Origin of the sequence: Streptococcus sp. S1 (assembly GCF_034137685.1) — a bacterium.
Lineage (GTDB): Bacteria > Bacillota > Bacilli > Lactobacillales > Streptococcaceae > Streptococcus > Streptococcus dentalis.
Genome location: NZ_CP139418.1, coordinates 561,862 through 1,023,234, shown reverse-complemented (window position 1 = coordinate 1,023,234; position 461,373 = coordinate 561,862). Strand labels below are relative to the sequence as shown.

Annotated in this window: 428 protein-coding genes, 3 tRNA genes, 1 other RNA gene, 6 pseudogenes and 3 riboswitches (2 of these 441 cut by a window edge); of the genes and pseudogenes, 86 read left to right on the top strand and 352 right to left on the bottom strand. The window is 42.9% G+C overall.

What is annotated here, in order from left to right; all coding sequences use genetic code 11:
- The 3 genes from SM121_RS05010 to ccpA all read right to left on the bottom strand — a co-directional run.
- On the bottom strand, positions 1 to 887 hold the 5' portion of the coding sequence (locus SM121_RS05010; RefSeq protein ID WP_125826745.1) for a glycosyltransferase family 4 protein. It extends 436 nt beyond the left edge of the window; 887 of the gene's 1,323 nt are visible here — the first part of the coding sequence; it begins with the start codon at positions 885 to 887; its stop codon lies beyond the left edge, outside the window.
- A gap of 1 nt (position 888) precedes the next feature.
- The gene (locus SM121_RS05005; protein WP_320910523.1) at positions 889 to 1,887 is read right to left on the bottom strand and encodes a glycosyltransferase family 4 protein; all 999 of its coding nucleotides are present in this window, start codon (positions 1,885 to 1,887) and stop codon (positions 889 to 891) included.
- A gap of 141 nt (positions 1,888 to 2,028) precedes the next feature.
- Positions 2,029 to 3,033, bottom strand: a complete 1,005-nt coding sequence (gene ccpA, locus SM121_RS05000; protein WP_003005429.1) for a catabolite control protein A — start codon at positions 3,031 to 3,033, stop codon at positions 2,029 to 2,031.
- Between the two features lie 160 nt (positions 3,034 to 3,193).
- Between ccpA and SM121_RS04995 the strand changes: the two genes are divergently transcribed.
- Both SM121_RS04995 and SM121_RS04990 read left to right on the top strand, forming a co-directional pair.
- The gene (locus SM121_RS04995) at positions 3,194 to 4,276 is read left to right on the top strand and encodes a M24 family metallopeptidase (protein WP_155172265.1); all 1,083 of its coding nucleotides are present in this window, start codon (positions 3,194 to 3,196) and stop codon (positions 4,274 to 4,276) included.
- A gap of 21 nt (positions 4,277 to 4,297) precedes the next feature.
- Positions 4,298 to 4,636, top strand: coding sequence for a hypothetical protein (locus SM121_RS04990; protein ID WP_155172268.1), 339 nt, complete (start codon positions 4,298 to 4,300; stop codon positions 4,634 to 4,636).
- A 126-nt stretch (positions 4,637 to 4,762) separates the two neighbouring features.
- On the opposite strand, the gene SM121_RS04985 is transcribed toward SM121_RS04990, so the two are convergent.
- From SM121_RS04985 to SM121_RS04970, 4 genes are all read right to left on the bottom strand, one after another.
- A complete protein-coding gene (locus SM121_RS04985; protein ID WP_155172271.1) occupies positions 4,763 to 5,206 on the bottom strand; it encodes an Rrf2 family transcriptional regulator in 444 nt (147 codons plus the stop codon).
- Positions 5,207 to 5,317: 111 nt separating this feature from the next.
- Complete coding sequence (locus SM121_RS04980; RefSeq protein ID WP_320910522.1) at positions 5,318 to 6,160, bottom strand: metallophosphoesterase family protein; 843 nt, start codon at positions 6,158 to 6,160, stop codon at positions 5,318 to 5,320.
- 445 nt (positions 6,161 to 6,605) lie between these two features.
- Positions 6,606 to 9,329 carry an FtsX-like permease family protein gene (locus SM121_RS04975; RefSeq protein WP_320910521.1) on the bottom strand — a complete coding sequence of 908 codons (2,724 nt, stop codon included), beginning with the start codon at positions 9,327 to 9,329 and terminating at the stop codon, positions 6,606 to 6,608.
- 13 nt (positions 9,330 to 9,342) lie between these two features.
- A complete protein-coding gene (locus SM121_RS04970; RefSeq protein ID WP_320910520.1) occupies positions 9,343 to 10,044 on the bottom strand; it encodes an ABC transporter ATP-binding protein in 702 nt (233 codons plus the stop codon).
- Between the two features lie 168 nt (positions 10,045 to 10,212).
- Between SM121_RS04970 and SM121_RS04965 the strand changes: the two genes are divergently transcribed.
- Both SM121_RS04965 and SM121_RS04960 read left to right on the top strand, forming a co-directional pair.
- A complete protein-coding gene (locus SM121_RS04965) occupies positions 10,213 to 11,559 on the top strand; it encodes an Nramp family divalent metal transporter (protein WP_003013089.1) in 1,347 nt (448 codons plus the stop codon).
- Positions 11,560 to 11,899: 340 nt separating this feature from the next.
- Positions 11,900 to 12,442: a TetR/AcrR family transcriptional regulator gene (locus SM121_RS04960; RefSeq protein ID WP_003013462.1), complete on the top strand. Its 543-nt coding sequence runs from the start codon at positions 11,900 to 11,902 to the stop codon at positions 12,440 to 12,442.
- A 128-nt stretch (positions 12,443 to 12,570) separates the two neighbouring features.
- On the opposite strand, the gene tehB is transcribed toward SM121_RS04960, so the two are convergent.
- From tehB to SM121_RS04655, 61 genes are all read right to left on the bottom strand, one after another.
- The gene (tehB, locus tag SM121_RS04955; RefSeq protein WP_247920129.1) at positions 12,571 to 13,431 is read right to left on the bottom strand and encodes an SAM-dependent methyltransferase TehB; all 861 of its coding nucleotides are present in this window, start codon (positions 13,429 to 13,431) and stop codon (positions 12,571 to 12,573) included.
- Between the two features lie 128 nt (positions 13,432 to 13,559).
- Positions 13,560 to 14,027, bottom strand: a complete 468-nt coding sequence (smpB, locus tag SM121_RS04950; protein WP_003005443.1) for an SsrA-binding protein SmpB — start codon at positions 14,025 to 14,027, stop codon at positions 13,560 to 13,562.
- The gene (rnr, locus tag SM121_RS04945; RefSeq protein WP_320910519.1) at positions 13,990 to 16,350 is read right to left on the bottom strand and encodes a ribonuclease R; all 2,361 of its coding nucleotides are present in this window, start codon (positions 16,348 to 16,350) and stop codon (positions 13,990 to 13,992) included. The genes smpB and rnr overlap by 38 nt, the downstream gene beginning before the upstream one ends.
- A gap of 96 nt (positions 16,351 to 16,446) precedes the next feature.
- Complete coding sequence (gene secG, locus SM121_RS04940) at positions 16,447 to 16,680, bottom strand: preprotein translocase subunit SecG (RefSeq protein ID WP_003005710.1); 234 nt, start codon at positions 16,678 to 16,680, stop codon at positions 16,447 to 16,449.
- 41 nt (positions 16,681 to 16,721) lie between these two features.
- Complete coding sequence (gene rpmG / locus SM121_RS04935) at positions 16,722 to 16,871, bottom strand: 50S ribosomal protein L33 (RefSeq protein WP_003013480.1); 150 nt, start codon at positions 16,869 to 16,871, stop codon at positions 16,722 to 16,724.
- Positions 16,861 to 18,060: a multidrug efflux MFS transporter gene (locus SM121_RS04930; RefSeq protein ID WP_320911320.1), complete on the bottom strand. Its 1,200-nt coding sequence runs from the start codon at positions 18,058 to 18,060 to the stop codon at positions 16,861 to 16,863. Before SM121_RS04930 ends, rpmG begins: the two co-directional genes overlap by 11 nt.
- A 16-nt stretch (positions 18,061 to 18,076) precedes the next feature.
- Complete coding sequence (coaE, locus tag SM121_RS04925) at positions 18,077 to 18,673, bottom strand: dephospho-CoA kinase (protein WP_320910518.1); 597 nt, start codon at positions 18,671 to 18,673, stop codon at positions 18,077 to 18,079.
- A complete protein-coding gene (mutM, locus tag SM121_RS04920) occupies positions 18,674 to 19,498 on the bottom strand; it encodes a DNA-formamidopyrimidine glycosylase (protein ID WP_320910517.1) in 825 nt (274 codons plus the stop codon). It abuts the gene before it with no gap.
- Between the two features lie 48 nt (positions 19,499 to 19,546).
- The gene (gene era / locus SM121_RS04915; protein WP_003004993.1) at positions 19,547 to 20,446 is read right to left on the bottom strand and encodes a GTPase Era; all 900 of its coding nucleotides are present in this window, start codon (positions 20,444 to 20,446) and stop codon (positions 19,547 to 19,549) included.
- Between the two features lie 29 nt (positions 20,447 to 20,475).
- Positions 20,476 to 20,874, bottom strand: coding sequence for a diacylglycerol kinase family protein (locus tag SM121_RS04910; protein WP_003008202.1), 399 nt, complete (start codon positions 20,872 to 20,874; stop codon positions 20,476 to 20,478).
- A complete protein-coding gene (gene ybeY / locus SM121_RS04905; protein WP_003005431.1) occupies positions 20,855 to 21,352 on the bottom strand; it encodes an rRNA maturation RNase YbeY in 498 nt (165 codons plus the stop codon). The genes SM121_RS04910 and ybeY overlap by 20 nt, the downstream gene beginning before the upstream one ends.
- 283 nt (positions 21,353 to 21,635) lie before the next feature.
- Complete coding sequence (locus SM121_RS04900; protein ID WP_320910516.1) at positions 21,636 to 21,842, bottom strand: hypothetical protein; 207 nt, start codon at positions 21,840 to 21,842, stop codon at positions 21,636 to 21,638.
- A gap of 138 nt (positions 21,843 to 21,980) precedes the next feature.
- Positions 21,981 to 22,136: a hypothetical protein gene (locus tag SM121_RS04895; RefSeq protein ID WP_320910515.1), complete on the bottom strand. Its 156-nt coding sequence runs from the start codon at positions 22,134 to 22,136 to the stop codon at positions 21,981 to 21,983.
- A 123-nt stretch (positions 22,137 to 22,259) separates the two neighbouring features.
- Complete coding sequence (locus SM121_RS04890) at positions 22,260 to 23,021, bottom strand: hypothetical protein (protein WP_320910514.1); 762 nt, start codon at positions 23,019 to 23,021, stop codon at positions 22,260 to 22,262.
- 17 nt (positions 23,022 to 23,038) lie between these two features.
- The gene (locus tag SM121_RS04885) at positions 23,039 to 23,380 is read right to left on the bottom strand and encodes a hypothetical protein (RefSeq protein WP_320910513.1); all 342 of its coding nucleotides are present in this window, start codon (positions 23,378 to 23,380) and stop codon (positions 23,039 to 23,041) included.
- Positions 23,381 to 23,392: 12 nt separating this feature from the next.
- Positions 23,393 to 23,857: a hypothetical protein gene (locus SM121_RS04880; RefSeq protein ID WP_320910512.1), complete on the bottom strand. Its 465-nt coding sequence runs from the start codon at positions 23,855 to 23,857 to the stop codon at positions 23,393 to 23,395.
- 14 nt (positions 23,858 to 23,871) lie between these two features.
- Positions 23,872 to 24,717: a lytic exoenzyme target recognition domain-containing protein gene (locus SM121_RS04875; RefSeq protein WP_320910511.1), complete on the bottom strand. Its 846-nt coding sequence runs from the start codon at positions 24,715 to 24,717 to the stop codon at positions 23,872 to 23,874.
- Positions 24,718 to 24,727: 10 nt separating this feature from the next.
- The gene (locus tag SM121_RS04870) at positions 24,728 to 25,057 is read right to left on the bottom strand and encodes a phage holin (protein ID WP_320910510.1); all 330 of its coding nucleotides are present in this window, start codon (positions 25,055 to 25,057) and stop codon (positions 24,728 to 24,730) included.
- Position 25,058: 1 nt separating this feature from the next.
- Entirely contained in the window at positions 25,059 to 25,469 is a 411-nt protein-coding gene (locus SM121_RS04865) for a hypothetical protein (protein ID WP_320910509.1), read from the bottom strand.
- 19 nt (positions 25,470 to 25,488) lie between these two features.
- Positions 25,489 to 26,103 carry a hypothetical protein gene (locus tag SM121_RS04860; protein ID WP_320910508.1) on the bottom strand — a complete coding sequence of 205 codons (615 nt, stop codon included), beginning with the start codon at positions 26,101 to 26,103 and terminating at the stop codon, positions 25,489 to 25,491.
- Positions 26,104 to 26,106: 3 nt separating this feature from the next.
- Positions 26,107 to 26,301 carry a hypothetical protein gene (locus SM121_RS04855; RefSeq protein ID WP_320910507.1) on the bottom strand — a complete coding sequence of 65 codons (195 nt, stop codon included), beginning with the start codon at positions 26,299 to 26,301 and terminating at the stop codon, positions 26,107 to 26,109.
- Positions 26,302 to 26,311: 10 nt separating this feature from the next.
- Positions 26,312 to 29,560, bottom strand: coding sequence for a phage tail spike protein (locus SM121_RS04850; RefSeq protein WP_320910506.1), 3,249 nt, complete (start codon positions 29,558 to 29,560; stop codon positions 26,312 to 26,314).
- A complete protein-coding gene (locus SM121_RS04845; protein ID WP_320910505.1) occupies positions 29,557 to 30,270 on the bottom strand; it encodes a distal tail protein Dit in 714 nt (237 codons plus the stop codon). Before SM121_RS04845 ends, SM121_RS04850 begins: the two co-directional genes overlap by 4 nt.
- Positions 30,270 to 34,424, bottom strand: a complete 4,155-nt coding sequence (locus SM121_RS04840) for a tape measure protein (RefSeq protein ID WP_320910504.1) — start codon at positions 34,422 to 34,424, stop codon at positions 30,270 to 30,272. The genes SM121_RS04845 and SM121_RS04840 overlap by 1 nt, the downstream gene beginning before the upstream one ends.
- Positions 34,424 to 34,993: a Gp15 family bacteriophage protein gene (locus SM121_RS04835; protein ID WP_320910503.1), complete on the bottom strand. Its 570-nt coding sequence runs from the start codon at positions 34,991 to 34,993 to the stop codon at positions 34,424 to 34,426. The genes SM121_RS04840 and SM121_RS04835 overlap by 1 nt, the downstream gene beginning before the upstream one ends.
- A gap of 15 nt (positions 34,994 to 35,008) precedes the next feature.
- Complete coding sequence (locus tag SM121_RS04830; RefSeq protein WP_320910502.1) at positions 35,009 to 35,485, bottom strand: hypothetical protein; 477 nt, start codon at positions 35,483 to 35,485, stop codon at positions 35,009 to 35,011.
- 62 nt (positions 35,486 to 35,547) lie between these two features.
- Positions 35,548 to 35,997 (bottom strand): phage tail tube protein, encoded by a 450-nt coding sequence (locus tag SM121_RS04825; protein ID WP_320910501.1) that lies wholly within the window; start codon positions 35,995 to 35,997, stop codon positions 35,548 to 35,550.
- A 3-nt stretch (positions 35,998 to 36,000) separates the two neighbouring features.
- Positions 36,001 to 36,420: a minor capsid protein gene (locus SM121_RS04820; RefSeq protein ID WP_320910500.1), complete on the bottom strand. Its 420-nt coding sequence runs from the start codon at positions 36,418 to 36,420 to the stop codon at positions 36,001 to 36,003.
- Positions 36,417 to 36,767, bottom strand: coding sequence for a minor capsid protein (locus tag SM121_RS04815; protein ID WP_320911299.1), 351 nt, complete (start codon positions 36,765 to 36,767; stop codon positions 36,417 to 36,419). Before SM121_RS04815 ends, SM121_RS04820 begins: the two co-directional genes overlap by 4 nt.
- Entirely contained in the window at positions 36,767 to 37,114 is a 348-nt protein-coding gene (locus SM121_RS04810) for a putative minor capsid protein (protein ID WP_320911298.1), read from the bottom strand. The genes SM121_RS04815 and SM121_RS04810 overlap by 1 nt, the downstream gene beginning before the upstream one ends.
- Positions 37,104 to 37,493, bottom strand: a complete 390-nt coding sequence (locus SM121_RS04805) for a hypothetical protein (protein WP_320911297.1) — start codon at positions 37,491 to 37,493, stop codon at positions 37,104 to 37,106. The genes SM121_RS04810 and SM121_RS04805 overlap by 11 nt, the downstream gene beginning before the upstream one ends.
- A gap of 32 nt (positions 37,494 to 37,525) precedes the next feature.
- Positions 37,526 to 37,768, bottom strand: coding sequence for a hypothetical protein (locus tag SM121_RS04800; RefSeq protein ID WP_320911296.1), 243 nt, complete (start codon positions 37,766 to 37,768; stop codon positions 37,526 to 37,528).
- Between the two features lie 13 nt (positions 37,769 to 37,781).
- Positions 37,782 to 38,657 carry a phage capsid protein gene (locus SM121_RS04795; protein ID WP_320911295.1) on the bottom strand — a complete coding sequence of 292 codons (876 nt, stop codon included), beginning with the start codon at positions 38,655 to 38,657 and terminating at the stop codon, positions 37,782 to 37,784.
- A 16-nt stretch (positions 38,658 to 38,673) separates the two neighbouring features.
- On the bottom strand, positions 38,674 to 39,258 hold the full coding sequence (locus SM121_RS04790; RefSeq protein WP_320911294.1) for a hypothetical protein: 585 nt from the start codon (positions 39,256 to 39,258) through the stop codon (positions 38,674 to 38,676).
- Positions 39,259 to 39,513: 255 nt separating this feature from the next.
- Positions 39,514 to 39,795, bottom strand: a complete 282-nt coding sequence (locus tag SM121_RS04785; RefSeq protein ID WP_320911293.1) for a hypothetical protein — start codon at positions 39,793 to 39,795, stop codon at positions 39,514 to 39,516.
- Complete coding sequence (locus SM121_RS04780) at positions 39,792 to 41,435, bottom strand: phage minor capsid protein (protein WP_320911292.1); 1,644 nt, start codon at positions 41,433 to 41,435, stop codon at positions 39,792 to 39,794. Before SM121_RS04780 ends, SM121_RS04785 begins: the two co-directional genes overlap by 4 nt.
- Before the next feature lie 6 nt (positions 41,436 to 41,441).
- On the bottom strand, positions 41,442 to 42,959 hold the full coding sequence (locus tag SM121_RS04775) for a phage portal protein (protein WP_320911291.1): 1,518 nt from the start codon (positions 42,957 to 42,959) through the stop codon (positions 41,442 to 41,444).
- A 5-nt stretch (positions 42,960 to 42,964) separates the two neighbouring features.
- A complete protein-coding gene (locus SM121_RS04770) occupies positions 42,965 to 44,272 on the bottom strand; it encodes a PBSX family phage terminase large subunit (RefSeq protein WP_320911290.1) in 1,308 nt (435 codons plus the stop codon).
- Positions 44,262 to 44,729 carry a terminase small subunit gene (locus SM121_RS04765; protein ID WP_320911289.1) on the bottom strand — a complete coding sequence of 156 codons (468 nt, stop codon included), beginning with the start codon at positions 44,727 to 44,729 and terminating at the stop codon, positions 44,262 to 44,264. Before SM121_RS04765 ends, SM121_RS04770 begins: the two co-directional genes overlap by 11 nt.
- Positions 44,730 to 44,969: 240 nt before the next feature.
- Positions 44,970 to 45,371: a DUF1492 domain-containing protein gene (locus SM121_RS04760; RefSeq protein ID WP_320911288.1), complete on the bottom strand. Its 402-nt coding sequence runs from the start codon at positions 45,369 to 45,371 to the stop codon at positions 44,970 to 44,972.
- A complete protein-coding gene (locus SM121_RS04755; RefSeq protein ID WP_320911287.1) occupies positions 45,368 to 45,643 on the bottom strand; it encodes a hypothetical protein in 276 nt (91 codons plus the stop codon). Before SM121_RS04755 ends, SM121_RS04760 begins: the two co-directional genes overlap by 4 nt.
- Complete coding sequence (locus SM121_RS04750) at positions 45,640 to 45,861, bottom strand: hypothetical protein (RefSeq protein ID WP_320911286.1); 222 nt, start codon at positions 45,859 to 45,861, stop codon at positions 45,640 to 45,642. The genes SM121_RS04755 and SM121_RS04750 overlap by 4 nt, the downstream gene beginning before the upstream one ends.
- 110 nt (positions 45,862 to 45,971) lie before the next feature.
- Positions 45,972 to 46,226 (bottom strand): hypothetical protein, encoded by a 255-nt coding sequence (locus tag SM121_RS04745; protein WP_320911285.1) that lies wholly within the window; start codon positions 46,224 to 46,226, stop codon positions 45,972 to 45,974.
- Entirely contained in the window at positions 46,223 to 46,603 is a 381-nt protein-coding gene (locus tag SM121_RS04740) for a YopX family protein (RefSeq protein WP_320911284.1), read from the bottom strand. The genes SM121_RS04745 and SM121_RS04740 overlap by 4 nt, the downstream gene beginning before the upstream one ends.
- A complete protein-coding gene (locus tag SM121_RS04735; protein WP_320911283.1) occupies positions 46,600 to 47,352 on the bottom strand; it encodes a DUF1642 domain-containing protein in 753 nt (250 codons plus the stop codon). Before SM121_RS04735 ends, SM121_RS04740 begins: the two co-directional genes overlap by 4 nt.
- Before the next feature lie 10 nt (positions 47,353 to 47,362).
- A complete protein-coding gene (locus tag SM121_RS04730; RefSeq protein ID WP_320911319.1) occupies positions 47,363 to 47,854 on the bottom strand; it encodes a MazG-like family protein in 492 nt (163 codons plus the stop codon).
- Positions 47,855 to 48,568: 714 nt separating this feature from the next.
- Entirely contained in the window at positions 48,569 to 48,955 is a 387-nt protein-coding gene (locus SM121_RS04725) for a hypothetical protein (protein ID WP_320911282.1), read from the bottom strand.
- Between the two features lie 41 nt (positions 48,956 to 48,996).
- Entirely contained in the window at positions 48,997 to 49,434 is a 438-nt protein-coding gene (locus tag SM121_RS04720; protein ID WP_320911281.1) for a RusA family crossover junction endodeoxyribonuclease, read from the bottom strand.
- Between the two features lie 234 nt (positions 49,435 to 49,668).
- Positions 49,669 to 50,097, bottom strand: a complete 429-nt coding sequence (gene ssb / locus SM121_RS04715; protein ID WP_320911280.1) for a single-stranded DNA-binding protein — start codon at positions 50,095 to 50,097, stop codon at positions 49,669 to 49,671.
- Positions 50,091 to 50,744, bottom strand: coding sequence for an NUMOD4 motif-containing HNH endonuclease (locus tag SM121_RS04710; protein ID WP_320911279.1), 654 nt, complete (start codon positions 50,742 to 50,744; stop codon positions 50,091 to 50,093). Before SM121_RS04710 ends, ssb begins: the two co-directional genes overlap by 7 nt.
- A gap of 3 nt (positions 50,745 to 50,747) precedes the next feature.
- Positions 50,748 to 51,410 (bottom strand): ERF family protein, encoded by a 663-nt coding sequence (locus SM121_RS04705; RefSeq protein WP_320911278.1) that lies wholly within the window; start codon positions 51,408 to 51,410, stop codon positions 50,748 to 50,750.
- Positions 51,411 to 51,421: 11 nt separating this feature from the next.
- Complete coding sequence (locus SM121_RS04700; RefSeq protein WP_320911277.1) at positions 51,422 to 51,895, bottom strand: siphovirus Gp157 family protein; 474 nt, start codon at positions 51,893 to 51,895, stop codon at positions 51,422 to 51,424.
- Between the two features lie 23 nt (positions 51,896 to 51,918).
- A complete protein-coding gene (locus SM121_RS04695; protein WP_320911276.1) occupies positions 51,919 to 52,056 on the bottom strand; it encodes a hypothetical protein in 138 nt (45 codons plus the stop codon).
- Positions 52,057 to 52,257: 201 nt separating this feature from the next.
- Positions 52,258 to 53,139, bottom strand: a complete 882-nt coding sequence (locus tag SM121_RS04690) for a phage replisome organizer N-terminal domain-containing protein (protein WP_320911275.1) — start codon at positions 53,137 to 53,139, stop codon at positions 52,258 to 52,260.
- Positions 53,140 to 53,394 carry a hypothetical protein gene (locus tag SM121_RS04685; RefSeq protein ID WP_320911274.1) on the bottom strand — a complete coding sequence of 85 codons (255 nt, stop codon included), beginning with the start codon at positions 53,392 to 53,394 and terminating at the stop codon, positions 53,140 to 53,142.
- Positions 53,387 to 53,632 carry a hypothetical protein gene (locus SM121_RS04680; RefSeq protein WP_320911273.1) on the bottom strand — a complete coding sequence of 82 codons (246 nt, stop codon included), beginning with the start codon at positions 53,630 to 53,632 and terminating at the stop codon, positions 53,387 to 53,389. The genes SM121_RS04685 and SM121_RS04680 overlap by 8 nt, the downstream gene beginning before the upstream one ends.
- Before the next feature lie 90 nt (positions 53,633 to 53,722).
- Positions 53,723 to 54,145 carry an ORF6C domain-containing protein gene (locus SM121_RS04675; RefSeq protein WP_320911272.1) on the bottom strand — a complete coding sequence of 141 codons (423 nt, stop codon included), beginning with the start codon at positions 54,143 to 54,145 and terminating at the stop codon, positions 53,723 to 53,725.
- Positions 54,145 to 55,053: a DUF3102 domain-containing protein gene (locus SM121_RS04670; protein ID WP_320911271.1), complete on the bottom strand. Its 909-nt coding sequence runs from the start codon at positions 55,051 to 55,053 to the stop codon at positions 54,145 to 54,147. Before SM121_RS04670 ends, SM121_RS04675 begins: the two co-directional genes overlap by 1 nt.
- A gap of 64 nt (positions 55,054 to 55,117) precedes the next feature.
- Entirely contained in the window at positions 55,118 to 55,258 is a 141-nt protein-coding gene (locus SM121_RS04665; RefSeq protein ID WP_320911270.1) for a hypothetical protein, read from the bottom strand.
- Positions 55,259 to 55,278: 20 nt separating this feature from the next.
- Positions 55,279 to 55,470 (bottom strand): DNA-binding protein, encoded by a 192-nt coding sequence (locus tag SM121_RS04660; protein ID WP_053794775.1) that lies wholly within the window; start codon positions 55,468 to 55,470, stop codon positions 55,279 to 55,281.
- A gap of 15 nt (positions 55,471 to 55,485) precedes the next feature.
- Positions 55,486 to 55,671, bottom strand: a complete 186-nt coding sequence (locus tag SM121_RS04655) for a helix-turn-helix domain-containing protein (protein ID WP_053794776.1) — start codon at positions 55,669 to 55,671, stop codon at positions 55,486 to 55,488.
- Between the two features lie 171 nt (positions 55,672 to 55,842).
- On the opposite strand from SM121_RS04655, the gene SM121_RS04650 reads away from it, so the two are divergent.
- The 8 genes and pseudogenes from SM121_RS04650 (at position 55,843) to SM121_RS04615 (ending at position 61,152) form a co-directional block, all read left to right on the top strand.
- On the top strand, positions 55,843 to 55,974 hold the full coding sequence (locus tag SM121_RS04650) for a hypothetical protein (protein ID WP_260452459.1): 132 nt from the start codon (positions 55,843 to 55,845) through the stop codon (positions 55,972 to 55,974).
- 461 nt (positions 55,975 to 56,435) lie between these two features.
- Positions 56,436 to 56,786, top strand: coding sequence for a helix-turn-helix domain-containing protein (locus SM121_RS04645; RefSeq protein WP_320911269.1), 351 nt, complete (start codon positions 56,436 to 56,438; stop codon positions 56,784 to 56,786).
- 10 nt (positions 56,787 to 56,796) lie between these two features.
- Positions 56,797 to 57,207, top strand: a complete 411-nt coding sequence (locus SM121_RS04640; protein ID WP_320911268.1) for an ImmA/IrrE family metallo-endopeptidase — start codon at positions 56,797 to 56,799, stop codon at positions 57,205 to 57,207.
- A gap of 119 nt (positions 57,208 to 57,326) precedes the next feature.
- Positions 57,327 to 58,283 (top strand): SAP domain-containing protein, encoded by a 957-nt coding sequence (locus tag SM121_RS04635; RefSeq protein ID WP_320911267.1) that lies wholly within the window; start codon positions 57,327 to 57,329, stop codon positions 58,281 to 58,283.
- A gap of 62 nt (positions 58,284 to 58,345) precedes the next feature.
- Positions 58,346 to 58,462: pseudogene (locus SM121_RS04630) on the top strand (S24 family peptidase); the annotation flags it as partial.
- A 78-nt stretch (positions 58,463 to 58,540) separates the two neighbouring features.
- A complete protein-coding gene (locus SM121_RS04625) occupies positions 58,541 to 59,020 on the top strand; it encodes a DUF6932 family protein (protein WP_320911266.1) in 480 nt (159 codons plus the stop codon).
- A complete protein-coding gene (locus SM121_RS04620) occupies positions 59,013 to 59,909 on the top strand; it encodes a hypothetical protein (protein WP_320911265.1) in 897 nt (298 codons plus the stop codon). The genes SM121_RS04625 and SM121_RS04620 overlap by 8 nt, the downstream gene beginning before the upstream one ends.
- Before the next feature lie 118 nt (positions 59,910 to 60,027).
- A complete protein-coding gene (locus tag SM121_RS04615; protein ID WP_320911264.1) occupies positions 60,028 to 61,152 on the top strand; it encodes a site-specific integrase in 1,125 nt (374 codons plus the stop codon).
- Positions 61,153 to 61,283: 131 nt separating this feature from the next.
- Here SM121_RS04615 and tetB(46) read toward each other — a convergent pair whose 3' ends face one another.
- The 4 genes from tetB(46) to SM121_RS04595 form a co-directional block, all read right to left on the bottom strand.
- Entirely contained in the window at positions 61,284 to 63,020 is a 1,737-nt protein-coding gene (gene tetB(46), locus SM121_RS04610) for a tetracycline efflux ABC transporter Tet(46) subunit B (protein ID WP_320911263.1), read from the bottom strand.
- Position 63,021: 1 nt separating this feature from the next.
- Positions 63,022 to 64,746: a tetracycline efflux ABC transporter Tet(46) subunit A gene (gene tetA(46), locus SM121_RS04605; protein WP_003013187.1), complete on the bottom strand. Its 1,725-nt coding sequence runs from the start codon at positions 64,744 to 64,746 to the stop codon at positions 63,022 to 63,024.
- A 393-nt stretch (positions 64,747 to 65,139) separates the two neighbouring features.
- Positions 65,140 to 65,212, bottom strand: a tRNA-Thr gene (locus tag SM121_RS04600).
- Between the two features lie 50 nt (positions 65,213 to 65,262).
- Complete coding sequence (locus SM121_RS04595) at positions 65,263 to 65,832, bottom strand: GNAT family N-acetyltransferase (protein WP_155126754.1); 570 nt, start codon at positions 65,830 to 65,832, stop codon at positions 65,263 to 65,265.
- A gap of 200 nt (positions 65,833 to 66,032) precedes the next feature.
- On the opposite strand from SM121_RS04595, the gene ald reads away from it, so the two are divergent.
- On the top strand, positions 66,033 to 67,145 hold the full coding sequence (ald, locus tag SM121_RS04590) for an alanine dehydrogenase (RefSeq protein WP_155126751.1): 1,113 nt from the start codon (positions 66,033 to 66,035) through the stop codon (positions 67,143 to 67,145).
- Positions 67,146 to 67,192: 47 nt separating this feature from the next.
- Here the strand turns inward: ald and SM121_RS04585 are convergent, their stop codons facing one another.
- The 7 genes from SM121_RS04585 to rplK form a co-directional block, all read right to left on the bottom strand.
- Positions 67,193 to 68,188 carry a PhoH family protein gene (locus SM121_RS04585; protein ID WP_270299351.1) on the bottom strand — a complete coding sequence of 332 codons (996 nt, stop codon included), beginning with the start codon at positions 68,186 to 68,188 and terminating at the stop codon, positions 67,193 to 67,195.
- A gap of 79 nt (positions 68,189 to 68,267) precedes the next feature.
- Positions 68,268 to 68,483, bottom strand: coding sequence for a YozE family protein (locus SM121_RS04580; RefSeq protein WP_003005127.1), 216 nt, complete (start codon positions 68,481 to 68,483; stop codon positions 68,268 to 68,270).
- A 10-nt stretch (positions 68,484 to 68,493) separates the two neighbouring features.
- On the bottom strand, positions 68,494 to 69,348 hold the full coding sequence (cvfB, locus tag SM121_RS04575; protein ID WP_320911262.1) for an RNA-binding virulence regulatory protein CvfB: 855 nt from the start codon (positions 69,346 to 69,348) through the stop codon (positions 68,494 to 68,496).
- Between the two features lie 99 nt (positions 69,349 to 69,447).
- A complete protein-coding gene (frr, locus tag SM121_RS04570; RefSeq protein WP_003005165.1) occupies positions 69,448 to 70,005 on the bottom strand; it encodes a ribosome recycling factor in 558 nt (185 codons plus the stop codon).
- Between the two features lie 19 nt (positions 70,006 to 70,024).
- Positions 70,025 to 70,756, bottom strand: a complete 732-nt coding sequence (gene pyrH, locus SM121_RS04565; protein ID WP_003005706.1) for a UMP kinase — start codon at positions 70,754 to 70,756, stop codon at positions 70,025 to 70,027.
- Positions 70,757 to 70,919: 163 nt separating this feature from the next.
- A complete protein-coding gene (gene rplA / locus SM121_RS04560; protein ID WP_003005355.1) occupies positions 70,920 to 71,609 on the bottom strand; it encodes a 50S ribosomal protein L1 in 690 nt (229 codons plus the stop codon).
- A gap of 97 nt (positions 71,610 to 71,706) precedes the next feature.
- The gene (gene rplK / locus SM121_RS04555) at positions 71,707 to 72,132 is read right to left on the bottom strand and encodes a 50S ribosomal protein L11 (RefSeq protein WP_003005369.1); all 426 of its coding nucleotides are present in this window, start codon (positions 72,130 to 72,132) and stop codon (positions 71,707 to 71,709) included.
- 160 nt (positions 72,133 to 72,292) lie between these two features.
- On the opposite strand from rplK, the gene SM121_RS04550 reads away from it, so the two are divergent.
- The gene (locus SM121_RS04550) at positions 72,293 to 72,637 is read left to right on the top strand and encodes a DUF3397 family protein (RefSeq protein WP_049495997.1); all 345 of its coding nucleotides are present in this window, start codon (positions 72,293 to 72,295) and stop codon (positions 72,635 to 72,637) included.
- Positions 72,638 to 72,678: 41 nt separating this feature from the next.
- On the opposite strand, the gene SM121_RS04545 is transcribed toward SM121_RS04550, so the two are convergent.
- From SM121_RS04545 to SM121_RS04520, 7 genes and pseudogenes are all read right to left on the bottom strand, one after another.
- Positions 72,679 to 74,997 (bottom strand): HAD-IC family P-type ATPase, encoded by a 2,319-nt coding sequence (locus tag SM121_RS04545; protein WP_155126738.1) that lies wholly within the window; start codon positions 74,995 to 74,997, stop codon positions 72,679 to 72,681.
- Between the two features lie 8 nt (positions 74,998 to 75,005).
- Positions 75,006 to 75,392, bottom strand: a complete 387-nt coding sequence (gloA2, locus tag SM121_RS04540; RefSeq protein WP_021153652.1) for an SMU1112c/YaeR family gloxylase I-like metalloprotein — start codon at positions 75,390 to 75,392, stop codon at positions 75,006 to 75,008.
- 67 nt (positions 75,393 to 75,459) lie between these two features.
- Positions 75,460 to 76,920: pseudogene (locus SM121_RS09730) on the bottom strand (DNA translocase FtsK); the annotation flags it as partial.
- Positions 76,921 to 77,060: 140 nt separating this feature from the next.
- A pseudogene (locus SM121_RS09725) lies at positions 77,061 to 77,817 on the bottom strand (DNA translocase FtsK); the annotation flags it as partial.
- 237 nt (positions 77,818 to 78,054) lie between these two features.
- Positions 78,055 to 78,258 carry a hypothetical protein gene (locus SM121_RS04530; RefSeq protein ID WP_320911260.1) on the bottom strand — a complete coding sequence of 68 codons (204 nt, stop codon included), beginning with the start codon at positions 78,256 to 78,258 and terminating at the stop codon, positions 78,055 to 78,057.
- Positions 78,259 to 78,611: 353 nt separating this feature from the next.
- On the bottom strand, positions 78,612 to 79,157 hold the full coding sequence (locus tag SM121_RS04525; protein WP_155126729.1) for a hypothetical protein: 546 nt from the start codon (positions 79,155 to 79,157) through the stop codon (positions 78,612 to 78,614).
- Between the two features lie 224 nt (positions 79,158 to 79,381).
- A complete protein-coding gene (locus SM121_RS04520; RefSeq protein WP_155126726.1) occupies positions 79,382 to 80,302 on the bottom strand; it encodes a DMT family transporter in 921 nt (306 codons plus the stop codon).
- A gap of 174 nt (positions 80,303 to 80,476) precedes the next feature.
- Between SM121_RS04520 and SM121_RS04515 the strand changes: the two genes are divergently transcribed.
- Positions 80,477 to 81,322: a peptidylprolyl isomerase gene (locus SM121_RS04515; protein ID WP_320911259.1), complete on the top strand. Its 846-nt coding sequence runs from the start codon at positions 80,477 to 80,479 to the stop codon at positions 81,320 to 81,322.
- Positions 81,323 to 81,646: 324 nt separating this feature from the next.
- Here the strand turns inward: SM121_RS04515 and SM121_RS04510 are convergent, their stop codons facing one another.
- From SM121_RS04510 to tmk, 8 genes are all read right to left on the bottom strand, one after another.
- Positions 81,647 to 83,188 carry an ABC-F family ATP-binding cassette domain-containing protein gene (locus SM121_RS04510; protein WP_320911258.1) on the bottom strand — a complete coding sequence of 514 codons (1,542 nt, stop codon included), beginning with the start codon at positions 83,186 to 83,188 and terminating at the stop codon, positions 81,647 to 81,649.
- An 84-nt stretch (positions 83,189 to 83,272) separates the two neighbouring features.
- On the bottom strand, positions 83,273 to 83,626 hold the full coding sequence (locus tag SM121_RS04505; RefSeq protein WP_320911257.1) for an arsenate reductase family protein: 354 nt from the start codon (positions 83,624 to 83,626) through the stop codon (positions 83,273 to 83,275).
- Positions 83,627 to 83,631: 5 nt separating this feature from the next.
- Entirely contained in the window at positions 83,632 to 84,123 is a 492-nt protein-coding gene (locus tag SM121_RS04500) for a methylated-DNA--[protein]-cysteine S-methyltransferase (RefSeq protein WP_320911256.1), read from the bottom strand.
- Positions 84,107 to 84,688 (bottom strand): GNAT family N-acetyltransferase, encoded by a 582-nt coding sequence (locus tag SM121_RS04495; protein ID WP_003013419.1) that lies wholly within the window; start codon positions 84,686 to 84,688, stop codon positions 84,107 to 84,109. The genes SM121_RS04500 and SM121_RS04495 overlap by 17 nt, the downstream gene beginning before the upstream one ends.
- 17 nt (positions 84,689 to 84,705) lie before the next feature.
- Positions 84,706 to 85,563: a 16S rRNA (cytidine(1402)-2'-O)-methyltransferase gene (gene rsmI, locus SM121_RS04490; RefSeq protein WP_134974130.1), complete on the bottom strand. Its 858-nt coding sequence runs from the start codon at positions 85,561 to 85,563 to the stop codon at positions 84,706 to 84,708.
- Positions 85,564 to 85,565: 2 nt separating this feature from the next.
- On the bottom strand, positions 85,566 to 85,886 hold the full coding sequence (gene yabA / locus SM121_RS04485; protein WP_003005416.1) for a DNA replication initiation control protein YabA: 321 nt from the start codon (positions 85,884 to 85,886) through the stop codon (positions 85,566 to 85,568).
- 9 nt (positions 85,887 to 85,895) lie between these two features.
- Positions 85,896 to 86,789: a DNA polymerase III subunit delta' gene (locus SM121_RS04480; RefSeq protein WP_320911255.1), complete on the bottom strand. Its 894-nt coding sequence runs from the start codon at positions 86,787 to 86,789 to the stop codon at positions 85,896 to 85,898.
- Positions 86,786 to 87,424, bottom strand: a complete 639-nt coding sequence (tmk, locus tag SM121_RS04475) for a dTMP kinase (RefSeq protein WP_021153665.1) — start codon at positions 87,422 to 87,424, stop codon at positions 86,786 to 86,788. The genes SM121_RS04480 and tmk overlap by 4 nt, the downstream gene beginning before the upstream one ends.
- Positions 87,425 to 87,573: 149 nt before the next feature.
- Here tmk and SM121_RS04470 point away from each other — a divergent pair, with 149 nt between their 5' ends.
- Entirely contained in the window at positions 87,574 to 88,461 is an 888-nt protein-coding gene (locus tag SM121_RS04470) for a YitT family protein (protein WP_320911254.1), read from the top strand.
- A 282-nt stretch (positions 88,462 to 88,743) separates the two neighbouring features.
- On the opposite strand, the gene SM121_RS04465 is transcribed toward SM121_RS04470, so the two are convergent.
- The 13 genes from SM121_RS04465 to SM121_RS04405 all read right to left on the bottom strand — a co-directional run bounded on the left by SM121_RS04465 (position 88,744) and on the right by SM121_RS04405 (position 103,433).
- Entirely contained in the window at positions 88,744 to 89,400 is a 657-nt protein-coding gene (locus SM121_RS04465) for a CBS domain-containing protein (RefSeq protein ID WP_041818341.1), read from the bottom strand.
- A 174-nt stretch (positions 89,401 to 89,574) separates the two neighbouring features.
- Positions 89,575 to 90,285, bottom strand: a complete 711-nt coding sequence (locus SM121_RS04460; RefSeq protein ID WP_320911253.1) for an ABC transporter ATP-binding protein — start codon at positions 90,283 to 90,285, stop codon at positions 89,575 to 89,577.
- A complete protein-coding gene (locus SM121_RS04455) occupies positions 90,285 to 91,049 on the bottom strand; it encodes an ABC transporter ATP-binding protein (protein WP_003005595.1) in 765 nt (254 codons plus the stop codon). Before SM121_RS04455 ends, SM121_RS04460 begins: the two co-directional genes overlap by 1 nt.
- Positions 91,049 to 91,996 carry a branched-chain amino acid ABC transporter permease gene (locus SM121_RS04450; protein ID WP_003008278.1) on the bottom strand — a complete coding sequence of 316 codons (948 nt, stop codon included), beginning with the start codon at positions 91,994 to 91,996 and terminating at the stop codon, positions 91,049 to 91,051. Before SM121_RS04450 ends, SM121_RS04455 begins: the two co-directional genes overlap by 1 nt.
- 3 nt (positions 91,997 to 91,999) lie before the next feature.
- Positions 92,000 to 92,869 (bottom strand): branched-chain amino acid ABC transporter permease, encoded by an 870-nt coding sequence (locus SM121_RS04445; protein ID WP_049515409.1) that lies wholly within the window; start codon positions 92,867 to 92,869, stop codon positions 92,000 to 92,002.
- Positions 92,870 to 92,950: 81 nt separating this feature from the next.
- A complete protein-coding gene (locus tag SM121_RS04440) occupies positions 92,951 to 94,108 on the bottom strand; it encodes an ABC transporter substrate-binding protein (protein WP_320911252.1) in 1,158 nt (385 codons plus the stop codon).
- 108 nt (positions 94,109 to 94,216) lie between these two features.
- A complete protein-coding gene (locus SM121_RS04435) occupies positions 94,217 to 94,495 on the bottom strand; it encodes a DUF2129 domain-containing protein (protein WP_151378658.1) in 279 nt (92 codons plus the stop codon).
- 277 nt (positions 94,496 to 94,772) lie between these two features.
- A complete protein-coding gene (locus SM121_RS04430) occupies positions 94,773 to 95,363 on the bottom strand; it encodes an ATP-dependent Clp protease proteolytic subunit (RefSeq protein WP_155126695.1) in 591 nt (196 codons plus the stop codon).
- Positions 95,364 to 95,491: 128 nt separating this feature from the next.
- Positions 95,492 to 96,121: a uracil phosphoribosyltransferase gene (gene upp / locus SM121_RS04425; protein WP_003005574.1), complete on the bottom strand. Its 630-nt coding sequence runs from the start codon at positions 96,119 to 96,121 to the stop codon at positions 95,492 to 95,494.
- Between the two features lie 220 nt (positions 96,122 to 96,341).
- The gene (gene mgtA / locus SM121_RS04420) at positions 96,342 to 99,002 is read right to left on the bottom strand and encodes a magnesium-translocating P-type ATPase (RefSeq protein ID WP_320911251.1); all 2,661 of its coding nucleotides are present in this window, start codon (positions 99,000 to 99,002) and stop codon (positions 96,342 to 96,344) included.
- A 207-nt stretch (positions 99,003 to 99,209) separates the two neighbouring features.
- Positions 99,210 to 99,367: riboswitch (M-box (ykoK) riboswitch) on the bottom strand.
- A gap of 35 nt (positions 99,368 to 99,402) precedes the next feature.
- Positions 99,403 to 100,566: a MalY/PatB family protein gene (locus tag SM121_RS04415; RefSeq protein WP_151378661.1), complete on the bottom strand. Its 1,164-nt coding sequence runs from the start codon at positions 100,564 to 100,566 to the stop codon at positions 99,403 to 99,405.
- Position 100,567: 1 nt separating this feature from the next.
- Positions 100,568 to 101,665, bottom strand: a complete 1,098-nt coding sequence (locus SM121_RS04410; RefSeq protein WP_155126689.1) for a cystathionine gamma-synthase — start codon at positions 101,663 to 101,665, stop codon at positions 100,568 to 100,570.
- A 139-nt stretch (positions 101,666 to 101,804) separates the two neighbouring features.
- A complete protein-coding gene (locus tag SM121_RS04405; protein ID WP_320911250.1) occupies positions 101,805 to 103,433 on the bottom strand; it encodes a putative polysaccharide biosynthesis protein in 1,629 nt (542 codons plus the stop codon).
- Positions 103,434 to 103,520: 87 nt separating this feature from the next.
- On the opposite strand from SM121_RS04405, the gene SM121_RS04400 reads away from it, so the two are divergent.
- Complete coding sequence (locus tag SM121_RS04400; RefSeq protein WP_320911249.1) at positions 103,521 to 104,966, top strand: UDP-N-acetylmuramoyl-L-alanyl-D-glutamate--L-lysine ligase; 1,446 nt, start codon at positions 103,521 to 103,523, stop codon at positions 104,964 to 104,966.
- 314 nt (positions 104,967 to 105,280) lie between these two features.
- Here SM121_RS04400 and SM121_RS04395 read toward each other — a convergent pair whose 3' ends face one another.
- The 4 genes from SM121_RS04395 to pflA all read right to left on the bottom strand — a co-directional run bounded on the left by SM121_RS04395 (position 105,281) and on the right by pflA (position 108,344).
- Positions 105,281 to 105,931, bottom strand: coding sequence for a DUF1803 domain-containing protein (locus tag SM121_RS04395; protein ID WP_320911248.1), 651 nt, complete (start codon positions 105,929 to 105,931; stop codon positions 105,281 to 105,283).
- Positions 105,915 to 106,427 carry a YiiX/YebB-like N1pC/P60 family cysteine hydrolase gene (locus SM121_RS04390; protein WP_155172336.1) on the bottom strand — a complete coding sequence of 171 codons (513 nt, stop codon included), beginning with the start codon at positions 106,425 to 106,427 and terminating at the stop codon, positions 105,915 to 105,917. The genes SM121_RS04395 and SM121_RS04390 overlap by 17 nt, the downstream gene beginning before the upstream one ends.
- Positions 106,428 to 106,489: 62 nt before the next feature.
- Positions 106,490 to 107,425, bottom strand: a complete 936-nt coding sequence (locus SM121_RS04385; protein ID WP_048689738.1) for a manganese-dependent inorganic pyrophosphatase — start codon at positions 107,423 to 107,425, stop codon at positions 106,490 to 106,492.
- A gap of 124 nt (positions 107,426 to 107,549) precedes the next feature.
- Positions 107,550 to 108,344: a pyruvate formate-lyase-activating protein gene (gene pflA, locus SM121_RS04380; RefSeq protein ID WP_003005017.1), complete on the bottom strand. Its 795-nt coding sequence runs from the start codon at positions 108,342 to 108,344 to the stop codon at positions 107,550 to 107,552.
- A 170-nt stretch (positions 108,345 to 108,514) separates the two neighbouring features.
- Here pflA and SM121_RS09760 point away from each other — a divergent pair.
- Positions 108,515 to 109,048: pseudogene (locus SM121_RS09760) on the top strand (IS30 family transposase); the annotation flags it as partial.
- Between the two features lie 39 nt (positions 109,049 to 109,087).
- On the opposite strand, the gene SM121_RS04375 reads toward SM121_RS09760, so the two are convergent.
- From SM121_RS04375 to SM121_RS04350, 6 genes are all read right to left on the bottom strand, one after another.
- Positions 109,088 to 109,891 carry an ABC transporter ATP-binding protein gene (locus SM121_RS04375; protein WP_155126671.1) on the bottom strand — a complete coding sequence of 268 codons (804 nt, stop codon included), beginning with the start codon at positions 109,889 to 109,891 and terminating at the stop codon, positions 109,088 to 109,090.
- A gap of 9 nt (positions 109,892 to 109,900) precedes the next feature.
- Positions 109,901 to 110,794: an ABC transporter permease gene (locus SM121_RS04370; RefSeq protein WP_155126668.1), complete on the bottom strand. Its 894-nt coding sequence runs from the start codon at positions 110,792 to 110,794 to the stop codon at positions 109,901 to 109,903.
- Positions 110,795 to 110,804: 10 nt separating this feature from the next.
- On the bottom strand, positions 110,805 to 111,782 hold the full coding sequence (locus tag SM121_RS04365; RefSeq protein ID WP_155172371.1) for an ABC transporter substrate-binding protein: 978 nt from the start codon (positions 111,780 to 111,782) through the stop codon (positions 110,805 to 110,807).
- Positions 111,783 to 112,189: 407 nt separating this feature from the next.
- Entirely contained in the window at positions 112,190 to 113,539 is a 1,350-nt protein-coding gene (locus tag SM121_RS04360; protein ID WP_125826901.1) for a hemolysin family protein, read from the bottom strand.
- 115 nt (positions 113,540 to 113,654) lie between these two features.
- Positions 113,655 to 115,136, bottom strand: coding sequence for a M protein trans-acting positive regulator PRD domain-containing protein (locus SM121_RS04355; protein WP_003005647.1), 1,482 nt, complete (start codon positions 115,134 to 115,136; stop codon positions 113,655 to 113,657).
- Positions 115,137 to 115,262: 126 nt separating this feature from the next.
- Complete coding sequence (locus SM121_RS04350) at positions 115,263 to 116,390, bottom strand: AI-2E family transporter (RefSeq protein WP_320911247.1); 1,128 nt, start codon at positions 116,388 to 116,390, stop codon at positions 115,263 to 115,265.
- 74 nt (positions 116,391 to 116,464) lie between these two features.
- Here SM121_RS04350 and SM121_RS04345 point away from each other — a divergent pair, with 74 nt between their 5' ends.
- On the top strand, positions 116,465 to 117,256 hold the full coding sequence (locus tag SM121_RS04345) for an ABC transporter ATP-binding protein (protein WP_003005342.1): 792 nt from the start codon (positions 116,465 to 116,467) through the stop codon (positions 117,254 to 117,256).
- 339 nt (positions 117,257 to 117,595) lie between these two features.
- Here the strand turns inward: SM121_RS04345 and SM121_RS04340 are convergent, their stop codons facing one another.
- The 7 genes from SM121_RS04340 to SM121_RS04310 all read right to left on the bottom strand — a co-directional run bounded on the left by SM121_RS04340 (position 117,596) and on the right by SM121_RS04310 (position 123,655).
- Positions 117,596 to 119,650, bottom strand: a complete 2,055-nt coding sequence (locus tag SM121_RS04340; RefSeq protein WP_320911246.1) for a cation:proton antiporter — start codon at positions 119,648 to 119,650, stop codon at positions 117,596 to 117,598.
- Between the two features lie 12 nt (positions 119,651 to 119,662).
- Positions 119,663 to 119,917, bottom strand: coding sequence for a hypothetical protein (locus SM121_RS04335; RefSeq protein ID WP_023918874.1), 255 nt, complete (start codon positions 119,915 to 119,917; stop codon positions 119,663 to 119,665).
- Positions 119,910 to 120,467: a tRNA (mnm(5)s(2)U34)-methyltransferase gene (locus tag SM121_RS04330; RefSeq protein WP_070466395.1), complete on the bottom strand. Its 558-nt coding sequence runs from the start codon at positions 120,465 to 120,467 to the stop codon at positions 119,910 to 119,912. Before SM121_RS04330 ends, SM121_RS04335 begins: the two co-directional genes overlap by 8 nt.
- Positions 120,451 to 121,410: a TIGR01212 family radical SAM protein gene (locus tag SM121_RS04325; protein WP_155172387.1), complete on the bottom strand. Its 960-nt coding sequence runs from the start codon at positions 121,408 to 121,410 to the stop codon at positions 120,451 to 120,453. Before SM121_RS04325 ends, SM121_RS04330 begins: the two co-directional genes overlap by 17 nt.
- Positions 121,411 to 121,467: 57 nt before the next feature.
- Positions 121,468 to 122,118: a phosphatase PAP2 family protein gene (locus SM121_RS04320; RefSeq protein WP_320911245.1), complete on the bottom strand. Its 651-nt coding sequence runs from the start codon at positions 122,116 to 122,118 to the stop codon at positions 121,468 to 121,470.
- Positions 122,108 to 122,680, bottom strand: a complete 573-nt coding sequence (locus SM121_RS04315; RefSeq protein ID WP_371605441.1) for an ECF transporter S component — start codon at positions 122,678 to 122,680, stop codon at positions 122,108 to 122,110. The genes SM121_RS04320 and SM121_RS04315 overlap by 11 nt, the downstream gene beginning before the upstream one ends.
- A gap of 202 nt (positions 122,681 to 122,882) precedes the next feature.
- A riboswitch (FMN riboswitch) is annotated at positions 122,883 to 123,032 on the bottom strand.
- Positions 123,033 to 123,112: 80 nt separating this feature from the next.
- Positions 123,113 to 123,655 (bottom strand): tRNA (cytidine(34)-2'-O)-methyltransferase, encoded by a 543-nt coding sequence (locus tag SM121_RS04310; protein ID WP_003005113.1) that lies wholly within the window; start codon positions 123,653 to 123,655, stop codon positions 123,113 to 123,115.
- A 332-nt stretch (positions 123,656 to 123,987) separates the two neighbouring features.
- Between SM121_RS04310 and trkA the strand changes: the two genes are divergently transcribed.
- Together trkA and SM121_RS04300 are read left to right on the top strand one after the other, a co-directional pair.
- Positions 123,988 to 125,343 (top strand): Trk system potassium transporter TrkA, encoded by a 1,356-nt coding sequence (gene trkA, locus SM121_RS04305; protein ID WP_320911244.1) that lies wholly within the window; start codon positions 123,988 to 123,990, stop codon positions 125,341 to 125,343.
- Between the two features lie 5 nt (positions 125,344 to 125,348).
- Positions 125,349 to 126,788: a TrkH family potassium uptake protein gene (locus SM121_RS04300; RefSeq protein WP_320911243.1), complete on the top strand. Its 1,440-nt coding sequence runs from the start codon at positions 125,349 to 125,351 to the stop codon at positions 126,786 to 126,788.
- Between the two features lie 60 nt (positions 126,789 to 126,848).
- On the opposite strand, the gene yidD is transcribed toward SM121_RS04300, so the two are convergent.
- The 14 genes from yidD to SM121_RS04230 form a co-directional block, all read right to left on the bottom strand.
- A complete protein-coding gene (yidD, locus tag SM121_RS04295; RefSeq protein ID WP_003013303.1) occupies positions 126,849 to 127,106 on the bottom strand; it encodes a membrane protein insertion efficiency factor YidD in 258 nt (85 codons plus the stop codon).
- Positions 127,103 to 127,834, bottom strand: coding sequence for a pseudouridine synthase (locus SM121_RS04290; RefSeq protein WP_003005375.1), 732 nt, complete (start codon positions 127,832 to 127,834; stop codon positions 127,103 to 127,105). Before SM121_RS04290 ends, yidD begins: the two co-directional genes overlap by 4 nt.
- Positions 127,824 to 128,393: an SMC-Scp complex subunit ScpB gene (gene scpB / locus SM121_RS04285; RefSeq protein ID WP_003013327.1), complete on the bottom strand. Its 570-nt coding sequence runs from the start codon at positions 128,391 to 128,393 to the stop codon at positions 127,824 to 127,826. The genes SM121_RS04290 and scpB overlap by 11 nt, the downstream gene beginning before the upstream one ends.
- Positions 128,377 to 129,096 carry a segregation/condensation protein A gene (locus SM121_RS04280; RefSeq protein ID WP_003013218.1) on the bottom strand — a complete coding sequence of 240 codons (720 nt, stop codon included), beginning with the start codon at positions 129,094 to 129,096 and terminating at the stop codon, positions 128,377 to 128,379. Before SM121_RS04280 ends, scpB begins: the two co-directional genes overlap by 17 nt.
- Positions 129,096 to 129,827 (bottom strand): site-specific tyrosine recombinase XerD, encoded by a 732-nt coding sequence (xerD, locus tag SM121_RS04275; RefSeq protein ID WP_003005319.1) that lies wholly within the window; start codon positions 129,825 to 129,827, stop codon positions 129,096 to 129,098. Before xerD ends, SM121_RS04280 begins: the two co-directional genes overlap by 1 nt.
- Complete coding sequence (gene cbpB, locus SM121_RS04270; protein WP_003005120.1) at positions 129,824 to 130,285, bottom strand: cyclic-di-AMP-binding protein CbpB; 462 nt, start codon at positions 130,283 to 130,285, stop codon at positions 129,824 to 129,826. The genes xerD and cbpB overlap by 4 nt, the downstream gene beginning before the upstream one ends.
- Positions 130,282 to 130,803, bottom strand: a complete 522-nt coding sequence (locus SM121_RS04265; RefSeq protein ID WP_003005619.1) for a metallophosphoesterase — start codon at positions 130,801 to 130,803, stop codon at positions 130,282 to 130,284. Before SM121_RS04265 ends, cbpB begins: the two co-directional genes overlap by 4 nt.
- The gene (locus tag SM121_RS04260) at positions 130,776 to 131,756 is read right to left on the bottom strand and encodes a nucleoside-triphosphate diphosphatase (protein WP_320911242.1); all 981 of its coding nucleotides are present in this window, start codon (positions 131,754 to 131,756) and stop codon (positions 130,776 to 130,778) included. Before SM121_RS04260 ends, SM121_RS04265 begins: the two co-directional genes overlap by 28 nt.
- On the bottom strand, positions 131,753 to 132,547 hold the full coding sequence (racE, locus tag SM121_RS04255; RefSeq protein ID WP_320911241.1) for a glutamate racemase: 795 nt from the start codon (positions 132,545 to 132,547) through the stop codon (positions 131,753 to 131,755). The genes SM121_RS04260 and racE overlap by 4 nt, the downstream gene beginning before the upstream one ends.
- Positions 132,548 to 132,624: 77 nt before the next feature.
- Positions 132,625 to 132,870: a YneF family protein gene (locus SM121_RS04250; RefSeq protein ID WP_003005109.1), complete on the bottom strand. Its 246-nt coding sequence runs from the start codon at positions 132,868 to 132,870 to the stop codon at positions 132,625 to 132,627.
- A gap of 55 nt (positions 132,871 to 132,925) precedes the next feature.
- Complete coding sequence (locus SM121_RS04245; protein ID WP_320911240.1) at positions 132,926 to 134,176, bottom strand: diaminopimelate decarboxylase; 1,251 nt, start codon at positions 134,174 to 134,176, stop codon at positions 132,926 to 132,928.
- Positions 134,177 to 134,271: 95 nt separating this feature from the next.
- Positions 134,272 to 134,958, bottom strand: a complete 687-nt coding sequence (locus SM121_RS04240; protein ID WP_003008369.1) for a Bax inhibitor-1/YccA family protein — start codon at positions 134,956 to 134,958, stop codon at positions 134,272 to 134,274.
- 28 nt (positions 134,959 to 134,986) lie between these two features.
- Positions 134,987 to 135,478: an HDIG domain-containing metalloprotein gene (locus SM121_RS04235; RefSeq protein WP_003005617.1), complete on the bottom strand. Its 492-nt coding sequence runs from the start codon at positions 135,476 to 135,478 to the stop codon at positions 134,987 to 134,989.
- 82 nt (positions 135,479 to 135,560) lie between these two features.
- Positions 135,561 to 136,307 (bottom strand): TrmH family RNA methyltransferase, encoded by a 747-nt coding sequence (locus tag SM121_RS04230; protein WP_320911239.1) that lies wholly within the window; start codon positions 136,305 to 136,307, stop codon positions 135,561 to 135,563.
- Between the two features lie 73 nt (positions 136,308 to 136,380).
- On the opposite strand from SM121_RS04230, the gene SM121_RS04225 reads away from it, so the two are divergent.
- Both SM121_RS04225 and yidC read left to right on the top strand, forming a co-directional pair.
- Positions 136,381 to 136,659, top strand: a complete 279-nt coding sequence (locus SM121_RS04225) for an acylphosphatase (RefSeq protein ID WP_003005664.1) — start codon at positions 136,381 to 136,383, stop codon at positions 136,657 to 136,659.
- 76 nt (positions 136,660 to 136,735) lie between these two features.
- Positions 136,736 to 137,653: a membrane protein insertase YidC gene (yidC, locus tag SM121_RS04220; RefSeq protein WP_320911238.1), complete on the top strand. Its 918-nt coding sequence runs from the start codon at positions 136,736 to 136,738 to the stop codon at positions 137,651 to 137,653.
- A gap of 585 nt (positions 137,654 to 138,238) precedes the next feature.
- On the opposite strand, the gene greA is transcribed toward yidC, so the two are convergent.
- From greA to SM121_RS04130, 18 genes are all read right to left on the bottom strand, one after another.
- On the bottom strand, positions 138,239 to 138,721 hold the full coding sequence (gene greA, locus SM121_RS04215; RefSeq protein WP_003005389.1) for a transcription elongation factor GreA: 483 nt from the start codon (positions 138,719 to 138,721) through the stop codon (positions 138,239 to 138,241).
- Positions 138,722 to 138,778: 57 nt separating this feature from the next.
- Complete coding sequence (mltG, locus tag SM121_RS04210) at positions 138,779 to 140,308, bottom strand: endolytic transglycosylase MltG (protein WP_455431241.1); 1,530 nt, start codon at positions 140,306 to 140,308, stop codon at positions 138,779 to 138,781.
- 59 nt (positions 140,309 to 140,367) lie between these two features.
- Positions 140,368 to 140,877, bottom strand: a complete 510-nt coding sequence (locus SM121_RS04205; RefSeq protein ID WP_320911317.1) for a GNAT family N-acetyltransferase — start codon at positions 140,875 to 140,877, stop codon at positions 140,368 to 140,370.
- Positions 140,878 to 140,889: 12 nt separating this feature from the next.
- Positions 140,890 to 141,306: a GNAT family N-acetyltransferase gene (locus SM121_RS04200; protein ID WP_320911237.1), complete on the bottom strand. Its 417-nt coding sequence runs from the start codon at positions 141,304 to 141,306 to the stop codon at positions 140,890 to 140,892.
- A gap of 81 nt (positions 141,307 to 141,387) precedes the next feature.
- Complete coding sequence (gene murC / locus SM121_RS04195) at positions 141,388 to 142,722, bottom strand: UDP-N-acetylmuramate--L-alanine ligase (RefSeq protein ID WP_320911236.1); 1,335 nt, start codon at positions 142,720 to 142,722, stop codon at positions 141,388 to 141,390.
- Between the two features lie 9 nt (positions 142,723 to 142,731).
- Positions 142,732 to 143,382, bottom strand: coding sequence for a cystathionine gamma-synthase (locus SM121_RS04190; RefSeq protein WP_320911235.1), 651 nt, complete (start codon positions 143,380 to 143,382; stop codon positions 142,732 to 142,734).
- 55 nt (positions 143,383 to 143,437) lie between these two features.
- Positions 143,438 to 146,536, bottom strand: coding sequence for a DEAD/DEAH box helicase (locus tag SM121_RS04185; protein ID WP_320911234.1), 3,099 nt, complete (start codon positions 146,534 to 146,536; stop codon positions 143,438 to 143,440).
- A 530-nt stretch (positions 146,537 to 147,066) separates the two neighbouring features.
- The gene (gene der, locus SM121_RS04180) at positions 147,067 to 148,377 is read right to left on the bottom strand and encodes a ribosome biogenesis GTPase Der (protein ID WP_155126611.1); all 1,311 of its coding nucleotides are present in this window, start codon (positions 148,375 to 148,377) and stop codon (positions 147,067 to 147,069) included.
- Positions 148,378 to 148,434: 57 nt separating this feature from the next.
- Positions 148,435 to 149,148 carry a nitroreductase family protein gene (locus SM121_RS04175; protein WP_320911233.1) on the bottom strand — a complete coding sequence of 238 codons (714 nt, stop codon included), beginning with the start codon at positions 149,146 to 149,148 and terminating at the stop codon, positions 148,435 to 148,437.
- Positions 149,145 to 150,044 carry a primosomal protein DnaI gene (dnaI, locus tag SM121_RS04170; RefSeq protein ID WP_320911232.1) on the bottom strand — a complete coding sequence of 300 codons (900 nt, stop codon included), beginning with the start codon at positions 150,042 to 150,044 and terminating at the stop codon, positions 149,145 to 149,147. Before dnaI ends, SM121_RS04175 begins: the two co-directional genes overlap by 4 nt.
- On the bottom strand, positions 150,045 to 151,223 hold the full coding sequence (locus tag SM121_RS04165; protein ID WP_320911231.1) for a replication initiation and membrane attachment family protein: 1,179 nt from the start codon (positions 151,221 to 151,223) through the stop codon (positions 150,045 to 150,047). It abuts the gene before it with no gap.
- On the bottom strand, positions 151,224 to 151,697 hold the full coding sequence (gene nrdR, locus SM121_RS04160) for a transcriptional regulator NrdR (RefSeq protein ID WP_151378694.1): 474 nt from the start codon (positions 151,695 to 151,697) through the stop codon (positions 151,224 to 151,226).
- A 165-nt stretch (positions 151,698 to 151,862) separates the two neighbouring features.
- Complete coding sequence (locus tag SM121_RS04155; protein WP_320911230.1) at positions 151,863 to 152,675, bottom strand: endonuclease/exonuclease/phosphatase family protein; 813 nt, start codon at positions 152,673 to 152,675, stop codon at positions 151,863 to 151,865.
- Between the two features lie 85 nt (positions 152,676 to 152,760).
- Positions 152,761 to 154,953: a PTS transporter subunit IIBC gene (locus SM121_RS04150; RefSeq protein ID WP_320911316.1), complete on the bottom strand. Its 2,193-nt coding sequence runs from the start codon at positions 154,951 to 154,953 to the stop codon at positions 152,761 to 152,763.
- 244 nt (positions 154,954 to 155,197) lie between these two features.
- A complete protein-coding gene (locus tag SM121_RS04145) occupies positions 155,198 to 155,896 on the bottom strand; it encodes a response regulator transcription factor (protein WP_003005592.1) in 699 nt (232 codons plus the stop codon).
- Between the two features lie 9 nt (positions 155,897 to 155,905).
- The gene (gene gndA / locus SM121_RS04140) at positions 155,906 to 157,330 is read right to left on the bottom strand and encodes an NADP-dependent phosphogluconate dehydrogenase (protein ID WP_320909795.1); all 1,425 of its coding nucleotides are present in this window, start codon (positions 157,328 to 157,330) and stop codon (positions 155,906 to 155,908) included.
- Between the two features lie 169 nt (positions 157,331 to 157,499).
- Complete coding sequence (locus SM121_RS04135; RefSeq protein ID WP_003005145.1) at positions 157,500 to 158,978, bottom strand: flotillin family protein; 1,479 nt, start codon at positions 158,976 to 158,978, stop codon at positions 157,500 to 157,502.
- Between the two features lie 123 nt (positions 158,979 to 159,101).
- A complete protein-coding gene (locus tag SM121_RS04130; RefSeq protein WP_003005275.1) occupies positions 159,102 to 159,641 on the bottom strand; it encodes a YceD family protein in 540 nt (179 codons plus the stop codon).
- A gap of 197 nt (positions 159,642 to 159,838) precedes the next feature.
- Here SM121_RS04130 and SM121_RS04125 point away from each other — a divergent pair, with 197 nt between their 5' ends.
- The 3 genes from SM121_RS04125 to SM121_RS04115 all read left to right on the top strand — a co-directional run bounded on the left by SM121_RS04125 (position 159,839) and on the right by SM121_RS04115 (position 162,200).
- Positions 159,839 to 160,699, top strand: a complete 861-nt coding sequence (locus SM121_RS04125) for a helix-turn-helix domain-containing protein (RefSeq protein ID WP_123159490.1) — start codon at positions 159,839 to 159,841, stop codon at positions 160,697 to 160,699.
- Positions 160,700 to 160,809: 110 nt separating this feature from the next.
- Positions 160,810 to 160,986, top strand: coding sequence for a hypothetical protein (locus SM121_RS04120; protein WP_162837396.1), 177 nt, complete (start codon positions 160,810 to 160,812; stop codon positions 160,984 to 160,986).
- Positions 160,983 to 162,200, top strand: a complete 1,218-nt coding sequence (locus SM121_RS04115) for an MFS transporter (protein ID WP_049483334.1) — start codon at positions 160,983 to 160,985, stop codon at positions 162,198 to 162,200. Before SM121_RS04120 ends, SM121_RS04115 begins: the two co-directional genes overlap by 4 nt.
- A 29-nt stretch (positions 162,201 to 162,229) precedes the next feature.
- On the opposite strand, the gene htpX is transcribed toward SM121_RS04115, so the two are convergent.
- Both htpX and SM121_RS04105 read right to left on the bottom strand, forming a co-directional pair.
- Complete coding sequence (gene htpX, locus SM121_RS04110) at positions 162,230 to 163,126, bottom strand: zinc metalloprotease HtpX (RefSeq protein WP_023918930.1); 897 nt, start codon at positions 163,124 to 163,126, stop codon at positions 162,230 to 162,232.
- A 1-nt stretch (position 163,127) separates the two neighbouring features.
- Positions 163,128 to 163,688, bottom strand: coding sequence for a LemA family protein (locus SM121_RS04105; protein ID WP_023918932.1), 561 nt, complete (start codon positions 163,686 to 163,688; stop codon positions 163,128 to 163,130).
- Between the two features lie 70 nt (positions 163,689 to 163,758).
- Here SM121_RS04105 and rsmG point away from each other — a divergent pair, with 70 nt between their 5' ends.
- The gene (gene rsmG, locus SM121_RS04100) at positions 163,759 to 164,472 is read left to right on the top strand and encodes a 16S rRNA (guanine(527)-N(7))-methyltransferase RsmG (RefSeq protein ID WP_155167416.1); all 714 of its coding nucleotides are present in this window, start codon (positions 163,759 to 163,761) and stop codon (positions 164,470 to 164,472) included.
- A 329-nt stretch (positions 164,473 to 164,801) separates the two neighbouring features.
- On the opposite strand, the gene SM121_RS04095 is transcribed toward rsmG, so the two are convergent.
- The 29 genes from SM121_RS04095 to SM121_RS03955 form a co-directional block, all read right to left on the bottom strand.
- Positions 164,802 to 165,704: a carbohydrate kinase family protein gene (locus SM121_RS04095; RefSeq protein WP_320911229.1), complete on the bottom strand. Its 903-nt coding sequence runs from the start codon at positions 165,702 to 165,704 to the stop codon at positions 164,802 to 164,804.
- Between the two features lie 83 nt (positions 165,705 to 165,787).
- On the bottom strand, positions 165,788 to 166,540 hold the full coding sequence (locus SM121_RS04090; RefSeq protein ID WP_155126566.1) for an SDR family oxidoreductase: 753 nt from the start codon (positions 166,538 to 166,540) through the stop codon (positions 165,788 to 165,790).
- 155 nt (positions 166,541 to 166,695) lie between these two features.
- Positions 166,696 to 167,469 (bottom strand): nucleoside phosphorylase, encoded by a 774-nt coding sequence (locus tag SM121_RS04085; RefSeq protein ID WP_320911228.1) that lies wholly within the window; start codon positions 167,467 to 167,469, stop codon positions 166,696 to 166,698.
- Positions 167,470 to 167,626: 157 nt separating this feature from the next.
- Positions 167,627 to 168,532, bottom strand: coding sequence for a DUF4299 family protein (locus SM121_RS04080; RefSeq protein WP_155126563.1), 906 nt, complete (start codon positions 168,530 to 168,532; stop codon positions 167,627 to 167,629).
- A gap of 99 nt (positions 168,533 to 168,631) precedes the next feature.
- Positions 168,632 to 169,615 carry an oxygen-dependent tRNA uridine(34) hydroxylase TrhO gene (trhO, locus tag SM121_RS04075; protein ID WP_320911227.1) on the bottom strand — a complete coding sequence of 328 codons (984 nt, stop codon included), beginning with the start codon at positions 169,613 to 169,615 and terminating at the stop codon, positions 168,632 to 168,634.
- Between the two features lie 150 nt (positions 169,616 to 169,765).
- Positions 169,766 to 170,257 (bottom strand): DUF6773 family protein, encoded by a 492-nt coding sequence (locus SM121_RS04070; RefSeq protein WP_320911226.1) that lies wholly within the window; start codon positions 170,255 to 170,257, stop codon positions 169,766 to 169,768.
- 10 nt (positions 170,258 to 170,267) lie between these two features.
- Entirely contained in the window at positions 170,268 to 170,750 is a 483-nt protein-coding gene (locus SM121_RS04065) for a DUF6773 family protein (RefSeq protein ID WP_320911225.1), read from the bottom strand.
- A 28-nt stretch (positions 170,751 to 170,778) separates the two neighbouring features.
- Positions 170,779 to 170,973, bottom strand: coding sequence for a helix-turn-helix transcriptional regulator (locus SM121_RS04060; RefSeq protein ID WP_003005328.1), 195 nt, complete (start codon positions 170,971 to 170,973; stop codon positions 170,779 to 170,781).
- A gap of 125 nt (positions 170,974 to 171,098) precedes the next feature.
- Positions 171,099 to 171,686 (bottom strand): MptD family putative ECF transporter S component, encoded by a 588-nt coding sequence (locus tag SM121_RS04055; protein ID WP_320911224.1) that lies wholly within the window; start codon positions 171,684 to 171,686, stop codon positions 171,099 to 171,101.
- 12 nt (positions 171,687 to 171,698) lie between these two features.
- Entirely contained in the window at positions 171,699 to 172,391 is a 693-nt protein-coding gene (locus SM121_RS04050; protein WP_003005708.1) for a methionine ABC transporter permease, read from the bottom strand.
- Positions 172,388 to 173,455: a methionine ABC transporter ATP-binding protein gene (locus SM121_RS04045; RefSeq protein ID WP_037606946.1), complete on the bottom strand. Its 1,068-nt coding sequence runs from the start codon at positions 173,453 to 173,455 to the stop codon at positions 172,388 to 172,390. Before SM121_RS04045 ends, SM121_RS04050 begins: the two co-directional genes overlap by 4 nt.
- On the bottom strand, positions 173,448 to 174,821 hold the full coding sequence (locus tag SM121_RS04040; protein WP_320911223.1) for a M20/M25/M40 family metallo-hydrolase: 1,374 nt from the start codon (positions 174,819 to 174,821) through the stop codon (positions 173,448 to 173,450). Before SM121_RS04040 ends, SM121_RS04045 begins: the two co-directional genes overlap by 8 nt.
- A 72-nt stretch (positions 174,822 to 174,893) precedes the next feature.
- Positions 174,894 to 175,757 carry a MetQ/NlpA family ABC transporter substrate-binding protein gene (locus SM121_RS04035; RefSeq protein WP_320911222.1) on the bottom strand — a complete coding sequence of 288 codons (864 nt, stop codon included), beginning with the start codon at positions 175,755 to 175,757 and terminating at the stop codon, positions 174,894 to 174,896.
- 24 nt (positions 175,758 to 175,781) lie between these two features.
- Entirely contained in the window at positions 175,782 to 176,609 is an 828-nt protein-coding gene (locus SM121_RS04030; protein ID WP_003018294.1) for an amino acid ABC transporter substrate-binding protein, read from the bottom strand.
- Positions 176,610 to 176,729: 120 nt separating this feature from the next.
- Positions 176,730 to 177,875, bottom strand: a complete 1,146-nt coding sequence (locus SM121_RS04025; protein WP_227223778.1) for an amidohydrolase — start codon at positions 177,873 to 177,875, stop codon at positions 176,730 to 176,732.
- Positions 177,876 to 178,020: 145 nt separating this feature from the next.
- Positions 178,021 to 179,109: a DUF4352 domain-containing protein gene (locus tag SM121_RS04020; protein WP_320911221.1), complete on the bottom strand. Its 1,089-nt coding sequence runs from the start codon at positions 179,107 to 179,109 to the stop codon at positions 178,021 to 178,023.
- A 155-nt stretch (positions 179,110 to 179,264) separates the two neighbouring features.
- On the bottom strand, positions 179,265 to 180,176 hold the full coding sequence (locus SM121_RS04015; RefSeq protein WP_320911220.1) for a DMT family transporter: 912 nt from the start codon (positions 180,174 to 180,176) through the stop codon (positions 179,265 to 179,267).
- Positions 180,177 to 180,271: 95 nt separating this feature from the next.
- The gene (locus SM121_RS04010; RefSeq protein ID WP_155126539.1) at positions 180,272 to 181,315 is read right to left on the bottom strand and encodes a 2,3-butanediol dehydrogenase; all 1,044 of its coding nucleotides are present in this window, start codon (positions 181,313 to 181,315) and stop codon (positions 180,272 to 180,274) included.
- A gap of 132 nt (positions 181,316 to 181,447) precedes the next feature.
- Positions 181,448 to 181,831, bottom strand: a complete 384-nt coding sequence (locus tag SM121_RS04005) for a hypothetical protein (protein WP_155126535.1) — start codon at positions 181,829 to 181,831, stop codon at positions 181,448 to 181,450.
- A gap of 99 nt (positions 181,832 to 181,930) precedes the next feature.
- Complete coding sequence (gene gatB / locus SM121_RS04000) at positions 181,931 to 183,373, bottom strand: Asp-tRNA(Asn)/Glu-tRNA(Gln) amidotransferase subunit GatB (protein WP_155126532.1); 1,443 nt, start codon at positions 183,371 to 183,373, stop codon at positions 181,931 to 181,933.
- Positions 183,373 to 184,839 carry an Asp-tRNA(Asn)/Glu-tRNA(Gln) amidotransferase subunit GatA gene (gene gatA / locus SM121_RS03995; RefSeq protein ID WP_320911219.1) on the bottom strand — a complete coding sequence of 489 codons (1,467 nt, stop codon included), beginning with the start codon at positions 184,837 to 184,839 and terminating at the stop codon, positions 183,373 to 183,375. Before gatA ends, gatB begins: the two co-directional genes overlap by 1 nt.
- Positions 184,839 to 185,141, bottom strand: coding sequence for an Asp-tRNA(Asn)/Glu-tRNA(Gln) amidotransferase subunit GatC (gene gatC / locus SM121_RS03990; protein ID WP_070575453.1), 303 nt, complete (start codon positions 185,139 to 185,141; stop codon positions 184,839 to 184,841). Before gatC ends, gatA begins: the two co-directional genes overlap by 1 nt.
- Before the next feature lie 119 nt (positions 185,142 to 185,260).
- The gene (locus SM121_RS03985; RefSeq protein WP_320911218.1) at positions 185,261 to 186,754 is read right to left on the bottom strand and encodes a glycosyltransferase; all 1,494 of its coding nucleotides are present in this window, start codon (positions 186,752 to 186,754) and stop codon (positions 185,261 to 185,263) included.
- Positions 186,751 to 188,034 carry an accessory Sec system glycosyltransferase GtfB gene (locus SM121_RS03980; protein ID WP_155126523.1) on the bottom strand — a complete coding sequence of 428 codons (1,284 nt, stop codon included), beginning with the start codon at positions 188,032 to 188,034 and terminating at the stop codon, positions 186,751 to 186,753. Before SM121_RS03980 ends, SM121_RS03985 begins: the two co-directional genes overlap by 4 nt.
- Before the next feature lie 26 nt (positions 188,035 to 188,060).
- Positions 188,061 to 188,948 carry a glycosyltransferase family 2 protein gene (locus SM121_RS03975; RefSeq protein ID WP_155126520.1) on the bottom strand — a complete coding sequence of 296 codons (888 nt, stop codon included), beginning with the start codon at positions 188,946 to 188,948 and terminating at the stop codon, positions 188,061 to 188,063.
- Positions 188,935 to 190,158 carry a glycosyltransferase gene (locus SM121_RS03970; RefSeq protein ID WP_320911217.1) on the bottom strand — a complete coding sequence of 408 codons (1,224 nt, stop codon included), beginning with the start codon at positions 190,156 to 190,158 and terminating at the stop codon, positions 188,935 to 188,937. The genes SM121_RS03975 and SM121_RS03970 overlap by 14 nt, the downstream gene beginning before the upstream one ends.
- Positions 190,159 to 190,270: 112 nt before the next feature.
- The gene (locus SM121_RS03965) at positions 190,271 to 190,849 is read right to left on the bottom strand and encodes a cysteine hydrolase family protein (protein ID WP_151378703.1); all 579 of its coding nucleotides are present in this window, start codon (positions 190,847 to 190,849) and stop codon (positions 190,271 to 190,273) included.
- On the bottom strand, positions 190,849 to 191,637 hold the full coding sequence (gene codY / locus SM121_RS03960) for a GTP-sensing pleiotropic transcriptional regulator CodY (RefSeq protein WP_320911216.1): 789 nt from the start codon (positions 191,635 to 191,637) through the stop codon (positions 190,849 to 190,851). Before codY ends, SM121_RS03965 begins: the two co-directional genes overlap by 1 nt.
- Before the next feature lie 187 nt (positions 191,638 to 191,824).
- Positions 191,825 to 193,039 (bottom strand): pyridoxal phosphate-dependent aminotransferase, encoded by a 1,215-nt coding sequence (locus SM121_RS03955; RefSeq protein ID WP_049506033.1) that lies wholly within the window; start codon positions 193,037 to 193,039, stop codon positions 191,825 to 191,827.
- A 208-nt stretch (positions 193,040 to 193,247) separates the two neighbouring features.
- Here SM121_RS03955 and SM121_RS03950 point away from each other — a divergent pair, with 208 nt between their 5' ends.
- The gene (locus SM121_RS03950; RefSeq protein WP_003013310.1) at positions 193,248 to 193,700 is read left to right on the top strand and encodes a universal stress protein; all 453 of its coding nucleotides are present in this window, start codon (positions 193,248 to 193,250) and stop codon (positions 193,698 to 193,700) included.
- A 36-nt stretch (positions 193,701 to 193,736) separates the two neighbouring features.
- Here SM121_RS03950 and SM121_RS03945 read toward each other — a convergent pair whose 3' ends face one another.
- Entirely contained in the window at positions 193,737 to 195,137 is a 1,401-nt protein-coding gene (locus tag SM121_RS03945) for a Cof-type HAD-IIB family hydrolase (RefSeq protein WP_320911215.1), read from the bottom strand.
- Positions 195,138 to 195,199: 62 nt separating this feature from the next.
- Here SM121_RS03945 and SM121_RS03940 point away from each other — a divergent pair, with 62 nt between their 5' ends.
- Positions 195,200 to 196,162, top strand: a complete 963-nt coding sequence (locus tag SM121_RS03940) for an asparaginase (protein ID WP_320911214.1) — start codon at positions 195,200 to 195,202, stop codon at positions 196,160 to 196,162.
- A gap of 198 nt (positions 196,163 to 196,360) precedes the next feature.
- On the opposite strand, the gene recG is transcribed toward SM121_RS03940, so the two are convergent.
- From recG to manA, 8 genes are all read right to left on the bottom strand, one after another.
- Complete coding sequence (gene recG / locus SM121_RS03935) at positions 196,361 to 198,376, bottom strand: ATP-dependent DNA helicase RecG (RefSeq protein WP_320911213.1); 2,016 nt, start codon at positions 198,374 to 198,376, stop codon at positions 196,361 to 196,363.
- A 60-nt stretch (positions 198,377 to 198,436) separates the two neighbouring features.
- Entirely contained in the window at positions 198,437 to 199,549 is a 1,113-nt protein-coding gene (alr, locus tag SM121_RS03930; RefSeq protein ID WP_320911212.1) for an alanine racemase, read from the bottom strand.
- Entirely contained in the window at positions 199,536 to 199,901 is a 366-nt protein-coding gene (gene acpS, locus SM121_RS03925; RefSeq protein ID WP_270299163.1) for a holo-ACP synthase, read from the bottom strand. Before acpS ends, alr begins: the two co-directional genes overlap by 14 nt.
- 86 nt (positions 199,902 to 199,987) lie before the next feature.
- A complete protein-coding gene (locus SM121_RS03920) occupies positions 199,988 to 201,016 on the bottom strand; it encodes a 3-deoxy-7-phosphoheptulonate synthase (protein WP_155126499.1) in 1,029 nt (342 codons plus the stop codon).
- A 52-nt stretch (positions 201,017 to 201,068) separates the two neighbouring features.
- Positions 201,069 to 203,588, bottom strand: a complete 2,520-nt coding sequence (secA, locus tag SM121_RS03915; protein ID WP_155126496.1) for a preprotein translocase subunit SecA — start codon at positions 203,586 to 203,588, stop codon at positions 201,069 to 201,071.
- 174 nt (positions 203,589 to 203,762) lie between these two features.
- The gene (locus SM121_RS03910; protein WP_320911211.1) at positions 203,763 to 205,607 is read right to left on the bottom strand and encodes an APC family permease; all 1,845 of its coding nucleotides are present in this window, start codon (positions 205,605 to 205,607) and stop codon (positions 203,763 to 203,765) included.
- A gap of 374 nt (positions 205,608 to 205,981) precedes the next feature.
- Positions 205,982 to 206,722: a MerR family transcriptional regulator gene (locus SM121_RS03905; RefSeq protein WP_320911210.1), complete on the bottom strand. Its 741-nt coding sequence runs from the start codon at positions 206,720 to 206,722 to the stop codon at positions 205,982 to 205,984.
- A gap of 126 nt (positions 206,723 to 206,848) precedes the next feature.
- Positions 206,849 to 207,793 carry a mannose-6-phosphate isomerase, class I gene (gene manA, locus SM121_RS03900; protein WP_155126490.1) on the bottom strand — a complete coding sequence of 315 codons (945 nt, stop codon included), beginning with the start codon at positions 207,791 to 207,793 and terminating at the stop codon, positions 206,849 to 206,851.
- 115 nt (positions 207,794 to 207,908) lie between these two features.
- On the opposite strand from manA, the gene queG reads away from it, so the two are divergent.
- Positions 207,909 to 209,048, top strand: a complete 1,140-nt coding sequence (gene queG, locus SM121_RS03895; RefSeq protein WP_320911209.1) for a tRNA epoxyqueuosine(34) reductase QueG — start codon at positions 207,909 to 207,911, stop codon at positions 209,046 to 209,048.
- Between the two features lie 348 nt (positions 209,049 to 209,396).
- On the opposite strand, the gene SM121_RS03890 is transcribed toward queG, so the two are convergent.
- From SM121_RS03890 to SM121_RS03870, 5 genes are all read right to left on the bottom strand, one after another.
- Positions 209,397 to 210,023, bottom strand: coding sequence for a GNAT family N-acetyltransferase (locus SM121_RS03890; RefSeq protein ID WP_155172473.1), 627 nt, complete (start codon positions 210,021 to 210,023; stop codon positions 209,397 to 209,399).
- A gap of 83 nt (positions 210,024 to 210,106) precedes the next feature.
- Complete coding sequence (locus tag SM121_RS03885; RefSeq protein WP_320911208.1) at positions 210,107 to 210,622, bottom strand: phosphatase PAP2 family protein; 516 nt, start codon at positions 210,620 to 210,622, stop codon at positions 210,107 to 210,109.
- 219 nt (positions 210,623 to 210,841) lie between these two features.
- Positions 210,842 to 211,252 carry a peptide deformylase gene (locus tag SM121_RS03880; RefSeq protein WP_270299146.1) on the bottom strand — a complete coding sequence of 137 codons (411 nt, stop codon included), beginning with the start codon at positions 211,250 to 211,252 and terminating at the stop codon, positions 210,842 to 210,844.
- A 95-nt stretch (positions 211,253 to 211,347) separates the two neighbouring features.
- Entirely contained in the window at positions 211,348 to 212,247 is a 900-nt protein-coding gene (gene scrK, locus SM121_RS03875; RefSeq protein ID WP_270299143.1) for a fructokinase ScrK, read from the bottom strand.
- 160 nt (positions 212,248 to 212,407) lie between these two features.
- The gene (locus SM121_RS03870) at positions 212,408 to 214,327 is read right to left on the bottom strand and encodes a sucrose-specific PTS transporter subunit IIBC (RefSeq protein ID WP_270299140.1); all 1,920 of its coding nucleotides are present in this window, start codon (positions 214,325 to 214,327) and stop codon (positions 212,408 to 212,410) included.
- Between the two features lie 379 nt (positions 214,328 to 214,706).
- Between SM121_RS03870 and SM121_RS03865 the strand changes: the two genes are divergently transcribed.
- Together SM121_RS03865 and SM121_RS03860 are read left to right on the top strand one after the other, a co-directional pair.
- Entirely contained in the window at positions 214,707 to 216,161 is a 1,455-nt protein-coding gene (locus SM121_RS03865; RefSeq protein WP_320911207.1) for a sucrose-6-phosphate hydrolase, read from the top strand.
- The gene (locus SM121_RS03860) at positions 216,142 to 217,107 is read left to right on the top strand and encodes a LacI family DNA-binding transcriptional regulator (protein WP_129299816.1); all 966 of its coding nucleotides are present in this window, start codon (positions 216,142 to 216,144) and stop codon (positions 217,105 to 217,107) included. Before SM121_RS03865 ends, SM121_RS03860 begins: the two co-directional genes overlap by 20 nt.
- A gap of 224 nt (positions 217,108 to 217,331) precedes the next feature.
- Here SM121_RS03860 and nusB read toward each other — a convergent pair whose 3' ends face one another.
- From nusB to uvrA, 5 genes are all read right to left on the bottom strand, one after another.
- Positions 217,332 to 217,763 carry a transcription antitermination factor NusB gene (nusB, locus tag SM121_RS03855; protein ID WP_003008602.1) on the bottom strand — a complete coding sequence of 144 codons (432 nt, stop codon included), beginning with the start codon at positions 217,761 to 217,763 and terminating at the stop codon, positions 217,332 to 217,334.
- A complete protein-coding gene (locus SM121_RS03850; RefSeq protein ID WP_003005404.1) occupies positions 217,756 to 218,145 on the bottom strand; it encodes an Asp23/Gls24 family envelope stress response protein in 390 nt (129 codons plus the stop codon). Before SM121_RS03850 ends, nusB begins: the two co-directional genes overlap by 8 nt.
- Positions 218,146 to 218,181: 36 nt before the next feature.
- Positions 218,182 to 218,742, bottom strand: coding sequence for an elongation factor P (gene efp, locus SM121_RS03845; protein WP_003005479.1), 561 nt, complete (start codon positions 218,740 to 218,742; stop codon positions 218,182 to 218,184).
- 290 nt (positions 218,743 to 219,032) lie between these two features.
- Entirely contained in the window at positions 219,033 to 220,100 is a 1,068-nt protein-coding gene (locus SM121_RS03840) for a M24 family metallopeptidase (RefSeq protein WP_155126460.1), read from the bottom strand.
- Positions 220,097 to 222,922, bottom strand: coding sequence for an excinuclease ABC subunit UvrA (gene uvrA / locus SM121_RS03835; RefSeq protein ID WP_118227868.1), 2,826 nt, complete (start codon positions 222,920 to 222,922; stop codon positions 220,097 to 220,099). Before uvrA ends, SM121_RS03840 begins: the two co-directional genes overlap by 4 nt.
- A gap of 121 nt (positions 222,923 to 223,043) precedes the next feature.
- Here uvrA and SM121_RS03830 point away from each other — a divergent pair, with 121 nt between their 5' ends.
- Together SM121_RS03830 and SM121_RS03825 are read left to right on the top strand one after the other, a co-directional pair.
- On the top strand, positions 223,044 to 223,988 hold the full coding sequence (locus SM121_RS03830; RefSeq protein WP_003005422.1) for a magnesium transporter CorA family protein: 945 nt from the start codon (positions 223,044 to 223,046) through the stop codon (positions 223,986 to 223,988).
- A 28-nt stretch (positions 223,989 to 224,016) separates the two neighbouring features.
- Positions 224,017 to 224,694, top strand: coding sequence for a DUF1129 domain-containing protein (locus SM121_RS03825; protein ID WP_049488557.1), 678 nt, complete (start codon positions 224,017 to 224,019; stop codon positions 224,692 to 224,694).
- A 34-nt stretch (positions 224,695 to 224,728) separates the two neighbouring features.
- Here the strand turns inward: SM121_RS03825 and SM121_RS03820 are convergent, their stop codons facing one another.
- From SM121_RS03820 to rpsF, 4 genes are all read right to left on the bottom strand, one after another.
- Positions 224,729 to 225,250: a GNAT family N-acetyltransferase gene (locus tag SM121_RS03820; protein ID WP_320911206.1), complete on the bottom strand. Its 522-nt coding sequence runs from the start codon at positions 225,248 to 225,250 to the stop codon at positions 224,729 to 224,731.
- A 234-nt stretch (positions 225,251 to 225,484) separates the two neighbouring features.
- On the bottom strand, positions 225,485 to 225,724 hold the full coding sequence (rpsR, locus tag SM121_RS03815; protein WP_000068664.1) for a 30S ribosomal protein S18: 240 nt from the start codon (positions 225,722 to 225,724) through the stop codon (positions 225,485 to 225,487).
- A 41-nt stretch (positions 225,725 to 225,765) separates the two neighbouring features.
- Positions 225,766 to 226,263 (bottom strand): single-stranded DNA-binding protein, encoded by a 498-nt coding sequence (locus tag SM121_RS03810; RefSeq protein WP_003005554.1) that lies wholly within the window; start codon positions 226,261 to 226,263, stop codon positions 225,766 to 225,768.
- A gap of 20 nt (positions 226,264 to 226,283) precedes the next feature.
- Entirely contained in the window at positions 226,284 to 226,574 is a 291-nt protein-coding gene (gene rpsF, locus SM121_RS03805; protein ID WP_003005040.1) for a 30S ribosomal protein S6, read from the bottom strand.
- 299 nt (positions 226,575 to 226,873) lie between these two features.
- Between rpsF and SM121_RS03800 the strand changes: the two genes are divergently transcribed.
- The 3 genes from SM121_RS03800 to SM121_RS03790 are packed head-to-tail and all read left to right on the top strand — an operon-like array spanning position 226,874 to position 229,203.
- Positions 226,874 to 227,926: a bifunctional glycosyltransferase family 2/GtrA family protein gene (locus SM121_RS03800; protein ID WP_155126449.1), complete on the top strand. Its 1,053-nt coding sequence runs from the start codon at positions 226,874 to 226,876 to the stop codon at positions 227,924 to 227,926.
- Positions 227,913 to 228,815, top strand: a complete 903-nt coding sequence (locus SM121_RS03795; protein WP_155126446.1) for a phosphodiester glycosidase family protein — start codon at positions 227,913 to 227,915, stop codon at positions 228,813 to 228,815. The genes SM121_RS03800 and SM121_RS03795 overlap by 14 nt, the downstream gene beginning before the upstream one ends.
- Positions 228,796 to 229,203 carry a hypothetical protein gene (locus SM121_RS03790; RefSeq protein ID WP_118228479.1) on the top strand — a complete coding sequence of 136 codons (408 nt, stop codon included), beginning with the start codon at positions 228,796 to 228,798 and terminating at the stop codon, positions 229,201 to 229,203. Before SM121_RS03795 ends, SM121_RS03790 begins: the two co-directional genes overlap by 20 nt.
- A 137-nt stretch (positions 229,204 to 229,340) precedes the next feature.
- Here SM121_RS03790 and SM121_RS03785 read toward each other — a convergent pair whose 3' ends face one another.
- Together SM121_RS03785 and hutI are read right to left on the bottom strand one after the other, a co-directional pair.
- Positions 229,341 to 231,725 (bottom strand): phosphoketolase family protein, encoded by a 2,385-nt coding sequence (locus SM121_RS03785; protein WP_070449925.1) that lies wholly within the window; start codon positions 231,723 to 231,725, stop codon positions 229,341 to 229,343.
- A gap of 291 nt (positions 231,726 to 232,016) precedes the next feature.
- Positions 232,017 to 233,264, bottom strand: coding sequence for an imidazolonepropionase (gene hutI, locus SM121_RS03780; RefSeq protein WP_320911205.1), 1,248 nt, complete (start codon positions 233,262 to 233,264; stop codon positions 232,017 to 232,019).
- Between the two features lie 199 nt (positions 233,265 to 233,463).
- Between hutI and SM121_RS03775 the strand changes: the two genes are divergently transcribed.
- From SM121_RS03775 to hutG, 8 genes are all read left to right on the top strand, one after another.
- The gene (locus tag SM121_RS03775; RefSeq protein ID WP_320911204.1) at positions 233,464 to 235,494 is read left to right on the top strand and encodes a urocanate hydratase; all 2,031 of its coding nucleotides are present in this window, start codon (positions 233,464 to 233,466) and stop codon (positions 235,492 to 235,494) included.
- A gap of 83 nt (positions 235,495 to 235,577) precedes the next feature.
- Positions 235,578 to 236,477, top strand: a complete 900-nt coding sequence (gene ftcD, locus SM121_RS03770) for a glutamate formimidoyltransferase (RefSeq protein ID WP_003008641.1) — start codon at positions 235,578 to 235,580, stop codon at positions 236,475 to 236,477.
- 12 nt (positions 236,478 to 236,489) lie between these two features.
- Positions 236,490 to 237,119 (top strand): cyclodeaminase/cyclohydrolase family protein, encoded by a 630-nt coding sequence (locus tag SM121_RS03765; RefSeq protein ID WP_049471848.1) that lies wholly within the window; start codon positions 236,490 to 236,492, stop codon positions 237,117 to 237,119.
- Between the two features lie 35 nt (positions 237,120 to 237,154).
- Complete coding sequence (locus SM121_RS03760; protein WP_320911203.1) at positions 237,155 to 238,828, top strand: formate--tetrahydrofolate ligase; 1,674 nt, start codon at positions 237,155 to 237,157, stop codon at positions 238,826 to 238,828.
- Positions 238,829 to 238,843: 15 nt separating this feature from the next.
- Positions 238,844 to 239,422, top strand: coding sequence for a HutD/Ves family protein (locus SM121_RS03755; protein WP_320911202.1), 579 nt, complete (start codon positions 238,844 to 238,846; stop codon positions 239,420 to 239,422).
- 21 nt (positions 239,423 to 239,443) lie between these two features.
- The gene (locus tag SM121_RS03750) at positions 239,444 to 240,772 is read left to right on the top strand and encodes an APC family permease (RefSeq protein ID WP_320911201.1); all 1,329 of its coding nucleotides are present in this window, start codon (positions 239,444 to 239,446) and stop codon (positions 240,770 to 240,772) included.
- A gap of 229 nt (positions 240,773 to 241,001) precedes the next feature.
- Complete coding sequence (hutH, locus tag SM121_RS03745) at positions 241,002 to 242,543, top strand: histidine ammonia-lyase (protein ID WP_320911200.1); 1,542 nt, start codon at positions 241,002 to 241,004, stop codon at positions 242,541 to 242,543.
- A gap of 83 nt (positions 242,544 to 242,626) precedes the next feature.
- Entirely contained in the window at positions 242,627 to 243,619 is a 993-nt protein-coding gene (gene hutG, locus SM121_RS03740; protein ID WP_024054987.1) for a formimidoylglutamase, read from the top strand.
- A 143-nt stretch (positions 243,620 to 243,762) separates the two neighbouring features.
- On the opposite strand, the gene SM121_RS03735 is transcribed toward hutG, so the two are convergent.
- The 10 genes from SM121_RS03735 to SM121_RS03690 all read right to left on the bottom strand — a co-directional run bounded on the left by SM121_RS03735 (position 243,763) and on the right by SM121_RS03690 (position 259,313).
- A complete protein-coding gene (locus SM121_RS03735; protein WP_320911199.1) occupies positions 243,763 to 246,699 on the bottom strand; it encodes an AAA family ATPase in 2,937 nt (978 codons plus the stop codon).
- 131 nt (positions 246,700 to 246,830) lie between these two features.
- The gene (gene metF, locus SM121_RS03730; RefSeq protein ID WP_320911198.1) at positions 246,831 to 247,706 is read right to left on the bottom strand and encodes a methylenetetrahydrofolate reductase [NAD(P)H]; all 876 of its coding nucleotides are present in this window, start codon (positions 247,704 to 247,706) and stop codon (positions 246,831 to 246,833) included.
- 113 nt (positions 247,707 to 247,819) lie between these two features.
- Complete coding sequence (gene metE, locus SM121_RS03725) at positions 247,820 to 250,069, bottom strand: 5-methyltetrahydropteroyltriglutamate--homocysteine S-methyltransferase (protein ID WP_320911197.1); 2,250 nt, start codon at positions 250,067 to 250,069, stop codon at positions 247,820 to 247,822.
- Between the two features lie 592 nt (positions 250,070 to 250,661).
- Positions 250,662 to 252,269 (bottom strand): alpha-glucosidase, encoded by a 1,608-nt coding sequence (locus tag SM121_RS03720; RefSeq protein WP_320911196.1) that lies wholly within the window; start codon positions 252,267 to 252,269, stop codon positions 250,662 to 250,664.
- Between the two features lie 68 nt (positions 252,270 to 252,337).
- Positions 252,338 to 254,569 (bottom strand): glycoside hydrolase family 31 protein, encoded by a 2,232-nt coding sequence (locus tag SM121_RS03715; RefSeq protein ID WP_320911195.1) that lies wholly within the window; start codon positions 254,567 to 254,569, stop codon positions 252,338 to 252,340.
- A 147-nt stretch (positions 254,570 to 254,716) separates the two neighbouring features.
- Positions 254,717 to 255,475, bottom strand: coding sequence for a CPBP family intramembrane glutamic endopeptidase (locus SM121_RS03710; RefSeq protein ID WP_320911194.1), 759 nt, complete (start codon positions 255,473 to 255,475; stop codon positions 254,717 to 254,719).
- Between the two features lie 418 nt (positions 255,476 to 255,893).
- Positions 255,894 to 256,559, bottom strand: a complete 666-nt coding sequence (locus SM121_RS03705) for a potassium channel family protein (protein ID WP_320911193.1) — start codon at positions 256,557 to 256,559, stop codon at positions 255,894 to 255,896.
- A gap of 9 nt (positions 256,560 to 256,568) precedes the next feature.
- Positions 256,569 to 257,951: a TrkH family potassium uptake protein gene (locus tag SM121_RS03700; protein ID WP_320911192.1), complete on the bottom strand. Its 1,383-nt coding sequence runs from the start codon at positions 257,949 to 257,951 to the stop codon at positions 256,569 to 256,571.
- Positions 257,952 to 257,982: 31 nt separating this feature from the next.
- The gene (locus tag SM121_RS03695) at positions 257,983 to 258,747 is read right to left on the bottom strand and encodes a nucleoside phosphorylase (protein WP_320911191.1); all 765 of its coding nucleotides are present in this window, start codon (positions 258,745 to 258,747) and stop codon (positions 257,983 to 257,985) included.
- Positions 258,744 to 259,313, bottom strand: coding sequence for a sugar O-acetyltransferase (locus tag SM121_RS03690; RefSeq protein ID WP_320911190.1), 570 nt, complete (start codon positions 259,311 to 259,313; stop codon positions 258,744 to 258,746). Before SM121_RS03690 ends, SM121_RS03695 begins: the two co-directional genes overlap by 4 nt.
- A 177-nt stretch (positions 259,314 to 259,490) precedes the next feature.
- Here SM121_RS03690 and SM121_RS03685 point away from each other — a divergent pair, with 177 nt between their 5' ends.
- From SM121_RS03685 to SM121_RS03670, 4 genes are all read left to right on the top strand, one after another.
- The gene (locus SM121_RS03685) at positions 259,491 to 260,234 is read left to right on the top strand and encodes a DeoR/GlpR family DNA-binding transcription regulator (protein ID WP_320911189.1); all 744 of its coding nucleotides are present in this window, start codon (positions 259,491 to 259,493) and stop codon (positions 260,232 to 260,234) included.
- 11 nt (positions 260,235 to 260,245) lie between these two features.
- Positions 260,246 to 261,055, top strand: coding sequence for a Cof-type HAD-IIB family hydrolase (locus tag SM121_RS03680; RefSeq protein ID WP_320911188.1), 810 nt, complete (start codon positions 260,246 to 260,248; stop codon positions 261,053 to 261,055).
- 271 nt (positions 261,056 to 261,326) lie between these two features.
- Positions 261,327 to 262,757 (top strand): vWA domain-containing protein, encoded by a 1,431-nt coding sequence (locus SM121_RS03675; RefSeq protein ID WP_320911187.1) that lies wholly within the window; start codon positions 261,327 to 261,329, stop codon positions 262,755 to 262,757.
- A gap of 154 nt (positions 262,758 to 262,911) precedes the next feature.
- On the top strand, positions 262,912 to 265,626 hold the full coding sequence (locus SM121_RS03670) for a DEAD/DEAH box helicase family protein (protein ID WP_320911186.1): 2,715 nt from the start codon (positions 262,912 to 262,914) through the stop codon (positions 265,624 to 265,626).
- Positions 265,627 to 265,684: 58 nt separating this feature from the next.
- On the opposite strand, the gene SM121_RS03665 is transcribed toward SM121_RS03670, so the two are convergent.
- On the bottom strand, positions 265,685 to 266,722 hold the full coding sequence (locus tag SM121_RS03665) for a zinc-binding dehydrogenase (protein ID WP_320911185.1): 1,038 nt from the start codon (positions 266,720 to 266,722) through the stop codon (positions 265,685 to 265,687).
- A 75-nt stretch (positions 266,723 to 266,797) separates the two neighbouring features.
- The gene (locus SM121_RS03660) at positions 266,798 to 267,703 is read right to left on the bottom strand and encodes a cation diffusion facilitator family transporter (protein ID WP_320911184.1); all 906 of its coding nucleotides are present in this window, start codon (positions 267,701 to 267,703) and stop codon (positions 266,798 to 266,800) included.
- A 133-nt stretch (positions 267,704 to 267,836) separates the two neighbouring features.
- Here SM121_RS03660 and SM121_RS03655 point away from each other — a divergent pair, with 133 nt between their 5' ends.
- From SM121_RS03655 to SM121_RS03645, 3 genes are read left to right on the top strand one after another with little or no spacing between them, the layout of a single operon-like run.
- Positions 267,837 to 268,376: a TetR/AcrR family transcriptional regulator gene (locus SM121_RS03655; RefSeq protein ID WP_239683019.1), complete on the top strand. Its 540-nt coding sequence runs from the start codon at positions 267,837 to 267,839 to the stop codon at positions 268,374 to 268,376.
- Between the two features lie 15 nt (positions 268,377 to 268,391).
- A complete protein-coding gene (locus SM121_RS03650; RefSeq protein ID WP_320911183.1) occupies positions 268,392 to 268,862 on the top strand; it encodes an HXXEE domain-containing protein in 471 nt (156 codons plus the stop codon).
- A 15-nt stretch (positions 268,863 to 268,877) separates the two neighbouring features.
- Positions 268,878 to 269,219 (top strand): glucuronide permease, encoded by a 342-nt coding sequence (locus tag SM121_RS03645; protein WP_320911315.1) that lies wholly within the window; start codon positions 268,878 to 268,880, stop codon positions 269,217 to 269,219.
- Between the two features lie 49 nt (positions 269,220 to 269,268).
- Here SM121_RS03645 and SM121_RS03640 read toward each other — a convergent pair whose 3' ends face one another.
- Positions 269,269 to 270,207 (bottom strand): AEC family transporter, encoded by a 939-nt coding sequence (locus SM121_RS03640; RefSeq protein ID WP_320911182.1) that lies wholly within the window; start codon positions 270,205 to 270,207, stop codon positions 269,269 to 269,271.
- 214 nt (positions 270,208 to 270,421) lie between these two features.
- Between SM121_RS03640 and SM121_RS03635 the strand changes: the two genes are divergently transcribed.
- Positions 270,422 to 270,583 (top strand): hypothetical protein, encoded by a 162-nt coding sequence (locus SM121_RS03635; protein ID WP_320911181.1) that lies wholly within the window; start codon positions 270,422 to 270,424, stop codon positions 270,581 to 270,583.
- 14 nt (positions 270,584 to 270,597) lie between these two features.
- A complete protein-coding gene (locus tag SM121_RS03630; protein ID WP_267472621.1) occupies positions 270,598 to 270,726 on the top strand; it encodes a hypothetical protein in 129 nt (42 codons plus the stop codon).
- A gap of 81 nt (positions 270,727 to 270,807) precedes the next feature.
- Here the strand turns inward: SM121_RS03630 and SM121_RS03625 are convergent, their stop codons facing one another.
- The 5 genes from SM121_RS03625 to SM121_RS03605 form a co-directional block, all read right to left on the bottom strand.
- Positions 270,808 to 271,608 (bottom strand): energy-coupling factor ABC transporter ATP-binding protein, encoded by an 801-nt coding sequence (locus tag SM121_RS03625; protein ID WP_320911180.1) that lies wholly within the window; start codon positions 271,606 to 271,608, stop codon positions 270,808 to 270,810.
- Positions 271,595 to 272,431: an ABC transporter ATP-binding protein gene (locus SM121_RS03620; RefSeq protein ID WP_320911179.1), complete on the bottom strand. Its 837-nt coding sequence runs from the start codon at positions 272,429 to 272,431 to the stop codon at positions 271,595 to 271,597. Before SM121_RS03620 ends, SM121_RS03625 begins: the two co-directional genes overlap by 14 nt.
- Positions 272,407 to 273,198, bottom strand: coding sequence for an energy-coupling factor transporter transmembrane component T (locus SM121_RS03615; protein WP_320911314.1), 792 nt, complete (start codon positions 273,196 to 273,198; stop codon positions 272,407 to 272,409). Before SM121_RS03615 ends, SM121_RS03620 begins: the two co-directional genes overlap by 25 nt.
- Complete coding sequence (locus tag SM121_RS03610; RefSeq protein WP_003008715.1) at positions 273,198 to 273,800, bottom strand: hypothetical protein; 603 nt, start codon at positions 273,798 to 273,800, stop codon at positions 273,198 to 273,200. The genes SM121_RS03615 and SM121_RS03610 overlap by 1 nt, the downstream gene beginning before the upstream one ends.
- A 285-nt stretch (positions 273,801 to 274,085) precedes the next feature.
- Positions 274,086 to 275,111 (bottom strand): acyltransferase, encoded by a 1,026-nt coding sequence (locus SM121_RS03605; protein WP_320911178.1) that lies wholly within the window; start codon positions 275,109 to 275,111, stop codon positions 274,086 to 274,088.
- A 118-nt stretch (positions 275,112 to 275,229) separates the two neighbouring features.
- Between SM121_RS03605 and pabB the strand changes: the two genes are divergently transcribed.
- The 4 genes from pabB to SM121_RS03585 all read left to right on the top strand — a co-directional run bounded on the left by pabB (position 275,230) and on the right by SM121_RS03585 (position 279,572).
- The gene (gene pabB / locus SM121_RS03600) at positions 275,230 to 276,957 is read left to right on the top strand and encodes an aminodeoxychorismate synthase component I (protein ID WP_320911177.1); all 1,728 of its coding nucleotides are present in this window, start codon (positions 275,230 to 275,232) and stop codon (positions 276,955 to 276,957) included.
- Positions 276,957 to 277,571, top strand: coding sequence for an alpha/beta fold hydrolase (locus SM121_RS03595; protein WP_070595483.1), 615 nt, complete (start codon positions 276,957 to 276,959; stop codon positions 277,569 to 277,571). Before pabB ends, SM121_RS03595 begins: the two co-directional genes overlap by 1 nt.
- Before the next feature lie 285 nt (positions 277,572 to 277,856).
- Entirely contained in the window at positions 277,857 to 278,765 is a 909-nt protein-coding gene (locus SM121_RS03590) for an ABC transporter ATP-binding protein (protein WP_049497968.1), read from the top strand.
- A 54-nt stretch (positions 278,766 to 278,819) separates the two neighbouring features.
- On the top strand, positions 278,820 to 279,572 hold the full coding sequence (locus SM121_RS03585; RefSeq protein WP_320911176.1) for an ABC transporter permease: 753 nt from the start codon (positions 278,820 to 278,822) through the stop codon (positions 279,570 to 279,572).
- A gap of 20 nt (positions 279,573 to 279,592) precedes the next feature.
- Here SM121_RS03585 and SM121_RS03580 read toward each other — a convergent pair whose 3' ends face one another.
- The gene (locus SM121_RS03580; RefSeq protein ID WP_155126358.1) at positions 279,593 to 280,480 is read right to left on the bottom strand and encodes a sensor histidine kinase; all 888 of its coding nucleotides are present in this window, start codon (positions 280,478 to 280,480) and stop codon (positions 279,593 to 279,595) included.
- Positions 280,480 to 281,169 carry a response regulator transcription factor gene (locus SM121_RS03575; RefSeq protein WP_320911175.1) on the bottom strand — a complete coding sequence of 230 codons (690 nt, stop codon included), beginning with the start codon at positions 281,167 to 281,169 and terminating at the stop codon, positions 280,480 to 280,482. Before SM121_RS03575 ends, SM121_RS03580 begins: the two co-directional genes overlap by 1 nt.
- 203 nt (positions 281,170 to 281,372) lie before the next feature.
- Here SM121_RS03575 and SM121_RS03570 point away from each other — a divergent pair, with 203 nt between their 5' ends.
- Complete coding sequence (locus SM121_RS03570) at positions 281,373 to 281,906, top strand: hypothetical protein (protein ID WP_320911174.1); 534 nt, start codon at positions 281,373 to 281,375, stop codon at positions 281,904 to 281,906.
- 114 nt (positions 281,907 to 282,020) lie between these two features.
- Here SM121_RS03570 and SM121_RS03565 read toward each other — a convergent pair whose 3' ends face one another.
- The 15 genes from SM121_RS03565 to SM121_RS03490 all read right to left on the bottom strand — a co-directional run bounded on the left by SM121_RS03565 (position 282,021) and on the right by SM121_RS03490 (position 300,006).
- Positions 282,021 to 283,460 (bottom strand): 6-phospho-beta-glucosidase, encoded by a 1,440-nt coding sequence (locus tag SM121_RS03565; RefSeq protein WP_320911173.1) that lies wholly within the window; start codon positions 283,458 to 283,460, stop codon positions 282,021 to 282,023.
- A gap of 633 nt (positions 283,461 to 284,093) precedes the next feature.
- Positions 284,094 to 284,441 carry a VOC family protein gene (locus SM121_RS03560; RefSeq protein WP_320911172.1) on the bottom strand — a complete coding sequence of 116 codons (348 nt, stop codon included), beginning with the start codon at positions 284,439 to 284,441 and terminating at the stop codon, positions 284,094 to 284,096.
- Between the two features lie 59 nt (positions 284,442 to 284,500).
- Positions 284,501 to 286,276, bottom strand: coding sequence for a pyruvate oxidase (gene spxB / locus SM121_RS03555; protein WP_320911171.1), 1,776 nt, complete (start codon positions 286,274 to 286,276; stop codon positions 284,501 to 284,503).
- A 504-nt stretch (positions 286,277 to 286,780) separates the two neighbouring features.
- Entirely contained in the window at positions 286,781 to 289,003 is a 2,223-nt protein-coding gene (locus SM121_RS03550) for a heavy metal translocating P-type ATPase (RefSeq protein ID WP_320911170.1), read from the bottom strand.
- A 10-nt stretch (positions 289,004 to 289,013) separates the two neighbouring features.
- Positions 289,014 to 289,385, bottom strand: coding sequence for a cupredoxin domain-containing protein (locus tag SM121_RS03545; RefSeq protein WP_320911169.1), 372 nt, complete (start codon positions 289,383 to 289,385; stop codon positions 289,014 to 289,016).
- An 18-nt stretch (positions 289,386 to 289,403) separates the two neighbouring features.
- Positions 289,404 to 289,799: a CopY/TcrY family copper transport repressor gene (locus tag SM121_RS03540; RefSeq protein ID WP_320911168.1), complete on the bottom strand. Its 396-nt coding sequence runs from the start codon at positions 289,797 to 289,799 to the stop codon at positions 289,404 to 289,406.
- Between the two features lie 423 nt (positions 289,800 to 290,222).
- On the bottom strand, positions 290,223 to 290,855 hold the full coding sequence (locus tag SM121_RS03535) for an SGNH/GDSL hydrolase family protein (protein WP_320911167.1): 633 nt from the start codon (positions 290,853 to 290,855) through the stop codon (positions 290,223 to 290,225).
- Entirely contained in the window at positions 290,856 to 291,704 is an 849-nt protein-coding gene (locus SM121_RS03530) for a Cof-type HAD-IIB family hydrolase (protein WP_320911166.1), read from the bottom strand.
- 136 nt (positions 291,705 to 291,840) lie between these two features.
- Positions 291,841 to 292,419 carry an HD domain-containing protein gene (locus SM121_RS03525; protein WP_320911313.1) on the bottom strand — a complete coding sequence of 193 codons (579 nt, stop codon included), beginning with the start codon at positions 292,417 to 292,419 and terminating at the stop codon, positions 291,841 to 291,843.
- 622 nt (positions 292,420 to 293,041) lie between these two features.
- A complete protein-coding gene (locus tag SM121_RS03520; protein WP_320911165.1) occupies positions 293,042 to 293,758 on the bottom strand; it encodes a DUF554 domain-containing protein in 717 nt (238 codons plus the stop codon).
- A 23-nt stretch (positions 293,759 to 293,781) separates the two neighbouring features.
- Positions 293,782 to 295,446, bottom strand: coding sequence for a MutS-related protein (locus SM121_RS03515; protein ID WP_320911164.1), 1,665 nt, complete (start codon positions 295,444 to 295,446; stop codon positions 293,782 to 293,784).
- A 3-nt stretch (positions 295,447 to 295,449) separates the two neighbouring features.
- On the bottom strand, positions 295,450 to 296,793 hold the full coding sequence (locus tag SM121_RS03510; protein ID WP_407073056.1) for a CapA family protein: 1,344 nt from the start codon (positions 296,791 to 296,793) through the stop codon (positions 295,450 to 295,452).
- Between the two features lie 431 nt (positions 296,794 to 297,224).
- Positions 297,225 to 298,160: a peptide-methionine (R)-S-oxide reductase MsrB gene (gene msrB / locus SM121_RS03500; protein WP_320911162.1), complete on the bottom strand. Its 936-nt coding sequence runs from the start codon at positions 298,158 to 298,160 to the stop codon at positions 297,225 to 297,227.
- Between the two features lie 275 nt (positions 298,161 to 298,435).
- A complete protein-coding gene (locus SM121_RS03495; RefSeq protein WP_155126320.1) occupies positions 298,436 to 298,792 on the bottom strand; it encodes a helicase BlpT in 357 nt (118 codons plus the stop codon).
- A 278-nt stretch (positions 298,793 to 299,070) separates the two neighbouring features.
- The gene (locus SM121_RS03490; RefSeq protein WP_320911161.1) at positions 299,071 to 300,006 is read right to left on the bottom strand and encodes a dihydroorotate oxidase; all 936 of its coding nucleotides are present in this window, start codon (positions 300,004 to 300,006) and stop codon (positions 299,071 to 299,073) included.
- A gap of 299 nt (positions 300,007 to 300,305) precedes the next feature.
- On the opposite strand from SM121_RS03490, the gene gdhA reads away from it, so the two are divergent.
- Complete coding sequence (gene gdhA, locus SM121_RS03485) at positions 300,306 to 301,652, top strand: NADP-specific glutamate dehydrogenase (protein ID WP_003004977.1); 1,347 nt, start codon at positions 300,306 to 300,308, stop codon at positions 301,650 to 301,652.
- 278 nt (positions 301,653 to 301,930) lie between these two features.
- Positions 301,931 to 302,248, top strand: a complete 318-nt coding sequence (locus SM121_RS03480; protein ID WP_003013440.1) for a hypothetical protein — start codon at positions 301,931 to 301,933, stop codon at positions 302,246 to 302,248.
- Positions 302,249 to 302,441: 193 nt separating this feature from the next.
- Here the strand turns inward: SM121_RS03480 and SM121_RS03475 are convergent, their stop codons facing one another.
- A complete protein-coding gene (locus tag SM121_RS03475) occupies positions 302,442 to 303,290 on the bottom strand; it encodes a mechanosensitive ion channel family protein (RefSeq protein ID WP_003013106.1) in 849 nt (282 codons plus the stop codon).
- Positions 303,291 to 303,427: 137 nt separating this feature from the next.
- On the opposite strand from SM121_RS03475, the gene sstT reads away from it, so the two are divergent.
- Positions 303,428 to 304,645, top strand: a complete 1,218-nt coding sequence (sstT, locus tag SM121_RS03470; protein ID WP_320911160.1) for a serine/threonine transporter SstT — start codon at positions 303,428 to 303,430, stop codon at positions 304,643 to 304,645.
- A 53-nt stretch (positions 304,646 to 304,698) separates the two neighbouring features.
- Here sstT and SM121_RS03465 read toward each other — a convergent pair whose 3' ends face one another.
- From SM121_RS03465 to SM121_RS03445, 5 genes are all read right to left on the bottom strand, one after another.
- On the bottom strand, positions 304,699 to 306,030 hold the full coding sequence (locus tag SM121_RS03465; protein WP_049488984.1) for an alanine/glycine:cation symporter family protein: 1,332 nt from the start codon (positions 306,028 to 306,030) through the stop codon (positions 304,699 to 304,701).
- Positions 306,031 to 306,131: 101 nt separating this feature from the next.
- Positions 306,132 to 306,226, bottom strand: a riboswitch (glycine riboswitch).
- 129 nt (positions 306,227 to 306,355) lie between these two features.
- A complete protein-coding gene (locus SM121_RS03460; protein ID WP_320911159.1) occupies positions 306,356 to 307,774 on the bottom strand; it encodes a C69 family dipeptidase in 1,419 nt (472 codons plus the stop codon).
- Positions 307,775 to 308,154: 380 nt separating this feature from the next.
- The gene (locus tag SM121_RS03455; RefSeq protein ID WP_320911158.1) at positions 308,155 to 310,494 is read right to left on the bottom strand and encodes an endonuclease MutS2; all 2,340 of its coding nucleotides are present in this window, start codon (positions 310,492 to 310,494) and stop codon (positions 308,155 to 308,157) included.
- 73 nt (positions 310,495 to 310,567) lie between these two features.
- Positions 310,568 to 311,122, bottom strand: coding sequence for a CvpA family protein (locus tag SM121_RS03450; protein WP_155128151.1), 555 nt, complete (start codon positions 311,120 to 311,122; stop codon positions 310,568 to 310,570).
- A gap of 10 nt (positions 311,123 to 311,132) precedes the next feature.
- The gene (locus SM121_RS03445) at positions 311,133 to 311,423 is read right to left on the bottom strand and encodes a hypothetical protein (RefSeq protein ID WP_003005477.1); all 291 of its coding nucleotides are present in this window, start codon (positions 311,421 to 311,423) and stop codon (positions 311,133 to 311,135) included.
- 136 nt (positions 311,424 to 311,559) lie between these two features.
- Between SM121_RS03445 and rnhC the strand changes: the two genes are divergently transcribed.
- The 3 genes from rnhC to recD2 all read left to right on the top strand — a co-directional run bounded on the left by rnhC (position 311,560) and on the right by recD2 (position 315,613).
- Positions 311,560 to 312,459: a ribonuclease HIII gene (rnhC, locus tag SM121_RS03440; RefSeq protein WP_320911157.1), complete on the top strand. Its 900-nt coding sequence runs from the start codon at positions 311,560 to 311,562 to the stop codon at positions 312,457 to 312,459.
- Positions 312,460 to 312,462: 3 nt separating this feature from the next.
- The gene (lepB, locus tag SM121_RS03435; RefSeq protein WP_320911156.1) at positions 312,463 to 313,113 is read left to right on the top strand and encodes a signal peptidase I; all 651 of its coding nucleotides are present in this window, start codon (positions 312,463 to 312,465) and stop codon (positions 313,111 to 313,113) included.
- A 67-nt stretch (positions 313,114 to 313,180) separates the two neighbouring features.
- Positions 313,181 to 315,613: an SF1B family DNA helicase RecD2 gene (gene recD2, locus SM121_RS03430; protein WP_320911311.1), complete on the top strand. Its 2,433-nt coding sequence runs from the start codon at positions 313,181 to 313,183 to the stop codon at positions 315,611 to 315,613.
- Positions 315,614 to 315,621: 8 nt separating this feature from the next.
- Here recD2 and dinB read toward each other — a convergent pair whose 3' ends face one another.
- The gene (dinB, locus tag SM121_RS03425) at positions 315,622 to 316,728 is read right to left on the bottom strand and encodes a DNA polymerase IV (RefSeq protein ID WP_320911155.1); all 1,107 of its coding nucleotides are present in this window, start codon (positions 316,726 to 316,728) and stop codon (positions 315,622 to 315,624) included.
- A 260-nt stretch (positions 316,729 to 316,988) separates the two neighbouring features.
- Here dinB and pflB point away from each other — a divergent pair, with 260 nt between their 5' ends.
- From pflB to SM121_RS03395, 6 genes are all read left to right on the top strand, one after another.
- The gene (pflB, locus tag SM121_RS03420) at positions 316,989 to 319,304 is read left to right on the top strand and encodes a formate C-acetyltransferase (protein ID WP_155128162.1); all 2,316 of its coding nucleotides are present in this window, start codon (positions 316,989 to 316,991) and stop codon (positions 319,302 to 319,304) included.
- Positions 319,305 to 319,722: 418 nt separating this feature from the next.
- On the top strand, positions 319,723 to 320,481 hold the full coding sequence (locus SM121_RS03415; RefSeq protein WP_155128164.1) for a threonine/serine exporter family protein: 759 nt from the start codon (positions 319,723 to 319,725) through the stop codon (positions 320,479 to 320,481).
- 4 nt (positions 320,482 to 320,485) lie between these two features.
- Entirely contained in the window at positions 320,486 to 320,953 is a 468-nt protein-coding gene (locus SM121_RS03410) for a threonine/serine exporter family protein (RefSeq protein ID WP_003005049.1), read from the top strand.
- Between the two features lie 106 nt (positions 320,954 to 321,059).
- Positions 321,060 to 321,290 (top strand): hypothetical protein, encoded by a 231-nt coding sequence (locus tag SM121_RS03405; RefSeq protein WP_118227821.1) that lies wholly within the window; start codon positions 321,060 to 321,062, stop codon positions 321,288 to 321,290.
- Positions 321,291 to 321,476: 186 nt separating this feature from the next.
- The gene (locus SM121_RS03400) at positions 321,477 to 322,649 is read left to right on the top strand and encodes a hydroxymethylglutaryl-CoA synthase (protein WP_320911154.1); all 1,173 of its coding nucleotides are present in this window, start codon (positions 321,477 to 321,479) and stop codon (positions 322,647 to 322,649) included.
- Entirely contained in the window at positions 322,649 to 323,911 is a 1,263-nt protein-coding gene (locus SM121_RS03395) for a hydroxymethylglutaryl-CoA reductase, degradative (protein WP_049471908.1), read from the top strand. The genes SM121_RS03400 and SM121_RS03395 overlap by 1 nt, the downstream gene beginning before the upstream one ends.
- Before the next feature lie 484 nt (positions 323,912 to 324,395).
- Here SM121_RS03395 and SM121_RS03390 read toward each other — a convergent pair whose 3' ends face one another.
- The 9 genes from SM121_RS03390 to SM121_RS03350 form a co-directional block, all read right to left on the bottom strand.
- Positions 324,396 to 325,223 (bottom strand): PrsW family glutamic-type intramembrane protease, encoded by an 828-nt coding sequence (locus tag SM121_RS03390; RefSeq protein ID WP_227038635.1) that lies wholly within the window; start codon positions 325,221 to 325,223, stop codon positions 324,396 to 324,398.
- Positions 325,216 to 326,877 carry a C69 family dipeptidase gene (locus SM121_RS03385; protein ID WP_320911153.1) on the bottom strand — a complete coding sequence of 554 codons (1,662 nt, stop codon included), beginning with the start codon at positions 326,875 to 326,877 and terminating at the stop codon, positions 325,216 to 325,218. The genes SM121_RS03390 and SM121_RS03385 overlap by 8 nt, the downstream gene beginning before the upstream one ends.
- 412 nt (positions 326,878 to 327,289) lie before the next feature.
- Positions 327,290 to 328,294 carry a type 2 isopentenyl-diphosphate Delta-isomerase gene (gene fni / locus SM121_RS03380; protein ID WP_320911152.1) on the bottom strand — a complete coding sequence of 335 codons (1,005 nt, stop codon included), beginning with the start codon at positions 328,292 to 328,294 and terminating at the stop codon, positions 327,290 to 327,292.
- On the bottom strand, positions 328,291 to 329,298 hold the full coding sequence (locus SM121_RS03375; RefSeq protein ID WP_320911151.1) for a phosphomevalonate kinase: 1,008 nt from the start codon (positions 329,296 to 329,298) through the stop codon (positions 328,291 to 328,293). The genes fni and SM121_RS03375 overlap by 4 nt, the downstream gene beginning before the upstream one ends.
- The gene (gene mvaD / locus SM121_RS03370) at positions 329,288 to 330,238 is read right to left on the bottom strand and encodes a diphosphomevalonate decarboxylase (protein ID WP_320911150.1); all 951 of its coding nucleotides are present in this window, start codon (positions 330,236 to 330,238) and stop codon (positions 329,288 to 329,290) included. Before mvaD ends, SM121_RS03375 begins: the two co-directional genes overlap by 11 nt.
- Positions 330,220 to 331,098, bottom strand: coding sequence for a mevalonate kinase (mvk, locus tag SM121_RS03365; protein WP_320911149.1), 879 nt, complete (start codon positions 331,096 to 331,098; stop codon positions 330,220 to 330,222). Before mvk ends, mvaD begins: the two co-directional genes overlap by 19 nt.
- A 171-nt stretch (positions 331,099 to 331,269) precedes the next feature.
- Positions 331,270 to 332,211 carry a serine hydrolase domain-containing protein gene (locus tag SM121_RS03360; protein WP_320911148.1) on the bottom strand — a complete coding sequence of 314 codons (942 nt, stop codon included), beginning with the start codon at positions 332,209 to 332,211 and terminating at the stop codon, positions 331,270 to 331,272.
- A gap of 10 nt (positions 332,212 to 332,221) precedes the next feature.
- The gene (locus tag SM121_RS03355) at positions 332,222 to 332,989 is read right to left on the bottom strand and encodes a CppA N-terminal domain-containing protein (RefSeq protein WP_070675424.1); all 768 of its coding nucleotides are present in this window, start codon (positions 332,987 to 332,989) and stop codon (positions 332,222 to 332,224) included.
- A gap of 106 nt (positions 332,990 to 333,095) precedes the next feature.
- Positions 333,096 to 334,373: an HdeD family acid-resistance protein gene (locus tag SM121_RS03350; protein ID WP_023919173.1), complete on the bottom strand. Its 1,278-nt coding sequence runs from the start codon at positions 334,371 to 334,373 to the stop codon at positions 333,096 to 333,098.
- Between the two features lie 101 nt (positions 334,374 to 334,474).
- On the opposite strand from SM121_RS03350, the gene SM121_RS03345 reads away from it, so the two are divergent.
- From SM121_RS03345 to SM121_RS03335, 3 genes are all read left to right on the top strand, one after another.
- Positions 334,475 to 336,763 carry a Xaa-Pro dipeptidyl-peptidase gene (locus SM121_RS03345; protein ID WP_320911147.1) on the top strand — a complete coding sequence of 763 codons (2,289 nt, stop codon included), beginning with the start codon at positions 334,475 to 334,477 and terminating at the stop codon, positions 336,761 to 336,763.
- A 104-nt stretch (positions 336,764 to 336,867) separates the two neighbouring features.
- Positions 336,868 to 337,362 carry a DUF536 domain-containing protein gene (locus SM121_RS03340; RefSeq protein ID WP_003008835.1) on the top strand — a complete coding sequence of 165 codons (495 nt, stop codon included), beginning with the start codon at positions 336,868 to 336,870 and terminating at the stop codon, positions 337,360 to 337,362.
- 53 nt (positions 337,363 to 337,415) lie between these two features.
- Positions 337,416 to 338,009, top strand: coding sequence for a 3'-5' exonuclease (locus SM121_RS03335; RefSeq protein ID WP_320911146.1), 594 nt, complete (start codon positions 337,416 to 337,418; stop codon positions 338,007 to 338,009).
- A 207-nt stretch (positions 338,010 to 338,216) separates the two neighbouring features.
- Here SM121_RS03335 and SM121_RS03330 read toward each other — a convergent pair whose 3' ends face one another.
- The 3 genes from SM121_RS03330 to SM121_RS03320 form a co-directional block, all read right to left on the bottom strand.
- Complete coding sequence (locus tag SM121_RS03330) at positions 338,217 to 338,516, bottom strand: YbaB/EbfC family nucleoid-associated protein (RefSeq protein ID WP_003005613.1); 300 nt, start codon at positions 338,514 to 338,516, stop codon at positions 338,217 to 338,219.
- 180 nt (positions 338,517 to 338,696) lie between these two features.
- Entirely contained in the window at positions 338,697 to 339,392 is a 696-nt protein-coding gene (locus tag SM121_RS03325; protein WP_270299924.1) for an LrgB family protein, read from the bottom strand.
- On the bottom strand, positions 339,385 to 339,765 hold the full coding sequence (locus SM121_RS03320) for a CidA/LrgA family protein (RefSeq protein ID WP_037615613.1): 381 nt from the start codon (positions 339,763 to 339,765) through the stop codon (positions 339,385 to 339,387). Before SM121_RS03320 ends, SM121_RS03325 begins: the two co-directional genes overlap by 8 nt.
- 236 nt (positions 339,766 to 340,001) lie before the next feature.
- On the opposite strand from SM121_RS03320, the gene SM121_RS03315 reads away from it, so the two are divergent.
- Complete coding sequence (locus tag SM121_RS03315) at positions 340,002 to 341,174, top strand: BaiN/RdsA family NAD(P)/FAD-dependent oxidoreductase (protein ID WP_195487304.1); 1,173 nt, start codon at positions 340,002 to 340,004, stop codon at positions 341,172 to 341,174.
- 121 nt (positions 341,175 to 341,295) lie between these two features.
- Positions 341,296 to 342,168, top strand: coding sequence for an aquaglyceroporin Gla (gene gla, locus SM121_RS03310; RefSeq protein WP_195326997.1), 873 nt, complete (start codon positions 341,296 to 341,298; stop codon positions 342,166 to 342,168).
- Between the two features lie 49 nt (positions 342,169 to 342,217).
- Here the strand turns inward: gla and SM121_RS03305 are convergent, their stop codons facing one another.
- The 9 genes from SM121_RS03305 to SM121_RS03265 all read right to left on the bottom strand — a co-directional run bounded on the left by SM121_RS03305 (position 342,218) and on the right by SM121_RS03265 (position 349,299).
- Positions 342,218 to 342,880 carry a hypothetical protein gene (locus SM121_RS03305; protein WP_195623436.1) on the bottom strand — a complete coding sequence of 221 codons (663 nt, stop codon included), beginning with the start codon at positions 342,878 to 342,880 and terminating at the stop codon, positions 342,218 to 342,220.
- Positions 342,881 to 342,983: 103 nt separating this feature from the next.
- Positions 342,984 to 343,310: an AzlD domain-containing protein gene (locus tag SM121_RS03300; RefSeq protein WP_272157484.1), complete on the bottom strand. Its 327-nt coding sequence runs from the start codon at positions 343,308 to 343,310 to the stop codon at positions 342,984 to 342,986.
- The gene (locus SM121_RS03295) at positions 343,297 to 343,992 is read right to left on the bottom strand and encodes an AzlC family ABC transporter permease (protein WP_320911145.1); all 696 of its coding nucleotides are present in this window, start codon (positions 343,990 to 343,992) and stop codon (positions 343,297 to 343,299) included. The genes SM121_RS03300 and SM121_RS03295 overlap by 14 nt, the downstream gene beginning before the upstream one ends.
- Before the next feature lie 218 nt (positions 343,993 to 344,210).
- A complete protein-coding gene (tsaD, locus tag SM121_RS03290; RefSeq protein WP_320911144.1) occupies positions 344,211 to 345,221 on the bottom strand; it encodes a tRNA (adenosine(37)-N6)-threonylcarbamoyltransferase complex transferase subunit TsaD in 1,011 nt (336 codons plus the stop codon).
- Positions 345,211 to 345,648: a ribosomal protein S18-alanine N-acetyltransferase gene (gene rimI / locus SM121_RS03285; protein ID WP_320911143.1), complete on the bottom strand. Its 438-nt coding sequence runs from the start codon at positions 345,646 to 345,648 to the stop codon at positions 345,211 to 345,213. Before rimI ends, tsaD begins: the two co-directional genes overlap by 11 nt.
- Positions 345,645 to 346,328: a tRNA (adenosine(37)-N6)-threonylcarbamoyltransferase complex dimerization subunit type 1 TsaB gene (gene tsaB, locus SM121_RS03280; RefSeq protein WP_320911142.1), complete on the bottom strand. Its 684-nt coding sequence runs from the start codon at positions 346,326 to 346,328 to the stop codon at positions 345,645 to 345,647. The genes rimI and tsaB overlap by 4 nt, the downstream gene beginning before the upstream one ends.
- A gap of 312 nt (positions 346,329 to 346,640) precedes the next feature.
- Positions 346,641 to 347,648 carry a hypothetical protein gene (locus SM121_RS03275; RefSeq protein WP_320911141.1) on the bottom strand — a complete coding sequence of 336 codons (1,008 nt, stop codon included), beginning with the start codon at positions 347,646 to 347,648 and terminating at the stop codon, positions 346,641 to 346,643.
- A 146-nt stretch (positions 347,649 to 347,794) separates the two neighbouring features.
- Positions 347,795 to 348,784, bottom strand: coding sequence for a hypothetical protein (locus SM121_RS03270; protein WP_320911140.1), 990 nt, complete (start codon positions 348,782 to 348,784; stop codon positions 347,795 to 347,797).
- 212 nt (positions 348,785 to 348,996) lie between these two features.
- A complete protein-coding gene (locus tag SM121_RS03265; protein WP_320911139.1) occupies positions 348,997 to 349,299 on the bottom strand; it encodes a phosphoglucomutase in 303 nt (100 codons plus the stop codon).
- A gap of 154 nt (positions 349,300 to 349,453) precedes the next feature.
- Here SM121_RS03265 and SM121_RS03260 point away from each other — a divergent pair, with 154 nt between their 5' ends.
- Positions 349,454 to 349,684 (top strand): DNA-directed RNA polymerase subunit epsilon, encoded by a 231-nt coding sequence (locus SM121_RS03260; RefSeq protein ID WP_003008866.1) that lies wholly within the window; start codon positions 349,454 to 349,456, stop codon positions 349,682 to 349,684.
- A 3-nt stretch (positions 349,685 to 349,687) separates the two neighbouring features.
- Positions 349,688 to 351,370 carry a ribonuclease J1 gene (gene rnjA / locus SM121_RS03255; protein ID WP_003003107.1) on the top strand — a complete coding sequence of 561 codons (1,683 nt, stop codon included), beginning with the start codon at positions 349,688 to 349,690 and terminating at the stop codon, positions 351,368 to 351,370.
- A 252-nt stretch (positions 351,371 to 351,622) separates the two neighbouring features.
- Here the strand turns inward: rnjA and glnA are convergent, their stop codons facing one another.
- From glnA to rsgA, 16 genes are all read right to left on the bottom strand, one after another.
- Complete coding sequence (glnA, locus tag SM121_RS03250; protein ID WP_320911138.1) at positions 351,623 to 352,969, bottom strand: type I glutamate--ammonia ligase; 1,347 nt, start codon at positions 352,967 to 352,969, stop codon at positions 351,623 to 351,625.
- A gap of 39 nt (positions 352,970 to 353,008) precedes the next feature.
- Entirely contained in the window at positions 353,009 to 353,368 is a 360-nt protein-coding gene (locus tag SM121_RS03245; protein ID WP_003008872.1) for a MerR family transcriptional regulator, read from the bottom strand.
- A 67-nt stretch (positions 353,369 to 353,435) separates the two neighbouring features.
- A complete protein-coding gene (locus tag SM121_RS03240) occupies positions 353,436 to 353,969 on the bottom strand; it encodes an FUSC family protein (RefSeq protein WP_320911137.1) in 534 nt (177 codons plus the stop codon).
- 268 nt (positions 353,970 to 354,237) lie between these two features.
- Positions 354,238 to 355,437 (bottom strand): phosphoglycerate kinase, encoded by a 1,200-nt coding sequence (locus tag SM121_RS03235; protein WP_118227805.1) that lies wholly within the window; start codon positions 355,435 to 355,437, stop codon positions 354,238 to 354,240.
- A gap of 203 nt (positions 355,438 to 355,640) precedes the next feature.
- On the bottom strand, positions 355,641 to 360,449 hold the full coding sequence (locus SM121_RS03230) for an endo-beta-N-acetylglucosaminidase (RefSeq protein WP_320911136.1): 4,809 nt from the start codon (positions 360,447 to 360,449) through the stop codon (positions 355,641 to 355,643).
- Between the two features lie 234 nt (positions 360,450 to 360,683).
- The gene (gap, locus tag SM121_RS03225) at positions 360,684 to 361,694 is read right to left on the bottom strand and encodes a type I glyceraldehyde-3-phosphate dehydrogenase (protein ID WP_003003093.1); all 1,011 of its coding nucleotides are present in this window, start codon (positions 361,692 to 361,694) and stop codon (positions 360,684 to 360,686) included.
- 279 nt (positions 361,695 to 361,973) lie between these two features.
- Positions 361,974 to 364,055, bottom strand: coding sequence for an elongation factor G (gene fusA / locus SM121_RS03220; protein ID WP_003003071.1), 2,082 nt, complete (start codon positions 364,053 to 364,055; stop codon positions 361,974 to 361,976).
- Positions 364,056 to 364,326: 271 nt separating this feature from the next.
- Positions 364,327 to 364,797 carry a 30S ribosomal protein S7 gene (rpsG, locus tag SM121_RS03215; RefSeq protein ID WP_003003105.1) on the bottom strand — a complete coding sequence of 157 codons (471 nt, stop codon included), beginning with the start codon at positions 364,795 to 364,797 and terminating at the stop codon, positions 364,327 to 364,329.
- A gap of 19 nt (positions 364,798 to 364,816) precedes the next feature.
- Entirely contained in the window at positions 364,817 to 365,230 is a 414-nt protein-coding gene (gene rpsL / locus SM121_RS03210) for a 30S ribosomal protein S12 (protein WP_003003125.1), read from the bottom strand.
- A gap of 205 nt (positions 365,231 to 365,435) precedes the next feature.
- Positions 365,436 to 366,020: a hypothetical protein gene (locus SM121_RS03205; RefSeq protein WP_003012477.1), complete on the bottom strand. Its 585-nt coding sequence runs from the start codon at positions 366,018 to 366,020 to the stop codon at positions 365,436 to 365,438.
- A 23-nt stretch (positions 366,021 to 366,043) separates the two neighbouring features.
- Complete coding sequence (gene purR, locus SM121_RS03200) at positions 366,044 to 366,859, bottom strand: pur operon repressor (RefSeq protein ID WP_003012466.1); 816 nt, start codon at positions 366,857 to 366,859, stop codon at positions 366,044 to 366,046.
- A 132-nt stretch (positions 366,860 to 366,991) separates the two neighbouring features.
- On the bottom strand, positions 366,992 to 367,939 hold the full coding sequence (locus tag SM121_RS03195) for a 3'-5' exoribonuclease YhaM family protein (protein ID WP_155127982.1): 948 nt from the start codon (positions 367,937 to 367,939) through the stop codon (positions 366,992 to 366,994).
- A complete protein-coding gene (locus SM121_RS03190) occupies positions 367,926 to 369,176 on the bottom strand; it encodes a DNA recombination protein RmuC (protein WP_155127979.1) in 1,251 nt (416 codons plus the stop codon). The genes SM121_RS03195 and SM121_RS03190 overlap by 14 nt, the downstream gene beginning before the upstream one ends.
- 1 nt (position 369,177) lies before the next feature.
- Positions 369,178 to 369,810 carry a thiamine diphosphokinase gene (locus SM121_RS03185; protein WP_155127976.1) on the bottom strand — a complete coding sequence of 211 codons (633 nt, stop codon included), beginning with the start codon at positions 369,808 to 369,810 and terminating at the stop codon, positions 369,178 to 369,180.
- Positions 369,803 to 370,462 (bottom strand): ribulose-phosphate 3-epimerase, encoded by a 660-nt coding sequence (gene rpe / locus SM121_RS03180; RefSeq protein WP_320911135.1) that lies wholly within the window; start codon positions 370,460 to 370,462, stop codon positions 369,803 to 369,805. Before rpe ends, SM121_RS03185 begins: the two co-directional genes overlap by 8 nt.
- Before the next feature lie 14 nt (positions 370,463 to 370,476).
- Complete coding sequence (gene rsgA, locus SM121_RS03175; protein ID WP_031573894.1) at positions 370,477 to 371,355, bottom strand: ribosome small subunit-dependent GTPase A; 879 nt, start codon at positions 371,353 to 371,355, stop codon at positions 370,477 to 370,479.
- A gap of 248 nt (positions 371,356 to 371,603) precedes the next feature.
- Here rsgA and SM121_RS03170 point away from each other — a divergent pair.
- Both SM121_RS03170 and SM121_RS03165 read left to right on the top strand, forming a co-directional pair.
- Positions 371,604 to 371,686, top strand: a tRNA-Leu gene (locus SM121_RS03170).
- A gap of 4 nt (positions 371,687 to 371,690) precedes the next feature.
- Positions 371,691 to 371,780 (top strand) — tRNA-Ser (locus SM121_RS03165).
- Between the two features lie 45 nt (positions 371,781 to 371,825).
- Here the strand turns inward: SM121_RS03165 and rsmA are convergent.
- The 23 genes from rsmA to SM121_RS03050 form a co-directional block, all read right to left on the bottom strand.
- On the bottom strand, positions 371,826 to 372,701 hold the full coding sequence (gene rsmA, locus SM121_RS03160) for a 16S rRNA (adenine(1518)-N(6)/adenine(1519)-N(6))-dimethyltransferase RsmA (RefSeq protein ID WP_320911134.1): 876 nt from the start codon (positions 372,699 to 372,701) through the stop codon (positions 371,826 to 371,828).
- Positions 372,702 to 372,720: 19 nt separating this feature from the next.
- Positions 372,721 to 373,434: a dimethyladenosine transferase gene (locus SM121_RS03155; protein ID WP_320911310.1), complete on the bottom strand. Its 714-nt coding sequence runs from the start codon at positions 373,432 to 373,434 to the stop codon at positions 372,721 to 372,723.
- An 88-nt stretch (positions 373,435 to 373,522) separates the two neighbouring features.
- A complete protein-coding gene (locus SM121_RS03150) occupies positions 373,523 to 374,932 on the bottom strand; it encodes an SseB family protein (protein WP_320911133.1) in 1,410 nt (469 codons plus the stop codon).
- Between the two features lie 132 nt (positions 374,933 to 375,064).
- Positions 375,065 to 375,655 carry a ribonuclease M5 gene (gene rnmV / locus SM121_RS03145; RefSeq protein WP_173018869.1) on the bottom strand — a complete coding sequence of 197 codons (591 nt, stop codon included), beginning with the start codon at positions 375,653 to 375,655 and terminating at the stop codon, positions 375,065 to 375,067.
- Entirely contained in the window at positions 375,627 to 376,397 is a 771-nt protein-coding gene (locus tag SM121_RS03140; RefSeq protein ID WP_155127965.1) for a TatD family hydrolase, read from the bottom strand. Before SM121_RS03140 ends, rnmV begins: the two co-directional genes overlap by 29 nt.
- Positions 376,398 to 376,522: 125 nt before the next feature.
- Complete coding sequence (gene rpmH / locus SM121_RS03135) at positions 376,523 to 376,657, bottom strand: 50S ribosomal protein L34 (protein ID WP_003003086.1); 135 nt, start codon at positions 376,655 to 376,657, stop codon at positions 376,523 to 376,525.
- Between the two features lie 147 nt (positions 376,658 to 376,804).
- A complete protein-coding gene (locus tag SM121_RS03130; protein WP_003012463.1) occupies positions 376,805 to 377,434 on the bottom strand; it encodes a hypothetical protein in 630 nt (209 codons plus the stop codon).
- 78 nt (positions 377,435 to 377,512) lie between these two features.
- Entirely contained in the window at positions 377,513 to 378,460 is a 948-nt protein-coding gene (gene jag, locus SM121_RS03125; RefSeq protein WP_151378923.1) for an RNA-binding cell elongation regulator Jag/EloR, read from the bottom strand.
- A 15-nt stretch (positions 378,461 to 378,475) separates the two neighbouring features.
- A complete protein-coding gene (locus SM121_RS03120) occupies positions 378,476 to 379,291 on the bottom strand; it encodes a YidC/Oxa1 family membrane protein insertase (RefSeq protein WP_003015944.1) in 816 nt (271 codons plus the stop codon).
- A 1-nt stretch (position 379,292) separates the two neighbouring features.
- On the bottom strand, positions 379,293 to 379,634 hold the full coding sequence (gene rnpA, locus SM121_RS03115; RefSeq protein ID WP_003002960.1) for a ribonuclease P protein component: 342 nt from the start codon (positions 379,632 to 379,634) through the stop codon (positions 379,293 to 379,295).
- Between the two features lie 78 nt (positions 379,635 to 379,712).
- Positions 379,713 to 380,390: a CPBP family intramembrane glutamic endopeptidase gene (locus tag SM121_RS03110; RefSeq protein WP_155127962.1), complete on the bottom strand. Its 678-nt coding sequence runs from the start codon at positions 380,388 to 380,390 to the stop codon at positions 379,713 to 379,715.
- Positions 380,391 to 380,475: 85 nt separating this feature from the next.
- The gene (locus SM121_RS03105) at positions 380,476 to 381,369 is read right to left on the bottom strand and encodes a TDT family transporter (protein ID WP_320911132.1); all 894 of its coding nucleotides are present in this window, start codon (positions 381,367 to 381,369) and stop codon (positions 380,476 to 380,478) included.
- Between the two features lie 364 nt (positions 381,370 to 381,733).
- Complete coding sequence (asp5, locus tag SM121_RS03100) at positions 381,734 to 381,958, bottom strand: accessory Sec system protein Asp5 (protein WP_003003038.1); 225 nt, start codon at positions 381,956 to 381,958, stop codon at positions 381,734 to 381,736.
- Between the two features lies 1 nt (position 381,959).
- Positions 381,960 to 382,151: an accessory Sec system protein Asp4 gene (gene asp4, locus SM121_RS03095; protein WP_003003066.1), complete on the bottom strand. Its 192-nt coding sequence runs from the start codon at positions 382,149 to 382,151 to the stop codon at positions 381,960 to 381,962.
- Entirely contained in the window at positions 382,144 to 383,499 is a 1,356-nt protein-coding gene (gtfB, locus tag SM121_RS03090; RefSeq protein WP_155127956.1) for an accessory Sec system glycosylation chaperone GtfB, read from the bottom strand. The genes asp4 and gtfB overlap by 8 nt, the downstream gene beginning before the upstream one ends.
- Positions 383,483 to 384,997, bottom strand: a complete 1,515-nt coding sequence (gene gtfA, locus SM121_RS03085) for an accessory Sec system glycosyltransferase GtfA (protein WP_320911131.1) — start codon at positions 384,995 to 384,997, stop codon at positions 383,483 to 383,485. The genes gtfB and gtfA overlap by 17 nt, the downstream gene beginning before the upstream one ends.
- Before the next feature lie 11 nt (positions 384,998 to 385,008).
- Positions 385,009 to 387,393 carry an accessory Sec system translocase SecA2 gene (gene secA2, locus SM121_RS03080; RefSeq protein WP_320911309.1) on the bottom strand — a complete coding sequence of 795 codons (2,385 nt, stop codon included), beginning with the start codon at positions 387,391 to 387,393 and terminating at the stop codon, positions 385,009 to 385,011.
- Between the two features lie 26 nt (positions 387,394 to 387,419).
- On the bottom strand, positions 387,420 to 387,890 hold the full coding sequence (gene asp3, locus SM121_RS03075) for an accessory Sec system protein Asp3 (RefSeq protein WP_003012414.1): 471 nt from the start codon (positions 387,888 to 387,890) through the stop codon (positions 387,420 to 387,422).
- Positions 387,887 to 389,431 carry an accessory Sec system protein Asp2 gene (asp2, locus tag SM121_RS03070; RefSeq protein WP_320911130.1) on the bottom strand — a complete coding sequence of 515 codons (1,545 nt, stop codon included), beginning with the start codon at positions 389,429 to 389,431 and terminating at the stop codon, positions 387,887 to 387,889. The genes asp3 and asp2 overlap by 4 nt, the downstream gene beginning before the upstream one ends.
- A 1-nt stretch (position 389,432) precedes the next feature.
- Positions 389,433 to 391,010 (bottom strand): accessory Sec system protein Asp1, encoded by a 1,578-nt coding sequence (gene asp1, locus SM121_RS03065; RefSeq protein ID WP_320911129.1) that lies wholly within the window; start codon positions 391,008 to 391,010, stop codon positions 389,433 to 389,435.
- 8 nt (positions 391,011 to 391,018) lie between these two features.
- Positions 391,019 to 392,233 carry an accessory Sec system protein translocase subunit SecY2 gene (secY2, locus tag SM121_RS03060; RefSeq protein ID WP_003012481.1) on the bottom strand — a complete coding sequence of 405 codons (1,215 nt, stop codon included), beginning with the start codon at positions 392,231 to 392,233 and terminating at the stop codon, positions 391,019 to 391,021.
- A 769-nt stretch (positions 392,234 to 393,002) separates the two neighbouring features.
- Positions 393,003 to 396,257, bottom strand: a complete 3,255-nt coding sequence (locus tag SM121_RS03055) for an LPXTG cell wall anchor domain-containing protein (RefSeq protein WP_320911128.1) — start codon at positions 396,255 to 396,257, stop codon at positions 393,003 to 393,005.
- A gap of 331 nt (positions 396,258 to 396,588) precedes the next feature.
- Positions 396,589 to 400,191: an accessory Sec-dependent serine-rich glycoprotein adhesin gene (locus tag SM121_RS03050; protein ID WP_320911127.1), complete on the bottom strand. Its 3,603-nt coding sequence runs from the start codon at positions 400,189 to 400,191 to the stop codon at positions 396,589 to 396,591.
- Positions 400,192 to 400,411: 220 nt separating this feature from the next.
- Between SM121_RS03050 and SM121_RS03045 the strand changes: the two are divergent.
- Positions 400,412 to 400,624: pseudogene (locus tag SM121_RS03045) on the top strand (IS3 family transposase); the annotation flags it as partial.
- A 32-nt stretch (positions 400,625 to 400,656) separates the two neighbouring features.
- Here the strand turns inward: SM121_RS03045 and gltX are convergent.
- The 11 genes from gltX to SM121_RS02990 form a co-directional block, all read right to left on the bottom strand.
- Positions 400,657 to 402,114: a glutamate--tRNA ligase gene (gene gltX, locus SM121_RS03040; RefSeq protein ID WP_320911126.1), complete on the bottom strand. Its 1,458-nt coding sequence runs from the start codon at positions 402,112 to 402,114 to the stop codon at positions 400,657 to 400,659.
- 171 nt (positions 402,115 to 402,285) lie between these two features.
- Positions 402,286 to 403,068, bottom strand: a complete 783-nt coding sequence (locus SM121_RS03035) for an alpha/beta hydrolase (RefSeq protein WP_155172670.1) — start codon at positions 403,066 to 403,068, stop codon at positions 402,286 to 402,288.
- 70 nt (positions 403,069 to 403,138) lie between these two features.
- Positions 403,139 to 404,800 (bottom strand): ribonuclease J, encoded by a 1,662-nt coding sequence (locus SM121_RS03030; protein ID WP_320911125.1) that lies wholly within the window; start codon positions 404,798 to 404,800, stop codon positions 403,139 to 403,141.
- 202 nt (positions 404,801 to 405,002) lie between these two features.
- Entirely contained in the window at positions 405,003 to 405,545 is a 543-nt protein-coding gene (locus tag SM121_RS03025) for a hypothetical protein (protein WP_049473337.1), read from the bottom strand.
- 737 nt (positions 405,546 to 406,282) lie between these two features.
- On the bottom strand, positions 406,283 to 407,047 hold the full coding sequence (locus tag SM121_RS03020) for an ABC transporter ATP-binding protein (protein ID WP_151379422.1): 765 nt from the start codon (positions 407,045 to 407,047) through the stop codon (positions 406,283 to 406,285).
- The gene (locus SM121_RS03015; protein ID WP_003008955.1) at positions 407,044 to 407,910 is read right to left on the bottom strand and encodes an ABC transporter permease; all 867 of its coding nucleotides are present in this window, start codon (positions 407,908 to 407,910) and stop codon (positions 407,044 to 407,046) included. Before SM121_RS03015 ends, SM121_RS03020 begins: the two co-directional genes overlap by 4 nt.
- Positions 407,911 to 408,454: 544 nt before the next feature.
- Positions 408,455 to 419,179, bottom strand: a complete 10,725-nt coding sequence (locus SM121_RS03010) for an SspB-related isopeptide-forming adhesin (RefSeq protein WP_320911124.1) — start codon at positions 419,177 to 419,179, stop codon at positions 408,455 to 408,457.
- 253 nt (positions 419,180 to 419,432) lie between these two features.
- Positions 419,433 to 419,927, bottom strand: a complete 495-nt coding sequence (locus tag SM121_RS03005; RefSeq protein WP_003012833.1) for a beta-class carbonic anhydrase — start codon at positions 419,925 to 419,927, stop codon at positions 419,433 to 419,435.
- Between the two features lie 137 nt (positions 419,928 to 420,064).
- Entirely contained in the window at positions 420,065 to 421,423 is a 1,359-nt protein-coding gene (radA, locus tag SM121_RS03000; protein WP_080563357.1) for a DNA repair protein RadA, read from the bottom strand.
- Between the two features lie 13 nt (positions 421,424 to 421,436).
- Positions 421,437 to 421,994 (bottom strand): histidine phosphatase family protein, encoded by a 558-nt coding sequence (locus SM121_RS02995; protein WP_320911123.1) that lies wholly within the window; start codon positions 421,992 to 421,994, stop codon positions 421,437 to 421,439.
- Positions 421,954 to 422,400, bottom strand: a complete 447-nt coding sequence (locus tag SM121_RS02990) for a dUTP diphosphatase (protein WP_009731797.1) — start codon at positions 422,398 to 422,400, stop codon at positions 421,954 to 421,956. Before SM121_RS02990 ends, SM121_RS02995 begins: the two co-directional genes overlap by 41 nt.
- 409 nt (positions 422,401 to 422,809) lie before the next feature.
- On the opposite strand from SM121_RS02990, the gene SM121_RS02985 reads away from it, so the two are divergent.
- The gene (locus tag SM121_RS02985) at positions 422,810 to 425,113 is read left to right on the top strand and encodes an Ig-like domain-containing protein (RefSeq protein ID WP_320911122.1); all 2,304 of its coding nucleotides are present in this window, start codon (positions 422,810 to 422,812) and stop codon (positions 425,111 to 425,113) included.
- Between the two features lie 94 nt (positions 425,114 to 425,207).
- Here the strand turns inward: SM121_RS02985 and pgfM1 are convergent, their stop codons facing one another.
- The 5 genes from pgfM1 to SM121_RS02960 all read right to left on the bottom strand — a co-directional run bounded on the left by pgfM1 (position 425,208) and on the right by SM121_RS02960 (position 435,196).
- Positions 425,208 to 428,135 carry a glycosyltransferase PgfM1 gene (gene pgfM1, locus SM121_RS02980; RefSeq protein WP_320911121.1) on the bottom strand — a complete coding sequence of 976 codons (2,928 nt, stop codon included), beginning with the start codon at positions 428,133 to 428,135 and terminating at the stop codon, positions 425,208 to 425,210.
- Positions 428,136 to 428,145: 10 nt separating this feature from the next.
- Positions 428,146 to 429,105 (bottom strand): glycosyltransferase PgfS, encoded by a 960-nt coding sequence (gene pgfS / locus SM121_RS02975; RefSeq protein WP_320911120.1) that lies wholly within the window; start codon positions 429,103 to 429,105, stop codon positions 428,146 to 428,148.
- A gap of 75 nt (positions 429,106 to 429,180) precedes the next feature.
- Positions 429,181 to 431,271: an Ig-like domain-containing protein gene (locus SM121_RS02970; RefSeq protein WP_320911119.1), complete on the bottom strand. Its 2,091-nt coding sequence runs from the start codon at positions 431,269 to 431,271 to the stop codon at positions 429,181 to 429,183.
- A 500-nt stretch (positions 431,272 to 431,771) separates the two neighbouring features.
- On the bottom strand, positions 431,772 to 433,787 hold the full coding sequence (locus tag SM121_RS02965; protein WP_320911118.1) for a DUF2079 domain-containing protein: 2,016 nt from the start codon (positions 433,785 to 433,787) through the stop codon (positions 431,772 to 431,774).
- A gap of 719 nt (positions 433,788 to 434,506) precedes the next feature.
- The gene (locus SM121_RS02960) at positions 434,507 to 435,196 is read right to left on the bottom strand and encodes a gamma-glutamyl-gamma-aminobutyrate hydrolase family protein (RefSeq protein WP_003012927.1); all 690 of its coding nucleotides are present in this window, start codon (positions 435,194 to 435,196) and stop codon (positions 434,507 to 434,509) included.
- 273 nt (positions 435,197 to 435,469) lie between these two features.
- Between SM121_RS02960 and SM121_RS02955 the strand changes: the two genes are divergently transcribed.
- Complete coding sequence (locus tag SM121_RS02955) at positions 435,470 to 436,486, top strand: NAD(P)H-dependent glycerol-3-phosphate dehydrogenase (RefSeq protein ID WP_151379461.1); 1,017 nt, start codon at positions 435,470 to 435,472, stop codon at positions 436,484 to 436,486.
- A 45-nt stretch (positions 436,487 to 436,531) separates the two neighbouring features.
- Complete coding sequence (galU, locus tag SM121_RS02950; protein WP_003012906.1) at positions 436,532 to 437,437, top strand: UTP--glucose-1-phosphate uridylyltransferase GalU; 906 nt, start codon at positions 436,532 to 436,534, stop codon at positions 437,435 to 437,437.
- A gap of 62 nt (positions 437,438 to 437,499) precedes the next feature.
- Here the strand turns inward: galU and SM121_RS02945 are convergent, their stop codons facing one another.
- From SM121_RS02945 to SM121_RS02870, 16 genes and pseudogenes are all read right to left on the bottom strand, one after another.
- Positions 437,500 to 440,013 carry a C69 family dipeptidase gene (locus SM121_RS02945; RefSeq protein ID WP_320911117.1) on the bottom strand — a complete coding sequence of 838 codons (2,514 nt, stop codon included), beginning with the start codon at positions 440,011 to 440,013 and terminating at the stop codon, positions 437,500 to 437,502.
- Positions 440,014 to 440,431: 418 nt separating this feature from the next.
- Complete coding sequence (locus tag SM121_RS02940; RefSeq protein ID WP_320911116.1) at positions 440,432 to 441,109, bottom strand: rhomboid family intramembrane serine protease; 678 nt, start codon at positions 441,107 to 441,109, stop codon at positions 440,432 to 440,434.
- Positions 441,093 to 441,632 (bottom strand): 5-formyltetrahydrofolate cyclo-ligase, encoded by a 540-nt coding sequence (locus SM121_RS02935; protein ID WP_003012768.1) that lies wholly within the window; start codon positions 441,630 to 441,632, stop codon positions 441,093 to 441,095. The genes SM121_RS02940 and SM121_RS02935 overlap by 17 nt, the downstream gene beginning before the upstream one ends.
- 108 nt (positions 441,633 to 441,740) lie before the next feature.
- Entirely contained in the window at positions 441,741 to 442,874 is a 1,134-nt protein-coding gene (locus SM121_RS02930; RefSeq protein ID WP_003012853.1) for an N-acetyldiaminopimelate deacetylase, read from the bottom strand.
- Positions 442,875 to 442,927: 53 nt separating this feature from the next.
- On the bottom strand, positions 442,928 to 443,626 hold the full coding sequence (gene dapD, locus SM121_RS02925; protein WP_003002028.1) for a 2,3,4,5-tetrahydropyridine-2,6-dicarboxylate N-acetyltransferase: 699 nt from the start codon (positions 443,624 to 443,626) through the stop codon (positions 442,928 to 442,930).
- Between the two features lie 65 nt (positions 443,627 to 443,691).
- Complete coding sequence (locus SM121_RS02920; RefSeq protein ID WP_320911115.1) at positions 443,692 to 444,042, bottom strand: hypothetical protein; 351 nt, start codon at positions 444,040 to 444,042, stop codon at positions 443,692 to 443,694.
- 158 nt (positions 444,043 to 444,200) lie between these two features.
- Positions 444,201 to 444,890, bottom strand: a complete 690-nt coding sequence (locus SM121_RS02915) for a hypothetical protein (protein ID WP_320911114.1) — start codon at positions 444,888 to 444,890, stop codon at positions 444,201 to 444,203.
- A gap of 5 nt (positions 444,891 to 444,895) precedes the next feature.
- A complete protein-coding gene (locus SM121_RS02910; RefSeq protein ID WP_320911113.1) occupies positions 444,896 to 445,603 on the bottom strand; it encodes a hypothetical protein in 708 nt (235 codons plus the stop codon).
- A gap of 118 nt (positions 445,604 to 445,721) precedes the next feature.
- A complete protein-coding gene (locus SM121_RS02905) occupies positions 445,722 to 446,810 on the bottom strand; it encodes a hypothetical protein (RefSeq protein ID WP_320911112.1) in 1,089 nt (362 codons plus the stop codon).
- A 276-nt stretch (positions 446,811 to 447,086) separates the two neighbouring features.
- Complete coding sequence (locus SM121_RS02900) at positions 447,087 to 448,436, bottom strand: glucose-6-phosphate isomerase (protein ID WP_320911111.1); 1,350 nt, start codon at positions 448,434 to 448,436, stop codon at positions 447,087 to 447,089.
- 580 nt (positions 448,437 to 449,016) lie between these two features.
- Positions 449,017 to 449,097: signal recognition particle sRNA small type (ffs, locus tag SM121_RS02895), an RNA gene on the bottom strand.
- Between the two features lie 43 nt (positions 449,098 to 449,140).
- Positions 449,141 to 449,650, bottom strand: coding sequence for a tRNA adenosine(34) deaminase TadA (tadA, locus tag SM121_RS02890; RefSeq protein WP_003016809.1), 510 nt, complete (start codon positions 449,648 to 449,650; stop codon positions 449,141 to 449,143).
- Positions 449,651 to 449,952: 302 nt separating this feature from the next.
- A pseudogene (locus tag SM121_RS02885) lies at positions 449,953 to 451,528 on the bottom strand (ATP-binding cassette domain-containing protein).
- 161 nt (positions 451,529 to 451,689) lie between these two features.
- Positions 451,690 to 451,980 (bottom strand): hypothetical protein, encoded by a 291-nt coding sequence (locus SM121_RS02880; RefSeq protein ID WP_320911110.1) that lies wholly within the window; start codon positions 451,978 to 451,980, stop codon positions 451,690 to 451,692.
- Between the two features lie 118 nt (positions 451,981 to 452,098).
- Entirely contained in the window at positions 452,099 to 452,743 is a 645-nt protein-coding gene (locus tag SM121_RS02875) for an HAD family hydrolase (RefSeq protein ID WP_003002091.1), read from the bottom strand.
- Positions 452,744 to 452,951: 208 nt separating this feature from the next.
- Positions 452,952 to 454,244, bottom strand: coding sequence for an adenylosuccinate synthase (locus tag SM121_RS02870; protein WP_023919809.1), 1,293 nt, complete (start codon positions 454,242 to 454,244; stop codon positions 452,952 to 452,954).
- 319 nt (positions 454,245 to 454,563) lie between these two features.
- Here SM121_RS02870 and hslO point away from each other — a divergent pair, with 319 nt between their 5' ends.
- Complete coding sequence (gene hslO / locus SM121_RS02865) at positions 454,564 to 455,436, top strand: Hsp33 family molecular chaperone HslO (protein ID WP_320911109.1); 873 nt, start codon at positions 454,564 to 454,566, stop codon at positions 455,434 to 455,436.
- Positions 455,423 to 456,400, top strand: a complete 978-nt coding sequence (gene dusB, locus SM121_RS02860) for a tRNA dihydrouridine synthase DusB (RefSeq protein WP_049471951.1) — start codon at positions 455,423 to 455,425, stop codon at positions 456,398 to 456,400. Before hslO ends, dusB begins: the two co-directional genes overlap by 14 nt.
- A 192-nt stretch (positions 456,401 to 456,592) precedes the next feature.
- Here dusB and SM121_RS02855 read toward each other — a convergent pair whose 3' ends face one another.
- From SM121_RS02855 to SM121_RS02830, 6 genes are all read right to left on the bottom strand, one after another.
- Positions 456,593 to 457,279: a YoaK family protein gene (locus tag SM121_RS02855; RefSeq protein WP_320911108.1), complete on the bottom strand. Its 687-nt coding sequence runs from the start codon at positions 457,277 to 457,279 to the stop codon at positions 456,593 to 456,595.
- A gap of 129 nt (positions 457,280 to 457,408) precedes the next feature.
- A complete protein-coding gene (locus SM121_RS02850) occupies positions 457,409 to 458,185 on the bottom strand; it encodes an NUDIX domain-containing protein (protein WP_320911107.1) in 777 nt (258 codons plus the stop codon).
- Positions 458,186 to 458,968: a nicotinamide riboside transporter PnuC gene (pnuC, locus tag SM121_RS02845; protein WP_320911106.1), complete on the bottom strand. Its 783-nt coding sequence runs from the start codon at positions 458,966 to 458,968 to the stop codon at positions 458,186 to 458,188.
- Positions 458,969 to 458,978: 10 nt separating this feature from the next.
- On the bottom strand, positions 458,979 to 460,040 hold the full coding sequence (locus SM121_RS02840; protein ID WP_003012910.1) for an AAA family ATPase: 1,062 nt from the start codon (positions 460,038 to 460,040) through the stop codon (positions 458,979 to 458,981).
- A 174-nt stretch (positions 460,041 to 460,214) separates the two neighbouring features.
- Positions 460,215 to 460,931, bottom strand: a complete 717-nt coding sequence (locus SM121_RS02835) for a hypothetical protein (protein WP_320911105.1) — start codon at positions 460,929 to 460,931, stop codon at positions 460,215 to 460,217.
- Between the two features lie 167 nt (positions 460,932 to 461,098).
- Positions 461,099 to 461,373: the 3' portion of a DUF4430 domain-containing protein gene (locus SM121_RS02830; protein ID WP_155172713.1), read on the bottom strand. The gene runs 133 nt beyond the window's last position; the window shows 275 of its 408 coding nt (coding positions 134-408); its start codon lies beyond the right edge, outside the window — the gene reads right to left on this strand; the stop codon is at positions 461,099 to 461,101.

Sequence of the window (461,373 nt, the reverse complement as noted above, 5' to 3'; positions counted from 1 at the left end):
TGCGTCTCACTCGTTGAAGCTGAAATAAAGAAGTCAGCCGCCTTATAGTAGAGAGCTGTTTCATTGGGTGGGATCATCCCTGTAAAGACAACCGCATCTGAAATCCCCAGTTTCGCTGCCTGTTTTTTCAAATCATCCAAATAAGGACCATCTCCAGCGACAATCAACTTAACTTTTTGATTGACCTTTAAGACGTCTGGAAGGGCCGCAATAACAGCCTGAATATTCTTTTCATAAGAAACCCGCGAAAGGCTCAATAGAAGCGTTTCATCTTCTGCTACTTCATATTTTTCACGAAGAGCTGCTGTCTCTGTCGGAGTAATTTCCGGTCGGTCAAACTTGGCCAAATCAATCCCTGTCGGAATAATGCGTTTTTCTGCCTTAACCTTGTACTTTTGGAGCAAGTCATAGACGATCTCGCTTGGACAGATCACTCCGTCCAAATCATTCATATAGCTTCTCACAATGTATTTGACCATACTTGGGCGAATGACCATGCCTCTCGCAATATAGCGGACATAATCCTCATACTGGGTATGGTAGGTATGAATGACAGGAATCCTCAACTCACGTCCAATCCATACTCCTAAAAGTCCCAGTGAAAACTCAGTCTGGGTATGGATAATATCCAGCTGGTATTGCTTGGCAATGGCAAGCGCCTTTGAGAAGCCACGATAAGCGACCCGACGGTCCTTAAAGGCGAAGAAAGGCACACTTGGAATTCGAATAATCTGCCAATCTTCATAGCGGTTGACATCTTTATCCGTTGTCGTAAAGATAAAGACCGTGTGACCCAATTTTTCTAATTCTGTTTTGAGCGTCCGAATACTGGTCGCCACTCCCGAAACTTGCGGGAAATAGGTATCTGTAAATAACCCTACACGCATCTTACATCTCCAAAACTGTTTGATAGGCTTCGACCAATTGATGTGCCACTAAGTCGATCGAACGACTTTCAGCGACCTTGTAGCCCGCCTCTCGCTTGTCTACTTGTCCGTTCAAGACCTTATTCAAGGAATCCACAAATTCGTCTACATTGTGGCACAATTCAGATGACATCTCGTCGATCCAGCCATTGTATACTGGAATATCCCTCAAGACCGTGTGCTGATGACTGGCCAAGGCTTCCAAAACAACGATACCTTCTGTTTCTTCATAAGAAGGGAAAAAGAAAGCATCTGAACCCGTCATGGCCCCTTGGAAGACCGCTCCCTTGAAGTAGCCAGGGAATTCCACATTACTAGGATGATCCTTTTCCACGATACGACGAATCTTACGCGGAATGATCCATTTGTTGATAGAACCTAGCCAAATAAAGCGCACATCCGGCATGCGACGGGCTACTTCTACAAAGTCTTCGATCCCTTTACGTTTAAAATAAAGCCCGGCACAGATAACAACCTTTTGGCCTTCTTGGATATTAAAATGCTTGCGAAAGACTTCTTCTCTTTTCGGATCCTTCTCATATTTTTCCAAATCAATCCCATTGGAGACCGCAATAATCGGTGTGGTCACCCCATAAGACTGAATCAGGTGTTTGGAATACTCAGATGGTGTGATCACATAGTCTGCCTTTTGGTACATGTGAGCCAAATACTTCCCAAACAAGGGCGCAAAAAAGTTAGACCCGATAAAGGAATTTTCAAAATCCTCACGGGTTGAATGGCCATGCATGATGACTTTCTTTCCACGACGCTTTGCTGCATGGAGCAAAAGGAAACTCCGTGGGCCATAGGTATTGATATGCACCACATCATAATCTCCTAAAATATCTGTCGTATACGGAATACCAGCCAAATCAAGTGCATGCATTTGATGCTGCAAGGCTCGACCAATTCCTGATTTTTGTAAGACGGATTTTCCTTCTAAATACAGTAAAACTTTCATACCTTCTATTATACCGAAATAAAGAGTGCCCAGCAAGTCTCTACCTGTTTGCAGTATAAAAAAGAGGCTAGAACAGTTCTGTTCTAACCTCTCAGACTAGTAGACACGTCTTCCCAAGTCGAGACTCTATTCTACTAATCCTTATTTTTTGGTCGTTCCACGTTGGTTGATCGTATGAGACAACAGTACCTCGCGTTCTTCCAACTCTTCTTTGTGCATGATCTTGGTCAACATACGCATACTGATTGCACCAAGGTCATACAAAGGTTGGCCAATCGTTGATAGATTTGGACGCGTGTAACGAGTTACTTGTGAATCATCGCTGGTGATAATTTCAAAGTCTTCTGGTACCTTGATCCCTTTATCAGACAAACCGTTCAAGAGACCTGCAGCCAATTCATCACCTGTTACAAAGGCAGCTGTTGCTTTCGATGCAATGATGCGTTCTGCCAAGTTATATCCTTCATCGTAACGGTACTTGGATTCAAACACAAGTCCTTCGCTATAGCTCAATTTTTTCGCTTTCAAAGCTTCTTTGTAGCCTGTCAAACGAATTTTTCCATTAATATCATCCACCAATGGGCCGCTTACAAAAGCAATTTTCTTGTTGTGTTTTGCCAACTGTGTAACAGCATCAACGGTTGCTTGCTTGTAGTCAATATTGACACTTGGTAATTGGTGTTCAACATCCACTGTCCCAGCAAGGACAACCGGCGTACGAGAGCGTGAAAATTCTGAGCGAATCTTTTCTGTCAAATGATAGCCCATGAAAATGATGCCATCCACTTGTTTTGAAAAAAGGTTGTTTACCACTGAAACTTCTTTGTCATCGTCTTCATCGCTATTTGCAAGAACAATATTGTACTTGTACATTTCAGCAATGTCATCGATCCCCTTAGCCAATGTAGAGAAATAGCTGTTCGTGATGTTTGGAATAACAACACCGACTGTTGTGGTTTTCTTGCTGGCAAGACCACGCGCAACAGCATTTGGACGGTAATCCAAGCGTTCGATCACTTCTAATACTTTTTTACGTGTATTTTCTTTAACGTTCTTATTTCCATTCACTACACGACTAACGGTTGCCATTGAAACCCCTGCTTCACGGGCGACATCATAAATCGTTACTGTATCGTCTGTATTCATAAGATTTCCTTTCATTATTGAAAATTTCGTTTTCACTCTCTAATTAATCCTATTTTATCATGGATTGTAAACACTTTCAAGTATTTTGGTAAAATTTTGTAAACTCTTGCTTTTTTGGGGAAAATTTGACAAAATAGATCCATAGAAAGAAGGTAGCATTATGTCTAAATTAGATCAAATCGTCGATTTTCTTGAAACTGAAAAAACAGATGTCGCTGTTGTATCCGATCCTGTCACCATCAATTACTTGACTGGATTTTACAGTGATCCCCACGAACGTCAACTCTTCTTGTTCGTTTACACTGACCATGAACCACTTCTCTTCGTTCCTGCACTTGAAGTGGAACGGGCGACTGCAGTTGTCGATTTCCAAGTGGTTGGCTATGTGGATTCTGAAAATCCATGGGAAAAGATTAAAGGGGCTATCGCAAAACCAGATGCTAAAACCGTTGCACTTGAATATGATAACTTGATCCTTACCAAATACAATGGCTTGCGTACTGTCTTTGAAAAAGCAACATTTACCAACTTGACACCACGGATTAACCGGATGCGCTTGATCAAATCTGCTGATGAGATCCAAAAAATGTTGGTGGCTGGTCAATATGCAGATAAGGCTGTCAATATGGGATTCGACGCCATCTCACTGGATAAAACAGAAACTGATATCGTAGCAGAAATCGACTTTGGTATCAAACGATTGGGTTATGAAATGAGCTTTGAAACCATGGTCTTGACTGGAAATAATGCAGCTAACCCACACGGAATTCCAGGAAGCAACAAAGTCGAAAATGATGCTCTCTTGCTCTTTGACCTTGGCTGTATGGTCAATGGTTATGCGTCAGATATGACTCGTACTGTTGCGGTTGGGAAACCAGATGATTTCAAAAAAGAAATCTACCACTTGACTTTAGAAGCTCAACAAGCAGCCATTGACATGATCAAACCAGGTGTAACAGCTCACGACGTCGATCGTGCTGCACGCAGCGTCATCGAAAAAGCTGGCTATGGTGAATACTTCAACCACCGCCTCGGACACGGGATCGGAATGGATGTGCATGAATTCCCTTCTATTATGGAAGGAAATGACATGGTTATCGAAGAAGGAATGTGCTTCTCAGTCGAACCAGGAATCTATATCCCAGGTAAAGTCGGTGTCCGTATCGAAGACTGTGGCTATGTGACAAAAAATGGCTTTGGACTCTTTACAGAAACTAGCAAAGATTTGCTATATTTTGATTAAGATAGAAAAGGAGATTGTTTTATGATTGTTTGGCGTGGTAAAGGCTTGCTCGTTGTACTTGCTTTATTTATTGGAGGAGCTGTCTCCAACCTTGCTATTTATGTCCTTCATTTTAATGTCGCTAATCGAGTTCATGGCTTTCTGATGGGGATCATGTTTAGCCTATTTACAGCAGCCACAAATTATTTATTAACAAAAAGATTTGTTTCAGATGAAGTTCGTTATCTTATTGATGAAGAGACAGGGCAACGAATCGCTTACCGTGATTCTTCTTCTTTCATGTTTATTCCCAATCGCTATTGGACCTGGATCTTCTTAGGTTTATCCCTCATTCCATTATTAGTGTCCTTCATCAATTAATAAAAAAATTTCAGTATCTAAGGTACTGAAATTTTTTATTTTAACGTATCTATCAATGAATCAGCAAGTTCCTATCGGTAACTTTCTCTCTTGCTTACCAGAGATTGATAGCTTCTGTTTATTGGACTAAGAGGCTACTTCCATCTTCATTTTAGCTTCTTTCACTACTTGCTCTAGACTTATTTGTGCCATTTCTTTTTCCATGGCCAGCTGAATCTCTTCCAGCTTCCCATCTAGAACGTCATGGATGCTATTTCCAATTGGACAAGCAGGATTTGGATGTTCATGGAAGCCAAATAATTGACCTGTCGAACCTAAGCATTCTACCGCTTGATAGATATCCAGCAGGCTGATCTCATCGGCTGCTTTTGCGAGCTCAGCTCCGCCTGTCCCACGCGCTACATGGATTAATCCGGCTTTCTTCAACTGAGACAAGGTCTTTCGAATAATAACAGGGTTCACGCCGACACTTCCTGCCAAAAAATCACTGGTTACTTTTGTTTTTTCTCCTTGTAGAGCAATCATGATCAAGACATGAGTCCCAATGGTAAAGCGACTCGAAATTTGCATAACTTCACTCCTTTCTACCCGTTTTGAAGGTAGAGTCTATTGAACAACCGTCAAGAGACGACTTTCGTTATTCCTATTATACTCTTTTCAGTTGTAATGTCAACAGTTACACTATTGAAAGAAGTCCTCTAGCCAAGCATCGATTTCTCGATCATGACCTTCTCTCTGCTCAATTTCATGAAGGAGCTCATGATTGTGGGTATGATGAATGCCATTGACCAAACTTTCATAATACACTTGGTAATAAGGAAGATGGAGGTCTTTTGCAAGTTGCAGTTCTTTTTGGACATCATAGTCCACCCGTCTAAAATCTACATCTTTTAACCCCATTTGATCAAATTCAAGAATAGCATACATGGCCCGAAGGTCCTTGCGAAGATTCTTTTCTAAAAAGAAAGGTTGACCGATCGAGCCAGGATTGATAATCAGTTCTCCTCCTGTCCCATAGCGGAAAAACTGCTGGTGAATGTGTCCGTAGACTGCAATATCACAAGACGGGTTTGTCACCAAACGATCAAAATCCTTCTGCTCACCAATATGGATCAATTCGCGACCCCAATTCTTATCAGGTAAGTGGTGGGTAATGCCGATCTTTAAACCTGCGATTTCTCTATGGACTTGCATGGGCATTTTCTGCATGTCTTCAATTTCCTGGGGCGTGATTTCTTCCAGAATATATTGACACTGGCGCATGAGGTAGCGATGACTGGATCTAGTCTCATCCAACATCCCCCTCATAGCCCGCCAAAGACTATCTTCCCAGTTTCCAAGGACTTTGACCGTAATAGGTAACTCCTCTAACAGCTCCAAGAGGGCCCGTCTCCCTGTTCCAGGCATCAAACTATCTCCTAAGAGCCAATATTCATTCACCTTGGCTTTTCGACTATCCTCTAGGACAGCTTCCAATGCTGTCGTATTTCCATGAATATCTGAAAGTAAAGCAATTTTAGTCATGATCTTCTCCTTCTCTCCATTATAACAAAGAGAAGAAAAACTTCCACCCAAAGGTGAAAGTTTTATGAACATTCCATGCTGCTAGAAATGAAAAATAAGGCTAGAGGGCCTGTCGCTATCAGCTACAGGCTTTGTATCTTAGTGAATTGCGCCAGGATGAGAGAGGATCGATACTATCCTCCCGAAGAGTTAGTAATTCGTGTAGGCAAGCCACCATAGTGCTTGCCGTTACACGAATTGAACACGCCCTAAATGCTGGGTGAAAAACGCAAACTGTAATAGTACTAACTTCAAAGGCACAGTAGCTGATTGGATTTTTCTCTCGCTTTAAGAGCTCGGAAAAATCCTAATCAGCCTTGTGGGGGCAGGACAACGAAGCATTCTATACAACAGTGCTTCTGTCCTGCTCCCTATTTTCCTTTGAGTTGCTTAACGGCTTTGTATCTTAGTCTACTGATTTGAGGGCTTCGAGCATGTCTACTTTTCGGAGATAATGGTCAACATAAATTCCTAACAGGATCAAGAGAAGGAGCATTCCTCCGACAGGAAAGAGAAAAACGCCAAGTCCCACTTTAGGGTAAAAGAGAATGGCATCTGGTGCTATCATGGCAATGAGGAATTGATGAAGATAATAGCCACCTCCTAATCCAATGAGGATCCCTATGATAGACAATAAGATGGTTTCGCGGTAAATATAGAGCGTCACTTCCTTATTATGGAATCCTAAGACCTTAATGGTCGATAATTCCCGGATCCGCTCTGCCACATTGATATTGGTTAAATTATACAAGATCACGATAGCTAGCAAGATCGATACGACTACCAGAATCATCATAGTGGTGTCCAAGGATTTGGCAACTGAGTTAAAGAGGGAAATCATCGAAGCATTCTGACTAACCGCCTTCACAGCTGCAAGATCCATCAGATCTTGACTGACAGTCTGCACTTGTTGTGTAGAAGGATTTTTCAACTTCAGCAAATAGCTATTTGCTGAAGTCTGCTTTCCGTAGATTTTTTGGTAACTTGCTTGATCCATATAGATAAAATGGCCGACATAATTTTCAGTGATCCCTGCTACCTTAAAAGTATGGTCATCTAAGGTCAGTCGATCGCCAACTGTAACCCTAGCTAGTTGTGCTAGCTTACTACTGATGATGACTCCTTTCTTGAGAGACAAGGGCTCTCCTTGTTTGAGAGAACGCAGGCTGACAAAGGGAGAAAAATCTGTACGATCTGTTACCATCATCGTAATGGTCTGCTTGTCGCGTCCACCCTTTAAAGATGCTTCGACGACCTTACTATAGATCGGTCGATAATCTTTGATATCTGATTTTTCCAGACGATTGGTTAGTTCCTTGCTTTCTCGGCTTGATGCATTCGTTTTTTTGACTACAATCAACTCATAAGATAGGATCTCTTGAAATTGGCGTTTAGAAACACCTCCTACAGAGGATTGAATTCCTAGCCCTGCGAAGAGAAGAGCAACAGAACCTGCCACTCCAAAAATGGTCATCAGCATCCGTTGTTTGTAACGAAAGAGATTACGAGCAGTGACCTTGTGGGTGAAACTCAGACGCTTCCAAATAAAATGGAGACGCTCTATGAAAATCTTCGAACCGGATACCGGTGGTTTAGGAAGCAATAGAAGATTGGCCTCTTCTTTTAATTCCTTACGCGAAACCCAGTAAGCCGGAAGCACACTCGCAACGAAAGACAGTCCGAGCGCAATTAGAGTCATATCCCCATAAAAATACTCTCTGCTCTCTCCAATCACCATCCCTTGCGTGATAATGTTGGAAATGATCCCCGATAGGAAATAATGGCCCAGCAAGGTTCCTAGAAGGGTACCGATCGTCCCTGCAAAGAATCCATAGAGAACAAATTTGAGAATGATGTCCCTGGTACGATAACCCAGCGCCTTAAAAATACCTGCATTGGTTCGCTCTTCATCGACAAAGCGGGTCATCGTGGTAAAGGTCACCATGGCGGCTACTAGATAAAGAACAACCGGAAAAATATTTCCGACAGCGGAAATACTGCTACTGGCATTGCTATACATCAGGTAACCTTGTCCACCTGGCATGGTCTTGCGGTCATAGACATGATAAGTTGGAATCTCCAGCTGATCTCGCTCCCTTTGGGCTTTTTTTAGCTCCTCCTCTTTTTTTGCAAGCTCCGTTTCACCTGTAGCCCAGTCTTTCTTTTTCTGATCCAGTTGTTCTTTGGCTTGATGGATCTTTTCTTGACTGGCTGCTTGCTCTTTAGCTGGCAGAAATGGAGCTAGTTCCTTGAACTGGGCCTCCTGCAAATCTAATTGCTGTTGATCCTGATCGATCTGACTCTTGGCTGACTGGAGTGTTCCCTTGGCACGACTGAGTTCTTTCTGGCCTTTTTGAATCTGCCCATCAGCCTCCTGCTTGAGTCTTTGATAGCGGGCCTTTCCATTGTCTTTCAGAAGTTTTTCTAACTCTTCTTGATGAGCTTCGAGCCGTTTTTGGTAGACTTGCGAAAAAGAATCTAAAGACCTCAGATCATCAAACTGGATCCGCGCCATCGCGGGAAGTTTGGTGGTGAAGACTTCTTTTGAAACCAGAGCATAGGCATCCAGATTCCCACTGCCACTCATGGCAGTGCCTAAATTCTTTTGAGACCACATCTCAGAGGATTGTACAAAGCCAACAATGGTAAATTGCTTTCGCTTTAAACTAGAGCGAGTTCCAGCCTTTTCTTCAAGTGTGAGGGTATCCCCTATCTGATAGCGATCCTCCCAAAAACTCGCTAGGGCCAGTTCCCCTTCTTTTTTGGGCAGGCGCCCCTTGGTCACACGAAAAGAAGAAAGGCTCTTTGGAGGAGAAAAAAGTCGAATCGCCTCTCCTGTTCCTTTCACCGTCAGATCCAGCAGTAAACCAAATTCGACACGCGCTCCTTTGACTCCTAAAAGTTCCTCTTGGTCTGCCTGATCTAATCCCAAGTCCCCCATGACAGCAAGATCTAGCATCTTTTGTTGCTGAATAAACTGGTTAGCCGTTCGGTGCATATTTGGAGTGGTCACCTTTAAGCCAACTAAGGCCAAGCTTCCCAATAACATCAAGGTTAAGATGGAGAGAAAACGTCCTTTTGAATGTGTAAAGGAAGCAAATAGATCCTTCCAATAGACTTTTCGTTTCATGCTACCACCTCTTCTAATACTCTAGTGTAGCAATATCTTGAGGAAATTCATTGATTTCTACCGACTTGACCTTGGCATCATGCATGCGAATCACACGGTCTGCAATCGGAGCTAGGGCACCATTATGGGTTACGATGATGACCGTCGCTCCCTTTTTTCGAGACATATCCTGTAAAATCCCCAATACTTGCTTACCCGTCTGGTAATCCAAGGCTCCCGTTGGCTCATCACAAAGGAGAATTTTAGGGTTCTTCGCCACTGCCCGAGCAATCGGCACTCGTTGTTGCTCTCCCCCTGACAATTGGGCAGGAAAATGATCAAGACGATTGCCAAGTCCTACTTCTTTTAAAACAGCTTCCGAATCTAGAGCATCAGAAACAATTTCTGAAGCCAACTCAACATTCTCCTTAGCTGTCAAATTAGGGACCAGATTATAAAATTGAAAGACAAAACCAACATCATCTCGTCGATAATTGGTTCGTTGATGAGCATTGAGCTTTGCAATATCCACCCCATCAATCAGAACCTGACCCTCGTCATTGGTGTCCATCCCTCCTAAGATATTGAGGACCGTTGATTTTCCAGCTCCTGAAGCTCCTAAAATAATGACCAACTCACCTTTTTCAATCTCAAAGGAAACATCCTGGTTAGCGAAAATCTCAGTCTCCCCACTCGTATAGCGCTTGTAACAATGCTGCATTTCGATATAGGCCATTTCTTCTCCTCCCTCCTACTTCCTAACTCTATTATAGTCCTTTTCTGATAGATTACAAAGAAATCGAGGTAGCAGAAAACAAGGTTATCCTAAATTATCATGAACTATTATAAATTTTATGCTATAATTAGAGACAAATTTGATTTATTCTTAGAAAGAAGGCTCATCGTGAGTTTACAACAGTTTGAAAGGAAATCACTTCAAGAAATCAACCAATCTATTGACGTGCCAAAAGGGATCCCTTTTTGGAAGACCCTCCTGCTCTTTTCAGGACCAGGAAGTCTAGTAGCTGTCGGCTATATGGATCCGGGAAACTGGATTACTAGTGTCGTCGGAGGGGCCCAATACCGCTACCTCCTCTTATCAGTGGTTCTTCTCTCATCTTTAATCGCCATGCAGTTGCAACAAATGGCTGGTAAACTAGGGATTGTCCATCGTAAGGATCTGGCCCAAACAACCGCCCATCATTTGCCAAAATGGCTTCGCTATACCCTTTGGATTGTGATCGAGCTTGCCTTGATGGCGACAGATTTGGCTGAAGTCATCGGATCAGGGATTGCCCTCCACCTTCTTTTTGGCTGGCCCTTGCTCTTTTCTATCCTGATCACCATCTTTGATGTCTTCCTATTACTAGGACTCATGCATCTAGGATTTCGAAAGATCGAGGCCATCGTTTCAACCTTGATCCTCACGATCCTTGCAATTTTTGGCTATCTGGTTTTCCTATCGAAACCAGATATCGGAGGAATCTTCGCTGGCTTCCTCCCTCAAAAAGAGGTGCTGGGAATTGGACTTCCAAAAGGAAATGAAGCCTTAACCTTGGCGCTTGGGATCATCGGTGCAACCGTAATGCCTCACAACCTCTATCTCCACTCTTCCATTTCGCAAACACGAAAAGTCGATTACAAGGATCCAGCAGATATCAAACGGGCAGTGCGCTTTATGACCTGGGATTCAAATATTGAATTGAGTTTGGCTTTCGTCGTCAACTCTCTCCTCTTGATTCTTGGAGCAGCCCTCTTCTTTGGTCACGGAGATAAGATCGGTGCTTTCTCTAGCATGTACAATGCCCTCAAGGATAACCATATTGCTGGTGCTATCGCCAGTCCCTTCTTGTCCACCCTCTTTGCCATCGCTTTGTTAGCCAGTGGTCAAAATTCAACCATTACTGGGACCCTAACCGGTCAAATCGTTATGGAAGGTTTCTTGAGATTCCGCCTGCCACAATGGGTCGTTCGTCTCATGACTCGGATCATTGCCCTTCTTCCTGTCATCATCGTTGCGATCTTATTTGGAGATCAGGAACATGTCCTTGATGACCTTCTGGTTTATTCTCAAGTCTTCCTATCAGCTGCTCTTCCTTTCTCTATCTTCCCTCTGGTTTATTTCACCTCCAACAAGGAAATCATGGGAGAGCATGTCAATGCGAAATGGAATACGTTCTTAGGCTATCTCGTTGCAATTGTCTTAACCATCTTAAATTTCAATTTGATCGTGACAACTTTTATCAAATAAAAAAACCAGCACTTCAACGGTGCTGGTTTTTGTTCATTACACAAGCTTCTCCATCTTGTTTCTTCGTTTCCTAAAAATTTCCTGACCATTTTTTTAGGAGGGAATTATTTTAAATCACTAATTGTTGTGAGGTTTTCACAAAATCTTGTCAGTGCCCGTCATTCATAAACTTGTAAAATTTTTGTACACTTTTCGTTATCTGTACAAAAATGAGAAATATTGTCTAATTTATTTTTTTGGAGTATAATGCTATTTGTTGTGGCGTTAAATTATTTAAGAAATAAATTATTTTAACGTCAAATAAATAGAAATCGATTGATACAACTACAGAAGGGGACATATGGCACGCCAAAGACACACGACAACCAAGTCAGACTTACGAAATGCGCTCTCAAAACTGCTCTTGCAACAACCGTTTGATAGCATCACTATTCGACAATTAACTGAAAGCGCTGGGATAAACCGAGGGACCTTCTACTTGCACTATGTCGATAAATACGACATGTTTGAGCAAATGAAAATGGACATGATGCAAGAATTAGATAGCCTCTTCGTTGAAGGAAGCCCTGTCAAGGTGAACTTTCTCAATGTCTTGACAGCTATTAAAGAGAATTATGATTTTATTTATGCATTGTCACAATCCTGTTGCTCGGACTTCCGTAAATTAGTAAGAAGTTTTACTCTCCATGCACTAGACGATACTCCCCATGCAAAGGAACATATCATTTCAGACTTTCAAGTTCCATACAAGTATGGTCTAGAGATTTTCATAGCTACGATTGAATCTGTGATTGTGACCTGGTTAGAATCCGGTGCGAAAGAAGAGCCAATCGAAATCGGGACGATCATTCTCAGCGTCTGCGACTTTGCTAGCTGGAACTAAATTCCCCAACCTTCTCCTACCTTTATGGAGAAGGTTTTTCTTTTTGGCAAATGAACAACATTCAGATCACCTTGTTCAACTTGTTTGTAGAAAGCAAAAAATCAGGATGCTAGGATCCTGCTTTTTCTCTATTTTCTCTTTGCCAACATGGTTGCAAATCGAAGTTGAATCCGATGGCCATTCTCATCTCGACGATGGAGATGGCCAGGATTTTCATTGTATTTGACCAATTCCCAATCCTTGTAATACTCCGCTAATTCTCCTTCTTTAAAGGTGAACGAGAAGGGCATCTGACAAGGATAATCTTCCGTATCCATGGCACAGACAATGAGATGGTAGCCACCTGGATTGGTATGCTCTTGCATATTGCGGATAATCGCTGGAATCCGATCAGCGTCTAAAAACATGAGGACCACAGTCGATACGATGAAATCATAGTTTTGGGTGAGTGCAGCAGCATTGATATCATAGAGACCCACAGGCATCTCTAGATCTTCCTCAGCGACAATACTTTGTAAGATCTCAAGAGCCAGTTCATTTTGATCGACGGCCGTCACGTCAAAGCCATGTTGGGCCAAAAAGAGGGCGTTGCGTCCTTGCCCGCATCCTAGATCCAATGCCTTTCCAGCGGGGACAATTCCCACTGCTTCTAGCACTTCTGAATGGACAGGATTGGTGTTGTATTTTTTGGGGAAATAGTCTTTTGGCTCACAGTAAAATTCCAGGTACCACTCCACATCGTCAGTCGCCGCTTCGACACGATGCCAGGCCTGGGGCTCGGCCATGGGGTTCTCTGCTCCTGCTTCAAAGAGGTGGCTCGCGATTTCTTCCCCCTCTTCGGTCAATTCAATAAATCGTAACTGACCCTTTAAAACTGTAATCTTTCCCCAGGTTCCTACCTTAGTATTGTGCTTTCTTTGAAGAGCTTCTGGCATGGTATCCTTGGTCCAGATAGGCATGCGCTTGTAAGCAATCAATTTTTGTGTCATGCTGCTTCTCCTTTTTCTTTCACTACCCTTATCATACATAAAAAAGCCCCTTTTTACAAGTTGAAAAAAGGAGAACCCGTTACCACAAAAAGACAGATCTGAAACAAGTTTCAAAACTGCCTTTTTCTTTAACGTGTATTGTATTGTTTCATGACCCGTGCGATGTCCCGGTTTTGTTCCCGACGCTTGATGGATTCACGCTTGTCATAATCATGTTTCCCTTTAGCGAGCCCCAAAAGCAATTTTGCATAGCCATCCTTGAGATAGACCTTCAAAGGCACCAAGGTCATTCCGGTCCCTTTGGTGTCTTGGTCCAGCTTTTGGATTTGCTTTTTATGAAGCAGGAGCTTGCGACGACGATCTGGATCTTGGTTCCAGATATTGCCTTCCTCATAAGGAGCAATGTGGACATTGCTAAGCCAAACTTCGCCATTTTTTACTTGTGCAAAGCCATCTTTCAAGTTAATGCGTGCTGCACGGACACTTTTGATCTCTGTCCCCGTCAGCACCATTCCTGCTTCAATCGTATCCACGATGGTGTAGTCATGTCTCGCCTTTTTATTTTGCGCGACTACCTTTCCTTCGCCCTTTGCCATGTTTGGCTCCTTTCTTTGCTACTTCCTTGTAAAATGGTTTCTTCCCTTTTTTCTTTTTAGATTTTGATGAAGAATCTTTCCGTTTGTCATCTTTTCTACTAGATGAACCCTTCGAAATCTTTTTCTCCTTGCGTCTGCGATTCCTGCGATTACCATCTCGGTCACGCCCTTTAGCCTTGAGGCCTTTTTCGACGACATCCCATTCACTTGGAATATAAGAGAAATCAATCTCTCCTGTCATCTTGTCGGCTCTTTCTACCTTGATTCGGATTTGCTGACCGACACGGAAGGTCACTCCCGATTTTTCTCCCCGAAGGGTGAGATCTCTTTCGTTAAAATGGTAGAATTCAGGAAGATTGGTAATATGGATCAAGCCTTCAACTGTATTTGGCAACTCCACAAAGAGGCCAAATTTCACCACACTGGAAACCACGGCATCGTACTCTTCCCCAACATAGTCTTCCATGTATTCAGCCTTCTTCATGGCTTCTACTTCGCGCTCCGCATCAATAGCTCGGCGTTCCCGACTAGAGGATTTGCTGGCAATGTCTGGAAGGACTTGTTCGAAATGCTCTGCCACTTCTTGAGATTTTCCGTATTCGCGCACCATTCGATGAACCATCAAGTCCGGATACCGACGAATGGGACTGGTAAAGTGGGTATAATACTCCGCAGCAAGCCCATAGTGGCCATGGTTATGCTCTGAGTAGCGAGCCTGTTGCATCGAGCGCAACAACATCATCGAAAGGACATCCGCATAGGGTTCCCCTTCGACCTTGCGCATAATTTCTTGCAGGGCTTCTTGGCTCATTTCACTAGCCGTTCCGTAGATTTGGATCCCAAAGCTGGAAGCATAATCGATAAACTTCTGTACTTTTTCTGCTTTTGGATCTTCGTGGATCCGGTAGATGAACGGTAGTTTCAGTCGTGTAAAGTGCTCCGCTACCGTTTCATTGGCAATCAGCATAAAGGACTCGATCATCCGCTCGGCAATTCCTCTTTGACGAAGGACGATATCGACCGGTTTTCCTTCTTTATTGACCAGAATTTTAGCCTCATTGGTATCAAAATTAAGGGCTCCGCGGCGAATCCGCATACTCTCTAAAATGCCGTGCAAGGTGGCCATTTGATGAATACTTGGGACAATTTTCTTAAAGATTTGAGCCTTTTCTTCGTCTCCTGCTAAGATATCATTGACGTCGCTATAGGTCATTCGGAAGGTTGTCTTGATCACTGTTTGGGTAATGGTATGTTTGATAACCTTGCCATGAGGATCAATCTCCATGATGGCAGACTGGGTCAGGCGATCCACATTCGGATTTAAAGAACAAATCCCATTAGAGAGACGCTCTGGTAACATGGGTACTACTCGGTCAGTCACATAGACAGAGGTCGCCCGATTCAGAGCTTCCTTGTCAAGTGCTGAACCTTCTGTAACATAATAAGAAACATCTGCGATATGAACACCCAGCTCAAAGTTGCCGTTCTTGAGTAGCTTGATATGGACCGCATCGTCCAAGTCTTTGGCATCTGCCCCATCAATGGTAAAGGTGATCTCCTCTCGCAGATCCAAGCGTCCCTCTATATCCTTAGCAGACGGTGCATCTGGAACCTGCGCAGCCTCTTTCAGCACTTCTTCTGGAAATTCTGAGACGATGTCCATGGATTCTAACACTTCCAAGACATCGATTCCTGGATCTGTCACATGACCGACCACATCCCGTACCGTCGCTACAAAATAATTGTGCTTGCGGCTCGGGTATTGATCAATTTCGACCTTGAGGATTTCGGTCCCTTCCAATTGGATGGCTGGCTTCTTCACATAGATCAGCTGGCTGATTTTTTGATTTTTCGAACGAATGTAGCCGGCATATTTAGGTTTTTCCTCATCCAGGACAATTTGTCCAACTACCGTTTTGATGCTATGTTCCAAGACATCAATAATCTTAGCTTCTGCTGCCGTTCCCTTGTTTCGGTCTGCTACCTTGGTAATGACGATCTCAACGGTGTCGCCATCGATAGCGTGGTTGACATCATTTCTGCCAACAAAGAGGTCCTCTTCTTCGCCCTCTAAACTGACAAAGCCAAAGCCATTTTTATGGGCATGAAAAATCCCCTTGAGAGTAATGGCTGGGGCCTTCTTTTGACCCAAACGAAGAGAGCCATCATCTTCGAATTTCAACTCATGACGGCGTTCCATCAGAGAGATGGTTTTGACCAAGTCACGGAAATCCTTAGACCCTTCTTTTCCTAGAGCCGCTGCCAGATCATTGATCTGGACTTTGTCATGCTCTTGTAAATATTCTTTAATACTTGTTTTCATGAATGTATTTGCTGGTTATCCAGCCTCCTTTTTTCTATCTGGTTGGGATATCGTTTTGCAAAATAAAAATAGGCAAAGACATTGTCTGAGCCTATCTTATCTACTAGAAAGTACCATTAAAATCATCGCAATCAGTAACCAAAAGAAGATCATAACAGCTGTTAAGCGTTGCATCACGGCTTCAAACCCGCGCGCTTTTGATCGTTCAAATAAGTCATTTGAGCTTGCGTCAAAGACGTTGCTCGATTGGTTTTTCGTTGGTTGCATAAAGATTGCAATAATAATCAATACTGATAATACTAGTAAAATAGTTGTTAATGCTCCGCTCATAATTAAAACTCCTTAAAATCTAAACTATTATATCATGAAAATCATTTTGATTCAATATGTAAGATTACTTTTCTTTCCTTGGGACAATACTTCAAGACCTGGATCTTTTCAGGATGGGTTTTGGTATTCTTACTGGTCAAATAATTCTGACTCCCACAGCTGGTGCAGGTCAATTGAACTTTAATTCGCACGTACGTCTCTCACTTTCAAATACTTTCTAAATAAGAACAAGAGGAACATCAAATCGGTAAAAGCCAAAAGGGCTGTACCGTAAAATACCCAATGATAGCCAAAATGCATGAAAATACTCGATCCCATCATTGGCCCTAATACACCACCTAAGTAATAAAAGAGCTGGTTGTAGCTAAAGATCCGAGAAATCCCTTCAGGAGGGGTTAAACGATTTAACAAAGCAGAAACTCCTGGTAGTAGGGCTCCAGTCCCAATCCCAAAGAGGAAGCGTAAAATTCCTAATTGCAGGGGTGTTTGCGCTTGGGCACAAAGGATATAGAGACAGCCACTATAGAGAAGGGCGATTAATAAGAGCCGGTGATTCCCGATTCGGTCTCCGAGTTTTCCCATCCAACCTGAAAAAAGCATACTGGAGACACCCATAGCTGAAACAATCATCCCCGATACAAAGATCAGGTTATCTCTTTGTCCCAAAGCTCGCACATAAAGAGGCAGGATCGGAGAAATAGATTGAGCAATCATTTGAATGGTCATGCTGGTCAAAAAGAGGCCTAAGAGGATATCTTTTTGCTGAATGGACATGAGCAACTGCCAACTGGATTTTTGTTCTTCTTTTGGAAGGGGCTCATACTCTTCCTCAATGCCCCAGAAGGTTAAGAGGGAAACCAAAAATAAGAAGAAGCCAACCAAGAGAAAGACATTGCGCATTCCCAGATTTTCGGCAATGAGTCCCCCAATCAAAGGCCCCATCAAGGTTCCTGCAACGACACCAGTCGACAATGCCCCTAGGGCATAGCCCGATTGATCCTTGGGAACTTGACTAGCAATCAGGGCTGTACTATTTGGGACAAAGCCTGAAAAGACCCCATTGAGCAAGCGCAGGACCAAGAGCCAAAAGACGGAAGGGACAAAGGCAATGCCTCCCATGGTCAGCGTCATGGCAATGGAAGCTCTAAGCATCATGGGTTTTCGACCATAGCGGTCGGCTAAGCTCCCCCAGATGGGGGACATGATCGCAGAGGTTACAGAAGAACTTGCGACGGCAATGCCAGCATAAAAGGGAACAGCCTTGCCCGTAACACCCAACTCTTCCACAAAGAGGGCCATAAAAGGGACGACTAAAGAAAGGCTGGCTCCGATGAAAAAGCACCCGATCCAGGCAATATATAGATTTTTACGCCAATTGATTTCTCTTGTGATAAAATCATCTTCTTTCTAATTGTTTTAGGGCTGCATCTAATTGGGCATAGAGGGCAGCAAGATTGTCATTATTGTCTAGAACCAGATCTGCATGGGCTCTTTTTTCATCTAGTGGCATTTGAGATGCGATGCGTTCCTGGGCCTGCTGTTCCGATAAGTGGTTGCGTTCCATCAGGCGTTTGAGCTGGGTTTCTGTTGATACAGCTACCAACCAGACAGATTCAAACCACTCTTCATAGTGCTGCTCGATTAAGAGAGGAATATCCATAAAAAAGAGATCGGATTGTGCAGCTTGTCTGTCTCTTACCTCAGCTAGAGCCTCACGAATAAGCCTGCCTTGGACGCGATTGGACCAGTCTCTTTCACTAGGGTCTGAAAAGATCCGCTGACCCAAAGCTAGGCGATCCAGCTCTCCTTCTTTGGTAAGGATCTCTTTACCAAAATGATCCACTAGGACACGGTAGAGTTCTCCACCTGGTGCCTGCAAATCATGAACCACTTGATCCGCATCAATGACAGGATACTCTTTTTCTCTCAGATAGGAGGTGACAGTGGACTTTCCTGAAGCAATCCCTCCTGTTAATCCGATGATTCTTGCCATCTAGTTCTCCTTTTGGCAGTGGGGGCAAAAATGGGTTCCGCGTCCTCCCAGCTGGATTTTCTCAATCGGTGTCCCGCAGCGCAAACAAGGCTGGCCTGTTTTCCCATAGATCTGGTGTTCTTCCTGCATGGTGCCATCTTCTCCAAAAGCATTGCTGTAGGAGCGAATGGTGGAGCCACCCTTTTCAACAGCCTGAGCAAGCACGGCAATCGTTTCTTTGCGGATTGCTTTAGCTTCTCTAGCAGTCAAGCTTTGACCCAAACGGGCTGGATGAACCTTGGCTCGATAAAGGACCTCATCCACATAGATATTGCCCAGACCAGCCACTAATTTTTGGTCTAAAAGAGCTGATTTAATGGGTTTCTTTGATTTTTTAAGAGCTACTTGGAAGGCCGGTTCTTTAAAATCCGCTTCTGTCGGCTCTGGACCAATCTTTTTCGCCAAAAAATAGCTGTCGACAAGCACAGGTACTAGGACTTCCATGGTCCCAAACTTGCGGACATCCTCATAGACCAGGGTGCTACCATCTGTAAAATGAAGAAAGACATGGGCATGCTTGCGAAGAGGAACTTCGTCTGGATAAAAGAAATACTTGCCTTCCATCCGCAAATGCGAGATGATGACCAGATCCGTCAGATAAAACAAAAGGTATTTCCCGCGGCGCCCCATGGCCCGAATTTCTTGACCTGGGAGATCTTGTCGAAAAGCATCCAGATCCGTCTGAATCATCTTTGGATACTTTACTTCCACTGACTGGATGGTTTTCCCAAGAATTAATTTCTCAAGACCTCGTCGAACGGTCTCTACTTCTGGTAATTCAGGCATAGCTTCTCCTTCTCTAAAAACAAGAAGCAGGCTTCTGCCCACCTCTTCTTAATATTCTTTTTCGTTGTATCCGAAATCGGCAAGATCCAATTTCTTATCCCGCCAATTTTTCTTGACCTTGACCCATGTTTCTAGGAAGACCTTGTCCCCTAGCATGAGCTCAATATCCTTACGCGCAAGGGTTCCGATCTTCTTAAGCATGGCGCCACCTTTTCCGATGACAATCCCTTTTTGGCTATCGCGCTCGACCATGATGGTTGCACGGATATGGACCTTATCTGTCTCTTCATCCCGCTTCATAGAATCCACTACTACTGCCACAGAGTGAGGAATTTCTTCCCGCGTTAAATGCAAAACCTTTTCACGGATCATTTCAGAGACCAAGAAGCGCTCTGGGTGATCGGTGATTTGATCGGCAGGGAAATATTGGAAACCTTCTTCTAAGTTTTCACTTAAAATATCAATCAAACGCGAAACATTGTTTCCTTGGAGGGCTGAAATCGGCACGATTTCCTTGAAATCCATCTGACTACGGAAGTCATCGATTTGCGCCAAGAGTTGGTCAGGGTGCACCTTGTCGATCTTGTTGACCACCAGAATAACCGGCACCTTAGCAGCCTTGAGACGCTCGATGATCATGTCATCGCCCTTCCCACGTGGTTCATCTGCTGGCACCATAAAGAGAACGGTATCCACTTCTCGAAGGGTGCTATAGGCCGACTCCACCATGAAGTCTCCAAGCGCTGTCTTTGGTTTGTGAATCCCTGGGGTATCGATAAAGACGATCTGTTCCTTATCCGTCGTATAAATCCCCATAATCTTATTGCGCGTTGTCTGCGCTTTGTCACTCATGATGGCAATTTTTTGCCCCATAACGTGGTTCAAAAAAGTTGACTTCCCAACATTGGGACGTCCTAAAATGGCTACAAAACCTGATTTAAATGTCATATTATCCTTTCACGAGGGCATACTCCCTCTTATCCAAATACCAAGGCCCAGAATTTGGGCACAAAAATCACCAGTCCTGTTAGTAGGGCAAAGCCTGATACGACGAGGACTGCTCCAGCTGCCATGTCTTTGGCATTCTTTGCCAACATGGAGAAATGGTAGTTACTAGCTAAATCCACCACATTTTCAATGGCTGAATTCATAATTTCAAACGCAATCACCAAGGTGATGCTGAGCAATAAAAAGAGCCATTCTGTCGCAGAAATCCTAAATACCAAACCAGCAAGAATTGCTACAAGGGCTGATAAGGCATGCTTGCGCATATTGCGCTCTTCTTTGATCGCCGTGAAAATTCCTGTTATCGCAAACTCCAGGCTTGAAGTGAAGTCCCGATTTTTCCATTTTCGCTTATTGTCTTGTGAGTCCATAGGCTGTCAAAATCTCTTCCTGTAAGCCAAACATTTCCTTTTCTTCTTCCGGCGTATAGTGATCATAGCCATTGATATGAAGAAAACCATGCACTGCTAAAAATCCCATTTCGCGCTCAAAGCTGTGGCCATATTCTTCGGCTTGCTCGCGCGCCTTGTCAATTGAAATAAAGAGCTCACCAATATAGGTATCGAATTCAGCCATCATCTCTGCCAATTCTGGATTTTCTGCAAGGTCTTCCTCGTCAAAAGAAATCTCCATCTCTGGCTTGTATTCTAAACTGATGACATCCGTCGGACGATCCGTATCACGGTATTCAAGATTTAGTTCATGACTGCGTTCATTGGTTACAAAAGTCACAGCCATTTCCTTGTCTTCTTTCCCAATTTTTTGAGCAGCAAATTCTAAAATTTCTTGCGTTTGTTTTAAAATTTCGTCAGAGACTTGACCAGTCTCATCTACCATTTCAATATACATCTGGATCACCTCACTATTATCACTTCATTATAGCATAATTTAAAAATAGTTTCTATTAGATATCCATTAGATGTGGTTAGTTGATTTTACTATATTTTGGGTATGGTCGGATATTGCTCAAATAAATAAAAACGTAGTCAATAACGTAGTCATTCGATTGCTGTTAGAACAGAAAAAAACCACTCGGTATGAGTGGTTTTAAAATATAGGATACCTCTCTTAAATTTCGTCTGCGACTACACTAGTCATAATCTGTCCATGCTTGGATTTTTCAGAACATTCGTCAAGCATCTTTATTATTTTTCTTCTCTAATTCTTCCGCAAAATTCGTCAATTTGATAGCATTTTCTAAACTCATTTTTTTGATAGGGGTTTTACCTGTTACCCATCTGCTGATTGTTGTGTCGCCTATCCCAGTAGCCTTTGAAATCTTATAGGCAGTTACAGTTTTTAATAATTTTTGGATTTTGCTCAAATCTGCTTTATTCATTATTTTTTATCTCCTGAATACCAAGCGATAGCGATCGCAATGATTGCTGCAACTAGAATAATTTTCATCTTGATTTTTTTCCCGCTTTCTTATACAATGAAAGGTAAGGAGAGCTTTCGCTCTCTTACCCTTTAGCGATTATCTCTTCCTGCGTCTGCGAAACTTGGGAGCGATTTTCGCTTTTTTATTTTGCTCTTTTAGTACTTGGTACCAAGAGCGACTTTCCTTTGAAATTGCTACTGCAATTCCAATCCCGACCGTGACCCTTGCTAGCCACTCGTCTAGGTTGTCCATTTGTATCACCTCCTTACATTATTAATTATACCGCATTTCAATGCATTAGTCAACCCTTTTTTATATCTTTTTTAAATTTTTTACAGCAAAAAAGCCCTCCCGAAGTGGGAGGGTTAAACTATATTATAAATTTTCTGGCCACGGATCGTCCGTGGTATACGTCATGTTAGTGAATCTGATATCTGTGATATCTTGATCGGTTGGTACTGGATCATCAAACTGTAAGCGAACATGATTCTTATCAGTACTTCCGCCCACATACCACGTGCCGTACCGCTTACCCTTGTCATTCATCATGATTCCGATCTTTGAGCCAGTTGGACGAAAGCCTAATGGGAGCCCACCGATTGGGAGAATCGTAACGTTTCTCTCTTTGTCTGAGCTTTGTGGATAATATCCTTCCGATCCTCTACGTTTGATCCCAAACCAGCCCCATTTTAGCCCACCGAAAGTAATCTCAACGGTAGAGTTAATTCGTCTAAGCTCAATATATGCGTTATCCAAATTTGATTGGATATTGTTAGGTCGTACTGAGCCTGTATCACCGGCTAAAATCGACCATGTCCGCCACCCTGTGCCAGGGCTTTTTTTGATCCACTTGTAAGCGCCGTTCTTAGCTGTGGTATCGACATAAGTTGTACCGATATCAGCCTTTAAATCGTATGGGAAGCCTTCGCCTTTTAGGTCAGTATCATTAGCTTCAACGTTGCGTTTTAACTCCTCAAGGTCGTTTTTAGTCGCAAGCCTGCTCGTTTGGTTTTGGAGACCAGCGAAAGTTGGAAACAAACTGTATGCTTTGTTTAATGACAAAAAGTTTTTTTGACTGTTGTTTAGATTATAAATATCTTTCCCGATTAATTTGATAGTTTCTTTTAATTTATCCATGTGTCACCCCTTAGAGGCTATTTTTTGGCTGTGGTATAAATCTGTACAAAGTCAGTATTTTCTAAGTCAGTGAATTTCTGACCAAGCTCGGTCATTTTAGACACGATCGCACTGTCTGGGTTTTCGCCCGCTTTGATCTTATCAGCGATTTCTTTGAGGGTATCCAATTCTTCTGGTACACCTTCGCCAAGAATAGCAGTTTTCACACCTTGGATCGCTGTATCAAGTTGTTGTTGGGTGATTCCGCCTTGGCCTACTTCTGACTTGTCAGCCTTGGTAGCCAAAGTTGTTTTAATTTCTTTTACGTCAGCACCGACGGCCTGTGCGAATTGTGTTAGTTTTTCTGTGTTTAAAGTCATTTATATGTCCTTTCAAATTTTAGCTAGGTTATATAGTACTGTGAGGTCTGGGAACTCTTCCGTCTGCGGTCCGTTAGGGTGCGCTGAAATATACTTGTCGATTTCTTCTTTGACGTTATTTTTTACAAGGTCCAAGACTTGCTCGCTGGTGTATTCTTCCGCTGACTGAACTACGTCAACCCGGACACTCTGGTCACTTGGAAATACGTATCCAGCACAATCAACCTCGACAAGATAGCTCTCGACCGGTAAGACCTTGGGAATTTTAAACGATACCTTTGAGCCTTGGACGGTCGCACTAAAGGACGCTTTGCCTTTTTTGCTAGTAAAGTAAATTGTAGCTGCCTGTCCGTCAAGGTCAATCGGAACCCAGTTCTCATCATATAATGCAAAACCAAAAAGGGAAGCCGAGTCGCCTTGTTTAACGACCCGACCGCCCTCAAACTGCTTTAAGTTGGTACAGTTTGAGCGATTCATTCAATCACCCCTCTTTACTCATAATAGTTTACTAGATCGTCTTTATCCCAGCACGAAAGCCAGACTGGTCCAAATTGGCCAAATTCAAACCATCGCCAGTAATAGCCACCGTAGTAACCGCCCTTGCCGGTATCTGCGATATGGACTTCATCAAGTTCAAAACTAAAGTACATACCAGCTTTGAAGTCTTTGTCCGCTCCGTCTGGCAAGTTGTTTCCGTCCTTATCAACCCAGTTTACCAAAGAAACAGGAATACCGTTCTCGGTCCAGTCAAAGCCCACGGGCGCGAGATAATCGCACTTGATCTGATAGATACCGTTAACGTATTTGACATCATTCGCTTGATAAAAGGCCTTGTCTTTTGGCTGTACGGTTGTGTTAGCTTGGTTGTTGGTCTGTGGTGCTGTGTCAGCATAACGCCAAACCTCGATATAAGCTGGTTTATTCCAGTTATAGTAATCATTCCACGGGTAAGTGTTGATCGCTTGACCAGTTGCGCCTTGAGTTGAATAATCGCAAGAAATAAAGTATGTATCGTCGATCATGACTCCGACGTGGCCACCAGCACCGCCAGATGAGGACATATCAGCGCCCCAGCTCATAAGGACGATATCGCCCGTTTGAGCGTCCCAAGATTGATTGATACTCACACGATAGAAGCCGTTATTTGCGAGTTGCTGTCCAAGCGTAACCGTTGACGGTAAGCCGATGATCTTGATCCCTGCTTCTTTAAGAGCCTGTGAAATTGAGCCGGAGCAATCAGCCGTGCCGTCTGCTCCGTTACGACTTCCAAGCATGGAATAAGTGAGTAGCCCACGATGATTGATAAACCAGTTGACTGTTAATTGTTGTACACTCATTGTCTATCTCCTATTTTTTCCATTCATCATTCGCTTTTTTAACCGCTGCTTCAATAAAGGTATTGAGTTCTTGATTCGTCAAGTGGATATTTTGAGACTCAAGACCCTCGATCAAGCTCGCTTTAGCGTGCTCTAACTTGTCTGATCCGTGAATATCTAACTTGTCCGCAACTTGCTCTGTAGCGTTAACCGCGTTTTTAGCCAAGATCTCAACGATCTCGATCGCTTTCTTACCACCGCGCATTAGTAAGTATTTCTTGACCGCTTGGACCACGATCCCGGTTAATACAACTAAAATGCTCATTGCTGACGATGTAATAATGCTTGTGATTTGATCCATGTTATTTTTCCTCTCTAATTTCTAGCTCTAAAAAGCGCTCAAAGAGCACTCTTATAGCACCGTTACCGCCTAACTCGACGTAACTTTCATATAGTTTAGACAACTCCTCTAGCTCGTGCTGGTTAGTATACCCACGCTTGAGCGCGTTTTTTAAGTTCTCCTGCAATCGAAAACGTTGAAGCCGTTGTAAGCCTTTCCCGATAATCGTTAAATTCCGTTGGTTATCTTTCCCGATTTCTTCCACGCTTCCTACTGACTTCTCGAGGGTGTCTATCTTATTAGATAGACCCTCAAGACGTTTGTCAGCTTCTTTGGAAGTTTTTGTGCTTTTAAACGAGAAATAACTTGGAATAATCACGACCAATACGGGAGTTAATTTGTCTACTAGTGCCAATAGGTCCAATTTAACCACCCCCTATTATGCTACTAGCTTACTGTACTGGTTGAGTTTCTAAATCAGTATTAGATGATGGTTTAGGTTCAGTCCATTTCCAGACTGCGAGTTTGCCATTCTGTGATAATGATCCCTCAAGATCAGCTACTGTCTCGTTGTTGTAAGTAAAATCTTGATTTACTTGGACAAGAACGCGTTGACCCTCTCCATATTTAGGAGTATAAGCTGGATTAGTGACCGTAAAGATTTCATACGGCTTGTAAGTCTTGCCAGCTTGTCCAGCTTCAACCAACTCCAATCCACGCGCATAAAGTGTTGGATCAAGTGGGCTTTCTGTGTTGGTTACTGCTGCCAAAACTGCCCAATCTGCTACCGACTTAACTTCTGAGATTTTAGTATCTTTCTCAGCCAGTTTAGCTTCGTACTCTTGCGCTTGAGTATGTAGGTCCTCTTGCAATTTCTTAACACCATCGGCTGGGTTTAATTCAGTCGCAACTTGACCAAGTACAGCTTGAATCAGTACTTCGTCTGATTCGCTGGTACGGTCACCGATCAATACACGGTCAAAAGCCGTATATGGTGCGTCTTGTCGAATTGCTACAAATGTTTTATCAGCTTCTTGCAAATATTTATTAACTACTTTAAATGTCATATTTTAGTTTTCCTTTTCTAATTTTTCTGCGATTTCGTCGAATAGCTCTTTAAGAGCTTCATCTGCTTCTAGTACGTTGTTAATTCGTGCTAGTTGTTCTTGTGCTTCTTCGTATAGCGCCTTGTAATTAGCGCACTCAATAACTTTATTCGCAAGTTGGATTGCGACATCGTTGATAATTCTGTCTGTCGTGTGCATTATTCACCTCTTATTTAAATCCGTATCCGTTTAAAATTTCTTGGATGTGGTTTTTAATCGCTTTATCTGTGACCATCCCATATCTCATCATCGTACCGAAGCAACCCAGTAAGTCCCAGAGATAAGTTCCAACATCTTTGCCGTTTGCAAGAATGACCTTACGAGAATAAACCGCTTCTAAAAAGAAGTCACCTCGTCCAATGTAATGCTTAACGCCATTCTCGTTCATTGGGAGCAGGTATGTCTGCTTGCCATTGATGTTATTATGAAAGTTCCACGGACTACGGTTTGGTCCGTTATTATAAATAAGTACACGGTCGCCAATAAATTCTGTAAGGCTTTCTGTCGTTCCATTGCCCTTTCCAGACCACAACCGAATACCAGCAAAACTAGCGTTATCGTGTGCTTCTGGGGTTTTTTTGTTGTGGTTTGTACCAAAAATCATCAATGCTGCGTTGCTGTCTCTGAAATGTTCAGCAACAAACCCACTCTTTTTGAGCGATATAAATTGAGACGAGTTCGTGTCATCAATCCGTCTGATTGTAGCTTCATTGCTCAAAACGTTATACTGGCTATTCTGCAAGTCAATATTCATTTTGCCATTTAAGGCCTCGACTCGACCACCTCGAACGGTCATACCAGTTAGCGTACCAGCTAGTACATTACTTGCATTAACGTTAATCACATTAATCTGGCTAGCGTCAATCGTGCCAGCGGTTAGTTTATCGGCAGATAGGTTTGCTATCATACCGTCCTTGATAACTGCATTATCAATCTTGGTCTGACCAGTGATGTGTGTTAATCGTCCGTCTATTCGGTTGGTGCCATTAGCGAGGACGTTGATTGAGTTGAGTACATCACCATTGCCATTGAGATTACGTACTGCCCATGATCCTTCTAGCTGTGTGACTTGCGTCTGTGTAGCAATGCCTTGCATAGCTGCACTGTCTACAAACTTGTTTGGTGGCCTATCCCCACGAACAAGAGATACCTTACCGATGGCAACTTGACCATTCTTCATTAACCAAAATTCCAGCGGGAATTCTCTCGAGTTAGTCGTCGTCTTATTGACCGTCATAGTACCTGTGATAATTTGTATACCAGTTTTATCAAAGTATACTCGGTCAGACGCAAGTCCACCATCTGCTGACCATAATTCGATACCAAGGGGAGCATCTGGCAGTACATCTACCCATGCTTCAAAACGATAACTGATTTTTTCGCCCTGGGTAAACGTTGATGTGTTAAGTGGTAACGCAAAACCATGGTAAACACTGTTAGTTTTATTAGAATTGGTAATTCTCAATAATTTCGTTGAGGCTGTAACTTCAACGACATTGGCTTCAGATTGCTTCTTCTTCCATTTACTTAAATTGGTAGGGTCGTAAACTAAGTTGAAATCATCTGTAACGTACTTGCCGACTTCTGTTTGAAATATCTCGCTAGACATAACCAAACGTGATAGCTTATCGGGTGCGTCTGTTTCGGACGTGCCGATGATACGCTCATAGAGTTTGTTAGATTCGGTTAGCTTGTTAAATTCTACAGTTTGCCTTTGGATTGCAGATTCTGTATTGTCAGCTTTATTTCGTAAATCAGCTAGACCAGTATTGGTACTTCTTTCAAATCCGTCAAAAACTTGTTTTGATATAAAATCAGTTTTGACATTCTGCAAGATTTTATTATAAATAACCCCGCTATCTGTCTGATAAAGGCTTTCTGTGACTTTACGATTTAAGTCTGGACTGTTTAAAATCAGCGTTTTTATCTGCTCTGACAGCTTCCCAGCATCTGGAATTGTACCAGCTTTTACTAGTGCTTCTTGCGCTTTCGCATTGACTTTCTCAATTTCAAGATTGGTTGACTGTCTAGCTTGCTCTAACTGCTTATCAACCTCTTTCTTGATCTTATCAACATCTTCGGTATCAATGCGCTTCTCCCACATTGAACCATTCCAGACGTACATACGGTCATAGATACCGTTCTTCTCAAACCAGATGTCACCGATCTTGTGTTCTTTGTCGTCTGGGTGGTTATACCAGACTTTATTCCCTTGAGCGTTTAGAAGATAGCCTGGCAAACTATTCTCAAAATCTTGTTGAGCCTTAGCAATATCATCAACTTTCCCAGCTAGACCGCTCTGCATAGTCGATCTAACATTTGTACCGATATCACCAAACTCCACGCTTTCATTTCGCTCGTTGACAAAGTCGTAAGTGATCGTAGTTACTTTTGCAGTTTCATCCGTTAACCCAATCTGTGGATAGTAGATAGGGATGATGTCACACAATTCCAGCTCTTCGATCCAGCCATTATCAGCATAGTCTAGCGTTTTAGCTAAATCAGCATACTCAATTTTGATATTGATTTTAGGCTTACCGATAGCGTTCTTATTCATGTAGTCCGTAGCAAGTTTTCGCAACTTATCAGCGGTTGGAATGTTTTTCTTCTTGCTGTCCGTGCTAAATTCGCTTGAAAAGTCTACGACTTTAATTCTACGATGAGCGTATAATGACTTGTATTTACTATCTATGTAATTCTCTGGGATCGTTACGGTTACTGGGTCTGGTTGACTATCACTAGTATCACCCGCTGGTTTTTCAGGGGTATAAGTCGCAAATGGCAACACGCTAGTATATGCACTCTCAATCGTTTCGTCCAATTCAGCAGATAGGATATTACGACCATATTCCAGCACCGTTGGAGCAGTACGTCCAAGCTGTTTGTGCAGTCTGATAGTCATATTATCAAACTCATACTCACCGCCGTACAGATCGAGAATAGAGCCTTCTACACCACCCAATGCCAAACGGGCATTTTCCATCTTCGAGATATCAAACATACCCTTATTAGAGGTCTGAATATCAGACCAGACGTCAAAGGTCAGATCACCGATCAGAGCGCCTTTCCAGATAGCTAGTGCGTTATATGCTGTCCCAGAGAATGCCGTAGCATTTCTCAGCACCATGTATTCCAGCTTGTGGCTGATATGTTGACCGTAAATTTTAACAATGTTACTGCTATCTTTTACGATTCGCGAGATTTCAAAGGTTTGGTTCTTCGTCCTTAAACCTGCATCGGCCTTGAGTTTCATTTCTTTCTCAAGACTTGCTACCATTGGATCGTTCACAGGAATCTCAGCATATAGCGTATAATTCCCGTTGCGTTCACGGGTTACAGTCCCTTTAGTTACGTTAAGTTCACCGAGACCGTATGTATCAAATGACTGCTCATTCTTGTTAAATAGTATAGGCCTCATAGCTTAACCCCCCAGTTTGGAATCATTGTGATAGTAAAATTGCCGTCCCAACTTATCAAATTACGACCGTAATCAAGGTAAGGCATCTGGAATTGTGGAGATCGAACAACTTTATCCCAGGCTTGCAAATTACCAGAGTATACCTGGTTTGCTTGCATATCCAGAGTGATCTTATTCTGTACAGCCTTTAATTTGGTCTTGCGTCCGTTAATCGTAAGTGTACAGTCACCAGATCCGACAAGAGTGATGATCGGTTTTGCGTTGACATTTCCGAGTCCATTGATCGCAACTCCATTTGTCAGGGTTTGAGTAGTACGGCCTTGCTTATAAAATTTGACTGGATAGGTCAAAAAGTTTAGCTTGACTTTACCAAACTGCTTCATAAGGCTAGACACTTCAAAAGTCTCGATAAATGCTGACCGGTAGATAAAATCTGGGTCCCAGGATAGGGTCAAATCTTTATAGCCGTCAACGTTTAGCCAATTGCTGATGTCGCTTTCTGCGTCCGTTAGCTTACGGTTTGAAAGGACGGTACAAGGCAACTCGATAGTCACCGATTTAAGACGGTTCTTTGAGATCAATAGATCGCCATCGCGACCAGGGACCGCTACTGTTTCCACATCACTCCCAGTCGAACTGATAATATAGTCGCTGGTCACTCGTAGACCGTGAGTAGTGCTACTAACACCATTAAAAGTAAAACTTCCCATTATGCCATTCTACCTCCTTCCAAATTCGTATAGTAAGCAAGCTCACGCAAGAGCCTGCGCATGTTTTCGGGGCTAAAGAAATTATCATTAGCTGTACCGTTTGCGTTGAGTGTATAGTTGTTTGTGACGTTTGAGTTTGAGATTCCACCGCCTGCATAGCCAAACCGTGAAGCTAGTGTGTCAGTCAGACCACTAACAAGATCACCACGACCTGGTAAGTTAAAGCCAAAGCCGTCCGTGTATTTTTTACCGGATTCTACTGTCTTGTTTGCGAGGTCAGTCATTGAGTCGTCTACATAGTAGCCGTACTTTTCGATACCTACTGCCATACCCTCTGGAATGGCGCGACCGACTTGATCTCTAAATACTTTAGATGGTGAGTTGATCCGCAAAGTAGACCGAGCTGAAGACACTGCACTTAATGCGATACTGGACGCTGCACCTATAACCGCATGGGCCATAGAAGCGATACCACTGGCCATACCTTCACCAATAGCAGTACCTGCATTAAAGCCACCGTCGTACCCGCCAGACATACCATTGTGAGCTGAGGATTTAAGGTTGCTTGACGCGCTAAACACTGCGTTGTTGTGACTTGCTACACCGCTAGTAACACCAGATCCAAATTGTGAACCGGCACGTTGTCCGTCGTTGCCTAGCGAATCAACCGATGCATTAACACTCTGTTTTAGTGCATTAGATGCACCAGTAGCTACTCCTCTTGAAAAATCGATACCAGAGCCAATACCAGAGCCAAACTGTGAACCATATTGCTGGCCGTCTGCTGAAAACGAAATAAATTTAGAAGAAATAGCTTGGTTTAATGATAATGCAGCACCAACCGCGACATGCTGACCTCCGTCGATACCACTTGCTATGCCAGAGCTAAAATCCGACCCTTTGACTTGACCATCTGTGGACATGCCCGCAACCGAAACTACTGCACTGTTTCTTAAACTGTTGGCAGCTTCCTGCACCACACCAACACCGCCCGCAACCCCAGCTCCGACACCAGAACTGAGTTCAGCACCTTTGACCTGACCATCTCCAAAGAGGGAAGCTAAAGCACCTATAGACGCGTTTCTAAGGCCATCTACTGCTACTTCTGCCGATGCTTGGTTCTCTGTGATACCTTGAGCATATTGACCACTTACTTGCGAACCGCTATACTTAGCTTCTGTTGGTAAGTTGTTAAATGCCTGCTTAGATGCCTCTGTGACTTCGGACGCTGCCTGTTGGACGTCGCCTTTACCTGAGCGAATACCGTCACTTACTTTTTGAGGGATTTCACGGGCTTTAACTTCAAAGCCCGCATCTGCTAGTGCCTTCCTAAACTCATCACCGATAGCCGTTACCATGCTCTCGATTTCGGGCGGTAACTCTTGGCCAGTAGCACGAATACCACGGAGGAAGCCTTCTTTAGCTTTATCTCCCGCCTCGGTCCATTTACCGTTGAGTCGTCCTAGTTGCTCATCGGACGCATCTACAAGAGCCTGCGTTTGATTGGCCATTTTAGGACCAGACTTGCGCATTTGTTCGATAAGACCTTGGTCAAGCCCGCGTTTAGCTAGTATTTCAAGGTTCTGTGACCACTTATCAACCGCGTCGATGTTCTTCTGCAGGTTGGCGGTCATTTGATCTGCAGATAAGGCTGTCTGTTGCTCGATAGCTTGGAATGCGTTTTGAACTTCACCTTTGAGATTAGCAAACTCTTGTTGCATCATCTCTACAGCTTTTTTCTGCTCCTCGTTCATGGTCGTCAAGTTATAGATTATACGACCAGACGCATCTTCTGTAGACTTGGCCTTGGCTTCGTTATTCTTAACAATAGTATTTGTTAATTCGTTATCGGACTCCTCGGTTTTCTTGATGTCGTCCTGTAACTTCTTAACTTCTTCATTGTATTTCTTCTTAACCCCAGTTTTCGCAATATCGCGAATATTAGAGTTAATAAACCCGTCGCCTTCTACTTTATCGGTTTCTTTGATAAGATCCTGGTACTTCTTCTCAAGTTCCTTCATCTTATCCTTGATTTCAAGGCGCTTCTTGGCATTTTCTACCATTTTCTGGTTAGCAGCCTCAATCTCAGCCGATGCCTTAGCAATCTCAATCTGCTTACGGATCGCGTCCGTGGTCATGTTGATTGTGCCGGTCGCCTTGTCGTACTGGATATTCAAGCCCTCAATACGTGAATTAAGGGTTTCTGCTGCTGACGCAAGTTCTTTCTTCTGGCTAGCGGTTTTATTCTCTACCGCGTTCAGTTCGTCAATCTTCTTGACTAATCGCTCATTATCCTCGGCTGTAGCCTGAATTTCATTTCTGCGGTCTTTATAGGCTTCATTGCCTTTATCCACACTATCGTGTAGATCATCGAGGGAGCGTTTAAACTCTTCATTCTTGGCCTTGGCTTCCTTGGACGCTTCGCTTTCTTGCGTCAACCACGACACCAGGCCAGCAATAGCACCGACAACCAGGAATACTCCGCCAGAAGATAAGGAGGCCAAAGCCCCAGCAAGTCCGGTAGTAGCTCCTGTTGCTACAAGCGAGGTACTGGTTAGAGATACCAGGGAAGTGATAAGCGTACCAATTAGGCTACCGATACCCTTGATAATTGACAGACCAAGCATCGCTCCCTTAAAGAGCAATACTGCTGATACGACACCAGTAAATACAGCGATAAGCGGGTCTAAAATAGGTTTGAGAAAGCCCAATACACTCACTAGTGATTTAACGACTGGTGTAGCACCGCGGATAACACTGATAATAACTTTAAAGGTATCATTTACAGCTCCTTTAATACTATCAAGGTTCTGAGCAATGCTCTTACCAGTAACTGCCTTACTCATCTTGTCAAACTCAGCAATTACGTTTGCGATCCCTTTTGCTACCGCGTTCACGATGTTACCGAAAGAAGTCTTAATACCCTCTGAGTTTTTCTTGGCCATCTCGGCAAAACCGTTCGTGCCTTTGTTCAGTTCAATCAGACGTTTACTAAAATCATCAAACGTGATCTTTCCGTCTCGTAAGGCTTCATAAAAGTCTTTCTGGGCCGATGCACCAGCAAAGCCAAAGGACTCGGCTGTCTTTTGCAAAGCGTAAGGCATGGTTTCTTGTAAGGTTTTCCAGCTTTGCATATCAACCTTACCAGCAGATAACATCTGGCTGTATTGTTGCAAACCACGCGCTGCATCTTCCGTCGATGCACCAGACGCTAGAAAGGCATTATTTAATGCCAGAGTGAGCTTGGTAGACTTCTTCAAGTCCCCAGTCATTGAGGTTAGTTTTTGAGTTGTAGCTACGACTGTATCAAGCGTAGTTGGTAAACCCTCAATACCATCGGCAAGTAGCTTGGTAGATGATGCTACATCTTTTGATGAGTGCCCTAGCGACTTCATCACTTTCGGGAACCGTTGCAAGGTATCGAAGCGGTCAATAGCTTTGTCCATTGACTGGCTTACAAGGTTCATCGCAGAGCTTACAGCTTTAAAGGCTACCGCACCGGCTGAGAAGTTTTTGATTGCGTCTTTGATTTTTTCAAAGCCTTTAGCACCTTGACCGGCTTTATCTCCGCCAGCCTTGGCATCTTCACCAGCCTTTTTAAAACCAGCACCGCCTCCTTTGGCTTCCTCGCCAGAGGCTTTCACTTTGTGCCCGGCTTGTTTAAAGCCTTCACCGCCAGAGCTAGCCTCATTGCTTGCTGACTTGATTTTATTTGATGCCTGTTTAAAACCCTCGCCAGACCGTTGGGCAAGATCAGAGCTTTCTTTTACTTTCTCCCCGGCTTGTTTAAATCCATTTCCGGATCGTCCAGCTAGTTCTGAGCTTTCCTTGATCTTTTCACCAGCCCGTTTAAAACCACTGCCAGACCTGGAAGCAACTTCTGAGCTTTCCTTGATTTTTTCACCAGCACGGCGAAAGCCGTTACTTGATGTCTCGGATAGCTTCGCACCCTCGGCCATACGGTCACCGGCACGCTTGAAACCTTGCCCAGCTCTTAGAGCCTTATCACCAGTAGCCTGGATACCATCTCCGGCACTTTTGACTCCCTGGCCCGATCTTCGAGCTTCGGACTCTAAACGCTTCAAGGCATTTGACAACTCTGTCAGTTTCTTGCCGTTAACCTGGACGTCAATTACAATTTTTCCATCTGCCATTATTCATCTCCCTCCTTTCCGTCTAATCTATATTTGTTTTGTAACCGGCGCATTTTGGCCTTGTACTCGCTACTATCGTTCTTCGAGGGTTTCCAAGACCGTATCTCCACTAATTGAGATACAGCCGTTCCCTCTGGCATACCGTTCAATAGCGCGATAAATTCGGGCCATGTTAGCCGGCCTTGTGCTTCAAAGAGGTTGATATTATACGCTTGCACGAAGCTCGCGTAAATTTCCTGGGCGTCTACTTCAAAATCAATCAAACGGACATCATTTTCTTCGTCCTTGGCTATCGGCATAGGGTTCCCGTTCCGGTCATAAACCACGCGCTCTTTTTTAGTTTTTAAAAAATGCTCGTCGATATATTCCCACACCGCTACTATGTCCTCTGGATTGTCCAAGGCTTCGTCCGTCATCATTAAAACCGCTGTACGCATCTTCTCAAGATTGTTCATGACTTCATTGTCAAACATCTCAAAGACATCTAGCACCAGATCAAAGGAACAGTCCACTTCATAGGCGCGCCCGTTTAATTCAAAGGAGTTTTGTATTGGCTCATTTAATTTCATGAGCAGTCCCCCTTGTTATTTTTTGCTGGTCTTTTTTGTCTTTTTGGCTTTTGCTTTTTTAACAAAGGACTCAGCAACCGCACCAGATGCCTTAGCCCGTTCTTGGCCTAAACGTTCGATTTCAGCTCCCAGCATTGTATCAACCTCATCAAATGCATGATCCAAAGCGTCAAGGTCTGGATAACGTTCATAGAGTTTAGCAAAGGTACCGTCACCGAATAACACATCATATTTAATCTCCGTCATTTTTTTCTGCATATCAAAGGCTTCGTCAATGACTTGCTTGTTAATGACTCCTTCTTTAAGATCGTCAAACTCTCCATTATTTGAGCGTTCAATCAGCTCTAACTGGTATTTGTTAAAGCGTTCTGCGATATCTTCTTGGAGCGTTGCAAGACGCGAGATATTTTCTAGTGATGTATCAAATTGTAGTTCGATTTCTCCGATATTGATCGGGATAAAGTTGCGTTTTAATTCGATTGAAATAGACATGATTTCCTCCTTTTATGCACAAAAAAGAGCGCTACCTAAACAGATAGCGCCCAATAATTCGATTAGACGACTGCTGAAATTTTTGGAAGTGAATTATACGAGATTTTGCAAGAAAATTCTTCGTATTCTGCAGCAGCGCCCGAACCAGCTTTGATATCAGATACGGTAGCGATTCCGACTGCTTGGTTCTTGCCATCAGCATCTACGATCTTATGCCATACAAGTCGTTCATTGCCGAGTTTGTATTTAAGACCAGCGATGTGCTTCATGGCTGGGTCTTCCTTGTCGTAAGTGCCTTTGAAAGTGTAAGAGCCTTTAACAGATGTAACCGTAGTCTCTTCTGTACCGTCTCCGTCATAGTAAGCTACAGAAGTTGTAGCCTCGTCTGTATCATCTGCGATTTCTTCGATCCATTTTGCAAGTTCCAAATAAGTAGATTTTTCCGGCTCTACTTTTGGATCAGTTACAGGAGCGATGAAATGCCCACGTAGGGCGTTTTTATAACGTGCCATATATTAATTAATTCCTTTCTTTTGCGGTTGGAAAACCGTAATGTTTGCTTGAATATCTTGTAAATAGATGTAGTAGCCTTGTTCGTCTCTTTCATTCAGAAACGGCATTGCCACTTCTAAATTTTCGAACGCATACGATCCGTTAGCGCTTGGAATGTCTACGAATAAATCCGATAAGGCCTCGTTAACTGCCCATAGACAGGTATTAGCCTTTTCGTGATCTTTTGTCTTAACTGCGATTTCAAACGGCAGCGATACGTCTCTAGCCTCGTCCATATAGATTTTATTGATCTTTCCACCAGCTAGTGGATAAACCACAAGGCTTTCGTCCTCGTCTAAATAATCCATACGGGACGTAATAGGGAGATCAAGCGAATTGATAAAAGCATTAAGTCTTTCTAAAAAATCATTTTTAGCGATCATAGTCCTAATGCCTCCCTTCCTTTATCTGCCCATTTATCGCCATACATTCCTTTGGCTTTCAAGTCCCACCGTGGACCTGTACCAGGAGTGGTATACTTGCTAAACTTAAAGCTACGATGCTTGTTGTAGGACGATCCGTAAAACTGCGCCCTGGCATAGACTGTGTTATATACAATCTGATTGCCAGATACATGGCCAGAGCCTCGAAGATCACCGCCACGGAGAGGTACGAACCTTTCCATGTCCAACATTGCTTGGTTAGCAATAGCATACTCAGCGACTTTCTTTGCATTTGGACCAAACTTCTTATTAATCCGTCCTAAATCGACATTGATACTAATCCCCATTAGATCACCTCGATTTCATAAGTAAGTATTCGCTTATTAATCGGATGCCTATTAGGAGTGATCTTAACAATGATGTACTCTTGACCATCTACGATCAATTTCCCATCAATATAAGAGCGATCAATTTCAAAATTGCAGTAGTCTGTGTCGATATACAAAACCCCAGCGAATTGGTCCGTGCGGTTCTTGCTCTTACCAGACTTCTGTGATTGTACGTGAGCGGTACTTTCGTCAAAACGGCAAGGATCAATGTATAGATCACCACCAAATGTTTCTTTTCCCCACTCGTCGATACCAACACGCTTTTTAATGATTGCTGTATCAACTAACATTCGCTTATCGATCATAGTCCACCCCGCTATAGCCAAAACCAGCCACTTTGAGCCAGTTTTCAGCATCAAGAGAGAGATTATACTGCGAACCCTTTGAAACGCTCTGAGAGCCACTCTGATAGCTTACTGTGGTTCGTCCAACAGTCACGCTAGATAGAGATTGTTTCTCTTCTGCTGTAGCAATTCCAGAGCGATCTAAGTAGTAAATCTGATAAGCGATAGCGTTCTTTACTGCTTCTTTGCGTAGTTTAAAATCACTTTCGAAGTCTTTGTAAGCATAGAAATTATGAATGTACAGGTTTACAGTCATTTCTGCGCGTTTGTACAATTCATCGTATTTATCCGTTTCGTCAAAACCTAATTTAAGATATTCTGGATAGGTTAAGTATTCCATATTCTCACCTCTTCTATAAAAAAGAGGTTGGATTATGCCTCAACCTCTTCCGTTTCTGTAGTTTCTGTTTCTGCTTTCTTCTTGCGACTGCGTTTTGGTTTCTGTTCACCAGCTTCTGTAACTTCGATCAGTACAGTTTCACCAGGGAATACATCTGCCAATTTATTGATTAGGTCTTTAGCTGTCGCGTCATCAAGCTCCACGACGTCACTTTCTAATACAGTGATGTCAAGATCTTGAAAGAAAACATTTTTTGTTGTTTTAAAAAGCGCCAATAGCTACCCCCTTTTAAACGACTGTACCAGTTACCTTAACAATCGCTTTTTTATTATCTTCAAGCGCGTATGTACCACCTTTAGCAGCGGCTTGCAATTTAACACCGTCGAAGTCTTCTGCCTCAACTGTACGAGCAGTAGAGATACCTACAAATGGAATGATAGTTCCATCTGGTACAAAGTAAGCGACATCGCCAGATTCAAAGTATTGTTCTGGTGTTTCTACAAGGGCAAAGCCTTTGTATTTGGCAAGACCATTTTCGTCAATGGATACGCTTGATCCTTTAGCAGAAGTGTTTGCAGTCATGTCTACGATTGCGTTGAACAATTCAGTGCGTAGATACAATGTAACAGGAGCGATCACTTCGTTGTTGCTGTAGTATGCTTTGATCTTGTTAACCAAAGTACGTACAGTAGCTTCCTGCATATCAGTAAGTGCTTCTGTTTTTCCTGCAGCAGTTGACAAGAATTTACCGATACGTTTGTTCATTCCGCGAGTTTGAGCTTCTGCATTCAATTTCAAACGATCAGCTACTGCAGCTTCAACGTTGTTGTTGACTGTGTAGCGGTCAATACCTTCATGGATTGCAAGTGTGTAGTCGTAAGGTACATCTGTGTTAGTGTATTTGATTTCTTTCAATTCACCAAAACGAGATTTACCAGCACCAGTTCCAAAACCACCATCGTTAGCATCTGTTGAGTATTCACCCATAACGACAGGAGTTCCGTTGGTTTTTACTGAGAAAGCAGTAGTGTTTTCTTGCACACCGTCCAAAATTTGGATAGGAGACAAGGCATTAATAAATGCTGCATTCACTCCGAATACAGTAGCGAGCATATCACGATATTGTTTCTCGTAGCGAGCAGCAGCTAGGTTGTTATTTGGCATAGATTATGTTCCTTTCTTATTTTTTCTTGCCATAAGAGGCGATAATAGCCTCGAAAGGATCAACCTTACCGTCTTCTTTAACCGTTGGTGTACCACCGACTGAGAAGCTGGGTTTTGGTTCTTCCTTTGGTTCTTCGGGTACATTCCCGAATTGTGGATATTTTGCAAGGACTTCTGCGATTGCATCATTAATTGTCACATCGTCAGTCACCTTGCTTTGAGCCAGTGCAATGACATCATCGACAGCATCAGAACGTACACCCAGCGTAAGAGCTGCATATTTTGCAGTCAATTGTTGGTTTTCTAAACGCATCGCTTCAAGTTGTTTTTCTTTATCAGCGATTGCCTCGGATTGTTTCTCTGCTTCTGTCTTCTGTGAGTCTTTCCACTCCCTCAACTGTTCGAAACCTTCTTTAGCACTCTTAACATCTTCAAATCCCAGGCTTTTAAAGATCTTCTCCTGTGCTTTCTTGGCTTCTTTGGCTACCAATCCATTTACTTCCTCTTGTGTAAATGTCTTGGCTTCCTCTTTTGCAACTTCGGCTGTTGCCACCTCTCCAGCATTGACAGGCTGGTCTGTTGTTTGGATTTCTTCGGACATTATTTGCCCCTCCTAAATTGTGATCTTCCATTCTTTAGCGACTGTGGATAAAGTCGAAAGCGCCCAGCGGGTAACGATCCCGCAAGAGGTAAGAAACAAGGAGGAAACAACCTCTTATCCAGAAATGAGCGCAAAATAAAAACCGCATGATTTTCCATACGGTTTTTGCAAAAATTAAATAGCAGTCTATTCCTGCTAGTCAAGATGACGGATCACCTCCTGTTTTCAAGGCATAATAAAAGCGCCTAGATTGTTCTAAGCGCTATAGTTTACTAACTGTTTTGCTTTGTTGTAGTAAGGTGTTAGGAAATTGATAAATCCTTGCTTATCACTTGGGTCATGTTCCTCTAAGAACATCATCAGCTCAAAATCATTGAGAGCGTCAAACATTTCAGGGTTTTCATTGTCCCAAAACTCAGCAAAATCTTCATCTTCTCCAAAAAGAGAGTTAAACTTAAAGGAAAAATCCCAAAAATTATCAATCCGCCCACTGACTGCTTGTTCTAGCATATCTAATACTTGTTGACTGTATTTCATAATGGTTTAAATCCTTTCAGTTTTTTACGTTTCATCATAGTTACTACAACGTCTGTATCAGGCTCAGTGATGTAGAGGATACCATTATAATATCTTGCAAATCTGCCGTTCTTCTCTGATACATAATTAGGCGGCAGAGAAAAGGCTGCCTTTACCGCTTCATAATTATAGGCAAACGTGCCGTCTTTGCGCCTCATACGTTCTATGTAGCGTGCTATTGCATGGTTTCCAAACGTTATGCCATCATTTTTGAAATTGAAGTAAGCCTCCACTGCCTGCTGTTTCTGCTTGTCAGGCAGTTTCTCTTGAATGCCCCCTTTGAAATAATTGACAATCCTATTATCATACCTCAAAGACTCTTTCTCAGAGCGTTTTAGAGCCTTGAAATCACTATAAGATTTAGGTGCTTTATTTCCTAAATTTTGTAGTATTTCAGAATACTCTTTTTTAGAATGTTTGTCAATAGATTTGTATAATTTTTTAACCGTATCATTATTACGGTAATACTTCTCTCTCGCATAATCACGATGAAGGAACGGCTTATCTTTTAAGAAATCACGCAAAGCGCCTTGCTGAGTGCGTATCTTACTCTTATACTTATCTATAAGATCCTTATCACCCAACTTATTAGCAATGTGTAGTTTTTCTTTACTATCTCTTATAGACCGCTCTAATGCCCTTTGCTTAGCCTGTGCGTTAGCGTTTTTAATCGCATCTTCTGGTGTGATGTTTTTAACATCATCGCCTAAATCTGGCATATCGTTAATGCCAATAACAAAAGGTGTCAGATAATGTCCGCAGTTAATGCCAAGACATCCTGCCGGTGTACCATAGCCATAATCTGCTAGCGACAGAACACTATAGCCACCCTCTTCCCTCGCTTCACCATGCGTTACAATATGGTGTTGTAAAGGAGCGCAAGCCTCTCTAGCAGTTGCTTTCTTTGAGTAGTAAAAGGTATCTATCCCCAGCTCGTCCGCTGGTTGTGTGCGCATCTGACGGTATACCCTACGTGTTGTAGTCTTAACAACGGTACGTGCGTAGTTATCAATGCGCCAATTCTTACCGCCTCGGTCTTTAAAACCTCGAAAGCCAACTTCCTGCCATTTCATGACAGTTTCAGCAATTGCTTTGTCCGGTGTAGCAACACCAGTTGCAACTTTAGCAACTGTTTCCTTGGCGATGTTACGATAAACCTCGTTAACAACATTTGGCAACGTTGTATTGATTAGATTATCAATATCACCACTTGCTTGCTCTAAATAGGCTTCTAGTTGTTTCTGTACATGGCTTGTATCAAAGTGGGGGTCTTTATTCAGATCCTCCAATAGTTGGCTCTTGGTGTCCGTGTATATCTTTAGGCCTTCACCCTCAATGACATTTCTTAGTTGCTCTTCTGAGATATCTGTATATTTAGATATCACTTTAAGATTGTGTTCATTGAGTGCGTGCATCTGATTGAGTTTCTCTAGTTGCCAGATGTAAGGATTGTCTGTAAGCGATGTCGTGCCACGCTCTAGCAATCTATCCACCATCTGCTCAAAGAGTTCGACAGTTAACTTATGATAGAGGTCAGCAAGACGGCTCGATCCAAGTTCTAACTGTTCGTCATTAAATTGTATCGGCAGCCTCTTGCTCATTCCTTATCATTCTCCGTAAATTTCAATGTCTGTTGTATCACGCTCAGAATTGGCAGTAGCCATCGTTTCATTGTTGATACGTTGTACCATTTGACCAGCTTCTTCTTCCGTTAGTTTCAATGCCCGTTGAATCGCTGTCTTACGGTCAACCAAACCACTTGCAAGAGCTTTTGTCCAGTATTCAAGTTCACTATTGCGATCAGTAAATACACCATCGTCTAAATTGACGCTGATCTGTTCCATTTCTGGAATAGGCCCACTATAAAACTCATAGAGAAAGCCAAGCTCACAAATTGAAATGACTAGCTCTTTCAAAGATTGCTCAACCAAAGAAACAAGACTGTTTCTCATTTGGTAAGTGTCTGAGTTCTCACTCACGATTTCCGTTGCGGTCTTCATGCTCTTACCGTCAAAACTAAACATACCAGCAGATACACCTATCTGCATTTCAAAAAGGCTCAAACCTTCGTTAATAGCCTTGATATAGTCTTCTGAACGAATAGGAGTTGTTAAGTCTGTGATACCAATAACACCGTCAATGTTCCCTGTATCAAATTTCTCGTATACATTTTGATTAGGATCAAACTTGCGTGTAACAGTGACTTTCTCATTGCGTGAGTTAAATTCAGTACGTACTGTCTGCTCTGGGACTGCTACTCTGCGTTGTCCCATCTTGACTTCCCACTTAAACTCATCATAAGTCGTATTAATAAAATCGATTGTGCTCTTGGCATTGTCAAAGATAGACAGACCCAAAGGACTGTTAATATCTTTGTTATTCATGCCAGCAGTCTTTAAGTAAGTGAATAGTGGACGGCTCAAGCCTTTAATTGTTGTTGTCTCGTCCAACTCCTCGTAGAGCTCAGACAATGGTACACGATCACCAACGCGGTCCTTAACCTCTGACCTGTAGAGTTCGTTCGTGATTGTATATTCCTCTTCGTTCTTCCACTCATGGAACTCGATCAAAGTGTAATATACATTCTTTTGCCCCTCTGACTTGATTGTTTTAGTGACAATAGCAGCGCTCGAAACATCTTGCGTATTAGACCTCATAGGGAGGAATACTGGAGCTTGTACGAAAGCAATCTTAATCTTATCACCGTCAACATAAGGACGCATAGCAAGTCCACCAAGAGCAAGACAGCTTTCAAAATATCGCTCAAAATTCTTGTTAAAACGATCATTCAGTAACACGCTTTGCACATACTCATTAGCACCACTTACAGTTTCATCAACTGAGATTGTAGCCTGCTCATTGTATACAAGACTTGCAATCTTCTTCGATGCAGTCCGTCCAATTGGTAGATGGTTGAATGGTCGCTTCACCATGTCTCCATTTGAGTTCATATACTCAACATCTTCCCACTTCGATTGATAATAACGCAAGTTGCGCATAATCCGTTTATATTCATCTTTGCTTACTGCTATCCGTGGGTGTTCTGTGATATTGCCTAGCGATTGTTGTTGCATCGCATACTGTCCTCTCTTAAAAATATTTACTATTCGTTGTATAATTCCCATTTAGATTAAACCTTTAAATTAAGATAACGTGCGTTATCAATTACAAAATATTGTAGGGCATCGACTGTATGGTCTTCTTCCTTAACGACTTTAGGATCATCATTCATGATTGATTTCTCTTCCCATTGATATTTTTTATGCTCCTCAATAAAATACTTCAAATTGTTTATCGTTTTTAAATAAAAAAAGCGCCCCTCCGCTAGAAGCGACTGCACATATTCAGTCATGACAATCTTTTTCTTTTTTGCGACTGGATGCCAGCGTTCGCCAAAGTCTTCGAAATATTGATTACGCAACGCGCCCTCTGCACTATCTATCGTCATGTTGATAATAGGAGCGTTTGGGAATTGCTTCGCTTGCTCTGTCACAAAATAATGCAACTCTTTAGATAGCGTGCTGGGAGCTTTCTTGTGCGTCTTACCAGCAGGGCTGTAGTAGTAGTTGTCAACTAAATAGACCTTGTCAGCACTTGTCATAACTAGATGCAAGCAAGTTGTAGCAGACTGTTGATGCCCGCTATCGACTGCAAAGAATTGACCGATCACACGCTCATTGCTTGGTACTTCTGTAGCAGATTTAAAAAGTTCCATGTTATACACGTTCGTACCAAGCCCAACCGGCTCACCCAGGTAAATGTATCGGTAGTAGTCGTAGTCGTTCTCTTTAATGCGTTCAATATCTTCCAGCATTTGCTCAGTAACGAAACCTAACTTATCATCTAAATAAGATGACGAATGTACAAGATAATTCTCGTTATCCTTTAGTTCCTCTGCCCACTCATTGATCCAGCTATATGGATTGCGTGGTGGGTTATACGACCAGAAGAATTTCACAAAGTCAATATCTGGATGCTTCTGTCGCATAAAAGTCACGTTCGACTGGTCAAAGTCTTCTTTGTTGCTAAATTCCGCAGCCTCCTCATACCACACGGCAATAATATTCCCGATGTCATTTGATTTGAGCTTCTGAAAATCGTCTTGGCCGTAGAAATAAAAACACGATCCCGTGACTGTGTCTTGTATTTTAAATGGCGATACGGTAGCCTTGAACCGTCCAGATAACCCGAACTTATTCAAAGCCCACTGTATTTTTAAAAAGACACTATCTCGAATAGTGTTACCAACTTTTCGAATGACTACTACATTCGCTTTCTTGCCAGCGATCAGGAACGGTATCATCATATAAACAAGTAATAAGGCTACTACCGAAGACTTGAAAGAGTTCCGTCCACCTTTCAGAATGTTGTAAGGCTTGCTAGTTGTCCAGACGCTTTTAAAATGAGGATTGATGTTTTTCTGGATCTTAACTTCCATCTTTTGCCCACTCGTCTATGATTGTGATATTCAAATCTGAAACCATACCTTGCTCCATCTGCGTCCTCAACTTCTCTATTTCGAGTTCCAGTTTTTCTGCTTGTTTAGCGGTTGGGTATCGTTTTAATAATTCTTGGATTGCCTTGATAACCGTTGCGTTATCTGCTTTTTTTGTAAGCCTACGGACCTCGCCAGTTGTAGGGTCCATCATCAAGACCTCCTCATCACGCTTCCCTCTCGCAATGTCAGACAGGATGCTTAGAGCTTCTTCTGCGCTCATGATGTTTTTAGCTTGTAATTCAGCCATCTTTTCGTCCAGGTAGGCTTTAATTTCAAGTTTTTTCAAGTTTTGACCAGCTATCCTACCAGCAGTCTTCTCGCTGTATCCAGCTTTGAGCGCTGCTTGAGTAGCATTGCCAGAGATGATGTACTCATCTACAAATCGTTGTTGCCTCATTGATAATTTGGCGATTTTCCATCACCCCTTTCGTAAAAAAATAAAAAAGATCGGTTTAATCCGATCCCGTTGGTATCAATAAGAAAGACAAGGAGCAAGTAACGTGAAAAATCATCAAAACTATTTTTTGGAGATAAAACTTTGAAAAAAACGCTCAAACCGCTTGGAGTAGATGTCTTGTCCTCCTTGTCCATGCTACTATAATAGCACATTATTATTACCATAATGTCCCGTTTTGTGTCATAATTTCGATGCTAAATGCTCAATCGCAGATTTCTTAACCCGCTGATATGTTGTTCGTGAACAATTTAATTGTCCTGTCGTCTTGATCCAGTTGTATCCGTTGACATAAGTATAACGCAATACAGCTCTTTCAAGTGGATCTTCCAACCGATCGATTGCAGCGATTGTCTTTCTGCTTTCAGACCAAAGAGTCATAATCTCATTTTCGATCTTTTCTTTTTCGTCAATGATTTTCACGTTCAACTCTTCCGTCTTGTTTCCTTGTCTGCTCCCTTTTGGCTCGTCAGAGTAGACTTGTGCTTTTTGTACGAGTGATTCAAGTGCAAAGATTTCCTGTCTCTTTGATTTGATTGTATCATCAAGAAATTTAAGGTTATTCAGCCGTTTTTTAACGTTCATCCACCCACTCCATTCTGATCAGCCGCCTCTTTTAATTCCTCCGCACGTTGTCGTTCACGCATCTGATACTCACTGTTTAGTTTGTTTAAAATCACATCCTGCGCATTGGTTCGATCAGTCAGTCGCTCAATAGATATCTCATGCTCTTGTACTGTCCATTCGAGGTCGCTGACTTTAGTATTTAACTCATTGATCCGTGTGTTGAGATTGATACACACAATCATAAATACCAGTGATACTGATGCGAGGATTGTATAAAACAGTTTATTCATAACATTCCCTCCACATCTAAAATTTGGTCAATGATATTTTTTAAATCGTGTATATCATTAAAAGGTTTCACTGCATCGTACAGATTAATAAAGTACGAACCAGTTACAAATAAATCATCCTTGCCAAGTACAGCGATCTCTAGCTTGCCGTTTATTTGAGCAATGGATAGAGTTCTGTTGACCCGTATTGGTATATGTACATTATCTAAACTCATCATTTCTCCTTTCTGTTTCTAAAAGCTATCACACCAGCCCAGATCAAACCAGAGAGCCAGACTGCTGCGAATAATAAATAGATAAAGTTTTGTAAGCCCATGTTAATTCCCATCTATTTGTTATACAGTATTACATTGCTTGAGTGAGTGTAATATACCTCGCCATTTTCAAAAGTTACACGAACGCTATCTTGGTTGTCATATTTTGCCCATTGCTTTACTTCACCTTCGACAATTCGTCCGTCAACTAGTCTGATTTTTGCGTATTTGAAAGTAAAAGTTGTTCCAAGAATATCTTTATTTCCACACCCCGATAGTGTTATAAAAGACAAACAAACAAAAACTGTAATTAATAATTTTTTTATCATATTTCTACCTCCAGCAATTCTGGATTTTCGTAAATGTTGCCGATAACCTCAAATTTATAATAAGATAGATATAGCGGTTTCCATTCAGTCTTTCTATTTTTTAGTTCATCTACAAACTCGTAGATAAAACTTGCATAAGACCCATGCCATTTAACAATGACCTTTCTGCCATTATAATCAAGAATATCTTTTTCAAAGATTTCCTTTCCGTTTTTATCAAATAGACCTGTTGACTGCATGAGTTCAACTTCTTCAGCCCCACGGTAGAAGGTTATAGCGTCCCCAATATAATCAAATTTCCCATCATCCCAATTAACTTCGTACACTAAATAGATTTCTTTATCTCGCTTGTCCCACGCTCTATATTTTGAAATCATTTTTCCACCTCCTCAACTTCAAACAGTGGGCTATCGAACACTTCCCCAAAACCAGCTTCTTCAAGCTCTTCTTTTGTGTGGCATAGTCTTGTTGCATTTGAATCCTGATTTATACCAAAATACCATTTTTCAATAACCCCATCGTATTTAAGATATCGTGTACCACTTTGGATATTTTTAAATTTAACTTTATACTTCTTCTCTTTTCCGACCTCGTAACCGAACTGGTGCATATTGACTAGCGTTTGAAAGGCTTTATTGCTTTTATTAAACCATTCCTTAAACTCACTAGGTTTTTGATCTTTCCAGTCACTAACGTAATCCCATAATTCATAGTCCAGATTACTTTTATGTTCCTCATACCAATCCGCCACAAACTGCTTTACTACTGGCTTATTCAACTCTTGCCGAACCTTATCAGCGTCTTTTAATTGCTGACCGACATATTCGCCCTCAAACCTCCCTTGCTCATAACCAGTCTTGTATTTTAATATTCCATAATCACTGCCTAGTTCATTTAAAATTGCATCTAGCCATACTATTTGAGTGCCACTATCAAAATCTTTAATTCGTGCGATAACATCTTTTAGTTTAATCAGTTGTGGTTCGTCAATCTTTTTATGTACAAGGTTTTTATCAATTTCTACCACATCCAAGTTTTCAAGCTGAACCAGCAGTCCTTGATAACCTAATGTATCCGCAGCATGCCCTATCACGTAGCCTTTTAAATAAACTTTATCTTTATTCATCTGGTAAATCCTATTCTTTCACAAACGTTCCATCAATCCATTTACCCTTACGATCCTTGATTTCGTTATAGGCGATCTCAAAGCAATCTGCAAAGTCGTAGTCAAGTTCCTTACTAATTGATTTAAGATAAGCCACTGCACGCACTAGATTGTGTCTGCACATTTCCTTGCTTGCCAAATCCTGCGACAATTGGAATTCAGAAATATTTGCATTTAGCAATTTAAAACATTCCATTGCGTCCTTGCGTCTGATGTTGTCAGATTCCTCAAAGATAGCGTGTACATCGTCTTTAATTAATAATGCCAATCCTACAATCACAACTGCACAATCACCGATACTATCTTTAGTTAACTTCTCATTCTGCTTAAGATACCCAGCACACAATTCACCGAATTCCTCACTCAATTTAAGAGCCTGCTTGTCTAATCGTCCACCGTGTTCGAGGTCACGGTCAATAAACCATTTCTTAGTTAACGTTACTAATTCGTGTTCTAATTCCATAAACTTTTTATTAATCCTTTCTTTAATCGCTCGTGATCTTCCAATCGCTGCAGTTTTGCCAATATTTTTTTGTATAAGCAGGTCGCTGCTTGTATCCTGTAGTCGCTGTCGATCCAGCCTGATTGATCGCTTGATTAATTCAATATCCATAATAATCTCTATCCATTTCACTAAAACAGGGGAGTTGCTCTGCTCCCCTTTTTCAGAAAAACTAGATTAGAGGGCCTTTCTAATTTTATAGTGAGCAATGGCCAGCAGGTGGAGTTGCGCCACCCAAAGGGGTCTACAACTGGCCAGCTATCGGGACGGGTCGATAGCGGTAAAAAAATGTAACAAAAATTATAAGGGGTCCACGAAAGTACCCGCCCTAAAGATTATGGAAGGAGTCGAACCTTCCGAGGCTTCCAACCCTCGTCCGACATAACCCGTGATGGATCAGCTACATCACTATGAACTATCATCATCTTGACTTATGCAGTCTTGCCGATCGGTCGTAAGCGTATATCAGACTTACTTGTATGTAAATTCTTAAAGAAAGGACTCTCCTTTTTTATTTATAGGTTGATATACATTTTTGAATCGTGTGTTAAGGCATAAAACCAGTAGTTTTATCACGATTCGTTTTGAAGCGCCCCACTCGCTTCGGCATCAGTGTATAATATTTTAGTTTGTGAGGTTATGACCAGCAGACCGTTTAAAATCTGCCAGCCTTAATTAAAGACCTAGCTTTAAAGCGCGTTCTCTGTAATATTCCTTTATCGCTACCCGTCTCTTGCTTGGCTTTTTAAGTATGATGCTTTCGTTAGAATTGTCATCTCTTTCTGCGAATTGTTCCCTTGCTTCTTTCGCTTTCCTAGATTTCCTTTTGGTATTTTCTAAATAGTAGTCCATACATTCTAAAAGAAATTCATCGTTTAGCAATCCGTCAAAATAAATCAAATAAATTGGAGACGGCATCGCGTTTTTTCTTCTAGACAAAGAAATATATTTCGCTACTTCTGCAGGTCGTTCTGCGCCCTGATTCTTAAATACCTCAGTGTACTTCTCGTACTTACTAACCAGCTCGTCATGTTGTTTAAAAAATTCTTCCACTAGTGACATTATTTACCCTCGCATATTCAAGTTTTTCGCCTTTCCATTTACTAAATTTTTTTAATTTTGATTTCAATTCGTGGATTTGGTGAGTAAATCTTTTTGGTTGTATGCTCTACAACTTGGTTATCGTCCCACCAAATACAATTAGCGTCTGAAATGCTGTCATATATTGCTTTTTCCAAATTGTCCAAATCTGGCTTCTTGGCACAGTATATTCGCTCGCTCATAAATCGTTCATACCGTTCCCATGTTTTGGCCTTGGCCTTTGGTGTTGGTTTCTTCGATACGATTTGAGGTGCTTTCAGATAAAATGTGACTTCTGTCTTGAGATAGCCTTGTAGCTTCTCTCCCTTATACAAACTTTTGATAAGGTATGTAGCTGATCCGCGCCATGCTTTCATTTTTGGATCTTCGTAGGCCCCACCTCGCCCAAATTTTGGGCGGGTTTGGGCTTTCGGTTCGATAGGTATTGTTAATTCAATCATTTCTTACCACCTTAAAATAGTGTTAGTTGCTGTTTAAAATCTTCATCAGTAAGCCCGATTGATCTTAGATCGTTACTGATAGCGACCAGGTCATTGGTTACAATAACTTTGTTCAACTCCCTCGAATACCGCTGTGTCTGATATCCGCCCAGATCGTCCTTGTTCCAGATATCTTGTAAAGACTTGATTTCTGGATATTCTCTGGCAAAATGTTCTTCAATCCATGTCATAGGATTAGAACGGGAGATCATCATCTGAGATGTCCATAGGATTTGCGTTCATTGGTGCCTGCCGTGAGAAATCTGGCTGGCTGTAGCCTTGCGACTGCCCACCCTCACGTTCTTTGCGACTTTCCAATAACTGGAAGCTATCCGCGACTACTTCCGTGACATATACCCGCTGGCCTTGCTGGTTCTCGTAGCTTCGCGTCTGGATCCGTCCTGTAATCCCAATCAAAGCTCCTTTTTTGGCCCAGTTGGCAAGATTTTCTGCTTGCTGTCGCCAGATCACGCAGTTAATAAAATCTGCTTCACGCTCTCCGTTCTGGCTTTTAAAATTACGATTGACAGCTAGGCTAAAAGTTGCTACTGCTTGATTTTGAGGGGTGTATCGTAGTTCTGCGTTTTTTGTGAGCCTTCCAACAAGGCAGATAGAGTTCAGCATAATTTTTCTCCTTTTTTCCATTTGTATTTGTATGTGCCTACCAATGCTGTTGGTATCCCTAAAATTCTTGAAATATCTACATTCCTTAATCCATTTTCAAACATAGATACCATCTCTTTTCTAGAATATTTATATTTCATTCGTTGTTCTGTATATGTTCTTCTTTTTATTTTTTCTCTTTTTAGAACTTCGATGATTGTTGTGCAGTTAGTCCCACTATATTTTTTAGCAAGATATTTAATGGATTTGCCCGAAATATATTCAGAAATAACTTGTTCTTTATTTTTCCATGCAAAACTTTTGTGATTTCCATAAATAGACGAATGAACCATATTTTCTTTTTGTGTGCACCATTCCAAATTTTCGACATTGTTATTTAAAGGGTTGCTATCCAAATGATTTACATACGGCTTATTTTCTTTGTTTGGGATAAAGGCTTCTGCCACTAGCCTATGTACTTTTAGAGACTTCTTTATTTTGTTCTTTGCAAGCTCTACTTTTCTATAGCCAGTCGTCGTCATAGATGTTTTTAGTATTCTAGGTTTTTTATATCTTTCATGATAGCTTTTTATCCTCCCACGGTTTGATACTTTATACAAACCCTCGTATCCCGAAATGTCCCTCCATTCTTCAACATTGTTCAACATACTTTAATTTCCTTTCAATTTACCTAATAGCATTTCTGCTTGTTCTACTTGTGATTGCTTAATCTGCTTGTAGTCTGCCACTTTTAAGTGTTGCAAAAACCATTTAGCGATTGAGCCATCTTCTATCCCTTTCGCTTCTGCGATAGTAGCTATCTCTTTCAAATAGCGGTTAGCTTCCTCTACTGAAATAACGGGTTCATCTTGTTTTTTTGCCGGTGCTTGTTTTTTCGTTTGTGGTGCTCGTCCACTTTGGATATAATCGGCATCCGTGTCAGCATCTTTGCTATCGTCAATCAAAAACATTTGACTGAGTGCGTACTTAGTAGCATAGCTTTGCGCACCACCAGACACTTGAGAAGCATCCATACCTTTTTTTGTGCGTTCTTCCCTTGCTCGTCCGGTAACTGTAATCACGTTGTCGCCATCCCAATCCATGAGTGAAACAGTAACTTTTGTGATAAGTTCGCTTGCTAATTCTTCAGTCGTTACCTCTGAAATCAAGCACGTTGCACGATATTTTAAACAGATAGGCTTCAACGCTTCTTCAATATCTTCAGCATTGCGATAGTTGTATTTTCCGAATGAGTTATACTGATTTTTAGGTGCTTTTAATTCGTTTTGAATATTCGCCAATTTTTCATAGATACTTTGCTTTTTTTCTACCATTTTTTCAATTCCTATCTGATACTCAAATTCTTGTTTTCTACCAAGGTTGCTCCAGCAATTTCTTGCCCGTCTGTCAAAAGTCGTTTTAAAGCCGTCTTATCGGCCTTGTATTCGACTTTTTTGTACTCGTCTGGCAACAATACCATGTCAACTTCAACGGCCTTAGATCGTCTAAATGACACCTTAAACAAGGGTGTGTCTACTCGGTCGTGTCCCGTTAGTTCCATGCTTTCTTCAAGGGTCGTTTTCATTCGGTCCTTCTTGGCCTTGTCCGCATCGTTCAACTTCTTCAAGCGGTCCATTTCGTTTTTTCGGGCTTCGATATCTGCATCAAGGTTCTTAATGACTTTGATATATCCCTCTACCTTATTCTCGTAGTCCTCGTTCCAGTCGATGCTGTCCAGTGTGTCCTGCTTGGTTTCATCGTCCATATCCAGATTGTAGATTTCCAGATATTGGCCCGTCAGTTCGTATAGTGTACTCATTGTTTTATCTCCATTTTTTATACTTATACTTCGTCATCATCACCTAAATACCGATAGCCAGATCCATACCAATGCCATAGATCTGGATCTCTTGGTTCTCGACATTCTAAATAATCGTCATCATCTTCTCTAAACATTTTTAATCCTTCTTCTGATACCATCTGTCTTCTATGACTTCTACTGGTTTATTTAAAACCCATGCGCACATCTGAAACGGGTTGAGAAAGAATTTTTCCTTCTCGCACAAATCAACAAAGTTTAAAAACTGTTCTTTGGTGATCTGTGTATTAAAGTATTCTTGCATGTACCGTTTAAACTCACGAAATAAGTTGCTATCAGTTTTAACTTTCTTAAAATCAATCTTATTCACTGGCTAAAAACTCCTTCAACCGTCTTTCATATTCTTCGTCAGACATTTCGGGTTCTGGCTCTTTCTGATTCTCTGGCCTTAAATTGGACCAAGAAGGAATATTTCCGTAAGGATCACTTTGAGTTTTGTTGGACTTCTTCCGTTCGTACTCTTCGTCAGCTAACCTAATCTGTTCAGCCGTTCTCAATCCTTGTCCGTCCCAGCGCTGGAGAATTGACATAGTATATCTAAGAGACTTACCTGCATTTAGGATCGTTTCGTTTAAAGCTAAAACCACAAGTTCTTGTCCGTACTGTTTAAGTAGTCTTTCAACCTCTTCGACCATAGTGCCATTCACACTCATTTCTCCAAAGGCTTCCTTTAATTTTTTAAAAACTAAATTTTCACCACCAACAGCATTTTTTTGTTCTTGGTCTAGGTCTAGCTCTATATCTTTCTCTATATCTATATCTATCTCTATATCTCCGTTGCGTTTTGTTGCATCGGTGTTGCATTGCAACGCTTTTTGACCCTCCCGATACTTGCGAGACCTACGGGTGCTTGCTGTTTCGCTACCTATCATCTCCGGAACTTGCTCCAAAGTGAATTGATAATTATCGTTTGTAGTCAGTAGATTTTTTTTTGATAAAAACATGAGCGCCATTCTGACTGCTTCAGTATCTTCATCAATCAGTAACGCTAGTTCTTCAGCTAAATCTTCAGCTAAACCCTCGAAATAGATTTTCCCTTCGTCTGGTAGACTGGCCAGCATGATTTTCAGATAAATAATGGTCAACTCTTCGCCCCCAGGCAATTTCCGCATCAGCTTCATTTCCTTTGATTTGAAGAAGTCTTCTTTGAGTTGTAACCAGTAATACCGTCTATTTGCTGCCATCTATACCTCCTGCATACCCCAATCATTGTCTGAATGTGAGTGCTTCCGTGCTTCCGCAAGATCTACAAATGATGCTCGGTAACCCTCGTTAAATTTCTCTTGCAAGTCTTCCTCGTACTGTCTCATGATTGCATCTTGTTTGGCTTTGCGGGCCTTTTTACGTTGAGCTTGTTTAAAGTCCCATACCGCACCAGCAAAGCCTGCTGTGAAGAATACTCCTGCAACTGCCATTGTTCCTAATAATTCGTTATACATGTTGTATCTCCTTCTCTAGTTCTAAAATCTCGTGTACATCGTTTAAGTCATACATGATGTACTTTCCTTGCTTGCGAAATTTCAAGCCCTTGCGTTTTAAACGCTTCAAGTATTCATTGCTAAAGCCAAATATTTCCTGTAGCTCTGCTTGGTTCACTGGTAGCAATTCCTTTTTAGCTTGTTCTTTCGCTTCGAGATAAATTTCTCTGATTTGTTCTTTTATCAATTCTTCAATCATTGTCTATCTCTCTATTCTGTGTTATAATTAATTTAGTTAATTTATTTGAGCGCTTTTTTCGAAAAGTGCTTTTTTATTTTTCTGGCCATTTCAACCAACTAAACTCATTTGGCCATTGCGGTTTTTGATTTCCAATTTAGTGTTGGCTGATGGTTCCCAGCTTCCCCAATAGTCAAATGCTTGTTCTTCATCTTTGCGTTTCAGCAAGTCATAGCGTGGGATTCGGAAGTATTCTTTGAAGTCTTTAGCTGCCTGAGAGAATACCGACTGCGCAAACTTGCGATCTTTGTACGCTTGACTGTCTTTACCGCCAAGTAATTCAACTACTTTTTGTTTTCGCATCTTTTCAAGCGCCAAGCAAATGGATGGATTTACTGGTTGCTCATTTTTTAAATAATCCACATCTGCTGATAGAACGGATTGACCTTCTTTCAGCTTTTTCAACTCCTGCAAAGCGTGGATCATTGTATCTTCTACTGTTAATTCTGTTTGTGCCATAGCGATTTCGTTCATTATTCAAATTCTCCTTCTAAAATGTTATTTTCTTTACGAATGTCGTTCAGATCGTTGAAGAATCTCAACCCTCGACTGATAAAACTGTCAAATTCGTCTCGGACGATTCCATCTGCTTTTAAGACATTCTTTTCGTCTGCATAGATTAGACCGCCCATGCTTGCCAAGAAGTCATTCCCTTTTTGTAAAAGGCTTGTTATGTTCTTATAAGCCGAGATCTGCTTCTGTACGCTGTTCAGTTGTCCTTGCGATTCTTCAATCGCTCGTGTCAGTTCATCGTATTGAGCAGATTTTTTGTCAGCCTCTGCACGCTGGGCCATCATCTCGTTTAGTTTGTTACTGATGAACTCAGAACGCTCTTCCATAGCCTTCATGCTGTCGGACAGTTCCTTGTTCTTCACTAACAATCGCTTATTTAGCTCCCGTGTGGCACTGTAATCGTCTGGAACAACTTCCTTGATTGTTTCCCTCACCTCAACTTTAGAAGCCTTTAGAGCCTCATTCTCGCCCTTTAGAAGCTCATTCGCTTGTTGGCTTAGTTTGAGTTTGTTTTTGACTTCTTTCAGCTCTCGTACAGTTGGGGTGTCACCATCTTCGATACGCTGGATCTGCTCCTGTTTTTCCTCTTCTGGAAGAGTTGCGATCAGATGAAGTGCTGTTGTTCCTAAATTTCGAAACGTTTCGAAATTTGGAAGTTCTTTAGCAATTTTCATTGATTTACTGGCGAAATCCTTATCAATACCGAGACCGAGGTACCAATCCATGAATTCACCGTGAGCAAGATCGTTCTCCTTTACATGATTTAATCGCCTACCAATTTCCCAAATTGACTGACCAGCAATTTGTTTGTGGTGGCTGATTTCAAGTTCTATCTGAGATAGATTATTTGATAAAGTTATTTCGTTCACTCTTTAATTCCTTTCTAATTTGGTATAATAATTAATAAAAAGCCAGGTTATTTCAAATCTAATATCAGGTCAATTTAGCAAGTAAAGTTAATTTCACTTCTGCATAGCCGTTCTCGGTTGTATTTTTTATTTCAAATCCTATAAGAGTTTTTAATTCTTGGCCGTTCAAGGACACTTTATCCTCACGGATTGTAAGTTCTTCCATATCTACTCCTCAAATCTTTCCTACTCAATCCCATAATCTTCAATAACCTGAAGAATGAAACTGTTCGCTCGTGGACCTTTTGTTGTTCCACTTAAAATATTGGTAACTTCCTGTCGTTTAAAACCATAAGCGACCGCTAGAGTTGATTTTTTAATGCCTTTCTCTTTCAAAAAAGCATTAACCTTTTCACGACCGTTTGCGATATCCGGCATATAAAATCCTCCTTTCTATCTAAACTCGTCCAAGCTGACTTTCAGTGCATCAGCAATTTTGCACATATTCGTCCACGACATCTCTTTCAATCTTCCAGCCTTTAGGTTAGAAAAATTCGATTGATGGATTCCTGATTCTTTGGCCAATCTATACATAGACCAGTCTCTTAGTTTTAATTGATGTTCAATTTTATCCCACATTCAAAATACTATATATTGTGTTTTAACAATATATTTACCCCTTTCCTGTACAACATATTGACAAATAAAAGCATTTAAGCTATAATATATTTTGACTAAAACGTTTTGATAAGACCTTTCTAACTCCTTATGAAAATAACAAGTCAAATAATTAAGAAAGGAGAATTGTTTATGGCAAGAAATACTAAGCAAACCTCTGCTAAAGTCGCCACCAAAGCAAGTAAAGCTCTTCGTGACGGGCGTTCTTCTGCTCGAACAAAGTCTATCGCTGGCTCGGCACTTTCACAGACTCGTAAAAAGTAAAACGATATAGTCTGTGTTCAGGATGTAGCTTTTCCCTTTTTCGGTAACCTTTACTAGGTTCTGATCGGGGAAAAGTTTTTTTATTTCTTCAGGAACTTCTTGGATATCGCATATTCCGAAAGAAATTTCTGAGTCTATCGTTGAAATCCCACCTATTTTCACGATTGCGCTCCTCCTTTTTTACAAATTTGTAAAGAAGAAACAACTAAAACTTTTAACTATTTTTTATCTTTTCGCTTGACTTATTTTAGATGTTTGTCTAAAATAAAGGCATAATAAAAACAATGATAAATCTATAAATACCGTTCGCCAAAACATTTTTATGATTTATTTCTTAGTTGTTTTTTTAGTTGTTTCTTAATTACAAATACTATTTTAGTCGTTCATCTAATAAATGTCAAGTATTTTAGATGAAAAAATAAAATATTTTTTTGTAATGCTTCAGAAAGGTTGATAAATCAATGTTTGAGACATTCGAAAAAATTAAAATATTAGCTAAAAAACAAGGGATTTCTCTAAATACTTTGGAAGAAAGAGTCGGTTTAGGAAAAAATTACATTTATAGTCTTAAGAATAAAAAGACTCCTTCAGCTGAACATATCGCAAAAATAGCCGACTATTTCAACGTGTCCACCGACTACCTATTGGGACGCACAGATAATCCCAAAATTACAACAGGCGGTGATGCTTCTGCACCGCTTGACCTTCGAGACATTGCTGCGCAATCTATGTTGTTCGATGGTAAACCACTTACTGAAGAAGATATTGATTTTATTACAGCGGTCTTGGAGGCACACTTAAAAAATAAATAGAGGTGCACTTATGACTGTAAAAGAGCTTTGCGCCCAAGAGGGTGTAAATCTATGCTACTTTGACGGGAGCGAATGGCACAGCCCTGGCTTCTTCAATCCGGCATTAAAAGTCCTTGCTATTGATATCAATCTATCGGAGCAAGATCAAAAACAAGTAGCCCTACATGAATTGGGCCATAAAGAACATACACCCGTCCAGTATGAGATTAATAGGGAGTTGTGTGAACTTCAAGCTGATCGTAGCATGATTCATCATCTATTAGGAGAAGAATTGAAAACTATGGATGACGTGTCCGAATTTAATTATGTTCATTTCATGGAGCGATATAATTTGAAAACCATTGCGAATGAAGCAATGGTGATAGAAGAATACAAGGTATTTGCGGAAGAAAAGGGTTATTTTTATGAAAATAGGAGTTAGAAAGCCAAGCCTTTCAAAAAGTCTAAAAGCTAGAACCACTTCCAAATAGAGAAGTTATGAACAATGTTAGTTGGATCCTTGAACATGAATAAGTGATATTGTTAATGAAAGAATAATAAATGGGTTTTATAAAGAAGATGTTTGATCATTTCAAACAAACTGCTACTGCTACCGAAATTAATAAGATAACACGGGAAGATGATACGCTACAAATTGGTGATATAGTTCTTTTGTATTGGATTGATACAAACAATGGGGATTTTTTCCCATCATATTTTGAACAGGAATATAAAATCAACCCTCAACTTCATAGAAATAAATTAATCCGACTAGGATTGCTGACATTTCAAAAATCAGAAAAAAGTTTATCTAAGCTTAAAGTTGCAGAGTTAAAAGAGATTTTAAAAGTTAAGTCTTTACCAGTTAGTGGTAAAAAATATGACCTCATACAAAGAATTATGAATAATTTTGATCTGCTAGAAGATAGCATCCCATCATCGATTTGTACCACGAATACAGGGCAACAGATTTTAATTAATTACGAAGGTCTTATTAGAGCACACAAAGATCCATATATATCAGCATTTGAATATATGGAATACTCTGAAAATGACCCTTACCTTTCATATGACATTATTAAAATTAAAATTTTGAACGACCGGATCAATAACAATATCAATTCTAAATTATTTGGTCTTGTTAGAAATGACTGCCATGCTTTTGGTTGCTTCTTTCTAGATAAGAAAGATTATAAGTTAGCATTAAAATATTTTATCGAAACAATGTTATTTGATTGTTCTGGGCTTAGTAATAGTTATGAGTATATACAAGGTCCTGTTTATATACCACCTATGACTAATAGTTATGTTGTTACAACTATCCGCAATATCGCAGAAGAGTGCGACTTAGATGATTATAATTCTGCATTTGAGCTTGCAAAAAAAGAAATCAAAAGCTTGAAGAAAAAAATGTTTCTTACAGAAGGAGACTTTAGTTTTATTAAAAGTAACCTTCTGACAGAAGATCTTTTCGTAATAGAAGAATATCTTAAAAAATACAGTGAATTCGCCCTATAATTCTTAATAGACAGCTGGCATTCATCAATAAACATTGATTTCGGCGCTCCTTTGGTAATAGAAAAGACAAGGCATATTTAAGAAGTTTTAACAAGAGATACAAAGATATACCGATTGATTCAAACAGTGACTTTAGGATCATCGGTAAAGTCGTAGATGTGTATAGGGAAGAAAAATAAAAACCATCGCAAATGAAACGATGGTAATCGATGAATATAGGTCTTTCATCAATGAAGTGAAGGACATGGAGAAAAATAATGCAATTTAATTCTCATGGGAACCTAGAAGGTGGTATAATAGAGTCAAGTTCTTTACTAGAAATTGAAGAATTTTTAGTAACAGCATTTCCAAATTCGAGAACAAGAAAAAGAAATTTCGATTCTTTTAAATCGTTCTTGGATCAACTAGATACTTCTAAAATTAAGCGTGTCTGGTTAGATGGTAGTTTTTGTTCAAACAAGATTGATCCAAACGATATAGATTGTGTTGTGTTTGTGGATCCACAGTTCGGAGATTATATTGATCATTTAATGGATATGCATAATCTTTTTAAGACACAATATCTTGATATTTATGCTACACCAGACAAAGAGTTGATTGATTTTAGTCTTGAATGGGCAGAAGAGGCTTTTAGAAATTTTGATTATCAAGAAAAGTATTGGCAAGGACAGTTTGGCTTTGACAGAAATAGAGAGCACAAAGCAATTGTTGAATTAAGATTGGACGGTGATGAGTAATATGATGGATGTATATGCAAAAATAATAGAACAAGACATTAATAATATTCCAGACTCTAGTCCATATAAAGCTTCTATGATTGAAGGGCTTAAATCAATACAACTATTCGAGTCTGAAAAATTAAAAAATAACAGAGTTAAAAACGTACTCTCTGTCCGCTTGATGGCCGACTCTTACGAATCAGGACAAATCGGTCTAAAACCTCTAACCGAAGTGCTCTCTTCTCTTGAAAATATACAAAAGAATGGACTCGCTTCGATTTCTGGCTATTCTGGCAAACGTGGCAAAATCCCTAAAGATATACTTTCTAAAAATGAATTAATTATTACAGCGACTAGAGCAGGTTCTTTTGTAGTTGATTTAGCAATGAAAGAAAGTCAGTTGTCAATATTTGAAGAAGAAAATCATCCGGCTAATAAAATTATGGAAGATGTTACCGATTTTCTTCAAAATAAAATAGAAATTGCTGACTTTGTTGATAAATATAGCCCTCGCACATTTGGTTCAGTCAAGAAGCTTATTTCTAATTTAAACAGCGAAGGCATAGGTTTTGAAATTATAGATGACATAAAAAAACAAACTGCCTCTTTCCCAAGGGAGAAAGTTAAGGAGATTAATACAGAATTAAAATCTACATATATTGAAAAACGTGAAGGAATGAATATTATAGGGAAACTAACAAAAGTAGATCTTGGGACTCAAAAAATTACATTAGATACAGATAGTGGTGCTATTACGATAAAGGTAAATGATGAAAAAATTAAAGATTATCGTTTAACAACAAATGACGTTTATGAAATAACTACTAATGTTAGAGAAGTAGTTCGCAAAGGACAACGAACACAAACATATTCAACCAACTCGATTGATAAAATCACTAAGAAATAACAAAAAAATCCCCACACTCTCCGACGGCAATCTTGAGTGTGAGGAATACAGTATAAGAAAAGCCATTAAAAAGGTCTTTTTCTTATACCTATTTTACCAAGAAATGAGGTAAAAGGCAATGATCAAAAAATACTTAACCAAAGACGGGGAAACTCGTTATATGCTCCAAGTGTATTTAGGTGTTGACCCATTTACAGGGAAACAAAAGCGCACTACTCGAAGAGGGTTTAAGACGCAGAAAGAAGCTAAAAAAGCAGAACGTGAGCTACTGCTATCTGTAGAGGAAAACGGTTTTACAGATCATTCCAGCAAGCCCACGTTTGAAGAGGTGGCCAATCTCTGGTTAGAAAGCTATGAAACAACTGTGAAACCTACGACATACCAGAATACACGGAAATATTTAAATATCCTTATTAAAGATTATTTCAGTGATATCAGAATAGAGAGTATATCTGTTTCGATGATGCAACAAATTGTACTTAAATTAAGTAAAAGATATACTGCTTATTCTCTCTATCTATCCGTTGTCAATCGTGTGTTTAAGTTTGCGATGTCGCTAGGAATCGTGCAAGCCAATCCTGTTGATAGGATTATACGACCGAAACAGCAACCGCCAAAAAGCGAAAAGATAGCTCTCACTAAAGAGGAATTAAACCAATTCCTCACACTAGCCAAAGAACACGCAAGACCTGTACTGTATGCAGCATGGCATACACTAGCATATACTGGTCTGCGAAAGGGTGAGCTACTAGGACTTGAGTGGTCTGATATAGACCTTGATAACAAAGTGATATCTGTACAGCATAATCTTGTGATGGTTAATGGTAAGTACAGAATACAATCACCAAAAACAAGAAAGAGCATACGCAAGATCACGATAGACGACATTACCGCTTCCGTACTCAAGTCGTGGAAGCTGGAACAGAAGAAATTATTTTTTAAAAATGGTGTAAAGAATAGCAATATCGTATTTTCTGGTTCGTCTGGAGAATATCTGGATAAGTCACATTTTAGAGTTAGTCTCAAGAAATTTTTGAAACGATACGACTTACCAGCTATCACGGTGCATGGTCTAAGGCATACACACGCAAGTTTGCTCTTTGAAGCTGGTGTAGAACCTAAGACGATATCGGACAGATTGGGCCACGCAAACATACAAACAACTCTCGATATGTACACACACTTAAACGATAACCAGCGGTCAGATGTTGCGGATCGCTTATTAAAATTCCTAGAAGCGTAGTCAAAAACGTAGTCAGTACACGAAAACCCTTGATACACAAGGGGTTTTTGTTTTATAGCATAATATAGTCTGTTTTATTACAAAGATAAATTAGCTAGGGATTTTCCTCGTCTTAAACAGTGGAACTCATCTTACACCACTGTTTGCTGGATGGCATTCATCTGGGCATAGATCCCGCCTTGTGCAACCAGTTCCTCGTGTCTACCACGCTCCACAATGCGTCCTTCAGATAAGACTAAGATCTGATCCGCATCTTGGATAGTGGACAAGCGATGGGCAATGATAAAGGTGGTCCGGCCCTTTTGCAGGACTGCCATAGCCTTCTGGATGATTTCTTCTGTTTCCGTATCGATGTGAGAGGTTGCCTCATCCAAAATCAGAATTTGCGGATTCATATAGAGCGTCCGCGCAAAGGAAATCAATTGGCGCTCACCACTTGAAAAGGCAGATCCTTTTTCTACGACTGGATGGTCTATCCCCTTTTCAAGGCGCTCTACAAAGGGCCAAGCTCCGACTTTTTTCAAGGCATCTTTGACCGCATTCCGATCAATGTGATCCTGACTCATGGCCACATTACTAGCAATAGTCCCTGTAAATAGATAAGGATCCTGCAGAACAATCCCCATGTGTCTTCGCAGGCTCTCACGAGAAACTTGGCGAATATCTTGACCATCGATCAAAATCGCTCCTTCTTGAGGATCATAAAAACGATAGAGCAGGTTCATAATCGAAGACTTACCCGATCCAGTATGGCCCACAAGAGCGATGGTTTGACCTGGACTAGCCTGAAAGGCAATATCCCGCAGAACTGGCTTGCCTTCTTCATAGGCAAATTGAACGTCGTCAAACACGACTTGAGCTTTTTCTATCTTCAGTTCCGATGCACCATCGGCCTCTAACGGTTGGTCTAAGAAAGCAAGGACGCGGCTCCCCGTTTCTAAGGATCGCCGAATATTTGGGAATTGACGACTAAGATTGGCCATGAGATCAAATAGATTAATCACATAGTTAATATTGATAAATAAGAAACCAGCAGTCACACCGATATTGCCTTGTAGGAAAGAAATCCCAGCGATGGTCAAAATGCCCGCAATCACTAAAAACTTGAGCAATTCCGTCAAGGTCCAAGAAGCGATAGAATCAGCCAGGAGGATTCGATCATTAGCTCCTAACATCTTCTGGGTAGTGGCTTCAAACTCATCCACCACACCAGGCTCTTGATGATAGAGTTGAATCATACTGGCACCGTGCAAGAGTTCATTGACCTGGGTATTGACCTCGCTTCGCGCATCAAAGAAATCCTTCATAGGCTGGTCCGTCATGACCTTGTAGAGATACTGGATCCCATAGAAAATTGGAAAGACCAAACACAAGAGAAGGCCCATCATAGGACTCAGGTAAAAGAGAATCCCTAGGATAAAGAGGAAACGCACCAAGTAGATGACTAAAATCATACAAGAGTTATAAAACTGGGTCCGCAAGGTCTCCGTATCATTGACAATTCTTGTCGCGATCTTCCCAGCCGGCTTATCATCAAAATAAGAAATAGGCAGCCCTTGCATGACTTGAAAGGCTTTGTCTCTCAGACTAGCGGTTACTTGATTACTTCCATATAGCAAGATCCGATTGCCCATGTAGCTAATCAGCTGCCCCAGGCTCAAGACCAAGAGATAAAAGCCTCCCATCTGAAGCAAGTCCCCTCGCCCGCCACCGTGGGTCAGTGCAGTCAAAGGCCCATCGATCATCTTTTGGAGAAGAAAGGGTGACAATTCAGAAAAAATGGTAGCTAGCAAGAGGCAAATAAAGCCAGCAAGAAAGACAGTTGGATAAAGCGTGATCCTCGATAATAATCGTTTCAAAACTTTCATCTTATTCTCCTTCCTGTTTTTGTTGCCGTTGGTATTGTTCATAATACCAGCCCTCTTGAGCTAATAAATCACTAGCCCTGCCTTCTTCTACAATACGCCCTTGATCCAAGACAATGATCCAATCCGCCTGATGAACAGCAGACAAGCGATGGGAAACAATGATGGTCGTCTTGTCTTTTCGTTCTTTTTGAATCGTGTCAATAATAGCCTGTTCAGTCTTCGCATCCACCGCCGAAAGGGAATCATCTAACAGCAAGAGCTCAGCATCTCTTAAGAAGGCACGCGCCAAAGAGATCCGTTGTTTTTGACCTCCTGATACAGAGACCCCTTTCTCACCGATCAGGGTGTCCATTCCCTGAGACATCCGCTCAAGATCATCCACAAAAGCAGCTTGGGCTACTGCTTCCACCAAGTCCTCTTGGCTGGCTCCTTTTTTACCAAGCGCTATATTTTCACGGATAGACTTGGAAAATAAAATATGTTCTTGGGAAACATAGCCAATTTTTTCTTCGATGGAGTGTCGGTTGTAGTCCACGATCGGTTGCTGGTTGACCAAGAATTCTCCCTCACCAACTGGGTACTGCCGCAAGAATTGTCGAACCAGGGTAGTCTTTCCTGCACCGGTACGACCAACAATTCCAACCGTTTGTCCTTTCTGGATAGTCCAATCAATGCCTGATAGGCTCTTTCGCTCAGCACCAGGATAGCTGAAAGAATAGTCCTTAAACTGCACCAAATCAATCTGCTCTAGGTAATGAGAACCATCTGGCTCCAGATCATCCGTTTCATCAATCACTTCTTTTAATTTTTTATAGGACATTTGCCCTGTCTGGTAGACCAAGATCAAGTCCGCCATCATCCACATAGGCTCAATTAAAAAGACCAAATACAGCTGTAAAGCCAATAACTTGCCAAGGCTCAACTGCCCGCTTGCCAGGGACTGGCCTCCAAATAGTAGGAGCAAGACCGTCGAGAATCCAATAAACAACAGGGCTAAAGGTCCAAAAGAATACTGGATAGAGGCAATTTTATCCCCTGTTTTGGATAGACTGGCTGTTTTCTTCTGAAACTGTTTGACCTGCTGGTCCCGTCTACTATAGGCCCGCATGACCCGAATTCCTTCGATGGACTCCAAGACTTCATCGTTCAACTGAGCGACCGCTTCCCGGTTTTGCTCAACATACTCCTCCTGCTTTCTACTCAAAAAATAGGTAGAGACGACGAGGAAGATCATGGGAATAAAGGAAATCAAGGTTAATTGCCAAGAAATGAAAAACATGGTCGGAATAATAAAGGCAAACAAGCCACCGCCAAACAGGAGCACCATCATCCCGTAACCAGCCATATCGGCCATTCCATCCACATCTGTCGTGAACCGCGTCAAGAGATCCCCTGAACGGAATTTCTCAAAAAAGGGACGCCGCATAGCTACTAGCTTACGAAACGCTTGTCCCTGAAGGGTTGCCTTGAAATGGACTGACGACTGAAAGAGTCGCAACTGCCAATAAAAAGCTGTCAGGTAATTAAGGATGGCTGACCCTACCAAGAGGACCATATCCCATACAAAGTTGGATTGCGTCAGCGTCTGCTGACTCAAATGATCCACTAAACGCTGGATAACTTGCGTCGGGATCAATAAGGTGTAATCATAAAGAATCAGGACCATAGCGATCTTCACATATCGCCACTTGCGTTCCCTGATATACTCCCAAATAGCTCTGATCATATATTCTCCTTTTCAAAACGGCACAGAAAAAACCCAAGCAAGGAGCTGAGTACGTGCTCAGTCCACACTTGGGCCTTCTAATGCCTCTCACCAATTCAGTTAAGGCAGGTAAAAATGCATACAAAAAACCCAAGACAGACTCCTCCATCTTGGGTTCCATTTATGGTTTACATCGAACTCAACTGAGATTGGAGAAGTTGTGTATTCAATTGTGTCATCAAGAATGCTACTTTGTTCATGATGGTTTTCTCCTTTCTCTTTGTTGTTCTAACTTTACCACGTATTTTTGTGCTTGTCAACGCTTTTTTGAAAATTGTTGAAAAAAGCAAAATTTTTAAGATGGACTCGCAAAAAAAGAAGCCTAGATCCTCTCTAAGCTTCCCTCTTCTTCTATGCTAGTTGCCGGGATTGAACCGGCGACCTCATCCTTACCATGGATGCGCTCTACCGACTGAGCTAAACCAGCAGTACCTATCTACTATATCATGGAGATAGGCCTTTTGTCAATATCCTGACTCATTTTTCTGACAAATATTCTTCCTTAGTGAGGACATAGTGGACTCTTGTCACCATTCTCCCTTCTTCATGCAGGTCTAGCATCGCGTAGGGCTCCTCGTGAGAATATTTCATCCCTGATTTGGCCATCACCCGTCCAGAAGCTGGGTTGTCCTGATCATGAACAGCAATGAGCTTGTTCATCCCTAACTGTTCAAAAGCCAAGGCAATGACTGCCTTGGTAGCCTCTGTCGCAAGACCTTGGTTCCAATAGTCTTTATTCAGAACATAGCCGATACTCCCCTTCTTCAGACAAAGATCCAAATCCAGTAAATCAATCGTCCCGATAAATTTTCCATTTTCTTTGAGCTCGATCCCCCATTTTCCAAGTGGGCTCGCTAGGTAAAAGAGGGCAATATTATTACGCGTCTCTTCTAGACTTTGATTGGTTGGAAACGTATAGCGTGTAACTGTCTCATCAGAAGCGTACTCAAACATAGCCGGTGCATCTTCAAGAGTGACCGGACGCAAGTGCAAACGCTCTGTCTCCACTTCACGATAAGCCACTAACTTCACATATAAATTTTCCATTTGACACTCCTTCTTTAGGGATTAGTTTAGCAAATAACCTAAAGGAAGGCAAGCTCAAATTTTTCTTGCTTTTTATTCTACTTTTCTATACAATAATATCAATCAAAACAATCGGATAAGGAGTAAAAAGGTCATTGAGTCAAGAGAGCAATCTCACAACAATGGCCTTTTTACACCTAAATCTGAGCAAGGAGGCAAGAATGCTCATTGGAATTCCTAAAGAAATTAAAAACAACGAAAATCGGGTCGGTTTGACTCCCGCAGGCGTACAAAGCTTGGTCAAGAAAGGACATCAAGTTTTAGTGGAAACAAATGCTGGGCTTGGTTCTGGCTTTGCGGATGAAGATTACACGAAGCAAGGGGCAACCATCGTTGCGACTGCTGCAGAAGCTTGGGCCGCTGAGATGGTGGTCAAAGTCAAAGAACCCCTCGCTGAAGAATATGGCTTCCTTCGCGAAGACCTCTTGCTCTTTACCTACTTGCATATGGCTGCTGCACCAGAATTAGCGGGCGCTATGGTCTCAGCTAAAACAACAGGTGTGGCCTACGAAACGGTGCGTGACCTTGATGGACAATTGCCACTCTTGGTGCCAATGAGTGAGGTTGCTGGACGGATGGCCGTGCAAATCGGTGCTCACTTCCTGACCAAACAAGAAGGTGGATCAGGAGTCCTCCTAGGTGGGGTACCAGGTGTTCCCAAAGGAAAAGTCACCATCATCGGTGGCGGTGTCGTTGGAACCCACGCGGCTCGTATCGCCCTTGGACTTGGTGCCCAAGTGACCATCTTAGATATCAGTGCTAAACGTTTGGCTGTTCTGGAAGATGTCTTTGGTCACCAAATCCAAACCCTTATGTCCAATCCATTTAACATTGAGGCCAGCGTCCGTGATGCCGATGTTGTCATCGGTGCTGTCTTGATTCCTGGTGCTAAAGCTCCTAAATTAGTGACAGACGATATGGTTAAACAAATGCGTCCCGGTTCAGTCATCGTCGATGTGGCCGTTGACCAAGGTGGGGTTATTGAAACAGCAGACCGTGTCACAACGCATACCGAGCCAGTTTACGAAAAACATGGTGTGCTCCACTATGCCGTTGCCAATATCCCAGGGGCTGTCGCTCGTACCTCTACTATCGCCCTTACCAATGTGACCCTTCCTTATGTCGAATCCCTAGCTGACAATGGCTTCCACAAGGCCATCGCCCTAGACGAAGGCCTGCGCCAAGGGGTCACCACTTACCAAGGTCACATCACTAGCCAACCCGTTGCTACTGGTTTAGAGCGTGACTTCACACCAATTGATGAATTGGTTTAATTTCTAACATAAAAAAGGCAAAGATCTGATGATCTTTGCCTTTTCTTTTATGCTTCTTCTTCCACATCCGGTTTTTCTTTGAGCACTGGATTTGGGATTGGCTCGTAGGCCCGGATAATTTCTGCTACTACAGGATGGCGAACAACATCCTTGGCAGAGAAATGCACAAAGTCGATCTGAGAAATATTTTTCAATTTCTCCTGGGCATCAATCAAGCCGGATTTGACATTTCGAGGAAGATCGATCTGGCTAGTATCCCCATTGACAATCATCTTGGAATTAAAACCAAGACGGGTCAAAAACATCTTCATCTGCATGATGGTGGTATTTTGCGCTTCATCGAGGATGACAAAGGCATCGTCCAAGGTCCGCCCCCGCATATAAGCCAAAGGCGCAATCTCGATAATCTCCCGCTCCATCATCCGAGTGGTTTGGTCTTTCCCTAAAATCTGGTAAAGAGCATCATAGACCGGTCGTAGATAAGGGTCCACTTTTTCTTTGAGATCTCCTGGTAGGAAACCAAGGCTCTCTCCAGCTTCTACAGCAGGACGCGTCAAAATGATCCGTTTGACTTGACCACGCTTGAGGGCAGTCACGGCCAAGGTCACCGCTAGGAATGTTTTCCCAGTCCCCGCTGGTCCAATCCCAAAAGTGACATCATGGTTCTTGACACTATCGACATAGATCTTTTGACCAAGCGTTTTAACTCGAATGGGCTTGCCGTAACTATCCTTGATAATCTCTTCTTCATAGAGAGCGATGAACTTATCCAATTCACCATTTCTCACCATGGTAATGGCGGTCACCACATCCGGCGTCCCAATGGTCATGCCACGATTAACGAGGACCAAAAGAGCCTGCATGACTTGACGAACCTGCTCGCAGCTTTCTTCTTCTCCAATGATTTGGACGATTTCTGTCCGGGCATGAATAGTTACCCCAAATTCTTGCTCCATCAAACGGAGATGGCGTTCGTTAGATCCAAACAAATGAAAGAGATCGTCTGGATGCGTTAATGTAATTTCAACTGAATGTTCTTGCAAATAAAGAACCTCTCTACCTGTGTTTTTCTATTATTATAACAAAGAGGCCGAGAAAAAACCATCCTCGACCTATCCTTCTCTAGTGGGCTTGGTATTCTTCCCAAATCGCATCAAAATCGCCAAGATTAAAGGAAAAGCTGGCATGCTCTTCTAGATAGCGACTGACCTCGTCGAAGTCATCTGTATGCTTGGGAAAAGCAGACTCGTGAAAAGCAAGATCTGCTAGAATGGCCTTAGGAGCATTGCTTTTAGGATTGCGCTCCGTCATCAGCCAAGTATAAAACGATTTTCGCATAAGCCTCCTCTTAGATTAACTCTGTTCCAAACTGGTCTTGCTTGATTTTTTTGGCCTTCATCAAGCCACCCAAGGCCTTTTTGAACTGGCCTTTTGAAATCCCAAAAGTTGCCTTGATTTCTTCTGGAGATGACTTATCATTCAAGGTCATAAAGCCTCCATTGGCTTCCAAATAGGTCAAAATCATTTGGGCATCGTTTTCCAACATCTCAAAGGAGCGTGGCTTCAAAGATAGGTTCAAGGTCCGGTCCACCTCACGAAATCCAATGACCCGGGCATTTAAGACCTCTCCCAAACGAGGTTCTGCATAGCGCTCACTTGGGTGGATAAAGCCCAGCATATTGTTCTCTGGAAGGTAAACAAAGGTTCCAGACAATTTCAAGCGGTAGACAATGGCTGGCCAGTTTTGGTTTTGCATATTGTTGTAGGCTGGACGAGCCAAACGCTGGAAATCTTCCTGGTAGGCTAAGATCCCCCAAATCCGATCTTTCTTATCGACTTCTAAGCGAATATAGAGACGATCGCCCTTTTTAGGCCATAGATCTTTGATCTCCGGTAGGATATCTAGTGAGACAACAATCTGCTTATCTGGAAGCCCTGTATCCACGAAGACTCCCAAATCCTTGCGCACTTCCGTGACCGTTCCCCAGCCAAAGCTTTCTTGAGTTGCAGTGACTTCAAGTGTGGTGAGTCGGAGCTTTTGCTTTATATCTGTATAGGCAAAGCCCTTGACACTTTCTCCGACTTGGTGTGGGCCTTCTGCTTTATCAAGCGCGTAGGTCTGGCCATCTTTTTGAACAAAATAGAAGTGATCATTTTCATCAATGACCATTCCCAAGATGTAGCTTGCTAGATTCGTATTCATGTTTCCTTCTTTCCTCTTGCCTCTTCACAAGAATAATGGAAATAAAACTCAGCCAGCAGTGCCAACTGAGTCTTTCTTTCCTGTAATGGTTGGGATGGATTAAACTTCCATCAATTCTTTTTCTTTGTGAGCTGTCATTTCATCTACATGCTTAACAGCATCATCCGTAACTTTTTGGATCTCTTTTTCAAGACCTTTCAATTCATCTTCTGTGATTTCTTTTGCTTTTTCTTGTTTCTTCGCTTCATCCATAGCATCACGACGGATGTTACGGATCGCTACTTTAGCATTTTCACCCACTTTTTTCACTTCTTTTGCCAAGTCACGACGAGTTTCTTCTGTCAATGCTGGGATGACCAAGCGGATGACAGATCCATCGTTGGCTGGAGTGATGCCAAGGTCAGATGCATTGATGCTGTGCTCAATGTCTTTCAAAGATGATTTATCAAATGGAGTGATCAACAAGACACGCGCTTCTGGAATCGTGATAGATGCCAATTGGTTCAATGGAGTTTCTACTCCGTAGTATTCTACAAAAATACGATCCAAAAGACTTGCATTTGCACGTCCAGCACGGATGCTACCAAATTCACGTCCCAAACTTTGATGAGACTGAGTCATTCTTTCTTTTGCTTTTTCTACGATTGGGTTTGCCATAATCTTCCTCTATTTTCTATTATTTTTCTACGTTATTTGATACAGTTGTACCGATATTTTCACCAAAGACAACCCGTTTGATATTGCCTGGTTCATTCATATTAAAGACAACCAAGTCAATATCGTTGTCCATGGAGAGAGTGGAGGCTGTTGAGTCCATGATGCGAAGACCTTTGTTGATGACATCACGGTGAGTCAATTCCTCAAATTTCACAGCTGAAGCATCTTTTTTCGGATCGGCATTGTAAACACCATCGACCCCATTTTTAGCCATGAGAATGGCATCTGCTTCAATCTCAGCTGCACGAAGGGCTGCGGTTGTATCTGTTGAGAAGTAAGGAGAACCGATCCCTGCACCAAAGATCACGATCCGATCTTTTTCAAGGTGACGAAGGGCACGACCACGGATATATGGTTCTGCAACTTGTTGCATGGCAATCGCTGTTTGAACACGGGTATCCACGCCAACTTGTTGAAGCGAATCAGCCATCACAAGAGCATTCATGACAGTACCGAGCATCCCTGTGTAGTCTGCTTGGACACGATCCATTCCTGCTTCAGCAGCAGGTTCTCCACGCCAAAGGTTTCCCCCTCCGATCACCAAGGCAATTTCAATTCCAAGTTCATGAACTTCCTTGATTTCTTGGGCCATATTTTGGACAGTTTTGATATCGATTCCGACACCACGTTCGCCGGCAAGAGCCTCACCAGATAGCTTGATTAAGATACGTTTATACTTAGGTTCTACCATTTTCTCTCTCCTTTTTTAATCTGTATTATTTTACCATAAATTACGTTTTTTATATAGTCATATCTATCAAAATTTTCTTTTTTCCATCCGATTAGTTTTACCAACTGTAGCAAATAAAAATGGAGTACAAAAAAAGCTACCCGAAGGCAGCTTTTTATTTCAATTAAAGTGAGTTAACATCCACTTTGATACCAGGACCTTGAGTTGTAGTCAAAGTCAAGCTAGTTACGTAAGTACCTTTAGCTGTAGCTGGTTTTGCTTTTTGGATTGTGTCGTTGAAAGCTTTAAAGTTTTCAACCAATTTAGTATCATCGAATGAAACTTTACCGATGATCGCTTGAACGATACCTGCTTTATCAGCACGGTAAGTGATTTTACCACCTTTAGACTCTTCAACTGCTTTCGCAACATCCATAGTTACAGTACCAGTTTTAGGGTTTGGCATCAAGTTACGTGGTCCAAGGACACGTCCAAGACGTCCAACAAGAGCCATCATGTCAGGTGTAGCGATAACAACGTCGAAGTCCAACCAACCATCGTTGATTTTCGCAACAAGGTCATCTTCACCTACGAAGTCTGCACCAGCAGCTTTTGCTTCTTCAGCTTTTGCACCACGTGCAAATACAAGTACGCGAGCTGTTTTACCAGTTCCGTTTGGCAATACCATTGCACCACGGATTTGTTGGTCAGCTTTTTTCACGTCGATGTTCAAGTTGTAAGCAACTTCTACAGTTGCGTCAAATTTTGCAAAGTTAGTTTCTTTTGCAAGAGCTACAGCTTCTTCTACGCTGTAGACTTTTGTGCTGTCGATTTTTTCAAGAGCAGCACGAAGTTGTTTGCTTTTTTTAGCCATTTTATCTTTCTCCTTGTAATGTGGTCATATCGATTTTCATCTCCCACGTCACTCGTCATTTGATCAAGTGTATTGCGGGCAAATAGGATTGTTACAATTAGTCAGTAACAGTGAATCCCATAGAACGAGCAGTACCTTCGATCATACGCATTGCAGACTCAATGTTTGCAGCGTTCAAATCTGGCATCTTAGTTTCAGCGATTTGTTGTACTTGTGCACGAGTTACAGTTGCAACTTTCGTTTTGTTCGGTGTACCTGAACCTTTTTCAACACCTGCAGCTTTTTTCAAAAGAACAGCAGCTGGTGGTGTTTTTGTAACGAAATCGAATGATTTGTCTTCATAAACAGTGATAACAACTGGGATGATCATACCAGCTTGATCAGCTGTACGAGCGTTAAACTCTTTAGTGAATCCCATGATGTTGATACCTGCTTGACCAAGCGCTGGACCAACCGGTGGAGCTGGAGTAGCTTTACCAGCAGGGATTTGCAATTTTACAAGTTTTTCGACTTTTTTAGCCATTTCTTAAATCCTCCTTTGTGGTTTTGGCGGTAATTACAGATTTTTACCTCCCACAAGTATGCTTTGTGCATACCTTTCTATTATACACGATTTCTCTTTTTTTGCAAGAAAAAATTAAAATATAGTAAACTTTTTTTTCGTTTTATGATAGAATGAAGCTATGTTAATCAAAGTTGCTTCTGTATTATTTATTTTTTTAACGCTGATTCTGAGCGGCATCATTGTTCACCTCTTTAAACTCCAAAAAAGAGGATGGCGATCCACCGATATTGCCTTTCCTTTATTTGCCTTGGAGTACTACCTGATCTCAGACAGTGCCTTTTACCACAGCCTCTTACCACTGCTAGCCTTGAGCCTTTCGCTTTTGGCCTTGGGGCTAACGATTTATTTCTTAAAAAAGAAAAAGAGTTTTTATTATCCGAAATTTATCAAATACTTCTGGCGCGCTGGTTTTCTGATCACCTTCTTGCTCTATCTGATCCTAACCGTTAGTTTATTTATCTAATATTGAAAAAGACAACTCTATCTTTGGAGTTGCCTTTTCTTTTATTTCTTCCGATGAAAGAACCAGCCCACTAGTTTCTTGAATACTTGAATCAAGAAGAGAGCAAGAACTGCCATGATAGCGCAGATAACCAGCGTTTGAAGCCTCAAGGGGCTCATGTTAAAGAATTTCCCTAGGATACTACTTGATACCAGAAAAGCTAGGATATTTCCTAGAAGAACCAGTCTCTTGTAGTGATTGAGAGGCTGGGATTCTTGGTAGATGATGGTAAAGCCAACGAAGGCCATCAAGCAGATAGCTGCACTTGAGAGCTCTTCCGACCTCATGCCAAATGTAGAAGACAGCAAGACCAGACTAAAAATCAGTATAAAATCCGTCAAGGCAGCAGGTAGTGCATTTTTAAAGACCGTTTCGATAAAACGCCCTTTGATGCGCTCGCTATTGGGCTCAAGCGCTAGAAAGAATCCTGGAATCCCAATCGTAAAACCACTGATCAAAGACATCTGCGACGGCATGATGGGATAGGTAAAGGCTAAGAGCGTCACTGAGATAGCCAACAAAATAGAAAAGATATTCTTGATCAAAAAGAGACTGGCTGATCGTTGAATATTATTGACCACCCGCCGACCTTCTGCCACGATGGACGGCATCTTCCCAAAGTCAGAATCTAGCAAGACCACTTGCGCCATCTTTTTGGTTGCATCATTTCCAGATTCCATTGCAATACTACAATCCGCTGTTTTGAGAGCCAGAATATCGTTTACTCCATCTCCAGTCATGGCGACTTTATGCCCCTTTGCCTGCAAGCCTTCTATAAGGCTTTTCTTTTGCTCTGGTGTCACCCGACCAAAGACCGTATATTGGCTCGCCGCTTGGTGCAAGTCTTCTTCCGTCAGTAAGGTTCTGGCATCGATTAACCCCTCTGCTCCTTCAATGCCTGCTTTTTGTGCTATAGCTGAGACCGTAGCTGGGTTGTCCCCCGAAATGACCTTAATAGTCACTCCTTGTTCTTTAAAGTAGGCGAAGGTTTCCTTGGCATTTTTTCTCAAAGGATTGGAGAGAATGATCCAGGCCACCAAGTCTACAGGAGCCTCTAAAGTCTCTCCCAGGTGATCTCCCCGATATTTCCCAAAGGCCAAGACCCGATTCCCTGCCTGAGTAGCAGGAATTATCTCCTCTTCAACCTCAGAGAAGCCCTCTCGTAAAACAAATTCTGGTGCCCCCAATACATAGATCCCAGATTCAAAGGCAATCGCCCCATACTTTTTCTTAGACGTAAAGGGCTGAATGTCGAGAGCCTTCCAAGGCTGGCTGACTGGTGTCTTATGAAATTTTTGGATGGCATCCATGGTATCGTTTTGATCCATACTAGCCTCTACATACTGAGCTAGAGCTTCCAAGTCTTGAGTGTCTTTAACTGGACGAATCTCTGTTACTTCCATACCCGGCTCTGTAATAGTCCCTGTCTTATCGACACAAAGGACATCCACGCGCGATAAGGTCTCAATCCCCTTCATGCTATTGAGCAGGACCTTTTCCTTGGCTAATCTGACAGCGCCTAGAGCCAGTGCCAAGGTCATCAAGAGATACAAGCCTTCTGGGATCATCCCGATCAAGGCTCCGACTGTTGAAGTCACACTGAGCTTGAGACTATCGCCTAGGCTGATATAGCTGCGAAGAAAAAGGAGGGAACCTAGCGGAATGATAAGGAGACCAATGATCCCCACGATTTGGTTGACCGCATGGACCATGTCAGACTCCTCATGAGACTTGACCTGCTTGGCTTCCAGGCTCAATTGGTTGATGTAGGAGTCGTTCCCAACTTTTTCCAATCGCGCTAGTCCTTGACCAGCGATCACAAAACTACCTGACATGAGCGCGTCTTGTGCTCCTTTTTTGACCTCATCAGCTTCACCTGTCAATTGCGACTCATCGACTTTTAGATCGCCCTCCAGCAAGACCCCATCCGCATAGATCTGGTCTCCAGCTTGAAAGCGAACTAGATCGCCCTCCACCAGCTGATCGATAGGTAGAGCGACTTCTTTTCCTTCGCGAAGAACGATCGCCTCACTCATATGCAGAAATTGCATCTGACGCAAGATCCGTCGAGAGCGGACTTCCTGCACAATTCCTACCAAGGAGTTGACTACGACGACCGGGACAAACAAGAGATTGTTCCAAGACTTCACTGCTACAAGCAGGACCGCTAAGACCAGGAAAATCAGATTAAAGTAGGTAAAGACATTGTCTCGAATGATCTGCCCTACACTTTTTTCTGTCTTGATCGTGACCTTATTTTGCTTGCCCTCTTGGATCTTTTTCGCTACTTCTTCCTGACTGAGTCCTTCTAATCTATTCATTTCTTTCCTCACTCATGTATTTCCAAGGGCAGTCCTTCTGGATCGAAGAAAAATGCCATCTTCTTACCATCAAAATCATCATAGCGAAGGCCTGTATTCTCAATACCTAGCTGATCCAACCTAGCTAGATAGGTCTCTACATCGTCCACTTGAAAGGCCAGATGACGCAGTCCCGCATGCTCGGGCAAGGGGAGCTTTGGACGTTCTGGGGCCGTCGGTTTGATAAAGAGTTCTAAAGTCAGCTGCCCCTGACGGAGATTGATCAAGATATCTCCGCGTTCGGGACGGTCATACTCACTGACAATCGCAAAGCCCAACTGGTCCACATAAAAATGCAACATAGCATCGCGATCCCGTCCAATGATGGCAATATGATGAATCGTGTCTAACTTCATCTGGTCCTACTTTCTATTTTCTATAAAAAGAAAAGGGAGTGGGGCAAGTGCCCTCTTCCCCCTAAACTTATTGTTGCAATACTTTTCGAGGCTTGGTCCCTTCAGCTGGTCCAATCACACCTGCTGCTTCCAACTCTTCCATGAGGCGAGTCGCCCGGTTAAAACCAACCGATAAGCGACGCTGGATCATCGAAGCACTGGCTTTTTGGGTCTCGACGACGAGCGCTTTGGCCTCTTCAAAGAGAGGATCACCCTCGTCTGAGCCACCCATACCTCCATCAAAGTCTGACTCCGATACATCTCCTGGATCAAAGGCATCATCATAATCGGCTTCTGCCTGCTCTTTGACAAAGTTGACAATCCGCTCCACATCGTCATCTGAGATAAAGGATCCTTGTAGACGGATTGGATGATTTTCATCAATCGGTTTAAAGAGCATGTCTCCGCGACCGAGTAATTTCTCAGCTCCATTTTCATCCAAGATGGTCCGTGAGTCGGTCCCAGATGATACCGCAAAAGCGACACGGGAAGGCACATTGGCCTTGATCAAACCTGAGATAACGTCAACCGATGGCCGTTGGGTCGCCAAGATCATGTGGATCCCCGCCGCACGCGCCTTCTGTCCAAGGCGAATAATGGCATCTTCCACTTCTTTACTTGCGACCATCATCAAGTCTGCTAACTCATCGACAATGACCACGATCAATGGGAGAGGCACTTGCTTCATCTCAGACTGGGCATTGTACTCAGCCACCTTGGCATTAAAGCCAGCAATATTGCGAGCACCCACTTTCGAGAAGAGCTCATAGCGATTTTCCATCTCATCAACGACCTTCTGCAGGGCTCGACTAGCCTTGCGTGGGTTGGTCACCACTGGAATCAAGAGATGAGGAATATCATTGTAGACAGAAAGCTCCACCATCTTTGGATCGACCATCATAAACTTGACTTCGTCCGGACGGGCCTTCATCAAGATACTCGAAATAATGCCATTGACCGCTACTGACTTACCAGATCCGGTAGACCCCGCTACCAAGAGGTGGGGCATCCGAGCCAAATCAAAGGTTCGAGCTGAACCATCTACGGCCTTTCCAAGAGGAATCTCAAGGAGTTTAGCCGGATCTGTTTTAGACTGCTCCCACAATTCACGGAAGGAAACGGTCGCAATCTCTGAGTTGGGCACCTCAATCCCGACCAGAGACTTCCCTGGAATCGGCGCTTCAATCCGCACATCCTTGGCAGCTAGGGCCAAGGCCAAATCATCTGCTAGGTTCGAAATGCGGTTGACCCGCACACCGACAGCTGGTTTAACTTCATACTTGGTGACAGAAGGACCGATTTCTGCCCGCTCCACTGTCGCCTTGATATTGAAGCTTGCAAAGGTTTCTTCCAAAATGCGGATGTTCTGGCGAACGATGTTTTTCTCTTTGGATTGATTTTTCGGCTTATCAGGTGCGAAAAGATCAATGGTTGGAAGCTTGTACTGAAGCAATTCCTTAGGTGTGAAATCCACTTGAACTTCTTCCCCATCATCCTCGAATTCTTCGGCTACTGGAAGCTCTTCGTATGCTTCAGGCTCTTCAGGCCACTCTTCATCTGGCAGGTAGATCTCTGGTGTTGTTGGTGCGACAATTTCGGCTTCTGGGAAGGGCTCTGTGAACGGCTCCTCCGCCAACACTTCTCCTGTTTCAGGATCTACAGGATGCCCTTCCATTGAAAGGGGAGTTGGAAGAACTGCACTTGCTTCTTCTTGCTCTCTTTCAGCTGCCGCAGCTTCCTCAGCAACTCTCGCTTCCTTTTCAAGGAACTTCTGCTCGCGACGTTCTTTGCGTTTTTCCATAGAAGCGTGGAAGGCTTCCGATCCCTTTTCAAACAAATCATAGATGGAGTAAGGACTCATCAAGAGGATCCCCAATCCGATAAAGAGAAGGCCAATAAAATAAGAGCCAATATTTGAAAACAGGAAGGAAATCGGAGCATAAAGAAGGGCACCGATCATACCACCACCGGCAAAACTCTCTACTCGCAGATGAATCAAGTCTGCCATGATTCTTGAAAAGGTGACCTTGATTCCATTATTGTCTAAATGAAGGGAGGATACAAAGAAGGCCTGAAACATCAAGAGAACCCCAGCAAAGAAGCTTAGGAATCCTGAAATAACCCCTTCGTGTTTGTCCAGCCATTTAAAGGCATAGAGGTAGAAAAAGGTCGCTAAAATAGCCAAATAGGCCAAACTCCCAACAAACAGTCGGATTAAGTTGTAGGCCAAGACCCCTACTGCCCCCAATTTCAAAGCCGCAAAGACTAAAACCAGACTAATCAGAATGGTCACAATCATGCGATGAATCGCTTTTTTTCTTTCTAATTCTGCTTTGGACAGTCGTCTCGTCGACCGTGTTTTTTTTGATTGATTATTGTTTGCCATAACTTTTATTATATCACATTTCCAGGCCAGTTCTCTAGTAAAATCATTTCCAAACACGTGCAGAGTAAAACTGAAAAAAATGAAGCTAGAAACCGGTCCTAGCCCCATTTTGATCGGTAGGTATTGTAAGCGAAGATCGGGAAAGTTTTTAATGAAGCAAATAGACCCAGAATGATTTCCAAAAGATAAACACCCTAGCTGTTTGAAAAATGCTTATGGTAAGTCTACGAACGTCTTTTAAACCGAATGACGAGCAAGAAAATAAAGACTATCGTGAGGAAGCTCTGCCAATTCCCCAGTATCTGATTGATCTATAAAAACTTTACTTTGTTTAGCTGATGATTCATTCTTCCGATGGAACTTTATCCACGCTACAAACTCATCATAAGAATAAATTTGTGTTTTATCCCCTCTTGTTTCGTCTGTAACATAAAGTTCCATATTTTCTTGACCTTTCAGCGCAAACTAATGAGTGATTTTATCACACAATTTGCGTTCATTGTATTGTTTGGACGGAAACAAATTTGATTTAAATAGTTTATATCTTTTCTACTTCAGGATATAATTTAGCAACCTTAGAATCAGAAATATTTATTTGAAATGGCTTCTAATTCATTGGAACAATTAAATTTTCGCTTCTTGAAAGATTATGCTTTTATTCATATCTAGTTCATCATCCTTGATTCTTGCTGATTGATAAAGTGTCAACCTTCTCCCCTTTAACAAGTAAAACTAAATCTTTCCCACTCTTTAATTCATATGAAGTCAGCACATCTTAAGTACAAATCTGGTCCTTATCTACGCAATTGTTTTGTTAGCTCTTTAAAGATCTTCATCTGAGATAGAATATGGGATTGACCTAAGCAGAGATAGACTCCATAGAACATCATCAGACTCATACCATAGCTTCCTGGAAGATTGGTCATGATGTAATGAACTGCATGAAAGATGCTGGCATACAGAAAGACCAGTCCAATCCACAGTTTACGATAAAGCTTTGATTTCATTCTTAAAAGAAACTCCGCTCGCTTGTCCAGCGTCTCAATATGAAACTCTTCAAAATTTGGATCTTGCTCCATGGTCATCATACGTCTAATCAGTGTAGCAACCAACAACCAGCCCACTCCAAGCAAGATAGTTTTGTAAACTACAGAAATGGAATGGACCCAATGGGGAACTAGAATGAAAAAGCCAATGATAGCTCCTAGACCAAAAGTCCACCGATCAAATCGGAAAGGCTTTTTTTGATGGTTCACACAAAGTCTCATTCTTATCTTATCTAGGTAATACTCTTTACCAGCAAAACGCATCATATAGATCAAACTCTTATTTCTATCCATTTTATACCTCTCTTAATGTTCATCTGGGGCTCCCCATTCATGATACGGTTTTTGAGGGAATTCATTCATTTTCCAACAAATTAACATATCTCCCATCATACCGAATTTTCCATCTATACGCAACTTCCTTCTTAATTAGTGATTTAATCCAAAAAGAAAACACCCTCGTGGTTGTTAGCTTTGATAGACTGAACCGCTTTAAAGTTCTACTCTTCTACCACTATCTATTCTGAAGAAGTCATCAGACTATTTCCTACTATACCGACGATCACAATGAAGACCCCTAAAAATCCGAGTGGGGTTGGGATCTGATCTCCTAGAAAAAGACAGCCTCCAAATAGGGTGAAGAGAACCTCACCGGCCTGGGTAGCTTCAACAACAGCTAACTGCTGATGATTGTGTTTCACTAAGTTGGTTGCTTCAAAGAAGAGCATGGTCGCGATAACTCCTGAAAATACTGCTACGATCAAGGATTGGAGCATTTGCCCACCTGATGGCAAGCCTGCATCAAGTCCTGCAAAGACGGATAAGAGCAACCAAAAAGGAACACTCATTAAGGTCATCCCAAAGACCCGTTGGGTCGTTGACAATTGCTCTTCTTTACAATGAACCAGCATCTTACGATTTCCCAATGGATAGGAAAAAGCAGCGATCAAAATTAAGATACTAGCTCTCACCACACCTTCTCCCAGACCTCGTCCAAAATATGGAATTTGTATCAATACGATCCCTAACAAAATCAGCAAAGTCATTCCTAACTGTTTTCCTGGAATCTTTTGGCCAAAAAGTGGTGTCAAGAGGAGACCTGCTAAAATCGTGATCTGCCAGGTCGCAGCCACAAACCATGATTCTCCATAGATAGAAGCCATCGATAAGGGTGCATAAAAGAGACCAAAGCCAACCGTACTCCAGAGCAACCACGTCCACGGGGCTCGTGCAATTGCTGATAAGACACCCTTCAACTCACCTTTCTGCCAGACTAAAACAGCCATCATAGGCAAACTAAAAAGGTAACGCAAACTAGCACTCCACATCCAGGAACCACCTGCCAGGTTCATGCTTCGATTAAAAATAAAGGTAAATGCAAAAAAGAGAGCACCTAGGATACCAAACCAAAGGGCTCTCGCAAAATGTAATGATTTCATTTTTTGATGATCGTTCTCCTGTAGTCATCCTATTATACAGGAATTCAGAAATACTTTCATCTGTTTTCTGCAAATTTTCAAAACAGTGTTTTCGCCTTAAATTTTATCAAGATTTGAAAGTATCGCAAAATTAAGGTACAATAGAGAAAGACAACTATGTTGGAAAGGAAGAATATGAAAAAATTAATCGCACTACTATTATTTTCCGGCTTGGCTTTGACAGCTTGTTCGTCCAATAAGACAGACGCTAGCTCTTCAAGCGCAAGCAAAGAAAAGACAGAGCAGACAGCAACTTCTAGCTCTAGTGAAAAAGATCAAAAGAAAATTGAAGAAGAACAAAAGAAATTAGAACAACTGCGCAAAGATTTTAACGACGCCATGACCAATGAAAATGCCGTCTTCCCACAACTCTCAAATGAAGTGGCTGAAGATGAAGCAGAGGTTAAAATCACGACAACTGAAGGCGACATCACTGTGAAGCTCTTCCCTAAATATGCCCCACTTGCAGTTGAAAACTTCTTGACCCACGCAAAAGAAGGCTATTACAATGGCTTGCTTTTCCACCGTGTTATTAACAACTTTATGATCCAAACTGGGGATCCTAAAGGAGACGGTACGGGTGGCGAATCCATCTGGAAGGGCAAAGACAAATCCAAAGATTCAGGTACTGGTTTTGAGAATGAGTATTCTCCATACCTTTACAACCTTCGTGGAGCCCTTGCCATGGCCAATTCTGGTCCAAATACCAATGGTAGTCAATTCTATATTAACCAAAATAAGGAAGATATTTCTAGCAAGCTCCCAACTGACCGCTTCCCAGCTAAGATCATCGATGCTTATAAAAATGGTGGAAATCCAACCCTCGATGGTGGTAACTACACTGTCTTTGGCCAAGTGATCGATGGCATGGATGTGGTCGATAAAATCGCCTCTGCCGAAACCAATGATAAGGACAAACCAAAAACAGACATCAAGATTGAAAAAATCGAGATTTTAAAAGACTATAATTTCAAGAAATAATGAAAAGAGAACCAAACGGTTCTCTTTTTAAGATATTGATAAACATTTTACATAAAATTAGCTAATAAATTCATTGGTAAAAAAAATGAATTCTAATTATTTAAGTCATTCATCTACTGAAACTTTTTGCCATGAGAAAAGTGCCTGAAACAGATTTATTTCAGGCACACGGAATTATTGAGACCTTAGGCTCAATAATTAGTCATGGAACTTCCTGGATTGCTGAAATCATCCACTGGATAATTTCACCTAACGTCCGTACTCACCTAAGGAAAGTTTCTAAGAAGAATCTGAAAAGAGAACCATGCGGTTCTCTTTTTGTCTTTACGTCAATTCATTAAAGTCCCAGATTTGGTCCATCCAGCCTTCATAGAAGTCTGGCTCGTGGCAAACCATGAGGATCGATCCCTTGTACTCTTTCAGAGCTCGTTTCAATTCTTCTTTGGCATCCACATCCAAGTGGTTGGTCGGCTCGTCTAGTACCAAGACATTGTTTTCACGGTTCATCAAGAGACAGAAGCGTACCTTGGCTTGTTCTCCACCGGATAGCACCTGGATTTGGCTCTCGATATGCTTGGTGGTCAAGCCACAGCGGGCAAGGGCGGCACGAACTTCTGCTTGGTTGAGAGATGGAAAGGCATTCCAGACTGCTTCAAGCGGTGTCTGGCGATTGCCCCCTTCGACCTCTTGCTCGAAATAGCCAAGCTCTAGGTAATCTCCCCGCTCGACTTCACCAGCGATTGGTGGGATGATTCCTAACAAGCTCTTCAAGAGAGTGGTTTTTCCGATCCCGTTGGCCCCGATGATGGCCACCTTTTGATTGCGTTCAAACGTTAGGTTCAAAGGCTTGGTCAACGGACGGTCATAGCCAATCTGAAGATCTTTGGCTTGGAAGATAAAGCGTCCAGGAGTCCGGGCATTTTTAAATTCAAAGGAAGGCTTTGGTTTCTCACTTTGCAACTCAATGAGTTCCATCTTGTCCAGCTTCTTCTGACGAGACATGGCCATATTCCGTGTAGCCACACGCGCCTTATTGCGGGCTACGAAATCTTTCAAATCAGCAATCTCTTTTTGCTGGCGCTCATAAGCCGCTTCCAATTGCGATTTCTTCATTTCATAGACTTCAAGGAATTGGTAGTAATCTCCTGAATAGCGGGTTAACTGCTGATTTTCCACATGGTAGACGATGTTGATCACATCATTCAAGAAAGGAATATCGTGGGAAATGAGGACAAAGGCATTTTCATAATTCTGCAAATAGCGTTTGAGCCAATCGATGTGCTCTGCATCCAAGTAGTTGGTTGGCTCGTCCAAGAGAAGGATATCTGGTTTTTCAAGGAGCAATTTGGCCAAGAGGACCTTGGTCCGTTGCCCACCTGACAAGGAGGTCACATCCGTATCCATGCCAAAGTCCATGACTCCAAGAGCACGCGCCACTTCATCGATCTTGGCATCCAAGGTATAAAAATCACGGCTTTCTAGACGCTCTTGAAGTTCTCCTACTTCTTCCATCAAAGCATCGACATCGGCCCCCTCTTCCGCCATGGCCATATAGAGGTCATTGATGCAAGCTTCTGCTGTGAACAACTCATCAAAAGCGGTCCGTAAAACATCGCGAACCGTTTGTCCTTCTTCTAAGACCGAATGCTGGTCCAGATAACCTGCCGTCACATACTTAGACCACTCGACCTTTCCTTCGTCAGGTTGCATCTTACCAGTCACGATGCTCATGAAGGTCGATTTCCCCTCACCATTGGCTCCGACCAGACCGATGTGCTCTCCCTTTAACAAACGGAAAGACACATCCTCAAAAATCGCCCGGTCCCCAAAACCGTGACTCAAATTTTTCACTTCTAAAATACTCATGCTTGACTCTCTTTCATTGATTTCACTCGTATGATTATAACATCTTCACTGCAAAATGAAAAGGGAGCCCAACTCCCTTTTCTTTTACAAACCTAAGTCTGCGTATGGTTTCCGGTAGCCCACTTGAACCACTTTTCCGTCTTTGACAAGCAGAGGCCGTTTGATCAGCATACCGTCTGAAGCAAGGAGATCCGCCGCTTCTTTCACTGTCAGTTGATCCACCTTATCTTTCAAACCGAGTTCCCGGTATTTCATTCCGCTAGTATTAAAGAAAGACTTGATCGGTAGACCAGAAGTTGCCATCCAGTCTTGCAATTCTTGGCTAGTCGGTGTTTCTGTGACAATGTTTTGGCTTTGAAACTCACATTGGAGACCGTCCAATTCTGATTTAGCCTTTCGACAAGTCGAACATTTTGGGTATTCAATAAAGGTATACATCGATTTTATTTCTCCTTCCAGGTAATTCCTTCATGGTGTAAAAGCCAGCGTTTGCGATCAAGTCCAGACGCATAGCCCGTCAGTTGTCCATCTTTTCCCATCACGCGGTGGCAAGGGACTAAGATCGTCAAGGGATTGCGTCCAACAGCCTGTCCTACGGCTTGGGCTGAACCACAAGAAAGATCCTGGGCCAGCTGGCCATAGGTCTTGGTCTCACCATATGGGATCCCTTGCAATAACTGCCACACCCGCTCTTGAAAGGCTGTCCCTTGCGGTGCTAGTGGAAAGCTGATAGCGATTGGCTCCCCAGCAAAATAGTGATCCAACCACTCCTTCACCTTCTCATGGTAGGGATGGACCTGCTCCAGCGCCCCATAGGAATCAGGCGCCTCCTCTTTCGGATCATAAAAATCAAGTTCTACAAGGCCTTCCTCACTGACAATGATCGAAAGAAGCCCCATAGGGCTTTCATAAAATTGTTTAAGATAGAGAGTCATTGTAGGCCGCTTCTGCTCTTTGATCCCAGCGATCTTCTTCTGAGACCACTTGGAATAAACTGGTTTCTGCTTTTCGCTTGATCTTTTGATAAGCCAGGCGGACGCCATCAATAGGGACCTTTCCACAATAATGGTAGCCCAATTTTTCAAGCAGATGTTGCATGACTAGATTATCCGGGTGCGTATCGCAACGGAAATCCGGTCCTTTTTCCCCTTCGATTAAACCTTGAAGGAAGGTCTGAGCCACCCCTTTGCCAGCAGCTTCTTTGGCTACAGCGACACGGTGAAAAGTGACATACATATAGTTGTCATGCTCCCACTTGCCATCGTAAATCTCATTATAGGCCGCTTCATTTCCCTTGTGGACGGCTGCATAGGCGACAACTTCCTGATCTTCAACGGCCACATAGCCACGACTTTCTAGAATATCCTCAAAAATGATCTCTTCATTTGGATAACCATCCTGCCACTGGTCGACCTGTCTTTGAGCCAGGCTTTCCTTGGCATCTTGGATGATTTCCATAATTCGCTTGATCTCATTGGGATAAGCCATTCTAATTTCCATCCTGCTTCCAACCTTTCCTAGTCTTGATGGTAACGAGCATAGAGCTCACTCTTTTGCAGGCCGTATTGTTTGGCGACCTGTTTAATTGCTTGATTTTTCTTCATACCCTCTTGGACCAAGGTGTCGATCTCTTGGATCAAGTCGACCTCTTCTAGGTCTAGCTCTTCTTCCTTGGCTCCTTCGACAATCAAGAGGCATTCCCCTTTGAGAGGATTTTCTTCAAGAAATGCGACTAACTCAGAAATACTGCCACGAGTATATTCCTCGTAGATCTTGGTCAATTCACGAACCAGGACGACAGGACGATCCCCATAGACAGCCAACATATTCTCTAAGGTTGCCTTCACTCGATGGGGCGATTCATAAAAGATCTGGGTCTCAGGATAGGCCACTTTTTCTTGGAAAAAGGCCTTCTGTTGCCCCTCTTTGCGAGGCAGAAATCCATAAAAAATATGAGGTTGAGGGGCTAGGCCACTGGCAATCAAACCCGTTATACCCGCACTAGGACCAGGCACAGCTACGACAGGAATCTCGCGTTCAATCGCTGCCTTGACCAAATCATGACCGGGGTCAGAGATACTAGGAAGTCCTGCATCTGAGACTTGCGCCACATCCTTTCCAGATTCTAAATGGGCGATCAGATCAGGAATTTTCTCCATGGCATTGTGCTCATGAAAGCTAGTCTGGGGAGTGGTAATCTCAAAATGCTTGAGCAAGAGGCCTGTATTTCTAGTATCCTCAGCTGCGATCAAGTCCACATCCTTTAAGGTCTGGACCATGCGGTAACTCATATCCTCCCGATTGCCGATCGGTGTTGGGACCAGGTAAAGCACCCCTGTTTTCTTTTCCCCTTTAAAACTTCGTTGGATCTGCATGCTTACTCCCTAAATAACAACTCGTCACAAAACATACACTCTTCATCATTCTCACGGCGTTGACCATAGGAATAAGTGCAAATATGAAAACCGTCGTTATAAATGCGTTGCAAATTTTCACGGCCATGGTGTTGGGACTTTGCGGATGAAGTCTTCTCAACTTCCCCCAAACGTTCTCTCAATTTATCATTTTCTAAGCGAAGAGCTGTATTTTCTTCGATGACTTGTTTCAAATTTTTCTTAATGGCTTCGACTTCAGCCAAGGTGACCAACAAATTCTGAGAAAAGCCGTCTAAAGCATCAAATAATTCTTTTTTATTCATTCTGACTCCTTAACTTTCTAAGCTCAAAACCATATATTCTAGAGCATTTTGAAAAGAAACATTGGCCTTCCACATGGTGCGAGCAAGACTCAATTTCTCAAGCAACTGCTGGGATCTACTCAAGCGCAACTGCTCTTCTAAAGCCAACTCCATCAAACGAAAGGCCTGGCTTTGTTTTTCCTTATCATCTGCTAGGCTCACTAAACGGGTCACTTCCAAATAAGCACGATTCAAATTGGATTGACAACGTTCGATGAACTGATCACAAACTTTTGCCAGTTCAAAAAACGTTGCATTCTTTTTTTGTTGCTCTGCCTCTTCGAGACTAAAACTAAATCGAGCTACTAAATTTGCCTGAGATTTGATCAAGCCTTCTTTTTCTAACAGTTCGGTTAGGTAGGCTTGCTTTTTAGGAAAATGGACCTGCTGGGCCCGACTCTTGATAGTCGGTAAGATCAAGTTTTCATCGGAAGTCAACAAGAAGAGATAGATCTCACTCTGGGGCTCTTCCATGACTTTTAAGAGAGAGTTGGCCGCATTGGTATGCATCTTATCCGCATCTTGGACGATAAAGACCTGCCGACTTCCTTCAAACCCTGATTGAGAAAAGTCTTGAACGAGCGAGCGAATGCGGTCAGTCTTAATGATCTGGTTGACTGGACGCACGATTTTCACGTCTGAGAATTCTTCTTCTTCAATCAAGCGGCAGGAACGGCATTTGCCACAAGGCCAGACTCCCTGCAAATCTTCGCAAAATTGACTTTGAGCTAGCAAGAGGGCCATCTCAAAACTGGCAAAAGAACCCGTAAAGAGATAAGCATGACTGAGCTGTTTGTGTTCTAAGATCTGGGTGAAACGCTCCACCAATTCTGGCTGGAGCTGTTGGATCTCTTCTAGCTTCATTTCAATATCCCCAAGCGATTTTCTAAAACAGCCAAGACATCCGCAAAGACTGCTTCAAAGGATTGACTGGCATCGATTTTCACGATGCGCTCTGGCTCCTTTTCATACAAGGCCAAATAACCTTGTCTGACTTTTTGGTGAAGCTCCAAACCTTCCAAATCCAAACGATTGACTTCCCGCTCTTGGTTTTTCGCAATTCGAGCGAGCCCTTCTTCGACATCCAGATCAAAGTAAAGGGTGAGATCTGGTTTAAGACCATCTGTCGCGAATTGATTGAGCCATTCGATATCTTCCACACTCAGACCGCGACCATACCCTTGATAAGCCACCGAGCTATCAATAAAGCGGTCCATCAAGACGATTTTCCCAGCTGCAAGGGCCGGCAAGACGCGTTCCACCAAATGCTGCCGGCGACTGGCAATATAAAGTAACAACTCGGTCTTAGCATCCATACGAGTATGGTCTGGATCTAAAATGACTTGGCGGATCTTTTCTGCGATGTCTACACCGCCTGGTTCACGGGTTGTAATAAAAGGAATTCCTTTTTCTTCAAGTAGAGGCAAAACGGCTTCTAGGACCGATGATTTCCCCGCTCCTTCTGGACCTTCAAATGAAATTAATGTACCGTTTACCATAGTATCCTCTTTCTGTTTTTCTTCTTTTTATTTTACCAAAAATAAGGGTAAAAATCTTGTATTTTAGGAGAGAAAATTTTTCAAAGTCATTTTCATTTTTTCACTTTTTTGTTACAATGTTCTTATAAAGTTTTAGGAGACAACCTATCATGTTTAAATTTAAAGATATTCTGGCTATCATCTTGGGGGCCGGCATTTTTTCGTTTGGGATCTATTTTTTAGTCATTCCCTTTCACTTCTATGAAGGAGGAGCGACAGGGATTACCTTGATCACCTTTTACCTCTTCAAAATCCCCGTATCCATCATGAACTTGCTGATCAATATCCCTCTCTTCGTTCTGGCTTGGAAACTGCTGGGCAAGAAATCTCTTTATCTGAGCTTACTGGGGACTTTCTCGGTTTCGGCATGGATGGCGATTTTTGAAGCCATGCCTCTAAGCCACCACTACCATCACTTTATTTTTACAGCCTTTAAAGGAGATATTCTGCTTGCCTGTATCGCCTCAGGGGTTGTCCTTGGTTTAGGTCTAGGGATCATCTTCAATGCCGGTGGAACTACTGGAGGAACTGATATCCTCGCTCGCATCTTTAATAAATACACTTCCCTCAGCATGGGAAAGCTCATGTTGATTGTAGATGCCATTGTTCTGACAACTGTGGTCATTGTCTTCCAAGATGTCCGTACAGCGATGTACACCCTCTTCTTTATCCTGATTGACACCCTTGTGATCGACTTGATTGGAGAAGGTGGTTTTGCTGGAAAAGGCTTCCTTATCGTTACATCTAAACCAGAAGAAATTGCCCAAAAAGTATCTGACGATCTGGGTCGCGGGATTACCTTTATCCGCGGGATGGGCTATTACAGCCGTAAGGACCTGGATATCGTCTACTGTGTCGTTTCACGGAATGAGATGAAACAAATGAAAGACATCATCAATCAGATCGATCCATTCGCCTTCATCACCATTTCTGAAGCCCATGAAATTCTCGGCGAAGGCTTTACTTTAGATAAAGAAAAACAACCCATTAACCGTTAATAGAAATAAGGCTAGATTTTCATCTAGCTTTTTTTCTATTTACTATTTTCCTTAGGTGAGTACGGACGTCAGCGAACTTTCACAAAGTTCCATGACTAATTTTTGAGCCTAATGTCTCAAAAATTCCGAGAGCATGAAACAAGTATGTTTCATGCTCTTTTCTCACGGCGGAAAGTCTTAGAATACACGTCATGATTAATAAAATCATAATTATTTTTATAGAATTTATTAGGTTACCTTATACAAAAATCAGACTGGATTGTCATCCAGCCTGATTTTTTATTAAATTGCTTTTGCGGTTGTTCGAGTGATCTCGTCGACTTTCAAACCGTTGGCTTCAAATTTACTACGGATTCCTTCTAGATCTGTCACCCCATCAATTTGGACTTCGATAACCACACGGTCGTCTTTGGTTGGAATATTGACTGTATTGGCGATGTTATACCCTTCTTCTACAATCAAGTGAATGATTTGTTCTAGAACACCAACCTTATCTTCTGTAACAAAGCGAACACGAACTCCTTCTTCTCCATAACCGGATACTTCAAGGAAGGCACGGAAAATATCACGGTCTGTGATGACACCAGATACCTGCTCATTGTCCACGACTGGAAGAATTCCCACCTTGTTCTTATACATGAGGTAGGTCGCATCTTCTAAGCTAGCAAATTTAGAGACAGTGATGACATCGCGAAGCATGACATCTTTAACCTTGGTCTTGTTCAACAGATAGTTCATCTCGAAAATAGACAAGCTTGTTGCTTTAGATGGACTTGCTTCTGCAATCGTACCTTCTGTCACCAAACCAACCAATTTATCATTTTCAATGACTGGCAAACGGTGCAAACCTTGTTCGCGCATCAAATCTGCCGCATGGGCAATTGTAGTATCTGGACTAATGTAAACCACTTTACGTGTCATAAAATCTTTAACAGCCATAACAAGTTCTCCTATGCTTTTATTAGTTTTATTATACTTGATTTTAAGAATGATTTCAAACGCTTTCAGCAGTTTTCTCTTGTTTTCAAAATTTAGAAAAATCAAACAAGAGGGATGAAAAAAGAAAGGTCTTCAGGACCTTTCTTTTTAATATTCTAGTGAACTTTAGAAATCTTATCCACCAAGGTAGGCCTTGCGGACTTCTTCTGAGGCTAAGAGTTCTTTTCCTGTTCCGGTAAGAACGACTTTCCCTGTTTCCAAAACATAACCGCGGTCTGCGATAGCAAGGGCCTTATTGGCATTTTGCTCGATCAAGAGAACAGTTGTTCCTTGTTTTTGGATATCTTGGATGATATCAAAGATTTCTTGCATAAAGATTGGAGCCAATCCCATAGAAGGTTCATCCAGAAGCAAGAGTTTTGGCGTTGACATAAGTGCACGACCCATTGCCAGCATTTGTTGTTCCCCACCAGATAGGGTTGCTGCATCTTGGTTCTTCCGTTCTTCCAAACGTGGGAAACGGGAGAAGACTTTCTTCAAGTTAGCTTGATTTTCTTCTCGATCTTTCTTCAAGAAAGCTCCCATCTCCAAGTTTTCCATAACAGTTAAGCCTGGAAAGACGTGGCGGCCTTCTGGAACTTGAGAGAGTCCGGCTGCTACAATCTTTTGAGCAGGAACCTTTTGAATCTCCTGTCCCAAAAACTCGATTTTCCCAGCACTTGGACGCACCAAACCTGAAATGGTACGAAGAATAGATGTTTTCCCAGCACCGTTAGCACCGATAAGAGAAACAACTTCCCCTTCGTTTACCTCGAAACTGACATCACGGACAGCCTGGATCATGCCATAGTGTACAGAAAGATTTTCAACTTTTAACATAGACATTAGGCTTCACCTCCTAGATAGGCTTCGATTACGCGTTTGTTGGTCTTGATTTCATCTGGCGTCCCATGGGCAATCAAGCGACCATATTCCAATACATAAATCCGTTCTGTTACTTCCATAACCAAGCTCATATCGTGCTCGATCAGCATGATCGTAATATTAAATTCTTTTTGAATGCGACGGATCAATTGGGTCAATTCTGCTGTTTCTTGAGGGTTCATCCCTGCAGCAGGCTCATCCAAGAAGAGGATTTTTGGCTCTGTAGCAAGGGCACGAACGATCTCCAAGTGACGTTGTTGTCCGTAAGCTAAGTTTTTGGCCAAGGTATCTGCTTCTTTTTCCAAACCAAAAATCGCTAACAATTCAAGGGCTTTCGCTTTCAAAGCTTCTTCATTCTTGTAATAGCTTGGCAAGCGGAAAAGACTCGCAAAGACATGTGGTTTGTGGTGATTGGCAAAGGCAATCAAGACATTATCCAAAACGCTCAAATCTTTAAAGAGACGAATATTTTGGAAAGTCCGTCCCAGACCACCTGCAGCGATTTTATAAGGTGCTTTACCATTTAGGAGCTGACCATCTAAGGTAATGGTCCCTTCACTTGGTTCATATACCCCTGTTAGGAGGTTGAAGAGGGTTGTTTTACCGGCACCGTTGGGTCCGATCAACCCAACCAATTCCCCTTCATTGAGTTCCATGGTCACATCCCCAACGGCTGTCAAACCACCAAAGTTTTTTGTTAAATTTTTTACTTCAAGAAGTGCCATTAGTTAGCCTCCTTTTTTGAGAGTAGTTTTTTCAAGCTGAATTCCCATGTTCCAAGAAGACCACCTGGACGGAAGATCATCACGAGAATCAAAGCCAATGAGTAAATGATCATACGGACACTTGAGAAGTCTTGAAGCACCATGTTCAAGATACCCAAGACGATGGCTGCTACAACTGTTCCTGACATTGATCCTAAACCACCAAACACGACAATGATCAAGACATTAATGGTATTGGTGAAAGAGTAATCTTTAGGAACAACAGAGCCAATAAAGCCGGCTTGGAGAGATCCAGCAATCGCCGCTGTGATCGCACCAAATACAAAGGCGATGACTTTGACCTTGGTCGTATTGATCCCAACAGATTCTGCCGCGATTTCATCTTCACGAACAGAAAGGGTAGAGCGTCCAATTGGACTGCGTAAGAAGTTAATCGTAAAGATCGTTGTAATTACAACAAAGAGGTAAACCAATTGCCAAGTTGTAAAGGCCGGCAAACCAAGGATCCCAGCGGCACCATTTGTTAGAGTACCACCATTGACGATCAAGATCCGGATGATTTCAGAAACCCCAAGTGTCGCAATCGCGAGGTAGTCCCCTTTCAAACGAAGGGTTGGAACCCCAACGATCAAGGCAACGACACCAGCAATCAAAGCACCTAAAACCATCGCACCAAAGAAGGCCCCGTAGGTTGGTGATTTGGAACCGAGAATGGCTGCAGAATAGGCACCAATCGCCATAAATCCGGCATGCCCAAGTGAGAATTGACCTGAGAAACCAACGATGAGGTTCAAGCCAACTGCAAGGATAATATTAATTCCGATTTGTTCTAAAATTTGGATATAGAAGAGATTGAGCACACCCGCTGCAACCAAGACTTGGATCAAGGCAAAACCTGCGACCAAAAGACCAAGCCAGACTAAATTCACTTTTAAATTTTGTTTCATGGCTTACACCTTCTCTTTCACATTTTTACCGAGGATACCTGCTGGACGGATGAGCAAGATCACAATCAAGATGGCATACACAATGGCATCACGGAAGTCTGAAAGACCGATCGCTGTAGCGAAGGTTTCCAACAAACCGATGACAAATCCACCTAGGGCAGCACCTGGAATGATTCCGATCCCTCCAAGAACGGCTGCGACAAAGGCTTTGATCCCTGGTGTCATCCCCATCAAAGGCTCGATCGAGTTGTAATACAAACCGATCAAAACACCACCAGCACCTGCCAAGGCTGATCCCAAAGCAAAGGTAAAGCTGATCGTACGGTTTACGTTAATCCCCATCAATTGAGCCGCATCGCTATCAACAGATACAGCCCGCATGGCTTTCCCCATCTTTGTCTTTTGGATAATAAATTGAAGAGCGACCATCAAGAAAACAGACACTCCCAAGATCATCAACTGAATGTTGGAGATGGAAATCGGACCGAAGTTGTAACGAACCGTGTGAATAACTTGAGGGAAGGAACGGGTATTGGCACCTACGAAGAAGACCATCCCATATTCGAGCAAGAAGGAGACACCGATGGCTGTGATCAAGGCAGCAATCCGAGTCGAATGACGAAGCGGACGATAAGCCAGGTATTCAATCACAACCCCTAAAATAGCTGTCCCAACCATGGCTAGAAGCAAGGCTACAAAGAAGTTCACTTTCCATGAATTCAATAAGAAATACCCCATAAAGGCACCTACCATGTAGATATCCCCATGGGCAAAGTTGATCAATTTGATAATTCCATACACCATGGTATAACCAAGGGCCAAGAGTGCATAGACACTTCCCAAGATTAGACCGTTCACTAATTGCTGGAGCATTTGAACCATCCTTTCTAACAATAAAGAGCGAGGCCAGGAATTTTTATTCTCCCAGCCTCTTGTACAAACAACAAATGATAATTATGGTTTAACAGACTCAACAGATTTGACTTTACCATCTTTCAAGCCAATCATAAGAGCTGATTTAACCGGATTGTGGTTCTTGTCGATTGACATTGTACCAGTCACACCTTCCAAGTCTTTCAACTTCGCAAGGTTGTCTTTTAATTCGACAGAGTTCTTAGCACCTTTAGATGCTTCTGCAACCATGTAAACTGAGTCATAAGCCAAAGCTGCGAACATTGAAGGTTCTTCGTCGTATTTCGCTTTGTATGCTTCTACGAATTTCTTAGCTTTATCAGTCATTTCACCTTCAGTAGAGAATCCAGCTACGTAGTAGATATCAGTAGCTGCAGCAGGTGTTGCTTGTTCAACGAATTTAGCATCGCTAAATCCATCCCCACCAATGATTGGTTGTTTGATTCCCATACCACGTGCTTGGTTTACGATTTTACCAGTTTCAGTGTAGTACCCTGGAAGGACAATCGCATCGAAGTCTTTGTCTTTGATTTTTGTAAGAGCAGCTTGGAAGTCTGTATCCTTAGATTGGAATGTTTCTGTTGCTACGATTTCACCTTTGTAAGATTTCTTGAAGGCTTCAGCAATCCCTTTCGCATAGTCAGATGAGTTATCGTAGTAAAGAACGACTTTCTTCGCTTTCAAGTTATCCGTTGTATATTTAGCAATGATTTTTCCTTGGAAACTATCGATGAAGGTTGCACGGAAGAGGTAATCTTGACCTTTTGTCAAATCATCTTGAGTTGCAGATGGTGTAACCAATGGAACACCTGCTTTACCAGCATTGGCAACGGCTGCTGCAGTAGCACCTGAAGTTGCAAGTCCTACAAGAGCGTTCACTTTTGATTGAGTGACAAGGTTTGTAGTGACTGTAGCTGCTTCAGCTGTTTCAGATTTGTTATCTTTATCTGTGACAACAATCTTCTTACCGTCAGCTCCACCCTTAGCGTTGATTTCATCAACGGCCAATTGAGCACCTTTTTGTTCAGCACTACCGTAGGCTGCTACTTCACCAGTTTTTTCAAAGTTAAAACCGACTTTTAGTTCCTTGCCGATTTCGTTACCAGTTGTGTTTGAACCTGAAGTAGAAACTTCACCACAAGCAGCAAGAAGAGCGACACTTGCAATGGTTAAAAATGAAAGAGCAAATTTTTTCTTCATTAGTAATGATCTCCTTAAATGAATCTTAAAATAAATACATTAAGAATATACCGAATTATCTGACAATTGTCAATAAAAAAAGCGCAATCCATCAAATGATTGCGTTTTCTAACCTTCTGTGACCAAAGATGGGATCTCCAATCGTTGCAAACTCCCCACAAAATCTGTATCTAAATCTTTAAGATGGCAAGGCAAGACCTTTTTGACATAACGTTCTTTCTTTAAGTCTTCCATGACTTGATCGGCCTTGTCACTGTCCACATACAATTGGACATAACGGCATTTCTTAGAATGGTACAAAACATCTCCGACAGATTGTAATTTTTTCCCGTCTCGATTGTAATACAATTTAACAATTAAGCCTGTTCTTTCTTGTTTCTCAAACATAGTCAATCCCTTTCTCGTTCTGTTACTAGTATATCAAATTTCAAGAAAAAGAACTACTCTTTTATGAGAGCAAAAAAGAGAGTGGGACAGAAATCGGTAATTCGTTAGAATTCGATTTCGTCGTCCCACCTCCGCACAGTTGAGTAGGGCTGTAAAAGCTGATGAAATCAGCGTAGTAGAGCCCACTCAACCACTGCGTTTTGCTCGACAATCCAAAAATAATTGAGAGGCTAGGACTTTTGTCCCAGCCTCTTGACGGACCTTCCCACAGGATGGTTTAGCCCAATTTATTATTGGCCATGATTTCATCAATAAAGCCATATTCAAGTGTTTCTTGTGCGCTCATCCAATTGTCACGCTCCGCATCAGCATGCACTTTTTTAATGGATTGACCTGAATTTTCCGCAAGGATTTTTTCCAAGTTATTCCGTGTTTTGAGCAAGTGTTCTGCTGCAATCGCCATATCGGTTTGTTGGGTACCACCACCAGTACCACCCATTGGTTGGTGAATCATATACTCGGCGTTTGGCAACATGAAGCGTTTGCCCTTCGCACCGCTTGAAGCGATAATAGTTCCCATAGAAGCAGCCATCCCCATAACAATGGTTTGGACATCTGACTTGATAAAGTTCATAGTATCTACAATGGCAAGACCTGCTGAGACAGAGCCCCCTGGGGTATTGATATACATATAGATATCTTTTGTATTATCTTGGGCATCCAAGAAGAGCAATTGAGCGATAATGGAGTTAGCCATTTGGTCCTCAACTGGTCCTGTTACCATGATAATTCGATCTTTCAACAGACGGGAATAAATATCGTAAGAACGTTCTCCACGACTGGTTTGTTCAATAACTACTGGAATCATCTATTCTTCTCCTTTAGTATCCATTCATTCTCACAATTCGTGAGGTTCAAAGTATATGTGCTATTATAAACCAATGGTCAAAAAAGGTCAAATCTTAAGCACCTTTCGGACGAATCATGAATGGTTTCTTATTTGGTACCGAATAAACGGTCACCTGCATCCCCAAGACCAGGAACAATATAGCCATGTTCATTCAAATGATCATCGAGGGCTGCTGTAAAGATATCAACATCTGGGTGAGCTTCTTGAAGAGCTTTCACCCCTTCTGGCGCTGATACCAAGCAGACAAATTTGATATGGCTAGCACCACGTTTTTTCAAGGAATCAATCGCCAGAATAGCGGATCCACCCGTAGCAAGCATAGGGTCTACTACAAAGATACGACGTTGATCAATATCTTCTGGCAATTTCACCAAGTATTCAACTGGTTTCAAGGTTTCTTCATCACGGTACATCCCGATATGGCCAACCTTAGCAGCTGGTACCAAACTCAAGAGACCATCAACCATCCCAATCCCTGCACGAAGAATTGGGACAATAGCCAATTTCTTACCCGCGATTTGTTTTTGAACGGTTTTGGTAATAGGAGTTTCAATTTCAACATCCTCAAGAGGCAATTCACGCAACACTTCGTAGCCCATCAACATAGCAATCTCATCTACCAATTCACGAAAGGCCTTCGTAGAGGTATCTGTACGACGAAGAATAGATAATTTGTGTTGAATCAGTGGATGTGTAATAACTTCTAGTTTTCCCATTTTTGAGATCCTTCTTTCTAAGCTGTTATTATTCAAAAAAGAGCTATGATAAAAGTGGAGTCAAGCTCTACTCTTTCTTTCAGTCCCTCTTTAATACTCACAGCACATGGAAATCTTCATTTCCAACTTTACATTCGTCTTATTATACCAAATTTTACAAAAAAAAGAGAGCCCTTACACTTAATTTTTTAAGTTCGGACTCACTCTTTCTATCAATCAATTATAACCATTCTTTGTATTTCTTAATATAGATACGTTTGACAACCGTCACACTCAGCATATAGAGGACGATAATCGCAAACAATAGAACAAAGTACAATCCATTTAGTTGGCTCAACTTCAAGATAGAAGCCAAAGGACTATATGGAAGGGAGGTTACAAAGAAGGCCGCTGCTAGAGTCGTCACCACGACTGAGAAGGCTGGACGACTTTGGATAAATGGCAGTTTTGGTGAACGCAACATATGGATAACCATGGTTTGAGACCACATAGATTCGATAAACCATCCAGTTTGGAACACCATGATAAAGGCTGCTGCATCTGCTGCTCCATGGTTGTAGCCATGACCTAAAATCATAGGAACAACAAGGAAGTAAAGAAGCATGTAGGTAATAATATCAAATACTGATGAAATTGGACCGATCCAGGCCATAAAACGCATGATAGAGTTTGCTTCCCAGATACGAGGTTTCTTGAGGAATTCCTTGTCGACATTGTCAAAAGGAAGGGCGATACAAGAAAGATCATAGATAAGATTGAGCACAATTAAATGAACAGGAGCCATCGGAAGGAAAGGCAAAAAGATGCTGGCAAAGAGAAGAGAAAAGATGTTCCCGAAGTTAGAAGAGACCGTCATCTTGATGTACTTGGTCATATTGGCATAGACCTTGCGGCCTTCAACCAAACCTTTTTCAAGGACCATCAAGTCCTTATCTAGAAGGATGACATCTGCCGTTTCTTTGGCAATATCAACAGCTGTATCCACGGAGATCCCAACGTCTGAGACCTTCATAGATGGAGCATCGTTAATCCCATCTCCCATGTAACCAACCTTGTGGCCATTGTTCTTGAGGCTGAGGATGATCCGCGCTTTTTGATCTGGTGATAATTTGGCAAAGACCGTTGTTGTTTCCACAACTTGTGCTAACTCTTGGTCAGTCATCGTATCGATTTCGCTTCCCAAAAGAATCCGCTCGACATCTAGTCCTACTTTTTCACAGACAGCTTGGGTGACCTTTTCATTGTCCCCAGTTAAGATCTTGGTGGTTACGCCATATTCTGCAAGAGCTTTGATAGCGGGAGCTGCAGAAGGTTTTGGTGGATCAAGAAAGGCAAGGTAACCGGTTAGGATCATGTCTCCTTCATCTTCAACACTAAAGATGTCATTTTCGTCCAAGTCAGTTTTGTAGCTGACTCCCAAAACACGAAGACCTTGTTCATTTAATTGAGCAACTTCAGCGAGGACCTCTTGACGGACTTCATCTGTCAGTCGTTTAATCTCTCCCTTGTACTCAACATAAGTCGATACAGAAAGCATTTCTTCCAAGGCACCCTTGGTCACCATGCTGACCACACCGTCTTCGTCTTTGACAATGACACTCATGCGACGACGTTCAAAATCAAAGGGCAATTCATCAATCTTATGGAAGGTTTGATCCAGATCGCGAACAATCTCATGTTTCTTGGCTTCTTTCTGGGTTCGATTGATAATCGCCCGGTCCATCAAATTTTTTAGCCCGGTTTGGAAATAGGAATTCAAGTAAGCCCGACGAAGAACTGATAGATCCAATTCGCCATGGATATCAAGCGGATACTCCAAAACGATTTCATCTTGGGTCAAGGTACCTGTCTTATCTGTACACAAAATATCAATAGCCCCAAGGTCTTGGATGGCATTGAGTTTTTTGATAACGACTTTTTCCTTGGCCATGATGATGGAGCCCTTAGCTAGACTCGCGGTAATAATCATCGGCAACATTTCAGGAGTCAAACCAACCCCAACGCTGAGGGCAAAGACACCCGCTTCTAACCAGTCACCATCTGTGAGGCCATTGATCACAAAGACAACGGGCACCATCACTAACATGAGCCGAATCAAGAGCCAAGAGATGGTATTCATTTCTCTCTCAAATGAGGTTGGTTCGTCATAGGTGTTGATGGTTTGCTCAATAGCTCCCATCATGGTTTCATCCCCCACGACCAAGACCAAAGCTGTCGCCCGTCCGGAGATGACATTGGTTCCCATAAAGGCCAAGCTCTCACTCTCCAAGAGACTCTCTAGATTTTGACTGTCGGCTTTTCTGAGACAAACCTTTTCAACAGCATCACTTTCCCCTGTGAGACCAGATTGTTGGACAAAGAAGTCACGGGAATCGATCAAGACCACATCAGCTGGAATCATATCGCCGGCACTCAGTTTGATCACATCTCCTGCGACGATTTCATCGATCGGAATTTCTTGTTCTGATCCATCACGAAGAACGGTCGCTGTATTGACAATCATACGTGATAAGTTGCTAGCTGCTTTGTCGCTCCGCAATTCTTGAATGAAGCGGATACCACCAGAGATCAAGACCAAGGTCACAATGATGATGGAGGTCGTTGGATCCTGTTCACCTGGTTTTGCTAGCCAGACATTAGTGATGAAGGAAACCAGCGCAATGACCAACAAAATCACCGTAAAAGGATTGATAATCGATTCATAGATCTTTTTGATCATGGAATCTTCTTGACCTTTTGTGATGACATTTTCGCCATAAATATCGCGGTTTTCTTCTACTTGATCGTCAACTAGACCAAGGGCACTGGTTTTGTAGGTGGCAAAGGTGCTTTCAAGTGGTTCTTGAAGAGCAGCAATGAGTCTTTCTTTATTTGTTTGCATTGGTATCTCCTTTTTCAATCAGGAGCCAATCACTTTTGGAGTCCCTATGACACAAATCAGCGATTGGCTGGTTCGGTGCGGTTCGGGATGATCGTCGATTTGTATCATAGCTCTCTCCTTTCTCTCTTCTTGGTAAGGCATAAAAAAGAGTCCTACCCTCGATCGGTAGGACTCATGAAACTCGTCATTTATTTTTCAATCAAAACTCTCAAAAAACTGACCGTCCAAGCTTTAGCTCCACAAGGCAATGAAATGAGCTTAGTCTTGACCTTTGCGATCAGGACTGTTGACCAACGAGTAGTGTCTCCACTGCTTTGCGGTAGTCATCCGTATCCTTGTGGTAGCCTCACCTACCGTATTTCGAGTTTATTGTACTCCTTCACTTACAGAAAGTCAACACTTATTTGTGAAAAGTTTCCACCAAGCGTTTGGTGATTTCTTCAATGAGGGTGAAGGGAGCTGCCACATTGAGGCGGGCATGCAAGTTTCCTTCTTTTCCAAAATCTGTTCCACGGTTCAAAATCAATTTGGCTTGGTCATGAATTTTAGCATGCAGCTCATCATCGGTATAAGGATAGGCTGAAAAGTCCAACCAAAGAAGATAGGTGCCTTGGGGTTTCATGACACGAATTTTGGTCTTTTCATGCAATTCATCTACCACATAGTCGATGTGTTTTTCAAAGACTTGCTTGAGCTCTGTCAACCAAGGTTTACCATGGCGATAAGCCGCTTCTGTTGCAATATAGCCCAAGCCTGAGATTTCATGTTGGTTATTGGCCAATTGCCGTTGTTTAAAAGCCGTACGAAGCTTTGGATTTTCAATGACCACATAGGAATTTTTTGTTCCTGCAATATTGAAAGTCTTAGTTGCACTGGTTAAGATCAAGCTGAAATCTTTAAAGCTTGGATCAACCGTATTAAAGCTGGTATGACGGTGGCCAAACAAGGCCAAATCTTGGTGGATCTCATCTGAAACGAGAAGGACACCATGTTTTTGACAGAGGCGGCCGATTTTTTCCAAGACTTCACGATCCCATACACGGCCTCCAGGATTGTGCGGATTACACAAAACATAGAGTTTCACCTTTTGCTCCACAATGTCTTTTTCCAGCTGATCAAAATCAATTTGGAAAAGACCATCCTTTTCAACTAATGAATTTTCGATCAATTTTCGACGATTGAGTTTGACACTTCTGGCAAATGGAGGATAGACCGGTGTATTGATTAAGACAGCATCCCCTTCCTTAGTAAAGGCTTGAATAGCTGTTGAAATAGCCGGAACAACGCCTTCGATAAAGACGACAGCTTCCTTGTCAAAGGAATAGCCATGTTCTTCTTTTTCCCAATCAAGGATAGACTGGTAGAGGCTATCCGATGCATAGGTGTAGCCGTAGACCATTTGGTCTGCATAGCCGATCACCGCTTCTCGTACTTCTGGAATGACATTAAAATCCATGTCCGCGATCCAAGCTGGAATGATTTCTGGATCTGTCTCTGTTTCTTTCCACTTGTAGGTATGGTGGGGCAAGCGATTCGGTAAAGTCGTGAAATCATATTTGGTCATCTTAAGCCTCCAATGCTTGTTTCAAATCTTCAATCAAATCATCTGCATCTTCGATTCCGATGGACAAACGAAGAAGATCATCTGTCAAACCGTATGAATGGCGAACTTCTGCAGGAATGTCCGCATGAGTCTGAGTGGTAGGATAAGTGATCAAGCTTTCAACTCCGCCAAGGCTTTCTGCAAAGGTAAAGACTTGAAGGGAATTCAACAAGTTAGGAATTTTTTTCTCATCTTGAATTTTAAAGGAGACCATTCCACCTTTTCCAGTGTAGAGGACTTCTTTGACCTGAGGGGAGGTTTTCAAAAACTCTACCACCTTGCGAGCATTCTCTGTGGAGCGCTCCATCCGAATAGAAAGCGTCTTGAGACCACGGATCAAGAGATAGCTGTCAAATGGTGAAAGAACAGCACCTGTCGTGTTCAAATTGTAAAAGAGTTTGTCATACAAGTCTGCATCATTTGTCACGACAACACCAGCCAAGACATCGTTGTGACCAGCTAGGTACTTGGTTGCTGAATGAAGAACAATATCCGCTCCCTCTTCAATCGGACGTTGATAGATCGGGCTATAGAAGGTATTGTCCACCACGACTTTGGCACCTTTTGCATGGGCCAATTTGGCTAAACGAGCAATATCAAATTCCAACATCAATGGATTGGTTGGTGTTTCAATATAGAGGACATCCACCGGATCATGATCTAGATGGTGGATCAGTTCTTCTTCTGTATTGGCATAGGTGAAAGAGAAACGACCTTCTTGCTCTTGTTGGTTAAACCAGCGGAAAGAACCGCCATAAAGGTCACGAACGGCTAAGACTTTTGAACCAACTGGGAAAATGCTAAAAGCAAGCACAATAGCTGACATTCCAGAGCTTGTCGCCAAAGCATAGTCTGCACTTTCGATAGCTGCCAAAGTCTTCTCAGCTGTTGCGCGTGTTGGATTTTTCGTACGGGTATAGTCAAAACCTGTAGACTGACCAAATTCTGGGTGTTGGTAAGTCGTAGAGAAATGCAAAGGAGTCGTCAAAGCTCCTGTTGCTTTATCCGACTTGATTCCTGCCTGTGCCAAAATCGTATTGATATTGCGTTTTTTACTCATATTGCCCTCCGATAAACATTCAATCTAACTGATTACTATTTTATCACTATTATGAGGAGAGCGGTTTTCCCATTTTCAAGACCTAGCTATAGTTTCAAACTATAAGAAAAGGCTGGGCACTTTTTACCCAGCCTTTGATTTATTTAATCCGGAATTTTTGTCTGAGACGTGCAGCTTGACCTCCGATAAAGCGGTCAAAATACCGTAGCCATAATCCTAAGGCTCCATAAATAGCAACTCCTAATCCGCCAATGACGATGATATAAATCATGCTCGATACACGGCCATTTGGTGGGAAAATCCAGCCCAAAATCAAACCGGCGATCAAGACTCCAAGTAGCATCACCACAGTCAGGATAGAACCAAGTAAGGTCCGCTTGAAGACGATGGTTCGATTAAACTGAGTGATAGTTTGGATCTCCCGATACATGAGGACGATTGGCACCATTAATGCAATGGTCGTTGACAAAAGTGGCCCGTAAGAACGAAAGACCAAAATAAATGGAATTTGTAGGACCAATTTCACCACTACACCATAAAGGAAGTAGCGAATGGCCTTGCGATTTTGAAAGAGGGCTTGAATCATCGGAGACAAAACTGTGTAAAGACCGAGAATTACGGTCTGCAACATCGCTACGGTGAAGAGTCCTAAGGCCAAGCCATCTGGTTGCCCATAGAAAACCGTATAAAGTGGTTTTGCGACTGCTACTGCACCAAAGGTGGCTGGAAGCAAGAAAGCTAGCAACATGGTCAAGTTATCCTGTACGAGCTTCCCAGCTGCTTTTAGGTCCCCCTTCACATAATTCTCTGTCAACAGAGGAATCCCAACTCCCCCAATCGAAGTCGCTACCGCAATCAAGATCATGGTGATTTTGTTTGGATTAGCAGAGAAATAACTAAACATGACCAAGAGCTGCTTTTGACTATAGTCTGTGAACCAAGACATGACATTGATAAAGGTCATCTGGTCAACAATTTGGAAGAGCTGAATGGCGGAACCAGTGATAATAAAAGGAATGGCCTCACGAATCGTATCGATCAAGAGAGCCCGAGTATCAATCCCTTCACTTCCCTCTTGCTTTCTAAAAATAGAAGAGAGCAAGCCTGTCTTTGCAAGGTAATAAAAGAGCACCAACAGGCTCGCTCCCATACCGATAAAGGCCGCAAAGGTCGACTGCGTCACAGCCTGCACATAGTCTCCTGAGCCAATCTTCATAATGAAGAAGGTCGTGAGCAACATCCAGATGACCCGGATCACTTGTTCAGCGATCTGGCTAATGGCGTAAGGCTTCATGTTGTTAAAACCTTGGAAAAATCCCCGAATGACACTCATCGAAGGAAAGATCAAGACAGCCCAAGAAAGGCTCTGCATGATCGGAATCAACTCTTTTCCCCCACCTGAAAGACTCGCAAAAACAGGAGACAAAAGATACATGAGGATGGCAAATCCTAGGCCTAAAATTCCCATGAATTTTAAGAAGCCCCGAATCAAAGCAAAGCTATGGTCGGCTTGGTCCCGGGTATTGTATTTGGCTACTTGCTTGGCAACAGCTACGGGTACCCCGGCTGTCGAAATCAAGAGAAACCAAGCATAGATATTGTAACCCATTGTAAAAAGACCATTGGCTTGTGGCCCATATTTTCCCATCCAAATATACCAAGGAATAATATACGCAGCCCCTAGCAAACGGCTGATAAAGTTGCTGGCTGTCATCCAGGCAGTCCCGCGTAGCATCTGGGCTTGCTGGTCATTTTGTTCGTGACTCATTGGTGTCCTCTTTCGTTTCTTCTTCTCTTCATTATAAACTTTTCCATGACACTTGTAAAATAGGGACTTTAGGTTTACAATAGTTTTATGATTACAATTGAACAAACCCTCAACATTTTAAAACATGACCAAAATTTCCGAGAAATTCTAGTAAATGGTGAATACTACTACCATCTAGAAGGAACAAGTTTTGATGCTATTAGCTATGATAGCCGGAAGGTTTCTGCTAGCACCCTCTTTTTTGTCAAAGGGGCCAACTTCAAAAAAGAATACCTGGAACAGGCTATTTCTAATGGACTCGGCTTTTATGTCTCTGAAAAAGATTATGAAGTTGGTATTCCTGCTATCCTCGTCAATGATATCAAACAGGCCATGAGCTTAATTGCCATGGAGTTTTATGGGCACCCTGAGAAACAATTAAAACTATTGGCCTTCACAGGGACTAAGGGAAAGACAACCGCGGCCTATTTTGCTTACCATATTTTGGAACAAAGTCACCGACCAGCTATGCTGTCTACCATGAATACGACACTGGATGGTAAAAACTTCTTTAAATCGACCCTGACAACGCCAGAGAGTTTGGATCTTTTTGCCATGATGGCTGAGGCAGTAGCCAATGATCGGACCCACCTGATTATGGAAGTTTCCAGTCAAGCTTATTTGGTGAAACGGGTTTACGGTCTGACTTTTGACGTTGGTGTTTTTCTCAACATCAGTCCTGACCATATTGGCCCGATTGAACACCCAACTTTTGAGGATTATTTCTACCACAAACGTCTCCTCATGAAGAATAGCCAAGCCGTTGTCATCAATAGCGATATGGATCATTTCCAAGTCTTAGCGGACCAAGTCGCAAACCAAGACCACGATTTTTATGGAAGCCAGTCTGAGAATCAAATTAAAGACTCTAAGGCCTTTAGCTTTTCTGTCACTGGCAAGCTGGCGGGAGATTATGATACCCAGCTCATCGGTCACTTCAACCAAGAAAATGCTGTGGCAGCAGGTCTTGCCTGTCTTCGTCTAGGTACGAGCCTCGAGGATATCCAAAAAGGAATTGCCAAGACGCGCGTTCCAGGCCGAATGGAAGTCTTGACTCAGAAAAACGGCGCTAAGGTCTTCATCGACTACGCCCATAATGGAGATAGCTTGAAAAAACTGCTCTCAGTTGTCGAAACCCATCAAACGGGGACCATTTCACTGGTCCTTGGATCAACTGGGAATAAAGGAGAGAGCCGTCGCAAAGACTTTGGCTTACTCTTAGAAGACCATCCTGAAATCCAAGTCTTCCTCACAGCGGATGATCCCAACTATGAAGATCCCTTGGCTATCGCTGAAGAGATTAGCAGCTTCATCACGCGCCCTGTTGAGAAAATCGCAGATCGCGAAGAAGCTATTCAGCTGGCTATGGCAACAACCAGCAAGCCTGAAGATGCCGTCATTATCGCCGGAAAAGGAGCTGACTGCTACCAAATCGTCAATGGCGTAAAAGAAGAATATCCAGGTGATGCCGCCATCGCTGAACGTTACCTATAATCAAACGAAAGAAGGCTAGGAAAATTCTTAGCCTTAAAATGTAGATAACTTATTTTAAAGTAAAAAAGTTAAACAATACTACAAAAAAATGAGTTCTATTTTTTAAATCGATTTAAGAAAATACCGAAACTTTCCGCTGTGAGAAAAGTGTCTGAAACAATAACGTTTCAGGCACTCGGAATTATTGAGACCTTAGGCTCAATAATTAGTCATGGAACTTCAAAGAAGTTCGCTGACGTCCGTACTCACTTAAGGAAAGTTTTTAAGATGACTTTGTCTTCAATCCGAGGCTAGGAAGTTTTCCTAGCCTCTTTCTATTGTTTGATAAACATCAGTCTTTCCTTGTCCAAGTCCACTGCTAATTCATATTTGCCTTCATCATTTTTGCGGATATAGCCTAAGATTTCTAAACTATCGACAAAGATGTCCTTGCGCTTTTGCTGGACTACTTCTTTTTTGAGGAACTTGAGCAAAAAGCTAGTCATATACTTAAGAGCATACTCGGGATTGACATCTCCCAAGATGGCATAGAGCTTTTCTTGCTCCTCTGTCAAAGGGTATTGGTGTTTCACCTTGTAGAAGTAATTGGAAAGGGTCTGTGCATTTCGCTCGAAGTCCGTCTCCTCTATGAGAATCGCTTCGTTGGTAGTATTGCGGAGTTCTGTTTGGAAGACCTTTGCTTTTAATTCTTGATAAAATGCACTGTCCTCTCGGACAAAGACCTCTTGATCCAAGTCAACAAGATCAGCTGACTTCAAGAAGGGCAGGTTGAGGGTGTAGCGTTTATTTTCTCGAAGGATGAAGCCCGCTTTGATATACTCCTCCATCAGCTTATCCACTGGTTGATCTGGAAATTGGGCCTTGATTTGCCGCAGGATCACATCGTCGTGCTGATCCAAAAAGTTGATCAAGTCCTTGAAAAATGGCTGACGTGTCAAACGTGTAGGATTAATGATTGTAATCATCCAAATACCTTTCTTTAAACTGTAGCTGTGGTGATTGGGCTAACTGACTTGGATTGGTCCCGGGCTGATCCAAAGGAACCGCTAGACCAAGCTCTCTGTAGTAATCTTCCCAAAACGGACTAATCTCCTGCTCCTCATCTCCAAACTTCATGGGAATGGTTTCAAAAATAGGAAGTAGTTCAGCGATGAACTGGGAACAGTAATAACCAACTCCATCTGGATAAAAGGACGCATTGTAGGGAGCCCCTAAAAGACTCTCTGCCCGCTTTTTGACGTCTGGACAATCAATCTGCGCATAGCGATAAAGGTCATAGACTTTTCCGGCTTCGAAGAAGTCTTCAGGAGATTGGGCAAGGACGCCACCTTCCACCGTGGCATGATAAATGGAACCGTCCAAAAAGATGGCCACATGGCTATAGTTGCCAGTAGATGCCTGGATAGCTTGTCCCATTTCTGTATTTTCACTGACAAAAATCAAATCGCCCGTCTCTAACATGATCTCCTCCTAGCAAAAAAGGAGTCGAAACTCCTTTTAACGATGGATTTCCCCACCTATCATTATGCATTAAAGCTTTCTGTCAATTGAGGTACCACTTGTTTCTTACGTGAAACGGCACCTGGAAGGAAAGCGTGATTGTTTTCAAGTTTGAAGTTGAAAGCTGCTTCTACCTTGTCCATGTTGGCACCAAGAGCCAAAATTTCTGAGTTTGAGTTGACGATGTCTGTAATCATCAAAACAAAGTCTGAGTATCCGTTAGCTGCATTTGCTGCTTGGATGGCTGCTTCGATTTCAGCTTGGCGTTCCAAGACTTCAGCGATATCAACTGTATTCACTTGAGCCACACGAACGTTATTTCCGTTCAATTCAAAAGTCTTGGCATCGATGTCGATCAATTCTTCTGCTGATTTGCTTGCCAAGTTGGTACCAGCCTTGAGCATGGCAAGACCGTATTCTTCCAAGTTCACACCTGCCAATTCAGCCAATTCAGGTGCAATCACCTTATCAGATGGGTGAGTTGTTGGAGATTTCAAAAGAAGGGTATCTGAAATCAAACCTGAAAGCATCAAACCAGCGATTTCTTTTGGCACTGCTACACCGTGTTCTTTGAACATGCGGTACACGATAGAAGATGCTGATCCAACTGGTTCCAAACGCATGTAAAGTGGGCTGGCAGTTTCAAAGTTAGCCACACGGTGGTGATCCACTACACCATATACTTCTACTTCAGCGATATCTGAGACAGATTGTTGGAATTCATTGTGGTCCGTCAAGATGACTTGTTCTGCACCTTCTGCTTTAGCTGATGTGATAACGCGTGGTGCTTCCACACCAAAATAGTCCAACACGAAAGCTGTTTCTTCATTTGGAGTTCCAAGAGCCACTGCTTCTGTATCCAAACCATAAGCTTCTTTTGCAAGATAAGCAAAAGCTACAGATGAGCCAATAGCATCTGAGTCAGGATTTTGGTGACCAAAAACGAGAATTTTTGACATGTTTCTACCTCTTTATTTCATTTATAGATTCACTCTATTTTAGCACGTTTTGCCATTTAAAGAAAGGGAATAGTTGTGCATTTCAATAGAAAAGACAGCTGGAAGGCCCAACTGTCTATACTTTTTATCCTTTGACCCGTTTCAGGTAATCTTGGTAACTTTCTGTTTCCATCAAATCTTTTGCATTTTGGACCCGTTCTTTTGTCGGTGGTTTCACACCCTCCAATTTGTACGGAATTCCCAATTCACGCCATTTGAATTCCCCCATAGTATGGTAGGGCAGAATTTCAAATTTATCAACATTTTTAAGGGTTTTAACAAATTTTCCAAGTTCGATCAAATCATCATCTCGGTCTGTAAGCCCAGGCACCAAAACGTGACGAATCCAAACTGGTTTTCCAATATCAGATAGGTACTTGGCACAAGCTAAAATCGTTTTATTGGTATGGCTGGTCACAATTTTGTGTCGTTCATCATTGATTTCCTTGATATCCAGAAGCACCAAGTCTGTCACCGCCATCAAGCGGTCGAATTTTTCCAAATAACGAGGTGTATTCCGGAAAGGAAGGGCACAGGTATCCAAGGTACAATGAATGCCCAACTCTTGAGCCTTGGTGAAGAGGGCAATCAAAAAGTCAATCTGCAAGAGGGCTTCTCCTCCACTGACAGTGATTCCCCCTTTTTCGCCCCAAAATCCACGATAACGGAGGGCTTCTTCTAGGACATCATCCACTGTCCGTTCACGGGACTTGTTGGTTTCCATTGCCCAAGTATCTGGATTGTGGCAGTATTGGCACCGCATTTGACAGCCTTGAAGGAAGACAATAAAGCGGATCCCAGGTCCGTCTACTGCCCCAAAACTTTCTGTTGAGTGTACCATTCCTGTTACTTTTCCATAGTCAACTGTTTCATTTTCCATTGAGGAACCTCTTCTCTTGAAAACGTTTTATGATTTTATTATAACACGATTCCATCTATTTTAAAGAGTTTAAGCTTCTTTTTGAAAAGAATCTGTTTTTTTCAGTAGTTTTCATTGTCCTAGTACAGTTTCCAATATGGGACTATCTGTCCTGTATTATGGAAAAAATTTACGGCCTTGATGTCATTAAGGGTCTTATCCAGATAAGATTTCTTGCTCCATGAGAACACTCTATCGTTTAGCTGATATTAGTGTTTTCGACAAGATGGACCTTACTTGGAGAAGAAAACGAAGGCCAAATAGGCAGAAAGAAACGCGTGTAAAACAAGCTTTTCATAGAGAGTTACGTGAGAAAGCAGATATTTATCCCGATTTTTAGAAAGAATTCGGTCATCTAGAAGGGGTTACAATTGCAGGAGAAAAAGAAAAAAGTCTAGTCATTTCTTACTAGAATGCTTTTCAAATGCCATCATCACACTGAAAACCAATGGACGGAAAGCAAATGATTTTGAGGCCTCCACTGATCAATGGTTGTCTAAAGTTCCTAGACACCTCTTTAAGTCGATCACTTTTAATTATGGGAAAAAATTTTCTAATTGGAAGTCTATTTCGAATGCACATGACATTGATATTTCTTTGTGGGTCCAGGATGTCTTGGCCAATTAGGTCTCCCTGAACATTTTAATAGCTTATGGAGACGGAATTACCGAAACAAAAGGAGTTCAGTGAAAACTCCTTTTATTTTATCCTAATACTAATTCATCACTAACCAGGGTTTCACCACTGTTTTGTTGGAAGAGGCGCATTAAATCTTCAACCGTTAGGTTTTTCTTTTCTTCTCCTTTGACATCGACAACGATCTTGCCTTGGTAGAGCATGATCAAGCGGTTGCCGTATTCAATTGCATGGTTCATATCATGCGTAATCATCAAGGTTGTCAAATCATGGCTTTCCACGATCTTTTGTGTCAATTCCATGACCATTTCACTAGTCTTAGGATCGAGCGCTGCGGTATGTTCATCCAGAAGCAATAGCTTGGGTTTGACCAAGGCTGCCATGACCAAGGTCAAAGCTTGACGTTGCCCACCAGACAAATATTGGGTATCCACCTTGAGACGGTTTTCTAAACCGATATTCAGTTCCTTCAAGGCTTCACGGAATAATTCGCGATCTTTCTCTCGAACTCCCCAGCTCAAACCACGAGATTTCCCCCGACGTTGGGCAATGGCCATATTTTCTTCAATAGTCAAACGGGAAGCTGTCCCCATTTTAGGATCTTGGAAGACACGCGCAATATCTTTCGCACGCTTACGAACACTCGTATTTTTGATAGAGTTACCTTCTAGCAAGATATCTCCTTCATCTACGACCAGATTTCCTGCCAAGATGTTCATCAAGGTTGATTTCCCAGCTCCATTTCCACCGATGACCGAAATGAAGTCCCCTTCTTCTACTTGTAGATCCAAGCCTTTTAAGACATGGTTTTCATTGACTGTTCCTGCTTCAAATGTCTTATGAATGCCGTCAATTGATAATAATGTTGCCATACTTTTCTCCTACTTATTTCCTAACTTCAGTCCACGAACACGAAGACGTTTTTGCGCCTCAGGAGCGAACAAGACAATCGCGAGCAAGATCGCATTGAAGAGACGAACCATATTTTGATCGAGATTTGGGATCTCGTAAATATTTAAGATAATCAAACGGTAAACAATGGCTCCAACCCCGATGGAAAGCAAGCGCCAACCAATGGTCAATTCGTGGATCAAAACTTCAGCGATAATCACAGCACTCAAACCAACTACGATCGTCCCTGTACCAGAAGTCACATCTGAGAAACCATCATTTTGTGCAAACATGGCTCCACAAAGGGCAATCAAACCATTGGAAATCATGTAGCCCAACATCTTCATGTTATCTACATTGACCCCATTGGCCTCACTCATTGGAATGTTATCACCAGTCGAGCGCAAAACCAAGCCAAGTTGCGTCTTCATTAAGAGGGTTAACAAGATACAGACGATGATCAAGCAAGAAATACTAATCAAAAAGACAGCTTCTTCATTGGACAAGCCCAATTTCATGACACTTTTGAAAATGGTACTGGCATCACCAATAGAGAGATTGGGTACTCCCCCCATGATTTTAATATTGATAGAGTAAAGACCGGTCAAAGTAACAATCCCTGTCAAGAGGGCTGGAATTTTCATTTTTGTATGGAGAATCCCAGAAACCAATCCTGCGATCATTCCTGCCAGGAAGCCCATCAAAGTTGCAAGCCAAGGGTTTCTTCCTGCTTGAATTTGGGAAGCTACAACTGCTGCCCCAAGTGGAAAGGCTCCTTCTGCCGTCATATCGGCAATATCTAAAATTCGAAATGTTAAGTAAACACCGATCGCCATGATCGACCACAATAAACCTTCTGATAAACTTGATAAAACGAAATTCATCTCAAACCTCCTATTTTTCTACCTTCAACGAGCTAATATCAATTCCAAGCTCTTTCGCCATCTCTTTATTGGTATGCAATTCTAATTTTTCAGGTGTTTCAACTGCAACTTTGCCAGGTTTCTCACCCTTCATGATGCGAATGGCCATCCGAGCAGCTTGTCTTCCCAATTCCTCATAATCAGTACCAAAGTTGTACAAACCACCAGTAGCCACCATTTCAGCAGATCCACCAAAAACGGGCACCTTATGGCTGATGGAGACCTGTTTTACAGTGTCCATTGTAGAAGAGATAATATTGTCTGTCGGAACAAAGACGATATCTGCTTCTGACATGATACTGTCTGCTGCAGCCTTCACATTGTTACTATCGAGGATGGTTTTTTCAACCACTTGATAGCCTTTAGCTTCAAGGATCTTCTTCGCATTGTCTTTTTGGACAACTGAGTTAGGCTCACTTTGCGTATAGAGGATCCCAACTGTTTTCGCCGTTGGAAGCACTTGCTTAATCATGTCTACCTGTGTAGAGATCGCATCTTCTGACTGGTCACTTGTCCCTGTGATATTGCCACCTGGTTCTTTCAAGTTTTTCACCAATTTCGCTGCCAATGGGTCGGTCACAGCTGAGAAAACAATAGGTGTTGATTTAGTGGTATTAGCCAAACTTTGTGCGGAAGGGGTTGCAATCGCAAAGACTAGATCACTTTCTTCTGCCAATTGTTTAGAAATATTTTTCAGATTTCGTTGCTCCCCTTGAGCATTTTGGAAATCGATCTGAATATTTTTCCCATCTACATAACCCTCTTTCTTCAACTCCTCGATAAAGCCTTTTCGTGTCGCATCGAGCGACTTATGGGTGATGTACTGGGAAATCCCAATTCGAAAGACATTGTCTTTTTTAGTATCCTTTAGATTGTGTAAGGTCACCAATGATGTTAACAGAAGTCCTACAACCAGGACAGGTGCTAGCAATTTTTTCACTACTTTCATTTATTGACTCCTTTTCTGCAAAATAAACAAAAAATCCGCTTAGATGATACTCTAAACGGATGCTTGAAATTCTCCAACAAGTTACAAAACCTCGGTCCATTTAGATACTAGCTCTATGGACCATCATCAAAAATCTTAGCCACATAGATACAAACAAATTGCTTGGGTTGTTTGCATCCATGAGATCATGTCTACAAACACTATCTAAAGTAGCTAAAGTAAAATTTTTGAATGGAAATGGCTTGTTGCTTCATGTTTATTTTCTGCTTTCTTTATTTATGGGTATTATCTTACCGTAATTTTTTTTTGATGTCAAGACTATTTCAGAAATTTTTGAAATTTTTTGAAAATTCAACTGGTCCTGACAAGAAAAAACAGAGGCTGGAACACGTCCAGGCCTCTATATTCTAATCTTCTTTTGATTTTGTTTCTTCATCTTCCTCGACGATTTCAGAAATTTCAACTTTCACCTTGGTCACACGACCATTTTTTACTTTGTCATTTGTCAAAATGAGGTGTTTCTTTTGACTATCGACTTCACAGCTGAGTCGCTCTTTCAAGGTTGGAATTCGCCCAACCTCTGTCAGATAATACCCTGCAATGGTATCCACATCATCACTTTGCAACTCAACATCAAAATATTCGTTAAAGTCATTTAGTGACATGGCTCCTTGTACGACATAGGTATTGTCCGCAATTTCAAAGACATCAATTTCTGCTTTGTCAGTCTCATCGTCAATTTCACCGACGATTTCTTCCAAGAGGTCTTCAAGAGTAACCAAACCAGACATCCCACCATATTCATCAAGCAGAATGGCCATTTGATTTTGGGTATTGCGCAATTCCTTCAAAAGATCATCCACAAAAATGGTCTCTGGAACAAACAAAGGTTCTTGTAAAATCTTTCTTAAGACAATATTATCAAAGCCATTGATAAATCCTTCGTTCAAGAGACGTTTGGTATGGATGAGCCCGATGACATTGTCCTTGTCATCATCATAGACAGGAATCCGTGAAAAGTTTTGCTTGAGGATACTTTCAATAATTTCTTTGGTATCATCATTGATATCAACCATGAAGGCATCTGTCCGAGGCACCATGACTTCACGCGCTACCATTTCATCTAATGAAAAGATCCCTTGGAGCATCTCAATCTCGTCCGCATCTAGTGTTGCTTCACTATTGGTCAGCATATACTCGATTTCATCCCGCGTCATCTTTTCATCCGGATCATCGAATTCCATTGGCGTGATACGGCTCAAAAGGTTGGTCGATGCTGAAAGCAACCAAACAAAGGGGCTGACAATTTTTCCTAATAGAATCACAATCGGAGCTGTTCGAACAGCCAACTCATCTTTCAAGTTCATAGCGATTCGTTTCGGATAGAGTTCACCAAATACGATCGAAATATAAGTCAAAAATGCTAGAGATAAAAAGCTTCCAGTTGCAAGAGCCGTTTTGGTATTGCCCATCCATCCAGCAATGACATGTCCAAGGCTATCCGCAAGACTCGCCCCAGATAAGATGGTAATCAAGGTGATCCCCACCTGAATAGTGGATAAGAAATGGTTAGGTTGCTCCAATACGCTAAGAAGACGAATGTATTTTTTATCTCCTTCTTCAGCTTTTTGCTCAACACGAGAGCGATTCAACGATACCATTGACATTTCAGTTGCCGAGAAAAAGGCATTCAACAATGTCAAAACAATCAATAAAATAAATTCCAGTAAAATTTCCTGACTGCCAGGGTCTTCCATGGATAATTTCCTCCAGTATATAATATTGTATATTATACCACAAAATATGAGAGCCTGCATTCTTATATATCAATTTCTTTTTTTCCCATCAAAAAATCAGGAACAGGTCCTGATTTTAGTGTTCTGCACTGGTAAAATCATAAAAGAATGCGTTGAGTTTTTCGACTAGCCCAAGTAATGAGAGACTACTTGTACAGATAAAGGTTTTTCTCTTTAATTTCGGTATCATAAAGTTAGCTACCACAACATCTGCGTCCGAATTCTCGATATCATCCACTGTTAGATTATACTTGATCATCTGCGTAAATTCAAAGTTATCCGTACAGTAAAAATTAAGAAAATCGATCATGGATTTGGCATGGTGATCATCAAAACGACTAATAATTAAGACCTTAATGGATTTCCGACGGCGCAATAACTGCGGTAAGAGACGCTCCCAGTGAGTGTAAACCGTATATATCATGTGCTTGAGAATCTCTTCATTTAGATCATGCTTCATGGTCTTCATATAGATGATTAAATAGTTTCTCAAATCATCATAAAAGGCTGGGAAGATGCTCTTGAAATCTTCGTTGGTATTGGTCTTGATATCAAATAAGAGGAACTCGGAGAATAATTCTTTCCGACCGAGATGTGACGTATTATGGACATGCATCAACATCTCATCTAGATTTTCAATATCTAAATCATAGGTATAACATAGCTCCCTGAACATGTCTTTAATGAGAGTTGTCGATTTTTTTGCATAAGAGTCTGTTGCTGCAGCTTCAATCAGGCTTTCAGGGCTGAAATAGAAATTCTCTTGAATAAAGATAATGAAGAACTGCTCCAGCACTTTTCCATTCAACTCGACACCCAGCTGCAAGCTAAAGTAGCGCAACATCTCCTCGACATTGGTCACCCCTTGATACTGGTCCTTATACACATCATAGTTCGTTGGCATGTCAATAAAATAGCCCTGCTTAATACGTGATAAGTAGACTGTCAAAAGAACTTTATAAGACCTGAGGACAGAGAAAGTCAATGGATAGCCATAGAGTTTGAAGAAGAAGGTGATCAAGTCGGTCACAGCCTCTTCCTTAAATTCTGGGAAAGGCCATTCCATATAGTAATAACGCTCTGCAAAATATTGGGCATAAAAGAAACGAACGTCAATCTCATCTCCGACAAGGTTCAAGGGTTTCAAATCAATCTTTATATTGTATTTGGTTTGAAGCTTCTGATTAATCGTCCGAATCAAGCGGTAGAAAGATTGGTGACTCAGATCAAACTTCCTGCAAATATATTCATTGGAAACATCCTTGTGGAAAAAGAGATATTCAATCAATGCGAATGCTTGTGATTCTTTAAAAAAGTGATGGTAAATTACCTCAAGCCCAACCGAATCCTCATAACTAAGTTTGATTCCATTGGTAGATGATTCAATTATAAAGTCATCAAAAGTGCTACGAAGATTAGACAAATCTTCTTTTAACGAACGTTCTGTACAATCCAAACGCTTGGCCAACTCTTTCAAGTGGAACCATCTTTTTTCCTTAATCAAGATTTCTAATAATTGCAATTGGCGTCTCTGTTTTTTGGATAAGAGCAGTCTCATCTTTTCCTACCTAATTTCATATTTTAATTCAAAATCTCTTATATTTTAACATATTTTATTGAGCTTGTTGACTATTTTTCAAAAAATATACAAAAAAGACTCCAAGGCCCTTATAGGCACTAGAGTCTAGGATTTATTAATGATTCCAAATTCTTCTTTTTTCTTCTGTTCCTTAGCAACACGGTGGTTATCATAAAGATTCACCAAGAATTTTACAATTTCTTTTCCAATCGAATAGACTGGAATCGCGACAACCATCCCGATAATTCCATAGATATTACTTGAGAGCAATAAGAGAACCATAATGGTAATCGGGTGAACCTTCATCACGCCTCCAACGATACGCGGATAAAGAATATTCCCATCGATCTGCTGGATAATCAACATGTAAATGACTGCTTTGATCATCATAACCACATCTGTGAAGGCATAGGTGATGATCATCGGAATCAAACCAATGGTTGGTCCTACATATGGAATGAGATTGGTCAATCCAGAAAAAATGGCAAAGACCAAAGCGTACTTCAATCCAATAAAACTATAGCCAATGTAGGCTAGGGTCCCAATGATCAAGGCATCGATCGAAATCCCACTAATATAGCGCGAGACGGTTTCATTCAAACTAACCAAGAGGCTTGAGATGTGGAGTTTGTCATTGCGTAAAATGGTCCGCTCCAACATCGGCAATAACTTCTTCCCATCAATCAAGAAATAAACCAAGAAGATCGGTGTCATGATCAAGATAAAGACCGTATTGACAATGGTGTTAACCACACTGCCTAAACTGTTAGTCACACTATTCAAGAGATTTTGAAGGATATCCATATAAGAAAGATTCAACTGCTGAATCGTCGATTGGATATTCACATTCTGGAACAAAGGATTGGTTGAGAGTTTTCGAACCAAACTCTCAACTTCCCAGTAAAGTCCTTGAGTCGAATTGATCAAGCTGGTTAACTGATTGATTAAGATAGGAAGCAGATAAAAGATCCCTAAGCCAATGAGCCCAAATAACAGTACTAAGGTGATCAAAATCCCAAACACACGCTTGATTTTTAAGTGTTTTTCCAACAATTCAACAATCGGATTGGTAATGTAATATAAAAAACCTGCAATTAAAAATGGTAAGAGGATGGTATTCAGAACAGATACAAATGGAGAAATCAAAGTCCCCATTGATTTCCAAACATAGAAAATCACCGTCAATAATAAGATCTCACATGTCCAGAATAACAATTTACTATTTCGAAACATTCCTTACCTCCTGTTTTCTATTCTACCATATTTTATGATAGAATAAAAGGGATTTTAATCAAAAGGATGAAGATATGAATAATTTGATTGAACTACAAGACGTCAATTTGATCCGCAATGGAAAAGCCCTTTTAAAAGAGATTAACTGGCAAGTAAAAGAAAATGAATGTTGGGCGATTTTAGGCTTAAATGGAGCAGGAAAATCGACCCTCCTCAAACTGCTCATGTCTGAATACTGGGCTAGTTCTGGCCAGGTAACGGTCCTTGGAACTCGCTTTGGAGAAGGAGGAATTCCTGAGTTGCGGAAGCGTATTGGAATCGTAAGCTCTTTTATTTCAGAAAGACTGCCAGAGCATCTTTTTGCAGAACAAATTGTCCTAACCGGTCACTACAAGAGTAGTATTTTATATGCTGCATACGGAGAGGAAGAACTAAATTGGGCACGGGATATGCTGACTTCAATTGGGGCTAGCTCTTTGATCGGCCGCAAATACCGAGAGCTCTCCCAGGGAGAAAAGCAGACCGTTCTCATTGCACGAAGCCTCATGGACCAGCCAGATCTGATCATTTTTGACGAAGCTTCTAGTGGATTGGATCTCTTTGCCAGAGAAAAACTCCTCCGTCAGATCCATCATATCAAACAACTGGATCACGCGCCTACCATGATTTACGTCACCCACCATGCCGAGGAAATTACAACAGACATGACCCATGTCCTCTTACTCAAACATGGCCAAGTGGTCGAGCAAGGACCAAAGGAAAACATCCTAACTCCCCATGTCCTTAGCCAATTTTATGAAGCACCAGTATCCCTTATTGATCTTGGTGACGAGCGACTCTTTGTCAAACCAGAAATCGCACACTGAAAAGAAAGTGAATAAAGCAAAAAGTGCTAAGATGAGAATCTTAGCACTTCGAGAGTATAGACTAACAGTTCTTCTTTACAAATCTAATAAATTCTATAAAAATAAAAAAATTTATTCGTTAGAATTATTCAATCATCTACTGAAACTTTCCGCCGTGAGAAAAGTACCTGAAACTTAATAGTTTCAGGCGCTCGGAATTATTGAGACCTTAGGCTCAATAATTAGTCATGGAACTTCGTAGAAGTTCGCTGATGTCCGTACTCACTTAAGGAAAGTTTTTAAGATAACTTTGTCCTCAATCTGAAAAGTGTTAAGATATCCATCTTAGCACTTTTACTTTTATCGATTTCGTGCATACTCGATCAAATCGTATGGAAGCGTATTGGCACTTTCTCTTAGGGAATAGCTTTCTAATTCATTGACATTTTGTCGCATACGGCGCGCTTGCTTGGCGGTAATCAGGTGTTGCGCTTCATATTCAAAAATAATCTTACGCTCCAAATAATAACCTCTCAACATTTCATCGATATTATTTGGTTTCACGCGATTAATAACCCGCTCCACAAAGGCCCCACTGGTAATAATAGCTGTCTCTCTCAGACGAGATTCTTGTAGGAAAGAAATCAAACTGCTCCGATAAATCCCCTTGAGGTCTTCCAAACTTTCAATGATGATTTCTGTATTGGCCAAATAGAGGGCCGCAATCTGGTCATAATCAATGGTCTCTAACTTGCTGTCCTCTCGGGTCCACCAGTTTCGCAAGCCAGCTCCAAAGGTTAAGATCTCATGGACTAATAAACGCAAGAGACGGAAAGACACCAAGAGGTAATAGGTTAGACGAGACGAAAGATTGCGATTGACACGTTGCTCCATATTGCGAAGATAGCGTTGGTAGACGCGGTAGCCCCGCTCTCGAATCTTCCCTTCTTCATAAGCCTGTTCCAAGCCGTCACTTTCAATACTCAAAATCAGGAGCTTCAACTGTTCCCAGTCCTTTTGAATGAGCCTGTTTTCTTGGCCTAGAATCAAGTTTTCTATGCGACCATGGTAGTTATCAATCGCCGCATACAAGGGCCCCTTGTGCTTGCTATTCTTTAGGTCTGCTTCTAATTCCATGACGACATCATTTAAAATCGCGATCTGCATCAGGTAGTCATTGGTTTCTTCCTTGTCTTCTGATAATTTTGGAAGTACCACTAAGCCTGCAATAAAGCTAACAAGGGTAACTCCTGCCACTAAAAAGAGTAGGATGGGGTATTCTTTTTCGATCTTGGTTGGAATCAAAAGAATCGTCGCAATCGAAACCGTCCCCTTCACACCCGAAAAGGTCAGCAATAAGGCATCTTTTAGATAATTTCTCAACGATTTTTTTAGTCGAACCGTTCGGAACCAATAAAAGAGGTAAACCATGACAAAACGAATCAAAAAGAGCAAGGCTGTCAACAGAAAGACAGAAAAAACTAAAAGAAAATTATTGTAAATGGGACTACTTAAGATGGGCTTGGCGATCATTTCCAATTCCATTCCTAAGATGACAAAGACCGACCCATTTAAGATAAAGTTGACCGTATTCCAGATGGTATGACTCACAGTATCTACCCGCGCTTCAAGGAGGGTAATGTGCTTAAAGCGACTGGCTTTTAGGATCCCAGACACAACTACTGCAATGATACCAGAGACATGGAGTTCTTCTGCTAGGAAGAAGGTCAACAGAGGGAGGCTCAGTTCTAATAACAATTCACTGGCAATATCACTGGCGCGAACACTCAAGAGCAAAGTTTGCAACCAACGGTTCACAAAGGCCGTCAAGATCCCCACCGCAAATCCTCCAATAATGGAGATTACTAAGGAAACCCCTGCCTCTCCAAGAGAGAAACTTCCGGTCGCAAGGGCTGCCAAGGCCACTCGAAAGGCAACTAGACCTGAGGCATCATTTAGTAATCCTTCGCCTTTTAAGATATTCGAAACCCGCTTTGGAAAGCTAAAGCGCTCTGACAGAGAAGCAAAGGCTACTAAGTCTGTAGGCCCAAGGGCCGCCCCTACTGCCATACAGGCTGCTAAAGGAAGGCTCAGCCACAAGGAGTGAGCTGCCCAGCCCAAACTAATGGTTGAGATAAAAATCACTGGGAAAATCAAATAGAGGATGACCCGCCAGTGCTTTAAGACGGAAGTAATATCTGCTTCTTCTGCTTCTCGAAATAAGAGAGGGCCAATGACCAAGGCCAGAAAGAGTTCGGTATCCAGATGAAAATTTTCTTCTGGCACAAAGAGGGCCCAACCAATCCCTAGTAAAATTTGAATCAAGGGCAGAGGAAGGCTCGGCACAAGTTTATTCGTGGCATTTGAGACGATCAAAATCATCGAAAAGATCACTGTATAAAGGAGTAGTTCCATATCACTCCCTCCTTACCGTTCTTGGCAACAGGTCTCAAATTGCTGTTTTAACTCCGCAATCTTTTGGTCTGTCTTGGTTACATCCTTGTGCTCAATCTTCTTTTGGCACCGTTCCATCTCAAGCGAAACCAATTTCTTTTTTATTTTGAGCATCTTTTTGGTCATATGGGCTTCATCATAAAAACCTATTGCACGCTCGTGGATGGTTGATTCGACAAAATGATGTCTCAATCCTTCGATTTTATTCTTTAAATATTCTTTATCCATGACGGTAGCTTTCTAATTTTTCGATCATGACCAAAAACGGTGGCTGATTCACTTGATTCAGTGTCCGGTAGATGGTCGCTGTATAGTCTTTTTGAGGAAGCTGACTGACAAAATCCAGCACTGCATCACGCTCGATGTCTCCTCCCTCATGACCATAATAGATCATAATAGCCATTCGCCCACCTTTTTCTAGGCGAGCACAGATTTTCTCCATCGCTTCAATCGTGGTAGCTGGAAGAGTAATGACCGATTTATCTGCAGATGGCAGATACCCCAGATTAAAAATAGCTGCTTTGAGGGTCTCCACATATTGGTCCACATGCTGGTGGCCATCCAAAATCAACCGGACCTGTTGAAGACCCAACTTTTCCAATCTTTCTTGGGTATTTACAAGGGCTTGCTCTTGAATATCAAAGGCATAGACCTGGCCTGCAAGTTGGGCTAAAAAGGCCGTATCATGTCCATTTCCCATGGTCGCATCCACCACCACATCTTCTTTGGTGATGACTTCTGCTAAAAATTGATGGGCCATTTCAAGTGGTCGAAGCATCGGCAGTCTCCTTTTCTTCTAGCTTACATCCTTGGGTACTTCCACGCCGACGCATTTCAGTTTCAATAGCGTTTAGGACTTCCCATTTGTTGAGGCTCCACATAGGGCCGATCAACATATCCCGTGGCGCGTCCCCTGTAATCCGGTGGATGACAATGTGTTTGGGGATAATTTCCAACTGGTCACAGATGACCTTGACATACTCCTCCTGGCTCATGAGTTGAAGTCTTCCTTCATGATAGTCTCGTTGCATCCGTGTATTGGTCATCAAATGCAAGAGGTGCAACTTGATTCCATCAATTTCATTATCGGTCACACAACGGCGAACATTTTCCACCATCATCTCATGCGTCTCCCCAGGAAGGCCATTGATCAAATGGGAGACGATCTCTGCCTTGGGCACCTGTTTGCGAATACGCTTGACTGTTTCAACGTAGAGGTCATAACTATGGGCCCGATTGATCAATTCAGAAGTCGCTTCATAAGTCGTCTGAAGACCCAACTCAATCGTCACATGCATGCGCTCTGTCAGCTCCGCTAGGTAGGCCAAGGTCTCATCTGGTAAACAGTCCGGACGCGTACCAATGTTGATTCCTACCACTCCTGGTTCATTGATGGCCTGTTCATACCGATCTCGAATGACTTCCACTTTATCGTGGGTATTGGTGAAATTTTGAAAATAGACCAGGTACTTCTTCACATCTGGCCATTTCCGATGCATAAAGTCAATCTCTTTGTAAAACTGTTCTCGAATCGGAGCTTCTGGGGCCACAATGGCATCTCCTGAACCCGAGACCGTACAAAAAGTACAGCCACCGTGGGCGACTGTTCCGTCTCGATTGGGACAATCAAAGCCTGCATCAATAGGGACTTTAAAGGTCTTTTCTCCAAATAAGGTTCGATAATAATCATTCAAGGTATTGTAGGATTTCATACCCTTCATTATAGCAAAAAAAGAGTCGAACTCAAAACGCGAGTTCAACTCCTAGTTGTTAGATGCTTATTTTTGCTTGCCCGTAAAGCGCCATTGAAATCGCAAGCGATCATACAAGGGATACTCAAACTGTAAGACAGCAAGGCCCAAAATCATACTGCCTAAAACGTCTGATGGATAGTGGACCCCAACATAAATGCGGGAAACCACAATGGTCACAATTCCCAGAAGCAGCATGCCTTGAAGGCAATAGCGGGCTGTTTTATTTTTTACATGTTGGCCGATTATGATGATCAAACTTCCCAAAACAAGAGTAGACGCCAGTGAATGACCACTCGGGAAAGAAAAGCCTTTTTCCTCTACTAGATGAAGAATACTTGGTCTCGGTCTCTGGTAGATATTCTTTAGAAGAAGAACCAAAAGACCAGTCAATACCAGATTGCTCCCTAGAAAAAGAGCTTCACTGTACCATTTCTTATAGACAAAGACCACTAGCAGAAGGCCCACCCAGATGACAATGATCTTGGTATCCATGACATGGGTCACCTTGGTAAAGAAGGCCGTCAGTGTTGCAGGCAGATCGCCTCGAATAGCAGATTGAATCGTACCATCAAAGCCTGTTAATTGTTGCGGGTAAAAGCGAATCACATACCCAAGAATGACAAAAATGAGAAGGGCGAAGCTTGCCTTCGCCCAATGTTGTTGTTTATTTTTCATATTTTTTCAAAATCGGTTGCAATAAGGTATAGATCAACCCAAATGCGATGGCCCAAATCACCCCTTCGATCAGGTTAAACGGTGCAACCATTGCGGCTAAATAGTGGACAAGCCCTAGTGTTTTCGAAATATCATAGTTCATAAAGCGAGCATATAAAGGGATTGCATAGACATAGTTCACTAATACCATCGTGATACTCAAGCTGATCGTTCCAACAATCGTTGCCAGGATAAATCGACCATGGGTCCGTTCCTTGTTCCAAATCCATGCAAAAGCAAGAACAAAAACAAGAACTCCAATGATATTGATTGGTAATCCGATCAAGGTTTCAAGTCCCTTATTATTAAGGGCTAACTTAAGGACAGATCTGATCAAGGTCACCCAAACGGCACTTTTAAAATCCAATAGGACCAAGGCCAACAAAATGGCGATGATACTCAAATCAATTTTGAAGAAATCTATCAAGAAAGAAAATTGATAGAACATCAAAATAAAAGATAAAGCGGATAAAACAGCCACTAGGGTCAGTTTACGTGTATTTGTCATAACAGGTTCCTCCAATTTTTTAAAAATTAGAGAAGCTGGAAAGACGTCTACTCCATCATTCTACTCTAAACTATTTAAACAAAGCTTAAACTAGAAACTATTCTAGTTACTTTAGCTGGTCTCCATCGAAACATGCCGTTAGTCCGTCTTAGACTCCAACGTACTATTCCCATGCATCAGCTCTAAACAGATCAGAATAGCTGTCAGTCTATTCGTCTCTCGTCTTCTCCCATCCAGACTATACTGTCGGTTGTGGAGTCACACCACATCAGCTTGCGCTCGCGGACTTCTTTTAGACTATGGAAAAGAACATTTCCTAGTAAAAGTCACCGCCGGTCGGGAATTACACCCTGCCCTGAAGACCTTTTTATGATAACAAAAAAAACTTGCCTAGGCAAGTTTTTGTAACGTCATGGATTACATCGTTCGGGTTTTAATTTTTCGTTCTTATTTGAGCTTGTCGTGCTCATAACGATGGCTCAACTCCAGCCCTTTGAATCCCTGCTGGCGGAGAGCCTCATAGACAATCATACAGACGGTATTAGAGACATTTAAACTACGGACATGCTCGTCATTCATCGGAATGCGAATGGCCTTCTCCTCGTGCTGGCGCATAAAATCTTCCGGCAAACCTTTATCCTCGCGTCCAAACAAGAAATAATGAGACTTCCCATCCTGATAAGAAACGTCCGAATAGGTCTGATTGGCAAACTTGGACACTAGGTGCACCTGACCGTCGCTCGCTGCTTCCATAAACTCTTCCAGGCTATCATAAAAACGGACATCCAGCTTGTCCCAATAATCGAGTCCTGCTCGCTTCATTTTGCGATCATCGATCGGAAAAGCCATGGGGCGAATGATATGCAAGGGAGAATTGGTCGCCGCACAAGTCCGTGCAATATTTCCCGTATTTTGTGGAATCTGAGGTTGGAACAAGACGATGTGGTTTTGAGCTGCTGACTCTTGGTAGTCCAGTTCTTCAATATTCATACTCGATCTCTTTCTGATAAAAAAATAGCCACACTGCCCGGAGTCAAGCTCAGCAAACAGCGTGGTTACAGCTTCATTAACTTAACTCACAACAGGTTTGAGGTAAATCAACGAAGGTACTTTCTAAGTATATCACTTTTGAAGCTCCTGTCAATAGTTTTTTTAGATTTTTTTAAGAAACTTTATCAAAGTTTTCGATCCCTCCTCGTTCTACTCTTTTGACGATTTTTCCTACTTGTTCTTAGCTTCTCAAAATTCCACCAGAAAATCCTTAAAAAGATGAATTTTTCTTGAAAATAGAGTATGATAGAAGCATACTCTGGAGGTATTCTATGAAAATTATTGTTGTTGGTGGAGGAAAGGTCGGAACGGCCCTTTGTCGTTCTCTCGTTGCTGAAAACCACGATGTTATATTGATCGAAAAAGACGAATCCATTCTTAACCATATTACCAAACGGTTTGATATTATTGGAATTTTAGGAAATGGGGCGAACTTCAAGATCTTGGAACAAGCAGATGTTGAAGACTGCGACATCTTCATTTCCATGACCGAGTACGACGAAGTGAACATGGTCTCTGCTGTTTTGGCTAAAAAAATGGGAGCCAAAGAGACCATCGTTCGAGTGCGGAATCCGGAATATTCCAATTCCTACTTCAAGGAAAAAAATATCTTGGGCTTCTCCCTAGTTGTCAATCCGGAATTGCTGACAGCACGCTATATTGCCAATATCATTGACTTCCCAAATGCCCTTTCTGTAGAGCATTTTGCCAATGGCCGAGTTGCCTTGATGGAATTTAAAATCAAGCCAGATAGCAATCTCTGCAATATGAGTCTCTCCCAATTCCGGAAGAAATACGGAAATGTCATTGTTTGTGCAATCGAGCGTGGCAACGAACTCACCATTCCAAACGGAGACTTTGTCTTGCAACCTCAAGACAAGATTTTCGTAACAGGTAATCGGATCGAGGTCGTTCTCTTCCACAACAATGTTCGCCCTCAGGTCATTAAGAGCATGATGATCATTGGTGCTGGGAAAATTGCCTACTACCTACTCAATATTCTTCAAGATGTGCGCCGCAAGATCGATCTCAAGGTCTTAGAGGTCAATCGCGAACGGGCGGAATTCTTTAGTCAGGAATTTCCTGATCTCTATGTCGTCCATGGAGACGGAACTGCTAAAGACATTCTTTTAGAAGAGAGTGCCAATAACTTCGATGCTGTGGCTACTTTGACAGGGGTCGATGAAGAAAACATCATCACCTCCATGTTCTTGGATTCTGTCGGCGTCAAAAAGAACATTACCAAGGTCAACCGAACCAGTCTGTTGGAGATCATTGGCGATCAAGATATGACCAGTATCGTTACGCCAAAACGCATCGCTGTAGACACCATTATGCACTTTATTCGCGGGCGCTATAATGCACAGTTCTCAAACCTAGAAGCTTTGCACCATGTCGCAAACGGTCGAATTGAAACCTTGCAGTTCCAAATTAAGGAAGACAATAAACTAACCCAATATCCCCTCTCTGAATTGAAATTAAAAAAAGGCGTCTTAATCGCTGCCATTATTCGAGATGGTAAGGCTATTTTCCCTAATGGAGATGACCGTTTGATGGTAGGAGATCGGATTATCGTAACCACCTTGATTCAAAATGTCACTAAAATCTACGATCTACTTGAGAGGTAAGCCTGATGAATAGAAGCATGATTCGTTACCTCTTGTCCAAACTCCTCTTAATCGAAGCTGGTCTTCTGATCGTTCCTTTAGTGGTCGCTGCAATCTATCGGGAACCTGCCAAGGTCTTTGTCTCTATTGGAGCAACCATGGCCATCCTACTTGCGTTTGGCCTCCTTGGTAGTTTTCACAAACCTAAGGATTTTCACATCTATGCTAAAGAAGGAGTCCTGATTGTAGCCCTCTGTTGGATCCTCTGGTCCTTCTTTGGCGCCCTTCCCTTTGTCTTTTCGGGGCAAATCCCCAACATTATCGACGCCTTCTTTGAAGTCAGCTCTGGCTTTACAACAACAGGGGCAACGATTTTAGATGATGTAGGTGTCCTCAGCCATTCTCTCCTCTTTTGGCGCAGTTTCACCCACTTAATTGGAGGGATGGGAGTATTGGTCTTCGCCCTTGCAATTATGGACAATAACAAGAACAGCCACCTTGAAGTCATGAAGGCGGAAGTTCCTGGTCCAGTTTTTGGGAAGGTCGTTTCCAAATTAAAAAATACAGCTCAAATCCTCTACTTCTTGTACTTGGGCTTGTTCTTCCTCTTTGTGGTTCTTTATTTCCTTGCTGGTATGCCCCTTTATGATAGTTTTGTCATCGCCATGGGAACGGCTGGGACCGGGGGCTTTACCGTTTTTAACGACGGAATTGCCCACTACAATAGTAGTTTGATCACCTATTTAGTCAGTATCGGGGTTTTAGTCTTCGGGGTTAACTTTAACCTCTACTACTTCCTCATGATCCGAAAATTCAAGGCCTTCTTTAAAGATGAGGAATTGCGGACCTATATCACCATCGTCCTCGTGTCCAGTGTATTGATCGCTTACAATGTCCTTCATCTCTATGCCAATGTCGCTAAGAGTTTTGAGATTTCCTTCTTCCAAGTTTCCAATATCATCACCACTACCGGTTTTGGTTATGGAACGACAGAAAAATGGCCTCTCTTTTCTCAGTTCATCCTCTTGATGCTGATGGTCATCGGTGGTTCTGCTGGATCGACCGCTGGGGGGCTAAAAGTCATTCGGTGCTTGACCTTATGGCGAATCGCAAAAAATCAGGTTCTTTCGACCTTGTCTCCGAATCGCGTTCTGACCTTGCATGTCAATGATACGATATTGGATAAGGATACACAGCATCAGATCCTCAAGTACTTTACAATATACAGTTTTATCACGATCGGCCTACTCTTTGTAGTGAGTCTAGACAATAATAACTTCATGACGGTTGTCAGCGCTGTCTTTAGTTGTTTCAACAACATTGGACCTATGATTGGAACAGGTCAAACCTTCTCCATCTTTAGTCCGATTTCAAAACTGTTACTTTCCTTAGCCATGATTGCCGGACGGCTTGAAATCTATCCAATGATTCTTCTCTTTCTCCCTAAAACATGGTCTAAACGCTGATAGACAACTCTAGTACAAAATCAACACCCTTAGAAAAATAATTTCTAAGGGTGTTTCTGTTTATTTCCGATCGTCCAATTTTGATTCTTCATTTCGCTTCAGACTAAAATGGTCTGGCAAGGGGTCTGGTCCTGCTTTGGTTCCCGGATGGCAACGTAGAATCCTTGCAATCCCCATCAAGACACCTTTCACACCAAAACGTTCAATCGCTTGGATCATATAATTGGAACAGGTCGGTTGAAAACGACAAGAAGGCGGAAATAGGGGAGAGATCCATTTTTGATAGCCTCTGACCAGCGCAATCAGGATTGTTTTCATGCTTTTTTAGATTTAGTTACTGCTAGATTGTGCAGCTGGCTGATTTCTTTTTTGTTCAAACGACGGTATTCACCCGGACGTAGTCCTGAGACGTCCAAATTCCCAAACTGGGTCCGGGAGAGTTTGTCCACTAAAAGTCCCACAGCTTCAAACATCTTTTTAACCTGGTGGTTACGCCCTTCATGAATGGTCAACTGAACCACTGAACGGTTCTTTTCGACATCCACTTTTAAAATCTCGTAAGTCGCTGGCTTGGTTTTCTTTCCATCAATGGTCACCCCTCGCGTCAAGGGACGTAAGTTTTCCTTATTGGCAATCCCTTTGACACGCGCCACATAGACCTTATCAATTTCATTTCGCGGGTGGATCATCTCATCTGTAAAATCACCATCATTGGTCAAAATCAAGACACCAGATGTATCCCAGTCCAAACGTCCCACTGGGTAGATGCGCTCTGGTACTTGAGATAAAAGGTCAACGACTGTTGTCCGACCTTTATCATCCGATACACTAGAAATGACGCCACGTGGCTTATTTAAAAGATAGTAGACCTTTTCTTCATTATAGATTGGAGTCCCTTCTACTTCTACCTGATCACCGGTTTTAATGATGGTCGCTAATTCACGCACAACTTGGCCATTGACTGTCACCAAGCCTTGCTTGATCAGTTCTTCGGCCTTGCGACGACTAGCTACGCCTGCATGGGCAATATATTTGTTAATTCTCATCTAGTTCCTCTGTTCTCTCTGAAAATAATTGACCTTCTTCTGGATCAATGTCCACTTCCTCAACCTTTGGCAATTCCTCCAAATGATTGATCCCCATATAATCCAAAAAATACTCCGTCGTGACATACAAATTAGGACGCCCGAGGACTTCTTTTTTCCCATCTTCACGGATCAGATCAAATGACAGTAGTTTGGTAATGGCCCCACTGGAATTGACACCCCGAATATCATCGACCTCCACACGGGTGATCGGTTGCTTATAAGCAATGATTGACAAGGTTTCAAGGGCAGCCCGAGACAAACTTTGGTTCATAGGCGTTCTAGAATAGTCTCGTAAAACCGAAGCGTAGTCTGCCTTTGTCACCAATTTATAACGGGAAGCTGTCTCCATCAAACACAGACTGGTATCTGTATCCTCCTGGTATTTTTGGACCAATTTTTCTAAACTTTGCACCACACCTGTTGGGGGTAAAGAGAGAAGATCTGCGATTTGTCTGGCAGTAATTCCTTCTTCACCCGCTACAAATAAGAGTGCTTCAATTTCAGCTAATTTGCTCATGTTCAATCCTATTTAAGTAAATTTCTCCAAAAGCCGTATCCTGTACCACTGTGACCTCTTGAATTTTGATTAATTCAAGGGTTGCAAGAAATAGGGTAATGACCTCTTGGAGATCCGCTGCTTCTAGAAACAAGTCCTGCAAGAGAACTTGTGAACGATCGTGGAATCGGTGACGCAGCTGGTCCATCAGATCCTCAATCTTGTATTCATCCTTGACAATGGTTGTATGGTTCTGGCGGAATTCTTCTTTTTTCTTGGTCAATAGTTTTGAGAAAGCCAAGAAGAGATCCACCGTGGTGCGATCATGAAGTAATTCAGTATCGTCATAGACCAATTCCATCTTCGGTTTCGAATAATAGAGGGCGCGCTCCTCGTGCTGCGAGGCCATCAACTCTCCTAATTGCTTGTAAGTACGGTACTCTTCCAATTGAGAAAGGAGGTCCTGCTCTAGATCCTCTGCTTCATCCATCTCCTCTGCGACCTTAGGAAGAAGTCTTCGACTCTTGATCAGGGTTAGTTGACTAGCCATCAGCATGTATTCCCCTGCCACCTCTAGTTTCATTGCCTGGAGAGTCGCCAGATAAGCCAGATACTGTTCAATCACCTCAATCAAGGGGACCTCATAGATATCCATCTGGTATTTAGAGACCAAGTGGAGCAAGAGATCCAAAGGCCCTTCAAAATCTTTAAATTTAATATCCATTATTTATATTTTTCTAATGTCACCATAGTTTTTAGGCCCAATTCACGCGCAATACTAAAGAGATCCACACCGAGTTCACGTTGTTTCAAAATATACTGCTCACGAATCGATTGTGCCGAAAGGTCTTGGTTGCCTTTTTCAATCAAGAAGGCTTCTAATTGCCGGAATCCCCACTGACGGGAGTATGATTTTCCCTTATTATCAAAGAGATAGACACCATCGAGGAAGAGCTGCAACTCATCCAGTAAAGGCTCTGGAACTTTTAAAACTCGTTTTTGGCCATCTTTGCCCACTCGAATCACATGAAAGTCCAGCTGAATATCTTCGACCTTGACTTGGAGGATCTCACTTGGCAATAAGCCCATCTCCAGAATCAATAAGGCCATCAAGCGTCCCTGTGGATTGGTTGATTCTTCCCAAAAATGGGTCAGATCCAACAATTCACGATCATGGGTTTTGGCCGGTTGAATTTTAGGCAAGACCAAACGATGATATTCAGAAATAAAGCGTTCTTGATACAAATAATATAAAAATTGGTTAACGGCGGATAATTTTCGTTTTTGAACCGCCGGTTTAAAATCTTTAATCGAAGCTTGGTAAATTCTCAAATTAGTCGGTGTTACTTTTCCATGAATTGATTCAATAAATTGGTCCAAATCATAGAAATAGGCTGACTGAGAATTTTCACTTAGTTCTTTTTGATCAATAAAACTTGCAATAAATTCTTTCATTTTGGAATCATCTCGTATTCATTTGAAAAATTATGCATCAGCGAATTGATGGCTTTGAGGATCGATTTCCGCGTAATAATCCCTTGGAAATACCCTTCTTCATCCACCACTGATAAGAAGGAGTCATCCACCAACTTGTGAAGGACTTCTGTCAAATTGAAGTCTAAGCCGATGACCCCGACCTCCTTCTTTGCAACGTCTACGATATCCATCGAAGCAAAAGTCTCCTCAGGAATCTCGTGTTTCAATTGATAAGATAGAATATCCGTTAGGGAGATCGTCCCCACAAACTTGCGTTCATCCGTCACTACCGGAATGCGACTATAGCTAATCTGGCTCAACAGCAAGACCGCATGGTCTACATTGTGGGTATCAATCAAGACCGCTAAATTTTTGGCAGGAGTTAAGAACGTCTCTTCCTGCGTCAGCAAGAAACGTTCAAATTCCTTTGCTATCATCTGCTAAACTCTTTTGTCAGTTCAGGATACAATTCATGCTCTCGCGTATAATACTCTACCCTAAAGTTCGAATCCGTAATCTCTATCTTGGCATACAAACACTCCCGAATCAGACCACGAGGTTGGCTAACGGATCCAGGATTCACAAAGAGGGTTCTTCCTTCCTTCCAAGCATCTGGGATATGAAGGTGACCGTATAAACAGATATCTGCTTCCTCCTCTTGGGCCCACAAATCCAATTTTTGAAAACTAAAATTGATCTGGAAGAGATGCCCATGGGTCTGGATGATCCGTGTCGGCCCTAGTTGGGTCACCAAGCGTTCCGGATAGCCATCATAAAAATCCATATTTCCTTGGACAACGTGGATCCCTTCCCAGACAGGATCATCACTTTTCAGTTCAGAATCCCCATTGTGAAAGATCCCATCGACCTGGCCTAGGTATTTTTCTTTAATAGCTTCAACAATGGAGCGGTCTCCATGCGAATCACTCATAACGATGATTGTTTGCTTTGCCATGATGGAAATACCTCCAATAACTTTTTAACAGCTAAAGCACGATGTGATTGTGTATTTTTTTCTTCTAGCGTTAATTCAGCAGCAGCACGGCCCGTTTCCCCAACTAAGAAGAGAGGGTCATAGCCAAAGCCGTGTTCCCCTTTGGGCTCAAAATTAATATACCCTGGCCAATCCGCTTCCACCACTAGGCTTTCCTTGCCTGGTCTTGCAACCACCAAGGTGGTATGGAACTGAGCTGAACGATCTTTCAAGTCAAAGACCATGGCCAATTCGTGCAACAATTTCGCATTGTTTTCCGCATCTGTCGCACCAACTCCCGCAAAGCGAGCTGACCAAACCCCTGGTAAGCCTCCCAAGATATCCACCTTCAAACCTGAGTCATCCGCTAAGACTGTTTTCCCAGTTAGCTCTGCAATGGTTTCAGCTTTTAGGCGGGCATTCTCTTCAAAGGTCAGACCTGTCTCTTCGACTTCTGGAAGCTCTGGGTATTGATTGAGATTTTCCACTTCAAAGCCCAGTTTTTCAAACATATTACGGAATTCTTTAGTTTTTCCCTCATTTCGAGTCGCAATAAGAATCGTATCTTTGACCTTGTCTTGACCCAAAAAGGCTTCCAAATCCACCCCATCACTTGGCAAATGCAAATAGAGCAATTTCCCTTTTTCAACCAAGAGCAAGGCTCCTTGACGCTGTACGATTTCAAAAGATCTTCCCTTGACTTCATTCAAGATTTCGGTCAAAAAGGTCAGAAAACGAAAGGCTGAACCATAGCGCATCACCGATAGATTGAGAGGGAAGCCTTCAGGATCCTTGGCAAAGAGAAATTCCAGCTGATCTAACAGAGTGGAAGCTTCCGCAGGCACTTGACTAAATTGGTTGTAGTCTGCATCTTCTCCCCATTGGGCAATATACCAATCCTGGGGATCTTTGTATTCAAATAGTTTGTCACTCATAAATTTACATGCTCCACATTCACTGAACGTTCTAGCCATTTTTCGGCAATCGCTGCAAAGCTATTGGCATTTGCAGTGGTAAAAAAGCGGTGGGTCTGCTCTAAGAGTTCACGACTCTTATTGAGCTCAAAATAGTTTAATAAGACGGAAATATCCCGAACACACTCTGCCCCACTATCAATCAATTTGACATCCGGTCCCATCACATTTTGAATGATCGGTTTTAAAAGGGGATAGTGGGTGCATCCCAAGACTAAGGTATCAACCTTTCCAACTAGTGGTTTTAGGGTTTCGTAAACCACCTTTTTGGTCACACTGGATGCCAACTCGTTTGATTCCACTAGAGGAACAAACTTGGGACAAGCTAAACTGCTGACTTCCATGTCTGGTGCTAGACTTTGAATCTTCTCTTTATAAATTCCAGAAGAAACCGTCATCGGTGTCCCAATGACCCCAAATTTTTGATGGGTCGTCGATTTAATAGCTGCAGAAGCTCCGGGCAAGATCACTCCCAAAACGGGAATATCAAGTTTCTCCTTGACTTCTTCCCAAACCACTGCCGTCGCTGTATTACAGGCTAAGACAATCATCTTGACATTTTTGGTCAGAAGGAAGTTCACCATCTGCCAAGTATACTCGCGGATTTGGTCTGCTGGTCTAGGACCATAAGGTGCACGCGCTGAATCTCCAATATAGACGACATCTTCGTGAGGGAGCTGACGGAGCAATTCGCGGACAACAGTCAGGCCCCCTACGCCAGAATCTAAAAAACCAATCGGTCGGTTATCCATATCTCTTCCTTCCAAAAGGAGGGACTAAGAAATTCCTCCAAGCCCCTCTCATTTATTATCGTGAGATTGCCCCACTCTTATTTTTTCTTGTTTTTCGCCATCGCTGATTTTTGTTGGTTGACAATTTGGCGATAGACTTGTTGAACTTTTGCTTCGCTTGGACGTTGGCCGCTGGCACCTAAAAGCGTACGGACTGCTTCAACATTCAAACGTGGGTTTGATGCAAATTCTTTTTCAAATTGACGACGAAGCAAGAACATTCCTGCAACCATCCCACCAAAGAAAGCTAAAATAATCAACAAAATTCCTAAAAAGAGATTCATACAATTTTCTCCGATCCATTATTTTTACATAACTATCATTATATCAGACAATCGCTTATTTTTCAATGTTAAAGCCGTAGAGTGTCGCAAGATAATCTTCTGATTTTTCTGCTCGACGAATCAAACGGGCCTGCCCATCTTCTTGAAGCAAAACTTCTGCAGAACGCAACTTGGCATTGTACTGATACCCCATTGAAAATCCATGGGCTCCGGTGTCATGGATCACGAGCAAATCTCCAATCTCCGTCACGGGTAGTTCTCGTTGTTTGGCAAATTTATCGTTATTTTCACAGAGACTTCCCACGACATCGACCACTTCAGTCGGTCCATCTGGACGATCCATATTGGTAATATGGTGATAAGCACCGTACATAGCCGGTCTAAGAAGATTCACAGCTGAAGCATCGACGCCCACATAGGTCCGGTAGGTTTTCTTTTTATGAGTGACTCTGGTTACTAAGAGGCCATGTGAAGCCAGCATAAAGCGACCAAGCTCGGTATAGATTTTCACATGGCCAAGTCCCGCCGGTTTGAGAATCGCATCAAAAACGCGATGCACGCCTTCCCCAATAATGGCAATATCATTTGGTTCTTGCTCCGGCTTGTAATTGACCCCAACCCCACCAGAGAGATTGATGAAGCCCAAGTGGACACCTGTTTTCTCGACGACTTCTACTGCCAATTCAAAAAGTTGACGCGCCAGCTCTGGATAGTAGTCGTTGGATACAGTATTAGAAGCTAATAAAGCGTGAATGCCAAACTCTTCCACACCTAGTTCTTTCAACTCGATAAAGGCTTGGATCAATTGCTCCTTGGTCATTCCAAACTTGGCTTCTTCAGGATTGTCCATAATATCGGTTCCCAGTTCAAAAACTCCACCAGGATTATAGCGGCAAGAAATAACCTTGGGGATGCTAGTCACAGACTTCAAGAAAGCAATATCTTCATAGGCATCCAGATTGATAGTTGCCCCTAATTCTCTAGCATAGACAAATTCATCAGCTGGCGTGTTGTTAGAAGAAAACATAATCTCTTTCCCGCTAAAGCCCAGCTTATCCGCCATTAATAATTCCACGTAGCTGGCAGTGTCGACACCACAGCCCTCTTCTTGCAAAATTTTTAGGATCGAAGGATTGGGAGTCGCCTTGATGGCAAAGTATTCCTTAAATCCTTCATTCCAAGCAAAAGCTTGATGGAGGGCACGAGCCGTATCACGAATTCCTGCTTCATCATAGAGATGGAAAGGGGTAGGGAATTCTTGGGTCAGACTTTCTAATTGTTCACGGGTTACAAAAGGTGTTTTCATAAGCGCTCATTTCTATTCTTTAGTCACTATTAGTATAGCACAAGTCGAAAGACAAAAAAAGCCGAGGCAAATGCCCCAGCTCAATTGCTCTTTGATTAGTCGTTTCTTCCGAAGATACGAAGAAGGCTGATAAAGAGGTTGATAAAGTCAAGATAAAGTTCCAAAGCCATCGCTACTGCCCAACCTGTAGCAGGTTGACCATTTGTTTGATCATAGACATAGCGAATCTTTTGGTTATCCCAAGCTGTCAATCCTGCAAAGAGGAAGACAGAGATAATACTCAAGATATAGTCCATTCCAGAACTTCTCAAAAACATGTTCACAACAGAAGCGATGATCACACCGATCAAGACTCCCATCAAGGCACGTCCCATACCAGAAAGGTCTTTTTTCACGACGCGTCCGATAGCTCCCATGACAATAAACATCAAGGCACTGACCAAGAAAGCCTTATAGACAGTCGCTTGCATGTAGCGAGCAATGATAAAGCTCAACGTAAACCCATTCAAAGCTGAGTAGATCAAGAAGATTGGAAGAGCAGATGGGCTATTTTTAACAGCCTTCCCACTTGCAACAAAGACCAAGATCAATTCTACAACCACTGCTGCATAGTAAACCATTGGTGCTGTTGTCAAGATTTGAACGAAGAAATCTTGAAAGACTGTCATCATAAGACCAGACACAAGGGCTGAAATCCCTACACCGATCCCAACTAATGAGTAGATTTTGTTATAAAAAGCATTCAATCCACTTTGTTCTTGGATTACTGAATCATTATACATATAAACAAGTTCCTTTCAAATTTGTTTACTACGATTTTAACATTTTTCGATGAAAAAATCTCCTTTTGGCCATCTTTTTACGCCAAGGTTCTGAAGCTTCCTTAACAGCCCAGTATTTATCCACCATGGTCACCACAAAAGATTCTTTGTAGCGAGGCGGAGCAAGGGTAGCTCCCCACATGTGTTTAATAATGATGTCTTCTTCCTTGGCATTGAGATCTGTGATCTTTCGTGCATTTCTCACGGCAATGCGGGGATGGATCCAGGCGTGACTCTTGGTAAACTTTGTCTCGCGCCAATCATAGTAAAATAGGTCATGCAAGAGGCCACCCCGAGCCGTACTTTTGGCATCCCAACCAAATTTTTTAGCCAGTTTATAACTGGTATAGCTAACATGAATGGAATGCTCCAAACGATTGGAATGAATATGGTGGGGAATGTCAGCTAATTTTTGAACCTTAGGATGCTGGATCAGATGGCCTACATAGGTCATGTATTCTTTGTCACGATGATATTGCATAAGATAACCACCTTTCGTTGATAAGCTCTCCCAATAAGACCTCCATCAACTTCTTCTTACAGGTTAAGTATACTTCTTTTTCTCAAAATTTCCTTAAAGAAAACATCAAAATTCCTGCTGCCACTGCAACATTCAAACTCTCTGCCCGACCTGGCATGGGAATATGAACCAGCTGGTCTGCTTGTGCCGCCATTTCCTGGCTGATGCCATTTCCTTCATTCCCCATCACCAGGATAAACTGATCGGTCTGAGGAAGCTGACGGTAGTCAATGGAAGCTTCTGAAAGCGTCGTTGCGAGAACTGCTAGATGTGATTGCGTAGCTAGCTCCAATAGTTCTTCTCGATCCAGTTTCCAGATAGGGATATGGAAATGACTGCCCTGCATGGATCGAAGGGTCTTGAGACTGTATAGATCTGCGGAGGCTTTCGATAGCATGACACCATCAAAGCCTGCTGCATCTGCTGTTCGAATCATAGTCCCTACATTACCAGGATCCTGTACATCCTCCAAATAGAGGAACCGCCCTTGTAGCTGATCCGGAAGTTCTGGCTGCTCTAGAGCGATCTCTGCGACAATCCCTTGCGGAGTCTTTGAATCTGCCAAGAGACTTAAGATCTCCGGAGTCACGACGGTGACTTTTTGGATGTCCTCTACCTGGTCTAAATAGGCTTCTAAAACAAAGACCTGCCGAATCTTCGCTTGATTTTCTACTGCCTCTTCAAACAGATGCCAGCCTTCAATGAGATAAGAATCTGTCCGGTATTTTTTTTGATGTAATTTTTTAGCATTTTTGATTACATTATTGGATTTAGACGTTATAATATTCATAGAACTATTATAGCACAAAGAAAAAGAAGAAATCATGCCTCAGATAGATTTCTTCGAGTCAAGGAGGTCGCACATGCAAAAGGTAAAAATGATTGCCCAAGGACGGGTTCAAGGGGTTGGCTTTCGCTGGGGAGTCTACAGTCTTGCTATAGAGATCGGTGGGATCACTGGCCGTGTCTGGAATAATGACGACGGAACTGTTGGCATTCTGGCCCAGGCAGAATCTAGCAGCCAAATGGCCAAATTCATCCAAGAAATTCGCAAAGGTCCTACGCCTTTTGCACATGTGACTTATTTGGATGTTACGCTCGCAAACTTTGAAAACTATACAGACTTCAAAATTGCAAATTAAGACTAGAGAACTATTGTGTATTTTCAAAAAAAACAGTAGAATAGAAAGGTATCATTAAAAAAAGAAGGAACTATTTGTGAAAAAAAATAAACTTGCATTACTTGCATCGATGGGACTAGCTTCGCTTGTCTTCTTATCAGGATGCGTGAGTGTCGATCGGAAAACTGGAAATCCGACTGGATTGATCTGGGATCTTCTTGGCCGTCCAATGGGCGAAGCCATCAAATTCTTTGCCAACAACCTTGGCTTGGGCTTTGGGATCGGGATTATTATCGTCACCTTGATCGTGCGGTTAATCATCTTGCCACTTGGTTTGTACCAATCATGGAAGGCCACCTACCAATCTGAAAAGATGAATTACTTAAAACCCATCCTTGGGCCAATCCAAGAGCGCATGAAGAACGCTAGCTCACAAGAAGAAAAGCTATTGGCGCAACAGGAATTAATGGCTGCTCAACGTGAAAATGGAGTCAGCATGTTTGGTGGAGTTGGGTGTTTGCCACTCTTGATCCAAATGCCATTCTTCTCTGCTCTCTTCTTTGCTGCTCAACACACCAAAGGGGTAGCAGAAAGTAGCTTCCTTGGCATTGCTCTTGGCAAACCAAGCTTGCTCTTGACGGCTATCGTAGCGGTTCTTTACTATATCCAAAGTATGCTCTCTCTTCATGGAATTGAAGATGAAACCCAAAAGGAAAGCATGCGTAAAGCATCATTGATGAGCCCGATTATGATCGGTGTCTTCTCATTGATCTCTTCAGCCGGAGTGACTCTTTACTGGGTAGTCGGTGGGGTAATCCAAATTATCCAACAATTTGTCATCAACTACTTGATTCGTCCAAATCTTCGCAAACGGGTCGCTGAGGAATACAAAAACAATCCTCCAAAAGCTACTAGTCACCGCGTGAAAAAAGATGTCACACCAACTGCGACGACACAAATCCAACACAAACCAAAAAACAACCGCAATGCAGGGAAACAACGCAATAGAAAGTAGTACAAACTACTAAATTCTAGCGAAAATAGAGCAGCACTTGAACCTTTTAGTTCAAGTGCTTTTTTGATACCATTCAATCAGTCAACGAAAAATTTTCACCTTCACAAGGGGATTAAGAGCACAAAATAGCAGGCCCTCTTGGAGAGCCTGCTTTAAGACCGTTTTTATCTAAGTAATGTTAAAAAATAAAATGATATAAACTATTAGGTTCATACAGCAGATACTGAAACTTTCCGCCGTGAGAAAAGTGCCTGAAACATAATTATTTCAGGAACTAGGGGAGTTTTGAAAGTAAAACAGTTCGGGGAACTGTTTTAGCCTGAGCCTAAAAATTGAAAATCGAAGGGGTTCAAAACGAATTGAACACGGGCTGCGGATCGTGTCAAAAAGATAAGTCTTCCTAGAATCTAAAGATTCTGCGTCAAACTTCCTATTTTGACTTTATCCGCCACGCCCTTTGTATCTTGATTTAGTCATGGAACTTCGTGGAAGTTCGCTGACGTCCATACTCACTTAAGGAAAGTTTCTAAGAGAACTTTGTCTTTAATCTGAAACAGACCCTCTTGGAGAGCCTGCATTTTATAGTTACGCTGTTTTTTCTACGTTCAAAATTTTCACTTGGTAGCTTCCAGCTGGTGTCTCAACAGTGACAACGTCACCTGTCTTCTTACCAATCAAAGCGTGACCGATTGGGCTTTCGTTAGAGATCTTTCCTGCAAAGGCATCTGCCCCTGCTGAACCAACGATGCTGTATACTTCTTCATCTGTTTCGCCAACTTCTTGAACTGTAACGGTTTTTCCGATCGCTACTTCGTCTACTGCAACAGCATCACTATCAACGATTTCTGCATAACGGATTTTTGTTTCCAAGCTAGAGATTTGACCTTCAACAAAAGCTTGTTCATCTTTTGCTGCTTCATACTCAGAGTTTTCTGAGAGGTCACCATATGAACGTGCGATCTTAATCCGTTCTACTACTTCAGGACGACGGACCAATTTCAACTCTTCTAATTCTTGTTCCAACTTTTCTTTTTCTGCTAGGGTCATTGGGTATGTTTTTTCTGCCATTATTCTTCTCTTTCTATTATTTGAATGAAAAAGCTGTGGACACGCCACATGCTTTTTCTAGTTTGAACTTGCTTGTGTCAATTTACTATTGACATGTTCTTCAACATTTTTATTGTGTTCTTCGTATGTCTTAGCGAAGAAGACTTCACCATTTTCAACATTTGCGACAAAATACAAGTAATCGGTTTTACTTGGGTTCACCGCCGCTTCGATCGCTGATACTCCAGGGTTATCCACTGGGCCAGGCATCAAGCCGGTATTCTTATAAATATTATAAGGGGAATTTAATTCCGTATCGATCGTTGCATCTTCTTTTAAGCTCGTCTTTTGGCCAAGTTTACCTTGCGCATAAAGAATTGCAATATTACTTTGCAGAGGCATGTCTTGGTTCAAGCGGTTATAGAAGACACTTGCGATATCTTTACGATCCTGATCTGTCGCCCCTTCTTTTTCAACTAAGGAAGCAAGGGTCAATACTTCGTTCACATTGATGTTCTTGCTCTCAAGTGTTTCATAATAGCGTCTTAAGTTTTGATCCATTGCCGCGATCATCTGATCGATCATCTCTTTCACTGTGGTATCTTTCCCATAGTTATAAGTTGCTGGGAAGAGATAACCTTCTAAACGGTAGCGAACACCAGAATCCTTACTTGGTAGATTCGCCAAGAGCTTAGGATATTTGGCTACCATCTTCTCAATAAAGGCATCGTCTTGGACAGCCTTCAAGAAATCTTCTTTCTTAAATGGAGTCTTGCCTGCCTTCTTAGTGGAGACATCGGTGGTGATAGCCGTCGCAATCTGATCGATCGTATAACCTTCTGGAATCGTCACCTTCCCAAGAACTGGAGCCTGAGGAGTTTTGGTACCCTCTTCTTGCAATTTTTGGATGATGGTTTCTAGGTCCATGCTCTTTTGCAAATTGAAGTAACCGGATTTGAAATTGCTATAGTTCTTGAACTTGCTATAGTAGTTAAAGAACTGGCCATTTTTCACGAGTCCTTTTTTCTCAAGGATCGCGCCAATCTCACGATTACTTGAACCTGCTGGAATCTCAACCGTTACGAATTCTGTTGCATTTTTATCCATCGGCTTAACGGCTGAATGGATATAGGTCACAGCAAAGATCCCTGTAGCTACGATCACAATCAGCAAAAGGCTGACCACTGTCCGCACAATTCGTTTAGCGATTTTATTTTGTTTCTTTTGTTTTTGTTGGCGCTGGTTACGAGAAGAGCGCGATAAGCTTTCCTCTACCGGTTCCTGACTTGGTTCTTTTTTAGCAGGCTTTGTAAGCTCACTCTTTTCTTCCACAGCAGGAGTCGCATTTACCGGCTCCACTGGTTCTTCTTTGGGAGCCAACGCAGATTCTTCTACTTTTGGAGGCGGTGTTGCTTCTTCCTCCTCTTTCAGTGAAGAAGGGGTTTCAATGCTTCGATCAGGTAGATCATACTCTTTTTCGATCTTTAGAAGTTGCTCATTGGCCTCTTCTAAGTCTCTGAGGATCTGCTCTTTGAAGCTTAATAACTTCTCACTGTCTTGTGATTTATCAGTCAAATAATTGACCTCCCTCATCATAATCCTTAATATTATATCTTAAAAGATTTAGAAAAGCAATACAAATCGCCCTTCTTCTTCAAAATACCTATTTAATCAAGGTTTTCATTTTCCCAGACCAGATTGTACCAAACTTCACCCGCATATTGGGATTCTGAGAGACCTTCATTGGTAAATCCTTGCTTTTCGTAATAAGGAATCAAATAATCATGACAGGTCAAATTGATCCCTTGACAGCCATCCTTAATCGCAATCTCTTTCATCGCTTCAAGCAAAAGGGTTCCCACTCCAAGTCCTTGGGCTTCTTTAGCAATGGATAGACTCGTAATGGAAATAAAGCCCTTTTCTAAATGGCTTAGATCTTCAACCTCTAAAAAGGAGGAATCGATCAAATAGCGCTCCGGTCTAACAGGTCCTTCTAAATAGCCTAAAATCTGCCCCTGGCATTCTGCTACAAGAAATGTCGTTTGAATCTTTTCGATGTGATCTTTTAAAATCTGACGCGGAATCGCTTCTTCTTCTGAGAAATTCTCAAGCTCAATGCGCTCGATGGCATCCAAATCCTGCAGCTCTGCTTGTCTAATGTGAATCTTTTCTTTCATCATTAATTCCTTCTATCGTTCCCAAACCATATGGACACCTCGATCAGACTCAGCTTCATCCCGAAATCCTTGCTGGGCAAAGTAAGATAGTAAGTCTTCTGGGCAATCGATCCAAATGGCTTTCTTTCCCTTTTGAACAGCTAGATCCTTTAAAGCAGCGATCAAAATAGAACCATAACCTTGACCTTGAAAGGCTGGCCTCACTGCTAATCGCAATACGATTAGGTCTCCTTTTAAATGCTGGTCTTCTGTCGCCAACAAGTAGGCCACCATATCTCCCGCCTGTTCTGCAAGTAGAGAAATGGCTTCCTTCGAACCTAGCGCTTCCTCAAGAGTGGCTTTGTGCTCCTTCCCTTCATTGTCATGAAGTTCTTCTTCTAGCAACAACAGCTGTTCTTGATCAGCTGGGGTGATTGGTCGAATCATCATCCTGCTTTCCTCATCTCATACTCCTTCAGTGGACAGATAAATTTAAGTCTGGAACCAATCGATTCCAGACTCAATCATATCTTATTGTACACTATGTGTCAAACTAGATAATAAACGCTCAAATGAGTATTCATAGGTTTGAATATCTCCTGCTCCCATAAAGACATAGACTGCATTATCATGGTCAAGAAGAGGAGAAACATTCTCAGCTGTAATAATCGCTGAACGTTTGACAATTTTTGCTTCCAAATCTTCAACCTTCACATCGCCGTGGTCGACTTCCCGTGCAGAACCATAGATCTGTGCCAAGTAAACAGCATCTGCTTGATTCAACGCTTCAGCAAATTCATCTAACAAGGCAATCGTCCGTGTAAAAGTATGTGGTTGGAAAATGGCCACAATCTCTTTACTTGGGTATTTTTGACGGGCTGCATCCAAGGTTGCAATAATTTCCGTTGGATGATGCGCAAAGTCATCGATGATGACTGTTCCATTAACTACTTTTTCAGTGAAGCGACGTTTCACTCCAGCAAAGGTCTTTAAATGCTCACGGACTAAATCTAAGTCAAATCCTGCAATGTAAAGCAAGCCAATGACAGCTGTGGCATTCATGATGTTGTGACGACCAAATGTTGGGATATGGAATTGCCCCAAATCTTCTCCACGGAAATGAACGTCGAAGGTTGAACCTGCCGTTGAACGAAGCAAGTTGCTAGCCACAAAATCGTTCGTCTCCTTATCAAAACCATAGTAATAAATTGGTGCTGATGAGGTAATCCGACGCAATTCTTTGTCTTCTCCATAGATGAAGAGGCCTTTGCTGATTTGTTTGGCATAATCGTTAAAGGCATTAAAGACATCTTCTAAGCTCGTGAAATAGTCTGGATGGTCGAAGTCAATATTGGTGATGATACTGTATTCAGGATGGTAAGGCATAAAGTGGCGTTCATACTCATCTGATTCAAATACAAAGTATTTGGCTGCTGCAGAGCCACGACCTGTCCCGTCACCAATCAAATAACTGGTATCAGTGATATTTGATAAGACATGCGAAAGCATCCCTGTTGTTGAGGTTTTTCCGTGTGCTCCGGCAACTCCCATGCTGACGAAGTCACGCATAAATTCACCAAGGAATTCATGGTAGCGTTTATAGGTTAAACCATGCTCATCTGCATAAGCAATTTCTATATTGTTATCTGGACGGAAAGCATTCCCTGCAATGAGGATCTTGTCGCCTTCCAAATTTTTCACATCAAATGGATAAATTTGAATCCCTGCATGTTCCAAGCCACGTTGCGTAAAGTAATATTTCTCAACATCTGACCCTTGAACCGTATGTCCCATTTGGTGAAGCATGAGAGCTAAAGCGCTCATCCCTGCTCCTTTAATTCCAATAAAATGGTATGTGTTAGACATGTTTTCTCCTTATTCTTGATCTAGATGGGTTAAATCCAATTCTTGTTTGATCGGCTGTAGTTTCAGCTTGTGCTGATCTTTATTGTATATTTGGCTAGTCTTTAAGAAATCATAATTGTTTTTCTTTTCAGTCGGTTCTGCCACTTCTGGTTCTCCTACAGATTCAAACTCTGCAAGGATCAACTGATCTTGTCGCAATCGTTTGCTATATTTCAATAATTCACCTGGCTTTTCCTTTTGGAAGGGAGCCGTTGTCTGGCCAGGTTTTCGTTCTGAAATAAACGGTTTTTTCCGCTTACTTGTAGTAGCTGCTGGATCCGTTGTCAGATAGGGGGCTGTGCGTTTCTTTTTCAGATCTTCACGCGCACGCTCTCTGGCTTCCTCTGCATAACGATTGGCAGGACTTTTTTTATCAATCGGCTCTTTAAAATCAGGTTTTCTTACTGGCCGTCTTTTCGGTAGGGGCTCTTCTAGTGGTTGATGGTAAGGATGCTTGGGTTTGGTATTTTCAGCAATTGGTTGCCATTCCAAATAATTTTTATCCACATAGTCGCCTGTAATGTTACTAATCAAATCTGTTTCATCGTACAGGTTCATGTGGGGCATCTCTGTTAACATCAACTCATTATCCCCTACTTGAGGAAAATATTTTTCTGTCATGGTTTCTTCCTTTCGACACTCCATTAATTATAAACTATTCACAGAATTTTTCAAGCTATTCTGACTGAATTCCAAGAATCTCACGAATTTCTTCAACAGATAAACTGGATCGTGTTTCCGTTCCATCTAAAATCGTTGAGACCAAGTGTCTTTTGGAAGCTTGCAGTTCTTGGATTTTCTCTTCAATCGTACCACGAGTAATCATACGGTAAACTTCAACATTTTGTTCCTGTCCCATTCGATGGGCACGTCCAATAGCCTGGTCTTCCACTGCAGGATTCCACCACAAATCGACTAAGATGACGGTATCGGCACCAGTGAGGTTCAATCCGACCCCTCCAGCCTTTAGAGAAATGAGAAAAGCATGGCGCTCACCTGCATTAAAGGCATTGGTCATTTCTTGACGATCTTTGGCCGGAGTGGACCCCGTGATTTTAAAGGAAGTCATGCCGAGCTGATCAATTTCCTTCTCCAAAATATCCAACATGCCTCTGAATTGAGAGAAGATCAAAACCCGGTGTTCGCCATCCTTGATTTGACCCAAAAGATCTCGAAGGCTCTCTAATTTCCCACTATCTCCCTGATAGTCTTCCATAAAGAGGGCGGGGGTATCACAGATTTGGCGAAGGCGCATGAGACCAGAGAGAATTTCCACCTTGCTCCGATTTAGTTCTTCCTCACTAGAGGTTCGAACTCGATCTTGAATTTGTTTTAATTGAGCTAAATAGATCGTTTTTTGACTGTCATCCAACTCATTGTGGTAGGTTGTTTCAATCAAGTCCGATAATTCTTGGAGCACCTCATCTTTTTTCCGTCTCATGACGAAGGGTTTGACAAATCGCGCAATGGTCTCAGGAGTCAATTTTTGAAATTCTTTTTTAGCTGGGAAGAGCCCTGGAAGAACAATTTGGAAAATGGACCAGAGTTCACCCACATGGTTTTCAATCGGTGTCCCTGATAGGGCAAACACATGCGGAACCTCAAAGCCACGTAAGTGTTGGGCAATCTTGGTTTGGGCATTTTTCATGACCTGGGCTTCATCTAGAATCAAGTACTCATACTGATTCTTCTGGTATTCCTCCACATCTTGACGGAAAGAAGCGTAACTAGTGATAACCACCTGTGGATTGGTTGCGATGAGTTCATCTCGGTGCTGCTTGAGACCGTAGACGACTGCCACTTCCATCTGAGGAGCGAATTTTGAAAATTCTTGTTTCCAGTTGTAAATGAGACTAGACGGAGCTAGAATCAAGATTTTAGTTTCTTTTTTTGCAACACTGGTCAAAAAGGAAATGGTCTGCAGGGTTTTCCCAAGCCCCATATCATCCGCTAAAATACCACCAAAACCATATTGATTTAGCATGGAGAACCATTTGACCCCTGTTTCTTGGTAATCCCTTAGGGTCGCTTGGATTGTCATCTGAGGGAGGTGGTAATCTTCTGGATGAGTCAAATCATGAGCCAAATTTCGAAATTCTTCTGAAAAATGAACATTGTCTTGATCTGCCAACAAATCAGATAACTGATATGCAGCTATCCGGCGGGCTTGTAGTTTCCCACCCTTGCTCATTTTCGCCCGCAGATCTGCTAAGGCTCGACTGATTTTCTTGGTTCCTTCATCAAAAACAAGGACCTTCCCTGTATGGCTAACAAAATAATCTTTTTGCCCCACCAAAGCTTTGAGGACCTGGTCCACTTCAGCTGGATCCACACTTTCAAAGTCAAAACCAATCTCCAGTAGACTGCCATTGGTTTTAACATCAATTTTTGGACGCTCCACTTGATAAAGATCTAAAAGGTTATCAGAGAGGGTAACCTCTCCTAAGGCTTCAAAAGTCGGGATCTGTTGGCGAAAGAATGGATAGAGCTGCTCACTTGATAAAGGACTTCTTTGGGAAGAAAAGTCGTCTGTAAAACCTGCTGCTAGCATGGTTGAAAAGACTTCTTGCTCCTTATCGAAATCACTGGAATAAGGAAGATTGAGAAGTTCCTCACGCGTGGTCACTGCACGGTCCTGGTATTGAAAGACCACGTCCAGTAAAACGGTCTGGTCCTGTGCAAGATCAAAATGAAATTCCGGAGTAAAATCGTGGATTAAAAAGCTGGTCGGTGCTGTTATTTGTCCCAGTTTTTTGAACTCTTTTAAACTATAGGAAAGCTTTGTTTGGTCCGTGGGATCAAAATGCAGGCGTTTTTTGCGATCCTGATCCATTGGAAGATCTTGGATCGCCTTCCATAGGGTCCGCTGTTGGGGCGTCAGGTGATAGAAGACACCATTTCTAAATAGATAATTAGCCGACTCGATAACCTTCACTTGTGGCTCAGTAATGATCAATTCGTAAAAATCCCCATGGTCCTCCACCTGAAAATGAAAGAGATCTTCCTCCCCATGGACATCCTGAAAATACACTTCTGAAAAGTCATACAAGCTATATTGCAGCAGAAAAGAGTCCAAATTCATCAGTAATTCCACAGCTTCTTCAAAAAGACTCGGTGGGAAATAGAGATGGCGCCCAGCATTGGGAAAGAAATCTTGCTCTTTTGATCCACCATCTGTGACCAAGCCCTGTAGGAAATTAATCACATCCTGGCTAGCCCTATCAAATTCTAAGTAAGAAATAGGTTCATAATAACTTTTGCCAATTGCAAAATAGCCTTCTTTTTGAAGGGTCTGCAAAAAAGCTAGCACATCTCTGATCACATAAGAGCGCTCGTCTGGCAAGCGACGAATGCGAAGAGTCCATAAAAATTGACCAGAATAGTCGTCTTCATGTCCAACAGCTGATAAGATATAGCGGGGTTCTTTTTTCTCGATTTTTGGAAGCACCTGATCTAAAAATAAACTTCCAAAAGAGACCTTCTCCTGAGTTTCTTCAGTTGCAGTGGCGTCTTCTTCAAGACTTGCAAGAGCAGCTTTCCCACTGTCATCATTCTTCAGATAAGCTTCTACAGCTGCCAGATGGGTACAGAATTTTTTCTTTTGAAAGAAAGCACAACTACAAAAAACGGCATCATCATCCAAACTGTAACGCAAGCTTTCTTCTTCCACCCGAAAATACAGGTATTTTTCTTTTACTTCCTGAAGGGAAACTTTCCCATCTTCATATAGAAGGCTCCCTTGTGAACGAACCTTCCCAGGAATTAATTTTGCCATGTTTACCACCTTAAATTAATCCCTTTATTATAACATATTTAAGGAAAAATTAGAAAAGATAGTCATCATCTTGAAAGGTTTTTAGCCCATTTTAAAATAGAAAAACTGAGACAGCATTGTCCCAGTTTTTTATATGATTTCGTAACTTAGTCATCACAAACAGCTATCCACGCTTCTTCTCTTTTGACTGTTTGAGCGAACAATAGATAGAATAGCTAAATAGAGAGGAGAAAGATTCCGATAGCTCACAGAAAAACACAAAAAACACGACCTTATTTTTTAATAAAATCCCCAGTAATAGGATCAAGAGCTCCAAGTTTACGATCGAACCGATAAACAAGAGATACAGATAGATCTTAAATAATAAGTATACAAACCTAAAGCTCTCATGATCTTCATGAGTTTACTCTACTCATCCTTAAAAAAAGTAACGCTTATGCGCTACTTTTAGTTGTTTTCATAGTTGGAAGAACGAGCATTTTATCATTTGAAATATCCTTCCCGACTTTGATCCATTTGTCTCGTATTCCCTACTTCCGTTTTCGCGCAATCAAATGGATCGGGGTTCCTTCAAAAACAAAGGCCTTGCGAATTTGGTTCTCCAAGAAACGAAGGTAAGAGAAGTGCATCAGTTCTTCTTCATTAACAAAGATCACAAAAGTTGGCGGCTTGGTTGCTACTTGTGTCGCATAGAAGATCTTGAGACGTTTTCCTTTATCTGTCGGTGTTGGATTAATGGCAATGGCATCCATAATCACATCGTTCAAGACAGCTGAAGGAATCCGCGTATTTTGACTCTCACTGATCTGTTTGATCATCTCTGGCAACTTGTGCAAGCGTTGTTTAGTTAAGGCAGAGACAAAGACAATCGGCGCATAAGAAAGGTATTGGAATTGATCGCGAATGTCATCTTCCCACTGCTTCATGGTATGGTTGTCTTTTTCAATGGTATCCCATTTGTTGACAACAATGATCATACCTTTACCAGCTTCATGAGCAAAGCCAGCGATCCGCTTGTCATATTCCCGAATCCCTTCTTCGGCATTAATAACCATCAAAACCACATCTGAACGGTCGATGGCACGCATGGCACGCATGACAGAATATTTCTCAGTGTTTTCATAGATTTTACCAGATTTACGCATACCAGCTGTATCGATCATGGTAAATTCTTGACCATCTGCATCGGTAAAATGGGTATCGATGGCATCCCGTGTAGTTCCAGCAACAGGGCTTGCGATAACTCGGTCTTCTCCAAGGATCGCATTGATCAAGCTTGATTTTCCAACATTTGGACGACCAATCAAGCTAAATTTAATGATATCTGGATTTTCTTCTTCTGTTTCATTCGGGAGATTTTCAATGATGGCATCAAGCACATCCCCAGTTCCGATCCCGTGGACAGAGGATACCGGTAGTGGCTCACCCAGTCCCAAGGCATAAAAATCATAGATATCATTGCGCATCTCTGGATTATCCACCTTGTTGACTGCAAGAATGACCGGTTTATGGGTCTTATACAAGATACGAGTGACATATTCATCCGCGTCCGTGATCCCTTCTTTCCCAGAAACGACAAAGACGATCACATCTGCTTCGTCCATGGCAATTTCTGCCTGATGCTTGATTTGCTCCATAAATGGGGCATCTACGTCATCAATTCCCCCTGTATCAATGATACTAAATTTTCGATTCAACCACTCAGCTGTTGCATAAATGCGGTCACGAGTGACTCCTTCTACATCCTCAACGATGGAAATCCGCTCACCGGCAATCCGGTTAAAGAGTGTAGATTTTCCGACATTGGGACGGCCTACAATCGCAATAGTTGGTAGGGCCATGATTTCCTCTTTTCTAATGAAAGGCATGACTTCGGTTCAAGAACGCCTCTCTTCATTTCATAATAGTTTGTGTTTTTCTAGTAGTTTTTTGGTCTCTTCTTGTTCAGGTTGACCAAATTGAGCTGCAAGGCGCTCGCTCCAGCTATCTGTTGCACGCGCTCCAGCATAATCTGCCTGAACCTTGTCATAGGCAGTCACAACTGATAGGTCTTGTTCTTGGTATTCTTCTTCAAAAGCAACCTGCTCCAATAGCAAACGTGGTTTCACTGCATGTTGCTGGTTGGGTACTCCAAGAGCAATCCCAAAAACAGGGTAGGTATAATCTGGCAGACGGAAGAGTTCTGCGACTTCCTCTGAACAGTAGCGCAACATGCCGATAATCACTCCACCATAGCCGAGACTTTCAGCTGCCAATAGCGTATTTTGAGCCGCTAGAGCCGCATCCACTGAGGTGATCAGTAAGTTGTCCACCCCTTCAGGATGGAAATCCTGCTCATGAAGTTTGACAGCTTTTTCAGCGCGGTTTAAATCTCCAACAAAGAGGAGAAAGACATCTGATTGGCGAATCGCTTCTTGAGGAAGCAAATCGTAGAGAGCTTCTTTCTTTTCTTTGCTTTTGACCACAATCACAGAATAAGACTGAAAGTTTTTCCAACTTGATGCCATCTGCCCAGCTGATAAAATTTCCTTGAGGTCAGCTTCTTTGATGGTTTCTTCCTTAAAACGGCGAACAGAAAAATGAGATTTCATTAAACGGATGGTTTCATTCATCGGCGATTGACTCCTTCCAAATGGATTTCCTTGGCTAAAAATTTCACGCGCTCCATGACACGTTTGGCCTGCCAGGTTTCATCTCCATTGCGCGAAGCCGCAAAATGACGTTCCAATTCTTCAAAATTAAAGTTAGAAGTAAAGAAGGTTGAGAGATTTTCCTGCATCCGGTGCTGCAAAATCACCTGTAAGATTTCATCTCGTACCCAGGCTGACATCTGTTCCGCACCGATATCATCGAGAATTAAAATTTCGGCTTTTTTCACCTGATCGACGGTTTCTTTGACCAAGCCTGAACTGATGGCATTTTTGACATCGATAGCAAAACTTGGGAAATGTAGTAAGGTGGTAGAGGCCTGGCGTTTTTCTGATAGATCATGAGCCAAAGCTGCCATCATGTAGCTCTTTCCTACTCCAAAATCACCATAGAGGTAGATCCCCTTTTGATATTCAGGATAGTTGGCCACAAAATTAGCTAATTCCTCAAAGGCCACAAATCGTCCCTTATCATCGAGCTCTACCTTAGCTAGACTCGCTTCTTTCAAGGTTGAAGGGAGATTGATCAAGTTGAGACGTTGGTTGATCGCAGCTCGTTTTTGGGCTTCGACTAACTCTGGCGTTTCCTCATAAGCGACATCCGCATAGCCTTCATTCATGGTGAGGATGGGCTTATAACCTTTGGCAATATAATCCGGATCTCCCAATAAGAAACGGTTGCGTTCACTAATGTATTGATTAAATTTTGAAATACTACGTCGAATTTCTTGTTCAGACAAAGATTGGTCCTTGATAAAGGCTGCAACTTCTTGGTCTGCCAAGATCTGTGCGACCAAATCCTCATAGTTAAATTGACGCGCACGGTTCATGTGAGACATGGTTTGACCTACACTTTCCATCTACTCACCTCCTTGATTCAGTTTTTCTAATAGGCGTTGTTTCTCTTTAGCAAGATCCACCTTTTCTGCTTGACTGGTTTGATTTTGATAGTTTGGTTGACTCCACTTGGGAACATTGCTATGCTTGCCCTTGGCTGATGCAGGACTCGTCCCTTTGTTTCCTTGAGCCTTAGCTTGTTCCTGGCGTTCTCGAACTTTTAAAATCGCTAGTTCTGCACTGTTGACCCCTTGATAAGAAAAATCATTTCCTACCTTCAAAGCATACTTTTCATTGAGATTAGCAGACTGGGTCTTATTAAAGGTCAACAATAAGATGATATTGATCACCTCATCTAGTAAGCCTAGATCAGCTAACTTAGATAAAGTCTTGCGTTCGCTCTGCGTAATGGTCGCATTGCGCGCCTTCTTAATCTCCGCTAGAAATTGTAGGCTGGATTTTGCCTTAGCTTCTCTCAGAATGGTTTCTTCCTGACGGCTATAGGACATGCGGGGTTGCTCCTGGCTCGCCTGAGCCAACTTTTGCTTCATTCTCTTTGGAGAGACAATCCGGTCTACAGCTGTTTCTTTGGCTAAAAGATAGGTTTCATACCAGGTCCATTGTTGCTCTTCCGCGATGGCAAAGAGGGATAGAGTCGCTTCTCCTTCATCCGCAAAACGAAATCCATCACGCCCCATCATTCGCTTAAACATCTCCATATCAAACTGCTGTTTCTTACTTGGAAGAACGGTCGCCTCCCCAGCATCTAGTCCAAAGACTTGCGAGAAGGAAACTTGCCGTCTAGTCCCTAAAGAGCGTGCTGGGAGCAGATCCTCCACGGCCTTTTCCCCGATTTTCTTTTCAAGTAAGCGTTTAAAAACAGCATTCGAAAAAAATTGTTCTGAGGCAAGAGGAGCATGTAACTGGATCGTGATCCCAACTTCTTCCTCATAGAGATCCATCAACCCCATAGCAATTAAACGATCAAAAGCGAGAAGCAGCTGTGGAAATCCTATATTCAAGTGATTGAGGATTTGAGCAAGCAAATATTGTTTTTCACCTTGATCATAAGAGGCTAGCAGATAACGATAAACTGTTACTGTTTCCGTCTCCAAAATAGGCAGGTAATACTGCTCCAATGCAGCCCCTGCCGGTGGAAGAAGATTATTTTTTAAAAATGCGAAAGGCGTATTGGGCTTCATCTATTTTTCCTTTTTCTTCTTGGTTCCCTTCGTGATTTGCTTCAAGAGGGTCTCTAATTCACCGACATCCTTGAAACTCCGGTAAACACTAGCAAAACGAACATAGGTGATCTCATCCAGATCTGCTAACTCATCCATAACCAACGAACCAATATACTCACTGTAGATTTCATTGTCACTTTGGCTGCGGACCTTTTGTTCAATTCGGTTTACAATTTCTTCGATTTCATCACTAGAAACCGGCCGTTTTTGAGCCGAGCGGATAATACCATTAAAGATTTTATCACGAGAAAATTGCTCACGTGTTCCATCCTTTTTGACAACCACTAGAGTCCGTTCTTCTACACGTTCGTAGGTAGTAAAGCGATAATGGCATTCTTCGCATTCCCTGCGACGACGGATGGTATTCCCATCTTCAGCTTGTCGACTATCCACCACACTAGACTTACTTCCACCACATTTTGGACAACGCATTTGCTACCTCCTTTATCTGTTTTAACACTTCATTTTACCATAAATTGAACTGTAAAGAAAGCAGAAGAACAGGAGAATCCCCTATACCTGCTTCTCTTTGATACATAAAAGAGAGTCGAAGGACGATGTGAATAAAATCGTTTTCCTTTCGACTCTCTGTTTATGTTAGAGTGATAATTCAGCTTCTAAGCCATAGTGGTCACTGACATGGGATTTGTTTTGACCATCAAAAATGACATGTAGACGCTGGATGTCCCATTCTGGACTTGCAAAGACGTAATCGATCCGCAATGGAACTTGATTTTCCGTCCAGCCATCGATTCCAGGACCTACTGTATAAGTCCCCTTTGTTTCTTTGGCTTCAATAAAGCTATCTTGAAGTTCTAGTGGACTGGATAGAATCGTTTCATACCCTTCTTGACCAGCAGGATTGTTGAAATCACCCGCCAGAATAAAGGGTTTACCTACTTGACTGAAGTACTTCTCAATGCGTGGCCACTCAAATTGGAAACCTTTGTCCCACCAAGAAAGATGGACACTAGCAACAGCAATCTCTTTTCCATCGACACTCGTATGGGCAACGGCCACCCGACGAGTATGGTAGTCCGTTGGATCATCCATATTGGATACCAAAATCTCATCCGCCTTCAATGGTTGACGCGAAAGAACGGCCACCCCCTCATTAAGGTGATCATAGCCGATATGGTTGTAGGCCCAAGTCCAATAATAGTGAAGTCCTTGAGCAGCCAACTCTTCTACCAATACGCGAACAAAATGATCCTTATGAATCACTACAGCAGAAGGCAAGGCTTGATAAAACTCATCTGTTTCGACTGCTTCTGAGGCCATCTCTTGATTGACCTCTTGGAAACAGATCACATCATATTGCGCTTCGAAAATTTGTTCCTTGAGGGTTTCAAATTTTTGCTGGGCATTCTCTTCCATCCAACTATGGGAATTTAATGTTAAAAATTTCATCCCCTGATTTCTCCTTCTTTCCAAATCAAGAAACGGCAAGAGGCCGGGTGCACTGCCCCAACCTCATTCTCTTTGCCGTCATTTCTTATAATTCTACTGTTGCAACTGGAGCATTTGCTGCCAATTTACCAGTATGTTCGACCTTAACAGATTTAATCGCATCTGCATTTGTGAAGACAACAATTGTTGAAGTTTCACGACCTGCTTCACGGATCGCATCAAGGTTTGCTTCTACCAAGAGGTCTCCAGTAGCCACTGTTTGACCTTCAGTAACTTTAACCTCAAATGGTTTTCCTTCAAGACTAACTGTATCTAGACCGATGTGAACTAAGACTTCCAAACCATTATCTGTTACCAAACCAAGGGCATGTTTGGTTGGGAAGACGCTGGTAACTTTACCAGCAACTGGTGAAACGATATGGCCATTTTCAGGCTCAACTGCAAATCCGTCTCCCATCATTTTTTGTGAGAATACAGGATCTTTCACATCTTCAATATTGATAACTTCACCATCTGCAACGGAGTGAACTTCATCTGTTACCCCTTTAAAGGTTGCTTCAGCCTTTTGAACTGCTGTCATTTGGCTAGGAAGTGTTTCAGGAATAACTTCACCTGAATCAAGTACGTCTTGGATATCAGATTTCAATACGTCAGCTTTAGGTCCGTAGATCGCTTGGACACCTTGTCCTTTCATGACAAGACCCATAGCGCCTTCAGCTTTCCATTGTTCTTCTGTTCCGACTTTTTCAGCGTCCTTAACAGTTACACGAAGACGAGTCATACATGCGTCAACGTCTACGATATTGGCACGTCCACCAAGAAGGTTGATAATGTTAATGACTTGTGAGCTTGCTGAGCTTGTAGCAGCTCCAGCTGTTGCACCATCTCCTGAAGAGGCATCATCATTTTGTTCGTAGTTTCCATTACGTCCTGGAGTCGCATAATTGAATTTCTTAATCATGAAGTTGGCAATGAAGTACATGATTAAGGCAAAGAGGACTGTTACCCATACAAAGTTAAAGACATCTAGTGCCAAACCAGCGTTGATGGCCAGTGGGGTACGGGTCAAGAATTCGATCGAACCGAATGAGTGAACACGAAGGTGAACCACGTCAGCCATTGCAAAGGCAGCACCTTGAACAAAGGCGTAGATCAAGTACAATGGTGTTGCAATGAACATGAACATGTATTTAATTGGTTCTGTTACACCTGTCAAGAATGTTGCAAGGGCAGTTGCAAAAAGCATCCCTTTGTATTTTTCTTTTTTATCTGGATCCACATTGCGGTAGATGGCAACCACAATACCCATCAAAATACCAAATGATCCGATCATTTGACCAACTTTGAAACGAGCTGGTGTGTAGGCATGAAGCAAGTGTTGGTATTGGCTAGGATCAGCTTTCTTCAAGTTGACAAGGTCTGTTACCCAAGCCAACCAAAGTGGATCTTGTCCAAATACAGTTGTTCCTTTGGCAGCACCTGTAAGAACTTGGTAGCTACCACCCAATTGAGTATAGTTGATTGGAATGGTCAACATGTGGTGAAGACCAAACGGCAAGAGAAGACGTTCCAAGGTACCGTACAAGAATGGTGCCAATACTGGGGCAGTGGATTGTGAGTTGGCGATCCAAACACCAAATCCATTAATTCCTGATTGAACTACTGGCCACAAGGCTGCCAAAACCAAGGCTGCAAGAGCTGAACGGACGATAACAACGAATGGTACAAAGCGTTTCCCATTGAAGAAAGAAAGGGCTTCTGGGAGTTTACGGTAGTTGTAGTATTTATTGAAGGCTGTTGCTCCAACAAAACCTGAGATAATCCCTACAAATACCCCCATATTCAGAGCTGGTGCTTCAAGAACACTGATAAAGTAGTCCGCAACTTTAATCGATCCACCTAAGATCGTGTGAACGGTAGCATCCTTATCAGCCAACATTGCAGATGTCACTCCAAACACTGCACCTGTAATACGGTTAATCAAGATGAAAGAGAGACCAGCCGCAAAGGCACCCCCAGCACGCTCTTTGGCCCAGCTACCACCGATAGCGAGTGCAAACAGGATGTGAAGGTTACCGATAACCGCCCAACCGATTTGTTCGAGAACCCCACCTGTAATAACAAGTGGAGATAAATTCGGGTTGATCATAGGGATTGATTTCCCGATTGAAATCATCAACCCAGCAGCTGGCATTACAGCGATAACGACCATCAAGGCCTTACCGAACTTTTGCCAGAATTCAAAGCTAAATAAACTTTTGAATGATCCTTTATTCATCATTCAACCTCCTTATATTGTTTAAGGCTTTTGTTTTTAAGAAAACGTTTGCGCTTAATTTATTTCTAGTATACCACATTTTTAAAAAATGTAAAGCCTTTCATCGAATTTTTCTAAAAAAATTTCTTTTTTTTGAACTTTTCCTCGATATTCCGTTCTAGTTTTTTAAAAATCCTCATATTCCCAACGCAAACGATTTCTTTAAAACTAAAAAACATTTGAATCCTTTAAGGATTCAAATGTTTCATTCTAACTCGTCTTGCATGGCATAGCCAATCCCACGAACTGTCTTAATATAGCTTTTTTGACCGGGTAGATCAATTTTCCCACGGAGATAACGGATATAAACGTCAACGATATTAGTCTCACCTGTACTCTCATACTTCCAGACACTTTCCAACAACTGATCTCGTGTCACCACCCCTTTGCTTCCCATCAGAGTCGCTAAGAGATCATACTCTCTGCGGGTTAAACTAATCATGTCTTTCCCACGATAGACGGTATGGTGTTCCACATCAATGCGCAAATTGCGGTATGATGTTGGGATTTTCATCTGGCTACAATGTTGGTCAATATAATCACGTCCTCTAAAAATTGCTGTGATCTTATCTACCAAATCGCTGATAATAAAGGGTTTAACCATATAGGAAACGGCAAAGCGCTGAATACTCTCTTTGTGCTCAGCAATTTTTTCGCGGCTATCCAAAACAATCAAAACAGAAGCTGGGCGAATCCGACTGATTTCCTCTGCGAATGTTTCACCAGACATATCTGACAAATCGTAATTAAACAAGATCAGATCATATTTGGTCGCAGCAATCAAAGCCAGACCCGCTTTTCCATCCTCGACCACATCAACTTGGTACCCTTCTTTTTGAAGTTCCAAATCAATGAAGCGAGCGATTTGCTTCTCATTTTCTACTAGTAGAACTCGTTTGACCATAGAGCAAGATTATTTTTCGTCGTACCAAGAATAGTGGAAGGTACCTTCTTTGTCTTTACGTTGGTAAGTGTGAGCACCAAAGTAGTCACGTTGTGCTTGGATCAAGTTTGCTGGAAGATCCTCTGAACGGTAGCTATCAAAGTAAGTGATGGCTGCTGAGAAGGTTGGTACGGGTACACCAGCTTGAACAGCAAGAGCTACGATATCCCGAACTGATTGTTGGTACTTAGCAGTAACATCTAAGAAGTACTCATCCAATAGAAGGTTAGCAAGATCTGCATCGCGGTTGTAAGCATCTGTGATCTTTTGCAAGAAACGAGAACGGATGATACATCCATCGCGCCAGATAGATGCGATGTCCGCAAATGGCAAGTTCCAGTTGTTTTCTTTAGAAGCAACACGCAATTGCGCAAAACCTTGTGCGTAAGAGATGATTTTTGAGAAGTAAAGGGCTTGACGAATTTTTTCGATCAACTCAGCCTTGTCTCCTTCAAATTTGAATGCAGCTGGTTTTGGAAGAACCTTGCTAGCGTGTACACGTTCTTCTTTGTAGGCAGAGATGTAACGGGCAAATACTGACTCAGTGATGAGTGACAATGGCACACCAAGGTCAAGCGCTGATTGGCTAGTCCATTTACCAGTTCCTTTGTTTCCTGCAGCGTCCAAGATGTAGTCTACGATTGGTCCATCTTGACCTTCGTCGTCTTTGCGTTTCAAGATATCAGCAGTGATTTCGATCAAGTAGCTGTCCAATTCACCCTTGTTCCATTCAGTGAAGATTTCAGCCATGTCTTCTGCAGAAAGACCAAGCAAGTGTTGCATGAGGTCATAGCTTTCTGCGATCAATTGCATATCCCCGTACTCGATACCGTTGTGGACCATTTTCACGTAGTGACCAGCTCCATCAGGACCGATGTAAGTCACACATGGTTTTCCATCTTCAGGCGCTTTTGCAGAGATTTCTTCAAGAACGTCAGCTACCAAGTCATACGCTTCTTTTTGTCCACCAGGCATGATTGAAGGACCTTCAAGGGCGCCTTTTTCCCCACCAGATACACCAGTACCAATAAAGTTGATCCCTGAATTCGCCAACTCTTCGTTACGACGGATAGTATCTTTATAGAAAGTGTTTCCTCCGTCGATCAAGATGTCACCTTTGTCCAAGTGTGGAAGAAGGGCTTGGATAGTTGCGTCTGTACCAGGTCCTGCTTGAACCATGAGCATGATACGACGTGGTTTTTCGATAGAGTTTACGAAGCTTTCGATATCATAGCTTGGCACAAAGTTTTTATCAGGATGGCAAGCAATCACATCTTCTGTTTTTTCTTTACTACGGTTAAAAATGGCAACTGTGTAGCCACGAGATTCGATATTAAGGGCAAGGTTACGACCCATTACGGCCATACCAACAACACCAAAGTTTGCTTTAGTCATGTGACACTCCTCTTTATAGTTTGCCTTTATTCTACCATTTTTCCTCCTCAAAAGAAAGCAGAAAATAGCTTCCCGCCTTCTCCAAGAGGGAGAAGATCATGCAAGTCATTTGATCTTAAAAACAAAAGTGCCCGAGAAACAGTTCTCAGACACTTTCTTAAGAATGGTATTAATCTTCTTTAGAAGCCAACTCCTCTGCTTCAATGACCGGTTGTTCTCCTTCTTTGAGTTTATTGACCGTCATATTGACCCCAAGAGCTCCTGCTAGCAATTGACGAATATCAAATCCAGCTCCTTGAGAGACTTGGTCGATACTTTGCATAATATCACCCACCATCTTAGAAGCATTGCCTTCCCCGTACATGGTAATCTTATCTACCTTGGTTAATGGTTCAGCGACAGCACGCGCAATTTCAGGCAACTTGTCAACGACCATTTCAGTAATGGCTGCTTCTTGCATTTTCTTCATCGCTTCGGCCTTTTGGTCCAAACCTTTGGCTTCAGCTTCCAGTTTCAAGCGAATGGCTTCAGCCTCGGCACGACCTTTGGCTTCAATAGCTTCGGCCTCTTGCAATTGGGCAAATTTCTCAGCTTCGGCTTGAGCTTTTCGAGCTTCGGCTTCTTTTTGTGTTTCGAAGAGTTCTGCTTCCGCCTTGCGTTGACGTTCGATCAATTCTGCTTCTGCAGCTTGTTGACGCGCATATTTTTCAGCTTCAGCTTGTTTGCGGATGTTGGCATCCAATTCTTGCTCACGAACCTTAACTTCGCGCTCTTTGACTTCCGCTTCTTTTTCCTGTTTCATGATATTGGCTTCGGCTGCCACGCGCTCTTGTTCACGACGTTGCACTTCTGCCTCAATCCCTTTAGCGGCATCTGCTTTTGCTTGGGCAATATCTGCTTCTTGCTTGAGGGCTGCTTGTTTGAGTTTTAATTCGTTTTGTTTTTGCGCGATTTCAAGATCGGCAGCGACGCGTTTGTCGTTGGCCAATTTATCTTGTTCTGCTTCGACTTCCTTGCGTTCGCGTTCTGCTTTGGCTTTGGCAATCAAGGCATCTTTCTTAATGGTTTCAACATTTTCAATCCCGAGGTTATCGATGACTCCCCCTTCATCAGAGAAGGATTGAACCGTAAAGGCGATGACTTCTAGACCCATTTTAGCCAAGTCTGGCGCTACGTTGTCTTGCACTTTTGAGGCAAACTCTTGACGGTCATTGACCATCTTACGTAGTTCCATCTGACCGATCACTTCCCGCAGGTTTCCTTCCAAGACATCTTGAACAGAGTTGGAAATATCTGTCGTATTCCAGTTCAAGAAGTTTTCTGCAGCCCGGGCAATCATTTCATCGGTTGTACCAATTTTTAATTTAACAGCCGCATCGGCACGGACGTTAATGAAGTCCAATGTTGGGACTGCTTCTGACGTCCGAACATCTGTCGAGAATTGCTCAATATCAAGATAAGAGCGTTGTTCGACAAAGGGAATCATAAAGCCAGCTTTCCCACGCAAGTGACGTTGCTTCCGAAGACCGGTAATGACCACGACTTCGTTGGGTTTAGCGTTCACATAACCTTTAACAAGCAAAATCAAAATAATAACTGCGACTATTAGGCCGGTAATCAACCAACCTGGAATAAATAAAGTATCCATACTTTTTCTCCTTTTTAGGGGTCTCCCCTCTGTTGTTTATTAATCCTAGTATATCAAAAGAAGGCCTTTCCTCAAAGAAAAGACCTGTATTTATGTCTAAATTTATCAAATGCAATCTCTAGCTTATTCTTCGTCAAACAAGCCATTTAGACCGGCGAAAGGACTGTTTTCTTCTTTCTTAATCGCTTGAGCGGCTTGGTATTCTTCTTCGGATAGGATTTTCCAATCATTGCCTTCGATAAAACCTTGTCCAGCCTCTTCTTCTGGAGTGAGAACCTTGAGAGGAATATTGAGCAGAATATTATCCGCTACACTCTCACTCAGGTCAATCTTCCCACCTTCGATTGGAAGGATCAAGTCTTCCTCTAGGGCCTCGATATCTGCGTCAGACTGTACATCCTCCGCAAACACCTCTGTTACAGGATAGCTCTCTTGAAGCTCAACAGGCTCCATGCTTCGGCTAGATGCCAAAACGATGGTATAGCTCAACTGGTAATCCAAGACATAGAGGCCTGTATCATAGGCTACTCGTCCTGTCGCAGTCACATTCTTTAAATCAAGAATTTCTGGATTACGCTTTTGCAATTCTTTGAGCAAATCCAACTCTTGATCAAAGGCTAGTCCTTCAGGATTTTTACGGATTTCTTGTGTAAATAGGTTCATTCTTTTGTCCTCAAATCTTCTAGATACTACTAGTATATCATGAAGCTGCCCCTCAACCAAGAAGTCTCCTCAAAAATTTGTTATAATCATGAAAAAAGATACAGTAACTAGGCCAATTGGTGTTGTACACAAGGTCCCACCATCTCTTGGACAAAAGAGGGTCACTGGCTAGGGCATTGTTAGATAGAGGAGAATTCATGAAAGAAATCGGAGCTGTTTTTCGGCAAATACGTGAAAGTCGCCACATCTCTCTAGAGGAGGCTACGGGTGGCGAATTTTCGCGCTCCATGCTATCTCGATTTGAAAGAGGAGAAAATGACCTGACGACGCAACGGTTTTTTCAGGCTTTGCAACAGATCAAAACCAGCCTCAGTGAGTTTTCTCATCTAGCAGGAATCGATCAGCACTCCTTTATCCCCAAATTGTTGAAAGAGCACTATGAAAACATGAGCTTGGAACACGATCAAGCCTTGTACCAAAGCTACCAGCAAGCCTATCAGAAATATCAGAAAAAAGAAGACTTCTTAGCCAGCATTATTCTCAAGGCCAAAATACTTGGCTTATATCCTGAGGTAGAGTTGGCTGCTAGCCAAGAGGAACTAGATTTCCTCTATGACTACCTCTTCTCTGTCATGGTCTGGGGAAATTTTGAGTTAAGCCTATTTTCACTGACCTCTCCTCTTTTCTCTAGTCAGCTCTATCGACAATACACAGAGGAGTTGGTCCAACGGGAGGATTTCAAGCTTCTCCTAGATTCCTCTCGTCCTGCCATCAATTCTATTTTCCTTAATGGCTTCTTTCTCGCCATTAGTTCAAATGAATTTGAAGATGCATCTTTTTTTGACCACCTAATTAACGACCACTTTTACTCTGAGAACGAAGCCTACCTTCGGACGGTTTATCTCTACGCCAAAGGAGAATTTCTCTATCGAAAGGGAGAAAAAGAAATCGGTCTTGAAAAGATGGAACAGGCCATCCAGGTTCTCTCTATTCTGGATTGTAAGGACAGTGCCAACTACTACAAACAGGGCCTGCGAGAACTGATCAATAAATCCTAAAAACTCACAGATCTACTCTGTGAGTTTTTGTTGAAAATATGCAACATTAATTTTTTCTTGCTTTTTAGGTTTACAATAGGACTATCAAGTAAAGAAAGAAGGTTTTTCCCATGATGACCAAACTAAAAAACCACTTCCTCCGCTTTCTTCTCTCACATACCAGCGTTTATCTGAAGGATCAGGAACTTCTTCTCTCTGATGATGAGAAACTAGATCTCTTCAAACAGATCGTTCGATCTATCAAACAAGTCCTAGCAACTGATCACGTGAAGGAGGAAGGCTTATGAAACTCTTAGCTCGTAATAAAATTTTTGCCTTACTCAGCCTTTCTCGCTTTTTGAATACCCTTGGTGCTGCCATCTACAATCTGGTCTTTGTGGTCTTTGCTGCCAGTATGCCGCAACCGAGCCTGGCAGTTGGCATTGCCAATCTAATTGTATTTATTCCTAGCCTCTTTACCATTTTTGTTGGTATGAAGGCTGACCGCACGAAGAAAAAAGCTAACTGGTTGATCCGCATTGGCTATCTTCAAGCCATCCTCTTCATCCTTATTGCTCTCATGACCAAGATTCCGGGTTACCTAGCCTTTTCGATTGTTTGCTTTTTAAACATTGTTTCAGATTGTTTGAGTGATTATCGCGGAGGCTTGCAACTCCCCATCATGAAAAAGAACATCCTCGACGAGGATTTGATGGAGGCCTATTCCTTCAACCAACTGCTTAGCATGGTCTGTTCGATTTCTGGACAAGCTCTAGGAGTTTGGCTGTTAGCTATCAGCCATCAAAATTTTGCCCTGGTCGCTTCGATCAATGCCGTGACTTTTCTCCTGTCTTCCACTTGTCTCCTGATGAGAAAAAAGCAGCTGACACATGCTCCCGTCATTGAGCCCAAAAGTAAGAAATCTTTGGTACACGATTGCCAAGAGATGTACCAGAACGCAAAAAGTATTTTTGCAGATGAGGAGGTTCACCACTTTGGCAAGTTGCTCTTCTCATTGGTTCTCATCAATGCCCTAGGGGGATCCATCTCTGGTATCTACAATTTGCAACTGCTTCACTCCCCCTTCTTTCAGTTGAGTTTTAGCCAATCCCTCTTGATCTTAGAGGCTGTGACTATTTTAAGCATGGTCTGGGCTAGCTTGACACCCCATGACTATTTTTCCAAACAATCGCTCCATCATATCCTCCTGTGGATCGCAGGTGGGCTGACCATGCTTGGGCTCACAAATATCCTGGTACACTGGGACATTCTTTCTCTTCTACTCATCACTTTCCTTGGTTATCTTGTAGCAAAAATCAACCCAAAAGTTTCCAGTCTTTTAATGAGCAAATTACCTGCTGAAAAATTAGCTTCTACCTCTAGCTTTTTAGGACTGATGGTCAGCTTTGCCATGCCACTTGGGACAGCTCTCTTTTCTAGTCTAGCTATCTGGAGCCTTCCCCTAGCTTGGGGGACCTTTGCCATGCTTGGTTTCACTACCCTCCTCTTAACAACCAAATAAAAAGTCCACCGTTTGGTGGATTTTTTATTTTACATTTTTCTTAGGCGAGCCACCCGTTCAGCAATGGGTGGGTGGGTATAAAAGAGTTTTTGCAATCCGGATTCTTTTTTTGGATCGTTGATAAAAAGAGCACTGCTCGCATCATCGACATGTCGTTGCATGGGTTCGCTATTGTCTAGTTTTAACAAAGCATTGATCATCCCTTGAGGATTCCGTGTCAATTCGACACTTGAAGCGTCTGCTAGGAACTCCCGTTGACGAGAAATGGCTAACTGGACCAGGGTCGCTGCTAATGGCGCTAAAACGATGGCAAGCAAGGAAAGGATCAGAATAATAATTTCTAAACCACCGCTACCTTCTCGATCATCGTCCCGGCTACGGCCACCGCCCCACCACATCATCCGGCCACCAATGCTAGAAAGCATGGTGATGGCACTGGCAAGGGCCACTGCAATCGTAGAGATGCGAATATCGTAATTGCGAATGTGGCTGACTTCATGTCCGATGACTCCCTCCAATTCCTCACGGTTCATCACAGCTAGAAGACCTGTCGTTGCTGCAACAGCAGCATTTTGAGGATTGGACCCTGTCGCAAATGCATTCATAGAAGGATCATCTACAATATAGACCCGAGGCATGGGGATCTGGGCTACCATAGCCATATCTTGTACAATATGGTAGAGTTGAGGGGCTTGCTCTTCCGTTACCTCACGCGCCCCATTCATCCGCATGACAACTTCGGTGGATTGAAAAACCATGCTAAAGGCATAGATTCCACCAATAATCAAAGCTAGGATGACGCCACCAAGGGAGGAGCCTAACCAGAGGTAACCAACGGCTGCTCCGATAAGAGCTAAGAGTATGAAAAAAGCAATAAGGAGAATCCAGGTTCTCCTTTTATTGCTTGCAATTTGGTCAAAGAGCATATTAGTCTCCTAATCCGCTAAAGTCCACCTTTGGTACTGCTTTTTCTTCTTCAGGCACTTGAAGAAATTCAGCTTGTCTGAAGCCGAACATTCCAGCAATCACGTTTGTTGGGAAAGTTTCCAACTTGACATTGTAATTGCTTGTGACACTATTGTACAATTGACGAGCATAAGAAATTTTGTTTTCTGTGTTGGTCAATTCTTCTTGCAATTGCATGAAGTTGGTGTTGGCTTTCAAGTCTGGGTAATTTTCAGCCACCGCAAAGATGCCTGCTACTTGGCGTGAAAGAGCATCACTGGCTGCCATTGCTTCTGCAGGTGAAGAAGCTTGCGCTACTTGTTGGCGAAGTTGAGTCACTTTTGCTAGTGTATCTCCTTCGTACTTGGCATAGCCTTTAACGGTTTCGATCAAGTTTGGAATCAAGTCATTCCGACGTTTCAATTGCACATCAATTTGACTCCATGCTTCACGAGTTTGCATGCGGCTTTTCACCAAACCGTTGTAAACTCCTACTACAATCAACACAAGGACCACAATGATCCCAAGAATAATCCAAATCATTTTATTGAATTCCTTTCATTTCTTTCTACCAGTATATCAAATTTCCCTTATTTTGTGGTAAAATAAAAGCATGAAACCAGAAGAATTTTATGTCCGTTTAGCCGATCTCGGCTTCCCATTAACTGATCGCCAAAAAGAGCAATACGAACGGTATTTTGAGCTCCTCGTGGAATGGAATGAAAAGATTAATCTCACCGCCATCACCGAAAAAGACGAAGTCTATCTCAAGCATTTTTATGATTCGATCGCACCCATTTTACAGGGCCTGATCGAAAACCAACCCATCCGTCTCCTGGATATCGGAGCTGGCGCTGGCTTTCCCAGCCTACCCATGAAGATCCTTTTCCCTGAGCTGGATGTGACCATCATTGATTCCCTTAATAAGCGGATCAATTTTCTCCACTTGCTGGCTGAAGAGTTGGGCTTAAATGGGGTTCATTTCTACCATGGACGAGCTGAAGACTTTGCACAAGACAAGGCCTTTCGTGCCCAATTTGATATCGTAACTGCCCGCGCTGTTGCCCGCATGCAGGTCCTCTCTGAACTGACCATCCCTTACCTGAAAGTAGGAGGACGGCTTCTTGCTCTCAAGGCCAGCAATGCTCCAGAAGAGTTGGAAGAAGCCAAAAATGCCCTCAACCTGCTATTTAGCAAGGTTGAAGACAATCTACAGTATGAATTGCCAAACGGGGATCCACGCTATATCACTCTTGTAGAAAAGAAAAAAGAAACCCCCAATAAATACCCAAGAAAAGCAGGTATGCCCAATAAGCGGCCATTGTAGTAAGATACAAAGGGCTAAGCGGATAAAGTCAAAATAGGGAATTCGACGCAGAATCCAAAAGATTCTAGGAGGATTCATCTTTTTGACACAATCCGCAGCCCGTGTTCATTTCAGTAAGATACAAAGGGCTAAGCGGATAACGTCAAATAAGAGGCTGGGACAAGAGTCCTAGCCTCTCAATTATTTTTGGATTGTGGAGCAAGACGCAGTGGTTGAGTGGGCTCTACTACGCTGATTTCATCAGCTTTTACAGCCCTACTCAACTGTGCGGAGGTGGGACGACGAAATCGAATTCTAACGAATTACCGATTTCTGTCCCACTCTCTTTTTTATTTTTGTTTCAATTCTGTTCGCAGGGCTTCTTGCTGCTCTTTTGTCAGATGAACGCCCTTACTTGCAACAATCTGGCTAGAGACTTTGTTGGCAAAGCTTAAGGCTTGCGCGATGTCTAAGCCTTCTAGACGAGCGGATATAAAGTCTCCTACATGGCTATCTCCAGCGCCTACTGTATCGACGACTTCTGTTGGAAAACCGTCTGCCTCATACCAGTTGCCATCATAGGCAACCGCTCCGTTTTCACCCAAGGTGACAATGACTAATTGTCCCGTTCTCTGGTACAAGTGTTCGATGGCTGGCTGGATCTCTCTGCACCCTGAAAAAGCCAGTGCTTCAGCCTCATTAACATGGAGAATTGGATGCAGATCATAAATTGCTTCCAGTCGTTCCTTTGGAATCAAGAGTCCGCGTGGCCCAGGTGCGAAAATCACCTGGCCTTCTAGTTGCGAAATAGACTGGACCAATGCAAGACCGGTTGGCTCCTCGACTTCAAGGCCACACAAGTAGATGTAATCAAACCGATCTGTCTCGATCTCTTTTAGCCACTCTGCTTGAAAGCTATACTCCACTCCGTGGTCCGATAAGAAGGTCCTCTCACCATCAGACTCTACAAAGCAGTAACAGCAACCATTGGCCCCTTCTAATGAGATGCTAGAGGAAATCCCTAATTGTTTCAGCTCTCTCCGAATAAAATCACCATATATTCCCGAACCGACTGGCGAGACAAACTGGTAGGGTTGCGACAAAAAATGAAGGATATTAACGACATTAAAGGCACAACCTCCCACAGACCATTGCTGGTGATCAATATGGGCATCTCCTTCACGACTTGGCAAACGATCCAAGTAAATCATCACATCACAAACTGTAGAACCAATAACTAACGCAGCTGTCATCTTTTTCTCCTTACTTTGCCTTCTATTATACCAGAGGAAACATAAAAAACAACCAACCCCTTGTGGTTTGGTTGCTTCTCTTTTTAATCACGATAAACGGGTTGTGGGCCAAAGGTTTGGGAAACCGGCATGATTTCAATCCGATTGACATTGACATGCTTGGGCTGTTGGATCAACCAAGCTACAGTGTTGGCAATGTCTTCAGGCTGAATGGCATGGGCATCTCGATAGAGGGCCTCTACCCGTTTTTCGTCTCCTTTAAAGCGAACAGAAGAGAACTCCGTTCCTTCGCAAAGACCGGGTTCAATATTGCTGACACGAATCTTCTTGCCAGCTAGATCCGCCCGAAGATTGAGGGAGAATTGCTTGACAAAAGCCTTGGATGCCCCGTAAACATTGGCCCCTGGATAAGGCACAGTTCCTGCTGTAGAGCCCAAATTGATAATATAGCCATCATTTCGTTCCACCATCTGGGGCAAGATTTTCCTTGTCAGATAGGTCAAACCGACAATATTGGTCTGAATCATGGTCAGCCAGTCTGCGACCTCTGCTTCATAAGCTGGGGCGAGGCCTAGAGCCAAGCCAGCATTATTGACCAAAACATCCACTCTCTCCCAAGCTTTGGGCAAACTGGCAAGTTCGCGATCTACCTGAGAAAGATCCGTCACATCCATTTGCAGGGGATAAAAGGCTTCTCCCAACTCTTCTTGAAGGGCCTGTAATTTATCGATGCGTCTAGCTGACCCGATCACACGGTATCCATCTGCTACTAAGCGACGGCAAATCGCTTGACCAAAGCCAGCTGAAGCTCCTGTTACTAAAATCGTTTCTGACATGTCATTACCTCCATGGATTGTAAAAACGTCCCTGATTGAGAAAGAACCATCAGGTTCTGTCTCGACTTAGAATCTGGATGAAACAATCCTATCTTGCAAAATTACTTTTTGTATTGGAAGGAAAAATCCTTCAGTTCAATCATTGCTTCTTTCATTTAGTTTGCCTTTTCCCAAAAGAGCGCAAATTGGATGGCTAACTCCGCGATTCGATCCTTGCTATCTAAATCCTCATGACTAGATAAGGTTCGGATATCCCATTTTTCTTCCGAGAGGTGGTCTGCTGCGTAGAAGAAATGGCAGAGCTCAAAGCCCCTATAAGCTGCTAAGGCTGCCACTGCCGAACATTCCATATCCACACAGATGGCTCCCGCTTCCTTTCGTCGCTTCATCTTGTCGATGGTTTCCCGGTAGGGTGCATCTGTCGTCCACACTTTTCCTGACTGATAGGAAACCTTGTGGCTGTCCAGAAAGGCTTGGAAGAGAGGAAGGGTTTTCTTGCTTACTTCCACTTCATCACTAGCTGGAAGATAGTGGTAACTGGTCCCCTCGTCGCGAAGAGCAGCTGTTGGAATGATGATGGATGTTGCTTCGATATCTCGATCTAAAACCCCACAAGTCCCAAAAAGAACGAGTTTTTCCATCCCAAATTGAATCAGGTCCTCTATAATCCCCACACAAGAAGCAGCCCCAACTGGTGCATTAAAGGCACCAATCTGTTGGTCTCCGATAGTGATCCCATAGACCAAGACTTCAAAATTAGCCATGGAGGTTCTTGCAATGACCTCATGGTCATAATTCTCAAGGAGGCGCGCAAAAGTTACTCTTGAAAAGCAAGAGATGACTACTTTGGGAAATCCTTCAATTGGTTGGTGTAAGTCTTGTGGATTGATAATCGCCTGTCGATTGGCATCAAATTCTTCTAACAGCATTTCGTGCACCTCTTTCATTCTACTTCTAGGCCCCTATTATACCATAATTAGCCTAGTCATTGGTTTTTGATCAAAGGAAGGAGTATAAAAAAGAACTGCTCCCAGACGTTAGATTTTTCGGATCAAATGTCTGAGGGACAGTTCACTGCGATATTTTTTACTTGTTTTCCAATTGCGCTAATTCTAGCAACCGTTCTTTGGACAATTTTTTGATTTCAATTTGACTAGCATCTAGCAGCTGGAATTCATCTGGCTCTAGCGCTGCTAATAGATTCTTCAGTGCAAGAGAACCGATTGGATGGTAATTTTCTGGCTTATCCGGATCTCCATCGATCGCAACCAATAGAACTCGCCAATCAATGATACCCGCTAAGCCCACAATTTCTACATATTCTGCAGGAACATGTGGCACGCTTGGCAAGACCGTATCCGTATCTTCTGTCAAGCTAAAGCTGGCTAAGAAGGCTCCTGTCTCCTCCTGTTGATAAAAACGGACTTGACTGAAATAAGCTGCACTATATTGAATCTTCTTGATAAAGGCAGAGTAGGCTTCTAGTGGATGGACATGGTTCAATACTTCCTGTACTGTATCCCGATCCAAATAGACTGGATGAGCGAAGCCTTGTACTTCAAACTCTTTTATATCTTTTTCTTTCGTCACATTACCCAGCGTTTCTAGGATAACGACTTCATAATCAAAATGGAAAATAGAATCTGGAGTATAGCTCATGCCGTCACTAGCCACAATCTCCGTTCCTAATACTTCTCCTAGGCGACTGATCCATCGAAGGGCCAACTGCCAATCTTCTTCTATCGCAAAAGAGGGCACCTGAATCTGATAAGACTCTTCCTCATCAAAATAGCGTAACTGCAGAGGAAGACCGCTCTTGCCAAATACGATACAGTTCAAGCCTTCAAAATCATTTAAGGGACGATGAAGGGTGGCAGGATCATAGTTGTAGGTTGTTAACCCCTCCACTAATTTAAGAACTTCCTGTGCTGCGAGTACTTTCTGATAGCCAAATAAGCTCTTTTTATTTTTGATTGAAAACACGATACTCATTTGTTTTCTCCTTTGTGAAATCGCTTACCTAAAGTATAGCACAATTTTCAATCAATTTCCATATAAAAACAGCCTGAGCTTTCAGACTGTTTGTTTCCATTATGCAGGTGCTCCATCAAGCGTCTCACCGATAACCGCTAAACGCTCACGAACTTCTGCTTGTGACAAGTTGTGTTCTTCAACATAACGATTGCGAGGATGAACCCGGCACTCATGCGAACATCCGCGAAGATACTTGTCTTCGTTTTCTTCTGAGGTCAAGATGCGACGGTTACAGAAAGGATTTCCACAGTTGACATAGCGTTCACATGGCGTTCCATCAAACCAGTCTTTTCCGACAACGCTTGGATCGACATGGTTGACGTCGACTGCAATCCGCTCGTCAAAGACGTACATCTTCCCATCCCACAGTTCGCCTTGAACTTCTGGGTCTTTCCCGTAGGTTGCAATTCCGCCATGCAATTGGCCAACATCTTTGTAACCTTCACGCACCATCCAACCTGAGAATTTCTCACAACGGACTCCACCAGTACAGTAGACGACAACACGCTTGTCCATGAATTTTTCCTTGTTATCACGGACCCATTGTGGCAATTCACGGAAGTTGCGGATGTCTGGACGAATAGCTCCACGGAAGTGACCAAGATCGTACTCGTAGTCATTCCGAGTATCAAGGACGACTGTATCTTCGTCGAGAAGAGCTTCTTTAAACTCTTTTGGTGACAAGTAAGCACCTGTTGTTTCAAGAGGATTGATGTCATTATCGAAATTATCATCTTCTAAACCAAGGTGGACAATCTCTTTCTTATAACGTACAAACATCTTCTTGAAAGCTTGCTCTTCTTCCTCATCGATCTTGAACCAGAGGTCTTCCATCCCTGGAAGGCTGTGAACGTAGTCCATGTATTTTTGCGTTGTTTCGTAGTCACCAGAAACAGTTCCGTTGATCCCTTCGTCAGCGACTAGGATACGACCTTTAAGGCCGATTGATTTACAGAAGGCCAAGTGATCAGCCACAAATTGTTCTGCGTTTTCGATGGGAACATATTTATAGTAAAGTAATACACGAATAGGTTTTGCCATGTCATTCTCTTTTCTAAGATTAAATTATCAGAATTTTTCATTCAACTATACCAGTATACTCTCCCAAGAAAACGAATGCAATTTATTTGACTGAAAAATAAAAGCCTGGTTTCCCAGACTTTTATACGACGAAACCAGGGTTCCAACTTCCTACTCTTCCTTTTCCATCTGATCCAGATAGGCTTCATAGCGTTTTTTCTCAACTTTTGCAAGAAGCATCACAAGGGTATTCACTCCCCATACAATTGGAAGATTCAGTAAGAAGGTAATAGGAAGTACTAGTAAGAATTTTGAATGAAAAGGATTGGACTGATAAACAGCTTGGTTTAATTGAAAATTTTGAGCCCAGATGAACAAGGAGAGAATAGAGGTTACTGCTACAATTCCCGTCACATTTAGATAACTATAACTGATAAATTTCACACCCAATCGTTGACAACGAACCGAATAATACAATCCTGAGACGATGAGTAAGGCTACCACCATGATTGGACTGAGCCCTACCTTAGATGTAAAAATGGATCCTACACTAAAAACAGTTAAGGCAAGGAAAAGAAAACCAGCTGTTTCAGCACCAGCCTTATGAGCTAAGCCTTCTTCTCGTTCATCTATGATTTGTTTGTTCAGCAATTGTAATCTCATTGCTTTCTCCTTATTCTTCATCCTCTAACTCTGCCTCTATCTTCTCTTGTTTTTTCCGATTGATAAAAGCAAGTGGTTTTTCAAGCAGGTCTGTCAGGATCGCAAAGACGAGAATTTCTAATAAAATTTTGACCAGATACTTGGGACTGAGTATAAAGCTCGTTGCTTCTCGCTTTCCAATCACATCCATAGCTGTCACAAGCACAGCAAAGAATAGGCCTGACCCAAGGCGACTCAACCAGCTATCTTTCTCTAACATATCTCGGATATCAATCCCTGAACTGATTCTTCTTAGCAGAGCATAAGTCCCCATGGCAACCAGAAGGAACATCTCAGGTAGATAGGCTACTAGGTCTAAGTCCAGGATACTTGCTTTCACAAAGGCGGATACGGCTATAAAAAAGGTCGTCCCAAGGACAAGTTCTCCTGCAATTTTTCCATCAAGTAGCATGGTCCGTTCATCTTTTACAATTGGTTCTTTCTTTTGTTTCATATGTTTCCTCTTTCTATTATTAAAACTGTTACTCCCAGAACAGTTGATCTAGCGTCTTATCCAAGGTCTTACAGATGGCAAGGCAGAGACTGAGGGTTGGGTTATACTTTCCCGCCTCAATCAGACCGATGGTCTGGCGCGTCACTCCAATGGCATCTGCAAGATCCCCCTGGGTCATATCATGCTCGACCCGGGCCATTTTTAATTTGAGATTTTTCGCCACATGATTTTCCTTTCTTGTTTTTATAGCTCTATTATACACTATATTTTCTATTTTGCAATATATATCTTGCATTTTGTAAAAAATATTTTTTACAAAACAAAAAAAGCCTGGTTTCCCAGGTTTTCTTAGTTTCCTCTTCTTTTTATTAGTAATGGCTGTAGGATGTTAGATAATCCCCATCCTATACCAGCACCTAGTAAGACCGTGAAGATAAACCAAGTGATGGTCGCTAGATCTGGTGATACCATCACCCGATTGACATAGTCTATCGATTTGCCACGATCCAGTAAAGACATGCGGTAACTGGCTGGATAGAACCACATCATAAGAATGGGCCCTGTCGTCGCAAAGGCAAAAATGACAAAAGACAAAGCATTTCGTAAATTCGAGCGAAAACGACCACTTGAGGCGACCATTTCCGCAAAACTTCCGGCGATCAAGGATGGAAAAAAGGCTCCTGCCCCGTGACGCGAAAAGAGGAAGAAGGATCCGATCACGCAGCCAACTATAAAGATAGATCCAACTCCTTTTATTTTTTCTAGATAATAGCGGTAGATAGTCCCGCCAAACAAGGCTGAAAAGGCAGGAGCATAAAACATATTTCCTTGATGATCGACCAGATTTCCAACTAAGACCCCCAGTCCAATCGCAAGAAAATAGAGGAAGACGAAGGCTCCAACTTGTTTTATTTGATTCACATTTATTCTATTCATTGGATACTGATCCTAACGATGGCTAATTTTCTTCGAAAGGAAGTCCCCGATAAATTGGACCAGAACGATCAGAATCAGGATCAATAGGGTCGCCACAAAGATGACATCATTGTTAAACATGTTTTTCCCGTAGTTGATGGCCAAGGTTCCTAATCCTCCAGCTCCAACGGCACCCGCCATGGCGGTTTCTCCAATCAAGGAAATGATGGTCACTGTTGTCACACGGATCAAATCAGGAAGCCCTTCACGTAGGTAGACTCCAACAATATCCCAGAAGGTTGCCCCACTGGCTTGTGCTGCTTCAATCACGCCTCCATCCAACTCGGACAAGACTACTTGGACTTGGCGGGCAAAGAATGGAAAGACAGCCAAAGATAGCGGAACAAGGGCTGCTGTAGGACCGATGGTATTTTTCAAGAGCAAGTAGGTCAAAGGATTAATAAAGGCCAACAAGATAATGAAAGGAATGGCGCGGAACAAGGAAGTAATCTTATCCAAAATATGGAAGACAATTCTATTTTCGATGACACCACCTGGACGGGTCAAGACTAATAAAAGCCCTGTCACCAAACCTAAAAATCCACCAATAATGAAGGAAATAACGGTCATATAAAGAGTCAAGTAAATAGCGGTTCCCCATCCATACTGGCCAGACCACCCTAATTTATAGACATTTGGTAAATATGTTTGAATTAACTGGATCATGCTTTTCTCCCATCTTTTACAATAGTCACGGAAACTCCTGCATTTTCTAACTCAGCTTTGGCCGTTTCCAGATTTTGATTTTCACCTGATAAGATGACCACCAATTCTCCAACAGGCGTGTTATCAAGGATTTCGATGTTCCCAAATAAAATGTTGGCAGAAACTTGGTACTGTTTGTAAATATCATTGATGATGGCTGTATCTGTCACAGAACCCGCATATTTGAGATGCGCTAAAATCGAATCATCTGGCAAATTCTTCACAATAGCCTGTTGGTTGATTTTCACCATGGCTTCATCGATTCCTGTTGCAACAGAAATAAAGTCTTGCGTCAAAGCATTTTTCGGATTCGAGAAGATATCTAAAACAGACCCTTCTTCAATCAGTTCGCCATTTTGCATGACAGCTACCCGGTTGGCAATATCTTTGACAATTTGCATCTCATGCGTGATCAAGACAATGGTTAAACCAAGTTTTTTGTTCAATTCTTGCAACAAAGCTAGAATTTGTTTGGTCGTCTTTGGATCCAAGGCTGAAGTTGACTCATCTGAGATCAAAATTTTTGGATCGTTGGCAAGGGCACGCGCAATCGCTACCCGTTGCTTTTGACCACCAGACAATTGTGCAGGGTAATTTTCTGCACGGTCAGATAGACCAACCAATTCCAACAATTTCGCTACTTTCTCATTCTTTTGTTCTTTGTTTAATTTAGAATGTTTAAGAGCAAAGGCTACATTTTCTGCGACAGTCATTTGAGCCATCAAATTAAAGTGTTGGAAAATCATTCCGATATCCCGACGTTTCTCCCGAAGGGCAGCCGGTTTTAGGGTCACCTGATCTTGATAAATCACATCTCCATCCACAGTAATGGTTCCGGCGCTAGGCACTTGCAAGAGATTGATCACCCGAACCAAGGTCGATTTCCCGGCTCCAGAATACCCTACAATCCCATAGATATCACCTTCATTAATATGAATGGTCACATCTTTGACGGCTTGGATCTGACGTTTCTTTTGCTGGAAGGTCACATCAATGTGGTCCAGCTGAATCATTGCTTTACTCATAACTTGCTATTAACTCCTTTATCAATTCAATATGGGTGTAATAATCGGCGATTTTCACATTTTCGTCGCCCCCATGATCACGGCTATTGGCATTGCCAATTCCAAAGGCTGCCATCGGTACCTGCAAAGCCTCAAAGACCGTATTCATTGGCCCTGTCCCCGCTGTTGTTGGAAGAACCGAGACTCCTTCTCTATAGAAATCTTTGGCCAACCGAATGACATTTAAAATAGATGGGGCACTCATATCACTTCGGTAACTTTTTTCACCGAGAGTATAGACCAATTCGACCTGATCATAACCGTTCTTCTTCAATTGTTGCTGGATCTTTTCTAAGACATCTTTGGGATCTAGACCTGGAACCAAACGAACCTCCATCTTGGCACGTGCCTCTGCCGGAAGAATCGTTTTAACACCTTGTCCTTGGTAACCAGTGCCAAAACCTTCAATATTCAGGGCTGGTTCAAAATAGAAACGGCGCAGGAATTCTTTTCGGTCTTCCTTCAAAATTGGGAGGGTTAGACCATAGGTTTCCGCTACATCTTCTGGTCCTTTGTTGGCATATTGCTCGATCAAAGCTAGCTCGCGTTCATTGGGTTCTTGGATCTGATCATAAATCCCATCCACCAAGATTTGGCCTTCTTTGTCACGAAGACTGGCGATGGCATTTAACAAATACCAAGAAGCAGAGTCCACCACACCGCCATAGCTGGAATGAATATCCACTTCTGCACTCTTCACCACCATATCAAAGGTGACGATCCCCTTGCTACCACCGGAAATTTCCAACTGACCCTGATTATTTCGGGTACCTTGTTCCCAGACTAAGAGGTCTGCCCCACGCAAGTGTTTCTTGTGTTTGGCCAAGTATTTATCCAAGTCAGTCGATGCAGACTCCTCTGCCCCTTCGATGATAAAAGTGATATTGACTGGCAAATCGCCACTTTCACGAATGTATTTACGAAGAGCTGTGAGACGAGCCGTGATATGCCCCTTGTCATCATCAACCCCTCGACCGTACATGGTCCCATAATGAACTGATAAGGTAAAAGGGTCTCCCGTCCAAGGTTGGTCTCCATCAGCTGGTACCGTATCATAGTGGTTATAAAAAATGATGGTTTTAGCTTCAGGATTTGGCGAGAAAAACTTGGCAATCACAAAAGGTGCTGTATAGCTATCATCAACTTCGACTTTGGCTCCTGCAGCTGTAAAAATTTCCCCCAAATAGTTGGCTACTTCCTTGAGACCAACTTGTTGGGCAAAGATGGATTTTTTTGAAATCAAGGTTCGCAACACTTCAAAATAATGTTGTGCGACCTCATCATTTTCAAATTTACGGATTTGTTCCGCTTCTGTTGCAAAAGGCATGCATTCCTCCTAATACACGATAAGAGGTAGAGAATTGCTTCTCCACCTCCTTCATACACTTGAGATCGAATCTTAGAAGACTGGTTGGTCCATTCCTTCTGAAGATTCTTCGATCACTTTCTTCACATTGTCTTTATGATAGGCTTTGATGATTTCTTTGATTGCTTTTGCTTTATCAGATTTTTCCCAATCTTTCTTAGCAGCGATCACGTTGTACCATTGTTTTGAGTTGTTGTCTTTCTTTTCAACATAGATAGCTTTTTTGAAATCAACGCCTGCTTCACGAACGAAGGTATTGTTGATGACTGCAGCATCTACTGATGGAAGAGCAGATGGTGTTTGTGAAGCATCCAATTCAGAAATCTTCAAATCTTTTGGATTTTCTTTGATATTTGACACGTTTGCCAATTGACCATCTTTGGTATCCAATTTAATCAAACCTGCTGATTGCAAGACATACAAGGCACGGCTTTCATTTGTTGGGTCATTTGGTACAGCGATTGTTCCACCTTTAGGAATTTCTTTAATTGAAGTGTATTTGTTTTTATCGTTTTCTGTACCAGAGTAAAGACGGATTGGAGCGATGTAGGTATCTGCTACTGCAACAAGGGCCTTGTCGTTTTTAGAGTTCCAGTTATCAAGGAAGTTGTAGTGTTGGAAAGCATTGATATCCACGCTACCATCTTTTACAGCCACGTTTGGTTGTGAGTAGTCTGTAAATTGAGTGAATTCCAATTTGATTCCTGTTTTCGCGTCATCCAAGTTCTTTTGAACTTGATCCCAACGAGCTTTTTCAGTGTCGCTCAAAGTCATAACACCCACTTTTACAGTTGTTTCACCATCTTTGCTAGATGATTTTGAAGAACCACATGCTGCAAGAGCAAATGTTGCGATAGCTGCAAGAGCTGTTAAACCAAGAATTTTTTTCAATTTCATTTTGAAGTCTCCTTTAATTAAATATTATTCTTTAATATCTTTTGCTTCTGGTAGATAAACACCACCAAAGTATTTTTTAGACAGTTTTTCAAGGGTTCCATTGTCGTAGAGTTCCTTGATACGTTTGTTGACAAATTTTTGAAGGTCTTTATCTTCTTTTGCAATAATTGGATACACATAAGGCTGTTGGTCGCTTGGAAGCTCGATAACCTTCAAGTTGTCATAGCCTTGATCACGAATGATGGTATCCACTGAGATCCGTTCAAAGATCTTGTAATCTGTACGACCATCCGCTAGATTAGCCATGATGGTTTGAATGGTTCCATCTGTGTATTGCAAGTTAGTTGGATTATCTGAATGTTTTTTATTGTAATCTTCTAATTGTTTAGCAGTAGATGTTCCTTGAACAACTTCTGTTTTCTTACCACCCAAATCATCCAAAGATTTAATAGAAGAATCTTTTGGTACGACCAATACTAATGGATTGCGAGCATATGGATTTGGATAGAGGTATTTTTCTTCCCGCTCTTTTGAGTAGCTAATGTTGTTGGCACCGATTTGGAAACGGTCACTATCTAAGCCAGCAAAGACGGAAGACCACTCTGTTTTGTTAAAGTTTACTTCATATTTGTCTGAACCTTTGAAGATTTCACGCAAAACTTCGATTTCATAACCAGTTAGCTTACCGTCTTTTTCCTCGTAAGAGAATGGTTTGGTTGTTCCAACAGTCCCAACTTCAATGGTTTTCTTACCACTGGCTGATTTGCCAGATGAACATGCTACTAAAGCACTGGTTGCAAGGACTGCAACTAATCCTAAAGCAGAATACTTAATCACTTTTTTTAGATTCATAGGATCTCCTTATTCGTTTCAGGCACATAAAACGCTATTTTAAAAGTATTTTTTTATTTTATCAAAAAAGCATTTGGTTGCCTAATATATATTTTTTATGGAGGTGATAGTTTTTCTTTATCACACTTCTTTGGCTTTAAAATACCGCAATAAAGCTTGCGCATTTTCAACATAATAGGGAACCGATACCTCAAAGGCTGCATCATCGATGGTCATGTGATCATGATGGAGGTCTGGCGCATCCGGCTCTCCATTCGAACCGATAAAGGCAAAGACTCCAGGAATTCGCTCTTGGTAAAAGGCGAAATCTTCTCCAGCTGTAGAAGGATTTGCTGGAATCACTTCAGCCAATCCTTGTGAAGCTTCCCAAACTACTTGCGTCAATTCTTCATCATTAAAGGTAACGGGAGGGGTCACACCCCACTCAAAAGCTACATCTACTTCCAAACTTTCTGCAATGTGTCGAATGATGGAAATAAAATGTGCCTTCAAGTCTCTTTGCACACTCGGATTAAAGGAGCGAATGGTTCCTTCAAAATAGCCTGATTTAGGGAGGACATTCCAGGTTGATCCCACATCCAGGTGCGTAATGGACAAAACAGCTGTTTCAAAGGGAGAAACGGTCCGTGAAATTAATAATTGTACATTCTGAACCATGGTTGTGACGGCCGTTACAGTGTCAACTCCCAAGTCTGGTCTTGCAGCATGGCTACTGACCCCTGTGACGGTAACCTTGAATTTCTCAACCCCTGCCATCATAGCTCCAGCATTCAAGGCAAGTTGCCCTGCTTTTAGCTGGGGAATGTTGTGAAAACCAATAATTCCTTGAACATCCTCCAACAGTCCTGTTGCCAAAACATCAGAGGCACCTTCTGAGATTTCTTCTGCTGGCTGAAAGATCAAGCGTACGGTTCCTTCAAGCTGGTCTTCTTTTTCCTTGAGAAGAGCTGCCGCTCCCAGAAGACTGGTTTGATGAAAATCATGACCACAAGCATGCATGACTCCTGGATTCTGACTTTGGTAGGGCAGATTTGTTTGTTCCAAAATTGGAAGGGCATCGATATCTGCTCGAAGTGCCACCACTGGTTGGCCAGACCCAATTTCTGCAATCAGACCAGTTTTTAATCCACTCTCTAAAATACGAATCCCCAACTCTTCTAAACGCTCTTTTAGAAAGGCGGTTGTCTGGTATTCTTGACCAGACAGTTCTGGGTGTTGGTGGATATAGTGGCGAATCTCTGCTAACTCTTCATAAGAAAAAGCCACAAGCCTTCATCTCCTTTCAAACTTAAGATTATTTTATCACTAATAGGTGTATCCGTCTAATTCTTGTTTCTTGGGTTTTGATATAGTTTCAAGCTATAGATAAAAACACTCCTAGATTCATGTCCTAGGAGTGCCAACTTCCGCATTAAGAAAGATTTCCCTCGAATTTTTCCATAAAGCTATCACTATTATCGGCTTTTTCTACTTCCCATTTGCCATCTTTCTTAACAAAGGTCAACTGGTAGTCGTACCGATCCGGCGTCGTCAAGGGACGATCTGCAAGAGAAGCCATCATTTCCTTTCTATAGGCTTTGTTTTGAGCCTGATTCGCTTCGATAATACCTGGATAGTCTTTTCGATGTTCTTGATAGAAGGTCTGCATGTGGTTTAAGATCGTCTTTTCCATGCTGACTGTCTCAGGATTCAAGCTAATGACTACCTTGTCTGGGAAGTATTGTTTGACCTTATAGGTTAATTTCGCGCGCTTAGCATTTTCCTTTTCATAAGCATCGATAAACTGGGTCACTTCTTCTTCAGGGAATTGGTAATCATGCAATTGACGAGTAAAATCAGCCGCAAATTTCGCACGGAAATCACTGGCTTCCTTTTTCAAATCAGTTCCCAAAACAAAAGCGTCATACTTTTTGACCTTTCGTTGGCCACTGAAGTAAACTTGATTGATGTATTCATCTGCAAAAAGGGTAGAAGCTTCCACCTTGTCCTCATATTGAGAAGAATCCACCACAAATTTTAAAGGCTTGGATTTTTTATCAGAGCTATAGATTTTTCGTTCATACTGCACTTCGTATTTTTTGCCTTTTTCGACTGGGAAAACGATATAGCCGGTTAATTTTTTATCCTGGGCCAACTGATCACTCTTGAGCAATTGGAAGGCTTCCGTTTGGTCATAAATTCCTGACTGCAATTTGACCTTGTTATTATCTGCATCGTAAATGGTGATATCTGAATCTGACACGTTGATAGATTCTTTGGCAACATTTTTAAATTCTAATTGAAGGGCTAAATAGGTTCCGTCTTCTGAGTCATTGAGGACAGGTGGTTTGATGTATTGTCCTCCTTTTAAACTCACCTCGACTTGACCGTCAGATGCCGAGCTTTTCGCTGCTTTTTCTGTCTTTGCTTGCTGCGAATTGGTCTGTTGAGCACCAGTACCACAAGCCACTAAACTCAAGGTCGCCACAGCAAACAGGGTCCATTTAAAAATCTTTTTCATCCTCATCTCCTTAAAAAAGTTTTGTTCTATTTTAACATCTTTTTCTAGCTATGTATACGCTATATAGTGATAACTCTTCCCTCAAAAGGCGAGGATTACAAAAAGGCCAAGACTTTCGTCTCAACCTTTTAACTGAAAAATAATTGATCTTGGTTTTACAAGATTCCTTTTTCTTTTTGAATCATGAGATCCTTAAGGGAAATCAAGAGGACCGCAAAGAGGATCATAGCCATTCCTATAAAATCAATGGCAAAGAAATGCTCATTCATAATGGCAAAGGCAAAAAATACAGCTGAAATAGGCTCAATAGCTGCAAGAAGGCTACCTTTGACCGGTCCAATCAGAGTTGTCCCTTTCAAAAAGACCGTATAGGCAAATATGGTCCCAATCACCACTAAGCCAACTAAGCCCATTAGATTATCCATGCTATATTGGCCATGAAAAAGTCTTCTTCCCGTGAAGGGAATCATCACAAGCCCTGGAATGAGCATACCGATACCAATCACCAACATACTCCCCCATTTTTGAATTAACTGAATAGGTAGAATGATGTAGAGGGCATAGGCAAAGGCAGAAATAAGTCCCCAAGCTAGCCCCTTAGGAGTGATTGCCAATTGATTGAGTTGACCATGGGTTGCAATGAGAAAGGTCCCTGCAATGGCTAAGATCATCGAAAAGATTTCAGATACTGTCGGAGCTACTCGGTCCTTAACACAAGAATAGGCCAAAACTCCAATAGGACAGAGATATTGCAAAACAGTTGCAGTACCTGCATTAGTCGCATCAATCGCTTCTAAATAAGTCAATTGGGTCATTAACAAACCCAAAAATGCAAATAAAAGCAAGGGGATGTATGACGAGCGGTCTGTTAGAAAGGCCTTTACTTTTTCCTGGTCCGCTAGATAGGCAAGAAGCAGTAGTACAGCTCCTGAAAACACTAAACGAATTGTTGTCAAACCAATTGCTGTAAATCCATGACCCATCAGGTACTGGCCGCAAGCTCCTGATAAACCCCAAGCGATCCCAGCAATCAAGGTCATGAGCGTCCCCTTCATCGTCTTTGACATAGTCCCCTCCCAAATCTGTTCCTTACTTTTATTGTATCACAAAAGGCCGAAACGAAACGTTTCAGCCTTGCTTTATTTCATATAAATTTATTCGCTTATTCAGGTTGAACCAAGATCTTGATTTGGGATTTATCTTGTGTTAATTCAACAAATCCTTCTTCAACGATATTTTCCAATTTGATTTTCTTAGTAACCAATTTTTCAGCAGAGAAGTAGCCTTGTTCCATCAATTCCAAGACTTTAGGGAAGATGTGACGGTAGGCAATAATTCCTTTGAGAGATTTTTCTTGGATGGCGAATTCATTTGGATTGATGCTGGCTTCACGTTCCCAAATCGATACAACCATACATTCCCCAGCTTTATGAACAGCTGCAAGGGCTTGGCCTAAAACAACTGGAACTCCAGTAACTTCATAAGAAACATCTGCTCCACCACCTGTCAAACGATGGATGGCTTCTACGACTGATTCTCCTTCTTCTGGGCGAACAACGATTGCTCCCAATTCTTCTGCTTTGGCTTGACGTTCAGGAGACAATTCAACTGCATAGATTTTTGATGCGCCTGCTGCACGAAGGGCTTCAACAATCAAAAGACCAATTGGTCCCAAACCAAAGATAACAGCTGTATCTCCAGTTTTCAAAGCAGATTGACGAACGGCATACACAGCAACCGCAGCAGGTTCTGTAAGAGCGGCTTGTTCATAGCTCAAGCTATCTGGAATCACATGGACAAGATCACCATCAAGAACACAATATTTAGCAAAACCACCATCTGCAGCGAGTCCGACAAAGTTCAAGTTTGGATCGAGGTTATAATCACCAATTAAGTTGTGCTCTGCAAGAATTGGTTCGATAGTTACACGATCGCCAACTTTGACACGAGTGACATCACTTCCGACTTCGACAATCTCACCAGAGAATTCATGTCCCAAAGTAACCGGTGCTTTTTGACCAGAATAAACATGTTCTTCTGTTGGAATGAAGATCGGTCCATCCAAATATTCATGCAAGTCCGTACCACAGATCCCTGTGAACTTAACTGCCACTTTTACTTGATGTGGTTGTACTTCAGGTACTTCCACTTCTTCGATCCGAACGTCTTTTGCTGCATGCCAGCGAGCTGCTTTCATAGTAGCCATAGGATGATCTCCTTGTTTTCACGTTTTTTAGTTTTCTTTTCAGGAAACTTTATATACTATTGTAAACGTTTTCTTTTTGCTTGTCAAGGAATAACTGAACATGTGAAAAAGCAGCCTTTTGACTGCTCCTTCTTATTTCTTCTTGATCCGAGAGGATTCCAATCCCCATCCCACCATCCAGCCGAGGACCAGGAGATAATTTTCAAGCGCACCGATCCCATTGATCGGCAGATGATAGTGAAAATAACTGAAGAGATGATTAGTACCGATCCCAATCCCACCTAGGATTAGAGCCAATAGAACCGCCCGAAGATAAAACCAATCGTATTTGAGATTGACAGCAATGAGAATTACAAGGACCGCCACATTCCAAATTCCAATCTCCCGTTGCCAACCGACAGAAACACCATATCCCGAATGACTTCCCATATAAGATGGAAAGAATAGCTGGAAGATAATCGCTCCAGACATGGCGATGATAACCAGGACAAATAAGACTCTTAAAAATTTGTTCATGTAACTCCTCCTAATGCCAGTTGATATGTAATGGTCTTTCCTATTCTAACACAATTTTATGGATAGTAAAAACCAACCTCTCGGCTGGTTCTTTATCTATTACTCTTCTTTCAACTTCGCCAATTCTTGAGCAAGTAGTTTAAGTGCTACTTGTGGGTTGGCTTGGCCTTTGGTTGCTTTCATGAGGAAGCCTGTGAAGGCCTTGTCCGCATTCCGTTTCCCTGACTTGAAGTCGGCTACCGCTGCTTCATTGTCTGCAAAGACTTGGTGGATGATTGGGACCAAGACTTCAGGGTCTGAAATCTGTACCAATCCAGCTTTTTCAACGTATTCACGCGCACCGCCACCATTTTTCGCCAAGTGAACGAAGACTTTCTTGGCAATCTTAGATGAAATGGTTCCATCTTCGATGATGGCAATCATTTCGACCAAGTTTTCTGGTGTCAATTTGATTTCTTCCAGCGTCTTACCTTCTGCGTTCAAGAATTGTGCTACTTCCCCTTGGAGCCAGTTAGACACTTGTTTGGCATCGCCACCAAGGGCTACAGCTGCTTCAAAGAAGTCAGAAGTAACTTTCGTCGCTGTCAATTGGTTGGCATCATAATCAGACAAGCCAAGCTCTGCCACGTAGCGAGCACGACGGTCTTTTGGAAACTCTGGCAACTCCGTACGCATTTCCTCAATCCACTCATCTGAAATTTCAAACAAGGGAAGGTCTGGTTCTGGGAAGTAACGGTAATCCGCTGCTCCTTCTTTGACACGCATAAGAATGGTACTCTTGTTGGCTTCATCATAACGACGTGTTTCTTGGCGAATGACACCACCTGAACGCAAGATTTTCGCTTGACGCTCCACTTCGTATTCAAGACCTTTGCGCACGTTTGAGAAGGAGTTCAAGTTTTTCAATTCTGTCTTAGTACCAAATTCCTCTTGACCGTATGGGCGAAGGGAAATGTTGGCATCCACCCGCATCGATCCTTCTTCCATCTTGACGTCTGAAATACCAGTGTACTGGATAACTTCTTTCAAAGCTGTTAAATAAGCGTAAGCTTCTTCTGGAGAACGCATATCTGCTTCAGATACGATTTCGATCAATGGAACCCCTTGACGGTTGAGGTCTACATAAGAGAAGCCGTCTGTCCCGTGCGTGTTCTTACCGGCATCTTCTTCCAAGTGGGCCCGTTCAATCCCGATTTTCTTAGTTGAGCCGTCCTCCAATTGCACTTCAATCCAACCGTTGTAACCGATTGGCTCATCAAATTGAGAAATTTGGTAAGCCTTTGGATTATCAGGGTAGAAATAGTTCTTCCGGTCAAAGTGCATCTTCTTGTGGATGTCCATGTTGAGGGCAAGAGCTGCCTTGATACCAGCATCCACAACACCCTTGTTCAAGACAGGAAGCACCCCTGGGAAAGACCAGTCAATCACATTGGTATTAGCATTTTGCTCGTTCCCAAAGTGAGCAGAGGTTGGTGAGAAAATTTTTGAGTTTGTATTCAATTCAACGTGGACTTCAAGTCCGATGACTGTTTCAAAGTTCATTAATTGTCACCTCCGAAAATAAGGGGTTGTTGCTTGTGGTAATCCGTCGTAGCTTCAAAGGCAGCTGCAGCTTGGTAGATGGTTTCTTCAGAATACTTCGGACCAATCAACTGCAAACCAACTGGAAGACCTTGCACAAAACCTGCAGGAATCGAAATTCCTGGAAGACCTGCCAAGTTGACTGGAATGGTCAAGAGGTCAGCCAAGTACATGGCAACCGGGTCATGGTTTAGCGAATCCAAATCAAAGGCTACGCTTGGAGCTGTTGGTCCAAGGATGAGGTCGTAATCCGCAAAGACTTTTTCGAAGTCTTGAATAATAAGGGTACGGACTTGGCCAGCTTTCTTATAGTAAGCATCGTAGTAACCAGATGACAAACTAAAGGTACCAAGCATGATCCGGCGTTTAACCTCATCACCAAAGCCTTGGCTACGAGTGTTCACGTAGATATCATCCAAGTTTTTAGCATCTTCCGCACGGAAACCATAGCGAATCCCATCGAAACGTTGCAAGTTTGAAGAAGCTTCAGATGAAGCGATGATGTAGTAAACGGCAACCCCATATTTAGAGTGTGGAAGGCTAACTTCTTCGACAGTTGCTCCCAATTTTTCAAAGTGTTTCGCCGCATTGAGGATGGTTTCTTTGACTTCTGGGTCAATCCCTTCGCCAAGATATTCCTTTGGAAGGGCAATCTTCATGCCTTTAATGTCTTGACCAATCTTAGAAGTAAAATCGGCTACACGAACAGGCGCAGATGTTGAATCCTTGGCATCTTCGCTGGCAATGACATTAAGCAAGAGGGCATTTTCTTTAACGGTTGGAGCGAAAGGTCCAATTTGGTCGAGTGAGCTACCAAAAGCAATGAGACCAAAACGGGAAACTGTTCCATAAGTAGGTTTGAGACCAACAATCCCGTTAAAAGCAGCTGGCTGACGGATAGAACCACCTGTATCTGAACCAAGGGACAAACGGACTTGTCCTGAAGCGACAGAAGCTGCTGAACCACTAGAAGATCCACCAGGCACCTTGCTGTGGTCCCAAGCATTCTTGGTTGGTCCATAGTATGAAGTTTCACCTGATCCACCCATGGCAAATTCATCCATGTTGGTCTTCCCGATGACAATCATATCTTTGGCTTTGGCATTGGCAACAGCTGTCGCATCAAAGATTGGCTCGTAGTTATAGAGCATTTTTGAAGCCGCAGTGGTCAAGATGCCATCTGTTGAGATATTGTCTTTGACAGCAAGTGGAATCCCTGACAAGAGGTTGTCTGCATCGATTCCTTTTTCATCAATAGCCTTAGCTTGCGCAAGGGCCGCTTCTTCGGCCACCGTTACAAAGGCGTTAACTGCTTCTTCACGCGCCGTGATGTCTTCAAGAGTCGCTTGTGTCAATTCGGTTGCTGAAATTTCCTTAGAGACAAGGAGGTCGTGCAACTCTTCAATGGTTTTATGGTTGAATGACATTAGGCATCTCCTCCATCTTCTAGGATAGCTGGTACCTTGATGTAGTAATTATCTTTTTCAGGTACATTTTTAAACAAGCGGTCACGGTCAGTCCCTTTTTCAGCGATATCCGGACGCAATACGGTCTTACGATCCGCCATGGTCGTTGTTGGGGCAACGCCTGTTGTGTCCACTTCTTCCAACAATTCCACCATGTCGACAATTTTCGACAAGGTTGTCGCAAACTCAGCTGTCTCTTCTGGAGAGAATTTCAATTTTGAAAGATTGGCAACGTGGGTTACCTCTTCTTGCGTAATTTTCATCTTGCTTCCTTTCGTGAAATGATGATTTTTCAATACCCTCTATTTTACCATAATTTAGCCTAATTTGCTTGCCTTAGAAAAAATCTGTAGGACTTTTTTGTCACTACAGATTCTTCTTTTTATATTTCTTTTCCGCCTAATTGCCCCATCTCCATTAATGTCTCTTTCCAGACTTCCTGGACGTTAGATGTGAGATAGGAAGAGGCCAAGTCATAAGAAGCCTGGTGAAATGGAACAAGGTCGCTTTCAAAGAGCTGGACCAGCTTTTCTGCCAACTCTTTCACCAATTGTTCTTCTGGCATTATCTCGCTATAAGGTACCAAAAAGCCATTTTCACCCTCTTTTATAAAAGTTGGATTGCCATAACGGGCATCAAAGCCGAGCAAGACTAACCCTGCTCCAGCCGCCTCCATCAAAGTCAAACCAAAGGTCTCCCACTGAGAAGTGGTGAGGTAAACTTGGTAGCAAGGATAGATCTGCTGAAGATCCGCATGACCGCGTAGGTGAATATAATCTTGTGCTGCAAGCTCCTGAATCAAGTGTCGCAAGTTGTCCGCTTCTCCACCCTTTCCATAAATATCAAACTGAAGGGCTGGAAGTTGTTCATGAGCTTGGGCCACTACTCGAATAGCCAAATCGACGCGTTTTCTTGGATCCAAACGGGAAGCTGTGAGCACACTAAAGGGAGATCTGTCTCCTTGTGATTCCGTCAATTCTTCTAGATGCCCTACCGGAATGCTATAGATTGGAATTCCTTTGCAGCCTTGTTTAGCAAGTGTCTGCTCCAAGACTTCTTTTTGAAGATCCGTCGCCGTGATGAAGTAATCGAAGCGTTTGGCATACTTGAACACATAATAATACTCATAGTTGAGATGTCCATTTTCAAATTCATGCTCCGAATGAAACACCATGGCGAGCTTGGAAGGAGCATCTTTCTCCAACAAAGGGCGGGCAAAATCCATGCGTGAGGCCCGATCAAGCAGAATCAGATCTTCTTCTTTTAACGATAGCTGCAACAAAAAACGTCTCATCACTTCTGTATGGTTGGTCAAAACTTCAGGTTCCAGTTTATAGAGCCAGCTTTCACCCAACCTCAATTCTTCAAAAGCGATACTTCCATCTTGATTGTGATAGGTTCGTCTGAGTATCCTACCATATTGAAAATACTCTGTAGCAAGTTTACAAGCTCCATAATACTCTCGTTTGATCATATTTCCCGCTAAAAGATAGTCTACATAGCGGACACAGTCTGGATGATAGGGATCCAAATGAAAGGTTAGTTCGTTTTTATCCGCAAATTGGTAGCGAATGGCTCCTTCCGTTTTTTCAATAGTATCTAAACGAGTCAGTTGAAACTCCATTTGCAAGTCCCCCACTGTCTTTTGAGGAACACTGGTTTTTTGATCTGTAAATGTCAGATGAGCAAAGAGTAATTCCTCATCCCGGTGCCCCAAAGAGAGGTAATAGGCTAATTTTTCTGGAGTGGGCCATGTGGTAAAGACAAACTTCGCTGTCACTCCCAAGCCCCGGAGTATCTTTGCCCGAGAGGCTTGTGCAACATCGACCCCATTGGGTTCATATCCTACTAATAGATTAAAGGTATAAATGGTCATCCTAGACCTCCCTCTAATCGATTAAAAAGCTCTCCCAAAACTTCTTTTTTAGGCAGTTCTAAGATTCGTGCTTGCTCTCTTAACATTTCTTTGAAAGCCTCTGGATGCTGGAGCAATATTTCTAGTTGCTGTTTCATTTCTTCGACTGTATCTGTGATCGTGCTCAATTCTTTATAGGCTTCATCATGAACCGTACTCTTCAAACCAAACAAGACTTGCTCATTTTCAAGAGCCTGAAGACTACTGCTCCACACTTCTCCTCCCTGGTTGCAATCCAGATAAATAGAGCAACTGGATAACAACTCCTCATATTTTCCCAGTGAAATCCCTGGATAGAGGCGCACATTGAAGCAACTCGCTAAATCTGTTAATTTCGGACCCATGGCCGTCAAAGCAGCAACGTGAAAGGTCACTTGTGGGAATTGATGGACCAAGCTAGATAAGCCTTCGACCTCTTGAGAAGCCGTCATGACTAGAGCTTCTGGTTGAAAACTTTCCTGCTCCACATCTACTAGCCCTGACAAGACTGTGATCCCGTCTTTTCTCTCACTCAATAGACCATCTTCTAACAATAAAATCTGGTCAACATGCTCTTTGATCTCATCTAGATCATGAGTTTCTCGTGCACAGTAGGCTAGTCTTTCTTTAGGTATCTCTTTCACAACATCTAGCAATGTCTTATCCAACAAAAGAATAGCTTCATTTTCGGGCAAGAGTTGTTTCAGAACAACTCTTTGTAGCTCTTCCTTATTAGCATACAGGTGATCAAGTCCTTTAGAAGGTTGATGCAAAAAGATTCCTTGTGAGACAAAGTGAAGCAGGACTTCTTCTTGCTGACGGTTCAAATAAATATCTAAATATGGTTGACCAGCTTCCGTTAGGAGACTCCGTTTGCTTCTCCAGCCATAGCGGTTGTATACATCAATGGATACGACCTCTTCTCCCTGACCAAACCACTCCACTCTTTCAACCGTTCGTGACAAAATATCCTCTCGCAAAACCACGTTGGCGCGCCGTTCCTCACCATCAAAAAGATAGGTTGTGATCCCCAGGGTCCAACATTCCCATAATTCTGGGACTGCTAAATCATTGAAAAATAATGGTTTCCCAACTTTTGATGTTGGGTCTTTTTGGGTAAAAAAGGTCGCAAGACTATCTGTCTGTTCAGCTAAATCAGTTTCCAGATTGGTCACAAATACTCGATAGGTCTGGCCAAGTTTGTCCAATAATCTTTGCAAACGATCCAGCTCTTTGGTCTGCTCTGGTGCAATAATGAACATGCTGATCCTTTCTCGTCAATAATTAGTTAGCCTAGGTTTTCAATGAAACCGAGGTTGATCACCACACGCTCATAGGTTTCTGACCCTTGCAAGCCTGCTTCCTCTAATTTTTCAAGGGCCCGTTTCAAGCGCGTTTTGTAGATATAGCGATGCCAGGTCAAATCATAGCCCAACATCCCCAGTAGAGCCAATTTTTCTTGCTTAGCTTCCATCTCATCGACGACTCGCTTTTCTGTCCAAACCTGGGACAGAGTATCTGCACGGCCCACGCGATACCAATAAATACATTTTTCCGTATGAACTACCCGATGGGCTTTTAAGAAGAGCTTATACATCAGGAAGTTATCCTCGACATTTTTTCCAACCGGAAAACGAAGCCCTTCAAATAAGCTACGCTTATAGAGCTTCATCATGGCACAAGCCCAGGCCATATCTCTGGTCTCCTGGATAGCATCGTGGTCCATGATCTCGCGCCCCTCATAAAGAGTCTCTGAATAATCGTCGTCCGTTACCTTAATCAAGTATTTTCTACTACTGTCATCATAGAGGTTATAGTTGGCTACTGAAACATCCGCACCATACTTTTGAAGTTGACGATAGAGCACTTCTACATAGTCCTCCGTCACCCAGTCATCTGGATCAATAAAGGTGATGTAATCACCAGTTGCTAGCTCAATCCCTGTATTTCGAGCAGCAGATAAACCCCCATTTTCTTGGCGAACGTAGCGGATGCGCGCATCCTGCCTAAAAAATTCTTTACAGATCTCTTCTGACTGGTCTGGTGAACCATCATTGACCAGGATAATTTCCAAATGAGGGTAGGTCTGATGGATAACCGTTTCCAAACATTGTCTCAAATAAGCTTCTACATTATAGATGGGAATGATGATACTCACTACTTCATTTGTTTCCATGCTTCTTCTCATTTCTCTTTAAATAATCGCGAATCGCTGCCACCATCTCCTGCACCTGGTCATCCGCAAACACTTGGTTCTCACCATTTTCCACATGATTCGTTCCTTCAAAAGAAAATATGGGAAGGCCTTGTTGACTGAGCGTTTGCGTAATTTGATCTACCTCATCATAAGGATTGATATCCAGGTAAAAATCCAATTTTTCTAGGACCTTTCGACTGGTCAAGGGATCAAAAGAGGGATAAAGAAAGAGGTTGGGATAGCGTTCCAATTGCACCAAGTTAAAACCAAAATGGCTATGGGCAAGGACATGAATCGCTACGTCTGGCAATTCTTTTAACAAAGTCTCCAACTCGTAGATATCTGCTGTATGGGTATAAATGGCAGCATGATAAGGAAATTCTCCCACTAACTCTTGATAGGTTTGCTTCAAAATCGGTTTTCGAAGCAAAATTTCCTCCCAAGAGAGGGCATAGTAAAACCACCATTGTTCCCGAAAACGATTGAAGCGTTTGGAGGTCCATGGTTTATTATGAGAAGTGTAATGAATGACCGCAGGAATCCCTTGAAAGGCTTCATACCAATCCAAGTCCCCATAGAGGTACTGATCCTTATCAGATCCTACTTGTAAATTATAGGTCCAAGGTAATGGAAACCACGCATCTTTGAAATACAGATTCAAAATTCCTTGATCTCCATAAACATGTTGATGGTGTTCACGAGTAAGGTCAAAAAGTGCCTCTGTCACTTGGTGCTCTTGCCACCAAGTCTTATCAATCACCAAAAGTCCAGCATTAAATCCATCTATCGTCGTTGGCTTATCTACCACTGCCCCCAGTCCATAACCTTTTAGATCAACCTCAAATAAAGGCGATAAATCCTGTGTAAAGATCATGTCACAATCCAAATAGAGGATCCGCTTTTCCTCCACAATCTCTGGAATAGCGTAACGGAAATAGGTTGCATAGTGAATATGGTTACTTGGAAGCGAGAAGGACTGGAATTGCTCGGGAGACATCCGACAATTGATCACTTCTGAATCCAACTGGCGCAAGCGCTGATTCATGATAGCAAACCACTCTGTTGGTAGATCTTCATTTAAAACATAAATTTTCAACCGGTCCTGATGGGCGCACAATGACTTCATAGCGGTTTCCAATTTTTCCATATAAGATAGATCGGCTGAAAAGACGACAGCTTTTTTATTCATAACTCCCCCTTATATTCTTCCATTAGAATACCATTTTCGAGAGAGGAAGACAATCTCTAAGCCCTAAAAAGAGGTCCAGACAAATGTCTACGACCTCTTTTACATTGTTTTCTTATTTTGTGTCTAATACAGCAAGTGCATCGTCGACCAAGCTTGCCCCTAAGACATGCTTGAAATGATTCAAGGCAAACTGATGATTTTCAGGAGTAAGTGACGCCACTGCAGGTTCCACGACTTCGATCTGATAGCCGAGATTATATGCATCAACCGCAGTATGGAGGACGCAGATATCGGTCAAGACACCTGTCAAAATAACGGTATCTACATGACGTTCCCTCAGGCGGATATCTAGGTCCGTTCCTGAAAAAGCAGAATAATGACGTTTATCCATCCAAAAAACTCGTGGATCCGCTTTGTGCTCCCGATAAAAATCTGCCAAAGGGCCGTACAAATCACGTCCGCTGGTCCCAATGATATTATGAGGTGGGAAGAGCTTGCTTTCAGGATGAAATGGATCCTCTACATCATGCGCATCAATGGCAAAAAAGATATAGGCTCCTTGGTCAAAGGCCAATTGGGTCACCTGAGCAATAGTCTCAGAAATGGCTTGTGCAGGAGCACCTGCCGTAAGCTTACCATCATCTGCTACGAAATCGACAGTATAGTCAATTGAAATCAAAGCTTTAGTCATTAGTAATCTCTTTTCTTAATTTCCTCAAAGATATCTGGAATCAACACTTTGAGATAGGTTCCCTTCATTCCAAGTGAACGGCTTTCAATAATACCAGCTGACTCCAATTTCCGAAGTGCATTGACAATCACAGAGCGGGTAATGCCAATCCGATCCGCGATGATAGAAGCAGTCAACTGCCCCTCATTTCCTTTCAATTCACTAAGGATGGCAGAAACAGCCCGCAACTCAGAGTAAGACAAGGTATTGACAGCCATATTCACCGCTGTCCGACGACGAATATTCTTCTCGTCTTCCTCGCGTTGGTAGTTCAACATTTGAATCCCTACCACGGTACTCGCAATCTCAACCAAGATCAAATCATCATCATCAAACTCTTTATCATTCCGCCAAATGATCAAAGACCCCAAACGAATCCCAGAAACATGAATGGGCGCAATGGTCGTCAATCCATCAGGAAATACAGACTTGGTCTCAATTGGAAAGACCGTCAAATCATGCTCGATGGGAAGGTTTGCTTCCGTATCATAAACTAAGCTTGCTGCTTTAGCATAATCTTCTGGTAATTTTTTATTTTGAAAGAAAGCTTCTACCCGGTCATTGTTGGTCTTGTAACGCATGAAATAACCAAGGAGGGTTCCTTTGCTATTAATGATACAGGCATTACAGTGAATAATATCCGCCAATTGCTGAGCAATATCATTGTAAGGCATCTCAGCCTGCAACTGTTCATCTGTCCGTTTCAAGATAGATGTAATTTTTCGTGTCTTTTCTAATAAATTTGCCATAATAAACCTCGCATATAGTCAGCTCAAGTATATCATATAAGTGTGGGAATTTCAATCGAATTATCTGAAAATTATTTATTTTTTCTACAATTATGCGCAATTCAGAAAAATATCGATTCGATGACATGGATTTTATAGAATGAATCAAAAAAAGATTGAAGACTTTTCTCTTCAATCCTTTATCTAATTAGCGTTTGTATTGTTTCAAGAAACGAGTCATTTTTTCTTGAATTTGAGCCAACTCATCGACACGTGGAAGGTAAACGATCCGGAAGTGATCTGGATCTTTCCAGTTAAAGCCGCGGCCATGAACCAAGAGAATTTTTTCTTGCTTCAAGAACTCTAAAACAAATTGTTCATCATCATCCACGCGGTACATGTCCCGATCAATCTTAGGGAAGATATAGAGACCAGCCTTTGGCTTAACAGCTGAGAGGCCTGGAATATCATTGATGGCTTTGTAGATAAAATTGCGTTGTTCGTAGATTCGACCACCTGGAAGCAAGAGTTCATCCACTGATTGGTAGCCTCCAAGAGAGGTTTGCACAACATGTTGAGACAAAACATTTGAACAAAGACGCATATTGGACAACATGTTCAAGCCTTCAATATAGCCCTTCACATGATGCTTCGGACCAGACAGAACCATCCAACCAACACGGAAACCGGCAATCCGGTGAGATTTTGACAAGCCATTCATACTTACACAGAAGAGATCAGGTGCTAAGCTTGCAATAGCCGTGTGTTTTTCACCATCCATGACCAAGCGATCGTAAATTTCATCTGCGAAGATAATCAAGTTATTTTGGCGAGCGATCTCCACAATCTCAAGCAGGATCTCATCTGGATAGAGGGCACCTGTTGGGTTATTCGGGTTGATAACAACGATAGCTTTAGTGTTTGAGGTGATTTTCGACTTGATATCCTCGATATCTGGGTACCAGTTTGCTTCTTCATCACAAAGATAGTGAACCGCATTCCCACCAGCTAGGCTGACAGCTGCTGTCCAAAGAGGATAGTCCGGCATGGGAACTAAGACCTCATCCCCATTGTCGAGCAGTCCTTGCATCGACATGACGATCAGCTCACTTACTCCATTCCCAAGATAAATATCATCAATATCCACATTTGGAATTCTTTTCAACTGGCAATACTGCATAATGGCCTTGCGGGCTGAAAAGATTCCTTTTGAATCCGAATAGCCTTCACTATCACGCGCATTCATGATCAAATCATGGATGACTTCATCTGGAGCTGTAAAGCCAAATTCAGCAGGGTTCCCTGTATTCAAACGAAGAATTTTTTCTCCATTTGCTCGCATGCGCATGGCTTCTTCCAAGACTGGACCACGAATATCGTAAGCGACATGTTCGAGTTTGCTTGATTTATTATATTCCTTCATATTCTGCCTCGATTCACGAAATTATCTCTATTATACCACTAGTTCAAATAGAGTACAAACCGAGGACTTTAAAAATTCAGCAAAAATATAGCAGAAAAACGAGACTTTACCTTTACATTCTGCCCTAAAAGGGATAAAATATAAGTGTATAAGGAATAGGATTCCTTTCTATTCTATCCATGTTTTCAAGCTATAAGGAGGTAGGATTATGTCTCAAAAATACGAAAACATTATGGTCGCTGTCGACGGTTCCCATGAAGCAGAATTAGCCTTTGAAAAAGGGGTTAATGTTTCTCTTCGCAACGGCTCTAAATTGACCATTGTCCACGTCATCGATACCCGTGCCCTTCAAAGCGTCTCAACTTTTGATGCTGAGGTCTACGAAGAATTGCAAGAAGAAGCCAATGAATTGCTCAAAGGCTACCAGGAACGTGCTGAAAAAGTCGGCGTTCAAAATGTTGCGACTGTTGTAGAAATGGGAAATCCAAAGGTCCTCTTGGCTAATGATATCCCAAGTAAAGAAGGGGTTGACCTTATTATGGTCGGAGCTACCGGACTCAATGCCTTCGAACGGTTAATGGTCGGATCCTCCTCAGAATATATCCTTCGCCACGCTAAAGTAGACTTACTAGTGGTACGTGATAAGGATAAAACCATGTAAGAAAGAAAAAGTTTGGAACAAAAGTTCCAAACTTTTTTAGTTGTCTTTTTTTGCTTCTTTTTGTTTTGCATGTTTTTCGTAGGCCTTGAGCTGGCGATCGAGTTCTTTTTTGATGGCTGGTTCCGGGGCGTATTTTTCTTCCCAATCATCTGGCTTCAGAATTTTGTGGCTTACTGGATCAAAGTGCGCCTTTCCATCTGGGAAAATCTTGCCCATATTGGCCCGATGAACAATCTCAAAGACCTCTTCAGGATCAACTCCCATTAGAACAAAGCTACCATAAGTCAGATATAAGGTATCGATTAAGGCATCAACCTGCCCCACCATGGAAATTTCAGCTGGATGCTTGCTACGAACCTTATCTGCAGCCTTATCCAAAGCTTCGTGAAGGGCTGCTACCGAGCGATCGAATTCTTCCTCACTTGAGCTAGCTGCTCGGACAAATTCCACTAATTCCTCTTGCTTGAACATGGTCCGATAGAGGGCATCTTGGGGTTGCCAGACAACTGGTTTCTCCTGGGTTTTCCCATCCATCACTCCATGGAAGGTTTTGACCTTATTGAAGTGATCATCCTTAGAAAGAAAGAGTTCTTTCTCTGAGAGAATACCAAAGTGCTGTAGGGCCTTTTGAATGCCATCCTTGTCATTGCTGGTCGTGGTATGCTTGGCAATCGCCTTAACACTTGTCGTCCCATTTCCCATCGCAATAGACAAGCCAACACCTGAAAGCATCTCTAAGTCATTATCAGAATCTCCAAAAGCCATCACTTCATCGATGTCAAAGCCAAATCCCTGACCAACGATGCGGATCCCTTCTAACTTGGAAATCCCTGGGTTGAGGACATCTGCTGCAAATGGGCTAGACCGCGTGAATTTCAGATGTGGAAACTCTTTTTCAATTTTTGCAGTCTCTTCTGGACTCGATAAGATCAACACTTGGTAGATTGGTTCTTGCGCTAGTGCATAGAGGGTATCCTGATCTTGTGGGATGACCTTGCTAACCACTTTGTTAAATCCTCGACTGACTGTACGGGCCATTTTGCGGGGCACAAAACGACTAGACCAGGTTGAAATAGGACTCATCCCAAAACTCATGATCCGAGAACCAAATACCCCATCCTTGGTACCGAGAGCAATTTCCTTACGGTGTTCTCGAGCATAGTCAATTAGTTGGTGCAGACTCTTTTTATCGATTGGGCTAGTATACAGCACGCGGTCCTTGGTCAAAATATACTGACCATTATAGGTCACTGCAAAATCAAAACCATAGCGTTCCATAAACGGTTTGACAAAGGCCGGTCCCCGCCCTGTCGCAAGGCCTACATAGATCCCTTCTTCCTTTAAAGACTGAATGGCTTTTTCTGTTGATTTTAGGACCGCTCGACTATCATTAACCAAGGTTCCATCGATATCAAAAAAGACTGCTTTTATTTCCATGTCTACTGTTTCTTTCTTTTTATGATAAAATAAATTATATCACATATTCCAAGGAGCTTCACATGTTTAAGAAAATTTTAGCACTACATACCGGAGGGACCATTTCGATGGCAGCAGATGACTCTGGGGCAGTGATTACCAATGAAGTCAATCCCATGACCCAAGTTACTTCACCAATTGAAGGAATTGCAGTCACCTCGGAGGACTTCTTCAACCTTCCCAGCCCTCAAATGACCCCCCGTCACATGTTAGCCCTATATCAAAAAATCAAAGAGGAAGCTCACAACTATGATGGCATCGTTATTACCCACGGGACAGATACGCTGGAAGAAACGGCTTATTTCTTGGATACCATGAAGTTACTCGAGATCGCTGTGGTCATTACAGGAGCTATGCGAAGCTCCAACGAGCTCGGAAGCGATGGTGTCTACAATTTTCTGACAGCCCTTCGAGTAGCTGCCGATCCGAAAGCACGCGATAAAGGTGTCTTAGTCGTCATGAACGATGAAATTCATGCGGCTAAGTACGTCACCAAAACCCATACCACAAATGTCAGCACCTTTCAGACACCAACCCACGGCCCACTGGGGTTGGTCATGAAAAAGGAAATCCTCTTCTTTAAAACAGCCGAGCCAAGGGTGCGCTTTGATCTCGAAACCATCGATGGTTTCGTTCCGATCATTGCTACCTACGCAGGGATGAAAACCGATCTGCTAGACATGCTGGATCTTTCAAAGCTCGATGGCCTCATTATCGAAGCCTTTGGAGCAGGAAACATCCCTAAAGAAACGGCACATAAACTCCAAGAATTCATGGATGCAGGCCTTCCAATCGCTTTAGTATCCCGTTGCTTCAATGGAATCGCTGAACCCGTCTACGCATATGAAGGAGGAGGCGTCCAACTCCATCAAGCAGGTGTCTTTTTCATCAAAGAATTAAATGCCCCCAAAGCACGCATCAAACTCCTCATCGCCCTCAATGCCGGCCTAAAAGGACAAGAACTCAAAGACTATATCGAAGGGTAAAATAAGATACAAAGGGCATAGCGGATACAGTCAAAATAGGGAATACGACGAAGAATCCAAAAGATTCTAGGAGGATTCATCTTTTTGACACAATCCGCAGCCCGTGTTCAGTTAATAAGATACAAAGCCCGTAAAATGCAATCTTAAAGGGAGTAGAGTGGAATCCAAAGAATTTCCACTCTACTCCCTTTTTATATGTTAGTCTAAATGTTCTTTCTTTTCTAAGTAAAGCGAGAGCAAATGCCAATCGGGGTGTTCGCGCCAATCTGGCGTTGCTACAATCTTGCTGGCGACTTTCCGCGCTTCTTCCAGAATGGGATAATCTTCTACCAAATCCGCCACTTGAAATTCTGGAATCCCAGATTGACGGGTTCCAAAGATTTCACCTGAACCTCGCATTTTCAAATCTTCTTCCGCCAGCACAAACCCATTGGTTGTCTCTGTCATGATTTTCATGCGCTGCTTGCCACTATCTGTCTTAGGATTGGCTACTAGAATAGCATAGGATTGCTTGTTTCCCCGACCAACCCGACCTCGAAGCTGGTGAAGCTGGCTAAGACCAAACCGATCTGCATCCATAATGACCATAACGGTTGCATTGGGTACGTTGACTCCTACTTCAATAACGGTCGTAGACACCAAAACATCAATGTGGTGCTCTTTAAAGGACTGCATGATAGCATCTTTTTCTTCACTTTTCATCTTCCCGTGAAGAAGAGAAACGCGTGCTCGCTGACCAAAGAAGGCCTCTAGCTCTTCTTGGAGGGCAAGGGCGTTTTTCAAATCTAGCGCCTCTGACTCTTCAATCAATGGAGAAATAAAATAAGCTTGAGAACCTTTGCCAAGTTCTTTGACTAACCAGTCGAGGACCACTTCTAACTGCTCATGCTTGACCCAACGTGTGATGATTTCCTTTCGTCCAGCAGGCATCTGGTCAATGATGGACACATCCATATCTCCAAAGGCTGTAATAGCCAAGGTCCGGGGAATAGGGGTAGCCGTCATCATCAGGACGTCTGGATTTTGTCCTTTTTCTCGAAGGATACGGCGCTGGGAAACCCCAAAACGGTGCTGTTCATCAATAATGACCAAGCCTAGATCTTGGTAGTGAACTCCCTCTTGAATCAAGGCATGTGTCCCCACAATCAGTTGAGCTGTTCCTGAGGCGATCTCTTCTATGACTTCTCGTTTCTCAGCCGCCTTTAATCCTCCTGTTAAAAGGGCAATTGGCAAGTCAGGAAAAAGATTTTGCAAGCTTTCCTTGTGTTGCTCTGCCAAAATCTCCGTTGGAACCATCAAGGCTGCTTGCTTCCCAGCGCTTAAGGCTGCATACATGGCAAGACCGGCCACGACTGTCTTCCCGCTTCCCACATCCCCTTGCAAGAGGCGGTTCATATGATAAGAAGAAGCCATATCTGTCAAGATTTCATTCAAGCTGTTTTCTTGAGCTTGCGTTAGCTCAAAGGGAAGCTGTTTTTTTCGTTCTGCTAATTTTTCTGGATTCCAGGCCAAGGAAATCCCTTGGCTGGCATCGTGATTTTCTTCTTTTAGCACTTGGAGTTGCAGCTGGAAAAAGAGGAGCTCTTCAAATTTTACCCGGCGAAGAGCTTGCTTGTACTCTGCCAGATCCTTAGGAAAATGCATAGCTTGTACTGCTTGGGAACGAGACATGAGTTGATAACGCTCTCGTAAGATTTGGGGTACATTCTCTTCTAAAAGCTGCTCCAAACCCTGGTCGAATGCTATTTTGATCAATTTCACCAGGCTGTTTTGGCTGACTCCTTGCGTCACTCGATAGACTGGCTGCAAATCATCTTCCACTTGAGCCAGGAGCTTCATTCCTGTCAAACTCCCCTTGGCCTTGTCCCATTTCCCAAAAATCGCCACTGTCTGCTGGACCTCGATTTTATCTGCTAGATAGGGTTGGTTAAAAAAATTAACCGCAATCACTTGGTCTCCCTGTTTGATCGAAAAACGCAAGCGGTTTCGTTTGTAGCCATAATATTGAACATTGGCTGGTGTTGCTACCACCCCAGAGATGACGGCTTTTTCCCCATCTTCTAACTCTAAAACATTGCGCGTTTTGAAGTCTTCATAACGAAAGGGGAAATACAAGAGCAGATCTTCTAAGGTTTCAATTCCTAACTTTTTAAATTTTTCCGCCGATTTTGGACCGACTCCAGGCAGTACGGATAAGGGTTGGTGTAGATTCATTTCTCCTCCTTTCTTTTATAAAAAAGCAGGTCCATCCGGGAAAATCCCACCTGCTTCTTCTTATTCTTCACCTGTATAGTCACGAGGAATTCGATCACTCAAAAGACAGACCACTTCATAATTAATGCTACCACGGTAATCCGCAACCTCTGTTGCCGTGATTTCTTTCTCGTCCTCTCGTCCAATCAGGGTAACCTTGGTCCCCAGAGGCAATTCTTCGGTAAGGCGAACCGTTACCTGGTCCATCGAAACGCGACCAACAATGGGACAATAATCCCCCTTAATCAGCACATGGAAATTTTGCATCTCTCGGATCCAGCCATCCGCATAGCCAATAGGAATCGTCCCAATCCATTGGGGTTCTTCCGTCGTATAGGTTGCGCCATAGCCAATATCTTGACCAGCTTCTAACTGTTTCACATGAACTAACTCACTCACCAAACTCAAGGCTGGCTTGATTTCATAAGGCAAGGCTAGCACAGAACCACTGGGATTCAAGCCATACATGACATCTCCCAAGCGAACAGCCGTGAAAATCGTATCCGCATGCCACAAAGAGGTGGCAGAATTACTCGCATGGACAATGAGAGGAAGGGTTTCAAGAGCAGCCAATACTTCTTTGAAAAATTGGTATTGCGCTTGGAATTTTCGATCATCTGCTTCATCTGCTGTCGCAAAATGAGTAAAGATTCCTTCAATTTCAGCTCCAGCTGCCAAGAGGAGGCGTTCAGCCTCTTTGATCTCTTCGATCCTTCGGAATCCTATCCGCCCCATTCCTGAATCCACCTTGATATGGACCTTCAATCCTGAAAGATCAGCTTCTTCTCCAAGCAATTGATCCAACCAAGCAAGACTAGCCACCGTTAAGCGGATATCATGCTTTTTAGCTAGATTCACTGTTTCACTTGGCACAACTCCCAAAATTAAAATAGGGTGTTGCAAGCCTTCTTCACGGATTTCTATGGCTTCATCCATATTGGAAACACAAAAACCATCTACCTGAGGTGCCAATTTTTTGGTCACCGCAACGACCCCATGACCATAGGCGTTGGCCTTGACGACTGCATATTTCAAAGCTTTGGTCGGAATATGCTCACTGACTTGTTGCACATTAAAGGCAATGGCATCCAAATCGACTTTTGCAACAGTTGGTCTATGTTTACTTGCTTTCATTTTCTTCCTCCAAAATGACACTGGTCGACACTAGGTCTCCCTTGTGACTGATCGAAACCCATACCTTCCCAGAAAAAGGAGACTTGGAAAAATAGGGAGCTCCGTGGGCATCATTTAAAATTTCTAACTCTTGAAAACCAACTGGTCCAATCCCTGTTCCCATTGCCTTTGAAAAGGCTTCTTTGACGGACCATCGGCCCGTTAAATATTCCATTTTCCGTTTTCCAGACAATTCCTCAAAGCGCTCTCGCTCAGCCTCAGTTAATACTTTTTCAGCGAATCGAGTATTCTTCTGATAGGCTTTTTCAATCGCAGCGATCGATTCGATATCGATGCCATGTCCTTTGATCATCTTGTTTTATCCTTATTTATCGTTTCAGTATCGTTTGACTGACAAAAGAGAAGGGGCTAAAGAATCACTCCTTCCGCCCCTGCCTTTTACTTATTCATCGTTGCAATTTCTTTGACCAAGGCCTGTGTTTTTTCCCAACCCAGGCAAGGGTCTGTGATGGATTGACCATAAACCACTGGTTCATTTTGACGGCCATCTTCTAGATAGGATTCAATCATGAAACCACGAACTAAAGTTGCCAAATCCTTGTTCCAAGCACGGTTCATCATAGTTTCTCTCACGATGCGTACTTGCTCTTCGAATTGTTTGCCAGAATTGTCATGGTTGGTATCCACCAGGATGAAGGGATGTTGTAAGCCCATTTCGCTATAGCGTTTTGCTGCCGCTAGCAAATCTTCATAATGGTAGTTTGGAATATTCTTACCACTTGCATCCAAGCCTCCACGAAGGATAGCATGAGCTAAAGGATTTCCTGATGTTTCCACTGCTTGGGCATTGAACAAAAAGTTTTGGGGATGTTGGGCTGCATAAATCGCATTGAACATGACAGAAAGATTTCCAGAAGTTGGATTCTTCATGCCTGTCGGAGCAGAGATCCCACTAGATACAAAGCGGTGCTCCTGGTCTTCAACTGAACGCGCTCCAATGGCATGATAAGAAATCAAATCCTCAACATACGGAAGACTTGCTGGATAAAGCAACTCATCCGCAGTTGTCAAACCAGTTTCTGTAATCACACGGTAGTGGAGATGTCGAACCGCTTTCAAACCATCCACAAAGCTTGGTGCTGCATGCGTATCTGGTTGGTGCATCAAGCCTTTATAGCCATCCCCATTGGTCCGAGGCTTAGCCGTATAGACCCGTATCACAATGAAAATCTGATCTTTGACTTGCTCTTGCAAGTCTGCCAAACGACGGGCATACTCCATCACAGCTTCTTCATTATCAGAAGAGCAAGGCCCGATCACAAGAAGGATCCGTTGGTCTTTTCCTTTGATAATCGCTTCCAATTCTCGATCACGCGCTTCTTTGCGCTCCAAGGCTGGACCTTCCAAGCGGTAAAGCGAAGTGATCTCTTGCTCATCAATCTTATTGCTCTTCGTAATGAATACCATACGGCCTCCTTATGCTACCTAGACCCATCCTCTTTCTATTTCAGAGGAGCTCTTAAAATTTACGTCCGTGACAGTTTTTAAATTTCTTACCTGAACCACAAGGGCATAAATCGTTGCGTTTCACTTGTGACAAGTCAATATCTGCTGGAATATCTTGTCGTTGCGCTGCAATGTTGCGAGTCGCAGTTGTTGAAATACTGTGTTCCGTACGTGGACGTTCTTGTTCGTGAATTTGGGCTTTCATCATGAGACGAGTCACATCAAATTCAATCGATCCGATCATATCGTTAAACATACGGAAACTTTCTGATTGGTATTCTACCACTGGGTTGTTTTGCGCATACCCACGGAGTCCAACCGCATTTCGCAATTGATCCAAAGCATCGATATGGTCCGTCCACTTGCTGTCCACCACGCGAAGGATCAAGACTTTTTGGAATTCTTGCACAGACTCTTCGTCACGCAATTTCGCTACTTGGCTAGCATAGATTTCTTCTGCACGTGCATACAAGTAATCGATGACTTCCTTGTCAGATTTTCCTTCAATATCGCTTGCAGAAATCGTATCTTCCGGAACCAAATTGTATTTGGCAAAGTTCAAAATCGCTTCGATACGTTCTTCCTTGCTTGAGTGGCTGGCTCCTTCAACAATCCGTTTGATGGTCCGTTTGATCATGGCCTTGATTTCAGGCGCCAAGTCACGGTTAGCTGTGATGACATCATAGCGTTCAGCGTAGATAATTTCCCGTTGTTCCCGCATCACGTCATCGTATTGAAGGACTTGTTTACGAGTATCGTAGTTGTTTCCTTCAACCCGTTTTTGTGCACCCTCTACCTGACGGGTGAACATGTTTGAACGGATAACCGATTCTTCTTCACTCAACTTGAAGCGATCAAGCACTGCTTTGATCCGTTCAGAACCGAAACGGCGCATCAATTCATCTTCAAGAGACAAGTAGAATTGAGATTCACCTGGATCTCCTTGACGTCCTGAACGTCCACGAAGCTGGTTATCGATCCGACGGCTTTCGTGACGTTCTGTCCCGATGACACACAGTCCACCGAGTTCGCGGACACCTTCACCAAGTTTGATATCCGTACCACGTCCGGCCATGTTGGTCGCAATGGTAACAGCGCCACGTTGACCAGCGTTCATGATAATTTGCGCTTCTTTGTAGTGGTTTTTCGCATTCAAAACTTCGTGAGGAACACCTGCTTGAACCAACAATTGAGAAAGGTAATCACTGGTTTCAACGGCAACAGTACCCACGAGGACTGGTTGACCTTTTTCATGACGAGACTTCACATCTTCCACAACAGCCTTGAATTTTGATTTCAAGCTTGGGTAGAGAAGGTCTGGATGATCAATACGGGCAATCGGACGGTTGGTTGGAATTGGAATCACGCGAATGTTATAAATTTCACGGAATTCTTCTTCTTCGGTTTTCCCTGTCCCTGTCATCCCTGACAACTTCTTGTACATACGGAAGAGGTTTTGGTAAGTAATCGATGCAGATGTTTTAGTTTCTTCTTGGACTGGAACACCTTCTTTGGCTTCGATCGCTTGGTGAAGACCATCAGAATAACGACGTCCTTCCATGGTCCGTCCAGTAAATTGGTCGACGATCAAGATTTCTTGATCTTCGCTAACCACATAGTCGATATCCAAAATCATGATGTAGTTTGCACGAAGGGCATTGTCGATAAAGTGAGTCAAAGCTACGTTTTCAATATCGTACAAGTTTTCAAGATTAAAGTAGCTTTCTGCCTTGTCAATACCAGAATCAGACAAACCAATGGTTTTAGAGGGAACATCGATAATGTAATCATCCTCTGTCAAGGTTTTCACATAAGCATCAGCCATGTGATAGAGCTGACTCGTATCAGAAGCTGTCTGACCAGAAACGATCAATGGAGTACGCGCTTCGTCAATCAAGATTGAGTCTACCTCATCGACCAAGGCGTAGTTCAATGGACGTTGAACCATGTTTTCTGCACGCACAACCATGTTGTCACGCAAATAGTCAAATCCGATCTCTGAGTTGGTTGAGTAAGTGATATCACAGAGATAAGCTTCTTTTTTCTCAGCTGGAGATTTCGCTGCAAGGTTGATCCCTACTGAAAGGCCAAGCCATGAGTAAAGTTCTCCCATCTCTGTTGCATCCCGCTCTGTCAAGTATTCATTGACGGTAACAACGTGCACGCCTTTACCAGACAATGCATTCAAGTATACAGGCATGGTAGCTGTCAGAGTTTTTCCTTCCCCTGTACGCATCTCTGGAACGTCACCATGGTGAAGAACGATCCCCCCCATAACCTGTACCTTGTATGGGAACAAACCGAGTACCCGTTTTGCCCCTTCACGAACAACCGCAAAAGCCTCATACAAGAGATCATCTAAAGACTCACCGTCTTGGTAGCGTTGTTTAAACTCAACTGTTTTAGCTTTTAATTCGTCATCTGACAAAGCTGCCATTTGGTTTTCATAAGAAAATACCTTATCAGCCATTTTTTCCAGGCGTTTGATTTCGCCTCGATCATTTTCAATAATTGTTTTTAATAAATTTGCCATTTTTTTCCTTACTTTGAATCTTTTAAAATTTAAAACGTTCTTTTTATTCTAGCATTTTTTTAATATTTTTTCAAGATCAATGCTGTATCCTACAGGACATTTTAATAATTTTTTTCGTGTTGAAGGATTCAAAAAAATGCCTGCTAAAGCAGACATCTTTTCTTTGTTCGATGTTTATTCAGACAAATGGTAAGAATAGCTTGCTACAACCACTTCTTCATGCCAACGAAGAGCGTACTTCAATTTCAAACTCATCTGGTTGTGGAGAACATTTTGCCAATGTTTTTTAGGAATAAATTGAGGGACTAAGACTGTAACAGTATTCCCCTTTTTCTTAGCTTCCTCAGCTACTTTCGCAACAAATTCAACCGTTGGCTGGATAATATCCCGGTAACTCGTCATGACATTTTCAAAGCGAATATGAGGGAAATAATGCTTAAATTCTTCTGCTACCTCAGCATCTTTGGCCTTGGTTTCTTCCGTTGAGACGTGCATGGCTACAACATCGTTTCCTAGGCTGTTTGCATAACTCATAGCTCCCACACTTACCTGAGTGACATTCCCAACAAGGACAATCACGGTATTGCCCGCATAACTTGTCTTTTCGATCTGACCTCCCAAGCGCAATTGGGCCGCAACTTTATCATAGTGATTACGGATGCTCAAGAACATCCAAAGCAAGAGACCAATGATAGGGAAGAAGGGCCAGATCTCACGCAAACGGAATAATAAGAGGATCAAGACAATCCCATAACAGATGGCTGCCCCCAGGATATTGGCAAGCGAATACTTAAGAAATCCTTTTTGATATTGGCGTTTCCAGTGGATCACCATCCCTGTTTGAGAAAGTGCAAAAGGAATGAAGACCCCAATGGTATAAAGCGGAATCAAGCTTTCTGTTTGTCCATCAAAAATCAAGAGCAAGACGATCGCACCAATCGCCAAGGTCAAAATCCCATTAGAATAGCCCAGACGATCCCCTTTTTCCATATACATGTGGGGCATGTATTTATTTTTAGCCATGTTAAAGGCCAACATTGGAAAGGCGGAGAAGCCAGTATTAGCCGCAACTGCCAAGATCAAGGCTGTTGATAATTGGAAGACATAAAAGAAGGCTTGTCCGACTGGGGAATTCCCTAAGATAGCTTGGGCCATTTGGGCTAGAGTCGTTACCCCTTTTGTCGGAACGACACCCACCCAGTAATTGAGGAAGGTAATCCCTGCAAACATGATCCCCAAAATCAAAGCCATAATGGTCAAGGTAGAGGCTGCATTCTTTGCTTCTGGTTTCTTAAAGAAAGGAACCGAATTGGAGATGGCTTCAACCCCTGTTAGTGAAGCCGATCCACTCGTAAAGGCCCGCAACAAGAGAATGACACTAACCCCTGAAATAGTTTGACCCACATGAGCAGTTGCGTTATAGGCTAAGTGACCCGTCAAGATTTGGATCACACCATAGCCGATCAAGGCAATAGTACTGACAATGAAAAGGTAAACCGGAATCATCAATGATGTGGCCGATTCGCGCAGTCCCCGAAGGTTCATCAACATCAAGATCAAGACCAACAAAATGGAAATGTGAAGATTATAAGGATGAAGAGATGGAATCGCTGACGTAATGGCATCTGCACCGGAAGACACAGATACTGCTACTGTCAGCATGTAGTCAACCAAGAGACTACCACCAGCGATCAAACCCGCTTTCGGAGACAAGTTCTCCGTAGTTACCATATAGGCTCCTCCCCCTTGGGGGTAGGCATGAATGACCTGGCGATAAGAAATCGTTAAACTGGCTAGGAGAACCAGGACCACAATCCCAATTGGAATAGACCACCAAATGGCTCCCGCTGAAACGGTCATCAAGACCAGGATAACTTGCTCTGGACCGTAGGCGATAGAAGAAAGCGCGTCACTAGAGAGCATAGCCAAGGCCTGCATTTTCCCTAGCAATCCGCCTTCACCTTCTGCACCAGATTTCAACGGACGGCCAATAAACCATTTTTTCAATGTTGAAAACATAAAAAACTCCTTGAAAAAAGTTCATGAGGCCGGGAATTCCCTGCCTCTTTTCATAAAACAGGGGTTATTCTACTCCTTTTTTTCAAGACTGTCAACTGAAATTGTGAAATATTCATAAAGTTTTCATTGTGTTCATTTATCCAACCTCTCTTAGATCGGTCCGCTTCTTTTCAAATTAATTCAAGCAAAAAACGAGGCTGGGACAAAAATCCTAGCCTCTCAATTATTTTTGGATTGTCGAGCAAGACGCAGTGGTTGAGTGGGCTCTACTACGCTGTTTTCATCAGCTTTTACAGCCCTACTCAACTGTGCGGAGGTGGGACGACGAAATCGAATTCTAACGAATTACCGATTTCTGTCCCACTCTCACTTTTTTATTTTGCTTGATTTTCGACATAAAAGGAAATGACATCCGAAGTGTACTGGGCTGTGCCAGCTCCAAACTTGTCGATGTTTTCCTTGAATTCTGGATTATAGACATAGCCTTTGCCGATATGGCCAAAAACCTCTATAGAGCATTCAAATCCATACGTTCGAATCGCATCTAAAAGTTTGGCGGCTTGATCTTGGTTTTCCGATGCTGTTACTGGCAAACCAGCCTGGAGGTTTTTCGCCAAGACTTGGAAAACTTGATTAAAGGCTCCTGTCGCCTCCTCTTCTCGACCTTTTTGACGTTCAAGCGCTTGATCCATGACTTCTTGACCGTACTTCTCTACCGCCTCTTGCTGGTATTTTTGAGTATCTTGGTAGCTAAATCCAGTAAATTTTTCCTCAATAGTCATTTTTCTTTCTCCTTTTTGTTCTTGAATAGTTTTTTGCAAGGTAGAAATCAAGGTATCCAGACGCTGTCTTTCTTGAGTCAAATAGTCCAACTGTTTGGTCAAATGGGGCAATAAGTTAGATTTTTCTTCGGCCAAGAGTTCTGCTATTTGATCTAAGGAAAATCCTAGATACTTGTAGTAGAGAATCACCTGTAATCGTTCTAAATCTTCTTGACTGTATGTCCGATAACCATTTTCAGATTTCACAGGGACGAGAAGTCCTATCTTGTCATAGTAGTGCAAGGTCTTGACAGAGACACCCGACAGCTCTGCAGCTTCTTTGATATGGTACATGATTTCCTCCTTACAAGGATAGTATAATCCCTCCCCTTAGGTCAGAGTCAAGACTTAACATAATAATTGTTTTCAGATAAAAAAGGCTTGAGTTGTTTCACAACTTTTAACTCAAACCCTTTCTTTTTATGGATGACTCACGATCAATTCTAAACCTTGCCCTCCCAAAGTCCAAGATTCAACATCGCTCGGTAGGATAAAGTGGCTTCCTTTTTGAATAGGATAATCCTTTCCATCTACCGTCAATTTCCCTTCTCCGGCTATGACGCTCAATAAGCTGTAATCAGCAGTCTTTTCAAAATCAGCTTTTCCAGTCAGTTCCCACTTATAAACAGTGAAGAAATCACTGGCAACCAAGGTGGTCATTCGAAGGTCATCGATGACAACTGTATCTGGATGGCTATTGGCAGGCTCACCGATGTTTAACACATCAATCGATTTTTCCAAGTGAAGTTCCCGCAAGTTTCCTTGAGCATCCTTGCGGTCAAAATCATAAACCCGGTAGGTGGTATCACTCGACTGTTGGGTTTCAAGAATCAAAATTCCAGAACCAATGGCGTGCATGGTCCCACTTGGCACATAGAAGAAATCTCCAGCCTTGACAGGAACCTTTGTTAACAAGGCATCCCAGTTTTTATCTTCGATTTGCTGGCGGAGTTCTTCTTTTGACTTGGCATTGTGTCCATAGATAATCTCAGATCCTTCATCAGCCGCAATCACATACCAACACTCAGTTTTTCCAAGTTCTCCTTCATGTTCCATTGCATAGGTATCATCTGGGTGCACCTGTACACTGAGCCAATCGTTGGCATCCAAAATCTTTGTTAATAAAGGAAAGACAGGCTCTTTACGATTCCCGAATAATTCCCGATGCTCTTGATAGAGCTGGTCCAATCCCATTCCTTCGTATGGACCATTGGCTACTTTAGAAACTCCATGTGGATGGGCTGAAATCGCCCAAAATTCACCGACATGGTCGCTCGGAATTTCGTAACCAAATTCTTCTTTCAGACGAGTTCCTCCCCAAATTTTTTCCTGCATGACTGAATGTAAAAATAATGGTTGTCCCATAATATCCTCCTCGCATTTCATGTTTCTATTATACAAAAAAAAGAAAGTTTTTGAAAGCCCTTTCTATTATTTTCCTCTCTCGCCAGAAACTTTATTTTTGTGTATAATGAAGGGGATGACACTAAAAGAAAACATTATCCAACTGGCGCATTCTATTGGGATTTCAAAAATTGGATTTACAACTGCTGATGACTTCGCTTATTTGGAAAAATCGCTCCGCTTGGCCGTTGAGGAAGGACGGAATTCTGGATTCGAGCATAAGAATATTGAAGAGCGCATCCAACCCAAATTAAGTCTCTCCTCCGCAAAGACCATCATCTCAATCGCTGTCGCCTACCCCCACAAACTCAAGCAACAACCTCAAAAAACTGCCTATAAAAGAGGAAAATTCACACCCAACAGCTGGGGATTAGACTACCATTATGTCCTTCAAGACAAGCTCAACCGCTTAGCTGCTGGGATTGAAGAAATGACGCAGGATTTTGAATACAAGGGCATGGTCGATACTGGAGCACTGGTTGATACGGCTGTCGCCCGACGAGCTGGGATTGGCTTCATCGGAAAAAATGGTTTGGTCATTTCAAAAGAATTCGGTTCTTACATGTTTCTGGGTGAATTGATTACCAACCTCGAAATCGAACCAGATCAGCCTGTCGACTATGGTTGTGGAGACTGTCGGCGTTGTTTAGATGCTTGCCCAACCTCCTGTTTAATCGGGGATGGCTCTATGAATGCCAAACGCTGTTTGTCCTTCCAAACCCAAGACAAGGGCATGATGGACCTAGAATTTCGTAAGAAAATTAAAACGGTCATCTATGGATGTGATATTTGTCAGATTAGTTGCCCTTATAACAAAGGGTTAGATAATCCCTTGGCAACAGAAATCGATCCTGATCTAGCTCATCCAGAGTTGATTCCCTTTATAGAACTATCCAACGGACAATTTAAAGAAAAATTCGGGAACGTTGCTGGAAGTTGGCGAGGCAAGAATATCCTCCAGCGCAATGCCATCATTGCATTAGCCAATGCCAATGACCGCTCGGCCATCCCTAAGCTCCTGAACATCATCGAAACTTCACAAAATCAGATCCATATTGCAACAGCTATCTGGTCTTTAGGGCAACTGCTTCGTGAAGTCACGCCGGACCTTGTTGAGCTCTTACGGAATATCAAACATCCGACGGACGCTATCATAGAAGAACGAACTGCTTTCTTTGAAAAATTCGGTGTTCGAGCTGATCCAGAACTACAATGAAAAAACACTAAGGTTGTAACCTTAGTGTGAGGGCGTATACAAATTGCTATTTTATACAAATCTATTAACTTCTGTAAAAATAAAAAAAATTATTCGTTAGAATTATTCAATCATCAACTGAAACTTTCCGACGTGAGAAAAGCTCTTGAAACTATTCAGTTTCAAGAGCTCGGGAGTTTTGAGAGTAAAACAGTTCGGGGAACTGTTTTAGCCAGAGTCCAAAAATTGAAAAGCGAAGGGGCTCAAAACTAAGTCATGGAACTTCTTCGAAGTTCGCTGTCGTCCGTACTCACCTAAGGAAAGTTTCTAAAATGACTTTGTCATCAAGCTGACACTAAGGTTGTATCCTTAGTGTTTTTTTAGTTCCTTCAAGAAATACCAACTACCCATCTCTACTTGATTAAAGCTAATCTCACTTGAATAGACTTCCTTGTAACCATTTTTCGTGTAAAAATAGACATTTCCTTTGGTATTGGTATAAAAGGCTAGTTTTTTTCCTTGGATCTCTTCCAAGAAAGGCTCAATTCCTTCTGTCATAAAGCGACTGCCATAGCCCTGCCGTTGGTGTTTAGGGGCGACTGCGAGAAGCATCAAATACCAATCAAAATCTACATTTTGCTCCAATTCCTTATCCGTGTCCTCCATAAATTTCAAATAGGACAAGATATTCTTCAAGGAGATAAACTTGAGCAACCCGATTCCTCCATTCAAAAGATAGAGCCGAAAAGGAATCGGTCCCTTTTGCAACAAGGCAACTGCATAAATTTCAGTATTTTTTTCTGCTACAAGGCAAATATGGTGCTTAAAAAAAATCCTTACTAAGATGCGCATCATTTTTTCAACAAAAACAGGGTATTGTTTCAGATCCCGAACCAAATCCTTGATAACTTTTAAAAATAGATAGTCCTCAAAGGCTGTACTGGCTACTCGAACCACCTGATCCAGATCTGCTTTTTCTGCTTTTCTGTACTTCATCTTCTCTCCTCATTCAAGTCCTCCTTCCAGTATACACTATCACTCGCTCTTGAACAAAGGTCAATTTTCAGAAATTTGTTCATTTAAAGTAGCAAAAAGAGTTCGCCCCAGATGAGTCCTAATACCCACGCGGCGAAGACATCCTTAGGATAATGAACCCCTCCGAGAATTCGGACAAGGGCTAATAGAAGAGATAGGAGCATCGAGCACATTCCTAGCGGAAGCGACAACTGACAGACACACATGGAGATAATAGTCGCCGAAAAAACATGTCGGCTAGGAAAGGAATGACCGGATGAATTTTTGTCTAATAATGGTTGAATCTCCCATTTTTCATACGGTCTCGGAACATTGACCCAATGACGAAAGAGGCTAAACAAGACAAAACCTGAAGCAGGAATCCAGATAAAAGGCCAGATTCCTCCAAGCGAAGTTTTCTTAAAAAATAGCCAACAAAAGACTAGACTGTAGATGACTGGCATGGCGAACGTCAAGATTCGATTCATCCTTTGAAGAACCTGCACACGATGTGGTTTTCTCGTAAAAGGCAAGGTTAGCCAACGATAAAATTTCGAATAATCTTGAAGATTGGGCATCATGTTGGCACTCCTATCTGTCATCTCATTTTTGTACTACTAGTATACGCGATCCTAAGAAAACCTGTCAAGTACGGTTCCTTTTTTATTGTCTCTTTCTTCTTTTTCTATACAACCGCTATTCCTTTTTTTGCTTTTATCAATTTTATGTCTCCAAGAATCGACTTTTCTATCACTTTTTCCTAGTAAAAAATGGAGCCAGATTGACTCCATCCATCACTTCTATATGATAACGCCTTCTAGATGATCCATTTCGTGCTGACAGATCTGGGCTGGAAAACCTGACAAATGAATCGTTTTTGCTTTCCAATTCACATCTCGATAGGCCACTGTCATCTCCTCGTAACGAGTTGTTGACCGACTCCCCACTAAAGATAAACATCCTTCCTCTGTTTGATAAGGCTTTTTCTTTTCAAGGAGAACAGGATTAAACATGATCAGATTTTCATTTCCCATTCGAATGATAATCGCCCGCTTTTTCACCCCGATCATATTGGCCGCCAATCCTACACACTCAAGAAGATGAGCATTTAAGGTATCCTGCAAATCCAGAGCCAAGGTGCGATCCTCAGGTGTCGCTTCTTCTGACTTTTGACCCAAGAATAAGACATCCTTCACAATATTCTTTTTCATTCCTTCCCTCTCTTCCTTATAGATAGACGAAAGAAACCGAGACAAATCTGTCTCGGTCTCGCTCTTATTTCTAACCTCTAAGAGACAATTGCTACTTATTTTTTAAGCCTCTCGCTCACTTCTTTTGCAAGAACAAAGTTCCCCAAGGTCGCTGAACCATTGCCCGCAACTGCAGGTGTCACAATATAATCTCTCACATCTGGTACAGGGAGGTAACCGTTCAAGAGAGCTGTAAATTTCGTCCGCACACGATCCAGCATATGTTGTTGAGCCATTACTCCTCCTCCAAAGACAATGACGTCTGGGCGGAAGGTAACTGTCGCATTCACTGCTGCTTGTGCGATGTAGTAAGCTTGAATATCCCATACATTGCTGTTGAGTTCAATGTTTTCCCCACGAATACCTGTACGAGCTTCGAGACTTGGACCAGCCGCAAAGCCTTCCAAACAGCCATTGTGGAAAGGACAAACACCCTTGAATTCTTTTTCTACATCCATTGGGTGTTGGGCAACATAGTAGTGACCCATTTCTGGGTGTCCAGCACCCCCGATAAACTCACCACGTTGGATAACACCAGCACCGATCCCTGTTCCGATGGTATAGTAAACCAAGTTTTCGATGTGGCCACCCGCATTATTACGTGCCACCACTTCTCCATAGGCAGAGCTATTCACATCTGTCGTGAAATAGATAGGGACATTCAAGGCACGACGGAAGGCCCCAACGATATCTACATTGGCCCAATTTGGTTTTGGAGTCGTTGTGATAAAACCATAAGTGTTTGAATTTGGATCGATATCAATTGGTCCAAATGAACCAATCGCAAGCCCAACTAGATCCTCAAATTTTGAGAAAAATTCAATACACTTATCAATAGTTTCAATTGGCTTGGTTGTTGGAAATTGTACTTTTTCCACAACATTATAGTTTTCATCACCAACCGCACAAACAAATTTTGTACCGCCAGCTTCCAAACTTCCATATAATTTTGTCATGTTGGCTCCTTTTTTATTATGAAAAATATCCTGTATTTATTATAGCATATTTTATCGTCAACCTTTTTCTCTTCTCTAAAGAAAAAGCACACCTTTTTTGAGAAATAAAATTCAAGGACTGGAGATGATCTGACCAGTCCTTGAGAACTTATTGATTCAATTAAGCTTTGACTTCAATAATCGCATCACCCTTTTCAACAGATCCAGTTGCAACAGGTGTGACAGAGGCAAAGTCAGCTGTGTTAGTGACGATCACCATGGTTGTGTCTTCAAGACCAGCTGCGGCGATTTTCGCTGCATCAAATGTACCAAGGATATCACCAGCTTTCACTTTATCACCTTGAGCTACTTTTTGATCAAATCCTTCCCCGTTCATTGATACGGTATCAATCCCAACGTGGATCAAGATTTCAGCACCATTAGCTGTCTTCAAACCGTAGGCATGACCAGTTGCAAAAGCAATGGTAACTTCCGCATCAGCTGGTGCGTATACAACGCCTTCAGTTGGTTTGATGGCAATCCCTTGTCCCATCGCTCCACTTGAGAAGACAGGATCATTCACATCAGCAAGAGCTACAGAACTACCAACGATAGGTGAGATGATCGTTTCATCTTGAAGAGATGCAGGAACATTTCCAGTTGTTTCTTCTTCAATAATTGCACCAGCTTCTTTATCCTCTGCAGGAACTGATGAAGCTTCATCTTCATAACCAAACATATAAGTCAAACCGAAACTTAGTGCAGTTGTAAACACAACCATAAATACATATTTCAATAATTGACCGTTTAGATAAAGAAGTGTACCTGGAATAATTGTAATTCCGAAACCTGTACCAGCAAGATTTAACATAGATGCAATCCATCCACCTACGGCACCTGCTCCCAAAGCAATAACGAATGGTTTCACATAACGCAAGTTTACACCAAAGATGGCAGGTTCAGTAATACCTAATAGGGCAGAAATAGTTGCAGGGAATGCTAAAGCTTTTACTTTTTGAGATTTAGATTTCACTGCCACTGCTAAAGTAGCTCCAGCTTGTGCAGTCATAGCGGCTGTAATAATTGCATTAAAAGGATCTTTTTTATCCGCAGTAATTAATTGTGATTCAAGAAGATTAAAAATATGATGGACACCAGTAACGACAATCAACTGATGAACACCACCGATAAGCAACCCTGCAAGACCGAATGGTAAATTCAAAATAAATTTAGTTGCATTTAATACATGTTCCTCGATGCTGTGGAAGAATGGACCAATAATAAACAAGGCGAGGAACGACATGACTGTCAATGTGAATAATGGAACCAATAACAAATCTAAGACATCTGGGATTTTCTTATGGAGCCACTTTTCAAGTTTCGCACCGATTAGACCAACGAAGAATGCAGGAAGAACTGAGTTCTGGAATCCAACCACATGATGGAAGATACCAAAGTATGTTGCTGCTTTAGAAGGATCTTCCGCTACAACCCACGCATTTGGAAGTGTAGGACTAACCATCATCAAACCAATTACAATCCCAAGAACAGGATTTCCTCCGAATACTCGGAATGCAGACCATGAAATCAAGGCTGGGAAGAAGGCAAACGCGGTATCAGTTAAAATTGTTGAATAGGTATAAAAATCAGTAGATTTAAATGCATCTGCTGTTGTGCCAAACAAAGCCAAAACCTGGTCTTGAGCAATAGCACCACGAATCCCCATAAACAATCCAGTCGCAACGATCGCTGGTAAAATTGGAACAAAAACATCTCCAAAGGTACGGATCGCGCGTTGGAACCAGTTTCCTTGTTTAGCAGCTTCAGCTTTCATTTCATCTTTTGATGATGTCGGTAAGCCAAGAGCTACTACTTCATCATAGATCTTGTTTACAGTACCAGTACCAAAGATGATTTGGTATTGACCTGAGTTAAAGAAAGCACCTTGTACTTTTTCAATGTTCTCAACAACATCTTTGTTGATTTTTGATTCATCTTTTACCATCACGCGAAGACGAGTCGCACAGTGAGCAACACTGCTAACGTTCTCAACCCCACCGATTGCATCGATGACCTGCTTTGCAATTTCTGTATTTGACATTTTGCAAAAATCTCCTTATTTTTTTGTAATGTAAACGGTTCACCCGTCTCTACGTTTTTAATTGTACCACGTATTAAAAATATGTCAACCGTTTTGCAGGATTTTTTTGAAACTTTTTTGGACTTTTTGGCACCTTTTGATAGTATGAAACTCTTTTCATTTCGAGACATGCCTAAACCACAGTATTTAGCTCTTTTAAAGCCACTCTTTATTTTCATTTTCTTTCATTTTTTCACAAATTTTCAGCTTCTCCTCTTTTCTCTGGGGAACCAAATAGATGTCAATCGTTTGACATTTTTTGCCATTTTTTTCATTTATCGCTTGCATTTTTAATGGGAAATCGGTACTATGGAAGTAAGAAAAAATTCGGAGGAATAAAATGGAATGGACAACTGAACGTCGTTACCGACGTTACGAAGACTGGACAACAGAGGAAAAGCAAGCCATCCAAGATCATATGGCCAAATCTCCTTGGCATACACACTACCATGTAGAGCCAAAAGCTGGTCTCTTAAATGATCCTAACGGTTTTTCCTACTTTGATGGAAAATGGATCTTGTTTTACCAAAATTTTCCATTTGGTGCAGCCCATGGGTTAAAATCATGGGTACAAACAGAAAGTGAAGACTTGGTTCATTTCAAAGAAACTGGTGTAACGCTTCTTCCAGACACAGATCTGGATAGCCATGGAGCTTATTCCGGATCAGCCATGCAATTTGGTGACAAACTATTCTTATTCTACACTGGAAATGTTCGTGATGCAGAATGGGTTCGTCATCCTTACCAAGTCGGTGCTTTGATGGACAAAGACGGAAAGATTGAAAAAATTGACAAAATTTTGATTGATCAACCAGCTGACTCTACGGGTCACTTCCGTGACCCACAGATTTTTAACTTTAAGGGGCAATACTACACTATCGTCGGTGGTCAAGACCTTGAGAAGAAAGGATTCATCCGTCTCTATAAGGCTGTAGATAACGACTATACCAACTGGGTTGCAGTCGGTGACTTGGATTTTGCAAACGATCGGACAGCTTATATGATGGAATGTCCCAACCTAGTCTTTGTAGGAGACCAACCCGTTCTCCTATACTGCCCTCAAGGCTTAGATAAAGCCGTTCTCGATTATGACAATATCTATCCAAATATGTACAAGATTGGGGCAAGCTTTGACCCAGAAAAGGCCAAAATGGTTGATGTATCTGAATTGCATAATCTCGACTATGGTTTTGAAGCCTATGCGACTCAAGGATTTAATGCTCCCGATGGACGTGCCTATACTGTTAGCTGGCTAGGTCTTCCAGACGTTTCTTATCCAACGGATTCCTATGACTACCAAGGAGCTCTCTCACTGGTCAAAGAATTAACCATCAAAGATGGCAAGCTCTACCAATACCCAGTTGAAGCCATCAAAGACTTGCGCGCTGAGAGTGAGGAATTTGCCAACAAGGCACAAACCAAGAACTGCTATGAATTGGAATTGCAGTTTGAAAAGGATAGCCAGAACGAAATCGTCCTCTTTGCCGATGCAGAAGGGAAGGGCTTAGCTCTCACATTTGATCTGGCTAAAGGATTGGTCACAGTCGATCGAAGCCAGGCTGGTGAGCAATATGCCCAAGAATTCGGTGCGAGCCGTAGCTGCACAATCGCTAACCAAGCAACAACCGCTAATATTTTCATTGACAATTCGATTTTTGAAATCTTTATCAATAAAGGAGAAAAAGTATTTTCTGGTCGGGTCTACCCACATGCAGATCAAAATGGAATCTTGATCAAGTCTGGAACCCCTACTGGAACTTACTACGAACTTGATTATGGTCGCAAAGCTAACTGATGTCGCTAAACTAGCCGGTGTCAGCCCTACCACTGTCTCACGGGTCATCAATAAAAAAGGATACCTGTCTGAAAAAACGATCCAAAAAGTCCAAGAAGCCATGCGAGAATTGGGCTATAAACCCAACAATGTTGCTCGTAGCCTCCAAGGAAAATCAGCCAAGTTAGTCGGCTTGATCTTTCCCAACATCAGCAATGTTTTCTATGCTGAATTAATCGACAAACTAGAACACCAACTCTTCAAACATGGCTATAAAACCATCATCTGCAATAGTGAGCACGACTCCGAGAAAGAGCGCGAATATATTGAGATGTTGGAGGCTAACCAGGTAGATGGCATCATTTCAGGAAGTCATAATTTGGGCATTGAAGATTACAACCGGGTAACTGCTCCTATCATTGCTTTTGACCGCAACCTCTCCCCAGAAATTCCGGTCGTCTCTTCAGACAACTACGCTGGCGGGGTGCTTGCAGCAGAAACTTTAGTAAAAACCGGAGCCCGAAAGATTATCATGATCACAGGGAATGACAACTCCAACTCTCCAACAGGCTTGCGTCATGCGGGATTTGCATCGGTTCTACCTGAGTCCATGATCATTAATGTTTCCAGTGATTTCTCCCCTATTCGCAAAGAAATGGAAATCAAACAGATTTTAACCCACCATAAACCAGACGCTATTTTTGCCTCCGATGATTTGACGGCGATCTTGATCATGAAAGTCGCTAGAGAATTAGATATTCAGATTCCTCAGGATTTGAAAGTGATTGGTTATGATGGAACCCAGTTCATCGAGACCTATACACCTGAACTGACAACCATCCAACAACCCCTCAAAGACATTGCTATTCTCATGGTGGATCTTTTACTCCAAAAGATCGAAGGAAAAAAAGTAGCGACTACCGGTTATTTCTTGCCCGTTAGTCTCCACTCTGGAAAAAGTGTCTAAAACAACCCCTACAGTTCTATTACTGTAGGGGTTGTTATTCGTCAAAAAAAGGCTGGACAAAAACTGTCTAGCCTTTTATATTTAATAGAAATAACTGTATGACGCAGTGGTTGATTGGCATCTTTGTTCGCCTTTTAAGCTCCAAAGATGACCTAATCAACTGTGCGGGGGTGGGAAAACGAACTCTTTTAACTAGTTGGAGTTCTTTCCCACTCCCTTTTTACTTATTCTTCTGTCACAAATTGACTGAGGACACCGTTGACAAATCGTGAAGAGGTTTCATCTGAAAAGGCCTTGGCCAATTCCACCGCTTCATTGACTGCGACGATCTGTGGTGTATCAAACTCTGTCATTTCATAAATTCCCAGACGAAGGATGTTTTTCTCTACCAAGGTCAAGCGCTCAACAGTCCAGCCGGTTTTCAAATGTTGACCGATTTGTTGGTCTAGTTGATCTTTTGACTGATAGACACCCGTCACGAGATTCATGAGAAAGGCAGGAAGATCGACTTCTTTGTCTTCTGCTAGGTCCTTGTCATGTAGATAAGCAAAGCGACAAGCTTCAACAATGTCTCCATCGTATTCCAAGGCCATCAAGGCTTGGAAGGCGCGCTCACGCAAATCTCGACGTGATTCTAATAAAATTTCATCAGTCATTGAGGAAGTCCTCATTAAACAAGTCTTTCAAGTCTGGTTTTGGAGATTTTTCCGTTGCAATACCAACAACGTGAATGTTGACAGCATCCAAGGTTACATCTGCCATATCATAAACTGCAGACTTAACCGCTTTTTGAATGGCTACAGCGACAGATGGTACAGCCACTCCATATTCTAAATAGAGATAGATGTCTACTGAAACTTGACCATCTTCTTCTGTATGAAGGTAAACGCCACGTCCAAGTGAGCGTTTGGATAAGCTATCTGAAACACTCTTGTTTTCAAGCGAATAGACACCCTCTACTTTTGCTGTCGCAATCGCAATAATTTTTTCTAATACACGTGGTGCAATAACGATGTCACCAAATTGTTCAGTTGCCATAGAAGTTCCTTTCTATTTGACACCCTGAGATGTCTCTTATGCACGAGAAACGTAAGTTCCTTCAGTAGTGTTAATGACCAATTTTTGTCCAGCTTCGATGAAGTCAGGAACGTTTACGACCAAACCAGTTTCCATTGTAGCAGGTTTACCAGAACCAGTCACTGTAGCACCTTTGATAGATGGTTGAGTTTCTGCAACAGTCAATTCAACAGTTGTAGGTACTGTTACACCGATGACTTCGCTTCCGTAGAATTGAATTTTTACTTCTGAGTTTTCAAGGATGTAAAGCAATTCTTGTTCTACATTCACAACTGGAATTTCATATTGGTCATATGTTTCAGTGTTCATGAAGTAGGCTGTATCATCCATTTTGTACAAGTATTGAGCTGGAACAGTTTCGATAATCGCTTGTTCAAATTTTTCTTCTGGACGGTAGCTTGTATCAAATGTTGAACCAGTACGGACATCACGCAATTTCATACGCATGATAGTGTTTCCTTTACCTGGTTTGTGGTGGCTAGCTTCCAAAACGCGGATCAATTTTCCGTCAGCTGTTTCAAAAGTCATACCAGCTTTCAATTTACTTGCTTCGATCATGTTTTATTACCTCTTTTTTAAAAATAGATTACTCTTTATTGTAACACACTATTTGATTTTTCTCAAACAGCAATCTTCTCTTTTTGAGAAGAAAGGATTGCTATGGACCGCCCCTGATCCATCCAGATCCAAATTCCCCTTTGCTTCTTTCGTGTTTTGTTATTGTAGTTCCTATACCAAAATGGATAGGGCTCCAAATAAGATGTCTGGGAGAAGAATTACTCTACAATTCATTTCATAGTCTTCTCTTCACATCTCTGTCTAAACAGAAGTTAAGAAAAACGTATATTTTATAGGACAATCAATTCTTTAGGAGCAAGGGTCAAGACTTCACAGCCTGTTTCTGTGATCAAGAGGTCATCTTCGATCCGCACACCAGAGAGACCTTCGATATAAATACCTGGCTCATCTGTTAAGACCATCCCTGCTTGAATCGCTTCTTTAGACGTTTGGCTGAAGTATGGCTCTTCGTGGATATCTAGCCCAATTCCATGACCGATTCCATGAGTAAAGTATTGACCATAGCCGGCTCTTTCGATCACATCACGTGGAATTTTATCAAAATCACGGAAGCCAAGTCCATCTTTAGCCGCATCAATCAAGGCTTGATTGGCTTTCAAAACGGTTTCGTAAATTTCTCTTTCCTTGTCGCTGACATGTCCTGCATAGATAGTCCGTGTCATATCGCTGACATAGTGGTTATACAAGCAACCAAAATCAAGGGTCAAGGCATCTCCTGCTGAAATGACCCGATCACTTGGAGTCGCATGAGGCATGGCAGAGCGTTCACCAGCTGCTGAAATAATATCAAAAGATACACCAGAAGCTCCCAACTCCCGCATTCTAAAATCAAGGAAAGTTGCTGCTTCCAACTCTGTCGTTTTCCCTACCTTGATATAGTCTAAAATATCATGGAAGGCTTGGTCAGAGATGCTACAAGCTTTTTTAATGGCCGCAATCTCAGTTTCATCTTTAATCAAGCGCAATTCCATGACAAAGTTCGCTAGGGATTGAAGGCTAATGCCACTGAAAACAGAAGCCATGCGGGCATGGTAGGCCACCGTCACTTCGTCCTCAAAACCAAGTTCTTTGATGCCAAGATCCTTTACGATCTCTGCAGCTCCAGTCAACTCATCGCGGGTTTCCACAATCTCTACAAAGGGGAAACAAGTCGCATGGGCATGAATGGTGTAGCGCGAATCTGTAAAGAGGACCACGCGTTCTTCTGTCACCAAAGCAGTCCCGTTTGAACCCCAGAAATTGGTCAAGTAATAAACATTTTTCAAATTGTTAATCAATACCGCTTTGAGGTTTTGGGCTTTCATTTTGTTTCTTAAGTTGCTGATCCGTTGATTCATTGTAATTTTCCTTTCAAATATTGTCCTGTGTAGCTAGCAGGATTTGCTGCTACTTCTTCTGGTGTTCCGGTCGCAATAATGGTTCCTCCACCGACACCACCTTCTGGTCCTAAATCGATGATATGGTCTGCTGTCTTAATGACATCCAAATTGTGCTCAATCACAAGGACTGTATTGCCATCATCCACAAATCGCTCTAAGACTTTGATCAAGCGAGAAATGTCTTCGGTATGGAGTCCGGTCGTAGGTTCATCCAAGATATAGAAGGATTTGCCTGTAGAGCGCTTGTGCAATTCAGAAGCCAACTTCATCCGTTGCGCCTCCCCACCTGAAAGGGTGGTCGCTGGTTGCCCCAGCGTTACATAGCCCAAGCCCACATCTTGGATGGTCTTGAGTTTGCGTTCAATTTTTGGAATGTGCTTGAAGAATTCAACTGCCTTGTTGACCGTCATATCCAGCACTTCAGCAATATTTTTTTCCTTGTAGTGGACTTCAAGGGTCTCACTATTGTAACGACGTCCATGGCAGACCTCACAAGGAACGAAGACATCTGGCAAGAAGTGCATTTCAATCTTGATGATCCCATCTCCTGAGCAGGCTTCACAACGCCCACCCTTGACATTGAAACTAAAGCGGCCTTTTTTATAGCCCCGAATTTTGGCTTCATTGGTCTGAGCAAAGAGATCGCGAATATCATCAAAGACGCCTGTATAGGTCGCTGGATTGGAACGAGGAGTCCGACCAATCGGGCTTTGATCAATGTCGATCAAGCGATCGATATGCTCAATCCCCTGAATCGTCTTGTATTTCCCTGGTTTTTCCGAATTACGGTTGAGCTTTTGAGCGATGGCTTTTTTCAAGATGCCATTGATCAAGGTCGATTTTCCAGAACCGGAAACTCCAGTGACTGCAATGAATTTGCCCAGAGGAAAGCGTGCAGTGATGTCTTGTAAGTTGTTCTCACTGGCCCCTGTAATTTCAATATAGCGACCATTTCCTGAACGGCGCTCTGTTGGAACCGGAATCTTGCGTTTGCCGGACAAGTACTGGCCAGTGATGGATTTGCTGTTGCGAGCCACCTGCTTAGGAGTTCCTGCTGCAACGATCTCTCCCCCAAAAACACCGGCACCTGGGCCGACATCGATCAGGTAGTCTGCCTCTCTCATGGTATCTTCATCATGTTCGACGACGATCAAGGTGTTGCCTAAATCGCGCATCTTCTTGAGACTGGCAATCAAGCGGTCATTGTCCCTTTGATGGAGGCCGATAGACGGCTCATCCAAGATGTAAAGGACACCAGAGAGGTTGGAACCGATCTGGGTTGCCAAGCGAATGCGCTGGCTTTCTCCACCTGATAAGGTCCCAGCCGATCGTGACAGGGTCAAGTAATTGAGCCCCACATTGTTTAAGAAGGTCAAGCGATCCTTAATCTCTTTTAGGATCGGTCTTGCAATCGTAGCTTCATTGTCTGTTAAGATCAACTGATCTACGGCTTTTAAGTGGTCCGCAATCGATAGATCTGACACTTCCCCGATATGCATCCCCTTCTCCCCGCCGACACGAACAGAAAGAGCCTGGTCATTGAGGCGGTAGCCATGGCAGGTCGCACAGGTCAATTCGTTCATATAAGAGCGCATTTGATTGCGGGTGAAATCACTATTGGTCTCACGGAAACGACGGTGAATGTTGTTTACGACCCCTTCAAAAGGAATTTCGATATCCCGAACTCCACCAAACTCATTTTCATAGTGGAAGTGGAATTCCTTCCCGTTTGAACCATAGAGGACCAAGTCCTTTTCTTCTTGAGAAAGATCGGAAAAAGGTCGGTCCATATCAACGCCAAAATGGATCATAGCCTGCTCCAACATCTGTGGATAGTAGTTGGAAGAGATCGGATTCCAAGGAGCGAGTGCTCCTTCGCGAAGGGTTAAGCGATCATCTGGCACCACCAAATCCAAGTCCACCTCTAGCTTAATACCCAGCCCATCACAATCTGGACAAGATCCAAAAGGCGCATTGAAAGAAAAGAGGCGGGGCTCTAATTCAGGAACGGTAAAGCCACAGACTGGACAAGCATAATGTTCCGAAAAGAGTAGCTCCTTGCCATCCATGGTATCAATCACGACATAACCATCCGCAATCCGAAGGGCTGCTTCAATCGAATCAAAGAGCCGCGAGCGGATGCCCTCCTTGATCACGATTCGGTCCACCACCACTTCAATCGTGTGCTGCTTGCTTTTAGACAGTTCTGGAACCTCTGTCACATCATAGATCTCACCATCGACCCTCACCCGGACATAGCCGTCTTTTTGCACCTTTTCAATGATATTCTTGTGCTGGCCTTTTTTCTTGCGGATAATGGGAGCTAGAATTTGCAGGCGTTGGCGCTCTGGTAATTCTAAGACTTGATCGACAATTTGCTCAACCGAAGAAGCTGTAATCGCTCCATGCCCATTGATACAATAAGGCGTCCCTACACGTGCATAGAGCAAGCGCAAGTAGTCATTGATCTCTGTTGCCGTTCCTACTGTAGAACGGGGGTTTTTACTGGTCGTTTTTTGGTCGATGGAAATAGCTGGACTCAAGCCGTCAATGGAGTCCACATCTGGTTTTTCCATATTTCCCAAGAACTGCCGGGCGTAGGCCGATAAGCTCTCCACGTAGCGGCGCTGGCCTTCTGCATAGAGGGTATCAAAGGCCAGACTGGACTTTCCAGAACCAGACAAACCCGTCACCACGACTAATTTGTCCCGTGGAATTTCCACATCTATATTTTTTAAATTATGGGCGCGTGCCCCATGAATGACAATTTTATCTTGCATGTTCTTACTCTAATCACCTTTTTGTTAACCTCCATTATAACAAATTTTTTAGTATTCTTTTATCCAAAACCGTCCTTTTTCTGATATAATGTTAAGGTGTAAAAAAACAAGGGGAGGCACCATGAAACAGGTCTTTTTATCGACAACGACTGAATTTAAGGAAATAGAGACGCTGGAACCTGGTAGCTGGATCAACCTTGTGAACCCTTCTCAAAGTGAATCGATGGAAATCGCCTCTGCTTTTAATATCGATATTGCAGACTTGCGGGCACCACTCGATGCGGAAGAAATGTCCCGTATGACCATCGAAGATGAATACACCTTGATCATCGTCGACGTTCCCATCAAGGAAGAGCGGAACAATCAGACCTACTACGTGACGATTCCGCTAGGGATTATCCTGACAGAAGAGGCTATTATCACGACTTGCTTGGAGAAATTGCCGCTTCTCGATATCTTTATCAACCGACGCTTGCGGAATTTCTATACCTTTATGCGGTCACGCTTTATCTTTCAGATCCTCTATCGCAACGCTGAACTCTACTTGTCTGCGCTTCGTACCTTGGATCGCAAAAGCGAACAGATTGAAAGTCAATTGCACAAATCAACGCGTAATGAAGAGCTGATTGAGTTGATGGAGTTGGAAAAAACCATCGTCTACTTTAAGGCCTCTCTAAAAACCAATGAGCGCGTGATCAAGAAATTGACCAGTGCCACTAGCAACATCAAGAAATACCTAGAAGACGAGGATCTGTTGGAAGATACCTTGATCGAAACCCAGCAGGCCATCGAGATGGCAGATATTTATGGAAATATCCTGCACTCCATGACCGATACCTTCGCATCGATCATCTCCAACAACCAGAACAACATCATGAAGACCCTGGCCCTCGTTACCATTGTCATGTCCATTCCGACCATGATCTTTTCGGCCTACGGGATGAACTTCAAGGACAATGAGCTTCCGCTCAATGGCGAACCTCATGCCTTCTGGCTGATTATTTTCATCGCCTTTGCCCTGACCGGGTCTCTCGTCGTCTACCTCATCCATAAAAAATGGTTCTAACACCTACTAATAACACTAAGGAGTATTTATGTCTCAATTTGATTTGAATCAACTAAGCAAGAAAAATCAAGAATTTATCCGTATCGCCAAACACCAATTGCTTGAAAATGGAAAGACAGAGGAAGAAGCAGAAAGCCTCATCCAGGAAATTCTACCAGCTATCCATGAAAACCAAGGAAAAGGAATTCCGGCACGGACCCTTTTTGGAGCTCCAACTGTATGGGCGAACTCTTTCAGCGAGAAAGAACGCTATGAAAAAGAGCATCCGAAATTAAACGATGCCCCCTCTCTTATGATTTTGGATTCCTTCCTCTTTATCTTTGGTGTTTTTGCTGCGATTAGCGCCTTTATGAACTTGGTCGCACCGCGTCGTACTGGCTATGGTTTGATCACCTTGATCCTTGGAAGTTTGACAGGGGCTTTGCTCTTATACCTTATGTACTACTTCTTCTATCAGTATATGGATGGCACCAAAGATCGTAGCGAGCGTCCTTCTCTTTGGAAATCCATGCCGATTCTTGTTGGAGTCATGTTCCTTTGGGTCATTGTCTTGTCCTTTACTTCCTTACTCCCACAAGTTCTCAACCCAACTATTCCAGATGTTTTTGCCATCGTTTTAGGAGCTCTAGCGCTTGTCCTTCGCTTCTACCTCAAGAAACGCTTTAATATTAAAAGTTCGAGCACAGCACCCGCAACTCGTCGCTAAAAAGAAACGGATGAAGTTTTCATCCGTTTTTGTTTTACTGTATTTCCCTGTTCAATCTTTTTGAAAAATAGAGGACTAAGTCATCATTGTTTTCACAAGAACTGTAAGGGGCTAAGGGGTGATCCCTAAACCAAACTCCAGATCCATCTGGGATATAGCCCCGTTTGACATACAGTCTTTGAGCCGGGCCATAACCCGAGTGCAAACCAACCCCTAAAGTAACAATCTCTGATAGTAGACAGACTCTTTTTTCTGCCTCCTCTAAGAGTTGATTCCCAATCCCTCGATTTCTAAATGGTTCAAAAACATTAAAATCAGATAGTTCAGGATAGACTCCCACGAAAGGGCCATGCTTGGCAGCAGGCAATATAGTGATATAGCCTGCCACAAATCCATCCGACTCAGCTACTAATACGTCCCTCTCTCTATTCTCCTGCTCCTGAAAATAGCTAGTCAAGATATCCTCTCTACCCGGCCACCCTTGATGGATAAAGGCTTGAGAAATCCCTTCAATATCATACTCCATCATGCTTCTGATGATTGTGCCTTCCTTCATAGTTCCCTCCTTGATACCTTTCTCCCCTCATTATAGCATAATCAGAGCTTGGGAAAGGTCAAAGAGCTTCACACGGACCTAACACACTATCACATTTCTATGCTCGCAAAAAAAGACCCGTAGGGGGCTTAATTCGCTCTCTTGTCTTCAAGCTCGTGAAAAAAAGACCCGTTAGGGTCTTACTCGCTTTTTTATTTTCAAGCTCGTGAAAAAGAGGTCCACTGGACCTCTTTTTTAATCTTCGTTTACGAAAGGCATCAAAGCCATTACGCGAGCGCGTTTGATAGCTGTTGTTACTTTACGTTGGTTCTTCGCTGAAGTTCCAGTTACACGACGAGGAAGGATTTTCCCACGTTCTGAAACGAAACGGCTAAGAAGCTCAGTATCTTTGTAATCGACATATTCGATTTTGTTTGCTGCGATGTAATCAACTTTTTTACGGCGTTTGAATCCGCCACGACGTTGTTGAGCCATGTTTAATTCTCCTTTATAGTTTTAATTCGTTAAACCCACTCTTAGAATGGAAGATCGTCGTCTGAGATATCCATTGGATTCGCTCCAAATGGATTTTCTTCACGACCAAAGTTTGGCGCTGCATTGCTTGGTTCAGATCCACCAAAGCTTGGGGTTGCATTTCCAGCAAAACCACCATTGCCTGATGAATAGCCACCAGCTGCATGCCCTTCGCGTGCTGCACGGCTTTCCAATAGTTGGAAGCTGTCTGCTACGACTTCAGTGACATAAACACGTTGACCTTGCTGGTTTTCGTAATTACGTGTTTGAATGCGACCGGTAATCCCAATCAAAGCACCTTTCTTAGCCCAGTTGGCTAAGTTTTCTGCTTGCTGACGCCAGATCACACAGTTGATGAAATCGGCTTCGCGCTCTCCATTTTGACTCTTGAAGTTGCGATTGACAGCTAGGCTGAAAGTAGCAACTGCTTGATTGCTTGGAGTGTAGCGAAGTTCAGCATCACGGGTCATACGACCGACAAGTACAACATTGTTAATCATAAGTCACCTCTGATGATTTCTTACGCGTCAACTTTTACGATCATGTGACGAAGAATGTCACCGTTGATTTTTGAAAGACGGTCGAACTCGTTAAGAGCAACAGCGTCGTTCGCTTCAACGTTTACGATGTGGTAAAGTCCTTCACGGAAATCTTGGATTTCGTATGCAAGACGACGTTTTTCCCAATCTTTTGATTCAACAACAGTTGCACCGTTGTCAGTCAAGATAGAATCGAAACGTGCTACCAAAGCGTTTTTAGCTTCTTCTTCAATGTTTGGACGAATAATATAAAGAATTTCGTATTTAGCCATTGATAATGTTCCTCCTTTTGGACTAATGACCCCCTGTCTTTGCAAGGGGTAAGTGAGGTTTACTCACAAGAAACTATTATACCAGACTTTTCGAACAAAGGCAAGAATTATCTTTAGGATTTAAAAAATGATTTTTGACATTCCCTTTCAAAAGAAAGAAATGCCCTAAAAAATGACATTTTATAGTAGAAACTATTCCCACTCTTCCTCTCCTTTCCTTAAAGAAAACTGATATCAGTTAGCTTTAAGCTTGAGTCTTTATACTAGCTACAACAAATCTCAAGAAACGAGGAACGATTATGAATTATCTTATCATCCCCGCCTATCAACCGGATCTGAATCTTGTCAAACTGGTTCGCTTGGTCCACGCTAAGAGCGATCTTAACATCATCTTGGTCGACGATGGGAGTGACGCTGACAAGAAAGTGATTTTTGACAAATTGGAGGGTCTTGCGACAGTTCTGACTCACGAGCACAACCAAGGAAAAGGGCAAGCTCTCAAGACTGCTTATGCCTACATCCTAGAAAGAGGTACCTATGGAAGCATTGTTACAGCTGATGCAGACGGTCAGCACAAAATTTGGGATATTTTCAGGGTTGTTAACCAATCTCAAGAGCATTCTGGAACACTTATTCTAGGAGCACGCGCCTTCTCTGGAAAAGTTCCTTTGCGTTCTGCTTTCGGGAATAAATTGACCCGCTTCTTGTTCAAGCAACAAACAGGGGTCGCTGTGACAGATACTCAGACTGGCCTTCGAGCCTTTACAACCAACATGATCCCCTTTATGTTAGAAATCGAGGGACAACGGTATGAGTACGAAATGAATGTTCTCCTTGCAGCAAGCAAGTCCTTCCCCATCGTGGAAGTTCCCATCGAGACGGTCTATATCAATGACAACGAAGGCTCCCATTTCCGACCTATTCGAGATGGCCTCATGATCTACAAGGACATGTTTAAGTTTGCCCTCTCCTCTCTGAGTAGTTTTATCGTTGACTATCTGGTCTACGCCTTCTTCCTCTTTGTGATGATGGCCGTGCCCATTAGTCTGCGTATTCTCCTAGCGAATGGGATCGCTCGTGTAACGAGTTCCATCTTTAACTACTCGACCAATAAGCACCTAGTCTTTAAGAACAAAGACAGCGTCGCTAAAACTGGAAGTGGCTACTTTGGCCTAGCCCTCGGCCTCTTTATTCTCGATACGCTCTTGATTCGACTCTTCTATACTGCTTTCGGGCTCGATCTCCTGATCAGTAAGATTGTCGTCGGCTTCCTCCTCTTTCTGGTCTCATGGGTGATCCAGAAAAAAGTGATCTTCAAAGAAAGGACTGCTCCCCACCATGAAATTCTTTAAAAAATCCTACACCTATGCTGCCTGCTTTGGACTTCTTTTGACCAGCAGTTTTAGCTACTCGATGCTCAAGACCTTTGTCTTATCCGATGCCATTCAAACCGTAAAAGCTACGACTACGGACACCAAGGCAGCCAAAAAAGCAGCTGCATCGGCTACAACGACGGATACTAGCTATTCAGATGACAATATCCAGGTGAGCCTCACAGAAAAAACGATTGAAAATACCCAGGTTTATATTGCAGATATCACAGTCAGCTCATCTGACTACCTCAAAACAGCCTTTGCACAAAACACTTACGGAACCAACGTGACAGCTAAGACCTCTGTCACAGCCGCCAACAACAGTGCCATTCTAGCAGTGAATGGTGACTATTACGGGGCTAACAGTACAGGATACGTCATCCGAAATGGAGTGGTCTACCGCGATACCGTTCGGGAAGATTCAAGCAATGGTGATCTGGCCATTTACAAGGATGGATCCTTCAAAATTATCTACGAAGATGAGATCTCTGCGGATCAATTGGTCAAAGACGGGGTCGTCAATCTCCTCGCTTTCGGTCCTTCCTTAGTTGAAAATGGAGAAATTACCGTCGATACCAACTCAGAGGTCGGGCAATCTATGGCGTCAAATCCACGGACAGCGATTGGGATCATCGATGAAAACCACTACATTATCGTCGTGTCAGACGGACGGACTTCAGAAAGTGAAGGCCTGTCTCTCTACCAATTAGCAGAAGTGATAAAGTCTTATGGCGTTAAAACAGCCTACAACCTGGACGGGGGTGGATCTTCTACCCTTTACTTCAATGGCCAAGTTATTAATAAACCAACAACAAATGGTACTATTTCAGAAAGGGCGGTGAGTGACATTGTCTACATCGGTTACTAATCCTATTAAACAACGGTTGAAAAAAACGATTCTCTGGTATACCCTGATTTCAGCTTTCTTCTTTGTCGGAAGTCGCATCTACGAACACTTTAGTTTTGGCGAAACCTCTGCCTTCATGCACTACCTATTCTTGATTCCTTTGATCGGTGGCGCCCTACTAGTGCTTCTACAGTTGATGGTGAAAGGCTTCTCTCGCCTGAGCCTCAATCTTTGGAATTCAGGAGTGGCTACGCTCACAGCTGGGGCCCTCTACCGAGGGATTGTCAACCTCTCTGGTCGATCTACCACAATGGATCAACCCTATTATTACCTTGGAGTTGCTTTTCTAGCACTAGCTCTGATCAGCCTCTTCTTTGTCCGCAGTGTCTGGGTGGAGAAAACAGCCTAAGATCAAAAACGTCCGTTTCTATAAAGAAACGGACGTTTTAGTTTGAAGTCAAAGTATTCTGAGAAACTTTCCTTAGGTGAGTTTTTAATATGACTTAGTCTTAAATCTGAAAAGCCGGATTGCTCCGGCTCTTTTTCTTATTTATTCACGTTTTCCCATTTCCAATTTTGAACTTCTGGAATGTCGTCTCCGTTTTCACGGATGTAGTCATGGTGGAAGGCGATTGTTTCATCCATCTTCGCTGCAAATGCGCTTGCTGCATCTCCAAGAGCTGCATTAGCTGCATCTTGTGCCAAGTGGAAGCGATCCAACTCAGACATCACACGCATATCAAATGGTGTGGTGATATCCCCGTTTTCACGGTAACCATGCACGCGCAAGTTATGGTTGTGACGGTTGAAGAAGATATCACGGATCATGCCTTCGTAACCATGGAAGGCAAAGATGACTGGTTTATCAGTTGTGAAGACTTTGTCAAATTCTTCATCTGAAAGCCCACGCGCATCAACGGATGGGTGACGCAATTTCAAGATGTCGATAACGTTGACAAAGCGGATCTTCAATTCTGGGAAGGCTTTGTGCAAGATTGTGATGGCTGCAAGAGCTTCTAAGTTTGGCTCTGTACCTGCAGCTGCAATAACAAGATCTGGCTCTTCATCTGCTGAAACAGTTGATGCCCAATCGATCACCTTGTATCCTTCACGAACCAATTCTTCTGCTTCAGCTGCTGAGTAGAATTGAGGACGTGGGTGTTTAGAAGAAACGATCAAGTTGATCACATCTTCTCCCTTGAAGGCTTCATCCATTACCGCAAGCAAGCTATTGGTATCTGCTGGCAAGTACTCACGGATATATTCAGGAGTTTTCTCAGCCAAGTGAGTCAAGATACCTGGATCTTGGTGAGTGTAACCATTATGGTCTTGTTGGAAGACCGTTGAAGTTGCAATCAAGTTCAAGGCTGGGTAGTTTTTACGCCATGTCGTATGTGTCTTAGACTTACGCAACCATTTGAAGTGTTGAGTGATCATAGAATCCACTACACGAAGGAAGGATTCGTAAGAAGCGAAGAATCCATGACGACCTGTCAAGACATATCCTTCAAGCATACCTTCTGCCTGGTGCTCTGACAATTGAGAGTCAATGACACGACCAGCAGGGCTCAATGCTTCATCGTAGTCTGGTTTCATACGTCCTAACCATTGACGGCTTGTACGAGTGAAGACTTCTTGAAGACGGTTTGATTTGGTTTCGTCTGGACCGAAGATACGGAAGTTATCTGGGTTTGCATCTACTAAGTCTGCCGCATACTTACCAAATTCGATCATGTCTTGAGCCATGATTTCACCTGGTGTGTTGAATTGGAGGGCATGTTTCTTCCAATCAGCTGTGTTCATTGGTTTGATCACACCAGCATTTGTGATTGGGTTCATCGCCATGCGACGGTCACCCTTTGGTGCAATTTCAGCAATTTCAGGAACTAGTTTACCAGTTTCGTCGAACAATTCAGCTGGACGGTAAGATTCCAACCATGAAAGAAGGGCATCGACATGCTCCATGTGGTGAGCATCTACTGGGATTGGAACTTGGTGCGCACGGAATCCACCCTCAATTGGTGTTCCTTCCCATGCTTTTGGACCAGTCCAACCTTTAGGAATACGAGCAATTAAGACAGGATAAACTGGTTGAGTTGCTTCTTCTGCAGAACCTTTACGAGCTTCTGCTTGGACTTTCTTGATTTCTTCAATTGCTTCGTCCAATTTTTCAGCGAATAAAGCGTGTGCAGCCTCGTGGTCTTCTGAAATTGCAGTGACATTCGCAAAGATTGGTTTCCAACCAAGACCTTCAAAGAAGAGGGCCAATTCTTCGTCTGTTTTGCGTTCGAAGATCGTTGGGTTGTGGATTTTCCCACCATTGAGGTAGAAGATTGGAAGGATAGCCCCATCGTTGACTGGGTTCAAGAAAGTATTTGACAACCAACCAGCCATCAATGGACCTGTTTCTCCTTCACCGTCACCGATAACTGTGGCAGCAATCACATCTGGATTATCCAATACAGCACCTGCAGCGTGAGAAAGGGCATAACCAAGTTCTCCACCTTCGTGGATAGATCCTGGTGTTTCAGGCGCAGCGTGAGAAGCGATTCCTCCTGGGAATGAGAAGATCTTACACAAGTGTTTGAAGCCTTCTTCATTTTGTGGGATGTTTGGATTTAATTCAGTATAAGAACCATCTAAGTATGAGTTCGATACCATTACTTGCCCACCGTGACCTGGTCCTTCAATGTAGAACATATCCAAGTCGTATTTGTTGATGGCACGGTTCAAGTGAGCATAGATAAAGTTTTGCCCTGGTACAGTTCCCCAGTGTCCGATTGGGTGAGCTTTCAAGTCATTTTCAACGACTTCGCGCTTCAACAATGGGTTATCTTTCAAGTACATTTGAGCAGCTGAAATGTAGTTGGCTGCACGCCACCAAGCGTCTACTTTATCCAAGTAAGCTTTGCTGTTATAATCGACAGTCATCTTGTCTCCTCACAATTTCTAGACAGGTCTGTTGAACAACCTGTTCGTTTGATCAATAGTTTAAACAATCTGTTTTCACGACAAACAGATGATATTGAAGAAAATATTCAATATTACTTCTATTCTATCAAGAATTTCCCTTTTTGTACATCAGAAAGTAAGAAAAATATTCTTTGAACGTCAAATTTTAATTTCCCACTAAAGTGGCTCCATTCCCTATAGGGATACGTTTTAAAAAAAGACTTTGCTGATTTTTACAAACGAGCAAAGTCCCAAATGAAATGGAGTCGGTTAAATGACTTTTTGACCTTTCTTGTAGACATCTGTCACTAGATTTGTCGCAAAGAAATAGAAGAGATAATCTAGATTTGGTGCATCAAAGATGGTAATGTCAGCCTGTTTGCCAACATCGAAAGAGCCGATTGTTTTAGCACGATCTACTGAATAGGCTGCATTGATGGTCACTGCATTGAGAATTTCTACTGGAGTTAGGCGCATCATGAAGCAACCCAGATGCATGGCAAACTGAAGATTGGCTGTTGGACAAGACCCTGGGTTGCTGTCCGTTGTTAGGGTAATGGCCATCCCAGCGTCCAACATCTTACGAGCCGGTGCATAGGTATCTTCCATGAGGCTGAAGGTTGTAGCAGGCAATAGATTGCCGATCACTTTTGCTGCAGCTAATTTTTGAATGCCTTCATCCGTAATTACCATCAAGTGTTCTGCGCTAGTAGATTCCAATTCAGCCGCCACGTCAACACCACCGATGGATTCAATCTCATCCGCATGGATCCGCAGTTTGAAGCCCATTTCCTTAGCTTTTGAAAGAAGATAGCGAGATTCATCTGCTGTAAAGACACCCTTTTCACAGAAGATATCACAGAACTCAGCTAGTTTTTCTTCCTTCACTTTTGGAAGCATTTGTTCCACAATGAGATCTAAATATTCTTGGGAACGGCCCTTGTACTCTGTTGGGATCGCATGGGCTGCCATAAAGGTCGAAACCAGATCAATTTCATGATCACGGTCCAGTGCAGCCACAACATCCAACTGGCGTTTTTCAGTTTCCCAATCCAAACCATAGCCACTCTTGGCTTCGACAGTAGTCACCCCATGACGCAACATGTAATCCAACAGTCGTTTGGACTTGTCATAGAGATTTTCAAAAGAAGCTTCCCGTGTCGCCCGAACCGTGCTCAGAATTCCACCGCCTTGGGCGAGGATGTCTAAGTAAGAAACACCTGCTAACTTTTTCGCAAATTCATGTTCACGACTGCCTCCATAGACCAAGTGGGTATGGCAATCAATCAGGCCAGGAGTCGCAACTTTTCCTTCACAGGATTTCACTTCCGTATGGTCATCAATCAGTTCTGGATCTGGTTGACCTGTTCCAACTGCAAGAATTTTTCCATCCTTGATAGCAATATAAGCATCGGATAGGATTCGTGCTTCTGCCATCTCTTTTCCATAGAGAGGATGGCCTAGATCATTCGGACAAAACAATTGGTTAAAGTGGGTTAATAGGATATCAGCAGACATATGAAACATTCCTTTCTATTTCCATTGTTATTCATTTTACAATTCTACAGGAAAAGCGTCAAAAAAAAGTCAAAAAGTTTTTCCCTCATTTTTTTTTGCTTTATTAAAAATTATATTTTTTTTTGACTCTTTATTGACGTTTCTTCGATACAATAAAGAAAATATAAATTCACAGTCCAACTATAAGGAGGGTTCTGCTATGTCATTTATAGACGAGAAAGAAATTGTAGCTGCTATGTCTGTCAAACTTGACTTTGATGTCCTACCTGAAAAGGCGACTTTTCAAGAAGGCATCCGTCGTGCACCTGATAGAGGCTTCCGCTTAACGCAAGCTCAGACTGAAATTGCCCTTAAAAATGCTTTGCGTTACATTCCTAAAAAATTCCACCAAGAGTTGATCCCAGAATTCTTGGAAGAACTGAGAACTCGCGGTCGGATCTATGGCTATCGCTTCCGTCCAAAAGATCGGATCTACGGAAAACCAATCGATGAGTACAAAGGAAAATGCACTGCTGCTAAGGCTATGCAGGTCATGATCGACAACAACTTGAGCTTTGAAATTGCCCTTTATCCATATGAATTGGTCACTTATGGGGAAACAGGATCTGTCTGCGCCAACTGGATGCAGTACAACTTGATCAAGAAATACTTGGAAGTCATGACAGAAGACCAAACCTTGGTGGTTGAATCGGGTCACCCTCTAGGCCTCTTCAAATCGAAACCAGAAGCTCCTCGTGTCGTCATTACTAACGGTCTCTTGATTGGTGAATATGACAATATGCGCGACTGGGAAATCGCTGAAGAAATGGGAGTAACCAACTACGGTCAGATGACGGCTGGTGGCTGGATGTACATCGGTCCTCAAGGGATCGTTCACGGTACTTTCAACACCCTTCTCAATGCTGGTCGTCTCAAACTCGGTGTGCCTGATGACGGCGACTTGACAGGTAAACTCTTTATTTCATCTGGTCTCGGTGGAATGAGCGGAGCTCAAGGGAAAGCAGCTGAAATCGCAAAAGCGGTTGCCATCGTTGCAGAAGTGGACCGCTCTCGGATCGAAACCCGTCACTCTCAAGGCTGGATTAGCCAAGTGACAGATAGTGCCGAAGAAGCTGTGAAATTGGCTCAAGCAGCCCTGGAAGCTGGTGAATCAACTTCGATTGCCTACCATGTTAATATCGTAGATTTGCTCGAATATGTCAATGAACATCAAGTTCACGTTCATCTCTTGTCTGACCAAACCTCTTGCCACAACGTCTATGATGGTGGCTATTGCCCAGTTGGCATCAGCTTTGAAGAACGGACACGTTTGCTGGCAGAAGACAAAGAAACCTTCCGCCGTTTGGTTGATGAAACCTTGGCTCGTCACTTTGCAGTGATCAAAGCCTTGACATCTAAAGGTACTTACTTCTTCGACTACGGTAATGCCTTCATGAAATCTGTTTACGACTCAGGTATCAAGGAAATTTCTAAGAATGGTCTCGATGACAAAGACGGCTTCATTTGGCCATCTTATGTAGAAGATATCATGGGACCTATGCTCTTTGACTATGGTTATGGTCCATTCCGTTGGGTCTGCCTCAGCGGTAAACATGAAGACTTGATTGCAACCGACCATGCAGCCATGGAAGCGATCGATCCAACTCGTCGCTACCAAGACCGCGACAACTACAACTGGATTCGCGATGCGGAAAAGAACCAACTGGTGGTTGGTACACAAGCACGTATCCTCTATCAAGATTGCATGGGCCGTGTCAACATTGCTTTGAAATTCAATGAACTCATTCGCCAAGGCAAGATCGGACCGGTCATGATCGGACGTGACCACCACGACGTATCTGGTACAGATGCTCCATTCCGTGAAACATCAAACATCAAAGATGGTTCGAACGTCACTTGTGACATGGCGGTTCAATGTTACGCTGGTAACGCTGCTCGCGGTATGAGTCTCGTCGCTCTCCACAACGGTGGTGGTACTGGTATCGGTAAAGCTATCAACGGTGGATTTGGTCTCGTTCTAGACGGTAGCCACCGGATCGATGAAATCATCAAGTCTGCCATTGCCTGGGATACCATGGGCGGGGTTGCTCGTCGGAACTGGGCACGGAACGATCATGCTATCGAAACAGCGATCGAGTACAACCGTCTCCATGCAGGAACAGACCACATCACCATTCCGTATCTGGCAGATGAAGATTTGGTCAAAGAAGCCGTTCAAAAATTGTTTTAACATCAAAAAACAAAAACTGAGAAAGGGGAGGAAAATACAAAGACTCCTCCTCCCCAACTTCTCCTATAAAAAGAGGTAATCATATGGCAAAAATTGTTGAGTGTATTCCAAACTTCTCTGAAGGACGCAATCAGGCTGTGATCGACGGATTAGCAGCTACAGCAAAAAGTATTCCAGGTGTCACTTTACTAGACTACTCGTCCGATGCCAGCCACAACCGTAGCGTCTTTACACTCGTTGGGGATGAAGAAAGCATTCAAGAAGTGGCTTTCCAATTGGTGAAATACGCTTCTGAAAACATTGATATGACCAAGCACGAAGGCGAACACCCTCGTATGGGGGCAACAGACGTTTGTCCATTCGTTCCGGTTAAGGATATCACTACAGCTGAATGCGTTGAGATTGCTAACAAAGTAGCCGAACGCATCAATCGTGAATTAGGTATTCCAATCTTCCTTTATGAAGATGCTGCAACTCGTCCAGAACGGAAGAACTTGGCGAAAGTGCGTAAAGGACAATTTGAAGGAATGCCAGAAAAATTGTTGGAAGAAGACTGGAAGCCAGACTACGGTGAACGCAAGATTCACCCAACTGCAGGGGTTACAGCTGTCGGTGTCCGGATGCCACTCGTTGCTTTCAATATCAACCTTGATACAGACGACCTAGAGATTGCCAATAAGATTTCTAAAATCATTCGTGGATCAAGCGGTGGATACAAGTACTGTAAAGCGATCGGCGTCATGCTAGAAGATCGCAACATCGCCCAAGTCTCCATCAACATGGTCAACTTGGAACAATTCCCATTGTATCGTGTCGTTGAAACCGTTCGTTTCGAAGCGCAACGCTATGGGGTTCGCATCATCGGAACAGAACTCATTGGACTGGCTCCTGCTAAGGCTTTGATCGACTCTGCTGAATACTACTTACAATTAGAAGACTTTGACTACAGCAAACAAGTCTTGGAAAATCACTTGTTGGGTTAGAAAGGGAGTTCTATGAAACTAGTTGACTTAAGTATTACGGAGTTTGCCAAAGTTCTTGGTTCAGATGCTCCAGCTCCAGGTGGTGGTTCTGCTGCTGCTCTATCTGCTGCGAATGGGATTTCCCTTACAAAAATGGTCTGTGAACTGACCATTGGAAAGAAAAAATACGCAGAATTTGAAGACCACATCAAAGGGGTTCATGAAAAAAGCGCTCAACTCCAAGACCAATTACTAGAAGCCATCGATAAAGATACAGAAGCTTTCAACATCGTATCAGCTGTCTTTGATCTTCCAAAAGAAACGGAAGAAGAGAAAGCTGCTCGTCGTGAAGCCATGCAAAAAGCTTTGAAACATGCGACAGTATCTCCTTTCTCTATGATGGAGCTCATCGTTGAAGCTCTTGAAACCACCAAAGAAGCTGTTGGCAAGTCCAACACCAATGCGGCTAGTGACCTAGGGGTAGCTGCTCTGAATCTTAAAGCTGGCCTTCAAGGGGCTTGGCTCAATGTCTTGATCAACATTTCAGGAATCAAGGACCAAGACTTCGTCCAAGAATACCACGGCAAGGGACTCAAACTTCTCCAAACCGGTTCTGATCTTGCAGATAATATTTACCAAACCATTTTAGAAAGTCTATCTTAAACCTAGCAAATAAAAATAAAGAAAGAAGGGATTCTATGGTTTTATCGGATATTGAAATCGCCAATTCTGTCCAAATGAAGCCCATCACCGATATCGCTGCTGAACTTGGATTGACCGAAGACGATATTTCGCTCTACGGAAAATACAAGGCAAAAATTGATAGCAACCAACTGGAACAACTCAAGGATAAGGAAGATGGAAAGCTGATCCTCGTGACAGCCATCTCACCAACACCTGCTGGAGAAGGAAAGACAACCACCTCTGTTGGCTTGGTCGATGCTCTTTCAGCTATTGGTGAAAAAGCCGTCATTGCCCTGCGCGAACCTTCTCTTGGCCCTGTTTTTGGGATCAAGGGTGGAGCTGCCGGTGGCGGGTACGCCCAAGTGGTTCCAATGGAAGATATCAACCTTCACTTTACCGGAGATTTCCATGCCATTGGGATTGCCAACAACCTCCTTGCAGCCTTGATTGACAACCATATCCATCACGGCAATGAGTTGGGCATCGATTCTCGTCGTATTACCTGGAAACGGGTGGTCGATATGAACGACCGTCAACTCCGTCATATTGTCGATGGCCTTCAAGGAAAAACAAACGGGGTTCCTCGTGAAGATGGCTTTGACATCACCGTGGCTTCTGAAATCATGGCCATTCTCTGTCTCTCAGAAAACATCCTTGATCTCAAAGAACGTCTTGATCGCATCATTATCGGCTACAACTACCAAGGACAACCGGTCACAGCCAAAGACCTCAAGGCTGGAGGTGCCATGGCAGCTGTCCTCAAAGATGCCATCCATCCAAACTTGGTGCAAACCTTGGAGCATACTCCTGCCATCATCCACGGCGGACCATTTGCCAATATCGCCCACGGCTGTAACAGTGTGTTGGCTACTAAACTAGCCCTAAAATATGCAGACTATGTTGTGACAGAAGCTGGTTTTGGAGCAGACCTCGGTGCTGAAAAATTCATCGATATCAAGTGCCGCATGGCCGGGCTCAAACCTGCTGCCGTTGTCCTCGTCGCAACCATTCGTGCCCTCAAAATGCATGGTGGAGTTGCTAAAGCAGACTTGGCTACGGAAAATGTCCAAGCCGTTATCGATGGTCTACCAAACCTAGACAAACACTTGGCCAACATCCAAGAAGTCTATGGTCTACCTGTGGTCGTTGCCATTAACAAATTCCCACTGGATACAGAAGCCGAACTAGAAGCTGTCTATGAATCTTGTAAGAAACGCAATGTAGATGTTGTCATTTCAGATGTCTGGGCAAAAGGTGGAGCTGGTGGTCGTGACTTGGCTGAAAAAGTCATTCAACTGGCTCAAGAAGAAAACCACTTCTCTTATGTCTATGACGAAGGAGACAGCATTGAAACAAAATTGACCAAGATCGTCACAAAAGTCTATGGTGGTAAAGGCATCAGCTTAACACCAGCAGCCAAACGAGAACTCAAAGAATTAGAAGCTCTTGGCTTCTCGAACTACCCAATCTGTATGGCCAAAACCCAATATTCCTTCTCAGACGATGCGAAGAAAATGGGAGCACCAAAAGATTTCACAGTTAAAATCAGTAACCTTAAGGTGGCTGCCGGAGCTGGCTTCATCGTAGCTCTCACTGGTACCATTATGACCATGCCTGGCCTACCTAAAGTTCCTGCTAGTGAAAAGATTGATATCGATGCCCACGGCAATATCACTGGTCTCTTTTAAGAAAGAAGGCGTCCTATGGTGACTCTCCTTCATCTTACCCCCGCAGATTATCAAATTTCTACCTGGTCCGGTGGCCAAACCACCCAACTCTTTCTCTCCCCAGAGGGAGGAAGCTATCCAGATCGGACCTTTGACTTCCGCCTCTCTACTGCAACGGTAGAGGTTGAAAAAAGTAACTTTACCGATCTCACGGGCTACCACCGAATCTTGATGCCCTTGAATGCCTCCATTAGGCTCACCCATCACCATAAAGAAGTGGTTTTGAACCCCTTTCAAAGCTACTTCTTTGATGGGGGAGATCCTGTATCTAGCCAAGGGACTTGTCAAGACTTTAATTTGATTTACAACCCTTCTTATCAGGGGCATATGAGTGCTATATCCCCAAAAGAGAGTGTCAAAAGTCAGAGTCGCTATCAATTGATCTACGCTCTCTGTCCACTAACACTCGAATGGGGAAACAATCATTCTCAAACCCTCCAAACTCACGAGCTCCTGGTGATCGAACAAGCATCTCCTCTTCAAGAGATGACAATCACGTTTTTACCCCATCAGTCTGGGGAGCAACCGATTGCTATCTGGACTGGACTACAATAATGTTCACAAAGGAGAAACATTATGAACGGAGCACATAAACAGTCGATTGAGGAACAAGAAAAAGCGAAATTCAGCTTTAGCGGTGCCACTCTTTACGGTATCAATGCCGTGATCGGATCTGGTATCTTCCTCCTCCCTCAAAAAATTTATTCCGGCCTCGGACCAGCTTCTCTAGCCGTCATGTTCGGGGTTGCCATTCTCGTCATGCTACTATCAGCCTGTCTGGCTGAAACAGCTGGCTACTTCGACAAAAACGGTGGAGCCATGCAATACTCAAAAGCAGCTTTCGGAGACTTTGTCGGCTTTAACGTCGGGATCCTCGGATGGGCCGTTACCGTTATCGCTTGGGCTGCTATGCTAGCTGGTTTTGCTAAGATCTTCATCATTACCTTCCCAGCATTCGAAGGCTACAACCTACAGATTAGTATCGTTATGTTGGTTCTCTTGAGTCTTATGAACATCGCCGGTCTGAAAACATCGAAAATGTTCACACTGACAGCTACTGTTGCAAAATTAATCCCAATTGTCCTCTTCTCACTCTTCGCCATCTTCTTTATTCCTGGTGGAGTAAGCAAGGGCAACTTCACACCTTTCCTTCAATTGGAAAGTGGATCAAATCTCTTTAGTGCTATTTCTAGTACCGCTGTTTACATCTTCTATGGATTTATCGGATTCGAAACCATGTCCATCGTTGCAGGGGAAATGCGTAACCCTGAAAAGAACGTTCCTCGTGCTATCTTGGGATCCATCAGTATCGTCTCAGTTCTCTACATGTTGATCATCGCTGGAACAATCGCTATGCTTGGTGGAGGCATTATGGGAACCGAGGCACCAGTACAAGACGCATTTGTTAAAATGATTGGCCCTATCGGTGCCCCTCTTGTCTCCTATGGTGCTCTCATTTCAATCGCCGGTCTCAACATCGGTGAATCCATTATGGTTCCTCGTTTCGGTGCTGCCCTAGCAGACGAAAAACTCTTGCCAGAAGGGCTTGGAAAAACAAACTCTAAGAATGCTCCTGTCATTGCCATTATCATTTCCGGTTTCTTTGCATTCTTACTCTTGTTATCTGGATCTTTCGAATCCTTAGCAACTTTCAGTGTTGTTTTCCGTTTCTTCCAATATATTCCGACTGCTTTGGCAGCGCTCAAACTCAGAAAAATGTACCCAGAGAAAAAGGTTACCTTCCGAGTGCCATTCGGTCCAGTTATCCCAATTTTGGCTGTTGTCATCAGTATCTTGATGATTGCAGGGGATAATCTAATGAACTTTGTATGGGGAGCTATCGGTCTAGTAATCGCTAGTGGACTTTACTTTGTTTTCCACGGTGACAAACTAGCTAAAAAATAAAACAGTCCTCACCAATTCTATTTACACATTAGATGGGAACTTAGGCAGGAGCAAAGCATTCCTTTGCTCCCTAGCCCATCTAAGAAGCCACGAATATCAAACCTGAGCTCTTTTCTCTAAGACTTCTTTCAATCCTTCTAAGAATCATAGACAATGGGCTCACGTTTGGTATTCAAACCGAAGTAAACAAATCTACTTCTACAGAACAATTCATAATCGGAGGTTTTATATGACTCAATTGATTCATTTAGATGGTAACAGCTTAACACTGGAAGAGGTCATCGCCGTCGCTCGGCACGGTGCCCAATGTGAGTTAGACGAAGCAGCCAAAGAAGCTGTTATCGCATCTCGTAAAATTGTTGATGATATCGTCCGTGAAAAACGTGTTGTCTATGGTGTGACCACTGGATTTGGCTCTCTCTGTAATGTCAGCATTTCTCCAGAAGATACTGTCCAACTGCAAGAAAACTTGATTCGTACCCACGCATCTGGTTTTGGTGATCCACTTCCAGAAGATGCCGTTCGTGCTATCATGCTCATCCGGATCAACTCGCTCTTAAAAGGCTATTCTGGCATTCGTCTGTCAACTGTTGAAAAACTATTAGAATTGCTTAACAAAGGAGTGACTCCTTATATTCCAGAAAAAGGATCACTCGGAGCTTCTGGAGACCTTGCTCCTCTTTCTCATATGGTTTTACCAATGTTGGGCCTTGGACGTGCCTACTACAAAGGAGAACTTCTCAGTGGTCAAGAAGCCCTAGATCGTGCTGGAATTGAAAAGATCCAATTGGCTGCCAAAGAAGGGCTTGCCTTGATCAACGGTACGACTGTTCTAACCGGTATCGGTGCTCTTGCGACTTATGATGGTATCCAATTGCTCAAACTATCTGACATTGCCGGTGCTCTCTCAATGGAAGTTCACAATGGAATTACCAGTCCATTCGAAGAAGACCTTCATACCATCCGCCCACAAAGTGGACAATTGGCAACTGCTCGCAACATCCGTAACCTTCTTGAAGGAAGCAAGAATACCACTGTTGCGACTCAACAACGGGTACAAGATCCTTATACACTTCGCTGTATCCCTCAAATCCATGGAGCCAGCAAGGATTCTATTGCTTACGTAAAAGAAAAAGTTGAAATCGAAATCAACTCTGTCACAGATAACCCAATCATTACCAAAGAAGGACACGTCATCTCAGGAGGTAACTTCCACGGTGAACCAATGGCACAACCATTTGACTTCTTGGGTATTGCCCTTTCTGAGATCGGAAACGTATCTGAACGTCGGGTGGAACGCTTGGTCAACAGCCAGCTTAGTAAATTGCCATCCTTCTTGGTCAAACACCCTGGCCTCAACTCAGGCTTCATGATTACGCAGTATGCTTGTGCTTCTCTTGCATCTGAAAACAAAATCTTGTCTCACCCAGCCAGCGTTGACTCTATCCCATCTTGTGAAAACCAAGAAGACTTCGTCAGCATGGGAACTACTGCAGCTCGTAAAGCGGCTGAGATTCTTAAAAACTCACGTCGCATCGTTGCTACTGAAATCATGGCAGCTTGCCAAGCCTTGGATCTCAAGCCAGAAAATCATGAACTTGGTAAAGGTACAAAACCAGCTTATGAGCTGATTCGTCAAAAACTGAACTTCATTGAATTTGACAAAGATATCGAAATCTTTGAAGAACTCAATAAAGCATCTGCTGTTGTCGAAAGCGAAGAATTCTTAGCAACCATCGAAAAAGCAGTTGACTTACAGATTCAATACTGATACAGTAAGGATAAAGCAAAAACAGAGGCTGGCGATCTTCTCAGCCTCTGCCTGCTTTCAGAAAAATAAGGGAGGCGACAAGCTTGCTCACAAACTACTATCCAATGACCTACAGCTACTACCAAGGTAGCATCGAGGACAATCCCTACACGGCCAAATGGGGAATGGTCACCAAATTTTTAGACCTGAACGACGAGACCCTCACTCCATTTGAGGGGATGACCTTTGGGATCATCGGCTTTAAGAGCGACAAAGGAGTCTATATCAATAATGGGCGTGTAGGAGCGGTCGAAGGTCCTACAGCCATCCGTTCTCAAATCGCTAAACTTCCATGGCACTGGGGAACCAATGTCACAGTGTATGATGTGGGAAATATTGACGGGCCCAACCATTCACTAGAAGAACTCCAAGAAAGTCTCTCACAAGCGATTCAGCGCATGTACCAATTAGGGATCCAACCTATTGTCCTAGGAGGCGGTCACGGAACTGCTTACGGCCACTATCTAGGGATTCAATCCAGTTTAGAAAAAGATGAACAACTGGCTGTGATCAATCTGGATGCCCACTTTGATTTGCGGCCTTACGACCAAACCGGTCCCAATTCTGGAACAGGTTTTCGTCAAATGGCTGATCATGCGAAAGAAAAAGGTCAGGACTTCCCTTACCTCATCCTTGGGATCCAAGAGCACAATAATAACCTCTTCCTCTTTAATTACGTTGCTAAAACACCAAGCATTGATTTCTTAACCGGGCAAGACCTCTTCCAGATGAGCCACCAAGCCATTCTGGATCGAATCGATCAATTTTTAGAAAACCAAACCGCGATCTATCTGTCTATCGATATGGATTGCTTTGCAGTCGGCTCTGCTCCTGGTGTTAGTGCCATCCAATCACTTGGTGTCGATCCTAAACTAGCCCTCCTGCTTCTCCAACACATTGCTGCTAGTGGCAAACTAATCGGATTTGATGTCGTGGAAGTTTCTCCTCCTCATGACATTGACAATCATACTTCAAATCTTGCTGCGACCTTTATCTTTTACTTGACTCAAATATTGGCGCAACAAAAACTGAACTAAGAAGATTTCTACACACATAAAAAGCATAGAAACACTCATTGCTAGGGTATTTCTATGCTTTTTCTTTATTTTCAGACACAATGATCTTTGCCTGAAAGGAGGCATGGCCTCTTATTCTTCACTTATGATTTAGATAAGAGACACTACAGGTCTTTTAATTTCTTAAGAAACTGACGATCTCTGTAAGGATTCAAGTGTTGTTCTGCCACCTTCTTGTAGTAATTCTTATCTTCTTTCAAGAAGGTTCTCAGGGCAGGATCGAGCTCTTCTCCTTTCTCCTTTTGATCAGATAAGAAAGCCAATAGATAATGAACCATCCCCTTATCCCGTGAATTAGCAGATGGATTCATCGTCCTTTCTTTTCGAGCCAGATAAGCCGCAACCTTTTCTCGATCTCCTTGCTGACAGGCAATTAAGGATTGGTAAAATTCGAGCAATTCTTCCTTCCAAGGGAAGCGAACACTGGACAAAATCTTCTGAGCTCTGTCAAAACAGAGGCGAGCTTGGATCAAATCTCCCTTCCAATAATAGGCGATCCCAAGATCAATATCAAAGACGACACGGACGGAATCAACAGCTTGATCCCCCACTAAACGCAGAACCTCTTCTAAGTGGGTGACGGCTACTTGGAAATGGCCTCTCACTTGCTCGATTTCAGCGAGGTAGGCCAAAGAAGCCGCAATTTGAATGGCATACTTGGCCTGCATGCTATTGGTCAAACTAAAGCAATCAATGGAGCGATACAGATGCCGGGTCGCCTGCTCCTCATCCCCAACCATCAGGTGATACAAGCCTTTCAAACGCAACTGGATCGCGATGACCTCATGATTATTAGCTTGGATGGCATCTTCCAAAGCCAAATCTGTATAATAGGCCATCTCAGAGATATTTTCCGTTTGAATGCAATAATAAATGATTTGCCGATAACCCTCTAAGAGGAAGTCGGATTGCTTGAGTTCCCGCGCATAGGAGATGACTTTTTGGATATCATGAATCCCCTTTTGATACTCCCCACTTCGAATAAAATAGCGACCTTCTAAGTACAAGTAACGCAGTTGTAAATACTTGTATTCTCTATCTCTTTGGTGCCTTGAAAAGAGGTTATCTAATTCTTGACGTATGCGGGATAGCTCTCCAAAAATGTCCAAATGGCTATTTGAACCATCTGATAGGAGCCCCTCATCTGCCTTGGAATAAATCGGAAACAGCTCATGCTCCAGCTGAAGGATTTCTTCTAGATAGGTCAACTCAAAAGATAAGGAACGCAAAAGATTTTGGGATTGCTTGTATTGGTAGGCAGTTTCCTTATAAAGAAGAAGGTCCGTCGAATCTTCTAAAGTTTCTTCCAATTTTTGCGCAATTTGTTGGTGGAAGAGCCGCCGTCTAGCTGGCGAAAGAAGATGGTAAAAGTACATAGCTACCAATTGCTTGCAGAATTGAACCATGAGAGCCTCTCCTTCTTCTACGATTGAGACGACCGCTCTTTCAGATAAAGGCTCGATTAATTCTATCAAAACAGGAAGCTCTGTAGCCGTCAATTCTGCCAAGATAGACAGAGAAATTGGCTTATGAAAACAAGATAAGTAGTGTAGAAGAGCCTCTTCCTCACTGCTCATATCCCCAAGCTCCTGAGAAAGATAGGCTTGAATGATATCAGGCAAGGGTTCTAAATTTTCATTTTCTTTCCACTCTTCGATATAGCTGGACAGAAAGAACGGACTGCCTTCACTCCATTCGACCATCTGCTCCATCACTGCAGGCTCTATTGCTCCCAGTTCCCCTTTCAAGAGAGCACGACTTTCACTTGGGGCAAAATTGGTCAACTCTAGTTGAGACAGCCTTTTCTCTACCTTCAAGCTCCCCAAGAAGTTGACGAAGGAAGCTGGCAGAGGCTCTTCAGCTGTAAAAATCAGTTGCCATTTCTCCTGGTTTCTTCTCTCCTCTAGTTGTTTCACTTTTTCTAGAGACACTGCATCGATCCACTGGGCGTTTTCAAGCAGGATCAGGAGCGGTTTTTCTTTGCTAAGGCTCTGAAGCTGATTCCATACAGAAATGAGATCATCCTCCTCTTCCAGAAGGGAAATTCCCATCTCATCCCCCAGTTTCTCTAGCGCTTGTCTGAGATCATTCCAGGCGCTTCCTTCATAGCGCTGACTGGTAGCTTTTCCTTCCACCTTGATAAAATTAAAACTGCGATTGGACATCAAGACCAACTGCCGTAAGAGACGTTTCTTGCCTGTTCCAGATTGCCCCATCACGAGAAAAGGCCCTACCGCTTCACCCGTCTCGACTAAAGAGAGGTATTCCTCGAGCTGCGAGAGTTCTTGCTTCCGACCAAAAAAGGGAAGTTCATGGATATTTATGCGATGACTCAGTTTATGAGTTCGTTTGGCTTCCAAAACAGAGTGATAAAGTTCCTCAATCGCTCGACTGGGACGCACACTGAGCTCGCGATCCAATAAATCGACTAGCTTATAATAGGTCTCGAAAAATTTTCCTAGCTGATGATGGAAGCTATAATACTCCATCAAGAGCTGGTAATTTTTCTCTTCAAATTCATCCAGCTCTACCAAATGATGGAGCAAGAGTTCTATACTAGGATCTGCAAAACCGACCTGCTCAATTTTTTGATAGCAGTTTTCGACATAGAGCTTCCTATAAGCATCCCGTTTGCGAGAAGCCCACTGATCAAAGTCTTCATCATCCTTGACATAGAAGCCCTCTAAAAAGTCTCCCCGATAAAGATCCAAGGCACTTAGTGGATCTCTTTCAAAGAGTTTGACATCCAAAGAAAGGCTCAAATCAGGATTAAGGGCCAAACTGCTCCGACTTGGAGAGACAATGATATCTCCTTCAAAAATTTTATTGGCTTGATAAACCGTATTCCGTAAGTTTTTGCGAGCTACTTGGTTTTCCTTATCTCCCCAAAGAATACCGGCGATTTCATCGCGGTTGACCTGGCCCATGACCGCTAAATAATAAAGTAAGGCCTCCATCTTCGAAAAAGAAAACCGAATAGTTTTCTGATTGAAAACAACCTTAGGGGGTCCAAATAACTTCAACTTCAGACTTTTCTTCATTGCAAGCGCCTCCAAAAACTTCATATTAATACTATAAAAAAAAGTTGGCTTTTAGCAAGTAATTTATCCAAATAAAAAGAGACTGAGAACGATTCTTTCTCAATCTCTACACTTCCTACTAAAAGTGTTGATTAATTCACTTCAAAATTCGGTTGATGATCAAATAACGCCTTTGTTGCTTGGTAGACGTGGTAAGCGACATCTTCATTGTTCATGGTGTAAAGATGGACACCTGCCACATCTTGAGTAACCAAATCAACGATTTGATCGACTGCATAAGCAAGTCCTGCTGCTCTGAGTGACTCAGGATCATGCTCATACTTGTCCAGAATGGCTTTAAACTTCCGTGGGATATGAACATTTTCACAAGTCTTAAGGAGACGAAGGGCCTGATTACGATTGAGAATCGGCATCACTCCTGCATGAATAGGAACATCGATCCCAGCCAAGGTACACTTATCTTGAAAATCATAGAAACGCTCATTGTCAAAGAAAAGTTGAGTGACCAAACTAGAGCATCCTGCATCTACCTTCTTTTTAAGATTTTGAATATCTGAAATTTGGTTTGGAGAATCTGGGTGTCCCTCAGGATAGCAGGCACCAATCACCTCAAAATGGGGCGCTTCTGTTTTGATAAATTCAATCAGATCCGTTGCATAACGAAAGTCTTTTAAAGGTTCCACACCAGGGATAATATCCCCACGCAGAGCCAAAATCCGATGAACCCCTACTTGATCTAACTCATGAAGAGTATCGGCCACTTTTTCCTTGCTCAAATAAACGGCTGGCAAGTGAGCAATTGTCGGAATAGACAATTCATTTTGAATATAATTGGCTAAAGCAACCGTCGTCTCTTTGATATTGTATTTATTATTGCTAGCGGTCACACTAATGAAGTGAGGGGCTAGCTCCTGCATATTTTCCAAAGCACGTAAGAGTTTGGCATTGCCTACTTCAGGATTTGGAGGAAAAACTTCAAATGACAGAGACGGTGTGTGTTGTGACATATTCTATCCTTTTCTTTTGTTTCGTTGATCAAGAACTCTGAGCCACTGTTTCTAGAATAAGGGATGATTCGAAAACCCTCTACACGATGATAGAAGGTCCTCGAAACATTTTCTTACAAGTGTTCACGCGCTTCTTTAGCAGCATTAACGAGTTTGATCAAGCTTTCTTTTGTTTCTTTAATTCCACGAGTCTTCAAACCACAGTCAGGGTTGATCCAAACTTTGCCACTTGGTACTTTAGCCAAGATTGCTTCGATGGTGTGATCAATTTCACCGTCTTGTGGGACACGTGGTGAGTGGATATCGTAAACCCCAGGTCCAACTTCTGTTTGGAAGTTTTTGGCTTTCAACTCATCCAAGATTTCAAGGTTTGAACGGCTAGCTTCAAATGAGATAACGTCCGCATCCAAGTTATCGATCGCTGGGATGATATCTGTAAATTCTGAGTAACACATGTGAGTGTGGATTTGGGTATCTGGCGCTACAGTTGAGTGTACCAAACGGAAGGCTGGAATCGCCCAGTCAAGGTAATCTTCGTACCAGTCGCTACGACGAAGTGGCAATTTTTCACGAAGAGCAGCTTCGTCGATTTGGATGATTTTCACACCTGCAGCTTCAAGGTCAAGAACTTCATCCTTGATGGCAAGAGCGATTTGAAGAGTAGAATCCTTGATAGAGATGTCTTCACGTGGGAATGACCAGTTAAGGATGGTAACAGGTCCAGTCAACATCCCTTTAACAGGTTTGTCCGTACGGCTTTGTGCGTAGCTAGACCATTTCACAGTGATTGGATTGAGACGAGTGACATCACCCCAGATGATTGGTGGTTTCACCCCACGCATACCGTATGATTGTACCCAACCGTTTTTAGAGAAGAGGTAACCTGACAAGTTTTGACCGAAGTACTCAACCATGTCGTTCCGCTCGAATTCACCGTGTACAAGCACGTCAAATCCAACTTCTTCTTGCCATTTGATCCATTCGTCAATCGTTTCAGCAAGGAAGGCATCGTATTCTTCTTGTGTCAATTCACCCTTACGGAAGGCCAAACGTTTAGCACGAACTTCCTTGGTTTGAGGGAATGAACCGATGGTAGTTGTTGGAAGTGCTGGAAGCTTGAAGGCTTCTTTTTGGATTTCTTCACGTTCTGTGAAAGCTGGCAAACGAGTGTAGTCTGCTTCTGTCAAAGCTGCGATGCGAGCATGAAGTTCAGCATTTGCTCCAACGCGTTCTGTTGCAAAGAGTTCTTTGTTGGCAGCAAGAGCTTCCGCCCCTTGACCATTGCGGATAGCATCCAAGTCACGCAATTCACCCAATTTTTCAACCGCAAAGGCGAAGTGGTTCAAAATAGCTGGTTCAAAATCTTCGTTAGCCGTTGTAAATGGCACATGAAGAAGGGAGCAAGAAGTCGTCAAGACAACCTTTTCAGCTGGAACTTGATCCAAGATTTCCAAGCTCTTTTCATAGTTATTGCGCCAGATGTTTTTCCCATTCACAATACCAGCATAAAGGGTCTTATCAGCTGGGAAGCCACCTTTCACCAATTCAAGTGTTTTCTTCCCTTCAACAAAGTCAAGACCGATACCATCTACTGGCAAGTTTACAAGGTCATTGTAGACATCACGAACATCACCAAAGTAAGTTTGGATCAAGACTTCAAGACCTTTCTTGTCAGCCAAGAGTTTGTTGTAGAGGTTCAAGAAGAGAGCTTTTTCTTCAGCTGTCAAATCTTTAACAAGAGCTGGCTCATCGAGTTGAATACGAGTCGCACCAAGCTCAGCCAATTTGGCAAAAACTTCTTGGTAAGCAGCAACCAAGCTGTCTACGAAGTCCTCAGCTTTCACACCATCTTCAAAGTCAGATAATTGAAGGAAAGTGAATGGTCCAACGACTACTGGACGAGTGTTGATCCCCAATTCTTTGGTTTCTTGGTACTCATCAAAAATCTTGTGACCAGCCAATTTCACTTCTGTTGTTTTTTCAAATTTAGGAACGATGTAATGGTAGTTGGTGTTGAACCATTTTTTCATTGGAAGGGCACGCACATCCCCTTTTTCACCTTGGTAACCACGCGCCAAAGCGAAGTATTGTTCAAGATCTGTCAAATCCAAGTTTTGAACAGATGCAGGCACAACGTTGAAAAGGAAGGCTGCATCAAGGAAATTGTCGTAGTGTGAGAAGTCATTTGAAGGAATCTCTGAGATGCCTTGTTCTTTAACAATGTTCCAGTGTTTAGCACGCAAGTCTTTAGCAGCTGCCAAGAGCTCGTCTGCTGAGATTTCTTTTCTAAAGTATTTTTCAGTTGTAAATTTTAATTCACGGAATTCACCCAAACGTGGGAAGCCGATAATTGTAGTTGACATGTTGTGTCCTCCAAAAATTCTAATTGACACTATCATATCAGAAGATAGCCGTCTTGTATAATTGCTTTTACACGAATTTTGTTATAGCCAAAAACTATAACACAGATTTAATAGGCCTTGAGAGCAGAAATCAAAAGCAAAAACTAGGACTTCTTATAAATATTTCCTATAACCCAAGCATCCCCGAACTATTTTTGAGCGGATTTTTGAGCGGATTCTGCTAGAAGAACAGCCCCTAAAAAGTAAAGAAGGCCTTCTCTGCTGAGAAAGACCTGTGTAAGCATAAACAAACTGCTTCTGTTTACAAATCTAAGAAATTCTATAAAAATGTATTCGTTAGAATGATTCTATCATCTACTGAAACTTTCCGCCGTGAGAAAAGTGCTAGAAACACTATTGTTTCTAGCACTCGGAATTATTAAGACCTAAGGCTCAATAATTAGTCTTGGAACTTCGTAGAAGTTCGCTGACGTCCGTCCTCACCTAAGGAAAGTTTTTTAGATAACGTCGTTCCTAATCCGACAGTCCTTCTCAACTGAGAAAGACCTGCTTCTACGAGGAAGTAATTTCCCCTATTTTTTCATTTGCCTCATTAGGCTAATTTAACACAGAAGGCATCCCAAGGGGCCAACTTGCCTGATTCGAGGACTTGTTCTACCTTGGTATTGGCAATGAGAACCTCTTCAACCCCATTAACAAGCGGTAAGTCTTGCTCTTGACTGGAGAGATTGACAACCACCAAATAGGCTTGCTCTCCTTCTACCCGCTTGTAGGCAAAAACCTTGTCTGCTGCATCCACCAATTCATAATCAGCAGTCACAAGCCAAGGGTGTTCTTTTCTCAAAGCAATGAGGGCTTGGTAGGTATAGAAAATAGAGTCTGGATCTGCTAGGGCAGCCTCCACATTGATCTCTTTGTGGTTTGGGTTGACCGCAAGCCATGGACGACCTGTCGTAAAGCCAGCTTCTGCTTCATCATTCCACTGCATCGGTGTCCGAGCATTGTCCCGACCAATATGGCGGATTTGATCCATGATCACTTCGAGCGGAACTCCTTTTTCTAAGGCTTCATGAGCATAGTTGATCGACTCGATATCTTCTACGTCCTCAAGGCTCTTAAATGGATAATTGGTCATCCCGATTTCTTCCCCTTGATAGATATAAGGAGTTCCCTTCATCAAGTGAAGCAGAATCGCTAAAGCCTTGGCAGATTTGACACGATAGTCCCCATCATCCCCCCAAGTGGACACAATCCGTGGCAAATCGTGGTTGTTCCAAAAGAGGGAATTCCAGCCTTCCTCTTCTCCTAATTCCGTCTGCCACTTGGTGAAAATTTCCTTCAATTTAGGCACATCCAATTCCTTGGCGTAGTGCCACTTTGGTTGACCCGGTTGGTATTGAAGGCCAATGTGTTCAAATTGGAAAACCATGGACAATTCTTGATTTTTTGGATTGGAGTACTGCTTGGCAATCTCTGGAGTCGCCCCCCAAGTTTCACCCACTGTAAGCAGATCCTTATCACCAAAGGTCGCTTGATTCATTTCCTTCAAGTAAGGATGGAGCATGGGACCATTGCTGATGATTTCCTGATCTGGGATCTTACCGATCATATCGATCACATCCATACGAAAGCCACCAATTCCCTTGTCAATCCAGAAATTCATCATGTCATAGATCTGATGACGGAGCTCCTCATTTTCCCAGTTAAGGTCTGGTTGCTTCTTACTAAAGTTATGCAGGTAGTATTGACCTGAAGCTTCATCAAATTCCCAAGCAGAGCCACTAAAAGCAGAAATAATGCCATTGGGCTCATCGCGCCAGATATAGAAATCCCGCTTTGGACTGTCTGGGTTTTCACGCGCCTCGATAAACCAAACATGCTCATCAGAGGTATGGTTGACCACCAAGTCCATGATGATTTTGATCTTGCGTTTCTGACCTTCTGCGATCAATTCTTCCATATCTTCCATGGTACCAAAGATGGAGGCAATATCCTCGTAATCCGAGATGTCATAGCCGTTATCATCCATGGGACTCTTGTAGACTGGTGAGAGCCAGATCGCTGTAATCCCTAGCTTTTCCAGATAGTCTAGCTTGCTCGTGATCCCCTTGAGATCCCCGATGCCATCGCCATTACTATCCTTGAAACTTTTTGGATAAACTTGGTAAATTACGGCATTATGCCACCATTTTTGTTCCATTTTTTCTTCTCCTTTATGATTGTGAAATCATTTTCATCATACAAAAATAGGGGTGAAATTGCAAGAGTTTACAAGTCTTCTCCCTCTTCACTGGAATAAATCACTTCAAAGAGACGTTGGCGCAAGCCTTCCTCCAAAGGCATGATGACCTTCATCAACTGTTTCCAATCCTTCGCTCTTGAACAAGCCGCAAATAATTCGTTTTTCCTATCATAGGCTAGGTTGGCAGATTTTAAGAGCTCAAACATCCGGTCTTCTTTGGCAATCGGACGCGATTGCAGCTCACCCATCGCAATTTCCTGACTTTGATTGTCCACTATGATAGGGGCTGTCTCAAAGGTATGGAGCAAGAAACGGTGCTGTCTCTTTTCAGGAAGCAGCGCTAGATCACCTGTTAAATCCAGCCTAATCTTTCTTTCATCCCAATCGACTGTTACGCGGGTTTCAACCTTACTAGCTCCTTCTCCTTCGACGAGTACGAAGGAACGATTGTGACCTGGGAAGAGATGCCAGTCCAGCATTTCTGGAAGGTCCACTCCTGTCTGTGGTTGTGCATCCATAGGGATGATGGCTCCCGCACGTGCAAAGACTGGAATATCCTGGCTGGTCCTAAAGACCGTGAGCTTCCCTCTTCCTTCATACTTCCAATCATGGAAGAAATCGTACCAAACGCCGTCTGGGAACCAAACGCTCACAGAAGCACTATGAAAGACAGGATCCAACGCTTCGGTAATTGGCGCCACCATGAGTTCACTGCCAAAGAAATATTGATTCTTCGCTTCATAAGCCTCTTCTTCGTTTGGGTAGTGGTAATAGAGAGGTTGAACCAAAGGTAGCCCTTCTTCGTGCGTCGCCACATTCATGGTATAGAGATAAGGCAGTAAGCTATGGCGCAGGCGCAAATACTGCTTCATCAAGCGACAGGTCTCAGACGAGTAAAACCACGGTTCCTTGCTGTTAAAGGCATTACAAGAACTATGGAGACGATTGATCGGGCTAAAGACCCCAAACTGCAACCAGCGAAGCGCCAAGTCTTCATCATAGTAGCCCCGCATATGGCCACCGATATCATGACTCCACCAGGTGTAGCCGATATTGGAAGCTGTGCTGGTAAAATAGGGTTGAAAGGCTAGGGATTCCCAAGTCACAATTGTGTCCCCTGAAAAACCAATCGGATACCGATGACTGCCAGGACCCCCATAACGCGATAAGATGAGACCAGCTTGGCCTTTTCGAAAATTGTCTAGATAATGATAGTGATTTAACAACCAAAGGGGATCCATCTTGCCATGACTACCTTGCTGCCAATCAATCCACCAAAAGTCCACTCCTTGATCTTCCAAAGGATGGTGGACATCTTCAAAATAAGCTTCGCGAAAGGCCGGACTGTAAAAGTCAAAGCTAGCCGCTTCTTCTTTTTCCGCATCCAGTCCCAAGCGTTTTGCGACCTTCGGATAAGCATCTTCGAAAGCGCGAATTCCATCTGCCGGATGGACATTTAAGGTCACCTTTAAACCACGCTCATGCAGGCCATTTAAGAAAGCAGCTGGATCAGGAATCAAATCCCGGTTCCAACTATAGCCAGTCCAACCACTTCCAAAGCGAGCTGGAATCGCCGTCTTGTGCCAATCCATATCGATCACACTGACTGCTAGAGGCACCCCTTCTGCTTTGAAACGATCCATCAAATCTGTGTACTCCTGACTGGTATAAGGCCAATACCGACTCCACCAGTTGCCAAGAGCATAACGTGGCAAGAGGGGTGGCTGTCCTGTCAGATGGTAAAAATCTTTCAAGGCACCTAGATAATCGCGCCCATAACCGAAAAAATACAGATCCACTTCTGGATAGGACCGTGCTCTAAAGCCGCTTTCGACATCATACAAGTAGGAAGCGGAATCGTCTAATAGAGCATAACCAGCCTTGCTCAAGATCCCATCTTGCAACTCCATAGCCCCATCGACCTCGTCAAGCGTCCGACTGGTCCCCTTTAAGGTCTCCGGCTGATCTCCATAGTGCCACCGGCTCCCATAGACTGCATACTGACCCTTGAGTTCGATATAAAGCCGATCCGGTGCAAAAGGTCCCTTTTCAAAATGGAGGTGGAGATGCTCTGTATGAAGATCGAGAACAGCTTCTGTCTCTACAACCTCGCAAGCAACAGGTCCAAAATCTCGATTTTGTACAACCTGCGTCTGACCATCTTCAAAAACACCATCCTCTGAGTATTCCAAGCGCACCAAAGATTCCGTTAATACGGAGATCCGATAGTTTTCTCCCTCTATCACTGGTCCTGCCATTTGTCTGTCCTCCTCTTTTTATAGGGCATCTGACTCGTCCTCTTTTCATCTGCTTCGCCTTACTAGGTAAGCGCTTACGATTTTACTATAGCACTCAAAAAAAGGCCTGTCAACACTTGACAGACCCTTTCCTAAAATTTTATAAGATCAACTTCCCCAATTGATCAAGAGATACATGAGACTCGAGCCAAACATATCTGCCAAGGCATGCATGAGGAAAAATGGCAAGAGATTCTTGACGACCTTCTTGTACATGAAGTAATAAAAGAGTCCATAAATGACGCCAATCACAAGGGCCCAGAGAAGCCCCTGATAGGTGTGGAAAGAAAAGCGGATCAGGGTTGAAAAGGCCAACGCCTTCCACTTGTTCTTCTCACTCACCGAAGTCATTAAACCCAAAAAGAAAAATTCTTCATAAAATCCATTGAGCAAACCATAAGCAATCGCCATGGGACTCAAAGCCATGAACTTATGGAGGATCTGCATGGGATCGATATAAGGCCAAAGACTTGGACTTAGGTAATTGTATTCACCCGAAACCGTTGAGATTACATCCCCAAAAAGTCCCATCGCTGCAAAGAGCAGGGGTACCCAGATCAAGGTGGACCACTTAAAGCGGATCGGCAATTGTTTAAAATCAAAGCGACGAAGCAGCAAGTAAAGAAGGGCTAGAGCCAGCAAGATCAACTGCAAGGTCATATTGCTGGAATAAGCAGCTCCTTCACTTGCAGTATTGCTACTGCTTGTGGCTACTGCAGTCTGCGCGACTGGCTGAAAACTGGCTAAAAACAGCTGGGTCGAGCGGATAATGAATTGCCCAAAAAGAATGGCCGTCACAATACCAATATCAAACCATTTGAGTTCTTTTAAGGGCTGTTTGGGTCGTATCCTGTTAAAAAATGTCATCTTTCATCCTTCTATTCCCACAATGGAAGTATTTTTGTTTCTCTTACTTTAGCAATCAATGCTTAAAGAAGAGTTAACCTAGAGAAGAAAAAAACGACCTTTCGGCCGTTTTATTTTATATTGAAGACAACGTCATCTTAAAAACTTTCCTTAGGTGAGGACGGACGTCAGCGAACTTCTTTGAAGTTCCATGACTTAGTTTTGAGCCTCTTCGCTTTTTAATTTATAGTCTCAAAACTCCCGAGTGTTTGAAACAATCATGTTTCAAACACTTTTCTCACAGCGGAAAGTTTCAGTATACTCTTGATTCATTGTAAAAATTAAAAGTCATTTTTCTGCAGAATCACTTCACCTATTTTAGTTAAAAAATAGGTTATCAACATTCTGAAACAACTTTTCGGTCGTCTCCATTACACAATTAGTCTAACAAATCTTGGATTCTATCCAAATATTGGTTGTCTGTCACTGCCATCACGCGTACCTCAGCCGGCCATACAAAGTCAGGACCAATCTGAATATGAAGCGGTTGGTCTTCCGCATCTCGATAGCCGATAATATTGAGATGGTACTCCTCTCTGACCGCCAAATCTTGAAGGCTTTTACCTACCCAGCTGGCTGGAACCGTGAACTCGGCTACCACCACTGCTTCATCCAACTGGAAAACTTCAATCCCGTGTTGGAAGAGGATCATCTTAGCTAGAGACATGCCTGCTTCTACCTCTGGTAGGATGACCAAATCAGCTCCAATCTTCTCAAGGACTTCCTTGGTCACTTCATTCTTGACCTTGGCAATGACGTGCTCGACGCCAAGTGCCTTACAGTGCATGACCGCCAGGACACTTGACTCCAAGTTTTCTCCCGTCGCAATGACGACAGTGTCACAGTTCCCAATATCTGCCGCATCCAAGAGGTCCATTTCCGTAATGTCTCCAACAATCCCAGTTGTGATCATGGATTCATACTGGTTGATCACATCTGCGTGATCGTCAATTGCAATGATATCCACATCCTGGTCCTGCAAGGTTTTTAAAACGCTCTGTCCAAAGATTCCTAATCCTAAAATTCCAATGGTTCGATTCGCCATGAGTTTCTCCTATCCGATAATGATGTCTGCCTTAGCATACTGCAAGGTGTCTGCCTTCTTGGCTTGGTAATTATTCAAGCTGACCATGAGGGTCAAGGGACCGATCCGTCCGATAAACATGAGCACCATGATAATGCCTAGTCCCGCTCCATTTAAGGTTGAGGTGACATTAGCTGTCACTCCCACTGTCGCTAGAGCCGATACCACCTCAAAGACCAGATAAATAAAGCGTTGGCCATCCGGCGTCACCAAACAGATTCCTAACAGACCCAGTAAGAAGGTCAACTGGAAAATCACCGCCGTCCCAAAGGAACGTTGAACAATGTCTGGTGAAATCGTTCGTTTTCCCAAGTTAGTATGCGGTAGCCCCAACAATTCTTTCCGAGCCAGAAGCAAGAGGACCAGGAAGGTGGTGATCTTCATCCCTCCTGCGGTACCACCTGGTGCCCCACCTAGAAACATCTGGAGGATATAGACAAAGAGCGTTACTGGTCGGACTGCAGTATAATCCAGTGAGGCAAAGCCAGCTGTCCGCATACTGACCGTTTGGAAGAAGCTGACCAAAATCTTCTCTCCCAATGGCAGGGACCCAATGGTTGCCGGATTATTAAACTCGGTCAAGAGACTGGTTACTGTCCCAAAGAGGAGAATCGCAGCTGTTAACCAGAGGACCACCTTGGTATGAAAGCGAAGAGTCCGTCGTCCGGATTGGTTACGAGTCTTGGTGGCTAGGTCAAACCAGACCATAAAGCCCAAGCCCCCAGTAATGATCAGAGCAGATAAGGTCAGATTGACCAACCAATCGGTCTGGAAACTCATCATACTATCGCCCCCAAAATTATCAAAGCCCGCATTACAAAAGGCGGAAACCGCGACAAAGATGGAGTTAAAGATTCCATGGCCCCAGCCAAAGCGAGGAATAAAGCGAGTCATGAGGAGCAGGGCCCCTAGTCCTTCGATGGTAAAGGTGGTGATAAAGATGGAGCGGACAAAACGGGTCAAGCTTTGATTGTTGCTAAAGCTAAAGCTATCCCGAATGGTCTGCCGGTCCTTGAAACTGAGCTTTTGGCGACTTTCCATAAAGAAGAGCCCAATAAAGGTCAAAATCCCCAAGCCCCCAATCTGAATCAAGAGCATACAGATGAGTTGCCCCCAGCCATTATAGGTCGAAGCCACTGACTGGGTAAAGAGTCCTGTCACACAGACCATAGAGACTGCTGTAAAGAGGTGGTCGATATAGCCTGCTGTTGAGCTTACTTGCTGGACAAAGGGCAGACTCAGTAAGAGCGATCCCATCAGGATAACCAAAGCAAAACTGAGAAAGATCCGCCTTGCCGGAGACAGGCGAGTCAATTTGGCCCGCCATTGTTTAAAAAATAGTTTGTCTAACATAGCTTCATTGTATCATAAAAAGAGAAAAGACCTACAAGTGATGAACCATCTCTAGGCATAATTCTAAGGCCTTCTCAAAAGCTTCTGACCCCCAGTCACGCTGGTCATAATTTTCTAGATCTGCTAGAGAATCTGCGGTAAATAGGAGCAAGCCCCAAACCGCCCCACGAAGTTGGGCCACTGCAGCAAGAGAGGCACACTCCATCTCCACCACACTACACCCTTCTTCGATGCGATAGGCCACCTTATCATGCGTTTCTCTATAAAATCCGTCCGTCGACCAGGTCATGAGCTCTTGATAAGGAATGGACGCTTGTTTGAGAACTGTTTCAATAGCAGTCAGTGCGCGGCCGTCCACCTCTATATAACGCGAAGGAGCGACATAATGGTAACTGGCTCCCTCATCTCGTAAGGCCTTGGTCGGGATTAAAAAGGCATTTTCTTCTATATCCACCAAGACCCCGCAGCTACCGGCCGATATGATCTTCTTCACCCCATAGCCAATCAACCAATCCATAAATTGGGCAGCAGGGGCAGATCCAACTGGCGCTTGGGCCAAGCAGATCTCCTCTCCTTTGTACTCCATAACATAGACCGGATAGGTCTTGGTAGCTGAGACAAAGCTAGCTACTTCTTTGGCTCCAACAGCTTCCGCAAAGCGATCAATCTCATCTTCCAAGAAAGCATAAACACATTTTTCAGGTAGGTGCAGGTCTAACCCCTCATGGGTCGGCATAATGACTGCCTGTGGATTGTCATCAAACTCTAAAATGGGTATTTCATGTTTATGGATCATTCCTTCTCCTTTTTGACAGGTATTTCTTTAATGACACGGGCTGGATTTCCTCCAAGGACCACATTGTCTCCAAAGGATTTTGTGACCACTGCTCCTGCGCCAGCAACCACATTGTCACCCAGCGTGACACCAGGAAGAATGGTGACCCCTCCTCCTGCCCAGAAGTTGTCTCCTATCGTAATTGGTGCCCCGTACTCAAGACCAGAATTGCGCTCGTCTGGATCCAGTGGGTGCAAGGGGGTCAAAAATTGGCAATTAGGACCAATCATGGCATTCTTTCCGATCGTAATGGGACATACATCCAACATGGTCAAATTGTAATTGGCATAGAAATTTTCTCCCAGATGGATATTAACCCCATAATCTACAAGAACCTGGCGATTGAGATAGAGGTTTTCACCGGTTGAACCGAACCACTCTTTGATGATAGCTACCCCTTTTTTGGGATCCACCTCTTGGTTAAAGGCTTCTTGTTTCTTCCGAGAAGCTTGGGCCAAAGCCCGTAATTCAGGGTCCGCAGGTCTATAAAAATCACCCGCAATCATTTTTTCATATTCACTGGCCATAAGGAAACCTCCACGTTATTTTGACATATTATAGCAGAATTCCCCCTTTAAAACAAACGTCAGAATAAGGGTTTGTAAGAAAAAAGATCATAAATGCTTAAAAACGCTTACCAAAACTTGCATCCGCTTACAAAATAATGTACAATAAAGACAAGAACAGAAATAAGGAGCGAATTCATGTACCAGGAACAACGGCTCGAAAAAATCCTAGAACTTTTAGAAGAGCGAAAACAGCTATCAGCTAAAGAAATGGTTGATTACTTTAAGGTCTCAAAAGATACTATTCGCAGAGACTTTGCCCTCCTTAGCCAACGCCAGCTGGTTCGTAGGACCCATGGTGGACTCCTCCCCTTAAACAAAGAACCCGGCCCTTCTTACCTAGACCGTAGTCAGAAAGCCAACAAGGAAAAGACTGCTATGGCTCAAAAGGCCCTGCAATTGATCCAAGATGGCCAAGTGATCTTTCTCGACGTTTCTACCTCGATGACCCTGCTTGCTGGCTTGCTTAATAAGGAAGTCACAGTCTATTCGCATTCCCTTGACAATGCCATCCAGCTCAGTAGCCATTCCCAGGTTGACTTTCATCTTTTAGGAGGAAAATTCTACACTAAAAACCGCTTCTACTATGACGCGAATCAAGCACAGATACTGGACAATCTTCGCTTTGATCTCGCTTTTTTTGGAGCGAGTAGCTTAGCCAATGGCGAAGTCACCTTTGAGGATGCTGAAGACGTTGCAGTCAAGTCCCTCGTTTTTGAACGAACTCGTACCAAGGTGCTGGTGGCAGAAAGTAGCAAGTTCTCCCAAAATGCCAACTACTATCTTGCCCGTCTCAAACAATTTGACTATTGGATCACTGACCAAAAACCAAGCCCTGACATCCTTAGACAAGTCGGTAACGAAACTACTATTCTCTACTAGGAGGTAAGTTTATGTCTCACATTCGTCTCATCATCAGCGATATCGATGGCACCATCTTAAATGACCACCATCAGATTGATCCACAGTTGGCAGCATTGATCCCAGATTTAAAACGTGAAGAGATTCCTTTCGTGCTGGCCTCTGCTCGCTCCCCAAAAGGGATGGCACCCATTGCCAAAGAGCTCGGCATAGAGGACTGTCCCATGGCCTGCTACAACGGGGCCTTGATCCAAAAAGGAGAACAAGTTCTTTTTGAGCATCCCTTGGACAAGACGGAAGCCCGGCACTTTATCGACTGGGCCACCCAACACTTCCCTCAAGTTTCGATCAACCTCTATAGCGGAAAAGACTGGATGACCGATCATCTCGACCAATGGAGCCAAGAGGAGGCCCGGATTACAGGAGAAAAACCTCTCATTCTCCCCCTATTGGATCCTTTGCAGGATACGACAAGGCCCCTCCACAAATTGCTCTTAATTGGAGAAGCAGAAGAGATCCAAGCCCTCTATCGTGCAGTTCCCGCCGACGACTTTCCTTCTACCGCCTTTTATCTCTCCAAAGCCAACTACCTAGAAGTCACGGCTAAGCACGTCTCTAAAGAGGATGCTCTGGTTGAGCTCGCCAACCACTACCACTTGAGCTTAGAAGAAGTCCTCACCATGGGGGACAACTTCAATGACCTTCCTATGCTCAAAAAAGCAGGCATCGGTGTCGCTATGGGCAACGCTCCTCAAGAGGTGAAAGACGAAGCAGCAGTCGTGACAAAGACCAACAATGAAAACGGGGCTGGGCAAGCGGTTGAAGCCTATGTCCTGATTTAGAAACATAAAAAAAGTGACTAGCTAGTATTTTTTACGAATAAAAAATATAGTAGAAATGCCGATAAAATAAGGATTCCTGCAAATTTGTGGGAATCCTATTATCTTTTGTACACTTTGTATGTTTAAATTATTTTGTGTATATTTTTCTGATTCAACTTTTTATCAATAATTAGGGATATAAAAGTCGACAAAACCCTTGATTATTATACCGTTGACAAGTTTTTCAAAAACCTGTATGATAGAAAAAAGTTTATTAAAAAGGGGACGTATTTTGAAAAAATATACTATTTCACGTAAACAAACTTTAACTTTAGCTTCCATTGTTTTAGGAACGGTCTTCACAGGAACGACTATTGCTTCTGCTGATGACGTTGCACCTAGCACAACCCAAGCTGCTCCTGCAGCTACTACAACAGCAAAATCACCTATCACTACTGCAACAGAAGAAATCAACACCAAAGCCAATACACCAGTTGTTCCTGCTGATAAAGCAAAAACTGGGGATGTCATCGCTGTGGACGTCAAGAAAACTGGCCCATCTGCTAAAACAGACGGCGCAGACACCACCACTACTTCAACAGCAACCATCAAAACCACTAGCTTAGCCGATCAAGACACACCTGTGGGCACTCCAAAACCAGTCTCTTCAACTAAGACAGCTACATCCACAAAAGAAACAGCTGACTACACTGAGACAACTACAGAAACTGTCAATAAAACAACTGTAGTCGAAGTGACAAAAGAAGCAGATGTGGTCAATAAAAAAGAAGTCCAAGCAACATCCGACATCGTCTTTGTCATTGATAAATCAACTTCGATGGATTCACATATCAATGATACAATGAAGAACGTTGAGACCTTTGTTCGTAATTTATCTGCAAAAAATATCCAAGCACGCTTGGGATTGGTTGCATTTGAACGATCAGATCGTATACAATACTTTGATTTTAACGGATCAAAATTCACAACGGATCCAGAAAGTTTTATTTCTGCTCTGAAAACTATCAAAACCTATGGTGGTTATGAAAACACCACTGTTCCATTGCGCCACATCGCTACTTCAGAGGACTACAACTGGGGCACCGGAACAAACAATCATCGATTTGCATTCGTCATTACAGACGAGCCAATCGATATGAATACTCCATATAAGAATTCTCTCCCATCAAAAGAAGAAACTCTTCAATCATTGAAGGCAGCGAATATTTCCTTAACAGTTGTAGGACGCACAGTAGACCAGTCTGACTTTGCTCCATTGGTCAATGGGACAAATGGTCTCTACCTAGATATCCGCAAAGATTTTGCTGACTTGTTGAACGTTCAATTTGCCAATAAAGTTGTTGAAACTGTACAAAAAGGTCGTGTCTTCAAAGTCCAAACAGATAAGTATGAGTTGATTTCAAAAACTCACCGCGTGGCGAAAGCAAAACCACAAACGCCTAGCATCCAAACACCTGCAACACCGACTCCTACTCCTCAGAAACCGGCTGTTGTCACTCCTGCGAAACCGACAGTCTTCACACCAGCTAAAAACGAGCCTGTGAAAACAGAAGTCTATATCGCACCAGCAGCTCTTCCTCAAAAAGAAGCAAGCCTTCCAAATACAGGAAGCACGACCTCAACTGCCTTGACAACTCTTGGCCTTGGTCTTCTTAGCATGGGTGCTGCCTTTGGTCTCTCTCGTAAAACAAAGAAAGACTAACGTTAACAAGCCTAATCTGTAGATTGAGCTTTTTCGCTCTGTCCGAATGATTCCTGTTTGCCATTCTCATTAGAAAGTAGAAATCTTCAGCTTCTACCAAAAGATTCTTGTCCTTCGCTATGTTATAATGGGGACAGTACAAGGGAGGAAACCAATGTTACAAGAACTAGCCTTTATAGGCCAATGGAGACACTATCAAAAACGCGTCCTCGATAAGAGTGAGGCTTTTATGGCGGATGGCCACCTGCATTTGGTGGCGGCTCCTGGCTCTGGAAAAACAACCCTGGGAATCGAATTTATCCGACGCTTTGGGCAACCAACTCTTATCCTGGCACCTACAGTCACGATTCGCCAGCAATGGGTCGACCGGATTGTCCAAGCATTCTTGAAAGATGAAAACCAAGCGGGGCAATTGATCTCTCAGGACCTCAAACATCCTAAGCTGATTACAGTGGCTACCTATCAGGCCCTCCACAGTGCCATGAATCAAGTCGTCGGCCAATCACAAATCGAGGATACCGATGACCAGGCAGAGATTGAAACATTTGATTTCAAAGGCTTTGATATCTTTACTACTTTCAAAGCCATCTCACTTGGGACCCTTTGTTTAGATGAATGTCACCACTTGCGCAATGAATGGTGGAAGAGTTTGGAAGCCTTTCGCCAAGCCTTCCCTGACTTAAAGATGATCTCCCTCACTGCTACCCCTCCCTATGAAGGGGACCCTGCTCTTTGGGAACGCTATATCCGCATGTGTGGTGAGATTGATGAGGAAATTACGGTTCCCGAATTGGTCAAGGAAGAAACCCTTTGTCCCCATCAGGACTATGTCTACTTTGCCTTTCCAACCAAGGAAGAGCAAGAGCAGTTGGACGCCTTTAGCCAACAAAAGAATGCTCTCTTGCAACAACTGACTTCCGATCCCCTCTTTTGCCAATACCTGCAAAACTGCCAGGCCTTATCGGGTCAGATCAGCGATGATGAATTGCTCAATGATCCCAAGTATCTCTCTGCTACCCTGATCTTTCTTCGAAGCAAGGGAATCGACTTTCCCCAACGTTTCCAGGACCTTTTAGGAGCCAAAAAACTCCCTGCTTTCACCATGGACTGGCTTGAAATTCTCCTGCAAGGTCTGCTCTTTCAGGTGCCTCACTGGTACAATCTACCTGAGGAATACGAGAAGCAAGTCCTCCATGAACTAAAAGCAGCCAGCTTGATCGATCGAAAACAGGTCAAACTGGTCCGCAACAAAAAACAAGACCTCCTGCTCAACCAATCCCTCGGAAAACTCAATGCAGTTCGAGAAATTTTCAAGGCGGAATACCAGGCTCTTGGAAGTCAACTGCGCCAACTGGTCTTAACAGACTATATCCGCCAAGACTTTGAAGTTCATCTAGGAGATAAGGACGCCCAATTTACTCAATTGGGAGTGCTCTCTTATTTCGAATCTATTCGCAGGGAAAGCTTAGAGCAAGCAACTCCTCCTGCCATCGCTGTCTTGACCGGCAGTATCGTCATCATCCCGACGGTCGCTAAGCCAAGATTAGAAGAACTTCTAGGAGAGAATCGTTTGACTTACCAAAGTGTCGGCCAATTATCCCCTGATGACTTTCTCAAGGTTCGCTTGGTTGGTTCTCAACATGATTTGGTGACAGCTGTGACCCAGCTCTTTCAAGAAGGGCTTATCCAGGTTGTCATTGGAACCAAGTCTCTTCTAGGAGAAGGTTGGGATGCTCCTTGCGTCAACTCCCTGATCCTAGCGAGCTTTGTCGGCAGTTTCATGCTCAGCAACCAAATGCGGGGTCGTGCCATTCGAGTGTGGCCTGAGGATCCAGACAAGACTAGCAACATCTGGCATCTGGTCTCCATCAATCTTTCCCTAAAGAAATGGTATGAAAAGTCCGATCTTGAAAAAGAAGAGATCGAAGCCCTCACTGATCAGCTGAAAGAATATAGTCCTGATCTGGAGCTCTTAGAAAGACGGATGAAGCAATTTTTAGGTCTCCATTACAAGGAGCCCTTCATCGAATCCGGTATCGAACGCCTAGCCTTTGACAATATCCGCTATACCAAAAAACAGTTGCAGAAACTCAATGAAGAAACCTTAGAGCGGTCCACCCATCGTCAAGAACTCCGGGATGGCTGGCAAAAAGCCCTGCCGATTCTGGAGAATATGGAGATTGCAAATGAGGTCCAAGTGGATAAACACTTCCTGCCCCTGGCCCTATTTTTTGACGCTAGAAAGCTAGCTCGTTGGCTGACGGCCGCCACTTTGACCGATGCTTTCGCCAACCTTTTTTACTATTCACATAGAGGAGGAGGGAATAAAGCGTCTCTAATTCTTCTATTCGTTTTAGCTGTTCTCGCTCTCCTTGCCTGGCTGCGCTACTATCTCTATAAGAACCCTTATAAACGGTTAGAAGTCTTCGGCCAGGCTATTCACCAAGCCCTGCTCCTTTCAGGTCAGATCCAGACTCAAGCAACCCGCATCCAAGTCGTGCGAGATCGAAAGGATGCCATCAACACGCTGATTTATTTGAAGGGCGGAAGCATGCGAGAGAAAGAAGTCTTTTCGCAAACCATGATCGAATTTTTCGCACCGATTGAAAATCAACGCTATATCTTGAAAGCACAGGAAAAGGTATCCGATCAAACAGAATATTTCGCTGTACCAAGCCTCTTTGACAAACGGAAAGAGGATGCTCAAGCCTTTGTGGAGCAAATCCGAAAGAGCCTAGGTAAGTATGACCTCGTCTATACCCGAAGTGCCGAAGGTCGCGCCATTCTCCTAGATGCGCGCATTAAGGCCTTAGCTAATAAACAAGAGCGTACCTTCACGAAGAAACAAGTGATGTCGGATTTGAAATAAGAATTTATTTCACAATAAAAGAAAAGTCTAGTAGTTTCATTTCTACTAGACTTTTTCATTACTCAAGCACAATCATAGCCTTAATAGTCTTGCGTTCATCCATATCTTTATATGCTTGATCAATCTCATCCAAGCTATAGCTATGAGTAAAGACGCGGCCTGGGTTGATGTCGCCATCAAGAACAGCCTTGAGCAAGAACTGTTTGTCATAGGTAGTGACCGAGGCTGCTCCACCTGCCACCGAAATATTTTGGGCAAAGGTTGAACCGAGAGCACGATTATTGTAATGAGGGACACCGACAAAACCTAAACGTCCACCATTGTGAAGTACCCCAAGGGCTTGATCGACAGCGGCTGCTGTACCGACACATTCAAGAGCTGCATCTGCTCCTCCTCCGAGGATTTCACGGACCTTGGCAATCCCTTCTTCACCACGTTCCGCTACGACTGCTGTTGCACCTGACTCCAAGGCCATTTGTTGACGGTCTTCGTGGCGACTCATAAGGACGATTTGGGAGGCTCCACGCATCTTAGCAGCAATCACCGCACATTGCCCAACGGCACCGTCCCCGATAACGACAACTTTATCACCTGGTTTCACATCCGCAACACGCGCCGCATGGTAGCCTGTCGGCATGACATCTGCTAGCGTCAAGAAGGATTTGAGCATGGCTTCTGTATAATCAGACGGTTGCCCTGGGATTTTGACAAGGGCCCAGTTGGCGTATTCGAAGCGCATATACTCCGCTTGCACCCCATCAGACCAGTTGCTGCCGATATGGCGATCACACGTCCCATCATAGCCCGCACGACAAGCATCACACTCCCCACAACCATGGGTGAAAGGCGCGATGACAAAGTCTCCCGGTTTGACCGTTGTAATGGCCTCACCGATTTCTTCGACGATCCCAATGGCTTCGTGGCCACTATTTTGATGGCCTGCTTCAATCTCTGGATTGCGGTAGCTCCAGAGATCAGAGCCACAGACACAGGTACGAACGATACGGAGAATGACATCATCCGGTGCTTCGATGTGTGGACGTTCTACTTCTACTAGACCCACTTGCCCAGCTTTTGTATAGACTGTCTTCTTCATAGGAACAACCTACTTTCTATTGCTTACTTAACTATAGTATACACTTTTTCTTAGGCTTCTGCTCGTACCAACTCTTCATTGATGGTGGTGATCATGCCTGTGACTTTGACTGGCTTCTAGCTCTTCAATATTTCTCTTGTGGGCTCGGTGGTTTGCCAAGTCTGCATCCACCTCAATGGTGACGTTTTGAAAGCCACAGTCTTTGAGCAAGTCTCGGATAGACTCTTTACAGACCTCCATGTGGGTGACATGCTCTAGACAAACATGGACAATAGCATTCTTTTCTAAGCCATCCATGGTCCAGAGATTGAGCTGATTGATACTAGCCACATGGTCCAACTCTGCCAAATCCGTCTTGATCTTCTGGATATCCACTCCTTCTGGCACAGCATCTAGGAAAATCTTGAGCGTGCTCCAAAAACGTGGAATGGCTTTTGACAGAATAAAGATGGAAATAGCAAGGGACAAGAGCGGATCCAGAATATACCAGTCGGTAAATCGGAGGACAATGGCCATTAGGATGACAGCCACCCAACCCAAGGTATCTTCCAGAAAATGCAGGCTAAGGATGGATTCGTTCTTGGTTTGTCCCTTACGCACGACCAAACTTGCTAGCACATTAATGCTAACGGCTATGATTCCAAGCCAGAGAATGCCCTCATCGTTGACAGGTTGTGGATGAAAGAGTTTCGTTATATTTTCTAAAATAACCAGAACGGACCCTGTCATGAGAATCACAGCTGTTACCATGGCCCCTAAAAGGCTAAAGCGCTTGTAACCCAAGGTGTAGTGGCTGTCTTCTTCACGGTTGGAAATACTCTCCAAAAAAGCGGAGATCCCAATAGCGATCGCATCCCCCAAGTCATGGACAGAATCTGCAAGGACTGCACTGGACCCAAAAATCCCTCCTGCGATAAACTCAACAATAGCATAACTCAAATTCAAGAAAAAAGCGATCCAGACTGCATGTTTTGTCTTCATAATCCTCAATCCTCTGATATAATAGATTCATGAACATCTTGTTCATTATCTATTATCCAATACTATCAACAGAAAGGATAGGGGCAAACTGTTTAGGGTGTACGTTACCGAACAGTTTGTTCGAAGTGTCCATATGACAGCACAGGATCGTCGCATCACCAAAACTCGAAAAGCTATCTATCAAGCTTTCTTACACTTACTCAACCAAAAAGACTACGAGGCCATCACCGTTCAGGAAATCATTGACCTTGCTGATGTGGGGCGCTCGACCTTTTACAGCCATTACGAGAGCAAGGAATTACTACTGGATGAACTCTGCCAAAAGCTCTTTCACCATCTCTTTGAGCGTGCTGAACACCTCTCTCCACAAGACTACCTGGCTCATATCTTCCAGCATTTCAAAAAAAATCAAGACCATGTGACCAGTCTCTTGCTCTCTAAAAATGATTATTTTATCCGGCAACTGCGAAAAGAGCTAGAACATGATGTCTATCCAATGGTGGCTGATGAACTGATCAAGACTCATCCTACTATTCCTCATTCTTATCTCAAGCACCTTGTCGTTACTAACTTCATTGAAACCCTCAGCTGGTGGTTGAAAAAAGGTAAATCTTACACAGAACAAGAAGCCGTTCAGTTTTATTTGGAGATTCTGAAAGTGGGCTCGAACTAGAAGGGAGTATTTTCAATGACCAGCGTGCAATTTTACTTTCTATTTCCAGCACTCTTCATGCTTCACGAACTGGAAGAAATCGTTTGGATGCCATCCTTTGTCAAAAAAATATCAATCCAGTATCCAAACAATCGAATCCTATCTTATTACACTCCTTTTGCTTTCAATGCCATTGTCTTGGAGCAATTTCTAATCCTACTTCTATCACTTTTTCTTAGTTACCAGTTTAACAACTATACTATTTACATAACCATTGTGATTGCATATATCTACCATGTTTTCGGACATCTGATTCAGACAATCGTTATTCGAAAATATGTGCCTGGATTGTTGACGGGAATTCTAACGAGTTTGTTTTCTCTATGTAATATCAAAGATGAAATTCCAATTAAACTCTATGGTTACTCTCTTTTTACTTTATTGGTTATCATTTTAAATCTTGTAGTATCATTTATGATTCTTCATAAAATCAGTCATAAAAAATAGCACTCAGACAATCATATTTTAGAAAGGAAACCCTATGTTCTTCTCGGCTTTTTTACAGCCATCTTTGCCCTTGCTTTTGTTCTTCTTCACTTATTGGCTTCTCTTTCTGAAGTTAAAAAAGGAAATCACACTCTAGGAAATACATTTCTCCTCATCGGAAGTAGTCTTGCGACCTTATCTCTCACCCTCTACTTCTTTTTACCGATTGTCTCTCTAGTCCTTTGGTTGATCGGCTGTGGTTTGATTTGCTACGGGGCCTATTGGAATGGGAAACACAAAGGAAACCTCCATCCAGCCCACCACCTGATTCGGATGGGCATCGTTCTGGTCCTTACCATCTTGTTAGCCTTGTTATAAGAAAAGCTCAAGTTTGCAGAAAAACTTGAGCTTTTGTTTTTTCTATTTGTTAAGCCATCAACAGCATGAGAAAAGGAATCACCACCATGGTTGCAAGGGTCGTCTCTGTCACCATGACTGCTGCATAATCACTATCAGCTCCGTAGAGTCTGGCAACAACTGGCGCATTGGTCATCACAGGCATGGCAGACTGGATGATAAAGACTTGCTTCATCAGGCTTGGAAGAGGCAACCAGTAGACGATGGAAGCCATCAAAAGAGGGGCAACCAGGAAGCGACCTAGTAGAATCAATAGCTGATCTTTTCCCAGAACCAACTGCTTCACACCTACATGAGACACTGACAAACCGATAAATATCATGGATAAAGGGGTTGTTAAATTACCCAGATACTGCAAATCACTGGCTAGAAAGGCTGGCAACTTGATCTGCAGCATCACCATGACTAGCCCCAAGAGAAAGCCCATCAGGGGCGGAGAAAAGACTTTCTTCAGACTCGTTTTGAGATCAAACTGCGCTTCTCCCTCACCATCCCGCTGGATCAGATAAGTTCCCAAAGTCCAGAAAAAGGTCGTATTACACATATAATAGATCAAAACATAGGGAATGCTGGCATCTCCAAAGAGGGCTTGGTTAATGGGAAGCCCCACGAAAATCGTATTGGAATTAAAAAACATGGAAATAAAGAGGCCACGACGGTCCTGTCTTACTGCAAAGATCTTGGCTACTGCTGTCGCGATGCCAAGCAAAATAACCATAGACAAGGCAGGAAACCGCAAGGCTGGCAACATTTTAAGCAGATCTGCTGCTGTGAAGCGCTGCGTGATGGTGTAAAGCATATAGCAAGGAAGAGCAACTTGAGTGACCAATTTAGCAAGTAGGCCACGTGACTTGTCATCAAACCAGCCTTTCTCACCTATGACGAAGCCCACTAAAATCATGCCCAGGATGACGAGAATCCCCGATATGCTCCTCAAAAAGATCTCCATGTTTTCTCCTTTTACTTCTTTGAAATGAGAGTTTTTCCACAAGGTCTCAAAAACTACTCTAGTATATCACAAAAAGAGGTGGGGCAACATGCCCACCTCTTGTATTTTATTGATTGTTACTAGTAGCCTTTCTTAGCTGCCTTACTCCATTGGTACCAACCAACCAGACTGTTGATAAGGTAAATCAAGAAAAACCAATAAAATGGTGGGGACTATGGCGAAAATAGATGATTCAGTTAAAAAGAAAGTTCCAGAATTGCGATTTAAAGGATTCGCGGATGAATGGGAACAGCGTAAGTTGGGAGACGAAATTCGAATAGTGACGGGACAGTCTCCTAATTCAGAAAATTATACTGATGATCCTAATGGGCGCTAAAAATGCGAAGACCTATGAAGACCTATTTTGTATTAGTCAAACAAAAGATCCAAAAGAAATGGTATATGATTATGACCATGAAACAAAGTAACATCAAACCGAGTGATCTGAGGAAGCACCCGATGATCATGAAACGTTATTAAACACAAAAGTCACCCATGTGAGTTCTTGCCAGAAGCTGAAGTTAATCCTTCAACCTGGAAAACCCGCAGAGGTGACTTTTTCTATACATCTCGATTTTTCTGGTAATAATCATTAACCGATAAATATGTCTGTGAATCATCCAGCGACTCCGCTATGTCCATAATCCGCGGTGGTAGTAATCCCACTCGCTGGACAAGTTCGTGATCGCTGAACAATTCCCGTGGACTGCCGGCGAAGCCAAACTTCCCGTGTTCCATAACATACACCGACTCAAACTCGGCGGCGACCCAATCCATGTCATGGGTGATGGTCACAACTTGGTGGCCCGAATCAGCCAACTGATGGAAAATTGCGGTCAACTTGCGCCGGCTTTCCCAATCAAGCGACATCATCGGCTCATCAAATAAATAAATCGCCGGATCCACTGCCAAAACTGTGGCAACGCTTAACAGCTTGCGTTCCGACAATGACAGGTCATATGGACTTTCAGCTGTTTTATCATCCAAGCCAACTCTTTTTAGAGCCGCTAAAGCCCGCCTCGTAATCGTGTCGTGGTCATCCATGACCTGCGCGACACTCCACTCCACCTCTCGTTGAACGGTCGGGTTGAAAAGCTGATCGTCAGGATTCTGAAAAGTAATCCCAACCTTCAGTAACTTTTCGACTGGTTTAAGATCATTAAAATTTACTCCATCGATCTTAATCACACCGGTTTGTGGTGTCAGCAAGCCCGTCAACAATTTGAAGAGCGTTGATTTGCCGGCACCATTTTGGCCGACAATCGCCACCATCGGATCGGCGAAGAGTTTGTCTTCAACATCCAAGCTAAAGGACCGTTCCGGATAAGTGAACGTCAGGTGGTTCAGTTCAATTGTGGACATAACAAACCTCCTTCAGTTCAGCGTCATTCACCGGATACCGGCCATCAGCCAAGTGCCAATCCATTTTTTGAGCAAGTTGCTGGATTGTCGGGGCTGGAATCTGCCAGTCAGCTGCCAAATGATTAAACACCTCACCCGGCCTGCCCTGGGCTACCATTTGACCCTCGTGCAGCACCCACACAACGTCGGCGACTTCACACAAATCGTCAATTTCACTGGTGACAATGAAGACAGTCGTCTCTTTGACTTGGGCCAGCCATTGGAAAAATTGTCGGCGGCCAAGGGGATCCATCTGACTGGTCGGATCATCCATAATCAAAACAGCCGGGTTAGCCGCAATCGCCGTGGCAATTGCCAACCGTTGGCTCTGACCACCGGAAAGGCTCTCGGGACGCAAATTCAGCTGTTCAATCAGCCCCATTTGCTTGGCAACTTCTTCAACCCGTTTTTGAATCAGTCCTTCAGCCATTCCCTGATTAATCAAGTCAAAGGCGATTTCATCGGCAACCGTGTCTGCCAACCCGCTTAGTTGGCCAGCTGGATTTTGCAGTACAACTCCATTCATGGCATTATAAACGGGCCAATTGTCGGACACTCGCTGGCCAAACATGTGCCAGTCGCCCTCAATCTCAGCAGACACCATTTTGGGAATGACCCCTGCCAGCACACGGCACAAAGTCGATTTGCCGGAGTGGCTATTCCCGATAATCCCAACCACCTGGCCGGTATGAACCTCCGCGTTAATCTGACGCAGTTGTGGTTGCTCAGTACCCGGATAACGGGTGGTCAAATTTTCAATTACAATCCGTTTATCTTCGTCCATATCTTCCACCCAATCAATAAAATTGCCAATCCAGTCAGACCAATGTGCAGCGTCCGCGACAGGCGATACACGCGCTGGGAGGTTCTGACAGTCCGGTTGGGATTATCAAAACCTCTCAGTTGGAGAGAAATCGACCGCGCCATCGATTGATCCAAGGTCTTAATCACCAATGGAATTAGAACCGGCAGGACTGACTTTAATTTCTGAATCAACGTTTTTTGCGGATTGGTTCCGCGAACTTTTTGTGCCTGCTGGATTTTCCGCATATTGCGCATCATTTCCGGCAAAATATAACACACCGACATCAGAACGTAGACGGTTTTATAAGACAATCCGGACAGTTCCAAATAGGCCGCGTTTTCTGAAATACTCGTGGTCACCATAAAAAAGCCACTGATCAAAATAATCACCAATACTCGACAACCCAGAGTGGAGGCGTAAATCAGGCCTTCTTTGTAGAACGACACCCCAAGCACAGAAAACAGCACAGTTTGATTCCGACTGTAAAATAATCCTTGGATGATCAGCATGGTGCAAATCAGAAACAGGCTGAATCCCAGCGCCTTAAAGATGGTAGAACTCAATTTGGAAAATAACAATAGCAGTGTTGCGACAAGAATTAATCCGGCCTGAAGCAATAAATTCATACTGGCAAAGCTCAACAACGTCATGTCCAAGATGAACAAGAGCTTAGTAATCGGATCGATCACCTGGTACCACTTGAGCTTGACCCGTGGCGCTCCAGAAATCAATGTTTGATCAGTCATCATTTATCACCGCTAAAGAAGTGCACCATCCGCTTCGGCAGCTGACGATAGATGAAGAATGCCAGGTAGGCCACGCAGACTTTATCCAAAATATCCAAGACAAACTCATCGATAAATGAGGCCAGCCACACTGGTGCATGATTGGCGACCATTACCGCAAACAATGAGTCACCCCAAGCGATACCGGTCTGACCACCCCAAAAGATGACGTTGAGTGGCGTTGAAATGACAGCTGAAACGATGGCAATAATAATAGCAGAAACAAATACTCGTCGCGCTGACGAGAACCACCCATTAGCGTGCAAAACTCCGACAGCAATCCCAATTCCGATGCTGGTAATCGCATACACGGTTGAAATTGGCGATAAGGTCAGCCCATAGATCACGTTGTTGATGAAACCACTGATGGCACCGGCAACCGGCCCAGCCAACATGCTGGCAAGAAAGGTTCCCAAAGACCCCAGCCAAACGGGCAACTTTAACCCCTCCGCCAAGGCTTTGGCAACATAGTTAATCCCCACGGCAGCGGGAATCAAAGTCATGGTGGCAGCACTTAACTTAAATTTCCACATACTGGTACGATGAATCGGTTCTGTTTTCATAATCTTCTCCTTTTGTTTTTAAAGAGCCGTGTCTGTTTAGACTTTCGGACGCAACGCTCTATAGATTTTTGATTTGAACCACTTCACCTTTCACAGATCCCTTAGTCGACATCAGGGTTTCTCTTGAAAAGGATTGTTCAACAGTTCACAACTAATCATACGCCTATTTCATCAGAAGTCAAGAATTTTCTGAAGTTTTCTTGAAAACGTTCGGGAATTGAAAAAAGCTACACAAAGCTAGAGGAAATTGCCCTTACTAAGTCATAAAAAAGACTTCACCTTATCCTAGATTGGTGAAGTTTTTTGATTTTTCTTTTTATCTTGAAGCCACAGCATAGCTAGCCCAAAGAGGTGACTACCAAACAGGCCGGTCACAAAAATCAGCTTGCCCCTATCTGGATAAGTAAGGGGGAGGCTGCTAAAGCCATAGCGAGCCCACTCGATAAAGATCGGATGCGAAAAGTAAAGGGCTATACTCATTTGCTTTAAATACTGCAAATCATAGCTTTTCAAAAAGGACGATCGCAGGCAGGCATTGACCAAATAAACGGTCACAAAAGGAAGGAGAAAGAAAAAGTTCTTATCAATTCCTTGGTGTTGAAAAATGATGATGCCTTCGAGGCAGAGCAAACCAAAGGCAAGTGCTAGCTTTTGCCAACGGTGAATTCTAAAAGTTTGTGCATGAAAATGGTCATACAGATAATAACCCATATAGATAAAAATGGGCGTGTAAAAGAGACCATTTCGCGCTGTAAAAAATAAATTGCTGTAGAGCTGGTAACCCTTAAGAAGACTTGTGGTGTCCAGATAAGCCGAATAGGTCTCGATCAAGCCCCAGCAGTAAAGAAGAAAAGTGATCACCCCCGTCCAAACCATACCTAGGCGTTTGACCAATTGATTGACCAAAAACAAGCCCAGTAAAAAAGCAGGAATATACCAGAGTTGGTAGCACATTCCCAAGTAGACCAGAGCAATCAAGATTCCTGCTGGAAAGAGATAAACAGGAAGATGGAGACTAGAGAAAAAGAGCCAGGCATAAGGGAGGTAAACGAAACTCCAAAACAAATAGGTTTTTACGATTTTGACCAGATAGGCCTTCATTTTCTGAGAATTCCCTAGGGATTGTTTGAGGAAAAAGCTGGCACAGACGATAAAAAATGGAACCGCTAGCCGGCCGAGCATACTCTTGAGACCAAAATGCAGTGGCTCATAAGAGGTCAAGCGACCACTATGCACCAAAATCACTGCAATCGCAAAGAGATATTGAAAAAAGCTGATACTAGAGGTGTTATAGAGGGGATTCTTTTGCATGGTCCTACTCCTTGCCCAAAGCAGTTTCTATGGTTATTTTAGCACGAAAGGGAAGGCCAAGCAAGGAATCTTACATCCTTATCTACCTTTTTTCCTCTATTTTTGATATACTCAAAGCATGCATAAACAAACGATTATTGATTTTAAAGAGCTTGGATTGCGCCACCTTTTCACCAAGCCTATAAAGGAATTAAAAACTAGAAACCTCGACCAGGTAGAGACTCTTCTTAGAGAAGTCGAAGCCTACCAGGAGCAAGGCTTTTATGCTGTTGGCTATGTCAGCTATGAGGCTGCTCCTACTTTTGAGAAGAAGTTTGCTGTCCATCCAGCCCCTCTCATGGGAGAGTATCTCCTCTATTTTACGATCCACGAGGAGGTCGAAACCCTTCCTTTTCCAGAGGACTATGAAGCTGTGGATCTTCCAGCCAATTGGAAGGAAGAGGTAGAGGCACCTGCTTATCAAGAAGCTATCGAGACCATCCATCACCATATCCGCCAGGGAGATACCTACCAGGTCAACTACACCGTCCAGCTTTCTCAAGAGCTAAAGTCTGACCCTTTGGCCATCTACAACCGCTTGGTGGTAGAGCAAAAGGCCCATTACAATGCCTTCATCCAGCACGATGATGTCTCCATCCTCTCCATCAGTCCTGAGCTCTTTTTTGAGCAAGACGACCGGCTACTGACCACGCGTCCTATGAAAGGAACGACGCGCCGTGGTCTCACTAACCAAGAGGATCTTCAAGAGGCTGCTTGGCTAGAAGCCGATCCAAAAAATCGAGCAGAAAACATGATGATCGTGGATCTCCTCCGCAATGACATGAACCGGATTTCGGAGATTGGAAGTGAGCAGGTGACCCATCTTTGCCAAATTGAGCAATACTCCACTGTTTGGCAGATGACCTCGACCATTGAAAGTCGCTTGCGATCTGAGATCGACCTGGTCCAAACCTTCCGAGCTCTCTTTCCTTGTGGCTCGATTACAGGGGCACCGAAGATCTCCACTATGGAAATCATTCAAAAGACGGAGAAGGCTCCTCGAGGTGTCTACTGTGGAACGATCGGCATCCTTCTTCCAAAAGGGAAACGGATTTTTAATGTAGCCATCCGGACCCTTCAAATGCAAGGGAATCAAGCCATCTATGGCGTGGGAGGAGGCATCACTTGGGATAGTAAATGGGAAGGTGAATACCAGGAAACCAAGCAAAAATCGGCTGTCCTCTACCGGCAAGAGCCTCGCTTTGAGCTTTTGACGACTGGCCGCATCCACCAAGGAGAGTTGACCTTCCTGGAGCAACACCTAACCCGCTTGAGGGAAGCTAGTCGCTACTTTGCCTATCCTTATGATGAGTCGAAGCTCCTGAAAGAACTTCAAGAAGAGCTTGCTCATTTGGATCTCAATCTTGACTATCGTTGTCGGATTGTCTTGCAAAAAAACGGGACCTTCCACCTAGTGATCACAGAGCTGACAGACTTGCCAGCTAGCTATCTACAGGCCCAACTGACAGAACAGAAGATTGATTTAGCGACGCCATTTACTTATTTCAAAACGAGTCAGAGAGACCATCTTAGCCAGTCAGATCACGAGCAAATTTTCCATCTGCCAGATGGAACCTTACTAGAGACGACGATTGGCAATCTGGTGCTGGAGAGCGAGGGACAACTCTATACCCCACCAGCTCACCTCCCCTTACTCGATGGCATTTATCGGCGCCATCTTCTTGAGACCCAGCAGGTGGAAGAAAAACTCTTAACTCTGAACGATTTAACAGACGCTGATCGTATTTATGCCTGCAATGCGCTTCGTGGTCTCTACGAACTCGATTTTCAAAGAAAGGATTCCTGATGAAACTTATTTTTTTACATGGACTAGGGCAAGACGTCCTCTCTTGGCAAGGAGTCCAATTTGCACTTTCACCCTTGCACTCCAAAACTTTTGATATTTTCTCCCATCCAAAAGAAAGCTATCAGGAAGTCAAAGAAAGGTTGATGGAGCGCCTCCAGCAAGAAAGCGAACCCTTTATTCTGGTAGGACTCTCACTAGGTGGCGTACTCGCTCTTGATCTCTCCAGACAAGACTTCCCGCAACTCAAAGGCTTAGTCCTTGTAGGAACTCAATACAAACTCAACACCAATCCCCTCTATCGGCTCCAGATCCTTCTCTTTCGTCTACTTCCCAAGCATGTCTTTGAAAAGCAAGATGCCAATAAACAACAGATGCTTCAAATCTTGACCGAATTAAAAGGGCTCAATTTAACAGATACCGTTAAAGCTTGCCCTCTTCCTAGCTTGGTTGTTTGTGGTAGCAGAGATTGGGCCAATCAATCTTCTTCTAAAAAATTGGCCAAGCTCCTGCCAAAAGGCCGCTATCAAGAAATCGCAGACGGAGGTCATCTACTCAATACCGAGAAACCCTATGAACTCGCGCAAGCCATCAAAGAATTTGTTGCTGGGTTTTAAAATGAAGAGGCTGGGACAAAAGTCCTAGCCTCTCAATTATTTTTGGATTGTCGAGCAAGACGCAGTGGTTGAGTGGGCTCTACTACGCTGATTTCATCAGCTTTTACAGCCCTACTCAACTGTGCGGAGGTGGGACGACGAAATCGAATTCTAACGAATTACCGATTTCTGTCCCACTCTCTTTTTTTAGAAATATTTGAGAATTGCTTGATAGTTATTTTAAAAGCAAGCTGTATACTAAGAGTGTAAAGAAAACAACAAGTCATTTGGACGAAGGAGAAAACCATGGAAAAAGTATTAGAAATTTCCCATTTGAGTAAAAAATTTGGTCATCAATATGCCTTAAATGATGTGAATCTCACCATTCGCAAAGGCGACGTCTATGGCCTGATCGGTAAAAATGGCGCAGGGAAAACCACCCTCATCAAGGTCATCACCCAGCTAATTCAAGAAACTGACGGAAGCGTCTCTCTCTTTTCTTCTACAAATCGTTCCCAGTGGACCCAAGCCCTGAAACGGGTCGGATCCGTCATTGAAAGTCCTGTGGCCCACAAGCATATGACCGCCTATCAAAATCTGGTCTACTACTGCAAGGCACGCCATATCCCCAATCCCGACCAGGTCATCAAAGAAACCCTGAACTATGTCGGTCTGAATAATACGGGTAAGAAGAAATTCCGTGATTTTTCACTAGGGATGAAACAACGGTTGGGAATTGCGATTGCGCTCATTGCTAAGCCCGACTTCCTCATTTTGGATGAACCCATCAATGGTCTCGATCCAGTCGGAATCAAGGAATTCCGTCAGATGATCAAGCGCCTCAATGATGAACTCGGCATGACCATCCTCATTTCCAGTCACATCCTCTCCGAACTTTATCTGGTTGCCAATCGCTTTGGCATTGTCGACCAAGGACGCCTGATCAAAGAAATTAGCAAGGCTGAATTCGAAGAACAAGGAGAAGACTACATCATCCTCAAGACCAGCCAGCTAGCCCTTGCGAGTCAACTGATCCAGGATCAGCTCCATCACCGCATCAAGGTCATCGATAAGGATGGAGAAATCCATATCTTCGGACAGACTCACGATATTAAAGTCATTGTCAAAGCCCTCGTTCAAGCAGATATTGACGTGGACGAAATCTACTATGCCCGCCAAGATCTGGAAAAATTCTTTACGGACTTGGTAGACTAGTCAACCCACCGTCTTGTATTACTTATCCCATACATTTCATTTAGGAGATTTATCATGTTGCATACCATTCAAGCAGATTTTTACAGACTTTTTCGCTCTAAAGGTTTTTGGATTACAGAAGCCATTCTCGTTCTCAACATCCTGTCTGGAGTCATCTTTGGAGCTACCGGCCACGTCGGCGTCAATACGGAATCCAAATTACCCCAAGCAACCGAAGTTTGGACGGGCTTTAAAGCCTTGACCCACTACTCTTCCAGCATCAGTGTGACTATCCTCTTTACCATTATTGTCATCACCTTGGTCCTGGGAACAGACTTAACGCAAAACTTATACAAGAATAGTCTGGCCTATGGCGTTTCGCGCACTAGCTACTACTTTGCAAAAAGCGCCGTTGTCCTGACCATTGCCCTCTTCCAATTTCTTGTTTCTTATGGTCTCGTCTTCTTGATTGCGACCCTCTACAATGGACTTGGCACCATGCCAGAGCACTTCCTTGCTCATTTTGGACTGACCGTGCTGATTCAGTTCCTTGCCACCCTGGCTTGGGTCAGTATCATTTCCTTCCTTCTTTATGCTAGCCAATCCATCACCCTAGCCTTCGTTGGCTACTTCATTGGAAATATCCTCTTAAGTCTACCTGCGCTTTTCTTTAAAGATATTGACATTCTCCACTATCTAAACTTGGAGTTCCAATATTCCTTGGTAGAGAGCACCACAGCAACAACCAACACCCTCTCGATCGCCCTTGGATTCATCCTTGTTTTCGGCTTCCTAGGACTGGCTACTTTCAAACACAAAGATTTATAACAAAAAGGCTTGAGCAATGCTCAAGCCTTTTTTCTTAGTGTAATGGTCAAAATAAACCAGTCTGCCTCCGTTGCCAGTTGCAAGTCCCCGCCTAAGATCTCTACAAAATTTTGAATGATATAGAGACCCAAGCCAGAAGACTCCTCTGTATCCGAGAGATTTTCAGAGTAGAATCGACTAGCCAATTGGTCTAAGTGCTGGATCGGTTGTTGCACAATATTGCGCAGCTCGACCCGAATCGTGTCCGCGTCTGAGGTCAAGGTCAAACGGGCCTGCTCCTTTCCATGCTTGAGGACATTGCTGAGCATATTTTGCAAGAGGCGCTCCCAAAGCTCAGGATCCGTAGCATAATGAAGATGCTCTTCTAGCTCTACCTCTAAAGCAATCCCCGCCTCAGACAAGCTATCATAATACTGGAACAACTGCTGGGTTAAAACTTGGCTGAGATCGACGTCTGAAATCCGAGGCTGAATGGCTCCCTCCATCAAGCGTCTGTATTCCAAGAGAGATTCCAGGCGTTTTGAGACGACTTGAAGATTGGAAGCAATTTTCTTCAGCTTTTCCTCTTCCTGCGTCCCACCCTTGATGATTTGTTGGGTGTAGCCAGATGCAATGGTCAAAGGCGTCCGAATATCATGAGCAATATTACTGATGGCCATATCCAAGGTCTTTTTCTCTTGAAAGGCAATCCGATTGGTCCGCTCGATCTGATCAAAGAGATCACTGACTTGATTGGTCAAGGCGACCAATTCTTTTTTTGAGACCTGAGAGGTCAGCCGTACCCCACTACCGCTTTGAAGCTTCTTTTGAATCTGCTCCTGCAAATCCTTTAAAGCAGAAAGCAAGCGAACATAGCCCAGTCCCAAGAGAAGGACAAGGACGACTAGAATTAGAACCAATCCCCACATTACTTTTCTCCTTTCAAGCGAACACCCAAGCCCCAGACCGTTTCAATATAGTCCTCATCTGGATCAAGCTGGGCAATTTTCTTTCGAAGATTGCTCAATTGGGCATTGAGGGTATTGTCTCCAGGCAGATAAACTTCTTCCCAGACCGCCTCATACAATTCTTCTTTGGTGAAAATCTTCTTTGGATGCGCCAGCAAGGTCTCAAAAATTTGAAATTCTTTTTTGCCCAAGCGAAGTGTCTGTTCGCCAGACTCCAGTTCAAAGGTTTCTGGATTTAAGACCAAATTCTTAAAGGAAAGCTTTTGCGACGCTTGAGCTTCCTGTGCCGGAGAGACGTGATTTCTCAACTGCACCGTCACCCGAGCGGCCACTTCGTCCAGATTAAAGGGTTTGACAATATAATCATTGGCCCCTGCAAGGAGATACTGGCTAATGAGGTGTTTGTCTCCCAGAGCGGTCATCATGATAACCGGTGTCTGACTCTGCAAACGGATCTCCTCAAGGACCTGATCCCCATTTTTCCCTGGAAGCATGATATCCAGAAGGACCAAATCAACAGCTTCTTGCTGGAAGAGCCGTAGCCCTTCTGTACCCGAAAAGGCTTGAAGCACCTCATGGTCTTCACTTAAGAGACTATACAAAATTTCTTGGATATCATTATTGTCCTCGATTAATAAAACCCGTGCCACTTGCCTCACTCCTTTTTCATTTGAACTCCAAATCATTTCTATTCCCCTAGCCTATCAAATAAAAGCCCCTTCGTCAATGAAAATCTGATAAAATTCTATTGTACCCAGCTAGATCTGCATGTTCGATCATCACAAGATGAACTTGACGATCCTTTCTTTCAAAGGGTATAATAGGACCAATGACACAATAGGGAGACTCATCTATGAAAAATAATGCTAAAACTAAAATCAGTCTTGTATCCATCCTTGTCATCCTGGGTGTTGCTGCAAGAATGATGCGAGTCATCCACCGCCAGCAAATCAGGGAGCAAAACAGACAAACCATTCAAACGACTAAAAAGGTTGCAGAGTTTCAGAAAACACTAGACGAGGAAGAAACGAAGAAACGGAACGAAACCTTCAACAAGATTTATAATGAATCCCTTGTTCGGAATAAGTTTGAGAATTGGCAAAAAGTCGATGAACTCCATGGTTTGGGACAAAGAACTGGGCAATTTTATATCTATAACTTTGAAAATAAGGAAGAAATCCTTTTAGAGAATACAGATCAAGCATTTGTTCTACCCATTCGAGACAAGAGTAATAACGTCACATTTCAGGCTATCTTTGCCCACAAGGACGGTCAGTGGCATATCCTAGATCCAGACGGAAGTTCACAGTTGCAACTAGGAGCAGCCAACGTTTCCGCTGAATCTAAGTTTGTCATCGAGAACAATGTCTTAGATTACGACCAGTAAATTCGTAAGGACTTGGCTAAACAACATACAAAAAGCTTAGGACCCCATCTTGAAATTGGGATTCTAAGCTTTTTCGTTTATAGGAGAGAGTCGGCCAGCAAGTACCGAAAACTTTTATTCAACAGAAGCCCCATTTGTCGCAATGACTTCTTTGTACCAATAGAAGGATTTCTTACGGGAGCGCTCCAAGCTTCCCTTGCCTTCGTTGTCCCGGTCGACATAGATAAAGCCGTAGCGCTTCTTCATTTCTCCTGTCCCGGCAGAGACCAGGTCAATACAGCCCCAAGTTGTATAGCCCCAGAGGACAACACCATCTTCATGGATGGCCTCCCGCATGGCCTTGATGTGAGCTGCTAGGTAGTTAATCCGGTAGTCATCTTCAATCTCCCCGGCTTCATTTGGGGTATCAACGGCGCCCAGTCCATTTTCTACGATAAACAGGGGTTTTTGATAACGATCCCAGATGGTGTTCAACGTAATGCGAAGACCAAGAGGGTCAATCTGCCAACCCCATTCCGAGCTTTCTAAGTAGGGATTCTTCAGAGAAGCAAAGATATTGCCCGCTGTTTTCTCCCTTTCAGCTGGATCCCCTGAAGCGACCCGACTGGCATAGTAGGAGAAGGAAATAAAGTCCACTGTATGGTCTTTCAACAATTGAAGGTCCTGTTCCGTCATCTCAACCGTGATTCCCTGACGCTCCCACTCTTTCTTGGCATAGTTAGGGTATTCCCCACGCGCCTGCACATCGATGAAGAAATAGTTCTTGCGGTCTTCTTCTAGACCAGCCCAGACATCTCGTGGAGCACAGGTATGCGGATAGTTTTGCCCAGCCGCCAGCATACAGCCGACCTTATTGTTAGGATCAATCTCATGGGCTAGCTTGGTAGCAATGGCTGAAGCGACCAACTCATGGTGAGCTGCCTGGTATTTGACTTGCTCCTCATTCTCCCCTTCTTCAAAGCAGAGACCCGCTCCCATAAAAGGCGCATGAAGGATCATATTGATCTCATTAAAGGTCAGCCAGTAGTTGACCAAGCCCTTGTAGCGAGTGAAGAGGGTCCGGCAGAGTCGTTCATAACATTCCAACATCTTACGACTACGCCAACCTCCATACTCGGTAATCAAATGCATGGGACAGTCAAAGTGGGTAATGGTCACCAAGGGTTCAATGCCATACTTGTGGCACTCCTTAAAGAGGTCTTCATAGAACTGTAAACCTGCTTCATTCGGCTCTAGTTCATCTCCTTGTGGGAAGATCCGAGACCAGGCAATGGACAAACGATAGGTTTTAAAGCCCATTTCCCCAAAGAGCGCAATGTCTTCCTTGTAGCGATGGTACATATCAATGCCATCCTTAGCCGGGTAAAAATAGCCCTCTTCAAAGTCGAACATCTTTTTCTGACCAGTAATTATGGCGTGCCGATCAGGCCCAATCGGCACCACATCCACATTAGCCAAGCCACGGCCGTCTTCATTATAAGCTCCCTCACACTGGTTAGCAGCCGTCGCCCCACCCCAGAGGAAACCATCTGGAAATTGAAGTTTGTCGGTCATCTCTCTACCTCACTTGATTTGATAGTTCTATTATACCCCTCTCTAACCCAAAAGTCTTACAGCATCCTATGAAAAACTAAACCTAGTCTAAGGTTATTTCTGTTCACGTGCAACACAAAAAGGCCGGATGGCTCCGATCTTTCAGAATGTATACAAATTGTTTTTCACCTAATTTAATATCGGCTTTTCTGAAAAAATAAGAATGATTTCTATTTTTAAATCGTAAAGAATAAACTGAAACTTTCCGCCGTGAGAAAAGTGCCTGAAACTTAATAGTTTCAGGCACTCGGAATTATTGAGAGTAAAACAGTTTGGGAAACTGTTTTAGGCTGAGCCAAGAAATTAAAGAGCGAAGGGGCTCAAAACGAATTGAACACGGGCTGCGGATGGTGTCAAAAAGATAAGTTATCCTAGAATCAAAAGATTCTGCGTCAAACTTCCTATTTTGACTTTATCCGCAGACGCCCTTTGTATCTTGATTTAGTCATGGAACTTCGTAGAAGTTCGCTGACGTCCGTACTCACCTAAGGAAAGTTTCTAAGAAGACTTTGTCTTTAATAAAAAAGACCGGATTGCTCCGATCTGTTTATGTTCCACTCCAAGAACGTTTAAATTTTTTGATAATAGAATTACCTACTTCATATGATAAAAATCAAGCACTAATCCGGAAGGGCCTTCAACTAACAGGCTTTCGGTTCCCCAATCGGTTACAACTGGACCGTTCAAAACCTGGATACCAAGCTCTTTCAATCGTTGGTAGTTCTGCTCTACATCCTCAACTTCAACGTGAAGAATGATTCCTGACTGGAAATTTTCCAAAGGAACCAAATGATTTTGAGACAACATGAGACAGTGACTGCCAATCGTGAACTGAGCAAAACTGTCGTCAACATAATCGGCCTTTTTATCCAAAATACGCTCCAAGCTAGCACAAACTTGGGTAACATCTGAAACGATAATATCTAATTGATTTAAATTCATTTCTTATCCTCCACAAAAAGACCGGATGGCTCCGATCTTTTTATTTTCGACGAGAGAAATTATTTGATTGCGCGTGATTGCAATCCTTCTTCTTCCAAGAAGAGGCGGAATGGTACGAGTTCTTCAGCTTCGTATTTTTCCTTGAAGGCTTTGATCGCTTCTTCTGAGTGTTGTTTTGGATCCAACTCAAGAACTTCTACTGGAAGTGGACGGTGTTGCGTGATGCGAGCATCGATGACAACTGTCTTACCTTCTTTGTTCAATTTAACAGCTTCAGCAACGACTGCGTCGATGTCTTCGATACGGTCAACTGTAAATCCAATAGCTCCTTGAGCTTCAGCGATTTTCGCATAGTCAGCATTAGGGAAGTCACAACCAAACAAGTGTTTGTTTGTGTCTTCGTATTTGTCCTTGATGAAGGCATATTTACCATTTGAGAAGACAACGTTGATAACTGGAAGGTCGTATTGAACGTTTGTGATAACGTCTGGGTAGCACATGTTGAATGCACCGTCACCCATGATGTTCCATACTTGGCGATCTGGATTGTCTTTCTTAGCAGCGATACCACCAGGAAGGGCGATCCCCATTGTCGCAAAGAGTGGAGATGTACGCCACATGTTCTCAGGTGTCATGTGAAGGTGACGAGTAGATGTTTGAGTAGTGTCACCTACGTCGATTGAATAGATCGCATCTTGATCAGCATGTTTGTTGATTGCATTGTAAACTTGATACAATTGCAATTCACCCTCAGTTTTACCTTCGAGTTTGTTCATGTAATCACGCCAGTTTTGGTTATTCTTAACGTTTGCACGCCACCATGGAGTAGATTCAACTGGATTCGCTTTATCAAGGATTGCTTTCGCTGCTTGACCTGCATCCCCAAGGATTGAAGCGTCTAGGGCATGACGTTTACCAAGTTTGTAAGGGTCGATATCGACTTGGATGAATTTTTCAGTATTCTTGAAGGCTTCGTAAACTTCAGCAAATGGGAAGTTTGAACCAAGGAAAAGAACAGTATCTGCCTCGAAAACCACTTCGTTGGCTGGTTTCCAACCAACACGGTAAGCAGAACCTGTCAACCCTTCGTAGTCCCATTCGAACGCTTCGAAGTTTTTACCAGTCGTAATGATTGGTGCTTTAATTTTACGAGACAATTCAGTGATCACATCACCCGCACCAACTCCACCGAAACCAGCGTAGATCACTGGGCGTTCAGCATTGTTCAAGATTTCAACAGCTTTATCGATTTCCACTTCGTTCAAGGCAGGAGCGATAAAGTGACGTTCATAAGAACCTGATCCGTAGTATGAGTTTTCGTCGATTTCTTGGAAACCAAAGTTTACTGGAATTTCAACAACGGCTGGACCTTTTTTAGAAACGGCAGCACGGCAAGCTTCATCGATTACTTTTGGTAATTGTTCTGCGTAAGCTACACGTTTGTTGTAAACAGCGATACCGTTGTACATTGGGTTTTGGTTCAATTCTTGGAAGGCATCCAAGTTCAATTCGTTAACTGGACGTGATCCAAGGATAGCAAGGAATGGAGTGTTATCCATAGCTGCATCGTAAACACCATTGATCAAGTGAGTCGCACCAGGTCCACCTGAACCAACTGCAACCCCGATAGAGCCACCAAATTTAGCTTGCATAACCGCTGCAAGAGCACCAGTTTCTTCGTGACGAACTTGCAAGAAACGGATATCTTTGTCTTCAGCCAAAGCGTCCATAAGTGAGCTAAGTGTTCCAGATGGGATACCGTAGATCGTATCTACGCCCCATGTTTTCAATACATTAAGCATTGCTGCAGATGCAGTAATTTTCCCTTGAGTCATTCTAACTCTCCTTTAAATCTATTTTGATCCTTTAAAAATGTAGCATAGCGCTTCTACTTCATCTTTGCGATCAGGTTTCGTTTTGAAAATGAGTTTTTTCTGACATTTCTCATGAAAACGATTTACAAAACGATTACAGTATTAATTTATCACAAAGAGAGTCACATGTATAAGAATCTGCTCAGAGATGCTCAATCCCTATTACATAACAGATGCTGATTTTGAGAAAATTTCACAAACTATAGTAGAATAGGATATTTTATTATAATTTGCATGCACCTCTAAGACTTGCAGCTGTAGGAAATCGAACAAAAAGAAGCTGGGACAAAAGTCCTAGCCTCTTAATTGTTTTTTGATTGTCGAGCAAGACGCAGTGGTTGAGTGGGCTCTACTACGCTGATTTCATCAGCTTTTACAGCCCTACTCAACTGTGCGGAGGTGGGACGACGAAATCGAATTCTAACGAATTACCGATTTCTGTCCCACTCTCTCTTTTTATTTCATTTAATCAATTTTCGCAACATTGAGAAGCAGCGAGCTAGTCAAAACAGACAAAGAACTAAGGGCCATGGCAAGACCTGCTAGTTCTGGATTGAGGGTCAATCCCAGTCCTACAAAGACTCCAGCAGCAATTGGAATCCCAAGGATATTGTAGATAGAGGCCCAGAAGAGATTGAGTAAGATCCTGCGGAAGGTCTTTTGACTCATGTCAAAAGCGCGCACAACGCCAAGCAAATCATTTTGCGTGAGCACGATGCCACCGGACTCGATCGCAATATCCGTTCCAGATCCCATAGCGATCCCCACATCCGCGATCAAGAGAGCTGGAGCATCATTGATCCCATCTCCAACAAAGGCGACCTTGCTAGCTTCTTGCAGTTTTTGGATGGCGCTAGCTTTTTCTTGAGGAAGGACATCAGCAATGACGGTGTCAATTCCCACTTGCTTAGCAATAGCTTGGGCCACCCGTTCATTATCCCCCGTTAACATGACCGTTTTCAAGCCCCGTTCTTTGAGCTTTTTGATCGCTTCTTTTGAGCTGGCCTTCGGAGCATCTTGAATGGCAATCAAGCCAATCACTTGCCCATCCACAGACAAACTGATCACTGTTTTGGCCTGCTCTTGCAACTCTACCATCCGTTTTTCAAGCTCCGGATCCATCGCTGTCCCGTCATGAAGTTTGCCATTTCCCAAGGTCACCAACTGCTGGTCGATCTGACCTTGGACCCCTTTTCCTTCAATCGCTTGGAAGTTTTCCACAGGGGATAACACCAAACCTTTTTCTTCTGCTCGTGATAAGACCGCTTGGGCTAGTGGATGTTCTGAAAAAGTTTCAAGACTAGCAGCCAGTGTCAAGACACGCGCTTCATCTCCTACAACATCGGTTACAAGTGGTTGGCCAATGGTAATAGTCCCTGTCTTATCAAACACAACGGTTTGAATCTTTTGCACTTCTTGAAGAACTGTTCCATTTTTAATCAGAACCCCCATCTTAGCACTACGGCCGGTTCCGACCATCAGGGCTGTTGGGGTTGCTAAACCAAGGGCACAAGGACAGGCAATAATGAGGACAGAGACTGCATAGAGCATGGCCTCTTGAAGCGACGCGCCCAGAAGCACGGACCAAACCCAGAAAGTCGCAATGGCCAAAATCGTCACCACTGGAACAAAGATACCTGAAATCTTATCCGTCAAATCTTGAATGGGAGCACGACTGGATTGGGCCATTTTGACAAAGTCCACAATTTGAGATAAGAGGGTCTCACTACCGACTTTTTCAGCCTTAAAGAGAATGGTCCCATTGCTGTTGATAGTGGAGCCAATCACTGCATCACCAACTGATTTCTCCACAGGCAAGCTTTCACCTGTCACCATCGACTCATCAATGGTCGTACTTCCTTCTACAATCGTCCCATCAACCGCAATCTTTTCCCCAGGACGGACCCGAATCAAGTCACCAATTTGGATATCTTCCGCCGCCACCTCGACATAGTTCCCATCACGGAGAACTTGAGCCGTTTTTGCCTGCAAATCCAACAACTTTTCCACAGCCTCGGAGGCATTGTTACGCATCCGTTCTTCAAAGATTTGCCCTAAGAGGATAAAGAAGATGATAAAACCCGCAGCCTCAAAGTATACTGGCTGACCAGTAAAAAGGGCAAATACACTATAGACATAGGCTACCAGGGTTCCAAGAGCTACCAAGGTATCCATATTGGAATGGTGCTTCTTAAATGAGGCCCAGGCACTCTTGATAAAAGGAACTCCTGCTACCAACATGATCGGCGTTGTCGCTAGAAAAGTCCCCCAGCGACTGACTGTATGGGAGACAAATCCTGCCATCATCCCGATCATCAAGATCAATAAGGGAAGAGTAAAGATACTAGTAATCCAAAAGCGACCCAGTAAACCTAAGACACGACGGCGTTTTTCCACAACCGTGTAGGAACCCTTTTGCATCTTCATTCCACATGAAAACTCGAAGTCCCCTGTTTCTGTCGGGGTAAAGGATATCACCTTATCCACACCGACTTCCAAAGGCTCTAAAATCCCCTGATCTTCAAACAAAATTTCCTTGTAACAGCCAGAAGGATTGACCCGATGGAAGGTGATTTCAGCAGGGATCCCTTTTTGAAGTTGAAATTCCTTTGGACTATAGCCTTTTTCTGCTGTAATACGGATCTTTTGCACTCCGTTTTCCACAACTGCTTTTTGTTTTTCTACCATACCTACTCCTTTATTCCACAATCATGTGACCATGCATCATGTTCATTCCACATGAATACCCATATTCGCCCGCTTTTTCTGGCGTAATTTCAATGACATGTTTTTCACCTAAAGGCAAATCTTCATGAACGCCAAAATCTGGAAAGATCACTTGAGCCAGACATGAAGATGGATCCTTGCGATTAAAGATGATCCGAGCTGGAACATTCTTTTTCAGGACAATGGTTTCAGGCGAATAGCCCCCCATGACTTCGACTTCAATTTCTTGATAACCTGATTTCTGACGAGCGTAGCCGCTTTCCTTTTTATGGTCTGCAAAAAACCACCAGGCAATAAAGACAACCAAAAGCAAACAAATGATACTAATCAACAATCCAAACATGGAATTTCCTTCTTTCTATTACATACAATTACAGCGGACTGTTTCGACAGCCTCTGCTTTCTTTCCTTCAATGACCAGCTGCAAGTGATTAAGATCTGCTAGCGTAAAATCACTCTCCTCAATTAAGTTCTCGATCACCTGGACAATTCTTTTTGAGCAAACCTTGTCTTTCACATCTTCAACCACCAAGTCTAAACTCTGGTCCTGCGTCAACAGTGCCGAATAGACAAAGGCTTTACCAGATTTTTCTCTCGTTAAACATCCTTTCTCCACCAAGCGGGTTAAGAGAGTCTTGATGGTCGACTTCGACCAGTCAAAGCGCTCGGACAAGACGGCGATCAAATCCGTGCTGGTCTGCTTGCCTTCCATCCAGATAATCTTCATGATGCGCCATTCCGCATTAGAAATTTGCATGGCTTCTCCTTTCAAAATCTACATTTGTAAATCTTATGATGCTATTTTACACCTAAGATTTACATTTGTCAACCTAAAAAGATAAAAAAATTTCCTCTTGGAAATAGGGGAAGGTAGACAATCTGTTTTTACAAAAAATCATCTAAAGAGCTCTAAAAATAAATAGAAATAATTTCAATTATAAGAACCATCAAAGCATCTATTGAAACTTTCCGCTGTGAGAAAAGTGCCTGAAACAATTATGTTTCAGGCACACGGGAGTTTTGGAACCTTAGGTCCAAAACTAAGTCATGGAACTTCTACGAAGTTCGCTGACGTCCGTAACTCACCTAAGGAAAGTTTCTAAGAGGACTTTATCTTCAATCTGAAAGCTTCCTTTGAAGATTTGTCTGGTTGGGCTTTTTTCGCTCCCTATTTTTATCTCTATACTATCTCATGCAGAGCTTGGGCTAGGATGCGATACCCGGCCACACTTAGATGGAGGCCATCTGTCGTATAGGCTTCTGCTAACTGCCCCACTTCATCCAATAAAGACGAATACACATCGACATAGCTGACCTGGTGGTAGGCTTGGGCCAATTCTTGATAGGCCTGATTGAGGGCTTGAATTTTTTCATTGGTCCGGACATAGACCTTTTGTTTGTAGCGCTCTTCTTGACTCACCGGTAAAACCGAGATCAGGTTGATGTGAGTTAGGGGAAAATCCCGCATGATCGCCTGTAAGACCGCTTCTACATTGTCTAAGGTTTCCTTTTGAGGAATTTCTTTTCCGATATCATTGGTCCCGATCAAGAGAAAGATCTGATCCACCGCCGTTCCAAAGACATGAGCGTCTAGATGCTTATGAAGGAGTTCCGTCTTATAGCCTCGCACTCCTCGATTGACCATGTGTTTGGGACTTTGTAATAGTTCATGAATGGGGAAATACTCTACGATAGAGTCTCCGATAAAGATCAAACCAGGCTCCTTCAGAGGGGCTTGATTGAGCTCCCGATAGGTTGTTAAAATTTTCTCCTGCTCCTTTAAGAGCCAGTCTTCTAACAGTTGTACCGCCATCTACTTCTTTCCTTTCACTTGTTCCCAGGGGGTCAATCCTAGATACTCTTCGATCACTTGGTAGACACCACCTTCTTGATGGCTCGGTGCTAGGTGTTTGGCAACAGCCTTGACAGATGCTTCTGCATTGGCCACCGCATAGGAGTGAGCAGCCATTTCAAGCATTTCAATGTCATTTCCACTATCCCCAAAGGCCATGACCTGACTAGCATCAAGCTGCCATTTCTCCATTAATTGAGCCAGTCCCCAAGCCTTGTGAATACCTGCTTGTAAGAGATCCATGCTGCCAAAACCGCTCGAAACCGCCATGAGCTGATCTCCAAAAGCCTGTTGGACTTCCTGACTCACTTGATCAAGACGATCCAAGCCAACCACCAAGCTCATTTTAAGCACCTGGTCAAATTGATCTGCTGTCAATTCCGGAACAAACTTCATCCGCTTGTACAAGGCTTCAATCACTTCCGGCTGCATGAATTTTTCAACTTCCGTAAAGACCGTTCCTTCCTTGACAAAGCCACCATTAACTGCTGACACAACCAGCTGGTCTGAAATTTCCCGCCCCTTAAAAAAAGCAAGAACCGCCTCTACTAGTTCTCGATCCCAGAATTTTCCTAGAATCATCTGGTCATCCTCAAAAATCCGAGCTCCGTTGGCTACGACCAGAGTCACCCGCTTGACCAAAGGACCCAAGAGCTGGCGCATGCGATGGATTTCATTTCCCGTCGCAATAACAAAGCGAATCCCTTTTTGATCCAAGTGGTCCAACAGCCTTTCCAGACGCGGAAGGTCCACCTCTCCTCGCTCATCTAATAAGGTTCCATCCATATCTGTTGCAATCAACTTAATCATACAATCTAACCTTTTCCCTTTCATAGGGTGCAAACTATCTGTTCCCATTATACCACAGATCAAGCAAGTCAAAACCACCCGTGAAAACAGGTGGTTTACTTTTAGTCTGAAAGTTGCTACTAAAGACCAAGTGATATCATAAATATAATCCCTTTTCTACACTTTCCTGAACCAACTCTTCCGTCAGTTTCCATAACGCTTTGGACTCACTTTTTATAAATTTTTTCTTTTCTAATACCATCTCTGAGCGGATATGATCAGGATTATAATTTACTTCTGACACTTCCAAGTGATTGATCAGTGGTATCAATGCATCAATCACTCTTGCATATCTTGCCTCAGGACTCTGCCCTTTTTCAAACTCCAACCACGAATTTTTCATATTCAAATAGGTTGCTTCTGGAAGGAGGCTCATTGTTTTTTCTATAGATGCGAGCTCTCTATCATGAGCATGAACCTTTTTTTCATCATCAAACACCCAAGTATCTCCGGCATAAATCTCACCTAAATCATGAATCAATAACAGAAACATGACCTTTTCCATATTCAATTTTTCAGGATAATAATCTTGAAAGACCATCGCAGCTATCGCACCCTGCCAGGAATGCTCGGCACTATTTTCAAACCGTCCATCAAGAGTTCTATTAAACCTTGTTACTGACTTTAATTTCTCGATTTCTTTAATAAATTCAACTGTCTGATTCAAATCACTCATGGTGACTCCAACCTCCCTATTCGAAATTACGACTATCATACCAAAAATCAGGGTTTCCATAAATGAATTCCCATATTTGCAAAAAGAAAATGTCCCTCTTTTTGGGAGCACCTTCATTTTTCTAACAAGACTACAAGGACAAGTAAAAAAGCTAATCATTCTTTACCGATTATATTTAGAATGAGACAAACTATTTTAAAGTAAAATAAGTTAATCGTTTCTAAAAGTAAGTAAAAACGAGTTCCTATTTTTAGAATGAATCAAGAAAATACAAAAACTTTCCGCTGTGAGAAAAGTGCCTGAAACAATACGTTTCAGGCACTCGGAATTATTGAGAGTAAAACAGTTTGGGAAACTGTTTTAGCCTGAGCCCAGAAATTAAAGAGCGAAGGGGCTCAATACAAATTGAACAAGGGCTGCGGATTGTGTCAAAAAGATAAGTTCTCCTAGAATTGAAAGATTCTGCGTCAAACTTCCTATTTTGACTTTATCCGCAGACGCCCTCTGTATCTTAATTTAGTCATGGAACTTCTACGAAGTTCGCTGACGTCCGTACTCCCCTAAGGAAAGTTTTTAATATGACTTTGTCTTAAATCTGAAGCTACTGCTTAGCTTCTATTTTTCACCCAACAAAGGCCCAAATGATGGCAATCAGCACTGCCGGAAGAAGATTGGCGACCTTGATTCGTTTGCCCCAAATGAGGTTGATCCCAACACAGAGAATGAGGCTGGAGCCGACCAGTGAGAGATTCGACAGCGCTTGTGGAGTCATGATCGGTTCGATCAAATGGGCCAACAGCGTAATCGCCCCCTGAAAGATCACGAGTGGGACCACCGCAAAAATGGCACCCTTTCCTTTTGAAACGGTCAAGACCAGAACAATGACCATATCCAGAATAGCCTTGGCCAACAAGGTCGAAGTGTCGCCTGTCAAGCCATCCTGGACAGCTCCAACTACCGCCATAGCCCCTATACAAATGGTCAAGGCCGTGGTCATAAAGGCATCAACAAAGCTGGAATCGCCTTGGTTGCCCGTCTTTTCCTTCAGCCAGCTTCCCAGGCGCTCAAAGCCCTCCTCAATCTTCAAGAGTTCCCCGATAACGGTCCCGATTACTAGACTCAGAATCAACATCATACTGCCGTGACTTTCCACATGACTTCCATGCACCACCAGCATCTTTTCCAAGGTCCCTGCAATGCCCAAGACAAAAACAGCAACTCCTGTCACTTTCAGAAGGGTCTCATGAAAATCTTCTGACAAACGTTGACCGATGAGCAATCCTAAAAGCCCACCAAATACGACCCCTAAGGCATTATAGAAGGTCCCTAAACCGATCATTTACAATCTCCTTCGTTCATTTTTCATTCTTTTTCAATTTCTTTCAAAGACCAGTGCCCCGTCTCTTCATACTGGTCAATCAAGTCCTTGGCTGTTTGCGTAATCTCCTCTGGATAATGCAAGCTTTCTAGAGTATTGACCGCATTCTTGGTTACGGCTGATCCTGGCTTGATCTGGTAGTCAAAGACGATCTTGCCGTCCACATAGCGACTGTCAAAATGGTAATTATCATTGACCTCACCAGAGGCTGCGACCAGCTCAATATCATGACTGGAAATCATGTAGAGGCAGTTTTGGGCAGCCAACCAGCGGACAATTCCAAGGCCTGATCCGATCCGCTCGATGGTATTGGTCCCCTTAAAGAGCTCGTCAATAAAGAAGTAGTGAAAACCAGGCTTTTTCAGATGCTGAATCATACGCAAAATAGCTTTACTTTCAGTGATAAAGTAGCTATCTCCAACTTCAATATCATCGCTTACATCCATAGCCGTTAGGACATGACCGTAAGGCAGGGCCAAGGTTTCTCCATAGGCAAAGCCCAGCCCTTGAGCCAGAATAGCATTGATAGCGACGGTCTTCAAATAGGTTGATTTCCCAGACGCATTGTCCCCACTGATGACCATATTTTTTTGAAAATGCACATCATTTGCAATCGGATTGGACAACAAGGGATGATAGAGCGTCTCACCTTCAATCCCACCCGTCTCTGTATAGACTGGCTGACAGACCACTTCTAGATCTCGCTTATGGCGCAAGAGACTAATAGCGACCTCCATCTCCCCTAGCAGATCCAGAAGCTTCTGGGCCTCTTTTTGATGAGCCTTCACCTGATTGTAAATATAAACCTGAGCGATCTGCGGGAGTAAAAAGAGGACATTGAGGTAGAGGAGAATAATTTCCATCTCAGAAGTCCCCGTTGGACTCTGCAAGACACTGGCAAGGATCCGCGTTTTCTTAAAGGGTTTGACTGCCTGCTTGAGTGCTTCTTGTTGTGGCAAGGCTAGATGGCTCAAGCGTTCTGCCGAAGCAAAGATGCGGACCAGGTAGCTAACATTGTCCAGGCGGATTTTATTGGACCAATTGCGCAAACTTGAAAAGACGATATTAAAGATCACACTGATCACCAAGAGGGTAATCGCCCCAACTGGCTCAAAGGGAATGGCAAAGAGACAGAGGATTGGAAGACAGGCCAAGGCTATATAGAGGGGCAAACCTGCATAATGCTTGCCAGGATTTGCGACAATGCTACGCGCCATGTTGTGGTTCTTCTTGCCCAGTTGGTTGAAAATGACCTGAACCTTGAGCCGCAAATCCGGATGCTCTTCAAAGAAGGCTTCTAAGTCATGAAGCTGATCCTGAGGCTGGAATTCCAGCAGGCGCATTTTTTGATAGAGGGCTTCTGCCCCAAGGCTCGATTGGGTGTAATTGAGCTGATCAAAGACCGCATCCAAAGCCAAATCATGCCAGGTCTGATCATCCACTTGGCTATCGATCGTCCTGCCTTTAGCTGGATAAGCCAGACTGTCTATCAAACTTTCTTCTGTATCTTTCTTACGAAAGAAAGGCGCTCCATCCCAAGATTTTTTCAGCTTTTGCTTGAGGCGGATAGCCGTGAGAAATTTGGTTGCCCAAATCACCACCATCAATCCTAGGATCCAAAGTGGGAGCCAGTTTACATTTCCTTCCATACTCTATTCCTTTCCACTCTGAGGCCAGTCCAAGTGAACATGTTCCTTCATTTCTCGGTAAGCCGTGTCCACTCTCTCCTTGGTCTCCTCATCCAACTTGTCGCGGTATTTGCCATCCGGGATAAAATCTTCCAAAATATAGGTCTGGTACTTGTACAACTCATAGCCTTCAGGAGAATAGGTCCCCTTCGGAGTTCGACTAACCCAGGTTGGATGAGCAGTCGCTGTCTTAATCTTTGTCTTGCGACCGACCTTTTCGATGGTCACATCCATCAAGACTCCTCGCTCTGTCCACTGGGCAGTCTCCACGTCCCCCATGGTTTCCAGACGCTGATTAGAAAGGAAATTCCCCATCGAGTAGATGATGAGCTTGTTTTGACCATCTTTATTGACCACTTCAGCAGGCTCTACAACATGGGGATGTCCGCCAAAGACAATATCAGCTCCCCAAGAAACCATCTTATGGTAGAGCTCTTTTTGCTCTTCTGTCGGCTCCAACTGGTACTCGATTCCCATCTGGGGCATGACAATAGTAATATCGGCCTCTTGCTCTGCCTTTTGGATCTCCGCCTTCATCCGCTCTTCATCCAGATCAGACAAGACATCTGCTTGCTCTTCTGGAGTGAGGGTCGTTTCCATCCCATTAAAGCCGTAAGCATAGGCTAGAATAGCAATCTTGATGCCATTCACTTCCTTGATCACCAAGGGAGCTTGCCCTCTCTTTTCATGCGTGTAGACACCGACAGGTGTGATGCCTACATCTTCAAAGGCCTTGGCTGTCGAATAGACCCCATCTAGGCCTGAATCCAAGATATGGTTGTGTCCCAAATCCATGACATCATAACCAGCATCCTTGATGGCTGGTACGACTTCGCTTGGTGCATTAAAGAGAGGATAACCTGACAAATAGTAATTCGGGTTAATGGTTCCCTCAAAATCACCCAAGGCTAGATCCGCTTTTTGTAGCCAGGGTTTGACATACTCATAATTTTCATGAAAATCATAGCTTCCATCTTCTTTTTGCGCGCTCATATAAAGCAAATCATGATAGAGCTGGTCTCCATTCGCCATGATTCGAGCTGTATGAGGAATCTGATCAGCCGGTGTTTTGGCCTTGTACACAACCTCTGGCCGTTCCGTTGCGGTGATCGGAAAGCCTTGGAACTTTTGCACCCACAAGATGGCATTGGCCACGATAAAAACGACTGACAAGAGCACATAGACAAACTGTTCATTGGTCAGCTGAATCCTTGAAAAGAGACGATCAAAAGCCCAATCAAAGGCCGCTGACAACTCTTTTCCCATCGTTTTGATGGTCCCTTTCACATTCTCCCACTTCTCTAACATTCCTACCTCTTCTTCCTACCTAGTTTCTCCAATGCTCTGCCAACAGATTGAGCTGTCATTGAAATACTTTCTCTTCATTGTATCACAATTTTTAAGAAGAGAAAAAAGAGAGCAGGACAGAAACGCCATTGTTTAGAAACGCTTCATCGTCCTGCTCTCGCACAGTTGATTGATTCATATAGATGGTCACAAATCACTTCTTATCGTTTGATTTGGACAAGCTAATCGCAACCATGACAAGACTTAGGAAAAAAGCCGAAAGCAACCCTTTTGTCGTCCGATTCATAAAAGGTTGATGAAATACAAAATGATTATAGGCAATAAATCCTAATCCAATTAGAGTCACCAAAGCTGAAAGTGAAAAAATCGTTCGCCATAAATTTCTATTTTTCATCATAAACTCCGTTTTTCGATCTATTAGAAAGACCCTCTTATTTCAAAGCCTTTAACAAATATCCATAACCTTCTTGCTCCATTTCCTCTTTTGGAATAAAGTGCAGAGAGGCCGAATTGATACAATAGCGAAGCCCTCCCTGATCTTTTGGTCCATCGGTGAAGACATGTCCGAGATGGGCATTGCCTGAACGGGAACGAACTTCGATCCGCTCCATCCCGTGGCTATGATCCTGGTAATAGTGGACGACATCTTTGGCAATGGGACGGGAGAAACTTGGCCATCCACAGCCAGACGCAAACTTATCCTTGGCAAAAAAGAGTGGCTCCCCCGTCGTAATATCCACATAGATCCCCTCTTCAAAGGTCTGATCATAGGCATTGTGGAACGGACGTTCCGTCGCGCTTTCTTGGGTGACTTGGTACTGCTCTGCTGTCAGTTTCCCTTTTAGGGTTTCTTGATCTGGCTTCTGATAGGCTGACGGATCAATCAAGGGCTGCTCAGCATCCGTCACATCAATATGGCAATAACCTCCAGGATTCTTCTTGAGGTAGTCTTGGTGGTAGTCCTCAGCTAGGATGTAGTGACGCAAAGGTTCTAGCTCAACCACAATTTTGCTGCCCAGTTGCTTCTCTTCTTCCGCAAACACTTGGGCGATCACTTCATGATCTGCCTCGTCTGTATAATAGACACCGGTCCGATATTGGCGGCCTCGATCATTTCCCTGTTTGTTAACGGACAAGGGATCGATCACACGAAAATAGTAGAGCAGAATCGCTCGTAGGGTGATTTTGTCTGGATCGTAGATGACCTGAACGGTCTCTGCATGATCCGTTTCCTTGATCAGTTGGTAATTGGTCGTTTCTACCTGGCCATTGGCATAGCCTACCGTCGTCTCTTCTACACCGGGGATCCGTGAAAAATATTCCTCTAAGCCCCAAAAACAGCCACCTGCTAAATAAATCTCTGCCATCTTTTTTCCTCGCTTCCTGCATTCCCCACAAGGAACGCTTGACATCTATTAGCTCCATCATAATCCAAGAGCCTCAGATTTTCAAGGATTCTGCATCAAAAATCCCTTCTACTATATGTAAAAGGGATTCAATCCTTCTTATTTTTCAAATAAGAAAAAGAGCGAGTAATAAAAATTCCAAAACGATAGGGTTAACTGATGTAGAAAATCATGAAGGACTACCATGACCAACACCTCCTCTGAATATCTGTGGACAAGCACCAGGCTAGTATCAACTACAACACCACCGTCGGTCCGTAGACCTGTAACTGAGGTTTCACAACCTCGTAATGCCAGTGATCATAAGCTCGCCAAGCTTGAAAGGCCTCTTCGTTCAAAGCTAGCCCACCCAGACCAATCAATAAACTGGCGGTCTGATAAAACTTTTCTAACTCAATCAACATACGATTGTCTACCCGCCTAGCCTTTCGTAAACCTTTCAACATCTGATCTAGATTTTCTCGAAATCGAAGGGTATCTGGACTGGGGGTGAATCCCTTAGAAAAGGCTGTTTGAAGAAGGCTGATCGTCGTTCTTGCCTCTTGAATCACATCCCTTTCTTCCATAGAAATCACCTTCCTTTTCACCTCCATTGTACACCTTTTTCTCTCTATAAAAATGGAAAATTCCTAAAACTAGGAACAGAATGAGGTTGGGACAAAAGTCCTAGCCTCTCAATTATTTTTGGATTGTCAAGCAAGACGCAGTGGTTGAGTGGGCTCTACTACGCTGATTTCATCAGCTTTTACAGCCCTACTCAACTGTGCGGAGGTGGGACGACGAAATTGAATTCTAACGAATTACCGATTTCTGTCCCACTCTCATAAAAAACTTCCCCAAGTTTCCACTTGAGGAAGTTTTTTTCGAAAGATTAGTCAATGTAGTGCAATTTCCCACGGAAGTCTTCCAGGCTTTGGTAGCCTTTTTCTTCCATGATGGCTTTGAACTCCGCAGTGATGCGGTCAAAAGCTCCTACTCCTTCTTTATGGAGTGTCGTTCCGATTTGCACCATACTAGCCCCACAAAGGATATGTTCAAAAGCATCGCGACCAGTCAAGACGCCCCCTGTCCCCACAATCTGGATTTCTGGATTCAGACGTTGGTAAAAAGCATGGACATTAGCGAGAGCCGTTGGTTTGATGTATTCTCCACCAATCCCACCAAATCCGTTCTTAGGACGAATCACCACGGATTCATCCTCGATGTAGAGGCCATTTCCGATCGAGTTGACGCAGTTGACAAACTTGAGCGGGTATTTGTTAAAGATCGCTGCTACTTGATCAAAATGAACGATATCAAAATAAGGTGGCAACTTGATCCCTAGAGGTTTGGTGAAATAGGCAAAGACCTCAGACAAGATCCGATCTGTCGTATCAAAATCATAGGCAATCTGAGGTTTCCCAGGGACATTGGGACAAGATAGGTTCAACTCTGTCAAGCCTTTAAAGTCACTGTCTTGCACCTTTTTCAAGATGGTATGGGTCTCTTCAGGAGACATGCCGACGAGAGATAAGAAGAAGGTCCGGTCAGGATCCGTTTCTTGCAACTCTAATAAGTAATTCAAATAATAGTCCAACCCTTGGTTAGGTAGCCCCATCGAATTGATCGAACCAAGCGGCACATCTTGGTAGCGTGGCTCTGGATTACCAGCACGGAATTCTAAGGTCGCTGTCTTGGTCACAAAGGTCCCAGCAGCTGAGTTCTTCACTTCTTCTAATTCCTCAGTGGTCATACAGGCTACACCTGCCGCATTCATCAAGCAGTTGTCAAATTCAAAACCAGCAATTTGCGTCTTTGTCGATACCATCTTGTACTCCTTTTTTGAAACACCACCAACAGAATCGTTCGGGATGCTCTCTATTTTCTTCTTTCATTATACCATCACTTGGAAGCTTCCGGACAATCAAAGCTAAAAATTCTTCCAAACATTCGGACTTTCCTACTAGTGATAAAATTTTCAGAAAATTCAACTTTTTTCTTTACAAGCCAAAAAAAGTCTGCTATAATGATCCATGTAAAAAAACATGACATTGTTTGTCAACTGTCTCAAAACCACTCCCCTAGCGGGTTTGCTGGTTTTCGTTTCATTCACAAAGGAGAATTAACATGACAACTGCTAAAGAATATATCCAAAGCACCTTCGAAACTGTAAAAGCTCGTAATGGCCACGAAGCTGAATTCCTTCAAGCTGTTGAAGAGTTCCTCAGCACTTTGGAACCTGTTTTTGAAAAACATCCTGAATACATCGAAGAAAACATTTTGGCTCGTATTACAGAACCTGAACGCGTAATTTCTTTCCGTGTTCCTTGGGTTGACCGTGAAGGAAACATCCAAGTAAACCGTGGTTACCGTGTTCAATTCAACTCTGCTGTAGGTCCTTACAAAGGTGGTCTTCGTTTCCACCCAACTGTTAACCAAGGGATCTTAAAATTCCTCGGTTTCGAACAAATCTTCAAAAACGTCTTGACTGGTCTTCCTATCGGTGGTGGTAAAGGTGGATCTGACTTCGATCCTAAAGGAAAAACAGACGCTGAAGTGATGCGTTTCTGCCAAAGCTTCATGACGGAATTGCAAAAACATATCGGTCCTTCTCTTGATGTCCCAGCTGGTGATATCGGGGTTGGTGGACGTGAAATCGGATACCTTTACGGTCAATACAAACGCCTTCGCCAATTTGATGCTGGTGTCTTGACTGGTAAACCTCTTGGTTTCGGTGGTAGCTTGATCCGTCCAGAAGCAACTGGTTATGGTTTGGTTTACTACACTGAAGAAATGCTCAAAGCAAACGGCGACAGCTTTGCTGGTAAGAAAGTCGTGATCTCAGGTTCTGGTAACGTTGCTCAATACGCTCTTCAAAAAGCAACTGAACTTGGTGCAACTGTTATCTCTGTATCTGACTCAAACGGTTACGTGATCGACGAAAACGGTATTGACTTCGACCTTCTTACAGACGTCAAAGAAAAACGTCGTGCACGTTTGACTGAATACGCTGCTGAAAAACCAACTGCTACTTACTACGAAGGTTCCGTATGGACTTATGCTGGTAACTATGACATCGCTCTTCCATGTGCAACTCAAAATGAAATCGATGGCGATGCTGCAAAACGTTTGGTCGCTCAAGGTGTGAAAGTTGTCTCTGAAGGAGCAAACATGCCAAGTAACATCGATGCCATCAACGTATACAAAGAAAATGGTATTCTTTACGGACCTGCTAAAGCAGCTAATGCTGGTGGGGTTGCTGTATCTGCTCTTGAAATGAGCCAAAACAGCCAACGTCTTTCATGGACACGCGAAGAAGTGGACGGACGTTTGAAAGACATCATGACCAACATCTTCAACACTGCTAAAACAACTGCAGAAACTTACGGTCTTGGTAAAGATTACCTTGCAGGTGCCAACATCGCTGCCTTTGAAAATGTCGCAAATGCGATGATTGCACAAGGTCTTGTATAATCAATCGATATTTTTCTTTGAGACCTTCGGGTCAAAGCCTCTCAACTCCTGAAACCAGTATGTTTCAGGAGTTTTTTTGTAGCTACCGACCTCTATCAAGTCAACCCGACCAAGGGAGAAAAGCCATTTTTAAGACAAGGGGTTCGACCTTCTGTAGTGGGGAGATGTAAGCCCTCTCTTTTTCTGTATCTTTTTCTAAAAAAATTTTATTTTTTTTACTTTACCCCCTTGCATTTTTAATAAATTAGTATTAAACTATAGCAAAAGGAGGTGTGCTTATGTTTCTTTTAGCTCAAGAAAAATCAGATACGATCGAATTCCTTAAGTCTGAATTGGTCCAATTACTCTCCAATATGCGACAAGAAATCGCAGCTAGCCGTCAATCTCAGACCGGCGCAGCTTGCCATCATATTGAATGTTGCATGGACAAGATCCAAAGGGCAAAAAGTTCCGTAGCCATTGCCCTCCCGATCGAATCCTTAAATCTTGAAATCACGACTATGCTGCGCAAGCAACTCATCGTCTTGCCACCAGATGCTCGAAAAAATTGGGACCAGATTAAAAAGCTGGATTTCAAATACTGCCACTTAAAATAGACCAAAAAAGAAAGTGGGACAGAAATCGGTAATTCGTTAGAATTCGATTTCGTCGTCCCACCTCCGCACAGTTGAGTAGGGCTGTAAAAGCTGATGAAATCAGCGTAGTAGAGCCCACTCAACCACTGCGTCTTGCTCGACAATCCAAAAACAAAAAAGAGGCTAGGACTTTTGTCCCAGCCTCTTTTTTGTGTTACATGATCCCGTTCTTTCCTGTCGGTAGGTTAATCCCTGCTTCCATCAAGGCATCATGGTAGAGTTTATAGTAGGTATGATAGACAGTCGTCTGGGTTCCATTTTGCGCAGTCATAGCAATTCGGAAGGAATAACGACCATTTTTTTCGATCTGTGGGCCTAAAATCGTAGGACCTGTCAACACCTCTGGGTGTTTATCTTGTTCAGACTGATTGACCTGAGCAATCACCTGATAGATCTTGTCGAGATCGGTATTTGCGTCTAGCGGAATATCGATCAGCACGCGCATATCGCCGCGTGAGAGATTGCTGACGACGGTGATATTGCGATTCGGAACAAAGTGGAGAGTCCCATCAAAGTCCCGTACCTGGGTCGTCCGAATCCCGACACTGCTGACGATGCCGGCAATATTAATAGACCCATTCGTGAGACGAACATTGTCACCCACGTCCAGCTGGCGTTCTAAAAGGATGAAGAAACCATTGACCAAATCGGAAAGAAAGCCCTGGGCTCCCATCCCAATCGCCACCCCAGCAATCCCAGCACCAGCCAAGAGACTAGAGACCGGAAGACCCAGAATCGATAAAATCCAGTAGATCAAGATGAAATACAAACAATAGTTTAAGAGGCTCTCAACCAAACGGAGAATCGTTTTTTTACGGGCTTCATCCTGCACCGTATACTTAAAGGAAGGGGTTAATATCCGCTTGACCAGGCTATGGATGGCCTTTTTAGCGATAAAAAATAAGAGAAAGATAAAAATTAGAGAGATACATTTTGATATCAGATCATCAAAAATCTTCGTCCAGTCTATTTTACTGAAATAACGTTGGAAAGCTTGACTCATTTATTCGGGCCTTTCTACCAAAGAATAGTATAATTATATCAAATATTCGGAAATAAGGCTATTTTTTGAAAATTTCATTGCTTTCCCCCCCTAACTATCGTATAATATTCCTTAATTATTTTTTAAGGAGGTCCTACATGATTCATCGATTGATTACAACTTGGAATAAAACCAACCTTATGAAAAGGATCGCAATCGGGATTGTACTTGGAGTCATCCTAGCACTTATCTTCCCGAAAGCAACTGGCATTGGACTCTTAGGAGAGTTCTTTGTTGGGGGGCTCCGTGCGATCGCACCCCTTCTGGTCTTTGCGCTCGTCGCAAATGCCCTCTCCCAACACCAAAAAGGGACAGAGACCAATATGAAAAAGGTCATCGTCCTCTATCTCCTAGGAACCTTTGCTGCTGCCTTCGTCGCTGTTTTGGTCAATTACATTTTCCCTATCACCATTACCCTAACTGGAAAGGCTGCTGAAGGATCCTCTCCAAACGGGATTGGCGAAGTGATCAGTAACCTCTTGCTCAAGATCGTCGACAACCCGGTCAACGCCTTGCAGCAAGCCAACTACATTGGGATCCTTTCTTGGGCAACTGTCTTTGGGATCGCTATGAGAGAGGCGAGTGAACACAGTAAAGACCTCCTGCAAACCCTAGCAGACATCACTTCAAAAATCGTTGAGTGGATTATCAACCTAGCTCCATTTGGGATCTTAGGCTTGGTCTTCACGACCATCGCTGGCCAAGGACTCAGTGCCCTTAGTAACTACGGGATTCTCTTACTTGTTTTGGTTGGTACCATGGCTTTTGTAGCCCTGGTCATCAATCCATTGATCGTCTTTTTCATGATCCGCAAGAACCCTTATCCCCTAGTTTTTAAATGCCTCCGTGTCAGTGGGGTAACAGCCTTCTTCACTCGAAGTTCTGCAGCCAATATCCCTGTCAATATGCGTCTCTGTGAAGAGTTGGGGCTGAATCCAGACATCTATTCTGTCTCCATTCCACTTGGTTCAACTGTAAACATGGCAGGCGCAGCCGTGACGATCAATATTTTGACGCTAGCTGCTGCCAATACCTTGCACATTCAGGTTGACTTTGGAACGGCGCTCATCCTGAGTGTCGTAGCGGCTATCTCTGCTTGTGGAGCATCCGGAGTTGCGGGAGGATCTCTCCTTCTCATCCCTGTTGCTTGTAGCCTCTTTGGCATCACCAATGATTTGGCCATGCAAGTCGTCAGCGTCGGCTTTATCATCGGGGTCATCCAAGACTCTTGTGAAACAGCCCTCAACTCTTCGACAGATGCACTCTTCACTGCCATCGCCGAAATGAGCAGCTGGCCAAAAGAAAAACGCTATTAAATGAGCCTATCTCAAATAGACAAGAAAACCCAGATCTCGCGATCTGGGTTTTCTTATTTCTTAAAGTATTGTTTGCTTTCTTTGATGATGACAGGGGAGAGAGCTAAAAGGGCGATCAGGTTGGGCAAAGCCATCAGCCCATTCACAATATCCGCGATCACCCAGACCAGATCCAGCTTAAGGAAGCCTCCTAGTCCAACCATAAAAACAAAGAAGGTCCGATAGAGGTTGATATGTTTAACACCAAATAGGAATTCAAAACACCGCTCTCCGTAATAAGACCATCCAAGAATAGTCGTGGTCGCAAAAAGCACCAAGCATAGCGTTAGAATGATACCTCCGACTGGACCAAAGACGCCTGTAAACGTATCCTGAGTCAGGGTGCTAGTGCTGCCCTTAGCCATCCACTCACCTGAAACCAAGAGTGAAAGTCCTGTCAAACTACAGATGATAATGGTATCAATAAAGGTTCCTGTCATGGAGATCAAACCTTGCTCGACGGGCTCATTGGTCTTCGCTGCGGCGGCTGCAATGGGTGCAGATCCGAGACCAGATTCATTAGAGAAAACCCCACGCGCCACCCCTTTTTGGATAGCCATTTTGACCGTTGCTCCTGCGAAACCTCCCATGGCTGCAGTTCCTGTGAAAGCACCTGAAAAGACTGCTTTTAAGGCTGGAAGCAATTGGTCCAGATGCAAGACAATAATCGTGATAGTCGCAAAGATATAGGCAGCAGCCATAAAAGGAACCACTTTTTCAGAGACTTTGGAAATCCAGTGAATCCCTCCAAAGATGATGGTCGAAACCACCAGAGCAATTACTACACTAGCCACTTCTGGAGCTGTTCCAAAACTGGCCTGAAGGGATCCCGTAATGGAATTAACCTGGGTCATGGTTCCGATCCCAAAGAGGGCCACCAGCACTCCTGCAACCGCAAAGAAAATAGCCAGCGGTCGCCACTTCTCTCCCATCCCGTGAAGAATGTAGTACATGGGACCACCCGAGATATGACCGTTGTCATCCTTGGTCCGATAACGAATGGCTAAGAGCCCTTCTGCATACTTGGTCGCCATTCCAAAGAAGGCTGCCATCCACATCCAAAAGAGGGCACCTGGGCCACCTGTCTGAATCGCTGTAGCCACCCCTACAATATTCCCCGTCCCTACAGTAGCCGCTAGAGCTGTCGCAAGGGCTCCGAAACTCGAGATATCCCCGTGTCCCTCATCTTCTGTAAAGATCAGGCGAAAAGCTTTTGGAAGGTAGCGTATTTGAAGCAAACCCAAGCGAAGGGTTAGGTAGATCCCTGTTCCCACCAAGAGCACCAACAGCGGGGCGCCCCATACTAGATTATCGAGCTGCTGAAAAAACTGCAATACATGGTCCATTTTCTGTCTCCTTTTTCATCGACCGCTCGACAGAAAAGAGAAAAAGAAAGAGCACATGTCAAACATGTACTCTGGTCCTGCTTAAAATAGGGGCTTTCCCTATCTTTCGCTCTGTCCTTTTACCTGAGAGTTTGAGTAGATGCATCCTCTACCTTGCCCCTTCGGTGCCATTTCTGGTCTCTCCAGAGTTCCGTCCATTCACAGTCACTCACGCTCCTGCAAACTTCATTCGGTCGTATGTAATTTTCTCTATTTTAATTGATTTTCAAAATTTTTTCAATCATTTCTGAAAATATCTTAAAAATCACCTGAAAATTTACGGTTTTTAATCACTCAAGGAGAAGTGATTGGTCATGAGGTTGCTAGCATCGAGCAAAATCTTGTCCAAGAGTTGATCTGTCGCTTCCTGGATTTGATCACTCATGGCTTGGTTTTCCGCCTCAAAATCAACGGTTTCACCTGCTGCAAGTGCACGATCGACTTTATTGATGCGCGCATGTCCCCAGGCCATTGTCGTTTCTTGGTAATCGTCCAAATCACCAACATGGTGAGCATAGTGAGGATCTGCCAGTCCCGCAATAATCCGGTTGGCCCAGTAGAAGGAATCCGTTGTTACCTTAGCCGTCGTATTGGCAAAGTAGTCTGGCGTTGTATCCACTTGGGTAAAGAAAGGAACGGCTGTATTGTAAGGCATGGAGCCATAAGAAATCCATTGGATGCCTGTCGTTTCTTGTGGTTTATGGGGACGCAATTGCAGAATCGCTGTCTGGCTGGTCCGGTTGATCCCGATCGTCCGGAAGGTCCGCTGACTCACGTGATCTCCTTCAGGACCATAAGGATCGTAGATGGTGTCTTGGTAGTGGTTGCTCAAGACATATTTGACATCTTCAATCGTCACCTTGCGATAAGGTTTTTGACACCAAGGAATCTCAAAACTCCGTGGATCCTGCTCGATTTCAGGATTGAGGAAACGCTGGATGGCCCAAGCCCGCGGTGTATTGTAGTGGCGGTCCTTGTCTTTTTGGCTACCAAAGGCATAGCGTGGATTAAAACCTTTCCCTTCTTGATCCAGAATCAAATGGTGCTCTGTGACAAAATGTTCAAGATCTGGGTCACAGAGAAACTCATCTGGATTTCCAAATTCAAAATAATCACTTCCCAGTTGGTTCGGGTTGGTCACATAGGTATCATCAGGGACACGGCGCGCCATCCAGTGGTGACCTCCGATGGTTTCCAACCACCAGATTTCATTCACATCTGAAATGGCGATCCCGTTAGACTCATAAGTTCCGTACTCTTCCAAAATCTTTCCGAGACGTAAGACCCCTTCGCGGGCAGTCTTGACATAAGGCAAGACCAAGGTCAACATGTCTTCCTCGCCGATGCCACTCTCTACAAGAGGATCTGCCCCTAGCACACGGCTATTGGTCGTAATGGTCTCTGTCTCACTCATAGCTACATTATAGACATTGATCCCAGCTTCTCCCCAGATCCCGTCTTTAGGAATCGCATCTGGAACCGCTGTATAGCGAACTGGATTATCTGGCAAGTCGATTTCAAAAGTTGATAAAACAGACTTGTAATGACGTGGTTGATCTTCCGGTTTGACCACGATCAATTTCTTGGGCGTAAAAACGCCATTTTGAGAATCCTCTGTTCGTGCTACAATGGTCGAACCATCGTAGCTAGCATTTTTTCCGACTAGAATCGTTGTACACGAATCTGCACTTTCACGTTTACGCATGCGTATCCTCCCAAATCATTCATTGCCTCTATTATAGCACTTTTAAAAGGGAGGACCTACTGAAAATCAGATTTAAAAGCGAATCCTTTTCAACAACTTTCAATCATTTTCATTTTATAAAATTTTAAAAAACCTAGCTGTTTATCAGCTAGGTTCAGATTGAAGAAAAAGTTATCTTAGAAACTTTCCTTAGGTGAGTACGGACGTCAGCGAACTTCGAAGAAGTTCCATGACTAATTATTGAGCCTAAGGTCTCAATAATTCCGAGTGCCTGAAACTGTATTGTTTCAGGCACTTTTCTCACGGCGGAAAGTTTCGGTATTTTCCTAATTCATTCTAAAAATGAGACAGATTTATATTTCTTTGCAGAATTACTTAACTTACCCTTTAAACGTGACAATGGTCGCTCCGCTACCACCTGCATTTTGTGGGGCATATTCAAAACTTTTGACGTGTTTGTTGCGGCGGAGGTATTTGGTCACCCCTTCACGGATGACACCCGTCCCAATTCCGTGGATGATATCGACTTGTGCCATGTTGTTGAGCAAGGCTTGATCGATAAAGCCATCTAGCTCTTGCATGGCCTCTTCATAGCGTTTCCCACGGAGGTCCAGACGCGCTCTCGGCCCACTCGTGTTCGAACGTTTGACGACATTCACCTGGCGTTTCTTAGGTTGAGTTGCTTCTTTTTCAGCCTTAATAAGGTTGAATTCTTTTTCTTCCAAGGTCATCTTGAGCAAGCCGACTTGCGCCTCCCAGCGGCCATCTTTGAGTTGCTTGACCAGGGTTCCGCGTTGGCCATAGCTGATAACCAAGATTTCATCTCCCACCTTAGGAGCACGCGCCTTTTTGGCTTTTTTCAAGACCTTGTTTTTAGAAAGGTCGACGGTTTCAGGCGCTAGTTTTTTCAACTGAGCCTTGGCTTCAATGATCTCATGTGGTTTTAACTGGGATTTAGCGTGAAGTCCTTGAAGGATACGGTCACTCTCTGATAGGGCCATGTCCACAATTTCCTTGGCCTCTTCTCTCGCCTTATTGAGCTCTGTTTCTCTCTCTCGGGTCAGTTCGTTATAGAGTTTTCGAAGAGCACGATTGAATTTAAGATTTTCTTGCTCGACCTCTTGAATGGTATCCAAGCGCTTGCGACTTTCTAAGGTCTGCGCCTCCAATTTTTCAATAATTTGATTGACATCATTATCCGTATTGGTCATCTTCATGGCATCCTGGATAATGGTCTCAGACAAGCCCAAACGGCGGGCGATCTCAAAGGCATTGGAGCGGCCAGGAACTCCTTGCATGAAGCGATAGGTCGGACGCAGACTCGCTGTGTCAAATTCCATACTGGCATTTTGCACTCCTGCAGTCTCAATTCCGTAGGCCTTGAGCTCTGGATAGTGGGTTGTCGCCATGGTCTTAATCCCGCGTAAGCGCAGGTCTTCTAGGATAGCAATAGCAAGGCCAGCCCCCTCTTGAGGATCGGTTCCAGCCCCCAACTCATCCAGAAGGATCAAGGAGGCGGTATCCACTTGATTTAAGATAGATACGATATTGGTCATATGACTGGAGAAGGTCGACAAGCTCTGCTCGATCGATTGTTCATCTCCAATATCCGCAAAGACCTGTGAGAAGATACCCACACGACTACCTGGATCCGCTAGGATGGGAAGACCAGACTGGGCCATAATTTGCGCTAGTCCCAGCGTTTTTAGCATGATGGTTTTCCCCCCTGTATTGGGACCGGTAATCACGATTTCTGTCAAGTCCTCGGTAAAATGCAAGTCATTCGCGACAGCATTTTCAATCAAGGGATGACGTAATTGCAAGAGCTGAGTAGAGCGATTGCTACTAACCTCTGGTACCACTGCCTTATAATCGCGCATAAACCGATACTTGGCCTTGATCAAGTCTAAGTGACCGATAATCCAAGCATTATTTGCAATTTCTGATGCATGAGGGCGCAGGGTGTCAGATAATTCCTCCAGAATCTGAATGATTTCATACCGTTCATCGGCTCGATGGTTGGCAATTTCTTCATTAAGATTGACGACTGCCCGAGGCTCGATATAAACGGTATTCCCGCTGGCTGAGATATCGTGGACCACCCCTGCAATCCGGTTGCGATAGGTGTTTTTTACTGGTAGAACATTGCGGCCATTCCGACTAGCAATCACAACATCCGCTAACATATCGACCTTGCTTTTCAGCAGATCTTGTAGAATCTCTCTGACCTGGTGTTCATTTTCCTGGATTCGGCGACGGATTTTGGCCAATTTTTCACTGGCAAAAGACTCGACAAAGCCTCCTTCGTTGATAGCTTGAAGTCCACCTTGTAGGCGTGGTAAATCCACCAAGTTGTCAAAGAGGCGATTGAGCCTTTCCAGACGGACATTTTCCAAGTTGTCGTAGAAATCCTTAAGCTCATGTGTCACCCGAAGGACAGCTTTTAGCGCTAGTAATTCATCGATATTGAGGGATGCCTCCATCTCCAAACGCTTGGCCACTGGACGGACATCTTGAATGGTCGATACGGCAAAGCGAGGCTCTTCCAAGAGGATCTGCTCCATATCTTCTAGCTCCATAAAGGCCGTTTCGATGCTTTCTTTTTTATCAGTTGGAGTAAGGGCTGCTAGCTCCATCTCCCCTTGTTCTGTCTGTAGATAGGGTCCAAAGAGTTGCTTGACCTTGTCAAACTCCAGAATATCTAATATTTTTTTATTCATGTTTCTCCTACAAAAAAAGTGAGCGTCCTTCCTTGAATCGGACTTGTCTCACTCCTTTCTTCATTTTTGCTCCTTAAGCTCCGATAATCGCAGTCACCCACAAGTTGTGGAACAGACTGGAACTGATCGGGGTATGAAGGATGATAAAGCGGATCAATCCACTTGCATTTAGTCTATTTTGGATGGAAGCCATGGGAACCGTTGAGAGGACAGTCAAGCCCATTTGGATGACCAAGAAAGTTATCACGACAGCAATCACACCCGCTCCAATTTGATACTTGCGATCCTCCAGTTTTTCTGGCTGGGGTACCAAGTGCATAAAGATCCCAATCACGCGACCAATCAGGTAGATCATCGCAAAAATCAACACATAAGCTAAACCTGCATAAAAGATGTCATCTAACTGAAACAGGTAGCGGTTGGCATAAAAATAATTCACTGATTGCTGGGTGGGACTCGAAAATGGAACCCATAGAGACAACACCTTGGCCAGCCCCTTGTAGCTGCCGCCTGCAATCAAGAGGGCCACTAAGGTCACTAGAAAATAATAGGACTGGAGGATAATCCCTCTTGCATAACCAATATAAAAACTCCATGCCAAAATCAATAAGATTAAGAAAGTTAACATGTATCTCCTCTTATTTAGATGATTTATCCTTTAAGTCGTCTAAAGCTTTGCGACGAAAATCATCTAATTCTTTTTCTTTGTCGTCAAACTCAATCTCGCGATTCAGCTGCATGGACAAACTATTTACTGCCAATAAGATCGCGATGGTTTCGTCATCTGCCTCTGGCATTTGTTCCTTAATTGCTTGGTATTTTTCTTTCGCAACACGTTCGACTTCTTCCATAAACAGATTATCATGGTTGGTTGTTAAAGTGAGCGCTTTGTTTCCAAATGTAAATTTATATCTATTTAAGCTCGCCATAAAAATCACCTCACGGTATTATACCAAAAAAGGCTAGCTTTGTCAGTAGCAAAGCCCCTCTTCACAGGGATTTTCCAGTGGATTCTTTCTTTCTTTTTGCTCCCTCTCTCCCTGAATTTGTGGTACAATAGTGGTTATGGAAAGTATGACACTCACTCCAACACAGGAGCAAATCCTTGATTTTGTCCATACCTATCGCAGTTCTCTCACTCAAAGCAAGAATCCTCATATGGATTATTTCTTTCGACTAGAGGGAGCGACCGTTTCAATCTACAAGTCTGGAAAAGTCTTGCTCCAGGGCAATGACCTTACTCCTTACCTGGCCTTTTTCGGGCAAGATGCTGGGAACCCTAAAGGTTCTACTACTTCATCTGCAGGACCAGATCTAGCCATGATCGGAACCGACGAGGTCGGAAACGGCTCTTATTTTGGTGGACTCACCGTCGTTGCATCCTTTGTCACACCTGACCAGCACGACTGGCTCAAAAAGCTCGGTGTGGGGGATTCAAAGACCTTGGATGATCGAAAAATTCAGCAATTGGCTCCTCTCCTTGAGGAAAACATCCAGCACCAAGCACTCTTATTGTCTCCAAAGAAGTACAATGAAGTCATTGCTTCTGGCTACAATGCTGTTTCAGTCAAAGTGGCCCTGCACAATCAGGCTATCTATCTTCTATTAAATAAAGGAGTCCAAGCAGAGCGAATTGTGATCGATGCCTTTACGACGGCTAAAAACTACCAAAAATACGTGAAAGCCGAAAAAAATCAGGTCACCCAAGCCATTGATTTGGAAGAAAAAGCAGAAGGTAAGTATTTAGCTGTTGCAGTTAGTTCCATCATCGCCCGCAATCTCTTCCTTCAAAATCTGGAAGATCTGGGCAAGGAACTGGGCTTTAATCTGCCTAGTGGAGCAGGGGCGAAGTCAGACCAAGTCGCTGCTAAATTGCTTCAGACCTACGGGATGAAAGCTCTGGATTATTGTGCCAAACTCCATTTTAAAAACACAGAAAAAGCAAAGAAATTACTAGAAAGATAAGTTATGTCAAAAAGAAGTTCAAAACATACATCTAGCTCACCAGTGGTGAGATTCCTTAAAGAATGGGGCCTCTTCAGCATCATCGTTGGTCTCATCATCGCCTCACGCGTCTTCCTTTGGGCTCCGGTCAAGGTGGATGGTCATTCGATGGATCCGACCTTGGCTGATAGCGAGTACCTCCTTGTGGTCAACCACCTTTCGATTGATCGTTTCGACATTGTCGTTGCCAGTGAAAAAGACGACGACGGCAAAACCAAGGACATCGTCAAGCGGGTCATCGGTCTTCCTGGAGATACTATCCAGTACGACAACGATACTCTCTACATCAATGGGAAAAAGACCAATGAGCCCTATTTGAAAGACTACATCGCTCGTTTCAAAAAAGATAAATTGCAATCAACCTACACTGGAAAAGGGTTCGAAGAAAACGGAGAACTCTTCCGCCAATTGGCCAATACAGCCCAAGCCTATACAGTAGACAAGGATGGCAATCCTAAATTTACCTTGAAGTTGCTCGACGATGAATACCTCTTACTTGGAGATGACCGGATCGTTTCAAAAGATAGCCGTCAGGTCGGAGCTTTCAAGAAAGAACAAATCAAAGGACAAACTGTCTTTAGACTATGGCCTATCTACCCTTTCAAAACTTATTAGTATAGATCAACAGACTGAGGCTGAGACAAGTATGTCCCAGCCTTGCTTTATAAAAAGGAAAGAAATGATGGAATATTATTTTTCTGGTACTATTGAGCGTATTATTTTTGAAAATCCTAGCAGTTTTTTTCGAATCCTCTTACTCGACATCAGCGATACAGATGCCGAAGACTTTGATGATTTTGAGATCATTGTAACGGGCACTATGGCAGATATTATGGAAGGCGAAGACTATACTTTCTGGGGGGAGCTGGTCCATCATCCTAAATACGGAGAACAGCTCAAAATCAATCGCTATGAACGTGCTAAACCCTCTAGCAAGGGCTTGGTGAAATATTTTTCCAGCGATCACTTCAAAGGAATTGGGCTCAAAACGGCTCAAAAAATCGTGGACCTCTATGGAGACAATACCATTGACAAAATTCTGGAGGCCCCTGAAAAATTAGAAGATATCACTGGTCTCTCCAAGAAAAACCGCCTGGCTTTTGTAGAAAAACTCCGTCAGAATTACGGAGCAGAGCGCATTCTCGCCCAACTAGCCAACTATGGCATTCCCAATAAATTGGCCTTTCAGATCCAAGATTTTTATAAAGAAGAAACCCTCCAGATCGTGGAGCAACAGCCCTACCGATTGGTGGAAGATATCCAAGGCATGGGCTTTAAAATCGCGGACCAACTAGCCGAAGAATTGGGGATTGCAAGTGACGCCCCTGAGCGTTTCCGCGCGGGTCTGATCCACAGCCTTTTTAGCTACTCTATCGAGACTGGAAATACCTACATCGAAGCCAAAGACCTCCTGCGCTATACCATTGACCTTTTAGAATCCGCTCGGCCAGTAGAATTGGACCCTTCCACTGTCGCCCAAGAATTAGGACGCCTCATCGAGGAAGACAAGGTCCAAAACGTGGACACCAAGATCTTTGACAATAGCCTCTTCTTTGCGGAGGAAGGGATTCGCAGTCATATCGGTCGCCTCCTAGAAAAAGGAAAGCAAGCTTCATTTGACCCTGAGAAAATCAACCAGGAGATTGAGGCGGTTGAAAAAGATTTGGGGATTCGCTACGATGCGATTCAAAAAGAGGCGATTCACCAAGCTATCCAAAACAAGGTCTTTATCCTCACAGGGGGTCCTGGGACAGGAAAGACTACCGTTATCAATGGGATGATCAGTGTCTATGCCCAACTCCACCAGCTGGATCTTCGGAAGAAACAAGACCTGCCGATCCTCTTGGCTGCCCCAACGGGACGGGCAGCTAGACGCATGAATGAGCTGACAGGACTTCCGAGTGCCACCATCCACCGCCATTTGGGGATGACAGGAGATGATGACACCAGCCACTTGGATGACTATTTAGACGCAGACTTTATCATTGTGGATGAATTTTCCATGGTTGATACCTGGCTGGCTAATCAATTACTCAGTAATATCGCAACGGATACGAAACTCTTGATTGTGGGAGATGCCGACCAATTACCATCTGTCAGCCCTGGTCAGGTCTTGGCTGATCTCTTGCAGATCCCAAGCATCCCTCAGACCAAACTCGAACATATTTTCCGTCAGAGTGAGGACTCGACCATTGTCTCACTAGCAGGAGACATTCGCCAAGGCAAGCTTCCTCAAGATTTCACAGAACGAAAAGCCGACCGCTCTTATTTCGAAGCTGGAAGCGAACACATCCCTAAGATGATCGAACAAATCACTTCTGCTGCCCTTCGCAGTCATATCCCTGCACGAGATATCCAAGTCTTGGCACCCATGTACAAGGGCCAGGCCGGCATTGACAATATCAATACGCTCATGCAAGACCTTCTCAATCCAGCTGTCAAAGATCAGGTGGTTTTTGACACGCCAGACTGCCAATACCGCGATGGAGACAAGGTCATCCATCTGGTCAATGATGCAGAAAGCAATGTCTTTAACGGAGATATCGGCTACATCACCGATCTTCTCCCAGGAAAATATACAGAATCCAAGCAAGATGAATTGACCATCCAATTTGATGGTAATGAAATCGTCTATCCGCGCAATGAATGGTACAAGATTCGCTTAGCTTATGCGATGAGTATTCACAAATCGCAAGGAAGTGAGTTTCCGGTAGTGATTTTGCCCATTACCAATCAAAGCCACCGGATGTTGCAGCGTAATTTGATCTATACCGCCATCACGCGCTCTAAGAGCAAGCTGATTCTCTTAGGAGAATACAGCGCCTTTAATTACGCTACTAAAAATACCGGTACTGCGCGCAAGACCTACTTGGTGGAGCGCTTCAAGGACCTGGACGGAGGCGAAGCCACCAATGTCTCATCTTCAGCCGTTGCCACCGCTTCTGCTACAGTCGAATCCGCACGAAGCAAGGAAGAAACTGTTAAAAGGAAGGATGAGCCTGATGAACCGACTGTCTATCGACTGACAGAAGACAATCTCCACACCATTTCTCCTATGATCGGACTGACTGAAGAAGAGATTGCAGCCTTTTTTGACATCAAAAAATACGACTAGTGAACAAACTAGTCGTTTTCTTTTTCTTCCACCAAAGGCAGCTCAGTATGATCGATGAAATTGGTCATGGTGACACCCAAGAGACGGATTCCTGTATTTATCGATTCGATTTCTTGAAAAATATGTCGGGCGGAACGATTGATCCGCTCAGCCTCTCGTGTTGGCTCCGTCAATGTCATCCGCTTGGTCAGGGTGGTGAAGTCTCCATAGCGCACTTTTAAGACCAAGGTTTTCCCTTGCTTGCCGTGTTTTTCCAGCGATTGGGCCACCTTACTGGACAGATTGGCAATTTCTTCTAAAATATCATCTTCAGCATAGAGTAGCTTGCGGTAGGTCCGCTCTTTTCCGATCGACTTGCGGATGCGATGGTTCTTGACAGGGCTATTGTGAATGCCTCGCGCCTTACGAAAGAGATCATAGCCAAAGCGTCCAAATCGATCAATCAAAGTCATCTCCGGGATGGCTAAAAGATCCGCGCCAGTATAGACCCCCATCTCATGCAGCCGCTCCACTGTCTTCTTTCCTACCCCGTGAAATTTGGCAATGTCCATCTGGCTCAGGAAATCCTCGGCATCCTCCGGCAAGACCACAGTTAGGCCACGGGGCTTTTGGTAGTCACTTGCCATCTTGGCCAAAAACTTATTATAAGAGACACCCGCTGAAGCTGTGAGATGCAGCTCTTCCCAGATCGCATGCTGAATCAAGCGGGCAATCTTGACAGCTGATTTGCTCTGGATTTTATTTTCCGTCACATCTAGATAGGCTTCGTCAATACTCATAGGCTCGATCAGATCTGTATAGCGCTTGAAAATCTCACGAACCTGCTCGCCCACTTCTCGGTATTTTTCATAATTTCCAGAGATAAAAATCGCTTGGGGACAAAGGTCCAGCGCTTCCTTGGAACTCATGGCCGAATGAATCCCATATTTCCGTGCTTCATAGTTACAGGTCGAGACCACACCTCTCCCTCCTGATTGACGAGGGTCCTGGCCAATTACGACAGGCTTCCCCTTTAAACTAGGGTTATCTCTTTCTTCGACCGCAGCAAAAAATGCATCCATATCAATATGAATAATCTTGCGACTCGTATCATTCACCAATGGAAATATCAGCATTTTTCACCCTCCTTTTTTCTATTATAAGAAGAAAATTTTAGAATTGCAAAAATCGGCCCTTCCTAAAAACATGAAAATTGATGGAAATTCATGTTCATTTTCAAAAATGTAGTACAGTATCGCAGAAGAATTGAAACTGTATTATAAAAGAATCTGCTATTTTTCGCAATTTGTCTTTGTGTAACCGGTTTCTGTATGGTATACTACTATTGTAAGTGCAACAGATGTAGTTGCTAGAAAGACAATAGAGGAAAATAAAAATGGTTGTTAAAACAGTCGTTGAAGCACAAGATATTTTTGACAAAGCCTGGGAAGGCTTCAAAGGTGAAGATTGGAAAGAAAAAGCAAGCGTTTCTCGCTTCGTTCAAGCTAACTACACACCTTATGATGGCGATGAAAGCTTCCTAGCTGGTCCAACTGAACGTTCTCTTCACATCAAGAAGATTGTTGAAGAAACAAAAGCTCATTACGAAGAAACTCGTTTCCCATACGATAACCGTCCAACATCTATCGCTGATATCGCAGCTGGATATATCGACAAAGAAAACGAATTGATCTTCGGTATCCAAAATGATGAATTGTTCAAATTGAACTTCATGCCTCGTGGTGGTATCCGTATGGCGGAAACTACTTTGAAAGAAAATGGATACGAACCAGATCCAGCAGTTCATGAAATCTTCACAAAATACGTTACAACTGTAAACGATGGTATCTTCCGTGCTTATACTACAAACATCCGTCGTGCACGTCACGCTCACACTGTAACTGGTCTTCCAGATGCATACTCTCGTGGACGTATCATCGGGGTTTATGCACGTTTGGCTCTTTACGGTGCTGACTACTTGATGGCTGAAAAAGCAAACGACTGGAACTCTATTACTGAAATCGATGAAGAATCAATCCGTCTTCGTGAAGAAGTAAACCTTCAATACCAAGCACTTCAAGAAGTTGTTAAATTGGGTGACCTTTATGGTGTAGACGTACGTCGTCCTGCCTTCAATACAAAAGAAGCAATCCAATGGACAAACATCGCCTTCATGGCTGTCTGCCGTGTGATCAACGGTGCTGCTACTTCTCTTGGACGTGTGCCAATCGTTTTGGATATCTACGCTGAACGTGACTTGGCTCGTGGTACATTTACTGAATCAGAAATCCAAGAATTCGTTGACGATTTCGTTATGAAATTGCGTACTGTTAAATTTGCTCGTACAAAAGCTTACGACGAATTGTACTCAGGTGACCCAACCTTCATCACAACATCAATGGCTGGTATGGGTAACGACGGTCGTCACCGTGTTACTAAGATGGACTACCGTTTCTTGAACACTTTGGACAACATCGGTAACTCTCCAGAACCAAACTTGACAGTTCTTTGGACTGACAAATTGCCATACAACTTCCGTCGCTACTGTATGCACATGAGCCATAAACACTCTTCTATCCAATACGAAGGTGTAACAACAATGGCGAAAGACGGATACGGTGAAATGAGCTGTATCTCATGTTGTGTATCTCCACTTGACCCAGAAAACGAAGAACAACGCCACAACATCCAATACTTCGGTGCTCGTGTTAACGTTCTTAAAGCTCTTCTTACTGGTTTGAACGGTGGTTACGACGATGTTCATAAAGACTATAAAGTATTTGACATCGATCCAATCCGTGACGAAGTTCTTGAATTCGAATCTGTTAAAGCAAACTTCGAAAAATCTCTTGACTGGTTGACAGACACTTACGTAGATGCTTTGAACATCATCCACTACATGACTGATAAGTACAACTACGAAGCTGTTCAAATGGCCTTCTTGCCAACTCACCAACGCGCTAACATGGGATTCGGTATCTGTGGATTCGCTAACACTGTTGATACTTTGTCAGCAATCAAATACGCTACTGTTAAACCAATCCGTGACGAAGATGGCTACATCTACGATTACGAAACAATCGGTGAATACCCACGTTGGGGTGAAGATGACCCACGTTCTAACGAATTGGCAGAATGGTTGATCGAAGCTTACACTACTCGTCTTCGCAGCCACAAACTTTACAAGAACGCTGAAGCAACTGTTTCACTTCTTACCATCACTTCTAACGTTGCTTACTCTAAACAAACTGGTAACTCACCAGTCCACAAAGGGGTATACCTCAACGAAGATGGTTCTGTGAACTTGTCTAAATTGGAATTCTTCTCACCAGGTGCTAACCCATCTAACAAAGCTAAAGGTGGATGGTTGCAAAACTTGAACTCACTTGCTAGCCTTGACTTTGGTTACGCAGCTGATGGTATCTCACTCACTACTCAAGTATCACCACGTGCTCTTGGTAAAACTCGTGACGAACAAGTTGATAACTTGGTAACTATCCTTGATGGATACTTCGAAAACGGTGGACAACACTGTAACTTGAACGTTATGGACTTGAACGATGTTTACGAAAAGATCATGAGCGGTGAAGACGTTATCGTTCGTATCTCTGGATACTGTGTAAACACTAAATACCTCACTCCAGAACAAAAAACTGAATTGACACAACGTGTCTTCCACGAAGTTCTTTCAATGGATGATGCCTTGAACTAAGATTCAAATAGGTCTTAAAAACCAGTCGGAAACGGCTGGTTTTTTCATTCCCATCGCAAGAGTATTCTGAATTTTGAAAGAGTTTAAGAGCTTACTACACAGGGTTTGACAGCGCTTTCTCCAAGTGTTATAGTAGAGCTGTAAATAATATAGAAGGGGTGATCCTATGTTTTTAACATTTATTTTCGCTATTATTTGGCTCTTTATCCTGATTACACTGATCTTTTTAGCAACCCTTCTCGTCCAGGATAGCACCGTGCAACATCACCACCCGAGTTAACGAATGATAAGCCTAAACAATAGCTATTCTAAACGAATTCAGAAAGGATAAGAAACAAACTAGAATTGTCAGATTTTAGTTCTGTCTCTCGTCCTTTTTTGCTATAATAGAAACAGATTATTTAGTAAGAAGGAAATTATGGAAGAGTCAAAACAGATCAACCAAGTGATCGACGTCCTGATGTTAGCTGGAACCCTCCTGATCGAGAGCGGTTCTGAGATTCACCGGGTCGAAGATACCATGATCCGGATCGCCCATTCACAAGGAATCGTCGATTGCAATGTTTTAGCGATGCCAGTCGCTATTTTCTTTTCAATCGAGAATGCCAATGTCACGCGCATGAAACGGATCTTGCGGACCAATTACAATATCGAAAAGGTCTGTGACGTCAATCAGATCTCCCGTCAACTCGTCTCTGGAGAGATAGATCTCGAGCAAGCCTACAAAGCCCTGAGCGAGTTGAAAATGAAGCGCGCTCCTTATACCAATCTCCAGTTGACCATTGCGGCAACCCTCAGTGCGCCTTTCTTCTCCATCATGTTTGGAGGAAATTTCTATGATGCGATTGGAGCAGGTATTGCGACTGTCTTTGCCTTTGCTTTTTCTCTTGTCGTTGAGAAATACGTTCGCATTCCTTTTGTCACTGCCTTTGCGGCCGCCTTTGTCTTTGGTTTTTTGGCCCATATCTGGACGCGCTATAGTGGTTTTCCTTCCAATACCGATCTCATTATCGCAGGCTGTGTCATGCCCTTCGTTCCTGGAATCGCCATGACCAATGCCGTCCGCGATCTGATGAATTACCACCTCAACTCTGGGATGAGCAAACTCTTTGAAACTCTCCTCATTACTCTTGCACTTGGTGCCGGTACAACGGTCGCCCTCGTCCTTATGAAATAAAATCATGAACCTAACTGAATTTTTAATCCAAGCGGTGGCCAGTTTGATTGCCATCATCACCTTTTTAATTGTCCTAAATGTGCAGCGCTCCATGTTGATTCCTGGAGGAATCCTAGGCATGGGCATCTGGCTACTTTACTATATCCTGAAAGGGCCTACCAATGTCATCGTTGCGACCTTTATCGCAGCCATTGTCGGCTCCTGTATCAGTCAGATTTTAAGTATCATTCTCAAGACGCCTGTCGTGGTCTTTATGTTGTCCATTCTCGCCCCCTTGGTTCCAGGATATATTTCCTATCGAACCACTTCCTTCTTTGTCAGTGGGCAATATCGCCAAGCAGTAACCAGCGTGACCCTGGTGGTTATTCTTGCCTTGGTGATCTCCATCGGGATGGCTAGCGGATCTGTTGTCTTGAAACTCTACCATTCTTACCAACGCCATCAAAAAAGAAAAATGACCAATGCCAACTAGCATTGGTTTTTCAAATTTTATAAGTGTCCTTGCTTGCATTTTCCACATAAAAGAATACAATAAAAGTGAAAAAACAAATCCTTTAAAGTATGCGAGGTGATGTATGATGCTAAACAAGTATATCAAGTATCTTCCTTGGATGATCCTAGGAGCCCTCCCCTCCTATCAATCAGCAACTATCTATGCCCGTAATTCATTTGACTTGTTCTATCTGACCTTGAACTTTCTGATTGTGTACATCGCTTTAATCGTCTTCTACGAAAATGTTCTAAGAGACAAATGCAAAGAACTCTTCATACGAATCATGAGCAATCCTAAAAAAGATAAGCAAGGATAAGATTTGAAAAGTCATCTGAGGATGGCTTTTTCTTATAGATTCTCTATTTTTCTTTGAAACATTGCAAAATCGGTCCCGAGAATGATTTCCTTGCTGATCTAGCTTTTTCAAGGGAGTTTTACCCTTAAATATGGTAAAATAGTAACGAAATATACTAGTAGATATCAAATAAAAAAGAGGTTAAGAATGACAATTGGGATTGATAAGATTGGTTTTGCGACGAGTCCTTATGTCTTGCGTTTAGAAGATTTGGCTGCTGCTCGTGATACTGATCCCGAAAAACTGAGCAAGGGTCTTCTCTTAAAAGAACAAAGTGTTGCACCGATCACAGAAGACATCGTCACATTGGCTGCTACTGCAGCAGATGATATTTTAACAGACGAAGATAAAGAAGCGATCGACATGGTGATTCTTGCGACAGAATCTGGAATTGACCAGAGTAAGGCTGCTGCTGTGTTTGTCCATGGCTTACTAGATATCCAGCCTTTCGCCCGCTCTTTTGAGATGAAAGAAGCCTGCTATGCTGCGACTGCTGCCTTGGATTATGCTAAACTCCATGTTGAAAAATTTCCACAGAGTAAGGTTTTGGTCATTGCGAGTGACATTGCTAAATACGGAATTGGAACTCCTGGAGAACCAACACAGGGGGCTGGAGCGGTTGCTATGCTGATCAGCCAAAATCCTCGTATTCTATCTTTTAACGATGATAATGTTGCCCAAACACGCGATGTCATGGATTTTTGGCGTCCAAATTATGCGACAACTCCCTTCGTGAATGGGATTTATTCAACGCAACAATATCTAGATTCTCTGAAAACAACCTGGGCGGAATACCAGAAACGGACTGGCCTTACCTTGACAGACTTTGCGTCCGTCTGCTTCCATTTACCTTATCCAAAATTAGCTCTCAAGGGCTTGAAAAAAATCTTGGATAAGTCATTATCAGAAGAGAAAAAAGATCAATTACAATACAACTTTGATCAATCGATTCTATACAGCCAACGCGTGGGAAATATCTACACTGGATCTCTTTTCCTAGGCTTGCTATCACTACTGGAAAATGACCCCCAACTCAAAGCTGGGGACCGAATCGCCCTCTTTAGCTATGGAAGTGGAGCGGTTTCTGAGATCTTTAGTGCTAACCTTGTTCCTGGTTTTGAGCAACTCTTAGATCACAAACGCATGGAAAAACTGGACCAACGTACGGTTCTTAGTGTTGCTGACTACGAACGACTCTTTTATGAGGAAGTAGATCTAGATCCTAGTGGCAATCAAGTGTTTGAGCCTGCTACGCATCAAACTTTTGCTTTGACAGAGATCAAGGAACACCAACGCACTTACCAGAAAGTAGAAAAATAATGGCACGATTACCAGGTTTTGCAAAACTTTCTCCCACAGAACGCATAGAGGCCTTACTGAAGGAAGGCCTCTTAACTTGGGATGAAGCACAGATCTTAAAAGAACAAAAGGGACTTCCCCTTTCTATTGCAGATCAATTGACAGAAAATGTCTTGTCGACTTTTGACTTGCCTTTTAGCCTCGCTCCTTATTTCCTGATCAATGGTCGTGACTATGTCCTTCCCATGGTCACAGAAGAGCCTTCCGTGGTTGCGGCTGCCAGCTTTGCAGCCAAGCTCATTCAACGTTCAGGCGGTTTCACCACCCAGGTGCACCAGCGGCAAATGATCGGTGAGATCGCTCTGACGGATGTTGAAGACATGGAAGTTGCTAGCAAGCGTATCCTAGAAGACAAGAAAACCCTTCTTCAGCTCGCTAATGAAGCCTATCCTTCGATCGTCAAGCGTGGAGGTGGAGCAAGGGATCTTTGGGTCGAAAACAAGGGGGACTTTCTTATTGTCTACTTGGCTGTCGATCCCAAAGAAGCCATGGGGGCCAATATGCTCAATACCATGTTAGAAGCTCTGACCGATCGTATCCAGGAACTCTCTGGTGGTCAGGCCTTGATGGCAATTTTATCCAACTTGGCTACTCGCTCTTTAGTGAGTGCACGGTGTGCCATCGATTTTAAAGCACTGAGTCGAAATCCTGAGGAAGCCATTGAGATTGCCCACCGGATGGAGCTAGCTAGCCAACTGGCTCAAGTGGATCCTTACCGTGCAGCTACTCATAACAAGGGAATTTTTAACGGGATTGATGCCCTGGTCCTTGCGACAGGTAATGACTGGCGGGCCATCGAAGCAGGAGCCCATGCCTATGCTGCACAAAGTGGTTCATACAAGGGCTTGAGTCACTGGACAAGTCAGCCGGAAGAGAAAAAACTCTATGGAGAGATCACCCTACCAATGCCGGTTGCGACAAAAGGAGGCTCGATTGGCCTCAACCCAATGGTTCAAGTCAGCCACCGTTTGCTAGGAGAGCCTTCTGCTATTGAATTAGCAGGTATCATCGCTTCGCTCGGTTTGGCGCAGAATTTCGCAGCACTCAAAGCCCTTGTCACCACAGGGATTCAAGCAGGGCATATGAAACTCCAAGCACGCTCCCTAGCCCTTCTAGCAGGGGCTAAGGAAGAGGAAGTTCCCCGATTGGTCAGCCAACTCCTTGAAAACAAACCCTTTAATTTAGAAAAAGCACAAACACTCTTACAAGAATTGAGAAAATAAAAGAACTAAGACAAGGTTTTCGTTTTCAGATTGAAGACAAAGTCATTTTTGAAACTTTCCTTAGGTGAGTACTGACGTCAGCGAACTTCGAAGAAGTTCCATGACTTAGTTTTGAACCTAAAGTTTCAAAACTCCCGAGTGCTAGAAACAATCCTATTTCTAGCACTTTTCTCACTGCGGAAAGTTTCAGTGTATGTTTGAATGAGCCTATTGGTATGTATCATTTTTAATTATTCTGCATCACTTAGCTTGTTTTATGTAAAAAACAGTTTGTTTACATTCTAAAAGAGGCTGGGACAAAAGTCCTAGCCTCTCAATTATTTTTGGATTGTCGAGCAAGACGCAGTGGTTGAGTGGGCTCTACTACGCTAATTTCATCAGCTTTTACAGCCCTACTCAACTGTGCGGAGGTGGGACGACGAAATCGAGTTCTAACGAATTACCGATTTCTGTCCCACTCTCTTTTGTGTTTGAAAAATTTTTCTTATTGTTTTAAAAATGGCAGCTCGGGATGTTTCTTAGTATAGAGCACCACTTCGATAAAGGTCCCTACTTGGACGGCAAAGAGTAGTCCGACGAGAAGATTAATCCGATGGTCTGTTTCATAAAACGGAGAGTTCCATAAGAAGTGATTGGCTACTGTCGAGAGAACACACCAAAGCCCAAAGAGTTTTTCCTTTTGCTGGGTTACTTGAGACAACAAGAGGAAGATACCAACGGATACAACAGCAGTATAGAGGGCATGTGAAGCTAATCCACCAGAGATCCGGTTAATGGCCTCAGTAACCGCGGCTAATTGGCTGGTTTTGGTTTGGCGAGCAACATACCCTAAATCCTCAATGATTTGAAAACCAAAGCCAGAGCCCAAGCCTGCAATTAGAATCGCTTTTAGATCTTTCTTGCCAACCATCAAGACAACCCAAAAGGCAACCAGAGCCTTAAAGAATTCCTCTGAAAATGGGGCCGTCAAGGCATCGGTCCACTTGTTAAAGACAGTGGCATCCTTGATCACATGGCTATTCATAATATCAATCAAGCTATTGCCTGAAAAGCTCAACCAGCCTGCTACGAAGGCTCCTCCAAACATGGCAATCCATAAGACATAAGTTGGGACAGACAACTGCTTGCCCAATCGTTTTGAAAAGAGATAGAGCGGGATAATAATTGCAGCTAAGACAGACAAGTTTAAGACCAAATCTCTGCCTGCAGACTGGCTAAATTCTTGTTGAGAAAGATGACCGAGTTCAAACTCCAAGCCAATTCCTGCCAACAGTAGAAAAAGATAGATCGAGGCTCTTTGAATTTTAGTCATCTTGTTTTCCTCCCTTTTGTTTCTTTGAGCGAATCAGGTAGATCACAATCGCTAGAAGGGTTGCCCCGAATAAGCCTGCTGCTAGAATGTAATCATAGTCAAATTCAACGAGATCAATCTTTTCTTCATAAGCAGCATCTTCTTCGTCATCTAAATTCTGCAGAGCACTTTTTCCGTGTTCATCTGCTACCTTTTGTTCTGCTTCTTTTCTGATTTCTTGCAAGCGTTCGAAGGTTTTCTCAGCTCTTGCCAAGCTTTCCTCTGTTGCCTTCTCACTCGCTTCTTCAGGCTGAGAAGCAAGGGCAATTTGCTCCTTATCACTCAGATCTTGTTCGACCATCCACTGAGACTCCAATCGTTCCATTTCAGTACGAATCGCCCCATCTTCGAATAAATCTGGATACTTGGCCACAAGGTCATTGATTCTTGAAATGGTCCAATACCAAGAGCGATCATTGTAATGATCCCCTAATTCTTGGTAGGCTTGATAGGTGTTGAGAATATTGCCATAGTAGGGTAGATATGGAGCATTTCGTGGACTACCCATCGACAGCCACATGGTGCCCCCACCCGCACTCGCTGGGACATCGTCTTTCAGTTGGAAAATATGGGCCTCCATGACATTTGGATTGGAAATAGGGTATTTATAAACCGCATCAAACTCCCCTTTTTTCGGAATACCTTTTCCATCCAGCTCCATTTGATCCTGTGGTTTATATTTGGTTCCTTCCAAACGATTGCGTTGGAGATTCATGGCATCGCGGAGGGTTAATTTTCGATCGGTTGTATGAAGAAGGTCAAAGGACGCATCGTCATATTTAACAGGAGAGCTTGGGTCTAGCGATTTGATTCCCGACCAAACCCGAGAGCGATCTGCTTCTTGCAAAGGCGGATTATAGGATTGAGAAACGTGGAATTTTCCGTCCACTTCCTTATAGCTATTGGCTTCTTTGGCGACTTTTTCAAGATCTTTTGAGGCGATCGTGCGTTCGGTATCTGACAGATCTACATGCCCTAAGAAGAAAGTATTTGGAAAGACCGCAAACCGATCCTCTGGGAAGAGAATCGCTGCATATTGGTGACCAGATAGGATTTCCATATACCAGACGCCTTCTTTATCGGCAATGGTCACAATATTTCCTTCTGCAGCGCCTTTTTCTTCGACGATTTTAGCAATGAGTTCAACCCCTTCTCTTGCGGTTTTCACACTAGGGAGAACAATACTGGTCAAGCCCGATTCTGCGAGGCCATCCTTGACATAGGGATCCACCTTTTGGATCTTGTCATTTGCTGAAGCAGATACAGTGGCAGAAATGGAAACCCCATATTCATTGAATCCTGCTTCGTCAAAAATTCCTTGTTCAGGGGTGACGTCCGGGACCGCTGTATACTTATAGCTAATCTCTGGCAAAGGGTATTGAAAACCGTTGGCAGCATCTTCAAAGATGGCTCCTTTTTTATTGTAGACACGCTCTCTGACCACAAAATTTTTATTATGGTTGGGCTCTAAATCTTCGGTACGACCTACCAAGGTCGAACCGTCGGCCGTCAGTTTCTTCCCGATGATGAACCCTGTACAAGCCTCAACAGGTTGAGCAATCAACAAAAGCGGAAGCAAGGCTGCTACAGCTGATCGAAAATAGTGCTTCTTCATCCTAAACTCCTTTTTAAAAATGTTTTTCCTTATTTAGTATACTCTTTTACAAGCCTATTTTGCAAGCGATTCCAGCAACCGTAAACGATTCGTAAACTATCAGAATTTTTGAGGAGAACACTTTTTCAAAAAAAAGAAAAAATTGGCTTATTTTGCCAATCCTAAACGAATAGGAACTAATTTTTAAGTAAAATAAGTTAAGTGATTCTTCAAAGAACTATAAAAGAGTTCTAATTTTCAAAATGAATCATAATATACGAAAACTTTCCGCCGTGAGAAAAGTGCCTGAAATGTTTTTGTTTCAGGCACTCGGGAGTTTTGAAACCTTAGGTTCAAAACTAAGTCATGGAACTTCGTAGAAGTTCGCTGACGTCCGTACTCACCTAAGGAAAGTTTCTAAAATGATTTTTCTTCATTTTTTCTGTTGCTGAGCTTGCCACAACTTTCCATAGAGGAGATAGTCGACTTCACGGAGCTCTTTCAGGTTCTGACAACCGAGCGCACATAGAAGCAATCTGAGGTCTTCTTTCCAGCCTTGGACAAGGACGATCACTTCTTCAATGCTCTTAGTCTCTACCATCTCAAGAAAAACGCGGGATAGTCCTACGCCACGCGCTCCGAGGACCAAGGCCTTGACCATATCAAGAGGATGACGGATGCCACCACTTGCGAGGATCTCAACCTGATCCATCTGATCCTGTAACTGTAAGAGACATTGCGCAGTTGATTGTCCCCAATCATCCAGATAAGCGCGATTGCCACCACGACGATTCTCAATATAGGCAAAGCTAGTGCCACCACGACCAGAAATATCGACGGTTTTGATCCCAGCATCTAGCGCTGCCTGAACTGTTTGGGGATCCATACCAAAGCCGACTTCTTTCAGGACTACAGGCACAGGAAAGCCCTGACCATAGCTCTTGAGATTGTCTTTCCAAGTGTGGAAAATCCGCTCCCCTTCAGGCATGAGCAACTCTTGCATCAAATTCACATGGACTTGAAGAAAGAGGGGGTGTAGCTCTTCCACTGTTCGCAAGCCCAGATCTGGCTCTTTATCGATGCCAATGTTGGTTGCTAAAAGAAGATGAGGATGATCTTTTTTTACAGAGTACGATTGATCGCTCGGATCCTTCAGCCCTGCGCTGTAAGAGCCAGTCACAAAGAGAATCCCACAAGCTTCGGCTACTGCTGCCAACTTTTGATTGATCTCTTTGGCTCGTTTACTCCCGCCTGTCATGGCATTGATATAAAAAGGGACCTCCCAATCACGCCCTGCGAAATGGGTTGTCAAATCAATCTCCGCTAGATCCACAAGGGGGAGGGATCGGTGAATCAGCTCAATCTCATCAAAGCTATTATAGGAGGAGCTTTGCTCCAAGGCATAGCGAATATGCTGGTCTTTTCGATTTTCGCTCACGAATCTCCCATCCTTTCTTGGTAAATGACTTCAATATTCTTTTCCTTCCAGCGCTCTATCAAGGTCTGAGTCTCAACTGGGTCAAAACTAAGGGCGATTCCACAGTCGCCTCCTCCAGCACCACTGGATTTGGCACAGGCAGAAAGGTCCTCTGTCGCTTCTTGCAGCTCTTTTAGAGCTGGGGTATAGATCAAAGGGTTCAAAGACTTTAGGTTCTTATCCGCACGTTTGATACTGGCCTCAATTTCTTTTTGGTTCCCTTCACGGAGACCTTTTTCAAGATTCTTCACTGCGCTCTGGCTTTCCTTGCGAAAGTCTTCCTTGATCGCTCCCTTAACCTGGCGGATCAAATCACTTGAAATCGCTGGTTCCTTGGTCCAACCAACCAGAAAATCATAAGAGATGGCCGGCTGGATCGAGCAGATCTGGTAGTCCCAATCCAGGTCTAAAACTTGTGACAGGGGCTGAGAAGTCAAGACTTCATGCAACCAAGCCCGATCAAAGGATTGGTAATAAATCAAATCCTCGTAAGCGATACAAGCCAAATCGCCCATGGAACCATTGTCCCCTCTTTGCACCAAGACCACTGCTGCTAGTCGAAAGAGCAGGTCCGGATTTAGGTCTAGTTCATACAGAGCAGCCATGGCCTTGATCACGAGCAAGACCACACTTCCGCTGGAACCAATCCCATACTTTTTACCCTCTTCGCCCAGTGTTCCTCTAAGGTGAAGATCAAAAGGTTTAGGGGTTATTCCCTGATCTTTCAGCCACTCTTCCATGAGCTGAATGGTCTCTTGAATCAAGGCGTAGTCCTTATTTGGAGTCAAATCCACCTGGTAACCAAAGAGATCTGAGGCTAGCTGGTAGGCTGTTGCTTCTTGGATGTTAGCTGACAGATAAATAGGAATAAACTGAATCACGGCTCCATAGCCAGGCGTTAGCACTGCGTATTCTCCAGCTAGATAGAGCTTGCCTCCAGTCTGTACCTGATACTTAGTCTTCATCTTGAGGATCCTTTGTCTTAGATACGATGGTCCGATAGCGGGCGTCAAATAAGGGCACCAGCTGATCCAAGTCTTCTTCTAAACAGAGAACCTTAACGTTTGGCCCTGCATCCATGGTAAAGTAACAAACATGGCCTGCTGCGCGAAGCTCACGGACAAAGTCCATAGCTTTGTGGCTTTCTTCTGTCAAGTAGCTAAAGGCTGGAGTGGCTGTTCTAGTCGTCGCATGCATAGCAAGGGCATTGCGCTCTGTCAGCTGACCGACCTGTTTAAAATCATTGCCAGCTAGATAGTCCAGCATGTCCTTGTAATCTTGTCGAGACTCTTCGATCCATTCTTTGAAATTAGTCGAAGTCTCCATGCAGCGTTTCATCCCTTCCCGGCTGGAAACGGGCTTTTGCTTGTCATTGAGGACCAGCATGATCATGGCTAATTTCAGGTCTGTCTTAACCTTGTATATATCGCCACTTTCTTTGTCCCAGGCTGCTAAGGGACCAAAGAAAGACCGCGAAGAAGAGCCCGAAGCAAACTTGGCTTTTTGAGCTAATTCCTCCTGACTCAAGCCCAAATCATAATACTGATTGCAAGCCTTGACGAGAGCAGAGAGGCCGCTCGAGCTAGAGGACAAGCCTGCTGCGGTTGGCATGTTGTTGCTGGTATCCACCCGAACAAATCCTGCTTCATCTGATGGCTTCAAGCCATCAATCACAGCTCCAATTTTGGCTTGCTCAGCTGGATTTTGGAATTCCCCATCGATGTAAAACTCATGCGCAGTCGCATCTGCTGGCAAGGGTGATAGCCTTGTCTCTGTATACATATTCTCTAAGGTCAACGAAATCGAACTGGTCGAAGGGACCATCTGTTTGGCATCTTCTTTTCCCCAGTATTTGATAATCGCAATATTAGCATAGGACTTAGCCTTTACAGGTTTTCGATCCATGTATGGTGCGCTCCTTCTTTTTCTAATGCATGGGCAATGGTTGCTGCTTCACGAGAATCCTTGACGAGGGCAATCACACAACCTCCAAGACCGCCTCCGCTCATTTTAGCACCTAAGGCCCCATTTTCAAGGGCAACGGCGACCAGGTGGTCTGCTTCAACACAGCTGACACCGACGGCTCTCAAGTGCTTATGGCAAGTAGTCAGAGCCTGTCCTAGGTTCGTTAGATCATTCATTTTCAGAGCCTCTTCCACCTGCTGGGTCAACTGACCAATCTCATGGAAATGGGACAAAACTTCCTGCCCCCTGGCTTCAACCTTTTGAATCGCCTCACGGGTATTGCCGTGAATCCCTGTATCTGCAATCACCAAGCTCGCTTTTATACCCAGCTCCAGCGGGTAAAAGCCGACATTTCGGATGAATTTAATGGCTTGATCACTCAAACAAGTCTTGGCATCGAGCCCACTTGGATTCATATGGGCAATGGTTTCTGCTCGATTGACCAGGATTTCTAAGGTCTCATCATCCAGCTCCTCTTGATAATAGTCAAAAACGGCACGAATGGCTGCGATACTCACCGCCGCAGACGATCCCATCCCCCGTTTTTCCGGTACCATGGACTGAATCCGGCAGCGAATTCGGGCCTCGCGAATCCCGAGGTGCTCAAGAGACGCAAAAACCGCCATGGACAAGGTGTCATCTTCAAACAAAATCCATGGACTGTCTGCCGGGATGATCTGGCAGGTCACTTCGATATGATGGAGTGGCAAGGCAATAGCCGGATAACCATAGACCACCGCATGCTCTCCAATTAAGATAATTTTACTATGCGCCCTTCCGACGCCTATCTCTTTGTTCATATTCATCTCGTTCTATTATGGTCATTACTATTTTAATATAAATCAGCCAAAAAAGCGATGCTTTTGAAGGAAATCCAACCTAAGACGGAGTTCAAAAATGAATCTCCTACCAGTTTCTTTCTCACGGACAGACCGTAAAAGGCCAGGATCCATCATCCTAGCCTTCCATTTCTATTGTTCAAATTCTTGTTTGATCAAATCCATCAAGGAGTTGCGGTCGAGGATCCATTGGGCCCGTTCGTCCTTCTCATAGGTCCGGTTGGACAAAAAGATCACAGCTTCCTGTCTCTTGCGATTGTACATGATGAAGGTTCCAGTATAGCCCGTATGATCCAACCAGTCACCCTCTAGATTCCATCCGAGAGCGCGGGTCTTGCCCTCTTCACGCGCAAAATTCTGAGACAAGTCACGCGCAAAATCCTCCTTCAGATAATGCTCTAAGAAGCACTCTAGATCAGCAACAGTTGAAAAAAGTCCAGCACTTCCCGCATGACGACCCAATACTCTCGCTTTTGGATCGTGGACACTTCCAGAAGCAAGCCCACGAACCGTTGGCACTGCCTTTTCGACCGGTCCAAACCGTGTTTCCGTCATCTTCCAAGGTGTAAAAATCAGCTCTTCAAATAAACGATCCAAGGGCTGGTGAAACCTGTCTTCTAACCAAAAGCCCAGCAAAAGAAAATTGACATCGGTGTAATGAAAACTCTTGTCCTCTTTTAACTGCAAATTTTCAAGAGCTTCTTTCAATTGTCTCGCATCCAATTGATCCCGGTTGGGGATAAAAGGATCAAGTCCTGAAGTATGGGTCAGGAGTTCCCGGATGGTCGTCTTCTCATGAGCAAAACGCGGGTAAAGCTCTTTAAAGGGGCGATCAAGCGCAAGCTCCCCTTTCGCATACAAAAAGGCACAGATGGTAGCAACTCCAACGACCTTACTGACACTAGCCAAATCATAGACCAGGTCAGCCACTACTGGCTCTCCTTTTTCAGGATCCGCTAGTCCCAGATAGTGCTCACTCCACTGACCATCGCGGTAAAGCGCAAGAGAGGCACCTGGATAGATGCCTTCTTGGATTTGTTCGGTAATTTTTTCGATGATTGCATTCACGCTCATCACTCCATTCTTATTCTTCATAAGAAATATGGACCTGATCTTGATTGGCTTCAAACCAGAGTTCGATCTGGCTTGGATCCTTGGCAATCAAGAAAGTTCCCTTACGGTGCACAAAATCGACAGTTTCTCCTAAGCTTTCTTTCAAGTCTTCCACATCAAAAGATGCCAATTCGACCTTGATCATGCTCAAATCCCAAGTAACCTTGTTCTCAACTTGGAGATCTTTTCCTTGGGCTTCTTGTAAATGGATAAAGTGGGCCAAAGCTGGCAAGTTGCTATAGAACTTCTCAGCCTCAGCAAGATCGGCCACATTGACCTCAAGAAAGTCCACATCAAAGCTGGTCAAACCTTTGAAATCTTCTGGAAGCTCAACAAGAGGCGCTTTCTCCAAAGGTTCTAGGCTTTCAAGATTTTCTTCCGCATGCACGAAAATGGTATCTCCTTGAGGAGACACAACTTCAAAGGCGCGACCATTAGCTCCTTGGTAAAGGGCGCTTGTCTCTGGCTGGCGGGCCAACAAATAATCAATTTCTTGAGCTTGTGCCACTTTCACCACGATGCGACCCAATTTCTTTGGACCTTCGACCTTACGCGAACGCATACTCGGTGACTCTTCTAAGACGATTTTTTCTACTTTTGAGGCATCTCCTAAAGACAGGAGAGCTCCTTCTTCCACTAATACTTTCATTCCCAATGTCTCTTCATAAAAGCGTTGATTGACATTTCGGTTATTCACTTTCAAGACTGGGATCACTCTTACGATCTGATTTGCTGTCATACTTTCCTCCAAGCACTTTTTATTGTAAAAGATTTTCTGGCTTTTTACAAGAAATCTTGTGCAAAAAAGACAGATTTTTCAAAAATAAAAATCTGTCTTTCTTTTTTTAGTATACTGTTCGTGTATGGACCCGCCCGTTTGGAGCTTCAAATTCGTATTCTAAGTAATCCTGATAGGTCCCTGGTGCAATCACTCCACGCACATCTAATACAGCCGTTCCTGCCTGTCCCACAATGGAATCTGCTAACAGGCAGCAATTAGTAGACAGAACAAAGTAAGATTTAAAACGCGAAGAAGTAAATTTATATAGCTCAGCCCCTAAATCATATTTCAATTTGTAAGCGTAGGTCGGCTGACCGTCTTCCAGTAACCTCCTAGGTGGATCCCAAGGTTCTAACAACTGATCAATTTCAGCTAGACGCTTCTCTACTGCCTGATTCTCTTCTTCGGTAAGGGATAGGCTGTAGCCAAACAGCGTCTTTTGACTCTCTTTTTTACATAGTTCGATGTATGGTTCCTTATCCACTTTAAACAGTACGCCATCCCCAATCGTCCCAAATAGACGCTCTGAAAAGGGATCGTAACTTCCGTAAGAAATGACCTTCCCCTGATAACAAATATCTACATGCCCAATCGCTCCAAATAAGTTGCTGTCAGAAGTATGAACCAAAATTTCTAATTCCCTTGCCTCTTCTTCTTTTTTCACCAATCGATAAGGGCCTGTGTGTCCCGCCGAGCTCCCTTTTTGAAGAAACTGGTTAAACCGTTTTAACTCCTTAGCAGGGATAAAGGCTGCAAAGATAACCGGTAGGCTAATACGAAAGCGACGTTTTAACTCTTGGCCTTGTTGGTCTTTGTCAAATAAAATACCATCTCGAATATTAGAAATCCCCAACAAGACCAGATAAGCCCCCAAGAGGATAAATTGGAAGTGCCCATCTGAACCAGGTTCCAAGACAGTTGCTAGACCAAGCCCACCGTTTAAAAGCGCATCCCATAAATAGAGCCAGCCTCCTTTTACCCGATTGGCCTTATAAAGCCAAAATGTGATCCCATAGACAATGGCACTCCCCAACTGATATGCCCCTAAACAAATCACAACTAAGTTTACGGGCAGACTACTCAGTCGATTCAACCAGATCAACGCAAGTGAAAGAAAAATAAACCAAATAGAGTGGCTATAGGAAATAGACTTGCTACGTAACAAAAAGCGAAGAAGAAAGCTTCCTAGTCCATCAACTAAAAAGTAAATGGCTAATAGATCCAAGGAAAATTTGGTGAAACCAACGCCGTTTCGAAAAATGAGAATCCCAAAAATGACGGCAAGAACCCCAAACAATAAGGTCCGTCTTCTTGCAACTTGTTCAAAAGATATTTTTTTCAATATTCCTTCTCCTTATAGACGAAAGGTCTTTAGACAAATACTATTTTATCAAGTATAATATAAGAAGTAAAGAAAAAAGAAACTGATAAAAGGAGCAGTCTATGAAATACAATCAATATAGCTATCTATCTGTTGACCAAAAAGACATTCTTAAGGAACTAAAAGAAATTGGGTTTGACCTTCCCACCCACCTCCCAGAAAAAGAACTGTTTGAATGGTTTGTCCGCAAGGTTTACTTCACCTATAAAGATACAGATTATCCCCTCTCTAACCTAGTGGTGGATTCTAAAACAGACTTTTTAACGTATATCCAATCTGACTGCGAATGGTCTCCGAACATTTTTTACACAGTAGCCCTCCAATTACTCGGTTTCCGCTATTTTATTGATTTTGAAGATACGGATAGCTTCTTGAAAGAAGTCCAATTTCCGATTGAGTATGGAAACTTGGTAGAAAACCTCTATCACCTTCTCAATACTCGAACAGTAAAAGGAAATTTACTCATCGATCAGTTGGTCAGCGATGGCTTGATTCCTGAAGATAACCAGTATCACTATTTTAACGGCAAGAGCCTCGCAACCTTTACGAGCCATGATGCCATCCGCGAGGTCGTCTATGTGGAAAGTCGGGTCGATACCGACAAAGATGGTCTGCCAGACTTGGTCAAGGTCAGCATTATCCGTCCTCGCTATGAAGGCAAGATTACAGCTGTTATGACCGCAAGTCCTTATCACCAAGGGACCAACGATAAGGCCAGCGACAAGGCCCTCTACAATATGAATGTCGACCTCGAGGTCAAAGAACCTCATACCATTCAAGTAGAAGTACCTCAATTAGAATTGGTGGATCCTGTCGGTTCAGCTGAGCTAGTCGATGAAGCTGAAGAAACTCTCACCCATATCAATTCCAGCTATACCCTCAACGACTACCTCCTTCCACGCGGCTACGCTAATCTCTACGTATCTGGAGTGGGGACAAAAGATTCGCAAGGCTTGATGACCAATGGAAATTACCAACAAATCGAAGCCTACAAGAACGTTATCGACTGGCTCAATGGCCGTTGCCGGGCCTTTACAGATCACACACGCAAACGCCAAGTCAAAGCTGATTGGTCTAATGGAAAGGTCGCAACCACCGGGATCTCTTACCTTGGAACCATGTCTAACGGCCTTGCGACCACAGGTGTGGACGGTCTAGAAGTCATCATAGCAGAGGCTGGGATCTCTTCTTGGTACAACTACTACCGCGAAAATGGTCTCGTGACAAGTCCTGGCGGCTATCCAGGTGAAGATTTTGATTCCCTTGCCGAATTGACCTATTCACGCAACCTTTTAGGTGGGGATTATTTACACCACAATGCGGCCCACCAAGCCGATCTTGATCGCGTCAAAAAAGAGCTGGACCGCGCTTCCGGAGACTACAATCAATTCTGGCACGATCGCAATTATCTCCTACATGCTGATCGAGTCCAAGCAGAGGTGGTCTTTACCCATGGCTCCCAAGACTGGAACGTCAAACCGCTTCACGTCTTTAACATGTTCCAAGCCCTTCCAGCAAGCATCAAGAAACACCTCTTCTACCACAATGGTGCCCATGTCTACCTCAACAACTGGCAGTCCATTGACTTCCGTGAGAGCATGAATGCCCTTCTCTCTAAAAAATTGCTGGGCTACGATTCAAGCTATGAATTGCCTACTGTCATTTGGCAGGACAATACAGGAGAACAAAGTTGGACTTCCTTGGATGATTTTGGCAATCAAACAAGTCAGCGGACCTTCTCGCTGGGAGACGGTGAAAAAGTCATCCAAAACCGCTACGAGACAAAAGATTACGAGCGCTATGGCAAGGCTTATCCGACCTTCTTAAGCGATCTCTACCAAGACAAGGCCCAACAGGTAACCATCGATCTTCCAATCGAAGAAGACCTGCACCTCAACGGGAAAGCTCGCCTTCACCTACGACTTCACTCCAGCACCAATAAAGGCCTTCTCTCAGCCCAACTCTTAGAGCTTGGAAGCAAGAAATACCTCCAACCCTATCCTGCAGTCTTATCGGTCCGTACACTGGATAACGGTCGCTACCATATGCTAGACAACTTGACCGAGTTGCCATTTAAGGAAGCGGGCCAACGAGTCATTTCGAAAGGTTATCTCAACCTCCAAAATCGTCATGATCTCTTAGAGGTTGAGGACGTGACGCCAGGCGAGTGGATGGAATTTGACTTTGATCTCCAACCAACCATCTACAAGCTCGAAAAAGGAGCGACCCTTCGCCTGGTCCTTTACACAACGGACTTTGAAATCACTGTGCGTGATCAAACCGATTACCAACTCACCATTGACTTAGCACAATCAAGCCTCCATCTTCCTGAAATGACAGAGGTCCACTAATCGTGGTATCAAGGCTTAGCCTTTCTTTGCTTCATTTGACAGCTTAGCCTACTTATGTTACTATCTAATAGAGTATTTCATAGAAAAAGATATTAGAGGAAGTTATGGCGATTGAAAAAACTGTCAGCGAAATTGCTGAAATTTTAGGAGTCAGCCGCCAGGCGGTCAATAACCGTGTCAAGGCGCTGGCTCCAGAAGATACCCAAAAAAACGAAAAAGGGGTTACCGTTGTAACCCGTAGTGGCTTGATTAAGCTCGAAGAAATCTACAAAAAAACTATTTTTGAAGATGAGCCAGTCAGCGATGATGTGAAGCAACGCGAATTGATGGAAATTTTGGTAGATGAAAAAAATGCTGAAATCGTCCGTCTCTACGAGCAACTCAAAGCCAAAGACGAGCAACTCGCTAAGAAAGATGAACAGTTGCGCGTGAAAGACGTTCAAATTGCTGAAAAAGACAAGCAATTGGACCAACAACAACAATTGACTTTACAAGCAATGAACGACCGCGATACCTTGAAACTTGAACTCGAACAAGCCAACGAAAAAGTTCAAGAGCAAGAAAGCAAAGGTTTCTGGGCACGCGTTTTCCGTCGATAATCCGGGGCTGGATCCTACCAGTCCCTTTTCTTTTCTACCACAGGAGATTTCCCATGAAAGCATTAGAAGATTATATCGCCTTTGATCTCGAATTTAACCAATACGAAGGCGCCTATCAGATCATCCAGGTGTCTGCCGTACGTTTTACGAACGGTAAAGAAGTCGATCACTACGACTCCTACGTTTACACCGATAAGCCCCTAAAAAGCTTTATTAACGGCCTGACTGGCATTACCCAGGACAAGATCCAAAATGCCCCACAACTCGAACAGGTCCTCAACGAATTCAAGGCCTTTGTAGGAGACCGGCCCTTGATCGGATACAATGCCCAAAAGAGCGACCTACCCACCCTACTTGAAAATGGCTTGGATCTAGAAGACCAGTACGCTGTCGATGTCTTTGACGAGGCTTTCGAACGTCGTCCATCTGACCTCCACGGCATTAAAAATCTCCAACTCCACACCGTTGCAGAATTTTTGGGAGTTGCAGGAAAATCACACGATAGCTTAGAAGACGCCCGCATGACAGCCCTTGTCTACGAACAATTCCTCGAATTTGATCAAGGCCGCACCCTCCTTGAAGAGCAAGAGAACTTCTCCACCAACCCCTTTGGAAGCTTGGACTTATCTGGATTTTTTGATGAATAAAAAGAGAGAGTGGGACAGAAATCGGTAATTCGTTAGAATTCGATTTCGTCGTCTCACCTCCGCACAGTTGAGTCGGGCTGTAAAAGCTGATGAAATCGGCGTAGTAGAGCCCACTCAACCACTGCGTCTTGCTCGACAATCCAAAAACAATTAAGAGGCTAGGACTTTTGTCCCAGCCTCTTTTTAGTTGATGAAAACTTTCTTTGCTTAAAATGGCAATTTCCCTGCGAACGCACCGAGTTTTTTCTTGGTTGCAGCATCAATTTCTTCAATGGCAGCATTGATGGCTTGCACTGTCATATCAGAAAGCGTTTCTGTATCTTCTGGGTCAACCACTGCGGCGTTGAAATCGATGGAAACGACCTTCTTATCGCCTGTCAGGGTTGCAACAACCAAGTCCTGAGCAGATTTCCCTACAAATTGAGTTGCAGCTAATTCTGCTTGGCTTTGCTCCATTTGCTTTTGCAATTTTTGAGCTTGCTTCATCATATTTTGCATATTCATCATAGTAATGACATTCCTTCCAACTTCTGAAATTTACAGTTCATTATACCATTTTTTAGACGCTTGGAAAAGCTTTGGATAGTAATCATGAAAAGCTTCTTTCACTCTAGATTGATTTTTAAGCTTTCACTACAAAATGAAAGAGACCCTTCTTGAGCCTCTCTCAGAAAATAATAAAATGTATTAGGATAAAATCATCGAAGCCACAATTGGACTAATGAATACATACAAAATTCCTGTGATCCCTATTGCCAATCCTGCCATAGCACCGGCCACATGACCATACTTAAACGCTGTCCCTGTTCCTACTGCATGTCCAGTTCCTCCAAGGGCTAAACCAATAGCTACTGGATCTTTTATTTTTAACAGTTTCAATATCGTTGGACCCAAGACACTTGTTAATAATCCAGTTGCTACAACTACCACAAGAGTGATGGTCGTAATTCCTTGCATTTTTTCAGTAATCCCAACTGCCATTGCAGTCGTAACCGATTTTGGAAAGAGTGAAATAGCTAGAAAATACTTCATCCCAAATGCTTTCGCAATCAAGGCTGTAAAAATCGTATTCACAATAACTGCTACTGTTGAGCCGATCAAAATACTCCGTGCATGATGCTTCATCAAATGGAAACTTTTATAGAGAGGAATTCCCAAGGCGACTGTCGATGGTCCAATCAACTGATTTAACAGGGAACCACCGACATAGTAATCTTTATAAGAAATTCCTGTAATCATTAAGAATAAGATAACGATTGCTGTAGCCACTAAAAGTGGCGTTGTTATTGGATGGGGATACCTGCGGAAAATTAACATTCCAATCAAATAAGCCCAAATAGATAAGACAATCCCAAATAAAGGATTACTCGCAAAATTAGCCATGCTTGCGTCCCCCTTCTGGATAATCACCCTCAAAACGATTTTTTATAAAACTAACCACGATTGCAATTAAAGCCACATTGATGACCAAGGCTCCAAGTAGAATCAACATGATTGGAAACAGATAAGGCGCAATCACATGAAACTTATCCATAATACCGACCGCAGGAGGAAGAAACAGAATCGTCATGTTAGCTAACAAAAAATTTCCTACCATATTGACGTGGCGCATGCGTAATAATTTAAACTGCAATAATAAAAATAGGATCAACAGCCCGATCATACTCCCAGGAATTGGTAAGTGCAACCCATCCGAAATGATTTCACCAATTAATGAAATCGTGAATATAATCGTCAGTTGTACATATAATTTCATCTTCATCTCCCTTTTTATGGATCATTTCCAATAAGAATTCGTATCCTCGATTCTGCTGACTTAGAAGTAAACATCCATTTATCCCTATCAGTTTACTCCTTTTCGGAAAATTTGCAAGCTTTTTTCTAAAAAAATAAAACAAATTACCAAAAATTGAAGCTACTATTTTGATTCATGACATCCATTTTATGATACAATGAAACCAAAAACGGTTAAGTTACCAAGAAAGGATCTACATGACTCACTTTCACACCATTGTCATCGGTGGTGGCCCAGCAGGTATGATGGCGACCATTGCCAGCGCCTCTTATGGCCAACCTACACTACTGATCGAAAAAAATAAAAGGCTCGGTAAGAAACTTGCTGGTACCGGAGGAGGTCGCTGTAATGTCACGAACAACGGAACCTTAGACGATTTGATGGCCGGTATCCCTGGAAATGGGCGCTTCCTTTACAGTGTGTTTTCCCAATTTGATAATCATGATATCATCCAATTTTTCACCGATAATGGCGTCAAGCTAAAAGTCGAAGACCATGGCCGGGTCTTTCCTGCTAGTGATCAATCTCGCACCATTATTCAAGCCTTAGAGAATAAGATCCTTGAGCTAGGTGCTAGCATTGCCACCAACTGTGAAGTGGTTTCTGTCACCAAGCCCGAGGACGTCTTTATCATCAAGTCTTCTGAGCATACGTGGACAGCTGACAAGCTAGTCGTTACAACTGGTGGCAAATCTTACCCATCGACTGGCTCTACGGGTTATGGGTATGAGATTGCCCGTCACTTCAAGCATACCATCACCGATCTCGAAGCGGCAGAGAGTCCTCTGTTGACAGATTTTCCCCATAAGGCCTTGCAAGGAATCTCGCTAACAGATATCACACTGAGCTATGACAAACACATGATCACCCACGATCTTCTCTTTACTCATTTTGGACTTTCGGGTCCTGCAGCTCTTCGGATGTCCAGCTTTGTTAAGGGCGGGGAAATCTTGTCTCTGGATCTCCTGCCAACCACTTCTTCTCAAGATCTAAAAGACTTCCTCGAAGAGCATCGAGAAAAGGCCATTAAAAATAGCCTCAAAACCCTTCTTCCTGAGCGTCTAGCTGATTTCTTAGCCCAAGGATTCCCTGAAAAAGCCAAACAGCTGACTCCTAGTCAGACAGAAGAGCTGATCCAAAAGATAAAAGAAATGCCCATTCCAGTCACTGGTAAGATGTCTCTAGCCAAATCCTTTGTGACCAAGGGAGGGGTTAGCCTCAAAGAAATCAACCCTAAAACCTTAGAAAGTAAGCTAGTTCCTGGACTCCACTTTGCAGGAGAGGTCCTCGATATCAATGCCCATACAGGCGGTTTTAATATCACATCCGCCCTCTGTACCGGTTGGGTAGCAGGAAGCCCTCATTACTGATAGAAATTCACTAACTTTATTATTCATCTATTGAAATAAAATTTTTAAAAATTCTTTACAAGTTAGTATTTACTTGATAGAATGGATTGGTATAAAATTTATAAAGGAGATTATTAGAATCATGGATTTTGATTTTAGTGTTAAACTCATGACTGAGTTTTTCGGGACAGCATTGCTACTTATTCTCGGAAACGGTGCTGTTGCAAACGTTGAATTAAAAGGAACTAAAGGTCATCAAAGCGGATGGCTTGTCATTGCGATCGGGTACGGAATGGGTGTCATGATGCCAGCCTTGATGTTTGGTAACGTTTCAGGAAACCACATTAATCCAGCCTTTACTCTTGGACTTGCGGTTAGCGGACTCTTCCCATGGGCCAATGTTTTACCATACATCGCTGCTCAACTTCTTGGAGCTATGTTTGGACAATTGGTTGTCGTTGCAGCTCACCGTCCATACTATCTCCAGACTGAAAATCCTAACAACATCTTGGGAACATTCTCAACGATTTCTAGTTTGGATAAAGGAACTCCTGAATCACGTAAGGCTGCTACCATCAATGGTTTTATCAACGAGTTTGCAGGATCTTTCGTCCTTTTCTTTTGTGCACTTGGATTAACCAAGAATTTCTTCGGTGCAGAAGTTGCAGGCCTTGCACAAAAAGCTGCTACTGAACAAGGAGGAGTCTTCGATGCTACCTCAACAGCAGCGAAATTGGCTTTATCACAAGCACATGCCCCTGGTCTAGGAATTGCTCACTTGGCCCTTGGTTTCCTTGTTATGGCTCTTGTCACATCACTCGGTGGTCCTACTGGACCTGGTTTGAACCCTGCACGTGACTTTGGTCCTCGTTTGGTTCACGCCTTCCTTCCAAAGTCTGTCTTAGGAGAGCACAAGGGTGATTCTAAATGGTGGTATGCTTGGGTACCCGTTGTAGCCCCAATTCTTGCTGCTATCTTAGCTGTACTATTGTTCAAAGTTATCTATCTTGGATAATCTAATGACTAAAAAGACGAACTCGATGTCCTATCGAGTTCGTCTTTTTTTATTGTTCTTTGGTTAATGAAAAGCGGAAATCGTTGTATTTGGTGTAGTCAAATTCTGTATTGAGATCTGTTGTAAACACAATCGGTGTATAGTGTCCTTCTTCCAAGATAAAACCAGGTTCAAATCGGAAGTTGGCTCCACCTAAGCCTGTAATCCCAGGGAGCAAGGCATCAGCCCCATCAAAGCCTTCAACATTCCAATAGTAGATATTTCCAGTCGCTTGGACAGCTTTTGCTGTATAGGTCGCTGTCCGAGTTGGTTCGCTATCATTTTTGAAGCTAACCACTGTTGTCACATTACCATTGGCATCCACTGTCATTTTAATCGCATCTGCTTGTGGACTAGATCCTACCCAAGTTCCCACCAGTTCTGCAGGAACAGTAGCTTGCGTCGTAGCAGACGCATTCTCGCTCTTACTAGAGTCTTTTGTAGCTGTCGCGCTACTTGCTTGAGTCGAAGAGCTAGCTGTATCTTTTTCCTGAGAGGAAGATGCTGCACTCTTTTTGCTAGTACTTTTGGCTTTTTTCTCTACCTTGCTGGTAGATGCTTTCTCGGATGAGGAAGCTGTTTTTTTATCCTTTGCACCACAACCACCGAGAGCTAGACCAAGTGAAGCAGCTACCAGAACAGCGGCACTCCAACGGAAGATTGATTTTTTCATAAGATCACCTCTTTATCTTTATGACTCCCATTATACTCTAATTATTACAAAAATCAAGTTTTTTTTGTAATAATTGTCATTTTTCTGTAACATATTTTTGTATTTAAAATACCAATCGTAAGAGGGCGATCAAGACAATCCCAAATAAGACGGTTCCCATCAGGTTTTTGTAACGAAAGGCTACAAAGAGACTGGGAATAGTCACCACGAGGTCCAACCAGTGGAACTGAGGGAGGTTTCCCATTTTCCCATCTACTAAGCTCGATAACACCAAGGCAAAGATAATGGAAATGGGTAGGTATTTGAGAAAGCGGGTCACAGGATCCGGCAGTCCCTTGTATTTGACTAAGAGAAAGGGCAAGATCCGAGGAATCCAGGTAACGAGGGCTGAGGCCAGAATGGCCATGAAGATAGAACTATTCACGCGCATCACAGACCACCCCCACAAAACAGCCGATCAAGGTCGCAGCTAGCACAGCTAGCGGTTGCGAAACAAAAAAGAGTAAGAGAAAGAAACTCACTGCTACTGCTAACAGCACCATGAGCATAGTCTTGGTCTTTTCTGTCAGTTGCATTCCTTGAAACTGGGCTGCAAAAATCCCAATAAACATAGCCACTAAAGCAAAATCAAGCCCAAAAGCCTTTGGATTAGGTAGGAGAGATCCTAGAGCTGTTCCGATAACTGTCGCACTGATCCAGGCCACATAGCCTACTAGATTGTTCCCATGCATCCAAGGAACTGTAATGGTGTCCGTTTTTAACTTCTCACTCAAGTAGACCCCATAACTCTCATCGGTCAGGAGACTTCCAATCCCGATGGTATGAGCAAGGCTAGCATCCTTAAAGTCAGACGACGTATGCAGACTCATCAACATATTACGGAGATTGATCAAACACACCGTCAAAGCCATATTCAAGATCGAAGAGTGGGCCGCAATCAGAGAGATCATCGCAAACTGGGCCGCCCCAGCATAGACCAAGACACTCATCAAGGCCATCTCTAAAGGAGAAAGATAAGGAGACGCCACAACACCACAAGCCATGCCAATACTGATATAGCCCAAAGCCGTCGGAAGTGCGTCCCTCACCCCCTGCCAAAAATCTTTTTCCACTCTCTCACTCCTTTCTGAATCATTGACCTCTATTATAACACAAGAAAAAAGGTTGAAAAAGGACAACTGAGAGAGAAAGCTTTATAATCCCAGCCCTCCTCAATCTTTTATTCCTTCTATCATACCGAATTTTCTTTCGACTCGCAAATTCGCTACTAGTTGGTGAGACCCCAGCAAAAAAGCCATTGGACCTTGCACATCCAATTGGCTCCTTTTTCTTATTCGATTCCTTCAAAGGCCAGGCTTGGCTTAGCATTGAGATCTAAGCTAGCAAAATTTCCCTTATTCCACTCGCTGACGCTGGCATAGGCGATCATCCCTGCATTGTCCCCACAGAGGCGCAGAGGCGGAATGATGACCTTAACATCGGTGATCTCAGAAGTCAAGCGTTCACGAAGACCTTGGTTGGCTGCGACCCCACCAGCGACGACTAAGGTTTTGACTGGGTATTTCTCCAAAGCCTTCTTAGTCTTGGCCATGAGAATGTCTAAGACAGCTGCCTGAAAGCTTGCAGACAAGTCTGCATTGGAGAGACTTTCACCTTTTTGCTCGGCATTATGGTGCAGATTGATAAAGGCTGATTTGAGCCCTGAAAAAGAGAATTCCAGATTGTCTTCCTTGATCATGGCCCGAGGAAAATCGTAGATATCAGCCCCTTGGTGGGCCAGCTGATCAATCTCACGTCCTGCTGGATAGGTCAAGCCCATGACGCGCCCGACCTTGTCATAAGCCTCTCCGACAGCGTCATCACGTGTCTCTCCAACGATCTTATAATCACCAGCTTCACTGACGTAGACTAGCTCGGTATGTCCTCCACTCACCAGCAAGGCCAAAAGCGGAAACTCTAAAGGCTCCACGCTTTGAGCGGCCATCAAGTGCCCTGCCATATGATTGACAGGAATCAAAGGGAGTCCATGCGCCCAGGCAAAGGCCTTGGCCGCTGCTAAGCCGACCAAGAGAGCCCCAACCAGACCTGGACCGTAGGTGACAGCCACAGCTGTGACATCGGCTTCTGTAATGCCGGCTTCTTCTAAGGCTTCTTCAATACAAGCGGTGATGACTTCCACATGGTGACGAGAGGCTACCTCAGGTACCACCCCACCAAAACGCTTGTGACTTTCGATTTGACTGGCAATGACATTGGACAAGAGTTGGTCGTCATTTTTCAAGACAGCCACGCTGGTCTCATCGCAAGATGTCTCAAAAGCCAAAATATATCTATCTTTCATTTGGGTTCCTCTTCATGATCACAGCATCCTCTATGGGATCGTGATAGTAGTTTTTCCTCCGTGCAATTTCTTCAAAATGCATTTTTTTGTATAGGCCTTGGGCCGATTGATTGGACACGCGCACTTCTAAGAAAATCTCTTTTTGGTCCGGCAACTGCGCAAGTAACTGCTGAGCTAAGCCTTGGCCTTGAAAGGCGCGCTTGACCGCAATCTGTAAGACCTCTGCTTCATAGAGAGTCTCTTGAATGGCGACAAATCCAAGGACTTGCCCCTCATCCACAGCTAGGAAATAGAAGGTCGATTCCTGCTCTAAATCAGCTTCAATCTGCTCCAACTTCCAGGGACTTGCTTCATAGACATCTTCCATCACAGCGAGAATGGCAGCTGCATCCTGGACGCTCCCTTTCTTGATTGTTCCTTTCATCATAGGCGCTTGATGTAAGAGGTCGTTGTTTCCGTGTGGTCTTTGAGCCAATTTTCCTCTGCTTCGACCCGTTTGAGATAATGAGGAACAAAATCATGGAGGCTAACAGGCGTTTTTTTGAGACCGAGACGTCCGATTTTCACTGCATCTGGCAAGGTTTCATAGTAAGTAGCACTTGGCAGGCTAGAGGCAATCTGCTCCTTAAAGGCAGTGACTTCTCCGACAAAGGTGACCTGCTCACTCGTCGCTGCATGCTCTAGGACTTCCTCAAATGGAAAATGTCCTTCTGGTGCGATCAGCTGATCATCTTGGTAAAAACCTGCATAAACGTTGTTCCGACGGGCATCCATGACAGGAACAACCAAACCTTCTAGATCATCTGGCACTAGGGCTAATAGGCTCGAAACCCCGACCAATTCAATCCCTAAGGTATGAGCCAAGGTCTTTGCGGTTGCGACCGCAATGCGCAGTCCAGTGTAACTCCCAGGACCTTCTGATACCACGATACGATCCAAGTCCTTGGGTGTCAAGTCGATTTGGTGCATCAAAAAATCGATGACCGGCATCAAGGTAATACTATGATTCTTTTTAATGGTTAATGTTGTTTCTGCAAGTAGAGTCTCATCTTCTAATATCGCTACAGAAAGAGCCTTACTCGAGGTATCAAATGCTAATAATTTCATCTTTTCTCCTCATTGTCTGCTTCATATTATACTACAATTAGGCACTAAACGGTAGAGGAAGGTTTCTCTCCCTATTCCTTCTATAAAAACCCTCCCTTCTGCCATCAGATCCGCTTCCAACTTTACTTGTAAATGACTACTAATTGTACCGAATCAGGGCAAGATGAAACAAGAGTGGAGTTTCAGAACATAGAGAGATTTTTTACGATTACATGCAATCATTGTGCCTTAAATAAACAAGTTATTTTGAAATAATCTTGGTAAGAATAGATCCAATAAAACCGGTCCTAAATGAGGGTACCGGTTTTTCGATTATTGATTTTTTTGAAATTTTACTTCATTCGCCTCAGTGGCTGACTTAGAGTGAATTTGAATGAGAGCAAGTAAATTGGTAAGATCAATACTTGTTTTTCCATTTTCATCAACTTTAACAGCTAGATAATATGGGCCACTAACGTAAAATTCTCCACTTCCTTCGACGCCAAACGATCCATCCCCTTTAAATTGTACAGTTGCTAAAGTGAAAATAGTTCTCATAATCAGGTTCTTATTATAATCTTGTCCAGATGATTTTTCTGTTTCTTCCTTAATTTCATTAAGGAAAGCCTGATTATTTTTTTGTTCTTTTGAATAATGAACTTGCGTATCTCCTTCCATGCTAGGAGCATTATACTTCAAGTACACCATATCGCCTTCAACTTTATAATTGAGTAATTCATATGCACCTGCTTGAGCCAGTGAGTTCGTATAAATTTTTAGCTTCATTGGTCCGTAAACCTTAATTGGATAAGTGACACCATCTAATTCGGCGGTCGCATCGTTATTGAATGTTGGATGATTTTTAGTAATATCTTCAATCATATACTCATTCCAAATTTTTTCATAGAGTTCCTTCTGATTGGATACTCCCGCAGCTTGGAGTAAATCTCCAATATTTGATTGGTCTACATATACAGCATCTAATAATTTTAACGCAGCAAGGACTTTGCTATCTGTAATCTCACTCTTTGTTTTTTGCAGATTCCCAACTGCGTCTAATACTGACGCGGTCAACTTAGTAACTCTCTTTCCTTCTATGTCATAAAATTCTCGTTTATAGTCTTTTAACCCTGCTCCTACTAAGTTCCAGTCGAATGCAGCACCTGGATTTTTGCTGTCAGTTTTATACTCGCTAATAGATGGTGTTTTCTTTTTTGTTGAAGATTTAGTTGTCTTTACTTGACTCGTTTCATTATCCGTCTTTGTTTTTGAGCAACCTGCTACTAATAGTGATAATAGCGCAGTACCTCCTAATAAAAAGCGCTTTATTTCTTTCTTCATAAACTTCTCCTCTTTTTCTTTATAACTTGTGTACTTCATCACAATGTATAATATAAATTTATTGTAACATATTGTTTCCCCTTTTACAACATTTCCTCCAAGTATAAAAAAGCCCCACTATTGTAGGAGCTTTATGATCATTTTTCTTATTCAAATTTTGCTTTATTAGCTTCATTTGCTGGCTTCAAATCGATTTGTAGAAGGTTCACCAAGTTCTTATCATCAATGGTTGTATTACCTTTATCGTCTACCTTAATCGCTAAATAGTGATTGTTTTTATCGTAATAATCCATTCCTTCTAAGTTGACATAGCCATCTCCTCTAAATCCAACGGCTGCTAATCGGTAAATAAATTTATACAAGAGCGCTTTTGTAAAGTCTGTTTGTCCGACTTTTTGTGCATCTTGAAGCATCCCCTCAAAGAACGCTTTATTATTTGTTTGATAGCTTGCTTGTACTTCATATTGGTAAGTGTCAACACGTGGTGCTTTTAATTTCAAGTATACTGTATCACCTTCCACTTTATAATCTTCAAGCGTATAGGCCGCAGCTCTTCCTAAGGCATTCGTATTTACCTTTAAGTACATTGGGCCGTATACTTTAATTGGATACTTCACTCCTTGATACTCCACTTCCCCGTCATTTGTATATGTTGGGCGTGCTTCCTTCAAGAAGTTCACCATGTAATCATTCCAAATACGTGTGAAGAATTCTTCTTGGCTTGATGTCCCTGTTGCTTTTAGTAACACATCAAAGTTTTCTTGATTTACAAAAACTGCATCTACAAGTTTTAAAGCTTCTTTAACTTTTTTGTCAGTGATGCTCTTTTTCTTTTCATTCAAGGCATCTACTGCTTTTTGCACACCATCCAATTTCTTCGTAACTGTTTTACCACTATTTGTTTCGACAAAAGTTTGTTCGTATTTCGTCATTGGTGCGACTTTTGCATTCCAGTCAAAAGATGCTGCTGGATTTTTACTATCTGTTGTATATTCGACTACTGCTTGTTTCGTCGTTTTTGCTTCAGTTGTTTCCTTTGCTGATTCTGGTGTTGTTTTAGACTGGGAACATCCTGCCACTACTAAAGATAGAATTGCCACACTCCCTGCTAAAAACCGTTTTGTTTCTTTATTCATAAATGACTCCTCTCCACTTACATAGAGCTTTTTTCACGATTATTTATGATTATTATACCACAGTCCTTTTGCCTTCAAGATAATTTCCTGAAAATCCCAGTTATACCAAAAAACTACGTACATCGAAAAAGCAACCCACCGTCGTGAGTGTGCTCATTTCATTGATTATTATAATTTTTTTACATTGGCTTCTAACGCTGCTACTTTTTCTTTTACAGTAGCTTTGCTATCAGATTTTGCACTGATATAGACTTGATTTTTGCTTCTGTTCCACTTGAGCGAACGATAATCCCATATCCATCTTCTAAAATAGATTTCAATACTTTTGAAGTTGGATGTCTGATTTTAGAAACGACTCCATTGGTATCTTTATAACGTATACATAATTTTACAAGATATCCATAACTTTCTTCAAAACCGAACACGAAAAGATGTTTTCCTATTTCTTTGACGTGTTGAATTCGTCTGCTTGCTTCCTTACATACCATTCCCTCTATAAAACTTCCGTCTACCAACAGTTCGCTTGCATCTTTTCCTTAGAGCCTATTTATGGTATAATGATAATTAATTGTATCGAATCAGGTCCACTAGTTGCGAGTAGGAAACTCTAGTGATTTCACTCCTTCGCAGCTAACAAATGGACCGAAATAATGAAAGGAAAATTACTTCATGATTTATAAAGTTTTTTATCAGGAAACAAAAGACCGGAACCCTCGTCGTGAAACCACGCATGCACTTTATCTCGATATTGATGCACCAAATGAACGCGAAGGACGCATCCAAGCACGTCAATTGGTTGAAGCAAACACAGATTTCAACATTGAATTTATCACACCACTTTCTGAGCAACACCTTGCTTACGAGAAAGAGTCAGGTGCTTTTGAACTAACGGAGTACTAATCCATGGCTTATACCTTAAAACCTGAAGAAGTTGGTGTATTTGCCATTGGTGGACTTGGAGAGATCGGGAAAAATACCTACGGGATCGAATACCAAGATGAAATCATCATTGTCGATGCCGGGATCAAATTTCCAGAAGATGACCTCCTTGGGATCGACTATGTAATCCCAGATTACTCTTATATCGTTGATAATATCGATCGCGTCAAAGCGGTCCTCATTACCCATGGACACGAAGACCACATCGGTGGGATTCCTTTCCTTTTGAAGCAAGCCAATGTCCCTATCTACGCAGGACCTTTGGCACTCGCCTTGATCCGTGGAAAATTAGAAGAGCACGGTCTTCTTCGTGATGCCAAACTCTACGAAATCAACCAAAACACTGAGCTTCAATTTAAAAATCTTAAAGCAACCTTCTTCCGTACGACTCACTCGATTCCAGAACCTTTGGGAATTGTGATTCACACCCCTCAAGGAAAGATTGTCTGTACCGGAGACTTCAAATTTGACTTCACACCTGTTGGGGAACCGGCTGACCTCCATCGTATGGCGGCCCTTGGGGAAGAAGGCGTTCTCTGTCTGCTTTCAGACTCAACCAACGCGGAAATCCCAACCTTTACTAACTCTGAAAAAGTGGTTGGCCAATCCATCATGAAGATCATCGAAGGCATCCATGGGCGCATCATTTTTGCCTCCTTTGCTTCGAATATCTTCCGTCTCCAACAAGCTGCTGAGGCCGCTGTTAAGACCGGTCGTAAGATCGTCGTCTTTGGACGCTCGATGGAAAAAGCCATCGTCAATGGAATCGAGCTTGGCTACATCAAGGTCCCTGCTGGAACCATTATCGAGCCAAATGAGATCAAAGACTATGCGGCCAATGAAATCCTGATCATGTGTACAGGAAGCCAAGGAGAGCCAATGGCAGCCCTCTCTCGGATTGCCAACGGAACGCACCGCCAAGTGCAACTCCAACCAGGAGATACCGTGATCTTCTCTTCTAGTCCAATTCCTGGAAATACAACCAGTGTGAATAAATTGATCAATACGATTTCCGAAGCGGGTGTAGAGGTCATTCACGGGAAGATCAACAATATCCATACCTCTGGACACGGGGGGCAACAAGAACAAAAACTCATGCTCCGCTTGATCAAACCAAAATACTTCATGCCTGTCCATGGTGAATACCGGATGCAGAAGATCCACGCAGGACTTGCGCGTGATTGCGGAGTGGAAAAAGATAATATCTTCATCATGAGTAATGGTGATGTCCTTGCCCTTACAGCCAACTCTGCTCGTATCGCAGGAAGCTTCAATGCTCAAGATATCTATGTCGATGGAAATCGTATCGGTGAAATCGGGGCTGCTGTCCTTCGTGACCGGAGAGACCTTTCCGAAGACGGTGTCGTGCTTGCCGTTGCGACTGTCGACTTCAAATCGAAGATGATCCTGGCTGGACCAGACATCTTGAGCCGTGGTTTTATCTACATGCGTGAATCAGGAGATCTGATTCGTGAAAGCCAACGCATTCTCTTCAATGCTATTCGTATCGCCTTGAAGAACAAAGATGCCAATATCCAAACCGTCAATGGTGCGATTGTTAATGCCCTTCGCCCATTCTTATACGAGAGCACGGAACGTGAACCTATCATTATCCCAATGATTCTCACGCCAGATGACGAAAATTAACAAAACAACCAGTTGAGACCACTGTTTCAACTGGTTTTATGGTGACCTTTTGAGGATAAAAAAGAGAGTGGGACAGAAATCGGTAATTCGTTAGAATTCGATTTCGTCGTCCCACCTCCGCACAGTTGAGTAGGGCTGTAAAAGCTGATGAAATCAGCGTAGTAGAGCCCACTCAACCACTGCGTCTTGCTCGACAATCCAAAAATAATTGAGAGACTAGGACTTTTGTCCTAGCCTCTTTACTCTTGTTTCTTAATAAAGATCTAAATAGTTGTCTACTTCCCATTGGGATACGAAGGTCGCATAGCTTGCCCATTCGATTCGTTTGGCTTCAAGGAAGCTGGTGTAGATGTGTTCACCCAAGGCAGCTTTCACCACTTCGTCTTCTGTCAAGGCTTTCAAGGCATTGTGAAGGGTAGAAGGGAGATCTGTGATTCCAGCTGCTCTACGTTCTTCCGGTGTCATCACATAGATATTTTCTTCGATCGGAGAAGGTGCTTCGATTTTATTTTCAATCCCGTGAAGGCCGACTTCAAGCAAGACTGCCAAGGCTACATAAGGATTGGCCATTGGGTCTACGGAGCGCAATTCCAAACGAGTTCCCATCCCACGTGAGGCTGGTACACGTACCAAAGGGGAACGGTTGCGACCTGCCCAAGCGATATAAACGGGTGCTTCATATCCAGGAACCAAACGTTTATAAGAGTTGACGGTTGGCTTGGTCACGGCTGTAAAGTTGTAGGCATGCTTGATCAAACCACCTAAGAAGTGATAAGCAGTTTCTGACAATTGCATTCCACGTGGATCTTCTGGATCAAAGAAGGCATTGTTGCCATCTTGGTCAAAGAGAGACATATTACAGTGCATACCTGATCCGGCAATTCCAAATTTTGGTTTGGCCATAAAGGTTGCATACAAGCCGTGTTTACGAGCGATGGTCTTCACAACGAGTTTAAAGATTTGGATCTTGTCACAAGCGCGGAGAACTTCGTCATATTTGAAGTCAATTTCATGCTGACCAACGGCTACTTCGTGGTGGCTGGCTTCTACTTCAAAGCCCATCTTTGTCAAGACATTTACGATTTCACGACGAGTGTTATCTGCAAGGTCTGTTGGAGCCAAGTCAAAATAGCCACCTTTATCGTTTACTTCAAGAGTTGGATCTCCATTTTCATCCAACTTGAAGAGGAAGAATTCTGGTTCTGGTCCAAGGTTAAAGGATTTGAAGCCAAGTTTTTCCATATGACGAAGGGCACGTTTCAAGTTGCCACGTGGGTCTCCTGCAAATGGTTCCCCTTCTGTCGTATAGACATCACAGATCAAGCCAGCTACGCTACCATTTTCATCTCCCCAAGGGAAAACTGTCCATGTATCCAAATCTGGGTAAAGATACATATCTGACTCGTTGATACGGACAAATCCTTCGATAGAAGAACCATCAAACATGGCTTTGTTTGAAAGAACCTTGTCCAGTTGCTCATCGGTAGCTGGAATTTCGACGTTCTTCATGGTTCCCAAAATATCAGAGAACATCAAGCGAATAAAAGTAACATTTTTTTCTTTTACTTCACGGCGAATATCTGCAGCAGTAATTGACATTTTTGTCTCCTTAAAATAGATTACAAGCTTATGAAATGATCAACGAAATTGACCATATGGCGATGGGGAAGATGTGAAGCGACTTTGCTGAAGAATGTCACGATGAAGAGCCTTACGGATCTCTTCTTGACTGACAACCTTGGTTTGCTCTTGCTCTTTTTCCGCATATTTCTTCTTAATATCCGCAATATTGAAGCCATCTGAGATATAATCTTTGATCTCAAGCAGGCGGTCCATATCGTCCAACGAATACATGCGGCGATTGCCTTCTGTCCGATCAGGAGAAATCAATCCCTGATCTTCATAATAACGAATCTGGCGAGCTGTCAAGTCGGTCAGCTTCATAACACTGCCAATCGGAAAGACTGCCAGCGAGCGTCGTAATTCCTTTTCCTTCATACCATTCCTCTTTCTATTCTATTATATCGAAAAAAAAATCTATGTCAAGATTAAATGTTATATAATCTTACATAGGTTTTTTGTGTTTCTTGAGAAAATCGCGAATGTGATCCACATCCGAATTAACCAAAATCGCAACGAAAACGCCAATAAAGGTCTCAAATATTCGGGCAAAAACATACAAGAAGGTTTCTCCGTTAGGAATCGAGAGGGTAATGATCAGCATTGCCGAAACTCCTCCGATAATTCCTGCTTTGTTATTCATAGCGACATTTGTCATAATGGTTAACATGGTCGCAATGGGTACAAAAATAAGAGTCACCCAATACGCCCCATGAAAGAGCGTTTTTAAAAGGAAGAACAACACGGCATAAAAACCTCCGATACTGTTGCCCATGACACGCGAAGCCCCGAAGTGGACACTCTTATCAAAGTCTTCCCTCAAACTAAAAACAGCTGTTAACGTCCCGATCTGAAGGCCTCGCCAGCCAAATATTCCAAAAATAAGTAGTACAATAAAAACGGCAATCCCTGTTTTAAAGGTTCTCATCCCCAAACGGAATTTGGACCAATCAAATTTGTGTCGTTTAAAGTAATCCATGGTCACCTATCTTTCTATTTCTATTATTCTACCATATTTTCAGAAAGGAGAGAACAGTTATCAATAGAAAGAAAAAAGATAGCGGGACAGAAATCGGTAATTCGTTAGAATTCGATTTCGTCGTCCCACCTCCGCACAGTTGAGTAGGGCTGTAAAAGCTGATGAAATCAGCGTAGTAGAGCCCACTCAACCACTGCGTCTTGCTCGACAATCCAAAAATAATTAAGAGGCTAGGACTTTTGTCCCAGCCTCTTTCATTCTATTTAGATTATTTGTCTGTAAGAGCAGCCAATCCTGGAAGTTCTTTACCTTCAAGGAGTTCCATAGAAGCACCACCACCAGTAGAGATCCATGAGAATTTGTCTGCACGGCCAAGGTTGATCGCAGCAGCAGCTGAGTCACCACCACCGATGATTGATTTAACGCCTGGTTGTTTCACGATAGCGTCCATCACACCGATTGTACCAGCTTGGAAGTCAGGGTTTTCAAATACACCCATAGGTCCGTTCCATACAACTGTTTTCGCACCAGTCAATTCTTGGTCGAATTTAGCGATTGATTTAGGACCGATATCAAGACCAAGGAATCCTAGATCTACTGCTTCACCTTCAGTGTCTTTCACTTCAGTGTAGTCAGCAAATGCGTTCGCTTCTTTTGAGTCAACTGGCAAGATCAATTTACCGTTTGATTTTTCAAGAAGAGCTTTCGCCACATCCAATTTGTCTTCTTCTACAAGTGAGTTACCGATTTCGATACCTTGTGCTTTGTAGAATGTGTAAGTCATCCCACCACCGATAAGAACTTTATCAGCTTTTTCAAGCAAGTTTTCGATAACACCGATCTTGTCAGATACTTTAGATCCACCAAGGATAGCTACGAATGGACGTTCTGGAGCTTCAACTGCTTCTTTGATGTAAGCAATTTCGTTTTCAAGAAGGAAACCAGCAACAGCTTTTTCAACGTTTGCTGAGATACCAACGTTAGATGCGTGTGCACGGTGAGCAGTACCAAATGCATCGTTTACGAAGATACCATCTCCAAGTGATGCCCAGTATTTACCAAGTTCAGGATCGTTTTTAGATTCTTTCTTGCCATCAACATCTTCGAAACGAGTGTTTTCAACCAAGAGAACTTGTCCATCTTCAAGAGCGTTAACAGCTGCTTCCAATTCAGCACCACGTGTAACACCTGGGATAAATTTCACTTCTTGACCCAATTTAGCAGCCAAGTCAGCAGCTACAGGAGCAAGTGATTTACCTTCTTTATCTGCTTCTTCTTTTACACGTCCAAGGTGAGAGAAGAGGATTGCACGTCCACCTTGTTCAAGGATGTACTTGATAGTTGGAAGAGCTGCAGTGATACGGTTATCGTTAGTGATCACGCCATCTTTTACAGGAACGTTGAAGTCAACACGAACGAGAACTTTTTTCCCTTTCAAGTCAACGTCTTTAACAGTCAATTTTGCCATTAGATATGACTCCTTCTTTTTTTAATACATGATAATTATATCACAAAAGCTGTAAAAGAGGTAGAAAAATCCAATGCTTTTCCCCTCTAATTCACAGGATCCGAACAACACTTCTAGATACAAGATCAAACCTCTCTGGTTTTCACCAGAGAGGTTTTTTTGAGAGTGACTTTTTTAGTGAACAAAAGAATCCTGTAAAAGACTTACTCTTCTTTCTTCTTACCAGCCAAGAGGAAGCCGCCTAAGGCTGCTAGAAGAACAGCTTCAGCTGCAAAGGAAGCTTCTAGGCTTGCCGTATTTGGCAAGTGTTCCGATTGACTTTCTTTGCTTGCATCTTTTGTTTCTTGCTGAACCGTTGGCTGTGAGTTCGTTCCTTGGTGGGTACTTAACAACTGATGGATCTCTTGATCGACCATATCCTTGTGCTCTTCCTCTTGATGATCCGGTTGAGTAGAAGTCGTTGGGGTCAACTGATCCACTTGAGAAGACTCTGTAGGCTTCAATGGATTAGATGGATCTGGAGTCACTGGGGCAGCTGGTTGGACAGGTTGATCTGGTTGATCTGGTTGAACAGGTTGATCTGGTTGAACAGGCTGATCAGGTTTAGCCGGTTCTTCTGGTTGGATCGGTTGATCTGGTCCTTCCGTTTTTGCTGGCTTGTAGACAATCGCATAGTGGGTAAAGTGAGGAGCTGTAAAGATGACCACATCTCCAACTCTCTCAAAGGCCAAGGATTGAGGAGCTTGACCTTCTGGGAAGAAGAGGACTTGCTCAACTTCTTTATCCTTATCCACAGGGATTTTCACAAGGGATGGATGGTGGGTATCGATATCCTGACCGCTTGCATCCACGCCTTCAATATCAAAGACGATTCCTTCTCGTCCCTTCAGCTCTTCTTTTTCTGCCTGGTTGGCTTCAACTTTTGCGACTTTTAGTCCTTTGACAACGGTTGGCTCTAAGTTGGAGAATTGAACTTCGACTCCAGTCGCAGGATCTACAAAGACCGCTGGCTTGTCTTCTTTCAGGAGCGCAATCAAGGTCTCTAGACCTGTCTTTGCGGTTGCAAGCGCTTCAGGAGTGAGCTCTGAAGAAGCTAGGAGCTCTTTATTTTTCTCAATCAGTGCCTGCAAAGCCTCACCAGAAGGGTGATTTGGCTTGCTTGCTAATAGAGCGGTCGCTTCTGTTGTTAGGGCAGAGAGAGCTTCTTTTTCTTTGACTAGATTGGCTTGACCATCCAAGGCTTTCAAGAGAGCGGTCAATTGGTTCAACTGCTCATTGACTTGATCTTGTGTGCTGGTGTCATGCTCTTTCAAGACTTTTTCAGAAGCAGCCATTCCAGCTAGCAAGGCTTCTTTGACTTCAGGACTGGCAAAAGTAAAGTCTACTTTGGCTTTTGCAGCTTCAGCTTCAGCCAATTTTTGCTTGAGGTATTCATCGTTGAGAGCTGGTTTTGGATTCACGAGGACATCAAAGCTTGTACTAGCTCCTTTGTAATGGACAGTGATAGTTTGACGACCTTCCTTGGTCGTATCAAAGCCAGTCACTTCCACCCCTTCATCTGTCAAGGCGTGCGTTTCAGTCGTTTCATCTTCAAAGACGACTTTAAAGCGTCCGCCTTCTTTCTCCAATGCTTCTCCGACAATATATTCCACTTTTGGTTTGTCAGTCAATTCTAGACCAGCAACTGCTTTTTCACCTGCTTCCTCTGCACTGACCACAAAAACAGTGAGGGTCTTATCCAATTTCTGACCAAGGTAAGAAACTTCTAGGTGTTGTTCTCCGAGCTTGCTACTGTCAAATCCATGAATCTCTATACCTGAGTTGGTGAGGTTGACCAGTTGATCTGCTTGGCCATCTTTATAATGAACGCGGAGAGTCGCCCCTTTCAAGGAAAGGGCATCGCCTTCCCGGTAGACCTTCTTAGTCAATCCATCTTCAAATTGAAGTCCCGCAATCTCTTTATCATTCTTTGGAACTTCGATCGCCAAAACATTACTGATATCTTTACCAGGAACTTGTGCGCGATAGTAAAGAAGAGACGGGGTTGATTCAAAAGCGAGCGGTTTAAAGATGAGATTTCCAGCTTGATCGGCTGTCATGGTCGCAATTGGACTAGTGGCTTCTTTATCGGCATAAAGAGTCAGAGTAGTATGAGCTGGGACATCTTTGAAACCGACTTGGACAAAATGATTACCTAGGTTTTGCGCTGCGGCATTTTTCATCGGAATGTTGACCGTCTCAGTATCTAGACTTTCATACATCTTCCAGTTGTAAATCCGGATGGCTTGCCATGGGGTGCCGTTATCTGCTGTAATGACATGGAGACGCCAGTCTTGAGCCTTGATCGGATGATCAAGTGTAATGTCAGACACATGGGCTTTATTGCCACGAACTTCCTTAGCGAGTTTCCATTCACCGGCTTCGTCCTTGTAGTAAAGGTCGAAGTCACGGGTATTCATCTTGCCATCATCGACAGATTCCCCACCAGCACCGGCATGGTCCATGACCCAACGAACAATGGTCCGAGGTTGTGTCAAGCGGATATCGACGGTTCCACTCAATTGAGCAGAAGACCATTTATCTGAAAGACTGGTAATGGTCCCATTTAACATGCCTTCAATGCCTTCACTACCATCCGCATCTGGGAAGCTCGAACCGATCACTTTCGCTCCAATGACCACGTTTGGTGCTAAAGCTTTTGGAAGACTGGTATCTGACACGGTCATGCCCCAATCAAAGGCCACAGTCCCTGCATCTGAACGTTGGCCGTTCTTCCCCACTGCCACAACCTTGAGGTCCTGAGTCGTTCCTTCAGCAATTGCTGAACGGCTAATTTTTGGTAGATAGACGGTTGTCGCAGAAGACCCTGTTAAAAGACGCCAGTTGTCGCCATCTTTTTCATAGACTTCATAATAATCCGCATCTGCTACCCCTTTAAAATTGAGGACTGCTTCTGCTTCTTGCGCATTTTGTAGACGTTTTGCTCGAACGGATACTTCTGCTGGAGTCGCTGGTTTCTCTTGGTTTGACGTAATCGACAATTGGCCGAGATTAAATTTGTAGTCTTTGACATCCGTATCATGGTCAAAGAACATCTTCACAGCATAAATGGTCTTGCCAGCCAAACTTCCCAAATCAAAGGTTTGAGTAGACCAATCCGCACTCGGTGTCAATTCTTTCCATTCGTATTCAGAGTAGTCTTCTTTGGTGGCAACAGCTACCCAAGCAGCTGCTCCGACCCCGCCCTTGTGAGAGACGCTCAACTTGGTCGTTTCTGTCACAGGGATCTTGGTCGAATAGAGCATGATATTTTGACTGCTATTGGCTTTTAAATCTCCTTCAAAGGCTAGAGAATTTCCTCCATTGTAGGCTTGATCAAAATCATAGCGACCTTTCAATGGTGTACTATCTTCACTATGCTCTACCCACCAACGCCAGGTTGGAAGGTAGCCAGAAACAGAACGGTAGTTCCACTCCCCTTCTTTAGAAATCTTGCCATCCACAAACCAGTGTTTTCCGTGTCCAGTATTGAAGGAAGTATTGAAATCTTCACTTGTAATAGGAGTTTTGTCCACTACTAGATTGGACATACCGTACCAAGATTGGTCTGCTGGTTTTCCTTTAGTCGGATCTCCTTGGAAACCTGTCCAGAATAGATCTTCATGGGTATGGTATCCTTCTCCAGTCTTTCCTAGACCTGTAATCGTATCTGGCGCATAAAGACCAAGGGATAGACGCAACTTGCCATGTTCATCTAAAATGGCATTCCAGTCTACATTAGTCTTATAAGAGCCTCCTTTTTGGAGCTCGAGTCCAGCAAGAACATCATAAGGATTCCGATTAATCCATTTGGCTGTACTGATGGAATAATCAACTTCTGATTTGCCCCAGTTAAAGTTAGCAAAGAAGGTATCAACTGGATTTTCCCCATTTTCTGGCTGCATGAAATTGTAGTTGTATTCTCCCAGCGCATTCTCATGGTAACGGCCATATTCATAAGTCATAGCATCATACCAAGAATACTTAATCGGATAGTTCAGACTTTTCGCATATTCCTTGGTATAAAGAAGAAAATCTCTCAATTTTGGACCCAATGGTTCTACAAGATTTCCAGTCGTTTCTTGGTTGATAAAGTAACCATCAAAGCCATAGTACTTGGCAAGTTCGACTAATTTACGGGCGATCGGGAAGGTTTTAGAGCCTTCACTATCTTCTTTCAAGGTTTCTGCAAAATGTTCTTGATCCTTGATGCTGCTAGACCAGTTATAAAAGATTGTTCCATAAATAGGAACCCCATTTCGGTGGGCAGCATCGATCACATCTGCTGATGGAACCAGCCCTTCCCAAAAGACCATGGAGTCCAAATATTGCCAGTAATCAAAAGCATAGGCCTTAAACTCTTCCCCTCCGACAGACGCATGATCCTTGGCTTTGGAGTTCATGTTTGACAGTGCTTGGATCTTCGCCTCAGGATTAGCTTGTTCATTAATTTGTTTCCCTTGAAAACGACTCGCAAGTGGGACGCTTGCTCTATTCATATCGTCATCCACTCGTTTTCCTGGTTCCCACTTCAAGAGATCTTCCCAGGTATCGAACTTAACTTCTTTGGGTCTTAATTGTTTTTCTTCATTGGTTGGTAAATCAGCCACTTTTTCAGCAGTAGCTTTTGGTTTTTCAGTCTCTAAAACAGCTGGAGTATCTGTAGTTGTCGAGCTAGCTTCTGTACTTGTAGGACTAGCCTCTGGAGTGAGCGCTTCTGCGGCTGGTTTTTCCGTTTCTGCAGAAGGTAAGACTGCATCTGCAGTATAGACGCTAGCTTCTCTCACTAGATGATTGACGTCTTCGGTCGTTGCTGAAGAGCTTTCCAAGGCTTGTTCACTAGTAGAAACCGCCTCATCTGCAGAGACAGCACCTGTTCCTAAAAATGCTAACCCAATCAATGCGGAGCAAACTCCCACACTGAATTTTCGTATACTAAATCGTTCTTTCTTTTCAAATAGATGACCTTTCATCTTGACCTCCTTGTATGGTTTTTTTCTTTTTCTTGAGCGATTTCTATTGGCTCCTTTCTTCACGACCTGTAATCGCTTTCATTTCATTGTATTAGAAATCTCCAATCAAGAATAGGATACCCTAATCTATTTAGCACTGTCAATCTATTCTGGCAATTCCTATAATATGATGAGAAAGCCCTAAAAAAAGTACAAAAAAAGAGGAGGTATCCCTCCTCTCTTCATACGCATGAATTATTTAGCAATTTTTGCGAAGTATTCAAGAGTACGAACAAGTTGTGCAGTGTAAGACATTTCGTTGTCATACCATGAAACAACTTTAACCAATTGTTTACCGTCAACGTCAATAACTTTAGTTTGAGTTGCGTCAAACAATGATCCGTAAGACATACCTACAACGTCTGAAGATACGATTGGATCTTCAGTGTAACCGTATGATTCGTTTGAAGCTGCTTTCATAGCTGCATTCACTTCATCAACAGTAACGTTCTTGTCAAGAACAACTACCAATTCAGTAACTGATCCAGTTGGAACAGGAACGCGTTGTGCAGCTCCGTCCAATTTACCGTTCAATTCAGGGATAACCAAACCGATTGCTTTAGCAGCACCAGTTGAGTTAGGAACGATGTTAGCAGCACCAGCGCGTGCACGACGAAGGTCACCTTTACGGTGTGGACCGTCAAGGATCATTTGGTCACCAGTGTAAGCGTGGATAGTAGTCATCAATCCTTCAACAACACCGAAGTTATCTTGAAGAGCTTTAGCCATTGGAGCCAAGCAGTTTGTAGTACATGAAGCACCTGAGATAACTGTTTCAGTACCATCAAGAATATCGTGGTTAGTGTTAAATACGACTGTTTTAACATCTGATCCACCAGGAGCAGTGATAACAACTTTCTTAGCACCACCAGCATGCAAGTGTTTTTCAGCAGCTGCTTTAGTAGCAAAGAAACCAGTTGCTTCAAGAACGATTTCTACACCGTCGTTAGCCCAGTCGATTTGTTCTGGATCGCGTTCAGCAGAAACTTTAACGAATTTACCGTTAACTTCGAATCCACCTTCTTTAACTTCCACAGTACCGTCGAAACGACCTTGAGTTGTATCGTATTTCAACAAGTGTGCAAGCATAACTGGATCTGTAAGGTCGTTGATGCGAGTAACTTCAACACCTTCTACGTTTTGGATACGACGGAAAGCAAGACGTCCGATACGACCGAAACCGTTAATACCAACTTTAACTACCATTCGTGATTTCCTCCTTATGAAAATCAAAAAATTTTTTTGTGAAAAGAGTAACTTGACACAGCGCCAAACATCTTTTAACAGTCTCTATTATATACTTTATTGCATTAAAAAGCAACTATTTCCCAACGAAAAGCAAGATTTATCATAGATCACCACCTCTTTTATTAAAGTTTTTCACAAAGTCTTGATCGATAGTAGGGATGCTTTTTTACTTGCACTCACTTTTTGAACAAAGAAAAACTCTTCCCATTTTGGGAAGAGTTTTTTAGCTTTGGCAAATTAAGCTTCACCTTTAGCTTTTTTAATGATTTCTTCTTGTACTGATTTTGGTACATCTTCGTAGTGGTCAAATACCATCATGAACGTACCACGTCCTTGAGTTGCAGAACGAAGGACAGTAGCGTAACCGAACATTTCAGCAAGTGGCACATAAGCACGAACGATTTGGCTTGCACCGTGTGCTTCCATACCATCTACACGTCCACGACGAGCAGTTACGTGACCCATAACATCCCCAAGGTTTTCTTCAGGAACTGTGATGGTTACAAGCATCATTGGTTCAAGGATAGCTGGTTGTGCAGTCTTAGCAGCTTCTTTAAGTGCAAGAGATGCAGCGATCTTGAAGGCAGTTTCAGATGAGTCGACATCGTGGTATGAACCATCGTAAAGCTTCGCTTTCACGTCAACCATTGGGTAACCAGCAAGAACACCGTTCGCCATAGATTCTTGAAGTCCTTTTTCTACTGCAGGGATGAATTCACGTGGAACCACACCACCGACGATAGCATTTTCGAACTCGAATCCTTTACCTTCTTCGTTTGGAGTAAATTCGATCCAAACATCACCAAACTGACCTTTACCACCAGATTGACGTTTGAAGAATCCACGTGCTTGTGTAGAAGCGCGGAATGTTTCGCGGTAAGATACTTGAGGAGCACCAACGTTAGCTTCAACCTTGAATTCACGTTTCATACGGTCAACAAGGACATCCAAGTGCAACTCACCCATACCAGAGATAACTGTTTCACCAGTTTCAGGGTTTGTTTCAACGCGGAATGTTGGATCTTCTTCAGCCAATTTTTGAAGGGCGATACCCATCTTGTCTTGGTCTGCTTTAGATTTAGGCTCAACCATCAATTGGATAACTGGTTCTGGAACTTCGATTGATTCAAGGATGATTTTTGCTTTTTCATCTGTCAATGAGTCACCAGTTGTAGTATCTTTCAAACCAACGGCAGCAGCGATATCTCCAGAGTAAACTGTTTCGATTTCTTTACGAGTGTTGGCGTGCATTTGAAGGATACGTCCGATACGTTCACGTTTACCTTTAGAAGTGTTCAAGACGTATGAACCTGAGTTCAAGACACCTGAGTAAACACGGAAGAATGTCAAACGACCTACGAATGGGTCAGTCATGATCTTGAAGGCAAGAGCTGCAAATGGCTCTTCATCAGATGCTGGACGTTCTTCTTCTTCGTCTGTATCTGGGTTTACACCCTTGATTGCAGGGATATCAAGTGGGCTTGGAAGGTAGTCAAGGACTGCATCCAACATCAATTGAACCCCTTTGTTCTTGAAGGCTGAACCACAAAGTACTGGGTAGAATTCAACGTTGATTGTAGCTTTACGGATACCAGCTTTCAATTCTTCGTTAGTGATTTCTTCCCCTTCAAGGTATTTCATCATCAAGTCTTCATCAGTTTCAGCAACTGCTTCAACCAATTTTTCACGGTATTCTTGAGCTTGTTCAAGGTATTCAGCTGGAATATCTTCTTCAAGGATATCTGTACCAAGGTCGTTAGTATAGATTTCAGCTTTCATCTTGATCAAGTCAATGATTCCGCGGAAGTCATCTTCAGCACCGATTGGCAATTGAATTGGGTGAGCGTTTGCTTGAAGACGGTCATGAAGTGTGCTTACTGAGTAAAGGAAGTCAGCACCGATTTTATCCATCTTGTTAGCGAATACGATACGTGGAACTCCGTATTCAGTTGCTTGACGCCAAACTGTTTCAGTTTGAGGTTCAACACCTGATTGTGAGTCAAGAACGGTTACAGCACCGTCCAAAACGCGGAGTGAACGTTGAACTTCGATAGTGAAGTCCACGTGTCCTGGTGTGTCGATGATGTTTACACGAGTGTCTTTCCATTGAGCTGTCGTAGCGGCAGATGTGATAGTGATACCACGTTCTTGCTCTTGCTCCATCCAGTCCATTTGTGACGCACCTTCGTGAGTTTCACCGATTTTGTGAATCTTACCAGTGTAGTAAAGGATACGCTCAGTTGTAGTTGTTTTACCAGCATCGACGTGAGCCATGATACCGATATTACGAGTTTTTTCAAGTGAAAATTCGCGTGCCATGAGGTTTGTTTCTCCTATATTTTTTATTTCTATATTCTATTATAACATGATTTAATAAAAACGGATAGGCAGGACCTACCCGTTCTCAGTGTTTTCATGCTAAGTTTTGGTTCCAACTTTTAAGAAGAGTTGAATTGGGTTCAAGAGCTGATCGAGCTCAATTGAACCTGGGCTAAAAGCTCGGAAAATAGATAAGCTTTCCTAGAATCTTTGATTCTTCGTCAAGCTTCCTAATTTCAGTCGCTTTTTTAACGCCCTTAGTATCTTAATCTTACCAGCGGAAGTGTGCGAATGCACGGTTAGCTTCAGCCATACGGTGAGTATCTTCACGTTTCTTAACAGCTGCACCAGTGTTGTTCGCTGCATCCAAGATTTCTTTTGCAAGACGATCAACCATTGTGTGTTCACCACGTTGACGAGCGATTGTTACCAACCAACGAAGTCCAAGTGTTGTACGACGTTCTGGACGAACTTCAACTGGGACTTGGTAGTTAGAACCACCGACACGGCGAGCACGTACTTCAAGTACAGGCATGATGTTTTCCATAGCTGTTTCGAATACTTCAAGAGCATCGTTTCCAGTAGCTTCTTTAATTTGTTCGAAAGCTCCGTAAACGATTGAAGCAGCTGTACCACGTTTACCATCAAGCATAACGCGGTTGATAAGACGAGTAACTAATTGTGAATTGTAAAGCGGATCTGGCAATACATCGCGTTTAGGCGCACGGTTTTTACGACTCATTTTTCTTTATCCCCTTTCCTTATGCTTTTGGTTTTTTAGTACCGTATTTAGAACGGCCTTGTTTACGATCGTTTACACCTGCAGTATCAAGTGCACCACGGACGATATGGTAACGTACCCCTGGAAGGTCTTTTACACGTCCACCACGAAGAAGAACCACGCTGTGTTCTTGCAAGTTGTGTCCGATACCTGGGATATAAGCAGTCACTTCGATCAAGTTGCTCAAACGTACACGGGCAAATTTACGAAGGGCAGAGTTAGGTTTTTTAGGTGTCATTGTTCCAACACGAGTTGCAACACCACGTTTTTGTGGTGAAGAAACGTTTGTTTGAACTTTTTTATGACTGTTGTAACCAACGTTCAAAGCTGGTGATTTAGATTTTTCTACTTTTGATTTACGCGGTTTGCGAACCAATTGGTTAATTGTAGGCATCTACATTCTCCTGTGAAATTTTTTATTTTTGGTGATGGTACACTTGGTGACAGCTACCATCCGTGTGTACTTTTGCAACATTTGTCAGCACGTCCCTGTACACTCTTGAGAGACCAAAAGTAAAAAGTACCGTCTATTATTATAACATGACGGCACTTTGATTGCAAGATGTTTTTTTATTTTTTAAAGAAGTCGAAAAAGTTCACTATTGACCAGCTTGAGCTGGTTCTTCTGCCCCTGTAGCTGCAGCTGGAGCATTCTGTTGTTGCTGTTGTGGTTGAACTGTCGCATTGCCTCCAGCTACTCCAGCATTGGCATTAGCATTGTCATTGGCATTAGCATTCGCGTTTGCGTTCGTGTTGGCATTAGCGTCTGTTTGAGTCTGCTGCGTTGTCACAGTACCACTCTCATAGGTCAGTCCATAATAGTTAGCAATGTATTGGATACGGGCTTCAAGCGATTGCTTTTGAGTTGCATCTTTGACTTTCTTCACAGCAGCCTGGGCAGCGTTCACAGAATCTTGACTTGGAGTTGTTTCCATTTGAACGACTGCTTTTTCAGCAGCTTCTGTATTTTTCTTTTCTTCCTTCTTTTCTTTTTCTTCCTTTGTTTCCTTTTTCACTGGAAGGGAACCTGTTTTTTTAGCAGGTTGAATTTCTGTCGTTACCTGAGCAGCTGTATTCTTTTTAACAGTATACAAGCCAGCTACCAAAATAAAGGATAAGGTAAGAACTGTCACCAAGCGAATCCACAAAGGACTATTATCAAATCGATCTAAAATTCTTTTCACTTTTTGATCCTCCTTTGTTGCTCTTAATCAAAGATATTCCCAACTTCGACACTCAATTTATTTTCTTTTACATCGATGTTGGTCACGCGCAATAAGGATTTGTGTTCAAAGAATTCCCGGTCGGTTGCAGCATTATCTGCAAAGACAGCTACCCCTGCTAATTCAGAATCGAATTCAGCCAAGAGACTGACCATTCCGTTAATCGTTCCGCCACCTTTAAGGAAGTCATCGACAATCAAGACCCGGCTTCCTGCTTTTAGGCTCCGTTTTGAAAGGAACATTTTCTCAATGCGATCTCCACTTGAGCCTGAAACATAGTTGACACTAACGGTTGACCCTTCTGTGATTTTCAAATCACGACGGACAATGACGAATGGAACATTCAAGACATTAGCCACTGCATTCGCTAAAGGAACTCCCTTGGTCGCTACGGTCATGACAGCATCAATCTTCTTATCTCGGAAGGCTTTGGCAATGATGCGTCCGATCCGATTCAAAATCTTCGGATTGCTCAAAAGATCAGACAAGTAAATGTAGCCACCAGGAAGGATACGATCACTTTCAGACAGTTGCTTGCAAAGATCCTCGACGATTTCTTTGGATTCTTGATCTGAGATAGACGGTGTAAAGATCACGCCTCCTCCAGCTCCTGTAATGGTCTCAATATTTCCAATTTCCATCTCTTCAAACGCACGCTTAATGATCACGATATCTTCTGAGATGGAAGACTTGGCAGACTCATACTTTTCCGCAAACGTATTGAGACTAGTCAATTCATAGGGATGGTTGATCAAGTAATTAGAAATCACGACCATCCGTTCACTTCTTCTTAATTTCATTTTCTCACCATGTAGTTTTTTCTATCATTATACCATAAGAACAGAAAAAAACGAACATTCTGATTTACAGAAGGCCGTTTTTTCCTGATTATTTCATTTTTGGCAGAAGCATTCCCGTATTTCTCGCTGTTTTTACTCATCGAGATTCGGTTTATAGAAGGATCTGTTTTCCATAGCAAAGATTTTATTGGTCATTTCTCCAGGACCAATTAAGCCAAGTGCTGTTGTCATCATCATCATTTCTGCATCCAAATTATCGATCATATGAATAATCTCTGCTTCCATGATCTTTGGACGAACAGGACTACCGTATTCGAGCAAGCCATGGTGACTCAAGATCACATGGCGAAGGACGATGACTTCTTCTTTTTGGTCATCAATCTTCAAGTCTTGCAAGACCTTGCTAATTTCTTCATCGATGAGTGCAATGTGGCCGATGAGGTTGCCCCGAACAGTGTATTCTGTATTTTCAGGACCTGTCAACTCGATCACTTTGGCCAAATCGTGTAACATAATCCCTGCAAAGAGCAAGCTCTTATTCAACTGAGGATAGATATCACCGATACTATCTGCCAAGCGGACCATGGTCGCCGTATGATAAGCAAGACCGGCTTCAAAGGCATGGTGGTTGGTTTTAGCAGCTGGATAGCTATAAAACTCTTTCTCATATTTCCCATAGAGGGCACGGACAATCCGTTGCCAGACTGGATTTTCAATTTTGAAAATCATGTTTGACAGGTATTCATGCAATTCCTTAGGGTCTACTGGTGGTTTTTCCTTAAAGTCTGCTGGATTGTTGGGCTCTCCTGCTTGGGGCAAGCGCATGTTTAATTGGTTGACTTGCGGAGTATTATTGTAAACTTCTCGACGTCCAGACATATGGACCACGCGCCCAGCCATAAAACTCTCTACATTGTGAGGTTGGGCATCCCATAGTTTACCTTCGATTGTACCGGTCTCATCCTGGAAGACAAAGGCGAGGTAGTTTTTCCCGGCCCGCGTTTGACGCACTTCTGCTGACTTGATCAAATAGAATCCTTCGAACAATTCATCTTTTTTCATTTGGTTAATTTTGACCATCATCTTCTCCATCTTCTATATATACATCTAGTCCCAGCAGGTCCTCATCGCTTTCGATTTGGCGGAGTGTCCGCTCGATGGCACTGGTCCGTCTGGTTAGCAAATCATCAATATTATTGGAAGCATTCTTTAAATGGCGCTGAGTCTTGGCCAGAATCCCTCCAAACTTATGGAATTCTGATTTGACCGATCCCAACACCTTGCTAATGTCATCTGCACTCTTTTGGATGTTGAGCGTTTTAAAGCCAACAGACAAGGAGTTCAAGAGGGCTGATAAGGTACTTGGCCCAGCCACTAAAATTTGTTCGTCCCGACGCAAGCGATCGAAGAATTCTGGATTGCGAACCACTTCGGAATAGAGGCCTTCGGTTGGCAAAAAGAGAATTCCGAAATTCGTTGTCGCTGGTGGAAAGAGGTATTTTTGTTGGATATCCTTAGCAAAACGCTTGATACTAGCAAGAAGGGCCTTGCGGTAACGCTCGATCTCCTCTTTCTCTCCGGATTCATAAGCTTCTTCCAGACGATAGTAGTCTTCCAGTGGGAATTTAGAGTCAATCGGCAGATAGACTGGCTCCTCTCCTTGTCCTGGAAGCTTAATAGCATACTCCACGCGCTCACTGGATTGGGGAACGGTGACAAACTCCCGCTCATACTGGGCTGGGGTCAAGATATCTTCAATGATTTGACCCAGCTGCAATTCGCCCATAATCCCACGCGTCTTGGTATTGGAGAGAACTTTATTAAGAGTTCCGACATCCCGCGCCACTGTCTGCATTTCTCCCAACCCTTTGTTGACCGACTCCAATTGTTTTGAAACCGTCTCAAAGGAGGTCTGCAAACGGTGCTGCAAGGTTTTCTCCAATTTTTCTTCTACCGTTTGGCGCATCTGTTCTAGCCGCACTTCGTTGGACTCTTGGATCTGGCGCATGCGCTCATCTGTTTTGTCCCGATTTTTAGTAAAGTGCTCATTCATCTCAGCGCGCAGAGCCGTCGTCTGCTGGTGGATCTCCACTCGCATCTCGGTTAAGCGATCTGTCAGGGTGATCTCTAACTGCTGATTGGCAATCTGGCTTGCTTGTCTTTCTTTTTCAAAACGATAGTCCAACTGGTCTGTCAAATGATCCTCATGGTCTTCCAGCATCTCTCGTAAAGCCGGTCTTGTGTCATCTGACCGTTGCAAAAAATAGATGAGGAGACCCAGATTGAGCAGGCCAATCAGAAGCAGAATGATATTCATATTAACCTCTGTCTTTACTATAAACAATGACAAGATAGCCACGATCAAGACTCACTTGAATCGGTTGATCCAAAAATTCATTGGAGCCATACATGGCCTTCAAAAAATAATTCTCCTGATGGAGCGGATACTTGGCCCCTGTGATTTCTAGGCGACCTTCTCCAACAGGCATAAAACCAATATAGGACATGGCTGGATCTGGCTGAATCTCATGGCAGCCAGCTGGTCTGTAGATCAAGCGATTTTGACCATCGACTAATTGAATCTGCTCTATATAAGGAGCTAGGTCTGGATCGGTCGGCAAAAAGATATTGGACAAAAAGTGATCCAAGCGACCGCCAAAGGCACCATAAACGGTGACAGCAGCATCTGGATAGGCCTCAAAGGCCACTTTCAAAGCCAATTCCAAATCCGTATCGTTCTTTTCAGGGACGGATTGAACAACCTGCTTGGCTTGGGTTCGGATCTGGCGCAAATCGGTCTCAGAGACAGAATCGAAATCCCCCACAGCTATATCTAAAGGCAGACCTTGTTCCAGTAACTTCAAACAGCCACCATCAACGCCTACATAAACGTCATGATCTCTCGGCAAGAGCGTGCTGTCACCTCCTGCCAGTATTGCGATGTTACCCATTTACAGCATCTCGGAGCGTTTGAACGCGCTCATTAACATCTCCATTAAAGACATAAGAGCCTGCTACAAAGACATTGGCCCCTGCTTCTTTTGCTTGGGAAATAGTTTGGCCATCAATTCCACCATCCACTTCGATATCAAAGTCTAAGCCTTTTTCTTCACGAAGAGCGGCTAATTCGCGCACCTTGTCCATGGTTTCAGGCAAGAAGGCTTGACCACCGAATCCTGGATTAACGGTCATGACCAAGACTTGGTCCACCAAGTTCAAGACATGTTTGATACTGTCTACAGGAGTCCCTGGGTTGATCACGACACTAGCCTTCACACCTGCTTGACGAATTTTTTGAAGAGCTCCGTGAATATGGGGAGTAGCTTCTACGTGGATGCTGATGATATCAGCACCTGCACGGGCAAATTCTTCGATATGGTGTTCGGGATTGGTGACCATCAAGTGGCAATCAAAGACCAACTTGCTATGCGGACGCATGCTCTCTACGACACCAGCTCCAAAGCTGATATTGGGCACAAAATGGCCATCCATGACATCGATATGGGCATAGTCAGCTCCTGCAGCTTCTAAGCGTTTCAATTCACTTTCAAAATTAGCATAATCGGCACTCAAAATTGAGGGTGCAATTTTCGTTGTTTTCATCGTTGTAGTGTCTCCTATTTTGGCATTTTTTTCGAAACTTTTTTATAGGTTTCGCGACGGTTTTCAATCTCACTTAGAAATTGCAAGTAATCCTCATAACGGAAAGGCGCAATTTCCTCTCTTTCAACGGCTGGTTTCACCGCACAAGCGGGCTCATGCGTGTGGGTACAGGTACGAAATTTACAAGAATGGCTCACATCGGCGATCTCCGGAAAGGCTTGATTTAAGTCTTCACTGGTTGTCACTTCATAATCAAGGGAGGAGAAGCCTGGCGTATCTGCGATCTTTCCTCCATTTAGATGGTAAAAGCTGACAGCTCGGGTCGTGTGTCGACCGCGCCCCAGACTATCTGAAATCTCACCCGTTTCAAGCTCTAGATCCGGAGCGATTTTATTGAGCAAGGTCGATTTTCCTACACCGGTCTGTCCCATAAAGACCGTGGTTTGATTGGTCAAAAGGGGCAAGAGTTCCTCAATCGACAAGACAAAATCATAGCCAATAGCCTGATAGATTCCTTGGTAGTAGTGGATGTCTTCCATATCTTCTAGCAAGTCCAGTTTTGAAATATAGACAATGGGATGAATCCCCTTATGCTCCAAAAGAACCAGAAAACGGTCTAAAAGATTGGCGTTGAAATCTGGCTCCTTAGCTGACATAATCACTACTGCCTGATCAATATTGACAATAGGAGGGCGCACGAGGCTATTTTTTCGAGGCGCAATGCTCAAGATGTAGCCTTCTGAATTCTCTTCAGCAGAGAATTCTACCTGATCCCCCACATAAGGAGTCTGTCCTTTTTTTCTAAAATTTCCACGAGCCCGTGTCTGATAAATGTGACCGTCTGACTCCACATAGTAAAAGCCAGCCAAGGCCTTGACGATGGTTCCTTGCAAATCGCACTCCTTTGAGATTAATACTATCTATTATACCAAAAAATGAGAAATAAGGCTGGATTGCTCTATAAGAAAAACGCAAATAGAAACCCTCCTGTTGATTTAAGAAATGAACTTGACCGTTTTGTTGAATGCATAGGAACAGAAGATGGAACGCCCATTATGAAATGTCTTTTAGCGGATATAGGGAGAAGGAGCCTTCCTTTTTTTCTTTGGCATTTTTCCTAAAAAGTGTATAATAGAACTATGCGGAGGTGGTGGAACGGCAGACACGCATGCTTCAGGCGCATGTGCCCCTTCGGGCGTGAGGGTTCAAATCCCTTTCTCCGCATCTTGGAAAGGTGGCCCAGCTCGGTACGGCACCGGACTCGAAATCCGGCAAGTGGATTTTTATTCACGCGCGGGTTCAAATCCCGTCCTTTCCTTCTACAACAAACAAGACATGAGCTACGAAGCTCATGTCTTTTCTGTTACTTTATTCCTGCTTCTAGAAGGCCATCTGCTAGACGAGCAAAGTCTTCTAAGCTAAGAGATTCTCCTCGTACAGATGGTTTCAATCCAGCTGCTTGGATCCCTGCTTCCAGTTTAGCCTTTACTTCTTCGGTCTTTCCAAAGCGACTGGTCAAGTTGTTCCAAAGTGTTTTGCGGCGGTGGACAAAGCTAGCCTTGCTGACAGAGAAGAAGAAATCTTCATCCTTGACTGCTACTGCTGGTTCTTCGCGACGGACCATCTTGAGGATGGCAGAGTCGACATTTGGTGCTGGCACAAAGACGGTGCGGGGCACGATAAAAGCTACCTTAGCGGTCATATAGTATTGGACTGCAATGGATAAAGAACCATAAGCCTTGGTGTTGGGCTCAGCTGAGATGCGGTCTGCCACCTCTTTTTGCATCATGACCACAAATTCTTGGAAAGGAATCTTGGATTCGATCAAGTGCATCAAAATCGGAGTCGTAATGTAGTAAGGAAGGTTAGCCACCACCTTGATCGGAAGGTCTGGATTTTTAAACTCTGCGATGTACTGGTTGAGGTCTACCTTGAGGATGTCTTGGTTGACAACCGTTACATTGCCAAACTCCCGCAAGGTATCCGCTAAGATGGGAACCAAACGGTCATCAATTTCAAAGGCCATGACTTCTGCGGCATTTTCCGCCAAGAACTCAGTAAGTGCTCCAATTCCAGGACCGATTTCGATGACATTGACCTGCTTATCAATCTCTGCCGTATCCACAATTTTTTGAAGGATGTTGGTATCGGTCAAGAAGTTCTGACCGAAGGATTTTTTAAAGGTAAATCCGTGACGCTCCAGCACTGCCTTGGTCACGCTATAATCTGCAATTCTCATGTATTCTCTTTTCTATTTATTAGCTAAAAACAATATATAAAATCCACATAATTCCTAGTGCCAACAAAATCCAAAACACTAAAAGAACACGAGACTTGTTCCCTTGTGAATCGGCTCCAGTCATATCGAGCGCTTTCTTATCTTCTTGGGGATTCATTTTCTTCAGTTCATCCTGATAGGCAACCGAATCTAGAATATTGTCTTCTGGCAATAATTCTGAAGCATAATAATCAGGAAAGCCCATAGCAAGACCAATTAAGTTCTTTTCTGTCAAAGAAAAATCTAAATCTTTGGGTTGATTTTCCCGAATAGCTCGTATATTTTTTAACAGTTTATCAGAAACAACAGACACTTGGTCCATAAAAACAACATCTAAGACATCATATCCGAGCACATCATCATCTTTTACGTTTGCAAGAATATAACGAACAAAGGCATCATATAATTGTAAGGTCTGAGAAGCATTTTCTTCTAAAAAAGACCGGTTTTGGAGGGCGTTTTGCTGGAATTTTTCAATAGGAAGCAAGATATCTACATTCTGCTCTTGGTAAAATCTTTCTGCTTGTTCTTCATCTTCTTCAAGTTCTTCTGCTGTTTCCCAGAGAGCAATAGGAGCTTTTAAATCTTCTTCATCCCAAAACAATTGCCAAAAATAAGGTATCGTGTAAATTCCCTCTGTTAAGATACGAGCTTCATCTCCGTTTTTTAAGTAAATATAACTTCTATTCGCCATTCCATTTCCTTTCAAAATCTTTGAAAAAGGGTAGTGGTTCAGGTAAGATGTAGATAAAACTATATAGTTTCCCAATGAAAGAAACTCTCTAATCTTTATCTCTGCCTTCCAGTTCCTCACTAAACTGTTGCATTTCCTTAAAAGCTGTTAGGCTAACATAGGCACCTGCTTCATAATACTCCGTTGGGTTTATGGCATAGTCAAAGCCTTCAATCATACCGCCAGCTTCTTCAATCATGCCATTCCACTTTTCATCAAAGACCATTCGCAGACGTTTCCAATCAGTAAATACCGGCACAGAGTTGCGCCCATCTTTTCCTTCTCTGACTGGGATGCTGAACTTAGCGTCTTCTTTCAATACAAAGGAGTTGGCTCCCTGACTCTTATCGGGGAATCCCGAAGTAGCATTTAAAGGAATGAGGAGTTTGGCTTTTGGCATGGCTGCTGAGAAGAATTTATAATAGAGCTTATATATTACTTCTTCGTCATCTGTTGTAGGCTTATCCATCTGCCCCATCAACAGCATCCATCTTACAATATCAGGATTCATAACAGGAACTTGTATCTCTGGTAGGTTCGAAAAATCTGGTTTTTGAACCAAAACAGAAGCACTAATGCTGACTTCCTTGGTATTAAAGGCTGCTCCCAAAGCTCCATTTAAGTAAAAGGCTGTCCCAAGAAAATTCTCAATTCCTTTTTTATCTGCTGTATTTTCAATCAGTTTCACAACTGAATTTGGTCGACGATCAATGGTTTCCTTAAATTGGTGATACCAACGCGGCGTATATAGCATGATCATCGGGTCTGAACAGAGATAGCCCTCTTCACCTTTATCATAGGTCGTTGAGAAAAGATACGCTTCCCCCGTTTTTTCTGAAAAGACCGCGTAAATCGAATCTGCTGCTAACAACTTGTCCTTGACGATTTCTGCTAGGCGTTCTAGCTTTCGAGTGTTAGCTTGATAGCTTTCTTCACTTTCCGTTTTCTGATTTTGACGGCACTCCCATAAAAAGAGGCGCAATATTTCTATGCTATCATCAAGACTAGCGGCTTGATAGTCTTCATTGGACATTTGACCTTTTTGGACAATTACAAACGCGTTATAAAGAGCATCTGTATAGCTTGATAGCCGTTGTTCCTCATCGACACCATAACTATAGAGAACACTTCCCTTTTTAAGATTAACCAAGGAAGTTTCCATATCGATGACCAAATGAGCTAGAGATTCATCCGTGAGAACATCTACATCCTTATTTTGATTAATGAGTTTTTTCACGACTACAGAACCAAGTGCGTCCATACCTCGATCGGGATTGCAAAATTGCAGACAATCCCCAACCTTGAGTCCGCCCTCTAAGCTCCCAATAATCAATAACTCATTCGTCTCCTTTATCGGAAATAGTTCTAGAACTCCCAAGCATGTTTTGTCAATTGACTCTACTGTTTTGTTTGTTGCTTCAGTTGTTTCTGTCTTTTTTAAAAAATCGAAGATTCCCATAAATTATCCTCATTATCTACACTCATAACAAATCCTATGGAGTCACTTTTCTAATGCTTGCAACCAAGTCTGATTAAACCGTATATACTTACTTCTATTGTGTCATCTTCCCCTTGCTTTTTGGGGAGTTTCTCAATTCTCATAACTTTTCATGGTAGCTTCAACCTCAGCCAAACTAATTCCAAACAACTCCAAGCGTTTGAGTAATTGCTTGCCATTGCAGTAGCCGATGCGCAAGGCTTCTCCTAGATATTCCCGCCGTTTGCGACTATCGCTTCCCATCAACAGTCCAAGCCGCATCAAGTCGGTCTTTGTGATATCAAAGAAATTTTCATCTTCGTAAGACCCGACCAGTCCAGCTAGGGCTTTTTCTAAATCTTCAAAGTTCGCATGCTCCACTCCAAGAGAACGCCCCTTGGTCTTGGATTTGGGGACTGCTTCACCACGATTTAAAAAGGCATGTTTGGCTTGGGGCACCTCTTGCATAATGATCTTGCGAATGCGCTCGCCATTGTAGTCTGGATCGGTAAAGACAATGACCCCACGCAACTCCTGCAAGGTAGCAATTCGTTCCAAGTCATCTTGATCGATCGCAGAACCTCGCGTTTCATAGGTATCCACCTCATAAAAACGACGGAGATTGGCTGTGTCGTCCTTGCCCTCCACGACAATCACTTCTGGTATTTTTCTTTTCTCAGTCAAGGTCAAATACCTTTCTTGCATTGTCATAGGTTGCCTGAGCCACTTCTTCTGTTGTTAAGCCACGTAGTCCTGCAATGAAGTCTACTACATAACGAGTGTAGGCTGTTTTATTTTCCCGACCACGTTTGGGAACTGGCGCCAGATAAGGGGCATCTGTTTCAACCAAGATCTTGTCTAACGGAAGGCCAGCTGCCGCTTCTTGGACATCTGTGGCTTTCTTAAAAGTGACCACTCCAGAAAAGGAGATCATCATTCCCAAATCCATGAAGCGTTTAGCTTCTTCTAAACTTCCTGAGAAAGAATGCATGATCCCACCGCGAGGCCCGACTCCTTCACTCTTGATGATGGCATAAGTATCTTCTAAAGCATCGCGTGTATGCACCACAAAGGGGAGGTCCAAGTCCTTAGACAATTGAATCTGACGACGAAAAACCTTTTCTTGGACGTCTTTTGGCGCTGTCATCCAGTGGTAATCCAGACCGATTTCTCCGAGTGCGACGACTTTGGGATGTTTTAGCTGTTCAAGTAAATAGGCCTCCACTTCAGGAGTATAATCGCCCGCCTCAGTGGGGTGCCAACCAAGCGTGAGATAGAGTTCTGGATATTGATCTGCCAACTCCATGGCACGCTCAATCGTCGGTTTGTCAAAACCAACGATATTGTGGGCTACAACACCCATTTCCTTGGCCAAGTCAAGCTCCTCTTGTTCTTTTCCTGCGAATTCTTCCACATTGAGATGAGTGTGGGTATCAAAAATCTGCATGATCTTCCTTTTCTTCCGAGTTTTTCTTCTTTCTATTATAGCAGAAAGCGCCTCTAAATTCACTTTCGGACAAAACAAAAACCAGTAGTCTCGAGTTTCTACTGGTTTTTAGGTTTTTATCTGAATTAAGCAGCCAAAACTTTGCGTCCTTTACGACGACGAGCTGCCAATACGCGACGACCATTTTTAGTTGCCATACGGTGACGGAAACCATGTTTGCGCGCACGACGAAGTTTACTTGGTTGATAAGTACGTTTCACGATGAATACCTCCTCATAGATTTTGTATTCGTTTAGCCGGCTAGTTGTGATCAGTTACTAAACATACTTTACCATTCTATCGGATTCAGCTCTATTTGTCAATAGCTATGGCAAAATTGTTACAAATACAGGTTGGAGAAAACCTTTCTACACCTGACGGGTTGCCAAGTAATAGGGTTCCAGAGCCACCAGCGCCTCTTGCAACTGTTCCAGGATATCCTCAAGAGAACCTTCCTCGACTAGAGAAACATCGTATTTGACGAGGACCTTACGAACCGTTCCGTCTGCTACTGCTTGTAACAGATCATGGCGATTCTTTTCTGTTCCCTCTACCCTTTGACTCTCTCCATTTTTCTGGGCGAAATAATAAACTGGCTGAGTGATGGGAAGGGTGAGAACCTTGTGTTGTTTTTGAAGGCTCTGCTCGTCTTTTTTTCGCTCGATAAAGCTCACCTCTAAGGAAACACCAAAATCAGCTGCATCCCCATAAAGCCTCAAGGCAAACATGGGCTCTGCCATCGTCCCTTCGCCTCTTAGATAAGCCCAAAAATGAGGCCGCAAAATTTGAGCCTGGTTCATCCATTGGCTAGTCCGATCTTGCTCTAAGTAGGGGTGACGCTTCTGAAAGGCTGAGACTAAATCGGTGAATTCCTTACGAGCCGCTTGAGCTAGGGCACGATACTGCTCCATCTCTGAGGCTAGCACGCCTGCCTTCGCTGGGGCCTGGTAGTGAATTCCTTGAAGCTTTAAAAACTCTCGAATCGCTGCAAATGTCATCTGCTTCCTTTCTAATCATAACAAAAAAGGAGAGATCGGCTCAATCCCGTCTCTCCCTTATGGGAAATAATAGCTAGATTATCCTTCGATGTCTACCACCACGTAACGGTTTGGTTCTTCCCCTTCAGAGTAGCTAGTGACTCCTTCCATCTTAGAGACGATACGGTGAATGATTTTGCGTTCACTGTTTGACATCGGATCTGTCTGTTGGGCTTGCCCATCTTCGAGGGCACGCGTTGCTAACTTCTGAGCATAGCTTTGAAGAACTTCTGCCCGGTGTTCTACATAGTCATTAACATTAATGGTAATGTAAAAATTCTTTGAGTAGCGGTTATAGAGGTAATTTTGCGCCAAAAGTTGAAGAGCCTTCAAGACTTTTCCGTGGTACCCAATGACACGTCCTGGTTCATTGGTATCAATTTGCATATTGACCGTACGGCGGTTGTGACTACTTGAGATAGTCGCATCCACATCCATTTCATCGAGCACTGTTTGAACATAGGCTGTCACATCAGCTACGACTTCTTCGATATTGTAGTTTTCCTCTACTTCGATACCAAGATTTGAGAAATCAGATTCACTTGATTCTTTTGTCGCTGGTTCTTTGACTTTTTCAAGGATATGTTCATGCCCTTTTTCTTCAAGAACGGTATCTGCTTCTTTGTCATGTTTCAGGATTTCTGTCTTGATTTCTTCAGAGACAACTTCTCCTTCTTCTTCGACCTTTTTGATCGCTGCTACGACGCGTCCGAGATCAACCGTTGCTTCGCTCACAGTCTTAACCGGTTCGTTTTGCGCATTGATCTCATCTGGGACACCTTTGACAGCTTTTTGATTGGCTTTCACAACAGTTGTTTCTGCAATCGGCTCAATCTCTACTTGGGCTGGTTTTTTCCCAAACAAGCCAAGAAAACCTTTCTTTTCACGCGCTACAACCGTAATATGTGCCTTCATACGAGGAATATCTAAATCGTTCAGACCTTTTTGAATCGCTTCTTCAACAGTTGCTCCAGTATATAGGACCATATGTCCACCTCTTTCTTATTTTTTCTTTTTCTGTGCTTTGTTTAGGGCACGGCGTTTTTGTTTTTCCATGTCGCGCGAAGCTTGCTCTTTTGCTTCACGCTCTGCAATAATCTTGAAGGGGTTGTTCAAGAGATAGGTTTGCCCGACTTGGTAAGCATTGGAAGTCACCCAGTATAGTGCGACCCCGCTGGCTGAGAACAAGGCAAAGAAGAAGATCATCACAGGCATCACATACATCATGGTTGTCGCACTACCATTGCGCTCTGGCATGGCTTTATTGGTCAACCAACTGCTGAAAAATGTGAAGAGTGCTGCAAGAACCGGCAAGATATAAGTCGGATCAATCGCACCAAGGTCCAACCAAAGGAAGTGACCGACTTTAAGAAATTCGACACGGCTCAGCGCTTGGAACAAGGCCATCAAGACCGGCATCTGGATTAAGAGAGGAAGGAAGGCTGAAGACGTTTTGACGCCTTTTTCCTTGTAAAGGGCCCGCATCTCTTCAGAAAGCTTGGTCCGACTATCAAGATCCTTCCCAGGATACTTAGCTTGCAATTCCTTGAGGAGGGGTTGAATTTCCTGCATTTTGCGGGTTGAATTCATTTGATATTGGAAGAGAGGCAAGAGGACCGTCCGGATGACAATGGTAAAGACGATAATCCCTACACCGATACTTCCACCAAAGGACAAGAAGCGGATAGCTTCTGCAAAGAAGTAGACGAAGCGTTCCCAACCACCCGTCGACTGAGCTGTCACTTGAGAGGTTCCACAAGCTGTCAAGACCAATAAGGCCGCTCCTAATAATCCAGTTAACTTCAGTTTCTTTTTCACATTATTCCCTTTCTTGGTAGACATGTGCTAATTTTAAGACATGTACAAGATTTTTCTCTACTTGATGAAAGTCGAGTTCCTCCACTCCTTTACGAGCAATGACAACAAAATCATCGGTCGTAAGGAAGGCTTGGTGTTTGATCAAAACATGGCGAATCAAACGTTTGATGCGATTTCTGGTCACAGCATTTCCCAGTTTCTTACTAACAGACAGGCCGACTCGAAAATGCGGTTGGTCTTTGCGCAAGCGGTAAACAACGAATTTCCGATTGGCAACATTTTGACCACTTTTAAAAATAGCATTAAAATCTTTGTCACGTTTGACGCGGTAGCTTTTTTTCAAACCTCAACTCCCTCTATTAAATTTATTCTATTATACCATATTTTCAAAAAAAACCAATCTCACTCAGGAAATCGGTTGCTACTTAAATACAGATAAAAGTAAAGGCAAGGTGTAGTAGAGATTGAGCAAGATATGAGCTAAAATTGGAGAAAGGAGCGTCTTACTCCGATAATACAGGATCCCAAAAATCACACTCGGCAGGAGATAGATGATAGAAGCTCCTAGCGAAAAGGGATTGTGAAGAAAATGTAGGCCACTGTATATGAGGGCTGGAAGCCAAATCTCAGCATAGAGTTTCCAGCCTTTGAGGTAGGCATTCACCAAGGCTCCACGAAAGATCAGCTCTTCTGTCACTGGCCGGATGACGACCATTGCGATCACTAGGATAAGCACCCCTGTGGGGCTAATTTCCCGTGGAAACAGACTCAAAACGGCCGCCCGTCCTTGGACAAAACCACTGATGAAGTAGTCCAACCAGTAAACCAAACAAGCCGCAAAAACGGCTTCTATCAGAGCTTGAAAAGGGTTCTTCCCCAGCTTAAACTGCGCTTTTTTAGAAAAACGGTAGACCAAAAATCCTGTAAAGACTGCATAGAGGCCTTCTAGGCCAAATAAGGTCCAATAATAGCTATTGGCACTTGCTACACTATTGGAGACATACTGGGCCAAGGGGCGAAATTGAGGCCGAACATAAAAATAAAACAAGAGCAGAAAGAGGGGATAAAGCAGTGAGAGCTTTCCTTTGATGAATTTCATAGATACCTTTCCTATAAAGTATGACAAATCGTATAGTGCATCTTACCATAATCGTGACTAGGTTTCAATGAAAAAGGATGACTTCCTACTCTCTGAGATAGGCCACATAACCACCTAAGACAGCGACTAAAATCAAGAGACAAAGAAGAGTTTCCATCCATACGAGACCTGTCAAGAAAGGCAGTTGCAATAAGCCTTGGGCCATTTTCAAAGAGGTCGCTGTGATGACTGTTAGAAAGGTCAGCGCTGAAAAAGCAGGTTGAAAACCTTCTTTGATCATTTTCGGTAGGCGCGTCAAAACAAAGAAATAAAAACCTTGCGAGGCCACTACCATGATCAGTAAGAACCAGACAGGAAGGCTTGCTCCACCCACACGAACCAGAGCTGCTAACAGAAGGGAAAATGGAGCGCAATAGATGCCTTCTTGGCCCAACAGATGACTGGGTAAGGGAGACTGCTTCAAATCATGATAGATAAGGGGATAAAGAAGAAAGGTCAAACCAAAACCAATCACTAAAGCGAAATAAGCAATCCCCCTAATTCCCACAACGGGATAGGTCAAAGCTGCTACTGCAATGCCCACATAGAGAACGGTCCAACTGGGAGTGGCATTGGCTCTTGGTCGCGCTAGGACATGGGTCTTGGTAAAATAGAGAATTAAGCCCAGGTCCAAGAGAAAGGCAGACCACCAGACCAACTGTGATAGACCTCCAAAGGCAGGAAAGAGGCGCAAAAGATAGGTGGATAGAATCATCCCTGCCATGGGAAAAGTCGCCATCCCAGATAAAAGAGCTGGTTGTTGGAGTTCTATCTTGGTTTCTTGCCAACGAATCGCATGATAAACGACAAAGAAAAACCAGAAGAACAAACCTGTCAGACTAAAGGCATGGGCAAGGAAGGGTAGCGAGTCTGCGAGAAGGTTTCCAGCGCCAACCAGTCCTAACAGACAGCCTGAAAATACTAAGGGGATCTTTTTCATCGGAAGCTCCAATCATGTTGTCGCTTTCAGTATACCATAAAAGAGAAGGAAGCAGGATAAAAAAAGAGATTGGGACAGAAATCGGTAATTCGTTAGAATTCGATTTCGTCGTCCCACCTCCGCACAGTTGAGTAGGGCTGTAAAAGCTGATGAAATCAGCGTAGTAGAGCCCATCAACCTCTGCGTCTTGATCGACAATCCAAAAATAATTGAGAGGCTAGGACTTTTGTCCCAGCCTCTTCAAATTGTAGATATCTCTTTAATTTTTTAAGTATCATTTAGGTTGCATTATGTAAGAAACAGATGGATTACATTCTAAAAGAAGTCGGAGAATACCAACTTCTTTTATCCATTCTATTAGAAACTAGGCCTGTACGACCATCATATAAAGAAATAAGGATACGAGAAAGACGATACTAACAACAAGGGTCGCTAACTTGAGTCCACGGTGAGACCGCCAGTAACTTGGCTTTCCTAGGTTACTGGTCGCATCTGTTGAAAGCGATTGTTGTTGGCGAGGCTGCAGGGTGATCAGAACTACAAGAGCGAGGGATAAGATCGAGATCCCGATTGCAAATACCATTTCCATCTTAGGATCCTCCTAACACTCTGAAGAGGGTAAAAATAACTCCCAACAAAATCACCAAACCAATGATCACATTAAAAGTGACATTGATCTTTTCAGAACGTGTCGTCTTTTCTTTTTCGGCAGGACGGCGTTTGAGAGACTCCATCCGCCCTTCTACTTCTTTGTAAAATAAATCTTTCTTACGATCACTCACTGTGTCCACCTATCCCTTCTTGCAAGCGAGCTTTGAAAACAGCTGGCTCAACGCTACTTGATTGGGCAATTTGTTGCGCGACGGCTTCTCTGTAGTTATCCACGGATTGGTAGATTTCCTGAATACGGGCCACCATATCTGCTTCTTTTCCTTGATCAAAGATATTGGCTTGTGCGAGGAAGTGGCAGTCATGCAGGGTATGGCTAAAGGCAAGGATGACTTGCTGGTGTTCGAAGGCCTTGCGAACAATGCCTTGCACCTCTGCATAGTGGTTGATATCTAGATAAATACTAGAGACCTTAAGCAACTCTTTGATCCGCTCTTGACTGATATTTTGGTACAAGACCACATTTGGATAGCGGACCATAGACAAGAGGCTCGCAGACATCTCCGTCAAAGCTGCTACACGGAAGGTCACATTTGGCAAGTTCTCTACTAGGTAAGTCAAGGCTTCGATCTGATCCGAATTGGTCAAGACAAAGGCGTCTTTACGGATATCGTCTTTCACCTTGAAATCATACAGGTAGCCAAGGGGACCGAAATAGCTATGCTGGTCCTGCGAGGTCAACTGCAAAGCGCGATGATAGGTCGCGTTTTGCGGAATCAAGATCTTCTTGGTACGGATTTCTGGGCTCTTTAGAATCAACTGCATGTTGCCCGGAAGGCTGTCGTGAAGAGGCTCCTGCCACACCAAGACGTCGCGTCCTCTGATGCCTTTATTGCCCAGCTGGAGACTAATACTAAAGGAGGTAGCCAGCGTATTGTAGACCAAACCATCTAGATCAAAACCACGATACTCTAGATAAAAGACAAAGTAATCTAAGCGATTCTTGAAAATCCGCATGGGTTGATGGTCCAAGGTCAAGATCAAATCCCCTGTTTGGTGATTTTCTGTCAAGCGCTCGGTATCCCCTTCAAAATAAGTGGTCACCAAATGCTGACCTTGATCACCACAAGTCGTTACAGCAATCTTACGGCCGTATTGGTCATAGTGCTCAATCATGACCACTTGCCCCTTATCATCTAACCACTCTAAGCGCTCGACGATGCGTTTATAGGAAGCAGCATGGTACACAATCCGAGCCTTTTCCTGACCATAGTAGGTCACTTTCCCCGAACTGTTATCCCCAGAAACTTCCCAGAAATCAGGCACTGGAACTTCATTAAAGTAGCGTCCCCGCTTCTCCCCTTTTGCTTGTCCTAAGAAATAGATAAAGGGAGACTCGACACCGTCTGGTAAGAAACCATTTGGCTCCAAAACAACGGTCGGATGGTCAAAACCAGACTCTTTCATGGAGTGGAGCAGGTCTTGGCTTTCACGAGAATAACTATCAAATACATTCAGCATGTGTCACCTCTTCTATCAATTGCGCCCAAGCTTCTTCTACTCGGCTGGTCAAAAAGTCTTCTGCACGCGCATAAGATGCTTGACGTATGCTGGCTAGATCATCTTTTTTGTATAGCTGGATGATTTTCTCCGAAAAGGCAGCAGCGATCTGGTCGACCACTTGATCTGCTGAAGGCGGAATGAGATAGCCATTTTCCCCTTCTGTGACAAAGGTCTGGTTTCCATAAGGAACATCAAAACCGATAATCGGAAGTCCAGAACCAATCGCCTCCATCAGGGTCAACCCAAAGCCTTCACTGGTCGATGCTGACAGGTAAACCTCATAATTCTTATAAATTTCCTCTAGATTGGCATGCCCTTTGAGATGGATATAGTCTGCCGCCCCCAATTCATCAATCAGAGAGCGCAATTTGCCTTCTTCTCCACCTTTTCCATAGATGTCAAAAGATAGCTCTGGTAATTCTTTTTTGGCACGAACCACTGCTCGCACCAACCAGTCAATATGCTTTTCTGTCGCTAAACGAGAGGCAGTAATCATAGAAAATGGGGTGCGATTTTCGTTCTGTGGCAAGTTCGCAAGACTCCCAACTGGAATGGTATAGATAGCTGGCTGATGGTTGGTGTATTTGGCAAATTGCTCGGCTAAGATTTCTTTTTGGCGGTCCGTCGCGACAATAAAGAAGTCCACCTTGTCCGCATTGGTAAATTGGTACTCGTAATAGTTGTTCCACAAGATATACTGATCATCGACATTATTGGCACTGAAGTGCTCGGCATGGACGACCACCCCCAGGCGGGCTTTTTGCGCTTCTTCAAAGATAGGCTGACCAATATTGGTTTCCCGATCCAAAATCACCAGATCTTGTTTGGTCAATTGAAGGGTCTGCATGAAGTAACGGATCAATTCTTGGCGACCAACCAGGTAGCGATCTGGGAAACGATAGATTTCGCGGCCATCCGCCATCTGCATGCTGTAGGCAACCGACCCGTCTTCATTGTAAAACCGGCGTTCAATCAAGTTGGCTTGATTGTTCTTAGGAATGAAGTACTCGGTACAATAACGGGTATAGGAGAAATAATCCTTTCTCACCAAAATCCCTCTAGATACATACTCGCAACGTTCGACATAAGGACTATTTTCTGCCCGCAAGTAGCAGGTCAAAAAGTTGTCCTGGTCCTCATAAAAGAAGCGCTTGATCTTACCATTGACTTCTTCACGAGTCGGTTTTCCGGCAAATCCTGCTAAGACCTGATCAAGGGTATAAGTCGTTGGCGCAATCTTCATATCCGTAAAATGGCTATAGAGCCAGATGATTTCATCATTTTGAAAACCGATATTTTCTGTTAAATGCTGGATATTATCGGCTAGAATCATATCCATAAAGGCAAACTTAGCTGGTTGATGGATATTGCGTAACAACTGGGCACGGTAGGCCTGGGCATACTCAACACCACTGCTAGCCCAACCGATTCCAAGATTGATATTGTATACTGTCATAATGTCCTCTTTTATGGGAAATGCAAGACTATTTCCCCTTTTTTATTGATTTCTACTCGACTTAGCAGGAGATTGCGGACCATTTGTTCCTTGGCCGCCTCTTTCATTCGTTCAAAGGATTGGTAGGCTTCTTGGAAAAACTCAACTAATGGATTCTTTTGACTGGCATATTGACCAGACAGAGCAGCTCGAAGTTGCTGCAAATAATCGACCTGCTCTACCCAGTTTTCATCGATTGCTTTTAGGATGGCCATGCGCTGGAATTGGGCGATCACCTCATCGGTGCCTAAGATCTCATACTTAGCTTCTAACTCTCTTTGAGCAATTTCCCATAAGAAATTTTTCTTTGTTTTTTTAGAACGGAATGATCGATGAGTCGTCTGCGGATCCACCTGATAGCTCACATTGTCCAAAATATAACGATAAAAAGCAATGGGATCTATGTAATCTTTATTATCTGCCACTCTCATAAAGACTTCTCGGACAATTTGTTCGACAATTACATCCAAACGACCTTCTTGTTTAATCAAGCGGTTACGTTCCTTATAGATGATATCTCGCTGAATGTTCATACTTTCTGCAAATTCAAGCGTCATGCGACGACTGGCCTGACTAGAACTTTCACTTGCATTTTGAGCCCGTCCCACCAGATTCTTATATTTTCGTTTAGTCAACGGCTTAGTGGCACCAATTCGCTCCTCTACATCGTAGTCTTGGTAAGTATCCTGAATCCAATCTGGTCCCCAGTTTTTCATCAAGTCATCTTCCAGAGAAACAAAGAATTTGGTCCGTCCAGGATCTCCTTGGCGACCAGAACGACCACGAATTTGAAGGTCAATCCGCTGGTTCATCATCCGTTCGGTCCCAACAACTACTAGTCCCCCTAGTTCAGTCACTCCAGGACCCAACTTAATATCGGTCCCTCGACCAGCCATGGAGGTCGCTACAGTCACTGCTCCCATTTGACCAGATTCTGAAATAATTTGGGCCTCTCGAGCGGCATTATTAGCATTTAAGAGGTTGTGAGCTATGCCCTCCCGCAATAGAAGATTAGAATAAAGGATGGACATCTCAACTGAACCTGTAAAAACTAAGATTGGATTGCCATTTGCATGGACTTCTTTGATATATTCTAAGGATGCAAACACTTTTTCAGGCAGGGTCTGATAAATCTCATCTGGCAAGTCCTGGCGGATTTTTTTTCGGTTAGTCGGAATTTTAATGACGGACATGGCATAGGTATCGAGAAACTCTGCCTCAGCGACTTTCCCAGTCCCCGTCATTCCTCCAAGCTTACGAAACATCTTAAAGAGATTTTGGTAGGTAATGGTAGCCATGGCCCTTGTTTCTTGGGTTAGCTTGAGACCTTCTTTGGCTTCAATCGCTTGATGGAGTCCTCCTTGCAATCGTGTCATTTCCATCAATCGACCTGTTGCCTGGTCAAGTAAGACAATCTCCGGTTGCCCTTCGACATTGGGATGGATGACATAATCCTTATCCTTAATAAAGTTTTTATTGGCTTGAAGAGCTAAGCTGATATGGCGGACCATATCATGATATTGGGGATTATAGAGGTTGGGAATAGCAAGAAAGCTTTCTGCTGCATGAGCTCCCTTTCGAGTCAACCAAACCCGTTTCTTTTCTTCATCAAACTTGAAGTCTTCCCCCTCTTTGAAGGTTTGGATCAGGGTATTAATAATCCCATATAGGTTGGATTGAACCCGAGGAGAACCAGAAATAATCAAGGGAGTCTGAGCACTATCTAGAAGCACTGAATCAATCTCATCGACAATGGCATAATTGAAGTTTGCCAAAAATTGGCCATCTGTTGAAGCTGTCAAGTTCTCTGTTAAATAGTCAAAGCCCAGACTGGTATTGGTCGTATAAATGACATCTGACCGGTAAATCTCCCGTTTGACTTCTGGATCTAATTCTTCGTCTTCAGACTGTTTCAAAGGAACTCCAACGGTCAATCCCAAAAAGCGGTAGACCTGTCCCATTTCTTCCGCATCTCGGGTTGCCAGATAGGTATTGGTCGTAATGACCATGACCCCTTTTCCTTCTAAGGCATTGAGATAAACAGGCATGGTCGCTGTTAAGGTCTTTCCTTCACCGGTATTCATTTCAGCGACATTGCCTTGGTGGAGGACAATCCCTCCCATGACTTGCACGTCATAAGGAAACATGCCCAAAACCCGTTTATCAGCTTCACGCGCAACGGCAAATGCTTCCGGTAATAAATCATCCAAGGTCTCGCCCTGAGCTAGACGTTCCCGAAATTCTACAGTCTTCTCCTGTAGCTGATGATCCGTCAAGCGGGTCATATGATCTTTCCAGCTATTCACTTCCTTCAAGATCTTTTTAATTTTTCTTAATGTAAAATAATCCAATGTGATCCTCTTTTACTAGCAGTCTGGCTCGTCTATGCGAGAACCTCTGCTCCCTCAGACGATATTGGTTGAATCGTGAAATAATGAAAAACAAATTCTTGCATGCCGGCACTAAGGAGACGCACTTCGTAGGCGTAGGCATTCTCTGGATAAACAAAAGCCAAGCTTCCATCTGATGTTACCTGACGTTTGACAGGCACACCAAAACGGTCCAGAAAGACAATTTCCACCATCACTGTATGGGAAGGTGTGGAAGTCATGCTCACATCTAATACATAAGATTGACCTCGTTTTAAGAGCGGAAGACTAGGAGCCCAACGATTGGCGCTGAAATTGCTCATTGATTTCCAGGTCTTTAAAATTTGACCAGAAGGCATCAAGGGGTTTTTAAAAACAACCTTATCCCTCGCAAAACCTTGGATAAGCGAGCCCCATAGATAGTCTGCTGAAGGCAAGGGCCCCCAATAGTGCCGTCTGGCTTCTTGTTGTTTAATAGTTATCATTCGATCCTTCCAAAATCTCTTTCCATGATTTCTTTATATTGGGTTAAAAACCATTCAACAATCGGTGCACTGGCATCATTGTGTCGACCAGGTCGACTAGAACTAATAATCCGCACAGGATGATCATAGAGGGCTTCTAAAATTTTCGGATAGGCCAGTTGATCATAGTCATCATCTCTCATATAGGCCATGGCCAGAATAGTATCCTTCAAATCCGCTTGATTGAAACGATCCCAAAACCGTTGATTCAATAGATCAATACCCTCCCTTGAGACTTGTCCGACAAGCAACTGCATCATATCTAAGGATGTCCCAAACTCATCGGGACGTTTGAATTTCAAATTAGCTGCCACATCCCCAAGATTAACAATCGGTTTCCCAACTAAAATAGCATGAGGCGAGTAGGAGGAGCCATAGTACAAAGCTCCAAAGGTCCCCATAGAAAGTCCAGAAAAGTTCATCTCTTTAGGACCAAACCCTAGCCAGTCTAGATACTGATCAATGTAAGCAACAATCTGATCTTCTAGCTCTTGAGAGCCCATATAGAAGGAGCCACCCTCTAAGCGCGGATCTGAAAAGAGGATAAAGGGACTTCCCATTCTTCGCATCATGACAAATCCTTCAAATCCTTCAGCCGGACGATACCCTGAAAAATAAATATTCAAAGGCGGTTTCATATCTCCAGGATGGAAGTAAGCAAAGATTTCCTGACGCTTGCTATCCCGAAGTGTCTGGGCCCCAACGGTCATTTCCCCAAAAGGACCATGAGAATAACGTTTGTGTAAGGCCCCAATCTTCAACTCCCCTTCTCCTTTTGCTTCCAGACAAAAGGCTAGATAATATCGCTCAAATTCATCTAGCAAGATTGGCTCTTTTAGGTCATCCTCAGAGTAGATAATCTCTTTCACGAGATCACCAATAGCGCCACTTTGGAAAAATTGAATACGCAATTGAAGTTGACAAGAGGGCTCTTTTTCATACTCTAACCATATATTAACGGGAGTAGTCCCATCGTAAACATAATTATAAATCCATTGAGCCAAGGGAGTAAAGTCCTTCCCGAAAGATCCCGTCAGCTGCAAGAGATGTTTTCCTAAAACTGTCTGCGAGCCTGAAAAATCAGGACGAATGCGGATATCGTAAGCCGTAAAAGCATCCCCATACTGACCATCATAAAGGAAACGAGTGACTTGATAGAGAAAATGGGCTTTGTCTGAAAAATCCCAAGCCCTAACCTGCTTCAACCGAAGCAATTCCTTCACTTCTTCCGGATAGGTTTCTTGTTGGAACTGATGATTGTAAAAAATGGTATAGGGTTGGAAAAAGTCCATCTGATCTTTTAAGCCCAACAAATCTTCAGGTCGATCTATTAGTAAGGCTTTGAATTTTTGGATTTCCTGCTCTTCCATATACTCTTTTAGAGAGGGCAAATCCTGGCATGAAAAATAGTGCCAACCCATTTCTTCTGGAATCTCTACTTGTTCCAGCCAATTTTCTAAACCAATTTGAAGAATATGACTTGTTTTCGACTGTTTGTCCATACTATTCTTTCATCCATCCTTCCCACTTGGCTATCAAACGCGGGCCCGTATACTCTTGTATTTTATCGACAGAGTATACTAGGGCTTCGTTCCATGGTTTCAAGGCTGTTAAGAAGTACTTCAAAGCCTTCTCTAATTCTCCTTCTTTGGATATGATATAGCCGTTCTTTAGATGATCGACAAATTCTGTCTTGGTTCGATTCACCTGAGGAATCCCCGCTGAGATTCCCGCAATTTGTGTATAAAGATTCGGTTCATCATTAAGGTCTACAATCAAGCGGGTCTGTTCCAACTCCTTGATAATATCATTCTCATGAAAGAAGTTCTTTACCGTATAACGATATTCTGGCACTTCTACAGCTAACTCATCATCCTGAATCTTATTCTCCCCAAGTTCTTGATCTGTGACTGTTAGCTGCACCGAAGCTAAGGCAATCTCTTCTTCTATCAATTGTTTTAATTGACTTCTTAAGGTAAGCAAATGATTTTCAGATGTACTGTAAAAGGCAAAAACAAGCTCAAACAAGGGGTTCTCAGCCAAGATTTCCAGCAAGTTCTTTAGTAGCTTTTTCGATAGGAAACCGTCTTCCCCCACATAGAAAAAGATTTTTGATTCTTTGCGTTCCTGACTATTCCCTAATCGTAAGCGAGAGTCAAAAGAGGTCACTCGATGGACTTTAGACTGCAAGGTTGGAGAAAAGCCAAGAATGGCTTCTTTTGTTTTTTCACTATCTGTGACAATCAACTGAACATCCTTTAAACAAAAATAAAGTAGGGAATCATATAGAGACAAGGGCTGGCGTTTCCCATAAAAAGACAGAACTTTTTTAACTCCAAATCCTAATTCTTGCAAGAAGGGTAAATTGGCCGGATGGGCTGCAAAAACTGCTTGATCTTGCTGAGGTATGATGGTCCCAAGCAGGAACTTCATTTTCTCCATGATGACTTCTTTGATTTCCGAGTAGACTCCTTTCTTAAACAAGGATTGAACGTGCTCATTCACAAATACCGAATGATTATCTTCCGTCAGCATTTCACGTAGAACCCAAGTTCCGTCAACACTGAGATACTCTTGGAAATAGGGATGCCCACTTTTATAGTAAATGACACTAGAAAGAAAGCCTCGATCATCTAAATATTCAATAAAGGCAATCTCTCCATCCTTGAGGCGAGTAATAGAGAGGATATTCCCATCTACACCCATGTCGATTTTTGCAATCATCTCCCCTCGACGAAAAGCCACTACCTGAAAAGGTGTGTAGGCAAAAGTGGTCTCTGAAGGCCACTCCAAATCCTCAATCTGCACAGGCATCATTTCCTGATCTGGAGAGACCCCCTGCAAGTGATCAAAGACAGAGAGATAGTCTGTTTCTAGCAAATCTTGACGGTGTAAAAAATAGCGTAGTTGGGGAGCATAATGCGGAATCAGCAACTTCCGATCAATCCCTGCATCTTGGAAGACACGAACCTGGTTAATGGTGTCATCAAACTCGATTGAATCCTTCGTCCAGTACCAAGGGATGGTGGTGCTATGCCAGGTCCGTTCTGACCCGTACCAAGCTGGTATAAAGTAATACATGATAACTCCTAGAATAGTCTTGTATATCGTTGATTTACTTGGAGAGCATGAATCTCTTCCCGGATGTTGTATACCATTCCGACAAACATAAGGAAGGTTCCTGGAATCATTGTTAGGCGCAATAAATCCTTATCCCATAGTAAAACTGAAAACGGTAGGGCAGTAAAAAGAATGAGATAGAAGGTCCCAAAAACAGTCAAGCGTAACACAATCCCATTAATAAATTTTCGAGTATCTGGACCAGGATAAACCGAATCGATATACTCTGAACTTTTCATCATTTTTTCAGCAATTTCCTCTCCATTGACATTGACAAAAGAAAATGCAAAGGACAAGAGGGCAATCATAAATATGTAGAGGAGGATCCAGACAGGCTCACCCATCACCAATTCTTTTGCAAACTTAGCAGCCCATTTAGCATTTGAATCCATTGAGAGAACCAGCAACAGCACATACTGTGGAATCGATACTAAGGTCATGGCATACATAAACGGCATCCCTCCAGCTGGGTTTAGCTTGATATCTAAAAAAGAATAACTTTTTAGGTTGTTGTGAATTCCAAGTTTATTGACTGGAATGCGATAACGAGCATACTCGATCAAGACGGCTGTATAAACAAAGGCTAAGATGAGAAAGAGACCAATTGCATACCAATAAGTTGGAATATCCATTTTAGATAAGGTCCGCATAATATCTTCTGGCAAATACATCACCATTCCAGCCATCATGATGACGACTGAATTTCCCAAGCCGAGTGCGGCATTTAAATCTGAGAGCCAGACTAAAAAGAAGGTGCCTGCGATCATAATCATCGTGTTGACAGCAATCACAAGAGCTGAATTTAGACTGGTTTGCAGAGGTAAATACATGGAAACTGCCAAGGCTTGTACTAAGGCGAGTAGCAAGGTTAGATACATTTTTCGTCGACCGACAATATCTGCACTGGTCTTTTCGAGATTAAAGCGCTTGGATACGGTAAACACCCGCCACAATATCATGGAAGACATCCACGGAGAAAGGCCAATTGAAAAAATCGACATTCCTCGTAAATTTCCTCCCATAATGGCACTGGATAATTGCAGGCCCGTCGCAGTCGTTTCATTCACATTAAGCACTCGCGACAAATCAACAAACGGCAATGCAATTTTACTACCAAACACATAAATAAAGACGAATAAAATCGTCCAACAAAATCGTTTCCCAACTTCTGATCGTTTTATCATGTTAATTTCAATAATTTTTCTTTCTCCGGACTTGCAGAATTAGATCTGACGAACTTAATTTTAGCTCATTGGTAAACTAACTATTTCAAATTAAGAATAACGTATATTTAGTTTGCTGAAATATTAGACGATAATGTTTCTTTCACTACCTGATTATCTTCTTCCAAGCTAGAAACCACAAATACTTAGCCTTTCTCGTTGATAAAGGTCACTAGCTTTGCTTGAAGACTCTCTAACTTATGAACTAGATGAGCATCCCATTCTAAAATGGAGATTGAACAAATACAATATCCTCAAAAGAGACCCCGCTAGGATGCCATCCATACGAGAATTCAGATCTCTCCATGGTTCATTCGTCTGATCATAAAAGTAGATGTCAAGCTCATTAACTCCAAACTATCGGACAATTTTTATAATATCGTTCTGGGCCATTAAAGCAATACTTTTGGAAGATTAACCGAAAAGATTTGTAAAATGGATTTTTATCTCTAGCCCCTTCTTTTTCTTCTACTTGTTTATTAAAAGTTATTGCAATTGAACCATTAGTCGATTTGCTAACTTAATAAGTTTCAGACCACTTGTTGGTCACCTTTACACAGAATTCCGAACGAGTTCATCCTCATTCATTATAACATATTCTCTATCTGATTTCGTATTTCGCATCCTCTCACTGGAGCTAACTCCTCCATTAAAAACCAGCAAAACTATGTTAGGTTTTGCTGGAACTTGGCAACGTGAAATGACATCATTTCCTCATTTATTTCTAGGGTTATTTTTCTTCTTTTTTCCGATGACCCAATGAAGTTAAACCTGCAAAGAGAGTGGTTAGCCCTGCAAGGTAAAGACCTTTTGAAGGACTCACTCCAGTCTCTGGAAGTGTTACTTTTGATTGACTGTCCTTTTGCGAAGAGAGCATAGACTCCGATGAGATCAAGGAAGTTGATGGATCTGTGAATTCTTTTTGAGAAGGCAAAGCACTTATTGATGCTAACCCACTTGTTGAGATTGAATGCGAAGATAGGCTTGATTGTGAACGACTTTCAGACAATGAAATAGTGACCGTTTGTGAAATCAAAACCGATTCAGATAAAGATTCGGAAGCGGACTCACTGAGTGAAGTAGATGCTGCTTCTGACTCTGAGGCGCTCACGGATTGGGTTTCTGACACAGACTCTGAAGATGACTCACTCAAGGAAGTTGACGCTGCTTCTGATTCTGATGTGCTTACTGATTGGGTTTCTGACACAGATTCTGAAACAGACTCACTCAAGGAAGTTGACGCTGCTTCTGACTCTGATGAACTCACTGACTGGGTTTCTGATACAGATTCTGAAACAGACTCATTCAGTGAAGTTGACGCTTCTTCTGACCCTGATGAACTCACTGACTGGGTTTCTGATACAGAACCTGAAACAGACTCACTCAAGGAGATAGAGGCTGCTTCTGACTCTGATGCACTCACGGATTGGGTTTCTGATACAGAACCTGAAACAGACTCACTCAAGGAAGTTGACGCTGCTTCTGACTCTGATGAACTCACTGACTGGGTTTCTGATACAGATTCTGAAACAGACTCATTCAGTGAAGTTGACGCTTCTTCTGACCCTGATGAACTCACTGACTGGGTTTCTGATACAGATTCTGAAACAGACTCACTCAGTGAAGTTGACGTCTCTTCTGATTCTGAAGTGCTCACGGATTGAGTTTCTGATACAGAACCTGAAACAGACTCACTCAAGGAAGTTGATGTCTCTTCTGACTCTGAGGTGCTTACTGATTGGGTTTCTGATATAGATTCTGAAACAGACTCACTCAAGGAAGTTGATGCCTCTTCTGACTCTGAAGTGCTTACTGATTGGGTTTCTGATACAGATTCTGAAACAGACTCACTCAGTGAAGTTGACGTTTCTTCTGACTCTGAGGTGCTTACTGATTGGGTTTCTGACACAGACTCTGAAGATGACTCACTCAAGGAAATAGAGCTTTCTTCTGACCCTGATGCACTCACGGATTGGAATTCTGATACAGAACCTGAAGCGGACTCACTCAGTGAAGTTGACGTTTCTTCTGACTCTGATGCACTCACCGATTGGGTTTCTGATACAGATTCTGAAATAGACTCACTCAAGGAAGTTGATGCCTCTTCTGACTCTGAAGTGCTTACTGATTGGGTTTCTGATACAGATTCTGAAACAGACTCACTCAGTGAAGTTGACGTTTCTTCTGACTCTGATGCACTCACGGATTGGAATTCTGATACAGAACCTTGAGCGGACTCACTGAGTGAAGTTGACGTTTCTTCTGACTCTGATGCACTCACGGATTGGAATTCTGATACAGAACCTGAAGCGGACTCACTGAGTGAGGCAGAGGCTGCTTCTGACCCTGACGCACTCACTGATTGGAATTCTGATACAGATTCTGAAGCGGACTCACTGAGTGAAGTTGACGTTTCTTCTGATTCTGAAGTGCTTACTGATTGGGTTTCTGACACAGACTCTGAAGATGACTCACTCAAGGAAATAGAGCTTTCTTCTGACTCTGATACACTCACTGATTGGAATTCTGAAACGGACTCTGAAAGCGATGAGGAGGCCTCTTCTGAAAAAGAGATTGATTCTTCTTCTGATTCGCTGATAGATACTGAATTAGAAAGACCGACACTTGCAGAGATAGCACTCGAGTTAGACAGTGAATCACTGAATCCCTCAGACAAACTCTTCAACTCAGATATTTCCTTTGACTCAGACCCCAATCTAGATGTACTTTCAACCTCTGACAGACTTGAAGAAACACTCAAAGAAAGTGAGCGAATTCGTGGATCTTCTGTCAAAGGAACAGTTACAGTATTTGTCGTATTATCTTTGAAAACAACTGTAACTTCTCCAGTTGCTGAAACTGAGTAGGACTTAAAATCCTTAGAAGATATGAGACGGGGATTCACAGCCTTAAACTTTTCCCACACTTGTTCTTTTTCTGCATCAGTCAATTGAGAGAGATCAGATACTTGCGTGTTTGACTTCACTGCAACAATTGGATTTCGAATCCCGTCATTTTGTGGCAATACTTTAATTCGGAAAGAACGGTCTATAAACTGGTTGTGAGCGTTGGTAAAACGAACTGTAATCGTATATGTTTTCCCGGGTTCCACAACCTCTGTATCTCCCACTTTCCCCTCAATCAGCATGGGAGCAAAGGGGGTTTTCAAAGTCGCATTCGGCACCAAGACACCATCTACCCGCTCACTATTTGGAGCATAACCCATAAAAGTTAGGATAACACCACCATTTCGCTCTCGGACAATATACTGGAGTCTCACTGGATCTGAATTATAGGCAGTGATGAGATGGTTATTTTCAGGTCCACTCATAACGAATGGGGCTCGCAACATTTGATCAGAGCCTATTGCATTCCCATTTCGAGGATCACGTTTTCCTGAAGTGGTACGTAGGACAAGATTGATCAGTCGGTTTCGGGCTGTCTTAGCTTGGTCAACTACTTGGTTTCCCTCAGCTGAAGGATTTGCTAATTGATGACGAATAGCATCCAAGGCCTGCTTCCCAAGGAACACAGTCTCCTTTCCATCTTCTAGAGCTTTAGCTTGGTCAATATACCTATAAATATCCTGTGCTAACTTATAGAGTCGTTCCTCTTGCTGATCCAATTGGATAAAAGAAGGTTCCGTTAAAACCAGTTCTGATAAAGAGGTTGAATTTATTGAAGTAGAAGCTTCTGAACTATCCATTGAAGTAATCTCAGAAACAGGGGTTCCTACTGATGAAGAGAAGCTTTCTTGACTTGTCAAGGAGTTGATTTTTTCACTAGTTAATGAATTGCCAGCAATCCCTATAACTAAGCTATCTTTTCCAATTAGACCTATTTCTGAATCCAACTCTGAGCCAAAGCTTTGTTTGTCTTCTTGATCCGCAAAAGTAGGTTGAGCAAGCGATACCGCTCCAAGCAGTGCACCTGTTGCAATCAGCCCCCTCGTGAGAGCCAATTGACTTGATCTGGAAAAGGACAAGGGCGGAGCTCCTTCTTTCCCTCTCCGTTGGAAGAAAGTAATATTTGAGCACGCAACACGCATCCAGTTTTTCCCAGTTTTGACTAATTTAAATCGTGTAATCCGCTCTCCCTTCCAAGACTTTCCATTCATCCTCTTAAATAACACATTTTTCTCCCTAAAAATTATTCTCTTTTGATTATACAGGATTATTGATCATTTTCAATATATTTGACTATTCTTTCATACTTAGTTTTCACTAGAAAAAAGCAAATCTCTTTCGAGACTTGCTTTCACTTATTTTTAAATCCTAAGTTCATCTATATGACAGCAATGGAATGAGTTTGATAGATTAATTCTCATCCTTTTTCTTACGACGACCCAAGGCAGCAATACCTGCAAGAAGCGCAGATGCTCCTGCTGCAAACATACCTGTTGACGTTGCTGTTCCTGTTTCTGGAAGAATTCCTTCTGACCCTCTATATTTTTGGGAAGAGCTTGACGATTCAGATTGTGATCTAGTCTGACTCATTGACCCTAAATAAGAAGCTGACGTACTTGTTGACGTCGTTGTCGATTCAGAACTTGATGCACTTACTGAAGTCGTTGTCGATCTTGACACAGACTCTGAAACCGATTCGCTCAAGGAGCTAGATGTTTCTTCAGACTCTGATGTGCTCATGGATTGAGTTTCTGACACAGATTCTGAAACAGACTCACTGAGTGAAGTTGACGCTTCTTCTGATTCTGAAGTGCTTACGGATTGAGTTTCTGACACAGACTCTGAAACCGATTCGCTCAAGGAGCTAGATGTTTCTTCAGACTCTGATGTGCTCATGGATTGAGTTTCTGACACAGATTCTGAAACAGACTCACTCAAGGAAGTTGACGCTTCTTCTGATTCTGAAGTGCTTACGGATTGAGTTTCTGACACAGATTCTGAAACAGACTCACTCAAGGAAGTTGACGCTTCTTCTGATTCTGAAGTGCTTACGGATTGAGTTTCTGACACAGACTCTGAAACAGACTCACTCAAGGAAGTTGACGCTTCTTCTGATTCTGAAGTGCTTACGGATTGAGTTTCTGACACAGACTCTGAAACCGATTCGCTCAAGGAGCTAGATGTTTCTTCAGACTCTGATGTGCTCATGGATTGAGTTTCTGACACAGATTCTGAAACAGACTCACTCAAGGAGCTAGATGTTTCTTCAGACTCTGATGTGCTCATGGATTGAGTTTCTGACACAGATTCTGAAACAGACTCACTGAGTGAAGTTGACGCTTCTTCTGACTCTGAGGTGCTTACTGATTGGGTTTCTGACACAGATTCTGAAACAGACTCACTGAGTGAAGTAGATGTTTCTTCAGACTCTGATGTGCTCATGGATTGAGTTTCTGACACAGATTCTGAAACAGACTCACTCAAGGAAGTTGACGCTTCTTCTGATTCTGAAGTGCTTACGGATTGAGTTTCTGACACAGACTCTGAAACCGATTCGCTCAAGGAGCTAGATGTTTCTTCAGACTCTGATGTGCTCATGGATTGAGTTTCTGATACAGATTCTGAAGCGGACACACTTGTTGACTCAGATGCTGAAACTGATTCTGATTCCAACACACTGGTTGACTCAGACTCTGAGACTGAAACTGATTCTGATTCCAACACACTGGTTGACTCAGACTCTGAGACTGAAACTGATTCTGATTCCAACACACTGGTTGACTCAGACTCTGAGACTGAAACTGATTCTGATTCCAACACACTGGTTGACTCAGACTCTGAGACTGAAACTGATTCTGATTCCAACACACTGGTTGACTCAGACTCTGAGACTGAAACTGATTCTGATTCCAACACACTGGTTGACTCAGATGCTGAAACTGATTCTGATTCTGATTCCAACACACTGGTTGACTCAGACTCTGAGACTGAAACTGATTCTGATTCCAACACACTGGTTGACTCAGACTCTGAGACTGAAACTGATTCTGATTCCAACACACTGGTTGACTCAGACTCTGAGACTGAAACTGATTCTGATTCCAACACACTGGTTGACTCAGACTCTGAGACTGAAACTGATTCTGATTCCAACACACTGGTTGACTCAGATGCTGAAACTGAAACTGATTCTGATTCCAACACACTGGTTGACTCAGACTCTGAGACTGAAACTGATTCTGATTCCAACACACTGGTTGACTCAGACTCTGAGACTGAAACTGATTCTGATTCCAACATACTGGTTGACTCAGACTCTGAGACTGAAACTGATTCTGATTCCAACACACTGGTTGACTCAGATGCTGAAACTGATTCTGATTCTGATTCCAACACACTGGTTGACTCAGACTCTGAGACTGAAACTGATTCTGATTCCAACACACTGGTTGACTCAGACTCTGAGACTGAAACTGATTCTGATTCCAACACACTGGTTGACTCAGACTCTGAGACTGAAACTGATTCTGATTCCAACACACTGGTTGACTCAGACTCTGAGACTGAAACTGATTCTGATTCCAACACACTGGTTGACTCAGATGCTGAAACTGAAACTGATTCTGATTCCAACACACTGGTTGACTCAGACTCTGAGACTGAAACTGACACCAACACACTGGTTGACTCAGATGCTGACTGAAACTGATTCTGATTCCAACACACTGTTGACTCAGACTCTGAGACTGAAACTGATTCTGATTCCAACACACTGGTTGACTCAGACTCTGAGACTGAAACTGATTCTGATTCCAACACACTGGTTGACTCAGACTCTGAGACTGAAACTGATTCTGATTCCAACACACTGGTTGACTCAGACTCTGAGACTGAAACTGATTCTGATTCCAACACACTGGTTGACTCAGATGCTGAAACTGAAACTGATTCTGATTCCAACACACTGGTTGACTCAGACTCTGAGACTGAAACTGATTCCGATACACTTGTTGACTCAGATGTTGAAACTGATTCCGATACACTTGTTGACTCAGATGTCGAAACTGATTCCGATACGCTTGTTGACTCAGATGTCGAAACTGATTCTGATTCGCTTGTTGACTCAGATACTGAAACTGATTCTGATTCGCTTGTTGACTCAGACGCTGAGACTGATTCGGACGTGCTTGTTGACTCAGACGCTGAAACTGATTCTGATTCGCTTGTTGACTCAGACGCTGAGACTGATTCGGACGTGCTTGTTGACTCAGACGCTGAAACTGATTCTGATTCGCTTGTTGACTCAGATGTCGAAACTGATTCCGATTCGCTTGTTGACTCAGATACTGAAACTGAAACCGACTCACTCAAAGATGTAGAAGCCTCTTCCGACTCTGAGGTGCTCACGGATTGGGATTCTGAAACGGACTCTGAGGCGGACTCACTGAGTGAAGTCGATGCTTCTTCTGATTCTGAGGCGCTCATAGATTGGGAGTCAGATACTGAAACCGACTCACTCAAAGATGTAGAAGCCTCTTCCGACTCTGAGGTGCTCACGGATTGGGATTCTGAAACGGACTCTGAGGCGGACTCACTGAGTGAAGTTGATGCTTCTTCTGATTCTGAGGCGCTCATAGATTGGGAGTCAGATACTGAAATCGTCCCAAGAACTACGCTATCTGCTTCAGCAAGAGCATCTTTGCCGAGTTCAGATGTTGTTGCCGTTTTAGCATCTGCTTCATCAGCTTGTGCTGCTGTCGTCACTACTGCACCCCCAAGAATAGCACCAGTTGCTAAGATCCCCTTCAACAAAGTCCGACTTGGAGTTGCTGTCACTGTCGTTTCCTCAGAGACTTCTGCTACAACCAGTTCTTCAACCTGACCACGGACAACTTTAAAAAAGCCCAAATTGGAAGTTGCTGCACGAAGCCAATTTTTCCCGGATTTGATTAATTTAAATCGAGTCACACGATCGGTTTCACGAAATGACCCATTAGAACGTTTAAAAAACATTTGTTCTCCTTATTATTCAGTTTAACATTAACATTATACATCATTGCACCCTAGTTTTAAAATAATTTAATTTTAAAAATTCGAATTTATTAGTCAATTAGTTTTCATCTTTGATAAGATTTATATTGATATTCTTATACTTGATGATTTTTCCATTAAAAAGATAAAATGAAACACCTGCTTGAACTACACTGTAAAAGTTAATTAATATGTCTCATGTAACTGCATGATTAGATCTTTCTTTGGTATTTTGAAATCAGAAATGTTTTATAACTATGAAAAGACAGTCTATTACCTTAACCACTTGGTAAAAGCCGTTATGGGCTTTATTGGCTATTACGACAAAAAACAAATTAAGGTCAAGCTAAAAGGACTTAGTCCTGTACAACACAGAACTAAATCCTTTCCTAAAATTATTTGTCTAACTGTTTGAGCTCAGTACATTATTATGGAATTTTCTGATAATTATCTGATTTTTTCCAACATACTTTCAATATGTTGGATGGATTTTTCGCGTCCAAGCAAGTAGATGGTATCTGGCAATTCAGGACCATGCATTTCACCTGAAACGGCAATACGGATTGGCATAAAGAGGTTCTTACCTTTGATACCAGTTTCTTTTTGAACCGCTTTGATTTGTGGGAAGATATTTTCAGCCACAAACTCATCGTCTGACATGGCTTCAAGTTTTGCCTTGAAGGCTTCAAGAACAGTTGGAACGGTTTCACCAGCCATGACTTCTCGCTCAGCTTCCGTCAATTCTGGGAAGTCTGAGAAGAAGAGGTCCGTCAATGGAACGATTTCATCCACTGACTTCATTTGTGGTTTGTAGAGTTCCACCAATTTCTCAGCCTTGTCTGTCAAACGTCCTGCTGCTTCGAGGAATGGTTTTGCCAATTCAAAAATGGTCTCAAGATCTGCATTCTTGATATACTCATTGCTCATCCAGTCCATTTTCTTTTGGTCGAAGGCTGCTGGAGACTTGCTGAGACGGTTTTCATCAAAGAGTTTAATCAGTTCTTCGCGAGAGAAGATTTCGTCTTCCCCACCAGGGTTCCAACCAAGAAGAGCGATAAAGTTAAAGACTGCTTCTGGAAGGTAGCCTTTCTTCTGGTAATCTTCGATAAATTGAAGGGTGTTAGTATCACGTTTAGATAACTTCTTACCAGTTTCAGAATTGATGATAAGTGTCATGTGACCAAACTCAGGTGCTTCCCAACCAAGCGCTTCATAGACCATGAGCTGTTTTGGTGTGTTGGCAATGTGGTCATCTCCACGGATAACGTGAGAAATTTGCATATCGTGGTCATCAATGACAACGGCAAAGTTGTAAGTTGGGTAGCCATCTTTCTTTTGGATAACCCAGTCTCCACCGATATTGCCACCTTCAAATTCGATATCACCTTTGACCATATCATGCCATTTATAGATACCAGATTCATTAACTGCCAAACGAACAGTTGGGATAATACCTGCGGCTTCACGTTCTGCAACATAAGCTGCTTTTTCTTCCTCGCTCATACCAAGGTATTCGTTGATGTAGCGAGGTGTTTCACCTGCTGCTTCTTGGCGTTCACGTTCCGCTGCCAATTCTTCTTCTGTAACGTAAGATTTGTAGGCTTTTCCTTCAGCCAAGAGTTGGTCAATGTATGTTTGATAGAGTTCCAAACGTTCAGACTGGCGGTAATTTTCATGAGTCTCTGGACTTTCATCCCAGTCCATGCCCAACCAACGAAGGTTTTCAAGCTGGGAACGTTCTCCGTCTTCGACATGACGCTTGCGGTCAGTATCTTCGATACGGATAATAAAAGTTCCACCATGGTGGCGTGCATACAAGTAGTTAAACAATGCTGTACGGGCATTTCCGATGTGTAGTAGTCCTGTTGGACTTGGTGCATAACGCACACGAATATCTTTTGCCATATTTCTCTCCTCTTATCTTGTTCGCTATTTCTAGCTCATTTTTCAATCGTTCCTATTATACCACAAAGAGAGCAGGACTGAAATGAATAAGTGACCTTTCTAGTTTTTCTTCCTATATACATGAAAAAAGCCAGAACAAATGCTCTGACTGATATCCAATCTATTTGTATCTTAGCTTAATCTTTCTTCTAATTCAAAGTCGATTGGCAGAGTTTGTAAAAAGTGCTCCAACTCACGTTCCCAGTAGAACCATTCGTGCTTGCCTGGGCTGTGGGTATAGGCGACATCCAAACCTAACTTTTCTAGTTCCTTGACTTCAAAATTATTGGCCTCATAGAGGAAATCCTGCTCCCCACACCAGATCCAGAGTTTGGTCTTCTTATCTGAGAACTTCTTGGAAACAGTCTCTAGCGAATAGGGACTGGTTGTCCAATCCTCAATCTCTCCAAAGATCCCCTTCCAAAAAGCTGGTTGTTCCAAGTCATTGTTTTCAAAGTCCCGATCGTGGAAACTCAGAGCACCGGAAAAACTAGCCGCATGGGAGAAACGATTTGTCTTGAGAGCCAAGAGCATTGATCCATAGCCGCCCATGGATAGACCCGCAATAAAGGTCTTCTCCCGTTTCTTGGTCATATTAGGGAAGAAGCGAGAAAGAGTCTCTGGCAATTCCTCCGCAATGGCCGTGTAGTAGTTGTAGCCATACTGGGTATCTGTGTAAAAGCCATTATTGGTATTTGGTAGGACCACGATCAGATTGGTATTGCGCAAAATGCGCTCCACATTAGTCCGCTTCAACCAGGAGTGGTGGTTGCCATTCATCCCGTGTAAGAGATAAAGGACTGGAATATCCGTATCCGCTGGATCTTCCACGCGCGATGCATCGGGATAAAGGACGGACACGCCCCACTCCATCTTCAAGGCTTCTGAATAATACTCAATCTGCATAACTGCCATTTGCTTCCCTCTTTCTACTGTTAAAAACACTCGGCAAGCCTCGGGCCGCCAAGCGTTTCCATTTCTTCTATTATTTCACTTCCATCACGACTGGTAAGATAGCTGGACGACGTTTGGTTTGTTCAAATAAGAACTTAGACAAGTTGTCGCGTACCAAACCTTTTAACTCACCCCAGTCAAAGCTGTCTTGTGTCAAATAGTCTTCAACGCTTTGGTTGACCAATTCGCAACTTTCACGAAGAATATCCCGACTCTTCTTGACATAGACAAAACCACGGGTGTGCACGCGCGCTTTGGAAATAATCTTCTTCTCTTTGCGATTCACCGTGATCGCCACGATAAAGATCCCGTCTTCTGACAAGACCTTGCGGTCACGAAGGACAATATTGCCCACATCACCAATGGCATTCCCATCGATCATGACATCTCCAGCTGAGACGCTACCGGCAGGGACGAAGTCCCCCTTTTCGTACTCCATCACAGTTCCGCGTTTTGGAATAAAGATATTTTCAGGCAAGATACCAACTTCCATCGCTACCCGCGCATGGGCATCCAATTCGCGGTATTCCCCTTGGATCGGGAAGAGGTATTTAGGACGAAGAAGGTTGATCATCAACTGCAAGTCCCGTGCGTTTCCGTGACCAGATACGCGCAAGCTTGACGTGATCAATTTGACAATGCCACCTGCTTGGTAGATCATGTTTTCCACACGAGCCACCACAGCTTCTTTAGCAATAGATGGCGTTGTGACAATATAGACCAAGTCCCCATCTTTGATTTCCACATAGCGGTGACGGCCAATAGACATCTTGCGCAAACCGTTGATCGGCTCACCCATCCGGCCTGTTTCCAAGATGATCAATTCATGATCCTCGAAACGGCTCATTTCTTTGGGCTTGATCAAGAGTTTTTCGTTGGCAAGAGACAATTTGTTCAAGCGAATAGCTGTGCGGACGATGTTTTCCACATCAAACCCTGTCAAGACCACTCGACGGCCAGTCTCAGCCGCAGCATCAAAGACCTGCTGGATCCGAGAGAGGTTGCTGGCTACCGCCGCTACGATGACACGACCATCCCAGTCTGCGATCGTATCTAAGATGGCATCGCCTACTTCTTGCTCACTGGCAACTTGAATATTACTATCCGCATTAGCCGAATCACTTAAAAGAGCAAGCACACCTTCACGTCCAATCTCAGCTAGGCGAGCAAAGTCTGTCGCGTATGACTCGCTGGCAGTTTGGTCAAATTTAAAGTCTCCTGTATAGACGATATTGCCCTCAGGAGTGCCAATCACAATCCCGATACTTTCAGGGATGGAGTGGGTTGTTTGGAAGAAAGAGACGACGGCATCCCCAAAATCAATCTCAGAATTCTGATCGATGACATGGAAGTCGTTGAATTTCTTCACACTGTCATTGCTTTTTACAAAGAGTTTAGCCAACTCAATGGTCAACTCGGTCCCGAATACAGGGACTTTCGCTTCCGCCAAAAGATATGGCAAGGCCCCAATGGCATCCGCATGACCATGGGTCAAGAAAACACCCGCAATGCGGTCCTTGTTTTCAAATAGATAATCCATGTTGGGGATAACGACATCCACCCCAAGTTGCTCATTTTCTGGATACTTCAAACCTGCATCCAAGACAAAAATCGAATCGTTCACTTCGGCAACGTAGAGATTTTTCCCATTTTCTCGAACACCGCCAAGAGTGACTAATTTAATACTACTCACTGTTGTCTCCTTTAGTGTGATTATTTTAATACTTACGGTCCTTGGTCGCCCAAGTCGAATTACAGTTTTGCAAATACTTGCATATCCACTCTATTATACAATTTTTTTCTCTTTTTTTCAAAAGCTTTCCACAGCAAAAAAGTCCTCTCATCTATTTCAGATGAGAGGACTTCTAGGCGCCTATTTTTAGGGGGAAAAGACCCTAAAGATGGTAATCTCCCCGTTTATTTTCAATGATCCGCATAGCTGCCTTGATCACATGAAACTTGCCTAACAATTCCTCTAGTCGCTTACTATTTCGCTCGCTCAATTGGCCGTTCTTGACCGCTTGGGACAGGCGATAAAAATCATCCAAGTCCTCCCCAATGTTTTCAAACAGCTCTTTGGCTTCCTTGAGTCGGTAGCGATTGACTAGGTGGTTCACATCTTTTTTGAAGGAAGCGACATTGTTTTCGTGAATGTCCGTATAGGCTTCCTCTTCTTCCTTAGATTCTTGGTAATTAACCGCCTTAAAGCAAGTGATGAACTCCCGGCTTTTGATATTGCAGACAAAGATGACGCCATCACTGGCTACATAGGCTTCTGTGTTGGCGGGTTGAACCACATTACTATCATAAGGAGAGAGGGAGGAGAGGTGTTGGTTGATCCACTTATTCAAGTGCTGATCATCTACGCCAAAGCGCTCAAAAGCTCTTTGCCGAAAATGGTCCCGACAACTATATTCTTGCGCATACGACAATCCCATACTCTCACCTCCTCCTGAGTATCTTATAAAAATGGCCTCCAGTCTTACGGGACTAGAGGCCTGGTCTGCTTCACTGACTTGGTGCAATTAACCTTTTGGCTAACAAAACAATGTTTATGATGTTGATTTCATTTAATAGTATTTGTGTAAAATACCAGAGGTTTTCTTTGCTATCCTAAATCCAAATGATTAGTTTTCGACTGGACGCATTGAAGTTTGAAAACCTTTACAAAAAGCTTCTACCTACTATTTCCACGTTTTCTTATGTCTCCGGACAAACTAAGCAGGTTTGCCCGACCGTCCAACCGATCCGACACACACGACATGACTGCTCTTTTACGATAAGAGCATGAACAGATATCAGCAAAACAGGCCTAAAACGAAGTAACCTAAATTTTAACTCGATAAGGCATTGGTATCAATCCCTTCTTCATCTTTCTAACTATATTATACTCAGCTACCTAAGTAATTGCAAGCGATTTCAGCTGAAACTAGTTCCTATTTTATGCGGTTTTATAAATGATTTAAGGAAAAGAGGCTGGGACAAAAGTCCTAGCCTCTCAATTATTTTTGGATTGTCGAGCAAGACGCAGTGGTTGAGTGGGCTCTACTACGCTGATTTCACCAGCTTTTACAGCCCTACTCAACTGTGCGGAGGTGGGACGACGAAGCGCCATGAACAATATTGCTTCTGTCCTACTCCCTATTTTCACTTTGCATTTTACGGGCTTTGTATCTTAGTCTTTCTCAAACAATTGATAATAGTCTGCGATGGTCATTTGGGCTTTTTCTTCTTGATTGAGGTCTTGGACGATGTGTCCGTCTTTCATGACAATCAAACGATTTCCATATTTCAAAGCATCTTCCATATGGTGGGTGATCATAAGAGCTGTGAGGGCATCTTGTTTCACAAACTCATCCGTTAAGGTCATGAGCGCCTGACTGGTTTTTGGATCCAAGGCAGCAGTGTGTTCATCTAAAAGCAAGAGTTCTGGACGTTTCAGTGTCGCCATCAACAGGCTCAAGGCTTGTCGTTGCCCCCCTGATAGAAACTCAACGGCTGTGTCGATATGATGTTCCAAACCATTGCCGATCTTAGCAAGGACTGTTTGAAACTCTTCTTTATAGCTGGCTAAGTGACGCGGAATCAAGCCACGTTTTTCTCCGCGAAACTTCGCTACCAAGAGGTTTTCCGCAACCGTCATGCGAGGCGCTGTCCCCATTTTAGGATCTTGAAAGACCCGCGATAGGTACTTGGCTCTCTTTTCAGGAGAATAGTTGGTTACATCTTCCCCCAAAATATAAATCTTCCCACTGCTCACCGGAAGCGTCCCTGCAATGGTATTAAAGAGGGTTGATTTTCCAGCTCCATTGCCCCCCAAAATCGTGATAAAATCATGCTCTCGAATTTCCAAGGAAACATCATCCAGAATGACTTTTTCTTCGTTCATCCCATTGCTCACGGCTTTGGTTACATTTTTTAATTCTACAATTGCTGTCATTTACTGAGTTTCGCTCCCTTCATGATTTTTCCCTTAAAGGTTGGAATCATCAGGCAGATAGCCAAGATCAAGGCACTGAAGATTCGAATATAGCTGGTATTGATGCCAAGCGCAATCACGGCCCAAATCAAAAATTGATAGGCGATCGATCCGATCGCAATACTGAGCAAACGCTCTGTCAAGGTGACATTTGAAAAGAGAACCTCTCCAATAATGAGACTGGCAAGCCCAATAACGATGACACCAATCCCACGTGAAGCATCCGCATAGCCTTCTTGTTGGGCCATCAGTGCACCAGAAAGAGCAATAATCCCATTTGAAATGACCAAGCCCATCAATTCCATCCGGTCAGTGTTGATCCCAAAGCTCTTGGCCATATCTGGGTTGTCCCCTGTCGCAATATAGGCTTGACCCAAGCGTGTATCTAAGAAGAAGATCAAACCAAGGATCACAAGCGTTACGAAAATCAAGCCAATCAGAATCTCATTGAACCCACTGGCAAAAGGAAGAAATTCCTGAATTTTTTTATAGCCCAGAAGTCCCAAATTAGCCCGCTGCATGACAAAGAGAATGACCGAGTTACAAGATGTCATCACGAGGATCCCTGACAAGAGTGTCGGGATTCTCCCTTTTGTGTAGAGAAGGCCCGTCGCAAGTCCCGCCAAGCACCCTGCTCCAATAGCAGCCAGCGTTGCAAGGAGTGGATTGACCCCTTTGGTAATCAAGGTCACCGCCACCGCTCCTCCAAGCGGGAAGGACCCTTCTGTCGTCATATCTGGAAAATCTAGAATTCGGAACGTCATAAAGATTCCTAACCCTAAAATGGCCCAAATCAAACCTTGTGAAACAATTGAATTAATCATAGTTTCTCCCTTCGATAATAGTAGTTTAATTGTATCATAAATATGGAAGAGAACCTATAGGAAATTCACAATATTTCTTGGATCACCAGCTTTTTAAAAATAAAACGGAACCCTCCTGATTATATGGAGCAGGAGGGTTCTATAAGCTTTTATAATTATGCAAAAAAGAATCCTGTGTTTGTTTCACAAGTCTGGTCTTACTAGGGTAACTGACGACAATAAGGGTGTGAAGTACTACCACTCCAAACCCTACTGTATCCCAATTCAAAGTGGATTCATTCCCCTTGTTGCCGGCAGTTTGAAAGATCAAATTGCTTTACTAGTATACTGTTTTCTCTACTTCAAGTCAATGGAATTTTACTGAAACTAGTAACCGAATGAAATGATTATATAGAATTTTACTGAAACTTTTTCATCACATTTATGCATGTTTTTCTAAGTTTCCAATACCAAACAAAGAGGCCTTGCTCTTTCGAGCAAAGCCTCTTCCTGTTGGATCTAAAATTGTCACCTCATCAACAAGTTTGTCGATGTCACCTCAATTTTAGTCTTCGCATTTTTTGCGTTTTGCAAGTCCCGCAAGGCCAACCATACCAAGTGCAGCACCTAACAATGCAGCAGATGCTGATTGTTCTTCACCAGTTTCAGGAAGTGCTGGAGCTGGAGGAGTTGTTGGTGTTGGTGGCGTTGGTGGCGTTGGTGGTGTTGGTGGCGTTGGTGGTGTTGGCGGTGTTGGCGGTGTTGTTGGTGGCGTTGTCGGCGGTGTATTCGGTGGTGTTGTTGGTGGTGTATTTGGCGGTGTTGTTGGCGGAATAACAGTGTTGTTAAACTCTGTATCTTCTGGCAACTGAGTAATAGCCGTCAATACTTTACCGTCTTTGTTAATCATAATACCCACAGTGGCAACCATCTTATCGTATTCGATGCTAGAATCTTTGCCACGGATTTCTTCTACATGGTAGAGATGAGTTCCTTCTTCACCACGTTTGAATTCAAGATTTGAGAAGGTGATCTTACCAGCCGCATCATTGGTTACGGTTTCGATCACATTTCCTTTTTCGTCCTTAAGAACGAAACTGAATTCACCAGCCTTCAATGCACGACCTTCCAATTTCTTAGTGAATTGGAATTGAACCTTAACTGGAATGTTGACTACACGTTTTTCAGTTGGTTTTTCTTGTTTTTCTACAGTCTTCTTAGTTGGATCGTATTGGTGTACGATTTGTGAAGCTGTATTTTCAATGTCCACACCATCTTGAGCAGATTGTTTAATTTCTGCAGGAATTTCAAACTTGTAGTAACGTCCAAAGGCCAACTTAGTTGTGTCGATAACTTGTGTATTTTCTGCGTCTCCAAGTGACTTAGTCAAGTCTGCTTTAGATGTTGCAGTAATCACACCGTTTTCAACCTTGATATCAAACTTAGCGGTTACATCTTCTCCTGTTACAGAGTCGTATGCCTTAATATCAGCTCCGTTGACAGTCAAGTTCGCACTATCATATTTATCTGTCACACCAACAGATTGAATATTGTGTGCTTCAGTGAATTTAGTTGTATCCAACCATACTTGGTAGTATACTTTATCACCTTTCTTGAGTGTCTTGGTATTGATATTTTGAGCTTCGTTGTTATCAGTCTTATCAACGTAAGGGTTCGCATTGGTATCTGCGTACTTGTCTGCCAACTCTTTATCATCATCTAATAATGAAGTTCCAGTCAAATCAAATTCTTTTTCGTTTAGAACATATTTTTCTGGATTGAATTCTGGAGTTTCAGGTGGGCGAACAGTGTTATTGAATTCTTTGTCTGATGGATCCGTTACCTTAGTAAGAAGAGCTTTCGCTGTTCCATCATGAGAAACCTCAACTGTTACAACTGCTTTCATAGTGTCATAAGTAACGGTTGTATCAGTTCCTTTGACTTCTTCTACAGTGTAGTTGTAAGTTCCTTCTTGACCTTTCTTGAATTCAAGAGCTGAGAACTTAACGTTACCAGATGCATCGTTCTTCACAGTTTCAAGAGTATTACCTTTTGAATCTTTAAGAACGAAGCTGAATTCGTTAGCTTTAAGCTCACGGCCTTCCATACGTTTAGTAAAGTTGAATTCTACTTCAACTGGAACGCTGTTGACACGTTTTTCAGTTGGTTTTTCAGGTTTTTCAACTTTCTTAGTAGTTGGGTTGTAGTAGTTCACTACTTGAGCCGCAGTATTTTCGATGTCTACTCCGCCTTTAACGTCAGCTTTCACTGTAGCTGGGATATCAAACTTGTAGTAACGTCCGAATTCGAATTTAGTTGTGTCGATGACTTGTGTGTTTTCCGCGTCGCCAAGTGACTTAGTGAAGCCATCTTTAAGGGTTGCAGTCATCACACCGTTGTTCACAGTGATATCGAATTTAGCTGTTACATCCGCACCAGTCTTACCGTCATAAGCTTTGATTTCTGAACCATCAACATCAACTTTAGCCTCATCGTAGTCATCTGAGATTCCTACTGATTGGATATGGTCTTTGTTGTTTGCGTCAAATTTAGTTGTATCCAACCATACTTGGTAAACAAGTTTTTGACCTGGTTTAACTGATTTAGTGTTGATATTCGCTGCTTCGTTATTAGATGCATCGTCCGCATATGGGTTCGCATTGGTATCTGCGTACTTGTCTGCCAACTCTTTATCATCATCTAATAATGAAGTTCCAGTCAAATCAAATTCTTTTTCGTTTAGAACATATTTTTCTGGATTGAATTCTGGAGTTTCTGGAGGTGTTACACGGTTGTTAAATTCTTTATCCGCAATGTCGCCTACAGTCGCGATAAGTACTTTAGCTGTACCATCGTGTTTCACTGTGACTGTTACATTCGCTTTCATGGTGTCGTATGTAACGGTTGCGTCTGTGCCTTTAACTTCTTCTACTGTGTAGTTGTGAACGCCTTCTTGGCCTTTCTTGAACTCAAGTTTAGAGAACTTAACGTTACCATCTTTATCGTTCTTCACAGTTTCAACTTCTTTACCAGTTGAATCTTTAAGTACGAAGCTGAATTCGTTAGCTTTAAGCTCACGGCCTTCCAAGCGTTTAGTGAAGTTGAATCCTACCTCAACTGGTACGTTGTTTACACGTTTTTCAGTTGGTTTGCTTGGTTTTTCAACTTTCTTAGTTGTTGGGTTGTAGTAGTTGACTACTTGAGCCGCAGTGTTTTCAATGTCTACACCACCAGGTACATCAGCTTTCACTGTTGTTGGGATGTCGAACTTGTAGTAACGTCCGAATTCGAATTTAGTTGTGTCGATCACTTGTGTGTTTTCCGCATCGCCAAGTGACTTCGTGAAGCCAGCTTTCAAGTTCGCAGTGATCACACCGTTGTTCACAGTGATATCGAATTTATCTGTTACTTCTGCGCCTGTTACAGAGTCGTAAGCTTTGATGTCAGCTGCATTAAGATTTAATTTCGCTTCATCGTAGTTATCAGAGATTCCTACTGTTTGGATGTTGTCCTTGTTAGCTGCGTCGAATTTAGTTGTATCCAACCATACTTGGTAAACCAACTTGTCGCCACGTTTCACAGTCTTGGTATTCAAGTTTTCTGCTTCGTTGTTTGATGCATCGTCCGCATATGGGTTCGCATTGGTATCTGCGTACTTGTCTGCCAACTCTTTGTCATCATCAACGAGCTTATCACCAGTGATATCGTATTTCTCTTTAGAAACAACGTATTTCTCTGGTTGGAACTTAGGTTCTTCTGGTGGAGTTACTGTATTGTTGAACTCTTTATCAGCAATATCTCCGACCTTAGCAACTAAAGCTTTAGCTGTACCATCATGAGAAACAGTGACTGTTACAACAGCTTTCATATTGTCATATGTAACGGTTGAGTCTGTACCAGCAACTTCTACTACTTTGTAACGGTAAACTCCGATATCATTGTTTGTGTATTTAAGGCTAGTGAATTTAACCTTACCATCCTTATCATTGGTTGCTGTTTCAAGAACATTGAATTCATCATCGTCTAACAATTGGAAAGTAAACTCATTCGCTTTCAATTGACGACCAGCAAGAGCTTTCTTGAAGTCAAGTTCAATTTGAATTGGTACGTTGTTGACACGTTTTTCAGTTGGTTTGCTTGGTTTTTCAACTTTCTTAGTAGTTGGGTTGTAGTAGTTGACTACTTGAGCCGCAGTATTTTCGATGTCTACACCACCAGGTACATCAGCTTTCACTGTTGTTGGGATGTCGAACTTGTAGTAACGTCCGAAGGCAAATTTAGTTGTGTCGATGACTTGTGTGTTTTCTGCATCGCCAAGTGACTTCGTGAAGCCATCTTTAAGGGTTGCAGTGATCACACCGTTGTTCACAGTGATATCGAATTTATCTGTTACTTCTGCGCCTGTTACTGAGTCGTAAGCTTTGATCTTAGTAGAATCAAGATCCAACTTAGTTTCATCGTAGTCATCTGAGATTCCTACTGATTGGATGTTGTCCTTGTTAGCTGCGTCGAATTTAGTTGTATCCAACCATACTTGGTAAACTAATTTTGATCCACGTTCAACAGTCTTAGTATTTAAGTTTTCCACTTCATTATTGATGGTATTGTCCGCATATGGGTTCGCATTGGTATCTGCGTACTTGTCTGCTAACTCTTTATCATCGTCAACGAGTTTGTCACCAGTGATATCGTATTTCTCTTTAGAAACAACGTATTTCTCTGGTTGGAACTTAGGTTCTTCTGGTGGAGTGACAACGTTGTTGAACTCTTTATCGGCAGGATCTGTCACGTTTGTGATCAAGGCTTTCGCTGTACCATCATGACGAACTTCAACTGTGACGACAGCTTTCATTGTGTCATAAGTTACGGTTGCGTCTGTTCCTTTAACCTCTTCTACTGTGTACTTGTAAGTACCCTCTTGACCCTTCTTGTATTTAAGGGCAGTAACAGTTTCACCTGCTTTATTGGTGTAATCTACTGGAGCAAACTTAATCTTACCAGCTGCATCGTTGGTTGCAGTCGCAATCACAACATTGTCGCTGTCTTTCAATTCAAATGTGAATTCGCCAGCTTTCAGATCACGGCCTTCCAATTTCTTAGTGAAGTTGAATTCTACTGAGATTGGAACACTGTTAACACGTTTTTCAGTTGGTTTGTTTGGTTTTTCAACAGTCTTGCTTACTGGGTTGTAGTAGTTAACAACTTGTGCTGCCTTGTTTTCGATATCTGTACCAGCTACAACATCGTCTTTCACTGTTGCTGGGATATCAAATTTATAGTAGCGTCCAAACTCGAACTTAGTAGTATCAATGATTTGAGTATTTTCAGCGTCGCCAAGTGACTTCGTAAAGCCAGCTTTCAGGTTCGCTGTTAGAACACCATTGTTATCAGAGATATCGAATTTCGTCGTAACGTCTGCACCAGTAACGGAATCGTAAACTTTGATGTCTGACGCATTAACAGTCAATTTATCCTTGTCGTAGTTATCTGTGATTCCTACTGTTTGGATATTGTCTTTGTTGTTTGCGTCAAATTTAGTTGTATCCAACCATACTTGGTAGTAAAGTTTTTGGCCACGTTCAACTGGTTTCGTATTCAAGTTTTCATCTTCGTTGTTGGCAGTTGTATCGACATATGGGTTTGTATTTGTTTCACCATATTTATCTGTCAATTCAGAATCGTCATCAACGAGCTTCGTACCTGTAATATCGAATTTCGCTTTAGAAACAACGTATTTCTCTGGTTGGAACTTAGGTTCTTCCGGAGGAGTTACCTTGTTGTTAAATTCTTTATCAGCAGGTTCTGTCACGTTTGTGATCAAGGCTTTGGCTGTACCATCATGAGAAACAGTGACAGTTACAACTGCAGCCATTGCGTCGTAAGTGACAGTTGCGTCTGTACCCTTAACCTCTGTTACAGTGTAAGTGTAAGTACCTTCTTGACCCTTCTTGTATTTAAGGGCAGTAACCGTTTGACCAGCTTTGTTTGTGTAATCAACTGGAGTGAACTTGAAGTTACCGTTTGCGTCGTTGGTTGCAGTCGCAATCACAACATTGTCGCTGTCTTTCAACTCGAATGTGAATTCGTTAGCTTTAAGAGCACGACCTTCCAATTTCTTAGTGAAGTTAAATTCTACTGAGATTGGAACATTGTTGACACGTTTTTCAGTTGGTTTTTCAGGTTTTTCAACTTTCTTAGTAGTTGGGTTGTAATAGTTTACAACTTGAGCCGCAGTATTTTCGATATCTGCACCAGCTACCACATCGTCTTTCACTGTTGTTGGAATATCGAACTTGTAGTAACGTCCGAATTCGAATTTAGTTGTGTCGATGACTTGTGTGTTTTCTGCATCGCCAAGTGACTTCGTGAAGCCAGCTTTCAAGTTAGCAGTGATCACACCGTTATTGACAGTGATGTCGAATTTATCAGTTACTTCTGCACCTGTTACAGAGTCGTAAGCTTTGATGTCAGCTGCATTAAGATTTAATTTAGCTTCATCATAGTTATCTGAGATACCAACTGTTTGGATGTTGTCCTTGTTAGCTGCGTCAAATTTAGTTGTATCCAACCATACTTGGTAAACCAATTTAGAACCACGTTCAACAGTCTTGGTATTCAAGTTTTCTGCTTCGTTGTTTGATGCATCGTCCGCATATGGGTTCGCATTGGTATCTGCGTACTTGTCTGCTAACTCTTTATCATCGTCAACGAGCTTGTCACCAGTGATATCGTATTTCTCTTTAGAAACAACGTATTTCTCTGGTTGGAACTTAGGTTCTTCTGGAGGTGTTACACGGTTGTTAAATTCTTTATCAGCAGCGTCTGTTACGTTGGCAACGATGGCTTTCGCTGTACCATCGTGTGAAACAACCACTTTAACGGTAGCTACCATTGTGTCGTAGTTGACAGTTGCATCTGTACCAGGAGTTTCTTCAACTGTGTAGTTGTAAGTCTTACCAAGATCATCGCGACCGAATTCAAGAGTCTTGAAGACGATCTTACCAGCAGCGTCATTCTTCACGCGTTCAACTTCAACGCCGTCTTTCTTCAATACGAATTCGAATTCGTTGGCCTGAAGTTCACGACCTTCCAAACGTTTCGTGAAGTTCATTTCCACTGGAACTGGAACGCTATTGACACGTTTTTGTGTTGGTTTTTCAGGCTTTTCAACCATCTTGCTTACTGGGTTGTAAACATGAACGGTTTGGTTGGCTGTATTTTCAATATCAGCACCAGCTTTAACAGATTCTTTCACAGTTGCTGGGATATCAAATTTATAGTAACGTCCGAATTCGAACTTAGTTGTGTCGATAACAGGAGCATTGACTTTATCTTTGATAAATGCTTCTTTAGAAGTTGCAGTGATTGTACCGTTTTCAACTTTGATGTCGAATTTATTGGTTACTTCTGCACCAGTTACTGAATCATATGCTTTGATATCAGCTGCATTGACGTCCAATTTATCAGCGTCGTATGTATCCGATACACCAACGTATTGGATGTTGTTTGCTTCAGTGAATTTAGTCGTATCTAGCCATACTTGGTAAACCAATTTAGAACCACGTTTAACTGTCTTAGTATTCAAGTTTTCTGGTTCGTTGTTGGTTGTCTTGTCTACATATGGATCTGCATTTGTTTCAGTGTATTCATTTGTCAACTCATCGTCGTCGTTCATCAACTTGTTGCCAGTGATGTCATATTTCTCTTTAGAAACGACAAATTTTTCTGGTTGGAATTTAGGAGTTTCTGGAGGAGTGACTTTGTTGTTGAATTCAGTATCTTCTTGAGTGTCAGTTGATTCACCAGCAGCATTCTTACCGCCTGTTGAAGCAATGTCTGTAACAGTTGTTAAGGTATGACCATTCTTAGCAACTTTTACACGGACAAATGCTTTCATGGTATCGTATGTCATACCAAATTCTTTATCTGCATCAGCTGGGATGACTTCCTCAACAGAGTATGAGTGGGTACCAATTTTAGTATTGTCATATGACAATTCAGTAAAGGTCACATTTCCTTCTGCATCATTCTTAACTGTTTCAATAACCTTACCATCTTGATCTTTGAGAACAAAACTGAATTCACCAGCTTTTAACTTACGACCGGCTAATTTTTTAGTAAAGTCAAATCTTGTAACAACTGGAGCAACAACATAGTTGTTAAATTCTGTATCTGCCGGCATTGTAACATTAGCAGTCAGGATCCCTGTTGAAGCATTCTTGGTTACGTTCACTGTTACAACTGCATTCATATCATCGTAGTCGATGTTTCTATCTGTTCCAGCTACTTCACGTACAGTGTATGTGTGAGAACCTTCTTTATCGTATGAAATCGCATCAAATTGAATAGTTCCATCAGCTGCATTTTTCTTGGTTTGAATGATATTGCCATTTTCAAGCAATTCGAATGTGAAGGCATCCTTTGTAAGCTCTTTACCTTCCAATTTCTTAGTAAACTTGAATTGAGCTTGTGTAGCAGCAGGTGTGAAGGTATTGTTGAACTCTGTATCTGATGGAAGAGTATTCGTTGCTTTAAGAACGTGACCCTCTTTCGTAACAGTGATCGTTACTTCAGCTTTCATCGTATCGTAAGTCATACCAGCTTCTTTATTTTCTGGAATAACTTCTTCTACAGTGTATTTGTGAGTACCAACTTGAGTATTGTCAAAGGTCAAGTCATCAAAGGCTACAACACCTTCTTTAGTGTTTGTCTTTGTTTGAAGAGTCTTACCAGTTGAATCTTTCAATACAAAGTTGAATTCACCAGCTTTCAACTCACGACCTGCGAGGGCCTTGCTGAAGTCAAACTTGGTCTTAACTGGAGCTACGACATAGTTGTTGAAGACTTTGTCATCAGCTTTTGAGGCAAATCCACCACTACCACTATATTTAACAGAAGCTTCTAAATCACCGTTAGAATTTTCAGTTACATTAACAGTCATCGTAACTGTCATTTCATCGTAATCGACGTTTGTATCTGAACCTGCAGTTTCAGTGATTGTGTATGTGTAAGTACCAACTTTGTTAAATGATAATTTGCTAAATGTAGCTTTACCGTCGGCTTTATTCGTTACAGTTTCTTCATAGGCAGGAAGTGATTTGTTTGATTGGTTTTCTTTAATCTTGAAGGTGAATTCACCGTCAACTAGCACCCGTCCTTCCAGTTGTTTTTCAACTTCTGGAGTGACTTCGACTGGTTTTTGTTTCACATAGTAGTAGATTGGTTGTTTATACGGTGTCAAAGAGTTGAGCAAGTCAACGTTGGTACCGATACCATTTACTCCACGAACCAATTGTTCGTTTGGAGAAAGGTGGCCAATGTTGTCTCCCAAGAATGGTACGAATACTGTTTTCTTAGGTGTATATCCAGCAGCTGTTTGGAAGTCAAATGGAACTTCTTTACCGTTTGGATAGTTTACACCTTTACTATCTGTGAAAGCAATTGTGTTAAGAGGTGATTTCTTAACAACTAAATCTTCTTTATTGTAATCACCTGGTTTAATTGGCTTGGTTTCTGCTAGTAACATATAGCCATCAGTGTCTAATGTACCATCAGAACGTTTACTTTGTTGTTTTGGATCTAGTAAGTAAACACGAACGACTACAGTTCCATCCTCATCTACGATTTCTTTGATCCGTTTAATTCCTGCACGCTCAGCGTCCATGAATTTGGTACCAACAGTATAAGGACGACTCACATAACCTGATTGATCGTTTGCATCGGCTGTTTGATACAACTTGTAGCCAGCAAATTGACGTTCACCAGATGCTGTGAAGTTTTGTCCTTCCATAGCTTTAAGAGTATATCTAGCTAAGTCTACTTCATTACCATTTGGCACGTAGTCTTGAACAGTCTTATCTGTTTTATTGGCGTTGAATGTTGGGTTATTTTCATCAACTACTCGATAGTAAGTTGTCTTTTCAACTGCTACTGGAATCTTGGCATTGGTATCTGTAATCGTACGGCCATTATAAGCAGGCTCTACAACGTTAATGATATCCGTTGATGTACGAGCAGCATAAACAGCATCGTATAATTTTTTCTCATCTTGAGTAAGATTGTGCCCAGGAGCTACTAAAGCTTGGATACTTGCTCCAACTTCATAACCCAATTGAATAAATGGTTGGTTCGTTTTACCAGGTCCAGCTCCTAAACCTTTATCGAAATCAACTTGCCAAGTTAATTCTCCATTAGAGGCTGCTTTGGTAGTTGTGAATTTTTGAATTCCGCTAGAAGCAGTAATCGTTCTGGTTTCTACTACATTGCCAGTGTTTTTATCGATCAATTCAACAGTCGTGTCTGTCGAAGCATCAAATCTCTTATACGCACGCGCATAGTAGTTTGTATGATACCGTTCGTTAAAGCGAGTAAGATCTACAATACTGTATGTATACCAATCTCCTTCTTTAGCTGAGTATCCAGCTGGTACAGATTGAGAGCTCACAGTTGCACCGTTCGCATCAAACATGCTTGGAGTTGCAGTTTCACCTGGTTTTAAATAGGTAGTCACTTCCACTGGAGTTCCATTATGATCATACACAGCACGACGGCTACGTCGGCTATGACTTGTTACCAAGGCTCCAGCGTTCGTCAAATCAGTTGCTGCACGATCAAGTGATGCACTACGCTCTTCAGCTGCTTCTCTATTTACCTGCACACCTCGCTCTGCACCAATGATCGGAGCTACTGGATTTACAGTAGCTGAAATAGCCGTAGGTGCTTCTGAGCTTTCACTTGCAGGTGATGTTTCTGAGTTTTCAACTGCTGCAGAGCGAGCTGCAGTAGGTTGTGCTGGAGTAACCACTGGTGTGGAGACCAGCTTAGGGCTTGATTCTTTTTTCTTCTCGACAGGTTTGCTTGTTTCTAATGGTGCTGTCGACTTTGGAGCTTCTTCAGATTTTTTAGTTTCAGCTTTTTCTTCTTTTTTAGTCTCAGCTGGGACTTCCTTGTCTTCTGAAGCAGCTGATTTTTCAATCCCTTCAGCCTTTTCAGTTGATGGAGCTGGTGCTTCTGAAGTTGTAGCAGAATTAGAAAGGTCTACTTTTGGCGCTGGTGCTCCCTCACCATATGCCTTAGAAGCAACTGGTACTTCTGCTTGACTTGATTCTGTTGCAGCAGGTTGTGCTCCTGAAGTCGCCGTTCCTGCAGATTCAGAGGCTACTGTTGCCTCATCTGCTGATGCAGATTGAGCTCCTGCAGCAAAAAGTGCTGTTCCTAAAAGAACTGAACAAACCCCAACGCTATATTTTCGCAATGAAAAGCGCTGGCGCTTATTAAATATATCCTTCATTTATAGGATCTCCTTTTTCATATTTCATGATTCCATGATACCAGTAAAATTGTAACACCGTTGACATATAGAGTCAATCTGTTGAAAATAAATCGTAATATTCTTGTTAAAATGTTATTTTATTCCACTAATTTTTTAATGTTTTTTGCTAAATTGTCACATTTTTTCCTATTTGGTTCACTTTTTTTATACTATAAAAAAGAAGAGTACAGGAAACAAAGATCGTTCTCTCTTCCTATTCTCTTCTATATGATCATTTTACTTCTGAGATCAATCCGGTATCCACATCATACACAGCTCCTGAGATAACGACATCTTCTGGAATCAAAGGAGAAGCCTTGAGAAGCCTCATATCTTCACGGACACTCTCTTCAATATTTTGAAAGGGTAGGAAATCACGATCTCCCACATCTACTCCCAGTTCTTTCTTTAGATGCTGCCGGAAGCCTTCGTTCTCAAAGGTCTGAGCGCCACAGTCTGTATGGTGCAAAACTACAATTTCACGGGTCCCCATCTGCTGCTGAGAGATGACCAAAGACCGGATCATATCCTCTGTCACGCGCCCTCCAGCATTCCGCAAAATATGGGCATCTCCAAGAGCCAGACCTAGTGCAGGTGCCACGTGAAGGCGGGAATCCATACAGGTCACGATGGCGACTTGTGTTTTGGGCTTAATCGGAAGACGGAGGTCTCCATGTAGCGCCACATAAGCTTGGTTGGCTGTTAAAAAATTATCAAAATAAGACATGGTCTCTCCTTTATTCCTTTGAAATTCAAATCATCTATTATTTTACCATATCCGATCCTTTCTGTCAGGGGATACCTCCTGTCATCTGTCACATCTGAAAAAAAGTCTTAAACTTCCCGTTTAAGACTTTTCTACTATTAAAATACTTTCTTCAAGACTTCAGCTAGTGTACTCACACCGACCACCTGGATTCCTGATGGTGTCGTGATCCCCGTCAGAGAATTTTTCGGAACATAAATCTTGGTAAAACCAAGTTTAGCAGCTTCATTGATTCGTTGCTCGATCCGGTTGACCCGGCGAACTTCTCCTGTCAAGCCCAACTCTCCGACGAAACATTCCTGCGGGTTGGTTGGCTTGTCCTTGTAGCTCGAGGCAATGGCTACGGCTACTGCCAGGTCAATGGCAGGCTCATCCAATTTGACACCACCTGCTGATTTGAGGTAGGCATCCTGATTTTGGAGGAGCAAACCTGCACGTTTCTCCAAAACAGCCATAATCAAACTAGCCCGATTAAAATCAAGACCTGTCGTCGTCCGCTTGGCATTTCCAAACATAGTTGGTGTCACCAAGGCCTGTACTTCTGCAAGAATCGGACGAGTCCCCTCCATGGTCACTACGATTGACGAACCAGTGGCACCGTCTAAACGCTCTTCTAGGAAAACTTGACTCGGATTGAGCACCTCAACCAAGCCACTCGACTGCATCTCGAAGATCCCGATCTCATTGGTCGAGCCAAAGCGGTTCTTGACTGCTCTTAGAATCCGGAAGGTATGATGGCGTTCGCCCTCAAAGTAGAGCACCGTATCCACCATGTGTTCCAGCATCCGAGGACCCGCCAAGGTTCCTTCCTTGGTCACATGACCGACGATAAAGATGGCGATGTTATTGGTCTTGGCCAGTTGCATGAGCTCAGCCGTTACCTCACGCACCTGAGAAACCGATCCTTGTACCCCTGAAATCTCAGGAGACATAATGGTCTGGATCGAGTCAATGATGAGGAAGTTAGGCTGGATGCGCTCCACTTCTGCTCGCACGCTCTGCATATTAGTCTCAGCATAGAGATAAAACTCACTGTCGATATCTCCCAAGCGCTCTGCCCGAAGTTTGATCTGCTGGGCCGACTCCTCTCCACTAACGTAAAGAACTGTTCCCACTTGGGATAACTGGGTTGATACTTGAAGGAGCAGGGTCGATTTCCCAATCCCAGGATCTCCCCCAATGAGGACCAGACTTCCTGGGACGACACCACCTCCAAGGACGCGGTTGAATTCTTCCATCTCCGTCTTGGTCCGGTGAACATTGATAGAGGTCACGTCCGCCAATTTCATGGGTTTGGTCTTTTCACCTGTCAAGGACACACGCGCATTTTTGACTTCTGCAACTTCGACTTCCTCCACAAAGGAAGACCAAGAACCACAGTTAGGACAGCGCCCTAGGTATTTGGGTGAATTGTAGGCACAATTTTGACAAATAAATGTCGTTTTTTTCTTTGCGATGATAAACCTCTTTCTAAATCTCTATCTCACACTCAATCACTTGGCAAAAATCAATCTTCTCGTCTGGTACAAATTGGCGCATGAGCATTCGATGAGTGACAACAACGACTGTCTGATAGTCTCGATACTTGCGCATAGATTTTAGAAACCGAGACCTCATTTCCTCAGCTGTCTCATATTGAACAGGAGAATTTGGGAGCAACTCCCCCTTGTTTTCTAAAAACAGACATCTAGCTGTTTCAAAGTTCTCTATACCTGTTTCATAAACCTGCCATTCATGCAATAATGGCTCTACCCTCAAAGGAAGGCCAGTAGCACAGGATACATAAAAAGCCGTTTCTAAAGCTCGCGTCACTGCAGAAGACACCAGGATATCAGCTGAGCCAAACAAAGGATTTTTGCAAAGTTCCTGAGCTTGTTGTCTTCCTTTCTCAGATAAGGGTGCCAAATCTATCCCGAATCCAGTATAGGAACGCTCCTCTAACTCACGGTAATCTGGCTCCCCATGACGGACAAAGATAATCTTCATCTTAGTGCCCTGTCGACCCAAATCCACCAGTCCGCACGCCATCCGCCTCATCTCCATCTGCAATTAAGAAAGGAGCAAAGACAGCCTGAACTACACGTTCCCCAACTTCAAGAACGACTTCTTGGTCCGTAATATTTTTCATCTGAGCAAAGATATGGCCTTCATTTCCTGGATTGCCATAGTAGTCTCCATCAATGACCCCCACAGAGTTGATTAAGACCAGGCCTTTTTTGCGAGGGTTGGACGATCGGTCATAGAGGTAAAGCACCTCTCCCGCTTGCATGTAAGCCTTGACCCCAGTTGGGACGAGGACGATTTCTCCTGGTGCAATCACTGTGCGCTCTGCCACCTTTAAGTCGTAGCCAGCCGCATGGGCCGTCTCCCGTTTTGGAAGCAAGTCCTGATTGGTATAGCTTGATACAAGTTCAAATCCACGAATTTTTGTCATGATCATTCCTCTTTCATTCTACAATGTTTCTATCTCTTCTATTATACCATCACTTTAGCAAATCGTCTCCTCAATTCTATTATTCGTATTTTTTGAATCATCTTTATGAATTTCAATAAAATTTACTCTAAAATTATGGTAGTCAAAATAGAATGATTTAAATCTGGAATTTGTGATGAAATCCACCAATTTTTACTTGAAGTAACTCATAAATTTTGCTATAATTTCCTGTGTAGAGGATAGTTTTGTAATCAAAATATTTCGCTCTAATATAAAATGATGCAATGGCGGTTGTGTCTCAACACTCAATTTTGATTGAAAACAGATATGGTATAAAGTATCCATATCATTAAAAGTAATCAGATATTGATGTTTAGGCACCTGTATTTTTATGAAAAGGGAAGATAAGATGAAGCAGAAAACTAGAAATATTAAAATTTTCTCATTTGTCCTTTGTTTAGTGGCCATGCTTTTCGCTTTAGGTCTAAATCGTACTTCAGCAGAAACTCCTGGAGTGACCGTTAGCGGAAAATTGGTCGATACGATCAAAAATATCAAAGTTACCAATAATGAAGGTGGCAACCTTGATTGGGAATTAGGACAATGGGCAACATTCCGTATCAATGCTGAGTTCGACTTGGCTGGTAAGGATGTCAAAGCAGGTGACACAACGGATATCACTGTTCCAGATGCTTTGATTATTACATCACAAAGCTTTGATATCAAAACTACTACTAAGCCTGAACAAGTCATCGCTCATGCAACAGTGGATAAGGATAATAAAAAGATTTCATTAACTTATACGGATTATGCGGAGAAACATTCAGATACACATGGTAATTTTTATTTCTACGCTCGTATCGACTTCAAGAAGCACCCTCAACAAGGAGAAATTCCGGTTGAAATGACGGTTAACAACAAAACAACTATTGCAGGTAAAGTTACCTTTAAAGGTGTTGGTGATGGTAATCCAAACCTTTTAAAGAAAACAAGTTGGGTTCACTCAGATGACCCTAAGACTATTTCCTATGGCATTTCTGTGAACCAACTAAAGCAAAATATTAAAAATGTAACCGTAGAAGACAATTTGCAATTTACCAATGCTTCTTACGTTAAAGATAGTTTTCGTGTGACAAAAGGTGAGATGTCTTATGTCGATGGTGAATGGCAATTTAATAATACTAAGGATGTAACCAATGAACATCCTATTACTGTTGGTGAAAATGGTCAATCATTTGTTGTGAATCTTGGAGATATCAGTGAGACGGATCAATACCGTATTACGTATGATGTCCACTTAAATTACTCACCAGCCGATGGGGAAGTCTTAAATAACCAGGCTACTTTAAAAGGTAAGAACATTAAGACTAAAGAAGCAGTAAATAGAGCTGCCGTTCAAATTGCTGGTGGTTCTGGTGTTGGTTATGTCTTTACCATTCATATTCATAAAGTAGATGATGCTAACCAACCACTTGCTGGAGCTAAATTCAAAGTGGTACGTCAAGCCAACAACCAAGTAATCGGTGAATATGTGACAGATAAAGATGGGAATATCACAGTCAATGGTCTTTTAAAAGATAAATATATCTTAACGGAAACTGAGGCCCCTACAGGTTATACGATCAAAATTGCTGAAACTGTCGTAAATGCTGAAGATTTTGGTGAGGACCATAAGGTCACGAAGACTATCATCAATCCAAAAGAGCAGACAACGACAACGACTACTACAACTACTACAACTACTACAACAGAAGAGCCTACGACCACTTCAACTACTACGACAGAAGAGCCTACAACTACTTCAACTACTACGACAACTGAAGAACCTACAACTACTTCAACTACTACGACAGAAGAGCCTACAACTACTTCAACTACTACGACAACTGAAGAACCTACGACTACTTCAACTACAACGACTGAAGAACCTACGACTACTTCAACCACTACAACCGAAGAGCCTACGACTACTTCAACTACTACAACTGAAGAACCTACAACTACTTCAACCACTACAACCGAAGAACCTACGACTACTTCAACCACTACAACCGAAGAACCTACGACTACTTCAACTACTACAACTGAAGAACCTACAACTACTTCAACCACTACAACTGAAGAGCCTACGACTACTTCAACTACTACAACTGAAGAGCCTACGACCACTTCAACCACTACAACCGAAGAGCCTACGACTACTTCAACTACTACAACTGAAGAGCCTACGACTACTTCAACTACTACAACTGAAGAGCCGACAACCACTTCAACTACTACAACTGAAGAACCTACAACGACTTCAACTACCACTACAACTGAAGAGCCGACAACCACTTCAACTACTACAACTGAAGAACCTACGACTACTTCGACAACAACTACAACTGAAGAGCCAACAACGACTACTACTACAACAACTGAAGAGCCTACGACCACTTCAACAACAACTACAACTCCAGAAAAACCAGAAGTACCAAGAGTACCAGGAGATGGAGAAGGTAAATGGCGTCCTCGTACTAAATCAACCACAACGACAAGTCCAGAAACACCTACAAATAGTAGTGAAGAAACAACCACACCAGAAAATGGTAGAGGTCACAAAACACTTCTTCCAAGTACGGGTGAATTTGTCGCAACTGGCCTTGTATTCTCAGGAGTACTTGTCTTGTCAGGTGCCGTCATCCTGAAACGCAAGATTTCTAATAACTAATCATTCACATTTGCGTATCATACAAAAAGGATAGCATCCAATTGGATGCTATCCTTTTTTGTATTTATAACAATCTTTGATACTCTCGCATATCCTATCGTCCTTCATTACTTCTGCTTCGTCTCATTTGAATGACTAAGTAAGTAATTGAAACAATCGATAGCAACGCACCAAGAATGACTCCTTTTTGTCTAAAGACGAATTCGACCTTATGATTTCCTTTTGAGATCGGGAACGCTAAGAAAGCATTCCAAGCTTTTGACGTTTGAACAAATTTCCCATCCACTTTCACTTTCCATCCATCACTGTATGGAATTGAAGTCATCATATATTTACTATTATCTGTAATGGATACATTACCTACAATATGAGTATTTGAGAACTTCGTAACTTTTAATCCTTGTTTCTTCCGGTTCTCCAATACTTGTTCAATTTGATCAACATCTGCACGATAAACAGCTGCGTTACTCATATCAATTTGATCTGTTCTAAATCTAAATTCAATAACAGTTTCCTTATTTTCTGTTTGATCTGTTAACTGCCAAATTTGTCTTTGCGTAAATGATTTATTATTTTTTAACCATTTACCATTGAGCAAGACAGAATAGTCTTGTTTATGTGTTAAAGACACAGGAGTGAAAAAGTAATAGGTATAATTTGTACGAGGAGTGATTCTATAGCGAATAATAGCATCCTTTGAAGAATCTGCTCTCTTATAGATAGCTTCCCCAGTTTTCTTATTGACCTTTTCTTCAATAACATTTTCTGTTTCAATTGCGTTAAATGCCAAAGGTTTAAAGTACTCAATCGTATCGTTTTTAGCTTTTTGATGCCCCTCCATTGAATTCAGAATAATATTTTGGTTGGCAAAAGCATTATTGACACCAAATTTAATATTTCTCACAAGAACATTTGTACCATATGCAAGCGGGAAAGATTTAGGATTTTTATAGACAACATAACGTTTATCTTCATAGACTTTTTCCGTGAAATAGCGTTTCAAATCGAATCGGTCCGTATATCGATAAAAGTACATCTTATCTGGATTATCTTCCATCTCTTTTGGATCAAAATCTTTGGCACTCATAAAGTAACGTACACCATATAAGGCATCTGTCAATGGGGTTCCATTTGAATACTGGGTTGACGCATTGACTCCAAGATCTCCCATAAAAGCAAAGTGGTCCATGGTGCTTCGTTCCAAACTCGAACTAAACGTACTCAAGCCTGGATAAGAAATCAACGAAGGTACTGTTCTAGAATAACCGAAATCCGAAGCAATTCGATAGAATTTTTGATCTGAATTTTCTTGAATATTATCTGTCACACGTTTAACTGATACAGTCGCATCTGAAAATTTATTAACATTATCATACCCTAGAGTAACTTGTGACAAGTAGGCATTATAACCAAACTCCAAAATCGATACAAGGGAAACAATCACCACAGCAAAACGGGACAGTTTGAAATTCAAGATGAGCAAGACAACCAAATAGGCGATCACTGTGAGACTGACTTGGGTGAGTAAATAACCTGCTTTCAGTAACAGAAAGGCAATCACTATAAAGACCGAAGTTACACCAATTAGAATCATCTTCTCACGCTGACTCTTCTGAGATTTTGTCCAATAGGTGTAAAAACCGAGGCCTCCTAGAACCACCAAAACCAAGAGAGGAAGAAACACATTTTTTGAGAAATAGTTAGTGATTGCTTCTGGTTGTACCTTGGCGATAAAGGTGTAGCTCTTCGATTGAATATAACATACAGAGAGAGCCAACCCGATTCCAATCACAAGATTCGTCCATTTAGAGACAACTGGTCTTTCCTTCACTGCTTGGTAAGCCAGTAGTAACATGAAGAACGAGAACAACCAAGAAAAACGGAAGAAGAAGCCGGCTGGGTTTTGCCCCATGTGCCAGATCTTACTGACAAACTCATTAACGAATGATGTCAAGAAGACAAGAGTAACAATCCCAGCAGCCCATTTCTTAACTTTGGAAACATTCTTAGAGAGGAAGTAGAAAATGAAGCCCAGAAAACCAAGTGCCCCAATATAGATATTTGGTAAGTTTGGTCCTGCAGACCAACCAGATGTCGTATCAAAACCACCAATGACCATCTTAGCAAGAATATCTAAGGGGTTGATTTGGAAAGCAAAAGAGAAGGTCATTCCTCCACCAATCTGTCCCTTACTTTCCAACAGGTTAAAGAAGACAGGTAGCAAAAGGACTGCTGCTGTTCCAATCCCGATAATCGAATAAATGACAGCTTGTAATAAAGGTGGGATATAATTTTTTAGTTTTGTCTTTAGATCACCTTCGACCATCAATCTAGGAGATACATAGAAACAGGCATACAAGGCAACAAAAATCGAAATCATGTAGCCCATGTAAAATTGGAGTAAGACAGCTAGTCCCAAGACAAAGGAATAGCGATAGGGAGCTTCTCCGTCTAACAATTGTTCCAAGTACACAATGACAATTGGTAGCATGATCATGGCATCATAGAAAATGACATTCATCTGGTAGGAAACCAACATCCCTGACAAGGCATAAGCTGTCGAGAACAGTGGAACCATCCATTTTCTAGACTCCAAACCTTTGTAACGTTTGATCAAGAGGAATGCAAAGGATAGACCGATTGCCCCGTAGCGGAGCCAAATAGTAAGAAAGACTGCTGCTCCGAAATATTTGAGGGGCATTAGGATATAGATGAGGTTAAAGGGGCTCATTAGATAGTATCCAAGCACCCCAATCATATCTCCACCAAGAGACTTAGTGAAAGAATAACTCAAACTAGATAGGTCTCCCGTCAAGATCGCATTTTTTAGCAAGCCAAAGAAACTGATATATTGCTGACCAAAGTCAACAGCCATCAGACTCTTACTTCCAAACGGGTACATCCCCATGAAAGCCCAAACTACTAACATAATAGTCATTGGGGCTAACGCACTCAAGGCATAGAGAATTTTTTTGGGATTTTTCTTCAAAAACTCTTGCCAGCGCATAAACCAGATTAACATATTCTCTCCTTTATCCAATATTATTTTCTTTTGCTTGTTCGATATTGGTATCCTCAATGATAAAGTGAGGACGACGTTTTACCTCATAATAGATTTTTCCAATATATTCTCCAAGAATACCAATGAAAATCAATTGAACGCCACTAAATAGAATGATGGCTGCAATGGTTGTAAAGTAACCACTGACATAGTTACCTGCTGATAGTATGTATTTCATCAATTCAAAAACAAGATACAAAAGAGCAAGTCCTAAACAGATGAAACCAAATTGAATACAAACACGAAGGGGACGATCATTAAATGAAACAATCCCTTGAATAGCATAATTCAATGATTTCTTAAAACCAAACTTACTTTTACCTGCCTTGCGGATTTCGTTTTTATAAGGTATTACCTTCTCCTTGAAGCCAATCCATTCATACAACCCTTTGTTGAAACGATTGTATTCGGGCATCGATACAAAGGCATTGATAGCTTTACGACTTAGCAATCTCAGCTCTGATTTTCCATCTGTCAGCTTAACGTCCATTGAACGGTTTGACAAGAAATAGAAGAGGCGTGCAAAGGTACTTCCAATAAAGGACTCCCCTTCTCGCGTTCGTTGCCCACTGACAATATCATATCCTTCATTATAAGCCTCTAAAAAGAGGGGAATCAGATAAGGTGGATGTTGGAGATCTCCATCCATAACCATGACGGCATCACCGCTCGCGTATTTAAAACCTGCTAATATACCACTTTCACGGCCAAAATTACGACTAAATCGAATATATTTCACACGTGGATTCTCTTTGGCAATGGCTGTAATTAGCCCATAGGTCTGGTCACTACTTCCATCATCGATATACAGAAGTTCATAGTCCGAGAGTTCCTTCCCCAGCATCTGTTCCAATTGTGCTGACATGGCTTCATGTGTTTGAGAAAGAACTAACTCCTCATTAAATAAAGTAATGAGTATCGAAAGTTTCATCTTTTCCTCCATTTCATTCCTTTCCAAAAAAGAGAGAGCTTTCGCTCTCTCCTTTATACGGAAACTCTTTTTTTATTATTTAGAGATTTTACGTTTTAATACTACTGCACCTGACAAGACAAGTACTCCTGAGAATACAAGGCCAGTTGCTACAACTTCACCGGTACTTGGAAGAAGTGATTTGCGACCTCCACCATTTTCTGGTGTGGTTGTTTCTTCACTATTTTCTGGAGTTGTTGTTGTTGATGATTTACGAGGACCAAAACCATTTCCATCGCCTGGGTATGTTGGTGTTTCTGGAGTTGTTGTTGTGGTTGTGTCATCCCCTTGTCCTTCTCCACCTTGATTTCCTGGTGTTTCTGGAGTTGTTGTTGTGGTTGTATCTTCTGGAGTTGGTACTTCTGGAGTTGTTGTTGTGGTTGTATCTTCTGGAGTTGGTACTTCTGGAGTTGTTGTTGTGGTTGAAGTAGTCGTTGGCTCTTCTGTTGTTGTAGTTGTGGTTGTTGTTGGTTCTTCTGTTGTTGTAGTTGTTGTTGAAGTAGTCGTTGGCTCTTCTGTTGTTGTAGTTGTGGTTGTTGAAGTAGTCGTTGGCTCTTCTGTTGTTGTAGTTGTGGTTGTTGTTGGTTCTTCTGTTGTTGTAGTTGTAGTTGTTGTTGGTTCTTCTGTTGTTGTAGTTGTAGTTGTTGTTGGTTCTTCTGTTGTTGTTGTAGTTGTAGTTGTTGTTGGTTCTTCTGTTGTTGTTGTAGTTGTGGTTGTTGTTGGTTCTTCTGTTGTTGTAGTTGTAGTTGTTGTTGGTTCTTCTGTTGTTGTTGTAGTTGTAGTTGTTGTTGGTTCTTCTGTTGTTGTTGTAGTTGTGGTTGTTGTAGTTGTAGTTGTAGTTGTTGTAGTTGTTGTAGTTGTTTTTTGGTCTGTAATAGTTTTAGCAACTGGAGTTTTTGGTGTTGTGAAATCACCAGCTTCAACTACAGTATCAGCTGCCAAGTCATAACCTTCTGGAGCTTGAATTTCTTTGATGATGTATTGGTCACGCAAGATGTTCTTAACAGTGAACTCACCATTAGCATCTGACTCAAACTCACCAATGATATCTTGGTTAGTTGCACGGATAACTTGGAATTTCGCACCTTTAAGTGGAGCACCGTTTTCGTCTACTTTTTTCACTTTAATGCTAAATTCGTAACCGATACCAGCACCACCAGCGATTTGGATGTTGACACCATTTTGTGATGTATTACGTTTATCCGCGGGATTTAAACCATCACCTGTGATAGTTGCAGTGTTTTTAATTCTTTCCCCGTCAACAGCAGTATAGTTGATATCAGCTTCGTATTGTAATTCAAAGCCGTCGTTCTTGCCAATGTTACCAAAGTTGATAGAGAATGAAGTATCAGTTGCATTTACAGTATAGCTAGACGTAACATCTTGTTTGTTTTTAAGATTCCATTTACCGCCAGCGTATTCCCAAGTACCTTTGTAGATTCTGAAGCTACCTTTACGGTAAGTAACTCCTTTTGAATTGAGCGTATCAGAAATCACTGCATTGTTGATTACTTGATTTGTTCTGTTGATAGAGATTCTGTATCCAAGTTCTTTGTTGTTGTTACCAGTCCACCCAGATTTTATGATTGGGTAACCTTTACCAACGTCACCAGTTTTACTTGTTACCGTACCAGTGAATTTCACTTTATCGTTAACATGAACCTTAACTGGTGCCTCACCATCGTTAGGGAATTTGTCTTTGTTAACTGCTGCGTAGAAGAAGAATGAACCTGAAACGTCATTTTTCGTTTCAACGAATTTTGTGAATGTCAAGACAATCTTACCAGTTTTTGCGTCAACTACTGCATCGGCAATCTTTTTACCAGTGATTATGTCGTTGATTTCAAAATTCTGAGACTTGATGTCGATAGGTGCATCGATCTTAAGTTCTGTCGTATCACCTGCTTTGACACCTTTTCCTTCTAACTCAAATTTTGCGTTAAGACGGAAAGTATCATAGGTGTCAAGTGAACCTGTCAATTCTCCACCTTTGTCATTTTGGATCTTGATCTCCGTGATGACATCGACATTTTTGGACGTGGCTGCACTTACGTTGGTCGTAAACACGCCGAATGAAATTATCAATAATGAGAAAATCATTGATAAACTAGCCGCTAACTTTTTCATATTTCCTTTACCTCCTCGGTTTTTCTAATTAGCTTCTCTAAATATAGCACAACATAGTAGAAATAGCAATAGTTCTATTCAATATTTTTTACATTTTTGTGTTAATTTTTTAAAGCGGGCCATTTTCTTGAGAAATACCATCTTCTTCACCTATTTTTCCTTACTTTTATTTTTTGAACAACTGCAATTAATTCAGATTCTCTTGTAACTGTTATGCATCATTCGGATCAACTTTCTTCTATTATAATAGTCATGCTTATTTTAATCATTCATGCTTGAACCAGGCGTGCGGATACCTTCCAGAGATTTAAGCATCCTTTTATGCTACCAGCAATGAGCACCTTCCTAACCCTAACAGGTCTGCTCTATTCTTCTGATCAAAAAAGGCGCACACATCATAAATGTGTGCGCCTTTATAATAGAAGACTTTTTGTCTCAATCGATGAATGACTTCTCGTTTCTCTTAGAAATTCAACCCTAGCAGAACGGTTTTTAAAGCCTTACTTTACTTCTTTTTCTAACACCAGGACATCCTTGCTAGATAGAGAACTTTCCTGATAGCCAGCCTCTTTGTAAAGTTTAAGAGTTGCTGTTTCAGAGTAGCCATGTTTTTCATCTTGCATTTCTCTAGGTACAACGACATAGTCAATTTTTGGATCAAGTGCTTTGTTGTTGTGATAGAAGATATCGTACAATTCTTGGTGTTTTCGTAGGCCTGGAGTATATCCTCCTGCTGCTAACACAGAAGCATCTGCTGGTATTGAATCCAAAGTGGACTGAAGGCCATCAAAAAACTCTTTCCGATCATGATAATACTTCATCTCAAAGTTCCAGTTTCGAGTGAAACTATAGAGGATTGTCCCTGAGAAAACTAGGGAAGCAGCAACAAGAGCAAGCAAGACCTTCTCTCCAACCACTCGATGTCTGCTCAATTGATCTACCGCCAGGATAGCCATGATAAATAGGAGGGTAACCGATCCATAGCTATATTGGAAACCGATGTCAAACTGATATGGCCAGTCCATCAGTAGATTGACTGCCAATAAAGGAATCAGGAGGAAGTAGGTAGAGAAGCGTCTTTGAACGAGGGGTAGGAAACCTAAAGGGAATAAGATTAAAAAGATATATCCCATTTTCTTGCCCGTGAAAAGACTTCCGATAATATAGAGTGGATTTAGGAAGATGTTTTTCAACACCATCGGCAAGCCGTGCTCCCCTTCCAATAATAAGTGTCCGTAACGCGAAACCATGGCTCCTTCACCATATTTAGCTAGAAGGAACAAAGCAAGGCTAAAGTAGAGGACTGGCAAAGCAAGAGTTCCTGCATAGAGCCATTTTTTGAAGGTGGCCGACAAGGTGAAACGTTTTTGGAAAGCAAAATAAAGTCCTAATGCCAGGACGTAGAGTGCCGCGTCCTCTTTGACAAATAGAATCAACAAGACAAATAGAATGGATCTCCAACGCCACTCAGAGATAAGGGCATAGAATAGCCATAAAATCAACGGTGGCAAGAAACAGTTCTCATGCAGGTGGTAAGCACCACTCGTGGTCATTACCGGAGTAAGGAAGAAGAGAGCGATAATGAAAGGATTAAGAAGTTTTGGTAGCTGTAATTTCTTCAAAATGAGGCATAGAGGGATAACAGCTGAGAAGACAATGAGGACTTGCATCACTTCCAAAGTTTCTACATAAGGGAATAACATGTAGAAGGGAAGAATGAGATAATAAATTGGAGAAATGTGGACTGCCATATGTGATAAGGCCTTATCTCTCTCAAGTGTCGTAATCTGAGTAAAGTCCGTTTTCATTCTTTCAAACATCTGGGAAAATATTCCGATGTCGAATGTCGATACTGAATTTGCCTTTACTTTGTAGTACATCACAGCAGACAAGTAGAGGACGTAACAGAGCCCACCAATCAAGGCGACAAGGGTGAGACGTTTCACCCACACCGCATTGATCTTTTCCACTGCCAATCTATTAATCAACAAACCGATGAGAATGGCAATAAAAACAGAAACTAAGACCGGCCAAATCAACATTGAGAATTTTGATTCAGCAATGTTAAATGAGTGAATTCCTAGGGCATCGTTTTTAAAATTGCTACTCGCTTGGATCAGCAACTTAGGAAATGACAACAAAAGCACCAAGGGGTAGATCATCGCAAGCCTTACTTTTTCCAAATGGAAGAGTAAGAACAAGGCCACTGATATCATTACCAAGCCCAAAGATAGGAAAAAGGTTGGACTTTTTAGAATGGCCATAAACAAGATTAAAGCTGACAGGATGATATTAGCCTGCCGGATATTTAAAAACTTTTTATATTCAAGAAGGAACCATAGAATTAGGTAACTAACCACCAATCCAATCACTGTAGTAGTGACTCCTACTGCTCCTAATTTGAGAAATAATACTTCAGTCGAAAATCGAAGTAGATTGACTAAAACAACGACTAAATAAGATCCTAATAGTAACCATAGATAATTTATGTTTACGAAATTTTTTATTTTTTTCATTTAAACCTCCCGTAATTACAAAATATTTTACCACAAATTAGTGAGTTTGCCTACCTGAATATAATTGGAGGAGATAAAATTTCCGAGTAGATTATTTTCTTTTAAAATTATTAATCAACTTATTTTTTACGAAATACGTTCCTATAATCAAATAAAATTGCGTCTTTCACCTCTGTGATGAATCCTGTATCAACATCATAAACCACTCCTGAGGTAATAGCATCGTAGCAATGAGCGAGGGAACTTTCAATCATTACGACATACTTATGGCCACTCGCGTTGATATTGTGAAAAGGGAGGAACTCTCAATCTCCAACGTCAACTCTCAGTTCCTTCTTCAGATACTGACGAAATCCTTTGTTTTCAAAGATTTGATCTCTATTACCTGTGTGGTGCAAAACCACGATTTCTCAAGTTTCATCTGTTGCCGAGAGATGACCATGGATCCAATCATTCCCTTTGTTACGCGCCAGCCGCATAAACTCTACCGTTTTGAAAGCAATTCCTGAATGGGATAGATTGATACACGTTCGAATCTACGAATTTCAGTCATCTTCATTTCTTTTTTCATTACGAGTGATAAACATACAAAAAGCTCCTGGAACAAGGAGCCTTTTACTGAAAAATATATGAAAAATAGTAAACTATAGCAACTAAAGGTAGGAGATCTTTGTTGATGAGCGTAGTTTGCGTATTTCTCCTAAAAAAACCTAAAGATCTTACAATTCTTGCAAGAGATAGCGAAACAGTTCTAAATTCCCTTTTTCTTCATTGACCAAATATTCTGGATGCCATTGCAAGCCCATAATCCGATGGCCATCTACTGCTTCAATGGCTTCGATGGTGTGATCACGCGGATCAAAGGCGGTCGCACGGAAATTTGGTGCAAGATCCTTGATACTTTGACGATGCACGGAATTGATTCGACTAGCCTGACCAAAGAGTTGCTCCACCACGCTGCCTTTTTTAGTCTGGATAGAATGGGAAGTCCCAAATGGAAGACCTTGCCAATGACCTTCGATTTCTTGGTTGAGTGTTCCTCCAAAAGCCACATTGATCAACTGGACCCCACGACAGATTCCTAAAACCGGTTTGTTTTGGCGTACTGCTTCCTTCAGTAGGGCTAGCTCAAATTGATCGCGTTCGATATTGTAATCATCGCTCTCGATGGTTTTTTCTTCGCCATAGAGACTAGGATCGACATTTTGGCCACCACTTAAGATCAATTTGTCAATCGTTTCAACATAGTCCTTAACCAAGGAAGGATCTCCCATCGGGATGACCATTGGAAGCCCACCTGCTTGACGGATCCCTTCCGCAAATTGACTAGACACGGAGGAATGAAGGTTTTTCCCTTCCGGGTCCACCGGACAGAGATTAGCAGATACTCCAACAATTGTTCTACACATATTCATTCCTCCTTCATTTTAATTACTACTTATCTTACCACCCATTAGTGATCATGTCTAATATGTATTTTTTAAAACCGTGATAGATTTTATTTATCACCCTCACCTTCCTCACAAAACAATTGATGATCATACAAGTTTTTTTACCTATATTATGTTAAAATAGAGAGGAAAATAGAATCGTCCTTCAAGGCACACATTAGGCCGTTTCGAAGGTGCAAGCGCTAGATTCCTAGCCTTGTTGAAAAAATAGACATAGAAATGGAAGATACAATGGAAAAACAAACCGTTGCGGTATTGGGTCCTGGTTCATGGGGAACAGCCCTTTCACAAGTCCTCAATGATAACGGCCATGAAGTCCGCCTCTGGGGAAATATCCAAGAACAAATCGATGAAATCAATACCGCTCATACCAATCAACGCTACTTCAAAGACATCGTTATTAGCGAAGAGATTACTGCTACGACCGATCTGAAAGCAGCTTTGGACGGTGTGGATGCTATCCTTTTTGTCGTTCCTACCAAGGTGACCCGCTTGGTCGCAAAACAAGTCGCTGAAACACTGGATCACCCTGTCACAGTCATGCACGCTTCTAAAGGGCTCGAGCCTGGTACACACGATCGGATTTCTCAAATCCTTGAAGAAGAAATTCCTGCTTCTCTTCGCAGTGAAGTAGTGGTCGTTTCTGGACCGAGTCACGCAGAGGAGACCATCATACGGGACATTACCCTCATTACAGCAGCTTCAAAAGATTTAGAAGCTGCACGCTATGTTCAAGAACTCTTTAGCAATCACTACTTCCGCCTCTATACCAATACAGATGTTATCGGAGTGGAAACTGCTGGGGCCTTGAAGAATATCATCGCAGTCGGTGCTGGAGCCTTGCACGGTCTTGGTTATGGTGACAATGCCAAAGCAGCCATCATCACGCGCGGTCTTGCTGAAATCACGCGCCTTGGCGTTAAGCTCGGAGCTAGCCCATTGACCTATAGCGGTTTGTCTGGGGTCGGTGACTTGATCGTTACCGGAACTTCTGTTCACTCTCGCAACTGGCGAGCCGGGGATGCTCTCGGACGTGGCGAAAAATTGGAAGATATCGAGGCCAACATGGGCATGATCATTGAAGGGATCTCTACGACCAAAGTCGCCCATGAGCTGGCTCAAGAATTGGATGTCTATATGCCGATTACACAGGCCATTTACCAAGTCATCTACGAAGGAAAAGATATCCGCGAAGCTATCCACCACATGATGAGCAACGAATTTAAAGAAGAAAACGAGTGGAAATAAGTCAACCACCCTATCATCAATCCTACCTTTTAGAAAGGAAACTATATGACTAAAGTTAGAAAAGCAGTCATTCCTGCCGCTGGTTTGGGGACACGCTTCCTCCCAGCTACCAAAGCTTTGGCAAAGGAAATGTTGCCAATCGTTGACAAACCTACGATCCAATTCATCGTTGAGGAAGCCCTTAAATCCGGTATTGAAGACATTCTCGTTGTCACTGGTAAATCAAAACGTTCGATCGAAGACCACTTCGACTCAAACTTCGAACTAGAGTATAACCTGAAGGAAAAAGGGAAAGATGATCTTTTAAAACTGGTCGATGAAACTACTGGGATGCGTCTCCACTTCATTCGTCAAAAACATCCTCGTGGACTTGGAGATGCAGTTTTACAAGCTAAAGCTTTTGTTGGAAATGAACCATTCGTCGTGATGCTTGGAGATGACCTCATGGATATCACGGATGATAGAGCCACCACTCTCACCAAGCAATTGATGAATGACTATGACGACACACATGCTTCAACCATTGCAGTCATGAAAGTTCCTCATGAAGATGTTTCTGCTTACGGAGTGATCGCCCCTCAAGGAGAAGGCATCAACGGGCTATACAGTGTTGAAACTTTTGTTGAAAAGCCAGCACCTGAGGAGGCACCGAGCGATCTTGCTATCATCGGGCGTTACCTCTTGACGCCTGAGATCTTTGATATTCTTGAAAATCAAGAACCAGGCGCTGGAAACGAAATTCAATTGACGGATGCGATTGACACCCTCAATAAAACACAACGCGTCTTCGCCCGCGAATTTAAGGGACAGCGCTATGATGTTGGAGACAAGTTTGGCTTTATGAAAACCTCGATCGATTATGCCTTGAAACACCCTCAAGTCAAAAATGATCTTAAACAATATATTATCGAACTCGGAAAAAAATTAGAAGCAGAAAAAACTGTAGACTAATAAAAGGAAGAGAGATTTCATTCTCACTTCCTTTTTTTGTTGCATGTTATAAACTGAATCGTTTAATGGTTTCTACGTTTTTTAATGTTGTATCCAAATCCAAAAAGTGTCAACAGAACTCCGCCTACCATCGTCGCGATTGAAATACTTTGTCCGGTGGATGGCAATTTCTTATCATTTTTCTTTTCTTCAATTTTTGCTGCAGACTTATAAACTACACCATAAGTTGAAAAATGAGAGGTTGTAAATGTTACGGCTGACTTATCTTCATTTAGTTGGAATTGGAAGGATTCTAATTGGCCATTTTCACCGATACCATAAACTGCTTCTACTTCTTTTTGGCTATTTACTGGAATTGTCACAACAGTTGGACTAATTTGATGTATAGGATTGTTTTGGTTCGATAATTGAATATTATATGCCTCGTACTCTTTATCAGCTAGTGCTTTGATATCTTTCAAAACTTCAACAAGGAGACTATAGCCACCTTGAGCAAAATCTGGGTTTTGTAAGACGATACCTGTTGCCTGGTCTACCAAAATATATGAATTTGTTGGTAAAACTGGGCGACCAACGGTACTTACGCTATTACCGTTTGTAGGAACAATAGTAGTTGTATTACTTGGTGTTGTTTCGTCCTTGCTTGACTCGGTACTTGACTCTGTGCTTGCTGTCGTTTCTTCCTTGCTTGACTCAGTACTTGGCTCTGTGCTTGCTGTCGTTTCTTCCTTGCTTGACTCAGTACTTGGCTCTGTGCTTGATGTCGTTTCTTCCTTGCTTGACTCAGTACTTGGCTCTGTGCTTGATGTTGTTTCTTCCTTGCTTGACTCAGTACTTGGCTCTGTGCTTGATGTTGTTTCTTCCTGGCTTGACTCAGTACTTGGCTCTGTGCTTGATGTCGTTTCTTCCTTGCTTGACTCAGTACTTGGCTCTGTGCTTGATGTTGTTTCTTCCTTGCTTGACTCAGTACTTGACTCAGTACTTGACTCAGTTGGATCCTTGTAGTCGTCTGGTAAAGATGCACGATATGGATCATCTGTACGACCTGCTTCTTTAAGAGTTGCAGATAATTCAGACTCATATTGCTTGAATTGTTTGAAGAGACGTTCAGAGCGAGCTAAAGCATCCTCAGTTACCTGATCTTCAGCTGCTTTTGCTGCAGCTTCATCAGCTTTCAAGGCTGCATATTTGCTATCACTAACCTTCTGTTCAATGATCAATTGTTCTTCGAGAGCTTTCCAGTGATTTTGAATCGATTTCCCAAAGAGATCTTGATTATTGATGGCCATTTGGTCAATGTGCCAAACTGTCCAATACCATGAATTCGGATCATAGGTAGCAGTTTGAGGTTTGAAAGCCTTATAGGTATCTTTTACATTTCCATAGAATGGAACATAAGGGGTATTCCGTGAAGGCCCCATACCGAGCCATACAGTTCCACCAAATGTTTTCGGAAGATTTGGATTGATTTGATAGACATGGGCATCGATCACATTTTCGTTTCCTAAAGCATATTTGTATTGATCTTTTCGAACAGTATCGTTGCTACCATCATCCCCTTGTTTCTTGACACCAATTTGATCATCTGGAACAAAACGACCATTCAAATGTTCAAAACGGTTTCGTTGTAAGGCAAAAGCATCTTCTAAGGTATATTTTTTATTTGGATCGGTTGGTGTGCGGAAGAGTTCGTATTCATCATCTTCATAAGTTACTTTTGCATTTGGGTCCAAAAGAGTGATTCCTGCATAAGTACGTGAACGGTCACCTTCGGCATATTTTTCTGGCCCATAAGATTTAGCAATATGAAAGTTCCCATCTTTATCGGTCTTGTAGTTTCCAGATTCTTTGGCTACTTTTTCGACATCTTTCGAAGCGATCACATTTTCCTTGTCATTCAAATCAACATGACCAAGGTAGTAGGTATTTGCGAAGACAGCATATTTGTCTTCTGGGACTTTTACCGCTACATATTGGTGACCGGAAAGAATTTCCATATACCAGGTTTCATTTTGGTCTGCAAAAACGACAACATTTCCTTCTGCTGACCCTTTTTCTTCAATAACTTTAGCTAAAAATTCAACCCCTTCACGAGCAGACTTAACACGTGGTAATACCACGTCCAACATAGCAGCTTCTGGAATCCCATTTTCTGTTAATGGGTCAGTCTTCAAGACTTTTTTGTTTGGAATTGCTGTAACAGTTGAGGTCATAGAGACGCCGGCTTCGTTAAATCCGTGTTCCCCAAAAGCACCATTACTACCATCTCCACGAGCAGAGTCATAAGTTGCTGTATATTTCATTTCACTAGTAGCATGTGGATAGGTAAAACCATTGGATTCGTCTTCCAGTTGGTCCCCTTCCTTATAATTCTTCGCACCAACAACCACATAGTTCTTGTTGTGCTTGCCACCATTTGGATAGTAAGGGTAGTCTTCTGTCCGACCAAAGAGAGTGGTACCATCCTTAGTCAATTGCCGACCAATGATAAAACCACAACAGGCTTGAACAGCTTGAACTGGTAGGAGCAAAAACGTCATTGCTACCAACGAAAGTTTAAACAACCATTTTTTCATGGCAAATCTCCTTTTTGAATACTCCTTTTAGTAAAAAAAGGATAGCATTCCCGATTTTTTATACCTCCAGTTTACATCTTTTTATTCATTTTTGCAAACGCTTACCAGACTTGTTTTTATTCTATTTTTTCCTAAATTATCTTTCTATTCACTTATTTCTATGAAAATTATATATATTTATTGAGATTTCAAGCAATTTTCTGTTAGTTTACGATTGCGCTACATTTTTTAGGAAAAAAGGGAGGCTGTGACAAAAGTCCTAGCCTCTCAATTATTTTTGGATTGTCGAGCAAGACGCAGTGGTTGAGTGGGCTCTACTACGCTGATTTCATCAGCTTTTACAGCCCTACTCAACTGTGCGGAGGTGGGACGACGAAATCGAATTCTAACGAATTACCGATTTCTGTCCCACTCTCTCTTAAAATAGATTTAAGATTTTACCTAAGAAATAAAGCAAAAGTAAGAGATAAGATAGGGCTGCACTCATCTGATAGGTTCGGTTCATAAAGCGAGCTTCCCCTCTTACTGGAAAGACATAAGCCAACATCACCCCAGCTACTAAGCCACCGATGTGCCCCGCCATACTGATTCTTGGCATGAAGCTAAAGATCAAATTGACCAGGATCAAGCTGGTATAGGACTGACTTAAGTGGCGAATATAGGGACTTTGGACAATAAAGCGCAAAGCACCAATGGTCCCAAACAGTCCAAAGAGGGCTGTAGAAGCTCCTGCTGCAATCACATCTGGCGTAAAAATAGCGACAAAGACATTGCCCATCATGCCTGATAAGAGATAAAGAGCTAAGAAAGCTTTCGATCCAAAGAGATCTTCTGCCAAACGTCCCAAGTAATAGAGGGTGATCATATTGAGCACAAAATGTTCTAGGCCGATATGAACAAATGTAGCTGTCACTATTCGCCATAACTGGCTAGGATCGGATTTCACAACCTCTCCAATAATCCCACCGCTATAGTAAATAGCAGCACCCGTTTGGTAGTCCCCTCCAAATCGGATAAACATGGAAAGAAAGACTGCCGTTGTGACGAGCAATAAGAGGCTGGTCACAGGATAACGACGATCAAAGAGTAACTTCATAGACTAACACCTCCTGAACTGCCTGATCAAAAGCATCTGGTTGGAACTCCTTCTGCTGGATGGAATAAATCGTACTAACCGTTTTTCCAGTAAAATCTTCTAAATAACGATCATAATAGCCACCACCATAGCCAATTCGGTAGCCTTTTGACTGGAAGACCACGCCTGGTACATGGATCAGATCAATCTCTGACTGATCCACAAACCTTCCTTTTTCATTGGGCTCCAGCAAACCAAAGCGTGTCTTTTCCAAAATATTAGGATCGTATTCCACAAATTCCATCCGTCCGTGTGGATAGGTACGGGGAACACAGATGCGTTTTCCAAGTTGAAGAGCGGCTTGAATCAAGCTAGCTGTGGAAACTTCATGCTCAAAGGACAGATAGGTCGCAAGGGTCTTTGCCTCCTGAAAAGCTGGTAGCTCCAAGAGGCGCTGAGTCAGCTCTTCATCTGCTTGAGTTTTCACGGATTCTGGCAACTGTTTCATGGCTGCTATGGTTTCTTTTCGTAGTGTTTTCTTCATGCCTACTCCTTTTTCCTAGTTTTTATTGTATCATTTTTTAGCAAAGATCCGAACAGTTTTTACGCGACAAATAAAAAATCCAACTCCAGACGGAGTTGAATCAATCACTTATTGGTTGGCTTTCATTTTCAAAAATTTACCTATGTTTTCCACAGCAAAGGGAAGAGCTGCTTCATTTGGGCTCATCTTTGGATGGTGCAGGGCATAAGGGGTATCAATCCCCAGCCAGAACATGACACCCGGGACCTTGCTCAAGAGAAAGCCGAAGTCTTCTCCTGTCATCGCAGGCAGGATATCAATCAGGTTCACGTCTTCCTCAGCTGTGAAAAAGTCCATGAGTTCTTTGGCCAATTCTGGTTGGTTTTCCACAGGCAGGTAGCCCCCTTGCTTGAGTTCCAGGTCCAATTTCACATCAAACGCTGCTGCAATTCCTTCTGCAATGGCTTTGACCCGTTTTTGAGTCAAAAGATTCATCTCCATGGTCAAGGTCCGAATGGTCCCATGAAGGAAGGCTGTCTCAGCAATCACATTATTGGTTGTTCCTGCATGCATGGAACCAAAGGTCACCACAGCACCTTCAATCGGATCGACATTTCGACTCACGACTGATTGGACTTGGGTAATGAAGTAAGAGGCTGCTACAAGAGCGTCATTGGCCTCATGTGGAAAGGCAGCATGCCCTCCCTTACCTGTAAAGGTAATCTTGACTTCACAGGTCCCCGCAAAAAGGGTACCCGTATTGGTCGCAATGTCCCCCACCTTCAAATCAGGGCGTACATGCAGACCATAAAATTCATCAGGGATCCAGTCGCCAAAAGCATTGTCCTTATACATGAGCATCCCACCAGCTTCGTTTTCTTCAGCTGGTTGGAAGAGAAAGAGCAGGTTATTTTTGGGTTGCACTTGAACCAGTTGGTCCAAAAGCCCAAGGGCTGTCGTCATGTGCATATCATGACCACAAGCATGCATCCGTCCTTCGTGCTTGGAGGCAAAATCAAGGCCCGTTTGTTCCACAATCGGTAAGCCATCGATATCCGTCCGCCAGCCGATCGTTTTTTCAGGTGCAGACCCATGGAGATAAACCAGGATCCCGGTCCGCCAAGTCCGTTGCTCAACAAAGTCCTTGCCCGCTGTGATCTCTGCGATTCGCTCTAAGAGGTAGGCTTGGGTTTCAAATTCTTCCAAACCAATTTCAGGGATTTGGTGCAAATCCCGTCTGATTTTGATTAAATCCAATGTCATAGTCGTCTTCTTTCTATTAGAATAGAGGCCTTACAGCCTCTATATTTCATATCTTATAAATTACGCAAGGCGTCTTCCAACGCTGTTTTTTGTTGTGTTTTTTCATCGATTTCCTTGATGATGCGAGCTGGGACACCCGCTACGACCACATTTTCAGGAACATCTTGAGTAACGATAGCTCCAGCGGCAACGACGGATCCGTTTCCTACTTGAACCCCTTCAATCACAACTGCATTGGCACCGACCAAGACATTGTCACCGATCCGAACAGGCTCAGCAGAAGCTGGCTCAATGACACCCGCAAGAACGGCACCTGCACCGATGTGGCTGTTTTTACCAACAGTAGCACGACCACCAAGGATAGCCCCCATATCAATCATAGTTCCTGCACCGATTTCAGCACCGATGTTGATGACAGCACCCATCATAACAACCGCATTGTCTTCGATAGTCACTTGGTCACGGATAATAGCACCTGGTTCGATACGCGCATTTAGATAGCGCTTATCCAGCAAGGGAACAGCTGAATTCCGGCCATCTTGTTCCACCACATAATCCTTGTTCTCTGTCAAGTTGGCAAGAAGGGGCTCGATATCTTTCCAGTCACCGAACAAAACATTGCCAAGCTTGGTAACAGAAGCAGGAACAACTGTTGCCAATTCCCCTTCAAAGGTTACTTTCACATTTGTTTTCTTTTCTGCATTTCCAATAAAAGCGATAATTTCTTGAGCAGACATTTTTTGTGCTGTCATAAGATTCTCCATTCATTTCAATTAAAGGTATCCATATTATATCACAAACCCAAAGAGATGAACACCTAAGGCGACGTGCTTGTAGCCGAATCCTCCAGGCCTGTCATTTCACTAATGGTGCGATGACTTTCAAAGTGAATCGTAACTAAATGCGCTTCAGACAGTTTGTAGTAAAAGATTAAGAAGGGCTCTGAACTCATCATACTCGACCAAGAAACACGGCTAGGAATTCCTACGGTATTCACAAGATCTGAATAGCTGGTTCCTATTTTAATATTGGCAAAATCCTCTCTGTTCAAACTGCCATTTTTATTGGCTAATCGCTCACTGTTTAAGTTCTCAACATCAAGAGAAGATAAACGGTCAATGCCAATATTTGAAAGTAAAACTGTTACGGAAGAAGGACAGGTTTTCATCCTATCAGACAGGGAGTCCTATACATTTTTTCTCGGACCTGGAACTCTTGTTCCTCTCAATGAAACTAGACCAGCTTCTGAAATCAAGTAGGTTCGACCCTGGTGGGCCGAAGCTACCTTGATATTCATCACTTGACCTGCCAATGATTTCTCCCTTCTTATATCAACACCAATTTCTTACCTTTTTTCTTCAATTCCATCACTACTTCTGCCTGGCCTGGTATTTGGTAAGTGGCTAGAAAACCTTCTTCTCCATCCAGCAATTCCCCCCAGACTAAGCGTTGTGGAGTTCCCAACTTATTGATTAGACGGGCTAATTCTGTACCTTTATTTTCTTTTTCAGTAGTGATTTCTTTCTCACTACTTGCCTTCTCGTTTGCATCCAACAAATTCGTCGCATCTACCATCGTCAAGCGATACCCCTGATCTTTCTCTTGTTCAAACCACAAGGTCACACTTTTCTTCCCATGAACTGTTTGCTTAGCTGCATAAGTCAAGACAAGAACAGTTTTATCCCCTTTAGCTGTCTTTGTATAGCGAACTTTTTGAGCTTTTCCCCATTCCGTCACAACAGTTTCCAAGCGTGTTCCTAGTTGCTGACTCTGCTTAAGACGGACTTTCAAATTCGCCACAGCTTCGATGGTCCATTTAAACTGCTTGATTTCTTGTTCCTTGCTGACCAAATTCTTGTAATCCTTTGGCTGGAAATGAGTAAGCGTTTGATCCTCCTTGGTATCGGTTCCCTGCTCTTGCACCTGGATCCTTGCAATCGCAAGTAACAGTCCTAAAACAAAACACAAAAACGGTAGCAAGAGTTCTTTTCGATTCTTTTTCATCCACTCGATCATTTGCTTCACCCCTTCTTCGTCAAACGATACTGACCACTCTGGTCACGTTCAAAGGTCAAAGAGACCAGTCCATCTGTCACCTGATAAGACAAGGCTAAGACTTGCTCGTCCTTTGTAGAGGTCAAACTAAGAGAATTGGGAAGGCCTGATTTGTTCAAGACTTCTTCTACAGACGTTCCCTTTTCCTTTTTTCCATCCAAAGGCTTATAGCCTGCAAAATCTGCCAATTTTAAATTCTTTTTGCTCTGATAGTGAGCCGACTTGGGCGCAAATCCTTGAATCGAGCTCACATAAAAGGCATCACCCTGCTTTTGAAATTCTATGGTATAAGGATAGAGCCCCTTTACAGGACTCCCATAACCTAGCTGGACTTGCGCTCCAAAACTCGTATCTTCTTGTGTAAAACTCGCTGCTTTTCCAAATTTTTTGACGAATGCAGACAAAGTCACCCAATTTTTTTGTGTCTTTCCTTCTCCTCTTGCAAGCTCCAATAACAGCAAGTCTTCTAAAGTCGGCGCTTTGGAAGAAGAAGCAACAAATTGCTGGCTGTCTTCATGCATTTGAGACAGGCTCAACAAGCGATCTTTGGGTAAGGTTTTAACCGGATGAATCATAAATACCAGGCAAGCACCAACGACAAAAGCTAACAAAGCACTTGCAGCTTCTTTGAGGATTTTCTTATGATCTCTGACCCACTCTTTCATTTCTTCCATCCTTTATGCTCTTTCTATTCAAACTCCTTCTATTGTATAGAAAATTAGCGTATTTGTCTCGTCTTATCCGAATTATCCGAAAGAAAGAGGCGCTTGCCTCTTTCTTTTCTTCATTAATTTAGTAGCTGTCTTTACTGCTCAAAAGGAAATCTCCATTTGATTGGCGAATGAAGGTTAAGTCCACATAGTCCCCATTTTTCTTTTGGAAATCCATGACCATTTCCACCTTGTCTGAATCATCAGATGTACGGATGCTCAGGCTGACCCCATCACTGTATTTTTTTAAAATCTCTTTGTATGAGGTTCCTCCTGCACCGGTCTCACTGTTTCCAATTTTGAATCCATCTGCGAAGTTATCCTCGACGCTAAGATTTTTCCCAAATTGATTAAATTCAAACTTGACAAGCTGGAATTCTTTTCCTTTCTTAGAGTAGGTTGCTTTGACATCTTTATTATACGAGCTGTCATCCCAGCTTAAGGTTAATTCGCCATTATCAAATTGAACAGAACTAGCTTTACCATAAGCATCGACTGTTTCTTCAGGAGTCTCCCCACCATCTTTTTCAGTCAAAAACTGAAGCTGCTCGATATCAGATTGCTTCCAGCTGAAATCGGCTTCCGCATCTTCAGAAGTCAATTGCTCCAAATCGATATTGGAAGAAGAACCAGAATGGTAGCCTGACCAAGGAGCCTGCTTTCTTGATGACGAGGTGCTAGGTCTGGCATGACCAATCAAATAGCCACTGACTCCACCGATGAGAAGACCTACTAAGATCCCAAGGGCAAAACGAATAGCCTTCTTGTCTGCAGTATCCATCGGTTTTCTAACAGGAGGGAGAGGAGCTTGTGGAATAGGTGTCTCAGGAACAGGCACTGTTTGCGGACCAACTGGTTCAGCTGCCATATTTTGAGGAGCTTGAGGCGCAGGCTGGAATGGAGGAGTCGGTTGGGGAGCAGCAACTACATCTGGATTTTCTCCAACAGTTGCTTCATCCACCTTTGGAGGCTCCACTGTTTCTGAAACAGCTGGCTCGTCTGCTTCTTCTTTCATTGCTTCCGTCTCCGTCACTGAAAGGCCACTAACTTCTGGAACGACCAAGTCTTCGGCTTCTTCTTTTGGGACAAAGGCTGGCGCAGCCACATCAAATTGAGGCGCACCCTCTAAGGGCGTCTGTTTCATAAATTGTTCTTGATCTTTCTCGGACATTTCGAATTCTCCTTTTTATTCTTCTCTTCTACTATAACATAAAACCAAGCAAGGACCAACTCCTGTCTGTTAAGACTGAAAAAGATCGGAGATAGATCGGACCTTTTAGAAATTTCTATTAAAATTTCTTGCGAAGGGGGACAATAGCAATCAGTTAACCATATGATTGAGAAACATAACTAGATCGTGTTTTTATAATTGATTCCAGGGGACAAAAATATGAGTTTGTTTAGCAAGTAAAAAAACGACCTCTTACGAGATCGTTTTGTCTATTGATTAAAGACGAGCGTTGAGTTCTGCTCCAAGTTCTTCAAATCCTGGTTTACCAAGAAGGGCAAACATATTTTTCTTGTAAGCTTCAACACCTGGTTGGTCAAATGGGTTGATCGCATTCAAGTAACCTGAAAGGGCGATTGCCAATTCGAAGAAGTAGATGGCATAACCAAGAGTGAAGGCATCTTGCTCAGGAAGAGTTACGTACATGTTTGGCACGTCACCGTCAGTGTGGGCAAGAAGAACACCGTCAGTTGCTTTTTTGTTTACGAAGTCAACGTCTTTTCCTTGGAGGTAACCAAGTCCATCAAGGTCTTCTTCCAATGTAGGGATGATCACGTTCTTACGTGGTTTGTCCACGCGGACAACTGTTTCAAACATGATACGAGTTCCTTCTTGGATAAATTGACCTAATGAGTGCAAGTCTGTTGAGAAGTTAGCTGAAGTTGGGTAGATTCCTTTTTGGTCTTTCCCTTCTGACTCACCAGCCAATTGTTTCCACCATTCTGAGAAGTATTGAAGGGATGGCTCGTAGTTTACCAAGATTTCGGTTGCATAACCTTTACGGTAAAGGATGTTACGAACTGCTGCGTATTGGTAAGCTTCGTTTTCAGAAAGTTTATCTGAAGTATAGTCTTTACGAGCTGCGTTAGCACCTTCCATAAGGGCTTTGATATCTGCACCTGATGCAGCGATTGGAAGCAATCCAACTGCTGTCAATACTGAGAAGCGTCCACCGATATCATCTGGAACTACAAATGTTTCCCAACCGTTCGCATCTGCTTCAACCTTAACAGCACCTTTTTGGCGGTCAGTAGTTGCGTAGATCCGTTTGTTAGCTTCTTCTTGACCGTATTTCTTCACCAAGAGTTCTTTGAAGACACGGAAAGCGATAGCTGGTTCAGTAGTTGTACCTGATTTAGAAATCACGTTTACTGAGAAGTCTTTGTCTGCAACATACTCTACCAAGTCAGCAAGGTAAGTAGATGAGATTGAGTTTCCAGCATAAAGGATTTGTGGAGCTTTGCGTTCTTCTTTTGTTTGCAAGTTTGCAAAGTGGTGGTTCAAGAAGTCAATAGCTGCTTTGGCTCCAAGGTATGACCCACCGATACCGATCACGACCAAAACATCGCTGTCTGATTTGATTTGTTCAGCAGCTTTCAAGATGTGGTCAAATTCTTCGCGGTCGTAATTTTCAGGAAGGTCCAACCAACCCAAGAAGTCGCTACCAGCACCTGTTCCTTTACGGATCAATTCATCAGCTGCAGTCACTTGTGGTTGCATGTATTCCACTTCATGTGGGGCAACAAATTTACCCAAAACTTTTGAGTAGTCAAATTTAATATGAGACATGTTATTCCTCCAAATTTTGTTCTCCTCTATGATATCGCTTTACACGGATTTAATCAAGGGAAACCAATCTATAAAACGTTTTCATTTGCTAATTTTTTTATTTTCACAAATCAAGCAACGACGCAATAGCAATCGTTTGCATATTTGCACTATTTTTGGCTAGAAAATAAAAAAAGAAGCTTCTCACGAAACTCTATTTTTTCTCTTTTATTCTTTGGATATCAAAGTCATTTCTACATGACTCTGGTGAGCAATAGCCCTCACGTCGCTTCGATCCTCAGGGTCAATATCTCTAAACTCATCTGCGACTTTCTGGCTAATTTCATTTACGCTATAGCCCTCACGTTGCTTCGCTCCTCAGGGTCAATATCTCTAAACTCGGTTGCGCCTTACAGGCTAATTTCATGTTACGCTATAGCCCTCACGTCGCTTCGCTCCTCAGGATCAATATCTCTAAGCTCGGTTGCGCCTTATAGGCTAATTTCATGTTACGCTATAGCCCTCACGTCGCTTCGCTCCTCAGGATCAATATCTCTAAGTTCGGTTGCGCCTTACAGGCTTACCTCACTAAGAGCTATAGAAAAAAGAGCACACAGTTCACTTCGCTTAGGGCTGCTGGATTCCTCCCCTGACCCGCTTCACGCAGAACTGTTGCTCCGATAGGTATTATATCATAATTTGTTCGATTTGCAAAGGTCCGGTTTTTATTCTTGTGTTTCGGCCTTGGCTGCGAGTTTGGCTTGTTTTTTTCGTTCTCGACCTTGGCGGAAGAAGGTCTGCATGATGGCTGCACATTCTGCTTCCAAGATTCCTGTTTCTACTTCGACTCGGTGATTGAGGCGTTCATCTGCCAAAATGTCGTAGAGACTACCTGCTCCACCGAACTTCTGATTGGTCGCCCCGTAAATCACCTGGGGAATCCGAGCTAGACCAATGGCACCACTACACATGACACAGGGCTCAATCGTGACAAAAAGCGTCGTATCCAGCAGGCGCCAGCTATTTTCACGCTGATTGGCCTCCTCGATCGCCATGATTTCCGCATGCATGACCGCCCGCTGCAGCTCCTCACGCGCATTATGTCCACGCCCGATAATCTGACCATCCTTGACCAAGACACAGCCAATCGGTATTTCATCATTGGCGAGGGCAATCTCCGCCTCCTTCAGGGCTTCCCTCATAAACATCGCTTTTTCCTCTATCGTGTAGTCCATCTCTTCCTTCTTCCTTTTAGTTTCTTTGTTCATTATACCATAGGCAGCTTACGACTCACAAAAAAAGCCGCCGATTGGGCGACTCTTATGGGAGATTATTATGAAAAAGTTTAGGAGGTTTAAACAAAGTTAGGAGGTCTTTGTTTATGCTTCTAGTATAGCTGGCCTATCTTAAATAAAGCTTAAGTTCTCTGAGTATTGATGATTTTGGAAATATCACCACTTAGAATCTCAAAAATATCTGACAAATTGCTGGCTTACTACTATCCGCTTTGTCGCAGAACCAACTATTGTGGCATCGCTCATCCTTTACGTAACTCAAGGATTTGGTCATAGCGCTCTTCTTCATCAATATGATGGGCTATTTCTAGTACCGTGATCGGCAAAGAAAAGATTAGGTCTCTAACCAGACGACTATTTTTTTCGTCCAAAGCTGATGTCACTTCGTCCGCTAATAAAATATCCTTCTCGCGTAAGAGAAAACGAGCCAACTCTAATCTGACACGCTGACCTCCTGAAATGTTTTCACCATTATTATGAATTTCTACATTCAAAATATCCTGAAATTCATCTATTAAGCCAACTCGGTCCAATACCTCCATAATTCATGGTCCTGAAAAGGCTGACCAAAAGTTAGATTATAGCGGATAGTATCGTTAAACAGGAAGGGATGCTGGCTAATTAAACCGATATTCCCTTGGAAATGACTCGTTATTTGATTTCCATCATACTGAACGAAAATGTCACCCTCATCACATACTTCTTCTCCTAAAATCAAGCGAAAAAGAGTCGTCTTTCCAGACCCGCTCGGTCCTTTGATTAAGACCTTCTGACCTACTGAAATCGTCGCCGTCAAATCAGAAAAAAGCTGACGTTCAGCAAAACTTTTTGAAATATGATTTAAGCGCAACGATTCGAGATTTTCAACAAATTGATCCTTTGTCTCTTCGAAATCAGGTTCTTCCTCGATAATCTTAAACAGGCGGTTCGCAGTCGGCAAGGCACCTTGGAGATTGGCTGCACTGTACATCAGAGTTTGGATCGGTTCTACCAGCATCCCCGCAGCAACATACATAGAGATGAGGCTTGTAATAGAAATAGAATTTCCCTGTAAACTCAAATAAAAGCCTAAAGCAAGAGGAACAACCTGACTAAAAAAGACCATAAATCCATTAAAGAAAAAAATAATATTATGTGTGAAACAAAATCTTTGGATGGCTTTTTGATATTCTCCGTTTAAATCATTCACGCGCTCTTCATTCAGCCTCATGGCCTGATTAATCCGTAAGGTTTGGCTGCCTTGCATACTATCCGAGACAAGCCCATGTAATTTCGTTCTAAGCTTGGACCAGCTGTCTCCCGAATCTTGTAAACGACGATTCATGATGAACTGAGGAATAGGTCTCATAATCGTAAAAATGACAAAAATAAGTCCTAAGAGAAAATTTTGTGAAACAATATAAATGGCTGTAACAAGGGCGACAAATCCCCAACTCACCATAACATTTATATTTTCCAAATAATTATCGCCCACATATTCCATATCTTGAGTTAGCAGACTAACTTTTTCATCATTGGAAAATTTAGGATTCAATATGACTTTCTTAAATAAAAGGGCACGGACACTTTTGTTGATTTCTCTTCGGAATATATTGTGCGAATGGTTTGAAAACAGCATCAGACTATAAATAACAAGATAGACAGACAAACCAAATAAAACAAAATTGAGAATTTTTCCATAAGAAAGGCCGTCTTGATCTAACTTCAAGGCCTTCGTTAAAATCAGAGGTTGCGCCAACACCAAACCACTATTCACAATACGCCCTAAAAAATAGGAAAAAGATACTTCTTATCAATGTACTTATAAATATTTCTCATAATTATCATCCATCAAAATAGAGGGCTAGCACAACCCTCTTCTCTAATTTATTTAAAATCGTGATTATTTACAATCACAATTATAGTTAAATACTCTAGGTTTAGCATTCATTTTGTCATCGAATTTGTTATTCACTTTAACCTTCATGATATCTTCTTTTCTAGTCCACATCTAAAATGTCATTATAAGATTTTGACAAAGCGAAAAGTGCTAAATTTTTACGAATTTTTTCCTTCACACTTTTACATAGATACTTTTCGACCTCATACTCACCCTCACTTAAATATTTATTTTTATCAAGATAAGCATGAAACTCTTTCCTAATCACATCATTGCTGTCGACTACTCTATTCAATTCATTCGTAAGAAAAAATGAATGATTGGTTTTAGTATTAAAATACAACGTACCATCATCAGTCCTATATTTTAATATATATCGTGACAAATTCATATTATCACCTCTTAATCTGTGTGACTTAACCTACAGTAAGCATACACCGATAGAAATATTAAATCAAGCAATATTCAGCAGATTAGAAAAGTTCCAACTTTTAATATTTTGGAAAAGGTTATCCTATAAAAGCTGCAATTTCGCCAACTTCTTGAGCAATATAGGTGGCGCCGGCTTCTTCCAATTCTTCCCTGCTTCCAAAGCCATAAAGGACACCGATAGAATCAAGCTTTTGCGCTTGAGCGCCAAGCACATCGTGCTCCCTGTCTCCAATCATGATGGTATGCGCCAAATCTGTAATCCCATTTTGCTCCAAGGCATACTGGATAACATCGCTTTTTTTACTACGTTTTCTATCCATGGTCGCACCAGCGACAAAGTCAAAATAATCATACAAACCAAAGTGTTTGAGAATTTGAATGGAAAATTCTTCAGGCTTTGACGTAGCTACAATCAACTGTTTGCCAGCCTGCTTGAGAGAAGCCAGCAAGTCAGGAACGCCTAGATAGACCTCATTTTCATAAAGGCCTTTTTCGGAAAAATACTCATGATAGTAGTCAATGGCCTTTAAACATTCTTCCTTAGAAAATCCATAAAAGCGCTCAAAAGACTCCTGCAAGGGCGGACCGATGAAAACTCTCAATGCTTTCTTGTCTGGCACTTGAATCCCATATTTTCCTAAGGCATAGGCCACCGAGTTGGTAATCCCTAGTTCTGAATTGGTCAAGGTGCCGTCTAGGTCAAATAAAATCGTTTGATACATTTTTTCCTCTTTCTGCTTTCAAAAAGAGGCTGGGACAAAAGTCCTAGCCTCTCAATTATTTTTGGATTGTCGAGCAAGACGCAGTGGTTGAGTGGGCTCTACTACGCTGATTTCATCAGCTTTTACAGCCATACTCAACTGTGCGGAGGTGGGACGACGAAATCGAATTCTAACGAATTACCGATTTCTGTCCCACTCTCTTTTTTAATTATTTACTTGACCAGACACTTTCAAGGATATTGGTTTGGTCACGATCTGGTCCGACTGAGAAGGTTGAAATGCGCACACCAACCAATTCGCCGATCCGGCGGACATAGTTGCGGGCATTTTCTGGAAGCTCATCCAAATGACGCACACCGGTAATGTCTTCTGACCAACCTGGTAATTCTTCATAGATTGGTTTGCAACGTTTGAGTTGCTCCAAGCTAGCTGGATAGTGATCAATGCGTTCTCCATCCAAGTCGTACGCCACACAGATTTTCACCGTATCCAATCCTGACAGAACGTCGATCGAGTTCAAGCTTAGATTAGTAATTCCTGAGACACGACGGCTATGGCGCATGACAACTGAGTCAAACCAGCCCACCCGACGCGGACGGCCAGTCGTTGTACCGTATTCATGCCCCACTTCACGGATGCGCTCGCCCACTTCATCAAACAGCTCTGTTGGGAATGGTCCATCACCGACACGGCTCGTATAGGCTTTGCAGACACCGACAACCTTATCGATCTTACTTGGGCCGACACCTGATCCGATGGTCACCCCACCTGCGACTGGGTTTGAAGAGGTTACAAATGGATAGGTTCCTTGGTCGATATCCAGCATAACCCCTTGAGCTCCTTCGAAGAGCACGCGCTTGCCGTTATCCAAAGCATCGTTCAAGATGACAGAAGTATCGGTTACATATTGCTTGATTTGTTGACCATATTCATAGTATTCTTCGAAGATATCGTCAAATGACAGAGCCTCTGCATCATAGAGTTTGGTAAATTGACGGTTCTTTTCTTCCAAGTTGATGCGAAGACGTTCCGCAAAGACGTCGCGGTCCAAAAGGTCCGCAATCCGGATTCCCACACGCGCAGCCTTGTCCATGTAGGCTGGGCCAATCCCTTTAATCGTCGTTCCGATTTTGTTGTCGCCTTTAGACTCTTCTTGGAGACGGTCCAATTCGATGTGGTAAGGAAGGATGACATGGGCACGGTCAGAGATGCGAAGGCTGTCCGTTGATACTCCTTCTTCATGGAGATAAGCCAACTCTTTGACCAATGATTTAGGGTTGACCACCACGCCGTTTCCGATAACAGAAATCTTTTCAGGGAAGAAGATACCTGAAGGAATCAAGTGCAACTTGAACTTTTTGCCATCGATCACGATGGTGTGACCGGCATTGTCTCCACCTTGGTAGCGAGCAATGACTTCTGCATTGGCTGATAGGAAGTCAGTAATCTTCCCTTTTCCTTCATCACCCCATTGGGTTCCTACTACAACTACTGATGTCATAATTCTTTTTCATATACCATAGATAGTTCCCTATCTATGCCTTTCTTCAAACTAAGGGCAGGAGTCTCACCTGCAAGTTTGTCTTACACTCTATTATAAGCAATTTTTGATGTTTTTTCAAGATCCACTCGGCTATCGTTTATTTTTCTTCTTCATTTTTCACCTAACTTCTCTAGGAAACTCGTCTTTTACTTGGAATTTGCTTCTTTCTAGAAATAATGTTCGGAATTTTCTTCACTTCAATTTCTTCTTCTGAAGCAACTGATTTTCGGAACTCTCCTTGTCCCCACTTTGCTTGATTTGTGCTAAAATAGTAGGTATGGACAAAATTATTAAAACTATCTCAGAAAGTGGCGCTTTTCGTGCCTATGTACTAGACAGTACAGAAACTGTACGAACAGCCCAAGAAAAACATCATACACAAGCTAGCTCCACGGTCGCACTTGGCCGTACCCTCATTGCCAGTCAAATCTTGGCAGCAAACGAGAAAGGAGATACTAAAATTACGGTCAAGGTCCTTGGGACTAGCTCACTCGGAGCCATCATCACCGTGGCAGATACCAAGGGAAATGTTAAAGGCTACGTGCAAAATCCTGGAGTGGATATCAAGAAGACCGCAACTGGTGAAGTCCTGGTGGGACCATTTGTCGGAAACGGAGAATTCTTGGTCATCACTGACTATGGTACGGGAAATCCTTATAACTCCATGACCCCTCTTGTGACCGGTGAAATCGGAGAAGACCTGGCCTTTTATCTGACGGAAAGCCAACAAACACCATCTGCAGTTGGACTCAATGTCCTTTTGGATGACGAAGACAAGGTCAAGGTGGCTGGTGGTTTCTTGCTCCAGGTCTTGCCAAATGCCAAGGAAGAAGAAATCGCGCGCTTTGAAAAACGCATCCAAGAAATGCCTGCCATCTCCACACTGTTGGAGTCCGAAGACCATATTGAAGCTCTTCTTGCCACTATCTATGGGGATGAACCTTTCAAACGCCTCTCTGAAGAAGAACTTCGCTTCCAGTGCGACTGCAGCCGTGAGCGTTTCTTGAACGCTTTAGCAAGTCTGCCAGCTAGTGATCTGAAAGAGATGAAAGATGAAGATCACGGTGCAGAGATTACCTGCCAATTCTGCCAAACACACTACCACTTTGACGAAAATGACTTGGAGGAACTCATTCGTGACAAATCTTAATACACCTTTTATGATTGGGAACGTCGAGATCCCAAACCGGACGGTCCTCGCACCTATGGCCGGAGTGACCAACTCAGCTTTCCGGACCATTGCCAAAGAACTGGGGGCAGGGCTCGTTGTGATGGAAATGGTCTCTGACAAGGGAATCCAGTACAACAATGAAAAGACGCTTCACATGCTCCATATCGATGAAGGAGAAAATCCTGTATCGATCCAACTCTTTGGAAGTGACGAAGATAGCCTGGCACGCGCAGCTGAATTTATCCAAGAAAATACCAAGACCGATATCGTCGATATCAACATGGGTTGCCCGGTGAATAAAATCGTCAAGAACGAGGCTGGCGCCATGTGGCTCAAGGACCCAGACAAGATCTACTCCATCATCAATAAGGTTCAATCCGTCCTTGATATCCCCCTCACTGTTAAAATGCGGACGGGTTGGTCGGACCCTTCTCTAGCAGTTGAAAATGCGCTCGCTGCTGAAGCCGCGGGTGTCTCTGCCCTCGCCATGCATGGACGAACTCGGGAGCAAATGTATACGGGTCATGCGGACCTTGAGACCCTTCACAAGGTTGCACAAGCTCTGACTAAGATTCCATTTATCGCAAACGGAGATATCCGTACGGTTCAAGATGCCAAACAACGGATCGAAGAAGTCGGTGCCGATGCGGTCATGATTGGTCGCGCTGCTATGGGCAATCCTTATCTCTTCAACCAAATCAATCACTACTTTGAAACAGGAGAAATCCTGCCTGATTTGACTTTTGAAGACAAGATGAAGATTGCTTACGAACATTTGAAACGCTTGATCGATCTCAAAGGTGAGCACATTGCCGTTCGTGAATTCCGAGGGCTCGCCCCTCACTACCTCCGTGGTACCTCAGGTGCAGCCAAACTCCGCGGCGCCATCTCCCAAGCTAGCACTCTGGCTGAGATTGAAGAACTCTTACAATTAAAAGCATAGAAATACAAAAAGCGAGGCTGGGACAAAAGTCCTAGCCTCTCAATTATTTTTGGATTGTCGAGCAAGACGCAGTGGTTGAGTGGGCTCTACTACGCTGATTTCATCAGCTTTTACAGCCCTACTCAACTGTGCGGAGGTGGGACGACGAAATCGAATTCTAACGAATTACCGATTTCTGTCCCACTCTCGTTTTTATAGATTATCTGTTTGCAGGCCGAGTTGTTTGACTCTGGCGGTGTAGTAGGTCATGATCAAAAAGAGGTTGGCTGTGATCAGCCAGATGGCCCATTGGTGAATGAAATGCATGAGGATGGCCACGCTAATCGCTCCCGCAACAAAGCTTCCAACAACAATCCCGTAATTCATGGCCTGACGCCGATACTCGTCCAAATCTCCCTTTCCTCGAGTGATTCGGTACAAGGCCGTCAGCATCTTGCGATAATTTCCGGAAGTCATAAAGATCACATAAGGGTGATTTTCGATGAGGCTTCCTGTAAAGGTCAACATCATCATCCCTGTCCCAAAAGCAATAAAGGGAACTTCTATAGGTGGTATGACAGACACCAAGGGAATCAGGAGTGTCACCACAAACAAAGGAATTAACATCTTGGTCCGCCAAAAGGCTGTCTTGCGATACTCTTTGATATGGAGGGCAACCAAAAAGCCGATCGAGAAAAATAGAATAGATGAAAAACGCATGATGGTATTTTCGACACGAGGATCGTGCCAATCAGCGATGAGAAGCAGGAGGTTTCCCGTTTGGGTCGCGACCAAACTCCGATAGTGCATGTGGCAAAAGACATCGAGGCCTCCTCCGATAAAACCAAGCAGAGCCCCCATCAATCGTGTATTTTGTGGTAAAATTATTTTTTCTTCCATAGTCTTGTCTCTTTTGATCTCAATTATGTTTATTATACCACTTTGCACACAAGTGGAGCAGGAAAAATCAGAAAAAGCCCTTCCGTTACTAAAAGTAAGGGAGGGCTGGTAGAATGAACCCCGCTCGATCTACTGTTTTAAGCGATAGGTCTTGCGTGGTTTTTTCTTAGGTACCCGCTTGACGCCCACTTCTTCTACGAATTCTCCGAATTTTACGAGGAAGTTATTGCTAACGATGGGACGTCCTGGATTGATCAAATTGACCAATTCGGTTGCTTCATAAACGGTGAAAGGCTCCTCTAACAGATAGAGGAAGGTTGGATTCCAGTCTAAACGCCCCTGAATCCGCTTGATCGATTCTTGAATGATTTGATAGTGGTCAAAGGCAAAATCAGAAGCAGCTAAGGGTTCTCCATCGAGCAAACACTGGGATTTTTTGAAATCGACATCGAGAAAAACGACTTCCTTGGCATCGTCCCCTGCACAGGCTAAATCTACTGCTTCTGCTGGCAGATAGACCAGATGGGCGATGGTAATGACCCAGCCTCTGGGGTCCCGCCCAGGGGTGGAAACGGTCATGAGCTGCTCCACCTTATTCACTGGCAGATCGAGCCCGACTTCTTCTTTAACTTCTCGGATGCAGGCATGGGTCGCATCTTCATCCTTGTTCACAAAGCCCCCCACCAAGGCGAGGCGGTGTTGATAAGGGTGGGCCTTGCGGCGAATAGCTAAGAGCTTGAGCTTTCCTTCAACAAAACAATAAGCCACCATGTCCGCTGTGACACTTGGAGTTTCATAAGTCGGCAGGTCTTGCTCCTTGTACCACTTGAGAAAGTCTACTTCACTAGCGACCGTCTCAAAATACTCTTTCTCCGTCATTCCTGCTGGAATTGAGAGACTTGCCATCTAAGCCACCTCCTTCTTGAGGGCTTTGGTCCATTGGTACCAGCCCACTAAACTATTGAGCGTGTAAACCCAGTACATCCCTTGAATGTGAAGACTCTGATCCCACCAGAGATAGATACTAAAGACGTTGGTCGCAATCCAGAAGATCCATTGCTCCCGGTAAAGGCGGGTCATTAGGAGCTGGCCGACCCCATTGGTCGCATCGGTGATACTATCGCGGAAAGGGCGAGCGCTATGGATGCTCTGATACGCAAAGCCCATACCAATCCAAATCACAGCACACAAGGCCAAGTAGCGCATCCACTCAATCAAGTTCAATTTCTTGGCTTCAAAGTGAGATTCTTCGACCTTACCTTGATCATTGATCCGATTAGAGAGCCAAACATAGAGACCGATCGGTTGCATGATGAAGAAATAAAGTGTTGTCAGAACTTCCCCGTAGAAGTTCTTATTGAGGGCTAAAACGAGGTAGATCGCTGAATTCACTGCTCCAAAGAGGTAGTTACTAGCACGCCCTTCGGCAACCAGGATGACGCAGACAATGCCTGTCCAAGAGGCAAACAGTCCCAGCCAATCATGCTGTCCTGTACGATTGGTCCATTCCAAGAGGAAGGTAACGCTGGAAAGAAGCAGGAGATAGATCCATTGAAAGGCCGTGCGTCCTACAAAAAGGTCCTTCCATAGGAGTTTCATAATATTGACAAAGCCTTGCTTTTTCGCTTCTTGGTGAACATTTTTAAAGTCTTGGCTAAAAGTTTCGAATTTTTCAGATAGGTTTTTCATAAGCTGCTCCTTAGTCGGCTTGGTAGATGGCATCGATCACCTTCTTGGCTTCTTCGTAGTTGCCGAGATAGTCTGATGCGAGGAAAGTGGTCGGAATGTTCCCTAGGTATTGCTGACGCAATTGGTCTAGGTAATTTGAAAAGCTGGTGCGGATCTCTTCGTCAGCCATAGTCATGTCTCGGAAACCATCATTGACATAAGAGCCGATCGGCTGGACAAAGAGGATCAAATCCCATTTTTCTTTGGACAGAATACTGACAAAGAGGTTGTCGAAGGTATCGGTCATGCCGGTATCCTGGCCTTCGACCTCCATGTAGTAGTCGTAATAACCCTTGGTTACCAGGGAATTGGTATCGGCGATGACAAGACCTCGATTGGCACTACTATCGATGAGCTTGGAGGTTTGATCATACTGTCCTAAGAGTAGGTAATAGTAATCTTTGGGCGTGAGCTCATCATCGCGAACATTGTTTTTTATCTGGTATTCACGGGCATACTCCAGACTAACAGGTGCATCGTAAAAGCGAGCCAAGTCCTTTGCAAGGGTCGTTTTCCCGTTGCTGGCGCTCCCCATGATCAAGACTTTTTTCGTGAACTGGCGACGGAAGGGCTGAGCGATGTATTTCCAGTATTTGCTTGGATTTTCCCGGATCATGGTAGCAGAGATTCCGAAGCGACGCTCTTCTAAGTGAACTTCAAACCCTCTAGCTTCCAACTCTTCCTTATAAGCTTTCTCCCCTACATAAAAGATCAACTCTTCTGTCTCTGTTTGATACTGGATGGTATCTAGGGCTGTTTGTAACCAAGGCTCCCAGCCCAAAGGATAACGAGGAAGTTCTGTCTCATCTAACTTATAGACTTGGGTCAATTCATCATTTGAGAAGGCTTCGCGGATATAACGGAAGCGTTTTTGTAAAGTCAGTCCCACTTCTTCACCACGGTCCCCTTCATAACCGGAAACGATGACACGAACGCGATCACACTGACGCTTGGCCCGCTGGATCAGGTCAATATGCCCTTGATGAAGAGGCGCAAAGGTTCCAAAAACCAGGGCAATTCTTTCTTTTTTCATACCGACTCCTTTTTATAATTTTTTATAAATAGATTTTCTTTATGTTTTTATTATAAACTATATTTTCTATCTGTCAATAGTTTTTTATAAAAAAATATATTTTTCTTCAAGTCAACAAAAAAAGATCTGAAAAGAGAAGCTTATCTTTTCAGATCCTTTCAGATCTTTCGAATTTTATTCACGAGTGAGGGAGTGGCTGACACCGTCTTTCAGAACTGTCACACTGGATACAGAACCATCTTTTCCAACTACGATATCCAAAGTCGCTGCAGAGCCATCTCCTGCCGAGAGATTAGCATGGTAATGGCCGTCATCCAAGGTATAGTTATACCCGCTGATGCCATAGGCTACTGGTTGACCCCCAGGCAGTTGGATAGTCACTTGACCACCTTTGCCAATCGTCACACCTGTGTCACGTTTATCAGACCAGTTCCCAGCTGCTGCAGAGAAATCCCCTGCTGCTACAGAATAGACTCCCTTGTATTGGGCATTCTCCGTAGCAGAGGCTTGTTGCTTAGCCTGGGCATGACCATCTTCTAGACTTGGCAATTTTGCTTTCGCTGGTGTTGCTGGAGCAGCTACTTCTTTTGTTGCCGATGCTCCTGGTGTCTCTGCTTTTGCTGGAGCAGGAGTTTGACTAGCTGCATCTCGGTTGGTCTTGCTACCAACGCTATGGTTTTCTTCTGATTTGCTATCAGAGGACGAAGAGGCAATCGGATCCTTACTAGTAATTACTTTTTTCTTAGAAGAGGAGCTGGTTTGTTTGACTTGACTGGTCTTTGAACTGCTTGCTTCTGAAGTTTTTTCTTCTTTATTCCCGCCACAAGCTCCTAGGAAAAGAGTAGCTGTCAGAGCCAGGGCTGCTAAGGAAATGATTTTTTTGTTTTTCATAACAGAACCTCTATTTGTAATATTTGTAATATTTTGTAACACTATTGTAACACTGCTGTGTGAGGCTGTCAATAGTTTCTCAAATAAAAAAGTGAAAGTTGTAAGAAGTTTTAGGTAAGTTCCTACACTTTAGCAGAAAATAAGTCGGACAAACTGTCCAGCTTTTCTTATTTATACACTTCTTGATAGAATTCGATCTTGTCTCCTTTTTTAACGGTGGTTTCAGTGGCACCTTTTGGAGCCATTTCACCATTGATCTTGTACATCCAGTAAAGGCCTTTGGATTCATCTTGGCTGTGACCGTCAATCGAGGTGATCAGGCCATTTTTTTCTTCAATCTTGTAGTTGGCTTTGAGCACTTTCATAAGGTTGCTCTCTTCTGCCACTTTCAAGGTTTTTGATTGCGCTTTCTGACCTTCTGGCGTCACACTAATCGTAATCG

Coding starts and splice junctions, on each gene's coding strand:
- SM121_RS05005 (WP_320910523.1), bottom strand. CDS start 1,887: ATGAAAGTTTTACTGTATTTAGAAGGAAAATCCGTCTTACAAAAATCA.
- ccpA (WP_003005429.1), bottom strand. CDS start 3,033: ATGAATACAGACGATACAGTAACGATTTATGATGTCGCCCGTGAAGCA.
- SM121_RS04995 (WP_155172265.1), top strand. CDS start 3,194: ATGTCTAAATTAGATCAAATCGTCGATTTTCTTGAAACTGAAAAAACA.
- SM121_RS04990 (WP_155172268.1), top strand. CDS start 4,298: ATGATTGTTTGGCGTGGTAAAGGCTTGCTCGTTGTACTTGCTTTATTT.
- SM121_RS04985 (WP_155172271.1), bottom strand. CDS start 5,206: ATGCAAATTTCGAGTCGCTTTACCATTGGGACTCATGTCTTGATCATG.
- SM121_RS04980 (WP_320910522.1), bottom strand. CDS start 6,160: ATGACTAAAATTGCTTTACTTTCAGATATTCATGGAAATACGACAGCA.
- SM121_RS04975 (WP_320910521.1), bottom strand. CDS start 9,329: ATGAAACGAAAAGTCTATTGGAAGGATCTATTTGCTTCCTTTACACAT.
- SM121_RS04970 (WP_320910520.1), bottom strand. CDS start 10,044: ATGGCCTATATCGAAATGCAGCATTGTTACAAGCGCTATACGAGTGGG.
- SM121_RS04960 (WP_003013462.1), top strand. CDS start 11,900: ATGGCACGCCAAAGACACACGACAACCAAGTCAGACTTACGAAATGCG.
- tehB (WP_247920129.1), bottom strand. CDS start 13,431: ATGACACAAAAATTGATTGCTTACAAGCGCATGCCTATCTGGACCAAG.
- smpB (WP_003005443.1), bottom strand. CDS start 14,027: ATGGCAAAGGGCGAAGGAAAGGTAGTCGCGCAAAATAAAAAGGCGAGA.
- rnr (WP_320910519.1), bottom strand. CDS start 16,350: ATGAAAACAAGTATTAAAGAATATTTACAAGAGCATGACAAAGTCCAG.
- secG (WP_003005710.1), bottom strand. CDS start 16,680: ATGAGCGGAGCATTAACAACTATTTTACTAGTATTATCAGTATTGATT.
- coaE (WP_320910518.1), bottom strand. CDS start 18,673: ATGGCAAGAATCATCGGATTAACAGGAGGGATTGCTTCAGGAAAGTCC.
- mutM (WP_320910517.1), bottom strand. CDS start 19,498: ATGCCTGAATTACCAGAAGTAGAGACCGTTCGACGAGGTCTTGAGAAA.
- era (WP_003004993.1), bottom strand. CDS start 20,446: ATGACATTTAAATCAGGTTTTGTAGCCATTTTAGGACGTCCCAATGTT.
- SM121_RS04910 (WP_003008202.1), bottom strand. CDS start 20,874: ATGGACTCACAAGACAATAAGCGAAAATGGAAAAATCGGGACTTCACT.
- ybeY (WP_003005431.1), bottom strand. CDS start 21,352: ATGTATATTGAAATGGTAGATGAGACTGGTCAAGTCTCTGACGAAATT.
- SM121_RS04900 (WP_320910516.1), bottom strand. CDS start 21,842: ATGAATAAAGCAGATTTGAGCAAAATCCAAAAATTATTAAAAACTGTA.
- SM121_RS04895 (WP_320910515.1), bottom strand. CDS start 22,136: ATGGACAACCTAGACGAGTGGCTAGCAAGGGTCACGGTCGGGATTGGA.
- SM121_RS04890 (WP_320910514.1), bottom strand. CDS start 23,021: ATGGATAAATTAAAAGAAACTATCAAATTAATCGGGAAAGATATTTAT.
- SM121_RS04885 (WP_320910513.1), bottom strand. CDS start 23,380: ATGACTTTAAACACAGAAAAACTAACACAATTCGCACAGGCCGTCGGT.
- SM121_RS04880 (WP_320910512.1), bottom strand. CDS start 23,857: ATGAATCGCTCAAACTGTACCAACTTAAAGCAGTTTGAGGGCGGTCGG.
- SM121_RS04875 (WP_320910511.1), bottom strand. CDS start 24,717: ATGAGTGTACAACAATTAACAGTCAACTGGTTTATCAATCATCGTGGG.
- SM121_RS04870 (WP_320910510.1), bottom strand. CDS start 25,057: ATGGATCAAATCACAAGCATTATTACATCGTCAGCAATGAGCATTTTA.
- SM121_RS04860 (WP_320910508.1), bottom strand. CDS start 26,103: ATGACATTTAAAGTAGTTAATAAATATTTGCAAGAAGCTGATAAAACA.
- SM121_RS04855 (WP_320910507.1), bottom strand. CDS start 26,301: ATGCACACGACAGACAGAATTATCAACGATGTCGCAATCCAACTTGCG.
- SM121_RS04850 (WP_320910506.1), bottom strand. CDS start 29,560: ATGAGGCCTATACTATTTAACAAGAATGAGCAGTCATTTGATACATAC.
- SM121_RS04845 (WP_320910505.1), bottom strand. CDS start 30,270: ATGGGAAGTTTTACTTTTAATGGTGTTAGTAGCACTACTCACGGTCTA.
- SM121_RS04840 (WP_320910504.1), bottom strand. CDS start 34,424: ATGGCAGATGGAAAAATTGTAATTGACGTCCAGGTTAACGGCAAGAAA.
- SM121_RS04835 (WP_320910503.1), bottom strand. CDS start 34,993: ATGAAATTAAATGAGCCAATACAAAACTCCTTTGAATTAAACGGGCGC.
- SM121_RS04830 (WP_320910502.1), bottom strand. CDS start 35,485: ATGTCTATTTCAATCGAATTAAAACGCAACTTTATCCCGATCAATATC.
- SM121_RS04825 (WP_320910501.1), bottom strand. CDS start 35,997: ATGGCACGTTATAAAAACGCCCTACGTGGGCATTTCATCGCTCCTGTA.
- SM121_RS04820 (WP_320910500.1), bottom strand. CDS start 36,420: ATGATCGCTAAAAATGATTTTTTAGAAAGACTTAATGCTTTTATCAAT.
- SM121_RS04815 (WP_320911299.1), bottom strand. CDS start 36,767: ATGGGGATTAGTATCAATGTCGATTTAGGACGGATTAATAAGAAGTTT.
- SM121_RS04810 (WP_320911298.1), bottom strand. CDS start 37,114: ATGATCGATAAGCGAATGTTAGTTGATACAGCAATCATTAAAAAGCGT.
- SM121_RS04805 (WP_320911297.1), bottom strand. CDS start 37,493: ATGGAATACTTAACCTATCCAGAATATCTTAAATTAGGTTTTGACGAA.
- SM121_RS04795 (WP_320911295.1), bottom strand. CDS start 38,657: ATGCCAAATAACAACCTAGCTGCTGCTCGCTACGAGAAACAATATCGT.
- SM121_RS04790 (WP_320911294.1), bottom strand. CDS start 39,258: ATGTCCGAAGAAATCCAAACAACAGACCAGCCTGTCAATGCTGGAGAG.
- SM121_RS04785 (WP_320911293.1), bottom strand. CDS start 39,795: ATGAAATACAGTCAACAAGTATTAGATATGCTAGAACAAGCAGTCAGT.
- SM121_RS04780 (WP_320911292.1), bottom strand. CDS start 41,435: ATGAGCAAGAGGCTGCCGATACAATTTAATGACGAACAGTTAGAACTT.
- SM121_RS04775 (WP_320911291.1), bottom strand. CDS start 42,959: ATGGGAATTATACAACGAATAGTAAATATTTTTAAGAGAGGACAGTAT.
- SM121_RS04770 (WP_320911290.1), bottom strand. CDS start 44,272: ATGGAAGTTAAGATCCAGAAAAACATCAATCCTCATTTTAAAAGCGTC.
- SM121_RS04765 (WP_320911289.1), bottom strand. CDS start 44,729: ATGAGGCAACAACGATTTGTAGATGAGTACATCATCTCTGGCAATGCT.
- SM121_RS04760 (WP_320911288.1), bottom strand. CDS start 45,371: ATGAACGTTAAAAAACGGCTGAATAACCTTAAATTTCTTGATGATACA.
- SM121_RS04755 (WP_320911287.1), bottom strand. CDS start 45,643: ATGAATAAACTGTTTTATACAATCCTCGCATCAGTATCACTGGTATTT.
- SM121_RS04750 (WP_320911286.1), bottom strand. CDS start 45,861: ATGATGAGTTTAGATAATGTACATATACCAATACGGGTCAACAGAACT.
- SM121_RS04745 (WP_320911285.1), bottom strand. CDS start 46,226: ATGATAAAAAAATTATTAATTACAGTTTTTGTTTGTTTGTCTTTTATA.
- SM121_RS04740 (WP_320911284.1), bottom strand. CDS start 46,603: ATGATTTCAAAATATAGAGCGTGGGACAAGCGAGATAAAGAAATCTAT.
- SM121_RS04735 (WP_320911283.1), bottom strand. CDS start 47,352: ATGAATAAAGATAAAGTTTATTTAAAAGGCTACGTGATAGGGCATGCT.
- SM121_RS04730 (WP_320911319.1), bottom strand. CDS start 47,854: ATGGAATTAGAACACGAATTAGTAACGTTAACTAAGAAATGGTTTATT.
- SM121_RS04725 (WP_320911282.1), bottom strand. CDS start 48,955: ATGTCACTAGTGGAAGAATTTTTTAAACAACATGACGAGCTGGTTAGT.
- SM121_RS04720 (WP_320911281.1), bottom strand. CDS start 49,434: ATGATTGAATTAACAATACCTATCGAACCGAAAGCCCAAACCCGCCCA.
- ssb (WP_320911280.1), bottom strand. CDS start 50,097: ATGCTGAACTCTATCTGCCTTGTTGGAAGGCTCACAAAAAACGCAGAA.
- SM121_RS04710 (WP_320911279.1), bottom strand. CDS start 50,744: ATGTTGAACAATGTTGAAGAATGGAGGGACATTTCGGGATACGAGGGT.
- SM121_RS04705 (WP_320911278.1), bottom strand. CDS start 51,410: ATGGTAGAAAAAAAGCAAAGTATCTATGAAAAATTGGCGAATATTCAA.
- SM121_RS04700 (WP_320911277.1), bottom strand. CDS start 51,895: ATGAGTACACTATACGAACTGACGGGCCAATATCTGGAAATCTACAAT.
- SM121_RS04695 (WP_320911276.1), bottom strand. CDS start 52,056: ATGGTATCAGAAGAAGGATTAAAAATGTTTAGAGAAGATGATGACGAT.
- SM121_RS04690 (WP_320911275.1), bottom strand. CDS start 53,139: ATGGCAGCAAATAGACGGTATTACTGGTTACAACTCAAAGAAGACTTC.
- SM121_RS04685 (WP_320911274.1), bottom strand. CDS start 53,394: ATGTATAACGAATTATTAGGAACAATGGCAGTTGCAGGAGTATTCTTC.
- SM121_RS04680 (WP_320911273.1), bottom strand. CDS start 53,632: ATGATTGAAGAATTGATAAAAGAACAAATCAGAGAAATTTATCTCGAA.
- SM121_RS04675 (WP_320911272.1), bottom strand. CDS start 54,145: ATGAACGAAATCGCTATGGCACAAACAGAATTAACAGTAGAAGATACA.
- SM121_RS04665 (WP_320911270.1), bottom strand. CDS start 55,258: ATGGAAGAACTTACAATCCGTGAGGATAAAGTGTCCTTGAACGGCCAA.
- SM121_RS04660 (WP_053794775.1), bottom strand. CDS start 55,470: ATGCCGGATATCGCAAACGGTCGTGAAAAGGTTAATGCTTTTTTGAAA.
- SM121_RS04655 (WP_053794776.1), bottom strand. CDS start 55,671: ATGTGGGATAAAATTGAACATCAATTAAAACTAAGAGACTGGTCTATG.
- SM121_RS04650 (WP_260452459.1), top strand. CDS start 55,843: ATGGCAAGAAATACTAAGCAAACCTCTGCTAAAGTCGCCACCAAAGCA.
- SM121_RS04645 (WP_320911269.1), top strand. CDS start 56,436: ATGTTTGAGACATTCGAAAAAATTAAAATATTAGCTAAAAAACAAGGG.
- SM121_RS04640 (WP_320911268.1), top strand. CDS start 56,797: ATGACTGTAAAAGAGCTTTGCGCCCAAGAGGGTGTAAATCTATGCTAC.
- SM121_RS04635 (WP_320911267.1), top strand. CDS start 57,327: ATGGGTTTTATAAAGAAGATGTTTGATCATTTCAAACAAACTGCTACT.
- SM121_RS04625 (WP_320911266.1), top strand. CDS start 58,541: ATGCAATTTAATTCTCATGGGAACCTAGAAGGTGGTATAATAGAGTCA.
- SM121_RS04620 (WP_320911265.1), top strand. CDS start 59,013: ATGAGTAATATGATGGATGTATATGCAAAAATAATAGAACAAGACATT.
- SM121_RS04615 (WP_320911264.1), top strand. CDS start 60,028: ATGATCAAAAAATACTTAACCAAAGACGGGGAAACTCGTTATATGCTC.
- SM121_RS04595 (WP_155126754.1), bottom strand. CDS start 65,832: ATGGAAAATTTATATGTGAAGTTAGTGGCTTATCGTGAAGTGGAGACA.
- ald (WP_155126751.1), top strand. CDS start 66,033: ATGCTCATTGGAATTCCTAAAGAAATTAAAAACAACGAAAATCGGGTC.
- SM121_RS04580 (WP_003005127.1), bottom strand. CDS start 68,483: ATGCGAAAATCGTTTTATACTTGGCTGATGACGGAGCGCAATCCTAAA.
- cvfB (WP_320911262.1), bottom strand. CDS start 69,348: ATGAATACGAATCTAGCAAGCTACATCTTGGGAATGGTCATTGATGAA.
- frr (WP_003005165.1), bottom strand. CDS start 70,005: ATGGCAAACCCAATCGTAGAAAAAGCAAAAGAAAGAATGACTCAGTCT.
- pyrH (WP_003005706.1), bottom strand. CDS start 70,756: ATGGTAGAACCTAAGTATAAACGTATCTTAATCAAGCTATCTGGTGAG.
- rplA (WP_003005355.1), bottom strand. CDS start 71,609: ATGGCTAAAAAAAGCAAACAACTTCGTGCTGCTCTTGAAAAAATCGAC.
- rplK (WP_003005369.1), bottom strand. CDS start 72,132: ATGGCTAAAAAAGTCGAAAAACTTGTAAAATTGCAAATCCCTGCTGGT.
- SM121_RS04550 (WP_049495997.1), top strand. CDS start 72,293: ATGTTAATCAAAGTTGCTTCTGTATTATTTATTTTTTTAACGCTGATT.
- SM121_RS04545 (WP_155126738.1), bottom strand. CDS start 74,997: ATGAATAGATTAGAAGGACTCAGTCAGGAAGAAGTAGCGAAAAAGATC.
- gloA2 (WP_021153652.1), bottom strand. CDS start 75,392: ATGAAGTTAGACACGATTCATCATATTGCCATCATTGGACGGGATCGC.
- SM121_RS04530 (WP_320911260.1), bottom strand. CDS start 78,258: ATGGAACTTTATGTTACAGACGAAACAAGAGGGGATAAAACACAAATT.
- SM121_RS04525 (WP_155126729.1), bottom strand. CDS start 79,157: ATGGATAGAAATAAGAGTTTGATCTATATGATGCGTTTTGCTGGTAAA.
- SM121_RS04520 (WP_155126726.1), bottom strand. CDS start 80,302: ATGAAATCATTACATTTTGCGAGAGCCCTTTGGTTTGGTATCCTAGGT.
- SM121_RS04515 (WP_320911259.1), top strand. CDS start 80,477: ATGAAAAAATTAATCGCACTACTATTATTTTCCGGCTTGGCTTTGACA.
- SM121_RS04510 (WP_320911258.1), bottom strand. CDS start 83,188: ATGAGTATTTTAGAAGTGAAAAATTTGAGTCACGGTTTTGGGGACCGG.
- SM121_RS04505 (WP_320911257.1), bottom strand. CDS start 83,626: ATGTATACCTTTATTGAATACCCAAAATGTTCGACTTGTCGAAAGGCT.
- SM121_RS04500 (WP_320911256.1), bottom strand. CDS start 84,123: ATGACTCTCTATCTTAAACAATTTTATGAAAGCCCTATGGGGCTTCTT.
- SM121_RS04495 (WP_003013419.1), bottom strand. CDS start 84,688: ATGGAAATTAGAATGGCTTATCCCAATGAGATCAAGCGAATTATGGAA.
- rsmI (WP_134974130.1), bottom strand. CDS start 85,563: ATGCAGATCCAACGAAGTTTTAAAGGGGAAAAGAAAACAGGGGTGCTT.
- yabA (WP_003005416.1), bottom strand. CDS start 85,886: ATGAATAAAAAAGAATTATTTGATGCTTTAGACGGCTTTTCTCAGAAT.
- SM121_RS04480 (WP_320911255.1), bottom strand. CDS start 86,789: ATGAAGCTAGAAGAGATCCAACAGCTCCAGCCAGAATTGGTGGAGCGT.
- tmk (WP_021153665.1), bottom strand. CDS start 87,424: ATGGTAAACGGTACATTAATTTCATTTGAAGGTCCAGAAGGAGCGGGG.
- SM121_RS04470 (WP_320911254.1), top strand. CDS start 87,574: ATGTTTAAATTTAAAGATATTCTGGCTATCATCTTGGGGGCCGGCATT.
- SM121_RS04465 (WP_041818341.1), bottom strand. CDS start 89,400: ATGGCTGTTAAAGATTTTATGACACGTAAAGTGGTTTACATTAGTCCA.
- SM121_RS04460 (WP_320911253.1), bottom strand. CDS start 90,285: ATGTCTATGTTAAAAGTTGAAAATCTTTCTGTACACTATGGCATGATC.
- SM121_RS04455 (WP_003005595.1), bottom strand. CDS start 91,049: ATGGCACTTCTTGAAGTAAAAAATTTAACAAAAAACTTTGGTGGTTTG.
- SM121_RS04450 (WP_003008278.1), bottom strand. CDS start 91,996: ATGAAACAAAATTTAAAAGTGAATTTAGTCTGGCTTGGTCTTTTGGTC.
- SM121_RS04445 (WP_049515409.1), bottom strand. CDS start 92,869: ATGCTCCAGCAATTAGTGAACGGTCTAATCTTGGGAAGTGTCTATGCA.
- SM121_RS04440 (WP_320911252.1), bottom strand. CDS start 94,108: ATGAAGAAAAAATTTGCTCTTTCATTTTTAACCATTGCAAGTGTCGCT.
- SM121_RS04435 (WP_151378658.1), bottom strand. CDS start 94,495: ATGTTTGAGAAACAAGAAAGAACAGGCTTAATTGTTAAATTGTATTAC.
- SM121_RS04430 (WP_155126695.1), bottom strand. CDS start 95,363: ATGATTCCAGTAGTTATTGAACAAACCAGTCGTGGAGAACGTTCTTAC.
- upp (WP_003005574.1), bottom strand. CDS start 96,121: ATGGGAAAACTAGAAGTTATTACACATCCACTGATTCAACACAAATTA.
- mgtA (WP_320911251.1), bottom strand. CDS start 99,002: ATGCAAACAAATAAAGAAAGACTCATTGCTGCTCTTCAAGAACCACTT.
- SM121_RS04415 (WP_151378661.1), bottom strand. CDS start 100,566: ATGACCAAATATGATTTCACGACTTTACCGAATCGCTTGCCCCACCAT.
- SM121_RS04410 (WP_155126689.1), bottom strand. CDS start 101,665: ATGAGTAAAAAACGCAATATCAATACGATTTTGGCACAGGCAGGAATC.
- SM121_RS04405 (WP_320911250.1), bottom strand. CDS start 103,433: ATGAGTCACGAACAAAATGACCAGCAAGCCCAGATGCTACGCGGGACT.
- SM121_RS04400 (WP_320911249.1), top strand. CDS start 103,521: ATGATTACAATTGAACAAACCCTCAACATTTTAAAACATGACCAAAAT.
- SM121_RS04395 (WP_320911248.1), bottom strand. CDS start 105,931: ATGATTACAATCATTAATCCTACACGTTTGACACGTCAGCCATTTTTC.
- SM121_RS04390 (WP_155172336.1), bottom strand. CDS start 106,427: ATGTTAGAGACGGGCGATTTGATTTTTGTCAGTGAAAATACAGAAATG.
- SM121_RS04385 (WP_048689738.1), bottom strand. CDS start 107,425: ATGTCAAAAATTCTCGTTTTTGGTCACCAAAATCCTGACTCAGATGCT.
- pflA (WP_003005017.1), bottom strand. CDS start 108,344: ATGGAAAATGAAACAGTTGACTATGGAAAAGTAACAGGAATGGTACAC.
- SM121_RS04375 (WP_155126671.1), bottom strand. CDS start 109,891: ATGGCAACATTATTATCAATTGACGGCATTCATAAGACATTTGAAGCA.
- SM121_RS04370 (WP_155126668.1), bottom strand. CDS start 110,794: ATGAATTTCGTTTTATCAAGTTTATCAGAAGGTTTATTGTGGTCGATC.
- SM121_RS04365 (WP_155172371.1), bottom strand. CDS start 111,782: ATGAAAGTAGTGAAAAAATTGCTAGCACCTGTCCTGGTTGTAGGACTT.
- SM121_RS04360 (WP_125826901.1), bottom strand. CDS start 113,539: ATGGAAGACCCTGGCAGTCAGGAAATTTTACTGGAATTTATTTTATTG.
- SM121_RS04355 (WP_003005647.1), bottom strand. CDS start 115,136: ATGAGACTGCTCTTATCCAAAAAACAGAGACGCCAATTGCAATTATTA.
- SM121_RS04350 (WP_320911247.1), bottom strand. CDS start 116,390: ATGTTTCGAAATAGTAAATTGTTATTCTGGACATGTGAGATCTTATTA.
- SM121_RS04345 (WP_003005342.1), top strand. CDS start 116,465: ATGAATAATTTGATTGAACTACAAGACGTCAATTTGATCCGCAATGGA.
- SM121_RS04340 (WP_320911246.1), bottom strand. CDS start 119,650: ATGGAACTACTCCTTTATACAGTGATCTTTTCGATGATTTTGATCGTC.
- SM121_RS04335 (WP_023918874.1), bottom strand. CDS start 119,917: ATGGATAAAGAATATTTAAAGAATAAAATCGAAGGATTGAGACATCAT.
- SM121_RS04330 (WP_070466395.1), bottom strand. CDS start 120,467: ATGCTTCGACCACTTGAAATGGCCCATCAATTTTTAGCAGAAGTCATC.
- SM121_RS04325 (WP_155172387.1), bottom strand. CDS start 121,410: ATGAAGGGTATGAAATCCTACAATACCTTGAATGATTATTATCGAACC.
- SM121_RS04320 (WP_320911245.1), bottom strand. CDS start 122,118: ATGAAAAATAAACAACAACATTGGGCGAAGGCAAGCTTCGCCCTTCTC.
- SM121_RS04310 (WP_003005113.1), bottom strand. CDS start 123,655: ATGAATATTGAAGAACTGGACTACCAAGAGTCAGCAGCTCAAAACCAC.
- trkA (WP_320911244.1), top strand. CDS start 123,988: ATGAAAATTATTGTTGTTGGTGGAGGAAAGGTCGGAACGGCCCTTTGT.
- SM121_RS04300 (WP_320911243.1), top strand. CDS start 125,349: ATGAATAGAAGCATGATTCGTTACCTCTTGTCCAAACTCCTCTTAATC.
- yidD (WP_003013303.1), bottom strand. CDS start 127,106: ATGAAAACAATCCTGATTGCGCTGGTCAGAGGCTATCAAAAATGGATC.
- SM121_RS04290 (WP_003005375.1), bottom strand. CDS start 127,834: ATGAGAATTAACAAATATATTGCCCATGCAGGCGTAGCTAGTCGTCGC.
- scpB (WP_003013327.1), bottom strand. CDS start 128,393: ATGAGCAAATTAGCTGAAATTGAAGCACTCTTATTTGTAGCGGGTGAA.
- SM121_RS04280 (WP_003013218.1), bottom strand. CDS start 129,096: ATGGATATTAAATTTAAAGATTTTGAAGGGCCTTTGGATCTCTTGCTC.
- xerD (WP_003005319.1), bottom strand. CDS start 129,827: ATGAAAGAATTTATTGCAAGTTTTATTGATCAAAAAGAACTAAGTGAA.
- cbpB (WP_003005120.1), bottom strand. CDS start 130,285: ATGATAGCAAAGGAATTTGAACGTTTCTTGCTGACGCAGGAAGAGACG.
- SM121_RS04265 (WP_003005619.1), bottom strand. CDS start 130,803: ATGGCAAAGCAAACAATCATCGTTATGAGTGATTCGCATGGAGACCGC.
- SM121_RS04260 (WP_320911242.1), bottom strand. CDS start 131,756: ATGAGTGACAAACTATTTGAATACAAAGATCCCCAGGATTGGTATATT.
- racE (WP_320911241.1), bottom strand. CDS start 132,547: ATGGATAACCGACCGATTGGTTTTTTAGATTCTGGCGTAGGGGGCCTG.
- SM121_RS04250 (WP_003005109.1), bottom strand. CDS start 132,870: ATGAATCTCTTTTTAGGAATTTTGTTGATTATTTTAGCTTTCTTTGGT.
- SM121_RS04245 (WP_320911240.1), bottom strand. CDS start 134,176: ATGAAAACACCTTTTGTAACCCGTGAACAATTAGAAAGTCTGACCCAA.
- SM121_RS04240 (WP_003008369.1), bottom strand. CDS start 134,958: ATGTATAATGATTCAGTAATCCAAGAACAAAGTGGATTGAATGCTTTT.
- SM121_RS04235 (WP_003005617.1), bottom strand. CDS start 135,478: ATGCAATATCATCGTGACAAAGAATACATGACCTATGTAGGCCATCTG.
- SM121_RS04230 (WP_320911239.1), bottom strand. CDS start 136,307: ATGAATATTATAACGTCTAAATCCAATAATGTAATCAAAAATGCTAAA.
- SM121_RS04225 (WP_003005664.1), top strand. CDS start 136,381: ATGCAAAAGGTAAAAATGATTGCCCAAGGACGGGTTCAAGGGGTTGGC.
- greA (WP_003005389.1), bottom strand. CDS start 138,721: ATGGCAGAAAAAACATACCCAATGACCCTAGCAGAAAAAGAAAAGTTG.
- SM121_RS04205 (WP_320911317.1), bottom strand. CDS start 140,877: ATGAAAGAAAAGATTCACATTAGACAAGCAGAGCTGCAGGATTTGGAT.
- SM121_RS04200 (WP_320911237.1), bottom strand. CDS start 141,306: ATGATGATTCGACCAATCACCCCAGCTGATCAAGAACAGCTGTTGTTG.
- murC (WP_320911236.1), bottom strand. CDS start 142,722: ATGTCTAACACATACCATTTTATTGGAATTAAAGGAGCAGGGATGAGC.
- SM121_RS04190 (WP_320911235.1), bottom strand. CDS start 143,382: ATGACAGAAAAATATTTTCCTCAAGTAGGGGATAATGAGTTGATGTTA.
- SM121_RS04185 (WP_320911234.1), bottom strand. CDS start 146,536: ATGGCAAAATTAATTCCTGGGAAGGTTCGTTCACAAGGGAGCCTTCTA.
- der (WP_155126611.1), bottom strand. CDS start 148,377: ATGGCCCTACCAACTATTGCGATTGTAGGCCGTCCCAATGTCGGAAAA.
- SM121_RS04175 (WP_320911233.1), bottom strand. CDS start 149,148: ATGAATGAAACCATCCGTTTAATGAAATCTCATTTTTCTGTTCGCCGT.
- dnaI (WP_320911232.1), bottom strand. CDS start 150,044: ATGGAAAGTGTAGGTCAAACCATGTCTCACATGAACCGTGCGCGTCAA.
- SM121_RS04165 (WP_320911231.1), bottom strand. CDS start 151,223: ATGAAGCCCAATACGCCTTTCGCATTTTTAAAAAATAATCTTCTTCCA.
- nrdR (WP_151378694.1), bottom strand. CDS start 151,697: ATGCGTTGTCCAAAATGTGGTGGAAGTAAGTCTAGTGTGGTGGATAGT.
- SM121_RS04155 (WP_320911230.1), bottom strand. CDS start 152,675: ATGAAATTTTTAACATTAAATTCCCATAGTTGGATGGAAGAGAATGCC.
- SM121_RS04150 (WP_320911316.1), bottom strand. CDS start 154,953: ATGAATAAAGGATCATTCAAAAGTTTATTTAGCTTTGAATTCTGGCAA.
- SM121_RS04145 (WP_003005592.1), bottom strand. CDS start 155,896: ATGGTCAAACGAGTTCTACTAGTAGAAAATGAGAAGCAAATCGCTCGC.
- gndA (WP_320909795.1), bottom strand. CDS start 157,330: ATGACTAAAGCAAACTTTGGTGTTGTTGGTATGGCCGTAATGGGTCGT.
- SM121_RS04135 (WP_003005145.1), bottom strand. CDS start 158,978: ATGGATACTTTATTTATTCCAGGTTGGTTGATTACCGGCCTAATAGTC.
- SM121_RS04130 (WP_003005275.1), bottom strand. CDS start 159,641: ATGAACCTATTTACACAAGAAATCCGTAAAAATCCTGAAGGACTAGCC.
- SM121_RS04125 (WP_123159490.1), top strand. CDS start 159,839: ATGAAAGAAATCGGAGCTGTTTTTCGGCAAATACGTGAAAGTCGCCAC.
- SM121_RS04120 (WP_162837396.1), top strand. CDS start 160,810: ATGATGACCAAACTAAAAAACCACTTCCTCCGCTTTCTTCTCTCACAT.
- SM121_RS04115 (WP_049483334.1), top strand. CDS start 160,983: ATGAAACTCTTAGCTCGTAATAAAATTTTTGCCTTACTCAGCCTTTCT.
- htpX (WP_023918930.1), bottom strand. CDS start 163,126: ATGCTCTTTGACCAAATTGCAAGCAATAAAAGGAGAACCTGGATTCTC.
- SM121_RS04105 (WP_023918932.1), bottom strand. CDS start 163,688: ATGATTTGGATTATTCTTGGGATCATTGTGGTCCTTGTGTTGATTGTA.
- rsmG (WP_155167416.1), top strand. CDS start 163,759: ATGAAACCAGAAGAATTTTATGTCCGTTTAGCCGATCTCGGCTTCCCA.
- SM121_RS04095 (WP_320911229.1), bottom strand. CDS start 165,704: ATGACAGCTGCGTTAGTTATTGGTTCTACAGTTTGTGATGTGATGATT.
- SM121_RS04090 (WP_155126566.1), bottom strand. CDS start 166,540: ATGTCAGAAACGATTTTAGTAACAGGAGCTTCAGCTGGCTTTGGTCAA.
- SM121_RS04085 (WP_320911228.1), bottom strand. CDS start 167,469: ATGCTGTTAGAAGAATTTGATGCCAATCGACAGGCGATTATCAATCCA.
- SM121_RS04080 (WP_155126563.1), bottom strand. CDS start 168,532: ATGAGTATCGTGTTTTCAATCAAAAATAAAAAGAGCTTATTTGGCTAT.
- trhO (WP_320911227.1), bottom strand. CDS start 169,615: ATGGCAAAACCTATTCGTGTATTACTTTACTATAAATATGTTCCCATC.
- SM121_RS04070 (WP_320911226.1), bottom strand. CDS start 170,257: ATGAGATTACAATTGCTGAACAAACAAATCATAGATGAACGAGAAGAA.
- SM121_RS04065 (WP_320911225.1), bottom strand. CDS start 170,750: ATGAAACAAAAGAAAGAACCAATTGTAAAAGATGAACGGACCATGCTA.
- SM121_RS04055 (WP_320911224.1), bottom strand. CDS start 171,686: ATGAATAGAATAAATGTGAATCAAATAAAACAAGTTGGAGCCTTCGTC.
- SM121_RS04050 (WP_003005708.1), bottom strand. CDS start 172,391: ATGATCCAGTTAATTCAAACATATTTACCAAATGTCTATAAATTAGGG.
- SM121_RS04045 (WP_037606946.1), bottom strand. CDS start 173,455: ATGAGTAAAGCAATGATTCAGCTGGACCACATTGATGTGACCTTCCAG.
- SM121_RS04040 (WP_320911223.1), bottom strand. CDS start 174,821: ATGCCTTTTGCAACAGAAGCGGAACAAATCCGTAAATTTGAAAATGAT.
- SM121_RS04035 (WP_320911222.1), bottom strand. CDS start 175,757: ATGAAATTGAAAAAAATTCTTGGTTTAACAGCTCTTGCAGCTATCGCA.
- SM121_RS04030 (WP_003018294.1), bottom strand. CDS start 176,609: ATGAATCTAAAAAAAGTGATTAAGTATTCTGCTTTAGGATTAGTTGCA.
- SM121_RS04020 (WP_320911221.1), bottom strand. CDS start 179,109: ATGAAAAAGATTTTTAAATGGACCCTGTTTGCTGTGGCGACCTTGAGT.
- SM121_RS04015 (WP_320911220.1), bottom strand. CDS start 180,176: ATGTCAAAGACGATGAAGGGGACGCTCATGACCTTGATTGCTGGGATC.
- SM121_RS04010 (WP_155126539.1), bottom strand. CDS start 181,315: ATGGCTACTATGAAAGCAGCTCGCTGGCATGCAGCAAAAGACGTTCGG.
- SM121_RS04005 (WP_155126535.1), bottom strand. CDS start 181,831: ATGAACAAATTTTTAAGAGTCTTATTTGTCCTGGTTATCATCGCCATG.
- gatB (WP_155126532.1), bottom strand. CDS start 183,373: ATGAACTTTGAAACAGTCATCGGACTTGAAGTCCACGTTGAATTGAAT.
- gatA (WP_320911219.1), bottom strand. CDS start 184,839: ATGTCATTCAACCATAAAACCATTGAAGAGTTGCACGACCTCCTTGTC.
- gatC (WP_070575453.1), bottom strand. CDS start 185,141: ATGAAAATTACGCAAGAAGAGGTAACCCACGTTGCCAATCTTTCAAAA.
- SM121_RS03985 (WP_320911218.1), bottom strand. CDS start 186,754: ATGACCATTTATACCTTTAATCTATTAGTAGGATATGAACCCAATGGG.
- SM121_RS03980 (WP_155126523.1), bottom strand. CDS start 188,034: ATGTTCATTATTGCACCAGAGCAGACCAAAGAGCTGGATCGTTTGCAA.
- SM121_RS03975 (WP_155126520.1), bottom strand. CDS start 188,948: ATGGAAACAAATGAAGTAGTGAGTATCATCATTCCCATCTATAATGTA.
- SM121_RS03970 (WP_320911217.1), bottom strand. CDS start 190,158: ATGAATAAAAAAGCTGTCGTCTTTTCAGCCGATCTATCTTATATGGAA.
- SM121_RS03965 (WP_151378703.1), bottom strand. CDS start 190,849: ATGACTAAAGCTTTGATTTCAATTGACTATACTGTCGATTTCGTAGCA.
- codY (WP_320911216.1), bottom strand. CDS start 191,637: ATGGCAAATTTATTAGAAAAGACACGAAAAATTACATCTATCTTGAAA.
- SM121_RS03955 (WP_049506033.1), bottom strand. CDS start 193,039: ATGAAGGAATATAATAAATCAAGCAAACTCGAACATGTCGCTTACGAT.
- SM121_RS03950 (WP_003013310.1), top strand. CDS start 193,248: ATGTCTCAAAAATACGAAAACATTATGGTCGCTGTCGACGGTTCCCAT.
- SM121_RS03945 (WP_320911215.1), bottom strand. CDS start 195,137: ATGGAAATAAAAGCAGTCTTTTTTGATATCGATGGAACCTTGGTTAAT.
- SM121_RS03940 (WP_320911214.1), top strand. CDS start 195,200: ATGTTTAAGAAAATTTTAGCACTACATACCGGAGGGACCATTTCGATG.
- recG (WP_320911213.1), bottom strand. CDS start 198,376: ATGAATCTACACCAACCCTTATCCGTACTGCCTGGAGTCGGTCCAAAA.
- alr (WP_320911212.1), bottom strand. CDS start 199,549: ATGAAAGCAAGTAAACATAGACCAACTGTTGCAAAAGTCGATTTGGAT.
- acpS (WP_270299163.1), bottom strand. CDS start 199,901: ATGATCAAAGGACATGGCATCGATATCGAATCGATCGCTGCGATTGAA.
- SM121_RS03920 (WP_155126499.1), bottom strand. CDS start 201,016: ATGGTATTCATTACGAAGAGCAATAAGATTGATGAGCAAGAGATCACT.
- secA (WP_155126496.1), bottom strand. CDS start 203,588: ATGGCAAATTTATTAAAAACAATTATTGAAAATGATCGAGGCGAAATC.
- SM121_RS03910 (WP_320911211.1), bottom strand. CDS start 205,607: ATGTTTTCAACATTGAAAAAATGGTTTATTGGCCGTCCGTTGAAATCT.
- SM121_RS03905 (WP_320911210.1), bottom strand. CDS start 206,722: ATGTACCATATCAAAGAAGCTGCAGAGCTGTCGGGTGTCTCTGTCAAG.
- manA (WP_155126490.1), bottom strand. CDS start 207,793: ATGGGACAACCATTATTTTTACATTCAGTCATGCAGGAAAAAATTTGG.
- queG (WP_320911209.1), top strand. CDS start 207,909: ATGACACTAAAAGAAAACATTATCCAACTGGCGCATTCTATTGGGATT.
- SM121_RS03890 (WP_155172473.1), bottom strand. CDS start 210,023: ATGAAGTACAGAAAAGCAGAAAAAGCAGATCTGGATCAGGTGGTTCGA.
- SM121_RS03885 (WP_320911208.1), bottom strand. CDS start 210,622: ATGATGCCCAATCTTCAAGATTATTCGAAATTTTATCGTTGGCTAACC.
- SM121_RS03880 (WP_270299146.1), bottom strand. CDS start 211,252: ATGAAAAAGAATATTGTGAAGGATGTCTTATTCTTGGGTCAAAAGTCA.
- scrK (WP_270299143.1), bottom strand. CDS start 212,247: ATGACAAAATTATATGGAAGTTTGGAAGCTGGCGGTACAAAATTTGTT.
- SM121_RS03870 (WP_270299140.1), bottom strand. CDS start 214,327: ATGTCAAATACAGAAATTGCAAAGCAGGTCATCGATGCAATCGGTGGG.
- SM121_RS03865 (WP_320911207.1), top strand. CDS start 214,707: ATGGAATGGACAACTGAACGTCGTTACCGACGTTACGAAGACTGGACA.
- SM121_RS03860 (WP_129299816.1), top strand. CDS start 216,142: ATGGTCGCAAAGCTAACTGATGTCGCTAAACTAGCCGGTGTCAGCCCT.
- nusB (WP_003008602.1), bottom strand. CDS start 217,763: ATGACTGATGAAATTTTATTAGAATCACGTCGAGATTTGCGTGAGCGC.
- SM121_RS03850 (WP_003005404.1), bottom strand. CDS start 218,145: ATGGCAACTGAACAATTTGGTGACATCGTTATTGCACCACGTGTATTA.
- efp (WP_003005479.1), bottom strand. CDS start 218,742: ATGATCGAAGCAAGTAAATTGAAAGCTGGTATGACTTTTGAAACAGCT.
- SM121_RS03840 (WP_155126460.1), bottom strand. CDS start 220,100: ATGAATCAACGGATCAGCAACTTAAGAAACAAAATGAAAGCCCAAAAC.
- uvrA (WP_118227868.1), bottom strand. CDS start 222,922: ATGCAAGATAAAATTGTCATTCATGGGGCACGCGCCCATAATTTAAAA.
- SM121_RS03830 (WP_003005422.1), top strand. CDS start 223,044: ATGAAACAGGTCTTTTTATCGACAACGACTGAATTTAAGGAAATAGAG.
- SM121_RS03825 (WP_049488557.1), top strand. CDS start 224,017: ATGTCTCAATTTGATTTGAATCAACTAAGCAAGAAAAATCAAGAATTT.
- SM121_RS03820 (WP_320911206.1), bottom strand. CDS start 225,250: ATGAAGGAAGGCACAATCATCAGAAGCATGATGGAGTATGATATTGAA.
- rpsR (WP_000068664.1), bottom strand. CDS start 225,724: ATGGCTCAACAACGTCGTGGCGGATTCAAACGCCGTAAAAAAGTTGAT.
- SM121_RS03810 (WP_003005554.1), bottom strand. CDS start 226,263: ATGATTAACAATGTTGTACTTGTCGGTCGTATGACCCGTGATGCTGAA.
- rpsF (WP_003005040.1), bottom strand. CDS start 226,574: ATGGCTAAATACGAAATTCTTTATATTATTCGTCCAAACATTGAAGAA.
- SM121_RS03800 (WP_155126449.1), top strand. CDS start 226,874: ATGAATTATCTTATCATCCCCGCCTATCAACCGGATCTGAATCTTGTC.
- SM121_RS03795 (WP_155126446.1), top strand. CDS start 227,913: ATGAAATTCTTTAAAAAATCCTACACCTATGCTGCCTGCTTTGGACTT.
- SM121_RS03785 (WP_070449925.1), bottom strand. CDS start 231,725: ATGACTGTCGATTATAACAGCAAAGCTTACTTGGATAAAGTAGACGCT.
- hutI (WP_320911205.1), bottom strand. CDS start 233,264: ATGTCTGCTGATATCCTATTAACCCACTTTAACCAATTGTTTTGTCCG.
- SM121_RS03775 (WP_320911204.1), top strand. CDS start 233,464: ATGTCATTTATAGACGAGAAAGAAATTGTAGCTGCTATGTCTGTCAAA.
- ftcD (WP_003008641.1), top strand. CDS start 235,578: ATGGCAAAAATTGTTGAGTGTATTCCAAACTTCTCTGAAGGACGCAAT.
- SM121_RS03765 (WP_049471848.1), top strand. CDS start 236,490: ATGAAACTAGTTGACTTAAGTATTACGGAGTTTGCCAAAGTTCTTGGT.
- SM121_RS03760 (WP_320911203.1), top strand. CDS start 237,155: ATGGTTTTATCGGATATTGAAATCGCCAATTCTGTCCAAATGAAGCCC.
- SM121_RS03755 (WP_320911202.1), top strand. CDS start 238,844: ATGGTGACTCTCCTTCATCTTACCCCCGCAGATTATCAAATTTCTACC.
- SM121_RS03750 (WP_320911201.1), top strand. CDS start 239,444: ATGAACGGAGCACATAAACAGTCGATTGAGGAACAAGAAAAAGCGAAA.
- hutH (WP_320911200.1), top strand. CDS start 241,002: ATGACTCAATTGATTCATTTAGATGGTAACAGCTTAACACTGGAAGAG.
- SM121_RS03735 (WP_320911199.1), bottom strand. CDS start 246,699: ATGAAGAAAAGTCTGAAGTTGAAGTTATTTGGACCCCCTAAGGTTGTT.
- metF (WP_320911198.1), bottom strand. CDS start 247,706: ATGTCACAACACACACCGTCTCTGTCATTTGAAGTTTTTCCTCCAAAT.
- metE (WP_320911197.1), bottom strand. CDS start 250,069: ATGTCAACTACAATTATCGGCTTCCCACGTTTGGGTGAATTCCGTGAA.
- SM121_RS03720 (WP_320911196.1), bottom strand. CDS start 252,269: ATGGAACAAAAATGGTGGCATAATGCCGTAATTTACCAAGTTTATCCA.
- SM121_RS03715 (WP_320911195.1), bottom strand. CDS start 254,569: ATGGCAGGACCAGTGATAGAGGGAGAAAACTATCGGATCTCCGTATTA.
- SM121_RS03710 (WP_320911194.1), bottom strand. CDS start 255,475: ATGACATTTTTTAACAGGATACGACCCAAACAGCCCTTAAAAGAACTC.
- SM121_RS03705 (WP_320911193.1), bottom strand. CDS start 256,559: ATGGCGAATCGAACCATTGGAATTTTAGGATTAGGAATCTTTGGACAG.
- SM121_RS03700 (WP_320911192.1), bottom strand. CDS start 257,951: ATGTTAGACAAACTATTTTTTAAACAATGGCGGGCCAAATTGACTCGC.
- SM121_RS03695 (WP_320911191.1), bottom strand. CDS start 258,747: ATGATCCATAAACATGAAATACCCATTTTAGAGTTTGATGACAATCCA.
- SM121_RS03690 (WP_320911190.1), bottom strand. CDS start 259,313: ATGGCCAGTGAATATGAAAAAATGATTGCGGGTGATTTTTATAGACCT.
- SM121_RS03685 (WP_320911189.1), top strand. CDS start 259,491: ATGTACCAGGAACAACGGCTCGAAAAAATCCTAGAACTTTTAGAAGAG.
- SM121_RS03680 (WP_320911188.1), top strand. CDS start 260,246: ATGTCTCACATTCGTCTCATCATCAGCGATATCGATGGCACCATCTTA.
- SM121_RS03670 (WP_320911186.1), top strand. CDS start 262,912: ATGTTACAAGAACTAGCCTTTATAGGCCAATGGAGACACTATCAAAAA.
- SM121_RS03665 (WP_320911185.1), bottom strand. CDS start 266,722: ATGAAGAAGACAGTCTATACAAAAGCTGGGCAAGTGGGTCTAGTAGAA.
- SM121_RS03660 (WP_320911184.1), bottom strand. CDS start 267,703: ATGAAGACAAAACATGCAGTCTGGATCGCTTTTTTCTTGAATTTGAGT.
- SM121_RS03655 (WP_239683019.1), top strand. CDS start 267,837: ATGACAGCACAGGATCGTCGCATCACCAAAACTCGAAAAGCTATCTAT.
- SM121_RS03650 (WP_320911183.1), top strand. CDS start 268,392: ATGACCAGCGTGCAATTTTACTTTCTATTTCCAGCACTCTTCATGCTT.
- SM121_RS03640 (WP_320911182.1), bottom strand. CDS start 270,207: ATGGAGATCTTTTTGAGGAGCATATCGGGGATTCTCGTCATCCTGGGC.
- SM121_RS03635 (WP_320911181.1), top strand. CDS start 270,422: ATGGCGAAAATAGATGATTCAGTTAAAAAGAAAGTTCCAGAATTGCGA.
- SM121_RS03630 (WP_267472621.1), top strand. CDS start 270,598: ATGAAGACCTATTTTGTATTAGTCAAACAAAAGATCCAAAAGAAATGG.
- SM121_RS03625 (WP_320911180.1), bottom strand. CDS start 271,608: ATGTCCACAATTGAACTGAACCACCTGACGTTCACTTATCCGGAACGG.
- SM121_RS03620 (WP_320911179.1), bottom strand. CDS start 272,431: ATGGACGAAGATAAACGGATTGTAATTGAAAATTTGACCACCCGTTAT.
- SM121_RS03615 (WP_320911314.1), bottom strand. CDS start 273,198: ATGACTGATCAAACATTGATTTCTGGAGCGCCACGGGTCAAGCTCAAG.
- SM121_RS03610 (WP_003008715.1), bottom strand. CDS start 273,800: ATGAAAACAGAACCGATTCATCGTACCAGTATGTGGAAATTTAAGTTA.
- SM121_RS03605 (WP_320911178.1), bottom strand. CDS start 275,111: ATGCAAAAGAATCCCCTCTATAACACCTCTAGTATCAGCTTTTTTCAA.
- pabB (WP_320911177.1), top strand. CDS start 275,230: ATGCATAAACAAACGATTATTGATTTTAAAGAGCTTGGATTGCGCCAC.
- SM121_RS03595 (WP_070595483.1), top strand. CDS start 276,957: ATGAAACTTATTTTTTTACATGGACTAGGGCAAGACGTCCTCTCTTGG.
- SM121_RS03590 (WP_049497968.1), top strand. CDS start 277,857: ATGGAAAAAGTATTAGAAATTTCCCATTTGAGTAAAAAATTTGGTCAT.
- SM121_RS03585 (WP_320911176.1), top strand. CDS start 278,820: ATGTTGCATACCATTCAAGCAGATTTTTACAGACTTTTTCGCTCTAAA.
- SM121_RS03580 (WP_155126358.1), bottom strand. CDS start 280,480: ATGTGGGGATTGGTTCTAATTCTAGTCGTCCTTGTCCTTCTCTTGGGA.
- SM121_RS03570 (WP_320911174.1), top strand. CDS start 281,373: ATGAAAAATAATGCTAAAACTAAAATCAGTCTTGTATCCATCCTTGTC.
- SM121_RS03565 (WP_320911173.1), bottom strand. CDS start 283,460: ATGACCGACAAACTTCAATTTCCAGATGGTTTCCTCTGGGGTGGGGCG.
- SM121_RS03560 (WP_320911172.1), bottom strand. CDS start 284,441: ATGAATTTAAATCAATTAGATATTATCGTTTCAGATGTTACCCAAGTT.
- spxB (WP_320911171.1), bottom strand. CDS start 286,276: ATGACTCAAGGGAAAATTACTGCATCTGCAGCAATGCTTAATGTATTG.
- SM121_RS03550 (WP_320911170.1), bottom strand. CDS start 289,003: ATGGTAGAAAAACAAAAAGCAGTTGTGGAAAACGGAGTGCAAAAGATC.
- SM121_RS03545 (WP_320911169.1), bottom strand. CDS start 289,385: ATGTTTGGATTGTTGATTAGTATCATTTGTTTGCTTTTGGTTGTCTTT.
- SM121_RS03540 (WP_320911168.1), bottom strand. CDS start 289,799: ATGCAAATTTCTAATGCGGAATGGCGCATCATGAAGATTATCTGGATG.
- SM121_RS03535 (WP_320911167.1), bottom strand. CDS start 290,855: ATGGCGGTACAACTGTTAGAAGACTGGCTCTTAAAGGAGCAGGAGAAA.
- SM121_RS03530 (WP_320911166.1), bottom strand. CDS start 291,704: ATGATTAAGTTGATTGCAACAGATATGGATGGAACCTTATTAGATGAG.
- SM121_RS03525 (WP_320911313.1), bottom strand. CDS start 292,419: ATGAGTGATTTGAATCAGACAGTTGAATTTATTAAAGAAATCGAGAAA.
- SM121_RS03520 (WP_320911165.1), bottom strand. CDS start 293,758: ATGATCGGTTTAGGGACCTTCTATAATGCCTTAGGGGTCGTATTTGGT.
- SM121_RS03515 (WP_320911164.1), bottom strand. CDS start 295,446: ATGGAAGGAAATGTAAACTGGCTCCCACTTTGGATCCTAGGATTGATG.
- SM121_RS03510 (WP_407073056.1), bottom strand. CDS start 296,793: ATGTTAGAGAAGTGGGAGAATGTGAAAGGGACCATCAAAACGATGGGA.
- msrB (WP_320911162.1), bottom strand. CDS start 298,160: ATGGCAGAGATTTATTTAGCAGGTGGCTGTTTTTGGGGCTTAGAGGAA.
- SM121_RS03495 (WP_155126320.1), bottom strand. CDS start 298,792: ATGGAGGTGAAAAGGAAGGTGATTTCTATGGAAGAAAGGGATGTGATT.
- SM121_RS03490 (WP_320911161.1), bottom strand. CDS start 300,006: ATGGTATCGACAAAGACGCAAATTGCTGGTTTTGAATTTGACAACTGC.
- gdhA (WP_003004977.1), top strand. CDS start 300,306: ATGACAACTGCTAAAGAATATATCCAAAGCACCTTCGAAACTGTAAAA.
- SM121_RS03480 (WP_003013440.1), top strand. CDS start 301,931: ATGTTTCTTTTAGCTCAAGAAAAATCAGATACGATCGAATTCCTTAAG.
- SM121_RS03475 (WP_003013106.1), bottom strand. CDS start 303,290: ATGAGTCAAGCTTTCCAACGTTATTTCAGTAAAATAGACTGGACGAAG.
- sstT (WP_320911160.1), top strand. CDS start 303,428: ATGATTCATCGATTGATTACAACTTGGAATAAAACCAACCTTATGAAA.
- SM121_RS03465 (WP_049488984.1), bottom strand. CDS start 306,030: ATGGACCATGTATTGCAGTTTTTTCAGCAGCTCGATAATCTAGTATGG.
- SM121_RS03460 (WP_320911159.1), bottom strand. CDS start 307,774: ATGCGTAAACGTGAAAGTGCAGATTCGTGTACAACGATTCTAGTCGGA.
- SM121_RS03455 (WP_320911158.1), bottom strand. CDS start 310,494: ATGAATAAAAAAATATTAGATATTCTGGAGTTTGACAAGGTCAAGCAA.
- SM121_RS03450 (WP_155128151.1), bottom strand. CDS start 311,122: ATGTTAACTTTCTTAATCTTATTGATTTTGGCATGGAGTTTTTATATT.
- SM121_RS03445 (WP_003005477.1), bottom strand. CDS start 311,423: ATGGCGAGCTTAAATAGATATAAATTTACATTTGGAAACAAAGCGCTC.
- rnhC (WP_320911157.1), top strand. CDS start 311,560: ATGGAAAGTATGACACTCACTCCAACACAGGAGCAAATCCTTGATTTT.
- lepB (WP_320911156.1), top strand. CDS start 312,463: ATGTCAAAAAGAAGTTCAAAACATACATCTAGCTCACCAGTGGTGAGA.
- recD2 (WP_320911311.1), top strand. CDS start 313,181: ATGGAATATTATTTTTCTGGTACTATTGAGCGTATTATTTTTGAAAAT.
- dinB (WP_320911155.1), bottom strand. CDS start 316,728: ATGCTGATATTTCCATTGGTGAATGATACGAGTCGCAAGATTATTCAT.
- pflB (WP_155128162.1), top strand. CDS start 316,989: ATGGTTGTTAAAACAGTCGTTGAAGCACAAGATATTTTTGACAAAGCC.
- SM121_RS03415 (WP_155128164.1), top strand. CDS start 319,723: ATGGAAGAGTCAAAACAGATCAACCAAGTGATCGACGTCCTGATGTTA.
- SM121_RS03410 (WP_003005049.1), top strand. CDS start 320,486: ATGAACCTAACTGAATTTTTAATCCAAGCGGTGGCCAGTTTGATTGCC.
- SM121_RS03405 (WP_118227821.1), top strand. CDS start 321,060: ATGCTAAACAAGTATATCAAGTATCTTCCTTGGATGATCCTAGGAGCC.
- SM121_RS03400 (WP_320911154.1), top strand. CDS start 321,477: ATGACAATTGGGATTGATAAGATTGGTTTTGCGACGAGTCCTTATGTC.
- SM121_RS03395 (WP_049471908.1), top strand. CDS start 322,649: ATGGCACGATTACCAGGTTTTGCAAAACTTTCTCCCACAGAACGCATA.
- SM121_RS03390 (WP_227038635.1), bottom strand. CDS start 325,223: ATGACTAAAATTCAAAGAGCCTCGATCTATCTTTTTCTACTGTTGGCA.
- SM121_RS03385 (WP_320911153.1), bottom strand. CDS start 326,877: ATGAAGAAGCACTATTTTCGATCAGCTGTAGCAGCCTTGCTTCCGCTT.
- SM121_RS03375 (WP_320911151.1), bottom strand. CDS start 329,298: ATGAAGACTAAGTATCAGGTACAGACTGGAGGCAAGCTCTATCTAGCT.
- mvaD (WP_320911150.1), bottom strand. CDS start 330,238: ATGGATCGAAAACCTGTAAAGGCTAAGTCCTATGCTAATATTGCGATT.
- mvk (WP_320911149.1), bottom strand. CDS start 331,098: ATGAACAAAGAGATAGGCGTCGGAAGGGCGCATAGTAAAATTATCTTA.
- SM121_RS03360 (WP_320911148.1), bottom strand. CDS start 332,211: ATGAGCGTGAATGCAATCATCGAAAAAATTACCGAACAAATCCAAGAA.
- SM121_RS03355 (WP_070675424.1), bottom strand. CDS start 332,989: ATGACAGCAAATCAGATCGTAAGAGTGATCCCAGTCTTGAAAGTGAAT.
- SM121_RS03345 (WP_320911147.1), top strand. CDS start 334,475: ATGAAATACAATCAATATAGCTATCTATCTGTTGACCAAAAAGACATT.
- SM121_RS03340 (WP_003008835.1), top strand. CDS start 336,868: ATGGCGATTGAAAAAACTGTCAGCGAAATTGCTGAAATTTTAGGAGTC.
- SM121_RS03335 (WP_320911146.1), top strand. CDS start 337,416: ATGAAAGCATTAGAAGATTATATCGCCTTTGATCTCGAATTTAACCAA.
- SM121_RS03330 (WP_003005613.1), bottom strand. CDS start 338,516: ATGATGAATATGCAAAATATGATGAAGCAAGCTCAAAAATTGCAAAAG.
- SM121_RS03325 (WP_270299924.1), bottom strand. CDS start 339,392: ATGGCTAATTTTGCGAGTAATCCTTTATTTGGGATTGTCTTATCTATT.
- SM121_RS03320 (WP_037615613.1), bottom strand. CDS start 339,765: ATGAAATTATATGTACAACTGACGATTATATTCACGATTTCATTAATT.
- SM121_RS03315 (WP_195487304.1), top strand. CDS start 340,002: ATGACTCACTTTCACACCATTGTCATCGGTGGTGGCCCAGCAGGTATG.
- gla (WP_195326997.1), top strand. CDS start 341,296: ATGGATTTTGATTTTAGTGTTAAACTCATGACTGAGTTTTTCGGGACA.
- SM121_RS03305 (WP_195623436.1), bottom strand. CDS start 342,880: ATGAAAAAATCAATCTTCCGTTGGAGTGCCGCTGTTCTGGTAGCTGCT.
- SM121_RS03300 (WP_272157484.1), bottom strand. CDS start 343,310: ATGCGCGTGAATAGTTCTATCTTCATGGCCATTCTGGCCTCAGCCCTC.
- tsaD (WP_320911144.1), bottom strand. CDS start 345,221: ATGAAAGATAGATATATTTTGGCTTTTGAGACATCTTGCGATGAGACC.
- rimI (WP_320911143.1), bottom strand. CDS start 345,648: ATGATGAAAGGAACAATCAAGAAAGGGAGCGTCCAGGATGCAGCTGCC.
- tsaB (WP_320911142.1), bottom strand. CDS start 346,328: ATGAAATTATTAGCATTTGATACCTCGAGTAAGGCTCTTTCTGTAGCG.
- SM121_RS03275 (WP_320911141.1), bottom strand. CDS start 347,648: ATGAAGAAAGAAATAAAGCGCTTTTTATTAGGAGGTACTGCGCTATTA.
- SM121_RS03270 (WP_320911140.1), bottom strand. CDS start 348,784: ATGAATAAAGAAACAAAACGGTTTTTAGCAGGGAGTGTGGCAATTCTA.
- SM121_RS03260 (WP_003008866.1), top strand. CDS start 349,454: ATGATTTATAAAGTTTTTTATCAGGAAACAAAAGACCGGAACCCTCGT.
- rnjA (WP_003003107.1), top strand. CDS start 349,688: ATGGCTTATACCTTAAAACCTGAAGAAGTTGGTGTATTTGCCATTGGT.
- glnA (WP_320911138.1), bottom strand. CDS start 352,969: ATGTCAATTACTGCTGCAGATATTCGCCGTGAAGTAAAAGAAAAAAAT.
- SM121_RS03245 (WP_003008872.1), bottom strand. CDS start 353,368: ATGAAGGAAAAGGAATTACGACGCTCGCTGGCAGTCTTTCCGATTGGC.
- SM121_RS03240 (WP_320911137.1), bottom strand. CDS start 353,969: ATGGATTACTTTAAACGACACAAATTTGATTGGTCCAAATTCCGTTTG.
- SM121_RS03235 (WP_118227805.1), bottom strand. CDS start 355,437: ATGGCAAAATTGACTGTTAAAGACGTTGACTTGAAAGGGAAAAAAGTT.
- SM121_RS03230 (WP_320911136.1), bottom strand. CDS start 360,449: ATGAAAGGTCATCTATTTGAAAAGAAAGAACGATTTAGTATACGAAAA.
- gap (WP_003003093.1), bottom strand. CDS start 361,694: ATGGTAGTTAAAGTTGGTATTAACGGTTTCGGTCGTATCGGACGTCTT.
- fusA (WP_003003071.1), bottom strand. CDS start 364,055: ATGGCACGCGAATTTTCACTTGAAAAAACTCGTAATATCGGTATCATG.
- rpsG (WP_003003105.1), bottom strand. CDS start 364,797: ATGAGTCGTAAAAACCGTGCGCCTAAACGCGATGTATTGCCAGATCCG.
- rpsL (WP_003003125.1), bottom strand. CDS start 365,230: ATGCCTACAATTAACCAATTGGTTCGCAAACCGCGTAAATCAAAAGTA.
- purR (WP_003012466.1), bottom strand. CDS start 366,859: ATGAAATTAAGAAGAAGTGAACGGATGGTCGTGATTTCTAATTACTTG.
- SM121_RS03195 (WP_155127982.1), bottom strand. CDS start 367,939: ATGGTCAAAATTAACCAAATGAAAAAAGATGAATTGTTCGAAGGATTC.
- SM121_RS03190 (WP_155127979.1), bottom strand. CDS start 369,176: ATGAATATCATTCTGCTTCTGATTGGCCTGCTCAATCTGGGTCTCCTC.
- SM121_RS03185 (WP_155127976.1), bottom strand. CDS start 369,810: ATGGGTAACATCGCAATACTGGCAGGAGGTGACAGCACGCTCTTGCCG.
- rpe (WP_320911135.1), bottom strand. CDS start 370,462: ATGAAAACAACGAAAATTGCACCCTCAATTTTGAGTGCCGATTATGCT.
- rsmA (WP_320911134.1), bottom strand. CDS start 372,701: ATGAGAATTGCAGATTATAGCGTGACCAAGGCAGTGCTGGAGCGTCAC.
- SM121_RS03155 (WP_320911310.1), bottom strand. CDS start 373,434: ATGGCGAATAGAAGTTATATTTACTTAAAAAACGGAGATGAAGCTCGT.
- SM121_RS03150 (WP_320911133.1), bottom strand. CDS start 374,932: ATGGGAATCTTCGATTTTTTAAAAAAGACAGAAACAACTGAAGCAACA.
- rnmV (WP_173018869.1), bottom strand. CDS start 375,655: ATGCAAGAAAGGTATTTGACCTTGACTGAGAAAAGAAAAATACCAGAA.
- SM121_RS03140 (WP_155127965.1), bottom strand. CDS start 376,397: ATGCAGATTTTTGATACCCACACTCATCTCAATGTGGAAGAATTCGCA.
- SM121_RS03130 (WP_003012463.1), bottom strand. CDS start 377,434: ATGACATTTGCAGCGATTCGAGAGTTTTTAAAGCTTCAAGGAATTCAC.
- jag (WP_151378923.1), bottom strand. CDS start 378,460: ATGGTCCTATATACTGGAGCAACTGTTGAAGAAGCGATTCAAAAAGGT.
- SM121_RS03110 (WP_155127962.1), bottom strand. CDS start 380,390: ATGAAATTCATCAAAGGAAAGCTCTCACTGCTTTATCCCCTCTTTCTG.
- SM121_RS03105 (WP_320911132.1), bottom strand. CDS start 381,369: ATGAAAAAGATCCCCTTAGTATTTTCAGGCTGTCTGTTAGGACTGGTT.
- asp5 (WP_003003038.1), bottom strand. CDS start 381,958: ATGGAAATGGTATTTGCAATCGGGATCTCGATCTTATCCCTCGCTCTT.
- gtfB (WP_155127956.1), bottom strand. CDS start 383,499: ATGCTGAATGTATTTGATAGTTATTCTCGTGAAAGCCAAGACCTGCTC.
- gtfA (WP_320911131.1), bottom strand. CDS start 384,997: ATGACAGTATACAATATCAATCTTGGAATCGGTTGGGCTAGCAGTGGT.
- asp3 (WP_003012414.1), bottom strand. CDS start 387,890: ATGATAACTATTAAACAACAAGAAGCCAGACGGCACTATTGGGGGCCC.
- asp2 (WP_320911130.1), bottom strand. CDS start 389,431: ATGGACAAACAGTCGAAAACAAGTCATATTCTTCAAATTGGTTTAGAA.
- asp1 (WP_320911129.1), bottom strand. CDS start 391,010: ATGTATTACTTTATACCAGCTTGGTACGGGTCAGAACGGACCTGGCAT.
- secY2 (WP_003012481.1), bottom strand. CDS start 392,233: ATGATAAAACGATCAGAAGTTGGGAAACGATTTTGTTGGACGATTTTA.
- SM121_RS03050 (WP_320911127.1), bottom strand. CDS start 400,191: ATGTTTTTTAAACGTTCTAATGGGTCATTTCGTGAAACCGATCGTGTG.
- gltX (WP_320911126.1), bottom strand. CDS start 402,114: ATGGCAAAAGATATTCGTGTGCGTTATGCACCAAGTCCAACAGGACTA.
- SM121_RS03035 (WP_155172670.1), bottom strand. CDS start 403,068: ATGGCAGTTATGCAGATTGAGTATTATTCAGAAGCCTTGAAGATGGAG.
- SM121_RS03025 (WP_049473337.1), bottom strand. CDS start 405,545: ATGGGATTGTCGTATGCGCAAGAATATAGTTGTCGGGACCATTTTCGG.
- SM121_RS03020 (WP_151379422.1), bottom strand. CDS start 407,047: ATGACAGCAATTGTAGAATTAAAAAATGTAACCAAAGCCGTGAGCAAT.
- SM121_RS03015 (WP_003008955.1), bottom strand. CDS start 407,910: ATGATTAATTCAATTGTTTCACAAGGTTTGATTTGGGCCATTTTAGGG.
- SM121_RS03010 (WP_320911124.1), bottom strand. CDS start 419,179: ATGAAGGATATATTTAATAAGCGCCAGCGCTTTTCATTGCGAAAATAT.
- SM121_RS03005 (WP_003012833.1), bottom strand. CDS start 419,927: ATGTCTTATTTTGATAATTTTTTAACAGCCAACCAAGCTTATGTGGCG.
- SM121_RS02995 (WP_320911123.1), bottom strand. CDS start 421,994: ATGGCGTGCGGACTGGTGGATTTGGGTCGACAGGGCACTAAGATGAAG.
- SM121_RS02990 (WP_009731797.1), bottom strand. CDS start 422,400: ATGACAAAAATTCGTGGATTTGAACTTGTATCAAGCTATACCAATCAG.
- SM121_RS02985 (WP_320911122.1), top strand. CDS start 422,810: ATGAAGCAGAAAACTAGAAATATTAAAATTTTCTCATTTGTCCTTTGT.
- pgfM1 (WP_320911121.1), bottom strand. CDS start 428,135: ATGTTAATCTGGTTTATGCGCTGGCAAGAGTTTTTGAAGAAAAATCCC.
- pgfS (WP_320911120.1), bottom strand. CDS start 429,105: ATGAAACTTTCGATACTCATTACTTTATTTAATGAGGAGTTAGTTCTT.
- SM121_RS02970 (WP_320911119.1), bottom strand. CDS start 431,271: ATGAAAAAGTTAGCGGCTAGTTTATCAATGATTTTCTCATTATTGATA.
- SM121_RS02965 (WP_320911118.1), bottom strand. CDS start 433,787: ATGAAAAAAATAAAAAATTTCGTAAACATAAATTATCTATGGTTACTA.
- SM121_RS02960 (WP_003012927.1), bottom strand. CDS start 435,196: ATGTGTAGAACAATTGTTGGAGTATCTGCTAATCTCTGTCCGGTGGAC.
- SM121_RS02955 (WP_151379461.1), top strand. CDS start 435,470: ATGGAAAAACAAACCGTTGCGGTATTGGGTCCTGGTTCATGGGGAACA.
- galU (WP_003012906.1), top strand. CDS start 436,532: ATGACTAAAGTTAGAAAAGCAGTCATTCCTGCCGCTGGTTTGGGGACA.
- SM121_RS02945 (WP_320911117.1), bottom strand. CDS start 440,013: ATGAAAAAATGGTTGTTTAAACTTTCGTTGGTAGCAATGACGTTTTTG.
- SM121_RS02940 (WP_320911116.1), bottom strand. CDS start 441,109: ATGAAGTTACTCTTTGATCGTCGTTATCCTGTGACCAGCCTCTTATTG.
- SM121_RS02935 (WP_003012768.1), bottom strand. CDS start 441,632: ATGAAGAAAACACTACGAAAAGAAACCATAGCAGCCATGAAACAGTTG.
- SM121_RS02930 (WP_003012853.1), bottom strand. CDS start 442,874: ATGACATTGGATTTAATCAAAATCAGACGGGATTTGCACCAAATCCCT.
- dapD (WP_003002028.1), bottom strand. CDS start 443,626: ATGACAGCACAAAAAATGTCTGCTCAAGAAATTATCGCTTTTATTGGA.
- SM121_RS02920 (WP_320911115.1), bottom strand. CDS start 444,042: ATGAAAACCTGTCCTTCTTCCGTAACAGTTTTACTTTCAAATATTGGC.
- SM121_RS02915 (WP_320911114.1), bottom strand. CDS start 444,890: ATGATCGAGTGGATGAAAAAGAATCGAAAAGAACTCTTGCTACCGTTT.
- SM121_RS02910 (WP_320911113.1), bottom strand. CDS start 445,603: ATGGAAGAAATGAAAGAGTGGGTCAGAGATCATAAGAAAATCCTCAAA.
- SM121_RS02905 (WP_320911112.1), bottom strand. CDS start 446,810: ATGTCCGAGAAAGATCAAGAACAATTTATGAAACAGACGCCCTTAGAG.
- SM121_RS02900 (WP_320911111.1), bottom strand. CDS start 448,436: ATGTCTCATATTAAATTTGACTACTCAAAAGTTTTGGGTAAATTTGTT.
- tadA (WP_003016809.1), bottom strand. CDS start 449,650: ATGGACTACACGATAGAGGAAAAAGCGATGTTTATGAGGGAAGCCCTG.
- SM121_RS02880 (WP_320911110.1), bottom strand. CDS start 451,980: ATGAATTTGTCACGATATATATTAAAATATAGGACTGATGATGGTACG.
- SM121_RS02875 (WP_003002091.1), bottom strand. CDS start 452,743: ATGTATCAAACGATTTTATTTGACCTAGACGGCACCTTGACCAATTCA.
- SM121_RS02870 (WP_023919809.1), bottom strand. CDS start 454,244: ATGACATCAGTAGTTGTAGTAGGAACCCAATGGGGTGATGAAGGAAAA.
- hslO (WP_320911109.1), top strand. CDS start 454,564: ATGGACAAAATTATTAAAACTATCTCAGAAAGTGGCGCTTTTCGTGCC.
- SM121_RS02855 (WP_320911108.1), bottom strand. CDS start 457,279: ATGGAAGAAAAAATAATTTTACCACAAAATACACGATTGATGGGGGCT.
- SM121_RS02850 (WP_320911107.1), bottom strand. CDS start 458,185: ATGGCAAGTCTCTCAATTCCAGCAGGAATGACGGAGAAAGAGTATTTT.
- pnuC (WP_320911106.1), bottom strand. CDS start 458,968: ATGAAAAACCTATCTGAAAAATTCGAAACTTTTAGCCAAGACTTTAAA.
- SM121_RS02840 (WP_003012910.1), bottom strand. CDS start 460,040: ATGAAAAAAGAAAGAATTGCCCTGGTTTTTGGAACCTTTGCGCCTCTT.
- SM121_RS02835 (WP_320911105.1), bottom strand. CDS start 460,931: ATGAAAAACAAAAAAATCATTTCCTTAGCAGCCCTGGCTCTGACAGCT.